Source organism: Chryseobacterium sp. Mn2064, from assembly GCF_049319685.1.
Taxonomy (GTDB): domain Bacteria; phylum Bacteroidota; class Bacteroidia; order Flavobacteriales; family Weeksellaceae; genus Chryseobacterium.
Genome location: NZ_JBMOUE010000004.1, coordinates 173,014 through 524,260, shown reverse-complemented (window position 1 = coordinate 524,260; position 351,247 = coordinate 173,014). Strand labels below are relative to the sequence as shown.

Genomic DNA, 351,247 nt, shown 5'->3' with positions numbered 1-351,247 from the left:
TTGTTCTATGCTTATCTAAAAGCTCTCCTGCGCTACCGAATCTCTTTCGTTTTTCAGTGCGGCAAAGATAACAACTTATAGCAACGCAAAACAAGTTTATTTAACATAAAATTCATCTTGAAGTAATATTAATGCCTTAAACAGCTGATAAACAAAATGAAAAATTTTAAACATTTGTTTGGAGGAGAGAAATGAGGGATGAACGAGGGTGAGAGTTGGAGGGTTTGAAGGGGATGAATAGTGAAAGTTATACTCTATATAATAAGGGGCTTGTTTGTTTATAAACCACGGATGACGCAGATTGGCACAGATGATTGTGTTTTATTGTCGGGTGGGGAGATGAGAAATGAAGATTTCTTTTATCATAGAGAAAAGGGAGTTTTGGGAATATTTTTATGACTTAATATGGTAAGAAAGAGACAGCCCTATTCTAGAGAGGTTAATAAGTATAAGTAACTATGATAATATATGAGACGATGCTGTTGGAAGGTGACAAAAAACCATTCCGTAAGAATCCTAAATAAAGTGGACTCCTACGGAATGGTTAATAAAACGAAGTTATATTTTTAGTTCAGAACATAAGATGTTCCGTCTCTTCCATCTTTTAATTCGATACCTTCTGCCAGCAATTTGTCTCTGATTTGATCTGAAAGGTCGAAGTTTTTGGATTTTCTGGCCTGATTTCTCAGTTCGATCAATACTTTTAGGGTTTGATCCAGTTTTTCATTATTATTTTCTTCTACAGTCTGCAATCCCAGAACGTCAAAGATAAAAGCATTCAATGTCGCTTTTAAATCTTCAAGGTCTTCTGTAGAGATTGTTTCCTTCCCATCATTTAAAGCAAAGATATATTTTACGGCTTCAAACAGGTGAGCTATCAGAATTGGAGAATTGAAATCATCTGTTAAAGCGTCATATGCTTTGTTTTTCCATTCTTTAAGGCTAAATCCGGATTCTTTTGTATCGTCTGGAGTGATGTTATTCAATACTTTTACAGCCTCCATTAATCTGATAAATCCTTTTTCGCTGGCAATCATGGCATCATTAGAAATATCTAAAACACTTCTGTAATGTGCCTGCAGGAAACAGAAACGTACAATTGACGGATGGAAAGGTTTTTCAAAGAAATCATTATCCCCTGTTACCAATTGCATAGGAAGAATATAATTCCCTGTAGATTTGCTCATACGCTGGGAGTTCATCGTCAACATATTGGCATGCATCCAGTAATTCACCGGAGCAGCATCGTTGCAAGCTTTTCCTTGTGCAATTTCACATTCATGGTGTGGGAATTTTAGATCCATCCCTCCACCGTGGATATCAAAAGTCTCTCCCAAATATTTTGTACTCATTGCAGTACATTCAAGGTGCCATCCCGGAAAGCCTTCTCCCCAGGGGGAATTCCATCTCATGATATGAACAGGAGAAGCTTTTTTCCACAATGCAAAATCCTGAGGGTTCTTTTTCTCACCCTGCCCATCAAGATCTCGGGTATTGGCAAAAAGTTCTTCTATATTACGTTTTGAAAGTTCACCATAGTTCAGTCCTCTTCTGTTGTATTCCAGAACATCAAAATATACGGAACCGTTACTTTCGTAGGCAAATCCTCTTTCGATAAGCTTCTGAGTCAGTTCGATCTGTTCTACAATATGACCTGTAGCTGTAGGTTCGATGTTGGGAGGAAGCAGATTAAACATATCCAACACTTTATGAAAATCCACGGTGTATTTCTGTACGATTTCCATAGGTTCCAGCTTTTCAAGTCTGGTTTGTTTTACGAATCTGTCGTTATCAACGTTTCCGTCATCGGTAAGGTGACCTGCGTCAGTAATATTTCTAACATATCTTACTTTATACCCTAAATGCATTAGGGTACGATAAATAAAATCGAAAGAAAGAAAGGTTCTTACATTTCCCAAGTGTACATTACTATACACGGTAGGTCCGCAGACATACATTCCGACATTTCCATCAAGAATGGGTTTGAAGTTTTCTTTTTCTGTTGTAAGAGAGTTATATATTTTTAATTGCATTTATAGTAAGTTAAAAGATTTAATGATTAAGATTCAAAAATTAGTTAAAAAATAATTCTGTCACAACAAATAATCGTTGTGATGAAAATCTTATGTGAAACTTTTTTAAATTTTATCATAATTAAATCGCTTTTAAATGATGTTGCAGATGATCTACATAATCATTGATCAAAAATTCCAATGTGAAAACCCTCGTTTCTGTTTTGGTGGTATCACAGGTTCTCTGCAAAGCTTCGTCGGGAATATTTTCCACGACATGAACAAGCTGATAGTTCAGCAATTTCCATAGATCGATAAGATCATTTGTAGGAACATTCTGATAGTTTTGTGCCTTTACCCATGCATTCTGATCATAAACAATATTCTCGTTTTCCTTATATTGAGTCACTACAAATCTACGGATATTCGTAAAAGCACTGTCACAAAGATGACCAATAATTTCTTTTTTAGACCATTTTTCTGACGACTCTTTTTGAGACCATTCTTCTTCAGGAATATTTTGAAACCTCTGAAGCTCTTTATCAATAATATTCTTAAGGATTTGATAGTTCATTTACTATTAATCTAGTTTTGCATGACTTCCTACGTAATGTAAGAATTCCTGTCTTGTAATAGGGTTTGTTCTGAATATCCCGCTCAGTTCTGCAGTAATCGTAGAACTTGCCGTATCTTTTATACCTCTACAGTTGACACAAAGGTGTTTGGCATCAATGATACAGGCTACATTTTTTGTTCCTAGTGCTTCTTTCAAAGCGTTTACAATCTGCATCGTCAATCTTTCCTGAACCTGTGGCCTTTTCGCATAATAATCAACAATTCTGTTAATTTTTGAAAGACCAATTACTTCTCCGTTGGAAATATATGCAACGTGAGCTTTTCCAATGATAGGTAAAAAGTGATGTTCACAGAAAGAATATACTGTGATATCTTTTTCTACCAACATCTGGCGGTATTTATATTTATTGGAAAAAGTAGATATTCCCGGCTTATTTTCAGGAAGAAGACCTCCGAAAATTTCATTCACATACATTTTGGCAACACGCTTTGGAGAATCTTTTAAAGAATCATCAGTCATATCCAATCCCAGCGTCTCCATGATTTCGCCAAAAAGCTCAGTAATTTTCTCTATTTTTTCCTGTGGCGATTTATCAAAAGCATCTTCCCTTATAGGCGTATGTTCTTTTCCAGTGAAAATATCATCGTCGTTATCAGTAAAATCAACCATTTTTATTTAATTTGCAGCAAAAATACGGATAATATCTGTTCCTCTATTTTTTCCGAAAGTTTTTTATTAATTTTTTGGATCGTCAGGAAACTCTGTAACTTCTATAGGTATTGAATACTTTGTGAATCATAGAGATTTCACTTGGAATGAAAAATATTATCTTTTATAACCTACTCTGATTAAAAAACCTATGATTATTGTCGAAGAAGTACAAAATAAACATCAAAAAAGGGAATTTCTGGAATTCCCGGCGAAAATTTATCAGCACGACAAAAATTATATCCGGCCATTAGATAAAAATATCGAAGAAGTTTTTAATCCAGAGAAAAACAAATTTTTCAAAAATGGAGACTGCAAAAGGTTTCTATTCAAAAAAGATCAGAAAACGGTTGGTAAAATAGCTGTTTTCATCAATGGTTGCTATGAGCAGGCACAACCTACAGGAGGAATTGGTTTTTTTGACTGTATCAATGACCAGGAAACGGCCAATTTTATTTTTGATCATTGTAAACATTGGCTTCAGGAAAGAGGAATTGAAGCAATGGATGGCCCCATTAATTTTGGAGAAAGAGATAAGTTTTGGGGGCTTTTGATTGAAGGGTTTATCGAACCTCTGTTTGGCATGAATTACAACTTTTCTTACTACAGAGAACTTTTTGAAAATTATGGCTTTCAAGTCTATTTTGAACAGCTTTGCTTTACAAGACCAATTTCTGCACCGATTTCGAGGGTGTTTACGATTGCTTACGAAAAGAACAAAAGAAACCCAGCTATTTCGGCACAACCGATGAAAAAGAATAACCTGCCAAAGTTTGCCAGGGATTTTACTGAAGTTTACAACAAAGCATGGGCCTCTCATGGGGAAGGGAAACAACTGGAAGAAGCTAAAGTTTTGAAAATGTTCAATACAATGAAACCTATTATCAACGAGCATATTTCGTGGTTTGTCTATGAAAATGAAAAGCCTATTGCTATGTGGATCAATCTTCCGGATCTTAATCAATGGTTTAAATATTTAAATGGAAAACTTGGAATCTGGGAAAAAGTAAAGTTTCTGTTTCTAAAACGTTTTAAGAAGAATGAAAAAATGGTGGGTCTTGTATTTGGTGTAGTTCCGGAATGGCAAAAGAAAGGGATCGACGGATATATGATCTGGGAAGGAACCCAACATTTGAGAAAATATACAGACTTTACTACTACAGAGCTTCAATGGATTGGTGATTTTAATCCAAAGATGATCAAAATTGCGGAAACTCTTGATACTACTATAACAAGAAAACTGGCAACGTACCGATATCTATTTGACAGGAATAAAGAGTTCAAAAGGCACTCAAATCTATAACCTATTAAAGAATTTCTTATTCCATTACGATTATAAGAATAATAGTTGTATTTTCGCGAACAACTTTTAACAAAATTAAATAAAACCAAAAAAAATGAGAAAATTAGTTATAGGCATCCTATTGATGTCTTTCGGTGTTACATATGCACAAAATCTTACACAAGACGCTTTCAGACCTAGTTATTCAAGCACTCTTTCTGTAAATAATCTTGGAGGAGATCATGCTGTATTCGGTGTAAAGTCGGAAAACACAGGACGTGGATTAAAATATGAAGAAATTACTGGATCCCCTTATTACACTACAGAATTCCAGTCTGCTAAAGTAGCTGAGAATTTTGATAAAGTACCTGTAAGATACAACAGCTATAAGGATGAAGTAGAATTTCAAAAAGAAGGAAAGCCAATGGTTCTTCCAAAAGAAAGTGCCTACTCGAGAATTGAAATTGCTTCTCCTAAAAATACATTAGTTCTTGTAAAAACAAACGATGATCTTGACGGATATTTTTTTGAACTTGTAAACGGTAAAAACAAACTATATAAAAAGGTAAAGACAAAGTTTAATGATGCCGTTCCTGCTGCGAACTCCTACGCTTCAGATAAAGCAGCTTTCTTCAAAAACCTGGATCCGGTTTATTATATCCAAACCGCTGAGTACGGTTTTATTAAAAAGCCTAAGAAATTAAAAGACATTCTAGAGTTTTTCCCTTCCAAAAAAGAAGCTATAGAAACCTATGCTAAATCTAATGATATTAAATTCAACAAAGAAGAGAATCTTGTAAAACTGGTTGCTTTTTTAAATGAATAAATCACTATCAATACAAAAATCGCGATACTTCTGGTATCGCTTTTTTTTGCTTTATATATAAGAACTTACCATAATCCTAAAAAACATAGAAAAAGTCAATTAAAATGCTAATTTTCGGCTTTTAACATGTATATTTTCTTAGTATATAAAGTAAAAAAGCCCTGCTATAATAGCAAGGCCAACCTTTCAAGTTTACTTCATTTAGAATAATTCTCCTGCGACTTTTTTTATGTTGTCACTTTTACCCATCGAGTAAAAGTGAAGAACCGGCACTCCAAAATCCAAAAGCTCTTTGCATTGGGCAATTGCCCACTCTATTCCAATCTGCTTTACCGCTTCATTATTTTTAGCATTCTCTACTTCATTAATCAGCTCTTCGGGCAAGTCTATTTTGAATACCTGTGGTAATAATTTCAAATGCTTTTTTGTTGCAATCGGTTTGATCCCCGGAATAATGGGAACGTTGATTCCTATTTCTCTTGCTTTCTGAACGAATTCAATATACTTTTTATTGTCAAAAAACATTTGGGTAACGATATAATCGGCTCCGGCATCCACTTTTTGCTTCAGCCATTTAAGATCATAGTTCATGGAAGGAGCTTCAATATGTTTTTCCGGATAGCCGGCTACTCCTACGCAGAACTTATTCAGTTCATCACAAACCTGTTCATCATTGTGAAGATATTTACCTCTACCCAAATCATTGATTTGGTTCACCAGATCCATTGCGCTGGTATGCCCTCCCTGGGTAGGCTCGAAATATTGATGACCTTTCATAGCATCTCCTCTTAGAGCCATTATATTATCAATTCCAAGGTACATACAGTCTACCAAAAGATATTCGGTCTCTTCCTTTGTAAAGCCTCCACAAAGTAAGTGTGGTACAGTATCTACGTTATATTTATGCTGAATAGCGGAACAGATTCCAAGAGTTCCCGGACGCATTCTTGTAATACGTCGCTCCATAAGGCCGTTTCCTTTATCCAGATAAATATATTCTTCTCTTGAAGTGGTAACATCAATGAATGGTGGTTTGAATTCCATCAACGGATCTATGTTCGCGTATAGGTCTTCAATACCAATTCCTTTCTGTGGCGGGACTACTTCTAAAGAGAATAAAGTTTTCCCATTTGCGTTTTGAATGTGTTCTGTTATCTTCATGTTAGTGTTAATCTGCTAAATTGGGTGACAGCCATTTTCTGGCTTCCTGAATGCTACAACCTCTTCGTGCAGCATAATCTTTAAGCTGGTCTTCTGTAATTTTCCCTAACCCAAAATATTTGGCATGCGGGCTTCCGAAATAGTACCCGGAAACAGAAGCAGTAGGAAACATGGCCAAGCTTTCTGTAAGGAAAACGCCTGTATTTTCTTCTACTTTTAAAAGATCCCAGATGGTTTTCTTTTCCAGGTGGTCTGGGCAAGCAGGATAACCTGGTGCAGGACGAATTCCTTTGTATTTTTCTGCAATCAGCTCATCATTGCTCAGTTCTTCCTGAGTGGCATAGCCCCAATATTCGGTTCTTACTTTTTTATGTAAAAATTCAGCGTATGCTTCTGCAAAACGGTCAGCAAGTGCTTTTACCATAATGGAGTTGTAATCGTCATGGGCTTTTTCGTATTCTGCGGACAATTCATCTGTTCCAAAGCCTGTTGTGACACAGAATGCTCCCATGTAGTCGGTTTTTCCTGAGCTTTGAGGGGCAATGAAATCGCTCAATGCCAAATAATCTTTTCCTTTTGATCGTTGAGCCTGCTGTCTTAATGTCAGAAATTTAACCTGTTCTTCATGATCTTCATTCAGAATTAAAATATCATCGGTGTCATTGGAATTCGCTTTAAAAATTCCAAAGATGGCTTTTGCCGTTAATAGTTTTTCATCCAGAATTCTTTTCAGAATAACCTGAGCATCATTGAAAAGTTCTTTCGCCTGAATGCCAACAACCTCATCTTCCAAAATATTCGGGTACTTCCCATGGAGGTCCCAGCTTCTGAAAAACGGTGACCAGTCGATAAAAGGAACCAACTCATTGAAGTCTTGGTTTTCAATAAGTTTTATACCTAAGTTGTTCGGTATGAAAATATCCTCGTTTTCCCAGTCAATTTTAAATTTATTTTCTCTGGCTTCTTCAATGGAAACATAGTCTTTGTCTACTTGTCTGTTCAGGAATTTTTCTCTGAAATCGGAATAGTCGTTTTTTAAATCCGAAACATATTCTTTATTTCTGTCACCCAGCAATGAACTTACTACATTTACAGCTCTTGAGGCATCGTTAACGTGAACGACGGCATTTTTATATTTTAAATCTATTTTAACTGCAGTATGTGCTTTTGAAGTGGTGGCACCACCGATAAGTAAAGGAAAATTCAGATTCTGTCTTTCAAGTTCTGAGGCGATATATACCATTTCATCTAAACTTGGTGTAATCAGACCACTCAATCCAATAACGTCTACTTTTTCTTCAATAGCTGTCTGAATGATTTTTTCTGCAGGAACCATTACTCCAAGATCCACAATTTCATAGTTGTTACAACCCAGCACAACGCTTACAATATTCTTTCCTATATCATGAACATCTCCTTTGACGGTTGCCATAAGGATTTTTCCATTGGCCGGTTTGGAGCCATCTTTTTCTGCTTCAATATAAGGCTGTAAGTAAGCCACTGCTTTTTTCATTACTCTTGCAGATTTTACCACCTGGGGCAAGAACATTTTTCCGCTTCCGAATAGATCTCCTACAACGCCCATTCCGGTCATCAGATTAATTTCGATAACATGGAGTGGCCGCGCTGCCTGTTGCCTGGCTTCTTCTACATCTTCTTCAATAAAGCGGTCTATCCCTTTTACTAAAGCATAAGTGATTCTTTCCTGCAATGGGTTGTTTCGCCATTCCAGGTCTTCGGTTTTTTCTTTTTTTACAGATTTATGTTTCTCAGAATAATCAAGAAGTCTTTCTGTAGCATCTTCTCTTTTATCAAGAATTACATCTTCTACCAGCTCCAGCAATTCTTTGTTGATCTCGTCATACACTTCAAGCATGGCTGGGTTTACAATACCAATGTTCATTCCTGCCTGAATGGCATGATAAAGGAATACGGAGTGCATAGCTTCTCTTACCGTATCATTTCCTCGGAAAGAAAAGGAGACGTTGCTTACTCCACCACTTACTGACGCGTAAGGTAGATTTTGTCGTACCCATCGGGTTGCTTCAATAAAATCGATGGCATTTCTTCTGTGCTCATCCATTCCTGTTGCAACCGGGAAAATATTTAAATCGAAAATGATATCTTCTGCCGGAAAGCCAATCTGATTGACCAAAATATCATAGGATCGTTTTGAAATTTCTATTCTTCTTTCAAGATTATCTGCCTGCCCTACCTCATCGAACGCCATGACAATGACAGCGGCTCCATATCTTTTTATGGCTTTGGCATGTTTGATAAATTCCTCTTCACCTTCTTTTAAGCTGATAGAATTCACCACACATTTACCCTGAGCGACCTGAAGACCTGCTTCGAGAATTTCCCATTTGGAGGAATCTACCATGATAGGAATTCGGGCAATATCAGGCTCAGAAGCAATTAGGTTCAGAAATTTGATCATAGATGCTTTCCCATCTATCAATCCATCATCGAAATTAACATCCAAAATCTGGGCACCGCCTTCTACCTGATGACGGGCAATATCTAATGCTTCAGAGAATTTCTCTTCTTTTATGAGCCTTAAAAATTTTTTGGACCCGGCAACGTTTGTTCTTTCACCAACGTTGATGAAATTACTTTCGGGCGTTATGATAAGAGGCTCAAGGCCTGATAATCTTAAATACTTCATCTATTTTATTCTTCTAAAATATAGTAGGCATTATTTGCATTCTGCCTCAATAAATCTCTATGTTTACCTAAAGCGGTAAGCAATGGAAATCTTTTGTATGCCAAGCCGTGTTCTATGGCAAATTTTTCGATCTCTTCTGTGATCTCGCTATAATACATATAGCTATAATTTGGAAACAGATGATGGGCAACATGGAAATTGAAGTTTCCCAACACGTTTCTCACCCACCAATTGTTTTCTTTCAGATCATTGGTGACTTCCAACTGATGACGAAGCCAACTGAATGGCAGCCCATTTTCTTTATTTAATTTTGGAAAGGCATTATCAGGAAGTGGATGCAAAGGCAGTAAAACAAACAATGCAAAAATACTTGCTGCTATCACCTGTAAAAACCATGCTCCCAATGCCAATCCAATTGATACTTTAAAGAACACAATTGGAACTAGAATTTGATAAAAAAAGTAAAACAGCTTATAGCTTATCATTTTTATCTTTTCTCTCACGGGTATTTTTCCCTGGGTCTTCAAAATCACTCTTTCCGTATCAAAGAAGTCTCTAAAATCTCTTATAAACATCCAATTGAACAAATACAAAGGATATACTAAAAAGAAAAACCGATGCTGATATTTCTGAATTCCTTTTGCTTTGATCCATGGGACTATCAACAGTAACCCGCTCTGTTCAATATCGGTATCCCATCCATCTACATTGGGATATGCATGATGGCTTGCGATATGTCTTTTCTTCCAGATATAGGAATTGGCTCCAACAAAATCAAAAATGTGTAAAACCAGCTCATTGAGTTTTTTGCTTTTATAGATATTGTTATGAGCAGCTTCATGAATTAGGTTTAAATAAATCAAAACCAGAAATATTCCCATTGAAACAAAGCTCAGAATATACAATCCGTGTTTCTCAGCATTGAAAACGGCAACGAAATACAAACCTACATAGATCAATGGCAGAAGAACAGCTTTGATCTGAATGTAGATATCCCTATTCCCGGGAATGTTTTCTACACGTTGGGTCACTTTCTTTCTCAATTCATTAAACAATCTGGTATCCTCTGAATCTTTCAAATAAATCGGCTTTTCCATTATATTTAACTTTGTGGTTTACATAAAGTTAACATTTATATTCCAGCCTACATTCTTGATTTTAATTAAAAAAATCTATCAAATCATACAAATTCCCTCAATTTCCTTGGGGGATATTGTTCCACCAGATCAGCAATTGCTTTGATGTGTTCCGGAGTTGTTCCGCAGCATCCACCAATAATGTTGATCAGTCCTTTCTCTACATATTCTTTAATCTGTCTCGCCATATCTTCCGGGGTTTCGTCATATTTTCCGAAAGCATTGGGTAAACCGGCATTCGGATAAGCAGAAACATAGAATTCTGAATTATGAGCCAGCGTTTCCAGATAAGGAGTCAGCTGATCTGCTCCCAGTGCACAGTTGAAACCTACGCTTAGTAAGTTAAGGTGCGAAACAGAGATCATAAAAGCTTCTGCCGTTTGTCCGCTCAATGTTCTTCCTGAAGCATCTGTAATGGTTCCAGAAACCATGATCGGGATTTTAATTCCTCTTTCTTCCTGCAATTCATCAATAGCAAATAAAGCCGCTTTTGCATTCAGGGTGTCGAAGATGGTTTCTACCAAAAGGATATCCGAACCTCCATCCAGCAAAGCTTCACATTGTTGTTTGTAAGCTACTCTCAGTTCTTCAAAAGTGATGGCTCTGTAACCAGGATCATTCACATCCGGGCTTAAACTTGCCGTTCTGTTGGTTGGACCGATAGATCCTGCTACGAATCTTGGCTTATCCGGATTCTTTGCAGTGTATTCGTCACAGGCTTTTCTGGCAATTTTTGCAGACTCATAGTTCAGATCGTATACCAAATCTTCCATATGATAATCTGCCATCGCGATTGTTGTTCCTGAAAATGTATTGGTTTCGATTATATCAGCACCAGCTTCCAGATATTTTTTGTGAACTTCTTCAATTGCCTGAGGTTGCGTAAGAGAAAGCAGATCATTATTTCCTTTTACAGGATGTTCCCAATCTTTGAAACGTTCTCCTCGGTAGTCTTCTTCCTCAAATTTATATCTCTGGAGCATAGTTCCCATTGCCCCGTCAAGAATTAAAATTCTCTCGGTTAAAGCTTTGTATAATGCTTCTGAATTTTTCATTTTTTATCTATTTTGGCTAAAGCCGTTGGATATTGAGTTAGTCTAAAGCCTGCTTTAAGTCTGCAATAATATCTTCCACGTTCTCCAGTCCTACTGAACAACGTACCAGACCCGCAGTAATTCCTACTTCATTTCTTTCTTCATCTGACAGTTTGGAATGTGTAGTGGATGCCGGGTGAGTAACGATTGTTCTTGTATCACCCAGGTTAGCAGATAGGGAACACATCTGTATCTTATCTAAAAAGTTTCTTCCTCCTTCTATTCCTCCTTTTATTTCAAATGCTACGATATTTCCACCGAGCTTCATTTGTTTTTTTGCAATTTCATAGCTTGGATGTGATTTTAGGAATGGATATTTTACCAATTCTACGTTAGGATGATTTTCTAAAAATTCGGCCACCTTCAATGCATTCTCACAGTGTTTTTCTACACGAATAGCCAATGTTTCAAGGCTTTTTGATAATACCCATGCATTAAAAGGAGACAACGCAGGCCCTGTGTTTCTTGCGAAAAGATAAATTTCTCTGATCAGGTCTTCTTTTCCTACTGCAATTCCTCCCAGTACTCTTCCTTGTCCGTCAATCAGTTTCGTGGCAGAATGTACAACAATATCTGCACCATATTTGATAGGCTGCTGAAGATAAGGTGTTGCAAAACAATTATCTACAATAAAAAGAAGGTTATGTCTTTTGGCAATTTGTCCGAAAAATTCCAAATCCAGAATCTCAATAGCCGGATTGGTAGGAGTTTCCAGATATAAGATCTTGGTATTAGGTTTAATGTACTGTTCTACATTGGCAGAGTCTTCTGCTTTGAAGTAAGATGTTTCGATATTCCATTTTGGGAAATATTTGGTAAACAAAGTGTGTGTAGATCCAAAAACAGACTGACAGCTTACGATATGATCCCCGGCATTCAATAATGCGGCAAATGTGGAATAGATAGCTGCCATTCCGGTTGCAAATGCATATCCAGCTTCTGCGCCTTCCATTTTAGCAATTTTATCTGTAAACTCTGTTACATTCGGGTTAGAGAAACGGCTGTACAGATTTTTAGGTTTTTCTTCTGCAAAGCTGGCTCTCATATCTTCCGCATCCTGAAAAATGAAGCTTGAGGTAAGATATAACGGTGTAGAATGTTCGTCAAACTGAGTTCTTTCAGTTTGGGTTCTTATTGCTGATGTTTCAAAATTTTCCATATAGTTTTAATTTTAATAATGTACAATGTATCCCGGAGTTGTTATTTTTATACTTCGCTCAATACAACCTTTGGCATTATTATCTTCATCATTGATGATACATTGTACATTTTATCTGTATACATTATTTTGTTTCACTTACTCTTAAAATATCCCCGAATACTCCTCTTGCCGTTACCAGTGCTCCGGCTCCAGCTCCCATGATTACAATTGGGTTCTCTCCGTAACTTTCTGTATAAATTTCAAAGATTGAATCTGAACCTTTTAACTGTCCTAAGGCTGAAGTTGCCGGAACGGAAATCAATTTTACATCCAACTCCCCTTTGTCTTTCTGAAGATCGCCATGCAAATCACCTACATATCTCAATACATGACCCGGCTCCTGGTTCTCTTTTATTTTCTGATATTCTTTATCCAGTTCTTCCAGTCTTGTCAGGAATTCCGATTTTGAAACTTCAAGTAAGCTTTCAGGAACAAGATTTTGAATATTGATGTCACTAAACTCATTGATCAAATCCAGCTCTCTTGCCAGAATCAATAATTTTCTTGCCACATCATTCCCGGATAAGTCTTCTCTTGGATCTGGTTCTGTGTATCCTTTTTCCAAAGCTTCGTTGATGATGGTTGAAAATTTGTCATCTCTTAAAGAAAAATTGTTGAAAACATAACTTAATGTTCCAGAGAAAACGCCTTTAATTCTTGTGATATTTTCCCCAGAAAGGTGTAGTAATTTGATGGTATCAATCAACGGAAGACCTGCTCCAACATTCGTTTCGTACAGATATCTTCTGTTATTTTTATTCAAAGTATATCTTAGCTTTCGGTATTCTTCAATGGGAAGGGTATTAAAAATCTTGTTGGAAGAAACCAAATCAAAACCGTTTTCAGCCAAAGCATGATAGTTATGAACAAAATCTTTACTTGCCGTGTTATCCACAACGATTAGATTTTCCAATTGATTTTCGTTGGAGAAATTGATCAGCTCCTGAACATTTGATGGATGTTCTGCCGTTACTACTTCCTCACTCCACTTATCATCAAATCCTTTTTTGTTAAATGCTATTTTTTTGGAATTCGCAACTGCCACCACTTTAAGATCTATATTCTTACGTCTTTTGATCTCCTCTGAAGATTCTAAAACCTGATTAATTAAGGTTTTCCCTACGTTTCCATGACCTATAATAGCCAGATGAACCGTTTTGGGCTTTTTGAAAATTTCAGATTCTATGATATTCTTGGTCTTTTCGTCCTGAGAAGAAGTCACTACAATATTTACTCTATTTTCTCCTGCGATCTGATTTAAAAGCAGTGGAAATACATTATTTCTCGCCAGTTCAGCAAGGACTTTATTAAAATCTTCTGATACAAAACCTAGTACAGAAACATTATTGATGCTATAAATTTGGGAAACTTTCCCTGATTTTCTTTCTGCTTCAAACTCATCAATAAGACAGGCTACGGCTTTTTCCGCATCATTTTCATGAACCAATATTGAGATTCCGTTTTCTACAGCCTGCTGAGAGATTACTCCTACACTGATTCGTGCTAAAGTAAGCGCTTTGAAGATTCTTCCATCAATTCCGATTTCGCCTAAAAAATCTTCGCCTTCAAATTTGATGATTGATCTGTTCTTTAAAAATTTTATTTCATTACCCTTTTTCATTACTTTATAAAATGTTTTTTATGATATTATTTAATTGTTGATATTCCATTAGGAAGGCATCATGCCCGTGTATAGATTGGATCTCGTGATAAGAGGCATCCTTATTTTTCTCTTTCAATTTCTCGAAGCACATTCGGATTTCAGAAGCGGGAAAAAACAGGTCTGTATCTACGGAGATCATGTGCATTCGTGCTTCTATTCTCTCTAAGGCTGTTTCATCAGCGTTGATATTCATCAGTAAATGATTCATCAATTGATATGCTTTCAAACTAAACCTTTCGTTTAAAGCATTACCGTGATATATTAACCAATCTTCTGATTCTAAACGCTGTTTGTCCTGATTGTATGTATTCTGAAATCTGCTGTTGAGCGATTGTGGAGTTCTGTAACACAACATGGCATGAATTCTTGCTTTCTGTAAAGGCTCATCTTTATCATTTAATAAAAATTTCTGAACCAGACATTGCGCATGAAGCCAGTCGTGTGTTCTATAATCACAAGCTATCGGGATAAATATTTCTGCCAACTTAGGTTGCTTGGCAAGCATTTCCCAGGCAATTCCTCCTCCCAGAGATCCTCCAATAATGGCATATAAGTTTTTGATATGTAAAGCTTCCAATCCTTTCAGAAATAGATTGGCTATATCTGAAGGGGTGAAGTCTTCATAGTCTTCAATTAAAAAGGTATCATAACCGTTTCCGGGTATATTGAAACAAAGAACGGTATATTGTTCCGTATCTACGACCTGATGTTTACCTACCAAATTTTTCCACCACCCTTTTTCTCCGGATACTGTTGAATTTCCGGTAAGTGCATGGTTGATAAGAATAATGGGAGCTGTAAACAGGTCTTTCCCGAAAAGCTCATAGCTTAACGAGATATTCCATTCCTTTTGGGAATTGGTTTGATACGAAAGATTAATATAGTTTAGTTCTGTTTTCAATTCTATTATTTTAATACAATTGAAAATGCCACAGGAAATGGCTGAAAAGAACTTCAGTAAGTTATCTGTCCAAAATTACTTTGGTAGAACGTAGCACCTTCTCTGCTTGCGCAAAGGGTTGCTAAGGTTTCATAGGGTCTAATCCCTCAACCTTTCTTGATAACATTTTCAATATTTGAATGAACGAATGGTACAAAGGTAGCTCTTTTCTTTTAATTTCAAAAAAAAAATAATTTAATATTTTAAAAAGCCCTTAAACACAAGTATTTCAGAGCTATATTAATAATTATTCAGATGAAAGGAATTGGAATTATTTTTCAAAAAAACTAACTTCGTGTAGAAAAATGTTGAGATATGACTGCCGAAAAGGATAGATTACAAGATACCAAATGGAAAAACTGGGGACCTTATGTAAGCAACCGGCAATGGGGTAACGTACGGGAAGATTACAGTAGAGACGGAAATGCCTGGAACTTCACCAACCATAATAACGCGGAGAGCTATGCCTACCGCTGGGGAGAAGAAGGTATTGCCGGAATATCGGATGTAAAGCAGCTGTTTTGCTTTGCATTTTCATTCTGGAACAAGAAAGATAAGATCGTAAAGGAGCGTTTCTTTGGTTTGAGCAATCCACAGGGAAATCACGGGGAAGATATTAAAGAAATTTTTTATTATCTGGATAACACCCCTACCCACAGCTATATGAAGATGGTGTATAAATATCCCATCAATACGTTTCCTTATGATGACCTCGTTACGGAAAACGGAAGACGTAGCAAAAAAGATCCGGAGTATGAAATCTTTGATACAGGAATCTTTGACAATGATGAATATTTCGATATTTTTATTGAATACTGTAAAGCTGATCACAACGATATCCTCGCCAGAATCACTGTATGTAACCGCAGTCAGCATAATGCTCCGATTGTTGTAATACCAACAGCCTGGTTCCGAAACAACTGGAAATGGGGATACAATACTTATAAGGCAGAAATGAATGCTTTTTCTCAGGATGGAAGTATTAATATCTGCCATGACAGCATTTCTATCAAGAAATTGTATGCAAGAAACGTCAATGCACAGCGTGTATTCTGTGATAATGAAACCAATACTTCTAAACTGTATGGAAATCCTTTGCCTGAACATCATTATTTCAAAGATGGAATCAATGATTTTCTGATTCATGGAACCAATACCATTAATCCAGAACAAAAAGGCACAAAAGCTTCTTTTCTGATTGATGAAATCATCGAAGCAGGAGAATCAAAGGTTTTTGAATTCAGATTATGCCCCAATGAAACAGATGCTCCTTTTTCCGGATTTGATGAAATTTTCAGTAATAGAAAAGCTGAAGCTGAAGATTTTTACAACGAAATTCAATATGATACTACCAATGAAGATGAAAGAAATGTACAAAGACAAGCCTTCGCAGGACTTCTCTGGAACAAACAGTTTTATCATTATAATATCGGAAAATGGCTAAAAGGTGATCCCAATTTTGAAGCTCCTAGGAATTTTAATGAATATGTAAGAAATACAGAATGGAACCATCTTCACAATAAAGATATCATTTCCATGCCCGATAAATGGGAATATCCATGGTATGCAACGTGGGATCTGGCTTTCCACTGTGTTCCTTTTTCCATTATTGATGCTGAATTTGCCAAAGGCCAACTTCTGTTGTTGACAAAAGAATGGTATATGCATCCTAACGGGCAGCTTCCCGCTTATGAATGGAATATGAGTGATGTGAATCCTCCTGTACACGCCTGGTCGTGCTTCCGTGTTTTTAAAATTGATGAAAAAGCCAACGGTAAACCAGATTTACTGTTTCTTGAAAAAGTTTTTCAAAAACTACTCCTCAATTTCACATGGTGGGTGAATAGAAAGGATAAAAATGGTAAAAATATTTTCGGCGGTGGTTTCCTTGGCCTGGATAATATTGGTGCTTTTGACCGAAATATGGAACTCAAAGATGGTCAGCATCTTGAACAGGCTGACGGTACAAGCTGGATGGCGATGTATGCCTTAAATATGATGCGTATTGCCATGGAACTGGCTCAGTATTACCAAGTATATGAAGATATGGCGATCAAGTTTTTTGAACATTATCTCTATATCGCGGAAGCCATGGAAAATCTGGGGGAAGGTACCAAAGGTTTATGGAATGAGGAAGATGGATTCTTTTATGATGTTCTTCAGCTTGGAAATGGCGACAGTGTTTCTTTAAAACTGAGAAGTATTGTCGGTCTGATTCCTTTATTTGCAGTGGAAATTGTAGATCATCATCTACTGGAAAAAATGCCTAATTTCAAAACAAGAATGGAATGGATCTTAAAAAACAAACCTGAACTGACAAAACTTGTATCTCATTGGGACGAAGAAGGCCATGGAAGAAAACATCTGATGAGTATTCTCCGCAAAAACAGATTAACAAAGGTTCTTACAAGAATGTTGGATGAAAAAGAGTTTTTAAGTACATACGGAATCCGTGCGATGTCTAAAATATATGAAGAAAATCCATTTGTGTTCTCTGTTCACGGAACCGAAAATATGGTTTACTATACTCCCGCAGAAAGTGACAGCAGAATGTTTGGCGGAAACAGCAACTGGCGAGGACCAATCTGGTTCCCGATCAACTTTCTTATTGTAGAAAGTCTGCAGCGTTTCCATTTCTATTACGGAAACAGTCTGAAGGTAGAATTTCCAACCGGCAGTGAGGATAAAAAGAATCTGGATGAAGTAGCACAGAATATCAGCAGAAGACTTTGTTCTATATTCTTGAAAGATGAGCATGGGCAAAGAGCTTTCAACGGTGGTAATCCAAAATTTAATTATGATGAACATTTTAGAGATTACATTACCTTCTTTGAATATTTCCATGGGGATAATGGCCGGGGCGTGGGAGCTTCCCACCAAACGGGATGGACTGCTACCGTAGCCAAACTGATAAAACCGAGACTTACCTTTTAATGAACAATAAGTAATAGATCATAAAAAAGCCGGATGAATCATCCGGCTTTCTATATTTTTAAATAAAAGATTAAATTTTTTCTCCGTTAACGAATACTTCGTAACCGATTTCTACATTCGGTTCTAAGGTTTTGGATACGGAACAGTATTTTTCAAAAGATAATTCAGCGGCTTTCAAAGCTTTTTTAGGATCGATTTCTCCTTCCAGAAGAAATTTCACATTAATAGATTTAAAGGGTTTCGCATCATCTATCTGAACTCTCTCTCCCTCTACTTCTGCCTGAAAACTTTTAATATCCTGACGCTGCTTCTTTAAAATAGAAACTACATCTATTCCGCTACATCCGGCGACTGCCATCAGAACACTTTCCATTGGAGATACTCCTTTTGCTCCCGGCTGAGAAGTATTGTCCAAAAGGATAGAATTTCCCTGGGAGTTTGTACATTCAAATAAAAAGTCGTCGTTGATTCTGTTGAGTGTTATTTTCATTGTCTGTTGCTTGTTGCGTATACAAAGTTATAAAATTCCTCTTGCTTTTATCTCCAAATATTTATTGATAACATCGATATTCAAATTTTCTGGAAGTGTATAAACCGTATAAATTCCATATTTTCGAAGTTCCTGAATGATCAGTTTCTTTTCAAATTCAAATTTTTCAGCAACGATCTCATCATATATTCCCTGCATATTCTCCGGATTTTTGTTGATCAAGGTCTGAAGCTCGGAGTTTTTGAAGAACACCACTACCAGCAGATGATTCTTGGCAATTCCACGCAGATATTTCAACTGACGGTTCAAGCCATCCAATGTTTCAAAATTGGTAAAAAGGAGAATTAAGCTTCTTTGATTGATGGAATATTTTACGTCCTGATATAAACGGTTGAAATCACTTTCAAAGAAATCAGTTTTAATATTGTAAAGAGCCTCGGATATCTTTTTAAACTGCCCGGACTTATTATCGGCAGCGATTTTATTTTCAGCTTTTTTGGAAAAAGTCATCATTCCTGCTCGGTCTCCTTTTCGCAGAATAATATGAGATAATGCCATTGATGCATTGATTGAGTAATCCAAAAGGCTTAACCCGTTGAAAGGCATCTTCATCGTCCTTCCTTTGTCAATCAACATAAAAATACGTTGTGACCTTTCGTCCTGAAACTGGTTAACCATCAAACGGTTCGTTTTGGAAGTCGCTTTCCAGTTGATTGTTCTGATATCATCTCCGGGAACATATTCTTTGATCTGTTCAAATTCCATAGTATGCCCCAGTTTTCTGATTCTTTTGATTCCACCCATTAAAAATTCACTTTGCAAAGCCATCAGCTCATATTTTCTGAGGTGAATAAAGGATGGATAAGAGGCCAACGCAGCATCTTTCTGAAACGTAAATCTTTTGGAAACCAATCCTAAAGGTGAAGATGCATAGATATTCAGTCCTCCGAAATGGTATTCTCCTCTTTCCTTAGGTTCTAATGTGTATTGAAAAAAAGTATTCGCTCCTGAAGCAATTTCTTTCATGATCATAAAATCTCTCTTTTGAAACTGAAAAGGAATTTCATCAATGATTTTTGCGGTGACCTTAAAGCTGTAATTATTTTTAATATCAATTTTCACAAAGTTCTCATCACCATTCGATAACTTTTCCGGCAATATTCTCTGAGCCTGAAGTGCATTTTTCTGATTAAAAAGCAACAGAAAATCTACCATTGCCGCCAGAAAGCAGATCAACAAAAGAATATGAGCCATCCACATAAGGACCGGAAAGAAAAACGCCAGGACATACAATGCCCCCACTGCAATGAGTGTGAAGAAGAAGCGTGTATTGATGTATAGGTTTTTCATTGGGTTAGGGATTAGGATTTAGGATAAAGAGATTAGGGATTATGTCCTAAACTCATTTATCTGCTACCTATCTTGGGATTTCTATTCCTTCTAAAATCTGACGGATGATTTCATCTGCAGTAAGGCCTTCCATTTCTCGTTCAGGAGAAACGATAACCCTGTGTCTCAAGACGGCATAACTTGCTTCTTTGATGTCTTCAGGAGTTACAAAATCTCTTCCTCTTAAAGCTGCAAAGGCTTTTGAGGCAGTAAGAAGCGCCAGGGAAGCTCTTGGAGAAGCCCCTAAATATAAGAACTGATTTTCTCTGGTATTGATGATAATCTTTGCGATATATTCCATCAGTTGTGCTTCCACAATGATTTCTTTCACCAGATTTTGATAGTTTTTCAGCTGCGTTGCAGTAATTACACGGTTAATTCCTTCCGTTTTATCTTCTTTTTTACTCTCGTGTTGATTTTTAATAATGGCTATTTCCTGCTCAAGGTTAGGATATCCTACATTAATTTTGAATAGAAAACGATCCAGCTGAGCTTCCGGAAGTCTATACGTACCTTCATGCTCTATTGGGTTTTGCGTAGCAACAACAAGGAATGGTTCTTCCATAATGTAACGGGTTCCGTCCATCGTAATCTGTCTTTCTTCCATTACTTCAAACAAAGCTGACTGTGTTTTTGCCGGCGATCTGTTGATCTCATCAATCAATATAAAGTTGGAAAAAATAGGACCTTTCTTAAATTCAAATTCAGAATTTTTCACACTGAAAACAGAGGTTCCTAAAATATCTGAGGGCATAAGATCGGGTGTAAACTGAATTCTGCTAAAGCCTACATCTACGGTTTTGGCCAATAACTTTGCAGTAATGGTCTTAGCAACTCCCGGTACACCTTCAATCAGAACATGGCCATTTGAAAGCAAGGCTGCCAAAAGATGGTCTATCATGTTTTCCTGGCCGACGATTACTTTCCCAATTTCAGCTTTTACTTTGTCCAGACTTGTACGAAGTTCAATCATATCTATTCTGGACTGAAACTGATCTTCGCTTTTATTAAGATGAATAGAACTTTGCTCTTCTATGTTTGGATTATCTGTGTTTTCCATATTATTTACTTTTAAATCCAACAGTACATTTTTATCATAATCAACCTATCATTACAATAGCCTTATGATAATGCCTTACTGTTATATTGATAATGGGTCTTTATTTTTAATTTACTATTTCATCAAGCAGGCTGTTGATCTTCGCAAGGTCTTCTTTCATGACACTTGCATAAGGGTCCTGCCCTTTTTTGATCAGTTGTATTGCTTCATTAATCATTTCTATTGGTTTTCCGGTTTTGAGTTGCAGTTTTTTTGCAAATTCTTCATCTAGGTTTTGCGTGTCGATCAACAGATCCATTCTCACTTTATTCAGAAAATACTGGGCTTTTTTCGCCATCATATCATGAAAGTCACCTTCCTGAAGATAAAGATTTCCTATACTTTTCACAAAATCCAGAGAGGTATTTCGTAGAGGTTCTATAACCGGAACTATTCTCTGTTTTCTTTTAGCATTGAAGAAAATAAACAGAACAAGTCCTCCCAAAAGCACCCACCAGGCATATTTTAAAGCAGGTTTAGAAAGTATAAATCTCATAAAGAAACTTGATGGCTTATCATTACTTTCCACAAACCAAACAGTTTCCCGGTCTTTAAGGTAAGAGAATACATCCTGTGCATATCTGCTATTCCCAGGTTTCAGAAGATAATAATTGGTCAGAAAAAGAGGTTCTGTATGTACATAAATGTTTCCTTTTGCCAATTTAATTTTAATAAAATTAGCCTGATCATTATTCTTACTTTCTACTGTTTTCCCCAAGACTTCCACACCAGGTTTGATGAATGAGAACCCTCTTCCGGAAGGAAATTTATCTATTTTAATAAAATCGTTCTGGTATTTTTTATCTGTAAGCTTCAGTACGTTTTCTTCCTCAAAAGAAATTTCAGAATCATAGTATCCTATACTGTCTGAAACTTCTTTAGGCATACGGCTTACCATCAACATTGCATCTGACCCTTTGGCAATCTGGTCGAGAATTCTCTTCCAGGACTCGGTATCAATTTCATGTTCAATAACGACAATATTATGAGGCTCTTTGGTATGCTTACTGTAATAGTCGTACGGTGTCTGATCTATTTTTTTCAGATTATTTTTAAAAAGGTTTTTCGCTTCATTATCGAAAACAAACAGACCGAAAGGAGATTTTTCATGAATATCAAAATTCTTCTGCCAATTCAAGGTCTCTTTTTTGTTAACTTCAAGCAACGCCAAAATAATCATCACAACGACGAAAATTATAGCGTATATTTTGAAATTCTTATTCATGGTTTGTTTTTGTTATGGTTTAAATGCCTGATATTGGTCTTTGAATTTGTGATAGCTCTGTTCTTCGATATTGAATTCTCCGTACCACACATAATCAAAAATATAGGAAAGATCGGAGAAATCTTTTTTAAGGTTAGGCGCTTTCAACTCTGAGGCATAGTCTTTATTGGTTTTTTCAGGATTCCAGTTGATGAGTTTTTTATCGCTCAATTTTTTTAATACATACAAAAACTGATACCGTACTGCTGAACGGTAATCTTTTGCGTTTTCAAACCTTGCTATACTTTCAGGAAAGTTGATCTCATGAATATTTTCATGAAGCTCTTCTACGTTGATGTCCAACTTTTTATTCTTTTTACCAAAAATAAAGTTCCCGTCTTTTCCAAGAGCATATTTAATGATAAAGTACAATAGAAACCCTACCAGAATAATCGCAAATAGACGAATAAGAGCTGTGGTAAGTTTTGCTGAGTTCGTAAAAGATGTTTCTCCAAAAATGCTTTGCAGAATCTTATTGATCTTTCTCAGTAGTTTCTGCCCAAAAGATTCTCTTGGCTTTGAGGTGGAGTAATCAAACTCCTGTCCTTTATATCTTGATGGAATGTTTTCTTTAAACTGTTTTGAATAGGTCTCGTTTTCCGAAACCGGATTTTTCATCAATACAGAATCTGCACGCAGCATGTTATGATAATGCCCTGTTGTATATAGAGAATCTTCTGTATAAGCATCTACAGGGATATCATCCTGAGCATGAAACCACCCAAAAGAAAAGAAAAGTAATATGATAAAAATAGTCTTATTCATTGATACCAATGGTGTCTATTTCTGCCAGTTCTACTTTCTGATGAAGGTCTGTTCGGCTGTCATAATACATCAAACCGACATTCACATACATCAGGTTTGAAAGGAAGAACGAAAGCAGCATGGAAATTCCGTAGAATACAAAAAAGATAATACCTAATGTTCCTGCGAAAGGATTTTGCTCAAACTGACCATCCGGAGAAGACGTAAGAATTGAGCCATAAAAAAACAGTAACGGAACATAGGTAAAAATGGAAGAAGCAATTGATATAATGGTAATCATGATAATGGATCCTCCCCAATATTTCCAGTAAGGAGATTTTTCTCTTCCGTTCGGATATGAAAACTGTGACCGTATGGAATAGCTCAGGCTTTCAAAAAATTTTCTGTCTGAATTAAAATAATCATACATCAAAAATGTAACAACATTATACAAGGTTGGATAAATAAGAAAGATCAGAAACAGCCCGATGATTACAAATATAAGGATGTACGAAAATACAACAACAAATAAAGCAAGCGGAGTAACGATAAAAATTAGCCCAATACACAGCTTCGCTATTTTCCCAGCATTTTTTTTAAAATCACCAATAATCTCATCTGTTTTTATATTTTGAGCTCCATTAGCAATCCTTTTAAGATAAAAAACAGGATATAGATAACTGACTATCGCCAAAGTCATAAACAACAAAAAGGTAATAAGCCCCACTGCAATTAATAATCCGGCATTATCAGAGAAATAATCTTCCAAATAAGAAGAATTTCCATCCATATTGGATCCGAAGATCTGTGATAAAAGTTCACTATACCCAAATAAAACAACGACTACCATTAAAATAAGCAGCAGCCCATTGATCAGTATATAGCTTTTGAAATAATTTTTCCCGTATAATTTAAAAAAATTAAAGCTGTCACTGATGAAGGTTCCAAATTCTCTTTTTTTATACAATTGCATCATGAAGGTGTTTATTAGTTTTTTTATTCACTATAGAAGGGTACACAAGATAGTAAAATATTACAATGGCAAGTGAACCGAAAATAATGAGAAGATTCAAAATCAAAGGCATTTTCAATGCATGTCTTGTTACATAACCTTCAATAATTCCTGCACAGATGGTAAACGGAATAGTACTCAGAAATATCTTGAATGAATCTTTAAAGCCTTTTTTAAACGAATTAAATCTCGAAAAGGTTTTAGGAAACAAAATAGAAGCGCCCAAAATGAGTCCGCACATCGCTTCAATCACCATGGCAAAAATTTCAAATACTCCATGCAGCCATATTCCTCTTGCACTGTCTTTCAAAGCACCATAATCATAGAAGAAATATTGAAACGCTCCCAGCATTACACTATTGGAAAGCAAAGCGAATAAAGTTCCTACTCCACCCGAAATTCCATAAATATAGAGTTTTGCCCCAACCTGAATATTATTAAAAATAATCCCAATCGTACTTCCCCAAGTGGATCCGCTTTCATACACTGCTACAGCATTCCCCTTTTTAATGTTTTCTATGGTTTCATTTACATAGGCTTCCCCATTAGGAATCGCAACCGTTAAAAAGCTCTTGTCATAGATTGCAGAAAGCACTCCTATTGAAGTAAACAAAATGAAAAAAAGAAAGGCATATAAAAGATATCTTCGATACTGAAATACCAATAGAGGAACTTCAGTCCTGAAAAAATACATCAGCCTGTTTTCCTCTACCCTTTTCGTTTTATAAATTTTCTGAAAAATCTGAGAAGACAAATGATTCAGGTAAACCGTTGTATTACTTTTCGGGTAATAAGTCTGAGCAAAAGAAAGATCATTGATCAGGTTAATGTATAACGAAGACAGGTCATCAGGATTTTTTTTTATTTTCCCATCAATAACCTGTTCTATTCCCAACCATTTTTCTTTATTTTGTTTAATGAAATAAACTTCTCTCATAATTGTAAGGCTAAAATAATAAAAAATATGTCTCAAATTGCGATAAATACCTCACAAAATGTAAATATCAGTTTTAATACGGCCAGTATTGGAGAAAGGATGCTTGCCTTCATTATTGATCTTCTGATAAGGGTAGCTTACGTCGTTATTATCCTCTATCTGTTCTTCAGTATTTTTGATTTGGGATATCTTATGAATGGTCTTGATGAATGGTCTGTAAGAGCCGTTTATATTGTTCTTACCTTTCCCGTTTACATCTATCCTCTTGTATTGGAGAGTTTAATGGAGGGCCAAACTCCCGGCAAAAAGCTGATGAAAATGAGAGTCGTTAAAATTGATGGCTACCAGGCCAGCTTTGGCGATTATATGATCCGTTGGGTATTCAGAATTGTAGATGTTTCTTTTGGTGGGGTGATTGGACTTATCTCCATGGTTGTTTCTAAAAACAATCAGCGCTTGGGAGATATTGCTGCAGGAACCGCAGTAATCTCCTTGAAAAACAATATCAACATCTCGCATACGATTCTGGAAAATATTCAGGATAACTATATTCCTACTTTCCCACAAGTGATTGCTCTGAGTGATAATGATATGAGAATTATTAAAGATAATTATACCAAAGCTTTAAAAGTAGATGACCGTCAAATTATCAGCAGACTGTCGGACAAAATTAAAAGTATTCTGAAACTTGAAATAGATCCCACGAAAATGACTGAAAGACAGTTTATCCATGTTATTATTAAAGACTATAACTACTATACAGGGAAAGATAACTAAGGCAAGCCTATCGTGAATGTTGCTTCGCAAGTGAATTCTCAACCTGCAAAATGTTGAGAAGTTGACAGCATTACTCTTCACTTATTGCTTATTGCTTATTGCTTATTGCTTATTGCTTATTGCTTATTGCTTATTGCTTATTGCTTATTGCTTATTGCTTACGCAAAGCTCGGTGCAATTTTTGTATCTTTAATATCAAAGCTCAGAATTATGAAATTTGAAAACAATAAATCCGGAAACGGCGGAGTTCTTACTTTAAATAACGAAACAAAAGAAGTCGGAAGACTTACGTACACTATTTTCCCAGAAGATCATAAGTTCATCATTTCTTTTGTTTTGGTACATCCCGAATTCGAAGGCAGAGGAATGGGAAAATTCCTAGTAGAAGAAGCCATAAAATTTGCTCGAGAAAATAACTGGAAAGTGTACCCGCACTGTTCTTATGCAAGATCTGTTATGATGAGAATGAGCAATGTGGATGATGTTTTTTTAAAGAATTAAAACTTCTTTCACAAGAATATCTTCAATATCATTGGGGTAGTCTACTTTTAGATGATGATCGGAAGCTACCCATTCCATAATTTCATGAAGATCTAAAACTTTGGAGTTCGGAATTCCCATTGTATCCAGCGCACAGGCGTTACATTCTTGCTCGTACTGGTTATGAATGGGGATTACAAATAATTTTTTGTCCATAAAAAGAGCTTCTGCTGGGGTTTCAAATCCGGCATTGCATAAAATTCCTTCACAACCTTCAAAATATTTCAGATACTCGCTCTCATCAATAGGGAAAACTTCTACATTTTTCACTTTTACATGCACTTTGCTGTATTTGGAAAACACTTTCCACTCTACAGGAATATTTCTTAGTATCTTGATGATGTTCTCATCTGCAAAACTTGGAAGGTATACCAGATAATATCCGCGCTTATAAGGATTAAGGTTTCGAATCTTCTTTCTGATTACAGGCTTTTTTATCTGAGGATGGTAATTTTCAAAATGAAATCCGATTTTTCTTTCACTGGGAACATAATATTTCAGAATCATTTCACCCAGAAAATCTTTCTTCTCAGGTTTAGGGGTCTCCGGAAAACTCATAGAAGCCTGATGACTGAGTTCAATCATAGGTAATTTCTTCAGCTTGGATGCCCAGCCAGTCAAAGGTTCATAATCATTGATAATTAAATCGTATTGTGAAAGGTCGAGTTGTTTTATAATCTTAGCGGCTTCAAGAAATTTATTCTCTGTAAACGTTTTACGATACGATAAACCGCCGGTTTTGTTATAAAGCAAGGAAATACCTCTATATTGAAAATTAATATCGAAATCGGCCTTCAATTGCGATTGATGGCCACTGATGAGAGTATCTACAACAGCATATTTTTTTAGAAGAGGGATAATTTCCTGTGCTCTGGCTACGTGGCCGTTACCGGTTCCCTGAAATGCATATAAAACTTTCATTTAGGAAAAATTGGTTACAATTTTTAAAAGAGCCGAAGAGTCTATTTCCTGAATTTCCTCTACTTCATCATCTTTCAGCAAATGTTTGTGTTCGTCGTAGTAAAAGATAGACCATTTTTTATCATTATATTCCAATGCAGAAAGGTTTTCGATCCAGTCACCGGAATTCAGATACGTACATGAGCCTTTTTTATTGACAACCTCACGGATCTGCGGTTGGTGAATGTGCCCACAAACCACATAGTCATATTGATTGTCGATAGCCAATTCTGAAGCTGTTAATTCAAAGTCTCCAATATATTTCACAGCTTTCTTCACATTATTTTTGATCTTCTTTGAAAACGAGTATTTTTCTTTACCCATTTTTTCTAAAAACCAATTCACAACGTTATTGATAACAATGAGGAGATCATAACCTTTTCCGCCCAGTTTGGCGATCCATTTAGAATGTTGAACTGAAGCATCGAAGACATCACCGTGGAATATCCAGGTTTTCTTCTGATCCATATTCAGGCAGATCTTATTACAGACTTTCAGTTTTCCGAGTTCGAAATCTGTGAACTTACGGAACATTTCATCATGATTGCCCGTAATGTAATAAACATCTGTGTTTTTGGTAGCGAACGAAAGAATCTTTCTGATCACTTTCAGATGGGGTTTAGGAAAGTAAGACTTTTTGAACTGCCAGATATCAATAATATCACCATTCAAAACCAAAGTTTTGGGATGGATAGAATTGAGATATCTCAGCAATTCTTTAGCCTTACATCCATAAGTTCCCAAATGAACATCCGATATAACAACTAATTCAACGTTTCTTTTCATAGTTTTATACAAAGAAACTAATTGAAAATTAACTGTATATGAATGCTATATTATTTTTTATAGAGAGTTCAACAGCTCCTCTGTAATTTCCATATTGTGATAAACGTTCTGAACATCATCATCGTCCTCAAAACGCTCAAGCATCTTCATATTAGCTTTGAACTGATCTTCGTTTACTTCCTTTGTATTGTTTGGAATTCTCTGAAGTTCTGCGCTCTTCGCTTCAATACCCAGCTCATCCAATTTATGAGATAAAGAACCGAAGTCTTCAAAGGCAGTAGTAATAAGTACTTCTTCCTCATCTTTTTCCACATCTTCTGCTCCGCCATCAATCATTTCCATTTCGAAATCATCCCAATCCATTTTAATTTGAGCCAAATCGATGGTAAAAATTCCTTTTCTGTCAAAGATAAATGCCAGCTCACCATTTTTTCCAAGGTTACCGTCAAACTTATTGAAAACAGCTCTTACGTTAGCTACTGTTCTTGTTGTATTATTTGTAGTACATTCTACAAAAAAAGCAACACCTCCTTGTCCGTATCCTTCATATGTGATCTCTTCGTAGTTTTCAGCATCAGCACCACTTGCCTTTTTAATTGCTCTTTCTACGTTATCCTTAGGCATATTCGCCCCTTTAGCATTCTGGATACATCTTCTCAGTGCCGGGTTAGCTTCCGGGTCTGTTCCTCCGGCTTTTACAGCTAATGCTATATCCTTTCCTATTTTAGAGAATGTTTTGGCCATTTTATCCCATCTGGCCATTTTAGAAGCTTTTCTATATTCAAATGCTCTTCCCATTTTATTTTTTAAATTTCCAACAAAATTACTCAAAAGTCAACAAAAAAAAAATACCTCCAAAAAAATTGGAGGTATTCATTATTTAGAAAAATTAATTATTTTTTCTTTTTAGCTGGAGCTTTTTTAGCTGGAGCTTTTTTAGCACCTTTCTTCACAGCTTTTTTCACTGGAACAGCAACAGTCATGTCATTTTTCTTGTAAGTTTCCCACTCAGATCCTGAGATAGCTCTTACGATAACTTTTCTGTCAGCTAATCTTTCAGCGTCAGAAGCAGTTGCAGGAACAGTAGCTTCTTGAGAACCGATACCGATAGACTTAAGAGTGTTAGGGTTAACTCCTCTTGCTTCTAGAGCACCTACTACTGCAGCAGCTCTTGCTTTAGAAAGATTCAAGTTGTAAGCAACAGAACCTTTTTTATCAGTCATACCTACTACTAAGAAGTTAGCAGCATCTGCTTCTTTGATGATTTTAGCAGCTTCATCTAACTTAGCGTTAGACTGTGGTCTGATAGTAGCCTTATTGAAATCAAATAAGATATCTTTAAGAGTAGTATTGATTTTTTCTACTGGTGGCTTAGCTGGAGCTGGACATCCGTTGTATTCAGGAAGACCTGGTACTGTAGGACAAGCATCATCTTTATCTAAGATTCCGTCACCGTCTGTATCTGGCCAAGGACAACCGTTGTTTTCAGCAGGACCTGCTACTGTAGGACAAGCGTCATCTTTGTCGATTACACCGTCACCGTCTGTATCTGGCCAAGGACAACCGTTGTTTTCAACTGGACCAGCTACGTCTGGACATTGATCGTCTTTATCTGGAACTCCATCACCGTCTGTATCAGGACATCCTTGGAATTCTGGTAAACCTGGAGTATCTGGACAAAGGTCATCTTTATCTAGGATACCATCCTTATCTCTGTCTCTGTTTCCGAATCTAAATAAGATAGATGCAGAAGCTTGCCAGAAGTTAGCAACTGTAGAGTGGTCACCTGGAGTTGACACATAGTCACCTTGGATACCAAGACCGAAGTTTTTAGTTACCCAGAAGTTAGCTCCAGCACCTGTAGCTACAGTAAAGAAGTTTGATTTACCATTTTCGTTACCATCTTTCCCGTTTGGAACGCTCTCGATAAAGTTACCGTTAGCATCTACCGCATTTCTTGGGAAAGTTAGTGCACTATAGTCATGTCTTAAATAGTTAGCTCCAACTCTTAAATATGGATCAAACCAAGATTCTTCGTTCCATAAAAGACCTGCAGCGTGAGCCTGGAAACCAAGACCTGTCATTAGGAAAAATTCTTTCCCCATGTTGAATTTTTTGTTTTCAACATTTCCAACAGAAGTTTGCCAGTCGATTACTAAACCTTTTCCAACGTTTCTAGCAACTGTTAACTTAGATAGTGGAGGTGTAATAGAGAAGTTGTTCACATTGAACATACTCTTTGTCAAATTGTTAGCAGAGAACGTATTACTGAAAGTACCTCTTGCTGCTATATGGTTTTCAGCGTGAGCACCAACTCCGATCAACCACGGATTGTTGGTAGTCTGCGCGAAAACAGTAGAGGCAACAGTAAGCGCCAATGCTGAAATTCCTAATTTTAGATTTTTCATAGAATTAAATGATTAAATAATTGATAATGCAAAATAAATATAATTTTTCTTTATATACAAAGTTTTTCAAATGATTTTTAACTTTTCTTTAATATTCTGTCCAGGTTTCGTTTATTTTCTCTATCTTTTATCGCCTCCCTTTTATCGAAAAGCTTTTTCCCTCTACCAAGGGCTATAAGCACCTTTGCTTTACCTCGATCAGTGATATATAATTTTAAAGGAATAATTGTGTTACCTGCATCCTTTAACTTTTTTTCAAGTTTTTGCAATTCTTTTTTGTGCAACAGCAATTTCCGTTCCCTTTTTGTTTTGTGATTATAAAAAGTTCCCAATTTATACTCATCGATCATCATATTAATAATGTATAATTCCCCATCAATAAACTGACAGAAGGATTCTGTAATAGATGCTTTGGAAGAACGTAAAGATTTTATTTCGGTACCCGTCAAAACCATTCCGGCTTCATATTCTTCAAGAATTTCATATTCAAAGCGGGCTCTTTTGTTTAATATGCTAACTGTTTTTTCAATCTTCATCATTTTAGAATTTCGTTAATGAAATATATAAAAAATACCATACATTTAAAAACTTGACTATTATATTATTACAGAATACCCAAATTCTTTTTGTATTTTTGCGCCAAATTTACAAAACTATATGTTAACAGTATCTAACTTATCTTTACAATTCGGGAAAAGAGTTCTTTTTGACGAGGTAAATATTATGTTTACCAAAGGAAACTGCTACGGAATCATCGGAGCAAACGGTGCGGGAAAGTCCACATTCCTTAAAATATTAACAGGAAAGCAGGATCCGACAACAGGTAACGTATCTCTGGAACCAGGGAAAAGAATGTCAGTTTTGGAGCAGGATCACTTTGCTTATGATCAGTATACTGTTCTTGAAGCTGTTTTGAGAGGTAACAAGAAATTATTTGAGATAAAAGAGGAAATGGATGCGTTATACGCAAAAGAAGATTTCTCTGACGAAGATGGAATTAAAGCAGGTGAGCTAGGTGTAATCTATGATGAAATGGGAGGATGGACTGCTGAATCTGATGCACAAACCATGCTTTCAAACGTTGGTATAAAAGACGATATGCACTGGCAGGCAATGAGTGAACTTGAAAATAAAGACAAAGTAAAGGTTCTTTTGGCTCAGGCACTTTTTGGAAACCCAGATGTATTGATTCTGGATGAGCCTACCAATGACCTTGACATTGAAACGATCTCTTGGCTTGAAGATTTCCTTGCTGACTATGAAAATACAGTAATCGTTGTATCTCACGACCGTCACTTCCTTGATACGGTTTGTACGCACATCGGAGATTTAGATTACTCTAAACTTAACCTTTATACAGGTAACTACTCTTTCTGGTACCAGGCTTCTCAGTTAGCGACAAGACAAAGAGCTCAGGCTAACAAAAAGGCAGAAGAAAAGAAAAAGGAACTTCAGGATTTCATCGCTCGATTCAGTTCTAACGTTGCAAAAGCAAAACAGGCTACTGCAAGAAAGAAAATGATCGACAAGTTGAATATCGACGATATTAAACCTTCATCAAGAAGATATCCGGCTATCATTTTTGAAATGGAAAGAGAAGCTGGAGATCAAATCTTAGATGTAAAAGGTCTTGAAAAAACAAAAGACGGAGAATTACTTTTCTCTAACATCGATTTAAACCTTAAAAAAGGAGATAAAGTAGCAGTACTTTCTAAAAACTCTTTGGCGATCACTGAATTTTTCGAAATTTTAGCTGGAAACGTAGAAGCAGACAAAGGAACTGTTGCATGGGGGGTTACTACCAACCAATCTCATATGCCTTTAGACAATACTAATTTCTTCCAGGAAGATCTAAGTCTTGTTGACTGGCTAAGACAATTCACGAAAAATGATGAAGAGCGTCATGAAGAATTCGTAAGAGGATTCTTAGGAAGAATGCTTTTCTCAGGTGATGAAGCTTTAAAATCTTGTAAAGTACTTTCAGGAGGTGAAAAAATGAGATGTATGTTCAGTAGAATGATGCTTCAGAAAGCTAATGTTCTTTTATTAGATGAACCTACCAACCACTTAGACCTTGAAAGTATTACAACTTTGAACAACTCATTGTCTAACTTCAAAGGAAATCTTTTATTAGCATCTCATGACCACGAAATGCTTTCAACAGTCTGTAACAGAATCATCGAGTTGACTCCTAACGGAATCATCGACAGAGAAATGACTTACGATGAATATCTTGCTGACAAAAAAATAAAAGAATTAAGAGAAAAAATGTATTCTTAAGAATATAATTTAAATTCATACTAAACCTCAAAGTTAACTTTGAGGTTTTTTTATGTCCAGATTAAAAGTAAACATAAAAAAGCTGCTTCATTCATCATGAAACAGCTTTTTATTTTATTTAAAACAAATTTATTTTGTCAGTTTTGCTGTAGGCAGTGTCACCGCTCCCGGATCTTTCCACAATCCGTCTTTTTCGGCTTTCTTTTTGATTGCCTGAGCTCTCTTTTCACTATCCGGGTGAGAGTTGAACATTTTCTCAAATCCAGACTGTGTACTTCCTTCCGAAAGCAATGCTAATTTCTTAAAAGCACTGTAAGCTCCCACTACATCATATTTATTAGCTTTCATAAAATCGTATGAATACGTATCTGCTTCAGATTCCTGCTTTTTGCTGTGAGAAGCATCCAGAAATGCATTAGCCATCTTACCGATCTGACTGTCATTAAGAGTTGCTACAGCTGACGACGCTGATGATGCCGCATCCAGAGCAGCTGCCTTCAGATAAGCAGATTTCATAGCATCTTTGGTATCCTGATTTTTAACGTGGCCGATCTCATGACCAATTACCGCTAATAATTCGTTATCCGTCATAATATCCATAAGGGAAGAAAATACACGAACACTACCATCTGCACAGGCAAATGCGTTGATGTCTTTTACTTTATAAACCTTATAATTCAGAGTAAGACCATCCTGAGATTTGTGTTTTCCGAACAGTTTATTCAATCTCACAGTATACGGATCTTTCGGTCCCGCTACAGCATTATTTTTATCCATCCAATCTACAGATTCTTTGGATAATTTGATAGCATCTTCGTTGGTAAATGTTAAAGCTTTTGCACCATTTGAAACAATTCCGGCAGCTTTGCCAAGGTTAATTTTCTGTGCATTCATTGAGTTTATTGCCCCTAAGAAAGCGAGGCAAACGATAATTTTTTTCATAATCATTTTTAATTTGGGGCACGAAGATAGCCATTTTTTAACAATTAGAAAGTCAAAACTTAATTCCTCTTCATTCCTAAATGCTATTTTTTTTCCTTATTTTTGTGAAATGAGTCAAAAATGGATTTACAAGCCTGAACCCGATGAGGAAGTTGTGGACAGACTAAGTTCGTCACTTGGTTTTGGTACTTTTGAATCTAAACTTCTCGTTTTAAGAGGAATTGACAATTATCAAAAGGCCAGAGAATTCTTCAAACCCAATCTTAATGATATTCACAATCCTTTTTTAATGGCAGACATGCAAAAAGCTGTAGAGCGTATTGCAACCGCTATTGAAAATGGTGAGAAAATACTGGTATACGGGGACTACGATGTGGACGGAACCACGGCTGTTGCTCTAATGTATCTTTATCTCAGCAAAATTGTTGAGAAAAAATATCTGGATTATTATATTCCGGACAGAAACTCCGAAGGCTATGGAATTTCTACCGAAGGAATTGATTTTGCCAAAGAAAACGGGTTTTCTCTGATTGTTGCTCTTGACTGTGGAATCAAGGCTATTGATATGATCAACTACGCAACCAATCTGGGAATTGATTTCATTATTTGCGATCACCACCTTCCGGGTGAAGAAATCCCAAATGCGGCGGCTGTACTGGATCCTAAAAGAAGTGACTGCAGATATCCTTTCAAAGAGCTTTCCGGATGTGGCGTAGGTTTTAAACTCTGCCAGGGATTAAATACTATCTATAAGATTCCAGAAGCTGAGTTGTTTGAATTGACTGATCTTCTTGCTATTTCTATTGCGGCAGATATTGTTTCCATGACTGGAGAAAACAGGGTTTTGGCTAAAATGGGATTGAAAATTCTCAGAAAAACCAGAAACCTTGGTTTAAGACTTCTCATTCCTGAGGATAAACTGTCTCATTTTGAAATCTCCAACATTGTTTTTGAAATTGCTCCTAAAATAAATGCTGCCGGAAGAATTTCACACGGTAAAGCAGCTGTGGAGCTTATGGTTTCTGACAACCTGAAACATGCCAATCAGATTGTAAACGACATCATGAACCTCAACGATGAAAGACGTGAGCTGGATATGAATTCTACCCTTTCTGCTTTAAATCAAATTATAGAATCTCAGCAGGAAACCAAACATACAACCATCGTATATCATCCGGAATGGAATAAAGGAGTGATCGGTATTGTAGCTTCCCGACTTATCGAGACGTATTACAAACCTACTCTGGTATTTACAGACGGAAATAATGGAGAAATGGTAGCTTCTGCAAGATCTGTTTCTGATTTTGATGTGCATGAAGCTCTTGATATGTGTTCCGAATACTTTTTGAAGTTTGGAGGACACCATGCTGCGGCAGGTCTTTCTATGGAAAAAAGTAAGTTTGACGCCTTCAAAGAAAAGTTTGAACGTATCGTTTCTGAAAAAATTAAGGAGCATCAGAAGGAACCTTCCATTTCAATTGATACAGAAATCACGATTGATGAGATCAACAGAGAATTCATCAATTTCCACCGAAAACTGGCTCCTTTTGGACCTCATAATATGAAGCCTATCTTCACATTGACCAATCAAAAGCTCTCCGGCTATGTAAAGACAATGGGTAAAGATAATAATCACCTGAAGTTTTACATCAAGCAGGAATCTACCGGACGGAATATTGAATGTGTAGGTTTCAAACTTGGGCAATTTGTAGAAGATTTTAAGAATAGAAATTTTGACCTTGCTTTTACACTGGAAGAAAACCACTGGAAAGGCAATGTAACCCATTATCTGAATATCAAGGATGTCAAGTTTAGAGAGTAATAATAAAGCCTGAATACATATAAGATTCTGGTCAAAATATTCATATTATAAGCGTACTGCTATCCGCTGTCTATTATCCAACAAAAAATGAAAAAAATCGGTTTATTTTTCGGATCATTTAATCCAATCCATATAGGACATCTTATTTTGGCTAATTATATTCTGGAAAATTCTGATATGGATGAATTATGGTTTGTAGTGAGCCCACAAAACCCTTTTAAAGACAAAAAATCTTTGCTAAAAGATCATAACAGACTTGATATGGTACAGCTTGCGGTAAAAAACTACCCTAATATGAGAGCTTCCAATGTGGAATTTTCTCTTCCAAAGCCAAGCTATACGATTGATACTCTTACCTATCTTCATGAAAAATATCCTGAGTATTCTTTCAGTCTGATTATGGGAGAAGATAATCTGAACAGCCTTCATAAATGGAAAAATTTTGATCTATTGATCAAAAACCATCATATCATTGTTTATCCCAGAGTGTTTGAAGGAGAGAAAAAAGATTCGGAATATTTGCAACATGAAAATATCTCTCTGATAAAAGCGCCTGTAATAGAACTTTCTGCTACAGAAATCCGTAATATGCTTAAAGACGGTAAGAATGTAAGACCTATGCTGCCTCCTGAAGTTTTTGAATATTTGGATGGAAGTAGTTTTTATAAGTAATTTTGCCAAACGGAAACTGTAGTATAAGTTGGATACTCTGTTTCATTCATAATTTATAATTCATCAATCTAAACATGGATTTTATCGACAAAATATTTTCAAAATATTCTCAGGAAAAGCTAATCAAATGGTTTAAACAGATTTGTCTGGCGGAAGCTATTTCCTGTTTCTTGCTCTATTGTGTAGCCATGATTTGGATTCGATATGATGAAAACCTATACTCCATTATTTTCATTAGTGTTATTGGGAGTTTACATGGTCTATTTTTCACCCTTTATCTGATGCTCTGCCTTCCTGCAAAAAAGATTTACAATTGGGATGACGAAGATTTCGTGTTTGCATTATTATCTGCATTTTTCCCTTTTGCAACGGTTTGGGTAGATAAAAAGCTCGCCCGTTTTGACAGAGAATAAATACCATAATAAAAAAGGACCTTTCGGTCCTTTTTTTAGTATTATAAATCTCTTTTTACATGTCCTGTAGCGGTGAATGTATGATTTCCTGAGCTATTGGTAAAAGTACCGTTCACCGTAAAATCAATATAATCTCCTACAGCACCGAAACTGCTTATATCAATCACCAGGTTTCCATTACTTGGCGTAATAGCCCCTCCTGAAACTTCAAACATATAATCTGAAGTAAAACTTGCCGCAACTCCCAACATATTTTTCTGTGTGTAATAAAAAAATGGACCTGCAGGGCTCATTGAACCAATTCTCAACTGCTTCGCCGGTGTATTGGGTGATGTTGAAGTAAGACCGGTCCATTCCCCATTGATAGACCCTAAAATAGAAGTTACCGGTTGATTATCTATTTTGTAACTAATAAATTCGCTTACAGCATTACAGGCAATAATATTTCCTATGTTAAAATTATTAGAAGTTGCCGTGAAAGTCATCTGATTCGTACTCTGAAAATTAACCGTATCAAATCCCTCAAATATAAACTGAGGATTTGCCGTACATGAATAGGTCGTAAGGGTAAAATTCCCGTTAGCATCTACTGGAACTGACATATATTGAAAGTAGTTTGTAGTTCCTACTGGTTTCAATTGAACATACCCATCAGTAACATTGGCATTAGCACAGGTTTTTAGGCTTCCCTGAATTGTATAGCTGATCGAAGAAGAAGGATTTACTATAATATCTGGCAATGTGGTTATTACTCCAGAAGGGAAAGGGCCAACATTGGCTGTATAGATTACGCTGTTACAGGCATCATATACTTTTAAGATAAGAGTTTCTCCCGCCGGAACAATTCCTGATACCGTTCCTACATTATCCGTTACTCCATAAGTTTCGTACGATTGTGACATTCTCTTCAGAGTTACTCTTATATTGGGTAAAACCTGTCCAGTAGAGTTCTTCACCGTGACTTTCATCGTTGCCTGTTCAAATTGCGCATCGCAATTCCACCACGAGAAATGGCTTACTGTTCCTACGTAAGCGTTACCAATTTTTGTTGCAGAGCCTTCTTCTTGCCAAATTCCTGTGTTTTCATTAAAAGACCATAACGGAATGGTAGCCGGTGAGCTTGAAGTCTGGCTCGCATCTACAGGAACAGTGATTTCTGCTGTATGACCATTCGCAATCTGAAGGTTTTGCCCGGAGCTCCCTGTTAGTTGTACATGCAGCATTCCAAAGGTTTCCATCACTCTAGGACTTCCTGCGGAATTGGTTGCCAAAAAAGATCCCGGCATCAATTCATTCAAATACTTGTCTGAGGGTGCCAAGTGAAAAACAGTAACACTTACATTTCCAGAATAAGGATTTCCATTAGCATCTTTGAAGCTTCCATCAAATTTCACTTTTGTTCCGTTGGATAATGAAACGGTAGAAACGGAGCCTGTGGTAACATTAGCTGTTGCCGTTGCAGGAATCATCATAATATTCACATTATTTAGTCCATTGGTTGGAACCAAAACCCTTGATGCATTTACATATCCTGGTTTTGTTACTTTAATGTGAGCAAAATTTTCTTTTACCGAAGCATTCTTAAAGGTAAATACTCCTTTATTATTTGTGGTTACTGTACCCGTTCCAATTGTGACAGTTGCTCCCGAAACCGGAAGACCATTTGTATCCAGAACAATTCCCTGAAAGTTTTTTTGGGTAGAATTTCCAAAATTATAATTTGCTTGGGGAGTTGGTGTTTCTTCACCGATTTCTAAGAAAGATTCATTTTTACATGAGATTATCAATGTAAATAATAAAAATAAGAGGTAAATGTTTCTCATATGGTATTAGTTTTTGATTTTCACTAAATTAATAATAAAATACATTCCTTGATGCCCAATTCTTTTTTTCTATTAATTTTTTTAAAATTTCAACAAATTTCACTTCATCATGTAACAAAAATATTGTTTGAATTGTCTAATAAAATAGTAAAGTCATTAAAGACAAAAAAATTAACATAAATTTTAATCACTGATAATCAGTTATTTAAATTTTAATTAAAAACATTTTAAGTACTTTGCATTGCATGATACTAAATTTATTATATATCTTTGCAATGTAAAATAACAAACGATACAAGCTATTAAACCTAAAAAATAATTATCATGAAAACTCAAATTCTCATTGCAGCCCTATTTTTCAGCGGATTTGTTACTGCTCAGCAGAAGAAAGACAGTTTGAAAGTCAACTCTATTGAGGCAGTCAATATCAAGAAACAGGTTTTCAAAAAACAAGGCGACCGTCTTGTGTACGATGTAGCAGCCTCTCCTATCGCTAAAGGAACCAATACGTTCAATCTTTTGAAACAAACTCCAATGATTTCTAGTGTGGATGGGAAAACGTTGAAAATTCTTGGTAAATCTGATGCTGTTATCTACATCAACAACAAGAAAACAAATATGGATGCTGAAGCATTAATTGAGATGCTGAAGTCTACTCCATCAGAAGATATCCAGAAAATTGAAGTCATTACCGTTCCGGGAAGTGAATTTCAGGTAGAATCTAAGGAAGGTGTTATTAATATTGTGATGAAAAAGAACAAGAATAACGGCTACAACGGTACCCTGAAAATGCAGAACGAACAGGCTTATTATAACAATCCTTCTGCAGGAGCTTCTTTTAACTTCAGACAGGGAAAATGGTCCGGAAACTCCAATTTTAGAATGGGAAGCTGGACAGACAGACAGAGATATACGTTGTCTAATGGTGATCCTACTTTCAGAAATGAATCTTATGGATATAATGATGATCCTAACAAAACTTTCGGAGGCGGCTTCAATGTTGATTATGAGATCAGCAAGAAGCAAAGTGTGGGTGTTTCTTATAATATGAGATACAACAAGAGCTTCAATTCTATATTGGATGTTACCAATTTTCAAAATGGGAATATAAAAAACAGAACGGTAAACAATGAAGATGCACAGACAAGAAATCATTCTTTTAATTTAAATTATGAAATCAAGACTGATTCTTTAGGCAGCAAACTTACTTCGAACGTTTCTTACTTATGGTTCAACAGAGATAAGGTGAGCTTCAACGAAACTTTTCCTTTAAGCAATGTAAAAGACAATAATTATTCGGCTCTTCATCAATCTGTTCCTCAGATCATCAATAATTATGCGGCCAATATCGACTATCTGAAAAAAACGGCTAAAGGTGAAACATGGCTGATGGGGGCAAGCTATAACCGCACCAACACAGATAATGATACGAAGCAGGATCAATATGTAAATCAGGAATTTATTCCAGATACTTATCAGACCAACCACTTTATTTACAAGGAAAATATCTTGGGAATTTATCTTAACTATGAAAGAAAGCTTACAGAAAAGCTATCTGGGAAAATAGGAGCTCGTTACGAAATGACAAGAAGTACCGGAGACATTGTAGGCAAAGAGGGAGGTTTTACAAGAAATTACAATAACCTGTTACCCTATCTGAATTTAAATTATGCCATCAATTCCGATCATAATTTGAGCTATACTTTTTCCAGTAGAATCCGAAGACCGAGATTCTGGGAACTGAACCCTTCCAGAACGTACTTTACCCCTACCAACTATACTCAGAACAATCCTTTTATACTGGCGGCAAAATTTTATAATCAGGAGCTTAACTATATGTACAAAAATGCTTTCTACGCCAACCTTAGTTTTAATATGGTGGAAGATGCTGCAGCTTCTGATATGATTCCTTTACAGGGAACGGTAACAGCACCTAAGAAAGATGAAGACGGAAATTATATCTATGACCCGCTAGGAAACAAAATCATGGAAACGACAAGATTCCTTAGATATATCAAAACAAATTATGGAAAGAACAGAGAGCTGAGCCTAACTCTCGGAATGAACAAATCCTGGTTTAATGATATCTGGACAACCAACTATTCTGTGAACTTAGGATATATTACCTACCAAGGAGCTGTACTGGCAGATCCTACGTCCAAACCGGGACCTGAAGAAACAGAAGTGGTAGATCCATATATAATTGATATTAAAAACTATAATATGTCTGCAACCATCAATAATACGATTAGACTTTCTTCTAAAAAAGACTGGTTCCTGGGTGTTAATTACTTCTTCGCAAGCCAGGCAGCAATGGAAAGTGGGATGATTGGAGCAAGACAGAGTTTTGATATCAGTCTGAAAAAGATCATCGGAGACTGGACTGTAGTAGCGGAAGTGTATGACTTGTTCAACCAAAATTTTTACAGGGTTCAGGGAACTCAGCCCAACGGAAAATATAACAATATAACCAATTTCAATTATCCAAGATTACTGAACATCGGAGTTACGTATAATTTCGGAAATCAGAAACTGAAAAAAGCAAGGGAAATGAAATCAGCGAATGATGCTGTAAAATCAAGAACCTAATCTGGAAATACTTATTTCATCTCAACCACTCTTTAAAAAAACAAACATGAAACGTATACTTTTGTCCATCGCCATCCTATTCGGAGCCTGTGCTTTTGCTCAGGAAAAGAAATCTGATACGGTAAAAACCAAAAGCATAGAAGGCATTACCCTTACCAAGCAGGTTTTTAAAAAGCAAAGCGACCGTTTTGTATATGATGTTGCTGCTTCTCCTGTTGCTAAAGGCAATACTACTTTTGATCTTTTGAAGCAGACCCCATTATTATCTTCAACCGATGATAAATCCTTGAAAATTGCAGGAAAGAACAATGCCATCATTTACATCAACGGAAGAAAAACAAATATGGATGCCGACTCTCTGGTTCAGTTCCTGAAAAATACACCGGCAGAAAATATTCAGAAAATTGAAGTGATTACCGTTCCGGGAAGCGAGTATCAGGTAGAATCTTCGGATGGAATCATCAATATCATTTTAAAGAAAAAGATGAGCGACGGACTGAATGGAAATATGAGAATGTCTAATACTCAGAATAAATACAACTCAAGCCAGGCCAGTGTTTCTGCTAATTACCGAAAAGACAAGCTAGGAATAAGCGCCAGCGTAAGCGGAGGGCAAAATATCGAACCTCAAACCTATACGTTGAAAAACGGTACTTCAACAACTTCTAATGAATCGGTAGGAGACGTTGATGATCCGAACAAAAACATCGGCGGTTATCTTAATATTGATTACCAGCTTAACGATAAAAGCAATCTTGCCCTGTCTTATAATACATGGACTAATAAAAGTGATAATTCGACGGTAGATCTATTTAATACCATTAAGACAGAAAAGGAAACAAAATATACCTGGTCTAAAAACAGAGAGAATACAAAATCGTACAACAACTCTCTGAATTTGAATTATGAATTAAAAACAGATTCACTGGGCAGTAAATTGAACTTGAATGCAGCCTATCTGAACTACAGAAGATTTCAGAATATTGACAATCAAACCTTCATGTCAAATGCTGATAGAGACGTAATGGACAGAACAACTCAGATCAAGCAAAACCTTCCTCAGATCATCAATAACTTCTCAGGAATGGTGGATTATATTCAAAAGTTTAAAAATGACCTTACCATCTCCGTTGGAGGCAATTATAATAAAACCAAAACTGATAACGATTCTAAAAACATCACTTTTTCCTACATCCCTCTTTTGGCTCCGGATCCAAGACCGAATCACTTTATTTATGATGAAAATATCTACGGAGCCTACATCACCATTGAAAAAAAATTATCTGATAAACTTTCCGGAAAAGTAGGTGCTCGATATGAGATTACCAACAGCTTGGGAACATCTGATAATGCTCCAACAGAAGAGCTGAAAAGAATTGAAAGAAATTATAATAACTTTCTTCCTTATCTAAGTGCCAATTACGCCATTAATGATAAGAACAACATTTCTTATTCATTTTCAAGTAGAATGAGAAGACCGAGCTTCTGGGAACTGAACCCGGTAAGAAATATTCTGACAGATGCCAATTATACACAGAACAATCCTTTTGTGAAGGCTTCTTCTACCTACAACCAGGAACTTACGTATATGTATAGAAATTCGTATTTCTTAATTTTAAATCATTCTTACATTCAGGATGTTATTACTCAGGTTCCTTTACAGGGATACCCGGTCTCACCTTCCGGCAAAGTAGGAGAAAATCCGGTGCTGAGATACATCCGAACCAATTTCGGAAACAAACAGGAAATGTCTGCAATGCTGGGTCTTCAGAAAAACTTCTTTAAACAGTACTGGACAACCAATTTCAATATCGGTATTCAGCATAATATAAATAACGGAAGTCTGGATACGGATCCTACTACTGGAGATCGATTCAAAAATGAAAAAGGAGATTATATTGTGTACAGTAATAAAACAAAATCTACCAGCCTCTTAATCCAGACCAATAACACCATCCGTCTTGATAAAAAGAAAACCTGGTTCTTCGGAGTTAATTATTTCTATGTAGATAAGCAGCAGATTGAGCTTGGATCTCTGAAAAGCTTAATGAGCCTAGACCTCAGCATCAAGAAACTGTGGAACGACTGGACCTTCGCAGTGAATGCAAACGATATTCTGAATACCAATGTCATCAAAATTGAAGACCAACAGGATAACGGAAACTACAATTATATTCACCAAAACCGTTACAACAGAAATGTGATGGTAAGTGTAACTTACAATTTCGGAAACCAAAAAGTGAAAAAGGTAAGAGACATAGAAGGCGCATCCGATGCCATCAAGAGTAGAACAAGATAAGTTAATCATTCTTCATATTCAATTATTTTTTAATTATCAACCCATTGATTTGTTCAGTGGGTTTTTTATATTTATCTATGAAGAAAAATATCGTTTTTATTTTTATTTGTATAGCTATTTCCTTCGTATGGATCGGCTGTAAGGAAAAGAAAATCCATCTTGGAAATGAGATCAGATTTGATAAAGAAGAAAATATTCGCTACGGAAATCATCCTGAGCAGGTTTTAGACCTTTACATACCTGATCAAAAAAATAATCAGCAAAAAGAGGTTTTTATAATGATTCATGGTGGAGGCTGGCGCGGAGGAAATAAATCTCAACTCACATTTTTTACTCTTTCTATGATGCAGAAATTCCGGGATCATATTTTTATCAATATGAATTACAGGCTAGCTTCTGCTACTCAATATGGCATTCCCAATCAAATGAATGATATTCAAAGTGTTGTCTCGTACATTAAAAAGAAACTGAATTATACTCCAAAGCTAATACTTTTGGGAAATAGTGCCGGCGGACATTTATCTATGCTTTATGCCTATCATTTTGATGCTGATAAAAAAGTGAAAGCCGTTGTTAATATTGTAGGACCTGCTGACCTTTCAGACAGAAGCTTCACTTCTTATGAAGACTATTCATTTGTAGCAAAGCATTTGGTTGATCCTACAACTCTACCTCAAAAAATAGCGCCTGTCAATTTTGCAAGTCCTGTTCATTGGATTACAGAAGGCGTACCTCCTACTCTTTCTTACTACGGTAAAAAAGATCACGTCATTCCTCTTACGCAGAAAAAGATATTAGATTCGGTTTTAAGAAAAAATAATGTTATTCATCAATCCTACGAATTTTCTGGTGGGCATCTTGACTGGGACAAAGATAGAAATGATGATTTTTTGATAGATAAAATCGAGAAATTCATGCAACTTCTTGATAAAAAATAACACGCTCTGATTTCTCAAAGCGTGTTACATTATCTCTATCTTATTATTTATTCTGATTTTGCGATTTCTGTTCTTTCAGATATTCCATTAGCGTTGAAAGCTTCGATCTGAAAATAATACGCATCTGTTCTGTCTGCTCCTGTGAAAAAGTATTCATTTTTTCCATATACCATAATGCTGCCATACAATTTGTCTGGAGATTTCCCCCAATAGATGACATATCCGTCAGCTTCCGGATTCTGCTGCCATTTCATCCAGATGCTTCTTCTTTCACCATATTTTTTTGGATCAGCTCTTAAAGGAACAAATCCCTCTACCTTTTTAGGTTTTTCACCGGCTCCTTTTCCGAATACTCTGAAACCGCTCAAGGCAAACTTTCCGGTAGGCATTTTCAGATTTTCCATTTTAAGAAATCTTGCTGTTGCAGGTTTTTCAAGCTCAATATAATCATGAGGAACATCTTTGGAATTTTTACTTTTATCAACAATAACGTTCCATTTTTTACCATCATTTGATCCATAGATTTTATATTGATGCATTTTTCCTAAGGTCTTCCCCATAAATTCCGCATCTTGATCTGCATAGTTAATCTGTATAGCATTGATGGTAGATATCTCACCCAGATCCGTCTGAAACCATTCTCCGGCATTTCCTGTTTTAGCACTCCAATACGTTTTAATATCTTCATCTACGGCATAATTAGGCTGATAACCTCCTAATGTTGAGGATACCTGAACCGGTTTATTATAATTCAAAAGCGTCCATCCGGCAAAAAGACCTTTGCTAAAATCTTTCCCCTGTGCATATTGCGGAAGATAAGTAGGATAATCTCCGTAAGCTGTATTGCAATACATCACATCATCTTTGTCAAAACCAGCAGGCCAGATTCCCAACCTTCTTTCAAAGTTATTTTTAGTAGAAATGAAAATGGTTGAAACATGCCACCAATTTTTGTAATTATCTTCAAAAGTAGCTCCATGCCCGGCTCCTCTTGCAAAGCCACCAGGTTTATAGGAAAAAGGATTGTGCTGTTGATATTCAAATCCTTCCAAAGGACTTTTGCTGACATACACTCCATCCGAATATCCACTGAATTCCGTAGCAGGAGCTCCGTACTGCATATAATATTTTCCGTTGTGCTTCGTCATCCAGGCTCCTTCCACAAAAGGTTGCAGAAAAACATTATCATTATATTCCCCGAATCTTTCCCAACCGTGATCTTCAGGTTTCAGCCTGAGAATCGGTTTTACGAAACCTTCAGACTGAAGATTTTTAACTTTCACTTCGGTTCCCAGTAATGGCCATTCATTACTTGATCCCCAGTACAGGTACAGTTTGTTTTTATCTTCATCATAATGGAATGCCGGATCCCATGCTCCTACTTTTAAGGTATCTACTGCAATTTTCCAGTCATCTTTTGTAGGATTAGTACTTTTCCAGATCGGAAAATCCTGTTCCCACGTAGAGCCGAATACATAAAGTGTATCTTTCATCGCCCAAACTGCCGGAGCATTGAGATCGTGGATATATTTGTTGTCTCTGAGGAATTTTCTTTTCACAAACTTCCAGTCCAGCATATCATCGCTGTACCAGTACCCTTCCTGATTGGTAGAAAACAGAAAAAGCTTGTTTTTAAAATTGACGATAACTGGATCTGCCGTAGCACGGTGTTTTCCCTGCTTGGAAAAAACTTCAAAAGGAGTATATCCGTAGTCTATATTGATAGGGTTACAGAACGTTTTCTGCTGTGCTTCGACAAATATTCCCAGGAGAATTGCCAGTGATAAAAAGTATTGTCTCATTCTTAGATTTTGAACATTCAGGGCAAAGTTAACCAACTTTTTTGGGTTTCCTCCAGATAAAACCGTCTAAAAGATAATGAGTAAGCTGTGGAACAACCAGTAGCGGAACCAAAAACTGAAGCAGATTTTCTGAAATATTCAGATTCAATGAAAAATGTTCATTCCAAACTAAAGTTTCCCATAAAAATTCTTCAAGAAAAGCAAATCCTACGAGAACTCCAATAAACAAAAATATTCCCATTAAGGATTTAAAAATCAAAAGTCTGTTCAGCTTATTAGAGTCTCTTTGTTTTATTTCCCGAATATAAATGAGTGCGATGTAAGGAATACCATGAGAAATGACGTTCAGGAAAGTGAAAAGAAGGTCATTATTAAAATATACAATCCCGAAATACCAGGAAAGATAAGTTCCAATGATGAGCATCGTTTTAGGAATATTGAATTTACCTGTTTTAACAGTTTCAAAAATAGTTTTAAAAAACCAAAGTATAAGTATTCCAAAGTATATTACGGTAATACTGCTTAAGTAGTCCGGAAGACGTTGAAGCCAATCAAATTCATTATTAACGAACCAGGAAAACGCTCTTGGTGTCTTGAACCAATACAACATAGGATATATTGTTGCCGCATATACTGCTACCTCATCTATTTTTTTACTCCAGTTATTAGGTTCAAACCGGGCATATATTCTCATAAAGCCATATTGCTGACGGATAAAATGAAAAACGGCAACGAGTGCCAGTATCGACCAGAATGTCAGGCTTCCCCACTGAAACAGAAATATTCCTATTCCCCAACTTATCACAGGAACACCGATATACAAGAGTTTTCTCTTCTGTACCTCCCCTTTTATAAAATACGTTTTGAACAGTGTGGAATAAACATGAGCAACATCTACAAAAACAATAAGAAAAAGCCAAGTGTAGAAGGAATAGGTATTTTCTAATTCCTGAATTTGGGTCTGAAAAAAGAAAATAATCAACAGTACCAGAAAAGGAGGTGATAAAATAAACCACCAGTCTGTTTTTGCATTTTCTATCCAAGGTTGTTTCATACTTCTTTATACCATTTGTTCTGCAGTTCTTATTCCCTGATAAAAGGCTTCTTCAAAAATAGAAATTCCTGAAAGGTCTGAATGGGCAAAGAAAATTTTCCCTTCAATAGGTTCTTTCGCCAATTGAGCTGCTTCTCCAAAAATCTGTCCCGGAACCGGAGCTATCATGGCGTGCCCAATTTTGTGAAACTGCATTTCGATGATGAAATCTTCAATTAATGGATGGGCTTTCTTTAGATCTTCCAAAACTAAGTTTCTCAGTTCAGCTTCCTTCATAGCATACAGCTTCTTTCTTGCCTTCTTACTATCGTTACTGGAAAAGCTTCTATAGTAGGTAATGACTTTTTCGTTTAAAATCTGATCTAGGTTCTGATGCTGATCATAAATATACCCTAATCCGGATGATCCGTAGATCACATTATCCCAGGCAAGTTCCTCATCTCCTCCAAATTCATTCTGCAGTGTAATGGTCGTAAGAAGCCAGGGAACGTAATGAAATGATGATGCTTTTTTATGGGTAAGAATTCTTTCATTCACAAACTGAGGGGTTGCAAACAATACTTTTTCCGCAATAATTTTTTTGGTTTTCTTGTTAACATTGTCGAAACTTAGCACTTCAACCTTATCATTAATTTTCACCTCAAAAACCAGCTGCCCTGTCAAGTGTTTTCCTTCCGTATATTTTGACAAGTGCTTGGCCAGTCTAGCATTTCCTTCCGGCCAGGTAAAAACCTGATCTTTATATTTTTTGCTCCAGGTATTTTTTCTTCCTGCAAAATAATGAATCCCGGCCCACGCTGAAACGTAATCAATTCCTAATCCATAATCATCTCTACAGGAATAATCTAATAACCACATAAGCTCTTCTGACTGAAATTTCAGCTCAGCAAGCCAATCTTTGAAAAGGATGTTTTCTAATTTCAGGACCTCATCTTCTCTACTGGAATCCTGTACAGGAATAGTAAACCAATATTTCCCTTGTGCATCTTTTTTCTCACGGAAACGGTCCATTATGGTAAAGAATCGGGTAAGTTCCTTTTGAGTTTCAGGCGAAATTCCCTTTTGTGGAACAATATCATTCTGCCATGCGTTTTTGAAGAATAATCTTTCCTGCTGTGGAAAAGTCATCTGATACTCATCTAAAACAGGCTCTCCGGTTTCATCGTCTCCAAGATAGATTTCACATTCTTTCAAAAAATCGATAATCTCCGTGTTTTCTTTATTGGGTAAAGGTAAGTAATGGGCTCCCAAGGGAAATTTTGAAAACTTGTTCTTTCCGTTGGAAGAGTTTCCTCCCAAATGATTTTCCATTTCCAAAAGAAGGTAATCATTTTGATTGTTCTGACTGAAGAACCGGCTTGCAGAAAGTCCTGAAATTCCTCCACCTACAATAAGGTAATGGGTGTGGATAACTTCCGAAAATTGTGGAAAGTCTTTTGCCCATAACTGATGCCCAAGAACATGATTGGTACCTGTAACCTTCAGCAGCATCGATTTTACCTTCTTTCCGCAATATTGCAGAAAAGGGAGCATAAGACTCCCTAAAAATAAAGTTGTAAGAAACTCCTTTCTACTGTACTTTCCCCCACTCTTCATCAAAATAACGAACTAATATCTGGTTATCCAGACGGTTAATTTCTACATCTTTCACCATCATATCTTTATTGAAGTAAGACATCTGTGAAAAGTTGTAATCATAATATTTTAAATTGGGCAATCTCCTATAGATTTTTCGATTAACGGGTTCAAAAGACGCCATTGAAAAACCCCATTCTCCAAACGACGGCACATAGGTATGATAAGCGGTTGTAAAAGGAAAAATCTGATTCATTGTTTTTTCAATACACCAGAAAGATTTGGGAGCAAAATAAGGCGATGTTGTCTGTACCACAATTTTAGTATCCGGTGTGGTAATTTTTTCGAGCTCTTTATAAAACTGCAGTGAATACAATTTTCCTAAACTGTAATTGGAAGGATCCGGAAAGTCTATAATAATAACATCATATTTTTTTTGGTTCTCTTTTACCCAAATATAGGCATCTTTGTTGATGACTTCTACTTTAGGATTGGATAAAGAACTGTGATTGAGCTGGCGCATGGTTTCATTAGTTTTGAAAAACTGTGTCATATCGCCATCCAAATCTACAAGGGTTATTTTTTTTACTTCTTTATATTTCAGTACTTCACGAACGGCAAAGCCATCTCCGCCTCCCAGAATAAGAATATGGTCTATATTCTTTGACATTGACATCACAGGATGAACCAGGGCTTCATGATAACGGTATTCATCTGTAGAAGAAAATTGGAGATTGTTATTGAGATACAGGCGAAATTCACGGTTATTCCTTGTTAAAACAATTCTCTGATAAGGAGAACTCTTGGTGTATACCACATTTTCTCCGTAAAGTTTTTCTTCTGAATAAGAGAGAATTTTGTCAGAGAATATAAAAAGAGTAAGCAACAATACGAAGGCTCCAATAGACTTTACTTTTAAAGATACAGGTTTGGAAAGCTCTTTTGTAAGGTAAAAACATAGAAATATGGCAATGGAAATATTAATAAGTCCAAAGAATAAAGGCGTCTTTACAATTCCAAGATGCGGAATAAGCACCAGAGGAAATAGTATAGAGGCTAAAAGGGCTCCAATATAATCAAAGGCAAAAACATTCGACACCAGGTCTTTGAATCCTATTCTGTCTTTAAGGATATTCATCAAAAGCGGAATTTCAACTCCGACTAAACATCCTGTAAAAAAGACGAACAGATAAAGAACGGCTTCGAAATGAGCCATCGTATTAAAAAGAATGAATAATACAACGGAGCTGATTCCCCCCACAATTCCTACCAGAATTTCAATCTCTACGAATTTATCGATGAGGTTTCCTTTGATGAATTTTGCCAGATAGGAACCTACTCCCATCGAAAACAGATATACTCCGATGATAAAGGAAAACTGCTTTACAGAATCTCCTAAAAGGTAACTTGCCAAAGCCCCGGCCACCAGTTCATAAATCAATCCACATGTCGCAATGACAAATACCGAGAACATTAAAAGCAGTTCAAGAGGTATCCTCTTTTTATCCATGAATTGCAGCGCTTATAATCATTGAAATTCCGATGATAAATGCTCCGAAAACAATCGCCAGTGCTATATTTTTATTTTGAGCAATCTCATGCCATGTTTTCTCCGGTGTCAGCTTTTCAATAATGAAATAACACACGAGCAGAATAATGATTCCTAAAAATGAGTAAAGCACCGAGTTGAGTATAGGCAGTACATTGATGTTGTCCATAGTTTTATATTTTTATTTGTGATAGTATCTGTAAAATCCTGCTCTGGAATGACTTCTTGTGGTTCCGTCGCGATAGTTCTCTGTTTTGGTACAGTCGCAGAACTGGTTTCCTGTGAAGGTAAGATATACAAACCATCCCAGGAAAAAACTTCCGATGGCAAAAAGCTGCCAGTTATTTTTGATATAATTGATGATTTTCTGCATAGCTTAATTGGTGGGAGAATAAGGTGAGTTGGAACTGTTCTTCCATTTATTGGTTTCAAAGATACTTTTGGCCAGATAGCTTAATCCTGCAAAGAGAACTAAACAGATGAGCACAATAGCAAAGTTCCAGAAGGAAACCGGAAGCCATATTGCTTTAATCTTGACAGAAGAGTTCTGCTCATATTTACTGGGATATCCATAATCAGGGACCATATTGATCAGAATAGAATCCAGTTTTCCCATTTCTTTAGGAGTTTTGAGAAGGCCTGCTTTTTCTATAATTGCATTTTTCAGAGCTTCTTTATCTGTGTAAGAATTGATGCTTTTATCTTTATCATTTTGTAAAAAGAAAGTTCCCGTTTCGTTCTGAATGATAGAAAAATCTCCTTTTTCAGGTCTGAATCCTGATTTGAACGGATCTGTAACTCCACCTTCTTTTTCTGCTGATATCAGGAAATGATAGGTTCCGCCAGGGATCCCACATATATTGAAGTCTTCGCTTTTGCTTCCTTCGCTCCAGCTTTCTCCATCTTCAAATCCGGAATAGCGTTCTATATCTTTAGAGGCAGATATCACCTCATTCGTCTTTTCATTAACCAGACTTACCCCTACGTTGGCCCAGGAGTTGTCTACGTCTGAAAAAGCATGTATTTTCAATGGGGCAGATCCACCAGAAAGAGTAAAGCTTTTGCTTACCATTTCTTTATCATTCACCTCAGCAAAATTAATATTCTGCTCAAATACGGTTTGGTTACTTCTTGAAGTGACAACATAGAGCTGGAGTAAACAAATCAGCAAAGCGGTAACCGCCATAATGTTTGTGCACTGTCTCACATTATACGCAAAGGGCTGAATAATTCCTATTCCGGTACGATAGGGCAATTCTTTTATTCCAAAGGCTTTTCGAATTTCTGATCTTGAAATATGTTTCCCATTGAAAAATTCTTTTGAAGCACCATATTCTTCTCTGGAAATCATTTCTGCTCCGTTCACATATTCTTTATAGGTAGCCAGACCAAACTTAAGCTTATCTTCGAAAAAGCCTGTTGCAGCATAAATACTGCATGGCGTTGTCTCGTACCATCTGTAATTTTTACCATTAGCTTCTGCGTAATATTTGTATTCTTTGAAAGCGAAATCTACGGGACGGAGAACTACCCAGTGTCCGTCACTTTCACTAAGAAAAATATTGTTACCTGCTTTATCTTTTAAAGCATATTCTCTCCAGAAGGTATCGGAACCATATTTTTTAATGACGATGTTCATCACCCAATATTCAGTCCCATAAAGTATCCCTTTACGTCCTACTTCCAGAACAACATTTTCTACGAGTTTTTTAATAGTTTTACTGGCGGTGGTTTTTCCTATTGTAATAAGCTTATCACAATGGCTACAAATAAATTCTTCAACGGCGAAATCGATCGCCATCTGATTATTATTGATTTGGCAAATGGGACAAATGTGATCCATTTTTTATCGGTAAATTTTGTGTTTTTGAATGGTGTTAGCTTTAAAATACTGTATCACTTCATCCGCAATCTGTTCTACTTTCAACGTGTTATCCTGAGTATAATTACACAGAAAAACATCAAAAGTAAGCTGCTTAAACTCTGGCCATGTATGAATACAAAGATGGGATTCTTTAAGACAAACCGCAGAAGTAAAACTTTGGTTATCAAAAACATGATTTGTAACGCCTACAATTTCTACGTCTTTGGTAGCCAGAATATGTTCTGTAAATTCTAAAAATCCTTTACTGTCTAATAACAAATCTTCTGACTCTGTTTCCAAAGTCAGAAGAATATGTAAGCCTTTATTTGATAATGATTTCAATTAGTTTTTTTTCGCAAATATATTATTTTTTGGGAAGAAAGACTTCGGCAAGCATACATCTTGCGCTTCCTCCTCCGTTTACTTCAATGGTATTCAGATCTGAATAAATAATTTCACAGTACTTTTCAATAGCTGCTATCTGCTCTGCTGTTAAAGACTGATAAGCAGTCTGGCTCATTACCAGAAACCTCTCTCCATCTTTATTCTGAACCTGAAGCATATTTCCTGCAAACTGCTGCATCTGTTCTTCAGAAATTTCAATGATTTCTTTTCCTGAATTTTTGATGGTTTCAACCACTTTTTCTCTTTCCAGCTCATCATCAATACAATCCAGACAGATGACAACAAACTTATCTGCCACACACATCATTACATTGGTGTGATAGATTGGAAGTCTTTCTGTACCTACTGTTTGAAATGAATGGAAAACGACAGGAGTGAATCCGTATTTTGAACAGAATTCTCTAAACAGATTTTCATCTAATCTCAAAGAAACAGAACCGTAAGCAATTTTTTGATCATGATCGAAAATCATACTTCCTGTTCCTTCCAAAAAATGTCCCTGAGTTTCCGAGAAAGACCAGTCATCAACATCAACAACATCAAATCCCTGGTCTTTGATGGTTTCAATGATGTCATCTCTTCTTTCCACTCTTCTGTTAGAAGCAAACATAGGATATAAAACTACTTTTCCGTCTTTATGAAAACTCACCCAGTTATTAGGAAAAATAGAATCCGGTGTATGGGGATCCAAAGTATCTTTTATGGTAATTACATTAATTCCTTTTCCTCTCAGCTTTCCGACAAAAGTACTGAACTCAGCCAACGCTTTTGACTGGATATCCGAACCTGTCTGTTCTACCTGGAAATAATTATTCTTTGCTGTCTCAGCGTTGTAACCGAAAGCTATCGGTTCTATCATTAATACTGTATCTGTTGTTTGCATTGTTTATTCTTGTTTAATAAAAATATTCAAAATAATTGAAAGTTCATCTGGATGCTCAAAGAACCTTCTGGTAAAGACCTTACCATTTTTGTCGGTTATCTCAACATTGTAATCTTCTCTGCAGATAAATTCTGTCAGGAAATTATAAAACCTCGGAGATAAAGAAATACTACTTCCTAAATAATCTTCTTTTTTTATCGGGGTATCTGAATGTAATTTATTATAAATTATTCCAAGTTCGTGGGAAAAAATTTCAGAAGTATCTAGATTATCAGAAACTCTCTCCGTGATTTTTCGGGACAACAAGACTGAAGGTGAATAAATATCAAATTCAGGTATCCCCATTCTATTGTTTTTCCGGTAAGTCCCTCCATATCCTCGTACCTTTACTATTTCATTTTTAATTTTTCTTTTATTTCTGATCAATTTCCCATGTACCAGGTTATAATATCTTTTTAAAGGGTATTTGCTTTTTACTTTCCCATTGGCATGAATAGATCTTATTTCCCAAAGAATATATCTTCCATCATTAGCCGTATAATAAATATATTTATTTCTGATCTGATTGGGAATAAAAAGCTCTTCATCATACAACAAATCATCATATTTTACAACCCTGCTTTCTATTTTCCCCTGAAAATAAGATTCAATATAAATTGAGTCCTGACTTTTAGTTATAACATCTCTTTCTTTATTACGTATAAAATTATAGTTATTTAGCTTATTGGGTGATACATAATAAGAAGAATCTATTTCAAAGCCATTTTCATAAAGCAATTTCTTCGTATTTGTTCCATTTTGATAAAACCTATAATACCCGTTATCCAAAGTATTTTCATTAAAACTCGTTAATGAATCGTTTGAATTAAAAACAAAACGTTTCCTATAAAACTCGTTTTTCCCAGTTTTTGTGTCCAGAAAATTACCCTCATAATTAATATTTTTAGGATTATTAAGATCCGGACGGTAATTTTTAGAAATACTGATTTTTCCCCCAGATTTAGTCTCCTTTTCAATAGACAGTATCATTCCATTGTCAGCATATGAAATTTTAATCTCTATATTTTTAGATATTATACGGGATAATCTATTTTGTTTGTCGTAAATGAGCCAGGAGGTTTGGGTAATATTTGAAGTGATTATTTCATTTTTATCAGCCAGTATTTCAATTCTATTAATCTCTACTCCATTTTTCTTTAAAACAGCAGTTTTAATATTATACTTTTTGTATGTTTCAAGGTCTCCAGAATATATTTTCCTCCAATCAAAAAGCTGTGCACCCGCTTTTATAAATGGAAAAAAAATCACAAATATGAAAAATAATCGACCCAAAATATCCTATTCTCTCACAAGCGGCATTGTAGAGCATCTCAACAAACCACCCATTTTAGAGATTTCTCTGTAAGGTATTTCTTCTACTGTCATTCCCCACTCGTCTCTCAAATGGTTGTTCATTCTGGTAAATGCTTTGTCTGAAACCACTACATCAGGAGAGATTGAGAAAATGTTCGGGAACATTTCAAACATTTCTTCATCATTGATGTGGAAACAGTTTTCTTCTCCAAAGATATCGATGATCAGACGGTAATCGCTTTCATCTACAAACCCGTTCTTATAGATAATACATTTATCTTCTCCTACAGGATTGAAAGTACAGTCTAAATGAAGAATACCTTCAAACGGAACTTTATCGTTTTTCTTCAGTTCAAGATCTATAATTCTTTTTTTCGGAAAATATTCTTTTATAATTTCAATGGCGTACTCGTTGGTTCTTGCCGTTTTATAGTTTCTATAGTCTTCGCTGAAACAGGTTCCTATAAAAATAAAGTCGTTCCAAACGATTACGTCCCCTCCTTCGATGTGAGCTGTTTCCGGAAGGTTGATAATTTTTCTCCAGGCTACTTTTTCAAAAACGCTTTTGTATGCTTCCTGCTCATCTGCTCTGTCAGCAATAACGTTTGAAATAATCATTTTGTCGTCAATCACAAAGGCTACATCTCTTGAAAAAACCTGGTTGTAATCTTGGATAATACTGGGACGGAGTACTTCAACGTCATACTTTTTTAGAACAGCTTCAAAGGCGTTCATTTCGTTGATGATATCCTTTTCTTTAGGATAAATGTTGTGTTCTATTGAATAGTACGACTTGGCGTCATAACTTTCTTCTAAGGTGGGAACTGGGCCCAATGAATTAGGTTGGCCCAATACTACAGATCTTAGCCTTCCCGTTTCGTTTTTAATGTTTAGTCTCATAAAGATTTATGCAATACTACAAATATAAGTAAAGGTCTCTATCTGGAAAACTTTTGTCTGATTTTCTGCTTCAAATTTGATAGCAGCAGAGATATCCTTTTCTTAATTCTATTTTTTCCTGCAAGCCGTATGTTCTATTTTCAGACGGAAATTCATAAAAAACTATCTTCCACCTATATAGGGTTCAAAATCTCTTCATATTATTCAAATAATTTTCATACATTAGTGATATAATTCTCGCGAAATTATACTTTTTAAAACTTTACTATTAACATCAAAACAACAAAATCATGAACAAAAACAATTCTGTGCTGAAGAATGCACAAAAACTAGGAAGAGAGCAACAAAAATCAGTAATGGGAGGAGCTCCTATTTCAACAGGCAGAAGATGCTGTGAATGGGACAATACAGGAAAATGCTTTATCTGGACTTGTGACAGATGCCAATGCCCATAATAAATTCAGAAACCTGCTTTTTCAAGCAGGTTTCTTTTTATCTCGCCCGGTTTTCTTCTTCAGTTTTCTGAATTTCTTTTACCTGATACTTCGAAGTTCCAAAATTATAACTCAGCGACACAAAAAGCCTACTGCTATCCCACCAATGCGTAAACCGATTATCCATAATCTGCTTATGCCGAAATTCTAAACGCTGATCGTAAGAGTCAAATAGATTGGTGTACCCTATTTTTGTATTCAATTTATTATCAAACCATGACTTCTGAACAGATACATCAACATTATATCGTGGTTTAATGATATAAAGACTATTTCCTGTTTTGGATTCATAATTGAAAAAAAGATTAACAGTATATCCTTTTGAAAACGAAAATACCTGATTCACTCTTACTTCATAATTATAAATATTCAGTGCAAAAACCTCATCCAGATAAGGTCTGAACTCATAATTGTAATATCCTGAGAGTTGGGCCGTGATATTCCACCAGTTTGTAATTTTTATAGGCAAACTTGTTTCCAGAATGGCAAAATTCCGGTAAGGAAGATTGGTTCCAAGATATTCCAATACATTGGTCTCAGGATTGTATAGAGGATAGCGGGTCATTACATCTTTCTCTTTTCCAACCGTAAAGTTTGTAATCCAGTTTTTGTAGCGAAAAGAGGCTTTGATCTGACTGGTAAAAGAAGGTTGTAAATAGGGATTTCCGATCCAGTAATTCAAAGGGCTAAAGTAAAATCGAAAAGGATTCAGCTGTGAGAAGACAGGTCTTGTGATTCTTTTGCTGTAAGAAACTGAGAGTTCGCTGGATGGATTAAAAGTGTAGCTTACACTCAGAGATGGCAACCATTTCAGATAATTCCTTGCAACGGTTGAATCAATAGTAACGGCATCTGAAATACTGCTGGTATTTTCAAATCGAAGTCCGGCATTGATCTGTAGTTTATCAAACTTTTGTCTGTAAGCCAAATAGCCTGCCCAAATTTTCTCCTGATAAGAAAAAACATTACTTCTTGAAGGATCGAACACAAATTTATTTCCTACTGATAAAGTATCGTAACGAATATTATTATGCGTATCTGAAAAGCTGTATTTAGCCCCAGCTTCAATATCTGCATTTCCAATTTTTTGAGATGCATCCACCTGAGCAGTATAAATTGTAATTTTATTAAAAAGATCAGATTTCCAATACGATAAAACGGCTGCTAAAGATTGATTTCTATTAATAAAATCATCTTTCTGTTTGTTTTGAACCGATAGATAATTCCCTAGAAAACTGAGTTTAAAATCTTTATTATGATAGGAATAATCTGTAGTGATTCCAAAGTTATCCTGGCTGTAACTTGATGGATTTTCACTTTGGGTATTCAGTACGGTTTGAGTTTCTGTTTTATCAGTCGTAAACAAAGATCCATCCCTGGAACGCATATTCTCGCGAAAATTACCTCTCAGATTCACGCCAAGTCTGTTTTTATCATTTAATCTGAAATCTGCTCCTGCCAGGATAGCGTACACGTTAGCATCATCTTTCTGATAGGCCTTGGTTCTCATAATATCTGTACTTGCCAATTTCTGTAAAGCATTATACCGATATGTTGAAATTCCTCCATTATAGCCAGCCTGCAAATTATAGGTAACTTTATTGGTATTGTAGGAAAGATTTAAGGCATTTTCCCGGTAATTGAACTTATTCACATAGATATTCCCGCTATAGCTGCCTTTCCAACCCAAACTGGTGTTCTTCTTCAATCGTATGTCAATAATTCCTTTGAATTCTGCGTCATATTTTGAAGAAGGATTGGTGTTTACTTCTATAGATTCAACGATTTCCGGTGAAAGAGAACTTAGATATGCCTGTAATTCCTGGCTGCTCATCACCACCGCTTTTCCATCAATAAAAATAGCAGGAGTTATCCTTCCGCCAATAAAAATACCTCCTTCCTGATCTATGGTAACACCCGGTGTTTTTCTTAAAACATCTAAAAGATTGGCAGAAGTTTTAAAGTCTTTATTTCCGGAAACAGCCATTACCAGATTTCCTTCATTCAATTTTACTTTTCTGGGGGCAGAACGGATAATAACTTCCGAAATATCTGTAGTAGAGGATTTGGATTGAACGACAGAATCCGAAACTTTTTCTCCTGAAACTTCCTGTGCTTTTCCTAAAAACCCAAAGAGTAACAGTAATAAAAAAAGCCTTAATTTGATGATCATAAATTTTAATTTTTATGAAATCAAAAGTATGGGCTTAGGGCAAAAAACAGGTTTTGAGATTAAAATCCCGCAGTACGAAATTATAAATTTGAACTTTGGAATGTAGATTCAGTAAGGGTTTGCGACTGTTTGTACAAAAGAGGGGTTGTATTCTTAATCTTTTTAAATGTTGAAAAAAATGTTGATTTGGAATTGAATCCAACTTCATAGCCTATTTCTTCAATCTTCAGATAAGAGCCATTTTCTATTTTTTCACAAGCTTCATTAATCCTGTGTTCATTAATGTATGTTGCAAAGCTTTTTTCCAGATTGTCATTCAAAAGTTGGGAAAGCTGATGAGCGGGCATATTCATTTTTGAAGCTAGATCGCTTAGCTTAAGGTTCGGATTTTTGTAAAGTTCCTCTGCATTCATCAATCTTTCTAATTTTGAGACAAAGCTATCGGCCTGCACCTCTGAAATCTTTTTGTTGGAATATCTTTCAACTTCTTTTATTGGAGAAATCTGTTGGTATTTTTTATTAAATAAAATCAAAAAATTAGCATACAAAACGAATGAAAATACAAGGCTTCCTCCTGCACAGTAAATTTGCACCCAACCTGTAGAAATCAACTGATACGTTAAAAAGATAATCACATTACTGATAAGAACAGGAAGCACAAACCTATTAGAACTTTTGCTGTTTTGTTTTGAAAAAGTATAGTATTGGTAAACTGCAAGAAAGACAAATACAGACCATACTGTATAAATAAACGTTCCGAAATAATGATCCCAAGTGATGGGAAAAATTAAATAAAGTAACCCTACAGCTCCTAAAATAATAGTCAGCAGACCAAAAATTTTTCTACAATTCTTCAGATCAAACTGTTCCTGCTGAAAAGAGGATTTGATAAAGTAGTATAATGCAGGTCCTGTAAAAAATAATGCCGATAATCCCAAATGCGGAATGATTCTTGGCAAATCGGGATAAAAGTAAATACATACTGAAATTCCCACCCTTGAACTCAACATTAAGAGAAGTAGTCCCAGAAAAAAATCCGGAAGAAATTTCAGTTTTTTTACAAACAACAGATAAATACCCAGCAGAAGTCCATTGAATGCTCCTACTGCGCTAAAAAAGAATAACATCTGTTGTCCAAAAGTCATTGGGTATTAATTTTTACAGTATAAATTTAATCAAATTATTATATTCCATTTCGGAAAAAGTTAGTAAAGTATCAAAAATTCTTAACTCAATAGATTTTGTCCGTTTTTACGATGTGTTTTCCATCTTCTTCAGAATGAGTGCTCGTAAACGTTCTTCATGATCATCACCCCATTTTCCCAATGCAGCAATTACCGGAATCAATGTAAGTCCAAATTCTGTAAGATTGTACTCTACTTTTGGTGGCACAACAGCGTAAATTGTTTTAGCCACAAGCTCATGATCTTCAAGTTCCTTCAATTGTACATTCAATACTCTGCGAGAAGCATCGGGGATCTTTCTCTGAAGTTCACTTGGTCTTTGATATCCTTCATGAATAAACCATAACAAACGGATTTTCCACTTGCCATACAGAACTTCTGCAATAAGATCAAGCCCACAATTCAGATTGGGTGGAATTTTTCTTTCATACATACAACAAATGTAGTACAATGACATGAGATAGCAATATGGGATAAATTTATCCCTATGTGATTCGTAACCCCGTACTTGTAAGAGCCTTACATACTCCTGAAATTTGTACAAAAAGAAATCATGACAGAATTATTTAATTTCAATAACGAATTATCAGGTAAGATTGCTTTGGTAACCGGTGGTACAAAAGGAACGGGAAAAGCCATCGCAGAAAGATTGTTAAAAGCCGGAGCTACTGTAATTGTCAGTGCGAGAAATCATCCCAAAGAAATCAGTAATCAGCTCCATTTTATGGCAGGAGATCTTAGCCTTGCAAAAGACACGGAAAACCTTGTAAAGGAAATTCTTTCTACTTTTGGCAAGCTTGATATTTTAATTAATACTTTAGGCGGTTCAGAAACTCCAGGTGGTGGTTTCTCAGTTTTGAGTGATGAAGATTGGGAAAGTACGATCCAGACCAATCTTTTGGCCCCCGTTCGTTTAGACAGAGGATTTCTACCCCAAATGATAGAACGAAAAACAGGTGTGATTATTCATATTGCTTCTATTCAGGGAAGGCTTCCTTTGTTTGATTCTACTCTGCCTTATGCAGCAGCCAAAGCAGGGCTTATCAACTACAGTAAGGGCTTGTCAAAAGAAGTGTCTCCAAAAGGTGTTCGTGTTCTTACTGTTTCTCCGGGTTGGATTATGACTTCATCTGCAACCCGGATGATGGAACGTATTGCAGAGAGTTCAAAAACCTCAATAGAAGAAGCCACACAAAGTGTTATGGATGCATTAGGAGGAATTCCTATCGGCAGGCCGGCTCAACCGGAAGATGTTTCAGAGTTTGTTGGATTTCTGGTTTCTCCCCGTGCAAAGTATTTAACAGGTACTGAATATGTGATAGATGGAGGTACTATTCCCACGATATAGTTATTTAATGTATTCCGTTTTGATTATTTACCTTTAAATAATGAGCCATAAAAAAACCCAAAGCTTGCTTTGGGTTTTTTTATGGTATAAGCAAATATTATCTGCTTGCAATATCGATGTAGTTTCTTTCCTGAGCACCTTGGTAAACCTGTCTTGGTCTTCCGATTGGGTCTCCTTTCAGTCTCATTTCTTTCCACTGAGCGATCCATCCTGGAAGTCTTCCTAATGCAAACATTACTGTAAACATTTCTGTAGGAATTCCTAACGCTCTGTAGATGATACCTGAGTAGAAGTCTACGTTTGGATATAGTTTTCTTTCTACGAAGTACTCGTCTTCAAGAGCTACTCTTTCTAACTGCATTGCAATGTCTAGAGCTTTATCCTGGATTCCTAATGCTTTAAGGATATCATCAGCAGCTTTCTTGATAATTTTCGCTCTTGGGTCGAAGTTTTTGTAAACTCTGTGTCCGAATCCCATTAGACGGAAGTTATCTGCTTTATCTTTTGCTTTAGCAACATATTTAGATACGTCACCACCATCTTTCTCGATAAGTTCAAGCATTTCGATTACCGCTTGGTTAGCTCCACCGTGAAGTGGTCCCCAAAGTGCAGATACCCCAGCAGAGATAGAAGCGAAAAGACCTGTGTGTGCAGAACCTACCATTCTTACTGTAGAAGTAGAACAGTTTTGTTCGTGGTCTGCGTGAAGGATTAATAATTTATCTAAAGCATTTACAACTACCGGATCGATTTCGAAATCAGCATTTGGTAATCTGAATGCCATTTTGTAGAAGTTCTCTACGTAGTTTAGGTTGTTGTCTCCGTGGTTTAATGGTAAACCTTGAGTTTTTCTGTAAGTCCAAGCACAAAGGTGAGAGAACTTAGCGATCATAAGCTCAGCAGCATGATCCATTTCTTCTTTAGAGTTTACGTTAACGGCTTTCGGGTTGAAAGCTGTCAATGCAGATGTCATAGAAGATAAAACTCCCATAGGGTGAGCAGAACGAGGAAAAACATCAATGATTTTTTTCATTTCGTCTGCGATGAAGTTATATTTTTTAATATTGTTGTCGAATGAAGTAAACTGATCCTGAGTAGGTAATTCTCCATGTAATAGAAGATACATTACCTCAGTGAAGTTAGATTTTTCAGCAATCTGCTCGATCGGATAACCTCTGTAGAATAATTCTCCCTGATCTCCGTCTAAGTAAGTGATGTCGCTAATAGTAGCTCCTGTATTTTTGTAACCTAAATCCAGAGTGATCAAACCTGTCTGGTCTCTTAATTTTGAAATATCAATCCCTCTGTCTCCGATAGTACTATCCACGATTGGATATTCATATGAATTACCGTCGTAATTCAATATTACTTTGTTGTCTGACATTATTTATTTATTTTTTTTAAATATACCACTTTCCATAAAATACGGCAAACAAAAATTATCGCTTGCCGTTATTTATAAATTCGATTATCTTTTAATCTTAAATGCTTCTAAACCTGGGAAAATTGCAGTTTCGCCAAGAGCTTCTTCAATTCTTAATAATTGGTTGTATTTTGCCATTCTGTCTGATCTTGAAGCTGACCCCGTTTTGATCTGTCCGCAGTTCATTGCAACCGCTAAATCAGCAATGGTAGCATCTTCAGTTTCTCCTGATCTGTGAGACATTACTGAAGTGAATTTGTTATTCTGAGCCATTTGTACTGCAGCCATTGTTTCAGAAAGAGATCCAATTTGGTTTACTTTTACAAGGATAGAGTTGGCAATATTTTCTTTTACTCCTCTGGATAATCTTTCTACGTTGGTTACGAATAAATCATCACCAACAAGCTGTACTCTGTCTCCGATTTTATCTGTTAACATTTTCCAACCTTCCCAGTCATTTTCCTGCATACCGTCTTCAATAGAAATGATTGGGTATTTTGCAGCCAATTCAGCTAGGTAAGAAACCTGCTCACTGCTCGAAAACTGAGCTGCATCCGGAGTCTGGAATTTTCTGTAATCATAAATTCCGTCTTTGTAGAATTCAGAAGCTGCACAGTCAAGCGCTAACATAATGTCGTCACCTGGCTTATAACCTGCTTTTTCAATAGCCTGAAGTAAAGTATCCAAAGCATCTTCAGTTCCTTTAAAAGTTGGAGCAAAACCACCTTCGTCACCTACCGCAGTAGATAAACCTCTTGAATGAAGAATAGATTTTAGGTTGTGGAAAATTTCAGTCCCTTTTCTCAAAGCGTGAGAGAAAGAATCTGCCTTTACCGGCATGATCATAAATTCCTGGAATGCAATAGGAGCATCAGAGTGAGATCCACCATTGATTACATTCATCATAGGAACAGGAAGTGTGTTTGCGTTTACACCACCTACATATTTATAAAGAGGCATTCCCAATTCTGCAGCAGCAGCTTTTGCTACCGCTAAAGAAACACCAAGAATAGCATTCGCACCAAGATTTCCTTTGTTAGCCGTTCCGTCAAGATCAATCATAATCTGATCGATATAGTTTTGTTCGAAGATCGGCTGTCCAACTAAATTCTCTGCAATTACTTCTTTTACATTTTCAACAGCTTTCAGGACTCCTTTTCCCTGATAATCTGAACCACCATCACGTAATTCTACGGCTTCGTGTTCTCCTGTAGATGCTCCTGAAGGTACAGCAGCACGCCCCATAGCTCCGCTTTCTGTAAATACATCAACTTCGATGGTAGGATTACCTCTGGAATCTAAAATCTGTCTTGCTTCTATGTAAGAAATTGCACTCATTTTTTAATTTTTTTAGTTTAGACAAATTTAATCAAAATTTAACTTTTAAGGCCATTTCGGGGGATTTTTTTGAAGTAAATCCAAGTTAAATTTTAGTTAATTTATATTATGATAAGCTTCATCATTTTTTCATGAAATTCGTACTACGAATTGGATTCAGAATGTTATTCTTTACATAAAAAACTTCTCCAACATTTCTAAATGGCTGGAGAAGCTGTTCTTTACATTCATTGAAATTCGGACAGCGAATATAAAGCTATATGATCATTAGTTTTTTATCTGTTGGGAGAAGGAGCAAGAAGTCCTGCTAAAGTTCCGATTGCTCCGGAGGAAATGGCTGTACAGATGGTAATCAGTTCTATTTTAATATTACTTCCTTTTATGGAAAAAATAAAAAGCCCGGTAATGATGATCAGAATGACGAGCCCAAGAATAAAAACGATTGACCTACATATCCATCTGTCTTCTTTGGGGCTTCCATTAAAGTATCCGGATGGGTTACTTCTATTTTCCTGTGGGCTTCCGGATCTTTCATGAATGTTTTCCTTAAAGTGTCTAACTTTTCCATTCGCTAATGTATTCATGGCTATTGGTTTTTAATTTGATAGGATAAAGTTCCGTTTAAAAGAAGTTCGTGTCAAGTACACAAAAGGGTGATTATACAAAAAGTAATCATCGGGTTAAGATTAAAACTAATAGTCTCTACAGGTTTATTTTAAAGAATAAAACAGTTCCCTTCTTCTGGGGTAAAATGTGGCAATGACCATTCAGTTCTTCCATTCGTCTTGCCATGTTTCGCAAGCCGTTTCCTTCAGGGCATCCTTCTGAAATTCCATCACCATTATCTGATATTTCCATCGTGAAGGTATTTGAAGACTGAGTGAAAGATAGCTTGAGCTGATCAGCAAAACTATGTTTGTAAGCATTGTTTACCGCCTCTTTTAAGCATAGAAACAAATTTCTCCTCTGTTCTGTGGAAATGGGAGTATCTGCTATAATATCTATACTTTCATACCATAGTTTTATTTTTGTTTTTTTCAGAAAGTTATCTGTATACAGAACGGTATAGTCTATAAAACTGCCTAAGGTATCGTTACTGGAATTGAGGCTCCACAGCATTTCTCTCATAGAGATATTCATTTCTGCAGATGTTTTCAGAAGTTCATCAATATCATTCTGCAGCTCAATATCATCTACTCTTTGGCGAAGAAATTCTGCCTGAAGTTTTAATGCTGAAATTCCGGCTCCCAGATCATCGTGCATATCGTGAGAAATACGTTCTCTTTCCTGTTCTATGGATTTTTGTTTTTCAAGTTCTTTTTGAAGAAGTTTATTTTGATATTCGGACTCCTGAAGCTGTCTTTCTTTTAAATTCAAAAGCTGCTTTCTGTTGTACATAAGAACAACGAAAATGATAAATGCAACAAACAGCATCATTACAATGATGGCTGTTATATATACAATTTTTATTTCTATTGGAAGGCCTTTCATTGTTTACAAAATAAACTGCGGAAAAATAGTGAATATGTTATTATGTTAACCACGGTAAAAATTCTGGAGATCTCAGCTAAAAAATCCGGATCTGCATTGTAAAAAAAATACATGGGAATCATTCTGAAGATATAAAAAACAGCCCAGAACAATAATGAAACACTTATCCAAAAAAAACAGAAATTCTGAATATTACTGTCATTTTCTGTGCTTGATATCTTTTTGTACAACCAAAATAATGAAATAAGTATTAAGAATATACAATACATATATCCGGTTATAATAGAATACTTAGTATTTGAAATAAAAATGAATATTGCGCTTGCTATAAAAAAAAAGAGGGTAACATTTCTGATTATAGAGCTGTAGCCTACCTCCCTGAAGTAAATATATCCAAAATAACCAATGCCAAAGAGATCTAAGTAGTTGTATACTCTTACTGTTACAAAATTAATTTTAAGGGTGAAGAGCGCTTCAATGATAATTGTAATTCCTAGGTAAAGAAAAAAAAGCTGTTTCCATAGCCTTTTATAGACTATGGAAACAATAAGACTCATACTGATTATAGAGTAGTATATTATATCAAGTACGTTCATTTTTAGCAATTTCCTGGAGGGCAAAGTCCATTTCTGTCATATAAGCCTGTTTCTTTAGGTGCCATCAGTTCATTATTCACATACTTCTGTACCACCATGATAAAGGTAAATCTGTTATTATAATCGTCATTAGTTACATGCATCGCCGGATAGAAAGCTACTAAATGTTCTGAAGCGGAATCATCTTTTAACTTCTTTAGAAATTCAAGATAAATTTCATTCGTAACAATAAAACGTTTGGTGTTTCCTGGATAAGGATTTTCCTTAGGAATATAAGTATCTAATGTAGCTTTAAGATTTTCTTTATAAAAATTTTGATGCTCTGTAAATATTTCAAAGTTAATATCTTCTATTTCATCGCAGTCACTGAGAATATGATAGGTCCCTTTTATAGTATCGTTATACATGAAGACCAGTCCTTCATTCTCAATCTCCCCTAAAAAAATAGGCACTTCATTTACGCTATCAAAAACTGCTCTCAGCACCCTTTCTTTCATCAATATAGGGGTCTCGTAATGATCCAATACGGCTTTATTATACTTTCTCAGCATTCCGGGAGCATCACCGGGAGAGATTAATCCTCCCTGCGTTGGATTATCCACCTTTTCTATTAGCGGTCCATCAACATGGATATGCCCATTAAAGCCTTTGTTAAAACCCTTGTTAAATACTTCTCCAATGCCGTTTTGGTTTGATTGTGCATAGACTACTATTTTAGTCCAGTCAATTTCCTGTCTTGTAAATGTTACATTTTCTGTTCCCATGATTTCTTAGTTTTTAAAATTGTTAAATTTATTGATTGCTTCTACTTTATTGCTGACATGCAACTTTCTGTAGATATTGCCAACGTGTTTCTTCACCGTATCGATACTGATGAACTTTTTATCTGCTATTTCTTTATACAGAAGTCCTTGCGAAAGAAGTTCCAATACTTCTTTTTCACGATCAGTAAGATCTTCAATTTCTTTGATTGCAGGGAGTTTTTTTTCGAAGTGCTGCAAAACCTTTCGAGCAATAGAAAAACTCATAGGAGCGCCTCCGTTATAAACATCGCGGATTGAAGAAAGAATTTTATCCATACTTTCACCTTTCACCAGATAACCCATTGCACCAGCTTTTAAAGAATTGAAAACCTTTTCGTCATCTTCAAAACTTGTACACATAATGAATTGAGTTCCGGGCATATCTTTTTTCAGCTTTTCAATAATCTCTATACCGAGCATATCCTGAAGCTGAATATCCATCATTACGACATCGGGGGAAATATCAGGGAGATTTTTCAGAGCATTGCTTCCGTCAAAAAACTGAGCGATCACTTTCATATCATTCTGATAATTGATGACCTTCTTCAACGCATTGTTGTAGTTTTTTTCGTCTTCTACTATGGCGATAGAAATGCTCATGTCTTTTTTGTTTGAAGCAAATTTCAACAGAAAACTAATAAGAATCAATTACACCTTTGTGTAATCTTGTAATTTGAGTAGGTTATTATTATGAGTTTTTAGTGTATTAAATTTAATCAATTTTTCATTCAAAAAATCAATTTCACGGAATAAATAATCCAGACTTCATACAGTCTTTCAAAATATAATGGAAACGCTTTCCCACAAGTCAATCACAAGAAATAAAAATGAAAAGATCTCAAATAATATCATTAAAATTCCTCATCTTAGAAGGCATGATTTTTGTAAAATTAAAAGCATAAAATCATTATTGAATATCAAATAATATAATCATGAAAAAAAGCCTTTTAGTACTTGGGACAGTACTTACCTTAGCAGCAGTAAGCTGTAAAAAAAATGAGAGTGGAAACAAAAGTGTGATTAAGATAGACAGCACAGAAACCACCGTTACGGATCACAACGGAAAAATAGATTCTGTAACTCAAGGTTCATATACGGTAGATGTGAATGGTAAAAAAACTGTAAAAACAGATTTTGTTTACAAGGCAACAGACGGAACTCTCGTAAAAGTAGTTTTCAAAAATGACCCGAAAGAAAGTACAGTTGCTATCACCAGCAACAAAAAAACGTTTACCCTTCCAAAGTCTGAAACCAAAGGAGAGGAAACTATTTATAAAAAAGATGATATGACAGCACGAGTAAAAGGAGACAGTCTTCATCTTGAGCAAGGCAACAATATTATTGAACTTAAAAGAACAAAGATTTAAAATACAAATGTCCCTCATAGTGAGGGACATTTTATTTTTTGCCTATAATCAAACTTTCTTCAGTAAATCACTGTTGATCCATCCATATACAGGCTCTTCATCTTTTCCTGTTTTTAGTAAAACGTAGACATAGAACCAGCCCAGTTTACTTTTTATAAACTCTACCTCAGTATCTTTTTTAAGCTGCATAATGGTATCAAACTCTGTTGCCGGCCCTTTTCTGACATTCACATAATTGCTGGTCACTTTATAGATGTCTGCAGAGTTATCTTCTCTTCCAAGCAACTTCGCTCTGAAGTTCACCATAGGAAATGCGGGTCCCGGATCATTCTTTCTATGAGGTGCAATATCATCGTGGCCAAGAATGTCTTTAATCTGATAGGTTTCCATCAGAAGTTTACAAACTTTGAAACATGAATCGATCTGCTTTTCCGTAAAACTATGCCAATAAGAAACTTCATTTTCATGTTTGTGCTTAGCTTCAACAACAACATCTTTTGAATACTCTTTTTCAAACCATGCATAAAAGCGGTCATTTACTTTGGTAAGCTTTCCTGGATTTTCAAGTTCAATGCCTATAGAAAAGTCATTAAAATCTGATCGGTCTGCCCATCTGCTTCTTCCCGCATGCCATGCTTTTTTGTTGAATTCCACCATCTGGGTAATTCTTCCATCTCTATCAATAATAACATGGGCAGAAGCTTTTGCTGTAGGATCTTTAAGCCAGTCTATTGAACTTTCAGCGCCTCTTCCTGCAGTAAAGTGGATAATGATATATTCAGGAATAATAATTCCCTCTTTATTAGGAGTATCTATAAAGCTAATACTCTCTCCGGAAATCGTTTTTCCTAATCTATCTTTTAAAATTATCATGATCAAGATTTTTAAAACATCAAATTTATTCTAAAAAAATTAATTACACATTAACAGAATAAAAAAACCACCCGGAATCCGGATGGTTTTTTCTTATATTTCTGAATAGAATATATTACTCTTCAGTTTTTTCTTCAGTAGAGTCAGCTTTAGCTTCTTCTACTTTCTCTTCTACTACAGGAGCTTCAGCTACTACAGTTTCTGCTTTTTTAGCAGTTGTAGATCTTCTGCTTCTTCTTGTAGTCTTCTTCTCTTCAGCATTAGGGTTGTAAAGCTCGTTGAAATCTACTAATTCGATTAGAGCAGTATCAGCAGCATCACCTGGTCTGAAACCTGTCTTAATGATTCTTGTATAACCACCGTTTCTTTCAGCGATTTTAGGAGCTACAGTTCTGAATAATTCAGCAACCGCAAATTTATTTTGAAGGTAAGAGAATACTACTCTTCTGTTGTGTGTAGTATCTTCTTTTGCTTTTGTTAATAGAGGCTCAACATATACTCTTAAAGCTTTCGCTTTAGCTACAGTAGTGTTGATTCTTTTATGCTCAATTAGAGAACAAGCCATATTAGAAAGTAAAGCACTTCTGTGAGAAGCTGTTCTTCCTAAGTGATTGAATTTTTTACCGTGTCTCATTATTAATTATTTATCAGCGTCTAACTTATATTTTGCAACGTCGAAACCGAAGTTAAGACCTTTTGAATGCACTAATTCTTCTAGTTCTGTCAAAGATTTTTTACCAAAATTTCTGAATTTCATCAAATCAGACTTACTGTAAGAAACCAGTTCTCCAAGAGTTTCTACTTCAGCAGCTTTAAGACAGTTAAGGGCTCTTACAGAAAGATCCATATCTGCTAATTTAGACTTAAGTAGTTGTCTTGTATGAAGAGTTTCCTCATCATATTGGATAGATGCTTTTACAGCTTCAGTTTCCAGCGTGATTCTCTCATCAGAGAATAGCATGAAGTGATAAATTAATATCTTCGAAGCTTCAGTTAAAGCATTCTGAGGGCTAATAGACCCGTCAGTTTCTATATCTAATACAAGTTTTTCGTAGTCTGTTTTTTGCTCTACACGATAATTTTCAATGCTGTATTGTACTTTCTTGATCGGCGTGAAAATAGAGTCGATAGCAATAGTTCCTACAGGAGCATTGTTTGACTTATTTTGTTCAGAAGGAACATACCCTCTTCCTTTTTCAATATTGAAAGTAATTTCGAAAGTTACATCACTGTTTAGGTTGCAGATCACCAAATCTGGGTTTAGCACCTCAAATCCGTTGATAGACTTACCTAAATCACCAGCAGTAATAACCGTCTGACCTGAAACTTTAGCAACAACCTGCTCGTTCGCCTGGCCTTCTGCTGCAGCTTTTAATCTTACCTGCTTAAGGTTAAGAATAATTTCGGTAACGTCTTCGATTACTCCTGGAATAGTTGAAAATTCGTGCTCTACACCTTCTATTTTGATAGATGAAATAGCGTATCCTTCCAGAGAAGAAAGCAACACTCTTCTCAAAGCATTACCGATTGTAAGCCCGAAACCTGGTTCTAAAGGTCTGAATTCAAATTGACCTTTAAATTCATCAGAGTTAAGTAAAATTACTTTATCGGGTTTTATGAATTGTAAAATTGCCATATTATTGGGTTGAGCAAAAATTTGATTAAAAAATTATTTAGAGTAAAGTTCGACGATAAGGTTCTCCTTGATGTCTTCCGGAATTTGGATTCTTTCAGGAGCAGAAATGAAGGTACCTTCTTTCTTCTCATCGTTGAATTGTAACCACTCATAGTTTGACTTAGAAGCCAATGCATTGGTAACAACTTCAAGAGACTTAGACTTTTCTCTTACGGCGATTACATCACCAGCTTTTACCAAGTAAGAAGGGATATTAAGAATCTCTCCGTTCACAGTGATGTGTCTGTGAGAAACTAATTGTCTAGCTCCAGATCTAGTTTTAGCAAAACCTAATCTGAATACTACGTTATCCAATCTTGATTCACAAAGTTGTAAAAGAACTTCCCCTGTTACTCCTTTGCTTCTGTGTGCTTTTTCAAATAGGTTAGCAAACTGTCTTTCTAAAATACCGTAAGTATATTTAGCTTTTTGTTTTTCAGCTAACTGAACTGCATATTCTGATTTTTTAGCACCTCTTCTTTTGTTAGGACCGTGTTGTCCTGGCGGTTGGTTCTTTCTTTTTTCGAAGTTCTTATCATCTCCGTAGATTGCAGCACCAAACTTTCTAGCAATCTTAGTTTTAGGTCCAATATATCTTGCCATAATGGGTAAATTCTAAAAATTAAACTCTTCTTCTTTTTGGTGGTCTACATCCGTTGTGTGGCATAGGAGTCACGTCAACGATTTCTGAAACTTCAATTCCTGAATTGTGGATAGATCTGATAGCAGATTCTCTACCTGCACCAGGACCTTTCACAAACACCTTTACTCTTCTTAAACCAGCTTCGTGAGCTACAGCAGAGCAATTTTCAGCTGCCATCTGAGCAGCAAATGGAGTATTCTTTTTAGAACCTCTGAATCCCATTTTACCGGCAGAAGCCCAAGAGATAACCTCTCCGTTTTTATTTGTTAAAGAAATGATGATGTTATTGAAAGAAGCTTGAATATGTGCTTCTCCAATAGCTTCAACTTTTACTTTTCTCTTCTTAACTACTTTAGTTTGTTTTGCCATAATTCCTAACGATTATTTACTAGCTTTTTTCTTGTTAGCAACAGTTTTTCTCTTTCCTTTTCTAGTTCTAGAGTTGTTTTTCGTTCTCTGGCCTCTTAAAGGTAATCCAAGTCTGTGACGTATTCCTCGTTGGCATCCTATGTCCATCAATCTCTTGATGTTCAATTGCACTTCAGATCTTAATTCTCCTTCAACTTTTACGTTTTCTAGAATATAAGTTCTGATTGCAGCCAATTCATCGTCATTCCATTCGTTGACTTTTTTGTCTTCGCTGATACCGGCAGCTTTAAGGATTTCAGAAGAAGTACTTCTTCCAACTCCGTAGATGTAAGTTAAACCGATAACTCCTCTTTTGTTTTTTGGTAAATCAATACCTGCAATTCTCGCCATAATTTAATTAACCTTGTCTTTGTTTAAATTTTGGGTTCTTCTTGTTGATTACGAACAGTACACCTTTTCTGCGTACGATTTTGCAATCAGCGCTTCTTTTTTTAATTGATGCTCTTACTTTCATTTTGATAGTATTTATTTTTTAACAAGAGCCAAATGGAGATCCGAGGATTCCATTTGGCGTTTGTTTAATATCTAAATGTGATTCTCCCTTTTGATAAATCATAAGGAGACATTTCTAGTTTTACCTTATCACCAGGTAAAAGTTTAATATAATGCATTCTCATTTTACCAGAAATATGAGCGATAAGAATATGCCCATTTTCTAGTTCTACACGGAACTGAGCGTTCGAAAGTGCTTCCGTTATAACGCCGTCTTGTTCAATATGTTTTTGTTTTGCCATAAATTAATATCCAGTCGTTCTTGATAATTTAGACTGCATTAAGCCATCATAATGATGGTTCAGCAGATATGTATTAATCTGTTGAACTGTATCTAAAATTACGCCCACCATAATTAATAGTGACGTTCCCCCGAAAAATAGGGCAAACGCATCTGTCTGAACAAAGGTTCCATGCACAATTGCCGGAAGGATTGCAAAGATAGACAAAAATATTGCACCTGGCAAGGTAATTTTTGATAAAATATCATCTAAATAATCAGCGGTCTCTTTTCCTGGTCTTACTTTCGGTACTAAACCTCCATTTCTCTTCAAATCATCAGCCATTTGGTTTACCGGAATTGTAATTGCAGTATAGAAAAACGAGAAGATAATAATTAACAGCGCAAACAATACGTTGTACTGCCAGCTAAAAACATTCTTGAAACCTGCAAGAAAAGTATTAGACTCATCGAATTTTGTTAATAGTCCTGGTACGAACATCAATGCCTGAGCAAAGATAATCGGCATTACACCAGCAGCATTTACTTTCAATGGAATCCATTGTCTTGCTCCCTGCATAAGATTTCTGTTTACACCTCCTCTTGCTTGAGCTCTGCTTACATACTGAATTGGAATTTTTCTAACAGCAACTGATAGAATCACTGCTAAAAGAACTACCACCATCCAGAATAATACTTCAATAAGGATCATAATAGATCCCATTCCTCCTTTTCCGTTCTGCACGGCCATTTCCTGAACGAATGCTTCTGGTAATCTTGAAAGGATCCCCACCATAATAAGGATAGAGATACCGTTTCCGATACCTTTGTCGGTGATTTTTTCACCCAACCACATTGCGAATACTGAACCACCTACCAAGATTACAATACTTGGCAACCAGAACATGATAGAATTTGGCTCTACAAAATATGCAGATTGGAACTGAGCATACGGTAAGAATAATTGAGTAATAGAAGTTAAGTAAGAAGGAGCCTGTACCAGACAAACCCCGATCGTTAACCATCTTGTAATTTGGTTCAATGTATTTCTACCTGACTCTCCATCTTTCTGAAGCTTCTGAAGATAAGGAATAGCCATTCCCATCAACTGAACAATAATAGAAGCAGAAATATAAGGCATGATTCCCAACGCCATTACAGAAGCGTGGCTGAAAGCCCCCCCCGTAAACGACGAAAGCAAGCCAAGGAGACCTGCTCCTTGCTTGTTACCGCCTTGATTTTTATAATGCTCTAAGAGATCTCCCACCTCTGCAAGGTTAATTGCGGGAAGTGAGATATAAGATGCGAATCTATACACAAGGATAATACCTAAAGTGAAGAGAATTTTATCTCTAAGTTCTTTAAGACTCCAAATATTTTTAAGTGTTTGTATAAATTCTTTCATTAGTAAGTATTATAAGGTAATTGCTTTTCCACCTGCCTTAGCAATAAGCTCTTCAGCAGATTTAGTGAATTTGTCAGCAGAGATTGAAACCGCAGATTTCAATTCTCCTCTACCCATAATTTTCACTAATTCGTTTTTAGAAACTATCCCGTTTGCTACTAAAACTTCTTTCGTGATTTCTCCAGTGATGGATTTGTTCTCGATTAACGTTTGAATAGTATCAAGGTTAACTCCTCTAAACTCTTTTCTGTTTACGTTTTTGAATCCGAATTTCGGTAATCTTCTTTGTAAAGGCATCTGTCCACCTTCGAAACCGATTTTCTGAGAATAACCAGCTCTAGCTTTCTGACCTTTGTGTCCTTTTGTTGAAGTACCTCCTTTTCCACTACCTTGACCTCTACCAATTCTCTTTGAGTTGAAAGTAGATCCTGCAGCAGGTTGTATGTTATTTAAATTCATTTTAATTTCTCTTTTATAAAATTATTTTTGAACTTCAAGTAAGTGGCTTACTGCAGCGATCATTCCTAAGATAGAAGGAGTTGCTTCGTGTTCTACAACTTGGTGAAGTTTTTTTAATCCTAATGCTTCAAGCGTTCTCTTTTGGGTTTTTGTTCTACCAATAGCGCTTCTTACTTGCTTTACTTTAATTGTTGCCATTGTTTTAATTATTAACCGTTAAACACTTTACTTAGAGAAACACCTCTCATTCTAGCGATTTCTTCAGGTCTTCTGATATCCAATAACGCTTTGAAAGTAGCTTTCACCACGTTGTGAGGGTTAGAAGATCCTTTAGATTTTGAAAGGATATCGTGAATACCAGCTGATTCCAATACTGCTCTTACCGCACCACCGGCGATAAGTCCTGTACCGTGAGAAGCAGGTCTTAAGAAGATATCTGCACCTCCGTATCTAGCAGAAGTTTGGTGAGGAATAGTGTGGTTCATTACCGGAACTTTAACAAGGTTTTTCTTAGCGTCTTCAACTGCTTTAGCAATTGCAGAAGCAACCTCTTTAGATTTTCCTAAACCAAAACCGATAACACCTTCTTCGTTTCCTACTACAACAATAGCAGAAAATCCGAAAGCTCTACCTCCTTTAGTTACTTTTGTTACTCTGTTAACAGCTACGAGACGATCTTTTAATTCTAATCCTCCCGGTTTTACTCTTTCTATATTATCTAGTCCTAACATATTTTCCGAAATTTAATGATTAGAATTTAAGTCCACCTTCTCTCGCACCATCAGCTAGAGCTTTCACTCTACCGTGGTAAACGAAACCGTTTCTGTCAAATACAATACTTTCAATTCCTGCAGCGATAGCTTTAGCAGCGATAGCTTTACCAACAGCAGCAGAAACTTCAGTCTTAGTACCTTTAGCGTCTACACCTTTCTCTCTAGAAGAAGCTGATGCTAAAGTTTTACCATTTTTATCGTCGATTAACTGAGCGTAAATTTCCTTATTACTTTTGTATACAGATAATCTTGGCAATTCAGAAGATCCAGAGATTTTCCCTCTTACTCTTCTTTTGATTCTTATTCTTTTTTCTAATTTACTTAATGCCATAATACTTATAATTTATTAAGCAGATTTACCAGCTTTACGTCTAACAATTTCTCCTACGAATTTCACACCTTTTCCTTTGTATGGCTCAGGCTTTCTGAAAGAACGGATCTTTGCAGTAACCATTCCTAGAAGTTGCTTGTCGTGAGACGTTAAAGTAATAATTGGGTTTTTACCTTTTTCAGTCAATGTATCAACTTTTACTTCGTTTGGAAGTTCTAATACGATACCGTGAGAGAATCCTAAAGCTAACTCAAGTTTTTGACCTGCGTGAGAAGCTCTGTATCCTACCCCTACTAGTTCTAGTTTCTTTTCGAAACCTTCGTTTACTCCTACGATCATGTTAGCGATTAACGCTCTGTATAAACCGTGAAGTGCTTTGTGTTGTTTAGAATCAGATGGTCTGTTTACGTTAAGTTCACCATCTTTTTGTTCTAAAGTAATTCCTGCTGTAAGCTCCTGAGAAAGTTCTCCTTTTGCTCCTTTTACAGTTACTACACCGTTATTTTCAGTGATTGTAACTCCAGCTGGAATTGTTATAATTGCTTTACCAATTCTTGACATTTTCCTCTGATTAAAAATTAATAAACATAGCAGATTACTTCACCGCCTACTTTCTCTTCTCTAGCTTTCTTGTCAGTCATTACTCCTTTAGAAGTAGAGATGATAGAAATACCCAAACCGTTTAGTACTCTTGGAAGTTCAGTAGAACCTTTGTACTGTCTCAAACCTGGTCTAGAAGCTCTTTGGATAGACTTGATAGCTGGTTTGTTGGTTTGCTTATCGTACTTTAAAGCGATTTTGATCACTCCTTGAACAGCGTTATCTTCAAACTTGAAGTTTAAGATATACCCTTGATCAAATAGGATCTTAGTAATCTCCTTTTTGATTTTCGATGCAGGAATTTCCACCACTTTGTGGCCTGCGCTTTGTGCGTTCCTTACTCTTGTTAGGAAATCTGAAATTGGATCTGTTACCATTTTTCTTTTATAAATATTATTGGTTAAAGAACAATCAGTATTGAAAAGACTTGAAGAGAACAATATCAGACGTCAGAAATCTTCGGTCTGATATTATTATTCTTTAGTATCTCGACAACTTAATTGTCCCGATTTTTAATTAGTAATTATTACCAACTAGCTTTTCTTACACCTGGGATAAGACCGTTGTTAGCCATTTCTCTGAATGTTACTCTGGAAATACCAAACGTTCTCATGTATCCTCTTGGTCTACCTGTTAGTTTACATCTGTTGTGTAATCTTACAGGAGAAGCATTTTTAGGCAATTTTTGAAGTCCTTCGTAATCACCAGCTTCTTTAAGAGCTTGTCTTTTAGCAGCGTATTTAGCAACTAGTGCTTCTCTTTTGCGCTCACGCGCTTTCATTGATTCTTTAGCCATTTCTTAGTTCTTTTTAAATGGTAAACCGAAGTGAGTTAATAATGCTTTAGCTTCTTTATCTGTTTTCGCAGTAGTAACGAAAGTGATGTCCATCCCTTGGATTTTTTTCACTTTGTCGATTACGATTTCAGGGAAGATAATTTGCTCAGTAATACCTAAGTTGTAGTTACCTCTACCATCGAAACCATCTGCTTTGATACCAGAGAAATCTCTAATACGTGGTAAAGCAGAAGAAGTAAGTCTGTCTAAGAACTCATACATTTTGTGAGCTCTCAAAGTTACTTTTGCACCTACAGGCATACCTTTTCTAAGTTTGAATGCAGCTTCGTCTTTCTTAGAGATCGTACCTACTGCTTTCTGACCTGTGATGTTTGTCAATTCTTCTACAGCATAATCAATGATTTTCTTATCTGCAGTAGCATCTCCTAAACCTTGTGATACAACGATTTTCTCTAATCTAGGTACTTGCATGATTGACTTGTACCCGAATTCTTCCATCATTGCAGGAACAATTGTCTCTTTATATGCTTTTTTGGGTCTTGCTATAAATTCCATGTTAATTCAAATTATAAAGTTTCACCCGTTTTTTTGTTAATTCTTACTTTCTTATCTCCTTCGATTTTGTAACCGATTTTGATAGCTTTTCCGTCTTTACCAACTAAAGCTACGTTTGAGATATGAATAGAAGCTTCTCTTTCAACGATTCCTCCTTGAGGGTTTGAAGCTGAAGGCTTAACGTGCTTTTTGATGATGTTAAGTCCTGCAACAATTACTCTAGGGTCTCTTCCTTCTTTCTTGATCACTTCAATAACTTCACCAGTCTTACCTTTGATATCTTTCTTACCAGTAGTAATGATTACGTTATCTCCTCTTTTTATTTTTAACTTTGACATTTCTTTAAAAAATTTTAAAAATTAAAGTACTTCAGGAGCTAATGAAATGATTTTCATATATTCTTTGTCTCTCAACTCACGAGCAACCGGTCCGAAAACACGTGTTCCTCTCATTTCTCCCGCTGCGTTTAGTAATACACAAGCATTGTCGTCGAATTTGATGTATGAACCATCTTTTCTTCTTACTGCTTTTTTAGTTCTTACTACTACAGCTTTAGATACCTGACCTTTTTTAGCGTTTCCTGATGGTGTAGAATCCTTGATAGTAACAACGATTTTATCACCAACTGAAGCATATCTTCTTCTGGTTCCTCCCAGAACTCTAATAACTAGTACTTCTTTAGCACCTGTGTTATCAGCAACTTTTAATCTTGATTCTGTTTGTAACATTATTACTTAGCTTTTTCAATGATTCTTACTAATCTCCATCTCTTGCTCTTGCTCAAAGGTCTAGTTTCTTGGATAAGAACTGTATCGCCTTCTGTGCATTCGTTGTTCTCGTCGTGTGCAGTATATTTTTTCGTTTTTAGAACGAATTTACCGTACATCGGGTGCTTTACTCTTGTAGTTTCACTAACAACAATAGTTTTTTCCATTTTATTGCTGGAAACCACTCCGATTCTTTCTTTTCTTAAATTTCTATCCATTGTAAAATGAAATTATTGTTTGTTAGTTAACTCAGTATTTAGTCTTGCGATTGTTTTTCTCAAATCTCTGATTTGAATCGGGTTTTCAACTGGGCTGATTGCATGAGCCAATTTCAATTTAGAATATTGAGCTTTTGCTTCAGTTAATTGAGCTTGAATATCACCCGCGCTTAAATTTTTAATATCAGCTTTTTTCATTGTATTCAAAGATTATAGAGGTTTAACAAAATCGTTAGCAACTACAAATTTAGTAACTACCGGTAATTTCTGTGCAGCAAGTCTTAAAGCTTCCTTAGCGATTTCGTAAGGTACACCTCCGATTTCGAACATAATTTTACCTGGTTTTACTACAGCTACCCAATATTCAACAGCACCTTTACCTTTACCCATACGTACTTCCGCTGGTTTCTTTGTAATTGGCTTGTCTGGGAAGATTTTGATCCATAGTTGACCTTCTCTCTTCATATATCTTGTCGCAGCGATACGAGCTGCTTCAATCTGTCTTGCAGTGATCCAAGCTCCTTCCGTTGCTTTGATCCCAAAAGTTCCGTAAGCAAGTTGACTACCTCTTTGGGCATTCCCCTTCATCTTCATCTTGTGAACTCTACGGAATTTGGTTCTTTTTGGTTGTAACATAATTTCTAAATTTTAGATTTTAGATTTTAGATTTTAGATTTTTTTTAATTTTAAAAAAGTAACGGTAATTTAAAATTCAAAATTTCTAATCTAAAATTTTAATTATTATTGTTATTGTTGTTGTTTTTTCTAGGTCTTCTGTTGTCTCTGTCTCCTCCTCTGTTTCCTCTGTCTGACTGACCTCCTTTTTTCTGTTGTCCCACTAGTGGAGAAAGTTCTCTTTTACCGTAAACTTCACCTTTCATGATCCAAACTTTAACTCCTAATCTACCGTAAGTAGTGTGAGCTTCTGCCCAGTGGTAATCAATATCAGCTCTGAAAGTTGACAATGGAATTCTTCCTTCTTTGAAAGATTCTGATCTTGCCATTTCAGCTCCGTTCAATCTACCAGAGATTTGAACTTTGATACCTTCAGCACCCATTCTCATAGTACTTGCCATTGCCATTTTAACAGCTCTTCTGTAAGAAATTCTGTTTTCAATTTGCTTAGAAATACTATCAGCAACTAGTACAGCATCTAATTCAGGTCTTTTGATTTCGAAGATGTTGATTTGAATATCCTTACCTGTAAGTTTCTTCAATTCTTCTTTCAATTTATCAACTTCCTGACCTCCTTTACCGATGATAAGTCCCGGTCTAGCAGTAGTGATTGTAACTGTTACTAATTTAAGTGTTCTTTCAATATAAATTTTGGAAATACCACCTTTAGATAATCTAGCCTCAAGGTATCTTCTGATTTTGTAGTCTTCAGCGATTCTGTCTCCATAATCGTTTCCACCAAACCAGTTAGAATCCCATCCTCTGATGATACCTAATCTATTACCAATTGGATTTGTCTTCTGTCCCATACCTTGATTAATTTTCTTTATTACCTAAGATTAATGTAACGTGGTTAGATCTTTTTCTGATTCTATACCCTCTACCTTGTGGAGCTGGTCTTAGTCTCTTCAATTGTCTTGCGCTATCCACGAAGATTTCTTTAACGATAAGGTTTGCTTCTTCAATATCTGCACCTTCGTTTTTAGTCTGCCAGTTTGCCATAGCAGAAAGAAGTAATTTCTCTAATTTGTTAGAGGCTTCTTTTTTAGAATATTTTAGGATATAAAGAGCTTTATCTACCTGCTCTCCTCTAATGATATCAGCAACTAATCTCATTTTTCTTGGAGATGATGGGCAGTCATTTAATGAAGCTTTTACAACGTCTTTGTTAGCTTCTTTTCTTGCGATTGAACTATCTTGTTTTCTTGATCCCATGATTATCTGCTTCCTTTGTTTTTGTTACCACCATGACCTCTGAAAGATCTTGTTGGAGAAAATTCGCCTAACTTGTGACCAACCATGTTTTCTGTAACATATACAGGGATAAAAGATTTCCCGTTGTGTACAGCAATAGTTTGTCCTACGAAGTCCGGAGAGATCATAGATGCTCTAGACCAAGTTTTGATAACTGTCTTCTTACCAGACTCTATATTTGCCTGAACCTTCTTATCTAAAGTATGATGAATGAACGGTCCTTTCTTAAGTGATCTTGCCATAATTATTTTCTTTTAGATACGATGTAACGGTTAGACACTTTGTTTTTCTTTCTAGTTTTGTAACCTTTAGCTGGTTTACCGTTTCTAGATCTTGGGTGACCTCCAGAAGAACGCCCTTCACCACCACCCATTGGGTGATCTACTGGGTTCATTACAACCGCTCTTGTTCTTGGTCTTCTACCTAACCATCTGCTTCTACCAGCCTTACCTGATACAGTTAATTGGTGATCTGAGTTAGAAACAGATCCAATCATTGCCATACATTCAGTAAGGATCATTCTAGATTCTCCTGAAGGTAACTTGATGATTGCATATTTTCCATCTCTAGAAGTTAATTGAGCTGAAGAACCAGCACTTCTTGCTAAAATTGCACCTTGACCAGGCTTCATTTCAACACAAGAAATAACAGTACCTAAAGGAATGTTTTTCAACTTCATTGCGTTTCCTACATTTGGCTCTACGCTTTCACCAGAAATTACTTTCTGATCAACTTTGATACCGTTTGGAGCGATGATGTATCTCTTCTCTCCATCTGCGTACTCTAATAAAGCGATAAATGCAGTTCTGTTTGGATCGTATTCTACAGATTTTACAGTTGCTTCAACGTTTGCTTTGTTTCTTTTGAAGTCAATAATTCTGTATTTCTTTTTGTGTCCACCTCCGGTGTAACGCATGGTCATTTTACCTGTTTGGTTACGTCCACCTGACTTTTTAATACCAACTGTTAGAGATTTCTCTGGTTTGTTGGTAGTAATTTCCTCAAAATTGTTTACAATTCTGAATCTCTGTCCCGGGGTGATAGGTTTTAATTTTCTAACAGACATTACTATTATTTATAATTAATAATTAATTTACAGCAAAAATATCGATAACCTCACCTTCAGCAAGTTTGATTACCGCTTTTTTCAATTTGTTTGTCTTTCCTACTTGAAGACCTTTTTTAGTGTACTTTGAAGAAACCTTCGGAGCATAAATCATTGTGTTAACGTCTGCTACTTTTACACCGTAAGCTGCTTCAACAGCTTTTTTAATCTGGATTTTATTCGCCTTAGGATCAACTAAGAAAGAATAAGAACCTCTTAAATCTGTAAGGTAATTAGCCTTTTCTGAAATAACTGGTTTAATAATAATAGACATGACTTATTTCTTTAAATTTTCCTGGAATTTTTCAACTGCACCTTCTAAGAAAATAATCTCACCTGCGTTTACTAAGTCGTAAGAACTGATTTCGTTAAAGTTCATTACTTTAGTCTTAGGTAAGTTTCTTGAAGATAAATACACATTCTTGTTAGCTTCAGGAAGAACGAATAAAGATTTTTTACCGTTAAGTTCCAATGCATTCAATACATTGATGAAATCTTTAGTCTTAGGAGCAGCAAAGCTCAAATCTTCTAAAACTTTAATGCTGTTGTCTCTCATTTTCTGAGATAAAACAGATTTCTTAGCTAATCTCTTAAGAGCTTTGTTCAATTTGAATCTGTAGTCTCTTGGTTTTGGTCCGAATACTCTACCTCCACCTCTGAAAGTTGGAGATTTAATATCACCATATCTAGCAGATCCAGATCCTTTTTGCTTCTTAAGCTTTTTAGTAGAAGCAGTAATTTCGCTTCTTTCTTTTGCTTTATGAGTTCCTTGTCTTTGTGCAGCAAGGTACTGTTTAACTTCTAAGTAAACCGCGTGCTGATTTGGCTCAATTCCGAATACTGTTTCGTCTAGAGTTACTTTTCTTCCGGTCTCTTTTCCTGATGTATTTAATACTACTAGTTCCATTTTCTGATAATTACATAAGAATTTTTAGCTCCCGGAACAGCACCTTTTACCACTAAAAGATTTTGTTCTTGATCAACTTTTAACACTTGAAGGTTTTGAACAGTTACCTGCTTACCTCCCATTCTTCCAGCCATTCTCATCCCTTTGAATACTCTTGAAGGGTCAGATCCAGCACCGATAGAACCTGGAGCTCTAAGTCTGTTGTGCTGACCATGAGTTGCCTGCATTACACCTCCAAATCCGTGTCTTTTAACAACACCCTGGAAGCCTTTACCTTTTGAAGTTCCTGTTACGTCAACATATTCACCTTCGATGAATAGATCAACTTTTACTTCTTCTCCTACTTTAGCTTCTGAGAACCCATCGTGGAATTCTACTAATTTAGCTTTAGGAGCAGAACCAGCCTTTTTAAAATGGCCAGCTAACGCTTTACCAACGTTCTTCTCACTCTTGTCATCGAAACCTAACTGCACAGCTACATAGCCATCGTTTTCTAAGGTTCTGACCTGTAAAATCGAGCACGGACCAGCTTGGATAACTGTACAAGGAATGTTTTTTCCTTCTTCGTTAAACAAAGACGTCATACCGATTTTTTTACCAATAATACCTGACATTGTTTATATTATAATAAAATTTATCCTTTATTTTCCCCATTTTTCGGAAGTCTGAAGTAATTTCTAATTCTGATATAGGCATACTACGCTCCTAAAATGAGTGTGCAAATTTATGAATATTTTTATAACTGACAAATATTTCAGCTAAAATATTTTGATTTTTAATCAATTAGATGATTTTGAAAAAATTCCAAACCAATTTCCCAAAGATTTATTTTGTTTTTTAAAAAGAAATTAAGATGAAGGACTTATTTCGTGATTACATTCACCCCGATCTCCTCAAGCCCTACTCTATCTTCCGCAGAAATACCCTCGTCTGTTATCAGATAATCTACCTGATCCAATAAAGCAATCTTACCGAAACCTTTCTTGTTCAGCTTGGAAGAATCAGCAAGAATTACCGTTTTATCTGCACAATCCATCATCACCTGGTTAAGATGTGCTTCAGCAGCGTTAGAAGTACTGATCCCAAATTCAAGATCAATACCATCTACTCCCAGGAATGCTTTATTACAGGAAAACTGTTTAAGAATCTCTTCAGAAATAGACCCTACAATAGAAGTGGAGCTTTTTCTCACTTCACCACCTAACTGAATAATATTAATATTAGGATTACTGCAAAGTTCAATAGCTACTCTTAAGGAAGAAGTCAACACGGTAAGCGGGCCAAAATTCACCAGCATTCTGGCAAGATAATGCATCGTTGTACCGGAAGCTAATATAATACAGTCGTTCTCACGAATTAACTGAAGAGCTGCTTTCGCAATCCCCTGTTTAGCTTCTACATTAATATTTTCTTTTTCTCCAACATTTTTTTCATAAGCATATCTTACCTGCTTACTTGCTCCTCCATGATTTCTGAAAAGAAGCCCCAGACTTTCGAGATAGTTCAAATCCTTTCGGATCGTAACTGAAGAAACATTCAACTTTTCGCACAGATCCTGAACAAGCACATGTCCCTTTTCATCAAGCTCTTTCAGTATTTCATCATGTCTTGGTATCAGTTTTTCCATTTTATTCGTTTCCTCAAAATTACCGCTTTTTTTCCAGATGTTAAAATTTCATTTATTTTCTTTTTACTTTCATTTTTAATTATTACATTTGAAAACGAAACATAAACGAAACATTTATGAAACGAAACGAAGAACTCAGTAAATTAACCAATGTAAAAGAATGGGACTTTATTGTCATAGGAGGAGGAGCCAGTGGTTTAGGTTCGGCACTAGACGCAGTAAGCAGAGGATTCAAAACTTTACTTCTTGAATCTCATGACTTTGCGAAAGCAACATCCAGCAGAAGTACCAAATTGGTACATGGTGGAGTAAGATATCTTGCACAGGGAGATGTAGGATTGGTGAAAGAAGCATTAAAAGAAAGAGGCCTTCTGGCAAAAAATGCAGCACATATTGTAAAAAATCAGTCTTTCATTATTCCAAATTATACCTGGTGGGGAGGAATCTATTACAAAATAGGTTTATCTATTTATGATTTTCTGGCAGGTAAATTGAGTTTGGGTAAAACAAAATACATCAGCAAATCAAAAACTGTTGAGAAGCTTCCTACTATTGAACAGAAAGGCTTAGCAAGTGGTGTTGTTTATCAAGATGGACAATTTGATGATTCCCGACTGGCCATCAACCTTACACAAACAATTATTGAAAAAGGGGGAACTGCTGTTAATTATGTAAAAGTAATCAACCTAATCAAGGACAACTCCGACAAAGTAATAGGGGTAGTTGCAGAAGATCAGTTCTCGAAACAGCAATATAAGATTCACGCTAAAGTGGTCATCAACGCGACAGGCGTATTTACCAATGACATCCTCAATATGAATAACCCAAAACATGGTAAATTTGTTGTACCAAGCCAGGGAATTCACTTAGTACTGGATAAATCCTTTCTGAAAAGCGACGATGCCATCATGATTCCGAAAACCTCGGATGGCAGAGTCCTCTTTGTTGTTCCATGGCACGACCGTGCGTTGGTAGGAACTACAGATACTCTTTTAAAGGATGAAAGTTTCGAACCTCGTGCTTTAGAAGAAGAGATAAACTTTGTTTTAAATACGGCAAGACAATATTTAGCCAAAAAACCAACCCGCGAAGATGTAAAATCAGTTTTTGCAGGACTACGACCACTTGCAGCACCAAAAGACGGTGGTAAAAGCACCAAAGAAGTTTCCCGAAGTCATAAAGTGATCACCTCAGAAACAGGACTGGTTTCCATCATCGGAGGAAAATGGACCACTTATCGTAAAATGGCAGAAGATACAGTAGACGAAGCCATCAAAGTTCACAGATTGGGAAATACACCTTCCAAAACAGAACACCTTTCTATTCACGGAAATGTAAAACCCGAACAGGTAGACAGAACCAATCATCTGTACGTTTATGGGGCAGACATTCCCGCTATAAAAGCTTTACAGCAAAGCAATCCCCGTTATGCTCAGAAAATCCATCCGGATCACGACTTTACTGTAGCCGAAATAGTTTGGGCAGTAAGAAATGAAATGGCAGAAACCATTGAAGACATCTTAGCAAGAAGAGTACGTCTTTTATTCTTAGACGCAAGAGCAGCAATAGACAGTGCCCATAACGTAGCAAGAATTATTGCCGAAGAAAAAGGATATACTGAAGAATGGGCACAACAACAGGAAAATGAATTTATCGATTTAGCAAAAGGATATCTATTGACACCTTATTCACCTAAAGTAATCAACCTAAATTAGTCGTTTTTTATTATGAATGAAAAGTTAATCCTCGCTTTAGACCAGGGAACTACTTCCTCCAGAGCGATTCTATTCAACCACAGCGGAGAAATAAAATATGTATCTCAGAAAGACTTCAGACAGATATTCCCTACCCCGGGTTGGGTAGAACATGATCCGAACGAAATCTGGTCTTCACAAATCTCCGTAGCCGCAGAAATTATAGCCAAAGCAGGGATCTCCGGGTTGGAAGTTGCTGCCATTGGGATTACCAACCAACGTGAAACTACCATTGTATGGGACAAAGAAACCGGCGAACCCATTTACAACGCCATTGTATGGCAGGACCGAAGAACCTCTAAATACTGCGATGAACTTAAAGAACAAGGCCACGCTGAAATCATTCAGCAAAAAACAGGACTTGTACTTGACGCTTATTTCTCTGCAACCAAACTAAAATGGATTCTTGATACCGTGGAAGGTGCAAGAGAAAGAGCAGAAGCAGGAGAACTTTGTTTCGGAACTGTAGACACATGGCTTGTATGGAAACTTACCAGAGGTAAAATGTTTATTACCGATGTATCCAATGCCAGCAGAACAATGCTGTTAAACATTCATACCTTGGAGTGGGATCAGGATTTATTAGACTTATTCAATATTCCTAAAGCCATTCTTCCGGAAGTAAAACAAAGCAGTGAAATTTACGGTGAAACAGCCACCACTCTATTCTCCACAAAAATTCCAATTGCAGGAATCGCAGGAGACCAACAGGCTGCATTATTTGGTCAGATGTGCACCACACCGGGAATGGTAAAAAATACATATGGAACAGGATGTTTCTTGTTGATGAATACAGGAAAAGAAGCCGTTTCTTCCAAAAATAACCTTCTTACAACAGTAGCCTGGAAAATCAACGGGGAAGTTAATTATGCTTTAGAAGGAAGTGTATTCGTTGGAGGAGCAGCCATTCAATGGTTAAGAGACGGATTGAAACTTATTCATTCTTCCGATGAAGTCAATAAACTTGCGGCTTCCGTAAAAGATAATGGAGGTGTTTATTTCGTACCTGCTCTTACAGGTCTTGGAGCTCCATACTGGGATCAGTACGCAAGAGGAACGATTGTAGGAATTACCCGTGGAACAACTGATGGACACATCGCAAGAGCAACACTGGAAGGAATCGCGTTTCAGGTCTATGATATTGTGAAAGCAATGGAAGCAGATTCAGGAAGAGAAAGTCTGGAACTGAGAGTAGACGGAGGAGCTTCTGCAAGTGATCTGCTTATGCAGATACAATCCGACTTATTTGGATTTAAAATAACACGTCCAAAAACCCTGGAAACCACAGCTCTTGGAGCCGCCTATCTGGCAGGACTTGCTGTAGGATACTGGAAAAGTATAGACGAGATACAATCTCAATGGATTGTTGACAAAGATTTCCACCCACAGTTGGACAGACAACAAGTGGATAAAATGGCTCATTTCTGGAAAAAAGCCATAAAAAGCGCTCAAAGCTGGATCGAAGATTAATTCCCTCACTTTAAAAATACATATATGACTCCATTTATTGCAGAAGTAATCGGAACGATGCTTCTTATATTGTTGGGCAACGGCGTTGTGGCCAATGTTGTCTTAAAAGGTACGAAAGGGAATAATTCCGGGTGGATTGTAATCACGACCGCCTGGGCATTAGCCGTATTTGTTGGAGTAACCATAGCAGGACCTGTAAGCGGGGCACACTTAAACCCTGCTGTTACCATAGGCCTTGCGGTTGCAGGAAAATTCTCATGGGATTTGGTTCCGTCATATATCGCCGCTCAGATGATCGGGGGAATGCTGGGAGCGTTTCTTGTATGGCTTTTCCATAAAGATCATTTTGCGATTACAGAAGATGAAGGAGCAAAACTGGCTTGTTTCAGTACAACTCCGGCTATCAGAAAAACATCTTCCAATCTCATCAGTGAAATTATAGGGACATTTGTTCTGGTATTCTGTGTTTTTTATTTCGCAGATCCGAGTATTTCTCTACACGCAGATCCCACAGCGAAAGTAGGACTTGGTTCTATAGGAGCCATTCCGGTAACCTTCGTTGTATGGGCTATAGGATTGTCATTGGGGGGAACTACAGGATATGCTATAAATCCTGCCAGAGATCTTGCCCCAAGAATTATGCACGCTATTCTTCCTATCAAAGGTAGTAGTGATTGGGGATACGCTTGGATTCCGATAGTAGGCCCTCTAACTGGAGCCATTATCGCAGCTGTTTTATATGGATTTTTAAAATAAGGCACACGATGAAAAAAATCTTAAAAGGAATATTTATTTTCGCTTTAGGCACAGGAAAATTATTCTCTCAGGAAAACGCTGAACCTAAAGAAGGCAGACTTGATTTCACTGCAAATATTCAGAACAATCACATATGGAGAGGGTTGATCATTACAGACAAACCTGTTGTCATGGGAAATCTATCCTACGCTCTGGATGCAGAAAAAAAATGGAAAGTCGGAATCTGGGGAGCATCAGCTCTTGCGGATGACAAAGACAACACCCACTACAAAGAGATCAATTATTATATCCAGTATTCTGACGGGCGTCTGTATATCGGATTATGGGATCTTTACAATTCCCGAAATATCAATACTGCTGTGGCGGCTGATGATATTTTCAGTTATTCACAAAGGAGAACAGCCCATATTATAGATCTAAGGACCAATTATACCTTCGGACCTGCTTTCCCAATTAATATTGAAGCAGACATTATGCTGTATGGAGGAGCCAATGCCGGAGAAGTTATTCTTGAACCCGACGGAAGTTATAAAAAGAACAGATATTCTACCTATGTACAGGCAAGTTATCCTGTCATCAAAGGGCAAAAAGTAAATCTTGATGCCTTTGTGGGAGCAGGGTTTGCATTGAACAACAATACCTTTCTTTATGGAAATGGTAAAAACAGTTTCGACATCGTGAATGTAGGCCTTAAAGCAGGAAAAACACTTAAGATCACCGATCATTATAGCCTTCCTGTTTATATGATGGCCATGTGGAATCCTTCCAATAAGTTTGCAAGAATTCAGCTGGCTGCTACCGTATTCTAATCTGACTTTAGCTCAATTATAAAAAGCCACTTCTTTCAGGAGTGGTTTTGTTTTATATAATATGCAATAACCGGGTTTTTACGGAGGTTGTTTTCCCGAAATATATTTACTTTTGAAAAAAAAGATTTATGAAAAAGGCTTTCAGCTTAATGATCTTGTGTATCAGTATTTTTTCTTTCGCTCAGGAAATTAAAGTTCCTTTTACAGGGCATAGAAGTTTCGATATTCTTGAAGGATACAGCGGTACAGGAACTCCTCACTATTATCTTGATGTAAAAAAAAGTGGTGATGTTCATTTCGGATATGTTCAGGTGAATCAGGCCAACGGAAAGGAAACGAAAGAAGAAATCAACGCTGGAAAATATGCTCCCAACAAAGTAATGAAAGTTGTTTTCAAAAAGATTGAAGAAACCTTTTTCGTGAAATTCGACAAAGAAAAAATTTATCTTACCGACGAAAAGGGAAATATCCAAAATCTTGAAGGCTGCTGCTCATCCAGAGAAAGTGCTGACAAAGACATCTGCAAGTGCGAAAGCGATCTCTATAAGTAGTAAAATTAGTATATATAGAGAGCCACTCCATCTGGGGTGGTTTTCTTGCTTTGGGATAACCTGCTTCAAACTATCAATTTGCTACTTTCAAAGAAAAACTACTCAAATCACAAACTTTATACATTTGTATGAATCCAATGAGAATATAATCACCGGAATTTTACGGTTTATATTCTGCTTAAATATCTTTATTTTTGAATAATTATGCCTGAACCGAATAGTGACTACAAGAGTGATTTATCCCAATGAAAAATTCTAAAATTTTATTTCTATTTCTTCTTTTCCTTATTGTGTCGTGCAACAGGAAAGAAAATCATCCTTATACGTTTTATTACTGGAAAACCCAATTAAAGCTTGACCCTGAAGAGAGGAAAGCATTAGACAAAGCAACAGTTCCTTATTTATACACAAGATTTTTTGATGTCGATAAAGAAGCAGGAAAATTTCAGCCGGTTGCCGTCATTACCAAAAATAAAAGCTTCATAACGGATAAAAAGATTGTTCCTACTGTTTTTATAACAAACAAAACTTTGCTTGGGATCTCAGGAGAAGAAATTAAATTTCTGGCTGAAAGCATTCATCATTTGGTTGAAAAAAAGTCGGAAGAGCTTCATTTAAAAATCAATAACGAAATTCAGATCGATTGCGACTGGACCGCCGGTACACGGGATGATTATTTTAAATTTTTAAAAGAACTGAAAAAAGTTTCCGGCAAAGAAATCACCTGTACTTTAAGGCTTCATCAGGTAAAGGATAAGAAACAAACAGGAATTCCTCCTGTGGAAAAAGTATACCTGATGTGCTACTCCACTTCCTCCCCTTTGGAGAAATCTGATAAAAATTCCATCCTGGATGTTTCCGTTTTAAAAAGCTATCTTTCAAAAATCGACGACTATCCTATTAAAAAAATTGAAGTGGCACTGCCAATTTATTCCTGGGGAATTATCACCAATCATTTGGAAAAGCACAAACTGATTAATGCATTATCCAAAAAAGATCTTAACCATCCGGATTTTAAAAAAATTTCAGAGAATGAAGTGGAAGTTCAGAAAGACGGATTTTACTTCGGAAGCTATTTAAGCAAAGGGTTTACCATCAAAATTGAAGAAATATCTCAAGATCAGCTTGATGATGTTCTCCGCTTTCTTGAGAAAAAAATCCCGGATTTTAATATTATTTATTATCAATTAGATAGTAAATTTGTAGGAGATCGAAAATTTTAAACCTCATGCAAATAACGACAGCCGACAAGATGGTATCACATCCGAATCTGCTGGCAATGGTATTTCAGACATTTTAATAATAAACGATTATATAAAAAACCAAAACACTACACCCTATGAAAAAGTATATTCTTTCGCTTGCGGTGGTATCACTTTTCTACACGAAATCTGACGCCTGTGCGTGGTCAGACCCAGACTATGAATACTTTAATCTTTTTACACAAAGTATCATAAAAGACAAGTCTTATCTTCCCTTCCTTCTTAACTATTCTGCAAGGTTCTACAGTGAATACAATCCCGCCCTGATTCCAGATGACAATCTTGAAACCTGGAAAAGATTCTTCAACAATCAGCTTAGCCATGCTGACGCTCAGAATCTGGTGTATAAGATGAGCATGGCTGACCTGAATGCTTTGAAAAGTGGCAAACCTACCAACCCGCTTTTACAAAAACTCAGCACCGGGTTTTATCAAAAGTACCATGAAGCGATTGACTATCTGATTGAGGCTAAATACCTGGAGCCTTATATGAGCATCAATTATATAGAAAGTGACAGTTCTTTCTACTACGACAGAGATGCCAACAGAAAAAATGCGACCAGTCTTGATTACAATAAAACCATTGCTGCTTTACATTCTTTATACAATGCAGCCAAAAACCCTGAAATCAAACAACGATACGGTTATCAGCTGGTTCGATTCAATCACTATACCAGAAATTATGATTCGGCACTTAAAGCTTTCAAAACTTATATAGAACCGGTTAAACTTAAAGGTTCGGTTTACTTTATGGCTCTGGATCAGCTGGCCGGTGCTCAAAGAGGACTGGAGATGAACAGCGATGCCAACTGGAATTTCTTTCAGGTATTCATGAACCGAAGAGACCACAAAGAGGCGGCTTTTGTTTCTATGAAACTTTCGGATACAGCTTCTTTCAGCAATATCATGAAAAGAGCAGGAACGAATGAAGAGAAGAATATGGCCTATTTCCTTCTGGGTTATGAAGATTTCAACAATCCGATCTCCATCATGGAAAAAATGTATGACATCAACCCTGATTCTGAGATTTTGAAAGTAATGGCAGTACGAAGCATCAATGAACTTGAAAGAAACTATCTTCCTACTTATTATTACGCTTCTGACGCTGCTCAGCAATCGTCTGTAAAAAAAGATAACAATACGGCTTCGAAAGATTCTTCTGCAGAACAAGCTTCTCCTGAAGTAAAAGAAGAAAAGCTTTCTTTCTGGCAAAAAATCGTAAGGTTCTTCAAAAATCTTTTTGGCGGTTCCAAATCAGACAAAACAGCGGATGGGAAAAAATTTGACCAAAGTGATGATGAGCTTTTCAGCAATCCGGACAGAATTCCTTTCTATAACAGAACCGCGTATTATTATGATGAAAATACGAAAGATTATCTTGACGATCTTGAAAAGTTCACTGAAAAAACAAAAGAAAAATCTAAGGATGAATACTGGCAGATTGCCAATGCCTATCTGAAGTTTTTAAAGAAAGACTATAAAGGAAGTTCCGAAATCCTGAACGATATTAAAACAACCAATCCTGAATATCTGGAAGAAATCAAAAGAATGAAAGTTCTGAATGATATTGTCTCTCAGCCTAAAATTGACGCCGATTACGAAGATCATTTGATGAAGGACTACGCAGAATATTTTGTAGAGAAGGAAGTAAAAAAAGACACCGCGAATACGAATGACTATGATTATTACGGTCAAGCTCCATCTACTGCCGACTTCCTGAAGGATGTTATTGCCAATCGCTACTTCCTTCAAGGAGAAGACGGAAAATCTTTCCTAATGAACAATAAGCTTTCCGACCTTCAATATAATCCGAACTCCAGTTTGGTAAAAAGCGTTGAAGAGTTCTACAGAAAACCGAACAAAACCCAGTTTGAGCAACAGATCATTGCTAAAAATATGGACAGCGTAGGTAATATCGATGCTTTCTTCAACAATATATATGGAGACCGAGCTATGAGACTTGCCAATTTTGAAAAAGCCAAGTCATATTACGAAAAAGCGAAAAGCTTCAATGGAATCCCAAGGGTAAACTACGAATGGACGGAAAAGGAAGGCCAGAAAATTACACCAAAGCAATACACCCCTGCTGAATATGATGGGTTCAAAAATATTCCAAGTCTGGTATTCGGGCATAATGTTTGGGAAAGTTTCCAAAGCGCAGAAAATGAAAGCATGAAAGCCGAGGATTATTCAGGTTTCCCTTTCATTAAAAACAATATGGATAAACTGGATCTTGCCAATACCCTTATTCAGCTTAAAAAGATAGGAAACGGAACTGATGAAAAAGCAGCCAAAGCCAATCAGTTGATCGGGAATTTATTGTATAATACTTCTATTTTAGGATATTACCGACAACTGTTTGTGATGGATGTTGATAACAGCAATGGTGGAAAATACGATTTCTGGAATACGGATAAAAAGAATCCATACAAATATTATTATAAAAACTTCATGGATAGATCTTATATTGAACCTGATAATTTTGATCTCTCCATTGGATATTATCAAAAAGCTCTTAAGCTCTCCAACAACAAAGAAGAAAAAGCAAGAATCCTCTTCCAGATGGCGAGTGCGGAACAGGGAAAATACTATCAGTATGAAGCTAAGGCTCCGAAAGATTTCGATTATTCTGATCCGAAGTGGTCTGAGAAAGAAGATGCCCGTCAAAAAGAGATGGACAATCTCAGAAATCAGAAGTACAGAACCTATTTTGCTCAGCTAAAAGCGCAGTATTCTGATACGCAAACAACCAAAGATCTAATGGGAAGCTGTAGTTATTTCAGCTATTTTATGAGATAATTTTTATATAAAAAAACCTCTGATCTCTCAGAGGTTTTTTATTTTTATGTTTTTGAACAACTATTTTTTTACAAACTTAGTTGTAGAGTTCTCTTCTTTACCGTTTTTGATTGTAATAAAATAAACTCCTTTTACAAGATTGTTCACATTAATTCTACCATCTCCTATAGCTCCTTTTGAAACCAATTGCCCTGGAGCATTGAAAATTTCATAAGATGCATTTGGTGAAATATTCATTACATTCAATACGTCTTCTACAGGATTTGGATAGATCTTAACAGACTTTACATTTCCTGCTTCAGAAACAGCCAGCAGACCGGATACGGCAGCCTGTTTCGCTGCATAAAATACATTTCCAATTGCTGAAACTCTCAAATGAATAGTTTTACCAGCAAGAGATGCAGGAATGAAAACACTTGCCGATCCGTTATTCGGAACTGATGCTGCAAGATCAGTCCAGGTTACTCCACCATCTTCTGTACAGTCAATCTTAACATTTGCCACATTATACGGAGCAGCTGTTGTTCCGGAAACAGTCCAAGTTATCGTAGAGTTTGCATTAGGCGTAAGCGATGTCGTATTAACAGTAAATGCAGCTGCAGATCCTATTACAATAGTCTGCATTGCATAGGCAGTCTGAGCCTGTCCCCCAGGTTTATTATCTCTTACCGTTACACGGAAGTTGGTCGTTCTTGCTACAGTACTTGCCGCTTCAAAATTTGCAGTATTTTTTACAGCTCCCCCTAAAACAGTTGCCAACTTAGGAAAATATCTTGTAGGACTGGCTGTTGCTGGCCAAGATCTAAAGTTGGCACCGGAAGCTGTATTTCCAATATTGGATTTACTAACACCATTAGCTAGCTTACTTGGATTTATTTGTTCCCAGCTATAGGTTAATGCATCACCATCCGGATCTGTTGCTGAAGCAGTCAATACAAATGGGGTAGATTTAGGAATTGTATATGTGGTGTTCATCGCAGCCACAACCGGTGGATTATTGGTGATTGGTGTTTCTACATCAACACTAACAGCAGCAAGATTTGTCTGTACCTGATCAATACTCACACTATGAAAATAGGCATCAGAATGTTGCTGAACATCAGTATTAGTACCAGTAATACCTGCGTAACCCATAATAGTAGATCCTGAACCTGGCTCAACCTCCTGATCCAAGTAATTCTCGTAAAAGCTGTATGTATGTGAATCACCTAACTGGTGCCCTATCTCATGAGCAACATAATCTATATCAAAACTGTCCCCCATAGGTACATTACTAGCCGGAGAAGTTATTCCACTTCCTTTATAATTATTCGGAGAGATATAAGCATAATAATTTCCACCAGTATCTTCACAGTCACTTTGAGCAGCGGTGTAAGAAGTTGTGGAAACATCATTACTTCCTATACAGCCAATACAGCCAGCATTTCCTCCACCTCCTGAGGCCCCAAACAAATGCCCTATATCGAAACTGGCATCACTTACCCCATACGCTCCTCCATGCAAAGTATTCATCAGTTCATAATTCCACTTACACATAAACTCAGATGTACTATAAGGGTCAGTAGCTGCGTTGGTAAAAATAAGATTAGGAGCATCAATAGCATTAACGTGAAGGTTAAATTCTTGTTCAAATACGCCATTCACTCTTGTTAGTGTAGCATTAATCTGTGTAAGCGCTCCAGCAACACCACCAAAATAAGCAGTATACTCGCCTGTCACAGACATAGCCAGTCTAAGGGTATGAAAAGTTTTATTATTGGATTTAGCCGTTGTACCTGCCTTCATTAATTTTTGTAAATTCTCAACAGATTCTTTACTTTCTTTAGTCTTACAGGTAAATGCATGCCCATTCTTACTTGTTTTTCCATGTACTGAATAATAAGACTTATCAAACGTTGCAGGCTCTATAAATTCATACTTACCATCTGGACCAATAATCATTGATTGGAAATCATTGGAAGCGACACTAAACCTGATGTATTTGGTAGGATCATCCGCTCCGATCCCCACATATGACCCTAACTGATATTTATTAGCTAATGCCTCATCCATTACCGGAAAACTGTTGACCGCAAATCTCTCCATTTTTCCCTCGAGAGTAGGAATACTGATTGTAATAGGAGCCCCCTCACCTATTTTAGGAGCTCTCAGCAGTTGAGTTCTGATTTGATCTATATCAAGTTTATAATAAACCGAATGATCACTTTTTTTTATGATCTTTTGTTCTGGCAGTCCTCTGCTCCATTGTGCATTTGCTGATATTGCTAAAAATAATAACGGCAAACAAAGTAATTGTGTTTTCATATAATATTTTTGACAAATTTAAACATTCACCTAATAATACAATTCCAAACAATCAAAAAAAATAAAAAAGCACAAATTATAAGTAAACAATCTTGAAAAAAAATCACAATAATGAAATTTAAAAGATTTTTCTAGGCAAAAGCAGAATTACTTCTTTTGTTCCTGCTTCTGTAACCATTCTTCATGCTTTTTTTTGAAGAATTCATGTTTGTAATCCTGATTTCGCTGGGCAGCATCTATGGAATGAGAAGTATGGATATCGGCATCTTCTTTGGCAAACTTAGCAAGGTTTTCATAGTAATGATGAAGCTGGTCCAGTTCTGCTTCTGTAAGGTCTTCAATATCCACAATTCTGTTGCTGGCTTTTTCATGAGCGGCTATTAGCTCATTCAGCTTGATCTGAATTGCTTTGGAGTCTTTGTTTTGTGCTTTTTGAATAAGAAATACCATCAGAAAGGTGATGATTGTGGTTCCGGTATTGATGACAAGCTGCCATGTTTCCGAATAGTCAAAAAAAGGGCCAGAAACCGCCCAAACGACTACAACCAAAACCGCTCCGACAAAAGCGTAGGCACTTCCCGTAAATTTGACAGCCCAGTTTGAAAATTTTTCAAAAAAATTATTTTTACTACGACTCATAGCTAAGTTGTTTATTATAATAAATGTATAAAATTAACCTGACCTGAACTAATAGAATCTTGAGATTAAAATCTTATGTATAATATGATAAGGTCATTATCTTATTTCAATATAATTTTTGAGACATTCTCCTCCCTACTCTATTTCATTTTTCTGAATCTGTGCCACCAGATCAGAAATCCTGTAACGGGAAGGGAACAACCAATAAGCGATAGGATAAAGTAGAAAATAATACTTGGCAATCCCATAATTTCTCCCGTATGTAAAGGTTTTGCCAAAGCAGTAAACTGTTTGTTGAGAGGTTTATCTGAAAATAATTCTTTTGTTTTAAAAACACCCGTCTTATCAAAAGTAACTTCATCGGGAAGCATCATTCCCAAAAGGTTTTGTGTATTGGTTTTAATAACAACATAGCGGGGATTATCTTTATTAGGCAGTTCAATGCTGGTAACCGCGGAATAAGGTAAATGCTGGTCTGCAAGTTGTAAAATATTACCAATAGAGGCTGCTGTTGAGTTCTTAAGATTTTTCTTTTCATCCTGCTTCTGGAGCATATCTTCCAAAAGTCCTCCGAAAGCATCATCGCCATTTTCTTTTTCTTTTGAAATCTGATCTATTGAAGATCCTCCGAGGCTTACGATGAGAGCGTTTTTCACCCATGGATAGGTAATATACAACCCCGTAACAGCAATAAAGAAAAGCATGAGAAAAGTATAAAAACCAAGGGTATTATGGAGATCATGATTGATGCGTTGAAATTTCGCTTTCCACATGACGGTAAGCCCCTGTTTCAAAAACTTCAGCTTTTTGGGAAGCCAAAGAATAAAGCCAGAGATCAGCAATACACAAAACATCAGTACGGACGCTCCGACAATTTGTCGTCCTGCATTTCCCAGCATAAGATTTCGGTGAAGATCAAGAACTACTTCAAAGAAAAGGCTTGAACCCACTTCCGGCTGGCCAAGAATCTGTCCTGAATACTGGTTATAGTAAACACTTTTATCCAACTGACTTTCCCGATATCCCAATACATAACTTCTGCTTTTGTCCACGGGAATAAGCAATGAGGTAAGCTCTTTATTCTGCTGTAATAATTCAGATTGAATCCGGTCAGGGTTTTTGACCGTATCAGATGAAGGAGTAATATAGACTTTATCTCTGTTATTAAAATCTGTGATCTGATTTTTAAAGGCATACAAACAACCCGTAATACACATAATGAAGACCACGATACTTGATAAAAGCCCAAGCCAAAGGTGCATGATCCACATCAGATATTTCAGTAGGGTTTCGTTTTTTCTTCTTTTTCTGTAAAGGCTTCTCAACAGATTTTTCATACGTGTTATATAGCAAAAACATTAAGATTTTTTACGATCTTAATGTTTTTAAAATTAAAATTAATATGAATGTTTAAAGTTATTTTCTTCCTTTGAAATGAACATCTTTTACAATTTCTTCAAATTTTGTATAATGTTCCGGTGTCAGGGCTTTCTGAATAGCAGCTTTTCTCTGGGCATCGAATTTCTCCCAGTATTCTTTTGCTAAATCATTGTTCCCGTGGTATACATCATGAGCATCGTTGAATACTTTTTCAAAGGCATCATTGGCAGCGTTCACTACTTTGAATTCATCTTCTGAAAGCTGAGCTTCTGCTTTTATTCTTTCCAATAGAGTATTGTCGTATCTTGGTCTTTTTCTGGAATTTTCATCAACAAATTTGTTGAATTTTTCCATTTGAGGACCATCCAGAACTTTTGCCATTTCAATAGACTGCTGTGATCTCAATTCTTCGTTTTTGATGCCCAAGGCAACGCGGTCCATATTACCACCCTGCGCTTTTGCAGCCTGGAAATTCTGCTCCTGAAGGTCCTGGTATTTTTTTGTTATCTCATCAAAACTTTTGGTTTGATCTGGAGTAAGCTGCACTTCTGTTTTAAACTCGTTATAATCTATTCCCTTCTTTTTATCTCCGGAACATGAGATGATAACCGCTCCAAGAGCAAATGCTAAGATGAATCCTTTTATATTTTTCATAATAAATGATTTTGTTGGTTAGAATTTATAGTTTACCTGTACGGCAAAGTTTCTTGGTTGAATCTGATCAATATATCCTCCTCTGAAATACGAGTTGTATCCTACTGAATCAAAAATGTTGTTAAAGAATCCTCTTAACCCTACTCCATTCTTGAATGTATATCCTATCTGAGCATCTACCGTTGTATAATCCGGCATATTGAAAGGTCTTTCGTCCGGCTGTGTTCCGTTAACGTGTCCATTATCGATTACCGTCTTCTGTTTGTAGTCGTCTACCGGTCTTGTTCCTACATAGTAGATTCCTGCTCCAATATCGAATCCTTGAAGGGCTCCGGTATTAAATTTATAATTCAACCATGCATTAGCAGAGTTTTTAGGAGTGTTGATTGGCGCTGAACCATTCACAAAGGAAGGACTGTCCTGATACTGCGCATCTACATAAGCCCAACCCGTCATTACCTGAAGGTTTGGAAGGATCTTACCAATTAATTCAATCTCCATTCCTTTTCTTTTCAGTTCTCCGGCTAAAGCATATTTCCCTATTCCCTGTCCGTTATTTCCAACAAGTTCATAAGAAAGATTATCGGTATTAATATTAAAGAAAGTAACGTTAAATCTCAATCTCTCATTAAGCCAGTCTGATTTGATTCCTGCCTCCCATTGTTTAGTTGTAGAAGCTCCCACTGTTCCTCCGGATGCCAATGGGTTATTAGAACTTCTTAAAGCAGTAGTACTTGTATAAGATCCGAAAATATTCATGTTTTCAATAGGTGAAATCATAATTCCCAATGATGGATTCCATGCAAAGTCTCTTTCTTTATCAGAACCAATTAGTCTGCTGTAACGAAGTCCTAAGTGTGCTTTAAAATACTTATTGAACGTAATAACATCCTGCGCCATTAATCCCATGGTAGGAGCTACCGCATTCACAGCACTTGCTGTGGATAAATCTATGTTTTTCCCGACAGGAAGAATATTATTAATGTCATTTAAAACATTGATCTGATCAACATCTACAGACTTATATGAAGTTGTTGTTACATTAGATTCTTTCCAATCGAAACCTACCTGGAAGGTATGCTTCATAAATCCAGTCATTACATCAGATCCCATGAAGTCAAATTGAAAAACTTTATTTAAATCTTCTCTATCGGATCTCGTTAATGTTCTGTTACGGAATTCTGTTGGGTTATCTCTCTTTAAAGGAGCCAGTGCTGCACCTACTATTTCAGATTGGTATGACGAACTCATAAATGCAGCTCTCAACTTTAGTTTTTCTGTAAGTTTTCTGGTAGCTGTTGTTGAGAAATTGAAGGTTTCAATTTTCGCATTGTCTGTTGAAAAGCCTAGGAATTTTCTTCCCGGCATATTATAGATTGCTTCTACATCACCTTTTGCCAGGTTTACTGTTCCTCTATCCGGAGTGGTATTGTTATGCATATAATCCATCTCCACAACGATTTCAGTTTTATCATCCGGACGGATAGCGATGGATGGATTTACGTAAATACGGTCTGTATTCACAAATCTTCTGAAGCTGTTATTGCTCTGATAAGCTCCGTTCACTCTAATGGCAATTTTCCCTTGTGAATCTAAAACTCTCTGGAAATCTACAGTAGGTCTGTAAAAATCCCAGCTTCCGTATCTGAACCCTACATTCGTCTGATTGATGAACTTAGGAACTTTGGTAACCACATTGATCACTCCACCAGCGGATCCGAGCCCATCCCCAATTCCTTGGGTAACGGCTGCAGAACCTTTAATCACCTGGATACTTTCAACTCCCTGCATATCGGTAAGCATTGCTCCGGTACGGAAGTCAGAATCCATCTGAACTCCGTTTTTCAAAACAGGAACTCCTCTGTATCCTCTGATAGACATACTTTCTCTGATACCACCATAACTACCAAATTGAGTAACTCCCGGAACGTTTTTCGCAACGTCGGTTACCGTTAATCCTCCCAAATCCTCAATTACTTTGTAAGAAATTACTGAGATACTCTGGATCTGGTCTCTGGGTTTCAATGGCAGTCTTGTAATGGCTTCAAGACCTTCCGGCTGTTTCTTTCTTTCGCCGAATAATTCTACTTCGTCAATTTTTTTGTGCTTAATTGAGTCGTTTGTTTTCTGTGCGTTTGCAAGAACCCCACCTAATAACAGCAGAGAAAAGGATACTACTTTATTCATCTGATAATTTTTTGCAAAATTATTATTTTTATTAATTCTAAATAAATAATATAAGGTGACATATCTCACCTTATGTAGAACTATAATATCAGATTAAAAAGGGATCCTTGGATATGATTGAAGAAACGAATAATAATATAAAGATCGTTATGGCAAATGAATCAAAACTGTTTTATGGATCAAAATAAAAAACACAAAAAAAGCAGCTGATGAGCCGCTTTGATATTAATATCTGATAGCTTTGCTTAAATCTATCGGATTGTTTGTTTTCTTCAAAAATTCCTGTACTCTTTGAGTGAGATCTTTGAACTGTTCAATATGAGTAACTTTTGTTCCCAAAATATTCATTTCAGCACTCGCGTTTTCTTTGAAACTTTTTCTCATTTCTACGAGAGGATCATTATACATATCCATTCTCTTTTTGACTCTCATTTTCTCAGAAATTTCGAGAGGTTTTCTTCCGTAGAATGTTTCAATAAAACCAACCGTATCGTAGGTATCTTTTAAGTTTTTACTTTTAACCATGGTGAAGCTGAAGTTCGATTTGGAATCCTGAAGTAGGAAGATCATTCCTGGTAAACCACGAAATTTGTACGGACCTTCGGAAATATTAATATCTTTTGCGAACCAGGCTGTCCAGTCTCTTCCCCCAAAATGTGTGGTTGCTTTTTGCAGGGTATATCCTCCAAAGATCTTGGTGTCATTGCTCAGTTTCCAATCCATTTTATCATCTGTAGGGTAACTGTACATGTCTTCACCAATAAGTTCGTACACCTGATTTTTTGATGAGTTTCTTGCTCTTTTCACGGATTCAAATCTTCCTCCGTATACATATTCATAATTCTTATTTAAACGGTTGATGGAATCTGCTTTAAGGTAATCATATTCGTAGAATTTAACATCTTTGGGATTAACATCTAGTACGAGATTTATTTTATCTGTATGATCATCCGTTGAATCAATTTTGTATTGCAATTCATAAATAAAGCGATGGGTTTGCGCATTGGCAATCACTCCCAAAAGAATGCATAGTAAGAAGAACTTTTTCATAGTAATTTTTTTACAAATATACACTTAAAACAGAACCTTGCAATACATAATAGCATATTTATAATATTAATAGGTATAATACACATAATAAACAAAAAAAATCCGTCCCAAAATGGGACGGATTGTATAATCATTGCAAAGTATGCAGTTATCACACTTTAATTTCAACGTCTACTCCTGAAGGAAGTTCTAATTTCATTAGAGCATCAACAGTTTTAGAAGAAGAAGAGTAGATATCCATTAGTCTCTTGTGAGCTGATAATTGGAACTGCTCTCTTGCTTTCTTGTTTACGTGCGGAGATCTCAACACTGTGAAGATTCTCTTATTCGTTGGCAATGGAATTGGACCGTTTACAACAGCACCAGTAGCCTTTACCGTTTTTACGATTTTCTCAGCAGACTTGTCTACCAAGTTGTAATCGTAAGATTTTAGTTTTATTCTGATTCTTTGTGACATTTCTTTAATTTAAAAATTAACCTTTTGCTTTAGCTATGATTTCTTCAGCAACGTTTTGTGGAGTAGCTTGGTACTTCTCTAATTCCATAGAAGAAGTAGCTCTTCCTGATGAAAGTGTTCTTAGAGTAGTTACATATCCAAACATTTCAGAAAGTGGAACAGAACCTTTGATTACAACAGCTCCATTTTTCTCTTCCTGACCACTGATGGTACCTCTTCTCTTGTTAAGGTCACCAATGATGTTACCCATATATTCTTCTGGAGTTACAACTTCCAGTTTCATAATAGGCTCCATAATTACTGGTTTAGCAGCACGTCCCGCTTCTTTAAATCCTAATTTAGCAGCCATTTCGAAAGAAAGTGCATCAGAATCCACCGCGTGGAAAGATCCATCTTTAAGAGTAACTTTAATACCTTCAACTTCGAAACCAGCCAATGGACCGTTCTTCATTGCAGCTTTAAATCCTTTTTCAATTGCAGGAACAAATTCTCTAGGAACGTTACCACCTTTGATCTCATTGATGAATTCTAAACCAACTTTACCTTCGTCTGCAGGTCCTAGTTCAAATACAATGTCAGCAAATTTACCTTTACCACCAGATTGTTTTTTGTAAACTTCTCTGTGTTGAGCAACTTTTGTTAAGTTTTCTTTGTACTCTACCTGAGGTTGTCCTTGGTTTACTTCAACCTTGAATTCTCTCTTCATACGGTCTACAATGATATCTAAGTGAAGCTCACCCATACCAGAGATGATCGTTTGTCCAGAAGCCTCGTCAGTTCTTACTGTAAACGTTGGATCTTCTTCAGCCAATTTAGCTAGAGCGTTACCCATTTTATCTTGGTCAGCTTTAGTTTTAGGCTCAACAGCGATACCAATTACCGGATCAGGGAAAACCATCGATTCAAGAACGATTGGGTTTTTCTCGTCACACATTGTATCACCAGTTTTGATAGATTTGAATCCTACCGCTGCACCAATATCACCAGCTTCAATATATTCTACTGGGTTTTGTTTGTTAGCGTGCATCTGATAGATTCTAGAGATTCTTTCTTTATCTCCTGAACGAGTGTTCAAGATATAAGAACCTGCATCTAGTCTTCCAGAGTAAGCTCTGAAGAATGCTAATCTTCCCACGAATGGGTCAGTAGCGATCTTAAATGCTAATGCAGAGAAAGGCTCATCTACAGATGGTTTTCTTGTGATTTCAGCGTCAGTTCTTGGGTCAGTACCTTTGATATCATCTTTATCCAATGGAGATGGCAAGTATTTACATACTGCATCTAGCATGAACTGTACTCCTTTATTTTTGAATGAAGAACCACAAGTCATTGGGATAATAGATAAATCGATAGTAGCAGCTCTCAATGCAGCATTGATTTCTTCTTCTGTAATTGAATCTGGATCTTCGAAGAATTTCTCCATCAAAGTTTCATCATATTCAGAAACAGCTTCTACTAATTTTTCTCTATATTCAAGAACTTCATCCTTCATATCTTCTGGAATTGGAACTACCTCGAAAGTAGCACCTTGTCCAGCCTCATCCCAGATGATCGCTCTGTTTTTAATTAGGTCAACAACACCTTTGAAATCTTCTTCAGCACCGATTGGTAAAACGATTGGAACTGCGTTAGATCCTAACATATCTTTAACCTGGTTTACCACGTTAAGGAAGTCAGCACCTTGTCTGTCCATTTTGTTTACGAATCCCATTCTCGCTACTTTGTAGTTGTCAGCAAGTCTCCAGTTTGTTTCAGACTGAGGCTCTACTCCATCTACCGCAGAGAATAAGAATACCAATCCATCTAATACTCTTAAAGATCTGTTTACTTCTACAGTGAAGTCAACGTGTCCCGGTGTATCGATAATGTTGAAGTGGTAAGGTTGAGTTTCAGGTAATTTTTTACCTTGATCTGTTGGAAAGTTCCAAGAACAAGTAGTTGCAGCAGAAGTAATAGTAATACCTCTTTCTGCTTCCTGCTCCATCCAGTCCATTGTAGAAGCACCATCGTGAACTTCTCCAATTTTGTGGTTTACCCCTGTATAGAATAAGATTCTTTCTGTAGTAGTAGTTTTACCAGCATCAATGTGAGCGGCAATACCAATATTTCTTGTAAATTTAAGATCTCTACTCATTTCTAATTAGAATTTAAAGTGTGAGAAAGCTTTGTTAGCTTCCGCCATTTTGTGAGTATCAGATTTCTTTTTGAAAGCAGCACCTTCTTCTCTTGAAGCAGCTACAACTTCGTTAGCTAATTTCAAAGCCATAGACTTATCATTTCTCTTTTTAGAGTAGCTAATTAACCATTTCATTGCCATAGAAATTTTTCTATCAGCTCTGATTGGCATAGGAATCTGGAAGTTAGCTCCACCTACTCTTCTAGAACGTACTTCTACGTGAGGCATTACATTTGTAAGTGCATCTTTCCAGATTTCAAGTGCAGTTTTTTCGTTGTCTCCTTTTTTAGTTTCTACGATATCTAATGCATCATAGAAAATTTTGAATGCGATAGACTTTTTACCGTCTAGCATTAGGTTATTAACAAATCTTGTTACCAATTGATCATTAAACTTCGGATCTGGTAACAACGGTCTTTTTTTCGCTTTTGTCTTTCTCATTGCTTTTGTACCTTATTTAATGATTATTTTTTCTTTCCTTTTGCAGGAGCTGCAGCAGCTTGTCCTGGTTTAGGTCTCTTAGCTCCGTACTTAGATCTTCTCTGTGTTCTTCCGTTTACACCTGCAGTGTCTAATGCACCTCTTACGATGTGGTAACGTACTCCCGGTAGGTCTTTCACCCTTCCGCCTCTTACCAATACTATCGAGTGCTCTTGAAGATTATGTCCTTCGCCCGGGATGTAGGCGTTAACTTCTTTACCGTTAGAAAGTCTTACCCTTGCTACTTTTCTAAGTGCAGAGTTAGGTTTCTTAGGTGTAGTAGTATATACTCTCGTACATACACCACGTCTTTGTGGACAAGAATCAAGGGCAGCCGATTTGCTCTTCTTGGCAAGCGTGGCTCTTCCTTTTCTTACTAATTGTTGAATAGTAGGCATTTAATTGCTTTTTATTTTAGGGTGCAAAAATAGGAATATTTTTTTAATCTGCAAACACTTATATAAAAATTAAAATCAAACACTTACATCTCAAAATCGATCTCTTGGCATTGTAGAATGAAAGAATACAATACAGATGCGGAATTGTTCATCGAAGACATTATATTTTAAAGCTTAAAATATGAATATTAAATATTTATGAAATTCAAAAAAAATAAAAAATAGGCACTGCTTAAATTGGCTCTAACTTCTTTTCTATACTTCCAAACTATTTTAAAAAAGTTTTTCATAGTTATCATCTATCAATAAAACAGGGAGTTCGGCACGATATTTCGTAACTTTGAGATACACAAAAGATCATCTTATAAGGTTGCCCTAAAAACCCTCAGCAACAAAGCAACATAATGCGGCAATCGTAAACGACCTTAAAAAATAAATATATACATATGAAAAACGCTAGTATTATCGGACTAAAAGAAGCCGACTGCAAAAAGATTTCAGAAAAACTCAATGTACTTTTAGCAAACTATTCTATATTCTATCAGAATACAAGAGGTTCACACTGGAACATCAAAGGAGAACAGTTTTTTACACTTCACCCGAAGTTTGAAGAGCTTTATAACAGCCTTGTTCTGAAGATAGATGAAATTGCGGAAAGAATTCTTACTCTAGGAGCAACACCTGCCCACAACTATTCCGATTATCTGAAAGTTGCAACAATTAAAGAAAGTAAAGAAGTAACGGATGGCACAAAAAGCGTGGAACAAATTCTAAGCTCATTCAAAGTAGTAATTGATCTTCAAAGGGAATTATTGGATATTACGGATGAAGCAGGAGACGAAGGTACCAACTCTCAAATGAGCGACTATATTACAGAACAGGAGAAAGAAGTTTGGATGTACAACTCTTATCTTGGAAAATAACTCAACAAAAGCATTGAAATATTTCAAAAAAATCGCCTTACATTTAGGCGATTTTTATTTTTTATTTTTATATTTGCGTTAAAATTACACATATTATGAACAACGTAAGACTGAACTCAATTCTAGATAACGATTTCTATAAAATAACCATGCAAAATGCCGTGGTAAAACTATTTCCAAGTTCTATTGTAAAATACGAATTTATCAACCGAGGAAAGCATCATTTTCCAGAAGGTTTTGATGTAGCTCTAAGAGAAGCTGTTAACAAAATGGCAGAACTCAAACTTACCAAAGACGAGAAAAGATTCATGGCCAGAACCTGCCCTTATATAGATCTTCCTTATCTGGATTTTTTAGAAGGATATCACTATGATCCATCTGAGGTAAAGATTCATCAGGAAGGAGGCGATCTTTCTGTAAGTGTGGAAGGGCTTTGGTACAGAACAATACTTTGGGAAGTTCCATTATTGGCACTTATCAGCGAACTGCACTATGAAATGAATCATATGGAAAGAGATTCTAATGAAGTGGTAATGAGCAAAACGATTGAGAAAGCAGATTCATTAGGCCGTTTGGGAGTTAACTTTGCCGAGTTCGGAACCCGAAGAAGACATTCTTATAAGGTACAAAATCTGGTAATGGAAGCTTTAACACAGAAAAAAGATTCTACTTTTATCGGAAGTTCAAATGTACACTTTGCCATGAAATACGGCGTAAAACCTATAGGAACCCACGCTCATGAATGGTTTATGTTCCATGCCGCAGAATACGGATTCAAAATGGCCAACGAAATGGCTTTGGAACATTGGGTAGATGTATACAGAGGTGATTTGGGAGTAGCGCTTTCAGATACCTATACTACGGATGTTTTCTTCCAGCAGTTTGATAAAAAATTCGCTAAACTTTTTGACGGTGTTCGTCACGACAGCGGGGATCCGTTAGAGTTTGCAGACAAAACGATTGCTCACTATCAAAACAATGGCATCAACCCAATGTTTAAATATATCATTTTCTCAGATGCTCTTAATCTTGAAAAGGTAGAAGAAATTACCAACTATTGCAGAGGAAAAATAGGAATCTCTTTCGGAATAGGTACCAATCTTACCAACGACGTAGGTTTGAAACCAATGAATATCGTTATGAAACTAATCGGAGTACAGGCACCTAATAAAGAATGGATCCCAACCGTAAAATTATCTGATGAACATGGCAAGTATACCGGTGATCCAAAAATGATAGAACTGGCAAAAGAATTTTTAAGAATAAAAGATTAACCATAAAACCCAAAACGATGAAAAAATTAATAATGCTTTGCACAATCCCTCTGTCTCTTATCTCATGTGTTGTTTACCAAAAAGGCGAAGATGGTAAACCGGGTACACCTGGAAAAAATGCAGTTTCGGAAACCTCATCAAAGACCGATGAAGTAAAAAAAACAGTATACAACCAAAAGCTGGCCGATTCTTTAGGTGCAGATCAGTATGGTATGAAAGCTTATACTATTGTTATGCTTACAACAGGAGCAACAAAAATTGAAGATAAAACCAAAATGAATTCTCTGATGAAAGGTCACTTAGACAATATCGGAAAATTGGCTGATGAAGGAAAGATCATTGTAGCAGGACCATTTTTGGAAAAAAATAAAGAAAACTACCGGGGAATGTTCATTTTCAATACCAAATCTAAAGAAGAAGCCGAACAATGGGTAAAAACCGACCCTGCAGTTCAGTCCGGAGTTTTTAGTTTTGAGATCTTTCCCTGGTACGGATCTGCCGCACTTCCTTTATATTTAAAACATTATAAAGAGATTTCTAAAGAAAACCATTAATATACAACCGAACCCTAGCTATACCATTCAAAAATAACTTGTCACTAAATAAAAAAGCAAAACCCAAATAATAGTTTAATAAAAACAGAGAAAATATAAATAATTGATTAACAAATATAAATTACACCATTTATTTGTTCAAAACATAAATTATTCCTATTTTCGGTAAAACAAAAAACTTTTATTCATATGAAAAAATTACTATTTTTGAGTTTCACTGCGCTCTCAATTATGGGAAGCGCTCAGATTTTAGTCACGGAAAGCTTTGAAAACGGAACCTATCCAGGATTTACTATTACTGGGGGCTACACGGGAACACCAACTACATATATTGTTGGTAATTGCGATGGTGCCATATCTATAGGTGCTGAATCATATGGTTCAAGTACCGCTAACAGAACTATCAATTTAATTTATACAAAGCCAGCGAGTATTACGGCTAATGGAAAAAAAATTGACATTTCCTTTTCCTATTCTACACAGGCATATGATGCTACAAGTTTAATAGGTGGTAATATTAATGTGGAATATTCAACTGACGGCGGTTCTACCTATACAGCGGTAAGTACTCCTATTACATTAACAAGTACTGCCCAAACTTGCGCATCCTATACAGGTACTATTCCGGAAAGTGCTAATATAAACGGAAATTTCATGCTTCGAATTCAAACGGTAGGAACAACAGGCACTACGTATGATTTTTACAGTTTCATAGATAATGTAAAAATTAAACAGGAAGTTACCGCCATCCCGGCATGTACTACTATAAGCGCTCCTGTCAATGGTGCTACCGGTTCTTCCGTACGTCCACAAATCACCTGGGCAGCCACAGCAGGTGCGGAAGCATACAAAATAAAAGTGGGCACTACTTCTGGAGGATCCAATGTGTACACAGGTACTACCAACAATACATTCTATACTCCAACGGCATCAAGTGCTTTTCCACAAAACACAACTCTTTATGCAACAATTACTCCAACAAATGCATTAGGAGATGCTACAGGATGTCAGGTAATTTCATTTACTACAGGAGCTAATCCTTATACCCCTTACTGTGGACCACTTCTTGCGAAATTGGGAACATATCCAATATCCAATGTTGTTTTCAGTGATATGACCAACTCATCCAGTGCAGTAATCACGACAGCACCAACAGACGGCCAGGAAATTTTCACTAATAAAGTTGCAAACGTTGTAAGAGGAACAGCTTATCCTATCACATTAACAGGAACATCTGTAGGAACAACCAACAGATTTGGATTTACTGTATTTATCGACTGGAATCAGAATGGAAGTTTTGCCGATGCAGGTGAATCTTTCTTTGTAACTTCAGATTTTGCCGGAGGTACAGGTACGCCATTAACAGTTAATAAGAGTATAACAGTACCTGCTACTGCAGCATTAGGAAATACAAGAATGAGAATTAAATATCATTTCAACAGTTCAACAACATCTGTGAGAGCAGAATTGTCAGATCCTTGTGCTGATCTAAACCAAGGTCAGGCTGAAGATTACACGATTAATGTTCAAAGTACATTAGGCACATCCGATGTAGAACTGAATAAGAAAGCGAATATCTCGATTTATCCTAATCCATTCAAAGATATCCTTACTATTTCCGATATTAAAGGAGTGAAATCTATCGAAGTAAGTGATGTTTCAGGAAGACAGCTAAAAACACTGAAAGCGAGCAATGAGCTTAACCTTTCTGATCTGAACTCAGGTCTTTACTTAATCAATCTTCATATGGAAGATGGTAGTGTAAAATCACTAAAAGCAGTTAAGAAATAATATATTTTACATACATTTGATCTTTGATAATAAAGCGGTAGTTACTTGACTACCGCTTTTCTTATATATTTAAGGTCGAAAATAGCTCAAACCACATCATGAAAACCCTACCTCAATTATTAATTATTATTTTATTCACCATCATCAGTTGTCATAACCAAGGGAATAAATTCAATATTGAAACAATTACAAAAGATAAAGATATTAACGAAGAACTGGATCAGTTAAAAAACCTACCTACTCCAGGACTCTTATATGCTGACAAAAATTATGAAGTATGGAAAAGCTGCTCCGGAGAATGGGGAGGAACAGTCTATTTTAAAAGTAAGGAATCAGGAAAAATTTACTACTCACAGGCAGACTGTCCCATTTGTGTAAATAAAATCGACAACAAATATTATATTTCCACCTCTATGACACATGAATTAGGAGCATCAGGTATTTTGGAAATAGATGATCCAAGTAAAATGGAGGTAACCTATAAAATACCCATTTATCATCCTGGAGTTATTACTAGAGAATATGAAGCACACACATTAAAAGGGACAAAAAAAATAGTTGACTCCACTGGAATTTCAATAATGTCGAGTTTCGTTTATGATAAAAAGCTGTACTCTTTTGTACATAATTATAAGACGGGACAAAACATGATTTCTGAGGTAAAAAATCATAAATTTCATACGATACAGGAAATCGATAACGATTTGTTCTCTAACGACCCTATCATTATACAGGAATCAGAAGACCATCAGAAAATCTTCCTACAGCATCCAAAACCGATAATTCTTGAAGTCATTGGTAAGACAATCAAAGTCAATCTATTTAAAGAGAAAAGATAAACCACATAAACTACTATACAACGTTCTATATACCAAATATTTACACATACAATTTCAATAAAAAATATCCGTAGAAAGAATTATTTTAATTATCTTAGTATAAACAAACTTATACAATTCATTATAAGTAAGTTACAACACCCATAATTAAAATTAATACTATGAAAAAAAACATTGAAAAACTTTCAAGAACAGACTTGAAGAATGTATTCGGAGGAACCCTTTATCCGGCAGAATGTCCCGGAGGATGCCATGGTGAAGGCATGATCAGATGTCCAGACGGCACCACCACTATGACTAATTTTATATGCATGGGGGGAAGCTGCCAACCGGCAGCAATGTGCAAACCATTGGTTCTTGAGCCTTTTCCAGATCCGATTATAATCACTCCATAATCTGATGAATAACATAAAGTGAGCTTTCCTGCTCACTTTTTTAGTACCTTTAAATAAAGAAAAACGATCATGAAAACCATTGAAGATGTTTTGAAAAAGCTGGATGAAATTATCCTTTGGTGTAAGGAAAATAAAAGCCCAGCCGGCTATTTTGCCTGTACTTACAGAATCATGACTGCACAGGTACTGAAAGGAATTCAGCAAAAGAAATTTGAAGATAACCCAAGAATGACTGTGCTTGATATTGCTTTTGCCCAGAGATATCTTCAGGCTTGGGAAAACTATAACAAGGGGATAAAATGTACCAATTCGTGGTATATCGCCTTCGAAGCAGCGAAAAACAAAAACTTACTGATCCTTCAACATATATTTCTTGGTATGAATGCCCATATCAATCTGGATCTTGGAGTTTCTGCCGCCTCTATCATGCCCTACCGGAAAATAAACCCATTAAAAAAAGATTTTGAAAATATTAATAATGTCATCGCCTCTATCAATCAAAGCGTACAGAATTCTCTGAATAAAATCTGCTATCCTGTAGATCTGATCGATCAGCTCTCGAACGGCAATGATAATGCTGTATTGGATTTTGCGATTTCCAAAGCAAGAGACACTTCCTGGACAACGGCCGTAATTACTTCCAATACTCCGATTTTCTTGAGAGACTCCGTCATTGGTATTGTAGATTATGCCGCCGCAAAAGTAGCAAGTCAAATCGTAAATCCTAAAATTCTTACCCCTACCCTTTTAAAGGAACTTAAAAAATGTGAAAGCAGTGATGTGGTGAAAAACATCGAAATTCTAGAAGCTACCAAAAATACGTAATACAAAAGGCCGGGATCTTCCTCACGGATCCCGGCCTCATAATGAACAAAATAAAAGAAACTATAAGGTCTCCTTATGCTTTTTACGGTAGGCATAATGGAAAACAATTGGTAATATTGTAAAAGACAACAACATACAGATGATTAATCCTCCCACAATCATAATGGCTAATGGTTTTTGAATTTCCGACCCCATTCCGTTGGACATTGCCGCAGGAAGAAGCCCCATAGATCCCATCAGGGCAATCATTACAACCGGACGAATTCTGCTTCGCACTCCCTCAGCAATAGATTCTTTAAGAGACAGTCTGTTTTGCAGATTTTCTTTCATGACCCCTATTAGAACAATACCGTCAATAGTTGCCACTCCAAAGAGGATGATAAAACCGATCCCCGCAGAAATCCCGAAAATGGTTCCTGTAAACCAAAGGGATAAAAACCCTCCAATAAATGCAAATGCTAATGTTATAGAAGAGATCAAAGTATCTTTTACATTTCCAAAGTTGAAATACAGCAACATCAGAATAAGAACCAGGGAAATAGGCACTACCATAGCCAATTGTTTCGCTGCTCTTTCTTTACTTTCAAATTCTCCTGCCCATGTCATTTTATGGCTTTTTGGAAGTTTTACTTCTTTATCTACTTTTGCTTTTGCTTCTTTGATGGTACTTCCCAGATCTCTTCCTTCAATATTGAAACCTACTCCAATATATCGGCTATTACCTTCACGATAAATAAACGATGGACCTGTATGATAATCAATGGTTGCAATTTCTTTCAATGGTACTTTTTTGTTGTCCTGAGTCGGGATCAGAATATTGCCCATTTTTTCAGGAGTGTCCCTGTATTGCTTTTCAAATCTAAGCATGACATCAAACATTCTTTCTTCTTCATAAAACTTGGTCGCTGCCTGGCCTCCGATGGTCATTTCAATCACTGCCTGAGCATCTGCCATAGAAACACCATATTTTGCCATTTTGGAATCATGGAGCTGAATTCTGAGTTCCGGAAGTCCGATATTTTTAAAGACATTCACATCTGAAATTCCGGGTACCGCTCTTATCGAATTGGCCACCTGATTGGCATAATTTTCAAGTTCAAACAGATTATTTCCAAAAATCTTAATCACCAAAGGTGCTTTTACTCCTGCCACATATTCTTCCACATTATCCTGTATTGGCTGGCTAAACCCGAAGTTGATCCCCGGATATTTTTCAAGAGAGACTCTCATCTCTTCAAGAAGCTCTTCTTTGGATATTTTTTTCTTCCATTCATTTTCCGGTTTCAGCTGAATATTAAATTCGATATTAAAGAAACCTGTAGGGTCTGTTCCATCATTGGGACGGCCTGTTTGAGTCATGACAAATTTTACTTCATCATATTTCATTAAGATCTCCTTCATTTCTTTGGTAAGCCGAACGGATTCATCCAGATTGACACTGTTAGGAAGGGTGGCACGTACATAGATGGCACCTTCGTTCAGTTTAGGTAGAAATTCTGATCCATAATTGGAAAATCTCCATCCACAGATTGCCAGCAATGCTACAAAGCCAATGATGAATCCTTTTTTATGGCGGTCACTGAATTCATAAATTCTATATATATTGACTCTAAAAAATCTCGAAATAAAGTTTTCTTTTTCCTCAATATTTTTGGTCAGCAACAGTTTACACATCGCCGGCACATAAGTAAGACTCAAAATCAATGAACCTAGTAATGCATATCCCAATGTAAATGCCAGAGGAGAAAACATTTTACCTTCTACCTTCTGGAAAGAGAAGATCGGCATCAGGGCAACAATAAGAATCAGTAAGGCAAAGAAAATATAACTCGCTACACTTCCTGCGCTTTTCTTAATGATTCCCAGTTTTGATATTTTATTAAATCTCCGCAGTCCTATTTTTTTCGCTTTAAGCTCGAGGGCAACAAATACGTGTTCTACAATAACGAGGGTTCCCTCCAGGAGCAGACCGAAGTCCAGAGCTCCCATAGAGATCAGGTTGGCCGGCAATCCCTGAATCTTTAGCATAATAATAGCAAAAAGGAAAGCCAAAGGAATAACTGATGCCACAATAAATGTAGTTCTCCAGTTATAAAGGAAAATAAATACAATGATCGAAACCAGTATAACTCCTTCAATCAGGTTTTTAGAAACGGTGTGAACGGTTGTATTCACCAGTTCTGTACGGTCAATAATCGGTACAATCTGAACATCTCCCGGAAGTTCGCCACCATTCAGCTCTTCAATTCTGTCTTTCAGTCTTGCAATTACTTCACTTGGGTTTTCACCACGAAGCATGATCACAATTCCTTCTACGACATCATTTTCTTTGTTGTATCCGACCTGTCCAAGTCTGGGCTTAGCAGAAACTTTCACTTCAGCAACGTGCTTCACCAAAATCGGGGTGGAACCTTTTACTTCAATCTGAATGTTTTCAATATCTTCTTTTTTCTCTAAAAGACCGATCCCCCTCACCACATAAGCCTGATCACCTTTTGCAACAACATCACCTCCTACATTAATATTACTCTTCGAAACCGCTTCATACACATCCAGGGGGGAAAGGTCGTAATTGTGTAATTCTGTAGGGTTAATTTTTATTTCATATGTTTTTTCTTCACCTCCAAAGCTCACTACGTCTGCTACTCCGGGAACGGCAAGCAACTCTCTTTCTACCACCCAATCCTGAATGGAGGTCACTTCCTTGATTGGTAATTTACTTTTAATGATATATCGGTAAATTTCTCCTGTAGCACCAGACGGAGGTTCTATACTGTAATCTGCTCCAGTGGGGAGACTTACATTTCCTAATTTATTGGCCGCATATTGCTGGGCATAAAAATCATTCACATGATCATCAAAAATCACTGTAACCACCGAAAGTCCAAATAAGGAGATTGATCTCACCGACGTTTTGTTCGGAATTGAATTCATCTCTTTAGAGATCGGTAATGTGACAAATTTTTCTATTTCTTCGGCACTTCTCCCCGGCCACTGGGTAATTACCCTTACTCTTGTATTGGTAACATCCGGAAATGCTTCAATGGGAGTGTGAATATAAGAGTAGATTCCTCCGGCCAACAAAAGAAAAGTTCCCAAAAGAACAATCAATGAGTTTTTTAGAGAGAAGGAAACTATATTCTGAACAAACTTTCGCATTACTTCTTGGCGTTATTTAATTGATTTTTCAGATTCTCGTAGATCAGTAATCCGTTGGATGCAATAACATTTTCACCTGCTTTCAGATTCCCTTCTACATAAATATGCTGACTGTTGGATGCAATTTCAGTTACCGGTCTTATTTCAAGCTCACAGTCTTTTTTGTACACCACAACGTAGCTTTGGTTATTATCAAAAATCATCGCTTTGGCAGGAATGGCAAGAGCGGTTTTATTTTGTGAATTAATAGGCAGTACAACATCGGCAGACATTCCGGGTCTTAGCTTCATTCCATTATTATCCATAATAATTTTAGCTTTCAAGACTCTTTCATTTTCATTGAAGACCTGTGAAATATTGTTAATCTTTCCTGAAAAACTTTCATCGGGATAAGCCAACGTTTTCACAACAACAGGCTGATCTACATAAACGTTTCTCATATTGGTAGCATATACATTAGCCATCACCCATACTTTATCCAGATTGGAAATGGTAAAAAGCTGATCACCACCGGCAGTAACCGGCATTCCTTTGGAAACGTTCTTAGAGATCACATAGCCATCTGCGGGAGCTTTAATCTGAATAGTACTTCCTCCTGCTGAATACAGCTGCATGTTTTTATGGGTTTTGGAAATATTGGACTGCAAAATGGTCACTTCTGAACGGGCTTCTTGAAGATCTTTCTGAGAGGCAATATCATCTTTATACATGGCCTCTACGGAAGCTAATTTTCTTTTCGCCACTGCCAATTGAGCCTGCAATGTCTGTGTATCATCCTGCATTTCGTTGACTGCAGTACTTTTTACGGTAGCCAGCACCTGTCCTTTTTTTACATAGTCTCCCAAAGAGAAATAGGTATCGGTGACCACTCCATCCACAAGACTTACGAAAGGAACCGTTTTATCCGAATTACTTTCCACCTCTCCGGTAAGAGTGATGCTTTCTTCAATGGGAAGCATTTCCGCTTTTACGAGTTTAATATCTTTTTTAAGCTCTTTGCTGATGCAGTAGCCCTTTTCCGTTGGGTTATTCTGCTCTTTCTCTTTACAACCGGTAAGAGCCATCAAAGCAGAGAAATAAATTACAGCAATGTATCTGGTAGTATTTTTGTTCATATCTTATAAATCTTGTCCTACAACATACTGCAGGTTTTCATAGTATTGATTGAGTTCTTTCTTAGTATCGAGGATGATCATTTTATTTCCGATGTAAGTATCCAGGAAGTCCATATATTCCAGCATACTGAGGTTTCTCAGTCTGAAGTTCTTCTCATGGCTAATCAGTAAATTATCCAGCGTAGATTCATAATTTTCATCTATATCTTCTGAAACCTTCTGGGTTCTTATATAGTTTCTAAAGACAGAGACAATTTCATTTTCCGACTTCAGCATATTTTTACGGGTTTCGTTTTTGCTTTTCTCTATTTCGAGTTTTGCATCCTGAATATTTCCTTTATTACGGTCAAAAATGGGAAGGTCAAGCGAAACGCCCAGTCCAACAAAATCTTTCATAATATTTCCACCGCGATCGTATCCTATGGAAAAGGCAAGATCCGGAGTTTTCATAGCGTTCTGAATTTCGAGATTTTTGGCGGCGTGCTTTTCATTATTCTTGGCAATGAGGATATCCGGGCGGTTTTCTTTAGCTTTTTCCAACCATTGAGCCAGTTCTACCTCTGAAAGTTGCTTCTCCGGCATTACAAAAGGGTCAGAAATAACAAGGTATGCGTTCGAAGGAATCATCAGCAACCCTTTTAACTCTGCCTGTTGGTCTTCAATTTCCTGTTTTAGTGAAACGAGTTTTTTCTTGAATTCAATCTCCTGAGCTTTCAGTCGAACATATTCTGCCTTACTGATATTCCCAAGGTTTAATTGGTTTTGGTAAGATTTCGTCAATTTCTCAATAGATGCAATCTGTCCCTGGTAAATCTTCTGCTGTTCCTGGTTGTATAGAATTTCAGTCATTGTGTTTCTTAAGGTCTTTTTGAGCTCTCGCAACACTTCCTGTAATTCATACTTTTCTCCTTCTACTTCAATCTTCTGGAGTTCAATATTCTTTCTTCTTTTTCCCGCAGTCTGAATAACCTGTTCAATTTCGGCAGAGATCTGTGTATTCTTTCCCCAGTTCCCAATAAGGGCGGGTTGCTCTTCAATATCATAGGTACGCCAAAGATTGACTTCACTGATGCTGAGTTTAGGATTGGGCCAATATTTTGCCTGAACCGCTCTTGCCTCTGCTTGAGAAATCTCAATTTTTTGGGCAATAATATCCAGGTTCTTAGCCAGAAAAACTGCTTCAGCCTCCTGTCTACTGATTTTCAACGTATCGGAAATCTGTGCAGAAAAGAAGCTAAAGCAATGGATATAAAAAAGGGTAAAAAAAATCTTTTTCAAGGTCTATTATTTAAGACCACAAAGCTATTTCCCTAATATTAGAGGCAATTTCGAATGAAATTAGAATTCAATTAGTCCAACATTAGAGTTTGATTAGAACTTTTTAGAATGTTCAAACCGTTCATATTTTCGCAAAGGATGAAAAGACAAAAGACTAAGAATGAAGTGGAAACACAAGAGTAACGGTCGTTCCCTTGTTCACAACAGAATCAATAGTCATGACAATATTGTGGTGATCAAAAATACTTTTAGATAATGACAGACCTATTCCGCTACCTTTGATATTATCCACATTTTTTCCCCTGTAAAAGGTTTCTGAAATTTTAACAAGATCGTCCGCAGGTATTCCTCTCCCTTCGTCTTTTACTTCAATCTGTAATTGATTGGTATTTTCTGACAACGTAAGAATGGTTGGTACATTGTAAGAATATTTAATAGCGTTTTCTACAATATTATACAGTGCGAGATATAAAAGGGTTTCATTTCCAGGAAATTCAAGAAGAGAAGGTTTCGTAACCTGAAGCTGTATTTTGATCGTGGAATGTTTTTCTTTTGCCTTCGGTTCCAGTTTTTCATAGATTTTCCAGATCAGCTCATCTACTCTCATTAATTTGTGAGAAGATTCAAGCTTGGTCATTCCGGACATCAGAAGAAGGTTGTTGAGAATATTTTCAATCTCGTATACGTTTTCCAATGATTCTTTGGCGACTTCCTTATACTCTTCAGGAGTTCTGTCTTTTTGAGCAAATACTTCAAGATTCCCGGAAATGGCAGCCAAAGGTGTTTTAAATTCATGAGAAACATAATTGATAAAATTCTGCTGTAACAAGACATTTTCAGAAATTCTGCTTAAAAGTTTGTTATAGGATTTGATCAGATCTTCTATCTCATCATTGGTATTGGTGGAAGTAATCGCAGTGGAAATATTATTATAATCCACTTTATTGATTCTCTCCACAACATTGGAAATAGGTTTATAAACAATTTTTGAAAGATAACGGCTTAAGAAGAAAATCGCCAACAGACCAATAATCAGTACCGAAAGCATAATAATGGAAAGCCTCAGAATCTGCGACTGAAAAGAATCGTTAGGAGATTTTACGAAAACAACAAAATCACCCTGATTATCCGGATAAAAAATCCCGTAGTAGAATTGATTACCCGCCATAAACTGGATTCCTTTATTATTTCTGACGGCCTGCAAATGGGAAGCCTTAATATTTTCATCATGCAGATTGTGCCCGAACGTCACCTGATTATTCTGATTATAAACGGCCACCCTGTTATTTTGAATAAGGTGATTGTATTCTTTTTTTATTTGAGCGTGCCTGTCTTTGGGAAGTTCATCTTTTTCGAGATAATAAATAGCAGAAATAAGAGCGGTATTCCTTAGCTTCTCAAAGTAAAAAATCTTTGTACTGTCATAATACGCAAAGAAGATCACCGCTGATGTGACGATGGATACAATACCAAATGAAAGGCTGGAGATAAGGGTAAACCTGTTTCTGAGAGTCATTATCAGTCTTTAATTAAATATCCTGTTCCTTTTACGGTGTGAATAAACTTATGTTCGGTTTCATCAATTTTATTACGGACATAGGAAATATAGACATCCACAACATTGGTAGAGTTATCGAAATCTATTCCCCAAACTTTATGTAAGATCTGCGTTCTGCTCAATACTTTATTTTTATTCTCCATCAGGAAAGTAAAAAGTTTGTATTCTGTAGGAGAAAACTCAATTTCTTTATTGTTCTGGGTCACTTTGTGAAGATCTGTATCAATAACGATATTAGCACAGGACAGGAACTGATCATCTTTTTGATAACTCAGTTTATTGCGTCTCGTTAACGCTTTTATTCTTGAGATCAGTTCTTCAAAATGAAATGGTTTCGACAGATAATCATCTGCTCCCAGATCCAGCATTTTTATTTTATCATCCGGACTGTTCAAAGCGCTTAAGACTAGAATCGGAGTATAATTTCCTTTAAATCGTATGATTTGAGTAAGCTGCATGCCATCCAGCCCCGGAAGCATAATATCCATTAAAATAATATCAAAATCGTAGGTATGAAGAAGTTCCCGTGCCTTTTCACCAGAATCGGCAAGGGTCATATTGTAACCGGCTTCGGAAAGCCCTTTTATGAGAAAATTGCTGATTCTTTGATCATCTTCTACCAACAAAATATTCATATGCTTCTGAAATTTCCCATAAATATAGGTATTCTAATTCACAAAGATTGCTGAAGAATGAAAAGTGAATTCAAACCGTTACATCATACAAACAATAATTCTCTTGCTTTTACTGATTTTTATAGCTTCATATTTTTATAAAATTGACAAGATTATCTTTTTGATGGTTGCTGAGAAATTAATTGTTCCATAAAAACTTCCCGCTTTTTTCATAATTTTGGAAGATGGAGATGATATATTTACTTACAGGATGTATTGCCGGCGGATTATTGGGCGCGGTTATTTTATATTTTGCTTTAAAATCGTCAATGGTTTCAAGAAATTTATATGACGAGCTGAACACCTTTTTTATCAAAAACAAATCTGACCTGGAAAATTCAAACCTGAAAATACAGGAACTTACTCAAAATCTTACCAAGGAAAAAGAGGCGAATCTTCTTCAGCAGGATTTGTTTGATGATCTTAAAAACGAGTTTTCCAAAATCTCTGCTGAATATTCTTCTATGAACCTCCAATTTCAGGAGTTAAAGCAAAACAATCAAAGACAATCCTCACAGATTGATAATTACATTATTGAAAAACAGGGACTTTTTGCTAAAAATTCCGAGCTTTCTGCAAAAAATGACAGTTTACAGAAATCTCTGGATACTCAAAAAGAGGAGATCATCAAAATACAGGAGGAATCTAAACTTCAGTTTGAAAACCTGGCTAACAAGATTCTGGAAGAGAAAACAGAAAAGTTTACTACTCTCAATCAAAATAACTTAAAAAATATTCTGGAGCCTTTTCAGGAGAAGATAGCCGATCTCAAGAACAAAGTAAACGAAGCTTATGAAAAAGAAAATAAAGAACGTTTCTCTTTAGCTGAAAAAGTAAAAGAACTTGCGGAACTGAACCAACAGATCTCCGATGATGCCAAAAAACTGACCCGAGCTTTAAAAGGAGAAAGCAAAACCCAAGGTAACTGGGGTGAAATGATTCTTGAAAGTATCCTTGAAAAATCCGGACTCGTAAAAGGAAGAGAATATTTTCTGGAACATGAACTTCGCGATGAGGATAACAATGCTTTGTTCTCAGAATTTTCCGGTAAAAAAATGCGTCCGGATGCTGTTATAAAATATCCTGATGAAAGAAATGTGATCATTGACTCCAAAGTATCTCTTACTGCTTTTACCGATTTGGTAGATGAAACGGATCCTGATGTATATGCTATAAAACTAAGCCAACACCTGGGATCTATCAAAAACCACATTTCACAGCTAAGTCAGAAGGCTTATGATGATTATGATAAATCGATGGATTTTGTTATGATGTTTATTCCAAGTGAACCAGCCTATATCGCAGCGATGCAGGCAGACCCTAATCTTTGGAACTTCGCTTATGAAAAAAGAATCCTCTTGCTGAATCCAAGTAATCTCATTACTTCCCTGAAACTGATTGCCGATCTTTGGAAGCGAGAATACCAGAACCGAAATTCAATGGAAATCGCTGACAGAGGGGCAAAGCTGTATGATAAGTTTGTGGGTTTTGTAGAAAATCTCGAAAAAGTAGGACGTAATCTTGACCAGGCGAAGAATGTATACAACGATGCCTTCAAGCAACTTCACACCGGAAATGACAATCTTGTGATACAGACTCAAAAACTAAAGTCTTTGGGAATTAAGAATAAAAAAGATTTGCCGCAGAGCCTTATCGACAGTTCTCAAAATACACTGGAAACTTTCAATGAATAAAAAAAATGATTCAGGCCCGGTCTCGGGCCTGAATCATTTTTTAAAATAGTTAATTCGTCTTTTTATTTTTTAATAAACTTAACTGATCTTCCATTTTCAAGTTTCATAACATACACTCCTGAAACTAAATAATGAACATCAATTTTTCCATTTTCAGAAATATTCCCTTCATTCACCTGGTTGCCTACAGCTGTATAAATGATATATTTCTGTGTCTTCTCCACTCCAGAAACCTGGATAAAATCGGTAGCGGGGTTAGGATATACAGACAATTCTTTTTGCTTACCTTTTGTCTCCTGTGTTCCCAGTGTTCCTGATGAAAAAGTAACCGGCGTACTGAAATTCTGTACGGCTTGTCCGCTAGGCTGAGCAGTTTTCCAACTTAACGTATAAGCTCCAGCATTAGAAGGATTTTTAATTAAACCCGATATCACCACCTGAATTTTCGCCCCTGCCGGTATCGATACTCCGGTAGAAGCTCCATCTATGGATAATTGTACACCGCCAACCCAGCTTCCGCCAAGTTTAAATGATGTAGAGCAAGGGTAAGATACTCCATTCACTTTAAAAGTAACATAAGGATCCAGGTTGTTGGAACCTGGCACTGCAACCACCGCAGGAAATCCTGAAGGTACTGAAAAATAAAACACATTGGTTGTCGTCGTTCCTGTACCAATAGCCCCTGAAATGGTGTAATCAAATGTGTAAACTGCCGAGTGCCCCACTCCCAAATCACTCACCGTTACAGTTTGTGCGTTAGAAAGTGAAAATCCAAATAGCAGATTCATCATAGCAGCATAGAAAAGTTTCTTCATAAATTCTTTTTTTAAAACGTTCATTTTATAGTAAAGGCTATTAGTTTCTGTAATTTTATTTTCATCATTCATCTTTTATTCAAATAAGAACCTAGTCTTATGATCTCATCAGTGTGTTGTTTAGAATCGAAAGAAAGCAAGAGTGCATTTCGCCTAAAAGCCCTCTGTCATTATGTTTGTGCAAAATTAAATTATAAATAAATCAGTATATTCTGTCCTAAAATCATATTAAAAAAATGATTTAAAGTGATGTATTATACTGTATTCTAATTCCTTAAATCAGTCATTTTATGAAAATGATTAACAATCGTTTTCCTGAGAGAATCCAAACGGCTTTTTGTAAAAATTTAATCTGATTATTTTACTTTGTATAAAAAAATTTACAGACTATATTTGCCGCTTCTAAATAATGAATAAAAGCTGAAGGCCTGCTGCGATGAGAATTACTCAATATTACAACAACAGAATACATACGTTAAAAAAACAGCTTATTGAGACCTATTTATTCATTTTACTTATTTTCCATATTATATCTATTTATATTTATCTGTTCTGGCTGAAGAATACTTTTCCTATCTATTATTTCGCCTCTGCACTGGTATTTTATATTTATTCCTACATACTGATAAGGAGGAATTTTAATATTTCGAGAATTGTCATTGCTTATCTTCACTTCAGTTCTCTACATATTTCCCTTATCATCCTCAATTTTATTGATGATTCCATCGTAGGATTCATGTGGCTGATTCCAATGCCGGTATGTGCTTATGTTTTTCTGAAAAGAAAAATGGTGGTTTATTTCATGTTTTATACCATCTTCCTCATGCTGTTTATTATGGTATATGCCAAATATTTTGATCATCATTTCTACAAATACGACAGAAAATATCTTCGACCGACCAATGCTGCAACTGTGATTGCCAATTTTTCTCTTATCTGCCTGTTTATCTTCTACAAACTGAAAATAAATCATTTAGAAACCAAGGCTTTTGAATATAGTATCAAAAGAAAGATGAAAGAAAAGCACAATTTGAAACCTATTGTTATCGGAAATCATGAATACCCTGCAGAGCTTTCTGGTAGAAACAAAAACGAATTGATGATAGATCATCATAAGCTTGAAAATCTATTTATGGAACTGGATCGGTATATTATGTATAATAACTATTTCACGAATCCTTCTATAAAAATCTCCGGTTTATGCTCTGATCTGAATACCAATATCAACTATTTATCCAGAGCGATAGATCATAAAGGCTATAAAAACTTCAATCAGTACATCAATTCATTGCGAATCAATTACGTAAAAAATCTTATAGAAAAATCAGATTTGACGAAGGTGACCTTAATGTATATTTATACCGAAGCTGGTTTTACAAGCCAGGCCACATTCAACAGAGTATTCAAACAGTTTGAAGGAACAACGCCCAGCGATTATATTACGAGCCTGATCCCTTCTCATCAATAACGAACGTTCATAAAAACTTTATTATGAAGGGAAGTCTGTTCAATCGGTAATTTTATCTAATTTTACAGAAATTGGTGACAATATATTCAACTATATTCAGATGGCACTTTTCCCTTTTCTGTCTTATTCTTATCCAAAATCGGAATCCTTTAGAGAAATTCTTATTTCGTCTTTAGGTGCCGGTATTACTGTTTATTTATTTTTAGTTATTTTTCAGCCTTTTGGGACGGAAAATTTTCATCATCCTTATAAATATTCTTTACTTTTTCCTTATTGTATTATTTTCACTTTTCTTTTTTTTGTTGTCAGTCTTTTTACTTCTCGTTTCCTCTATTGGAATATTGGCACAGAACTTTTAAAAATAATTACCGTTCTGTTTCTAGGGTCTGTATTATCTTATTTCTACAACTCTCTATTTGTCAGCCATGTTGAATTCAGTCTTGGCAATTATTTTTATATGCTTCTCTATTCGCTTGCCCTGGGAATTCCTGTTTCTGTTATCTATATTCTTTCACGTTATATTTATTTAAAAAATTTACATGAAATTACCGCGAGAAAGATTTCTCAGCAACTTTCCCCCGAAATTAATGCACCATCAGTAAGACTGCTGAAAATAAACAATAACACAACAGAACTGATCATTGACGAAAGCGACTTTTTATGTGCGGTGTCTATGGAAAATTACTGTAGTCTTTATTTTCTAAACAACGGTACAATACAAAAGCAACTTATGAGAATAAGTTTATCCAGTATCTTAAAACAGATTGAAACAGATTCAGTTAAAAAGTGTCACCGTTCTTATATTATAAACCTCAGAAAAGTAAAGAATCTGATGGGAAATGCCCAGGGATATAAATTAATTCTTCCAGAAATTGACTTTATGATTCCTGTTTCAAGAAGTTTTATACCTGATATCATTCCTCAATTGCAACAGAAAAAACATTAAAGCTTGCCATTCGTCACTATTTTTTGTCATTGATCACTTTACGTAAAATTCATTGATTTAAAGCTCCATATTTGCATAAAAATATTTGATATGCACAAAAACGCACGCTTTTTTACCATTTTTATTGTGGGATTTATTATCTACTATCTTTTCGATCTTTTCTGCTTCAAAAGCATACAAGCCTTCTCCAGAGAATTATTACACAGTAAAGCTTTAGCACATGTTATAGCATATTCAGTCACAATGATTCCGTTGATCATCACTTTAAAAATATTATTTCCAAAGAAGAAACTTGCCGATCTTTTTTCATTAGATCAGCCTATTACTAAAGGACTTTTAATATCTTTTATTGGAACACTTCCTATGCTTATTGGATATTCCATATTTTCAAATCTCACGGAAAAACTTGATTTTGAATCATTATTCATCAATACTATATCTGCTGCTTTCTTTGAAGAGCTTATCTTCAGGGCATTTTTGATTGGAATATTGCTGCGATATACAAAATTGGGGTTCATATCTTCACTAGTTTTCGCCTCATTGTTATTTGCGCAGGCTCATCTTTACCAAAGCCATGATATAAACGAAGCCTTCGAAATATTTACAATTACCTTTTTAGGATCCGTATTATTCGCCTGGGTGTACACAGAGTGGAACTTTACGATATGGGTTTCCATATTCTTACATTTTTTTATGAACCTTTATTGGAATATTTTCAATATAGCAGATAATGCAGCAGGAAATACCCTTGGGAATATATTTAGATTTTCGTCGATCATTCTTATCATTTTAATGACTATCTATTATAAAAAAAGAAAAAATATCCCCTTTCAGGTCACCTGGAAAAGTCTTTTTATAAAATCCGGAGAAGTACAATCATAAATTTTGCATAATTTTGTGGCATGTTGATAGAAAGTTTTCAAAACGATAAGATAAAAAATGTCACTAAGCTTCTTACTGACAACAGATTCCGTAAAAAATCTAAGGTTTTCGTAGTAGAAGGACAACAAGAAAATGAAAGGGCTCTGCATTACGATTTCATACCGGTAGAATACTTTATCTGTGAAAATATCTTTAAAGGAAATATTCCTGATGGAAGAATTCATTATGTGAGTGAGAAAGTATATGAAAAAATTGCTTACAGAGGAAGTTCAGAAGGCATTATCGGAATATATGAAGCCAAAGAAACTCTACTTTCTTCATTTACTCCTAAAGACAATTCTACAGTTATCATTGTAGAAGGTGTTGAAAAACCTGGAAATCTTGGTGCTATTTTAAGAAGTTGTGAAGCATTCGGGATAGATGCTCTTATCGTTGCCGATGGAAAAACGGATTTTTACAATCCCAATGTAATCCGATCCAGTGTAGGCTGTCTTTTCGGAATGGAAGTTTATCAGGCTGAAAATGAAGAGACATTTAAATTTCTTCAGGATAACCATTTCAATATCTACACAACATTGATGGACGAGACAGCCGAAGATCTTTACAAAAGAGATTTTACACAGCGCTCGGCAGTATTATTTGGGACAGAACATTCAGGATTGAGTGATTTTTGGTTTGGAAAGGGGAAAAACACCCTTATTCCTATGGCCGGAAGTATAGATTCTTTAAACTTAAGCAATGCTGTAGCCATTACCTGCTATGAATCTTTAAAACAAAAGAAAGGATAAGCTCTTTTCATCAGTATAAAAAATCCCCGAAGTAATATATGTACTTCGGGGATTTTATTTTAAAAGGACTTTCTTAAAGATAAGACCTAAAAAAACCGTTTCACTGGGTGAAACGGTTCCTTTATTTTTAAGCTTAAGCTAAAATTATTTCTTAGCAGCGTCTTTAGCAGCATCAGCAGCTCCTTTAGCAGCATCAGCAGCTCCTTTAGCAGCATCAGCAGCTCCTTTAGCAGCATCTTTAGCAACTTCAGCACCAGCAGCAGTTGTAGCAGCAGCAGCATCTTTAGTAGCACCTACAGCAGCAGTTGCAGCAGAATCAACAACTTTAGCAGCAGAATCTGTAACTACAGCAGCAGAATCAGCTACAGTAGCAGCAGCAGAATCAGTTGTACCTTCAGTAGCTGTAGCTTCAGTTTTTTTACAAGCAACTAGAGAGATTGCAGCGATAGCAGCTACGAATAATGACTTTTTCATAATAAATTAAATTTAATTTTGTTAATATTGTTTTATAAAATTTTATTCTGTTCTGTTATTTGAACAAGACAAAGGTAGAGCAGTTAGAAAATTTGTTTATGAAAAATAATTGTAATACCTTTGTAAAATAGTTTTACAAAAAAACATAGCTGATAATCAATAATTTAATTATTTTTTGAAAAATTGACAGATTTAGATCTATTACACTTTGAGCAGTTAAAAAAGGATGTTCAGGGTCAATACTTAAAAGAATATACCCCATCACAGGATGATATTTCCAAGTGGAAGGGTATAGACATCATCTATTTTCAGGAGGACCTTCGAAAAAAAGCGAAAGGGAACATCAGTGAAAAGTCTTTTTATACCTATTTCAAAACTTCACCCGTCACCAAATTACCAAGAATTGACATGCTCAATTTATTGAGTATTTATGCGGGATACGACTCTTGGTATGAATTCAAAAAGCAGCATCTTTTTGCCGGAGAATTACTTCAGGAAATTGAAAATATTGATGAGGAAGAAATCAACGAACTGGAAAAAACAGTGGCTTCAGCTCCTGAGCTTCCAAAAACAGAGATTCAACCACAAAAAACAGACTTAAAAACCCAGGAAAACACTGATTTACAAAAATCAAACACTGAAAATCAAACATTTACACAAAAAAACAAACCTTCTAATGAAGTTGAAATTTCAACGGCTGTTCCAAAGAAAAATTTCTTTAAAAAGAACGCCTGGGCACTTGTTACTTCCGTTTTGATTGCGATAACAGGATTATTAGGTTTTAAAGATGTACTTTTTTCAAAAACTTATAAATATTGTTTTATAGATAAAGACAGAGGAGTTTCTGTAATTAATACATTAGAAATAATGGTTGTTAAAGAAAACGAATCTCCTTTGATGTATAAAATAAAGCCTGGAGAGTGTTTTTATTATTCCACTAAGGATAAAATTTTAAAAATGAGGATCAGCGCTCCTTTCTACGAACCATTGGAAGTAAACAGAAACCTTGAAAATGCTCCTGAAGAAGAAAAAATAGAACTGAAACCAGATGATTATAAAATGGCTGCCTATTATTTCTCCATTAAAGACATCAAAGGCGGAAACAATGAGGAGCAGATTGCTTTGATCAAACAGAAAAGGAATCAGCTTGAAAACCTGATCAGTAATAATGCCATCATTTACCAGGTTTATGACAACAATACTTATGGTATCGAAAGACTGGACAAACAGAAATACATCACACTCGTAACAACTCCTACTACTTCATTGAAGAATCTGAGCGTAATAGAAATGAAAAAGGATGTTAAAGGTAAAATCGTCTCTATCAAATTTAAAATTGCCTCCACAGATGAAAAGAATAAATAATTTTTTAATTTTCACGGTTATTCTGGCATTATTTGTTGCCTGTACTAATAAAAAAACAGAAGCCAGCGATATTGAAAAGCTACGTAATAATAATAACACCAAAAGTTATCCTGCTGTACAAATGGACAGCATGCAGGCTATCAACTCTATCACCAAACAGAAAGTACAAGAACTTCTGGACCTCTCAACCCTTTATATAACCGGCAACAGAAACACAGAGGTTGATTCTTTTATATATTCACAAATGGAAAGCTATTTCCACAAACCAGATTCGATGACCTTCAAAAAAATGTTCAGAGAATTGGATAGTTTGAAAGTAAAGACCGCTAAAGTAAACGAACTTAATGTATATAAGGAATTCTATAAGAAAGACACCCTGGATTTCGCCAAATTCAATGTAGAATACTTTGACGACAAGAATAAATCGCTGGGAAGTTTTGAAAAGAATGCACAATACATCCTACTATCAACATCGAAACTGAAAAGAGAATTTAAATTTTACTTTTTAGATTTTTATTCCAAGCCGCTTAAAAAAGACAGTACTTCTACGGGAGTAACCAAATAGTCTAGTGGAATGTCATTTTCCCAGACATCATCAACACATTCATCGGGGTCAAAGTAATTGACTCCGATTTTTTTTGTTTCCGGAGAAACCTCTTGAAAAAGACTGTCATAGAAACCTTTTCCATACCCTACTCTATTCCCCTTCTTATCACAATAGAGCAAAGGAGTGATCACATAATGAAAGGCTTTTTCACCCGAATCTTCATTAGAAACCGGTTCTGAAATCCCCCAGCTGTTTGTTTCATATTCAGTATTTTCAAAAATCTCGATATTGATTAACCGATCTTCAACAATCTTAGGGATAAAGACCCTGATTTTTTCCGCTAAAAAATAGTGTATGAAGATTTGAGTATCAATTTCCTTAAACTTCTGAATAGGGATAAAAATATGTACTTTATCGCCTTCCTGCGGTTGAAAATAAGAAAGAAAATTATTGAAAATCTTTTCAGATAACAAGAAAGCCTCATCTACGGATAAGGCTTTTCTTTTTTGAGTATATTTTTTTCTAAGTTCAGCTTTTAACATCAGAAATATGTTTGGGCAACTTATATAATTTTATAGATTTTATCGGATAAACGAACTCTGAACGGAAGTTCAAAGGTAATCTGATCACCAGGTTTTGCCGTTTCGCAAGGACCTCCGTTGGCATAGATCTCAGTAATGGTCACTTCCTGTTCTCCGGTAGTAGGTCCTGAAATCAGAACTCTGTCTCCTATAGAAAGTTCATTATTCTCAATTAAAAACTGTGCAATTTTTGATTTTGAGAAATAATGTTCTGCTTTCCCCAACAATGTCTTTTTAACTGCAATTTTCTGACGAATATTTTTGTTTTCAGCCTTCGCTAAGGTTTTCGTTGATAAATCTCCGGAGTTTTTAAATTTCAGAGCTTCAGATTTTCCTTTTCTGAAAACTTTATTTCCAACCTGTAATCCTTTTCTAAGTTTTACCTGCTCTTCCCAAGGCAAATGAATAGTATCCAGACATTCTGTAGAACAGCAGTTTTCCATAGCGGCTTTACATTCATCACATTGAATGAACAGTAAATGACAGGCATCGTTCGCACAGTTAGTATGATTATCACAAGGTTTTCCACACTGGTGACATTGTGAGATGATATCATCCGTAATTCTTTCTCCTAATCTATGGTCAAACACGAAGTTTTTACCAATAAATTTGCTCTCAATACCTTCTTCTTTGATCTGACGGGTATATTCAATGATTCCACCTTCCAGCTGATACACATTTTTAAAGCCCTGATGTTTGAAATAAGCACTCGCCTTTTCACAACGAATTCCTCCGGTACAATACATCAAAAGATTTTTATCCTCTTTGAAATCCTGTAGCTGATCGTTGATAATCGGTAAACTTTCTCTGAAGTTTTCCACATCCGGAGTAATCGCTCCTTCAAAATGCCCCACTTCACTTTCGTAATGATTTCTGAAATCTACGACAATCGTGTTTGGATCATCAAGCATATTGTTGAACTCCTGAGCTCCTAAGTGGATTCCTTTGTTCGTAACATCAAATGTTTCGTCATTCAGTCCGTCTGCTACTATTTTATTTCTAACCTTAATGGTCAGTTTTAAAAAGGAGTAATTGTCTTGGTCTACCGCTACATTTAAGCGGATTCCTTTCATAAAGTCATATGCTTCAAGCGTATTACGAAAAGCCTCAAACTGATCTGCAGGAACGCTCATCTGGGCATTAATACCTTCATGAGCAACATAAATACGGCCAAGCGCATCAAGGGCATTCCAGGCTATAAATAAATCGTCGCGAAATTTTTTGGGATCTTCAATTTTGGCATACGCATAGAAAGACAATGTAAGACGGTCCTTACCAGCTTCATCAATAAGTTGAGCTCTTTCTTCTGCGCTTAAGGTGTTATACAGTTGCATGCTATAAACGTTTTAAGTGAGAAAAATTTTTTGCAAAGATAAGAATTTTTCAATTAAGTATATTTATAGGCAGAATGGGAACAAAAGCTTAGAAGTATAGTCCATCTCTTTAATTCAAAAAAAATAAGTAAGCATAAAGACAAATTATTCACCAATGAAATGACAAAAACATAAGAGTGGCATTGAATTTTCTATATTATAATCTTATATTTCAAATACAGAAAGTGACAAATTTGCTTTAAGTTTTTTTTAAGTTTTGTTAATTACGTTATTAACAATTATGACATAATACATAAATTGACACAATAGCAGTTAAATTTTAGTTAAAATTGAAACATAGCATACTAATTGCTTACTTATTTAACATTAAATTTGTTTACTCAAAAACATAAAGAAAATAATTAATAAAAAAGAAAGATATACAATGAAGAGTACTTTAAAAAAACTATTACCATTTGCAGTAGTGGGAGTTGTCTCAGGAGCTACTACCGTTGGAGCTATACAATATTTCGGACATACCTCCAACAACGGAGATCAATCTTATTTTACAACCGCTGCCCCTAAAGCATCATTCGTAGGAATGAACACAGGCGCAGTAGGCGATGATTTTGTAAAAGCAGCCAAAACGACCGTTCCGGCTGTAGTTACCATCAAAAATTACCAGAGCAGAACAGCCAGCAGAGCTTCTGAACAGGATCTGTTTGACTTTTTCTTCGGAGATCCTTTTGGAGGAAGAGGTCAGCAAAGGCAAAAACAGCAACAGCAGCAGGCACCTGACAATATGCCTTCCGGAATGGGTTCTGGGGTTATCATTTCTCCGGATGGATATATTATTTCCAACAACCACGTGGTGGCAGGAGCTAATAAACTGGAGGTTGTACTAAGCAACAAAAAATCATATATCGCAACGTTGGTAGGTACTGACCCTAACACTGATATTTCTCTATTAAAGATTGAAGAAAAAGGTCTTCCGTATTTAAATTTTGCCAACTCAGACAATATTGAAGTAGGGCAATGGGTGCTTGCAGTAGGAAACCCACTGGGATTAAACTCTACCGTTACCGCAGGTATTGTTTCTGCTAAAGGAAGAGGAATCGGAATTTTAGGAAGCCAGGGGAAAGCAGCCAATCCAATTGAAAGCTTTATTCAGACCGACGCGGCAATTAATCCGGGTAACTCTGGAGGAGCATTGGTAAATACAAATGGAGATCTTATCGGTATCAACTCAGCAATTCAGTCTACGACAGGTTACTATCAGGGATATGGATTTGCAGTTCCTGCTAATTTAGCAAGAAAGATTGTAGAAGATATCAAGAAATTCGGAATCGTACAGAGAGGTTTCTTAGGGGTTCAGTCTTTAGACTTATCCAATGATCAGTTAGTAGCATCTTACAACAAACAATACAAGACCAATCTTAAAGTTGGATCTGGAGTATATGTTACAGGATTTGGAGAGAAAAGTGGTGCTGAAGATGCAGGCTTGAAAAAAGGAGATATCATCACGAAAATAGACAACTATTCAATCACCGATTTTGCTGATCTATCTATGTCTATCGGAAGCAAACGTCCAGGAGACAAAGTTCAGGTAACTTATTTGAGAGACGGAAAAGAATCGACAACAACAGTTACTCTTAAAGACCAGAAAGGGGGAACTTCTACCAAAACGAAAGCTGACCTTACTGTAACAGAGAAAATAGGTGCTGAGTTTGATCCTCTTACTGAGCGATTCAAAACAGAATACGGTCTAACGAGCGGCGTAGTTGCCAAAAACGTTTCTGAAGGTGGTGAAATGGCCAAAATTGGAATTGTAGACAACTATATCATCATCGAAGTAAATGGCAAACCTGTCAACTCACAGAAAGATGTAGAAAAAGCTCTTGACAAATACCAAGGGAACGTACAGGTGAAATTCGTAGATGACTACGGAAGAATCTATACTAAAGGGTTTAAAATGCCTTAATCAAAAGAAACAAAATTAATTTTCATATCAACAAAAAAGCGCTGCAGAAACCTGCAGCGCTTTTTTAGTATCTTTATTTAGCTTTATTCATTTTTTCAGCGATTCTTTTCTTCTTATTCCGCTCATAGATTATTTCTACAATTTTACCTCCAATCCACGAAAACGGAAAGAAAGTAAGGAAAATAGAAATCTTATAGAATGTAGGATGATAAGGAAAAATAATCACATCCAACATCGCTATAAAAAGCATAATAAAACCGATAAGAATGGCATAGGCTACTTTAGCATATTTAACGATGATTGCTGTTGCTACTCCTCCAATGGTCGTTCCCAACCCAGAAATAAACAACAGGAATCCGAAAAATGCCTTATCATCTTTCATACTGAAGAGAAATCTCTGCCAGTGTTCAAATGGGGCAAACGCTTCAAAAGTAACCCATTGCGGGAAAACCCTTATACCAAGAGTAATAATAAGCCCAGCAATAACAAGGCCTATCAACACCGCAATTGTATTTCTTATAAAGTTCATTAATCCTGATGTGCAATCATAGAAATTTCAATATCCACATTTTTAGGCAGGCAAGAAACCTGAACCGTTTCACGCGCAGGATAGCTGCCAGCATCTAAGTAAGAAGCATAAATATCATTCATCACTGCGAAATCATCCATATTCTTAAGGAAGATGGTAGCTTTTACAACATTTTTAAAAGTCATTCCCGCTTCAGTAAGAATAGCCTCAAGGTTTTTCATTACCTGATGCGTTTCTTTTTCAATTCCCTCTACCAGCTTACCAGTTGCAGGATCTACAGGAATCTGCCCGGAAATATATAAAACTCCGTTTGCCATATTTGCTTGTGAATAAGGCCCGATTGCTGCAGGTGCATTAACTGTGTTGATTACTTGTTTCATTAATTAGATTTTATTTTGGTTGCAAATATAAAATTTATATTCTCAAATCCCAATCTGATATTAGAAAGGGGCGTTAGGCTGTGTAAAACTTCTGTCTTTGTACTTCAATGCATCACTTAAGATATTGGCTTTGATACCAATAAAGAAGTCGTATACTTTATACTGACCGAACGGAACCCAGTTGAAATTGATCGTAAAGCTTCGCTGATCTCTAGAGAAACCTATTCTGGTATAAGCCAGCTCTTTGGTCACCATATCAAAGTGTGTACTTCCATTGATGTTCCAGTAAGGGGTTAATTTAAGCGTTCCATCCAACCCTATAGAAGCAATTTTGTTAGCAAATCTGCTTAGCCCTTTTGAGTAAGCATAGTTTGCACTGATATTCAACGTCCATGTCTGATCAAAGTGAGCATAATTATCATCATCAAAATAATAACTTTCATTTCTCACTTCTCCTTTTTTGGTGTATTTCTTAGCATAATCTACTTTCTCACCAAAGATCTCGCTGCTTAAAGGATAAGACAACTGTACGTTGAATCCCTGTACACTAAAGTGCCCAAACTGCTCCGTTCTTATCCCGGTATCCTGTCCCGGAGTAAATGCAATTTTATAAGGTTCAAGAGCAAGACTGGTATTTACAGTAAGTTTACTATTAAAGAAAGAAGATTGTCCATTGATGCTTAAAACAGACCAAGGGTGATCTTTAGCAGCAAAGTTATAGCTTCCTGAAAGTCCTAAAGATTCAAAAATTTTGATCTTCTTCACACCTGTAGAATCGCTCTTAGATTTCACTTTCATTTCAATATTGTTTCCAACATTGAAGGTTAAAGCTCCTACTACTCCACTTGATGGGCTTCCGACAATTCCCTTTTCAAAGATAGAATAAGGTGTTAAAGCTCCGGTAGCATTATAATAGTTTCTATAATATCCAAAACCTGGGCTTGAGAAATCGGGAGAATAAGTAAATCCAATACTCGGAGTCATCATGTGTCTCACCGCTTCTATTGCAGATCCTTTTTTGAATTTCATCATTCCGTATAATGTAGTCTGAAGACTCGCTGTAGTAGAGAATGTTGAATATCCTGCGAAGTTCTTATCAATTTGATCTACTGTAACGTTCTTCACCGGATCATAGAACCTGTTCAGTGTTTTTGTCGTTAAAGCGTTATCAATATTGGCACTCAAACTGAATGTAAAATATTTTGCCAGTGTAGTATTGGTTGCCAGAGCAATATTATTCTTAAGCCCGGTCTGCATCTTATCCCACATCTCTTTTTTAAACAACTCATTTTCCTGAGTATTCACAAAGTTGGTAAGATTAATCCCGGTATTTACTGTGATATTTTCGATAAGACCTTCTCTGATTCCTGTTTTAGATTTAAACAGATAGAACTGATTGATGGCAACGTTCATCTGTGGAAGACGAAGATCTGCCAGTCCTGTTGCAAAGTTCTGAGAATATGATGCGGTTCCCGTAATCGTTATAGGAAGCTTCAGGAATCTTTTCGTAAGGGTAACTGTTGAGTTCTGCTGTGTGTTCAGAACATTCTGGTTGAAAATATAGTTGTTGTTCAGTGGATTATTATAAAACTTCGTACTCACAACATCTACGGAAGCACTGAATGTAAGGAAAGGGTTTGCCTTAGAATCCTGAGAATGCGTCCAGTTGATTCTGTAAGTACTGTTCTTTGTATAGTCATCCAATCCTTTAATCCCTCTCACCATAGTTCCGATATCTGCATTAAAGTTTCCTGAATAACGGTATTTTTTCTGATAACTTATTTGTGGTCTTAAATTCCAGCTTCCTTTGGTATAAATATCTGCCAGCACTTTAAGGTCAAAATGCTCTCCAATGGGCTGATAATACCCTATTCCGTTCAGGAAAAACCCTACATCTTCTCTTTCCCCAAAGCTCGGGATCAAAATACCAGCTGCCCTTTTATCCGAAAATGGCAAAACAGCAAATGGAAGATAAAGAGGCGTAGGAACCTGCTCTATGAACATTTGAATAGGTCCGGTAACAATCTGGGATTTATTTTTTGTTTTAATAAGCTTAATGTTATAAGCTCTCATAAAATAATCCGCCGCCGTATCTTTTTTCTTGATGAAATAGTCATCCGTTGTATAATCCGCTCTTACCATAGCGAATACGGAATCGTTGTATTTTTTGGTTTTCTGAGCAATAATTACCCCCTCACTTTCCTCCGTTCTGGCATTGAAAGCAATAGCCTGTTTTGTTTTGGTATTATAGCTGAATTCGTTGGTTTCGTATTTTTTACCTGCCTGAGTTGTAATTACAGGCTGAATAATCTTCCCTAAAGAATCTTGTTTTCCTCTTGCGTAGATCAGATTTTTATTATCATCAATCGAGATATAATCTGCATCAATCTGCATATCCTGATACTTTACCTGTGCGTTTTTGTTCAGGAAAGTCATTTTTTTAGGAATATCTCTTCTCTGATCGTCAGCTTTTGTACGAAGAATATCATCCAAAGCTTCTTTTTTTACAACTATGGTATCCTTTTTGGAAATAGTATCATTAACCGCATTTTTAGGCAATTTTTCAGGAGTTTTCTGTGCTAAAAAATTGTTAAAAATTAGGATAATTAAAATTTGTAATATATTTTTGAGGACGGTTTTGGCCAATTTTATTCTATATAATTAAGGCCCAAAATTAATATAATTTTTATAACTGTAAGATGTACAAACAAAATTTTAAAATAATTTTATCATTTCTCCTTATCCTTATCAGCAACTTTGTTTTCTCTCAAAAGAAGTTTACAATCGTTCTGGATGCGGGACACGGGGGAAGTGATCATGGGGCAAACCGAACATATTCTGACATCGGAAGAATTGCCGAAAAAGACATCACCCTCGCTATTACATTAAAAGTGGGAGCGATGCTTGAAAAAAACAAAGATTTCAAGGTAATCTATACCCGTAAGATAGACGAATACCCTTCTTTATCGGACAGAACAAACCTTGCCAATAGAAGTAAAGCAGACTTATTTGTATCTATTCACTGTAATTCTGCTCAAAGACCTACAGCATATGGTACGGAAACCTATGTTCAGGGACCTAACCAGAATAACGAAAACCTTGAGGTTGCGAAACGAGAAAATGATGTAATTTATCTGGATGAAAAAGATAAGCAGACCTTCGGATCTTATAACCCGGACTCTCCGGAATCTTTAATTGCCTTGAAACTGCAGCAAAGTAAATACCTGGAATCAAGTCTTCTTTTGGGAGGATTGGTTGAGGATAACTTTGTAAATAAAGATAAAAGATTTTCCAGAGGTGTTTTCCAGAAAAACCTTCACGTTCTTCGTATGAATGCCATGCCTTCTGTACTGATCGAAACAGGATTTATCAACCATCCTGAAGAAAGCCACTATATCGCTTCTGAAAAAGGTCAGGAAGAAATTGCAGAAAGTATCTACAACGCTATCATTGATTATAAAAAAGCCGTAGACAGAAAATCAGGAGGATCTGTTGCCATAAAAAAACAGGAGCCTGAAAAACCTGCGGAAGTTCCTTTAAAAAATGATTTCAGAATATTGCTGATGAGTTCTCCGACAAAATTCAATGAGAATGATCCGGCACTTAAAGGTTTAAATTATATTCTTACCCTTAAAGAAAACGGCCAGTACAAATATTACTATGCAGTTACCAATATGGCTTCTGTGAAGGACATCAATCTTAAAACCGCTAAAGATGCCGGATTCAGAAATGCTTTTGCTGTTGGATTTATGCCTAACCAAAGAATCAGCTCGGGATATTATACTATAGAAGTATATTCTGGAGAAAAACTGAATGGCAATTCATATATCCTTCAAAACCTTAAAGATGTGGAAAGAGAAAAAGACAGTGGAGTCTTTTATTACACCTATGGAAAAGTTTACACCCTGGAAGATGCTGTGAAGCTTCAGAAAGACCTTGAAGCTAAGGGAATCAAAAACACGGTGATACAGAAAATATATAAATAATTTAGAAAAATAATTTTGAGGTTTAAAAGTTAATTTCTATTTTTGCAACCTCAAAATCAGGCCTATTCGTCTAGTGGTCAGGACTCAAGATTTTCATTCTTGCAACAGGGGTTCGATTCCCCTATAGGCTACTCAAATTCATTAAAAATCTCTGATCAAAAGGTCAGAGATTTTTTTATTGAATAGAAGAACTTTACCGGAACTTACATCTTAATTTTCTTGATCGTTTGTTTCCCCCATTTGTATATTTCTTCTAAAACAGACAAGAGTTCTTTTCCAAACTCTGTCATATTATATTCAACGCGTAATGGGATCTCATCAAAAACTTTCTTCCTAATTATTTCTCCCCCTGCAATGCAAATATGGACAGAAATCTGACATTCGGCCAAACCTGAAACATTTAAAAGTATCTATTCTGAAAATTCACTGATCTTCTCTCCCAACAAACCAACCGTTCAAGGTAACCAAAAGATTCTCGAATTTATGAAGTCCGGATTAGGGAAAGTAGATGTAATTTTTGAGCCTGAAGAATTGATTGTACATCCTAATTTGGAATTTAAATATGGTAATATTTAAAGATCAACAGCCGGCAGATCATCAAATTTTAGGAATAAGAAAATATTCTGTTACCTGGGTTTTGGAGAATTCTATTCGGAAAATTCTATGTCATACTTGGTCAATGCCCGAAAAGAAAATATAAATAAATATCTCATCATTTCACTTAAAAACTGATGGAATGTTATTTTCTTATTCATGATTATTTACCATTATTGCGCATCACTAGATTTAGCACTTAAGGCTAATCTCTTTAATAAGCATTTTCTATTCACCTCATTTTCTGCACTACATATCCAAATACGCTCAATTCAATACAATATAAAAAAAGCCGTTTTTCTCTTCAAAATCTTAACTTTCATTTTAAAGACTATTCTATTTCTTTATATATAACAAAAGCATTATATTTGCAAAAATTTCCAACCATAATTGGTTACACAAATATGGTTACACAGATGAAAAATTTTATTGATAAACCATTGTTTGTAGAAATCTACAGACTATCAAATTTTATATCATGCCGGATTTAAAAATACAAGAAGCTCAATTGCTTTTTAAGAAAATCCACTCTAACCCAAAAAGTTATGATTTACAAATCAATGAAGACGGGATTACAGGCAGAGATGATAAAATCAGTTTCAGGCTTTATAGGACTGGAGAAAGGGTTGCTTTTGAAGTAACAATAGACGATCTATCTTTCACCAATACCACTGGAGAATGGAACAATGCACTGATCATGCTAGGAAATACGATCAAAAAAATAGAAAAAGAACAAGAAAATTTAAAAATAGAACAAGCAATAAATAAGCTTAGAAAGTACCTTTCAGAAGAAAATTAAAATTTTCGAAAATAAATTTGGTAGTTTAAAAAAAAGTTTATAGTTTTGCACTCACATTTAAACGATATGGCAAATCATAAATCAGCACTAAAAAGAATCAGACAAAACGAAACTAGAAGACTTCGTAACAGATATTACCACAAGACTGCTAGAACAGCTTTAAAAGCTTTAAGAAATGAAGAGAACAAAGCTGCTGCTACAGAACAATTGCCAAAAGTTATCGCTTTATTGGATAAATTAGCTAAGAAAAATATTATCCACAAAAACAAAGCAGCTAACTTAAAAAGCAAATTAACAAAGCACGTTAATAAATTAGCGTAATAATATAGCTGGCCCGTTCGTCTATCGGTTAGGACCTCAGATTTTCATTCTGGTAAGAGGGGTTCGATTCCCCTACGGGCTACTTACATCTTATAAGACCACTGTAACAACGGTGGTTTTATAAAGATCACAGTAGAAAAAAGCTATATTTAAATAAATCTAACCGGCCCGTTCGTCTATCGGTTAGGACCTCAGATTTTCATTCTGGTAAGAGGGGTTCGATTCCCCTACGGGCTACAAGATTAAGAGTTGATACTTATAAAAACAAAACTAACACATTACTTTGGTAGTGGAAGATAGAGGGCCCGTTCGTCTATCGGTTAGGACCTCAGATTTTCATTCTGGTAAGAGGGGTTCGATTCCCCTACGGGCTACAAAAGGATTTTTTTTCAAAAGTCCTTTTTTTGTTTCTATACAATACATTTTTATCCTTATTCCTTAAAGACAGCTAATTCGAAAAGACAGCAATTGGATTCTTTTTGGTAGTGAGCAGGCTGTGCTTCTGTATTAATCAGTTTTACCATTCTTAAAAAATTAAATCCGGCAGATATATAATGTTCAATTAATTTGATCTTGTTTCCCTGCGTATCAAGACGGATAAAGCGTTCTCTATTTTGTTTTACCTATTCCTTGAACCAGCTTACTATTTTATCTTTAGCTTTTATCTAAGTTCTATTGTATCCTTTACTCTTCATCACTAAGAATTCGAAATAAATTCTTCTGACATTCTTCAAATTCAAAGAATCTCCTATTCATGGGCATTATCAAAAAAATCACCAAAAATGGAAATATTATTTCTTACTTTTCCTTATAATTCATAAATTTGGCTAAAACTATTCATTCTAAAATAAGATAACATGAAATTTAATTTACTTTTGGGAAATCGATTCTCTTTTAAAGCCGGATTAATGGCTTTATTTTTATTCTCTGCCAGCACCATGTCATTTGGGCAAAGCAGAATTTACGCTCATGCTCAAAGCTCAGGTGTATTTGGTGTAGCATGTCTGGGATGTCGCGTAGATAATCCTCTTAATGCTATTGGAGACAATGAGGATGACTACTCTACCATGGTATTGGGAACAGCCCTATTAGGAGGAGTGCAACAAACTTTACAGTTTCCTGATCTTAGAGCTGACACAAGACTTGTAGTTGGGATCGGAACAGACAACATTCCATTATCGGTACAATTGCTGAGCGGTGTAACTCTTGAAACAATGAACGGTGGAACGTCTAATGAAGACCGCAGAACCATTGATGTGAGCCTTCTAAAGCTGGGAGCAACTCCTAACAGAGGTACTGTAGAGTTTAAGCCTACAAAGCCTTATGACGGAATAAGAATTGGACTAACTGGAGGGGTTCTTAGCCTTGGTGGTGGATTCAGAATTTATTATGCTTACCAAGATCCATTGGTCAACATTATGGCACACAGCCAAAGCGGGCAGATCACTCTTGACGGAAATATTGCGTTGGAAGGATCTGAAGTAGCACTTATCAACGCTTCCGGAAAAGAAGTATACCGTACTACTTTAAAGTCTAAGACTTTTGATTCTAAACAGCCTGAAGGAGTTTATTTCATGACCGTTCAGACCAAAGAAGGAAAAACCTACTCAAAGAAAATTATTGTTAAATAAATGATACCCTAAGCCGGCAGATTAAAAGTTTGCCGGTTTTTTTATACCTTATATTAAAAGAAATAAAGCAGACACTAATATTAATTATAAATTAACAGATATCATTTATATAATACAAATATTTAAATATCACTAAAAATTGAAATAAAATAACTAACATAATCATTTTATATGTAAATTTACAAAAAGCTAAAATCTTAAAATTTACCATATGAAAAACAATTTATTAGTGAGAAAGCACGCTATTAAGGCTGCTGTGTCAACCTTGTTTCTATTTCTGATGAACTCAATGTCTTTTGCTCAGATTACAAAAATTTATGCAAACAGTCAAATCAGCCAGGTATACGGTGTGTGTTTAGGTTGTGGAGTATTGAATCCACTGAATGCTTTAGGAAGTAATGAAAACGACTACTCTACTATACAGGTTTCTGTAGGATTACTTGCCAGAACTGAACAAACCCTCATCTTCCCTAGCAGCAACATCAGCAACAATACCAATAAGCTTGTGATCGGAATTGGTTCTAACGGAACTCCTTTATCCGCGCAGGTTCTTGGTGGTGTATCTATTGAAACTTTCAACGGGGATGTTTCTAACAACGATTACCAAAACCTGAACAGCAACATTCTTCAGCTTGGAGCAGGTGACCCAAGCAAAGGAGATATTGAGCTGACCATGAACATTCCTTTTGACCGTGTTAAGATCAATGTAAATTCAGGACTGCTTAATTTAGGTGGTGAACTTAGAGTATATTATGCTTATCAGTATAAAGATCCATTTATCAATTTTATGGCTCATAACCAGAATGGGGAGTTTACTCTTGATAAAAATATCGCTGCAGAAGGTTCGGAAATCACTTTAACCAATACTTCAGGAAAAGAAGTTTTCCGTTCAAAACTGAAATCAAATACATTTGAAACCAAACAACCGGGAGGAGTTTACATCATGACTCTTCAGACAAAAGAAGGAAAATCTTATACTCGTAAGATTATTATTAAATAAATGATTAAAGCAAAACCGGCAGATCTTAAAGATCTGCCGGTTTCTTTTATAATCTCGTTGAACGGATCAGATTTAAATACCAATATTCACAAAAAGGCTGAATCTTGATTTTGCTTCAATATCTCCGCCAGCAAGATTGGTGTATACAGGAAGCATGATCTCACTTCCCAAACTGAATTTTTTATAGGATGCTTCAAACCCCACTTTTCCATACAAGGCACTTCCGGCAGTTTTGGGTAAACCTTCGCCAAACTGTTTATTCTGAGCATATACTTCACCCTGAAGTCCAGTTTTTGCAGAAAATATCGTTTTCTCGTTCCCTGCAATCTGATAAAACCCTGTTGCCGCATAATTCCATTGATTTCCAAAACGGTAATTCTTTTTGTTTTCAGTTTTAACAGTATAGTCTGTATTGACCAATACAGCTATTTTATTTTTTTGAAATTTATAATTCAAAACAGCCTGATAATCCCAACTTCCTGTCCCTAATTGAAAACTTGGATTAACGCCTGATATTCCTTTTTCATCAAATTTACCGAAAGGAACTTTTACTCCCAATCCTCCGTTCAGCTGATGAAAATTGTTTTTAGAATTTAGCAATTGATAGATTCCCATCACATTTAAATCTCCAATACCATTGATTTTTATATCTCCCTGCAAGGTTTTTTTTTCATGAAAATGAAAAGGAAGGCTGGCATATACACTCAGCTTCTTGGTTACTGGAACTTTAGCCCACAACTGTAGAGTATTAAAATACTGATCCTGGGTAAGATCTTTTACAAATAAATTCTCTTTCGCTTTATAATGCTGAGCAAAATACTTGATCCCTATAAATTGTGGATTGAGCAAAGACTCGAATCCTGACGAACCGTTTCCGGCACCACATCCACAGGCATCGCAATCGTCATCAAAATTGAATCTGCTAAAATTTTCCTGAGGAATATAAATACTATCTCTGACGATGTTGGCCTGACTGAAACCAAATACAGTCAAACATATAATTACTATAATCTTCTTCATGTTTTCTTTAAATTATTCTGCAAATTTTGGATTGGAAATAAAACTTTTGTCTGAAAGGGTTTTCAGAAAAGAAATGATAAACTGCTTTTCTTGAGTATTCATTGCAATTCCTATATGGCCGCTCTGTTTGAGCTGCGGATCAAGGTTTGCATTATCCTGCACCTGGTCTGAGTAGAAATTGAGCACAGCATCTAAGGTGTAAAACCGTCCATCATGCATATAAGGAGCCGTATATTCCACATTTCTAAGACTTGGAACACGGAATTTCATCCAATCACTATGATCAAGTGTTACCCGATAACGACCTGCATCTTTAAACTCCGAATTGTAATACATTCCCGTATTTCTAAAGCTTTCATCTGTGAACAGCTCGCCGCTGTGGCATGATGCACACTTTTGATTGAACAGAGCCATTCCATTAGACTCGGCTGACGTTAGCTGCTCTCTTCCCTGGCGAAATCTATCATACTTTGAATCCGAAGAGATTAGAGAAACCATAAACTGAGATAATGCTTTTAAAATTCTTTCTCCTGTAATCGTTTCATCTCCATACGCTGCCATGAAAAGCTTTTTATATTTCTGATCGTCTTTAATTTTAGAAATAACTTCCGGAATAGAGCTATCCATTTCATTCACATCTGTAATGGGGCTGATGGGTTGCTCATTTAGGTTATGAATGACCCCATCCCACATATATCTTTTCAGAAAAGCCATATTCTGAATGGGAGGAGCATTTCGGATTCCCAATCTGTCATCCACTCCATGGCTTACTGTATGTCCGTGATGGGTAAACGCATTTTCCTGGATGTGGCAAAAACCGCATGAAATGGTATTATTTCTCGATAATCTTCCTTCGTAGAATAGTTTCCGCCCCAGCTCAACTCCGTTTTTTGTAACAGGGTTGCCACTTTTATCAAAATTCATTTCCGGAAAATAAGACGGAAACTGAAGATTATAAGCCTCATCTTTGTCCAAGGGCTGAATCACCTCATCCGAACAGGCAATACAGCTGAAGGAAAAGATCAATGCTACAAATCCTGTTTTAAGCAAAAAATTAATCATTATGAACGTGATCTACTTTAAACATTTTGGTAAGATTGTTTGTAACATCTACAAGATGCTGGCTTGATCCCATCATCATATCATTAGCTGATGTAAGGGTAAGGGCTTTATCACCACTTAAAAACTGGTTCAAATCTGCCAAAATATGAATAGAAGGTCTGATCTGGCCGTTCACTCTTGCTGTTGTTGGAAGATCCAGAGTAATTTCTCTGTAAAGGTCTGGAGTATTGTTTGCCGTGGTATTCCCCATATTCCCGGTATGGTTCATAAATTCTTTTGCGGGAGAATCGGTTCCGTATTTTCCTTCAAGTTTAACAAAAACATAGCCTGCTGCCCAAGACCAGGACATTCCTTTCTGTTTTGCTTTGGTCCAAAATTCTGCCTGCCCATCCTGACCAAGCAAATAAGCTTTTTGGCTGATTCCTAATCCAAATCTTATTTTTTTATAATTATTTTTCGGAACTCCATCCAGGTTCAGGTATACAATTCCTGCCACGGCATCCGCCTGATCTACAATAAAGGCTCCTTTATCAGGATTGTTCTCATTGTATTTAAATTCATTTCCGTTCTCATCAATCAGTGCAATATTACTGACAACATATTTTAAAGCCGAGAAATTATGTTTTTGACCTTGAGAAGAAGTCTGCATCGTTTGATTCAAAACGATATCCCCTACATTATTGAACCCGTTTTCAAATTTGACCTGAAGACTTCCCGGAGTAGTATCCTGTGGGTTGTCATCGTCTCTGTTGCTGCAAGAAGAAATAGTAAATAAAGTAAAGGCAATAAAGAATAGGGATAAAAATTTATAAATTTTCATTGTTGATTTTTTAAGTTGAATATATTTTTTCGAATGTGAAAACATTCCTGTTTTTATCACAAAAGGCACAAGAGTTCTTTACACTTAGAAATTCTAAGTGAAACTATATACACAGGATAAGAATACTTAAGCTGTATTAAAACAACGTATGTACCTTTTGCTATTGAATAGTAATTGTGATAACTTAAAAAACCGGGGGTTTGAAAATGTGTTTCAGAAACAGAAAAGAATATGCCGTTTCATAAAGAAAGTGAAGATTGAAAAAAGGGAATTTTTCTGTAACAGAAATCTCTGTGATTGAAGGCAGAATATAAATATCCAGAACTTTCTGTCCGGCATTTTTAGATTTTTGTAAAGGTGAAGTTTCAGAATCGTTTGTTTTTGCCAATTCTTTGCTCAGATAGCATTTCCCGTTACAGTGGATTTCCGGCCTGGATTTATTAATACAGAGAACTTTTGCAATATAATCATAATTTACGGCATACTCTACCAATGGTATCAGAGGCCTGAACACCATATAGAAAGTAAAGAGTATACCGTAAAATAGTTTCATTACATTATTTTTTGCTTATAGCAGCATCATATCTTTTGCTCACTTCTTTCCAGTTCAGAACATTCCAGATTGCAGAAAGATAGTCTGCTCTTTTGTTCTGATATTTAAGATAGTAGGCGTGCTCCCAAACATCGATTCCTAAAATGGGTGTTCCTCTCTCTTCTACAATATCCATTAAAGGGTTATCCTGGTTGGGTGTGGAAGAAACAAAAAGTTTACCTCCTTTAGACACAGAAAGCCAAGCCCATCCGGATCCGAAACGGTCTGCCCCTGCTTTGCTTATTTTTTCTTTAAAAGCATCCATACTTCCAAAAGCTTCATTGATTGCTTTTGCCAGTTGTGGAGATGGCTGGGTATTTTTTTCCGGTGTAAGAATCGTCCAGAAAAGCTCGTGGTTGTAGTGGCCCCCCGCGTTATTTCTTATCGCCGGGCTCACTTTGGATGTTTCAGAAAGAATCTGAATCAAAGTTTGTTTTTCCTGTGGAGTTCCTGCAATGGCTTTATTCAAATTGGTGACATATGCTGCACCATGCTTTGAATAATGAATTTCCATTGTCTGAGCGTCTATAGAACCCTCTAATGCGTTATAAGCATACGGCAGAGGAGTCTGCTTAAATTGTGCCATCGTAAACTGAGCGGCAAAAACTGCACTTACAGCAGCTATTTTCAAAATCTTCATAACGTTTTGTTTTATGGTTAAACAATATTTTTACTAGCAGGAATTCTGAAGAAAGCGGACCATCGTCCTATATCTTCAGGCACTTCCTCTATTTCAACAATTTTTTGATGTCTTCAATCAGAATTTCTCTGTCAGGATGATACTTCCCGTTCAGCCTTGGATTTTTACCTTCAGGGTCATCATAGTTTAATCCTGAATAATATAAAATCGGCATATTCTCTTTATTGTAGCGGCATCGGATATTGCCTTCCTGATCTACCAATGCAATCATTCCACTGTGGTTCAGGCTTTCTCCTTCATTCTCTTTATCCCCTACATAGATATTAAATTTATCTGCAAGATCACCAATATATGTTCTGCCTCCGGTTAAAAAATGCCAGTTTGGAGATTTTGCACCAATTCTTTTGGCGTGCTCTTTCAAAGCTTCAGGAGTATCATTTTCAGGATCTATACTGATGGAGATAATTCCAAAATTAGGATCGTTCACCTGATTCTGAATAGCTTTCATATTGGTATTCATCACAGGACAAATCGTAGGACATTTGCTGAAGAAAAATTCGACCAGATATACTTTTCCCAACATATCTTTATTGGTAATTTTTTTACTGTTTTGATCGGTAAGCTCAAAATCGGGAACTTTCATCACCGTATACAGGTTCTTTTTAAAATACCCCATCCCTACTCCAATTCCAAGGAAAAGCAAAGCAATAACGGCGATAGGTATGATCACCTTACTCTTATTGTTGGTTTTATTATTTTTTGGCATATTTTTCAGGATTTTTCTTGAATTCATCTTTGCAGTAAGCACTACAAAAACCATACGATTTATTTTTATACACAGCGGTATCTTTCAGAAATTCGCCGGTTTTCATATGACATACAGGGTCTTCTTCGTTAACTACCTGTATGTTTTTTAAATTTTCTTTGGAAGAGCTCATATGGCTTTTATGCTTTACCTGCGGCGTTTCTTTTGCACATGACATGATGGAAACCAGCAGTACAGCAGCCAAAATAATGGAGGATTTCATTTTAATGTTAAATTGAAATTAATATTATTGAATCAAATTGTCACTCTAAGTCTCAGCTTAGAAATTCAGTAAAGACGTTTTATTGAAAACTCCTGAGATTACAAAAGCCTATAAAGAAAGCTAAAGCACCTTAGAAGACGCAATACATCTTAGTAAAAGGTTCAAATATTGCATGGGAGAAAAAGCTTCAACCACAGGTTTTTATTTGAATCTTTCAAACGGTTCTGATATAAAACTAAAAATATAGTCTAACTGAGATTACCCTAATGGAGGATGGAAAATCCTTGAGAAATATTCTGAAGAATGGGAATTGAAGTAGCTTGGATCCGGTTTATCAGTAGGAAAACCAATGGCTGAATGATTGGCAAAGGAAAGAATTTCATTGGAAAGAAAAGCATCCAATCCGGCAATTTTTACTGTTTGAGAACTGTTGGATTGTTTCTCTGTTTTTGCCAGTTCTTTTTCAACATAGCATTTTCCTTTACAGGTTGACTGTGGTACGTTTCTATTCTCGCAAAGGTTTTTTACAATATAATCATAGTTCACAGCGTAATTTACCAATGGCAAAACGGGACGTACTGCAATGGTAAAAATGATGAATATGGAAATTAATAACCTCAACGATTCAATTCTCTGCTGCAAATATACTACTTCGAAAGTATTTTACGATTCATTTATGATGAATGTCATTGCGGTTATATACTGTTACCTTCAAAAATTACAAAACTGTGCCTGTTTTCAGTATTATTTTATTCCGAACTTTGATTTGAAATTTTGTGCTTTATATAAAATTTTAATCTTGTTAATAAAAGCTTTGCCGATGTCTGGCGAAGCTTTTTTATGTTTTGTTGGTTTTGTTGGAAAACGCAAAGGCGCAAGTTTGTTTAATGTTTTCTGCTTTAAGGCGCAAGGGTTTTATCTCCGACAAAATGTAAAACCGATAATAATGAGATTGGACATTAAGAAGTTTCCTTGCTGAAAATCTTTGATTTTTTATGTCCTTAAAAAATAGCTCAATTTTAATCTTCTTTGCGCCTTTGCGCTTCTCCAACAAAATAAATGACGGACATGAGATATGTTTTTTTAAAACAAAAGCCCTACTAATACTAGTAGAGCTTTTGTTTAATATAATTTAGATAAGTTAGTTATGAATTATTTGCCTAATCTTTCTTAAAACCTCATCCTCTGAATTCTCACAGCATTTAAAATAGCCAGCAACGCCACTCCTACATCGGCAAAAACAGCTTCCCACATGGTTGCAAGACCTCCGGCGCCAAGGATCAGAACCACTGCTTTTACAGCAAACGCTAACATGATATTCTGCCAAACAATCTTTTTCGTTTGTTTTCCGATATTAATTGCCATCGGAATTTTACTGGGTTTATCATCCTGGATGACAACGTCTGCAGTTTCAATGGTAGCATCACTTCCTAAGCCTCCCATCGCAATTCCGACATCACTTAAAGCAACTACAGGAGCGTCGTTTACTCCGTCGCCTACAAAGGCTACGGTCTGATTGGCTGCCTTGATTGCTTTTACTTTATTTACCTTATCTTCAGGTAAAAGATCACCGAAAGCATTGTCTATGCCCAACTGATCTGCCACATATTTTACAACCGTACTTTTATCCCCGCTCAGCATAGTGGCCTGCACTCCCATTTTATGAAGCTTCTCAACCGTTTCTTTTGCATCTTCTTTTATACTGTCTGCAATGGTAATATATCCGGCAAATTTTCTATCGTAAGCTACAGCAATTACTGTATAAACAATATTGGCATGTTTGATATTATAGCTGATATTGAATTTATCCATCAGCTTAAAATTCCCCACTAAAAGTTCTTTCCCGTTTACAGTTGCTTTCAATCCGTGTCCTGCAATTTCTTCTACGTTTTCCAGTGGAATAGAATGGTTGATCTCTCCCACATAATTATGAATGGCGGTGGCAACGGGATGTGTACTTTTACTTTCCAGTGCATTTATCATCTGAAGAACTTCATCTTTATTAAAATCGGAACTGATGCTTACTTCCTGAACTTTGAAGACTCCCTCTGTCATCGTTCCCGTTTTATCCATCACCACATTTTGAATCCGGGCAATACTATCCAGGAAATTGCTTCCTTTAAACAAAATTCCGTTTCGGCTTGCAGCGCCTATTCCACCAAAGTATCCTAAAGGAATAGAAATCACTAAAGCACAAGGACATGAGATCACAAGGAAAATCAAGGCTCTATACAACCAGTCTCTGAACTGATAATCGTCCACAATGAAGTAAGGAAGAAGGCAGATTCCTATGGCAAGAAATACAACAATTGGAGTGTATACTTTAGCAAACTTTCTTATGAAAAGTTCTGTAGGGGCTTTTTGAGCTGTAGCATTCTGAACAAGTTCCAATATTTTACTCAGCTTACTGTCTTCATAAGCGGTGGTTACTTTCACTAAGGCGATACTGTTCATATTGATCATCCCAGCGAGTACCACTTCGCCTTTATTTTTAGTATCAGGTTTACTTTCTCCCGTTAACGCAGCCGTATTGAATGAAGCGGCCTCTGAAAAAAGTTCTCCATCAAGAGCCAGTTTTTCTCCTGGTTTCAACTGAATCATATTTCCAACTTTGGCTTCTTTAGCTTTAATGGTCTTCGGTTGATTCTCTTCAATAACAGTTACTTCATCAGGTCTTTGATCCAATAATGCTTTTATGTTTCCTTTTGCTCTGGTTACAGCCATAGACTGAAATACTTCTCCTACAGCATAAAATAGCATCACAGCTACCCCTTCAGGATATTCTCCAATTGAAAAAGCTCCAATGGTTGCAATACTCATCAGAAAAAATTCTGAAAATACATCTCCTTTGATGATGCTTTTCCACGCATCTTTCAATACAGGAAACCCTACAGGTATATATGCTACAAGGTACCATACTAAGCGCACCCAGCCTATAAACCAAGTTGGTTTAACATAATTATCAAAGGCTATTCCTATTAATAAAATAATAAATGATATAATCGCCGGAAGAAACATCTGCAATACGGTTTGATCACCGGAATCATGCGAATGGTCATGCCCGTCATGATCATGCCCGTCTCCATCTGAATGGTTGTGTTGATGTCCTTTCGTATTCGTTTTTTCGGGGGTTGTACTACAGCATTTTTCCATAACTGATATTTTTATACAAATGTAAAGATGAGACCAATGCAATGCTATTGCAAACTTTCCAGGCAGTTTTCGCAGATTCCTTTGGCAAAGAGCCTTATTTCATCAATCCTGAAATTGGTATGTATGTTTTCGGGAAAAGAAATATCTTCTTTGCAAGTGGTTTGTTTACATATTTTACAATAAAAATGCAGATGCCAGTCTTTATGTGTTTTTTCATCACAGTCATCATCACATAGTTTATATTTCGTGGTGGTATTTTCCTGTATACTGTGAACAATTCCTTTTTCTTCAAAGGTTTTTAAGGTTCGGTAAATGGTAATTCGATCTGCATTATCAAAGTGATTTTCTATCTCAGAAAGGGAGAGTGCCGCTTCCTGAGAACTTAAAAAATCATAAACCAAAATCCTCATGCTTGTAGGTTTGGTATTTTTATCGATGAGTTTGCTTTCTATATCTTTTTTCATGTTCTAAAAATTAAATTTTACAGATGTACTTCTTTCTCCTCATATCCTTCTTCCTCTATCTGAAAAGTCGTATGACTGATTTTAAAATTATTAACCGTAGTTTCTGTCAGAGTTTTCAACAACTGATTCTGAGAAACATCTTTATTCTTCACGATATGCACACTCATTGCATTGACGCTTGAGGTAAGTGACCACACATGAAGATCATGAACATTACTTACCCCCTGTGTCTGTTCCAAAACTTTGCGCAGTTCATGAATATCTATATCGTTAGGAGTTCCTTCCAGCAGAACATTGATCGCTTCTTTCAACAACCTCCATGTTCTTGGAAAGATTAAAAGACCGATTGCAGCGGAAATTAAAGGATCGGCATAATACCATCCGCTTGTTAACATAATCACTCCGGCAATCATCACTCCCACAGAAGTAAGCATGTCTGAAAGAACTTCAAAGTAAGCTCCTTTCATATTCAGGCTTCCTTCCGAGTCTTTCCTCAGGATCATCATTCCTATAATATTTACGACTAATCCTATTCCAGCAACAATAAGCATTGATTTACTCTGTACTTCCGGCGGATTCTGAAACCTCTGATAGGCTTCAAATAAAACATATACTGAAATTCCCAATAGAACGACAGCATTGACTACCGCAGCAAGAATTTCGGTTCGATAGTACCCATATGTTCTGGAAGGATCAGCTTTTTTTTCTCCTATTTTGATGGCGATAAAGGCCAGAAGCAATCCCACCACATCTGTAAGCATATGAGCTGCATCTGCAAGCAAAGCAAGGCTATTGGTAATAATTCCGCCTATCACCTCAGCAATAAGATAGATTCCACTGAGAGCGAGAACAATCAGAAGGCTTTTTTTACGCTGGCTTGCTGCAGAAGGTGCTTGTGTTGGTATATTTTCCATATTTACAGATGGTTTTATTACATTTCGTAGTAGGATGTATTTTGTTTTTTCGATGGAATATTCTGTTCTCCAATCATCTGCCTGATATTGATTTCAATCGTTTGGGCCAAAGAAGTCATTGGCGTGTCTACCGGACTGTTTTCAAAAGGATCCTGCATAATGATAGAAGTTTTTTCTATGGCAATAAATACTATCGGAATCAGGAAAGTGATCATCATCTCAACAACCAGCTGCGAGTCATCAAGCCCAAAAGGAAGCAATATGGCAAACACATAGATCAAAATGTGTACAAGAACACTATATGATCTGGGGAAAACTGTATTTTTCAGTCTTTCACATTTCCCCATGCTGTCACAAAGCCTTGTCAGGATCTCGTTCAGCTGCATTTGTTGAAAATCTGTAATTCCTTTAGAAGCCGATATTTCTTTAAGCTGTTTTGAATGAGCATCCAGAAGTGCATTAGGAATATTTACCGCCTCAATTTTATGTTCATCAAGGTATTGCTGCACTTTCTCTGAAAATGGAAGTCTTCTTAGCGATTCCCCAAGAGCATAGGTCCAGATGATCTGCCGTTCTGCAAACTTCTGAATCCTTATTTCCTCTCCCAAAGGCATGAACTGAGTAACCAACCTTACAAAAGTTCTTGAATCATTCACAACAGCTCCCCAAACGGTTCTCGCCTCCCACCATCTTTCATAGGATTGTGAGGTTCTGAAGGCCAGCAATACGGAAACTGCCGTTCCAAGAAGTGCCGGAATATTCAGAGGAAGACTTATTTTTCTGAACCATGGCAGCATATCTAAAAAGCCGACTGCTACTGCAAATATTCCGATGAATAGAATTTGAGATTTTATTTCACTGATGAAATACCAGACTGATATTTTTTTGTTTAATAGCATAATACGTCATGTATTAAAGGTAAGATGATCTTTACTTCAGCCGGTTTTATACTTCAACAAAGCAAATCCGTAAACAGCTCTAATATAAGGATAAAAATCGACATCTCACTGATTATGATGGGCTTCATTAGTGTTCATGCTCTCCCGAATTCACCAGTTTAGCGTTTACAAAAAATGCTGCTTTTACTACAATCTTTGCTTTATCCGGAATATTTCCCACCGGTGTAATGGCAGTGTATCCCATATCTGTTGTCCCTTTCACCACTTCTATTTTTTCAAAGTTTAAGGTTTTTGGGTGCGGCTTTCCTTTTTCCTCATGTTCTTCTTCTATCTTTTTGCCGGTCTGTATAAAAACATAATATTTGCCGTCTGCTTCTACAATAGCTTCAGTAGGAACAGCGGGTGTAGTACTTTTGTCGAGACTTACAATTCCGGTGATATTCATCCCGTCAATAAGGCCGGATTTGTTACCTATCACTTCACAATGCATGGAGATGGTTTTGCTTTCGTTTTCAAAAGATGATCCTATGCTGTAGATCTTTGCGTCGTATTCTGTTTCAGGGTTGTTGGTAAGTTTAAAGTGAACAATCTGTCCTACTCTCATTTTAGGCAGATCTTTTTCAAAAACCTGAAGATCCAGGTGTATAGATCCATTGTCAATAACCGTTGCTACCGGAGAGGATATATCTACATAGCTTCCGATTTGTGCAGTGATGCTGCTGATTGTCCCACTGATCGGCGATGTAATCACCAGCCCGGATCTCATATTTCCATTATTTACTTTTCCAGGGCTTATTCCCATCATCTGGAGCTGCTTCAGAAGGGATGCTCTTTTGGTTCTTAATGTTTTCAGTTCGGCATCAGCACTTTGAAGATTTTTCTTAGCTCCTGCATCGTTATCAAAAAGCTCTCTCTGTCTTTTATACTCCTGCTCCGCATAGGTAATTCTGCTGTTGGTCGTCAAATAGTCTTCCTGAAGCTGGATATATTCGGGATTGGCAATCGTAGCAATCACCTGTCCTTTTTTTACGATGCTTCCCACCTGAATATTGATGGTTTTGATGATTCCTCCATACAAAGAAGTGATGGTCGCCTTGTTACTGTTGGGAACACTCAGCAGTCCGTTTGCTTTAATGGTAGAAGTCAGTTCTTTCATTTCTACATTTCCAAGGGCTACTCCTACCGATTTCATCTGATCTTCCGTTAATGATGCTATGGTTTGCGGCGCTTCTTCATGGGCATGCTCTTTCTGCTCTGTTTTTTCCGGAGTCTTTTCCTCTGGAGTTTCTTTCTTTCCACAGCTTATAATTAGCAAAGAGATCAGTACGAGCGTTATGATATGATATTGGGATTTCATAGGTAAGTATTTATTTTTTCTAAAGTCACTTGATGATCCTGTTTCCATTGGTGATCGTTTTCTGGTGAACTTTCTTAAAAGCGATTTCATATTATTTATTAATGATTGAATTGATCGTTACTACAGACTGATTGACCTGCTGTATAGATTCCAGATATTTTAACTGAATATTGACAGCTGTCTGTAAAGCAAAAAGATATTCAACATATGAGATTTCTCCTGTTTTATAGCCTAGCTGAGCTGCTTTTACAATTTTTTCAGCATTCGGGAGTGCCTGGTTGGTGTAATAATCATATTGCTGAACGTCCTGCTGATATTGGCTGAATGCATTATCCAATTGTACAGAAAGCTGTTTCTGCTGCATTTTAGCATTGGTTTCGGCTACCTGTTTTTCATACTCAAGAGCCTGGATTCTTGCTTTTGTGGCTCCAAATGTAAGAGGAATAGCCACTCCTACTGTTGCAGATTGAAAGCGTTTACCGGAACCATAATAGTTTTCGATTCCGTTAACGGTATGCATTCCTATCAACGATTGATTGGTATATCCGAGACTGAAATCCGGCAGCCCTGTGGCTTTTTCAACTTTTTTATTTTTTTCCGCGATTTCCATTTCCTGATAAAATGCTCTTACTGATGGGTTGTTTGATACTGAAGAACGATCCAGTATATTTTCAGCTTTCAGAGGCTCGTAATTTTTATTGAATGGAACTTCAAGCTCTTCCGAAGTATTGAGTAAGGTTTTTAAATTCTTATAAGCATTATTGAGAAATACCTCATTCTGTCTCAGTAAAAGATCAATTTCTCCTTTTTGGGTTTCAGCGGTATTGATTTCAATTTTTTTAATATCGCCCGCTTTAAATCTTACCGTTGCAATCCTGATAAATTCTTCATAATATGTATCCAGGCTTTTCAGCTGAGTTTTGTTATACTGAAGATATTCAATTTGATAGTAATAGGTACGGACCTGTTTAATCAGTTCGTTGGCTGTAATTTCTTTATCAATCTGTTTGCTTTTTATGTTTTCACTGATTAGCTCCTTTCTTGCTTTAAATAATGTAGGAAAAGGAATACTCTGTGAAATGGCAAACGACTGGTCAAACTTAGGACTGTTGTATTGTCCTAACTGGGTTTCAACACTTAATTTCGGAAGTTCTTTCGAAGTTGGCCTCAACGCTTCTGCAGATTTAATGCTTAAATCTTTGGACTGTAGGGTCAGATTATTATTCATTGCCATATCTACTGCCTGTTCTACAGAGATTGGTCTGGACTGTGCTTTAAAAGTCTGCCCAAACATCATCAATCCTAAAACAAGGACAATGGTAAATGTTCCTGTCTTATTATTTTTCTTTTTCAGGATCTTGGTATTAAAAATAATATACAGCATCGGTAATACAAACAGAGTCAGGAACGTTGCTGTGATCAATCCTCCGATGACTACTGTAGCCAATGGTTTTTGAACTTCTGCCCCGGCTCCTGTAGAAATTGCCATAGGAAGAAATCCTAACGAAGCAACAGTTGCAGTCATTAAAACAGGTCTTAATCTGGTCTTCGTTCCTTCAAACACTCTTTTCAGAATATTTGTTTCCCCTTCTTTTTCCAGTTGATTGAAAGTTCCTATCAGTACAATTCCATTGAGTACTGCCACTCCGAATAATGCAATAAAACCAATTCCCGCACTGATACTGAAAGGCATATCCCTCAACAAAAGTGCAAATACACCTCCTATAGCACTCATTGGGATAGCCGTAAAGATCAGGGTCGCCTGTTTGAATGATTTAAAGGTAAAATACAGCAGCATAAAAATAAGAAGCAACGATACGGGAACGGCGATCATCAGACGTTTGCTTGCTTCCTGAAGGTTTTCAAACTGCCCTCCGTAAGTAAAATAATATCCGGATGGCAACTTCACTTTATCAAGTTTAGCCTGAATATCTTTCACCACACTTTCTACGTCGCGGCCTTTTACATTGAAACCAATGACAATTCTGCGTTTTCCCTGCTCACGGCTGATCTGTGCCGGGCCTAGTTTATAGCTGATATTGGCCACTTGTGATAATGGAATTTGTGCTCCACTGGCTGAGGTAATCATCAGATTATCAACATCTGAAATATCAGTTCTGTGAAGACTGTCTAAACGAACTACCAAATCAAAACGCCGCTCATTTTCAAAGACCTGACCTGCTGCTTTTCCTGCAAAGGCCGTACTTACAGCATTGTTGACATCTTCAATATTTAATCCGTAATTCGCAATTCTTGTTCTATCATACTGAACATTGATCTGAGGAAGACCGCTTACTCTTTCGATCTGAGGAGCCGTTGCTCCATCAACAGTCTGGATGACTTTTCCCACTTTATCTGCATATACAGCCAATGAGTCTAAATTTTCGCCAAATATTTTCACAGCAACATCCTGTCTAATACCAGTCATCAGCTCATTAAAACGCATCTGAATAGGTTGATTTTTTTCAAAAAAAACTCCGGGAATAGTTTCCAGCTTTTCACTGATCTCGTCGGCCAATTCATCATATGATTTTTTAGTTTTCCATTCTTTCTGTGGTTTTAAAACGATAATCATATCCGTTGCTTCCGGAGGCATTGGATCCGTAGGAACCTCCGCTGAACCTGTTTTACCCACAACCATTTTCACCTCATCAAACTGCTTGATTATTCTTGAAGCCTGCATTGAGGTTTCTATACTCTGGCTTAGCGAACTTCCCTGCGGCAGAATGCAATGGAAAGCAAAATCTCCTTCCTGAAGTTGCGGAATAAATTCACCCCCCATATTCTTAAAAATAAAGGCTGATAGAATGAAAACTGCAGCTGTAACAGAAACTATAACATATTTTATTTGAATTGCTTTCTCCAATAAGGGCTGATAAATCTTTTGCAGACGATTCATCATCTTATCAGAAAAAGTTTCTTTATGAGATACCTTTTTGGATAAAAACAATGCACTCATCATCGGAATATAGGTTAAAGAAAGAATTAATGCTCCCAGAATGGCGAATCCTACCGTTTTTGCCATCGGAGTAAACATTTTTCCTTCTACTCCGGCCAGTGTAAGGATAGGAATATACACGATGAGAATGATAATTTCTCCAAAAGCAGCGCTATTCCTGATCTTGGATGCCGAAAGAAAGACTTCTTCATCCATTTCAGACTGCGTCAGGTTTTTTACTGATTTTCTTATCCCTAAATGATGAAGAGTCGCTTCTACGATAATTACGGCTCCATCTACAATCAATCCGAAGTCAATTGCTCCCAAGCTCATCAGGTTCGCACTCACTCCGAAAACATTCATCATTCCCAGTGCAAATAATAGAGACAGAGGGATTGCTGAGGCTACAATAAGACCGGCTCTTAAATTTCCAAGGAAGATAACAAGCACGAAAATAACGATCAAAGCACCTTCGATAAGATTCTTCTGTACCGTATTGATGGCTCTGTCTACTAAATCTGTTCTATCCAGAAAAGGTTCTATGACTACATCATTGGGAAGCGATTTTTGAATGGTAGGGATTTTCGCTTTGATGTTGTTGACTACTTCGTTGCTGTTTGCGCCTTTCAGCATCATAACGACGCCACCTACTGCATCCACTTTCCCGTCATAGGTAAGAGCTCCGTAACGTACGGCATTTCCTAACCGCACATCTGCTACATCTTTGATGAAAATCGGAACGCTTCCGGTTTCATTTTTAACGGCAATATTTCTTATATCTTCCAGAGAGGTTACCAATCCTATTCCACGAATAAAGTAAGCATTGGGCTTTTTATCAATGTAAGCGCCTCCGGTATTTTGATTGTTTTTTTCGAGGGCGGTAAAAATTTCAGTAATACTGGTTCCCATCGCTTTTAATCGGTTAGGATCAATAGCCACTTCATATTGTTTTAATTCACCACCAAAGCTGTTGATCTCTGCAACACCAGGAGTTCCGTTAAGCTGTCTGCGGACAATCCAGTCCTGCATGGTACGCAGTTCTTTGGCATTATATTTTTTCTCGCTTCCTTTTTTAGGGTGAAGAATATATTGATATACTTCTCCTAAACCTGTACTTACAGGAGCCAACTCAGGAGTTCCCACTCCTTTTGGAATTTCTTCTACTGCATTTTTTAGCTGTTCGCTGATCAGCTGTCTTGCAAAGTAAACATTTACCTCTTCTTTAAAAACTACTGTAATAACAGAAAGCCCAAATCTTGAGATGCTTCTGGTCTCCTGAATATCGGGAACATTGGCAATACTTTGCTCTATAGGAAAAGTTACTAGCTGTTCTACTTCCTGCCCTGCCAATGTAGGACAAACGGTAATGATCTGCACCTGATTATTGGTAATATCGGGTACTGCATCTATCGGCAGCCTGGTAGCACTCCAGGTTCCCCAAATGATCAGCACCAAAGTCATGATACCAATGACCGCTTTATTTTTGATGCTGAATTTTATGATTTTATCTAACACGATTTTATTGAATTTTTATTGAAAAATAGGCACACAGTATATAATACTGCAGCAAAAATATCCTGAAAACCCCTGCAATGGTATTGCAAAGTTTCAAGCACCAATTAGAAAGATAACTTTCTAAAAATCAATAAAAATTAAATTTTAGGAGGTTGCCAGATAGGATCGTAAATCTGGTAAGCAAAATCGTTTTTCTGAAACAGAATTTTCTTTGAAAAATAAGCGGGAATCTGCTCTGGGATTTCTAATAAGGGATCCATTTTGAAAGCAGACACTGTCATCTGACAACAACTGCAGGCACACAGTGGAGAACAGATATCTCCTTTGTCTGTAGAATGCGTTTCGCCAATACTTAATGAAATCTTCTTTTGACCTGAATTGAAAGGATGAGACACGTCTTCACAGGGCATTAATGATAACGCCATGAAATACATTGCCAGTATCCATCTTAACAGGTTCATTGTGACAAAGGTAGAGATTTTTTCTAAAATAGATCATCCTCCTTTATTATTTAGCTGAAATTATGAGTGCTGTTTTTCAATAAAAATAGCATCAAAGCTCTAACAATAGAGATAAAATCCCTATTATTGATATTATAAAAGCCCCTATGAAAATCTATTTTCCTTATATCATTTGTCTTCTGATCGTTTGTATAAGCCTCACTTCCTGCGGTGATAAGAATACAATTGATCCAGATTCCACATTTGTGTATAGCAACCTAACTGATACATACGATTCTCAAACAGATTCTTTTACAAGAAACTATGATTCTCATAAGACTACTGTAAAGCTTCATTTAACAAAAGAGGAAAAAGAGAAAATTCTGGAGACTTTTTCTGAAAATGCGTTTCAAAATCTGCCTGGTACAATTGATTGTTCTACTTGGGGTTATTATCCTAAGATTTATGACAAGCTCAGTCTGAACACTATGAATGTAAAATATATTCATAATGTTGACAAGAGTTGGCTTTGCTACAACGGAAAAAAATTTGATAAGGTCTATAAAATTATTGAAGATATCATTTTCAGCAAAAATGAAATCAAACAATTGGAACCTTCTTCTATTGCTTATGAGTAGGAAACATATCTTCCTTTTCGGCATCTGTTTTGTGATGTTATCCTGTGAACAAAAAGAAGTGCTTACCAAAGATATTTCAATTAAAACATTAACCCGAAATCTTTCTACTGCTGAGGGAACTGATATCTATACAAGCTTTATGATGATTGAGGACGACACTTCCGACACACTCAGGTTTAAACTAACTGATAAGGACTGGGCTATTTTGAACGAAAGTTTTGACAGAAACCAAATCCATCTGATCAACAATAAGACTAAGATAGGGGAAGAAGTGAATTCTGCAACCATGTCACAACATATTAAAATCAGAACCAATAAAAGACTCATTTCTGTAGAGTATGATTATTATTTCGCTCATGAGAAAGCTTTGTTTGATACCATAAAAACCGTCAAGTTTAAAAAATTCATGCGAACCTTTGATTCATTAGTCTATTTCAGATCGAAGGAAACCAGTTCATCAAATTTTAAATAATCAAAATATTTTGTAGGAAGTGATAGAGGGTTTTTATTTTCTACACTAAAAAAGCCACCGCAAAAGCAGTGGCTAAAAAATCAAATCTAACTATGAACCTTATATTTTATAGATTCGGATTATTCTCAGATTCTCTCTGAGGAATACTGAATAAATAGTAATTACTGTTGGGTACAAAGCCCGATTGGTCTGGAAATGAAAACACTGAATGCCCTCTTCCATCAACCGTTTTCGTTACGCCTTCCGGAGTGGTAATCTGAACTTTGATCGGTTTTCCATCTGCATCTACAAAAGGTTTTCTTTCTACGGATCCCTGAGTTCTGATAATATCGGACAGAGAAAATCCTTCTCCGAATAATTCTTTTCTTCTTTCAATCAAAACAGCTTTTACCACATCATTTTGTGCCATTGAACCACTGTAGATATTCGCTTTTCTTGTAGATTTCAATTGATTCAGAACGGCTACGGCCTGAGATACGTTTCCACTTCTGGCTTCTGCTTCTGCTTCAATCAGATACATTTCTGCAGATCTCATGTAAACAATATCTGCAATGAGTGTAGATTTAAATTTGAATTTCGCATACCTCAGCAATCCTTCTCTTCCTTTAAGCCCATCCCATGAGAACAGCTGATATCTTATATCATTGGTATCAAACAAGTCTTTGAAATAAGGATCGGCCATAAAGCTATAATAATAACTTCCTGATGAAGACACATCTAAAAAGTGGAAGGCATAACTTTCGTCCGACTGTTCCTGTGTTTGCTTATGTCCCCAGATCCATTCTACATTATCAATATCATTAAATCCTTCGCTGTATTTTTCCGGAGCCATCAAAGGATACCCTTCTCTTGCAATTTTTGCGGATGCGGATGCTTTAGCCCATTCTCCGGTATTCAGGTATACTCTTGCCAAAAGCCCGTTCACTACGTTTCTGTTGATCTTATCTTTGTTATTTCTTGTGTAGTTTTTCAACAAATTGTCTGCTTCTGTAAGATCACTTTTAATCAAAGTATAAATTTCTTCCAGGCTTGCTTTTTTCTTTCCCGGTGTAGCTGTAGTGGAAGGCTCTGTATAAATAGGAGCCGTTAAAGCCGTTTTATCTTTCAGGTAACTAAACTGATAAAAACTGGCAATATTCAGATAACAGAAAGCACGCAATGCTTTTGCCTGAGCTTTTACCTGGTTTTTCTTTTCCTGGCTTCCTTCGGTACCATCAATTTTTGCAATTACATTGTTCATATTATTAATGGCAGAGTATAGCGTAGACCAGATAAACAAAGGTCTTCCAGCCGTGCTGTTTACCATTTCTGTGAAATCGTAGGTCGATGAGAATCCGTATTTATTTCTAAGTACAGCGACATCGCTACCCATGGCATCACTGGCTCTTAAAACCGTCGAATATCCAATGTTTGCATACGTTGTTCCGTCATTATTGAATTTCGCCCATGTTCCGTTGATAACTGTTTCTGCACTTTCTGCGGTTTTAAAAACCTCTACACTGCTGGCCTGATCAGTAGGAGCGGTATCAAGATCTTTCTCACAGCTTGTAAGCGACCATAATCCGATAAGCGCAAAAGATAAATATTTTAAATTTTTCATTGTTTCAATTTTAAAGATTAAAGCGTTGCCTGAAGTCCAAAAGTAATGGTTCTCATCGCAGGGTATCTGTAATAAGTGGTACCATCCAGCGCCTGTTCAGGATCCATTCCTTTATGTTTATAAAAAGTCAGAAGATTTTCCGCCTGAATATAAATTCTGAATTTTTTGAGTCCTATTTTTTCAAAATAATCAGAAGGCAGTGTATATCCTAAGCTTACATTTTTAAGTCTTGCATAGGTTCCTGAATATAAAAACCTTGAAGAAGTGGAAGTCCAGTTATTAGTGGCTGTACTCAATGCCGGAACATCTGTATTGGTATTATCCGGAGTCCATCTGTTCAGCATTTCGGCACTCCAGGAACGTCCTCCGGCGCTTCCGTTATGCATGATTGAGGTGTAATCCGTATCCAGGATCTTTCCTCCTATTTTAAAGGTTAACAATCCTGAAAAATCAAAGTTTTTGTAGGCAATGCTCGTACTTATTGCTCCTGTTAATTTTGGTAATGCAGAGCCTTGTAAAATTTTAGTTGCTTTAGCATATTCTGAAGTTGTTCCTTCTACGGTATTTCCGTTGGCATCTGTAGAAATTGTTTTCCATAGAGGTTTTCCGTTGCTTGGATCAACCCCTGCCCACTCCTGAATAAAGAAGTCATATACAGAACCCCCTTCTTTTAAAAGTTTGCTTCCTACGACAAGTGGCCCTTTAGGTAATTTCAATACTTTATTATTTAAAGTACTCAGGTTTACATCTACATTCCATTCAAAATCTTCATTTTTGATCGGTGTGGTAAATAATGAGAACTCAAAACCTGTATTCTGTATGGTTCCAACATTGGCAGGATAATCACTGATTCCCAACGAAGGAGCTACAGGAACATTAAACAGAAGGTCCTGGCTTTTTCTTTTAAAATATTCTACGTTACCTTTAATTCTGTTTTTTAGAATAGAGAGCTCCAGACCTACATTAAGGTTAAGATTGGTTTCCCACTTCACATTATCGGTTCCTACTTTTTCTAAAGTGGTTCCGGCTTCACCACCAAGAGGAGAAATTCTGTATAACTCCTGATACGCGTAGTAAAGAGGCTGTCCGTTTGGACGTAATAATTTATCATTTCCTTGCCCTCCGTAGCTTGCACGCAACGTCAACTGGTTAAAGAAATTCAGGTTTTTGATGAATTCTTCATTGGAAATCTTCCATGAACCTCCCACAGACCAGAATCTTCCCCATCTATTATCTGGAGAGAACCTTGATGAACTATCTGCTCTTCCTGAAGCGGAAAGGAAATAGGTATTATTAAAATCATATTCAACCTTTCCAAGGAAACTTAAAAGACTCAACTGATTGCTGTTTCCTCCAAAATTCACCAATAAAGAAGCGGCATCTGGCTCATAATAATAAGGCAGAGAGAAACGGCTTCTGGTCCCGGAAATCGTTTGATAGTCGTATTTATAAAATTCATGACCTGCCAAAACATTCACGTGGTGTTTCCCGAATTTTTTGTCGTAAGTCAGAATATTACTGGTTGTATAAGACAACGTTCTTGTATTCGATCTTGTTACAGTTCCACCGATTTCAGCACTTTCTCCTAAAAGAGGATTGGAGTAATAATGACCGTTATAGTTTACCAAATCAACTGAAAAGCTGCTTTTGAATTTTAATTCCGGTAAGAAAGTAAATTCCATAAATCCTTTTCCGGAAAAGTTATCTTCCTTGTTTTCGTTTTTGTCTAAAGGTAAGGTAGCTGCAGCATTCTGATTTTGAAGAGCACTTGTAGGTCTGTATTTTCCAAAATCATAAATGTTATTTCCATTCGCATCTAATATATAAGATCCATCAGGATTTCTTTCGTAATAAGGATAGAACGAAGGAATAAATCTTGCCGCATTGATGATATTACTCGACTTGGAATCTGAAGATGTAGGCGCATTCTGAATACTGTTGGTATAGCTTAAGTTCACTCCTACGTTCAGCCATTTCTTTACTTCAGAATTAATCTTTAGCCTTGTGTTGTATCTTTTAAATCCTGACTCAATCGCCATCCCTTTATCATCAAGATATCCTAATGAAAAGAAATAATTACTTTTTTCACTTCCTCCACTGATATCCAAATCCACCTGATTTCTTGAAGCAACTCTCTGTAAGATATCTCTCCAGTCGTCATTCCATAGAGCTGTTGCTCCCGGCAATAGTTTTCCGTCTGTTCCAACTGGCCTTGCGTAATTTGGACCGTATGGATTTATTCCAAGGGTGGAAACCAGATTATCGGATGCCATCTGTGCAGCTTGCTGAGAAGAAATCTTATCGGACTTATACCCGTTTCTCAATGCTTCCCAATACAACTGGAAATACTGATCGGTATTCACCTGCTGATAGTCTTTCACTGCCCTACCCGAAAATCCCTGGCTGATGTTAAAGTTTACTTTTGCTTCTCCTCTTTTTCCGGATTTTGTTGTGATAATGATGATTCCGTTCGCTCCTCTTGAACCATACAATGCACTTGCTGTGGCATCTTTCAGTACGCTGATCGATTCAATATCATTAGGACTTATTGCGTTCAGGTTCCCATCAAAAGGAATACCGTCAACAACATATAGCGGATCACTGGAAGCACTTACCGATCCAACCCCTCTAATTCGGATGGTAGAGATTGCCCCCGGCTGTCCTGAAGCACTTGTCGTTTGAATCCCTGGTACCTGTCCTTCCAAAGCTTTGGTAATATTGGTTACCGGTCTATTATTGATTTTATCGCTTGAAATAGTTGCTACTGAACCGGTATAGCTGTTTCTTTTGGCTTTACCATAAGCTACCACTACCACCTCATCAATCTCCTTTTCACGGAGGGTATCTTTTTTCGGTTTGGAAGTCTGCCCGCTTACATTTGCAATTCCTAAGAAAAATGCAGCCACTGACGGAATCCAAACTTTAGAATTAAATAAAGTTTTATTAATCATAATCAATTTTATTTACCAAATATTAAAATTTTGCCCCTTGCAGAAAAGTCAGCAAAGGGCATCGATAAATACGATAAACCAAATGCTTATTTTTCCTTTATAGGCTGAATGTAACACCTTACGCATAGCAGGTTGTCAAGATTTCATAGGGTCAGTTCCCTCCATCTTTCTTTATAAGCCGATCGAAATATGGTTGCAAAGCTATAAACTTTTAGTCCACAAAACAAGTAGACTTATATTTTTTTCATGATAAATTTTCAAAAATTAACATAACATTTTATAAATGTCTTCAAAATAGCACTTTAAACAAATTATCATTTTAATAAATATGACAAATATCATTACCAATAATTCAAAGAATAAAAATGGGCTTAAACACAAGTTTTTAGTTTTTTAATTGAAAAAACTTTTTAATTTTATAGTATGAAAGTTTTAATTGTAAACGGGCCTAATCTGAATCTTTTAGGTACCAGAGAACCGGAAATCTATGGAAATGTTTCTATGGATAGTTATTTGGAATTTTTAAGAACTGAGTTTCCTTCTCATGAATTAAAATATTATCAGTCTAATATTGAAGGAGAATTGATCAACAGACTTCAGGAGGATGATTTTGATGCGGTTGTTATTAATCCAGGAGCTTTCACGCATTATTCTTACGCTATAGCGGATTGCTTAAAAAATATCCGGAAGCCTAAGGTTGAGGTTCATATCAGTAATATTTACAAGAGGGAAGAATTCCGTCAGAAGTCTGTAACGGCAGCTAATACTGATGCAGTTTTATCTGGCTTTGGAATGGATGGGTATAGATTGGCTGTATTAAGCTTGAAATAATTTTTCACCACGGATGTCACAGATGATTGTGGATGATTTATGATTTTGAGTAATTTTTTCTTTAGGTGGGTTATGATATTATTTTAAACAAGTAACAAAAGGAGATTTAATATTCTTTCGGAGACATTCTTACCACGGATGTCGCAGATTTTCGCATATGATTGTGGATAATTAGATGATTAAATGAGAAATGGTAGTTTATGGAGATAAAGGGTGAAGTTTTTTGTACTTCTATTGGAGTTTATTCTCAACAATTGACAAAGAGAAAAGCTTATACTATTGAGGGAATGAATCTTCAAAACATAAGAATTTGCAATGATGAAGGTAAATTAAAATGGTATTCGAAGTATTATTTTGGTTCGGAAATTGAACCGGAAATTACTGATATTCGTATTGATGATCAAATAGAAAATCCTGAATGTGATGCCATAGAAGTAACGATTGAATTTTCCAATCGTGAGAAATATTGGCTTACTTTCACCACTCCCCAATATTTAGATAAAATACTAAATGAAGAACCTTATTTTTCTTCAAGACATTTTATGATCATTAAAAGATTGAGTGAAGAATCGATCAAATCAACGGTTCGAAGGCTGGATGAACAAAATGAACTGATTAAATGTTGCAAAAAATATAAATAACAAAAGAGCCTCATCAGTGATGAGGCTCTTTTTATTATGTACAACTATTAGATCGTTTGTTCTTGTAATTGAGGTCCGGAAGCGATTAATCTTTTTCCTTCTTCAGTATCACAGTACTGTTCGAAGTTTTTGATATATCTTGAAGCAAGATCTTTTGCTTTTTCTTCCCAATCTGAAGCATTTTCGTAAGTATCTCTTGGATCTAAGATTCCCTCAGAAACGTTTGGAAGTGCTGTAGGAATTTCAAGGTTCATGATTGGAACCTGAGTTTTAGCAGCGTTATCAATAGAACCGTCGATAATTGCATCAATGATTGCTCTGGTATCTTTCAGAGAAATTCTCTTTCCTGTACCATTCCATCCTGTATTTACCAAATATGCTTTAGCCCCGTGTTCTTTCATTTTACCGATCAATGTTTTTGAATACATTGTTGGGTGTAATGTAAGGAATGCTTCACCAAATGCAGGAGAGAAAGATGGCTGAGGTTCAGTAATTCCTCTTTCTGTTCCAGCTAATTTTGAAGTATATCCGCAAAGGAAGTGGTATTGTGCCTGATCTTCGTTAAGGATAGAAACTGGAGGAAGTACTCCGAATGCATCCGCAGAAAGATAAACAATCTTCTTAGCATGGCCTGCTTTAGAAGGCAATACAATTTTGTTGATATGGTAGATTGGATAAGAAACTCTAGTATTTTCTGTGATAGATCCGTCTGTATAATCTGCTACTCCATTGTTAACAACAACGTTTTCAAGAAGTGCATCTCTTTTGATAGCTCTGAAAATATCCGGTTCTTTTTCTTCTGATAAGTCAATTACTTTAGCGTAGCATCCTCCTTCATAGTTGAATACCCCGTTGTTGTCCCAACCGTGCTCGTCATCACCGATAAGGTATCTTTTTGGATCTGCAGACAAAGTTGTTTTACCTGTTCCTGAAAGACCAAAGAATAAAGCTACATCTCCTTTTTCTCCAACGTTTGCAGAGCAGTGCATTGAAGCCATCCCTTTTAATGGAAGGTAGTAGTTCATCATAGCAAACATACCTTTCTTCATCTCACCTCCGTACCAAGTACCTCCGATGATCTGTAGTTTTTCAGTAAGGTTGAACATAACGAAGTTTTCAGAATTCAATCCTTGTGCTTCCCAGTTCGGATTAGTTGTCTTAGAACCGTTGATTACAGTGAAATCTGGCTCACCAAAGCTTTCAAGCTCGTAGTGAGAAGGACGGATAAACATATTAGTAACGAAATGCGCCTGCCATGCTACTTCAACGATAAATCTAACTTTAAGTCTTGTATCTGCATTGGTACCGCAGAAAGCATCAACTACATAAATTTTCTTGGCATCAGCAAGTTGGTTCAGCACTAGTTCTTTACAAGACGCAAAAATTTCTGTCGTAGTAGGTAAATTTACCTTACCATCCCAGAAAATAGTATCTCTTGTAACATCATCCTGAACAATATATCTGTCTTTAGGTGAACGACCTGTGAAAATTCCTGTTTTTACTGATACTGCGCCAGATTCCGTAAGCTCAGCTTTTTCAAACCCCTGATTTTCAGGAGAAACTTCAGCCTGGTATAATTCTTCATAAGAAGGGTTATACACTACTTCATAGTTTCCTTTAATCCCTAATTTCTCTAAATCCTGGATGATTTTAGTGTTTTTCATTTTACTTATATTTTCTATTTCTTTATTGCTTTCAACAAAATTAATATTAATTATTTGTTAAAGACGGTTTAAATATACTGATATAAGTCAGAATGACAAATAAAAAAAGTTTATCGTAAAATATTGATTATAAATCAATTATATTTTCCCATTCAAAAATAGTTGTAAAACCTTTCTCCCAAAAATAGTCTTTATAGCCCCCAAATTTGGCACTCATCACAAAATCTCCGCCCCATGCGCCTAAACTTTTGACAAATGTGGGACAGTCTGCAAACAACTTCTCTTTAACTGTCGGAATTTCAAGAAAATTAGAGATTTTTTGCTCATGAATCATCATTAGTTGAGAAAAATTTTCCAATTCTCTGCATAACAAAATTTTTCTTGTGATATTCGAAAATTCTTCGACCAATTCCGGAGACTTGTTTTTTGACTTGTAAAAATTGATTCCCTCACGGCTATCTTGTTTCTGATTTAAGTGAATAAAAATCAGTTCATTTTTAAAGGAAGGGTTAAAATCTACTTTTTCATATTTGATCTCTGGTTTGCTTTGAAAAAGTACTGCTGATTTTTCTTTTGCAACCGCGATGTCGTATCCGCTTCCGCCCAAACTGATCGTATTCAGATAAAAAGGATCAATTTCTGCCCATTCGGCAAGATTGTTCATCAAGGTAGAACTGCTTCCCAGCCCGAAGTCTGCAGGAAACTGAAGGTTTGTTTTTAAATGGTAAGTCGTATTACTTTTGAATTTAGTATCAGAAAGCAGCTGAACATTTTTTAACGTTTTAGTAATAAATTCAGCGCTTGATGGAATATTGGTTTCCAGAATCTGCCAATTCTTATAATCGATGACAGCGGTTAACCATAGTTTGTTTTGATGATAGGCTTCCCAATGGACAAGAGCATTTTCATCATATTTTTCTTCAAAAAAAAACTCTTGTCCCAGCTTGGTTGGTACCGCTAAGACAAGAGCTCCATCGATTGCGAAATATTCTGAAGTAAGCATAAGCTTTCCCGGTGAAAAAATCGCGCTCATATATTGTAAATTTTAGATTGCAGAAGCAACTTCTACAGATCCATCAATCTTTTTGATCAATCCCTGAAGAGTTTTCCCTGGGCCTACTTCAATGAAATTAGAAGCTCCATCTTTAATCATATTCTGTACAGACTGAGTCCATTTTACAGGACCGGTAAGCTGAGCAATAAGATTTTGTTTGATTTCATCAGGGTTTGTTACTGCCGTAGTAGTAATATTCTGATAAACAGGAATTGTTGCTTTTCTGAATTTTGTTTTCTCAATTGCTGCTGCCAATCTTTCTTGAGCTGGTTGCATTAATGGTGAATGGAATGCTCCGTTCACAGGTAGCAATAGAGCTCTTTTTGCTCCTGCTTCTTTAAGTTTTGCACAAGCCTCTTCTACTGCGGGCGTTTCTCCTGAGATCACAAGCTGACCTGGACAGTTATAGTTTGCAGGAACTACAATTCCACTGATTTGTGCGCAGATTTCTTCTACTTTAGCATCTTCCAATCCTAAAATAGCGGCCATTGAACTTGGGTTTGCGTCACAAGCATCCTGCATAGCCTTCGCTCTTTCGGATACCAATTTCAAACCGTCATCAAAAGATAAAACGCCATTAGCTACCAATGCTGAGAACTCTCCTAAAGAGTGTCCTGCAACCATTTCAGCCCCTAAACCGTTTACTGCTTTTAATGCTGCTACTGAATGTATAAATATTGAAGGCTGGGTAACCTCTGTTTTTTTAAGATCCGCATCTGTTCCGTTAAACATAATGGAAAGAATATCGAAACCTAAAATTTCATTGGCAGATTCCATCAGATCTTTAATATCTTTTCTAGAATCATACAATTCTTTTCCCATTCCTACGAACTGAGAACCCTGCCCTGGAAATACAAGTGCTTTCATGTATTGAATTAAATATTATGCAAATATAACTATAATGTTAAGAATATTCCTGTAAAGAGATATAAATCATTTACGGAACTAATCTAATTACTCTATAGCCTGTATTTACATAAGCCCCATTGGCTTTTGATTTTACGAACTCAAACTTGGTTGCAAGCTGAGTTTGTACTTTATTCATTTGCTTGAAGATCTCTCCTTTTTTATTTTCTCTGGTTAACATATCATTAACGACATCAAATCCAACGATTGCATATTTTGGAGGAGTTTTGCAGTATTTAGCTTTGTAAGCTGCAAGGATCTCTTTTTCAAAATTCCCTTCTGTATTGATCTTTCTATCCATCAGATAAACCAGACTTGCCTGGCTCAGCTCATCTACTTTCTTTTCGAAAGCAGGTGAATAGAACATACTGAAAGCTTTTACTCCCTGTACATCTTTAGAAAGCGCTGCTATTTTATTAGCAAAAGCTTCCCCCGCGCTGTTATCATCATTTGCTAAAATGGCGATAACCGGAGCAGACTGACCTGTCATCATATTCTGATCCAGCTGAATATCTGCCGGAGAATTAACAATCACAACATCTGCATTTTTCACTGCTTTTTCAAGACCTGATCTGATGTAGTTCGCATTTTCCTTTTTGGCATCTGCCACTACGTATATTTTCTGGTTGGAATAAATTCCTTTTACTTCTTCTACAATCTTATCAGCATAGGTCTGATTGTTCGTTTCAACGATGATAAGGTTGTTGTAGTTATATAATTCCGGAGTATTGGCAAAAGGTGCTACTACCGGGATTTTTTGATTTTTAGTGAAATCTAAAACGTCGATAACGTTAGATTTAAAGAATGGACCGATAATCAAATCTGTATTGTCAGGATTGATTTGCGTTAATGAACTTTTGAAAGAAGCTTCATTTCCTGAATCTACAATTTTGATATCCAGTTTCTGACCACCTCTTGCATTTCTTTCGATCGCCAGTTTAGCTCCCGTCAGGAAATCTAGTGCCATTGCTCTGTATTGTGTTTCATTGGTACTGTAACCAAAAGGAAGCATCATTACTACGCTTAGAGCATCCCCATTTTTCTTCACATAAGCCGGGTCCTGTTTTTTAATCTTTAAAACCATTCCGGTTTTTAAACCACGGGATAGATCCGGGTTAAGAGCGATCAGCTCATCAATAGAAACTCCGAATTTATTAACGATTGAGAAAACCGTGTCTCCCTGCTGAACAGTATATGTTACGTAATCATCTCCCACCACAACATTTGAAGCAGAAGATTTTTCGTTACCGGAATCCATTTTTTCCTTTGGATTCGCTACCGGTTCAGAAGAGACCGTTGTATCGGTATTTGATTTTTTTATTTTGATAGACTCACCAGGTTTTAGTCCTTTTTCTTCCAATCCAGGGTTTAAAGCGAAAAGTTCCTGTTGAGTAATTCCAAACTGTTTTGTAATTCTATAATAATTATCTTTAGCCTGAATCACATAGTTACTTCCTTCTGCAACTGCTATAGGAGTTGTTGTTACTGGCTTTTCTGTATGAACTTCTGCTGGTTTTTCTGCAACCACAGCGTGCTGCTCACCACCGTACTTTTTGATGCTTGCAAGAGGTAAAGTAATTTCATCTCCGATCTTCATATGAGAATCCAGTTCAGGATTCAGTTTTCTAAGATCTGTTTCAGAAATTCTGTATTGTTTTGTGATTCCGTAGATTGTTTGCTTAGGCTGTAACACAATTTTGCCTAGTGAAGCACTTGAAGCTGCTTTTTCAACAGGAACAGTTTTTGTAACTACGGGAACAGGAGTGGCTGCTTTATCTGACTTAACAGTTAAAACGTCTCCAATAGCCAGCTTGCCATCTTTGTGTTTTGGATTTAGCTTCAGCAATTCATCTACAGTTATGCCATACTTTTTTGCAATGTTGTAAGGATTATCACCTTGCACAACCGTATGTGATTTCTGGGCCGAAACTCCCAAAACCATACATAAACTTGATAGAATAAAAAACCTCTTTATCATATTCGATAATTATAATTTACAAAAATACTTCTTTAAAATTAAATGGCAACAATTATTAATTTGGAATCTTGAACCACCATTTCTTCCCAACAATTTTCAAGCCATGAATAACCGTAATCGGAAAAGAATACACTAAAATTGTAGACTCTTTCCTGCCAGGTTTTTGCGGGATGAACATCTAAAAAGAGATTCTCCAGTCTTTCCAGCAATTCATTCTGTTTTATTTTTTCAGCGTGAAGCAAACGTTTTTTCATTCTTTTAAAAGACTTTAACTGTCTTACTTCTTCTGCTTTCACCATATTTCCGAACGATTTATCTGTATTTTCTGCGGAAGCTCTAAGCTCAGAGAAATTGTTGATCAATAGTTCTTCTTTTTCTTCCAATAATTTTAAAATGGCATTATCATCCAAAATTTTGTTATTGGTAAGTGCGGTAAAATTCTGGAAAAAATCTTCAATTTTAAGATCCAGTTTTTCAATTTTCCCTACCGTCTTTTCCTTTAAGAAAAGCATAGAATTCCTAGGAATAAGAATAGGGAAAGAGATGTTAATGGTTGAAAAGTAATCTTTAAGCTCCAGCCAGTACATGATCTCTGCATTCCCGCCAATATATGCCAAATTAGGAAGAACTTTTTCCTGATACACTGGGCGCATCAGAGCATTTGGACTGAATTTTTCAGGATAGTTTTCCAGTTCAGAAAGTATTTCTTCTTTCGTAAACTGAATATTTTTATCTACAACAAAATATTTCTCGCCGTTGGATTCAATTCTGTCTCTTGTATCTGAAAGATAGAAAAGGTTAATTTCTCGTGGGTTGACCTGTACCTTTCCATATTTTTCAGTCAGGAAATTTACTTTTTCTTTTGACGTTTTCTGTAAACTGGAGTGGAGAAGTTCATCAGTGAATACTTCTCTGATCTGAGTTTTCAATGCTTTGGAATCTCCATCCAATATCAAAAGTCCGAACTCTGAAAAAAGACGGTTAACAAGAGTCTGAATAGCCTGTGTTAAAGTATTCCCAGTTTTGTAAGCTTCCTTCATCATCAGAATGAGCTCTGTTCCAAAAATAGAATCTTTGAATTCTTTTTCAAATTCGGAAATAAAGTAAGTATCATTGATTTTGATTCTTCCTACCGGACCTCCAGACTTTTCATTGGTTTCGTAATAGTTGTTCTCTGTTTTAAAATGATTGATTTCTGCAAAATCGTGATCTTCAGAAGCCATCCAATATACCGGAACGAAATTAAAATCAGGGAAATTCTCTTTCAGATAGGTACAGGTTTTTATGGTCTGCAAAATTTTATAGACAAAGAAAACCGGCCCTGAAAAGAGATTCAACTGGTGACCTGTTGTAATGGTAAACGTATTGGTTTGTAGAAGACTTTCAAGATTTTCTTTCTGTTTTGAGGAAAGTTTGAATTCCGAAAGCTGCTCTCCAAAAACGTTATACAAAGTACGCCTTTGTTCTGATGAAAAAGATTCCTGTTTTTGATGAATCTGTTGACTGAAGTTGTCTAAAGAAAATGTTTTATTTTCAAAACCCTCAATTTTTTGGTTTAAAAAGTCTTTTACCAATTGAGGAATACTTTCTATATCGTTAAATGATAATTTATTAATTGTTTTCAACCTGTTATTTTTTTAGTTGAACAAATACCACAGAATCCCGATATTCAATCTGAAATCGTATACCGGATAGTGTGGGAATGCATATGCTTTATTATTGGAAATAAAGGTTCCTACCTGCTGTCCTTCTATGAAAAAGAACATTTTCTTAACCTTCATGTTGACATAAAGATCGGCAATAGGCTGTCCTCCGATTGAGAATGAACTTGCACCAGGCAGAATATACTCGTTAAGAACCGGGAAATATTCTCTTGAAGCAAATTTGGAGAAGTAATATACTTTAAGCCCCGCCTGAATTTCTGCTGCTTTTTTGAATGCCTGAGTCTGGAAAAAGAAATTGGCTCTTCCTACAAAACCTGGCATCGGCAACAAGTTTTTATTCGTTAATGTATTTTGGAAATGTAGCCTTGTATTTAAATGGAATTTACCATAGCTGAAGGTAGCATCACCTCCTACCTGAGAAATATTGACAGAACCATCACTTTGTTTTGGCGTTCCGTTACTATCAAAATAAGTATAGTTATCAATTCTGAAATAGTTGGCAAATAGTTCTGTTTTAAACCACTTCAGATTGATACTTCCCCCTACTTCCATTATTGACTGATTCTTTGCATTATCAAGGTAATAATTGAATCTGTCATAAACAGAAGTGTTCAGTAAATAATTAAAAGAAGGATAGGCACTTTGGAAATTCACCTTTGCATTGACGAAGTAATCTTTGATAGGTTCAAATTTCAAGGTATTGGCTGTTCTTAAGTAACTTTTAAATTGACTTCCGTTTGAAAATTCCAAAAATGAGTTCAACTGAATTTTATCCAAAAGTTTTATCTGTAGATTTCCTACGGCTCCAATTCTACTTTCTTTAAGTTCGTTGGGATAGGAAGCTCCATTTAATGCTACAGCATCTCTTATCCCGAGTTTGATTATCTGATAACGTACCCCAGCATCAAGCTTGAATTTTTCATTATCGAAAATAAGGCTTACCGTATTGCTTAAATTCTCAGAATATTTTTTTGTTGTTAAAGGAAAACCACTCACCTGATTGATTCCCATCTTTGTCCAATAGCTTTCTATTGCACCCTGATTATAATAGTATTTATTTCCCTGATGAAAAATAGTATGTCTGATTCTGAAAGGAAATTTTTCTGAATTGAAAGGAGTAAACTGATGGCTCAGATAATACCTTCTGTAAGCAAACTGAGAGCTACTCGACTCCAGATTAACCTGAGCATTCTGTCTGTTCTTATAGTTACTGTCCCCATTCTGGAATAAATTGTCTTCCGTAATCCCGCCACTTTCCTGATTGTTCAGGTTTTGATGTAGGTAGTGAGCGAAGAGTTCATAATTACCACTTTCAGAAATATAGTGTCCTGAAAATATGGTATTGTTATTTGCTGCAAGTGAGTTTCTGTAAAGTCCCTGCGAACGAAGTCCCATATATTCGATCGCAAAGTTGAATCTCTTACCAATATTTTGGGTATAAGTTGATCTTAAAGCCGCCCCATTTCGCATTGCATTGTGATAAACGAATGTTGCGGTAGGAGTTTTTACGTCATAATATTTCACATCATTCGCTCCAAGAATAATATACGATTTGTTGGAAGGCAACAAAGAAAGATTTTCTTCAGTATTCACTTCAAATACTAAGGGATTAAACCCAGCACCTATATTGGCTGGCTGAATTCTTCCGAAGTTGTCACGGTTATTATATTGTGAAAAAATATTTGTTTTATCAAAAGTCATTACGGTATCAAACACTTTCTTTTCTGAAAACTGAGTCTGAAACTGATAATCGTTGATGGTAGGTTTAAAAATTTCCAGGGAGTCTTTCTTCCCCGAGTCTATTACCAATGTGTCTTCTTTTTTTATCGGAGGCTTCTTAGCATCTGTTTTATCAGCAATCTGAGCCTGGGCTATAAAACTAAAGAAGGAAAGTATGAAAAGGATGTACTTCATTATTCATTATTGTACAGCAAAAATAAGAAATAATAGCAAATAAAAACCCCTGCTTAGAGCAGGGGTTGTATATAATATGATTATTGTTTATTAATAACCAGGGTTTTGCTGAATACTTGGGTTACCCGCAGTCTCATTGATTGGAATAGGTAAAGTATACTTGTAGCTATTGTTCGGAAGATTACTAACCGTAACGATATCATCTTTAGCATTTCTATCCATTGTTACACCTGAAACCGTAGCAAGTCTCTTTAAGTCAATATAACGGTGACCTTCAAGACCAAGTTCAATTCTACGTTCTTTTAAGATATCAGCATAAGCCGCTTGAGCTGTTCCATATGTAGGAGTAGTTGCTGTTCCTAAGTAGTTTCTTGCCACTCTTACTTGTTGGATTAGCGCTTGTGCTTGGCTTAAGTTACCTGCAGCAACTTCAGCTTCAGCAAGAATGAAGTACATTTCAGATAATCTGAATACTTTAACATCATTTCTTACAGCAGCACCAACTTTTCCAGGATATTTATCAATTACAAGTCTGTCTGTAAGAGAACCTTGAGACTGATAGTTATTATTGATTACAGAAGTTGGATCGATATAAGTATATCTTCTGATATCTCCTTTATCACTTGCAGGATCATATACAAGGTTAAATAGGTTTCTACCTAAGAACCACATAGGAGTACCTGTAGCCAAAGATCCGTTAGTATTCCATCTTGAACCGATGCTTCCTCCGGCACCTAAAGCTAATCTATTTAAAGAGAAAATAACTTCTCCATTATCTGTATCAGCCCACATTCTTCTATATGGATTGAAAGATCCACCAACGATACCATTACCATTTGTAGTAGTTGTACCACCATAGAAAGCAATATTCCATTTAGCCGTAGGCGTTGGAAACTTGTAATCACCAGATTGATAAGGAGATCCATCCGCTTCAGTAAGTGGAACAGATAAATTAGTCCCAGTTATTGGTGTAGCTTGAGTAAGTGACAAACTAGAGTTATCTATTACATCTTTAGCATATTGTTTAGCTAAAGCAGTGTTCCCCCTGTATAAGTTGAAACGAGCCGTAAGAGCATTAACAAATACTAAATCTACATAATATTTTCTCCCAGTCGTTTTTGTAAGAATTCCTCTTGCATAATCTAAATCGGAAACAATAAAGTCATAAACATCTTTATTGGTTGCTCTTGGTAACTTAGCATCTGTTGCTGGCACATCTTTTAAAAGAATTACCCCCAAAGCATTTGGATCTTTCATATCTGTAGAGAAATATGATTCCAATTGCACATAACAGAAAGCTCTGATTGCTCTTGCCTGGGCTAGAATATTATTATATTGAGCTGTTTCAGCCGTTGTTTTAGGAGTAATATTTTTTGCTCCTTCTAATAGTCTGTTGATTCTATTGATAACTCTATAATGAGTTAACCAAATACCATCACTTGAACCTGTACTTACCGACCCACCATTAACTACTGATGTAGACGGATCCAAGAAGAATCTGTGCAAGTCATACTCCTGACCACCACTACCATTTCCTGGTTTTACTTCATCTGTAAATACTGCAGTAAAATAAATCTCATCAATTGTATCTAGCTGGCCATATACAGACCCAATTAATACATCGTTAAGATTTGCTACACTTGTATAAACATCTTTTTCCTCCAGCTGACCTGGCTGAACTATATCTAATGCATCCTGGCAACTGTTCAATGTAAATGTCACAGAAGACATGGTTGCTAAAATTAAGACTGTATTTATAATTCTTTTCATAATTCTTCTATATTAAAAATCAACATTTAAACCTACTGATACGGTTTTAGGGTTAGGATATACATTCAATGAATATGTAGTAACCGGCTCTGGGTCAAATCCTTTCCAACTGCTCCAAGTATATAAGTTTTCTGCCTGAACAAAAACCTTAATACCTTTCACTGGTAATTTACCTAATTGGTTTTTAGTGAAGCTATAACCTAAAGAAATATTTTTAAGTCTGATGAAATCTGATTTGTGTAAGAATCTGTCTGAAGAACCTTCTGTTCCTGAATTGTTAGCTTCAAGATTTGGTACATCTGTATTCGTGTTAGTAGGTGTCCAAGCATTCAATAGATCCGAAGAAACATTGATGTTAATACCAGCGTAGTTAGGGTTCATTACCCAAGACTGTAAGTTGTCATAGATCCATCCTCCTTGTTGGAAAGAGAATAATGTATCAAGGAACCAACCTTTATGCTGGAAGTTGAATCCAAAACCTCCGGTAAATTTCGCGTATGGAGATTTTCCTGTAAGTCTTCTGTCTGAAGGCTGTGGAGCTTTAGTTACATTTCCATTGATATCAAGGAACATTTGCTCTCCATCAGTAGGATCTACCCCAATATAAGGATATAATTGATACTGACTAGCAGGTCCACCAATTGCATTTACAACGTCATCTGCTAAGTTTTCGTTACTCATCGAAACGATCTTATTAGAGTTGTATGCAGCATTAGCGAAAACTGATAATCTTGTATTTTCATTTCTGATTACATTATATCTGATCAAACCTTCAACCCCTTTGTTATCAAGAACACCATCATTTCCTCTGATTGAGTAAACCCCTGTAACAGCTGATCTCTGAAGATCGTTGAACATTCTTGTTGTTCTTTTTTGGTAATAGTCGAAACTACCTTCGATAACACCTTTATAATTGAAGTCTAAACCAATGTTAGATTGCTTCACCTGTTCCCACTTTAGGAATGGGTTTGATAGGTTTACAAAATTATAACCTAGTAAGTTCTGATATCCTGAAACACCATTATACAGATCTAAGAAATTATTTGGAAGTAACGCTAATGGGTTAGAGTTGTTCGCAGCAATTCCTAAGTTCTGGTTACCTGTTGTTCCAATGGAAGCTCTTAATTTAAGCAATCTAAATCCAGAGTTAGCCATGAAATCTTCTTTATCAATATTCCATCTAGCAGCAGCAGACCAGAAAGTCTCCCATCTGTTTGTAGGTAAGAAACGGTAAGAACCATCTCTTCTTACAACTCCACTCACACCATATTTATCTTTGTAATCATAATCAAATGTTCCAAAGTAAGCCAATGTTCCTGCTTCTACTTGTGAAGCACTTACACTTGGTCTGTAGAAGTTAGGGGTGTCTGGGTTAAATGGAATATAACCAGTACCTGATCCAAATGACCACTGTAATGGGTTAAGACCATTTTGTTGTTGGTTTGTTGTTGATACGTGTACTTTAATATAGTCCATGTACGCCGCAGCTGAAATCGTATGATCTCCAAACGTTTTGTTGAAGGTAATATTTGTAATATTATTAAACGTTAAATCTTGCGTGTTTGTAAATTGCTCAAACCCTCCGTATTTAGATCCTGCTCCTGCAGCAACAGAAATAGCCAGATAACCTAGTGGAGATCTTGCAAAAGTTCTTTGGTATTCTTTATACTCAATACCAGTTCTGTTCCCTACGCTTAGATAATCTGTAAGTTTATAGTTTACGTTAGCGTTAGCAGATATACTTAATTCTGTGAATCTGTTTCTGATACCTCCGTTGATGTTATCCTGAAGAATCCATTGTCTGTTCGCAGAACTTTGCTGTCCAATAGCGTTAAATAGAGCCTGTCCATTAGCATATGGAGAAGGAGTTACATATGTAGGAGAAAGAATACTACCAAATAATGGGTTTTGTAATACGTTTGCATTAATTGCAGTATTCGTTTCATCATCTAGCTGATTTCTTTTAGAATACCCTAAACCAATGATTGAACCAAATGTTAATCTACCATCTTTAGATTTACCCGTCAAGTTATTTCTTAAAGTAAATCTTTTAAAATCAGTAGATTTAATTGTTCCTTCGCTATCAAGATATCCTAATGATAAAAAGTTATTAATATTTTCACCACCACCTGTAATTGATAGGTTATGTTGTTGAGAAATACCTACCTGAGTAAATTGTTTTGTCCAGTCTGTATTTGTAGGCCAGTTATCAATTTGATCTTGTGTCAAATTATTAGCCGCAGCATAACCAGCATCAAAGTTCTTCTGAATCTGTAATAATTGTCTACCATTTGCCATATTATAATCAGGCTTTGGCATTTTGCTGAATGATGTTAATGCATCATAAGAAATCTTTAATCCAGAGTTATATTTACCTCCTTTAGTTGTAATTACAACAACTCCATTCGCTGCTCTGTTACCATAGATTGCAGTTGCCTGAGCATCTTTCAAGATACTGAAAGTTTCAATATCATAAGAGTTCAAGTTTCTAAATTGTGATCCAGAAGTGATTACACCATCTACTACATATAAAGGATCTGTAGATCCGTTCAATGAACTCATACCTCTAATTAAGATATTGAACTTCCCTGAACCTGGTGAACCAGATGCCGAGTTAACCACAATACCAGGAGCTGTACCTTGGATTGAGTTCAAAACAGAAATGTTAGGTCTGTTTTCTAAAGTTTCAGCACCTACTGTAACTGAAGAACTCGTAGTTTTTGCCTTTGTAGCTGTCTTACTATACCCTAAAACAACTACCTCCTCAATTTTTGTCTCCTTGTCTTTTTTGTCCTTAGAGCCATTTTCCTGAGCAAATACAGCTTGTCCTGTAAAAAACAAAACACCAGCTGTTAATACACGTAGTTTAACATTCATATTAACAAATTTTAATATATTTTAAGGGCAAATATGTTAATAAATATTAATACTAGCAAATTTTTTATCTATATATAGTCATTCAATATTCACAATATACAAGGTTAAAATAGCAATAGACAAAAAAATTCATAATTTATAATGTATATTTTTTCAAAAAACATAAAATAAACTTTAAAAACGAAAGCTTTTAACAGTTTATAATCATACATAAAAAAATTATTTATAATAAATCTAAATTACAACCCTGCTAATTTTCAGCACTCTAACTCTTTTGAAACAAAAAAATAAATTTCAGCAATAAGACTGACTATTTTATGCTTTAATTTAAAAAAAATTACGTTCTTTACCAATAAATAAAGGCATGAATAGGTTTATAATTTGACATCCGTGCACTTTTTTAACAGAAAAAACAAAAATTTCATAAATTTAAAGCATGAAAAAAAAGATTTTAACCACATTAATTTTAGCTAGCTTCAGTAGCTTTAGCTTTGGACAACAAACCCTTTCTGTAAATGGGGCGACAGGAGCACAATCTGTATTTGACGGAATCAAATCTACTACAGGGAAAACTTTAAAATACGAGGATATTCCAGGAGCATCCCCTTATCTTAATAAGGAATTTGCTAATGCAAAAGTAGCAGCAAACTATGAACAAGTACCTGTACGTTACAATAGCTATAGTGATGAAATTGAATTTAAAAAAAATAATGAAGTTCAGGTTCTCCCTAAAACTTCAGATTTTTCAAGAATTGAAATTGCCTCTCCCAAGCAAACGATCGTACTGCTTGAAACATCAGACGATCTAAACGGATACTTCATTGAGTTGGTAAATGGCAAAAACAGCCTTTACAAAAAGGTAAAAACCAAATTTACAGATGTTGTTCCGGCTGCCAATTCTTATGCCAGTGAGAGACCTGCCAATTTCAGAACTTTAGATCCGGTATACTACATCAAAACTGATAAAGGTTTTATAAAGAAGCCAAGAAACCAGAAAGAAATCATTGAACAGTTTCCTGATAAAAAAGATAATTTAACAGCCTTCTTCAAGTCTAATAAAATCAAATTTGACAAAGATGAAGATCTGATAAAACTTGTCACCTTCTTGAACCAGAACTAAGAAAAAAACTTAAAATTTTCTTAAAAAAACAAATCAGGCACCTCAAATGAGGTGCCTGATTTTATTGTATCTGAATAGAATTATTTCAGCTTTTTCTTCACTGCAACTTCTTCGTAAACTTCAAGAATATCTCCGATTTCAATATCGTTGTAACCTTTCAGGTTCAGACCACATTCGTAACCTTTTGTTACTTCCTTCACATCGTCCTTGAAACGTTTTAAACTTTCAAGTTCACCGTCAAATTTCACGATACCGTCTCTCAATAAACGTACTTTGGATTGTCTTGTAACTTTTCCAGTAAGAACCATACATCCTGCGATTGTTCCTACTTTAGAAATCTTGAATACTTCACGGATTTCAACATTACCGATTACCTGCTCCTGAATTTCAGGAGAAAGCATTCCTTCCATCGCTTCTTTTACTTCATCAATTGCTTTATAGATTACAGAATATGTTCTGATCTCAATTTCTTCACGGTCTGCAAGTTCTTTTGCATTGGCTCCAGCTCTTACGTTGAATCCGATGATAATTGCATCAGAAGCTGCTGCTAGGTTGATATCAGATTCAGTGATCTGTCCAACACCTGAGTGAAGGATTTTCACGCTGATTTCTTCTGTAGATAATCTTTGTAACTGATCAGAAAGTGCTTCAACAGAACCATCCACATCTCCTTTAAGGATAATGTTCAATTCTTTGAATTCTCCTAGAGCGATACGTCTACCCAATTCTTCAAGGGTTGTATGCTTCTTCGTTCTGATAGAAAGTTCTCTTTGTAATTGCTCTCTCTTATTCGCGATCGCTTTACCTTCACTTTCATCAGCATACACTCGGAACTTATCTCCCGCAGTAGGGGCTCCGTCTAATCCTAAGATGGTTGCTGGGATTGATGGACCAGCTTCTACAAGATTTTTACCTCTTTCATCAAGTAAAGCTTTTACTTTACCATGGTTTTTACCTGCCACTACATAATCTCCAACTCTTAAGGTTCCGGTTTGCACCAACATTGTAGCAACATACCCTCTACCTTTATCTAGAGAAGCTTCGATAACAACTCCATTAGCCGAACGGTCTGGATTAGCTTTTAGTTCAAGCATTTCTGCCTGTAATAAAACTTTTTCCAACAATACGTCTACATTGTTACCAAATTTCGCTGAAATCTCCTGAGCCTGTACATTCCCACCCCATTCTTCAACTAGAACCGGAGGGTTCAAGCCAGAAAGCTGCTGACGGATATTATCAGGGTTAGCATTTGGTTTATCCACTTTATTGATTGCAATAATCATTGGTACTCCTGCAGCCTGAGCGTGAGCAATAGCTTCTTTGGTTTGTGGCATTACATCATCATCGGCAGCGATTACAATAATTGCAATATCTGTGATCTGTGCACCTCTCGCTCTCATCGCGGTAAAGGCTTCGTGACCAGGTGTATCTAAGAATGTAATTCTCTGACCATTTTCCAGTTTTACATTATAAGCACCGATGTGCTGTGTAATACCTCCTGATTCACCAGCAATTACGTTTGTTTTTCTTACGTAATCCAGTAATGAAGTTTTACCGTGGTCAACGTGTCCCATTACCGTAACAACAGGTGCTCTTGACACTAAGCTTTCTTCGCTATCGATTTCGTCTTCTGAATCTGTATCTTCAAGATCTGCATCAGAGAATTCAATTTTATAACCGAATTCATCTGCTACCAACAGTAAAGTATCTGCTTCAAGTCTCTGGTTCATGGTCACCATTACCCCTAGTGAGAAACATGCAGAAATTACTTCAGTTGGAGAAACATTCATCAAACTTGCCAATTCACCTACTGTGATGAATTCTGTTACTTTAAGAGTTCTGTCTTGTGCTTCAAGCTCCTGCTGACGCTCATCCTGTTCTCTACGGAAGGTTCTCTTATCTTTTCTGTGTTTAGCAGATTTAGATTTACCTCCTTTGTTGGTAAGTTTTTCTAAAGTTTCCTTGATCTGGTTTTTAACTTGTTCGTCAGTTAATTCAACTGGCATAACTCTTTGTCCAGGTCTGTTGTTTTGTCCACCTTTTTTGAAGCCACCACCTTGACCGCCCGGGCGGTTTTGATTGTTGTTGTTTCCAAAACGGTTTCCACCTTGACCTCCCTGGCCTTGAGGTCTGTTTCCTTGACCTCCTTGTCCCTGACGGTTTCCGCCTTGTCCACCGTTACCGTTATTATTCTGACGGTTTCCTTGGCCCTGACCACCCTGGTTGTTATTATTTCCTGAGTTTTGATTATTCCCCTGACCTTGTTGGTTGTTGTTCTGACCGCCAGGTTTTTCAATTCTCTTTCTTTTCTTTTTTGCTCCGGCACCTGGTTTTGGTGCAAACTGAGTTAAGTCTATCTTTTCTCCAACGATCTTAGGACCGTCAAGTTTCTGATATACTGTTTCAATTTTTTGTGGTTCCTGAGATTCAGGTTCTGTCTCTACTTTTGGAGCTTCCACTTTTTTCTCCTCTACAACTACTGGTTTGGGAGTTTCTTTTATTGGTTCCACAGGTTTTGCTTCTTCTTTTTTCTCCTCCATTTTTAGTTTGTCTTTTTTCACAGGTCTGTTTCTAGATTCTATTTGAGACAAATCAATTTTATCTAAAACTTTAAATTCCTGCTTTTCAGGAGCTGCTTTAACTTCCGGTTGTTCTTCTTTCACAATTTCTTCTTTCTTTTCTTCAACCGGTGTCGCAACAGGAGCTACAGGAACCACAGGAGTTTCTTCAACTTCTGGTTTCTTAGGTTCCAGATCTATTTTACCTAAAATTCTAGTTTCTGGTTTATTTGCTTTAGCTCTTATCACTTCAGGGGTTTTCTTTTCTTCAATTTCCAGTTTTTCTTCCGGAACTTTAGTGATCACCACCTCATGGGAAGCCTTTCGTTGTTCGCCGTCTTTAGCAAACTCAGCCTCCAATGCAGAATATGCCGATTCTTCCAATTGAGCGTTAGGATTGCTTTCAACCTCGATACCCTTAGCTTGTAAAAACTCTACTAGTCTGGACATCGAAATATTGAATTCCTTAACCGCTTTATTTAATCTAATTTTTGGCATCTATATTATTTACTGTTTTTTAATTTTTAAAATTAAAGTATTTCTTTTTTACTGTTTATTAAAATTTATTTAAAATTTTAATCTTCAAATTCTTCTCTTAGAATACGTTTCACATCTTCGATTGTTTCTTCTTCAAGATCAACCATATTAAGAAGACTTTCAGTTTCTTTATCCAATACTGATTTTGCAGTCGTAAGTCCTACTTTCTTAAACTCATCCAAAATCCACTGCTCGATATCATCGTTAAATTCTCTCAATTCAACATCATCATCCTCGCTGGACTCTCTGTAAACATCAATTTCATATCCTGACAACCAAGAAGCCAGTCTGATATTCTGTCCTTGTTTTCCAATTACTTTAGAAATCTCTTCAACAGGAGTATATACTAATGCATAGTTTTGTTCCTCGTTGATGTCAATTTTATTGATGGTAACATTTCCTAAAGCTCTCTTCACCAAAATCTCAGGGTTTTTAGACCACTGGATAACATCGATGTTCTCATTTTTCAACTCTCTTACAACGCCATGAATTCTGGATCCTTTTACCCCAACACAAGCTCCTACCGGATCTATTCTGTCATCGTAAGCATCTACTGCAATCTTCGCCTTTTCACCAGGAATTCTCACTACTTTTTTCAAAATAATGGTTCCGTCCTGGATTTCAGGAATTTCCAGCTCAAGTAACTTTTCTAGGAACTTCGGTGCAGTTCTGGAAATAATAATCTGTGGTTTTGAACCTTTAAAATCTACTGTTTCAACAATAGCTCTGATATTCTCACCCTTTTTAAAGAAATCGGATGGGATCTGGTTTTCTTTAGGTAAAATGAATTCGTTTCCTTCATCATCCAACAAAATCACGTGCTTATGACGGATGTGGTGGATTTCTCCTACAACAATTTCACCAATTTTATCTCTAAACTGTTCGTACAGCATTGCATTATTGTGTTCCTGAAGTTTTGTTGCCAAAATCTGCTTCAGCGTAAGAATATTTCTTCTTCCCAACTGTGCAACAGGAATTTCCATTGTAAAGTCTTCACCTACTTCGAAGGTAGGGTCAATTTTTTTTGCTTCGGAAATTTCAATTTCCAAATCATCATCTTCAGACATTTCATCCTCTACAATTGTTTTGTTCAAAAATATCTGAAAATCTCCTTTATCCGGGTTTACAATCACGTCAAAGTGGTCATCTGAGTCAAATCTTTTTCTCAAAAGTGTCTTCAGTGAATCCTCAATAATTGCCATAAGATCAATTTTACTGATCCCCTTTTCGTCTTTAAAATCACCAAAGGATTCAATCAACGCTATATTATCCATCTATTTTTTTTTCTTTTTAAAATTTAATTACTACTAATGCTTTTTTGATCTCGGAGTAAGGAATTTCCTTTTCCTCCTCTACATCTACTTTTCCTTTTCCGATATCTTTCGGCTTACGGTAACGCAGAACTAGAGTGATCTTCTCTTCGTCTACTTTTGACAATTCTCCTTCAATTTTAGAAGAATCCTCCAGCATCACTTCAATCTCTCTTCCAATGTTTTTGTTAAATTGTCTTGGAGTGGCCAATGGCTCGCTTAATCCTGCAGACATCACCTGAAGGCTAAAGTCATGCTCTTCACGATCCATATTGAATTCTATTGCGCGGCTTGCATCAAGGCAATCCTGCAAAGAAACTCCATTATCTCCATCCAAAATCACTGTAATATCATCTCCCGGAGAGATCTTAAGATCTATAAGAAACAGATCTTGTCTGGTCTCAAGGAATTCATTTAATAATTCTTCAATTCTTTTTCTAAACTCCATACGTTCTTTTATCTTGATTTACAGTACGAAAAAAGGCTTTCTTTCGAAGCCTTCCCATTTTTTCCGTAAATCCAATGCAAATATACGCCTTTTTTCTAAAAAAGCAAAATTATCTTATTATCAAGTAAATAGCGAAGGATTCTTTTACAATAAATTAAAGAAGTAAGTGAAAGTATTTTTATTACTTTTGTCTTTAGAATTTTAAAACAAACATTTTGAATATAACGATTGTAGGAACAGGTTATGTGGGATTAGTTACAGGAACTACTCTGGCAGAACTTGGCAATTCAGTATACTGTGTTGATATTGATGAAAAAAAAGTAGAAGGTATGAAAAACGGCGTAGTTCCCATCTATGAGCCGAACCTTGAGGAAATGTTTCTGAGAAACATCCAATCTGAAAGATTATTTTTTACGACCAACCTTAAAGAAGCTTTAGACAAAAGCGAAGTAATATATTTAGCACTCCCTACTCCCCCAGGAGAAGATGGTTCTGCAGATCTGTCTTATGTACTGCAGGTAGCCAACAATATTGGCGAGATGATGACGGAATATAAAGTGATTGTCAACAAAAGTACAGTTCCCGTAGGAACCGCCGACAGGGTAAGAGAGACAATATCTTCTAAAACGGACATTCCTTTTGATGTGGTTTCAAATCCTGAGTTCTTAAGAGAAGGGTTTGCTGTAGAGGACTCAATGAATCCTTCCCGAGTTGTGGTAGGGGCCAGTTCAGAAAGAGCAAAAGACGTTATGTCTAAAATATACCAGCCTTTTACGAATACCGGAATTCCAATCATCTTCATGGATGAAAAGTCTTCTGAGCTTACAAAATACGCAGCCAATTCATTTCTTGCAGTGAAGATCACATTCATGAACGAGATTGCCAATTATTGCGAAAAAGTAGGTGCAGATGTAGACAAAGTGAGATTGGGTATGGGTAGTGATGACAGAATCGGGCACCGATTTTTATTCCCCGGCATCGGATATGGAGGAAGCTGTTTTCCTAAAGACGTAAAGGCTCTTATAAAATCCGGAAAGCAGGAAGATTTTAATTTCCAGATTCTGGAAGCTACAGAAAACGTCAATACCACTCAGAAAGTAATATTGGTTTCCGAAATTGAAAAATATTTTGGAGGAAATATCGAAGGAAAAAAAATTGCCATGTGGGGACTTGCTTTCAAGGCCAATACAGACGATATCAGAGAAGCTTCATCATTAGACAATATTGCTTTACTGTTACAAAAAGGAGCAAAAATCATTGCGTATGATGCTGTTGCAGAAAACAATGTGAAAAAACTTCTCGGAGACCAAATACAGTACGCTAAAGGAATGTACGATGCATTGGAAGACGTAGATGCACTATTCATTGCTACGGAATGGCCGGAGTTCAAAAATCCTAATTTCGAACTGATGGCTAAAAAAATGAAAAACAAAGTTATTTTTGACGGACGAAATATGTATCCGCTGGAAATCCCGGAACAAAACGGGTTTCATTATAAAAGTATAGGAAGAAAGACCATTTCAAAATAAATAAATGAAAAACATTATCATTACAGGAGGGGCAGGCTTTATTGGCTCTCATGTTGTAAGAGAATTCGTAAAAAACAATCCGGATACGACGATTATCAATCTCGATGCACTTACCTACGCCGGAAATCTTGAAAACTTAAAGGACATTGAAAATGAACCTAATTACGTTTTCGAAAAAGCAGACATTACAAAACCGGAAGAACTCAGAAAAGTTTTTGAAAAATACAACCCAGACGCTGTTGTTCATTTAGCTGCGGAAAGCCATGTAGACAGAAGTATCACAGATCCGATGGCATTTATCAACACGAATGTAAACGGAACTGCTAACCTTCTGAACCTTTGTAAAGAATTCTGGACATTGAATCCGGATCACACCCATGGAAGATTCCCGGACGAAAAGCGAAACAATCTATTCTACCATGTTTCAACGGATGAAGTATATGGAAGTTTAGGTGAAACAGGTTTCTTCCTGGAAACAACATCTTACGATCCACAATCTCCTTATTCTGCTTCAAAAGCGGCTTCCGACCACTTGGTAAGAGCTTACGGAAACACTTACGGAATGCCTTTTATTGTATCCAACTGTTCCAACAACTACGGTCCGAATCATTTTCCTGAAAAACTGATTCCTCTTTGTATTTCCAACATTATCAATGAGAGACCTCTTCCTATTTACGGAGACGGAAAATATACAAGAGACTGGTTATTTGTAATTGACCACGCAAAAGGGATTCATCAGATTTTCAACGAGGCCAAAACCGGAGAAACATATAACATTGGAGGATTCAACGAATGGCAGAATATTGATCTGGTAAAAGAGCTGATCAAACAAATGGACGCTAAACTTGGAAAACCTGAAGGATATTCAGAAAAGCTGATCACTTTTGTAAAAGACAGACCCGGTCACGACAAACGTTACGCAATTGATGCTACAAAACTGAATAAAGATCTAGGCTGGAAACCCTCTGTAACTTTTGAGGAAGGCTTGGGAAAAACCATTGACTGGTATCTGGAAAATAAAGAATGGCTTGAAAATGTAACTTCCGGAAATTATCAGGAATACTACAACAAGCAATACAGTTAACATTTTAAGCTAAAAAAAGCTAATAAAACTGCTTACATACATCCATCAACAGCAGGAAAAAAATTTATAACACAAACGAAATTAGCCTAATCCGCACCAAAACATGAAAGGAATAATATTAGCCGGAGGTTCCGGAACAAGACTTTACCCTCTAACGATAGCTGTCAGCAAACAACTAATGCCTGTTTATGACAAACCCATGATCTACTATCCATTGTCTACGCTTCTATTAGCTGGAATTAAGGATATTCTGATCATCACAACTCCCCACGATCAGGAGGGATTCATCAAACTTCTGGGAGACGGCTCCCAAATCGGCTGCAATATTAAGTATGTTGTACAGCCAAGTCCGGACGGGCTTGCGCAGGCATTTATTCTGGGAGACCAATTTATTGGCGATGATTCTGCCGCTTTAGTTTTAGGAGATAATATTTTCTATGGTTCCGAAATGGGAACTTTACTGAAAAACAAAACCAATCCGGACGGAGGTGTTGTTTTTGCTTATCACGTTGCAGACCCTGAAAGATATGGAGTTGTAGAGTTTGACAACAACTTAAAAGCTGTATCTATTGAGGAAAAACCACTGAAACCAAAATCAAACTATGCAGTTCCAGGTCTTTATTTCTACGATAATAATGTTGTGGAAATTGCTAAAAATATTCAACCTTCAGCAAGAGGAGAACTGGAAATAACAGACATCAACAATGTTTACCTAAAGAACGAAAAACTTGAAGTTGCTGTTCTGGACAGAGGTACTGCATGGTTGGATACCGGAACTTTTGATTCTCTGCACGACGCTTCAGAATTTGTAAGCGTTATTGAAAAAAGACAAGGTTTTAAGATCGGCTGCATTGAAGAAATTGCTTTCAGAAACAAATTCATCAATGAAGAAAAATTACTGGAAACGGCTGCAAAATATGGAAAAAGCGGCTACGGTGAATACCTAAAACAACTTATCGGCAAATAATAATAAACTTTATACATTTCGCATACTATTGGCTTTATGCCAATAGTTTTTGCTCATGCCGGCAAATATCAATATATTAGTTGTAATTTTTTAGTTTTATGAAACGAATAAATCACAAACTAAAAAAAACTGTAAGAATTAATTATCTATAAATTTGCAAAAAACTTACACAGATGAATGAACCACAACAGAAGTGGACTGAAACGATTGATGCAAATCATTCGTTATTTGACTTGAAGCTGAAAGAAGTCTGGAAATACAAAGACCTTGTCTATATGTTCGTCAAGAGAGACTTTGTATCCAGTTTTAAGCAAACGATCTTGGGACCCATATGGTTTTTTATCAATCCTATTCTAACAACCATCGTTTTTCTGATTATCTTCGGAAAAATTGCCCAACTATCAACAGATGGAGCCCCTCCCCTTTTATTCTATTTAGGAGGTGTTACGCTTTGGAATTATTTTTCATCCTCACTACTCGCTACCTCATCTACATTTACAGGAAATGCCGGGATATTTGGAAAAGTGTATTTCCCGAGGCTGGTTACTCCTATATCAATCGTCATATCCAATCTTATGAGATTTGGAGTACAGCTCATTCTTTTCATTCTTGTTTGGGCTTATTATCTGAGTAAAGGACAGGTACATCCCAACATTTGGGTTCTTGCAACACCTTTTCTGGTGATACTGATGGCCCTTTTTGCTTTGGGAGTAGGAATGATTTTCTCTTCACTCACCACAAAATATAAAGATCTGAGTATGCTGCTTGGCTTTGGAATAAGTCTTTATATGTATGCTACTCCGGTTATCTATCCAACTTCCGCTCTTAGAGGTGTGTTTAAAAAGATTGCTTTATACAATCCTTTAACAGGTATTTTTGAATGCTTCAAATATGCATGGATTGGTGTAGGAGATTTTTCTCCTGCAATGCTTGGTATCAGTACTATTATTATTGTTATTCTTTTAATGATAGGCATTGTTGTCTTCAATAAGGTTGAAAAAACCTTTATGGATACAGTATAACAGCAGTCACTTTTTATTAATTTTAAAATTCACTTAAGAATATGCTGTCTTTAAAAGCAGAAAATATATCAAAACAATACCGTCTGGGACAAGTGGGAACAGGAACTCTTTCTCATGACCTCAACAGATTCTGGTACAAAATAAGAGGAAAAGAAGACCCTTATCTGAAAATAGGGGAAGCCAACGATAGAACAACAAAAGGTTCTTCAGATTATGTATGGTCTCTTCGTGACATCAACTTTGAGATTGAGCAGGGAGATGCTGTCGGGATCATCGGAAGAAACGGAGCGGGAAAATCTACTTTATTAAAAGTATTAAGTAAAGTAACCAAACCGACCACCGGAAATATTTACACCAATGGAAGAATTGCCTCTCTGCTTGAAGTAGGAACAGGATTCCACCCTGAAATGACAGGGCGTGAAAACGTTTTTCTTAACGGAGCGATCTTGGGAATGACCAGAAAAGAAATCAAAAGAAAATTTGATGAAATTGTAGACTTCTCAGGAGTTGAAAGATACATTGATACTCCTGTTAAAAGATATTCTTCAGGAATGTATGTTCGTCTTGCCTTTGCCGTTGCTGCCCATTTGGAATCTGAAATCCTGATCGTAGATGAAGTTTTGGCCGTAGGAGATGCTGAATTCCAGAAGAAATGTCTTGGAAAAATGAACGATGTAACCAAAGGAGAAGGCCGTACCATACTTTTTGTCAGCCACAACATGACTGCCGTTAAAGAATTGTGTACGAAAGGGATTCTTTTGAACCAGGGACAAATCGATTATCAGGGGAACATTCTCAACACCATCATAGAATATCAGAAAAGCAGTGCCAGAGACAGTTCTTATACCTATAACGGTAATCTGAATGAAGCGTTAGGTAATGACAATATTCGGATCAAAGAATTTTCAGCATCACCAATCAAAGGAGATCTCATAGATATTGACTCCGGAGTGCGGGTAAAATTGGTTTTTCACAATTATTGCCCGGATATTACACTGGACACAACATTCGAATTGAAAAACTACGAAGAACTGGTGATTTTCCATGTTGGAAAACTCATTACTGAGAATAACGATTCTAAAGTTGGAGAATATACCGTAGAATTTGATATCCCACCGGGGCTTCTCAATGCGGGAAACTATTATTTCAAGCTCTATTTTGGAAAAGATCAGAGAATTCTTCTCTTTGGTATAGACGAATTTATAGGATTTGAAGTAGAGAATGTAAAGGTAGGTACAGTAATGTATGTTTACCCCGGAGTAACCCGACCACTTTTTGAATATAAAGTACAGACACCATGATTCCAAAAATAATAGAACTTCCTAAAATATATGACAAAAGAGGAAATTTATCTTTTTTTGAAAACCCCAATCAATTGCCTTTCCCAATAGAAAGAACCTATTGGATATACGATGTACCCGGAGGTGAAGTAAGAGGCAGCCACGCTTTCAAACAACAGCAGGAGTTTATCATTGCTCTTTCCGGAAGCTTTGATGTAGTGATACACAATGGAAAAGAAGAACAGAGATTTTCTTTAAACAGATCTTATTACGGATTATACATTCCTAAAATGTTCTGGCGCAGATTGGAAAACTTTTCAACCAATTCATTAGCATTGATTGTTTCCGACAAACCCTACAATGAAGACGATTATATAAGAAACTTTGAAGAATTTAAAACATTGACCGATGAAAAATAGTGTTTCAGTATTTGATTGTAATGTTATTGATTTAGGTAAAATCAGTTTCGATGAAGGAAACCTCACAGTGGTTGAAAACAACTCTGCATTTCCATTTAATGTAAAAAGAGTTTTCTATTTATATGACATTGCAGGGGGAGAAAGCAGAGGTGCCCATTCTCATAAAGAATGTCATCAGTTTCTGATCGCAGCCAGTGGTAGTTTTGAAGTTTCATTAGATGACGGAAAGTTCAAAAGACAGGTTTTTCTGAACCGTCCCAATATAGGCCTTCACATTCCTCCGGGAATCTGGGCTTCGGAAATTAATTTTTCTTCGGGTGCTATTTGTCTGGTATTGGCTTCTCATACTTATAACGAAAATGACTACATCAGAAATTATGATGCTTATTTAACAATACAAAATGAAAAATAATATCCATCCCTTATCTGATGTTCAGACCAAAAACATAGGTGAAAATACTATGGTTTGGCAATTCTGTGTCATTTTAAAGAATGCACAAATTGGAAATAACTGTAACATCAACTGTAATGTATTTATCGAGAACGATGTAAAAATTGGAGATAATGTAACCATTAAACCGGGTGTACAGATTTGGGATGGAGTAACGCTTGAGGACAATGTATTTATTGGCCCGAATGTTACGTTCACCAATGATCTTATTCCACGCTCGAAGCAATATCCGTTGGAATTCAGTAAAACTTTAATAAAAAAAGGAGCTTCCATAGGCGCCAACTCTACCATTATTGCCGGCAACGTTATTGGTGAAAATGCTTTAATCGGAGCCGGAAGCGTTATTACAAAAGATGTGCCCGCTCACACGGTATGGTATGGCAATCCTGCTCAACATAAGGGGTATATTACAACAGCAGGTTTAATCATAAACCTTGAAATGAAAGATGAGTCAGGCAATGAGTATTTTTTTGAAAATGCACAGTTAATCAAACGCTCATAATCTTTTTACTTAAAAAAACACCTTACGATGACTAAAAAACTATCTCTAATTCTTCTTTCTTACTATAGCGAAAAACGCATTGTAAGCGTGTACGAAAATGTTAAAGAATTATTAGATCGAAATAATATTCCCTTTGAGTTTATCATCATGGATGATGGATCTCTGGACAATTCTTACAAAGTAGCATTAGAGCTGGAAAAAAAAGAGAGCAACGTAAGAGCTTATCAACTGAGCAGAAACTATACAAGCCACTACTCTATTTTTGCAGGACTTTCTCTTGCTGAAGGAGCCTGTGCTTTACCTATCGTAGATGACGAACAACAGCCCTATGAAACGATTGTAGAAATGTACAATATATGGCTTCAGGGAGAAAAGATCATTATACCTCACAGAATAACGCGTGATGACAACTGGAAAAGCAAAGTTTTTTCAGAAACTTATTACAAAATAATGAACAACCTTACGGAAGTAAAATTCCCTAAAGGTGGCGCCGATCTTTTCCTCATTGACCGTGAAATAATTGACATTCTTAACAAAAGAATACATCCTAGAAATACATCAACTGTTGCAGAGATTTTAAGATTAGGATTTAATCCTTATCACTTTGGATATAAAAGGCCTTTGGGTGTTAATCAAAAATCCAGATGGACCCTAAAAAAGAAATTAACCCTGGCAAAGGACACCTTTTTTTCGTCCTCTTCATTTCCCATAAAATTTATATTTAATCTAGGACTTTGGGTTTCTTTAATTTCCTTCCTGCTTATTCTGTTTTATATTTATATTAAAATTTTCGGCAGTCCGTTTTTAAATGATATACAGCCTAAAGGTTGGACGAGTATCATATTGTTTATCTCTTTTTTCGGGGGGCTTATCCTCTTTTCTCTTGGTATTATAGCAGAATATATCTGGCGAATCTTCGAAGAAGTGAAAGATCGTCCGGGTTATATTATTAAAGAAAAAAATGATATTGAGAAACAGTAACGATCTATTATGCTGACAACACTTAAAAAACTCCCTTCTGCATATTACATAATAGGTGTATTTCTATTGTGCTTGGCGTATGCCTTTCTCTCAAATGACAGGCTGCCGTTCAAATATGTAGATATTTTTGATGAAAAAAGTTATATCGAGATCGTTAAAAATTTTTCAAACCATTTTTTTGAACAAAGTTTTAATCCGTATTATGTTTCCAGATTATTAATGCCTGGAATAGCTCATTTTATCCATCGATTATTTGGAATCACTTTTACACTGGGCGCTATTCAGAGTATCTTCACAATACTGAATGGTCTTGCGATCTTCATTGCGTTATACTTTTATTACAAAATTGCACAGATAAAAGGGTACAGCAAGAATATTACAATTCTTGGCTTTTGCTTTCTCTTCGTCAATTTTTTTATACTTAAGCTGTCAAACTACTATCCTATTCTGATGGATCTGTTTGGTTTTACATCCGGGATTATTTTATACTATTATTATATCATCAAAAACAGAATTGCTTTTTTAGCCTTACTGATGGTATCTATGTTTGTTTTTCCCACCACTTTTTTAATTGCGGTATCACTTATTGCCTCCAACCTTATTTCCTTTGATGAGAAAGGACTTGCTATTGAAAAAAACTTCAACAGGTATTTATATCCAATTTTTGTGTTGTGTATTGTATTTGAGGGCTTTTATTTATATTCAAATTATCAATTGTTTGTAGCTTTAGCCAATAAGGATTATACTGTACAGTCTGCCTTATTTTTGATTCCAGTAACGTTTATATTACTCAATTCTTTTATATTTTTTACCATCCGATATATTCTAAAACTGCTCAATGGTTTTAATATAAACCGAAAAGGATTGGTCTCGCCATACTTTATTTTTCCTTTAATTACTTTAATTGCATTCTTTGCTGCAAGTAAATTTCTTACCGTGAATTTTAGAGATATGAAGACTCTTTCATCGGGGGAGTTTTTGTTCAATCTAATGTTTCAGGCATTTTCATTTCCTTTAAAATTTCTTATTACACATTTTGTATACTACGGATTATTTGTCGTTCTTATCATCTACTATCGTAATACGTTCTTTTCTTATGCCGCAAAAAACGAAGATTCATTTCTGAAAATTATAATAATCCTTTTTTCTATCTTCTTTATTTTAGGAACAGAAACAAGACAGTTTTTACAATTTTTCCCTTTTGTTGTATTTGTATTTCTGGATTCCATAAAGAAAGTTGATTTTAGCAAGTATCAATTAATTGGTATTTTTACATTCCAGTTGATATGGTCAAGATTCTGGTACACCATCAATGTACCTGAAGGATTTCTGGATAAAGCCTTATCGACAAAAAATTTTTTTGGATTTCCTGCTCAGAGGTACTTCCAATTTCAGGGTCCATGGCTGTCAACAAACAACTCATTAATATATGGTGTTATATTTATCATTACTTTTATAACAGTTTCACTGATCCTGAAAAAGAATTCTTTTAACCATAAAGTATAACCTATAGAACATTATAGCACTTAATAATAATTAACAAATGATAAAATTCTTAGACCTTCAAAAAATAAACCTGCTACACCAGGAAGAAATTGAAGCAAAGCTTTCCCAGGTTTTCCGTTCCGGATGGTATCTTATGGGGCAGGAGCTTTCAACCTTTCAAGAAAACCTTTCTCAATACATAGGAGCCCAATATGCTATCGGAGTAGCCAATGGCCTAGATGCATTACGTCTTATACTACGAGCTTATATAGAATTAGGCATTATGAGCCCGGGTGATGAAATCATTGTTCCATCCAATACCTATATTGCTTCTATTCTTGCCGTTTCAGATAACGGACTGGTTCCTGTACTGGTAGAACCCGATATTAATAATTACAACATTGATATCTCAAAAATTAAAGAAAAAATCTCTTCAAAAACAAAGGGAATTCTCATTGTTCACCTCTACGGAAGAATTGTTTTCTCTGAAGAATTACAGCAGTTAGCCCAAGCCCACAATCTGAAGATCATTGAAGACAATGCCCAAACCATTGGTGCAGAATGGAATGGCAAAAAATCGGGTAACCTTGCCGATGCTGCAGGATTCAGCTTTTACCCCGGGAAAAACCTTGGTGCTCTTGGAGATGCAGGAGCTGTTACTACCAACGACGAAAAGCTCGCTGCTACGATAAAAGCTTTGGCCAATTACGGATCAAATCAAAAGTATATCAATATATATCAGGGACTTAACTCGAGATTGGATGAAATTCAGGCAGCTATTTTAGATGTAAAACTAAAATATATAGATTCTGAAAACGAAACCAGAAGACAAATTGCAAAGCGTTACATTTCTGAGATTAAAAACCCTGCCATCATACTTCCGGAATATCCTGAAAATGAAAAAGAGCACGTTTGGCATGTTTTTGTGATCAGAACAGCACAAAGAGATGCATTACAAAAATATCTGACGGAAAACGAAATTCAGACGCTGATACACTACCCTATTCCACCTCACAAACAGCAAGCTTACAAAGAATGGAATGAGCAATCTTTCCCGATAAGTGAAAAAATTCATGAAGAAATATTAAGTTTGCCTATTTCTCCTGTAATGACAGCAGAAGAAATTGAAAAAGTAATAGAAATTCTAAACAAATTTTAAGGTTTTTAACGCTAAAAAAGTTTGATTTCAACAAAGTAAAGCATCATGACAGAACTCCCTCTGGTTTCGATTTTATGCCTCAGCTACAACCAGCAACAGTTTGTTGTAGAATCTTTAGAAAGTTTCAAATCTCAGAACTATCGTAATATAGAGATCCTGATTTGTGATGACTGTTCTAAAGATAATTCTGTGGAAATTATTAATAATTGGATCAAAGATAATTCCCAACTAAATATCCAGTTTATTACCCATTCTCAAAATCAAGGGATCTGTAAGTCTTTGAATGACTTATTGAATATTTCAAAAGGTAAATATCTCATTACAATAGCTCTGGACGACCTTATAGAGCCCGATAAAATAGAAAGGCATGTAGCACTGCTTGAAAACTCATCTCCTCATGAAGCGATGGTTTTTTCAAATGCTTATATCATTGATGACAATTCGGTACGTTTCCAAAATACGTTCATTCCCTATTTCCATCAGTATCTGAGTCTTGAATCAGGAAACTTTTATAAAAGATTACTGGATTATAATTTTCTTCCCGCGATGTCCTGTGTTACAAAATCTTCGGTGATAAAGGAGATAGGAGGCTGGGATGAAAATTTAACCTTTGAAGATTATGATATGTGGCTGAGATTAAGTCAGAAATATGACTTCATCTATGATAACACCCAATCATGTAGTTATAGAATGCATAACACCAACACTCATAAAAAGAGTGATTTCCTATCCAGCTCATTCTTTGATATTTATATCAAGCATAAAGAGCAGCCTGAGATGAAAAAGAAAATTCTAAAAATTATTCATGATGCTTATAAAGCCAATAAACTGACTGAAGATCATAAAAAATTCCTCAGAGAACTAGAAAATAGAACGCTTTCTGAAAAGCTAATATTGAAGAACGTAGGAAAGTTTACTTATAACACACTGCTCTATCTTCAAAAAGTTTATCATAAAAGCTGGTAATAGTATTTTTACCTCAATGATGAAGTATTTAAAAAATTATAGCATGATCTTTTAATCTTTAATGGCTAAAATTTTGCTTCGAAAACAAACGATCAGATATTTATTAAACAGATAATTTAAGCACATAAATATGAAAATAAGACCAATCGCCATACATTTACCACAATATCACCCGTTCCCGGAAAACGATGAATGGTGGGGAAAAGGGTTTACTGAATGGACGAACGTCGCAAAAGCAAAACCTCTATTTGATAACCATTACCAGCCACATCTTCCATCAGATCTGGGCTTTTATGACTTAAGGCTGGAAGAAGCAAGAATGGCACAGGAGCAACTTGCAAAACATTATGGAATCTATGGGTTTTGTTACTATCATTATTGGTTTAATGGGAAACGCTTAATGCATGAGCCTATTGACAGAAAATTAAAAAATCCAAAAGAAGATTTACCTTTCATGCTTTGCTGGGCCAACGAAAACTGGACCAGACGTTGGGATGGTAACGAGCATGAAGTACTGATTGAACAAAAGTATTCTGTACAAGACGATGAAGACCATATTAATTTTCTTCTGCCTATTTTCAAGGATCCAAGATATATCAAAGTAAATAGCAAACCCGTTATTGTTATTTATAAACCTAATGTTTTCCCTAATATACAGGAAACCCTCAAATGCTGGAGAGAAAAAGCGAAAGAAGCCGGATTGGAATTATATATATGCCATATGGTTTTCTCCTATCAAAAAGACTGGGATCAGCTTGTGGATGGCTTTGATGCAGCTGTTGATTTCGAACCTTTTGGGATCCGCAGAAAAAGTGTATTTAAAGAAATGTGGGAAAGACGTGTCCCCCCAAAAAGAACAATTATAGACAAGATAAAGGGGCGCATTATAAAACAACCGGTAAAAAAGAGATTCAACTCAGTTCCCTATAAGTGGATGGGAGAAAATTTAATCCTTCAAAAAGATTTTCACTGCAAGCTCTACCCTTCTCTCGTACCGGGATGGGATAACACTTCCAGAAGAGGAGAAAATCCTACTTTGATCTTAGAAGACTCTACACCGGAATATTTTGAACACTGGCTTTCTAATGTGAAGGCAGATTTTATACCGTATTCCGAAGATGAAAACTTTATTTTCATTAATGCATGGAATGAATGGGCAGAAGGAAACCACCTGGAACCCGACATGAAATTTGGAACGCAATATCTGGAATCCGTTAAGAAAATATTTTCCAATCAATTATGAAAAAAATAAAACCACTTGCCTTTTATCTTCCCCAATATCACCCTGTTCCAGAAAATAACGAATGGTGGGGAAAAGGATTTACTGAATGGACGAACGTAAGCAAAGCCAAACCTTTGTTTGAAGGACACGACCAGCCTATATATCCTGCAGATTTAGGCTATTATGACCTTCGTCTTCCGGAAGTAAGAGAACAGCAGGCTCAAATGGCCAAAGAATACGGTGTACACGGATTTATCTATTATCACTATTGGTTTGGAAGCGGCAAGCAATTATTGGAACGTGTAGCCAATGATGTTCTAGAATCAGGAAAACCGGATTTCCCTTTCTGCTTCTGTTGGGCGAATGAAACCTGGTCGGGAATCTGGCATGGCCTTTCGGAAAAAATATTAGTAAAACAAACCTATCCGGATGAGCAGGATCTGATCGCTCATTTCGAATATCTCCTTCCTTTTTTCAAAGACAGCCGATATATAAAAGTAGATAATAAACCCGTTTTTATTGTATACGACGCCAATCATCTGCATGAAGGTGATCCTTACTATATTACAAAATTCAGAGAGCTGGCCAAAGAAAACGGATTTGACGATCTATACTTCATGGCATCCAATAAGCTTCCTGATGATATTGATTTCCAATCTTTGGGGTATGATGGTAAAATATCCAATGCTTTTCACAAAGCATGGAACCCTCATATCCGAAAAAAAGAATATATTTCTCATTCTCAATATTATAAGAACAGAATAAAAGGCTTAATAGGAATTAAGAAAAAGGAACAGCCAAAGGTCAGAATGCAGGATGCTAATGCGGTGGTCAACGATTTACAGTTTGAAGACAGCAATGTAACAACCTATCCATGCATTTTACCTAATTGGGATAATACTCCCCGAAGTGGTTATAATGGAATTATACTGACTAACAATTCTCCGGAATTATTTGAACAGCAAATAGAAAAAGCCATTGCTTATCTGGACCATAAAAAAGATTATCCTGAACAATTCTTAATCGTAAAATCATGGAATGAATGGGCAGAAGGAAACATCCTGGAACCAGATAGAAGATATGGTTTCGCCTACTTGAACGCATTAAAAAAAATATTGAACAAACACAGTCAAGATGAGTAAATTCAGCGTACTTATTGCTAATTATAATAATGGACATTTTTTCGAGGAATGTTACCAAAGCTTAATTGCTCAGACTGAAACAGACTGGGAAACTGTCATTTTAGATGATGGATCCACTGATAATTCTCTTGAGATTATAAAAAAAATCGTAGAAAATGATCCTCGTTTTAAAATCCATCAAAACGGAGAAAATAAAGGAATTGGATACACAAAGAAGAAACTGATATCTCTCGCAGAATCTGAAATATGTGGATTTCTTGATCCTGATGATGCATTGGTTCCTCATGCCCTGGAAATTGTTTTAAAAACCCACTCGGAAAATAAAGAAGCCGGTTTGGTATATTCTAATCTTGTATTTTGTGATGAAAATCTTAAGCCCCAATCGGTTCATAAAGCAAAACAAATTACTGAATTAGACCAATCCTACTACAATTTTAAAGGAGAAATATCAAGTTTTGCGGCTCTAAAAAAGAGTATATATGAAAAAACTGCAGGGATAGATCCCTTTTTGAAAATTGCAGAAGATAAAGACTGGTACATGAAAATGTGTGAAGTTGCTCCAGTAAAATACATTGATGAAGACCTTTATATGTACAGAGTTCACCAAAATGGTATTTCTACTACGACCAATCAGGAGAAAGCTGTATTCTGGCACTGGGTAGCGATGATTAAAATGTCTGAAAGAAGAAACATCAGTATTGAAGACCTTTTCCTTGAAAGATATGTTTCAAAAAGTAAATATGAACAGGTACTTTACAAACTGGATCGTGTAAAGAAATCGAGATGGGCTAAATTGGGTGATAAACTTGGATTGTTTAAACTCTTTAAGCATTTATAAAAGTGCTGTAAACAAGATAACACCTGCTTAATTAGAAAAAGAAAATATGATTATTGGTAACGGAATTCTGGCTAATGCTGTAAGACCTTATGATAAAGAGGATGTCATTTATTTTGCATCCGGAGTTTCCAATTCACTGGAAACCAACCCTGCTGAATTCGAAAGAGAAATCACTCTTTTGGAATCTACTATTGAAAAATTTCCGGAGAAAAAGCTGATCTACTTTTCCACATGCAGTATTTATGATCCTACCAAAACAGACAGCCTTTATGTAGCACACAAGCTCAATGCAGAGAAAATCATTACTCAACATTGCAAAAACTACGTCATTTTTCGGGTAGGAAACGCTGTAGGCCGCGGAGGAAATCCCAATACTCTCATCAATTTCCTGAAGAACTCTATTCTTTCAGAAAAGACGATCACCATTCACAGCAACGCACGGCGAATACTGATTGGTATAGATGACATTGGCTTATTCACAAAACATCATATAAAAGACCTCAACAGAGAAACTATTAACCTTACTTTTCCTTACCAATATTCTCTCGCTGAGATTTTGTCTCAACTGGAAATTCATCTTGGTAAAAAAGTGGTTTACGAAAATATAAACGAAGGCTCCAATTATAATATTGAGTTTAATCCTCTTACAGAATCTTTTTTTGCAGGAGTTTCTTCTGAAGACTACTTAAAAAAAATATTCTCAGCCTATTTATAATATAAAAACATATTGAATGACCAACAAAGTTTCCATTATTGTTCCTAGTTTCAACCATGCAAAACATTTGGAAGAATGCATACAATCTGTTAAAAATCAATCCTACACCAACTGGGAATGTATTATTATAGATGACGGTTCTACAGATGACACCCAAAGTGTGGCCGCAAAGCTGACGGATGATAAAATACAATATATTCGCCAGGGAAACAGCGGAGTGTCCAGTGCAAGGAATAAAGGAATAAAAGCCGCTACTGGGGATTATATTCTACCACTAGATGCTGATGATACTCTTAATCCTTTGGCATTAGAAAAGATGCTGGAAGTATTTGAAAAAAACAAAGACACCTTAATTGTCTTTTCGGATACCGTGTATTTTGGCCATATTAATAAAACCTCAAATTTACAGGAAAAATTCAGTATCAAAGAGCTATTACTCCAAAATAGACTCTTTTGCACCTCTATGTTTCCTAAAAAATACTTTGACCAGGGAATCGTTTTTGATGAAGAACTTATACACGGTTTCGAAGACTGGGAATTTTGGATTCAACTGATTTCTTCCCACCGTGAACTTCCTATTACCAAAATAGATTACCCGGTATTTAATTACAGAATGCACCCTGTAAACTCCAGAAACAATGATATCATCAAAAATGATAACAAAAAGGAGATTATATACCATACCGTTTATGAAAAACACAAAGCGCTGTTCCATGAATTTTTTCCAAGCTACCTTGCGCTGCTCAATAGAAAAACCTTCTATGAACAAAAACTGGAGAAAATATACAACAGCAAACCTTACAGAATATACAACTTTTTAATAAATTTATTTAGATGAGTCAGTTTGTACACGTAATAATGACAAGATTCAATGTTCCTACAAAAGGTTGGGATGAAACCCGTGCGGGCTTCAAACCTCTTACAGAAGAGTGGCTGGATGACCGCTTCAAGCTCTTCCGTACCTATGTACTTCCTTCTTATAAAAACCAGACCAACCAAAATTATATCTGGCTTACTTTTTTTGATGTGAATACTTCAGAAAAATTCAGAAAAATCATCAAAGAAATTGAGGCAGAATATCCTGTGTTCAAAGCTGTATTTGTAGAACATTTTGACGAAATGAAAACCAAAGCAGTAGAAGTTATCTCACAGTTGGTAGCTCCTGAACATCAATTTGTGATTACCAGTGAACTGGATAACGATGATATGCTTCATCAGGATTATGTAAAAACGGTACAGGACCACTTTAAACCTGTACACGACCTCGTGATCGATTTAAGAAGAGGGTATCAGCTTACCATGCTTCCTGATCGCAAGGCCATTGTAAAAGTTTATAATGCTGTAGCCAATCCGTTTGTGAGTTTGGCAGAAAAGGCAGACAATTTCAAAACAGTACTGAAAGAAAGAGCTCACAACAGCTATCGCGATTACAAGGAGTTTTCAATAGAAGACAGTAAAGAAATGTATATTCAGATCGTGCATCAGTACAATCTGATGAACACCTCATTTAAGCATAAAGCAGTGTCGGAAGTAGATTTTTCAAAATACGGAATGACTGAAAACACCCGTTTTACAATAGATCATGCCAAAACTCGTCGTCATAATATTTCCCGTATTCCTTTTGTGATGAAGCTTATTTTGAAAAAAATATTTAAATAGAGCGAGTATAGAAAAACAGCCCATCATTTAATCTTAAAAAAACAACTGAGAGAATGAAAATTTCCGTCATCATGCCTGTCTACAACGCTGAAAAATATGTCACTCAGGCTGTAGAATCTGCCCTTCAATTTGAAGATGTTTATGAAGTGGTACTTGTAGAGGATAAATCTCCAGACAATGCTTTGGAAGTATGTAGAGAACTCGCTGCTAAATACGATCGGGTAAAGCTCTATCAACATCCTGATAAAGCCAACCATGGAGCCGGAGCTACCAGAAATTTAGGTATAGAAAAGGCAGAGGGAGATTTTATTGCATTTCTAGATGCCGACGACTATTATCTCCCTAATCGTTTTGATGCGGAAAGAGAGCTTTTTAAAAACAAAGATGTAGATGGTGTGTACGGAGCCATCGGAGTTCATTATTATTCAGAAAAAGCAAAAGAACAATATTATAGGGTATTTGGTGACCGCTTAACTACGGTGTACAAAAAACATCCCCCAAAAGATGTATTTCCAGGGCAGCTTAATATGAGAGGTACATTTGGCCTTTTCAGTATAGATGCCCTCACCATCAGAAAAAGTTCTCTGAAAAGAATGGAATATTTCTTTAAAACACATTTAAAGCTTCATCAGGATACCGAGTTTTTATTCAGGCTTTCTTATTATCTGAATTTATATCCGGGTATATTAGACAGTGCCGTAGCAGTAAGAGGAGTTCATGAAAACAACAGAATTACCAAAGTAGATGCAAGAGAGATAAAACCTGCTTCTACAAGAGTGGTTCTGTGGAAAGAAGTCAATAGTTGGGCACAAAATGAAAATACGATCCCTGAAGATATTAAACTTCATATCAAAAGAGTTTACAGAAGTTTCCAAATTGCCAATGCTCCTTTTCTGAAAAAATGGGGAATGATTACCCAATATCTGTTTACAGATTATAGGAGTATACGCTCAGGGCTTTATAATATTAACTTCCGAAAGGATTTATTTTAAATTTCGCTCTCAAACTAAAAACTTAGTTTTATATAAAAAAAATTCTATTTACCGTTTTACAAAGCTTATCTTTCTTAAAATATTTCGCATTGGCTTCTCGATACACTGATAAAAGACAGCAGAACTGATAAGCATACCAACAATATAAATGGCAAATACAAGATCAATACTGAACTGGTATCCCTGCCATTTTAAAAATTCTCTCAGCAGATAAAGAACCGGAATATGGGTAATATATACGGCATAGCTTATTTCTCCCAGATATTCCAAAGGCTTCATTGAAAACAGTTTTGTAATTTTCCCGTTATTCGATGAGATCAGAAGAATAGCAGGAACAAATAAAAGTGCCATCAAACCATTATGGTAAAACAAAGGAACAAAAATCAACGATAAAAGGATCAGCAAAAAGATAAGAACTACATGAACATCATAGTTCTTTGGTTTAAAGTTTTTCACAAAAAACAGTCCTGCCAAGTTTCCTATTAAGAACTCATTGAGATGCCATAAAGGAAAATAATACAAAAATTCGTGGCTTTTGGTATGGGGCCCTTCATATGCTCCATATACAGGATACAGATTCGAAAAAACCTGAGTTATCAACCAGATCATAATGGTAACGATCCAAATGGCTTTATTTTCCCGGGAATAAAAATAATTATACAAAAGAGGAAAAAGGAGATAGAATAAAAACTCTACGGAAATAGACCAGCCCGGAAAATTGAGAATCATTGCCTCTCCCGGTATCCAGGTTTGAATTCCCAAACCGTACAAGAAGATTTTATACCAGTCAAACATCTCAAACCTTGTCATGAAATAGAGCAAAAGGCCTACAATGTACAACGGGTAAATTCGGGCAAATCTGTTCTTATAAAATTCAAAATAATCAATTTTATCTTTTTTATGGTAGGCAATAATCATGATAAAGCCAGAAAGGATAAAAAAATAGCTGACTCCTACATTCGCTCTCAGAAAAAGATTGGAAATGTAATCTATTTTATACAAAAACAGATCTTTATTGAAATGGGAAACGACGATTGCCATTGCAGCAACAAATCGGGTAAATGTAATCTGACCTATCTTCACAGAGAAAAAAAATGCTTTACTTTATCAAAATAGATCTGTCCTCATATGCGGCAAGTTCAATTTCGTATAAAGTATTAATTTTAAGGCACAAAAATAAGATTTATTCTTATAATTATGGAAAACAAATTATATTTGTAGACTACAAATGTGAAAATAAATCTTAATATGCTTTATGAAATACTAGCAAAAATTCAGCGGAAAAGTCAGATTTCACGGCTCAAAAAACATCCCAATGTTTCCTTCAAAGGAATAAAGCTCGGGATCAGTAATCATTTTGTCTTATATGATACTCTAAAAAAGGTTACGATCGGAGATGGGGTCAGCTTCAGAAATTATGTTCATATACTTGTTCAGCAGAATGCAAGCCTGGAAATCGGAAACGGTTTTTTCATGAATAACTTCTGCTCTATCAATTGTCTGGACAGCATTTCCATAGGTGAAAATACCTTGTTTGGTGAGAATGTGAAATTATACGATCATAACCATGCTTATGAACCTCATCCCCATTTTAAGCTGCATCATTCTGAATTTACCACTGCTCCCATCAAAATAGGAAGCAACTGCTGGCTTGGAAGCAATGTCACCATACTGAAAGGAGTCACTATAGGAGATAATTGTATCATAGGAGCCGGATGTGTTATTTATAAAGATATTCCACCCAATACAACTGTAGTCAATCATCAAGAATTAATTTTTAAGGAACATTAATGAAGTTTTCCATCCTTATTGCCCACTATAATAATGCCCATTTCTTCAAAGACTGCTTAGACAGTATACAGAAACAAACTTATACAGACTGGGAAGCCATCGTTTTGGACGATGCCTCCTCCGAAAACGAAAAGAAAATGGTGCAGGAAATGATTTCAAAAGATAAAAGGTTTAAATTTTTTGAAAATGAGAAAAATTCCGGCGTGGGTGTTACAAAAAGTAAACTGATAGAACTGGCAGAAGGTGAAATCTGTGGTTTTCTCGACCCCGACGATGCTATTTCTCCCACTGCCATTCAAAAATGTATAGATATTTTTAAGGCTAAAAAAGAGACGGTTCTTACCTATTCAAGATTTATGACCTGTGATCAGAATCTTAAACCTATTGCCCCGTTCAGGTCTGCAATGCAGGTTCCTAATGGAGATCCTTGTTTTTTCAATTTTCCTATTCAGATTGCCCATTTTGTGAGTTTCCGAAAAAGCACTTATGAGCAAACAGAGAAAATGAATCCCAATTTAAAGATTGGAGAAGATCAGGATCTATATCTAAAGCTCTATGAAAAAGGGAAAGTTCAGTTCATTGATGACACCAACTATTTTTACAGAACTCATCAGGGAGGAATTTCCCAGAATGATAATAAAAAGAAATCTCATGAGTATTTTGCTCAGGTGATTTTCAATACGATGAAGCGCAGAGGACTTACCACAATTAATGGAAGAAGAATTCCTGAAAGTTATACCGCTGCTGAGGAAATATTTGATCTGCTTCAATATCAGCATCAGCTCCCTTTCCGTATCAAGAAAAAAATAAAAATCACGTTACAATCAATCTTCGGTTAATGTTAGATAAAAAAATAAAAATTTTGTTCAGACACCGCTCCATGGAAATGGGAGGCGTAGAAAAGGTATTGTTGGGACTTCTCAACAATCTTAACAGGGACAAATTTGAAATAACGGTATGCCTTAGCCTGAATCAGGGAAAATTGCGAGACGAGCTTCCCGAACATGTCAGAAAAGTATACCTCACGGACGGAAAAGAAGATTTTTCCTCAAACAATATTTTGCAGAAACTTCAGCTTATTGCCAGAAGAATAAAGCTTAAAAAATTAAGAGATAATCCTGCCATTGCAGATAATATCATTAACGATACTTTTGATATAGAGATCGGGATGGATTATAGAGATTATGATGCTATTCTGAATTCTACCAACAAACATTCAAAAAAAATAGGATGGTTTCATTCCGAGATCAATGTTCCTCAGTTTCAACCGCTGGTTCCAAATATTCTGAAGAGTTTTCCACAGTTTGATCATATGGTATACTGCTCTCATAAAATAAAAGATATGATGCATCAATACTATCCGAAGTTAGATTATCCTGCAGAAAGCGTGATCATCAACCCTATTCCTATTGAAGAAATCAAAAAGAAAGCGGAAGAAAAACTGGATAATTTCCCAGAGGGCCCGGTTTTCGTTTCTATTGGACGTCTTCATTCCAGAAAAGGATATCATAAACTGATTGAGGCACACAAAAAGCTTATAGATGAGGGACTTCATCACAGCATTGTTGTTATAGGAGACGGCGGGGAAATGAAAAACCTTAAAGATCAGGCTATCAACCTGAATGTTGAAAAGACATTTATTTTGGCAGGAAATCAGATGAACCCTTATCCTTACATCAGAAAAGCTGACTACTTTGTTCTTCCTTCCGAATCTGAGGCATGGCCATTAGTAATTGCCGAGGCTTTAATTCTTCAGAAACCTATTGTTGCAACCAATGTGGGAGATGTAGGACTTATGATCAAAGACCAGGAGACAGGATACCTCATCAGCTATGATGTTGATGAGATGTATAAAGGCATGAAAGCCTTTCTTACAAATCCTGAACTGGTTCTCCATATCAGGGAGAATCTTAAAAATATTGAAAGTCAGTTTGACAATAAAAAGATATTTGACAGTGTGGAAGGCATTATAGAAACTCTTCATATAGAATAGTTTACTGTGCAGAATATCCGCCATCAATGACAAGATTGGTACCGGTTACCCATCTTGAAGCATCGGATAAAAGAAAAATACATGCATTCGCTACGTCTTTAGGATCTCCTATTCCGAGCGGATGCTTTTTTATGATCTCTAATGAAGCTTCGTCTCCGATGTCATCAAACATTTTTTCTAGGATTGGAGTATTCACCATTGCCGGGCTTATACTATTCACACGAATATTACTTCTTGAAAGTTCCATGGCTAAAGAACGTGCTCCGGCAATCACAGCACCTTTACTGGCAGAATAAGCGGCTTTTCCCGGCTCTCCAACCATTCCGGCAACCGAAGAGATCAATACAAAGCTGCATGTTTCGTTTTTATACTTTTTTAAAGACAAAATCTTTGCAATTTCAAATCCGGCAATAACATTCACCTCAAATATATCGTGATACAGTTGTGGACTGTGCTTTTTTAGCGGCAGTGTTTTTTCTATTCCTGCACAATGAATAAATCCTGATATTTTTCCTAAAATGACAACCTTTTCTGCAATGAGAGCTTCAAAGTCATCAGACTGGGTAATATCTTCAGCAATAATTTCTACTCTTGTCTCAGGATTCAGCATAGTGGCTGTTTTCCGTAGTTCTTCAACATTCCTGCCAACCAAAATAAGATCTGCTCCATTATTGCTGCATTCTACAGAACAGCTTCTCCCGATCCCGGAAGAAGCTCCTGTAATAAGAATTGTTTTATTTTTTAATGAAAAAGCATCCATTAATCTTCAAAGTTTTCTTTCCCAATCACATTCATAAGATCCGAAACCGTATCTATATCTTTGAAATGTTTAGTATCAATCTTTTTGCTGAAGTTTTCATCTACAAATGCAATAACAGAAAGTAAGCTGATTGAGTCATAACTTTCTAAAGATTTCAAGTTTGTTTCAGGGGTTAAGATTTCATCTTCTTCTAATTCTTCCTGTAGTTTTTCTAAAAAAACGGATGTTTTCATATTTTATAATTTTAAATGTTTTGTATTTTTATATTTCTATGATCGTGGCTCCCCAGGAATATCCTACTCCAAAGCCTGCCATTAAAACTTTATCTCCTTCTTTCAGCATTCCCTTATTCATCATATTTTTAAGAGCAATAGGAATGGTTGCAGAAACGGTGTTTCCTGTATTTTCCATATCAATATAGAACTTTTCTACCGGTATTTTGGTTTTCTTTCTCAAATAATTCAGCATAAAAGAATTAGCCTGATGAAATACAAAATGATCGATATCATCCATTGTCATTTGATTCACTTCAAGTGTTTCTTTTACCAACCCTGGAATATTTTCGATGGTGAAATTAAAAATCTCAGGACCATTCATGTAGATATTTTCAGGGCTGAAATCGTGTTCTGGGTTCAGCTCAAAATCTTTTTTGAAAGCGCCTTTCTTTACAATAAGATTTTCCGCACCACTTCCATCGGTTCCCAGGCAAAACTGATAATCGCTACCTTCTGCTTTTTCAATAATGGCTGAGGCTGAGGCATCTCCAAATATGCTTCGGTTTCCTTTATCATCAGGATGAATATGTTTTGTGTAGGTTTCTGAAGTAACCAAAAGAATACTTTTCGCTATTCCAGCTGAAATTAACCCTTTAGCAAATGCTAACCCATACACGAAACCGGAACATCCAAGATTAAAGTCTATAGCTCCAATATTTTTTCTAAGCCCTAATCGATCCTGCAAAATACAAGCCGTTGTAGGTAGAAAATATTCCGGACTTTGGGTACAAAAAAGAATAAAATCTACTTTATCCTTATCATAATTCTCAAAGACTTTTTCGGAAGAATGCACTGCCATATCCAGAACAGTTTCGTTCTCTGAAGAGATATGACGCTGAGCAATACCAACTTTCTCTTTAATTCTTTCTGAACTCCACTCCGGGAACTGTTTTTCGAGATCTTCATTCGTAAGAACACCCTGAGGCAGATAATATTCTATTTTTGAAATTTTCATCATATAAATAAAATTCTCTTTCTTTGCAAAAGTAAAGAAAAACAAACTTACACTCACGATGATTTTCATATTTAGAATCCTATTAAAAATAGACTCCCTCTATCATTCTTTTTTGAATAGGGCCAGCCTTGAAGCGGCAAAATACAGAGGTATGAAAGTAGGCAAAAGCTTCAATATGCCGGATAAAATTTACTTTGGAACAGAACCTTACCTTATTGAAATTGGTGACCATGTAAATATTGCTGGAGGAGTAAGATTTGTAAACCATGGTGGAACCACCACCCTACTGAGAAGACTGCCCGGCTATGAAGATGCAAGAATTCTTGGAAGAATAAAAATCGGAAACAACTGTACTATTGGGCTCAACTGCGTGATTATGCAGGATGTACAGATTGGAAACAACTGTATTTTGGGTGCAAATTCGGTATTATCGCAATCGATGCCAGATAATACGGTCTTCATTGGAAATCCGGCCCAATTTCTTTGTACGATAGAAGATTATGGAGATATTGTCTTAAAGAACAACCCTGAATATCCTCGCGAATTGGAAAAAGACAGAAAAAAACTGGATACCTATATCAAAGAAAATCTTCCTCACAAGTATAAAAAAACAAGAAAAATTAAATAAATTTAATCTTGTAAAATTTTAAAGCAACTTCTGCCCGTCAGAATATTGTTCCCACTAACATATAAAAAAACAAATTGAAAAAGAAAAAACTCCTCATCCGTATAGGCTCTTTACGTCATGGCGGTGCTGAAAAGGTATTAGTCAACTTTCTAAAAAACCTTCCTTCGGATAAATATGAAGTAGATCTGCTTGTGAATCTTTATTCAGGACTCTACATTAAAGAAGTTCCGGCATGGGTAAATCTCTATTATTTAACAAAAGGAGAAATGATCACCACGAACAGACCTCAGGATATTCCTGTAAAGGCATATAGAGTTCTTTATCAGAAAATGTTTCTTTGGTTTCCTTCCCTTCTTTACAAATTTATTTTAAAAAATAAGAAATATGATGTAGAGATTGCAGCTATTCATGCAATGCACAGGGAGATACTCTCCAGCCCTCAAAAAGATTCGAAAAAGATTATCTGGGTTCAGAATGATATTTTCAATTTAAAAGAATATACTCCGGAAATCATCCGACAGTTTTTCAAATTTGACCGAATTTTAGTGATTTCCAACAAACTTCAGGAAGAAATGCATAAGCTGGCGAAAAATGAAACGGAAAAACAGTCGGTGATCAAAATATTTAATCCTATTGACAAAAATGATACGTTGAGGAAAGCAGATATCAAGGTTGATGATTATCCTTTTAACAATGATCTTCCCACTTTTGTAACGGTAGGAACAGTATATCCTCAAAAAGGATATGACAGGCTTCTGGATGTGCACAAAAAACTGATTGATGAAGGTTTGCAGCACAACCTTATTATCATTGGAGATGGTTATGATTTTAACAAAACGCTGGATCAGCTCAATTCTCTGGGACTGCAAAACACTGCAAAAATGCTTGGTTTCAGCAGTAATCCTTATCCTTATATGAAAAAGGCTGACTTCTACGTAATGTCATCAAGGCATGAAGGATTCCCAACCATCATTGCCGAAGCTCTTATTCTCAACAAGCCTATCTCGGCAACGGATATTTCCGGAATCAGAGATCTTCTTCAGGATGGAAAGCTTGGAAATATTACCTCAAACTCAGAAGAAGGCATCTATGAAGGAATGAAGAAGTTTCTTACAAATAAAAGCTCTACAGAACAGTATAAGAAGCATATTTCGGAAACAGAGCTTCCTTTTGTACTGGAAAAATCGGTAGAACATCTTCAAAAAATAATTGACGAAGTTTAAAAAAATTTGACATGGCTGATTACTCCATCATTCAAAAAGATTTTTACCGGGAAAGTGGAAAATGGCTTTCAACGTTTCAAATCTGGAAGAAATGCATCAATCCGAATTTACACTTTGTGTATGTTTTAAGAATGGCTCAAAAATATCAGAAAACTTCTGTTTTGAGTACATTCTGGAAAATTATTTTAAGACATTATCAGATCAAATACGGGTTCCAGATTTACCCTGAAACACAGATTGGTGAAGGTTTCTACCTGGGACACTGGGGCAGCCTGGTGATTAATCCGAAAACCATCATCGGAAAGAACTGTAATATTGCACAAGGCGTAACTATTGGACAACAAAACCGTGGTAAAAATGAAGGCTCTCCTATTATAGGTGATGAAGTCTGGATTGGTACCAATGCTGTTATTGTAGGGGCAATAACGATAGGAAATAATGTTTTGATTGTTCCCAACTCCTATGTCAACTTTGATGTTCCCCCCAATTCGGTTGTCATAGGGAATCCGGCTAAAATTATCCCTACAAATAATGCTACAGAGGATTATATTAATCGTAAAGTATGATAAACCTAATAGTTATCTTAAAAAAACAGTCTTGTTTTTACAGGTAATTTCGTGTACATTTGTCAAAAAATATATTGTTTAGTTGTGAAATAATGAACTAACCATTCAGTTTATCAGGAATTTCATCTCTTTGATAAGACTATTCTCAATTTTACAATGCGGCTTGTTCTGAAAAGAAACCACTAATATTTAAAAACACACCCCAAACTTTTATTAATTAAAAAATAATTCTGATGAAAAACATTCTTATTCCCAATTCACTATATTAATTTGTATTACAGGCCTTTCGTGTCATTTTCTGAACTATTAAAAATTCAGAAGAAATCAATGATCCGTAATGTGTCTAAAATCCTTCAAAAGTTTTCTTAAGTCGACACACTCCTTGTGGTCGTAAAACTGTGGGTGGTAAATCATACATTTCTGGTCTTCCGCCAGCTTGATTTTTCTCAGAAGCTTATACTGAAAACTTTTTCGAATGGATCATATTAATAATTTATCTTAACAGCCCTTGACAATCTTATAAACCATGCTCAAAAAAATAATTCCCATACTCACTATTATCATTTATCTCATCGCATTTTTGCTTTCCTTTCCTTATATCTATGATAACTTTTTCGGAGCAGATAAGCTGGATAGTATCAGGAATATTTTTGAATATGGAATCATGTTCTGTTCCTTTCTTGTTTTTAACGCTCTTCTGTTTAAAAATAAATACACCGCTCCTATTGCCGTGATTTTATGTTTTCTTCTAAGTATTAATGTTCTTATATCGATGTCCTGTTTCTTTATTTATCATTCAGGGTTTAATGTAGGAATGGCGATCAGTATACTAGAATCTAACATCAATGAGGCCATGAGTATGTCTTATATGTTTATTCTCCCCGGCGTTTTATTTTTCATTTTCCTGGCAATGGTACTTTATACCGTCATTTATTTGAAAAAGAATGTGGTAAGCTTTAATCTTAAATTTGGAGCTATTGCTTTAATATGGCTGATTCTCCCGTTTGCTTTTTTTCTTAAACATCGATATGTAAGCAATAAAGGAGGTGGTAAGATGATTAAAAGTGTTTATTATCATTACTCGGACTTCAATACAGCATTGAAAATTCAGGAAGATATCAACATGATCAAGAAAAATGTACCAGTCTTCAACATCAAAAAAGTACAGCCAGGGATAGAAAACGTAATCTTCATCATCGGAGAGTCAGAAAGAAAGCAAAATATGTCATTGTATGGCTACGCTAAGAAAACAACCCCTTATACAGATCAGGAAGCAGGAAATATGATGATTTATGATCACGCAGTTTCTCCTGCCGGAATCACGAATCTCAGCGTTCCTTTAATTCTTTCCAGCATCGATCCTGATGAGTTCAGATACCGTTATGATAAACTCTCCTATAATATCATCAATATGGCTAACCAAACAGGTTACAATTCTTTCTGGATAAGTACTCAGGCAAGTGCAAAGGGAATCACTGCAATTGCTTCAATGTCTAAAAACAAAAAATGGGTCAATGGTTATGATGAAGTCATAACTCCGGAACTTAGAAAAGTTATTCAGACCAAAGAAAATAAATTTATTGTTCTGCACATCATGGGAAGCCACCCTAACCCGTGTAACCGACTGCCTGAAAATTGGAATTCTCAAGGTCTTGACTGCTATGACAGTTCTATAAAATATACCGATCATGTGATGAAAGATATTTTCAACACCCTGAAAAACACCAATTCTGTGGTAATCTACGCTTCCGATCATGGTCTAAAGATACAGGGAGACAAATTGCTTCACGTAGATTCAAAAGAGTCTACACAGGTTCCGTTTTTTGTATGGTTTGGTGATAAAGTTCCTTCCGAATACCGAATTACAGGGCATGAATCTAAACTTACCCAAACCACCTATATCTATCCACTCATCATGAAGTATATGGGGCTGGAAACACCTCAACATTATAAAAATGAAGAAAACAAATATCTCAACTTAAATATGAGAAGCATGGAATACGATAAACTTCCTGAATAATTCTCTGAGATAAAATTCCTTAGGTTATGGCAGTTTTACTTTGGTTGATATAATAATCTGCCATTCAAATAATAAAGTAATAACACAAAGCTTAAGTTATTCATTTTCATCCAGTAAACAGCTGCTTATTTTACTATTATCTGAAAGAATCTTGAATTTACAAATATTTTAATTCACAAATCATGATTTTTGGTTTATAGTTTGTAATTTTATCTTAGGTTTTAAACGTTTGGATTATCCAATGACATTCGTAAAAGTGTAAAGCAAAGTATACCGGTATATTACATATGATTTTAAGCATATTTTAATATTAAACTTTGTTAAAACTGATTAAATATTGAACAAAAAGTATATTTTTGCATCATTATTGATTTAGTCTATTGATTTTGAAAATAATTTAAACGAAATAAATAATTATAAACTTTTAAAAATTTAAAATTATGTCACAATCGTACGAAGTTATTTTCGAGAACAACAAAAAATGGGTAGAGTCAAAAGTAGCAGAAGATCCCAATTTTTTCCAGGAATTAGCCAAAACTCAGACACCTGACTATCTGTATATCGGATGCTCAGACAGCAGAGCTACAGCGGAAGAATTGATGGGTGCAAAACCGGGAGAAGTCTTTGTTCACAGAAACATTGCCAATGTCGTTAATACCTTAGATATGAGTTCCACAGCAGTAATACAATACGCTGTAGAACATCTGAAAGTAAAACACATTATTGTTTGCGGACATTATAACTGCGGTGGTGTAAAAGCAGCGATGACCCCTCAGGATTTAGGATTATTGAATCCTTGGTTGAGAAACATTCGTGATGTTTACAGATTGCATCAAGCTGAGCTAGATTCTATTCAGGACGAAAACAAACGTTATGACAGGCTTGTAGAACTTAATGTTCAGGAGCAGTGTATCAACGTGATCAAAATGGCCTGCGTACAGGAAAGATATATTTTAGAAGAATATCCTATTGTACACGGCTGGGTATTTGACCTTAGAACAGGAAAGATTATTGATCTGGAGATCGATTTTGAGAAAATCTTAAAAGACATCCAGAAGATCTACAACCTTACCGGTTCCGATTGGGTTATGAGCAGAAAGACCAAGTAGTTTTTCTAAAAAGAATGTAAGATGAAATTCTGGAGTATTATTGTATTAACGTTTTTTCTGAATTTTACGGCGTTGCCAAGCATTGCTGCGGTGGCTGGCTGGGATATTCTGAGAACCAATATAATAGTGAATGAAGAAGAACCGCATTCTCACTCGTCCTCACTTATTGTTTATGAAAAGACACTTCCGAAACCTTTAGACGTTTTCGATTATCTGAAATTTTCTGAACCAGATGTTCAGGGAATGTCTTTTGTACTGATTGATGATTCTTTTCATCTTTCACCTTTACTTTCTATATTTTCCCCTCCTCCCGAAGCTTAATTTTTAATAATTAGATTTTTTGATGCCTATTCCATATCATTTTTTGATATAGAATACACCCGTACTTTAAAAATTAAAAATTTTTCAAACTCTCATAATTGACTTATTTAAAAGAGAAATAAGCCGATTATACCTCACAGCTTCACATCATGAAAAAGACATCATTAATAGGAGGAATCAAGGAGAATTTCCCTTCGGGACTCGTTGTATTCTTAGTGGCACTTCCACTATGTTTAGGAATTGCTTTAGCATCGGGCGCACCCCCATTATCCGGAATTATTTCGGGGATTGTAGGCGGGCTTGTTGTAGGATTTATCAGTAATTCAAATATTTCAGTTTCAGGACCTGCGGCAGGTTTAACAGCCATTATTCTTACTGCCATTACAGATCTTGGAGCCTTTGAATTATTCCTTTGTGCAGGGATTATTGCAGGACTTCTTCAACTTGTTTTAGGATTTCTAAGAGCCGGAAGTATTTCCAACTATTTTCCCAATAACGTTATTGAAGGAATGTTGGCCGCCATCGGAATCATTATTATTTTAAAACAAATTCCGCACGCTTTAGGATTCGATAAAGATTATGAAGGTCACGAGTCTATTTTTGATAATGGCTTAAACTTCGGATATTTCACAGAATTATTTGGAGCCATTCATGTAGGCGCTATTATTATCACTTTGATTTCGGTAGCTATTCTTCTTGCGTGGGACAGAATTCATGTATTGAAAAGGATGAAAATGCTTCCAGGAGCATTAGTAGCTGTTATTGTAAGTATCATTTTAAATCAGATATTTATAATGACCGGAAGTTCTTTGGCTATTCAAACTCAGCATTTGGTTTCTTTACCGGTTCCACAGTCTTTGGACGATTTCAAAAATCTTATAACTACTCCGGATTTCAACGGTTTTACAAATCCAAAAGTATGGATTGTAGGCGCTACCATTGCCATTGTAGCATCTATTGAAACATTACTATGTATTGAAGCTTCAGACAGACTGGACAGACAGCGAAGAATTACTGACACCAACCTTGAACTTAAGGCACAGGGAATAGGAAATCTTATCAGTTCATTTATCGGAGGGCTTCCTATGACATCTGTTGTGGTAAGAAGTTCTGCCAACGCGAATGCAGGAGCAACCTCTAAAATATCTTCTATTATTCACGGAGTCTTTTTATTGATCTGTGTACTTTCCATTCCTGTTATTCTGAATATGATCCCTCTTGCTACTTTGGCAGCCGTTCTTATTCTTGTAGGATACAAACTGGCCAAGCCTGCTACATTTAAGCACTTCTGGCATTTAGGAAAATTCCAGTTTATTCCGTTTGCAGCAACGGTAGCAGCGATTGTGGCGACAGATTTATTAAAAGGAGTAGGAATTGGTCTTGCGATCTCTGTATTTTATATTCTTCAGGGAAATATGAAGAGAGCTTATTATTTGAGCAGAGAAAAGCTGGATGATGCAGATGGTATTAAAATAAAATTAGCAGAGGAAGTTTCATTTTTAAATAAAGCTGCCATCAAAAAAACACTTAAAAACATCAAGCCTAGTTCTGTAGTTATCATTGATGCTACCAACACTTCATACATCGCGACAGATGTATTGGAGATGATTCAGGATTTTGCCAACATACGGGCCAAAGAACAGGATATCAATGTGGAACTTTTAGGCTTTAAAACGTCATACAGAGATTACGAAAGAAGTCAGGATTCTCATATTCTGGTTACGCACAAAAGAGCAATGTAATCTCATTTATCATCAATTATTTTTTTAACTTTAAATTCGAAAACAATTAAACAAATTATATGAAAGCACATACATACGAAACTCAATCAACGATCACTCCTGAGAAAGCGTTAAACTTTTTAAAAGAAGGAAACCAAAGATTTGTCAACAATCTTAAAGCCAACAGAGACCTTTTGGAGCAGGTAAACGCTACCCGTGAAGGACAGTGGCCATTTGCCGTTGTTTTAAGCTGTATAGACAGCCGTACTTCTGCGGAGCTTATTTTTGACCAGGGATTGGGAGATGTTTTCAGTATCAGAATTGCCGGTAATTTTGTTAATCAGGACATTCTTGGATCTATGGAATTTGGCTGTAACGTTGCAGGTTCTAAACTGATTGTAGTTTTAGGACACACCAAGTGCGGAGCTTTGAAAGGAGGTCTGGACGCTGCTCAGATTGAAGGGATGGGAATGGATAACCTAAACCACCTGATCAATCATTTCGACCCGATCATCAACCAGGTGATTGAAGACAACGAAGAGCGTTCATCCAAAAACAGTTCTCTTTTGGAAAGACTGAATCAGCAAAATGTAAAAAATGCGATTGAGGATATCCGTAAGCAAAGTTCAACACTTAGAAACCTTGAAAACGAAGGAAAAATTAAGATTGTTGGGGCTAATTACGATGTTGAAACAGGAGCTGTAAGCTGGTTATAAAACCTGAAACACATTAAAACTTAATTATAATTTTCACAAAGTGCCATCGAAATTCGGTGGCACTTATTTTTTATTATGTCATCATACAATAAATAGTCATAAACATAGCTAGCGACTAAGCAGACAAAAGGCAATATTATATTTCATTTTAAAGAGAGTTATTTTTTCTTTATCAAAGATTAATTATATATTGCAGTATTATTTTTTATTGGTAAAAAAATTGACACTAGAAAACATTAAAATCAATACAGATAAACTTAAATATTAATTATAAATGGATTTTATTAGTTTAATAATTTTTCTAGAATTATTTCTTTTTTGCATTTATTTTTATGTAAAGAGAGAGAAAAGGTACGACATGATTTGTCGCTGTGAACTTATAACTTTGTTATTGTTAAAAATAAAAACTAATATCTCAAGACAAAAAAATGAATACAACTATGATTTGTTGTTACAACAACATAGATTTAAAGTACCAAATTTATAGATAGTAAGATTATTATATAAAAAGTAAGCAAATCTGAAGAAAAATTATAACAGATGAAAAAAAGAAATTATGTTTTCATACCTAATTTCTTGTACACACAAAGTCAGATTACTTTTTACGGCTTTTGTGCAGAGGCAATAAACTCAGGTCTCCAAGACTAGCTATTTATATATCCTGATTTTGACTCAGGTAATAACTAAAAACTAATATATATGAAAACATTCTATTTATCAGGATAGCAAAATTCTCTTGCATGAAACATTATAAAATAAGAGGTAGTTATCTTTTATCAGTTAAATAAACCTATTTACACCTAAAACAAAATATTATGAATAATCTCTATTTGGGTACACCTCTTAAGTGTGCCCCTCCTGGTATGCCGACCCATAGAATCTCATTAAATAGAAAAAACCTAACTTTACTTTGCTTTCTTTTGGGATTTTGGGGATATTCCCAAACTGAAGTCCACTTCAAATATGACGAAGCAGGTAATCAGCGCTATCGTGGCCCAGAAAGCCTTGCCAGAAAAGCTTCGCAACAGCTTAAAACCATCCCACTGAAAATAAGCCAAGGTATAGACGAAAAAAGCTTTTGGAAACAGATTCGGTTATACCCCGTCCCAGTAAATGATGCTTTAACTATTGACTGGACAGAGGAAACAGATAAGCTTATAGAATCTGTTTCTCTTTATCAACATAGTACAGTGCACTGGAAATTTCAGCAGCAGAATATTCCTGAACTTAATAGACAGTTAAAAATTAATATGATTGGTTATGATTGGGGAGTATATATTATTCGTTTTACTCTAAAAGACGGAAGAATTTTCAGTAAAAACATTACTAAAAGATAATACATAATGAAAAAGCACAATTACAAGAAAATACAAATATTTTCATCTTTGCTATTATCCTTAACTTCAATATTCTGCTTTGCTCAAAGTTTCCATGATACTAAAGGAAATATTGAAGTCAACAGAGTTGGACAACTTCAGTTTTCTTTACCCATAGATCTTCCTCCGGGAATAAAAACAGTATCTCCTCAGGTTAGTTTGTTTTACAATAGTGAATCAGGGAACGGGATTGCCGGATATGGATGGAGTATTTCAGGAATAACAGCCATTACCAGAACAGGTAAAAACATAGAAAATACTGGAGAGGTGAAGGGAATTCAGATGGACTACTCTGATTATTATAGCTTTAATGGTAAAAGACTCGTTTTAAAATCGGGGGAATATGGCAAAGACGGGGCCGAATATGTAACAGAGAAATATTCCAACACTAAATTTAAGTCCATAGGAACTGCAGCTGGATGGGAAGGTCCTGAATATTGGGAAATTACTTTTGAAGATGGTTCACAGGCATGGTATGGGCGTGGCGCAGACGCCAGAACCCCCACCGAATATAATATAAGCGAATGGAAAGATCCACAAGGTAACTACATTTCTTACAGCTATAGTCAGGGAAATCGTGTTACTATGATAAGTAGCATAAGCTGGGGAGGCAATAAAGATATGAATACGCCTCATATGAACATAATACAATTTGTTTATAATAATAGAGAGCTCAAAGAGGATTCCTACGTACAAGGTCTCAAGTTTTACCAAAACAAAATCCTTACTGATATAAAGGTACTTACCAATAACAACCCATTTAAGAGATATAGCATAGAATATACAGGTAATGGAACCGATTATCAGTTTGCAGGAAAGGTTACAGAATACAATTCTAATAACGAATCTGCTAATCCTGTTATTTTCAATTATCCAGCAATGGTAAACTCTTCTTATGCCGAGTATACAGCAGAACCAGAACCTTTTAATGATGTTAAATTGGTAGGGGATTTCAATGGGGATTCTTATTTGGACTTCTTGATGAACAACGGTACTGTAAAACTGGGTGCTTTTAATGAAACTTTTTCGACCGTTTCTACAGGTAAAATTTTTGCAAATAACGCTAAAGTAGTAAGCACATTACTAGACGAAGAAGGGCAGGTGTATAATGGAAATGGAATTGTTGAAATTAAAAATAGTAGAGTTTATGGCTATATTTTTAGAAATAATGATTTTGTAAAAGTATTTGATAAAAGCCTGGGTAATACTGTTTTTTATGGACAAGATGATAATATTATCCTTGAAGTAGGAGATTTCAATGGGGATGGCATCCCAGATGCATTTCTTGATGATGGATCTCCGGTTGGGTTTAATGTAAAAGCTATTGTAGACCTTAAAAGTGCCTCTATTCCTTTAATTGGTTTGCTGCTTAATGCCGGAATCAATGAAAATGATTATAAGGAACGAAAATATATGGATATAGATGGGGATGGAAAGGTCGAAATTATCAATGTATCAAACTCACAGTATACTGTTTTTGAATTTGTAAAATATGATGCAAACACTTACCTCCAGAAAATAAAATTTTCTGGAAATTTAATGGAAACGAAAGATCCTGAATTTCCTGTACTGTTTGGGGATTATAATGGGGATGGAAAACTTGATTTTGCAATTCCTATCACAGATTACGCAATCGGAAAGCCTGATGACTGGAGATTTTACATGGGAACAGACAAAGGGTTTGCTTCTTTTCTGAAGCAGGAATTCTTCACCTATAGAAAGTTACAGAAAGAAATGACTGGGAATTATGCCAAATTTGCCAAACAATATTTCTTTTCGGTTACCGACATGAACAAAGACGGAAAGTCTGACATTGTTCAAGTATTTTCCTATAACCAAATCAATATGTTCAATGCGAATGGCTCAAGAGACTTTGGGTATGTCATAAGCGCCAAGATGGCTAATGGGTCAGATATTAATGGAACACCTAACTTTACTCCCAACTGGTTATTTCAAAGCCCGGTATATAGCACCCAGGATTTGCTTGATCTTACCCTGTTTACTCCGCTTACCAATTCTATAAAATCCGGAAATAATTATTACAATGTCTTTTTATACTGGAAACAGTTCCTAAAAAAGATAAAAGGACCTACTCCTGTGTCTGAGCTTGCAAGGATTACTTCAATTACTCAAGGAGGAGTCACCACCACTGTAAAATATACGGAAATAGTTCCTGATAACACCTCTAATTCTGGTTTTTATAAGAAAGAAAAGAAAGAGATTTATCCTTATTATTCGATGAGTAGGGTTGATCAAGCCTATGCTGTATCACAGATTGTGGAGGAGGACAGAAAGCAGGATTTTCGCTACAGAGGACTTATCGGAACCCTACAAGGAAAAAAATTACTGGGTTTTCATCAAATAGCCCGCTCTTCATGGTATGCTAACGGATTTGAAAATACCAAGATCTGGTCTGGATCGCAAATAGATCCTCTCTTAGATGGTGCCCCTGTAAAAGAATGGAGCATAAGAACCAATAATGAAAGTAATATTTTTCCTGCAGATATTTCTGAAAATAATAACCAGCTGTTAAGTTTTGAGTCTGTAGATTACAAAGCGGACAAACTACTTAATGGACAGGTAGTAAACTCTATACCTCCAGGATCTCAAGCTAAAATTGTTACTGCGATTGTTCCTAAGTTTACCAAAACAAAGGATTTCTTAACCGGAACATTCGTTCAGAAAGTAACAACGTATGAAAATTACTATCTGCCCTCTAAAATAGAAATCAACAGCAATTACGGTTACGGGGTAGCTACCACTGAGTTTGACTATACCCATAATATCTGGGGAACAGGAAAAGATTATTACATAGGCAGGCCTACTAACAAAGCTGAAAAAATAGAAGCTTACGGTGATATACAAAATGCCTTTACTACTTATACCTATGAGAACAATCTTTTAAAAAGTAGTCAGCTTTTCCCGGGAAATAATACGACACAAGCTGTAACAGAAGAATATTCTTATGATGGATTTGGGAATATTATATTCAAGAAAACCGTATCCGGTATTGACGGAAATTCAAAAGCTCAGAAAGATGAGTATGACTCCACAGGAAGGTTTGTCGTTAAGAAAACGGATAATATAGGCAGAGAAACCCAGATGAGTTATAATAGTCTTGGGCAGGTCCTGAACCAAACAGACCCAGACGGTAACACTCTTGCCAATATATTTGACGTATGGGGCAAACTGGTGAGTTCAACATCTAATCTTGCAGGAGTTACTACTTACCTATACGACAAGGATAATCTGTACAATGAAACCATTACCCTTAATGATCCTGATGGTGATATTACAAAAGTGTTCATCAACAAGTTAGGACAGGAATATAAAACATCTTCCAAAGCCTTTGCACAGGGAAAGTATGTGTCTAAAGACGCTCAGTATGATGTCTTGGGTAGGAAGCTTAAGGAATCAGAACCTTATTTTGATGGACAGGGAGCCAACCAATGGAATACATTTGTTTATGATGATACCGTATTTCCAGCAAAAGTAAAAGCTACAGCATTTACTGGAAAGCAGACAGAGACGACTATATCCGGACTTACTACAACAGTAAAAGAAACCAGCTTACTGGATTATGGCAGAATAACTTCCCGGACATTGGATGCTTTAGGAAATGTGATAACTTCTTCCGACAAAGGAGGAACAGTACAGTTTTCTTACAATGCATTAGGACAACAGATCCAGGCCAAATACGCAGAGCATGTTGTGACTACTATGTATGATGACTGGGGGAATAAAATACGAGTAGAAGATCCTTCTACCGGGCTATACGAATATCAATATTTTGGCTATATGGGGACATTATCCAGAATAATCAGTCCAAAAGGGGAGAAAAGATATGGATACAACAGTTTGGGGCAGCTTGTCAGTCAAGAGGAGAAATCCACTACAGGAAATGAAACGAATAAAATGATTAGTTTCTTATATGACAATAAAGGAAGGCTAACTACGAAAACAGGAACCTCAAATGGTAAGAAGTATACATACATTATAAAATATGATCCCCAGGGAAGGGCTGTATCTTACTTGCAGGAAACTCCAGAAGCCTACTTTTCACAAAAAAACATTGTGTACGACAATAAAGGAAGGTTAAGTTCTTACGAAAAAGAAATAAAGACTTCTACAGGAATAACAAATGTTTCTGTAGAAAATCTATACAATGCATGGAGTGGAGAGCTATACCAAGTTAAGGATAAAGCTTCAGGGAATGTTTTATGGGAACTAAAAGAAACCAATGCAAAAGGGCTACTTGTAAAAGCTAAATTAGGTGCTGCTGAGATTATCAATGAATATGATACAAATGGTTTTTTGACAAACGTTAATCATTCTTCCACGGTAAAGCCAAATATCCTTAGCATCTCTTATTCTTTTGATGCTATTAAAAATGAACTCAAAAGCAGAAAATCGACACTTCCTTTTCATACAGAATATTTTGAATATGATGACAACAACCGACTGGTCAACTGGACAGATCCTATAACAGGTATTAAGCCTACTGCGAATAGAAATATCTATGATGTAAAAGGCAGAATCATGGAAAATGATCAGGTGGGGACTGTCAAGTATGAAAATACAGACAAAATCTACCAAGCCACTAGTATGACCCTGAATAATAATGGTATACTAAATTATAATCAGGATTTGGTTCAGAGTATTCTTTACAATGAGAATAATGACCCGGTATTTATTAATGGAGAAAGAGGTGATGCTGCATTTGAATATGGGTTAACTAGCATGAGACAAAGGGTAACTTATGGAGGAAATTTCAATGCAGACGGAAGTGGGAAGTTTACCCGATTATACAGTGAAGATGGAAGCTTTGAAGTGGTAAATAATAATATTACTGGAGAAGAAAAACACACCATTTATATTGAGGGTAATCCATATGATAGTAATATTGTATTTTTGAAGGACTTTGATGAGATTAAAGGTTCTTTTAAATTCTTGCATAAAGATTATCTCGGAAGTATCTTAGCAATCAGTGACGAGGAGGGCTATGCATTTGAACAACGGCATTTTGATGCTTGGGGAAATCTTACCCACCTGCTGCTCGGAACCAGTATAATTGCTGTAGGCAAAGCCAATATAGAAGAGACTTTAGAGATATTGGGAATAACACTTCTGACAGACAGAGGCTATACAGGACATGAGCATTTTACGGAAGTGGGTATCATCCACATGAATGGCAGATTGTATGATCCTCTGCTCAGAAGATTTCTGAATGCGGATGAAAATATCCAGGATCCATTCAACACCCAGATTTACAACAGATATGGATATGTGATGAATAATCCGATGATGTATAATGATCCCAATGGGGAGTTTGTATGGATTGCTGTAGGGGCTGTTATAGGTGGCTACTTAACAGGAGTAAAAGCTAATGGCTCATGGAATCCTGTAAAATGGAATTGGGGGGCAACTTGGGGGAAAATTGCAATGGGTGCTGCTGTAGGAGCATTTACCGGAGGAGTGGGTGCTGCAGTAGGCTCTGCTGCTCTTACCGCCGCCGCCGCTTCGGGAATACAGGGAGGCCTTTTAGGAGGGGCCATTGCCGGAGCATCCGGAGGAGCCGCTGCCGGAGCTATTAACGGCTTTGCCACTGCAGTAATGTTTGGGGAAGATGTAATAGAAGGAACCCTAATAGGTGGTTTGTCAGGAGCAGCTATAGGAGGTGCTGCAGGTGCAATTGCCGGAACAATAGGCCAAATTGCCCAAAATGCAAAAGCTGCTAGAATAGGTGCTCCACAAGGAACAATCTTAAAGGGTGCTCCTATTGCTACTGGTAGAAGTGCATGGACTTTAAACAATACTCCGAAAACTACAACAGTAGGAACAACACCTGGAAAAATACCTCCTATTGTAATTGGAGATATAGGAGTAGGAACCGCTGATGAAATTGTTGGCTATAATTTCGTTAATGAACAACCAGTTCCAATATATAAGGAAGGTCCCAAAGTTATCTATAAGGGAGAGTATACAGGTAAAACTATTAGTGAGGAAATGGTCAAAGTACGTCACCACACATCATATAAAGCTCTTAAAGGAATTAAGAAAAGTGGAACAATAAATGCATCTAGAGGTGAACCATTAGGAGTAGATGTAGAAGTTCAACCATTTTTAAAAGCAACTGAAGTTGAATTAGGCCAAGCAAATAAAGGATCATATATTGAGTTTTCTGTTCCAAAAAGTCAAGTAGGGCCACCTGCATCTAAAGGTATTGGAGGAAAAGGAAATGCAGGACGAATTGTAACCGGAGGTCCCCCATTAAAAATATCAGATTCTGCTCCAAAGTTTGTAAGATGGAATTGGCTAGGTCTTTAATTTTTTTATTATGAAAAATATTCAATTAAACTATTCACAACTACTGTTTTTATATGCATACTTAAGATCAATTGATCTTTCACTTGATAGAAACAAATGGACTACTTGGGATGAGCTTCAGGATTATTTTAAAAACATGATAGCACCTTCTCAAGTCGCACAATATCTTATTAATACTTTTAATTTACCCAAAACAGATTTTAAGAATTTTAATTTTATACCACAAAAAAAATCTTTACTTAATAGGCTAAGGCCAATTATATTTAAAACTTGTCCATTAAAGCAGGACGAAATCATATATTGTTGCAAACTCTTATTTCAATTTGATGAAGTACTCCATTCAGATATAAAAAAATACCATTTAGGGATTGAAAGAATAAGAATAGATATTGCTGAATACTATTCAAATATTTTAGGCCGAATGATATTATTGAATGATTTAGATAGACTGATGAAAATTGAACATTTTTGGCAAAGTGAGAAAATTGATATTTCTAAATTAGAAGAATTTATACCTAGCGATTTTGGATAAACCTATTATAGTTTTTAGGTAATAAAAATCATTCTTCAACGATAATGAGATGACTACCTCAAAATGGGGTAGTCATTCTTTTAAGTATTACTATAATCTTAATCTTGGGGCTTCCTAATCCCAATCCGGAATCATTTCCCGTTAAATGCAGACATCGTGTTATTTAATCCGGCAAATACGAAAGAAAGGCTGGCCTTGGAAAAGGTTTCAATTCTCTCCGGCAGTTTTTCCGACTCTTCTTCATTCCAGGTTCCGAGAACATAATCTACCTGTCGCCCAGCAGAAAAATCGGCAGAAATCCCAAAACGCAGTCTTGCATAGTTTTGAGTCTGCAATACTTCATTAATATTTTTTAATCCGTTATGCCCGGCATCTGAACCTTTCCCTTTCATTCTTAAAGTTCCGAAAGGAAGTGCAAGATCATCCGTTACAATCAATACATTTTCCAAAGGGATATTTTCTTTCTGCATCCAGTATTTCACAGCGTTTCCAGAAAGATTCATATAGGTATCCGGCTTAAGAACGAAAACTTTTCTGCCTTTGTATTTTCCTTCTGCCAGCCAGCCAAAGTTTGAGGTATTGAATGATACTTCAAGAGTTTCGGCTATTTTTTCAGCTACTTTAAAGCCTATATTGTGTCGTGTATTTTCATATTCTGAGCCTTTGTTACCAAGCCCAACGATTAAATATTTCATCAGAAATTTTTTGCAAAATTAAGAGATATAAAATAAAAAACTCAACCTTATGAAGGTTGAGTTTAAATATTTTTCAAAAAAGGTCTATTGTGGCTTATAAATATAATTTACACCATATCCTTTTGTCATATAAGTCTGAGGATCATAAACGTAGTTGGTACTCTTTACAATCGGGCTTGGAATAGGTGGCGTAAGATCTGTCACCGACCATCTCTTAGGATTGTTTGGAGATAAGATAAGGCTTTCTTTGTCATTGATTACAGTAGATAATAATCTTGAAATTTTATATACATGTGGAAGCAACGTGAAAGGGCTTACCTGATTATCATATGCATAATATTCATAGCTATATTTACCTGTAACAGGTCCATTTGGAGTACCACTCGTACCATTTATTTTGCCATAATATCTAACTACTTTAGATACATTGTCTCCCAGGTAGCTATATCCTGTTTTTGAGTAATCTGTAAACACAAAGTTGGTTCCGGCAGTATCCGGTCCGTTTCTCATAACAATAGAATCCAGCTTTCCTGTAGAAGTACTGTAAACTATTCTGTAAGATGATTTCTCTTTTCTCAATAATGTTTGAGGATTTGGAGTTGTTGCCGGAGGTACAATTGGAGGTCTTCTGAAAATAGAACGGTTTTCAGAAATAGTCTGTAATTTGTTATTATTTCCGTATGTAAATAATTGAGTATAAGAAACACTGTCTTTATCCAGTTTCCCGTTACCATCAAGATCAAGGAAACCATTAAAATTAATCTGGCTGATCTTATCACCACTGTACATGATATCTGTAACAGAGGCACTATCCTGAAGCACTTTAGTCACAAGAAGACCACTGTAGTGATATTCTGCCAAGGTATCTTTACTTGTAACCTCTCTATATAAAGCTCTTGGCCCGCTTAATCCTTCTGTAGTATTCAGGTCTAGTAGAGGATTTCCATCCTCATCCAATAAGCTTTTACAAGAATGTATTGTGGATAAACCTGCTATTAATATAATAAAATAGAAAATTCGTTTCATTTCCTGGTAATTGATTATTTTTTTGACAAATATAATTTTTTTTTGCTTAAAAATTATACGATTATTGATATTCTGGTTATGATTATTAGTAATAAACTACTCTCTTATAAATTTTTATAGAAATAAGTCAAATTCTGATTTTTCTCTAGAGTCGGGTACCCTTGGTTATCATAAGAATAACTTTGCGACGTATTCGTTGCAGAAGTAGGAGTCTGTATATATATTGATGTAGGGTTACTTGGCGACATTTTATAAAAATTGGCAGGATTCATTAAACTCTGCATCAGAAAATACAGGGAAGGAAGTGTAGAGAATGGGCTCTTTCTTCCGTCATAATTCTGGAAATTATACTTTGTAACTTTCGCTGTAGCCATATCAGGAGCTCCGTTGTTATCCAGGATTCCTTTAGAGCAGGTAACCTGAAAAATTTCATTCCCCGCATAGGTAAACACATACTCTATAAACTGATTATAAGCACTGATACCTCCTGCTTTTCTCTTTTCAAGAATTTTGGTCAACTTGTCTGTTGTAGCATCATAAGTGAAAGCATAGTCGCTTACATGAGACACAGCGGGAGTAGCCCCCGTTGCCGTACACGAAGCATTGTAAATTTTCTTTCCTGTTCCATCCGGAACAATATTAAATTCATAAGCAAGGCTGGTTGAGGCAGAGCTTACAAATTTCACTTTAGTAATATTTTTTTGGGTATACGTTATAGTACCTGTATAATATGCTGTAACAGTGGTTGCAGTCTCATCTCGGAATACAGACTGTTGTAAAGCCCCTGTACCTGCAGTGGTAACATACTCTTCACTGGAAACATTATTAACATTGATCTTTGTAAGAATTCTTTGAGGAGGGACACCCGGGTCCGGATCAGGAATAGATTCTGTAGGATCAGATGTAGTATTACATGCTGCCAGCAATCCTAGAAAAGCAATACCGGCAAACATTTTAAGAAAATAGTTTTTTACCATAGAGAGTTTTTTAGATTGTCCAAATATAATTCAATTTTCGATAATACACTCTACTTTATTCAAACAAATTCACAAGGAATAGAGTTAATAAACAAAAAATCTAAAAACATAACGTTTCTAGATTTCTATTTATTGTATTATCATGAAAATTAATAAGGTTGCAGCACAGATACATTTAAAGTAGACTGTGACATATCGCTATTCAGAAAGGTTGTATTCACCGCTCTTCCAATTCCTACTGTAGTTCCTGTAATGGATCTTTTTGAACACGCTACTTTAACGTTATATTTACTATTTGTATTAACAGCAAGACCGGCAAGAGTTGCATTCAGATTAAAAATCTTATACGTTCCGCTATCTCCAAGCAAAACGTCTGTTCTTACAGCTCGCAACTGATTATCTATAAATATCCCACATGCGAAACTGGCAGAACTGGTTCCTGTTTTCTGAACTGTAGTTTGAAAAGAAAAAGTGGCCTTGTTATTTGTACTGGTCACTATAAACGAATAATCAATTTCCGGAAGTGCTACCCATTTAGGTTCGTTGGAAACTTGGGTAGATATAGATTCTCCATCTGTATAAGAACTTGTTGATCCGTTATTGCCAGAAAAGCTAAGTCCCGTTTTATCTGACATTGTATTGACTGAGAATAATGACATACTTCCCTGCCCATCAGCAATTTTAATTGTTTTCCAATCGTTTGCTGCCATATCCGAATTATTATGCAGAATATCTCCTGCGGATCCAGCAGATCCTTTCAAAAGGTCGGTTCCTCCTGTTCTTAATTCATTTCTGACATTTAAGTCTCCATTCACATCCAATGTATTGGTTGGAGCTGGAGTATTAATACCCACTTGTGCGTTAACAGCAATAGCTAAGAGAACAGTGGTTACAATTCCTATTTTTTTCATAATCTGCTTAGTTAATAACTGAGTTAAACGTCTGTGGAACTTCATACACATCTACTTTAAGAGACGATTGCGCAATAAAGCTGTTGATATTGGTTGCTCCGGAAGCATTGGTCCCTATCGCAAGGGAAATACCTGAAGCATCATATGATCCCAGTCTTGTACAGGCAACGCTTACAGAGTGATCTCCTTTAGAAAGGTTTTCTACAATTCCAATCTGAGTATGGGTAATGAAAGGAAAAGAAGCATTGTTAGCTTTAATGTTTCTTTGTCTCAAATTCACGAGTTTATTATCTACAAAAATTCCACAGGCATAGTCTATTGAACTATCCTGAGGATTAGTACCGCTACCCACCGCTGCAAAACTGGCATGTACTACGGTTTCAAAAAGGAAATACGCTTTACTTTCAGTACTGAAAACACTGATCGTTTGTGAAAGCCCGTCAATTTTTTTAAATTTTGTAAACGTACTATAATCTTTTCCTTTAGTAAATGCAGCTCCTCTACCTCCATAGGTTATCGAAGAATCATCACTATTGGCAAATGTTGTTCCTACTTTATCAGAAAAAGAGTTGTTATAGATCAGGTAAAATTTATTAGCTTCATATTCCGGGATACGGAGAGATTTCCAAGCTGGTGGAAGTCCTTCCCCTTGGGAAACAAGTAACTGGTCATTACTCCCTTGATAAACAGAATTATTAGCATCAAAAACAGCAATTTTATTTCTGAAATTAACATCACCATTCACATCCAGCTTTGCTTGCGGAGCTTCAGTTTTGATTCCTACTTGAGCCGACAATAACAGTCCCGTTGCAAGAAACAAAGTTGATAGTATTTTTTTCATCGTTTGATTAATTTTTATAAGTCACAAATTCAATAACGTCTACCTTCATGTCAGATTCCAGCGTGAATGCATTGGAAACTCCATTCGATCCTTCTACATTACGTCCTATTGCAAATTGTGCGTTGGTATTGGAAGTATCAATTTTTCTGCAGGCAATCTCCACTTTGTGAGGACCCACAGGAACATTCTGTTCTGTATAATTCAGGGTGAAAATATAATCTAAAAGCCCCAGCTTCCCGGAGTTATTGTTAGATGCAATTCTATCAGGACGTACTGCTACCAGTAAACCGTTTCTAAAAACCCCGCAGGTAAACCTTACGCTTTCAGGTGTTGCTGTTGCAGAAGCTTTTATTTCTACTCCTGTCTGAAACTGATAAGTAAGCCTGTTTTTTGCGTTTTTGATTGTAAAATTGGTTTCAAGATTAGAAATCTTTACCCATTTACCTTTCGAAACATCTGTGATATTGTCGCCAACACTGTTTTTGTAAACAATGTCAGTGGAAGTGGCATCAGGAAGATTCGTGATACCTGTTTGATCTGAAGACAAATATGAATTAATTAATTTATACTGTCCCTCTTCTATAAAGGAAACATTCAAAGTTTTCCAGACAGGTGGCAGTCCTTCTCCTTGAGAAACTAAAACCTGACCGTTCAATCCGGCGCTTCCAACCTGAGTTGAAGTTCCGCCTACTCTAAGCTCTTTTCGTAAGGTAGTTTTACCATTTACGTCGAGACTAGACTTTGGTTTGGGAGTCCCGATTCCCACCTGAGCGTTAAGATTGAAGGACAAAAGTCCAATAACGCTGCAATATATAGTTTTTTTCATAATGAGGACTGCAAAGGTACAAATTGAAGTCCACAAAATTCCAGTTATATATTCATAATACTATAGAAATAAACGCATTAGAGGATAGAATTAATCACACATAAAAGTAGAATTATTTCGACATAACTCCACTTTTTCTGTTCATAAAAAAATATACAACGTTCCAAACCCTTACTGTGTCGAACATTACGGATTAATTTTAATCAATAAAAAGTGAGTTTAGGGACTTAAAAAGGGCTTTAATTCCCTTAAAAAGGAATATTACAAGACAAAAAGCTGATAACAATCATAAAAAAACATATAAAAACTTAAAATTTTATATGTTTTTCCTGATTTTACGAAAAATTTTATTTCCTATTAAAACAAACGTTAATTATGTTCAATAATGGCTTTTAGAAGCATATTCACCTCATCTACATTTTTCACCCTTTCTTTTCTCATCATAAGCTGGTTACCTTCTTTGCCGGACTTTTCTTTAAGTTGGGCTTCTGCAGGATTTCTGGTAAGATAGTTAATGATATGCCTGAATCGGTCTGTCTGATAGAATTTGTCCTGAGGATTACCTGGAAAATACCCTAAAAACACACCGTTTTTCATTACGATCTTTTCAAAACCGATATCTGCTGCAAGCCACTTCAGGGAAACGCTCTTCAAAAGATTCACAGCTTCTTTAGGTAAAGCTCCGAAACGGTCGATAAGTTCAAGTTCAAACTGATGAAGATCTGCTTCATTATTAATTTCTGCAATTTTCTGATATAGTAAGAGTCTTTCTTCTGTATTGGAGATATATGAATCGGGCAGCATCAGTTCTAAGTCTGTATCAATATTTACATCTTTCACAGATTTGAAAAGCTTCTGTCTGTCTTCTTCATTTTCGAACAGATTTTCAAACTCAACGTCATCTTTTAATTCTTCAAGAGCTTCCTGCATCAATTTCTGATAGGTTTCAAATCCCATCTCATTAATAAATCCGCTTTGCTCTGCTCCTAACAAGTCACCTGCTCCACGAATCTCCAAATCTTTCATTGCAATCTGGAATCCGCTTCCCAGATCAGAAAACTGTTCAATCGCTTCCAGACGTTTTCTTGCATCCGAAGTCATCATGTCATACGGTGACGTAATCAGGTAACAGAAGGCTTTTCTGTTGCTTCGTCCTACTCTTCCACGCATCTGGTGAAGATCTGCCATTCCAAATCTTTGAGCATCGTTGATGAAAATTGTATTCGCATTTGGAACATCCACACCACTTTCTACAATGGTAGTGGAAACCAAAACGTCATACTTACCGTCCATAAAGTCAAGAACGTTTTTCTCCAACTGCTTGCCTTCCATTTGGCCGTGCCCAGTAATTACTCTTGCATCCGGAACCAGTCTCTGAATAAGCCCTGCAATATCTTTAAGGTTCTCTATTCTATTATTAATAAAGTATACCTGACCGTCTCTTTGAAGTTCGTAAGAAACAGCATCACGAAGTGTTTCTTCATTAAATCCTATCAACTGTGTATCTACCGGCTGTCTGTTTGGCGGTGGTGTTTTTATAACAGATAAATCTCTGGCCGCCATCAATGAGAACTGCAATGTTCTTGGAATTGGAGTAGCCGTTAATGTGAGCGTATCTACATTATTTTTTAAAGTCTTCAATTTATCTTTTACAGAAACTCCAAATTTGTGTTCTTCATCAATAATCAACAAACCAAGATCTTTAAACTTAACAGAACTGCTGACCAACTGATGGGTTCCTATTATAATATCTACTTTTCCGTTCTTCAGATCTTCTAAAGTTTCGGATTTCTGTTTAGCTGTTCTAAAACGATTGACATAGGAAACATTCACAGGAAAATCTTTAAGTCTTTCTTTAAAGCTTCTATAATGCTGGAATGCTAAAATGGTTGTCGGCACCAATAAAGCAACCTGTTTTCCATCTGTTGCCGCTTTAAAAGCAGCACGAATGGCAACTTCTGTTTTACCAAAACCTACATCTCCACAAACCAATCGATCCATCACCGTATCGGCTTCCATATCTTTTTTCACATCGAAAGTTGCCTTTTCCTGGTCTGGAGTATCTTCATAAATAAAGCTTGCTTCAAGCTCATTCTGCAGATAAGAATCGGGCGTAAAAGCAAACCCTTTTGCCGTTTTTCTTTGCGCATACAACCTGATAAGGTCGAAAGCAATTTGTTTTACCTTAGCCTTTGTTTTTTGTTTTAATGATTTCCAGGTTGGAGATCCCAGCTTACTCAAAACAATCTCTCTGCCATCCGGCCCGTTATATTTCGATATTTTATGAAGTGAATGAATACTCACGTACAACAAGTCCCCATTTTTATAGGTAAGCTTAAAACATTCCTGGATTTTACCGTCGTTATTAACCTTTACAAGACCCATAAATTTTCCAATCCCGTGGTCTATGTGAGCAATGTAGTCCCCAATTTTCAAGGACATCAGATCTTTCAGGGTAAGCTGCTCTGATTTTGCAAAAGTATTTTTTGCTTTGTACCTTTGATAACGGTCGAAGATCTGGTGATCTGTATACATAAGCAATTTGTGGCCATGGTCTACAAATCCCTCATGCAGTTCAGATTTAAAACTTTTAAAAGGAAGTTCATGCTCCAGCTCTTCAAAGATAGATTCCAGTCTTTCTTTCTGCTTCTCTGTTGAAAAAGAAATCCAGGTTTCAAATCCGTCTTTTTGTTTTTCCTCGATATCTTCTATCAGCAATTCAAAATTTTTATGGAAAGAGGGCTGTGGAATTTGCTCTAACTTTATTTCGGTAATTTCTTTCAATCCTTCGATCACTACTCCACCGAAATCAATGGTTTTGAATTTCTTATAATCAAACAGAAACTCCTGATCGGAGATAAAAAGTTCCTGAGGTCTTTTATGAGCAATATCTTTGCTTAAAGTATCATACTTTTCCAGCGACTTCTCATAGAATGTTCTGATCTTCTGCATTCCTACCATTCCGTTTTTGGAAACTACGTAGCTTTCTTTCGGTAATAATTGCAATAATGAAACTCTGGTTCCTGTCACAGAAAAATTCATGTTGGAAACCAATTGAAATTCTTTTACCTTTTCTACGGAAAGCTGTGTTTCTATATCGAAGGTTTTAATACTTTCCACTTCATTCCCAAAGAAAGTAATCCTGTAAGGTTTTTCGTAGGAATAAGAAAATACGTCTACAATTCCTCCTCTCACAGAAAACTCTCCAGGTTCTGAAACGAAATCAGCCTGTTGAAAATGATAATGAGTAAGTAATTCATCCACAAAGTCAAAATCAAGCTGATCTCCTACTTTTATATGATGGGAAATGGCTTTGAAATCTTCTTTCTTCAATACTTTTTCCGATAAAGCACCTGCATAGGCTACAATAACTTTGGGAGAACGTCCGGAATTGATTTTATTCAACACTTCTGTGCGCAGTACCAGATTAGCATTCTGCGTTTTTTCAACCTGATAGGGTTCCATATGAGTAGCGGGAAAATACAGTACTTTTTCTTTTCCAAGCAGGTCTTCCATTTCGGTATTGGCATACAAAGCATCTTCCTTATCATCTACGAGATAAAGAATATTCTTCTTCTGAACCAAAAAAAGTTCAGCCACAAAAATAGAAACCGCCGATCCGGCACTTCCCTTTACAGCAATATGCTGATTGTTTTCTAACTGTGTAAAAATTTCTTTTCCGAATTCTTTCTGCAACAGATCTGGAAGAAACTTTTCCTTGATGGATTTTAACTGCATAGATAGTGATGGTATAAACAACGAAATCGATTTCGGGAGTTTTCCGAAACCGTTCATGCTTTACAAAGGTACGGATATTTTTTTCTTAGTCTAAAAAAGTGGGAGACTTTACGCTTTAGAATGAAGGACTTAGTATAGAATTTCTTAATATTTCATTAATTTATCTAATAACCTGTTAAAAAAAATCAATTCTCTCCGCTCGGCATAATGTTTGGGATTCCCAAGATTACCAACATCAAAATATAATATTATGAAAAAGACAATTAAAATCTCAGGAGTGCTTATGCTTCTGTTTTTTACAGCATTTTTTATTTCGTCATGCAGCAGAGATGATGATCCTACCAATAATGATTTCTTTGCAGGAACCTACAAAGGGAGTATTTCTTATAAAGATGGAGGATCTACTACGATAAGTACCGATAACGGAAGTGTATTTGTAACTAAGATTGCAAGTGGCACCAAATACAATTTCGGTTTTTCAAATGGAATTCCCGATCTCAACGGAGTTGAATTTGAGCAGAAAGGAGATCATACACTTGTAATGATTGGTTCAAATGGAACCTCTTATATAAGAATTGATAATAACGAATTAAAAATTCTGTATATAAAAGACGGCAAAACCTGGACCGCCAACTGTACGCGATAAACATTCTAATTCATATCATAAGAAAGCCTGTTTTCAATTTCTGGAACAGGCTTTTTTATTGCCTTACAGTACCTTTAATTTTTTTTTAATCTGTAATAAACTTTCGTAAAGTTTACATTCACTTATTTTCTAGCCTGCTTTTTGCATATCTTTATTCAACAAAAACAAACAATATAATCCCTATGAAAAAATTATTATCTGCAATGTCATTAGTCTTAGGATTAGGACTTGCAACTGCTCAGCAGACTGCTCCCGCTACAACTTCTACACCACACCCAACGGCAAAAACAGTAAAAGCTACTAAGCCGGCAGAAGTAAAAGCAGCAAAACCAGCCGCCACTAAGGCAGCAAAACCAGCTGAAGTAAAACCGGCTCAGCCAGCTGCCAAAATGAAAAAAGACGGTACTCCGGATAAAAGATACAAAGACAACAAGCATCTGAAAAAAGATGGTACTCCGGACAAAAGGTATAAAGAAAACAAATAAGCACAACATTAACATATAGTTGTTATTTTCATAATCAAATTTCGATAAGCCGATGAACTTGTTTCATCGGTTTTTTTATGTGAAGCTTTATAAAAAATGATTCCAGATTCTCTACTTATTTATAAATTTGGACCATGTTAAACTTCTTCAAGAAAAATGCGGCACTTATTTGGGCAAAGAAACATGTTCAAAAAGCGGAGGAATTCAAAAAAAATGCAGAAAAGAACCAGGAAGATCTGCTATTGTCACTTGTTGGAACAGCTCAGAAAACACTTTTTGGGCGGGAGCATGATTTTGAAAATATTCATTCTGTAAAAGAATTTCAGGAGAGAGTTCCCATCGCTGACTATGAAGATCTTAAACCTTATATTGAAAGAGTAAAAAAAGGACAGGCTAATATTCTCTGGACAGAAACTCCTGAATATTTTGCAAAAACTTCAGGAACAACTTCCGGGTCTAAATACATTCCGATTTCTAAGGAAGGAATGCCTTTTCAAATCGCAGGTGCTCAGAGTGCTCTTTTTCATTATATCAGCAAGAAAGGAAATGCTGATTTTGTCAACGGAAAAATGATCTTTCTTCAGGGAAGTCCCGAACTGGAAGAAGTTTTTGGGATAAAAACAGGAAGATTATCCGGTATTGTGGCGCATCACATTCCAAATTACCTTCAAAAAAACCGGCTTCCAAGCTGGGAAACCAACATCATGGAAGATTGGGAAGCCAAAGTAGATAAAATCATCGAAGAAACGGAAAAAGAAAACATGACTCTTATTTCCGGAATTCCACCATGGCTTATCATGTATTTTGAAAAACTGACGGAAAAACATGGTAAAAAGATCAAACAGCTTTTTCCTAATCTCCAACTTATTGTAACAGGAGGTGTCAATTATGAGCCATACCGAGACAAAATGGAAGATCTGTTGGGTGGCACGGTAGATATCATACAAACATTTCCTGCTTCTGAAGGTTTTTTTGCCTTTCAGGACGATTATACCAAAGAAGGACTACTATTATTGACCAATCATGGGATTTTCTATGAATTTATTCCGCTGGAAGAATATGGTAAGCCTGATGCGAGAAGGTTAACTTTAAAAGACATTGAACTGAACAAAGATTATGCATTGATCCTGACCACCAATTCAGGTTTATGGGCCTATTCTATCGGTGATGTTGTAAGATTCATCAATAAAAATCCTTACAGGGTTCTGGTAAGTGGAAGAACGAAGCATTTTACTTCTGCTTTTGGAGAGCACGTAATTGCTTTCGAGGTGGAAGAAGCCATGAAAGCCACTCTTGAGAAATATCCGGCACAGATTACAGAATTCCATCTTGCTCCGCAGGTAAATCCGACAGAGGGACTTCCCTATCATGAATGGCTGATTGAGTTTGAAAAAGAACCGGAAAGCCTGGAGCTCTTCACAAACGAGCTGGATGACCAACTTAGGGCTAGAAACACCTATTATGATGATCTTATCTCCGGCAATATTCTTCAGAAACTCCATATTACGGGATTGAAAAAGAATGCCTTCCACGAATATGCAAAATCTCAGGGAAAATTGGGAGGCCAAAACAAGACACCAAGATTGGCAAATGACAGAAAAGTTGCCGATCTCTTAGAAATTTACAAACTTTAATCATATTTTTTCAATTCCAAAAACGTATATTCGAAAAAAATTATAAATTTGAAAAACTAAACGAAAATAATGAAAGCATCTGTACTGTTGAAATCGTCTTTATTAACATCTTTATTTGTCATTACATCTTGTGCTACTACAAAATACAGCGAGGATATTTCAAAAAACAACTATTCTAACCTGGAAGCAGGGAAAGTATATAAGGTTACCATGAGAGATGGTTCTCCTCAACAGAAAATACTTTTCAGAAACATTGTTGGGGATAATATTGTAGGTACAGCCGGCAAAAAAGACAGTACAGAAGTAATTATTCCTAAATCTAAAGTAGCTGCAGTGAAAGACAGAAGAAAAGCAAGAATTGCCGCGGGAGCTACCATCATTGGAGCAGCAGGTGTTGCGGCTATTGTTCTGAGTTCTACAAGAGCAGACTAAAATAGATTTTATCTTTCGGAACATATTTAATATATCTTTTAAAAATCAACATATGAATAGCCTTAAATAAATTTTTAGGGCTATTTTTGCTCATGATTTCCTTTACCCCGTTACAAACCTTACAAAATGTTGAGTTCAGAAATCTTCTCACCGGGAGATTTTTTATAGTTTTAGCTTTCAGAATGCTGGCCACGCTACTAGGATGGTGGGTATATCAGTTAACAAAAGATCCTTTTTCAATAGGTCTGATAGGCCTTTCAGAGGTTATTCCTGCTGTAAGCTGTGCCTTGTATGCTGGTCACGTTATTGACATGAATGAAAAAAAGAGGTTACTTCTTATTTGTAACTATGCTTATATATTCCTTATCGGACTTCTTCTTATTCCGGCCTTCCTAAATGTAGAAATGCACTTTACAGGACATCAGATTACCTACTTTATTTATGGAGTGATCTTTTTCACAGGAATTGCAAGAGCTTTTATTGGGCCCATCGTTCCTTCTATGATTCCTAGAATTGTAAAGAAAGAGAATCTTCCGAATGCAGTTACTCTCAACCAAGCCACTTTCCTGATCTCTTCCGTTTGCGGACATGCTATTGGCGGTCTTCTTATCGGCTTCTTCAGTGTAAAATGGACCCTTGTTGTGATTCTTTGTCTGATATTTGTTGCTTCTTTATTTTTCTGGCAGCTGAACAAACAACATTCTGAATACAAAAAGGAAACGGTGAATGTTGTAGATAGTATGCGTGAAGGAATTTCCTATATTTTTAAAACTAAAGAAATTCTGGGAGCTCTATGTCTTGATATGTTTGCAGTACTTTTCGGAGGTGCAGTGGCGATGATTCCAGTGTTTGCAACGGACATTTTAAAATCCGGAGCTGAAGGTTTTGGTTTACTGAACGCAGCTTCCGATATAGGTTCCATGTGTATCATCACTATTCTTTCTATTGTTCCGCTTAGAAAAAACCAGGGTAAAGTGCTTCTTGCTGTTGTTACAGGATTTGGTCTTTGTATCATAGGATTTGGTCTATCCAAATTATACTGGCTTTCTTTTATGTTCCTTGTGATGAGTGGAATGCTGGATGGTATTTCTGTAGTGATCAGAGGAACCATTGTACAGTTAAAAACTCCGGATCACATCAGAGGGCGAGTATTGAGTGTCAATTCAATCTTCATTATGTCTAGTAATGAAATGGGACAGTTTGAAAGTGGACTTATGGCGAAAGCACTTGGCGTTGTACGCTCTGTAATATTTGGAGGCTGTATGACTGTTTTGGTTGCTTTAACCGTGGCAGCAACCAACCCGAAATTGAGAAAAATGCAATATTAATAGCTAAAATAGTTCTTATAAGTCAGTTTTTGACTGAAAAAAGACCTCTTAATTGCATTAAGAGGTCTTTTTTTTATTGAATAAATCATCGGTTTTTTCTGAACCTAAAATCATTTCCGTCTACAAAACTCATTATAAGTCAACATCTTCAATCTGACATCTTATTTTCATTCTGAGCAAAAACAGTCTTTTTTTCTTATTTAATTCAAAATCTGCATTAAAAATCATATTACAACCTACAATTTGAAAATTTAACAGATACAAACTCCAAGTCAGAAAGATTGGAAATTTAGGCAACAATGTCTTTATTTTATTAAATATATGACAAAACCTTCAATTTAACTTTAATAATTTTTTATATTTGCTTTATAAAAAATCCCCTTCTATGAATAAACTTTTATTAATTCTAAGCTTTTGCATAATAAGCTGTTGGGCCAACGCTCAGAGCTTTACTGACAAAGCTCTCACACAGGCTGTTTCACAGCTCAACAGTTCAAAAACAGCGAACGATTACGATAATCTTTTCACTAAATTTTCAGGCTCTAAAACTTCTGAAAAATGGTCGGCAAATTACTACGCTGCTGTTGCTTTGTATCTTAAAAATGAATTACTGCTAAAAACTTCTCCTGGGCAGAACCTTATTGAAACGAATGCACTTGCCAGAAAAATAGCAACAGGAATATGGACTTCTCAACGAGATAACGCTGAGATTAACACTTTAATCGGACTTCTTCATTTTCAAAAAATACAGTTGAATGATACTCCTAATCTTCAGCAGGATATGGATGTTATTTCCCAAAGTATTACAAAAGCAGAAGCAGGATCTCCAAACAATCCAAGACTTGCTATTTTGAAAGCAAGATTGAAAGAAAAGACAGGAGATAAAGCAGCCGCGGACCTTTTATTCCAAAAGGCCTCCAACGAACTGCAAGGTCAGAATTCAGGTACAGCAACTCCGACATGGGGAAAGCAATTATTACCATCGTCTAAATAGCCAATAGGTTTTTAATTTAAAGTGATCAAAATGAAAAAATATATACTTCTTTTTCTATTTTTCATAGCACAAATGGCTCTTGCACAACAGGATTGTGTAACTGCTATCCCAATATGTAGTGATGCAGCCATCACTCGTACCCCTAACGGCTGGGGTAATGTTCACGAAGGTGAAGTGGGTTGCCTTACGCCTTCTACAGGTTCTACTACTCAAGGAGAGAGTAACTCTATATGGCTTACTTTCACTATCGAAACAGCAGGAACTTTAACTTTTGTAGTTACTCCTACCGGACCGAATGCTACCGGTATTGATTATGACTTTGCATTATTTGGTCCCAACCATAATTGTTCGAATTTAAAAGCTGATCCATTGCGTTGTTCATATGCTGGAATCAACTCAACGATTGTAAATCCTACTGGTCTTAACATGACTTCTACTGACCTTAGCGAAGGTGGTGGTGGAGACGGTTTTGTAAAATACATCGATGTACTTCCGGGACAGATATATCATTTACTTTTAAACAACTATTCTACACAGATTGCACCGTTCACTTTAACTTTTGGAGGAACGGCTAAATTGCTTACTCCTTTTGATCATAATTCTACTCACACTTATCAGCCTAATCCATTTATAGAGCCAGGACCAACTCAAAATGGAGAGATTCCGGTGTGTGGAGCTATTGTGAACTATGATTTTGCAACGCTTTCAACTCAAATCATCAATGCAAACCCTAACTTCATTGTAAAATATTATGCGTCTGCGACTGATGCTGTTGATGATATCAACCCAATTACAGCCCCTACCAACATCAATGTAGCCAATACATATACTTATGCAATCAGCTACGTTGATCCTAATAGCCCTACAAGCTTCCTAAACCAGTGTAGAGAGTATGGGCAGATCAAATTCCTTGATAAATCGTTTACCCTTAACCCTGCCTCGCTTACTTCATGTAGCAACAACGGCTCGGGTACAGCTTTATATGATTTGTCAACAGCTACTGTTGGAGCACTTCCTGTTCATGTTTTGCAGTATTATCCATCAATGTATGATCTTACTCACGGAACAAATGAAATTACAAACCCTTATATGTATGTTTCGGCAGAAGGATCTGTTTTTGTAAAGGCGACTAATGAGTTCGGATGTACTGCTACAGCTGAAATTACACTGAAATTTTATCCTTTGGTTACAGCTACAGATGCTTCTATAAGATCATGTTTTATAGAATCTAATCCTTCTACCGCTTTATTTAACCTTGGAAATGCTTCTGTAACGAGCCCAACAGCCACTACAACTAAAAGATATTTCCCATCTTTAACAGATGCTATTGATGCTACCAACGAAATTTTAAATTTCAATGCGTATATTGCCCCAAGCGGATTTGTATATGTAAGAGTATCTGATGCACGTGGATGTTATACGATTGCAAAAATTACTTTAACAGTAATTGCCCCTGTAACGTCAAGTGTATTGAAAGATAAAATTATCTGTATGGAAGATACTACCACTTTAGATGCAGGGCCTGGTTTCAAAAGCTACGAATGGAGCACCGGAGCTACAACTCAATCTATTTCAAAGGTAGGCGTAGGAACTTACTGGGTGAAACTGAAAACAGGAGATTGCGTTGCCACTCAAAAGGTAACAATATATCCTTCTGAGCAACCTGTGGTAAATGGTATTGACGTATCCAACACAACTCTTACCGTAAATGTTATAGGAGGAACTCCAGACTACCAATATTCTATGGATAAAATATTGTGGCAGAATTCCAATACATTCACTAATATTGCAAGAGGGACTTATACAGTATACGTGAAAGATGCTTATGACTGCGACCCTATCGAAGTTACAGTAGTCGTTCCTAATCTGGTAAACCTGATCACGCCAAATGGTGATGGAGTAAATGATGTAGTAGACTATTCTGCATTAGCGGGTAAACAAAACCTTGTTTTAAGTATCTTTGACAGATATGGAACAAAGATCCACCAAGGTGATAAAACCAATGGATACAAGTGGGACGGTACTATTGCAGGGAAAAAAATATCTACAGGTACCTATTGGTATTCTGTATCATGGAATGAAAACAACAAAAAGAACACTCCTTTCAAATTCTCAGGATGGATTGTTGTAAAAAACAGAGAATAACCTATTGATATCCATAAAAAGCCGCTTCGGTGGCTTTTTATGTAACATCAAATAATGATAAAAAATTTATTTTTCTTCAAAATTTGTTTCACAAAAATCGTTTAAACAATGAAAAAAATACTACTTCTTTTTATTTTATTGATAACACAAGTGGTCTATTCGCAGTCAGATTGTATCTCAGCAATTCCCATCTGTGGTAATTCTGACATTTCTTACACCCCTTCAGGCCCAGGGAATATCATAGAAATTCTTAACCAAAATGGGGGATGTCTTAGTACCAATGAGAGATATACCGTTTGGTACACTTTTACTGTATCCACACCCGGTACACTTGCATTTACCATAAAACCTAATAACCAGGGAGATGATTACGATTTTGCAGTCTACGGTCCAACAACAGACGGTTGTAATTCTTTACAGAACGCAGCCCATGTCTTTGTACAGCCAATAAGATGTAACTATAGTGGTACTCCGGGAGATACAGGTCTTGACCTTACGCTGGCTCCACCTGCAGTATTTCCTCCCAACACAGCCAATATGAATAATGGTAAATGGAGTCCTTACATGAATGTATTAGCAGGTCAAACTTATTACTTGGTTATCGATAACTTCAGTAGATCTGTTAATGGGTTCTCTATGGAATGGACAGGTACTGCAAGTTTAAGTTCTGCATTCAACAATCCTGTGCTTGCTCCTAATCCATTTATTCCTCCAGGAATTCAGTCTACCGACACCAACGAGCCTAGTAAAGTAATGGTTTGTGGACTTCCTACTCAATTTGATTTCAGTACTTTGAGCGCTGCAATTATCAATGGAAACAGCCCTGACTTCAGCGTAAGCTACCACAAAACGGTAAATGACGCTCTTACAGGGGAAAATGCACTTACAACAGCTTTAGTAGATGGTACTACAATATATTTTTACAGAATTGTATACCGAGACCCCACTAACCCGAACAACCCTATCAACGGATGTTTTATTACCGGCAAGTTTAAATTTGTCAACGCAAGTATTACAGCTAATTCCGCTACTTTATATTCTTGTAATAATAACGGAGCCGGAACTGCACAATATGATCTGACTTCAGCAAATGTTTTTGGAGGCACAGGAGCAACCATTAAATATTATACTTCTATAGCAGACATGAATGCAGGAATTAATGAAATTGTTAATCCTACAAACTATGTTTCACCAGAAACAACGATATACGTAAAAGTGGTTTCTTCTTTTGGATGTATTGCAACAACAACAATCAAACTGCTATTCAATCCTGTTGTTGTTATCAAAGATGCGACACTTGAAAACTGTTATATTGAAGACGATGTTACCCGTTCAACCTTTGACCTTTCCAAAGCCACAATTGGACTACCAGTACCGTTGCCAACAGGAATGATTGTAAAATACTACAAAACAGTTGCGGATGCATTGGCTCAAACTAATACAATTACAACACCATTAAACTACCTTACAGCAACGACTACAGTATACGTAAGAGTAGATAATGACAAGCAGTGTTATGCTATTTCTAAAATTGTATTGAAGGTATTGCCTCCTATACAATCTGCAGTGCTGAAAGACAAGATAATCTGTCCGGAAGGTAAAACAACCCTAGACGCAGGTCCTGGATTTGACAGCTACGAATGGAGTACTGGAGCTACAACACAAGCCATCAACAACGTGAGCGTTGGAGTATATTGGGTAAAACTTCAGACTGGAAAATGTTTCACTCTTCAGGAAGTACGTGTAAAACCGACAGCTCAACCAGTTGTTTCAGGAATTGAAATCACAAACAATAATATCGCGATTAAAGTTACAGGTGGAGTTCCTCCATACAAATATTCAATTGACGGTATCACTTGGCAAGATTCTAATACCTTCACAGGACTTCCAAGAGGAGAGAATGTGGTATATGTAAAAGATACTTATAACTGTACACCGGTTCAGGTTTCAATTACAGTTCCTAACCTTATCAATGCGATTACTCCAAACGGAGATAACATCAATGACGTAATCGACTATTCTGCATTAGCTTATAAGAAAAACCTTGTCTTCATTGTATATGACAGATACGGTAACAAACTTCACGAAGCGAATCAAATGAGAAACTTCACATGGGACGGAACTGCCTTCGGTAAGAGAATTCCAACAGGAACTTACTGGTACACGATTTCATGGAACGAAAACAATAAAAACAGTACCGAAACTAAATACTCAGGATGGGTATTGGTAAAAAATAAAAACTAAGTTTTAACTTCATATTTTAAAAATCACCTCAGACCGAGGTGATTTTTTTATCAACATATACAACCTTCTATTGACAGTATCTTCCGAAAGACTGCTAATAATTTGTTGAATACTATTTTTTTATTATTTTTTAAATAAGCTATCTTTGCACCATGGCTCAAAAAGAAACATTATCATCCCTAACACACGGAAACTTTGCAAAAGAACTGTCTATTGCGGATGGAAAAATGCCTCCCAATGCAGTAGATTTTGAAAGACTTGTAATCGGAACTTTTTTGATTGATAAAAAAGGTCTTGATCATTCTATTGACCTATTAACTGCTGAAGTATTTTACGATCCCAGACATCAGGTCATATTCTCTACCATCTTAAAACTTTATGAAGGTAACCATCCGGTCGACTTAATGACCATAATTCAGGATCTGAAAAAAGAAGATAAACTGAGTCAAGCAGGAGGAGACCATTACATCATTGATCTTACCATGGGGGTGAGTTCATCTGCCCATATTGAATATCACGTACGTGTTATTCTTGAAAAATATATTTTAAGAAGCCTTATCAATGTTTCTGCCAACGTTATCGATTCTTCTTACAAAGAATCTACCGATGTTTTTGAACTGTTGGACAAAGCCGAACAATCTTTCTTTGAAATCACCAACGGAACCATCAAAAAAGGATTCGATACTGCCAACTCATTGGTAAAACAGGCTATTGATACCATTAAATCATTAAAAGATAAACAGGGACTTTCGGGAGTACCTTCTGGATTCCGAGATATAGATAAGGAAACCGGTGGATGGCAAAATTCTGACCTCATCATTATTGCAGCCCGTCCGGCGATGGGTAAAACAGCATTCCTTCTTTCTATGGCGAGAAATATTGCAGTAGGACACAAAATTCCAATGGCACTATTCTCTCTCGAGATGGCTTCCGTACAGCTTATCACCAGAATGATCGCTTCGGAAACAAAAATTTCTTCCGAAAAACTGAGAAAAGGAACTTTGGATGATGAGGAATGGCAAAGACTATTCTCCAATGTATCTGAATTGGAAAACGCTCCATTATATATTGATGAAACACCTTCCCTTTCCATCTTTGACTTCCGTGCAAAATGCCGAAGATTGGTAATGCAGCATGGGGTGAGACTAATCATGGTTGACTACCTTCAGCTAATGACAGCTGGTAGCAGTAACGGAAAAGGAGTTGGAAACCGTGAGCAGGAAATTTCCATGATCTCCCGTTCATTAAAAGCTATTGCCAAAGAACTTAACGTTCCGGTGATCGCACTTTCACAGCTTTCAAGAAGTGTGGAGGCCCGTCCTGGAAAAAGACCTCAGCTTTCAGATCTAAGGGAATCGGGAGCAATTGAGCAGGATGCCGATATTGTATCATTCATCTTTAGACCGGAATATTATAAAATTACCGTTTGGGACAATGATGAAGAAGGACAGGAAACTTCTACAGAAAACCAAGCCGAACTTATCATCGCAAAACATAGAAATGGTGCTACGGCCGATGTTCGGTTATCTTTCTTAAAACATTTCGCAAAATTCGGAGATATTGAAGCAGCCTTTGATGGTGGCGCAGGAGGAGGATATCCTTCCAATTTCGGAGAGCCGAGCGGATTTGATAAAATAAAGACAACTATTCAACCTGGAGCAGCATTTGATCTTCCGGACAGTTCGAAGCTTTCCGGCTCATCTATGAATGACTTTGACGATGATGACGATTTTCCTTTCTAAATCATAGAATATAACCTCATCTAATTTTACAAACAGGTTTGAAAATCGAAATTTATACAGACGGAGCTTGCAGCGGAAATCCCGGAAAAGGAGGATATGGAATTCTCATGCGTGTACCGGAAAAGAATTATCAGAAAACATTTTCCAAAGGTTTCCGAAAAACGACCAACAACAGAATGGAACTTCTGGCTGTGATTACCGCTTTGGAAAAATTGAAATCAACAGAAAATGACATTCATGTGTATACGGACAGCAAGTATGTGTCTGATGCCATCAACCAAAACTGGATTTCTGGATGGATCAAAAGAGGATGGAAGAATGTAAAGAACCAAGATCTCTGGAAAAGATTCGTGGAACTCTACAGCAAACATACTCCTAAAATGCATTGGATAAAGGGCCACGCAGGACATTTTGAAAATGAACTTTGCGACAGGCTAGCTGTAGCTGCCGCAAGTTCTTCTGATCTTGACATCGATACCTATTTCGAAGGATTGGAGGAAAACACTCTTTTTTAATTTAATTTAAATAAAGACAACCTTTCCTATATAAGTTTCATTATTCCATCACAAGGAATACCGTTTATTAAAAAATAATTAAATTATTTAACAAATTTAACAGTATACATATATTTTTTACTTGGGATTTAATATCTTTACCTATATAAATCTAAGTCCCAGTTAAATGAATAAAAAGCTACTCTTTTATTTTTCCGTTCTTTTATTGTGTATCGCGGGAAATTCTTTCGCCCAAACATATCAGCTTGCGGGCAACCCGGTTAACACCACAGGATGGACAATGGTCACTCCCACTCAGGTAAATACCGATTTTATTCAGCTTACACCGGATACCAACAACCAATCCGGATCGATAAGACTGAACGATCCTATTAATTTAAAGTATTGTGATAAATGGCGGGTAGAATTTGATTTCAGAATGGATTCTAACCAAACGTCCAACGGAGACGGAATTGCATTCTGGTATCTTGCCAACCCACCTGTTGCCAGCGTATTGGGTTCCGGATTGGGAGTTTCCCAAAATGCGGTGGGTTTTATTGTAGGATTTGACACTTACAACAATACAACGACCGCTACCATGAGTAAAGTTCACGTTGCTTACGGGCAGGTACAGAACACGACCGATACGAACAATGTTGAATTCTTCAATGTTCCCGGAAGTTCTTTCCACTCACCGGACCTGAACACTACTCAGCCATTTCAGGGAGCTACTTTCAAACATGTTGAAGTAACAGCTCAGGTAGATCCGGCAGCTCCTACGAATTGGATTGTGAAAATAACTATTGATGGAAATGTAATTTGCAATCAGTCTTTTGCTCCATCGGGCACTGCCGCTGCAATGACTGTAGGATATTTTGGTTTTTCAGCATCTACAGGAGGTGCAAGATCAAGACATTCTATAAAAAATGTAAAAATCTATACTGATAAAGTTCCGATCATTAAAGATACGGCAACTCAGTCTTTCTGTCCTAATCCGACAACAGGATATGGAAGTGTGAATTTAACGACTTTCAACTCTCAGTTTGTGAGCAACCCTTCAAACTATACTTTCACGTATTATCCTTTGGGAAGCTCTACTCCTATTAGCAATCCTACCAATTATCAGTTTAATGCCAACACAACGGTTACTGTTGTCATTAAGGATAATGCAGGAATTCTTTGTGATAATCCTGACGCCAAGATTCAACTTGTGCTGGCTCCTTTTGTAGCACAGGACAAAACATTGATTCAGTGTAACAATAATAAAATAGGGACAGCGGTATTCAATTTAAATTCTGCAGATGTGACGAATGTTCCGGGAGTGGTTAAAAAGTACTACAAAACCCTTTCAGATCTGAATACAGATACAAACGAAATCCAAAATCCCAACACTTATTTATCTGCACCGGGAACGGTATATGTAAAAGTGACAACTCCTCAGGGATGTACCGGAACAGCTAAAATCACTCTTACTTTCTATACTGATACTTCGGTAAAAGAAGCAACATTGAGATCGTGTTTTATTGAAGATAATATTACCAATGCCATCTTCAATTTAACCACTGCGGATGTGACTAATTTAACAACCGGCGTCACAAAAAAATATTACAAAACAGTAATAGATGCTGTGGATGGAACTAATGAAATCATGAATCCGTTACAGTACATGTCTACCACTACAGCTGTGTATGCAAAAGTAACAGATGCCAATGGATGTTTCGCTGTAGCTAAGATCAACCTAATTGTGCTTCCTCCTGTTAAATCTTCTATTCTGAAAGATAAAATCATTTGTATAGGTGAAAAAACAGATCTGGATGCCGGCCCTGGTTTTGACGGTTACGAATGGAGCACCGGAGCCACAACTTCATCTATTAAAGACGTTGGAGTAGGAGCTTATTGGGTAAAGCTTAAAACAGGAAACTGTATTACTTTGCAGCCAGTGAATGTAAAAGCATCTCCAAATCCTGTTATTTCAAGTATCGATATTGATAACAATACAATTACTGTAAATGTTGCAGGAGGAACTCCCCCTTACCAATATTCTTTAGATGGATACCACTGGCAGACGTCTAATATTTTCACCGGTCTTCCAAGAGGAGAAGCTAGAATTTATGTAAAAGATTTCTACAATTGTACTCCTGTAGAAGTTCAGGTTACGGTTCCTAATCTAATCAATGCCATCACTCCAAACGGTGATAATGTTAATGATTTCATTGATTATTCGGCTCTGGCTTACAAGAAAAATCTTCTTTTCACAGTGTATGACCGATATGGAAACAAGCTTTACGAAGCCGGTAAAATGAGAAACTACACATGGGACGGAACTGCCTCTGGTAAAAAAGTACTTACAGGCACCTACTGGTACACTATCTCATGGAATGAGGACAATAAAAACAATACTGAAACCAAGTATTCAGGATGGGTACTTGTAAAAAACAGAAATTAAGCTATATCATCAGAACTACCTCTTATATGAAGTAGTTCTGATTTTTAAAATCATCAAAGCTACACGACAAAATCAATCAAAATAGGATGACTAAAATATAAGGTCACAAAAAAGCGATTTGCAATCATTTAAAAACAAAATTCAACATTATATAATACATTAAAACCCTACTAAAACTAACATTACCATAATCCACCCACTATGAAAAAAAATATACTCTTTTTATTGCTGGCAACACTGCTATGCTTACCAGGAAGTTTATTTTCTCAAACCTACCAGCTCGCCGGGAACCCGGTAAACACAACAGGCTGGGACCTTGTCTCTGACGCTGTCGTGAATGGAGACTTCATCCAGCTTACAACCGACCAAACCAGTAAATACGGAGCCATAAAATTATCCACTCCCATCACACTAAGCTATTGTGATAAATGGAAAGTGGAATTCGATTTTAGAATTGACGGAAACGGAACTACACAATTCGGAAGAGGAGATGGTTTCACATTCTGGTACCTGGCTAACCCTCCGACAGGCTTTGTATCCGGAGGTGGACTGGGAATTCCTGCCAATGCATCAGGATTAATGGTTGGGTTTGATATTTTCAACAATACAACCGAAGGCCAAATGAGTAAGGTTCATATTTTATATGGAACAAACAATACTGCGGGTAATAATATCGAATTCAACAATACGCCCAACAGTACCTTTCACTCTCCCGATCTTAATCCTACACAGCCATTTGTAGGAAGCAACTACAGACACGTAGAGGTAAACGGTGAAACAGATCTCAGCAATCCAACCAATTGGATCATAAAAGTAAAAATAGATGGAGTTCTTATTGTCGATCAATCTTTTGCTCCTTCAGGAGGGGCAGTAGGAATGTCGCAGGGATACTTTGGTTTTTCTGCCGCAACAGGAGGAGCAAGTGCAAGACACTCTATCAAAAATGCAAAAGTATTTGTAGACAAAGTTCCGATCTTAAGCAATACTCTTACTCCATTTGTATGTACTAATCCTACCACCGGAACCGGCATTGTAGATCTTACTGCTTACAATTCTCAGTTTGTAAACAATCCTTCAAATTATATTTTCACATATTATGTATTAGGAAGTTCTACGCCTATTGCCAACCCTGCAAGTTTTCAATATTCCGGAAATACAACCATCAAGGTTATTGTGAAAGATCCAACTTCCACATTATGTGACAACGGAGATGGTATTATTCAACTCAATCCTACACCGTTCGCAGCAACGGACGCCACTCTTACAGGATGTAATAACAATAATGCAGGAACTGCCACCTTCAACCTAGATACGGCAGCAGTGACAACACTTACAGGTGTTACCAAGGAATTCTATTCCAGTTTATACGATATGAATAACGGGATCAACCCGATCACCAATCCTTATGCATACGCATCTCCGGCTGCTACCATATATGTAAAAGTAACCACAGCGCAGGGATGTGTAAGTACAGCTAAAATTACACTTAAACTATATCCTGTTGTTACGGTAAACGACACTGAATTAAGATCATGCTTTATTGAAAACACTCCGGCATTTGCTTCTTTCAATCTTATCGGAGCAGTAGTTTCTCAGGGTGGAGCATCAAAAAAATACTTTCCTTCTTTAACGGATGCCATTGATGAGACTAATGAAATCACAACTCCGGCAGCTTATATTGCTCCTAGTGGTGTTGCTTATATTAAGGTGTTCAGCTCTGATGGATGTTATTCCATTGCAAAAGTTACTTTAACAGTAATTACACCCGTTTTATCAACGGTTTTAAAAGACAAAACCATTTGTATGGAAAGCAAAACTACATTAGATGCAGGGCCTGGATTCAAAAGCTACGAATGGAGCACCGGTGCTACCACACAATCTATCTCTAATGTAGGAGTAGGAACTTACTGGGTAAAACTTAAAACAGGAGACTGTGTTGCTACGCAGCTGGTAACAATTTATCCGGCAGAAAATCCGGTTGTTACAAGCATTGATATTTCAGGAAATACCGTTACGATATATGCCAACGGAGGAACAATCCCTTATAAATATTCGATGGATAATATCAACTGGCAGGATTCCAATATATTTACCAATATTGCCAGAGGCGAAGCTAAGGTATATGTGAAAGATGCATACAACTGTACGCCTATTGAGATCAATATTACCGTTCCTAACCTGATTAACATTATTACCCCGAATGACGACGGAATCAATGATTTTGTAGATTATTCCGCACTTTCCGGTAAACAGAATCTGGAAATAGCAATTTTCGACAGATATGGCTCTAAAATATTCCAGGCTGATAAAACCAATGGCTACAAATGGGCAGGAACAACCAAAGGAAGTAAAAAAGTTCCTACCGGAAACTACTGGTATTCTGTTTCCTGGAAAGAAAATAACAAACACAGCACACCAATCAATTTCTCCGGTTGGATTGTTGTAAAAAACAGAAATTAAATTCATTTCCATATTACTAAAAAAATCACTCCGCCAGCCGGGGTGATTTTTTGTATTTAAACGGAGGAGATATTTCATTTTAAAGAGCCTTTATTCATATTCAATGCTTAAATTTGTGCTATGAATTATTTGGAAGCTTTAAGCAGAAGATATTCTGTAAAGAAATTTAATAATCAAATTATTCCTCAGGAAACTCTTCATAATATTCTTGAGTCGGGAAAACTGTCTGCCAGTTCTTTGGGACTTCAACCGTATAAAATTGTTATTGTTGAAAGTGAAAACATGAAGCAAAGGCTGATTCCTGCATTTTACAACCCATCTCAGATTTCCACATGCTCCCATCTTGTTGTTATTATCTCAAAGAAAACAATTGAAGAGAATTATATCCGCGGATATTTTAATCACATTTCTGAAGTCAGGGAAACACCTGTTGAAAAACTGGACCCGTTCAAAAACAGTATTAATCAGCATATTAATCAAAAAACACAGGATGAGATTTTCAATTGGGCAGAAAAACAGTCTTATATAGTATTGGCCAATCTGATGTATGCCGCTGCTATTGAAAATATAGACTCTTGCCCTATGGAAGGCTTCCGCCAGGATCTTATCGAGGAGATTTTAGAAATAGACCCCGAAAAAGAAAAAGTAACCGTTACCCTCGCTTTAGGTTACCGCTCAGAAGAAGATCTGTTCCAACACATGAAAAAAGTAAGAAAACCAAACGAAAAATTGTTTAAATTTATTTAATCTTTTAAACGATTGTACCTAAAGCAAGCATATGATAAAAGCGGATGTATTAGTTATTGGTTCCGGCATTTCCGGACTTTCCTATGCCATTAAAGTTTCTGAACAGCTCCCTGATGCCAAGATCATCATCGTCACCAAATCTGATGAAGACGAAAGCAACACCAAATATGCCCAAGGCGGGCTTGCTGTAGTCACAGACTTTCAAAATGATAACTTCCAAAAACATATTGACGACACCATGCGTGCCGGAGATGGCGAAAACAAACGCGATGTAGTGGAAATGGTGGTAAAAGAAGCTCCTGCGAGATTCAACGAAATTGTAGAATGGGGAGCCCAATTCGATATGAAAAACGGAAAATTTGCTTTGGGAAGAGAAGGCGGCCACACCGAAAACAGAATCGTTCATCATAAAGATATCACAGGATTCGAAATTGAAAGAGCTTTACTGCAAACAGCCAACAACAGTCCGAACATAGAGATTCTGGATCATCACTATGTAATTGATATCATTACTCAGCACCACGTTCCTGGAAAAAAGCTTAATGAAGGAGATATCCATTGCTACGGTGCTTATATCCTGGATGAGAAATCCAAAACAATCAAAAAAATTACTTCTAAAATAACACTGGCAGCCACAGGAGGTGCCGGACATGTTTATAAAAATACCACCAACCCAACTATTGCCACAGGAGACGGAATTGCTTTTGTAGCCCGTGCCAAGGGAAAGGTTTCCAATATGCAGTACTACCAGTTTCACCCAACAGCTTTGTATAGTAAAATGGATGGAATGTTGTTTTTAATTTCAGAAGCGGTACGTGGAGACGGAGCGAAGTTAAGAACCAAAAGAGGCGAAAAATTCATGCATAAGTATGATGAGCGTGAAGAACTTGCATCAAGAGACATTGTCGCAAGAGCGATAGATGCCGAAATGAAAATTACCGGTGATGAATTTGTAGGCTTAGATTGTAAGGAAATGAACCATGAAAAATTCCTGGAGCACTTCCCGAATATCTATAAAAAATGTAAAGACGAAGGAATTGATCCTTTCACCCAATTGATACCTGTTGTTCCTGCATGCCATTACTTAATGGGAGGAATTGAAGTAGACAGAGACGGACAATCTTCTATTAAAAATCTTTTTGCCGTTGGCGAATGTACCAATTCAGGACTTCACGGAGCCAATAGGCTTGCTTCAAATTCTTTGCTTGAAGGACTGGTCTTCGGCCATAATGCTGCGATGAAAGCAGTTGAACTTTTGAACGAAAATAATTTCAATTTTGATGATCTGAAAGCCGTTCCGGAGTGGAATGAAGAAGGAATGAAGATCATGGATGAAATGGTTATCGTCAGCTACCTGAGAAAACAACTTCAGGAAATGATGAGTGACCTTGTAGGAATTGTAAGAAGCAACAGACGTTTGAATATGGCATTACAAAAACATCAGGAAATTGCAGCAGCCGTGGATGAAATCTACCACTACTCTATTCTTTCTCCACAGCTTTCAGAATTAAGAAATTTAACCACTGTTGCCCACCTCATCATTACCCAATCCATGGAAATGACAGAGAACAAAGGGGCATTTTACAATAAAGATTTAGCTTAAAATATTTCAGAATTAAAGGAATGGAAATATTTAGTCTGAAGATTCTTACTATTGTTAATATTCTATATTTTTTACGAATATTCATATTTTCAATAATGATAGCAATTCCAATGTCTTTTCTTTTCCTTTTCAAACTGCATAATCTTTCATACTTAATATTTCTTACGGCATTAGGTGTTTCTCTATTTCTAACACAATATATTTTTGGATTTTTTAAAAAGAGGGTTATTTCCAGAGCAAAACATCCACTCCCATTAAACTTATTATGTAATATTAATAAGTTGGGAATACCTTACTATTTTGGGAACAAGCAATTTGATCTGGATGAAATTATTACGGATAACCAATTGAATCTGACACTTTACTACATTAACAATCCACAATACCCTATTTTAGAATTCAGAAAAAATATACTTTTGTTTCATAACCGTGAATATCGTTGGGAGGATCTCAACTGGAGATATTTTCTTGATCCAACTTTTAAAATTGGAAAAAGTGATGGAAAATATGTTATAGAATTTGAAGGTACAGATCCGGATAACAACCGCCTAAAAAATAAAATAGAATTTGAAAAAGTAAAAGCTAAAGAAAATGAAGTAATTTTGCTATTCATCATTCACGATTTATTATTCGGAAAAAGATCATCTTATTATTACTAAAGTCAAAAATATGAAAAGACCAGCATACGTTACAGATAAAGTATTAAAGACATTCATAAAAAATGCTCTTGAAGAAGATATTCAGGATGGCGACCACTCTACCCTTTCTACCATTCCGCAGGATCTGGAACAAAGTGCAAAGCTATTGGTAAAACAAGACTGTATTCTTGCAGGAGTTGAACTCGCAGAAATTATCTTCAAAACTTTTGATAAAAATCTTAACGTTGAAGTTTTTATTAAAGACGGAACTCCTTGTAAGTTCGGAGATGTAGCCCTTATCGTAACAGGAAGTGCAAGATCTATACTTTCTACGGAGAGATTTGTTCTTAACTGTATGCAAAGAATGAGTGGAATTGCAACTCTTACTCATGACTGGGATTCAAGATTGGTAGGTACAAAAACCAAGCTTTTAGATACAAGAAAAACCACTCCAAACTTCAGAATGTGTGAAAAATGGGCGGTTGCCATTGGAGGAGGAACCAATCACAGATATGGTCTTTATGATATGATCATGCTGAAAGATAATCATATTGATTACAACGGGAGTATTACCAATGCTGTGGCAATGGCAAAAGATTACGTTAAGAAGAACAAAAAAAAGTTAAAAATAGAGGTTGAAACAAGAAATCTTGAAGAAGTTCAGGAAGCGATCAACGCAAAAGTAGACCGAATCATGTTGGATAATATGGATGTGGAAACAATGACACAGGCTGTAAAGATGATCAACAATTCTTGCGAATCAGAAGCCTCCGGTGGAATTACCCGCGATATGCTAAAAGAAATTGCTTCAACAGGAGTCACCTATATCTCTGTAGGAGCCCTTACACACTCGGCTGAGAATATCGATCTGAGTCTCAAAGCAGTGAAATAGCGTTGAATTTTTAACAAAAACACCCCCACTTTGTTAAAAATTCAACAACATGACTTTTTTCATGTAAAAACTCGTTTTTTATTTACATGACTGAAAATCAATGAATTAATATTATTAAGATTGAGTAAAAATTAACATTAAGTTAATAATAGTTAAATTTTATTTTGCGAATTTTGCAGAAAATTAAATCTAATTATTACTAACGATTATGAAATTAATCAACAAATCGATTCTAACTGCGGTAATTACATTATCAACGGCTAGCGTCTATTACGCTCAAGAAGTTCAGGATACAGCTAAGACTAAATCCAAAGACATTGAGGAAGTAATCCTAAGAGGTGTTACAGATATCGCGAAAGATAGAAAGACACCTGTTGCAGTATCTACTATTAAGGCTGCACAGATTTTAGAAAGACAAGGAAACCAAGAGCTTGTCGAATTGCTAAATACAACTCCTTCTGTATATGCTACAAAAGGTGGTGGTGGTTTTGGAGATTCTCAAATTGTAATGCGTGGATTTGAGTCTAGAAACATTGCGGTAATGGTAAACGGTATGCCAGTAAACGATATGGAAGGTGGTACTGTTTATTTCTCAAACTGGACAGGATTATCTGATGTAACAAGTTTCATGCAGGTACAAAGAGGTCTTGGTTCTTCTAAATTAGCAATTGCTTCTGTTGGGGGTACAATGAACTTCATTACCAAATCAGCAGACATGAAAAAAGGAGGTGTTGTAAGATTAGGAGTTGGTAACAATGACTATTTAAAAACTTCATTTGCCTATAATACGGGTAAGTCTGATAAAGGCTGGTCTTCTTCATTCTTAATGAGCAGACAATCAGGGTCTACTTACATCCAAAATACAGATTACGAAGCTTATGCATATTTCTTTGCATTAGGTTGGGAGCCTAATAAAAAGCATAATTTCCAGTTTACAATTACCGGAGCTCCTCAATGGCACGATCAGAGATCATATGCTCCAGCAATTGCTGATTATATCAGATATAACCCAGATAATGACGGAAAACCTGACAGAACTTATAATAGTGACTGGGGATATTATACGAATGGTGAAGGAAAAAGAGTTGCTTTATCTAACAGATCAAATTATTATAACAAACCTGTTATCATGCTAAACTGGGATTGGACTATCAATGATAAATCCAAATTGAGTACAGTTGCATATATGTCTAATGGTAGAGGTGGAGGAACTGCTGATCTAGGTAAAGTAAATGGTAGAACTCTTTCAACATCGGTAAACGGTGTGCCTTATTTTAGAGATGCACAAGGTCTTTACAATTACGACAAATTATTTGCAGAGAATGCTGCAGTTAATTTAAATACAGCAGGAGCAGGAAGTACACTAGTTCGCAGAGCTAGTATCAATTCTCATAACTGGTATGGTATATTAGCAAACTTCCAACATAAGGTTAATGACAACTGGAACTTCTCAGTAGGAACAGATGACAGATATTACTATGGATATCACTACCAAGTTGTTTCTGACCTTTATGGAGCGGCTGGATACAAAGATAATGGTAACAAAAATATTGCACCAAATATTGTAACTGCCACTTCAGATTATAAAAAACTAAGTTGGAATCCTTTTGGAGGAAGCCAAACTCCTCTAAATGAAAGAGTTGGATTTAGTAATGATGGAGAAGTACTTTGGTACAGTGGATTTGGTCAGGTTGAATATACTAAAGATAAACTATCTGCTTTCTTACAAGGATCAGTATCCAACCAGGCATACCAAAGAATTGACGAATTTGTTCAGGATGGAGTTACAGTACAAAGAAATCAAACTGTAAACAGAAAGACAGGATTCAAAAACATATTTGGATACAACATCAAAGGGGGAGCTAACTATAACATCTCTGAAAATCATAATGTTTTTGCAAACATTGGCTACTACAGCAAGCAGCCGTTCATGAACACGGTATATCCAAGTAACCAACAGGTTGTTAACCCTCAACTTACTAACGAGAAAATTTTCTCTGCTGAAGTTGGCTATGGCTTCAGATCTGCAAACTTCAGTGCAAATGTTAATGTTTATAGAACGCAATGGAAAGATAGAGCTTTAAGAAGAACCATTCAAGTTCCTGATGTGACAGATGCTTATGCAGAAATGAATGGAATTACAGAAATTCACCAAGGGGTTGAAGTTGATGCAAACTACAGACTTAATAAATTCATCGAATTTAATGGTATGTTCTCTTGGGGTGATTACTACTACAAAGGAAATGCAACAGGAACAACATTTGATGGAAATAACAATCCTTTAACTGTTGCTGGAACTTCAAACGTAACAACTCTTTATCTTGATAAAGTAAAAGTAGGAGGAACTAGCAGTAACAGTATTCCTCAAATGACTGCGTCATTAGGTGCTACAGTAAAACCTGTAAAAGACCTAAGCATCTATGCTGGATGGCGTTATGTAGGTAAGCTATATTCTTCAATTGACATTGCTACCTTCTCAAATGTTGCTAATCAAGACAGAGGAGTATTGAAATTGCCAGACTACAATCTTACAGATATAGGAGTTTCTTATAAAATAAGATTAAAAGATGCTAGCCAATATTTCACAGTGGGTGTAAACGTATATAACTTATTTGATACTACCTATATCCAAGATGGTGCAACTAATAATTTTGTTAAAAATGCAGGTGACTTTACTACAACTACAACAGGAGGAGTAACAACTACTGCGCAACAAAAGTATGATGCATACCAAGCTAGCTTATACAAAGGTATTGACCCTTCAAACAGAGTATTCTTCGGATTCGGAAGAACATGGGCTGCAACCTTATCATTCAACTTCTAATACAATCATAATATTAGATATTCTCAATATGAATCCCGGCTTTAAGCCGGGATTTTTGTTATCTTTGTGTACAAAAAATAGAAAGTATGGATTTTTACAACATTTTGCTTAATGCCCACAAAGGATTTGGGTATCTTGAGCTTCTTTTGGTTGCTTTATTTATCATTGCTCTTTTAGCTACCATGTTCGGTTTCAGTGGAAAGGTGAACAAATTCTTAAAGAAAACAACTCTTTTTACAATGATTTTCTTCCATGTTCAGTTTTTAGCGGGAATAATCTTGTTACTTGTTTCTCCAGGAGTTAAAGCAGCGATGGCTGCAGGGACATTAATGAGTGATTCTTATTCAAGATTCCAATATGTTGAACATCCATTCTCTATGCTTATTGCAGCAGTTTTGATGACTATCGTCAACAGAAAAGTAAAATCTAATGATACTATTTCTTTAGGAGTAGTGATTATGGGATTGATCGCAGTAGGTTTATTTGCATTCGCGTTCCCTTGGACAAGAGTCTTTGGGGCTTAAAAAATAAAGAAAAATTATATGCGTTATAATTTATAAATAGTTTAATCTTAAATTTTTAATTAAATCAATGAAAGTAGCTGTAGTAGGTTCAACAGGAATGGTTGGACAAGTTATGCTGAAAGTTTTGGAAGAAAGGAACTTCCCTGTAACAGAATTAATCCCGGTAGCATCCGAAAGATCTGTAGGCAAGAAGGTGAAGTATAAACAGAAGGAATTTACGATTGTAAGCATGAAGGACGCTATAGCTGCCAAACCGGATATTGCCATCTTCTCTGCCGGAGGTTCTACTTCCCTTGAATTCGCTCCTCTATTTGCAGAAGTAGGAACAACTGTGATTGACAATTCTTCTGCATGGAGAATGGACCCTGATAAAAAATTAGTGGTGCCTGAGATCAACGCTGATGTTTTGACAAAAGAAGACAAAATCATCGCAAATCCGAACTGTTCTACCATTCAGTTGGTAATGGTTCTAGGACCTTTGAACAAAAAATATGATTTAAAAAGAGTAATTGTTTCTACTTACCAATCTGTAACAGGAACAGGTAAAGCTGCTGTAGACCAGTTAAACGGCGAAATCAGCGGAAATGATACTGCAAAAGTATATCCTTATCAGATCTTCAAAAATGCATTGCCACACTGTGATGTATTTGCCGAAGATGATTACACAAAAGAAGAGATCAAACTGATGAAGGAGCCTAAGAAAATTCTTGGAGACGATACCTTCAACTTAACAGCAACAGCTGTAAGAGTACCAGTTCAGGGAGGACATTCTGAAAGTGTAAACATTGAATTCGAAAACGAATTTGAACTGGATGAAGTAAGAAAAATCTTATCTGAAACTCCTGGTGTAATTGTAATGGATGATGTAAAAAACAACCACTACCCTATGCCACTTTATTCCGAAGGAAAAGACGAAGTTTTCGTGGGAAGAATCAGACGAGATTTGTCACAGCCCAAAACGCTCAACCTCTGGATCGTTGCAGATAACCTGAGGAAAGGAGCAGCAACAAACGCTGTACAAATTGCAGAATACCTTGTAGCTAACAACTTAGTATAAACTAACAAAATAAAAAAGAGTCTCAAAATTGAGATTCTTTTTTTTATCAAACTCATTATGAATACCCAGAAAAACACCCACAAAGACAAAATAGGATTCCAGAAGCTTATTGCAGCCTTTGGAGTGATTCTTTTTATAGGAAAAATTATTGCCTGGAAACTTACCAATTCCGATGCTGTATTTTCTGATGCTATGGAAAGCATCGTGAATGTCATCAGTGCATTTATGGGACTGTATTCACTCCATCTGGCTGCCAAACCCAAAGACGAAGACCATCCCTACGGTCATGGAAAGGTAGAATTTGTAACTTCCGGAATCGAAGGGGCCCTTATTGCCATTGCAGGGATTATGATCATTTATGAAGGGATTAACAGCCTTATCGTAGGAAAAACTTTGAGTAAGATAGATCTTGGTATCTGGATCATTGCTGCTACGGCAGTCATCAATTATCTTCTGGGATATATTTCAATAAAAAAAGGAGAAAAAGAAAACTCTCTGGTCCTTATTTCTTCAGGAAAACACCTTCAGTCGGATACCATTACAACCCTTGGAGTCGTAGGAAGTTTGGTGGTTGTTTACTTCACAAAAATCTATTGGCTGGATTCTGTAGTAGCCTTAATTTTTGGACTTTATATTATTTTCGTAGGGTACAAAATAGTTCGTAAATCTTTAAGCGGAATTATGGATGAACAGGACCCCGAAATATTAAATCAGGTTATCAGAATTCTGGAAAACAACAGAAAGAAAGAATGGATAGATGTACACAACATGAAAATCCAGCAATTCGGAGCGTCTCTACACATAGATGCCCACATCACACTTCCCTGGTATTATGACCTTCGTGATGCTCACAGTGAGATGGAGAAAGTGATTATTCTTCTCGCTAAAAATATAAAACGTCCCATAGAGTTTAATTTCCATATGGATGACTGTAAACCCATCTCATGCTCTGTCTGTCAGATTGAAAAATGCCCCGTAAGAGAGAAAAGCTTCATTAAACGTGTAGAATGGACACCGGAAAATGTAACAAGTGTTTATAAACATACCGCAGAATAACCCGCGCTGTTTGGAAAATAATTTATAACGGCTCTTATCTTTATTAGGCTTACTTATCTTCCTTCCCTATCATCTGCTTCCTGTAATAAAACATGGGAACAAGAAGTAGGATAATCAAAGGCTGTATCACAAACCTCCTCATGTAGAACGAAAAAAGATACCCGATTTCAAACCTGTCATATATACAGTATAAATAAATGGGCAGCGAAATCAAAAACACAATTCCGATCATTACTCCTCCCTGAAAAGTCCATCCTTTGCTTTTAAACAAACCGTAAATAATAAGACAGGAAAAGAAAAGATTTAAAACAAATCTGAACACATGGCTTACAATAAGTTTTCCCCAATCAAAAGAAGGAAATTCCATATTTTGGGTCGCTTCGTGGAAATACCCGAGAAAAGGATCATAAAAAATCGTGTTTTCAAGAACCCGAACACCTATCAATCCACAGATTCCAACGATGACAAGAAGCCAATTAAGAATTTTCATGTTTTAAAGCAAAAAATTTAATCCAGATCATCCAAAGCACAATTACACTTCCATAAATGATAGCGGGAAAAATAAAATCGTGGAACATTGTACCATATTCCTTATGATCTACCATGACTATATTTAATCCTACAATTCTAAACAAATTTATCATATGCAATACAATGAGCCCCGCTCCCACAAAAAGAAATGTTTTAGCTCCTTTGTAAAAAGCAAAGACAAAAGACACAAATAAAATCATCACAGAAACCGCATTACATCCCTCCACCATTCTCGTCCTGTAATCTCTATTTACATAAAACCAAACCTGATTATTCTCTATATCATTATAAAGACTGGTGGGATATCCTATTGAATTTTGAAGAGCACATACTCTATTCGCAATCATTCTTGAAAAAGAATCCAGTCCGGAAAACTTACTGCCATTCAGATAAAACTGGTAAGCAAAAAGCAGCACCAGATAAATGATTATAAAACGAAGCAGAATTCCCAAAACCGGCTTAAAATCCTTAAACATAATACAAATATAAAAATTAGCGTGAAAATAACCTGATTTTGAGAGAAGAAAGCTGAATTTTAAATCACAACAAAGAGAAGCCATTCTAAAAAAAACATCAACATAACTTCTAAAATAATTATAAAACACCTCATATTTCCAACTCACCTTAAATTACTATATTTGTTTTCTATTATGACTTCTGAAAACGCAAAACGATTTTTCGAAAACCAATTGGGGAAAAAATCGACCGAATTCATCACACTGGCTCAAAGCGGCTCTGCGCGGGTTAACTTCCTCGCCTCCACTGATTCTGGAAAGTACATCATCACCTACAATGAAAATATCCCGGAAAACGAAAGTTTCCTTTATTATTCCAAAGTATTTTCTGAACTCAGTTTAAACACTCCACACATTTTTGCCGTTTCGGACGACAAAAAAATGTATATACAGGAATTTTTGGGAGCAAAAACTCTTTCTGAAGTGATTACTAAGGAAAATACCTCATCCAATGTAAAACAATTGGTACAGCAAACTTTAGAAAAATTATTTCAGCTTCAAATACACACCCAGGGAAGAATAGATTACTCGAAAACATTTGAGTATGAAAGTTATGACGAACTGCCTGTAATACACGATCTTTACTACTTTAAAAACTTTGTAGCAGATGTTCTGGAACTTGAATATAATAAGTCTACATTACTGAAAGAATTCAAACAGATTGTTACACTTATTGAAAATCTTGAACCTAAGGGAATTATGATTCGTGACTTTCAGGCAAGAAACATTATGGTAAATGAAGAAAATAACGTTTCATTTATTGATTATCAATCTGCTATGAAGGGACCTTTAATGTATGATGTGATCTCTTTTCTGTTTCAGGCAAAAGCCAATTTCCCGGAAGATTTTAAAAACGAAATGCTTGAGTTTTATATCAGTCAGTTCGAAGATTCTGAGGTAAAAAATCAATTAAAAGAAAGTATACAGCCTATACAGATGATGAGATTTCTACAGGTATTGGGAGCCTATGGCTTCAGAGGATTAATCCAAAGAAAACAACATTTCATGGCAAGTCTTGAGAAGGGAATCCAAAATATCACAGAATTTGCAGTTTCCTGGGACGGAATGAAAAACTATCCGGAACTGAAGAAAGTCATCCAACAATTAACATCAGAAAAAGCTCAATTCAACATTGAACAAATAGTTAACCCCAACCATTAAAAACCTTTAATGGCTCAACAATAAAATAGAAGAAGAATGCTACACATAGACATACACAGTTTTTCGTATAAAAAAGGAGGAATTCCCAAGGATAATTCTGGAAACGGCGGAGGTTTCGCTTTCGACTGCAGAGGAATCTTAAATCCCGGAAGAATTGAAGAGTATAAAAGCCAGACCGGAAATGACATTGGAGTTCAGGAATACCTTGAAACCAAAACTGAAATGCCAAAGTTCCTGGAACTTATAAAATCTCTTGTTTCGATCAATATTGAAGACTATCTGGAAAGAGGTTTTGAGCATCTGCAAATCAATTTCGGATGTACAGGCGGTCAGCACAGATCCGTGTATTCTGCCATCAAAATTGCTGAATTTATCAAAGAAAAATATCCTGAAGGAACAGAAGTAAGTCTTCATCACGATGAACAGCCACAATTGAACATGAGTAATCCGTAACGAGACTCAGTAATTTTCTGATCAATTTTATATTACTCATTACCCATCATTCATTACCTATACTATTATGAAAGCTCTAATTTTCGCTGCAGGAAAAGGAACCAGACTTAAACCTTTTACCGATCACCATCCAAAAGCGTTGGCAAAAGTAAATGATGTTCCACTTTTGGAAAGAAATATTAACTATTTAAAAAGTTTCGGAATAAAAGACTTTGTAATCAACATCCATCATTTTGGAGATCAGATTGTTAATTTTTTAAAGAAAAATGATCATTTCGGATGCAAAATTGAGATCTCTGATGAGAGCAATGAACTCCTCGAAACCGGTGGCGGCTTGATTTTTGCAAGAAAATATCTGGATCATGGAGAAGACTTTCTAATCATGAATGCTGATATTTTAACAGATATGAATATCAATGCATTAGTAGAATACCACAAAAAGATAAAAGATTTTGCTACTTTAGCGGTTTCGGATAGAGAAAGTTCGAGAAAACTTCTTTTCAATGATGAAATGGTTTTGAGGGGATGGCTGAATGTACAGACGGGAGAACAACGTCTTGCTGAGTTCAACAAAGGTTTTAAAGCACTTGCTTTCAGTGGCATTCACTGCATCAACCCTCTGATCTTTGAAAAAATAAAAAGAACAGGCAAATTTTCTGTTATGGAAGAATATCTGGATCTGATGCAAACCGAACATATACACGGTTTTGTTCACAACAGTATTCTTGTAGATGTTGGCAGACCTTCATCTGTAATAGAGGCCGAAAAATATTTTAAATAAATTTTGCAATGGAACTTGATGGAACTAGGGATGAAAGTTTAGTAAATCCGGAACTTGACATAAACGAAACAAAACTGCACAACAGTTTCAGACAGAAAACATGGGATGAAACCATCACCAAAGACAGCTGGATGGTGTTTAAGGTCATGGCTGAATTTGTAGACGGCTACGAAAAGCTGGCTAAGATCGGTCCATGCGTATCCATATTTGGCTCTGCCCGTTTGAAGCCGGAAAACCCATATTATCAGATGGCAGTAGAAATTGCCGAAAAAATAACAAAATTAGGCTTTGGAATCATTACCGGCGGTGGCCCGGGAATTATGGAAGCAGGAAATAAAGGAGCTTTCAATGCAAAAGGGAAATCTATCGGTTTGAATATCGATCTTCCTTTTGAACAGCATTTTAATCCTTACATCAACAAATCCTATTCTATGAACTTCGATTACTTCTTCGTAAGAAAAGTAATGTTCGTAAAGTATTCTCAAGGGTTCGTTGTAATGCCTGGAGGGTTTGGTACGTTGGATGAATTAACAGAAGCGATGACACTTATCCAGACTAATAAAATCGGTAAATTCCCAATCGTATTGGTAGGAACTGAATTCTGGGGTGGATTACTGGATTGGTTTAAAGCAACCCTACTAAAAGACGGGATGATTGCTGAAGATGATCTTGATCTATATCGTGTGGTAGATACTGCTGACGAGGCAGTAGCACATATTAAAGCTTTTTATGATAAATATTCTGTGAATGTGAATTTTTAATTGGCATATTATTTGTGACTTATAACTAGCAAGAATGATTGTAAATCTATTAATTAAGATGAAAAAACTTTTATATATATCAGGAATTTTAACATTTTTTGTGTTAATGAGTTTTATGTATGCAGACTTTTTCTCTTCAATGACCAAAGTGGACTATATTGATGGAAGCAAGACATTGAAGTTTACCACAAAAATGAATACAAGCCATATCTCTGATGCTATTAAGATCAATCCGAACACAGCAGGATTTGAAGCAGAGGTAAAAAAATATGTGAACAATAATTTTGATGTATTTGTCAATGGAGCTCCCAAAACGATAACCTTTACGGGAAGTCAGGTCAGTGGAGAAACTGTATGGGTGTATTTTGAAACCGGAGGCGTTTCGGATATAAGCACCTTAAAGATTAAAAATACGATCCTTTTAAGTTCTTTTCCTAAGCAGATCAACTTAGTAAGTATCGCTTATAAGGGAAGTCAGAAAATGATGAATTTCCAAAGAGGAAAAGAAGTTAACGAGGTTTCTTTTTAAAGAAAATTAAACAAACCATTATAAATGGCTACCCTAAGGAATACAATTCTTTAGGGTATTTTTTTGGACTGATAAAAAATCACATCAAAGAGATTAATTAAGTACAAATACCTAATCTTAAATTTCAGCATTTTCACTCTAATATTTTCATTTTCAGCAATGTACATTTGTATTGTAATTACAACCCAACAGGTGAAGCCGGATCACTTTAATCACGGGGCGGAATCTGAAAAGCCCAATGAGTAAGAAAACACCAAACAAAACTAAATATCATGGAAGATATAGAACTTAAATCGTCCAGCCAGGCCATAGATGTCCTGATCGTAATTGACACAGATTATGTACGAGAGAATTATAAAAGTCCCAGTACAGATCCCAACAAACCTGTAGGAATAGACCACAACAGCCAGCATATGATTGTCTCAAATGCCAATGCTATATCAGGGCAAGGCTCTGCTGATCTTAACTTCAGTGCAAGAGCCGGAGATACGGTTTCTTTCAGAGGAACTTCAATCTATCAGAATTCGGATGACGCAGTTATTATTTATAATATTAAGTACTGGTCTGGAGATCAGGTTTTTAATAATTTCGTATACAATTCTGTCAGAAGAAAGCAAGCTGCTGTACCGGATGTAAATTCTTTAAACGGCCTCCCGGCCACCAGTGCAGATATCAGCTTTGCCAGTATTGATTCAAAAGTAAGATCTACTGGAAAAGAGAACTTCTACGTACAGTTTGGGCTTTATATTTTAGATCCTAAAGACAGTAACAAACAGATCCTTTACGGGTACTTTTACTGGGATCCAACAATTACGGTTAAATAAACGAAAATAATAAAACCACTGCTAAGACAGTGGTTTTTTTTGGATTTTAAAATCCAGACCATAAAAGGACTTTCAGATCAAGTTCACTGATATTAAAATCATTTGGATAATCTCTGAATCCGGGTTTCTTTTTAAGTTGATCAATAGCCTGTTCAGCTTTATCCAAAGATGAAAATACACCGATATATCTCTCATCGTCCAAAAATGTATGAATAGTATAGGAATGACTGAGACTAAAAACCGTATTAATGCCTAGTTCTTTAATGGAAATACAATGATCATCAATGATATCTCCCTTTTTAATATAATCCCGCCCTATTTCTCCAATTACATTCTGAAAGCATCCTTCCAATGTATCTTATCCAGAATATAACAATCCGTAACAAAACAATCAGGATAATCTCTGAATCCAGATAAAAGAACCGCTTTCTGTTTTATTTCTTCCAAATCCTCCAGACTATTGAAAAATCCGAGAAACTTAGTAGCAGTATGAGTTTCATCGGTATAAGTATGATTCAAAGTATAAATAAAATATTCCATACTTCAATTATAAAAATTTTAAAATGAATTGTTTTTCCTATGATATTTCAATATATAGCTTACAAAGGAAGACAAAAAAGAATAATCTTCCAAAAAGAAAAAGAAATGAAAGAGTTTTTTAAAGATTTCTTTCCCTATTAATGAAATAAAGTAAATTTATAAAACAATTTTATTAATATATCGATGCCTGCAAAATATGGAAAATAAACTTGTAGAAAGCATATTATATGAAACGGGTATACAAACTGTTGTTAACAGTGCAGGGAATGCTGTTAATCGGGAAGTAAAATAATAGGTATTCAATGAAAAGAGAGAATAAGGTTTTATTAATAATAATAATCTGTGGTATAGGCTGGATCATATATTTTTTTAAGTATAAGGCTATAAGCCCGCCAACAACAGTAATACTTAAAAATGCCAAATATACTGTAGGAGAAATTACTTCTGGTTATTATGGAGATAGAGCACGTAGAAAGGGGAACGACTTTACCTTCAAATATGAGAAAGGAGTTATTAGAAATGCCCATCAAGACGGAGAATTCATTAATGGACGAAAATATCTCGTTGTTTATGATTCCACTAATATCAGAAATGGATATTTGATATTAGACAAATTTGACATTACTGATTCTTTAAATAAGTATCATATCTATAAAAATTATAATCAATATGATGTGGGGTGGTCATTATCTAAAATACCATTTAAATATGATAAAAGTGAAATCGAGCATGAAGTAAAGATGAACCTCAGAAGTGAATAAGTCTATGGCTCGATAAAACCAAAAATTCTCAAAATGAAAAAAAGGCTGTCTTCAATTAAGAAAACAGCCTTTTTTATTTAGGACTAATCAGTTGTCCTTAATAAAAAAATACTTTTAGGTATTACTCAATTCTGATGTTATCAATCTGAACATCATAGTTACCACTAGTACCTGTTTTAATAGCGAACATATCTTTTCCTGCTGTTGTATTAATATCTGTAATACCTGTAAGTGTAAGTTCAACTAATCTCCACTGTCCGTTTGTATTGATAGATCCTGTGTAAGAATTTGCACTTTCTACTCCTAAAGTCGCCCCTGTAGAGAAAGTACCTAAGTTAAATACATAGAAACCTCCACCAGCTTTATAAACGTTGAAAGAAAGTGTTTTTCCTGTTGCAGTACCTTTGATATACATAGTAATTCTTTTTGGTACAGCAGGGATTCCTGTAGCTGCAACTGATGTAAATACATAATCATTAGCAGTAGGTGTACCTTTAAGTTGAAGTGAGTTGGTATTGTTGTATCCTAAACCAACACCTTGAGTAGCATAAGGCTTAAGTCCGAAACTGTTTACACTTGATAAGAAAGTTGTCCAGTTTTCAAAATCAGATCCTGCAAAAAGATTTACAGCACTTGTAGATGGAGCTTCTGGCTCACCTGGGTTAAATCTGTCGTTCGGGAAGTTCAGGTCATAAAGGTCTCTGATATAAGCCTGCTCTGTGAAAGTAGTAGAAGTTGGGTTACTTGGACTTGTATAACGGCTTAATAGAAGAACTATATCACCACTTTTCGCATACTTAGGAGAGATCGGAGATTTTGCAAACGTCGCGAAGTTACTGAAACGAAGGTCTAATCTTGCTGCTTTTTTGTCAACAATATAACGGTCTCCGGTTGCAGTATCGTCAGAGAAGTTTTTCGTTAATTCCGGATCTTCAAACTGAACATTTTTGATTTTTACAAGCTGGTTAATGTGAGCTCCGTTTTTAAGAGCGTCAGCAATAGAGTTAAACTCAAGAGGCTTGATTGTAGCAACTACCGGCTTCTGACCATCACACACTCTAGTTAAATAATTTGAAACTTTGTTCGGGTTAATTCTTCCTACTGAATAGTTAGGATCATAAGAACCTACTTTGATATTTCCGTTAGACCCCTGAACGATCAAACCTTTCAGGTTAATTCTTAGCAAAGCTCCTGTAGGGAAATCAAGATACTGGTTTCCACCATCGATATCAATTTCAATACCTTGTGTAGGGTTTTCAGGTTTGTCCTGAAGGAACATCATTTTGTAGATGTTTCCAGATTCATCACTTGAAGTCACATATGCATCTACGATATAATCTTCTTTAATGATATCTGCATCTGTAGGTTTTGGCTTTGCAATGGCTGCCAATTCTGATAACTGGTGATTCGCTGCTGCATATTTGTTTGTACACTGAATTTCCGGCACATCATAGTCATCGGATTTTACACATGACGAGATCGTCAGCATGGAAATGGCACTAAAAATGGCCGCTTTAAAATATATATTTTTCATTGTTTTCAATTTTTAAATTTAGTTTTTTAGAATCTGAATTGAAGGTTCACAAAATAAGATCTCCCTTGGTTATACCAATATTTAGGTGCGAATACCATGTTTCCGCTGTCATAATCACTAGTATAATCGTTATAGTTAACGTTTCTTGTCTGCTCAAATCCTCCGGTAATATAGTTTCTATTGTTCAGAAGATTATTTACAGATGCAGATACCAATACATAGTATTTACCGATCATCCAGGATTTACCTGCATTTACGTTAAAGAAAAATGCTGAAGGTAGTTTTGTAGGAGTAAGAACTCTTGCTAATTCTTCCTCGCTTACGTTATCATAAGGAACTCCAGGTGTATTAGGGTTCGTATAGAATCTTGCAGTTCTGGTTACTGGAGACGGATCTAAGTAAGAATGTCCGAAGTAGTTCCATGTTGCTCCTACCCACCAGTATTTAGGGCTGCTATATCTAAGACCTAAAGTATAAGCCTCCTGAGGCGTTCCTCCCTGTCTGTAGTTTTTAAGAGTAGCCTCACCCATGTTGGTGTAAGACCTTGATACGATACTTCCGTTTCCATCAAGTTCTCTAAACGTTCCAACGGCATCAGATGCAAAATAAACAGTAGGGTTATTGGTATAAGTATATTGTCCTAAACTTACCAATCCACTGGCTGTTAATGTAGGTGTAAGTTTTACCTGAGCACCAAGTTCAACGCCCATGTTTCTCTTGTTAGCACCTGCAAGAACCTGCGTGATGAAAGCACCATCTTGTACCGGAGCTTGATCTCCTGTTTCAGTAAGGTTCGTTAATTTCACCCCTTGTGCAAAATATCTCTGTACGCTGGTTTCATTCTGAGTATTAACAAGGTATCCGGTTAATCTTACTTTAACAATTGGTGTAGAAATTACATAGCTTAAATCATTTGCATCAATCACAACATTCTTAATACCAGGAGTGGAAACACCACTTACTCTTGTATTGAAATAAATATCGTTTAAGAATGGCGACTGTGAGAAGTAAGCTCCGTTGTAAACAAAGAAGTTTCTACCGTTAAGTCTGTAAGTAACCTGACCTTTAACACCCACGTTCCAGAAGTTCTTATCTTCCCCTTTTCCGTAAGAAGACTCATACAGATAATGTTGGAATAAACCTTCTCTGCTGTTATTACTATATCCGAATAACCCGGAAATGAAAACATCAAATTTACCTGTTGAGAATTTAAATGCCGGGTTTACTTTTACTTCCTGTCTTCTGAAAATATAGTCATACCCTATTTTGTCTCCTTTTCTCTTAGCTACATCCGCATCGCTTTCTCTGGTATTATATTTACCCCAAGTGCTTCCTGCAGTTGTGTTATTGGCAAATGGATCCATATTCAGAGCAAAATCAGCTCCTAAAAGGTCATTTACTTCTCTATATTGCTCAGATTTGTAGTTCTGATAAGATACGTTTAAAATGAAACGGGCAGTATCATTAAAGTTATACGTATAGTGAGTGGACACATTGAATACTTTGTCATCCTTTACATCATCAACCAGATAGTAAGCCGCTCTTCTACCCCCGAATTCCGGTCTGTAAAGGTTATCACTTCTGTTGGCGTTATAAAGATTATCCCAGTTGATCTGTGTATGAGACTGATCGTCATTAGTCCACCAGTCTCTGGTAAGTCCAATGTTTGCAGCCTGTTCAGGAGCTGGGTTTTTATAGTTTAACCAATAGCTTGGTAAATTACGATAGTAAGTTGGTGATGGGTTATTTGCTCTATACCAATCTAATCTTGAACTGTATTCTTTTCCGAATTGGTAAGAAACGGTAGTCCACAATTGAGAGTTTTTATTGATTTTCCAGAAATCCTGTAATTGAAGGATTGGCTGGAATCCTCTTCTTACTCTTTCATTTCTTTTTTCTCCACCTTGCCATCCCCAGTAAGAATTGTAATGAATTCCTCTGAAATCATACACTTCCTGAGTACTTGGGCTGGAAGAACTTCTTGCATATTTAGATCCAATAGCATTGAAAGTCATTGTATGACTGTCGCTGAATTTTTTCTCAACACCAAGATAACCACTGTATGCATCATAGAAAGTTCCATCCTGAATCCCTTCTTGTGCCCATCTTCTTGCGATCATTCCTGTAAATGCCCATCCGTTCTTATTCATTCCGGAAGAGTATCTGTAAGATAATCTGTTTCTGTAGTTTCTGTTTGTCAACGAGTAAGTCAACTGACTTCCTTTTCTGTACTCGCTGGCTTTTGTATTCTTATAAAATACTCCGGTAGCACCCCCGAAAGCATATTCGGAAGGAGCATGGTTAGCAGAAATTTCCGGGTAACGGGTAATTTCATTTAATCCTCCCCATGTACTGAAGTCAACGTCTCCGTTGTCTGCACCAGCCATAGAGATACCGTTTATCATATTCTCTCCGGTTCTGCTGTCAATTCCTCTTGGACGGAACCAGTATTGTCCTAAATCAAAACTGGCAATTCTGTTAAATACATCCTGAGAAGACTGAAGCAATCCTACGGTTGCAGTCTGCTGTCCGCCACCGCTGTCACTCTCTGCAGAGTCATCTACGATCGCTAAACCCTGATCTGCACTCGTTAATGCAGAATAAAGAGTAATTACTCCAAGATCTTTCTTTTTCTCATTATTAGTTACGTCAAATTCTAAAATTTTAGTTTCAAAATTTGATTTTGTAACCATAATCTGATAATGTCCGGGCATCAAATCAGCAAACTGGAAGTAACCGATTTTGTCCGCCTTTACATCATTTCCTGCTCCTTTTAAATCCACACTTGCCTGTTCAACAGGTTTACCATCTGCATCCTTAAGATACGCAAACACTGTTGTCTGCGCAAAATAATAAGACGCAGGCAGCAAAGTGAATAAAGAGATTAATGATAGTTTTTTAATCATGAGTATATTTATTTTTTTAATACTTTTCTTGTTAATTCTCAACAGTTTAAAAGTTGGGGGCACAAATTTAGTCAAATTTTGCAATTCAGCACTTTTTTAACGTAAATTTTTCTTAACATTGCAAACTTTTAAGAATCATTATATAAGAGAGCGACAAATTCCTGCATTTAAATTTACAAATATTTAAAATGCAATGAATTAAAAAAAAGTAAATTTGCGAATTAAATAGTATTAATAATAACTCAAAAGAGGATGAAGAGATTTTCGAGTCTGTTTGCCATTTTCATTTCGATGATGGCATTCTCACAACAACAAGGAAAACTGAGAAAAGTTGCCACCGTAGGTTTTTTAAACGTAGAAAACCTTTGGGACACCATTCGCTCAGCAGATTATATTGACGGAACCAAAGACATCAAGAATCCGGCTTTCCACAGAAGTATTCCAATGGATTCCATTAAATTTCTGGATGCAGAAAAGTATGACGGACCATGGAGCGACGGAGCCCTGAAGGGTAAAAAAGTAGTAAGAGAACAAAGCGGCTCTGACGAATTTACACCAAAAAGCGCTAAAAACTATGGAACAAAAATCTACAAAGCGAAATTAGCCAATGAAGCAAAAGTAATTTCCGAGATGGGAGCTCAATATACCAAAACAGCTCCTGCCATTGTTGGTTTGATTGAGGTGGAGAACAGACAGGTTATTCAGGACCTTATTAATGAACCTGCTTTAAAAAAATACGATTACGGAATTATCCACTACAATTCTTATGACTACAGAGGAATTGATGTTGCTTTGATCTATCAAAAAAGAAGATTTACCCCTACGAATTCCTTAAAGAAGGAACTGAAGATTTTCGGTGATAACGGAAGAAGAGAATACACCAGAGACATTCTTGTAGTAACAGGATTTTTGGATAACGAAAAGGTAGCATTCTTCATGAACCACTGGCCTTCAAGAAGAGGTGGTGAAGCGATTTCTTTACCTAAAAGAAATGCTGCAGCTCAATTATTGAAACAGCAGATGGATAGCGTAAGAGCAGCAGATCCAACGACTAAACTTTTTGCAATGGGTGACTTCAATGATGATCCTATCAGCCCAAGTTTAAAAAATCACCTGAAAGCTCAGGCTAATCCTAAAGATTTAAGTGAGGAAACTCCTTATCTGAACCTTATGTATCCTCTATACAAAAAAGGAGTAGCTTCTTTAGCTTACCAGGATGCTCCGAACCTTTTTGACCAGATCATCGTTTCTAAAAACTTAGTTTCTGATCAGGTAACAAAAGAATATTCTATTTATAAGACAGAAATTTTTGCTCCGGCTTATTTAGTCAATAAAGAAGGAAATTACAAAGGATACCCCTTCAGATCCTGGAATGGGGATCAGTTCACAGGAGGTTACAGTGATCACTTCCCGGCATTTGTAGTTCTGCAGAAAGAACCATAAAAATTTAGGCACTCTTATTGGAGTGCTTTTTTTATGCAAATACCGAAATCATGAAAAATATTTTTTTAATGGCATTATTAGCTCTAGTTCCATTCGGCTGCTTTTCTCAGGAAACTACCGGAAAAACTAAGGAACATCAAGAGATGAAACCTTCCAAAAACGAAGACGGAGAATGGGAACTTACTGTAGTTGATACTCAGTTCGATTACTTTCTAAGCGCTATTGCCAAACCTATCAGCCAATATTCTGAATCTTACCTGAAGACAAAGAATACGTTCTTGGTGAACGAATGGAATAGCTATTACAATTCCGGACGATATAGAAACATTATTGAATCTGGAATAGACTATGATCCCAAAGAAAATTACGGGATTAAATTTGAATACAAGCTGTATCAGGTTTTTGCCTATGTAAACTGGAAATACGGCTTAAGAATGAATGCCCTTTCCGGTAGTGAGATTATAAGATAATTTACAACCATCCATAAAAAAGGTTCAGAAAATTTCTGAACCTTTTTTATTTTATAATAGCTGAAAATTATTTGTTGAATAATTCTTCTACTTTATCCCAGTTTACTACATCAAAGAATGCAGAAACATAGTCAGGTCTTCTGTTTTGGTAGTTTAAGTAGTATGCATGCTCCCAAACGTCTAATCCTAAAACTGGAGTTCCTTTAACGTCTGCAACAGGCATTAATGGGTTGTCCTGGTTAGGTGTAGAAGAAACAGATACCGAACCGTCAGCATTTTTTACCAACCAAGCCCATCCTGAACCGAATCTTGTTTTTGCAGCATCAGAGAAGTCTGTTTTGAATTTTTCAAGACCACCATAGTTTTCGATAGCAGCTTTTACATTTCCTACAGGCTCTTTGCTCCCTCCTGGAGTTAAAATATCCCAGAATAAAGAGTGGTTGAAGTGACCTCCACCGTTGTTTCTTACCGCTGGTTTATCTGTTCCTGTCTGGCAGATTTCTTCAATTGTTTTTCCTGCAAGATCAGTTCCTTCGATTGCTTTATTTAAATTGTCAATATACGCCTGGTGGTGCTTTGTATGGTGGATTTCCATAGTTTTTGCATCAATAGTAGGTTCCAATGCATCATATGCATATCCTAGTTTTGGTAATTCAAATGACATAATCTTTATTTTTAATGTTATACTTCAAAATTAGCCAATATTTAAGGCATTATCAAGAATTGGGGATTACTTTAATAAATCTTTAACATTGATATATTGATTTAGAATGAATTAAGTTTTTAAATATTTATTTTCATCCTCTATTTTCTGTATGAAAAAATAAAAAGCACGAATCATATAGTACGATGCGTGCTTTCTATTTAACAATAATTAAATTTATTTATTCATAGACATCAGGAATTCTTCGTTGTTCAAAGTTCCTTTGATGTTTTTATTTACAAATTCCATTGCTTCTACCGGATTCATTTCAGAAAGATATTTTCTAAAGATCCACATTCTCTGAGAAGTCACTTCATCAAGAAGAAGATCATCTCTACGAGTACTGGAAGAAACAAGGTCAATAGCAGGATAAATTCTTCTGTTGGCAATTTTTCTGTCCAGTTGAAGTTCCATATTACCTGTTCCTTTGAATTCTTCAAAGATTACTTCATCCATTTTAGATCCTGTATCGATAAGTGCTGTTGCAATGATCGTTAAAGAACCTCCTCCTTCAATCTTTCTTGCTGCCCCAAAGAATCTTTTTGGTTTGTGAAGAGCATTAGCATCTACCCCACCGGAAAGTACTTTTCCTGATGCAGGAGTCACTGTATTGTACGCTCTTGCTAATCTGGTGATAGAATCTAACAAAATAACAACATCATGGCCACATTCTACCATTCTCTGTGCTTTTGCAAGAACAAGATTGGCTACTTTCACGTGTTTTTCTGCTGCTTCGTCAAATGTAGAGGCAATAACTTCTGCATTTACGCTTCTTTCCATATCAGTTACCTCTTCCGGACGTTCGTCAATCAGAAGAACCATCATATAAACTTCAGGGTGGTTGGCAGCAATAGAGTTCGCAATGTCTTTAAGCAACATTGTTTTACCTGTTTTAGGCTGTGCAACAATCATTGCTCTTTGTCCTTTACCAATTGGCGCGAATAGATCTACGATTCTTGTAGAAATAGTAGAGTTGTTTCCTGCCAGGTTGAATTTTTCTTCCGGGAAAAGAGGCGTAAGATATTCAAAAGCAACACGGTCTTTAATAAACGCCAAATCACGTCCGTTAACTTCTGTTGGTTTTAATAATGAAAAGTATTTTTCACCTTCTTTTGGAAGTCTTACAATTCCTTTAACGGTATCTCCTGTTTTTAAACCATAGTTCCTGATCTGTGCGGTAGACACATATACATCATCAGGAGAAGAGATATAACTGAAATCTGACGAACGTAAGAATCCGTAGTTATCCGGTAAAATTTCCAAAACACCTTCAATGCTTACCATTCCATCGAAATTGAATTCTTTTTTATGGTCTTGCGGTTCCTCTGCCTTTTCAGAATGTCTGTTCTGATTTTGGTTTTGATGCTGATGTTGATTTTTATGTTGGTTTCCACCGTTCTGTGGATGATTTTGTCCTCTTTGAGGTCTGTTAGCCTGTTGCTGTTGCGTTTGCTGAGGGGGATTGTTAGGCTTTTCTTCGGCCTGAGCAGGCTCTTGAGTTTCTGTGTTTTTTGGAGCTTCTGTTTTCTCCTGGGTAGCTTCCGTATTTCCTGTATTGGTAGGAACCCTTTTTCTTTTCTTTTTAGCTGGAGTGGCTGTTTGGCCTTCTTCTGCAGCTACAACTTCTTCAGTTTTGGGTTCTTCAGGTTTTACTTCTTCAGGAACCGGTATCTTTTCTTCTACTTTTTCTTCTGCTTTAGGTTCTGCCGGAGCTTTTGCAATGGCTTTTGGCTTGGCTGGTGCTTTTTTTGGAGCAGCCTTTCTTGCCGGGGCTTTAGCAGGTTTTTCTGCTGAGGCCTCTTCAGTACTTACACTGGTGGTTTCTGTGGCGTTGAAATAATCTTTTGAGACTTTAGGGTTAGAAGCCTGAAAGTCAAGAATAGCAAAGATCTTGTCATTTTCATTGCTGTTTCTTGCAACTTTAACGCCCAAATCTTTTAAGATTTTAGTCAGTTCCGTTACGGATTTTGACCTTAACGTTTCTATGTTAAACATATTTAATGTAAAAATGTAATTAATTGTGAGTAAGAAAAGTAAGTCCGGTGACTTTGGTTTTCAAGTACATTGTATAATGCAAATCTACACTTATTTTTGAATTGTGCAAAATTTATATTATTTTTGCCAAGAATTTAATATTCAATGCTACAGAGAATACAAACTATATGGACGTTGTTAGCAGTTTTGGCTGCTGTTTTCCTTTTTATAACAGGACAGGATGTTGCCGTTTTTAGCAATATTCCCGTGATTAATATTGGATCTATAGTACTTGTTATTGTTGGTGCATTAAGTATCTTCAGTTTCAAAAACAGAAAAAGACAAATTTTGCTGAATACGATCAGCATCATTATAAACGCTTTGTTGATTGGTGTATTGGCGTACTGGTTACTAAACTTATCCGGAGGAATTGATTTTCCTGAGAAGGGTATTGAGCCGGTTTTCCCATTGGTAGCGGTAATATGTCTGCTTATTGCAAATGTATACATCCGTAAAGATGAGAGGCTCGTAAAATCTGTAGACAGACTTCGATAGCCTTACAACGATTTTTTGAGTGAGAACAGTTCCCCAGGGAGCTGTTTTTTTTTATTTTTACAGCAATGTTTAAAAGTACCACCCATAAAATCAGTATAATAGGAGTCTTCTTAGTGGCAGGATTCTTTATTGCCTATCAGATTCAGAATAAGGAAGATCAGGAAGCCGAAAAAAAAACAAGTTTCTACCTTACCGATATCCATGAGAATGTGGATGATGATTTAAAAGCAGGCTATTTATTTAGCATCAACAATATCACATATAAACCCGGTACTTATCATTATGAACTTCATACTAAAGCCAATGATGAAAGAGTAATCTTTCTCTCCGGAAATAACTTATTTAATAGTAATAACGCTATTGATTTTAGCTGGCGCCAAACTATCCCCCCTTACAGAATCATTAAAAAACCTAAAGCAGATACTCTCTATATCATCAAAAATGGAAGAACGATTGCTTTTCCCAAATATCTTGTACATAACGAATAAACATATGAAAAAACTGACTTATCTTACAGTATCACTTTTCTCTGTATTCTCTTTCGCCCAGGAGGTTTCAAAAGAAAGAGTTCAAACAGTACTTTCCACCCTTGCTTCCGATGAAATGAAAGGCCGTGAGATCGGAACTCCTGAAAACGATAACGCAGCCAATTATATTGCCAAGCTTTTCAAAGAAAACAATCTGGAATACTGTACAGGAAATTCTTATCTGATCCCTTTCGATTATAAAGGGAAAAAAGCGTATAATGTTTGTGGAATCAAAAAAGGGAAAACAAACCAATATCTTGGCTTCTCCGGACATTTTGATCATATAGGAACCAGCAATAACCCTGGTGATAATATATACAACGGTGCAGATGATGATGCCAGCGGAATTACCACTTTAGTAGGTATTGCAGATTATTTTAAAAAGAAAAAACCTGAATTCTCAATGGTTTTTATGGCGTTCAATGGAGAAGAAAAAGGAATGCTGGGCTCCAAGGCGATTTCTACAGATAAAAATCTGGATCACATCTACAATAATATGACAGCACTTTTCAATTTTGAAATGGTTGCTACCGAATCTCAATGGGGAAAGAATGCAATGTATATGACCGGAGACGAATTTTCTGACCTTGATGAGCTTTTCAACACTCATGCTGCAAACGGATTAAAAATACATGCAGATCCGTATGCTAAGCAACAGTTATTTTACCGTTCAGATAATGTAAGCTTTGTAAAAAAGAAAATCATAGCCCACTCATTCTCTACTGTGGATATGACGAAAGCCTCTCATTATCACCATGAAAATGATGACGTTAATATTGTAGATTTTGATAATATGACGCAGATCATCAATAACTTTGGAAAAACATTGGATCAGCTTAATCCTAAGAATTTTGCTCCGAAGTATAATGACCAGGTAAGATTTTAATTCACTATTCATCGTAAGAAACCGCTACTCCAGCGTTTTTTTTAGAATAGTACTTATCCATATACCACTTCAAAATTCGTCTTAATTTATAGCAAAAAGAAAATTCATAAGTAACAAATTGTAACAAAAAGACATTTTTTGAAACTTATCCTTTAAAGTAAAATAGGATTAAGAACGTCTTATCTTTTAATTTTACGTAATTTTGCTATCCAATTTTTTCATTGAATGAACCAATATATTAAAATACTAAAGTTCGCAAGACCACACCAAAAATACATCTACGGAAGTTTGTTTTTCAACCTTATGTACTCTGTATTTCAGATTGCTTCCTTAGGGACTATTCTACCGGTTTTGGGAATGCTTTTCGGAACCATTGAGGCCAAAAAATACAGCCATCCTCCTGTTTATTCTGGAGAGATCTTAGACTTTTTCTCTTATGCAAAAGAATACGCCAATTATTATGTTCAGACCTTAGTAACTGAGCATGGAGCACTCAACGTTTTGGCGTGGCTTTGCGTGATAACAGCTTTTATGTTTTTACTGAGAAACCTTTTCAGATATTTAGGTTCATTTTTACTGATCAATTATCGTGTAGGAGTTACTAAAGACCTTCGTGGAGCCATGTACAGAAAGATTCTTGCTTTACCTGTTTCCTTTTTTACGGAAAGCAAAAAGGGAGATCTAATGTCCCGTATGTCCAATGACGTAGGCGAAGTAGAAGGGAATATTTTAGGAAGCTTAGTTGAATTGATCAATGCACCTTTTATGCTAATCAGCACATTGGTAACGCTTTTCTTTTTAAGTACAGAAATGACGCTTTTCTCACTTTTGGTATTGCCCATAATGGGAACTATGATTGCTTTAATAGGAAAAAGCCTGAAAAAGGATTCTCACGAAGCGCAGCATGAAATGGGAAATATTTTCTCTATTGTAGATGAAACATTGAAGTCTACCAAAGTGATCAAAATTTTCAGCGCAGAAAAAATAATGGACACCCGTTTTATGCAGTCTATGCAAAAATGGATTACCAGTTCAATAAACTTAGGCAGAAAAAAGGAATTAGCCTCTCCTATGAGCGAATTTCTAGGTTCAGTTACATTCTTAATTATTGCCTGGTATGGAGGAAAACAAATTATTGTAGAACAAAGTATTTCACCTGCAGATTTCCTTGTTTTCCTTGGTATTTTCTTCCAGATTTTACCTCCTGTAAAAAGTTTATCTCAGTCTATCTCGAATGTTCAGAAGGGAGAAGCTTCCCTTGAAAGAGTTTTAGCGATTCTTGATGCGGATGTGAAAATAGACGAAATCCCAAATCCTGTTTCTATCTCAACATTAAATAGTTCCATCGAATTTAATAATATTGGTTTCTACTACGATAAAGACCATACAATTCTTAAAAACTTCTCTCTTTCTATTCCTAAAGGGAAAACCGTAGCTCTTGTTGGGCAAAGTGGAAGTGGAAAAACAACCATTGCCAACCTTTTAGCGAGATTCTATGATGTTTCGGAAGGAGAAATTTTGATTGACGGAACAGATATCAAACATTTAAAGCTACAGGAATACCGTAAACTATTGGGAATGGTAACTCAGGAGTCTGTATTATTCAATGATTCTGTTTACAATAATATCCTGATGGGTAAACCTGATGCGACAAAAGAGGAAGTAATTGCTGCCGCTAAAATTGCCAATGCAGACGCATTTATCACCAGACTTCCTGAAGGATATGATTCCAATATCGGAGACGATGGAGGGAAGCTTTCCGGAGGCCAGAAACAAAGGGTATCTATTGCAAGAGCAGTATTGAAAAACCCACCGATTATGATTCTGGATGAAGCAACTTCCGCGTTGGATACAGAATCTGAAAGATTTGTACAGGATGCCTTAGAAAAAATGATGGAAAACAGAACCTCACTTGTGATTGCTCACCGTCTTTCCACCATCCAAAAAGCAGATTGGATTGTAGTAATGGAGAAAGGTGACATTGTTGAACAGGGAACTCACCACGACCTTATTGCCAAAAAAGGTATGTATCATAAACTGGTTGAGCTACAGAATTTCGACTAAAACAATTTTAATTAATTTAAAATGAATCCCATACAAGAGTATTTCTACAGAATTAAAGAACCTGAAAGAAGTACTCTTCTTTTTTTGCGTGAAAAAATCCTCGCATCAGATACGGAAAATATTACCGAAACGTTCAGCTTTGGACTTCCGTTTATCAAGTATAAAAAGAAAATGCTGTGTTATTTCTATTACAGCAAGAAGTATAAAAAGCACTATATTAGTTTTTACCACGGAGATCGTCTGGATCATCCGGAATTGATACAGGATGGCAGAAAGAAGTTTAAAATCTTCCTGATTGATGTGGAACAGGATTTACCTTTAGAATGGATTCTACAGCTTACAGAAGAGATTAAAAAATATATTAAATAAAGAACTTTACAAAAAAAAGAGAGCCACACAGACTCTCTTTTTTATATAAAATACATTTTAGTTTTCCTTCAATTTGGCAATCACATCAAGACCGCCTTTTGTAATATCACCAATCTTACAGATAATTTCGGTATCTAAAGGAAGAAATACGTCCATTCTCGACCCAAATTTGATGAATCCAAACTCATGCCCGGCTTTTGCTTTATCTCCTTCATTACAGTAGAAAACAATCCTTCTTGCCACATATCCTGCAATCTGTCTGAAGACTACTTTATGGTTGGTTAAAGTCTGTACCGCTACCGTTGTTCTTTCATTTTCTGTAGAAGACTTTTCATGCCATGCTACCAGATACTTTCCAGGGTGATACTTTTTGTAAATCACTTCTCCTGAAACCGGATATCTACAAATGTGAACATTCAGCGGAGACATGAAGATGGAAACCTGAATAGCTTTTCCTTTGATGAATTCATCTTCCTCTACTTCTTTAATCATTACTACTTTTCCGTCTACCGGAGCAATAACGTTTTCTTTGTGATCAAGGATCGTACGGTTTGGTACTCTGAAAAACCAGAATACAAGACAGTAAATAACCAACAAAGGCATAATGATCAGCAGTGACCATATTTCAAGGAAATAGATTGCCGACACTCCCACTACCAAAAAAAGTAGGGTTGCTACGGTAATCGTTCCTTTTGATTCTCTATGTAATTTCATGAGACTAAATAAATTTTTCTAAAATAAAGTACAAATATACGACAGGAACGCAGATAATAAAACTATCAAGCCTGTCTAATACTCCTCCGTGTCCCGGAATGATGTTTCCGCTGTCTTTCACCCCGAAATTTCTTTTCAACTGGCTTTCCACCAAATCTCCCAATGGAGCAAAAGCGGCTACCAGAAACCCTACAAACATCCAGTTTCCTCTTAATTCAGGTTGGTAGTGTTCTATAAAGTAAGAAAGCACAAGGGTTAAAACAACGCCTCCAATATATCCTTCCCATGTTTTCTTAGGAGAAATCTTAGGAGCCATTTTATGTTTTCCGAAAAATTTCCCTACCAGATAGGCAAAAGTATCACTACTCCAAATCAGGATAAACAGAAAAAGCACTTCCAGAGAGAAGGCATCATTATAGCTTGAGAACTTAGGCAGTCCCAGTGCAAAACTAAACGGCAAAGCCACGTAAATGACCGTAAAGATCAGTTTTCCGCTGTCGAAGTATAATTCGCTAGGATATTTAAATAAAGTGACTACAGCGATTCCAATGAGGGAAAGTGCCAGAATTTCACTCAATCTGAAATCAAAAAAGAAATCATGATTAAAATATCTTTTGGAAAACATATAAAATATGAAAATGACCAATGGATACACGATCCATTTTTCATATCCTTTCCCAAATTTCATAATCTTAACACATTCCCATGTACCCACGAGAAGTAAAAGACTTATCAGTGCATAATAAAGATATTGCTGTTTAATAAGGCCTGGGGCAATATTGTTGATCAGTTGTGCTCCCAGCGGAGTTGAACAAAGAATGATGACAGCTACATAAACTATCCCTGAAATGGTTCTTTGAATGAGATTTTTGTCCAAAATTTAAAGTTTAGAAGTGGGTGCTTAATCTTCAAGCAGCAGTAAAAACAGTTTCACGTTGGAATTGGCAGAACTGTCCATTTTTGATTGGCTTCCGCTGATGGAAGTAAGGTTCTTGATATTTCCGTTTCTTTTTATTTTTCCCATGGCATCATTCAGGTTATTCACAATCTGTGAAACGTTGGCAATGATGATAATTTTATCTGGGAGTCTTGAAGAGTGGTAATGGAGAATATTGTTATGTGAAAGCATGATTCTGCCATCATAGGCAATCAAATATTCACAGGTGATGAATGCGGCATCATTGGACGGCTGCAGTTCTGAGGTATAGGTGGATTTCACAACATTTAAAAAGTTCTGAAGTTCCTTATCCCAACAGAAAAGATTACCGATACCTTCTATTTTGATAATTTGATTTAAAGTTTGTAGAGCTTCCGCTTCATCTGCACAATAATTAAAAAATCCCCCCGAATGCGTAAATAATTGGGCAAACTTATAGTCGAGATCCGCATTTTTCAGCGAATCCCCAAGCTTCTCCAGGCTCTGTTTCTCGTCTTCCTCAGGCTGGTTGGTAAGTTTGCTTACAATCCTCTTGAATAAATTCAACTTAATCTATTTTTAGTCAACTTTATACAAAAATAGAAAATAAATTATAATAGAGTTCAAAATATCTCTTTAAATATGAAAAACCTGACAATTTTGAGGTTGTCAGGTTTTATAAATTCTATTTTTTTAGAGTATTAAAGCTGTGTTGGGCTTTCTGGAGCCTGTATTTCGCTTTCTTCTTCTTTCTCTTTAATTTGAGGGGTTTCCAATGCGATCTGCTGATCTTTTTCAGGGATGGTATTGGTAACCGGTTTCTCTGTCAATTCAGGATCCCATGCTCTTTTTCCGAAAATTTCTTCCAAATCTTCACGGAAGATCACTTCTTTCTCCAAAAGTTTGTTCGCTAGTGCATCAAGCTTATCTTTATTCTCAGTAAGAATTCTGATCGCTCTGTCATATTGCTCACTTACAAATCTCTTAATTTCATCATCAATGACCTCTGCCGTTTTCTCAGAGTATGGTTTTGAGAATGAATAGTCAGACTGACCTGAACTGTCATAGTAAGAAACGTGTCCTACTTTTTCGCTCAATCCATAAATCGTAACCATGGAATTCGCTTGTTTGTAAGCTCTTTCTAAGTCATTCTGCGCTCCTGTTGAGTAATCACCCAAAGCAACCTGTTCTGCTGCTCTTCCTCCTAAAAGGGAACACATTTCATCCAGCAGCTGTTCAGTTGTTGTGATCTGTCTTTCTTCCGGAAGATACCAAGCTGCTCCTAAAGAACGTCCTCTTGGTACAATGGTTACTTTCAATAATGGAGAAGCGTGCTCTGTAAGCCATGAAACGGTAGCGTGACCAGCTTCGTGGAAGGCAATTCTTCTCTTTTCAGAAGGTTTGATTGCTTTATTTTTCTTTTCAAGTCCACCTATAATTCTGTCTACAGCATCAAGGAAGTCCTGCTTCACTACAAATTCGTGGCTATTTCTTGCTGCAATAAGTGCTGCTTCATTACATAAGTTAGCGATATCTGCACCACTGAAACCAGGGGTTTGTTTTGCTAAGAAGTCTCTGTCTACACTGTCATCAAGCTTGATTTTCTTTAAGTGAACATCAAGGATCTGTCTTCTTTCGTGTAATTCCGGAAGATCTACATAGATAGAACGGTCGAAACGTCCTGCTCTCATTAACGCTTTATCCAGGATGTCTGCTCTGTTCGTTGCAGCCATTACGATAACGTTGGTATCTGTTCCGAAACCATCCATTTCAGTAAGAAGCTGGTTCAGGGTATTTTCTCTTTCATCGTTTCCACCGGAGAAATTGTTTTTTCCTCTGGCACGTCCGATTGCATCAATCTCGTCAATAAAGATAATAGCCGGAGATTTAGCTTTTGCCTGAGCAAAAAGGTCTCTTACTCTGGAAGCACCTACTCCTACGAACATTTCTACGAAATCTGAACCTGAAAGTGAGAAAAACGGTACTTTAGCTTCACCCGCAACAGCTTTTGCCAATAAGGTTTTACCTGTTCCCGGAGGCCCTACTAAAAGTACTCCCTTCGGAATTTTACCTCCTAGTTTGGTATACTTTTCTGAATTTTTCAGGAAATCAACTACTTCCTGCACTTCTTCTTTAGCACCTTCTAATCCTGCAACATCTTTAAATGTTACCTGAATTCTTTCTTTTTCATCAAAAAGCTTCGCTTTAGATTTACCGATAGAGAAGATTTGTCCGCCAGGACCTCCGCCACCGCCCATCTTTCTGAAAAGAAGGAAATAGAACAATCCAAGAATGGCAATCCAGATCAACGCAGAAACTAAAATATCTGTGAACGGACTTTTACCAGTTCCATAGTCTTTAGTCGTTTTAATAGCCGGATTGGACGCTTTAACCTGATCAAATTTTTGAAGGAAAAGCTGAAGATCTCCATATTTTACAGTAAAATCTGCCTTAGGAGCCATATCCAGGGCTGAAAGAGGGTTGTTTTCTTTGGAAGTTTTGGCAATAGTAGCCGCTTTTGCTTCTTTGGTAAGGAAAACATCTGCTTTCTCTATGTCTTTGTATATAATTATATTCTGGACTTTCCCCGCCTGCATTTCTCTAAAGAAACCATCTTCATCAATAGATTTTGCGGCTTCACCACCAAGAAAATTGGAGGCGAAAAATAGCAAAAGAGCTACGATTACAATAGGAAAGAACCAGTTGAATCCCTTATTATTCATTTATACTTTTTAAAATTTTATTATTCATTTTCAATTCTGGTGATGACAGCGTCACCCCAAAGCTCTTCTATATCGTAGTACTCACGTACATCTTTTTGGAATATATGAACCACCACGGAAACGTAATCTACCAATACCCACATTGCGTTTTCGGTACCTTCTACGTGCCAAGGTCTGTCTTTTAGGTCGTTTCTCACTTTCTTCTCTACACTTCCTGCTAATGCGGCAACTTGTGTATTGGAGTTTCCACTGCATATTACGAACGTTTCCGCTACGGAGTTTTCGATGTTGGAAAGGTCAAAGATCATGATATCTTCTCCTTTTACATCTTGAAGTGCTTCAACGATTTTATCTGTTAGTGCTTGTTTTTCTGCTGTTTTATTCATTAAAAAAATACTATAATCTGCAAATTTATTGTTTTTTCTTTACTTTAACCTTACTTTTACTCCCTTAATGTCTTAAAGTTTTCTTAAATGAGCCAACTCTTCTACCTGAAAGAATGTTCTTCTACTAATGACGAAATATCAAAGTTTTTACTTTACGAAAATTCAGATTTTATTGGATTGCATACTTTTAATCAAACTAAAGGGCGTGGTCAGTATGGAAATGTATGGACTCAGACTGCCGAAAAAAATCTAGCTTATACGCTGGCAGTGAATACTCAAAACATTCTGTGCTCTGATTTTATATTCAATTATTATACCGCAATTATTGTCAGGGATTTCCTTGCCATATTGGCTGATTCTGAGGTAAAAATTAAATGGCCGAATGATATTATCCTTAAAGGTAAAAAAATAGTGGGAATATTGATTGAAAAGAAAAAAATTAATCAAAATAATTATTTCATTATAGGAACCGGCATCAATATTCTCCAGGAAAAATTTGATGAAATATCTAATGCGGGATCGCTTCTAACCCAAACAGGCCAAGTTTTCGATCTGGAAGACTTCGCTCTCAACTTTCACACCTATGTGTCTGAACAATTGAAAAACATCCCTTCTGATGAGGAAGTTCTGGCCATGTTTAACCAAAACCTGTTCCGTAAGGATGAGATCTCGGTTTTTGAAATTGGAAAAGAGCGACAAAATGGCATCATTCGAAATGCAGACGAAAAAGGAGAAGTCTGGATCGAACTTGAAAACGACGGATTGCGTTCTTTCTATCACAAAGAAATAAAGCTCCTTTACTGATTGGCTCTTTTGATATAAAGATAAAGGGTAAGCGGCAAAAACACCAGGTTAGGCAGCCACATTGCTAAAGCCGGAGACAGGCTTTTATTTTCGGATACAACTTTTAACGCTTCAAAAGAAAACACAAAAATAAAGGCCATTGAGATCCCTATCGCAAGGTTAATCCCTAATCCTCCCCTTTTCTTTTGGGAAGATAATGAGAGTGCCAAAAAGGTTAGTATGATAATAGAAACGGGCATTGAGGTTCTCTGATGTAGCTCGTTAAGATAAGAATTCAAGTTACTGTTTCCTCTTGCTTTTTCTCTTTCAATAAATTTTAAAAGTTCCGGGGTTGTTTTATTTTGTCCCAGAAGTTCGTTAGGGAAAAGTTCTTCCGGTGAATGGCCGTAGTTTTTTCTAAGCTCCATTCCGTTATTAATCTTCTCGGAATTGTCTTTATTGATTGTTTTTTCGAAAAAGTTATTTAAAACGAACTGCTTTTTTTCTTTATCCCAATATACATCACCAGCTTTAAGCTCGTATACCATTCTTCTGTCTTTATCAAACTTCTGATAAACAAAGCTGGATCCTCTTTTTTCTCTTTTATTCCAGGAATCCACAAAAATGTATTCTGTTTTACTGAGCTGTGAAGAGGCAGGGGCAGTTCCTAAGATTTTTTCTTTGTTGGCCGCATTATAAGTATAAGCTTCGAGTTCGTTTTTCTTGATATTAGCCCACGGAAGTACCATATGATATACCAAAAGGGCCATTACTGCGATTAAAATAGAAGTATACAGATAAGGTTTCGAAAATCTGTGAAAGCTTGCTCCACTACTGATGATGGCCACAATTTCGGTATTGTTTGCCATTCGGGATGTGAAATAGATCACCGAGATAAAAACCAGAATAGAAAGGAAAGTTACCACAAGGTTAACGATCCAGAAAGGATAAAAGTGAATCAGGAAATACACCAAATCAAGCTTCGGGTCAATAGCCTTTGCGTTCTCTATCCTTGGGATTTTCTGCTGCACATCAATAACAAGCACCACTATAGACAAGAGTATAAGCATGAAACTGAAAGTTCCAAGGTACTTTTTAATGATATATCTGTCTACAATTTTAAGCATAATTTTCTTACAGTCTTTGTCTAAGAACCGGTACTACAGAATTCTTCCATTCATAAAAATCTCCTGCAAGGATGTGCTCTCTCGCTACTTTTACCAAATCAAGATAAAAGGCAAGATTATGGATTGAAGCAATCTGTTTTGCCAGATATTCTTTAGATACAAACAGGTGACGAAGATACGCTTTTGAATATTCACGATCTACGAAACTGGTTCCAAATTCATCCAAAGGCGAAAAGTCGCGCTTCCATTTTTCATTTTTAAGGTTCATTACCCCCTGCCATGTGAAAAGCATTGCGTTTCTTGCATTTCGGGTAGGCATTACACAATCCATCATATCAATTCCCAAACCGATAGATTCCAAGATATTCCATGGAGTACCAACCCCCATCAGGTATCTTGGTTTTTCTTTTGGTAGAATATCTGTTACTTCATCTGTAATTCTGTACATTTCTTCTTCCGGTTCTCCTACTGAAAGTCCTCCGATAGCATTTCCTTCAGCTCCTGCTTCAGAAATTACTTCTGCAGAGATTTTTCTCAAATCTGAATAGGTTGATCCTTGTACAATAGGGAAAAGTCTTTGTTTATGGCCGTATAACTCCAGATTTTCGTTCGTCCAGTCGATACATCTTTTTAACCAACGGTGCGTAAGTTCCATGGATGATTTTGCCTGGTTATAATCACACGGATATGGAGTACACTCATCGAAAGCCATAAAAATATCGGCTCCGATCTGTCTTTGAATTTCCATTGATCTCTCCGGAGAGAACATATGATAACTTCCGTCGATGTGAGATTTGAATCTTGCACCTTCCTCAGTCATTTTTCTGTTGCCAGCCAAAGAAAAAACCTGAAAACCTCCTGAATCTGTAAGAATAGGAAGATCCCAGTTCATGAATTTATGCAATCCTCCTGCGTCCTGCATAGTTTCCATTCCGGGACGAAGGTAAAGGTGATAGGTATTTCCCAGAATAATCTGAGCTTTAATGTCTTCTTTTAATTCTCTCTGATGAACTGTTTTCACGCTTGCTACAGTTCCTACAGGCATAAAGATGGGCGTTTGAATTTTCCCGTGATCTGTAGTTAGTTCCCCTGCTCTTGCTTTTCCTTCAGAGGTTTTTTCTATATTAAAAAATTTCATTTGTCAACATTTTTTAAGTCACCCTTTCACTGGTGATTTTTGTAAAATAAAATCTAGAGTTCGGTTATCTTACCATGGGAGGCATATTTCCGTTCTGTTTCAGTTTTTCTTTTACATATTTATCCGCTTTGGGATCTTTCTTTAATAATATTTCCTGGGCATCGTTGGTTATGCCGTCCATTTTTTCTTTAATCACATAATATTTAAAACTTTCAACAAAGTCGTCAGGTTTTACGTTATGGGATTTAAGGACAAATCTTGTACCGGCTTCCAAATTTTTATTCGGGTACATAAAAATTGCCTGATCATTGATTGCCAAGTCGGCTATGATAGCAGCCATTTTATCTTCATCTACAAGATTTTTAGGCTTATCTATAAAATCACTGCATGAAAACAGTCCCAGCAAAACGAAAATGAAGATCAGTTTTTTCATAATCTGTTGATGATGGATTTCCATTTTAAGTTTAAAACTCCAAATACCGCTTCGTGAATGATGCCACCATTCATTTTGCTTTCTCCTAAAATTCTGTTGGTAAAGATGATGGGAACTTCTACAATTTTGAAATTCTTTTTGTATGCTCTGAATTTCATTTCAATCTGAAATCCGTAGCCTTTCAGTCTTACATTATCCAGGCCAATTTCCTCCAACACCTTTCTTGAAAAACAGACAAAACCTGCGGTAGTATCATGAATAGGCAATCCTAAAACAGATCTTACATATTTGGATGCAAAATAAGACAACAGCACTCTTCCCATTGGCCAGTTGACTACATTCACTCCTTTTGAATAACGGGATCCAATAGCCATGTCAGCATTGAGGCAGGCTTCGTAGAGCTTGGGAAGGTCATTAGGATTGTGGGAGAAATCGGCATCCATTTCAAAAATATAATCGTAATTGTTTTCGATGGCCCATTTAAAACCATGAATGTATGCTTTTCCCAACCCGTCTTTTGTATGTCTTACCGACAGATGCAGGTAATGAGGGTGTCTTCTCTGTAAATCTTTTACCAATTCTGCAGTTCCATCCGGAGAAGAATCATCCACTACTAATACATGAAAGTCATCCTCCAATGCAAAAACCGCGGAAATAATATTTTCAATATTTTCCTTTTCGTTATACGTTGGGATAATGACGAGTTTTTTCATTTCAGTTTGCAAAGATAGTTTATTTAACCTTTTTATTTTATACAAAATAATCTATAATTTTGCAAAAAATATTTCTCACGGATTAAGCGAATGAAACAGAAACTTTTATTCCACGAATCTGAATGGTAAGCGAAATCAGCGGGAGCATATATTTAAAGCAATACATTTCACAACCCAGGCCATAAGAAAATGTATGCCAAGCTGTGAATTTGGGAATTAAATAAAAATTAAAAAAATAAATTTTGCCGTCATCACAAAACTTCATCAATCATGTAAGAATACCTGAGAATAATGACTGGGTAATCTTTATACTCGTAGGGTGCATATTTTTATATGTTTTCATGATGAACATTATAGAAAGAGATGCCAGTCTTAAGGATTTTCTGCTTCAGAAATATTTTGATGCGAGCAACAACCTTCCGAGCTGGATCATCACGTCCTGTGTGATAACCCTTACCCTCTCTGTTTTAATTTCACAGTATATTCCTATTGTTCCTAAATATGTTGCCGACCTACAGGTTTTGGGATATCAGCTGAATAAGTTTGGGTATACTTTTATTACGGTTTTGCTTTTTTATATGACGAGGTCTACTTTAGGCTTTTTATTTTATCAAAGTATAGGGGACGGAAAAAGATGGACCATTTTTTATTTTACCTCTACCAAGTTTTATTTTATTCTTTCTTTTTTGCTGATAATTCTGTGTGTGGCCCATTATTATTTCCCAATCGATAAGAATAGAATGTTTCTATATTATTTCCTGTTCTTTGCTTTTGTGTTTATTTTCAAAGTTTTTTTCTATTTATTTCACAAGAACAAGATTCTTCCTGAGAAATGGTATTATAAATTTTTGTATATTTGCACCCTCCAAATCGCACCATTGTTATTGCTTTGGAAGTTGTTATTTTATTAATAAATGTCAATGATGAGAATAAAGTCTATATTGGTTTCTCAACCAGCGCCTAGTGAATCTTCTCCATATTTGGATATAGCGAAGAAGGAAAAAATAAAGATTGATTTCCGCCCATTTATCCACGTCGAAGGGGTTGACAACAAAGAACTCAGAACACAAAAAATAGATCTGACGCAGTATACCGGTATTATATTTACCAGTAAGAATGCGATCGACCATTACTTCAGACTTGCAGAGGAGCTGCGTTTTGCGGTTCCGGACACAATGAGATACATCTGCCAGTCGGAAGCAATTGCCAATTATCTTCAAAAACACATTGTGTACAGAAAAAGAAAGATCAGCTTTGGGGAGAAAAACTTCGCAGATCTGCTTCCTCTTTTCAAAAAATTCCCGTCTGAAAAATATCTGTTGCCATCTTCAGATGTATTAAGCCCGGATATTGTAAAAACTCTTGATGCTTCTAATGTAGAATGGACAAGAGCGATCATGTACCGTACAGTATGCAGTGATCTTACAGACATCAATGTGAAAGATTATGATATGCTGATCTTCTTCAGCCCGCAAGGAATAAAATCTTTACAACAGAATTTCCCAGACTTCAAGCAGGATGAAACAAAGATTGGTGTTTTCGGAAATACCACTTTAGCTGCAGCAGAAGAAGCGGGATTAAAAGTAGATCTAATGGCTCCTACGAAGGAAACTCCTTCTATGACAATGGCCCTTGAAAAATATATTAAGGCTCTACACAAGTAACCCTTACTACCAACATTTGAAACCACCTCTCCCATCAAGAAGGTGGTTTTTTTATGCATAAAAATTCCCTGAAATAATTTTATTCTTATCTATTTCTACCTTGAATCCATCGATCAAATAAAACAATTTCCATCAAATTTCATCACGAACAAAAACAATAAAAACAGTAAAAAATAATTCTTTCATCCAATATTACATAGAAAGGCTACCAAAAATTTAACAGCCTTTCTTATATTTGAACAAGAATTAACAATGAATACAACGACCCTGTAGAATATCAATATACAGGACGTAAAAAATTAAAATATAGGATGAAAGCTCCACAGGCAAAAAAAATAGAAAAAATATTAGAAACTCACGGTGACAGAAGAATTGACAACTACTTTTGGCTCAATGAAAGAGAAAATCCCGAAGTCATCAAGTATCTTGAAGAAGAAAATGCTTATGAGGAATTCATCATGAAAGACACTGAAGCTCTTCAGGAAGACCTTTTTGAAGAGATGAAAGCCCGTTACAAAAAAGATGACGAATCTATTCCTTATATCTTTAACGAATACTGGTACATCGTACGATATGAAGAAGGTAAAGAATATCCTATCTTCTGCAGAAAATACAAAAGCCTGGATAACGAGGAAGAAATTGTTCTTGATGTAAATATTTTAGCGGAAGGTGAAAACTTTTTTGAAGTAGGAAGCGTTGCTGTAAGCCCTAATAATGAATTGGCTTCTTTCTCTTCCGATAACGTAGGAAGAAGAATTTACACATTGAACTTTAAAAATTTAAAGACTGGAGAAATTCTTTCAGATAGTATTCCCAACACCACAGGAAAAGCTGTTTGGGCCAATGACAACCAACACGTTTTTTATATCAGAAAAGATGCAAGTCTGCGTGCTTTCCAGGTATACAGGCACCAGCTAGGGACAGATTCTTCTGAAGACATTCTGATCTTTCATGAAGAAGACGAAACCTTCGATGTGAATGTATTTAAAACAAAATCACTACAGTATATTTTCATTGCCAGCTCCAGTACCATTTCTGATGAACATCGCTTCATCCCATCTGACGATGTATTTGCAGACTGGACCATTATACAGCCAAGAATTGATGATTTAGAATATTCTGTAGAACATTATGAAGATGAGTTCTACATTATTACCAATGCCGATGATGCAACCAACTTTAAAATTGTAAAAACAAAAATCAGCAATTGCGGAATGGAAAACTGGACAGATGTTATCCCTCACCGTGCAGAAGTGTTGTTGGAAGGTTTTGAGATTTTCAAAGATTATCTGGTTCTTGAAGAAAGAGAAAGAGGATTGCTTCAAATTAAAATTATTGATGAAAAAACCCAGGAATCTCACTACCTGCCGTTTTCAGATCCGACTTATACCAGCTATATTGGCATCAACCTTGAGTTTGATACTGAAGTGCTACGCTACGGCTATACTTCTTTAACACAGCCAAGTTCCACTTACGAATATAATATGAAAGAAAAAACGACCCAACTTCTGAAACAACAGGAAGTACTGGGAGGAAAGTTCTTTGCTGAAAATTATATTTCTGAAAGAATATGGGCAGATTCCAGAGATGGAGAAACAAAAGTTCCAATCTCTCTGGTTTATCATAAAGACACAAAAAAATCAGCAGATACCCCTCTTCTTTTATATGGATATGGAAGTTATGGCCATACTGTAGATGCAAGTTTCTCCAATGTAAGATTATCGATCCTGGATAGAGGATTCATCTATGCTATTGCTCACATCCGCGGAGGAGAATACCTGGGTAGAGAATGGTATGAGGATGGAAAAATGCTGTTCAAGAAAAATACCTTCTTCGACTTTATTGATGCCGGAAAATACTTAATAAAAGAAAACTATACGTCATCTGCTCATATGTACGCCATGGGAGGCAGTGCAGGCGGTCTTCTTGTAGGGGCAGTAGTGAACTATGAGCCTCAGTTATTCAATGGAATTGTTGCACAGGTGCCTTTCGTTGACGTTGTTACAACCATGCTGGATGATACTATTCCTTTAACTACCGGAGAGTATGATGAATGGGGAAATCCTAATGATGAAGAATATTATCATTATATGAAAGACTACTCTCCTTATGACAATGTAGAAGCTAAAGAGTATCCACATATGCTGATTACTACAGGATTCCACGACTCTCAGGTGCAGTATTGGGAACCTGCAAAATGGACAGCAAGACTAAGAGAGTTGAAAACAGACAACAATATTTTGGTATTCAAAACCGATATGAGCTCTGGACATGGAGGCGCAAGCGGAAGATTTGAATCCTTAAAAGAAGATGCGTTGGAATACGCATTCCTGTTAAAGATCAACGGTAATTCGTAAGTGATATAGGATGGACAGGCCTGAGTATTGTACAATTTTCGACTTTACAACTTGCTGCCATTAATATTATCAAAGAATTATCTTCAAAAAAGAAGAAATGCTTACCGTAGCTTCTTCATATAGAAAAATGTTGAAAAATTAATTTCATCATTGATCAGTTATTATATATTATTTATAGAATTATGAACGAGTCCGAATATTGGAAAAAAATAGAACAGTTTTTTGAAGACAACTTCCAGACGGAAAAAAATCCACCCATCGAAACCTTATTATTTCTAATAGGACTTCGGGAACTGGGTAGTGGTCAGCAGAAATACACAAAAGACGATAAAGTGAATCTTATTCACATTGCTGTCTGCAGATTGATGGAGCCTTTTGGGTATTATAAATTCACACATTATGAAAACGGATGGCCTCAGTTTGAAAAGCTGGAAGACCTTCCGGAATTAAAGCCTAATGAGCAGTCACTGCTTATGAAGAAGGCTATTATTCAGTACTTTCAGGAAGAAGAATTACTATAAAAACAAAGCTTGGATATTATCCAAGCTTTTTATATTTCATCCCTACAGATCTGGCTGTGTTTTTTATAGCATCTGCTTTAAAACATTCTCCAGCTGGGTAAGCCCCATGGTAAAACCACCTTCAAAACCCATATCAAACATTTTCTTCATGATTTCCTGAGACTGATAATGAATATTAACCGTTACTTTTGTTCCTTCTTCTACTCCAGTAAAACCAATCAGCCACTTTGATTGCGGCGCGTCTTCGTCGATATTTCCGTTCTCATCGCAGAAAGCACTCATCCAATCGAAACTTCTATGCTGAATGATTTCACCATATTTCGAACGGGAATAGGCTTTTTCACCATTCGGACCTACCATCGCATATAGCCAGACTCCATTTTCTTTAAAATCCTGTTTGATGGTTTCGCACCGCCAAGGTTTAGGACCCCACCATTGGTCTAGCAGTTCAGATTGGGTAAAACTATCCCATACTTTTGAAACATCAGCATCATAAATTTTCATGACATACGTACTTTTCGAGTCAAAATCTTTGTTGAAAATGATATTAGATTCCATAAGTAATTATTTTTAATAAAGTTACCTTTTTTATTTATAGAAAGGACTTTTCGTATGACAAGTAAAATATAATTCATAAATAATTGTTAAAAAACACTCTTTTAAGAGAAAAAAAACAATTTTTTGGCTCGTTTTTTGTTTATGTAATCTTAAAACAATTAATTTTAACATTCATCTTTCCAAAACATATATAATTAAATAATGAATAACAAATTCATCCCAATAATTTCGGTGTTTATGACAATCTCACTGATTGTCTTCGTGACGCTCCAATTTTATTGGTTGAAAGGCTATTACGGTGTACTGGAACAGGATTTTTCAAATAAAGTATATGCTGTTTTGGAAAGTACTTCAAAAAGTATTGAAGAAATTGAAGCCGACAAATATCTGAATAAAGATATCAAAGACTTCAGAAAGAATATTATTGCCAATAGTAAGCAACCTTCTTTAACTACGATTCAGCAGGTAGAAGATTCCGGAACTCAGAGACAGATCATTTATTCTAAAAATATTATCTCCAATACACAGCTTCCTATCTCTAAAAAAGGGGATTCTGTAAAGCTGACTACGCTTTATACAGACGAAGCTGCTTATAAAATAAAAAGAGACACAACCAATCGTGAACTTCTGACTACAGATATCAATCAGGATATTGAAACGGGAGATTACTCTATGAAGGAATTTGTAAAAGTATATGGCAAAAACCTTCCTATCACCAAAAGAGTTGACCCCAAAGCTCTTGATTCTGTGATTACCAAAGAATTGAAAATAAGAGGAATTACAGCAACTTTTGGCTACGGAGTTCTGGATAAAAACAGTAAACTGACCAGTGTTGCCAACAAAGCCTACAAAGAGAAAAAAGATAGCAATACATATAGTTATCCTCTTTTTACAGACAAAAAGAATACACTTTACAGCCTTGCTTTAGTCTTCCCGAAAAAAGAATATGCCCTGGCAATGAACAACTGGCCAATGCTTTTGGGAACTTTCCTTTCCCTTCTTACTATATTGGGAATTTATATTATCTCCATCAATTATATGATGAGACAGAAAAAACTTGCTGAAGTAAAAACAGATTTCATCAACAACATGTCTCACGAGTTCAAAACACCTTTAGCTACAATTTCTGTGGCAACAGATTCTTTGGCCAATGATAAGATTGCAACCAATCCGGATAAAGTAAAATATTATTCAGAACTGATAAAGCAGGAGAATCTAAGGATGAAAAAGCAGGTGGAAAACGTTCTCAACATGTCTAAGCTTGAACGAAATGAAGTAGAACTTTTCTTAAAAGAAACCAACGTAAGAGAGCTGATCAAAAAAACAACAGAATCTTTCAATCTGATTGTGGAACAGAGAAAAGGATCTCTTACCCAAGAGTTCAATGCCACTCATTACAACTTTAAAATAGATGAATTCCATATCTCGAATATGCTGGTCAACCTCCTGGACAATGCCAATAAGTATTCACCAGAAGCACCGGAAATTCATGTAGAAACAAGAAATGAAGGATCTTTATATGTGATTGAAATTTCAGATAAAGGGATGGGAATGGAAACTCAGAACAAAACCAAGATTTTCGAAAAATTCTTCAGAGAAGAAACCGGAAATATACATAACGTAAAAGGACAAGGGCTGGGACTTTCCTACGTTAAAAAAATTGTAGAACTCCACAAAGGAGAGATTATTGTAGACTCTCACAAAGGAAAAGGAAGCAAGTTTACAATCAAACTGCCAATGGCGTAATTAATAATGGAATATCTATTCCTAAAGACAATATCATAAAGGGGAAACCAAATATCAAAATATAGAAGATAGAGTGAAAACGTTCATTCTTAACAGTAATCATTAATTAGTAAAAGTTATGAGCAACAGAATATTATTAGTAGAGGACGATCAGAGTTTTGGGGCGGTGCTTAAAGATTATTTGACAATCAATAATTTTGAAGTAACTCTTGCCACTGATGGAGAGCAGGGACTTAAAGAATTTACAGAAAATGAATTCGACATCTGCATTTTTGACGTAATGATGCCTAAAAAAGATGGGTTTTCATTAGCTGAAGACGTAAAAAAGATTGATAAAAATACACCTATCATTTTCCTTACTGCAAGAAACATGAGAGAAGATATTTTGAAAGGATACCAACTGGGAGCGGATGACTATATCACAAAACCTTTTGATACCGAACTTCTTTTATATAAAATTAAAGCTATTCTTCAGAGAAGCTCTACACTGGAAAATGAAGAGCAGGAGCAGTTCAAGATCAGCAATATCTTCTTCGATTCTATGCTTAGACAGCTGAAAGTAGGCGACAAAGAATACAAGCTTTCTCCTAAAGAAAACGAATTGCTTAAACTTCTTTGCATCCATAGAAACGACTTCATGCCAAGAGATCTTGCTTTAAGAAAAATCTGGAAAAAAGAAAATTACTTCACCGCAAGAAGTATGGACGTGTATATTGCCAAGCTTCGTAAATTGTTGAAAGACGACGAAGGATTGGAAATTATCAACGTTCACGGAGAAGGATTTAGACTTTTAGTAAAAAATTAGTCCGAAAATCAAATTATAAATATAAAATTAGCAAAACAATTGAAAATGTTTTGCTAATTTTGTTTCATACCCATGGATATGAAGAATACATTTATAGGTTTGATCACCGTATCACTATTAGCAACATCTTGTAAAAAAGATGAAAGAGCAACTTATTTAAAAGAAGAAGCAGGCGTTACGCAGCCCAATGTAGCTTTAAACAGCACTTCTAAAACAGCATTAATGGAACAGGCTGGAATTCCGTCTACTCCCAACCCCTCTCCTATGGCTACCGCGCCAGGCATGAACCCTCCACACGGACAACCCGGCCACCGCTGCGATATTCCTGTAGGACAACCTCTAAACAGCCAACCAGCCAACAATACTGCTCCTACTCCTCAAAGCATTAATGTAGGAGGAGGAACTAATACCATTCAGATTGATCCTAATTCAGTATCACCTGGAAAAATTACGATCGACAACAACGGCAAGCAGGTAAAAACAGCTCCGGGGATGAATCCTCCTCATGGGCAACCGGGACACCGATGTGATATTCCTGTAGGCCAACCACTCAACAGTAAACCAGCACCGGCACCACAACCCGCTCAAAATGCAGTTCAGGTAACTCCAACTCCGACACCAGCTCCAGCATCACAAAACATTGCAATGGGCGAAAAACCCAAAGCAAATCCAGCACATGGAGAACCTTGGCACAACTGTTCGGTAAAAGTTGGTGATCCATTGCCATAAATTTCTTATTTTTGCAGATATGAAGCTGTTTCACATACTTGCAATAGTGTTTTGCTTAGGAGTCTTTCTGATTCCTAAGGATAACTTCTATGCGCAGGGTATGCAAGAAACATGTTGTAAAGCGGAATCTTCCAAGAAGAGTGACTGTTGTAAAAACCATTCTTCCCAAAAAAACAAAACCCAGGACAAGACCAAATCATGCAAAGATGATTGTTGTTCGTCATGTGTTGCCTGCTACACATTCATAGAAACTCCGTTTTCAAAAAATCTACGTTTGGAACTGTCTTATTACAAAGCGAATAAGAATCCTCAGTTTCATTATTCAGATCCTTATCTTTCAGACCGTTTAAAGGAAATCTGGCAACCGCCCAAGATAGGTTAATTAAATATTATGTGTTCATTATGCTCTATAATGAACTGTTTTTTAATTAATTTAAACTTTTAAGCAAAATGAAATTATATATTTCCAGGTTATTACTTGGTACACTATTCTTATTTACACAATTCGTATCGGCTCAAACTCTTTCAAAAAATCAGTTCAAAGTAAAAGGGAACTGTGAAATGTGCAAAACCAGAATTGAAAGCGCAGCCAAAAAAGCAGGTGCAAAAACTGCCGTTTATTCTATAGATCTTCAAACATTGACGATAGAAACAGACAACGTATCTCCAGATGATGTTTTGAAAAAAGTAGCTGAAGCAGGTCATGATAATGAAAAATTCAAAGCCCCTAATGCAACCTATGAAGGACTTCCGGGATGTTGCCACTACGTTAGAGATGAGCAGACGTCTCAGGCAGATGCACATCATGAGCATCATGTAAGCACTAATACTTCTGTTAAAAAAGATAATGAATTCTATGTAAGAGGTAATTGCGCTTCATGCAAAGCCAGAATTGAAAGCACAGCCAAAAAAGCAGGAGCAGATCTTGCAGAATGGGATGCAGAAAAGCAAACAGTTACTCTAAACTTCGATCCATCCAAAACCTCATCAGATAAGATTCTAAAGGCGATTGCTGATGCAGGTCATGATAACGAAAAGTACAAAGCTTCAGATGCGGTTTACAATGGTTTACCAAGCTGTTGTTTATATGACAGAGAATTTACTTTTGGAGAACCTAATCCCAAGGTACATTATGAAGAAGGGGGAAAGCATGATGATCATACAAACCACGAGGCTACAGCTGCAAAAGAAGATCATTCTCAGCATGAAAAAAGCATTGACGGCGTTGTAGTAACAGGTTCTAAGGCCACTACAGCATTGAGCAAAAAAGAAACAGGACTTGTATTTAATATTGATAAAAAAGAACTGTTGAAAGCTGCGTGCTGTAATCTGTCTGAAAGTTTTGAGACCAATGCCACTGTAGATGTTTCCTTCAGCAATGCTGTTACCGGGACAAAACAGCTTAAAATGCTGGGTCTGGATCAAAAATATACCAGTTTAACAAAAGAACAATTGCCTGAAATCAGAGGATTAGCTTCTGCTTACGGACTCAATTTTATCCCTGGAAGATGGATTGAAAGTATTCAGCTTACTAAAGGGGGAAGTACTGTTACAAACGGTTATGAAAGTATTACAGGGCAGATCAATACTGAACTTCTGAAGAATGCAAAGACTCCCGAAACGTCTTTAAATCTCTTTTCAGATTTTAATGGAAGAGCAGAAATAAATATTACCAATGTTTCTCCGATCAACGATAAATGGTCGCAGACTTTTCTTCTTCACGGAAACGGAACTTTCGGAAATACGGATATGAACAAAGACGGTTTCTTAGACAGACCGAAAGGGAGCCAAATCAATGCTGCTTATTTGCTTAATTATAATGACCTTGAAAAATCAGGGTTCGGTTCTCACTTTGGGATCAATTTCATCCGTGATGAAAGAACTGCAGGGCAGATTGGATTTGATAAAAAACTTCCTCAGGACAAACAGTCACTTTATGGTGTTGGAATTGATATTTCAAGATTCCAGGTATGGAATAAGACTGGATATGTTTTTAAAGGAAAGCCTTATCAAAGTATCGGTTGGATGAACCAATATGTTTACCATCAGCAGGACAGTTTTTTTGGACTTAGAAATTATAACGGACAGCAGCAAACGTATTATTCCAACTTGATTTTCGAAAGTATCATCGGGAATACCAACAACAAGTACAAGGCTGGTGCAAGTTTCTTATATGACGGTTATAAAGAAACCTATTTAACGGACGATATAAGAAGAAACGAAATTGTACCTGGGATTTTCGCTGAATATACTTTAACAGGTTTAAAATATACTTTAGTAGCAGGAACCAGAGTGGATTTTCATAATCTGGCAGGAACTCAGTTTACACCAAGACTTAATTTCAAGTATGATTTCACACCTCAGACTATCTTAAGACTTTCTGCGGGAAGAGGTTTCAGAACAGCGAATGTATTTGCAGAAAGCCAGCAGTATTTTGCTTCCAACAGAGCGATCAATATATTGCCTAATGGAGGAAATATTTATGGTTTAAAACCTGAAATTGCATGGAACTACGGAGCGAGTTTACAACAGGAATTCAAATTATTCGGAAGGAAATCCAGCATTATTGCCGACTTCTTCAGAACAGATTTCCAGGATCAGGTATTGGTAGATCTAGATAAGTCTCCACATCAGATTACGTTCTATAATCTTGACGGAAAATCGTTCGCGAATTCATTCCAGACCCAATGGGACTTCATGCCTGTTAAAAACCTTGAAGTACGACTAGCGTATAAATATTATGACGTACAGGCAGATTATATTGGTGGAAGAAGAGAGGTTCCTTTTATGGCAAAACACAGAGGATTTGTGAATCTGGCTTATTCAACCAACAAAAGTGACAAAGGGGCGTTCTGGAGCTTTGATACGACTTTGAACTGGGTAGGAAAACAAAGGCTTCCGGATACTTCAAGCAATCCGGCAGAATTTCAGCTTCCGACGTATTCTGAGTCTTACGCGGTGCTTAATGCTCAGATCTCAAGAAATTTCAATAAAAAGATCAGAGCATATGTAGGTGGTGAAAACCTGACTTCGTACTATCAGAAAAATGCAATCGTAGATTTTAAGAATCCTTTCGGAAATTATTTTGACGGAGGAATGGTATACGCTCCTATTATGAAAGCAAACTTCTATGTAGGACTGGATGTAACGTTCTAATTCAATAGCATCTGATAGATCTATCTTCAAATAAAAAAGCAGTATCAAAATTGATACTGCTTTTATTTTTATCTTCCAAAGTCATCCTGTACTCTTACGATATCATCTTCATCTGAAGGATTGGATGCATCTGTATGTTGCCAAATCTCAGCTACGATTCCCCAGCCTGTAAGACCAATTAATCTGTGTCTTTCTCCCTGCTGAAGCTTTACCTGATCTTTAGGGCCGTAATCTCCTAATTCACCTTCTTCATCTGTATTGCTTCTTTTGATTCCTACCGTACCTTCCACAACTTGCCAAATCTCGGCTCTTCTGTGGTGATACTGCCAGCTTAATCTTGCTTCCGGAGCAACGATAAGAATTTTCGGGCTTAGCTTCCCTCCTATTCTCAAATTATCTACATCAATACCATCGAAATATTGGTTGGCAAAATCCTGCGCCTGGTTTTCATCTATTACAAAAAAACCTCCCCATGGTCTTGTATCATCTTTTGCTGCGATATTAAAACCTTGTGTCTGCAGCATTTTCTCTACTCTCTCGAATATTTCTTTTTTTTCTGTACTCATACAGTTTGATATTTATTTTGAATTAAAAAATTATTTGCTTGATTCGTCTTTTGACATTGAATATGGAAAATCTTTTTCCTGTGAACCTCTTTCTTTGTTGGGTTTGTTATCCATTTTAAAATCTAAAACAGCTCCCTTCAGCAATTCTTTATGGCTCAACCAATTTTTGGAATAAGGCTGTTGATTTACATTTAATGATTTTACATATAAATTATCAGCCGTGTTTTCCGGTGCTTTTATTTCAATTTTCTTACCATTTTCAAGATGAATGGTAGCTTCTTTAAACAATGGCGCTCCTAAAACATACTGATCTGTTGCCGGCGTCACCGGATAAAACCCAAGAGCTGAGAAAATATACCATGCGGAAGTTTGTCCGTTATCTTCATCACCACAATATCCGTCAGGAGTAGCATGATATAATTTGTTCATTACCTGTCTTGCCCAGTATTGCGTTTTGTAAGGTGATCCTGCATAATTGTACAGATAAATCATGTGTTGGATAGGCTGATTTCCGTGAGCATACTGTCCCATATTCATGATCTGCATTTCTCTGATCTCGTGGATCACGCCTCCGTAATAGCTGTCATCAAATACCGGAGGTAAAGAGAATACCTCATCTAATTTGGCTTCAAATTTCTTTTTTCCACCCATCAGCTCTGCCAGACCGTCAATATCCTGGAAAACCGACCATGTGTAGTGCCAGCTATTTCCTTCTGTGAAAGCATCTCCCCATTTGAAAGGATTGAAAGGCTTCTGGAAATTCCCGTCTTTATTTTTACCACGCATTAACCCTGTTTCTTTATCAAACAGATTTTTATAGTTATAGGCTCTCTTTTTATAGATATCAATTTCTGAAGCCGGCTTTCCTAATGCCTTTCCTAATTGATAAATTGAGAAGTCATCATAAGCATATTCTAATGTTCTCGCAGCATTTTCATTGATCTTTACATCGTAAGGCACATAGCCTAATGTATTGTAATATTCTACTCCTGCACGGCCTACCGCTTCTATAGGACCTGCATTATTTGCGCCATGTTTTACTGCCTGCCAAAGTGCTTCCGTATCATATCCACGAAGTCCTTTTATGTAAGCATCTGCTACTACTGACGCAGAATTGTTTCCAATCATAATATTGGAATATCCCGGGCTGCTCCACTCTGGAAGGAATCCTCCTTCTTTATAAGCATTTGCCAAACCTTCCTGCATTTCCACATTAATACTTGGATATACTAAGTTCAAGAAAGGATATAAAGCTCGGAAGGTATCCCAGAAACCTGTTCCGGCAAACATTTTTCCTTCTTCAATTTTTCCGTTGTAGGGACTCCAGTGTTTTATTTTGTTCTGAGCATCTACCTCATATAATTTTTGTGGGAAGAATAACGTCCTGTACAAAGACGAATAAAAGGTTCTCATCTGCTGATCTGTACCTCCTTTTACCTCTATTTTTCCTAAAGTTTTGTTCCAGATATTTTTAGCATCGGCTTTTACCTGTTCAAAGTTTTTGGTTCCGATTTCTCTCTTAAGATTCAGTTCGGCCTGTTCAAAGCTGATGAAAGAAGACGCTACTTTGGCGTAAACGGTTTCTTTATTTTTAAGTTTAAATCCTACGACAGCGCCTGTATGATCACTGGTAATTTCTAACTGATCGTTTACCAGTTTATCATCTTTCCAGGTTTTTGTCAGTTCAAAATCTTTATCAAACTGAATGACAAAGTAATTTTTAAAGTTTTCGTATTTCCCGGTAGAATATCTTGTTGTATACCCCAGAATTTTTCTTTCTTTCGGTAAAATCTTGATGTAAGAGCCTTTGTTCAAGGCATCAATAACTACATACGCACTATCTGTTTTCGGAAAATCAAATTTGAAAAAAGAGGCTCTTTCCGTAGGCGTAAATTCGGTCGTAACATTGATGTCCGCGAGATAAACACTGTAGAAATAAGGAGTAGTCACCTCAGCTTTATGGCTGAACCAGCTTGCCCTGTCTTCTTCTTTAAATTTCAACTTTCCTACTCCCGGCATAATGGCAAATGCGCCATAGTCATTCATCCATGGAGAAGGCTGGTGAGTCTGCTTAAATCCTTTGATTTTATCGGCATCGTAAGTGTATGCCCATCCGTCTCCCATTTTACCGGTTTGAGGGGTCCAGATATTCATTCCCCATGGAAGTCCAACTGCTGGATAGGTATTTCCGTTGGATAATGAGGGTTTGGATTGAGTTCCCATCAAAGGATTCACATAATCTACAGGAGATGCATTCTGACCAAAGGCCCAGGCTTGTAGTAAAACAAAGCAAGTAGAAAATATAAACTTCATTGTATCTTTTCGTTTGTTAATTTATATACGCTTTTTTTAATGCATAGCTGGCCGCTCCAAGAATGGCGGCATCTTCAAATATGGCAGAAATTTTAACCTGCAAGTTAATATTATTCTTTGTTAAATTCTGAATAAATCTCGACTCAAAATAAGGATAAGCTTTAGCAATATTTCCTCCTATCACTAATGCTTCAGGTGTATAGCGATCTACATACTTCACAATAAATTCAGAGAAAGAGTCTGCATATTCATCGAATATCTGTTTCTGAATAGCTTCCGGTTTATCCAGTAAATCTTTAGTTCCCGAAATTTCTTCTCCTGTAAGCTCTTTATAACGGTTCACAAACCATCGGGTTGCCAAATAATCTTCAGCGATAGATTTTTTAAAAGGAGAATCCCATAAATCTTCATCAGTAGCCAATTCTCCATTGAAGAATGTTGTTCCTAATCCTGTTCCCAGCGTCACTCCAAAAACCTTTTTGAAATTTTGTGCGCATCCGCCAAACACTTCTCCTTCCATAAAGGCAGCTGCATCATTTACAAAATGGATCTGATCCTGAGAAACAGCCAATCTTTTAGCTAATTCTTCTTTAATATTGATTTCATAAATATCAATGAATTTTCCCTGCTGCATCAGCGATATTCCGTTTTCGTAATCAAACGGCCCCGGCATTGCAATTCCTATTAAAAGATCTTCTTTTACAAGATCATGGGCAACTTTTTCTATGGCTGAAACCCATGCAGCGAAAATAACCTCTCTGCTATCAAAAGAATTAACATGCTCCCTTACATACGTTGAAGAAATGATCTCACGTTTCTCAGGATCTACCTGCGCCAGTGTGATATGAGAACCTCCAATATCGATTCCTACTATATTTTGCATTATTTTATATTTTAAATTCAAGCTCTTCTCTATGACTGAAAAAACAGACCAGCAGGAATTAATGTCCTGCATGTCTGTTTTATATCTCAGTTTTTATTACTTTCAGATCAATTGTATCTGAGTTTTATTTCACAATGATTTTACCGGATGATATTACCTTATTGCCAGAAGCTGTGATTCTGTAAATATAAGTACCACTGATTAAATCCTGTGTATTCATCACATTATTATTTTGATTAATATTCTGTTTTTTCAATAATTTTCCTGAAACATCAAAAACCGATACCTCCGCTGCTGAACTACCAGTAATTGTAAAATGAATATCACTTCCTCTTTTTACAGGATTTGGATAAGCAGCATTGCTTTCTTTAGAAGTTTCAATATCCTTTACGGATAAAGAAGCTGTACAAGGAACATCTGTTCTCCAGTTAGCATCCGTCATACTTACCAGAGTGGCAAAGTGTGTGTTTGAAGTTGCATCTAAAGCTCCAGTTCCACTTCCTTCATCCATTTTCCAATTGGCTTCAAGGCCTGCAGAGTTGGCAGGAACGTTACAGCTGTTGCTCAGGATTTCCTGTGGTGTTAACGCTTTTTTCCATACTCTGAATTCATCCAGGAAACCATTGATTGTACGGGAATTGTCGTAATTTCTTCCTAGATAGAGGATGCCATTGGCGGTAAAATTACCTGTAACCGGTGCACTGGCATCAAGCGTACCATTAACATATAGCTTCATGGCAGTTCCATCATACGTTGCTGCAATATGGTACCATGTATTGGTATTAAATGTGGCATTCGTATTAAGTTTCACTTGTGAAGATCCAAAACTTAAGATAAACTGAAGTTTGTTATTCGCCAGATTCCCGTCTCCAAATCTAAGCATAGCAGAATTATTGTCTCCTACTTCAATCCCCATAACCGATGAAATATAAGGGAACCCTGATTTAAAAGCATTTACTTTAACCCATCCTTCAAACGTCACCGCATTTCCACTCAGGTTAAATTGTCCTGCATTAAGGTAGTTTGTACTTCCATTGAAAGCCAATGATCTTGCGCCCGGACTTGTAACCGGAGCGAAACCGCTGTTGAATGTACCTTCTCCGGAATACGTACTTGTAGTACCTCCATTACAAGCTGCCTGCACTTTCCATACATAATTGGTATTGGGAGTCAGGTTTTGTAATGCGTATGTATTCGTGGTGATGTTCTGAATTTCAGACCATGCTGTAGCGGCTGTCGTTTTGTACTGTAGTGTATATGAAGATGCAGTACCGGCATCCCATGATACTTGGGCTGTATTTCCAAGATAACTTCCGGAAGTGAGTCCTGAAGGCGTGGCACATCCGTTTCCGGAGTTGAATCTTGGAGCAAAAATATATGTACTTGTTAATGTCGGTGAGCAATTGGACTGTATTCTCCAGTCATAATCTGTATTCAGAGTTAGGTTATTCACCATAATATTATTACCTGAATAATTGTTGGCTATGTTGGTCCAAACTGTTGAATTGGCAGGTTTATAATCAATATTATAAGATTGAGAAGCATTGGAAATCCAGTTCAGCTTAGCAGATGTTCCTGTTACGTTTGAAACATCAAGACCTAAAGGCGGATCACAGGTTTGCCCCTGAGACCAGGAATAAAGCTGCCCGCTTAATGTTGTATTTTCGTTGTAGAGAATATTGGAACCTGTACTCAGATAATTGGCTACGTTGGTTCCTCCCAAATCATACCACATAAACACTCCATAGCCATCATTTTTTGAACTCGTTGCTAAATTGGCTAATGTTGCAGCAGAGGTAGAGCTTGAATTAGAATTTTGAATCCATGTTGCAGCCGCTGAAATTTTGGTTTTATCCAATGGAGGAACAACAGGTGCATTATATGTACTGTACATGGCGTTCCAGGTATAGTTGATATAATTTCCTGCCAGATCTCCGTTGTAGGATTGTCTTGTTGTAGCTGGTCCATAGTAATAGAATGTGATCAGCTTATCTGGCATCGCCGCTTTTAATTCCTGCAAAAGCATTACAAAAGAACTGTTATTGGGCTGTCCTGTTCCGTTATTTCCATATCCTGCATATTCATCATCAAGATCTACACCATCCAAACCATAGGTATATACTGTATTGGCAACCTGTAAAGCAAAATCTTTAGCAGCTTCACGGTTAGGAAAATTCGAAATTCCCGCTCCCTGGTGATTCCCCAGAAGATCCAGCAATACCTTAATTCCTTTCTGTTGTAAAGGTTTTACATAGGTATTAACGTCATTCAGTACTTTGGTGACGTTATTGTTATTCGAAATATATGCTCTGCCTTTCGAAACATCGTAATTAATATTGGCGGCAAAAATTATTGCCACATCAAAAAGCTGTCTGTTGGTGTTCTGCAAGGTGTAAGAACCTGCATTCAGCGGATTGTTGTTGTTTACTTCCACATAACATATTCCTAATGGATTAAGCTGTTGTGCTTTGAGCAATGGAGCTGTCTGAAGCATCAGAGCCATCAAAGGAATAAAAAAGGATTTTTTTCTCATAGTATATCAATTTTATAGTAGGAAAAGTCATTGGGACTGAGCCCAATGACTCGTTTCATTATTTTATCATTAGTTTTTCTGTCTGTTTCAAGCTTCCATCCTGAGATTCGAACTGAAGAATATAGTTTCCTCCTGAAAATCGGTTCAGTTCATATGAATTATTGCCAGCATTGAGCAATCTCGTATCTATTACTCTTCCATTAAAATCATAAACTACTAGTTTTCCTCCGCTGTATTCATCTGGAACAGATATCGTAAGTACGGATGATGTACTTGCCGGATTAGGATATAATTTGATTTGATTTCTACTGTTTACCTGTACTGCCTTTTGGCTTACCCCAGTTCTTGCTGATACTGAACTTCCTGTTGCACAAGGCAGATCTGTTCCCCAGTTGGAAGCATCAACACCTGTTAATGTTAAGCTAGCTCCATTTCCTGAGCTGTCCTGAACCGTGGAACCACTTCCTTCATTAAACTTCCAATAGGCTGCCAATGAAGAGGCCGGAACTGATACATTACACATATTTTGACCAATCTCTGTCTGAGTTAATGCCCGTTTCCAAACTCTTACCTCATCTATTTTCCCATTAAAATTTCGGGATGTATTGTACAAATATCCTACGTTGAATGCTCCGTTGGAGGCAATACTTCCGCTTTGCGCTTTAGTAGCATCCAGGGTTCCGTTGATATAAATTTTCATATTGGCTCCATCATAAGTTGCCGCAACATGATACCATGTATTGGCATTCAAAGCTGTTGCTGAAGCCAGTTTTTGCTGAACATTATTGATGCTTACCACAAACTGAAGTTTATTATTGGCAAGACTGGCATCTCCCAATCGTAAGAACGCAGAATTGCTGTCACTTACTTCTGTTCCCATGATAGAAGAAATATAAGGAGAAGCCGATTTGAATGACGAAGGTTTGATCCAGCCTTCAAAAGATAGTGCAGAACCACTCAGGTTAAGATTTCCTGCTGCTCCAGACTCTGTACTGCCATCCAGAGATAACGTATATGAACCTGTAGGAACAGTTCCTGAACCACTGTTAAACCTTGGAGCAAACATATAAGTGCTTTTTACACTGCAATTGGTTCTGATTCTCCAATCATACTCAGTATTGGCTGTCAGTCCTGAAACGGTTACAGAAGTAGAGCCGGTTGCCGATACAGCATTCGTCCAGATAGTTGAAGAAGCTGGCTTATAATCAATATCATAAGTATTGGTTCCGACTGCAGACCAGTTCAGTTTTGCACTTGTTCCTGTCAGATTACTGGTGTATAACCCGATTGGAGCATCACAATTTGTACCTTGTGTCCACGATTGTAAAGTTCCGCTTAGCACTGTTGGCTGTCCATACAGTGTTTGAGTTCCTGCTGAAAGTTGTGCTGCCTCATTAGTTCCGTGAAGATCATACCACATAAATACTCCGTATCCGCCATTTTTTGTCTGTGTTGCCAAACTGGTGGTTGTAGAATTGGAAGTATTTCCCATCCATACCGCGGCAGGAGAAATCTGTGCTTTGGTGAGCGGAGGTACATTGGGAGCTGAGAATGTTCCATACATTGCGTTCCAGCTGTAATTCACATAATCTCCTACTCGGATTCCGTTCCAGGAAAGTCTTGAAGATGCGGGACCATAATAATAGAAAGATATTATTTTATCCGGCAAAAGAGCTTTCAGTTCCTGTACAAGCATTACAAACGAGCTGTCATTAGGCTGCCCAGTTCCGTTTTGTCCGTAATCGGAGTATTCATCATCAAAATCAATTCCATCTAAACCGTAAGTATTCACTGTATTGGCAAGCTGCTGCGCAAAATCTTTAGCCGCTTCACGGGTTGGAAAATTACATATTCCTGCTCCCTGATGGTTTCCCAAAACAGTTAACACCACTTTAATACCTTTCTGCTGAAGGGGCTTTATGTAGGTATCTGCATTGGTAAGCACCTTGGTTACATTATTATTAGAATAAAGATAGGCTCTTCCACGGCTTGTATCGTAATTGATGTTGGCCGCAAAAATATTCACCACATTAAACAGATAGCTGTTTGATGTCTGCAGTTTGTACGCTCCTGCATTCAGGAGGTTGTTGTTGTTCACTTCCACATAGCATATTCCTGTAGGATTAAGCTGCTGTGCATTAAGCAGGGAACCGGATTGAAGCATCATGGCTGTCAGTACGGTAAAGATGGATTTTTTTTTCATTGTATAATCTTTTGGTGATGTTTTTCAGTGTTAAAATTTTATACAGCAATCCCCTGATATTCTTCTTTTTCAAGAAAAATACCTCAACATAAAAGGCAATATAAAAGGATGGATTATGTCAGCAAATCCGGATTTTCATTAAAGGTTTTCCATAACAATTCACCAAATAATGTATTGGACCATGCAAACCATTCTCTGGTGAATTTCTTGTCGTTGTCTTTATGGAAGGACTCATGCATAAAGCCTGTCCCGCCGTGCGTTTTCTGTAAGGTATCTATACACCATCTGATCTCACCTTTATCTTTGGTAGTGAGCGCTTTCATAATGATACTCATTGGCCAGATCATATCCAGTCCGATATGTGGTCCTCCTATTCCTTCTGCCAGCTTACCCTTGAAGAAGAATGGGTTGTTTTCCGACCACACAAACTTTCTTGTGTTCAAATAAACAGGGTCGTCGGCTTTTACCGCATCCAGATAAGGAAGTCCCAGCAAGCTTGGGCAGTTCGCATCATCCATCAGGTTATAACTTCCAAAGCCATTGACTTCAAAGGCATATATTTTTCCGAATTCAGGATGATTGTAAATTCCGTATTTCTTGATGGCTGCATCTACCTCATCAGCAAGGCTGTTCAGCTGTTGAGCCAACGTTTTTTCATTTTTAATCTGAGCAACCATTTCTGCAGCCTGGCGCAAGCTTACTACAGCAAATAAGTTGGAAGGGATCAGGAATCCGTAGATGGTAGCATCATCACTTGGGCGGAACATAGAACTGATCAACCCAACTGGTTTTGTTGGATATCCGTATCCTCCCATAGGGATTCCATCGGTAGCCCAAGCTGTAGTACGTTCAAATTGGTAAGGCCCAAGATTATGCTTTCTCTGCTGCTCAGTAAAGGTTTGTAAAGTAAGTTTAACTCCCTGTAACCATTTATCATCAAAAGGTTTTGTATCACCGGTAGTTTTCCAGAAATGGTAAGCCAAACGTATAGGATAGCAAAGGGAATCAATTTCCCATTTTCTTTCATGGGTTCCCGGTTTCATATCGGTATGGTCATATTCCTTCCACTTACTGATCTTCTGATCATCATTGTAGAAAGCGTTTGCATAAGGATCTTTCAGGATGAAAGTTGTTTGTTTGCGAATTACTCCTGAGATTAGCTTGTGAAGTTTTTCATCTTTTTTAGAGAACTGCAGGTAAGGGAAAACCTGTGCAGAACTGTCACGCAGCCACATGGCATCAATATCTCCGGTAATCACATAAGTATCGGGAATTCCATTATTTTCACTATAGAAAACAGTAGTATCTAATGTATTGGGGAAGCAGTTTTCAAAAAGCCAGCTTAATTCTTTGCTTTTAACTTTCTTTTTAAATGTTGCAATGGCGCTTTCTACGGACTCGCTGGTAAAATGTCTTTTGTCTTTAGGAACACGGACAACTGGAAAATCGTCCAATACTAAATTTTTAGCAAAAACATTCTGAGTAAACAGCAATCCGGCTCCTGCCAGTGCACTTGTTTTAATAAAATTTCTCCTTTCCATTGATACTTTTGTTTCGTTTATTTTTATTAGTTTTATTTTACCGGTTTACTTCCCATTACAAATTTCAGTTCACCTCCGTTCATGATATCGCTGTGATTCAGTTCCCAGCTTTTGTATTCTTTTCCGTTCAGGAACATTTTCTGTACGTAGATATTCTTATCAGAAATCTTATCTGCTATTACAGTGAATGTTTTACCATTTTCCAACTGTAATGAAGCTTTAGGGAATTGTGGTGCTCCGATGGCATAAACAGGTTTACCCGGTGTCACAGGATAGAACCCTAATGATGAGAAGATATACCATGCTGACATTTGGCCACAATCTTCGTTATTAACGATTCCATCAGGTTTGGCAGCGTACATATTGTCACGGATATATTTTACCATTTTTTGAGTCTTGTAAGGACTTCCTGCGTAATTGTACAGGTATGGAACGTGATGCCCAGGCTCGTCTCCGAATCCTAAAGATCCGATGAATCCTGAAATATCTACGTGCTGCTCTCCTTCCATATGCAGCGCTTCTGTAAAGGTTTTATCCAGTTTTTCTTCAAATCCTTTTTTCCCTCCGTACAGATTCATCATTTCATCAATTTGATGAGGAACAAAGAAATCATATGCCCAAATGTTTCCGGAAACCCAGTGTGGTTGCAATTTTTTCCAGTCGTTAAGAGTAAAATCTGCTAAGAATTTACCGTCTTTTTGCCTTGGCCAGAAGTGATTGTTTTCTTTATTAAAGGTATTCAGAAAATTCATAGAACGTTTTCTGTATACTTCTGCTTCGTCTTTTTTGCCTAATTTCTCTGCAAGCTGCTGGATGCACCAGTCATCATATGAATATTCAAGTGTAGCAGAAACTGAAGCTCCGTTTTCTGATGGAGTATAGCCTAATTTGATATAATCATTAAGACCTCCGCCACCATCACTGCTGCTCATTTTGTCTGTTAAAGAAGCATCTTTCATTGCAGCAAAAGCTTTTTCGGCATCAATACCGGGAACTCCTTTAGAGATCGCATCCCAGATTACCGAAACACTGTGATACCCTAGCATACAGAAGTTATCATATCCGCAAAGTTCCCAGATAGGCATGTGATCTTTACGATCTGTATATCTGCTGATCAGAGAGTTGGCAAATTCTTTTGTATGTTTTTGATCCATGATCGTCAATAGCGGATGTGTTGCTCGGAATCCGTCCCAGTAAGAATAAGTACTGTAGTTCGTAAACCATTTGGTATTCATGTTTTCCTGAGCGGCAACATAATCTCCATTCACGTCCATATAAAGGTTGGGAGCAATGAATGTATGGTAAACACCCGTATAGAAAATCTTTCTCTGGCTTTCTGTCCCTCCTGTTACCTGGAATCTTCCGATCAGATCTCTCCAGGTCTTTTGTGCTGTTTCTTTTGCTTGTGCAAAGTTGATATTTTTAGCTTCCGTATCGAAGTTTTCCTGTGCGTTTTCTGTACTCACCGGAGATAGAGATACTTTTACTTCAATGCTTTCCTGATCTTCTGTTGAGAATCTTACAAATGCTTTAGCATCTTTGGCAAGAGCAATTTTTTCATCATTTTTGATTTTTCCATCAGCATACACGCCATAAGACTTAAACGGTTTGGAAAACTCCATCACGAAGTAAGCAAATCGTTTACCTCCCCAGCCGTTGCTGTAACAGTAACCTTTGATTTTATTATTGCCTTCTACACTTACTAAAGTATGGTAGATATTTCCGAAGATCTTATTGGTAGGATCGATAATGATATTGGATTCATTACTCTTCGGGAAAGTATATTTATGAAACCCAACTCTTGGAGAAGCGGTAAGTTCTGCTTTAATTCCGTAGCTATCCAACATTACGGAATAATATCCCGGAGACGCTACTTCTTTATCATGGGTAAATTTTGAACGGTAACCTGTCTCAGGGTTTTCTTCAGATCCGGGAACCATTTTTACCTGTCCCACTGTAGGCATTACCAAAATATCACCAAGATCTGCCCATCCAGTACCGCTAAGGTGGTTATGGCTGAATCCCATGATCGTTTTACTGCTGTAGTGGTATCCTGAACACCAATCCCAATCACCACTTTTGGTATTCTGATCCGGGCTTAGCTGAATCATTCCAAATGGTGTAGTTGCTCCTGGAAATGTATGTCCATGTCCGCCTGTTCCAATAAAAGGATCTACCCATGATAAGACATCATTTTTATTTTGCTGGGCGCTGGCAACAGAAATCAGGGTGGTAAAAAAGCAGATTAGCAGTTCTTTTTTCATGATAAGAGAGGTATCGGAATTTTTTTTGTTTAAAAATAGGAAAACCATTATAAAATTCCCAGTAAATGGGAAAAATTAAGATGATTAACCTATTTTCCTAAACTTATTATTACTAGATTAAATTGAATTTTTTTTCATGAAATCAATAATTTCTGAGATATATCCAAACGCAATAGCAACTACGGTATCAGCAGCACCATAATATACGGTCACTTTATCTCCTTCTGTTAATGCTGCACAAGGGAAAACCACATTGGGCACGTCTCCTGTCAGCTCATACAATTCAGCCGGAGCCAATAGATAAGGCTTTGTTCTGTATAACACCTTCGTAGGATCTTCAAGATCCAGCAAAGCTGCACCCATTGAATATCTGAATCCTCTGCATGTATTAATTACTCCATGATAGAAAAGTAACCACCCTTCTTCTGTTTTGATAGGAACCGGCCCTCCACCGATCTTTGTACACTGCCATGCACTGTCTTCGAAAGGCGTTACTTTCATCACACAACGGTGTTCTCCCCAGTACTTCATATCAGGGCTGTAGCTGATATAAATATCACCAAAAGGCGTATGTCCGTTATCACTAGGACGGCTCAACATGGCATATTTACCATTGATTTTTTCAGGGAACAAAACTCCATTTCTGTTGAAGGGAAGAAAGGCATTTTCGCACTGAAAAAATTCTTTAAAATCAAAAGTATAGCCAATTCCGATGGTTGGGCCATTGTAACCGTTGCACCATGTGATCCAATAACGGTCTTCTATAAACGTTACACGGGGATCATATTTGTAATCGGATTCAATCATGTCGGTATTTCCTGCCTGCATTTCAATAGGATCGTGATTGATGTCCCAATTGATTCCATCTTTACTGAAACCTGCAAAGATATTCATCTGCACCGCTTTATTATCACAACGGAACACACCGGAAAACCCATCTTCAAAAGGAATTACGGCACTGTTGAATATACTGTTGGAGGTGGGTATCGCGTATCTGTTAATGATCGGGTTTTCGGAAAACCTCCACATGATATCATTGCAACCTTCCGGGCGATCCTGCCAAGGGATCATTACTGATTGAGCTGTCATAAAGTATTTTTTACTTTTTATTTTTAATTATTATGAATTGATTTGTTGTTCTTTCTGATTTTCAGGATAAGGGAAAGGAACGAATAAAGTGACTAAAAATGCGGGAATGGTAGCGATCAATACCCAGATAAAGAACATTTTATATCCTATCGAGTCACTGATCATACCACTAAACATTCCGGGAATCATGACACCAAGATTCATAATTCCTGTAGCGAATGCATAATGAGCTGTTTTGTGTTTGCCGGGTGCTATCTGCTGCATCATATAGAGCATTAATCCTACGAAACCAAATCCGTAACCGAAGTATTCTACGACTACTGCAATTCCTACAGGTAACAGATCAGCAGGCTGATAATGGGCCAATAATGCATATACCACAAAAGGAATATTGAATGCGCAGCATAGCCAGATCAAAGATTTTTTCAATCCTCTGGCTGAAATAAAATATCCTGCCAATACAGATCCTAAAATAAATGCTGCAGATCCGTATGTTCCATAAACAAGTCCGATATCGGATGTAGATAGTCCCAAGCCTCCTGAAGTTCTGGGTGCTTTAAAAAACAAAGGGGCAATTTTAATTGCAAATCCTTCTGCAAAACGGTACAGAATAATGAAAAGTATACCCCATAGAATCTTCTTTTTGGTAAAGAAAGAAGTAATGACTTCCAGCAATTCTTTACGAACATTTCCGGCAGTTTTCCCATATTTCTGCTCTTCTTTATTTTCTTTAGGCAAAATCAGATAATGATAAATTGCCAGTGCAAAGAACAGCAATGCGTAAATAATCATAATGATCATCCAGGCATGGGTAATTCCTTTTGTTTTCTCTAAAAAGCCTGCAAAATATACTAATGCTCCACTACTAATAATCTTCGCCAGGTTATAAAAAGCCCCTTGCCAACCAATATATTGGGCCTGTTCTTTATTGGTAAGGAAGCCAATATAGGTTCCATCCGCAACTACATCATGAGTTGCTCCACAAAATGCAACAACCGCAAAAAGAGCAATACTATACTTGAAAAAGTCGTGCAAAGGCAGACTTAATGCAATCAGTGCAAAGAGAATACCTATGGCAAACTGGGTGAAAACAACAAAGAACTTTTTAGTTTTATAGATTTCCAGGAAAGGACTCCAAAGAGGCTTCAATGTCCAGGAAAACAAAATAAGAGCCGTCCAGAATGTGATCTGCGAATCCGAAACACCCATATCTTTATACATGATTCCTGAAACCGCATTAATGGTTACAAAAGGAACTCCCATTGCAAAATACAATGTGGATATCCAAAGAATCGGCTGAATACGACGGGTTTCGGAGTTGTTTTTTCCCATATTTAAAGAAAGAGTCTAAATAAAAGAGAACATCTCAAAAGTTCATTCCGGCTAAAAACGAAACTATAAATTTTGGAGATTTTACTCTCCTTGCCTCAACGAATGAATGCAATTTTGAGATGTCTCTGTATTTGAATTATTTTGATTTATTATTTCTTATCCCACCATAATCTGGTTGCTCCGTTATCAGGGCCTCCTAATTGCTGAACTGCCTGTGAGTAATTGAATGTCGAGTTTTTCGTATCATTTGTGAACGGAATTCTTCTGATCATCTGGTCTGTACTAATTAATCCTCCACTATCATTTTTTCTGACTTTGAATAAAACTGGATATCCTGTTCTTCTCTGCTCAGTCCATGCTTCAGGGCCATCCGGATAAAGAGCCAACCATTTTTGAGTGATGATTCTTTCAAGCTTCTTTTCATTAGAATCGCTATTGTTCCAAGCAATTGTAATTGTACTTAACTGAGGATTTCCAGCAAGTATATTGTTCGCCGCATTTTTAGGATCAATATAGGGAGCTTCTGTAGAAACACCATCCGCAAGATATGTCGCTAGATCAGAACTTTTACCCCATTCGCCAAAAGATTGACTAACTCCAGCTTGATAATTAGTTTGTGCATCTCCTGCACCTGAGTAACCTCTCAAAGCCGCCTCAGCTTTTAAAAACCAAGTTTCAGCAGCAGTAAACAATTTGAACTTCCCATCAGTACTAGAGAAATAATCTCCACTAGCTGCTTTTGCTGCCGGTTGAGAGTAACCTCCATAGGTTGACTTCCCATTGATTAAATCAATTCCTTGACGTATTCCTATATATTGTGGTTTACCATTTACAAAAGTTGCAGGGTCGTTTGAAGGATTCGCATATACAGAAAGCCTGGGATCTTTAAAGCCATTCATATAAGCCATTATTGGAGCTCCTATATAACAGTCTCCCCATGAATAGATGATAAAGCTTAATTCATGCTGCCCAACGCTAATTAATGCATTGTCTGCGTTATCAGAGATTAATCCAGCAGAAGAAGTAAGGGCTTCCTCAGCATATTTTTTTGATTTTACAGGATCAGCGTAGCTCATGCGTAAAGCAAATCTCAGTTTAAGGGAGTTTGCTAATTTTGCCCATTTGACTATATCACCACCATAGACCAGATCTGCTTTTTTCATTACACTTTTATCTTCTACACTCTGTGTCGCTGAAGTATTTTGTACTTTCTGTAAATCAGAAATGGCAACAGTAAGATCATTAATAAAATTGTTGTAAGCGTCTTGTTGAGAATCAAAATCTGTGATACCATTTGAATTAGGTGTATCATATTTACTATATACTACAGGCCCATGACGATCTGAAACTCTTGCTGCTGTAAGAATTTTCAATATTTTTTTAACAGCAAAAGTTGCGGTGAAATCTATCCCTGGATAGTTTTTTTGTGCCGCATTATCAATGATAATAGAATTATTAAAAGTATCTTGCTGTCTTGCAATGATTCTGTTATTCCACCCATCCATCATTAAATAAGTAAGGTTATTTGTTCCCCCATTAAACTGTGATGCTGTACTGAACATTCCACTATACATATCTGCATTGAGGTTGGTCGCTAACTGATAGTCTGCCTGAAAACCTCTTTGTATGGCCTTCATAGGATCAACAATTGCTTTAAAATCCGCATAAAAATTTTCTGGACCCCCAACTTTCTCCTGATTAAACTCTTCAAAATCACTGGTACAACTAAAAGCAGAAAAAAGGACTGCCATTCCCAGCATATAGGTCTTTATATTAATTATTTTCATTTTAGTATTGTATATTTAGAAGTTAGCTTTTAAGGATAATCCGATAGATCTGGTAATAGGAATACCAAAAGAATCCACTCCTACACCACCAGGTGTATTTCCTGAAACCTGTTCAGGATCAAACGGTGCTTTTTTATAAAAGAAGAACAAATTGGTTCCTACTATACTTACCGTTGCATTCTTCAGGTAGCTAGAATTAATATCAAAAGTATATCCAATTGACGCCTGACGCAATCTTACCGTTGTTGCACTATAGATATAGGCTTCATCAATCCCAGCTCCTTCCTGATTTGCTCCTACGGCATTATAATAAGCTTTTGCATCAGTTAACCCAGTATAAGCTGCTCCTGCATTTGGTGTTCCTGGGGCATATACAGCATTCGGGATAGATACTCCTCCTGCATCTCTGGCAGAAGCACTGTTCTGGCTTACTCCCATCATATCATTTGCTTTTTCTGTAAGAGACAGAACCTGTCCTCCAAATTTACCATCAATCAGAAAAGAAATTCCCAATTTCCCAATATTAAATGAGTTGCTAAACCCTAGCATAAATTTAGGATTGGGATTACCCAAATAACCAATTTCCTTATCTGCCATAGGCTTACCATCTGCATCAACTAAAATTCTTCCTTGCTGATCTCTTTGGAATTTGAAACCATATATATCTCCGAAAGATCCTCCCACCTTAAGCTTTGTATAAGCCCCCCCGCCAGTAAGGGCAAGAAGAAGATCTTTATTAACCTTTAATCTATCCGGAAATAATTCTACAATTTTATTTTTATTTGCTGAAGCATTTAGACTAGCTGTCCAACCCAATTTTTCTGAATTTAATATTCTATAGGACAAAGAAGTTTCAAAGCCTGTATTTTGTATTTTCCCAGCATTTACATAGTAAGAACCAGACGGTAAGCCTCCTAAATAAGAGGAAATCGTAACTGGTAAAAGCTGGTTGCTAGCATTTGAATTATAATAAGTAAAGTCAAAACTTAAACGGTTTTTAAACATTCTTAATTCAGTACCTACTTCAAACGTCTTGTTGAGTTCCGGTTTTACAAATAATTCTTTGAAAGCAGGATCAGTAATTAGTGAATATTTGGGGTATAAAATTTGCCCAGCATCAACAATATATCCATAAGCAGTATTGTATGGAATTGTAGCAGTGGTCAGGTTTGCAGGCAATCCTAATCCTACCGTAGCATACGACCCTCTTACTTTCCAAAAGCTAATCGCTTCAGGGAGTTTAAAGACTGAGGATAGTACAGCATTCGCTCCTACAGATTCATAGTCATATCCATTGGTGCCTGTAAAAGCCAAACTGGAATCCCAATCATTTCTAAAAGTCATGTCCACATAAAACATGTTCTTATAACCCAAAGATGCACTTGCAAAAACCGATTGTATTTGCTTTTTAGTACTATAATTTATATTGTGAAACCCATCTCCAACGCCTCTATCTACATTCCATTGCAGGTTGCTCGTGGTAAACAAATTTGGAGCTGCCAAATAAGCATTATCAATTTCTGTTACTGTATTTCTTGTGGTATTGATGCTTCCCCCCACTGTAAAATCCAATGAAATATCTTCACTTAATTTTGGACTACCTATTAATAAGACATCACCATAAGTAGAAGAGTTTTCGTATTTGTTCTGAAGAAATCTTCCATTTTCTCCGTTACTCGTTATAAGATTTGGATCTGAGTATGCCGAAACACCTCTTCGACTATCAGTAATATTCCAACTATAGTTTCCTCTTACTCTTGCTGATAACCATGGATTAATTTGATAGGCCAATGATAAAGCACTATATGTATTTTTGTTATTAACAGTAACTTTATTTCTGTTTAATATCCAATACGGGTTTTGCGTAGCAGGGTTTCCGTTGAATTTCCCGTCTGGTCCTATAGCCCACCAATTTTGAGCAGGTAATAACCTCTCTTTATTTAGATAAGAATAATTATTTGGGCCATATTGGTCAAAATCAACATCTCTTGGCAACCAGTATAAACTTACTAAAGGTGAAAAGGAAACACCAGGAGTCTGTCTGTTGATACTGTTTTGTAATGAACCAATAAAATTAGCGTCCAATGTTAACTTATCATTCAGATATTTACTGGAATTTCTAAAAGAGACATTGTACTGATCAAAATACGAAGAAGGAACAACTCCTTTATTGGTAGTATTACCTATCGAGAAATAATTCGTTGATTTTTCGGTTCCTGACTGGAAGGAAAGACTGTTAACCCATGTAGTTCCATTTTGCAGAAAATCTTTTAGATGATCCTTAGAAGCTCCTTTCGCTCCCCAGCTTTCATTAGAAATACCAGCATATTGCCCAAGAACTGAAGGATCATAAGAGAGATAACTATGTTGCAATTTAGGAAGGCTATATGCCTGATCTACAGTAAAACTAGTATTGTAACTTATAGAACTTTTGCCAACTTTTCCTTTTTTAGTGGTAATCAAAATAACGCCATTTCCTCCAATAGAACCATAAAGAGCAGAAGCAGAGGCCCCTTTTAAGAAGTTGATGCTTTCAATATCATCCGGATTGATGGAGCTTAAAACATCTCCTGCATCTGGCATTGTAGAGTATTGGCTAGCCTCTGGAGCTTTCCCAACACTGTTAATAATAGGAATACCATCTATTACGTATAAAGGCTGACTACTACTGGCGGATTTATTTCCTCTCATTATAACCCTTACAGAGCTTCCTACCCCATTAGTTCTGTTGATCTGTACATTGGAAACTTTTCCACTGACAGAGTTTAAAAAATTGGGAGTTTTCACTTCTGTCAATTCATCCCCGCCAATTTGCTGACTGGAATACGTCAAAGAGCGGGCCTGCCTTTTAACCCCCAAAGAGGTGACCACGACCTCCTGAATAGTGTTTGTCTTCGCTGTGTCAGCCACTTTTTTCTCTTGTGCAGTAGCAGAAAGTGAAAAAACGAACAGAATGGGTATAACTGCTTTTCTCATAAGGTTTAGATATAGTTAGATTTAATTGAGAATCAATTACATTGCTTCATATTGTAATGCATAAATTGTATTGTTTTTTTAGCAATATTTTATCATTTATGCATCAAAATATTTAAAGTTTTCTTAAGATTTAATTCACATTGACAAATCTAAATTTTGTAGTCAGTCTGATATAATACTATTTTATCATAAAACGATATTATTTTTTCAGAACCTTTACAAAAAGGCAAATAAAACCCTAAATATCAATAAAATACCACACTTAAAAAGCAATCAAAAAAAGAGGATTTATCTTACTATTTTGTCAAAATAAGGCAAAATAGTATCGGGAAAATCTTTGAAAAGTAAAGAAACCTGAGATTTTTTTTAACAGAAATTATTCAATTTTTTTAACTCCTTTAAATTGTTCTTTAAATTCTGTAGGAGTTGTCTTTTTTATCGACTTAAAAACTTTGTTGAAATTCGCAATATTATTAAAGCCAGCTTCAAAAGCAATCTCAAAAACCGTAAGATTCTTTTCCATCAGCCAACGCGCGGCATAACTGATGCGTATTTCATTGAGGTAATTAACAAAAGTTTTCCCTGTTCGCTTTTTTATAAAACGGTTGAAGGTCACATTACTCATATTCACCAAGGAAGCAACATCATCCAGCGTTATTTTATTCTCAAAATTTTTGTGAACAAAATCATGCACAATTTTCATTTTGTCATTATCCCCAAAAGTCTCAAGTTCAATACTATATGACGAAAGCAAAGTTCGGTCTTCAGCAACAGCCAGTTCGTTCAGAATCTTCATAATTTCTATGAAAGACTCAAAACTGTTCATTTTAGAGAGGTTTAGAAATGAATCTTTCAGTTTTTCAGCCGTTTCGGTAGAAAAAAGAATACCCCGAATAGAATCCTTCATCAGATTATTGATGGGTTTCAGGATATTTTTCTGCATCATAGACTGATTAAAGAAATCCTGATTGAACTGAATGGTAATCTCGTGGGTCTTTCTGTTTTTACATCTGTAGTTCGCCCAGCAATGAGGTAAATTGGGACCAATAAGTACCAGTTCTATATTTCCGATTTCTCCCGTGTGATCGCCTATCATTCTGCGATATCCTTTTCCTTTGTACACAAAATTGATCTCAATTTCCGGGTGATAATGATAAGGAAAATCAAAGGATGCTTTTATCCTGTCAAACACGAGAAAACTATCTTCAGGAGATAGTGGAGTTATTTCTCTCAGAATATTTTCTAATTCGCTCATGCAGGCAGTTTTGAAAAAAGATTAAAATATAAGGTTGCGGTACAAATATTTGTAAAAATGATAAAATAAAATCAATGTAAAAACATATTTTCATTTTTTTTCGATGGTATTTTGATAGGAGAATAGAACATCAATAATTTAATACGTTTGAAATCATGCTTTTTTGTATCTTTAAACTAAAGTTAAAATATGCCGCAACCGCTTATTTTTGAAGATCATTATAAAAGACTGGGATTGGAAAAATTCTCAGAAGCTCATTTGGAAAATATCAATGGCAATCAGTTCAGGATGTATATTAAGGTATTATTTATTCCTGCAAACTATGAACTAACGGTAGATTTTAATCATTATCTTACAAAAAAGCCTTCCCTTTTCTTTGTAACCAACCAACATCTGACCATAGAAAAAGGAAAAGAAGAAGCGACACTTCTTTATTACAACCGAGATTTTTACTGTATTCAGATCCATGACAAAGAAGTTGCCTGCGATGGTCTTCTCTTTCACAATATTTTTGAAATTCCTTTTGTGGAACTTGATGATTCAGAAACAAAACAGATCAAAGAATTATTCCAAAACATTGAATACGAAATTGAACAGAAAGAATCTTCCGCAGAAGAAATGATACGAACGTATGTGAAACAGATCATTATCCGGGCCACAAGAAAATGGAAAATACAAAACCTCAATCAGGAGCTTACCAAAAATACGGGTAACGAGCTTGATATTTTCAGGGATTTTAGCAGATATCTGGAAATCCATTTCAGGGTAAAGCACAATGTATCCGACTATGCAGATCTGCTTCATATGGCGCCTAAAACGTTAACACACAAATTTAAAAGTCTAAAGCTGGAATCTCCCAATCAGCTTATCATTAACAGAATTCTGCTGGAAGCCAAGCGATTATTGCTGTATACAGATAAACCCGTGAAAGAAATCGCTTATGATCTGGGCTATGAAGACCCCGCTTATTTCAACAGGCTTTTTACCAATAAAACAGGCAACACTCCGGCAAATTTTAAAAAAAATTACTTTTCGGGAAAAAAGTACAACATTTAAGTCATTTTATCTATTGAATCAGACGCACTGCTACTCTACCTTTGTATCATCAAAATCAAACAATATTAAAAAACAAACATTATGAGACGTAACGCAACAGCCGTTTGGAACGGAACCATCAAAGAAGGAAAAGGACATTTAACGACACAAAGTACTACGTTAAACCAAACTCAATATTCTTTCAACAGCCGTTTTGCTGACGGTGTAGGAACAAACCCTGAAGAGCTTCTGGCAGCAGCACATGCAGGATGCTTCACCATGAAATTAGATGCAGAACTTTCTCAGGCAGGTTACAATCCTGAAGAGCTGAAAACAACTTCTGTGATCACTCTTGATCCTAATATCGGAAAGATAACAAAGTCAGAACTTACTTTAACGGCAAAAGTTCCGGGAATTTCAGAAGAAGAATTCCAAAAGTTTGCTAAAATAGCAGAAGAAGGATGTCCGGTAAGTGCAGCATTCAATTTTGAAATTACGCTAAACGCTACTTTAGAGCAATAAGAAGCTTAGATAAAATACATTAAATCTGGGGACTTACGCACTCAGATTTAATTTTCAAATAAAATATACCACTTGGTATATTTTTGTATATTTGCATTATATATTAATACACAAAATGTCAAAGGCAGAAAAAACCAAACAATTCATTATTGAGAAAACAGCAACTTTGTTCAACACAAAGGGCTACATATCTACCTCACTGTCAGACATCACCCAAGCAACAGGTCTGACAAAAGGAAGTATTTATGGAAATTTTGAGAATAAAGATCAGGTTGCCATTGAAGTATATAAATATAATGCGGCCCAGCTAAGCAAAATTATGAGCCGGTCTTTTGGAGATCAGTATCCTACTTCCATCGATAAGCTCCGTGCTTTTGCAGATTTTTACAGGAAAAACTGGCGTTCGGTATTTTCTAGCGGAGGATGCCCTTTGATGAATGCAGCAACAGAAGCTGATGATTCTTTCCCTGTGCTTAAAAAGCAGGTACAAAAATCTTTTGAAGCCTGGACAGCAAAAATAATAGCCGTTATTCAACAAGGCCAGGAGAATGAAGAATTGAATAAGACAATAAATGCTGAAGAATATGCATCTCTATTTGTGATGCTGATTGAAGGAGGAATTTTACTTTCAAAAACTATGGATGATGAAAAGTTCCTGAATCAGGCCCTGGATAAAATCAGGGATATGATTGACCATGAACTCGTTATTCTTCCCTCATAAATTTCACTTATGGAAACAAAAAAAGTGGCAATCGTAGGATACAACAGAATTCCATTTGCCAGAATGAATACCGCTTATGCAGAAAAAGGAAACCAGGATTTATTACTGGCCTCCCTGAATGGTTTGATTGACCGTTATCATCTGAAAGGCAAGTTACTTGGAGAAGTGGCCGGCGGAGCTGTAATCAAGCATATTACGGAAAGCAACCTCATCAGAGAAACAGTCATGAATACGTCTTTAGATCCTGCGACTCCTGCATGTGATCTTCAACAGGCTTGTGATACCGGGATTGAAGCAGCTATTTATATCGGAAACAAAATTGCTTTGGGACAAATCGAAAGTGGAATTGCCTGCGGCGTAGAAGCAATGAGCAACATTCCTTTTGAATCTTCACCAAGACTGAGAAAAGCTTTACTGAAAGCCAATAAAGAAAAATCAGGTTGGGGAAAAATAAAACAATTGTTAAGCCCAAAACTGAAAGACTGGATGCCGATCCCTTACAAAGGACAGGAACCTAAAACCGGTCTGGTTATGGGTGAGCATACAGAAATTACAGCCAAATATTATAATATATCCAGAGAAGAACAGGATGAACTTGCTTTTAAAAGTCATCAGAATATGGCGAAAGCTTATGATGAAGGCTTTTTTGATGATATGATATCTCCCGCTTTTGGTCTGGAAAAAGACAATAATCTTCGCCGTGATACCAGCTTGGAAAAATTATCACAGCTGAAACCTGCATTTGATAAGCAAAACGGGACTTTAACAGCAGGAAATTCAACCCCTTTTACTGATGGAGCTTCATCCGTTTTATTAGCCAGTGAAGAATGGGCAAAAGCCAATGATCTTCCCATTTTGGCCTACATTACTTTTTCTGAAATTGCAGGAATTGAATATGTTGAAAATAAACAGAACCTATTGCTGGCACCTGTTATCGCCGCAGAAAGAATGCTGAAAAAAGCAGGAATGACTTTGGAGGATTTTGATTACTATGAAATTCACGAAGCTTTCGCTGCCCAGGTTTTAGCCACTATTAAAATTTGGGAAAACGACGATCTTGCAAAGCGTTTCGGGTTAGAAAAGGCACTAGGAAAAATAGAGAGAAGCAAACTGAATGTGAAAGGAGGAAGCCTCGCCGCTGCCCACCCATTTGCTGCGACAGGAGGTAGAGTAATGGCAACTCTTGCCAAATTACTTCATGAGAAAGGCAGTGGAAAAGGATTTATTTCTATTTGTGCAGCACGAGGGCAAGGCGTAACGATGATTTTAGAAAAATAAAAATTGAAAGTATGGATAGATTAGCACAGTTAAAACAATTCATCGGTAAAGAATTTGATCAGTCGCCATCTCCTTTTATGAAATGGCTCAACCCCATTGTTCTTTCTGTAGAGGAAGGACAGCTGGAGTTCCAGTATACCATAAGGCCCGAATGGTTGAATCCTATTGGAAATCTTCATGGCGGAGTGACGGCAGCTATTATAGACGATGTGATAGGAGCCACCATGTTTTCTTTAAACGAAAATTCTTTCATTACTACCATAAATAATGTCATAGATTATTTTTCAACTGCAAAAGAAAATGATAATATTGTAGCTGAAACTAAAATCATTAAAAGAGGAAAGCAGTTCGTCAACGCGCAATGCGAAATATGGAACGCAGATAAAACCCGCTTAATTGCGAGAGGAACCTCCAATTTATTCAAAATCAATAACTAAGTATGAAAAGAGTTGTCATTACAGGTCTTGGCGCAGTGACGCCTTTGGGAAATAATGTCGAAGAATTTTGGCACAACATTATCAACGGAGTAAGCGGAGCAAACAGCATCACGCACTTCGATACAGAAAAATTCAAAGTAAAATTTGCTTGTGAGGTTAAAAACTTTGATCCAAAACTTCATTTAACACACAACGAAATCAAAAGAAGTGATTTATTTTCACAATATGCAATGTATTCTACCGCAGAAGCATTGAAAGATTCAGGGCTTGAACTGGAAAATATGGATCCCTTCGATATTGGGGTAATTTGGGGAACAGGACAGGGAGGAATGTGGACTTTCGAAAGCGAAGTAATGAATTTCGCCAATGGAGACGGAACCCCAAGATTCAACCCATTCTTTGTACCTAAGTTTATTGCTAATATGGCTTCAGGGATGATTTCTATGAAATTCGGACTTCAAGGAATCAATTATACTACCATTTCAGCTTGTGCTACAGGAAATACTGCACTGATGGATGCTTTCAACTACATCCGTCTTGGAAAAGCTAAAGTGATTGTAAGTGGTGGTTCTGAAGCGGCTATTTCTCCGGCTTCGGTAGGAGGTTTTTCCATTATGAAAGCGATGTCTACAAGAAATGATGATTTTGCAACAGCAAGCCGTCCTTATGATGCAGACAGAGACGGTTTTGTAATGGGAGAAGGTTCAGGAACATTAATTCTGGAAGAGTATGAGCATGCTAAAGCAAGAGGAGCAAAAATCTATGCAGAATTGTCGGGAGCGGCTATGACAGCAGATGCTTATCATATGACGGCACCTCATCCTGATGGCGTTGGAGCAATTAAAGCAATGCAATTGGCTCTTAATGAAGCTGAAATCAATATAGATGATATTGATTATATTAATCCTCATGCTACTTCTACTCCACTTGGAGATCTGGTTGAATTGAATGGTATCAACAAATTATTTAAAGGAAGTAAAAATCTTGACATCAGTGCTACAAAATCTATGACAGGTCACCTGTTGGGAGCTGCGGGAGCTGTTGAAGCGATCATTTCCATTAAAGCGATTCAGAATGGTATTGTTCCACCAACCATTAATCTTCATTCTATTGATGAGAATATTCCGCAGGATATTAATATTGTATTTGGAGAAGCAAAAGAGAAGAATATTAATTATGCTTTGAGTAATGCGTTTGGTTTTGGAGGTCACAATGCAACGCTAGTTTTCAAAAAATTCAGCTAATTCTTACATTAAAATAAATTGAAATCCCTGTGTTTTTGCACAGGGATTTTTTGTTTTCTGGAGAATGATTTTATGTTGGTTTTCTAAGATTGTGGAAAAAGAATTGACCACAGATTTTCACGGATGTTTATGGTGATATTGCCTGTATAGTGTTGATGTTGGCAGAAAAAGAAAAGCAGCCAAAAATGACTGCTTCAAACATAACGAATCTATATATTCTCTTGTAAAGAGAGTGTATTACAAATTACTTGGCATCCGGAACAAAAAAGTCGTCTGCATTTTCAGCAATAGGAATATAAAGTCTTTCCCATTCTTTGCTTTTTACCATATCCCAGCTGTGCCCGGTTCCTTTAAGGTCTTCAGCAAGAAGAACAACTCCTGGTTTTATCATAAAAGTAGAACCATCTGTTACTTTAAATCTGATATTCCCTTTAATGGTGATCACATATTGTCTTCTCGGTGCAGGGTGGGCATTTTTTTCCCATTCTTCCGTTTTGTTACTCATCCAGAAAGTGGTAGTGTTCATATGCTTAAGAGTGGGTATTTTCCCTTTTTCAAAAGAACATGAACCATCGGGATTATTAATCAGTCTGACAGCAGGGATAAATTCGGTGGAAGTTTCCGAAGTTACGCTCACATTTTTATGGTTTTTATGTTGTGCATTCATAAATCCTACAGTGCTTACTACTAAAACAAGGCTAAGGCCTTTGATGAAATTTTTCATTATAAATTTAATTTTTTATTTTTAATTATATACCGTGTCGTGAACCATCATTTTTTCAAAAAACGGTTTGTATTTCTGGACTAATGCCAGGTGTTCCGGGAGTTTTCCATAGGCTTCCAATTCCTCCAGACTGTCAAATTCCATAGAAGCGTTGTAGGTAAATGTATTGTCTAACACACTTCTCGGACTTGAGGCGGCAGGTTTTCCGTAACGAAGATTTTTCTGGTAAGGCAATTTTTTAAGACCTTCAAAAAAATTCTCAAATTCTTTTACTTCTGACTCTGAAATATCTTTTTTCAGCCAGAACAACAAATAATGGAAGTACACTTTTTTCTTTTTTATGGGGTTAAACATAGGTAAAGCAGAGGCAAACATATTTCCGGAAACCAGCAGCAAGGCAGAAGCCTGTACGGATCGGAATAAAAACTTTCTTCTTTCCATAATTCTATATTTTAATTAAAATCTATTCTGTATTTCAATACAAACTGCCATTTTCTATCAGAAACTACGGCATTATTCGAAGGATCGTTGGTATAAATGGGTCTGTTTTGAGCATCAAAAGTTAACCTTGAAGACATTCCGTTCAGCAATAAAGAAATTCCGGCATCGTATACCACAGCATTGTCATGAAGTCCTTTGAGATCAGAAAGCTGTATTCCCACTGCAGGCTGAAGCTGAAGATTTTTCTTTTCTTTATTCAAATAAGGAAGTGTTCCTCCAAGCTGTACGTAGTAGGTATTTCCGGTTCCTATTACAGGCATTGCATTTCCAGCTCCGTTAAGACTGGCCTGAGTAACATCTACAGAGGTTGCAGGATTGTTGGTTCCTACATATCGAACATAGTTGGGACCGTAATCATTATGCATTGCCATTCCGTAGGCGCTTATTGAGGTTCCTTTTTCTTTGTTGAGAGGTGCATCGTAAAACAAATCTACAGCAAAGCTTTTCATATCGTCATTCACTGTATTTTTCCCGGCGTCCATGTGCCATAAGGCATTGTGGATGTAATCAAATCCAGCCCCTAAGCTCAACACATTCTTTTTCCCAACATAGGTTCCTGAGTTAAAAGGAGTTGAAATATTTTCTGTATCAAAAAAGGCATATCTGAAATATCCTGAAAAGTCTTTCCCCGGCGAATTTTTACTGAAAGTCGCCAAGTTCATTTTCGGATCTCCTGTGGCCATAGTGTAAGGATCTGCTACCACCAAACGATAATCAAATTTCCCTAACTGACCTTTGATATAAGCACTTAGTTCCCTCACGGTATAATCTGTAGCTCCGGCATTGGAAGTAGCATAGGCAGGAAGATCATATAATAATGTATTCAAAGGTCCTGTTGTAAATCTTGAAAGTCCTCGCCATGTAGAACGTCCTGCTCCAAAGGCAATTTTATCATTAAAAGAATATTCAGCATAAGCATCCAACAGGTCGAAATAATTACTTGCTTTAGCATTCACATTCACATTGGTGGTTCCTCCCTGTAGTACAAACATTAACTTTTCAGTTGGTTTATAGGTCATTTTCACACGCACTCTGCGAAGAGAAAGGTCAGACAGATCTGATTTTGCTTCATTATTCACAAGACTTCCCGGGTTAAGCTGCGCATACCTGGCCCATAGTTCAGCATATCCGCTAAGGGAAATGTATCTTGAATGATCATCATTGAAATAATGTGTCAATCCGGGATTATTAAAATCATTTTTCTTCTGAGCTTCCAGTTTTCCCATGATTCCCATTAGAGAAAGTAAAGCCAGTCCGGTTCTGAAAGAGGTAGTCTTCATAATTTTCTATTCTTATCTTTTTGTTGATTTCAACGGGACAAAATTAGATCGGGAAAGTGCCGGCAGGTATTAGAAATCTATTAGAAACCTTATAGAAAACTATTAAAAAGGTTAATCTTTTCTGATAAAAGGAAAATATGAAATACCTTTGTACAGGGCTTTGAGGTCAGCTGAAAATCAACCTTTTGAAAATAAAATCACCACTGAAAAACAACCTCTTTATTCCCTTTATAGTTTCCTTATGAGAGTTTTAATTGTAGAAGATAATTCACGGGTTTCAAGTCTTTTGAAAAGAGGACTTGAAAGTCAGGAATATCAGGTTTATATCTCCGAAGATGCTGAAGATGCCATTGTTCTGTTGAATAAAATAACATTCGACCTGGCCATTACAGATATTATGCTTCCTAAAATGAATGGTATAGATCTTTGCAAACTGATCAAACAGCAACATCCTGATCTGCCTATTATTATGCTAACGGCTTTAGGAACCATTGATGAAAAAATTGAAGGATTTGATGCCGGAGCAGATGATTATATGGTAAAACCTTTTGAAATCAGGGAACTCTATGTAAGAATAAAAGCCATACTGCAGAGAAGATCAACGAAAAATAAGGAAGCCTATTTAACAGATTTAGAGTATCATGATTTAAAGATTGATAAAAAATTCAACCGGGTTTTCAGAAATGGAAAAGAAATAGAACTTACGCCTAAGGAGTTTAAACTTCTGGTTTTCCTTGTCAACAACGCAGAAAGAATTCTTACCCGTGAAGAGATTGCCGAAAATGTATGGGGAAATCATTTTGATACCGGAACCAATTACATCGACGTCTATATTGCCTATTTGCGCAAAAAGATTGATAAGGATTTTGATTCTAAACTCATCCACACCAAGCCTGGAGTCGGATTTATTTTTGCATCACAATTATGAAAATAGCAACCAGAACAGCCTTAATCTACGCGATACTTACAGCAGGCATTCTCTTTCTGTTTGCCTACGTTCTTTATTTTGTTTCTGAAAAAAACAGAGAAGATGAGTTTAATGACCGCCTTGGATATAAAGTGATATGGAGGTCAGAATTTATTTTTGATGTGAGAATCAGTGATGAAAAGATCCGTGAGCTTCACCGCCGTAATCAGACTTTGCTGAATGAAGCTGACATTAGTGTTTACAACAGTAAAAAACAACTGACATTTACAGATCTTCCTCCATTACAAAGCAATGAGAAATACCTGGATAAGATCATCAAATCCAATAAAAACCGAATTTTCTGGCAGCAGAATGACCGGCAGTATATTGCTGTTCAATTTGAATCCAACGGAGAAAAATTCTACATCATAGGAAGCGCAGAAGATGTTACCGGGAAGGCTCATATTGCAGAGTTTAAGAAAGATATCATCATTATTTACATCAGTTCTATTGTGGTGATTTTCATTATCGGATTTCTTTTTTCCTATTATACTTTAAAGCCATTGAAAGACATTATCCTTCAGATCCGTGATATTTCTGAACATAATCTGAATCAAAGACTGGATATTCCTAAAGCAAAAGATGAAATCTATGAACTCACTGAAACCTTCAATTCTACCTTTAACAGGCTTGAAAAATCATTCAACAATCATAAGCAGTTTGTGACAACCATCTCCCATGAGTTCCGTACGCCTCTTTCTACTTTAATTGCCGAGCTTGAACTTGCAAAGGAACTGAACGTAACGCTGGATGATTACAAACTTTCCATAGACAATGCCCTTCAGGATGCCAATCATGCTTCAGAATTATCTTCTGCCCTTCTGGATTTTGCAAGAGCAAGCTATGATGTCTCACAAATCAGCCTTGTGAATCTTCGTCTGGATGAAATTTTAGCGGAGGCAAAACTTGCTTTGATTCAGAAAAACATCCATTACAAAATCGGGATCAATTATATGGATGCTACAGATGATGAAGATGAAAACAATTATGACTTCTTTGGTAATCCTTATCTGCTTCAGGTGGCTTTCTCCAATCTTATGGAAAATGCCTGCAAATATTCTCAGGATAAGAGCTGCCATGTAGCAATAGAAACCAATTCAAAGTATATTAAAATACAGTTCATTGATCGTGGTATAGGGATTTCGGAGCAGGATCTTTTAAAAATTTTCGATCTTTTTTACCGCGGTTCCAATAAAAGCTTTGAAAAAGGCAACGGTATTGGCCTTTCTATTGTCAAGAGAATTGTTGAAATTCATGAAGGTAAGCTTTTTGTAGATTCCCAGGTTTCCCAAGGCACTACATTTACCATTGAATTTCCTTCAAAAAACAAAAAAGCAGTCTGATCAGACTGCTTTTTTTATTATGCTTTTAACCACTCTGAGGAAGAGAGATAATTCTGGTCCGGATAGTAAATAAACAGACAGTTTCTTCCTTTTATGGTATTAATGATGGGCTGTGTAAGCTCTCTTGGTACTGCGGGACATCCCCAGCTTCTTCCGATTCTTTTGTGCATCGCAGCAAATTCATCACTTACATAATTGGCTCCGTGCAGAACAATTGCTCTTCTGTACGCTGCATCATTATATCCTTTATCCATTCCTAGCAGTTTCAAAGAGTATCCGTTGTCACCTTGGTAAGTTGCATCTGTAATATAAAAACCTAAGCTGCTCTGTAACGAACTTTCCCTGTTAGAAAAATTCGTTGCAAATTCTTCGCCGGTATTTTTACCATGGGCAACCAATGAGTTAAACAGAATTTTTTTGTCTTCAAGATCAATGACCCACATTCTTTTTGTATTGGAAGACATAGAGAAGTCGCAAACCGTTAATAAATGTGACTCCTGGCTCAGCAATCCTGCTTTTTTTAGATTTTCAAAACCGGTCAATGCTTTTGAGAACACTTCATAATTCAATTCATGCTCAGGGTCAAATGCTATTGATTGGTACAATGCTTCTGATGAAGATACCGTTCCGGCATTCTTCTCAGATTTCGTGTCGTCCGCTACAGCTACTTTTTCAATTTTTGTTTTGAAATTTTCATTCTTTACCACCGTTCTTGGAGAAAGATAGAATGAAGTCGTAACCATGTAAACAAGGCCTACTACGCTATAAAATCCTTTCATTCAATAATATATAAATCCAAATTAGTGGGGCAAAATTATAAAAACATCATTACCCGGCAGGTAAAAACGAAAAAAGTTTAACGCTATTTAAGAAACTTTAACGTCCTGATTCTGTGAATTAAAAGGTTTATTTTTGAGAATCTGAGACAAATTCCAGGCTAATGGAATTCATGCAATAACGCAGTCCTGTAGGCTTTGGACCGTCATCAAAAACATGTCCAAGATGGGAATCGCAACGTTTGCAAAGGACCTCTACTCTTTCCATTCCGTAGGTTTGGTCTCTTTTATAATAAACCCCTTCTTTATCAGCTTCAAAGAAACTTGGCCATCCGCAGCTGCTCGCAAATTTTGAGGTGGAACGGAAAAGATGATTTCCACATACGGCACAATAATAGTCTCCTATCTCATCAAAATCGTTATATTTTCCGGTAAAGGCTCTTTCTGTAGCAGCTTCTCTGGCAATAGCATAGAGGTCGGGAGCAAGAATCTTTTTCCATTCTTCATTGGGAATATTAAGTTTTGTAGTGTCTGTTCTTGAGTAGTATGGATTGTTTTTTGCTTCTGTATTTTCCATAGGAGTGGTTTTAATGGGTTGATAGTTCTGTGTACAAGACTGCAGAACAATTAATATGATGATTGAAACTAAAGATTTCATTATTTATATTGGCTCTTACGACTTTACCCCGAAAAGGCTCAAAAGTTTTTGTATCTTTTATGGGTGAAATGCTCCTGTTAAGACGAACCGGTTTCGTAACCAAATTTAGTAAATATGAATGACGAAGCAAAAAGAAAACAGCTTAGAAAATATAAAGCATTTGCCACAGGATTATTTGTTCTGATGGCTGTTATTTTTATTACCACCACCATTCTACAGAAATCTAATCCTTCTCATTGGATCGGTTATGTACGCGCTTTTGCAGAAGCAGCTATGGTAGGTGCTTTAGCTGACTGGTTCGCAGTTACAGCACTCTTCCGTCATCCTCTTGGGCTTCCTATTCCTCATACTAACCTTATTGAAAACAGTAAGCAAAGACTGGGTGATAACCTGGGGAGTTTTGTAGTAGGCAATTTCCTTTCCCCTCAAAACATACGCCCTTATATTCAAAAGCTTAAGGTATCCAACTTTGTGGGAGAATGGTTGGGGAAAGAAAAAAGTCAGGAAATTCTGATTAAAAATCTTTCTGATATTGTTCTCGATATCCTTAATAAGCTTGATGATTCTACGGTAAGTCAGTTTATCAGCAAAAAAGTTTCTGAGATGACAGACGATATAAAGCTTAATAAAGTCGTAGGAACCGGGATTGGATATATTTTGGAAAAGAATGATCATCAGAGAATTATTACCAATCTTGCCAAACAGATTAAAGATTATATCCTTGCGAATGATGAAATGATCAAAAACCGGGTAAAAAAAGGCAGTTACTCATTCATTCCTTCTTTTGTAGATAATAAAATTGCGGATAAAATTGCGGACGGGTTGTCTGATTTTTTCAAAGAAATAGAAGAAGATCCCCAACATGGAGTACGGGATCTGATCACTCAAAAAATTTATGAATTCTCTGTAGACCTGAAGGAAGATCCCAAATGGGAGGATGAATTTAAAATCATCAAAAACGGTCTTCTGAAAGGAGATAAACTGGAGGAATACTCTAATGACATCTGGATTTCCATCAAAAAAACGCTGATGAAAGAATTACTGGAAGATCATTCTGCTCTTAAAAATTATCTCACCAAAAATCTGAATGAATTTGCACAGAATTTAAAAACAGACGAAAATCTTCAGAACAAAATTGACCATTGGGTTCGTGTAACGGCTTATAAATATATCCTTAAAAACACCCATCAATTCGGGAACCTCATCAGCAATACCGTTGGAAACTGGCAAGGGAAAGAATTGAGCGAAAAACTAGAGCTTGAAGTAGGAAAAGATTTACAGTTCATCCGGGTAAACGGTACTCTTGTAGGGGGTCTGGTAGGATTGATTATCTATACCATTGCTCATTTCTTCCTCTAAAAAACGATCAACTAACCATGAAAAAAATTTTTACTGTACTGCTTTATATAAGCTTTACATTTTTGTTCAGCCAGCAAGTTGAACTGAAAAAAGTGATTGATTCTTCACAAACTTTTACAGGAAAAATTGCAGACATTCCTATTACCATACAGCTTAATTATACAGGAGTTGTAGATTGCAATCAATATCAGCATTATGTGGACGGATGGTACTATTATGATAAGTATAAAAAGAAAATTCCGCTCACAGGAATTTATGATTATTATGGCAATCTGTCTTTATATAATTTTGGATCTCAGCAAAAACAAAAATCTAAAGTTTTCAAAAGCCGGATCACATCTCTTCAACAAGTAGAAAAAACCAATGAGATCGCACAAAAATTGCTTCCCAAAGAAAGCATTATACTGGAAAACGTTTCTGTAATAACAAAGCCAGTTACCGGACATTTTTATTTTGATAAAAAAGTTCAGCCCATCGCTATGTCTACCCGCAATGTAATGATCTATCGTTTCAACAATTATCTGTTTTTACCCAATAATAAAAAAATAAACACCTATGATATCATCAATAAAACGGGAGGAAACGAGCTAATTTCATACACTTCGGGAGAAAATGGCAACAGAGTTCTATTATATTTTGATGAACCTTCCAATCTGAATGCCTGTGGACAATGCGGAGCAAGTGACGGAGAAAAAGGATACAGAATACTTTACTTCACCAAAGACTGGAATTATAAAAGTTATGAAGAATTTCCTATTGAAAGCTGTTGGGATTCCATGTACGACACCACAAAAACAACTTCTACAGATGGAAAAACGATAGAATATAAAATAGGTCAATCTGATTCTCTACCAGCTCATACTCTTACGATAAATATTTCCAATGCATCTGTCACAAAATCAAAATAAAAAAGAGAACCAAATTGGCTCTCTTTGTATGACTAAGTTTATTTATTTCTTAATTTTCTCCAAATATTAGGATAAAAATCCGATGTTCCTATTCCCAGTTTCTTTGTTTGAGGAAATATCGCCTGGGCAAGAGGAATAGAAAAGATCTGTAAAAAGATCAGGAGGATAATATTATTATTTCCTTCTTCTTCGCGAAAAAGAAAAAACAATATAGTTCCCGTGATCAAAGCAGCTAATATGACCATTAGTCTTTTCATACTATCTTGGTAATCTGGTTGCTCTTTTCAGTATTTCTTTATTGATCTCGTTGATCAGTTCAGGTCCTTCGTAGATAAATCCTGTGTACAACTGAACAAGGCTCGCTCCTGCATCCAGCTTTTCAATAGCGTCTTTTGCAGAATGTATACCTCCAACTCCGATGATCGGGAATGCTCTATTGCTTTTATCAGAAAGGTATTTGATCATTTTTGTACTTCTTTCACGAATCGGCTTTCCGCTCAATCCTCCATTTCCTATCTGTTCCAACACTTCAGGAGAAGTTTTCAGACCTTCTCTGTTCACAGACGTATTGGATACAATCACTCCATCAATTTTTATTTCTGCAATAAGCTCAACAATTTCATCTAACTGATTATTATTCAGATCCGGAGCAATTTTAAGGAGTATAGGTTTCTGTACCGTTTTGGTCTGATTTATTTTCTTCACCTCGGTAATCAGCTCACGTAGATACTCTACATCTTCCAGTTTTGCATGGCTTCCTACATTTGGACAGCTCACATTCAGTACAAAATAATCTACATGAGGATGAAGCCCTTCAAAACAATCTAGATAATCCTGAGTATAATTTTCCGGAGCTGTATTGGTGTTTTTTCCTATGTTCCCTCCGATGATTATTTTCCCTTTATTTCCTTTTAGCTTTTCAATAGCCGCTTCAAGACCATCGTTGTTGAAACCCATTCTGTTGATGATTCCACCATCTTCAATGAGACGAAACAATCTTTTCTTAGGATTTCCAGCTTGAGCTTTTGGGGTTACCGTTCCAATTTCTACAAATCCGAATCCCAGATCTCCCAATTCGTTAAATAAAGTAGCATTTTTGTCGAAACCGGCAGCTAGCCCTACGGGATTTTTAAATTTTAATCCAAAAACTTCTCTTTCCAGACGTTTGTCTTCAATAGGTTTTGGGAAAAACAGCTTGGTAAGAAATCCAAAATTTTTAAGCATTGAAAATGTAAAATGATGAACTTCTTCAGGATCAAATTTGAAAAGGATCGGGCGAATGAGCGATTTGTACATTGAAAAAAAGTTTTACAAAAATACTCATTTTAAAATTAATCATAGATTAACGTATGATTTTTTATCAAAATACCTGATATATAGTATCTATAAGCAAGAAACAATTTGTGTAGGCTGCAAATGAGTAGCTCTTTTAACGCTACGATCGGAAAGAAATATGACCATCCTGAAAACATTTTTGTTCGCAAGGGCGTTTCACTAAGCCAAGTACGAGCTATCTGCCTTTGCTGAACGAAGTGCCTTTGCGAACGGAAAGAAAAACCATCTATTAGTTAAATTTTGCGAACATTGCATTAAAACAATAGGCAGAATCTGTATACGATTCAAACGAGTAAGTTCTTTTTAACGCTACAATCGCAAAGAAACATCATCATCCTGAAAACATTTTTGTTCGCAAGGGCGTTTCACTAAGCCAAGTACGCGCTATCTGTCTTTGCTGAACGAAGTGCCTTTGCGAACGGAAAGAAAAACCATCTATTAGTTAAACTTTGCGAACATGCCGTTAAAAAACACGCAAATCAATATCTTAATTATTTCTGAATGGAATAATATAATTGGAATCCTTCACCTTGACAAGGTGAGGGTAAAAGGATATAATTGTTGGGTTAAAATTAGGAATATGAACTCAGATCAAATTTCAAAATATCTCCTACTCTTTTGAACTCTTCATCTATAGTCGCATTTACTGTAATTCTTTCATTAGAAATAGGATGATTAAAAATCAACTGGTGAGCATGAAGCGTCATTTTGCTGATCTCAAATGTTTGAAGCCACAGCTTATTCTGTTTATTACAGCCATGTTTTCTACAACCTAAAATAGGATGGAGAATATGTTTAAAATGTTTTCTAAGCTGATGAAATCTTCCCGTTTCAGGAATAGCTTCTACCAAAGAATATCTTGAAGTCTGATGTTTTAAAAAAGGTAGATCGATTTCTGAAGTCTGCAAACGGCGGTAGTAGGTAACTGCATTTTGCTTGACTTCATTTTCATTCACCAAGTCATAATCAATCGTTTCTTCTTCTTTTGTCCAACCACGAAGAATGGCCAGGTATTTTTTCTCGACCTCACGTGACGCAAACTGTTCACTCATGATTCTGAGGGTATCTTTATCTAAAGTGAACAGAAGAACTCCTGAGGTTTTTCGATCCAATCGGTGTACAGGATACACTTTTTGCCCAATCTGCTTTTTCAGCTCCTGAATAGCGTAAGTATCTGCTTCTCCCGCATAGAAAGATTTATGCACCAGTAATCCGCTGGGTTTGTTAATGGCAATAATATGCTCGTCACGATAAAGAATTTCTAACATGGTGCAAAAGTAGAAATTTTCGACCGATATAGCCCTGATTGCAACGGCATCCTTTTGCGAAGCAAAAGATACAGTGAAAAGCAGGTTCCAGGCTCCTGTAAAATTAAAATGTAAATATTTGTACGTTTATTAACTGCTTTTTTTATTGAAACTCATGATTTTGATTCCAAATTCATATTTTTGCATTTCAGACGTTAAAAAAATTATGGCAAAGCAAGAAGATGTTTTCAAGAAAGTGATTTCTCACGCTAAAGAATATGGTTTTATTTTCCCATCGAGTGAAATCTATGATGGTTTATCCGCTGTTTATGATTATGGGCAGAACGGGGCAGAACTAAAAAATAATATCAAACAATATTGGTGGAAAGCGATGGTACAGCTTAACGAAAATATTGTGGGTATTGATTCGGCAATTTTGATGCACCCAACGACATGGAAGGCATCAGGCCACGTAGACGCTTTCAACGATCCATTGATTGACAATAAAGATTCTAAGAAACGTTTCAGAGCAGACGTTTTGGTAGAAGACTATTGTGCTAAAATTGAAGATAAAGAGAACAAAGAAATAGAAAAAGCAGCGAAAAGATTCGGAGAGGCTTTCGATAAAGATCAGTTTGTTGCTACAAATCCAAAAATTATTGAATATAGAGCCAGAAGAGAAGCGATTCTTTCAAGACTGGCAAAATCTCTTGAAAATGAAGATCTTGCTGATGTAAAAGCTTTGATTGAAGAGCTTGAAATTGCAGATCCTGATACGGGTTCTAAAAATTGGACAGAGGTAAGACAATTCAACTTGATGTTCGGAACAAAACTGGGAGCTTCCGCAGATTCTGCGATGGATCTTTATTTAAGACCTGAAACAGCTCAAGGTATCTTCGTTAACTTTTTGAATGTTCAGAAAACTTCACGTCACAAACTTCCTTTCGGTATTGCACAAATTGGTAAGGCATTCAGAAACGAGATTGTTGCAAGACAGTTTATCTTCAGAATGCGTGAATTCGAACAGATGGAAATGCAGTTCTTTGTTGCTCCGGGTACAGAACTTGAATTCTACGAGCAGTGGAAGCAAAAACGTCTGAACTGGCACAGAGCTTTAGGTTTGGGAGATGAGAACTACAGATTCCATGATCATGAAAAATTAGCTCACTATGCGAATGCAGCAGCTGATATCGAATTCAACTTCCCATTTGGATTTAAAGAGTTGGAAGGAATTCACTCAAGAACAGATTTCGATTTAAAAGCTCACGAAGAACATTCAGGAAGAAAACTTCAGTTCTTCGATCCTGAAAGAAACGAAAACTATGTTCCTTATGTAGTGGAAACTTCAGTAGGTTTAGACAGATTATTCCTTTCTATATTCTCTCATTGTTTAAGAGACGAAGTATTGGAAGATGGTTCAGAGAGAACTGTTTTATCTTTACCTCCGGCATTAGCACCAATTAAAGCAGCTATTCTTCCATTGATGAAGAAAGACGGTTTAGCAGAATATGCAGAAAAGATCTTCAACGATCTGAAGTATGATTTCAACTTGTTCTACGAAGAGAAAGATGCCATCGGAAAACGTTACAGAAGACAGGATGCTATTGGTACTCCGTATTGTATCACTGTAGACCACGACTCTTTAACGGATCATACGGTAACCATCAGAGACAGAGACACAATGCAGCAGGAAAGAGTTCCGGTTTCAGAGTTGAGAAGAATCATTGATGAGAAAACGAACTTCAGAAATTTACTTTCTAAAATATAATGTAAGAGCCCTGGTTTCAGGGCTTTTTTTCTTTTTCGAAAATTAGATAAAAACATACCACAAAAATTGTTATTTTTAGCAGATTAAAAACTAAAACTAATAACAATCATGAAAAAACTAATTATTTCTTCACTGGCTGTGGCAGTGCTCTCAAGTTGTGTATCTAATGACAACCCTGCCGATCACAGAGACAATACCAAGAATAACAATAACGGCAGCAATGGCAACAGTGCTTTTCGCTTACTGAAAAAAGGAACCGAAGTTATTCCCGGAAAACCATCCTATGTGGTAGAATATAAATATGATGGAAATAAAATACTGGAATCCTACAGTACTTCCGACGATAGTAAAATTGTTTACACTTACAACGGTGATTACATTTCTAAAACGGAAGAATTTGTTGGAGGAGTATTGGTTCGTATGCAAGAATTTACTTACGCTAATGGAAAATTAGTGACTGAAAAAGTAACTGACAAAGAGCAAGGCACCCTTGTTTATACTAAAAACTATCAGTACGTTACTGATACTCATATAAAATTCAATGAATATAAAAGCGGAACTTACAATTCCGCAACAGGAACCTATTCAAATCTGGTATTTGCTCAGGCTGATGCTTATCTAAGCAACAACGGCAATATTGCTTCAGTCTCTTACACCCATAATGGAACGACACACAATATTGTCAACACCTATGATACTTCCCATAATGCAATGAAAAATGTAAAAGGCTTTATTGAATTAGCCATAACAGATGTACACGATGGGCAACTATCCTATAATAATCTATTAACTCAGACCGAGACTTATTCTGGTGCACTTAATGGAGCCAACAAAATTACCGCAGTTCATACGATTAACAGTGATAATTATCCAACCAAAACAGTTAACACATTTGACATTACGGGCTATGGAACAGCCCTTACCACTTCACTTTATGAATACTACTAGACCTTATTTTATATTTTAGATACTAAGCCCAGGGATTATTTCAGGGGCTTTTTATTTTTTCTCAGAATATCTCTTAATTTATTATTTTTATCCATCAAATTGTAACCATGAAAAAAATAACTTTAGTGGTGTTTGGATTATTCCAGGCATTGGCATTTGCCCAAACTCAGGACCTTACTTCTTTGGCTTCCGGAGATCATGTGGGCATGAATGCCTTATTCGATGACAAAGACAATCTTTACGGCTACGTTTCATTATATTCTTACGGAAAATCAGGAGATAAAACCAAAAAGTTTGAATATGTTATTCTCGACAAAAACCTCAACCCCGTGGCCAATAAAGAATTTGAAGGAGACATCACCGCAGCTTCCTATAAAGGGTATGTAGACTTTAAAGGACAGATCATTCTGAAACCTTCCTATATGGATTATTCTCTGGTAAAAAGTAAAGAGGTGTTCACACCCGTTTCAATGGTTATAGATCCGAAAACAAATACCATTACGAGAAAAATATATTATGATTATCTTGAAGACGGTACTTTCAAAGAAATCAACGAGCCGAAAAGCTGGAAAGAAATGCGTAAGGAAAATCGTGACGAGAAAAAGGAAAAAGGATACAACTATGTTTCTGCAGTAGGAGAACTGAAAGAGGGTGGTTATTTCGCCGTTGAATACAAAGATTACGGAAAATACGAAAACAGCAATAGCCTGATCAGGTTCGATGACAACAAAAAAGAACTTTGGAGATATCAATATAATACTGACGGAAGCAAGAAGATTTTCACCACCCTATCCGTTCTGGAAAGGGATGAAAACTACATGTACTGCATCATGAAAAAAGTGAACGATAAGCAGAAAACATTCAGCCTTCTTGCTATTGATATGAAAACCGGAAAAGAAGCCTCCAATAAAAAAATTGAAGGAACCCTATCTGATGATACCCTTGATAATATTGAGTCTTTCTACTCCGATTACAGAAAGCTTGATAACGACAAAACCTTTGATGATAAATTCGTTCTGTTAGGCAGAAATTATGACCGCTCAGAATCGGTAGGTTTCGCCAGAATGATGGTTAACAAATCAAACTTTGCGGTTGATACCAAAGTGATCAATTTTGAACCGAATGTTTCAGCTTTCCTTCCAAAAGTAGATAAAAATGGTTATGTAGAGAACGGTTATTTCCTCCAGACTAAAGATATGTACTTTATGAACGATGGAAGCGTAGGCATTCTATCTGAAAAGTATAAACCTGCAGGCCAATACAATGCTCCCAAAACCACAGATCTTGTTTACATTTATACAGACAAAGATTTCAAGGTGAAAAATGTTCAGGTTTTTGAAAAAGAAAAATCGAAATGGGTAAACAGTGACTATCTCTTTTCACAGTACCTCAACGGAGGAAAAGATGTTGTGTTTTTCTACCGCGATTATCAAAAGGATGAAGTTACCAGGCAGAAAAGATGGAATCTCTTCATCAATACAATTATTGACGGAAAATTCAAACAGGAAATTATCCCCATTTCCGAAAAAGATAACTACACTGTTATTCCTTACGTAGGAAAAGAGGGTTATATTTTGCTTCGTGAGTACAACGAAAAGGAAAAATTCAATAAGATCCGTTTGGAGAAATTAAATTACTAGCATACAAGAAAAAGCTGTCTCAAAAGTCAAAGTACTTGAAATTTGAGACAGCTTCTTTAATTAGCGATCAACTTATAGAATCAGTTTGCTTTCGCTATTGTTTCATTCGTCTTATAAAAGTCTGCAATATTCTTTATTTCATCAAGACTTAAATTCCACATAAAATTCAGAAACTGCTGATAGCTTTCACTTTGGTTTTTAGGTTCTATCCTATCCAGATACCGGTTGAGATTGTAGTTTTTCCTTGCTTCATATATTTTAGAAAAACATTTTCCCAGCCAGCTTTTATAATATTTCTCTTCCTCCTCATCCTGCAAAAACTGCATTGCAGCGTAAATTCCAAGCCCATAATCTTCGGAGTGAAAATAATTCGGTAACGCTTCCATCCGTGCAACCTTTTTTAATGTCACAAACAGATCGGACGGTTTTTCCGGAGTTACAGAAGTCTTAAGTTCCGTAAATGTTTTTTTCAACTGATCTATTCTTCTGGACATTTCCGGATGTGAAGACAGAGAATCCTTATTCAGTTTCTCTTTATAGAAGTTATAATTGTAAAGCGAAAAGTCCTCTTTTTTCATCCATTTATCATTAAATGCCTGCTTCGGAAGATCAAAAAGTTTTTTATAGGTTTCTATCTTCAAGGCTCTGGGCGATATCGTATCAAAATCTTCCAGCTTCTGAAGAGCATTTACATATTCTCCTTTCTTAAAATCGCTGTTTCTAAAAATAACATATCCCAAAGAATCCGCCTGCATTTCATTCTGCCTTCTCTCTACACCTTTTTTGTAAATGGTATTCTTAAAAATATCAAAAGCTTTCTGGTTTTGACTTTGGCTTCTCTTTTCTGTAGTCGATTTTATATTCTGAACTGTGATTTTATCCAGATTATCCTGTTCTATGATTTTTAAAAATGTTTTAAAAGAATGATCTTCTATTTTGTGCCCCAATTCGTGGGAAATAACAGCCGCAATCTCCTCTTCATTGTTCAGCCAGCCGTAGAGCCCCATATTGATCACAAACGTTCCGTCAGCAAGGCAGTAAGCATTAGGTGTATTATCCTTTGCTATTAAAATTTTCAGATCCTGAGGAACCTGGGGATTATTTTTTTTAAGACGTTGAATAAGAGACTGAATACTTGTCTCAAAATCAGATTTAAAGATAAAATCTTTATTTTTTACCTGCTTTTCGAAATCCGTTCCAAAATCTTTATAAATTTTAGAGAGCTCAGACAACGTTTTCCCGGAATATTGTGACTTTATTTTTTTTATTGTGGCTTCATTATTCCCTGTAAATTTTATCAAAAATGCTTTTCTCTGTGTATAATCTGCTGTATCTATAGGTTTATATAGCTGTGCAATTCCCATCACAGAAAGAAAAAGGCACCATAGTGCAATGAGTTTTCTGGTCATATTTTTCATCAATAAAAGCAAAAATAACTTATTTGCGGGTTCATTGTAATTTTTATATTCAAATTATTCTAAATTTGTTAAGAACCGATTCATGAAAAAATGAGAATACTAAAATATATGATAGGCGGAGCTGTAATTGGCGCTACAGCAGCTTACTTTTTAGGATACGATTATTTATTTAGTGGGATATCCAAAACCTATCTCAAAGGGAAATCCAGTGCTTATATTGACGATGGAAATCTTTTTCCCAGCAATCCTATTGCTACAGAGGAACCGATACTTTGGGAAGAAGATCCCGGATATAACAAAACAACGTTACCTAAACATTTAGTTGATGACTTAAATCATTCCAAAACAGCTGCTTTTGTAGTAATCAAAAATGGTAAGATTCTTCATGAACAATACTGGGGCGACTATAATCAGCTTTCTCAGACCAATTCTTTTTCCATGGCCAAAGCAGTAACAGTTATGCTTCTGGGAAAAGCTCTTGAAGAAAAACTGATCACCAGTATTGATGATCAGTTTTCAGATTTCTATCCTGAATTTAAGGAGAAGAACTTTGGTAATCGGGCCACTCTTAAAAACCTTGCCCAAATGGAAGCCGGACTGGATTGGGATGAAAATTACAACAATCCGTTTCTTCCCAACGCTAAAGCTTATTATGGTAAAAGTTTGACAAAAGCCGTATTTTCAAGAAAGTTCAAAGAAGAGCCGGGAATACATTTTGAATATCAGAGCGGAGCCACTCAACTTCTTGGCTTTGCATTAAAGAAAGCTTTAAATAAACCCTTAGCAACCTATTTATCCGAAAAATTCTGGATCCCTCTGGGAATGGAACAAAACGCTAAATGGACAACAGATGATTACGGAATGGAGAAAACGTATTGCTGCATTCATTCCAACGCGAGAGATTTCGCCAAGCTCGGACAACTGTTTTTAAACAATGGAAAAATGGGAGATCAGCAAATCCTTAATTCTGATTTCATAGAAAAGATGAGAACTCCAACTGAAAAATCGGAATATATATACGGAATGGGGCTTTGGATCAATCATGATAATCCTATTAAACATTATTATTTTCTGGGATTACAGGGACAGTATATTATTATGGTTCCTGAGCATCATATGGTGATTGTAAAAACAGGAAGCTACGCCAACAATCCTAAAAATGACCGGGGAAGACCAGATCAGGTAAAATTTCTTGTCAACGAAACGGTAACATTATTTCAATAGAAAACGATGGAAAAATACTCCTCAAAAATAGATTCTTATATTGAAAAATCGCAGGATTTTGCTAAACCCATATTACATTATATCCGTGAAACCGTTCATGAATTCTGCCCGGAAGCGGAAGAAACCATGAAGTGGAGTTTTCCTCACTTTATCTACAAAGGAAAAAATCTTTGTGCTGTGGCTTCTTTTAAGCAGCATTGTACTTTTGGATTCTGGCTGGAAAAGGAAATGAAAACCATGCAGGAGATCACTCAGGAGATTGAAAAAAATTCTATGTTCAGCTTGGGAAAGCTCACCCGGGTTGAAGATCTGCCATCCAAACCTCAGCTTAAAAAAGCGATTCAGGAAGCCATGGAACTTACAGATATGGGAGTTACGATGAAAAAAGCAGCTCCTTCCAAAACGGAAATGGAAGTTCCCGATGATTTTCAAGCGGCATTACAGGTGAATCAGCAAGCTTTAACGGTGTTTGAAAAAGCTTCACCCTCATTCAGAAAGGAATATATTTCCTGGATCGTAGAGGCTAAAACAGAGACAACCAGAAGTAAAAGAATGGCACAGGCACTGGAATGGATTTCGGAAGGTAAAGGGAGAAACTGGAAGTATGAGAGGAAATAGATATAAAAATAGCAGATACTTTGTTAAAATGCCTTTCTAGTGAAATCTAAAATTCGCTTCCGGCAACGTATTCTTTTTCAAAAAAGCTTCATATTCGGGAGAGAGTTTTGCACGGCCAAACGTATTTTCTCCGCTCATACTTCCCAAACGGACTTTATCTTTACCATATTTTCGGTTCATGGCATCCATGGCTTTCATCACAGGAAGATGCTGATTTTGTGTATCTTCTTCAAAAAGGCTGATCTGCCGTTGATCTTCAGGAACAAAATCATTTACCATCACTCCTGCTCTTTTGTAATAAAATCCGTCTCTGTAAATTTCTTCAAAAAGTTCATTCACGACTCTTCCTATTAAAATAGAAGAATTGGTAGGGTTAGGAAGAACTCTTGAAAGGGCATTTCTATACTCTGGAAGGTCTTTTCTGAAACGATTCGTCTGTACAAAAACAGTGATCATTTTACAACAGGTATTCTGTTTTCGCAACCTTTCTGAGCAATACATCCCAAAAGTTTCTACCCGTTCCCGAACTTCTTCTTTTTGGGTAAGCATCTGCATAAAGCTCCTTGTTACTGCAATTGACTTTTTGGGAGATGGTTTATCCAGTTCCAGCTGACGAACCCCCTTCAATTCATTGATCATTCTTACCCCATGAATTCCCATCATTTTTCTAACCCACATTTCAGGTTTCTGAAGAAGGTCCCAAGCTTTGTATATACCACTATCATTCATTTTGGCGGCAAGTTTTCGCCCAATTCCCCATACATCTCGTATGTTGAGCCACTTCAGGGCTTTTTCAATTTTTTCAGGGGTATCTAGAATATATACACCATTAAATTTATCAGGAAAATCTTTTACGATTCTGTTGGCAACTTTACATAAGGTTTTAGTGGATGCAATTCCTATACTTACAGGGATGTTTTCTTTTTGAAAAATATCTTCCTTAATGGTAAGACCATATTGATAGATATCGATATACTTATACCCTGTCAAATCGAGGAACAGTTCATCTATACTATAAATTTCATACTCTAAAACATAAGATTTAGCAATATTGATGACCTGTTGGCTTTTGTAGTTATACAGCTCAAATTTGGCGGAAAAGCTTTTCACATTATACTCCTGAAAGAGATCTTTATATTTGAAAGCCGGTGCTGCCATAGGGATTCCAAGATCTTTTGCTTCTTTGCTTCTGGACACAACACATCCGTCGTTGTTGGAAAGAACCACAACGGGTTTGCCTTCCAGTGTAGGATCCAGCGTCCTTTCACAGGAAACAAAAAAATTGTTGCAATCTACGAGAGCATACATAGCAATAGAATGTGTAAATTCTATACAAAATTATTGTTTTTAAGGAATAAAATAATCTTTTAGAACAGAATTAACACAATATTTAACACGCTGAAAAACAAATAAATAAAATTATTAAATACGACAAGTTTTGTCGCATTAGCTTTTTAATTTAGCATTTAAAAAACTATTACTAAACTCACTTATAAGATTTATAGTACTATCATCTTCAAGCGTTCTTCTTCCAGATCAATTTGATATAGCTGATGACGTATGATCTCTTCATTCACCGTAATATCTTTATTGAGATCTAACAAAAACTTTCTCTGACTTTCTAACATTTCAAAAAGTACCGCACGAACACTCTCATCCATCCAATCTGTACTGTTGGCCTGATTTTTTTCTTCCCAATGTTTCAGTATTCGTTCCATACCGGCATGGCTGTTTAGCTCGCTTTCATGCTTGTTTTTAAGGAAATGATAAACGTGCTGTTTCAGCTTTTGCTTTACTTCCTGCTTGGCCTGCTTTTCTTTTTCTTCATCTATAAAATCATCAAAGGCATGACCATACTTTATAAAGTAAGGCAATGTAAGCCCCTGAACCAAAAGTGTAAGCAGAATAACCACAAAAGTAATAAAGAGAATAAGATTCCTGTTGGGAAAAGGAGTTCCGTCTTCCAGAGTAATAGGAATAGCAAGAGCGGCGGCTAAAGAAACAACTCCTCTCATTCCTGTCCATCCCAATAAAAGAGGCATCATCAATCTCCTTCGGAAAGAGGACGCTCTGGGAGCAACACTTCGCCGAAAGATCAAAGTGGCAACCATTGCTGCATATGAGCTTATAATACGGGCAGCAATAAGAATTCCGGTTACCCAAACTCCATACTTGATGGCAATTCCCAGCGGAATTCCTTCAGAACGAAGACCGCCAACAATTTCAGGAAGTTCTAACCCTATGATTAAAAATACGATACCATTCAGAATAAAAACAAAACTCTCCCAGACACTATATCCTCTTATGCGGCTCGTACTGTTTAAAAAGATCATCCGCTTATTCGACATATACAATCCTCCACATACTACGGCAAGCACTCCGGAGCAGTGAACCTGCTCTGCAATCCAGTACATCAGATAAGGTTCAATGAGGGTTAATGCAATATCAGAGGAAGCGTCTGTAGGAAGGCGTTTGTGTGCCTGAACAAAAATCCAACCCAGTAAAAGGCCTATTCCTGCTCCTCCTATTACCATCCATACAAAATCCAGAGAAGCTTCCTGCCAGACAAATTGCCCGGTTCCTACTGCAATGAGTGCAAAACGGAAAATGATCAGAGAAGAGGCATCATTCAGTAAACTTTCTCCTTCAAGAATAGCTGAAGTTGTGGTAGGAATTTTCACGAATTTCATAATGGCTCCTGTACTTACGGCATCAGGAGGAGAAACAATTCCACCCAGCAAAAATCCTAGTGCAATAGAAAACCCGGGAATAAAATAATTAGCTGCTACCGCCACAGCCAAGGCCGTAAAAAATACTACCAGAAAAGCAAAGCTTCCAATGATACGCCACCAACGCCTCATTTCTTTAAAAGAGATAGACCAGGCTGCTTCAAATAACAATGGTGGCAAAAAAATGAAAAAGATAAGGTCCGGATTGATCTTCACGACGGGTAAACCGGGGACAAAACTAACGAGTAATCCAAATACGACCAATAGAATCGGATAGGCTATTTTTAGTTTTGTAGCCCACATATTCAATAAAACAATAGCCGCAATCATGGCCAGAAAGAATGGTAAAATCGTATGCATTTAATATTGTGTTTTTTATCAATCATATTTACTACTTCTATTTGATTTTTAAAAGCTAAAAATGATTTTTTTATATTTTTTTGATTTTAAGCTCTCTTAATAATGTTTAAAATTTCAATTAAACACGTCAAGTTTCGTCGCTTATCTGATGTATTTTTGCTTAATAACAGTAAAAATTATGGATAAAGTAACATTAGAACGAATTCAGAAACTTCACCCAATAATAAGGGAGGAAGTCAAGCAGATTATAAAAGAGTGTGATGAAGCGCTTACCGGACGCGCAAAGATCAGAATTACCCAGGGATTAAGGTCTTTTGAGGAGCAGGAAAAGCTATATGCAATCGGGAGAATTACCTCTGGAAAAAAAGTAACCAACGCAAAGGCAGGACAAAGTATTCACAATTATGGCCTGGCAGTGGATATCTGTCTTATGATTGATGGAAAGACCCCAAGTTGGGATACGGCTAAAGACTGGGACAATGACAAGGTTGCCGATTGGTATGAATGTGTGAAAATCTTTGCCAAGCATGGATGGGATTGGGGTGGAAACTGGAAAACATTCAAAGATCTTCCTCATTTTGAGAAAAAGACAATTCCGTCTAAAAAAGGTCCAGTGAAAACAAGTTGGAGAACGCTTTTGAAAATGCCAAGAGACAAAGAAGGCTATGTAATATTTTAAAATTTCATCCTTGTGACTATTTATTTAAAAAAAACGGTAAGAGCGACTCCTTATTATTTATCAAAAGGAAAACATATTAAATAAATAATTTTTCAAATTATGGCAAATAGATACCTGCATTATTTCAAGATTACTGCGGATATACATTCTCAAAAATAAAAAAACAATCAAAAACATAAATCACTGATTAAAAGCAACTTATTCTCAATAAAACTCATTGAAATTCTTTATAATACGACAAGTTCTGTCGCTTCCCAGTCCTATCTTTGCTTTAGAAGAAAACAACAAAAAAGCAATAAAAATCTAAGTACAAAATCAGAACATTCTTCTCGTAAATCAATTGATTTTGCAGATTTAAGATTGTATATGTGTCCTTTTAAAAAAACTATTAAAAATATCACATGAAAAAGACAACCATTCTTTCTTTGGACGGGGGTGGAATAAGGGGAATTATTACCTGCATTATTCTGCGCTACATAGAAGAGCAGCTACAGCATCATGATAAACCTACAGCTAAACTTGGGGATTATTTTGATCTTGTGGCAGGCAGCAGTACAGGAGGTCTGATTGCTTCTATTATTCTATGTCCCGATGAAACCCGAAAAGCAAAATATTCTATCCAGAAAGGGCTAGAACTGTATGCGGAAAAGGGCGGCGACATCTTCCAGGTTTCTTTTTGGGAAAAACTGGTGAATCCATTCGGATTATTGAATGAAAGAATTTCTCAG

The 351,247-nt window shown here is 36.3% G+C and carries 317 protein-coding genes, 4 tRNA genes and 2 riboswitches (1 of these 323 cut by a window edge); of the genes, 144 read left to right on the top strand and 177 right to left on the bottom strand.

Going from position 1 to position 351,247, the window contains the following annotated elements; translation table 11 throughout:
- Positions 1-566 precede the first annotated feature (566 nt).
- The 3 genes from cysS to folE form a co-directional block, all read right to left on the bottom strand.
- Positions 567-2,033, bottom strand: a complete 1,467-nt coding sequence (gene cysS / locus ACL9RH_RS17550; protein WP_422694638.1) for a cysteine--tRNA ligase — start codon at positions 2,031-2,033, stop codon at positions 567-569.
- Between the two features lie 121 nt (positions 2,034-2,154).
- Positions 2,155-2,586, bottom strand: a complete 432-nt coding sequence (locus ACL9RH_RS17545; protein ID WP_422694637.1) for a DinB family protein — start codon at positions 2,584-2,586, stop codon at positions 2,155-2,157.
- Between the two features lie 6 nt (positions 2,587-2,592).
- Positions 2,593-3,258 carry a GTP cyclohydrolase I FolE gene (folE, locus tag ACL9RH_RS17540; protein ID WP_422694636.1) on the bottom strand — a complete coding sequence of 222 codons (666 nt, stop codon included), beginning with the start codon at positions 3,256-3,258 and terminating at the stop codon, positions 2,593-2,595.
- A gap of 190 nt (positions 3,259-3,448) precedes the next feature.
- Between folE and ACL9RH_RS17535 the strand changes: the two genes are divergently transcribed.
- On the top strand, positions 3,449-4,600 hold the full coding sequence (locus tag ACL9RH_RS17535) for a hypothetical protein (protein ID WP_422694635.1): 1,152 nt from the start codon (positions 3,449-3,451) through the stop codon (positions 4,598-4,600).
- Between the two features lie 94 nt (positions 4,601-4,694).
- Positions 4,695-5,405 (top strand): hypothetical protein, encoded by a 711-nt coding sequence (locus ACL9RH_RS17530; RefSeq protein WP_422694634.1) that lies wholly within the window; start codon positions 4,695-4,697, stop codon positions 5,403-5,405.
- A gap of 201 nt (positions 5,406-5,606) precedes the next feature.
- Here ACL9RH_RS17530 and metF read toward each other — a convergent pair whose 3' ends face one another.
- The 7 genes from metF to ACL9RH_RS17495 all read right to left on the bottom strand — a co-directional run bounded on the left by metF (position 5,607) and on the right by ACL9RH_RS17495 (position 15,229).
- Positions 5,607-6,566, bottom strand: a complete 960-nt coding sequence (metF, locus tag ACL9RH_RS17525; RefSeq protein WP_422694633.1) for a methylenetetrahydrofolate reductase [NAD(P)H] — start codon at positions 6,564-6,566, stop codon at positions 5,607-5,609.
- A 7-nt stretch (positions 6,567-6,573) separates the two neighbouring features.
- Entirely contained in the window at positions 6,574-9,234 is a 2,661-nt protein-coding gene (metH, locus tag ACL9RH_RS17520) for a methionine synthase (RefSeq protein ID WP_422694632.1), read from the bottom strand.
- A 5-nt stretch (positions 9,235-9,239) separates the two neighbouring features.
- Positions 9,240-10,331 carry a fatty acid desaturase family protein gene (locus ACL9RH_RS17515; RefSeq protein WP_422694631.1) on the bottom strand — a complete coding sequence of 364 codons (1,092 nt, stop codon included), beginning with the start codon at positions 10,329-10,331 and terminating at the stop codon, positions 9,240-9,242.
- 83 nt (positions 10,332-10,414) lie between these two features.
- Positions 10,415-11,425: a homocysteine S-methyltransferase family protein gene (locus ACL9RH_RS17510; protein WP_422694630.1), complete on the bottom strand. Its 1,011-nt coding sequence runs from the start codon at positions 11,423-11,425 to the stop codon at positions 10,415-10,417.
- 37 nt (positions 11,426-11,462) lie between these two features.
- The gene (locus tag ACL9RH_RS17505) at positions 11,463-12,623 is read right to left on the bottom strand and encodes an O-succinylhomoserine sulfhydrylase (protein ID WP_422694629.1); all 1,161 of its coding nucleotides are present in this window, start codon (positions 12,621-12,623) and stop codon (positions 11,463-11,465) included.
- Between the two features lie 124 nt (positions 12,624-12,747).
- Complete coding sequence (locus ACL9RH_RS17500) at positions 12,748-14,286, bottom strand: ACT domain-containing protein (protein ID WP_422694628.1); 1,539 nt, start codon at positions 14,284-14,286, stop codon at positions 12,748-12,750.
- A gap of 4 nt (positions 14,287-14,290) precedes the next feature.
- On the bottom strand, positions 14,291-15,229 hold the full coding sequence (locus ACL9RH_RS17495) for an alpha/beta fold hydrolase (RefSeq protein ID WP_422694627.1): 939 nt from the start codon (positions 15,227-15,229) through the stop codon (positions 14,291-14,293).
- Between the two features lie 58 nt (positions 15,230-15,287).
- A riboswitch (SAM riboswitch) is annotated at positions 15,288-15,395 on the bottom strand.
- Positions 15,396-15,583: 188 nt separating this feature from the next.
- On the opposite strand from ACL9RH_RS17495, the gene ACL9RH_RS17490 reads away from it, so the two are divergent.
- Positions 15,584-18,202 carry an MGH1-like glycoside hydrolase domain-containing protein gene (locus ACL9RH_RS17490; RefSeq protein ID WP_422694626.1) on the top strand — a complete coding sequence of 873 codons (2,619 nt, stop codon included), beginning with the start codon at positions 15,584-15,586 and terminating at the stop codon, positions 18,200-18,202.
- A gap of 70 nt (positions 18,203-18,272) precedes the next feature.
- On the opposite strand, the gene ACL9RH_RS17485 is transcribed toward ACL9RH_RS17490, so the two are convergent.
- The 7 genes from ACL9RH_RS17485 to ACL9RH_RS17455 form a co-directional block, all read right to left on the bottom strand.
- Positions 18,273-18,692 carry an OsmC family protein gene (locus ACL9RH_RS17485; protein WP_422694625.1) on the bottom strand — a complete coding sequence of 140 codons (420 nt, stop codon included), beginning with the start codon at positions 18,690-18,692 and terminating at the stop codon, positions 18,273-18,275.
- 27 nt (positions 18,693-18,719) lie between these two features.
- Complete coding sequence (locus ACL9RH_RS17480; RefSeq protein ID WP_422694624.1) at positions 18,720-20,042, bottom strand: DUF58 domain-containing protein; 1,323 nt, start codon at positions 20,040-20,042, stop codon at positions 18,720-18,722.
- 67 nt (positions 20,043-20,109) lie between these two features.
- The gene (locus tag ACL9RH_RS17475) at positions 20,110-21,141 is read right to left on the bottom strand and encodes an AAA family ATPase (RefSeq protein ID WP_422694623.1); all 1,032 of its coding nucleotides are present in this window, start codon (positions 21,139-21,141) and stop codon (positions 20,110-20,112) included.
- Between the two features lie 106 nt (positions 21,142-21,247).
- Positions 21,248-22,405: a hypothetical protein gene (locus tag ACL9RH_RS17470; RefSeq protein WP_422694622.1), complete on the bottom strand. Its 1,158-nt coding sequence runs from the start codon at positions 22,403-22,405 to the stop codon at positions 21,248-21,250.
- A gap of 12 nt (positions 22,406-22,417) precedes the next feature.
- Positions 22,418-23,209, bottom strand: a complete 792-nt coding sequence (locus tag ACL9RH_RS17465; RefSeq protein WP_422694621.1) for a DUF4129 domain-containing protein — start codon at positions 23,207-23,209, stop codon at positions 22,418-22,420.
- Positions 23,202-24,161, bottom strand: coding sequence for a DUF4013 domain-containing protein (locus tag ACL9RH_RS17460; protein ID WP_422694620.1), 960 nt, complete (start codon positions 24,159-24,161; stop codon positions 23,202-23,204). Before ACL9RH_RS17460 ends, ACL9RH_RS17465 begins: the two co-directional genes overlap by 8 nt.
- Positions 24,148-25,137, bottom strand: a complete 990-nt coding sequence (locus ACL9RH_RS17455; RefSeq protein WP_422694619.1) for a stage II sporulation protein M — start codon at positions 25,135-25,137, stop codon at positions 24,148-24,150. The genes ACL9RH_RS17460 and ACL9RH_RS17455 overlap by 14 nt, the downstream gene beginning before the upstream one ends.
- A gap of 27 nt (positions 25,138-25,164) precedes the next feature.
- On the opposite strand from ACL9RH_RS17455, the gene ACL9RH_RS17450 reads away from it, so the two are divergent.
- Both ACL9RH_RS17450 and ACL9RH_RS17445 read left to right on the top strand, forming a co-directional pair.
- Positions 25,165-25,914, top strand: coding sequence for an RDD family protein (locus ACL9RH_RS17450; RefSeq protein WP_422694618.1), 750 nt, complete (start codon positions 25,165-25,167; stop codon positions 25,912-25,914).
- Positions 25,915-26,124: 210 nt separating this feature from the next.
- Positions 26,125-26,415, top strand: a complete 291-nt coding sequence (locus ACL9RH_RS17445) for a GNAT family N-acetyltransferase (RefSeq protein ID WP_422694617.1) — start codon at positions 26,125-26,127, stop codon at positions 26,413-26,415.
- Here the strand turns inward: ACL9RH_RS17445 and ACL9RH_RS17440 are convergent.
- The 5 genes from ACL9RH_RS17440 to smpB all read right to left on the bottom strand — a co-directional run bounded on the left by ACL9RH_RS17440 (position 26,404) and on the right by smpB (position 31,144).
- Positions 26,404-27,375 (bottom strand): glycosyltransferase family protein, encoded by a 972-nt coding sequence (locus ACL9RH_RS17440; protein WP_422694616.1) that lies wholly within the window; start codon positions 27,373-27,375, stop codon positions 26,404-26,406. The genes ACL9RH_RS17445 and ACL9RH_RS17440 overlap by 12 nt on opposite strands.
- Positions 27,376-28,200: a UDP-2,3-diacylglucosamine diphosphatase gene (locus ACL9RH_RS17435; protein WP_422694615.1), complete on the bottom strand. Its 825-nt coding sequence runs from the start codon at positions 28,198-28,200 to the stop codon at positions 27,376-27,378. It abuts the gene before it with no gap.
- 57 nt (positions 28,201-28,257) lie between these two features.
- Complete coding sequence (locus ACL9RH_RS17430) at positions 28,258-28,998, bottom strand: YebC/PmpR family DNA-binding transcriptional regulator (protein ID WP_422694614.1); 741 nt, start codon at positions 28,996-28,998, stop codon at positions 28,258-28,260.
- A gap of 95 nt (positions 28,999-29,093) precedes the next feature.
- On the bottom strand, positions 29,094-30,608 hold the full coding sequence (locus tag ACL9RH_RS17425; RefSeq protein WP_422694613.1) for an OmpA family protein: 1,515 nt from the start codon (positions 30,606-30,608) through the stop codon (positions 29,094-29,096).
- A 77-nt stretch (positions 30,609-30,685) separates the two neighbouring features.
- The gene (gene smpB, locus ACL9RH_RS17420) at positions 30,686-31,144 is read right to left on the bottom strand and encodes an SsrA-binding protein SmpB (RefSeq protein ID WP_034694839.1); all 459 of its coding nucleotides are present in this window, start codon (positions 31,142-31,144) and stop codon (positions 30,686-30,688) included.
- Between the two features lie 121 nt (positions 31,145-31,265).
- Here smpB and ACL9RH_RS17415 point away from each other — a divergent pair, with 121 nt between their 5' ends.
- Entirely contained in the window at positions 31,266-32,888 is a 1,623-nt protein-coding gene (locus tag ACL9RH_RS17415) for an ABC-F family ATP-binding cassette domain-containing protein (RefSeq protein ID WP_422694612.1), read from the top strand.
- A gap of 129 nt (positions 32,889-33,017) precedes the next feature.
- Here ACL9RH_RS17415 and ACL9RH_RS17410 read toward each other — a convergent pair whose 3' ends face one another.
- On the bottom strand, positions 33,018-33,830 hold the full coding sequence (locus tag ACL9RH_RS17410) for a M48 family metallopeptidase (RefSeq protein ID WP_422694611.1): 813 nt from the start codon (positions 33,828-33,830) through the stop codon (positions 33,018-33,020).
- 109 nt (positions 33,831-33,939) lie between these two features.
- On the opposite strand from ACL9RH_RS17410, the gene recJ reads away from it, so the two are divergent.
- The 3 genes from recJ to ACL9RH_RS17395 all read left to right on the top strand — a co-directional run bounded on the left by recJ (position 33,940) and on the right by ACL9RH_RS17395 (position 36,737).
- Positions 33,940-35,652 carry a single-stranded-DNA-specific exonuclease RecJ gene (gene recJ, locus ACL9RH_RS17405; protein WP_422694610.1) on the top strand — a complete coding sequence of 571 codons (1,713 nt, stop codon included), beginning with the start codon at positions 33,940-33,942 and terminating at the stop codon, positions 35,650-35,652.
- 87 nt (positions 35,653-35,739) lie between these two features.
- Positions 35,740-36,324, top strand: a complete 585-nt coding sequence (gene nadD / locus ACL9RH_RS17400) for a nicotinate (nicotinamide) nucleotide adenylyltransferase (RefSeq protein WP_422694609.1) — start codon at positions 35,740-35,742, stop codon at positions 36,322-36,324.
- Between the two features lie 74 nt (positions 36,325-36,398).
- Positions 36,399-36,737, top strand: coding sequence for a DUF3817 domain-containing protein (locus tag ACL9RH_RS17395; RefSeq protein ID WP_422694608.1), 339 nt, complete (start codon positions 36,399-36,401; stop codon positions 36,735-36,737).
- Positions 36,738-36,778: 41 nt separating this feature from the next.
- Here the strand turns inward: ACL9RH_RS17395 and ACL9RH_RS17390 are convergent, their stop codons facing one another.
- Positions 36,779-38,560: a carboxypeptidase regulatory-like domain-containing protein gene (locus ACL9RH_RS17390; protein WP_422694607.1), complete on the bottom strand. Its 1,782-nt coding sequence runs from the start codon at positions 38,558-38,560 to the stop codon at positions 36,779-36,781.
- Positions 38,561-38,884: 324 nt separating this feature from the next.
- Between ACL9RH_RS17390 and ACL9RH_RS17385 the strand changes: the two genes are divergently transcribed.
- From ACL9RH_RS17385 to ACL9RH_RS17375, 3 genes are all read left to right on the top strand, one after another.
- Positions 38,885-41,149 carry a TonB-dependent receptor domain-containing protein gene (locus ACL9RH_RS17385; protein ID WP_422694606.1) on the top strand — a complete coding sequence of 755 codons (2,265 nt, stop codon included), beginning with the start codon at positions 38,885-38,887 and terminating at the stop codon, positions 41,147-41,149.
- A gap of 46 nt (positions 41,150-41,195) precedes the next feature.
- Positions 41,196-43,448: a TonB-dependent receptor domain-containing protein gene (locus tag ACL9RH_RS17380; RefSeq protein WP_422694605.1), complete on the top strand. Its 2,253-nt coding sequence runs from the start codon at positions 41,196-41,198 to the stop codon at positions 43,446-43,448.
- 77 nt (positions 43,449-43,525) lie between these two features.
- Positions 43,526-44,386 carry an alpha/beta hydrolase fold domain-containing protein gene (locus tag ACL9RH_RS17375; RefSeq protein WP_422694604.1) on the top strand — a complete coding sequence of 287 codons (861 nt, stop codon included), beginning with the start codon at positions 43,526-43,528 and terminating at the stop codon, positions 44,384-44,386.
- Positions 44,387-44,433: 47 nt separating this feature from the next.
- Here ACL9RH_RS17375 and ACL9RH_RS17370 read toward each other — a convergent pair whose 3' ends face one another.
- Genes ACL9RH_RS17370 through ACL9RH_RS17320 form a run of 11 tightly spaced genes read right to left on the bottom strand, consistent with a single transcriptional unit; the run spans position 44,434 to position 55,771 of the window.
- The gene (locus ACL9RH_RS17370) at positions 44,434-46,188 is read right to left on the bottom strand and encodes a discoidin domain-containing protein (RefSeq protein WP_422694603.1); all 1,755 of its coding nucleotides are present in this window, start codon (positions 46,186-46,188) and stop codon (positions 44,434-44,436) included.
- 28 nt (positions 46,189-46,216) lie between these two features.
- Positions 46,217-47,242 carry a hypothetical protein gene (locus tag ACL9RH_RS17365; protein ID WP_422694602.1) on the bottom strand — a complete coding sequence of 342 codons (1,026 nt, stop codon included), beginning with the start codon at positions 47,240-47,242 and terminating at the stop codon, positions 46,217-46,219.
- A gap of 6 nt (positions 47,243-47,248) precedes the next feature.
- On the bottom strand, positions 47,249-48,838 hold the full coding sequence (locus tag ACL9RH_RS17360; RefSeq protein WP_422694601.1) for an NAD(P)-binding protein: 1,590 nt from the start codon (positions 48,836-48,838) through the stop codon (positions 47,249-47,251).
- Positions 48,813-50,327: a polyamine aminopropyltransferase gene (locus ACL9RH_RS17355; RefSeq protein WP_422694600.1), complete on the bottom strand. Its 1,515-nt coding sequence runs from the start codon at positions 50,325-50,327 to the stop codon at positions 48,813-48,815. The genes ACL9RH_RS17360 and ACL9RH_RS17355 overlap by 26 nt, the downstream gene beginning before the upstream one ends.
- Positions 50,320-50,535, bottom strand: a complete 216-nt coding sequence (locus ACL9RH_RS17350; RefSeq protein ID WP_422694599.1) for a DUF350 domain-containing protein — start codon at positions 50,533-50,535, stop codon at positions 50,320-50,322. The genes ACL9RH_RS17355 and ACL9RH_RS17350 overlap by 8 nt, the downstream gene beginning before the upstream one ends.
- Positions 50,536-50,547: 12 nt before the next feature.
- Positions 50,548-50,739, bottom strand: a complete 192-nt coding sequence (locus ACL9RH_RS17345) for a hypothetical protein (protein WP_422694598.1) — start codon at positions 50,737-50,739, stop codon at positions 50,548-50,550.
- A gap of 3 nt (positions 50,740-50,742) precedes the next feature.
- Positions 50,743-52,209: a DUF4178 domain-containing protein gene (locus ACL9RH_RS17340; protein ID WP_422694597.1), complete on the bottom strand. Its 1,467-nt coding sequence runs from the start codon at positions 52,207-52,209 to the stop codon at positions 50,743-50,745.
- A 3-nt stretch (positions 52,210-52,212) separates the two neighbouring features.
- Positions 52,213-52,572: an S-adenosylmethionine decarboxylase family protein gene (locus tag ACL9RH_RS17335; protein ID WP_422694596.1), complete on the bottom strand. Its 360-nt coding sequence runs from the start codon at positions 52,570-52,572 to the stop codon at positions 52,213-52,215.
- A 22-nt stretch (positions 52,573-52,594) separates the two neighbouring features.
- Entirely contained in the window at positions 52,595-53,518 is a 924-nt protein-coding gene (gene ctlX, locus ACL9RH_RS17330) for a citrulline utilization hydrolase CtlX (protein WP_422694595.1), read from the bottom strand.
- Positions 53,519-53,521: 3 nt separating this feature from the next.
- Complete coding sequence (locus ACL9RH_RS17325; RefSeq protein ID WP_422694594.1) at positions 53,522-54,826, bottom strand: hypothetical protein; 1,305 nt, start codon at positions 54,824-54,826, stop codon at positions 53,522-53,524.
- A 30-nt stretch (positions 54,827-54,856) separates the two neighbouring features.
- The gene (locus ACL9RH_RS17320; RefSeq protein ID WP_422694593.1) at positions 54,857-55,771 is read right to left on the bottom strand and encodes a dimethylarginine dimethylaminohydrolase family protein; all 915 of its coding nucleotides are present in this window, start codon (positions 55,769-55,771) and stop codon (positions 54,857-54,859) included.
- Positions 55,772-56,061: 290 nt separating this feature from the next.
- Between ACL9RH_RS17320 and ACL9RH_RS17315 the strand changes: the two genes are divergently transcribed.
- Positions 56,062-56,226 carry a hypothetical protein gene (locus ACL9RH_RS17315; protein WP_422694592.1) on the top strand — a complete coding sequence of 55 codons (165 nt, stop codon included), beginning with the start codon at positions 56,062-56,064 and terminating at the stop codon, positions 56,224-56,226.
- A 37-nt stretch (positions 56,227-56,263) separates the two neighbouring features.
- Here ACL9RH_RS17315 and ACL9RH_RS17310 read toward each other — a convergent pair whose 3' ends face one another.
- The 3 genes from ACL9RH_RS17310 to ACL9RH_RS17300 form a co-directional block, all read right to left on the bottom strand.
- The gene (locus tag ACL9RH_RS17310) at positions 56,264-58,438 is read right to left on the bottom strand and encodes a TonB-dependent receptor domain-containing protein (RefSeq protein WP_422694591.1); all 2,175 of its coding nucleotides are present in this window, start codon (positions 58,436-58,438) and stop codon (positions 56,264-56,266) included.
- Positions 58,439-58,518: 80 nt separating this feature from the next.
- Positions 58,519-59,583, bottom strand: a complete 1,065-nt coding sequence (locus ACL9RH_RS17305; protein WP_422694590.1) for a helix-turn-helix domain-containing protein — start codon at positions 59,581-59,583, stop codon at positions 58,519-58,521.
- 106 nt (positions 59,584-59,689) lie between these two features.
- Positions 59,690-60,055: a winged helix-turn-helix transcriptional regulator gene (locus tag ACL9RH_RS17300; protein ID WP_422694589.1), complete on the bottom strand. Its 366-nt coding sequence runs from the start codon at positions 60,053-60,055 to the stop codon at positions 59,690-59,692.
- A gap of 120 nt (positions 60,056-60,175) precedes the next feature.
- On the opposite strand from ACL9RH_RS17300, the gene ACL9RH_RS17295 reads away from it, so the two are divergent.
- A complete protein-coding gene (locus tag ACL9RH_RS17295) occupies positions 60,176-60,970 on the top strand; it encodes an SDR family oxidoreductase (protein ID WP_422694588.1) in 795 nt (264 codons plus the stop codon).
- Positions 60,971-61,067: 97 nt separating this feature from the next.
- On the opposite strand, the gene ACL9RH_RS17290 is transcribed toward ACL9RH_RS17295, so the two are convergent.
- The 6 genes from ACL9RH_RS17290 to ACL9RH_RS17265 form a co-directional block, all read right to left on the bottom strand.
- Positions 61,068-62,354 carry a citrate synthase gene (locus ACL9RH_RS17290; protein ID WP_422694587.1) on the bottom strand — a complete coding sequence of 429 codons (1,287 nt, stop codon included), beginning with the start codon at positions 62,352-62,354 and terminating at the stop codon, positions 61,068-61,070.
- Between the two features lie 84 nt (positions 62,355-62,438).
- Positions 62,439-63,731 (bottom strand): phosphopyruvate hydratase, encoded by a 1,293-nt coding sequence (gene eno, locus ACL9RH_RS17285; RefSeq protein ID WP_422694586.1) that lies wholly within the window; start codon positions 63,729-63,731, stop codon positions 62,439-62,441.
- Positions 63,732-64,006: 275 nt separating this feature from the next.
- Complete coding sequence (locus ACL9RH_RS17280; protein WP_422694585.1) at positions 64,007-64,315, bottom strand: hypothetical protein; 309 nt, start codon at positions 64,313-64,315, stop codon at positions 64,007-64,009.
- 118 nt (positions 64,316-64,433) lie between these two features.
- Positions 64,434-65,222 (bottom strand): sensor histidine kinase, encoded by a 789-nt coding sequence (locus ACL9RH_RS17275; protein ID WP_422694584.1) that lies wholly within the window; start codon positions 65,220-65,222, stop codon positions 64,434-64,436.
- 598 nt (positions 65,223-65,820) lie between these two features.
- On the bottom strand, positions 65,821-66,582 hold the full coding sequence (locus tag ACL9RH_RS17270; protein WP_422694583.1) for a hypothetical protein: 762 nt from the start codon (positions 66,580-66,582) through the stop codon (positions 65,821-65,823).
- Between the two features lie 6 nt (positions 66,583-66,588).
- A complete protein-coding gene (locus tag ACL9RH_RS17265) occupies positions 66,589-67,221 on the bottom strand; it encodes a response regulator (protein WP_422694582.1) in 633 nt (210 codons plus the stop codon).
- 332 nt (positions 67,222-67,553) lie between these two features.
- On the opposite strand from ACL9RH_RS17265, the gene ACL9RH_RS17260 reads away from it, so the two are divergent.
- Complete coding sequence (locus tag ACL9RH_RS17260; RefSeq protein WP_422694581.1) at positions 67,554-67,988, top strand: hypothetical protein; 435 nt, start codon at positions 67,554-67,556, stop codon at positions 67,986-67,988.
- Between the two features lie 48 nt (positions 67,989-68,036).
- On the opposite strand, the gene ACL9RH_RS17255 is transcribed toward ACL9RH_RS17260, so the two are convergent.
- The 30 genes from ACL9RH_RS17255 to ACL9RH_RS17110 all read right to left on the bottom strand — a co-directional run bounded on the left by ACL9RH_RS17255 (position 68,037) and on the right by ACL9RH_RS17110 (position 83,792).
- Complete coding sequence (locus tag ACL9RH_RS17255) at positions 68,037-68,861, bottom strand: N-acetylmuramoyl-L-alanine amidase (protein ID WP_422694580.1); 825 nt, start codon at positions 68,859-68,861, stop codon at positions 68,037-68,039.
- Between the two features lie 115 nt (positions 68,862-68,976).
- Entirely contained in the window at positions 68,977-69,495 is a 519-nt protein-coding gene (rplQ, locus tag ACL9RH_RS17250; protein WP_422694579.1) for a 50S ribosomal protein L17, read from the bottom strand.
- 6 nt (positions 69,496-69,501) lie between these two features.
- Positions 69,502-70,497, bottom strand: a complete 996-nt coding sequence (locus tag ACL9RH_RS17245; protein WP_047376582.1) for a DNA-directed RNA polymerase subunit alpha — start codon at positions 70,495-70,497, stop codon at positions 69,502-69,504.
- 33 nt (positions 70,498-70,530) lie between these two features.
- The gene (rpsD, locus tag ACL9RH_RS17240) at positions 70,531-71,139 is read right to left on the bottom strand and encodes a 30S ribosomal protein S4 (RefSeq protein ID WP_068940270.1); all 609 of its coding nucleotides are present in this window, start codon (positions 71,137-71,139) and stop codon (positions 70,531-70,533) included.
- Between the two features lie 19 nt (positions 71,140-71,158).
- Positions 71,159-71,548 carry a 30S ribosomal protein S11 gene (gene rpsK / locus ACL9RH_RS17235; protein WP_034694697.1) on the bottom strand — a complete coding sequence of 130 codons (390 nt, stop codon included), beginning with the start codon at positions 71,546-71,548 and terminating at the stop codon, positions 71,159-71,161.
- Between the two features lie 12 nt (positions 71,549-71,560).
- Positions 71,561-71,938: a 30S ribosomal protein S13 gene (gene rpsM / locus ACL9RH_RS17230; protein WP_034694696.1), complete on the bottom strand. Its 378-nt coding sequence runs from the start codon at positions 71,936-71,938 to the stop codon at positions 71,561-71,563.
- Between the two features lie 7 nt (positions 71,939-71,945).
- A complete protein-coding gene (rpmJ, locus tag ACL9RH_RS17225) occupies positions 71,946-72,062 on the bottom strand; it encodes a 50S ribosomal protein L36 (RefSeq protein ID WP_007839480.1) in 117 nt (38 codons plus the stop codon).
- Between the two features lie 64 nt (positions 72,063-72,126).
- Positions 72,127-72,342, bottom strand: a complete 216-nt coding sequence (gene infA, locus ACL9RH_RS17220; RefSeq protein WP_027381317.1) for a translation initiation factor IF-1 — start codon at positions 72,340-72,342, stop codon at positions 72,127-72,129.
- A 3-nt stretch (positions 72,343-72,345) separates the two neighbouring features.
- A complete protein-coding gene (gene secY, locus ACL9RH_RS17215; protein WP_422694578.1) occupies positions 72,346-73,725 on the bottom strand; it encodes a preprotein translocase subunit SecY in 1,380 nt (459 codons plus the stop codon).
- Positions 73,726-73,734: 9 nt separating this feature from the next.
- Complete coding sequence (gene rplO / locus ACL9RH_RS17210) at positions 73,735-74,184, bottom strand: 50S ribosomal protein L15 (protein ID WP_047096813.1); 450 nt, start codon at positions 74,182-74,184, stop codon at positions 73,735-73,737.
- Positions 74,185-74,205: 21 nt separating this feature from the next.
- The gene (gene rpmD, locus ACL9RH_RS17205) at positions 74,206-74,382 is read right to left on the bottom strand and encodes a 50S ribosomal protein L30 (protein ID WP_029297759.1); all 177 of its coding nucleotides are present in this window, start codon (positions 74,380-74,382) and stop codon (positions 74,206-74,208) included.
- 11 nt (positions 74,383-74,393) lie between these two features.
- Positions 74,394-74,915, bottom strand: coding sequence for a 30S ribosomal protein S5 (rpsE, locus tag ACL9RH_RS17200; RefSeq protein WP_167026789.1), 522 nt, complete (start codon positions 74,913-74,915; stop codon positions 74,394-74,396).
- A gap of 19 nt (positions 74,916-74,934) precedes the next feature.
- Positions 74,935-75,288, bottom strand: a complete 354-nt coding sequence (gene rplR, locus ACL9RH_RS17195; RefSeq protein WP_034694689.1) for a 50S ribosomal protein L18 — start codon at positions 75,286-75,288, stop codon at positions 74,935-74,937.
- A gap of 15 nt (positions 75,289-75,303) precedes the next feature.
- Entirely contained in the window at positions 75,304-75,849 is a 546-nt protein-coding gene (gene rplF, locus ACL9RH_RS17190) for a 50S ribosomal protein L6 (protein ID WP_422694577.1), read from the bottom strand.
- Between the two features lie 17 nt (positions 75,850-75,866).
- Positions 75,867-76,265, bottom strand: coding sequence for a 30S ribosomal protein S8 (gene rpsH / locus ACL9RH_RS17185; RefSeq protein WP_047376575.1), 399 nt, complete (start codon positions 76,263-76,265; stop codon positions 75,867-75,869).
- 149 nt (positions 76,266-76,414) lie between these two features.
- Positions 76,415-76,684: a 30S ribosomal protein S14 gene (gene rpsN, locus ACL9RH_RS17180; protein ID WP_002983233.1), complete on the bottom strand. Its 270-nt coding sequence runs from the start codon at positions 76,682-76,684 to the stop codon at positions 76,415-76,417.
- Positions 76,685-76,687: 3 nt separating this feature from the next.
- On the bottom strand, positions 76,688-77,239 hold the full coding sequence (rplE, locus tag ACL9RH_RS17175) for a 50S ribosomal protein L5 (protein WP_422694576.1): 552 nt from the start codon (positions 77,237-77,239) through the stop codon (positions 76,688-76,690).
- A gap of 11 nt (positions 77,240-77,250) precedes the next feature.
- A complete protein-coding gene (rplX, locus tag ACL9RH_RS17170; RefSeq protein WP_047096816.1) occupies positions 77,251-77,577 on the bottom strand; it encodes a 50S ribosomal protein L24 in 327 nt (108 codons plus the stop codon).
- Between the two features lie 21 nt (positions 77,578-77,598).
- A complete protein-coding gene (gene rplN, locus ACL9RH_RS17165) occupies positions 77,599-77,967 on the bottom strand; it encodes a 50S ribosomal protein L14 (protein ID WP_002983226.1) in 369 nt (122 codons plus the stop codon).
- A gap of 2 nt (positions 77,968-77,969) precedes the next feature.
- On the bottom strand, positions 77,970-78,224 hold the full coding sequence (rpsQ, locus tag ACL9RH_RS17160; RefSeq protein WP_027371715.1) for a 30S ribosomal protein S17: 255 nt from the start codon (positions 78,222-78,224) through the stop codon (positions 77,970-77,972).
- 12 nt (positions 78,225-78,236) lie between these two features.
- Positions 78,237-78,422, bottom strand: a complete 186-nt coding sequence (gene rpmC / locus ACL9RH_RS17155) for a 50S ribosomal protein L29 (RefSeq protein ID WP_089793291.1) — start codon at positions 78,420-78,422, stop codon at positions 78,237-78,239.
- A 12-nt stretch (positions 78,423-78,434) separates the two neighbouring features.
- Entirely contained in the window at positions 78,435-78,860 is a 426-nt protein-coding gene (gene rplP / locus ACL9RH_RS17150) for a 50S ribosomal protein L16 (protein WP_422694575.1), read from the bottom strand.
- A gap of 98 nt (positions 78,861-78,958) precedes the next feature.
- Positions 78,959-79,708: a 30S ribosomal protein S3 gene (rpsC, locus tag ACL9RH_RS17145; protein ID WP_034694675.1), complete on the bottom strand. Its 750-nt coding sequence runs from the start codon at positions 79,706-79,708 to the stop codon at positions 78,959-78,961.
- Positions 79,709-79,715: 7 nt separating this feature from the next.
- Positions 79,716-80,114 (bottom strand): 50S ribosomal protein L22, encoded by a 399-nt coding sequence (gene rplV / locus ACL9RH_RS17140; RefSeq protein WP_048510874.1) that lies wholly within the window; start codon positions 80,112-80,114, stop codon positions 79,716-79,718.
- A 2-nt stretch (positions 80,115-80,116) separates the two neighbouring features.
- The gene (gene rpsS / locus ACL9RH_RS17135) at positions 80,117-80,395 is read right to left on the bottom strand and encodes a 30S ribosomal protein S19 (protein WP_002983209.1); all 279 of its coding nucleotides are present in this window, start codon (positions 80,393-80,395) and stop codon (positions 80,117-80,119) included.
- A 2-nt stretch (positions 80,396-80,397) separates the two neighbouring features.
- The gene (gene rplB, locus ACL9RH_RS17130; protein WP_167026798.1) at positions 80,398-81,219 is read right to left on the bottom strand and encodes a 50S ribosomal protein L2; all 822 of its coding nucleotides are present in this window, start codon (positions 81,217-81,219) and stop codon (positions 80,398-80,400) included.
- A gap of 22 nt (positions 81,220-81,241) precedes the next feature.
- Complete coding sequence (gene rplW / locus ACL9RH_RS17125) at positions 81,242-81,532, bottom strand: 50S ribosomal protein L23 (RefSeq protein WP_047376571.1); 291 nt, start codon at positions 81,530-81,532, stop codon at positions 81,242-81,244.
- A gap of 3 nt (positions 81,533-81,535) precedes the next feature.
- The gene (gene rplD, locus ACL9RH_RS17120) at positions 81,536-82,165 is read right to left on the bottom strand and encodes a 50S ribosomal protein L4 (RefSeq protein ID WP_422694574.1); all 630 of its coding nucleotides are present in this window, start codon (positions 82,163-82,165) and stop codon (positions 81,536-81,538) included.
- Positions 82,156-82,779: a 50S ribosomal protein L3 gene (gene rplC / locus ACL9RH_RS17115; protein ID WP_422694573.1), complete on the bottom strand. Its 624-nt coding sequence runs from the start codon at positions 82,777-82,779 to the stop codon at positions 82,156-82,158. Before rplC ends, rplD begins: the two co-directional genes overlap by 10 nt.
- 248 nt (positions 82,780-83,027) lie before the next feature.
- Positions 83,028-83,792, bottom strand: coding sequence for a DeoR/GlpR family DNA-binding transcription regulator (locus ACL9RH_RS17110; protein WP_422694572.1), 765 nt, complete (start codon positions 83,790-83,792; stop codon positions 83,028-83,030).
- 116 nt (positions 83,793-83,908) lie between these two features.
- On the opposite strand from ACL9RH_RS17110, the gene ACL9RH_RS17105 reads away from it, so the two are divergent.
- The 7 genes from ACL9RH_RS17105 to ACL9RH_RS17075 all read left to right on the top strand — a co-directional run bounded on the left by ACL9RH_RS17105 (position 83,909) and on the right by ACL9RH_RS17075 (position 93,192).
- Complete coding sequence (locus ACL9RH_RS17105; protein WP_422694571.1) at positions 83,909-85,507, top strand: glycerol-3-phosphate dehydrogenase/oxidase; 1,599 nt, start codon at positions 83,909-83,911, stop codon at positions 85,505-85,507.
- 12 nt (positions 85,508-85,519) lie between these two features.
- Positions 85,520-87,016 carry a glycerol kinase GlpK gene (gene glpK / locus ACL9RH_RS17100; protein WP_422694570.1) on the top strand — a complete coding sequence of 499 codons (1,497 nt, stop codon included), beginning with the start codon at positions 85,520-85,522 and terminating at the stop codon, positions 87,014-87,016.
- Positions 87,017-87,040: 24 nt separating this feature from the next.
- Entirely contained in the window at positions 87,041-87,772 is a 732-nt protein-coding gene (locus ACL9RH_RS17095) for an MIP/aquaporin family protein (RefSeq protein WP_422694569.1), read from the top strand.
- 8 nt (positions 87,773-87,780) lie between these two features.
- On the top strand, positions 87,781-88,581 hold the full coding sequence (locus tag ACL9RH_RS17090) for a hypothetical protein (protein ID WP_422694568.1): 801 nt from the start codon (positions 87,781-87,783) through the stop codon (positions 88,579-88,581).
- 128 nt (positions 88,582-88,709) lie between these two features.
- Positions 88,710-89,132 carry a hypothetical protein gene (locus ACL9RH_RS17085; protein WP_422694567.1) on the top strand — a complete coding sequence of 141 codons (423 nt, stop codon included), beginning with the start codon at positions 88,710-88,712 and terminating at the stop codon, positions 89,130-89,132.
- Between the two features lie 245 nt (positions 89,133-89,377).
- Positions 89,378-90,355, top strand: coding sequence for a hypothetical protein (locus ACL9RH_RS17080; RefSeq protein ID WP_422694566.1), 978 nt, complete (start codon positions 89,378-89,380; stop codon positions 90,353-90,355).
- Between the two features lie 116 nt (positions 90,356-90,471).
- Positions 90,472-93,192, top strand: coding sequence for a hypothetical protein (locus tag ACL9RH_RS17075; protein WP_422694565.1), 2,721 nt, complete (start codon positions 90,472-90,474; stop codon positions 93,190-93,192).
- 60 nt (positions 93,193-93,252) lie between these two features.
- Here ACL9RH_RS17075 and ACL9RH_RS17070 read toward each other — a convergent pair whose 3' ends face one another.
- The 10 genes from ACL9RH_RS17070 to rpsL all read right to left on the bottom strand — a co-directional run bounded on the left by ACL9RH_RS17070 (position 93,253) and on the right by rpsL (position 104,917).
- Positions 93,253-95,496, bottom strand: a complete 2,244-nt coding sequence (locus tag ACL9RH_RS17070; RefSeq protein ID WP_422694564.1) for a reprolysin-like metallopeptidase — start codon at positions 95,494-95,496, stop codon at positions 93,253-93,255.
- Positions 95,497-95,643: 147 nt separating this feature from the next.
- The gene (locus tag ACL9RH_RS17065) at positions 95,644-96,135 is read right to left on the bottom strand and encodes a low affinity iron permease family protein (protein ID WP_422694563.1); all 492 of its coding nucleotides are present in this window, start codon (positions 96,133-96,135) and stop codon (positions 95,644-95,646) included.
- A 140-nt stretch (positions 96,136-96,275) separates the two neighbouring features.
- Positions 96,276-97,472: a PepSY-associated TM helix domain-containing protein gene (locus ACL9RH_RS17060; RefSeq protein ID WP_422694562.1), complete on the bottom strand. Its 1,197-nt coding sequence runs from the start codon at positions 97,470-97,472 to the stop codon at positions 96,276-96,278.
- Positions 97,473-97,551: 79 nt separating this feature from the next.
- Complete coding sequence (locus ACL9RH_RS17055; RefSeq protein ID WP_422694561.1) at positions 97,552-98,169, bottom strand: hypothetical protein; 618 nt, start codon at positions 98,167-98,169, stop codon at positions 97,552-97,554.
- Positions 98,170-98,187: 18 nt separating this feature from the next.
- Entirely contained in the window at positions 98,188-100,356 is a 2,169-nt protein-coding gene (locus ACL9RH_RS17050; protein ID WP_422694560.1) for a TonB-dependent siderophore receptor, read from the bottom strand.
- 225 nt (positions 100,357-100,581) lie between these two features.
- A complete protein-coding gene (locus ACL9RH_RS17045) occupies positions 100,582-101,406 on the bottom strand; it encodes a GLPGLI family protein (RefSeq protein ID WP_422694559.1) in 825 nt (274 codons plus the stop codon).
- A 151-nt stretch (positions 101,407-101,557) separates the two neighbouring features.
- A complete protein-coding gene (rpsJ, locus tag ACL9RH_RS17040; protein ID WP_002661363.1) occupies positions 101,558-101,863 on the bottom strand; it encodes a 30S ribosomal protein S10 in 306 nt (101 codons plus the stop codon).
- A 16-nt stretch (positions 101,864-101,879) separates the two neighbouring features.
- A complete protein-coding gene (gene fusA / locus ACL9RH_RS17035) occupies positions 101,880-103,997 on the bottom strand; it encodes an elongation factor G (RefSeq protein WP_422694558.1) in 2,118 nt (705 codons plus the stop codon).
- A 6-nt stretch (positions 103,998-104,003) separates the two neighbouring features.
- Positions 104,004-104,480, bottom strand: a complete 477-nt coding sequence (gene rpsG, locus ACL9RH_RS17030) for a 30S ribosomal protein S7 (RefSeq protein ID WP_422694557.1) — start codon at positions 104,478-104,480, stop codon at positions 104,004-104,006.
- A 23-nt stretch (positions 104,481-104,503) separates the two neighbouring features.
- Positions 104,504-104,917 carry a 30S ribosomal protein S12 gene (gene rpsL / locus ACL9RH_RS17025; RefSeq protein WP_002983146.1) on the bottom strand — a complete coding sequence of 138 codons (414 nt, stop codon included), beginning with the start codon at positions 104,915-104,917 and terminating at the stop codon, positions 104,504-104,506.
- Between the two features lie 446 nt (positions 104,918-105,363).
- Here rpsL and ACL9RH_RS17020 point away from each other — a divergent pair, with 446 nt between their 5' ends.
- From ACL9RH_RS17020 to ACL9RH_RS16990, 7 genes are all read left to right on the top strand, one after another.
- A complete protein-coding gene (locus ACL9RH_RS17020) occupies positions 105,364-105,840 on the top strand; it encodes a Dps family protein (RefSeq protein ID WP_422694556.1) in 477 nt (158 codons plus the stop codon).
- 95 nt (positions 105,841-105,935) lie between these two features.
- A complete protein-coding gene (gene pncB / locus ACL9RH_RS17015) occupies positions 105,936-107,114 on the top strand; it encodes a nicotinate phosphoribosyltransferase (protein WP_422694555.1) in 1,179 nt (392 codons plus the stop codon).
- A 17-nt stretch (positions 107,115-107,131) separates the two neighbouring features.
- Positions 107,132-107,668 carry a YciI family protein gene (locus ACL9RH_RS17010; RefSeq protein WP_422694554.1) on the top strand — a complete coding sequence of 179 codons (537 nt, stop codon included), beginning with the start codon at positions 107,132-107,134 and terminating at the stop codon, positions 107,666-107,668.
- A gap of 189 nt (positions 107,669-107,857) precedes the next feature.
- Positions 107,858-109,459, top strand: coding sequence for a GEVED domain-containing protein (locus ACL9RH_RS17005; protein ID WP_422694553.1), 1,602 nt, complete (start codon positions 107,858-107,860; stop codon positions 109,457-109,459).
- A 98-nt stretch (positions 109,460-109,557) separates the two neighbouring features.
- Positions 109,558-110,298, top strand: a complete 741-nt coding sequence (locus tag ACL9RH_RS17000) for a hypothetical protein (protein WP_422694552.1) — start codon at positions 109,558-109,560, stop codon at positions 110,296-110,298.
- A 161-nt stretch (positions 110,299-110,459) separates the two neighbouring features.
- Positions 110,460-110,693: a hypothetical protein gene (locus ACL9RH_RS16995; protein WP_422694551.1), complete on the top strand. Its 234-nt coding sequence runs from the start codon at positions 110,460-110,462 to the stop codon at positions 110,691-110,693.
- Between the two features lie 69 nt (positions 110,694-110,762).
- Positions 110,763-111,518, top strand: a complete 756-nt coding sequence (locus ACL9RH_RS16990; protein WP_422694550.1) for a DUF5995 family protein — start codon at positions 110,763-110,765, stop codon at positions 111,516-111,518.
- A gap of 60 nt (positions 111,519-111,578) precedes the next feature.
- Here the strand turns inward: ACL9RH_RS16990 and ACL9RH_RS16985 are convergent, their stop codons facing one another.
- The 5 genes from ACL9RH_RS16985 to ACL9RH_RS16965 all read right to left on the bottom strand — a co-directional run bounded on the left by ACL9RH_RS16985 (position 111,579) and on the right by ACL9RH_RS16965 (position 119,263).
- Positions 111,579-114,677, bottom strand: a complete 3,099-nt coding sequence (locus ACL9RH_RS16985; RefSeq protein WP_422694549.1) for an efflux RND transporter permease subunit — start codon at positions 114,675-114,677, stop codon at positions 111,579-111,581.
- A complete protein-coding gene (locus ACL9RH_RS16980) occupies positions 114,677-115,792 on the bottom strand; it encodes an efflux RND transporter periplasmic adaptor subunit (RefSeq protein WP_422694548.1) in 1,116 nt (371 codons plus the stop codon). Before ACL9RH_RS16980 ends, ACL9RH_RS16985 begins: the two co-directional genes overlap by 1 nt.
- Positions 115,793-115,795: 3 nt before the next feature.
- The gene (locus tag ACL9RH_RS16975) at positions 115,796-117,070 is read right to left on the bottom strand and encodes a TolC family protein (protein WP_422694547.1); all 1,275 of its coding nucleotides are present in this window, start codon (positions 117,068-117,070) and stop codon (positions 115,796-115,798) included.
- A 154-nt stretch (positions 117,071-117,224) separates the two neighbouring features.
- Positions 117,225-118,586 (bottom strand): ATP-binding protein, encoded by a 1,362-nt coding sequence (locus ACL9RH_RS16970; protein WP_422694546.1) that lies wholly within the window; start codon positions 118,584-118,586, stop codon positions 117,225-117,227.
- Between the two features lie 2 nt (positions 118,587-118,588).
- On the bottom strand, positions 118,589-119,263 hold the full coding sequence (locus ACL9RH_RS16965; RefSeq protein WP_422694545.1) for a response regulator transcription factor: 675 nt from the start codon (positions 119,261-119,263) through the stop codon (positions 118,589-118,591).
- Positions 119,264-119,487: 224 nt separating this feature from the next.
- Between ACL9RH_RS16965 and rmuC the strand changes: the two genes are divergently transcribed.
- On the top strand, positions 119,488-120,996 hold the full coding sequence (gene rmuC / locus ACL9RH_RS16960) for a DNA recombination protein RmuC (protein WP_422694544.1): 1,509 nt from the start codon (positions 119,488-119,490) through the stop codon (positions 120,994-120,996).
- A gap of 62 nt (positions 120,997-121,058) precedes the next feature.
- Here rmuC and ACL9RH_RS16955 read toward each other — a convergent pair whose 3' ends face one another.
- The gene (locus ACL9RH_RS16955) at positions 121,059-121,811 is read right to left on the bottom strand and encodes a T9SS type A sorting domain-containing protein (RefSeq protein WP_422694543.1); all 753 of its coding nucleotides are present in this window, start codon (positions 121,809-121,811) and stop codon (positions 121,059-121,061) included.
- A gap of 436 nt (positions 121,812-122,247) precedes the next feature.
- On the opposite strand from ACL9RH_RS16955, the gene ACL9RH_RS16950 reads away from it, so the two are divergent.
- From ACL9RH_RS16950 to ACL9RH_RS16935, 4 genes are all read left to right on the top strand, one after another.
- A complete protein-coding gene (locus ACL9RH_RS16950; protein ID WP_422694542.1) occupies positions 122,248-123,279 on the top strand; it encodes a helix-turn-helix domain-containing protein in 1,032 nt (343 codons plus the stop codon).
- Between the two features lie 100 nt (positions 123,280-123,379).
- Positions 123,380-124,225: a LytTR family transcriptional regulator DNA-binding domain-containing protein gene (locus ACL9RH_RS16945; RefSeq protein ID WP_422694541.1), complete on the top strand. Its 846-nt coding sequence runs from the start codon at positions 123,380-123,382 to the stop codon at positions 124,223-124,225.
- Between the two features lie 90 nt (positions 124,226-124,315).
- Positions 124,316-125,107 carry a lysostaphin resistance A-like protein gene (locus tag ACL9RH_RS16940; RefSeq protein ID WP_422694540.1) on the top strand — a complete coding sequence of 264 codons (792 nt, stop codon included), beginning with the start codon at positions 124,316-124,318 and terminating at the stop codon, positions 125,105-125,107.
- A 20-nt stretch (positions 125,108-125,127) separates the two neighbouring features.
- Entirely contained in the window at positions 125,128-125,895 is a 768-nt protein-coding gene (locus ACL9RH_RS16935) for an RNA methyltransferase (protein ID WP_422694539.1), read from the top strand.
- A gap of 144 nt (positions 125,896-126,039) precedes the next feature.
- Here ACL9RH_RS16935 and ACL9RH_RS16930 read toward each other — a convergent pair whose 3' ends face one another.
- Positions 126,040-126,369, bottom strand: a complete 330-nt coding sequence (locus ACL9RH_RS16930; RefSeq protein ID WP_422694538.1) for a hypothetical protein — start codon at positions 126,367-126,369, stop codon at positions 126,040-126,042.
- Between the two features lie 183 nt (positions 126,370-126,552).
- On the opposite strand from ACL9RH_RS16930, the gene ACL9RH_RS16925 reads away from it, so the two are divergent.
- Positions 126,553-127,734 carry a hypothetical protein gene (locus tag ACL9RH_RS16925; protein WP_422694537.1) on the top strand — a complete coding sequence of 394 codons (1,182 nt, stop codon included), beginning with the start codon at positions 126,553-126,555 and terminating at the stop codon, positions 127,732-127,734.
- Positions 127,718-128,299: a hypothetical protein gene (locus ACL9RH_RS16920; RefSeq protein WP_422694536.1), complete on the top strand. Its 582-nt coding sequence runs from the start codon at positions 127,718-127,720 to the stop codon at positions 128,297-128,299. Before ACL9RH_RS16925 ends, ACL9RH_RS16920 begins: the two co-directional genes overlap by 17 nt.
- Here ACL9RH_RS16920 and ACL9RH_RS16915 read toward each other — a convergent pair.
- Together ACL9RH_RS16915 and ACL9RH_RS16910 are read right to left on the bottom strand one after the other, a co-directional pair.
- The gene (locus ACL9RH_RS16915; RefSeq protein ID WP_422694535.1) at positions 128,248-128,823 is read right to left on the bottom strand and encodes a 5-formyltetrahydrofolate cyclo-ligase; all 576 of its coding nucleotides are present in this window, start codon (positions 128,821-128,823) and stop codon (positions 128,248-128,250) included. The two genes, ACL9RH_RS16920 and ACL9RH_RS16915, sit on opposite strands and share 52 nt — an antisense overlap.
- Before the next feature lie 20 nt (positions 128,824-128,843).
- Positions 128,844-130,196 carry a rhodanese-related sulfurtransferase gene (locus ACL9RH_RS16910; protein ID WP_422694534.1) on the bottom strand — a complete coding sequence of 451 codons (1,353 nt, stop codon included), beginning with the start codon at positions 130,194-130,196 and terminating at the stop codon, positions 128,844-128,846.
- A gap of 424 nt (positions 130,197-130,620) precedes the next feature.
- Between ACL9RH_RS16910 and ACL9RH_RS16905 the strand changes: the two genes are divergently transcribed.
- A complete protein-coding gene (locus tag ACL9RH_RS16905; RefSeq protein WP_422694533.1) occupies positions 130,621-132,156 on the top strand; it encodes a trypsin-like peptidase domain-containing protein in 1,536 nt (511 codons plus the stop codon).
- Between the two features lie 73 nt (positions 132,157-132,229).
- Here the strand turns inward: ACL9RH_RS16905 and ACL9RH_RS16900 are convergent, their stop codons facing one another.
- From ACL9RH_RS16900 to ACL9RH_RS16890, 3 genes are read right to left on the bottom strand one after another with little or no spacing between them, the layout of a single operon-like run.
- Positions 132,230-132,685: a hypothetical protein gene (locus ACL9RH_RS16900; RefSeq protein ID WP_422694532.1), complete on the bottom strand. Its 456-nt coding sequence runs from the start codon at positions 132,683-132,685 to the stop codon at positions 132,230-132,232.
- The gene (locus tag ACL9RH_RS16895; protein ID WP_422694531.1) at positions 132,685-133,065 is read right to left on the bottom strand and encodes a RidA family protein; all 381 of its coding nucleotides are present in this window, start codon (positions 133,063-133,065) and stop codon (positions 132,685-132,687) included. The genes ACL9RH_RS16900 and ACL9RH_RS16895 overlap by 1 nt, the downstream gene beginning before the upstream one ends.
- A 60-nt stretch (positions 133,066-133,125) precedes the next feature.
- Entirely contained in the window at positions 133,126-135,711 is a 2,586-nt protein-coding gene (locus tag ACL9RH_RS16890; RefSeq protein WP_422694530.1) for a putative LPS assembly protein LptD, read from the bottom strand.
- A gap of 53 nt (positions 135,712-135,764) precedes the next feature.
- Between ACL9RH_RS16890 and ACL9RH_RS16885 the strand changes: the two genes are divergently transcribed.
- Positions 135,765-137,051 (top strand): N-acetylmuramoyl-L-alanine amidase family protein, encoded by a 1,287-nt coding sequence (locus ACL9RH_RS16885; RefSeq protein WP_422694529.1) that lies wholly within the window; start codon positions 135,765-135,767, stop codon positions 137,049-137,051.
- 59 nt (positions 137,052-137,110) lie between these two features.
- A tRNA-Glu gene (locus tag ACL9RH_RS16880) sits at positions 137,111-137,182 on the top strand.
- A gap of 72 nt (positions 137,183-137,254) precedes the next feature.
- Here ACL9RH_RS16880 and ACL9RH_RS16875 read toward each other — a convergent pair.
- On the bottom strand, positions 137,255-137,440 hold the full coding sequence (locus ACL9RH_RS16875) for a winged helix-turn-helix transcriptional regulator (RefSeq protein ID WP_422694528.1): 186 nt from the start codon (positions 137,438-137,440) through the stop codon (positions 137,255-137,257).
- Between the two features lie 683 nt (positions 137,441-138,123).
- Between ACL9RH_RS16875 and ACL9RH_RS16870 the strand changes: the two genes are divergently transcribed.
- The 7 genes from ACL9RH_RS16870 to ACL9RH_RS16840 all read left to right on the top strand — a co-directional run bounded on the left by ACL9RH_RS16870 (position 138,124) and on the right by ACL9RH_RS16840 (position 141,396).
- Complete coding sequence (locus ACL9RH_RS16870; RefSeq protein ID WP_422694527.1) at positions 138,124-138,444, top strand: hypothetical protein; 321 nt, start codon at positions 138,124-138,126, stop codon at positions 138,442-138,444.
- A 66-nt stretch (positions 138,445-138,510) separates the two neighbouring features.
- Positions 138,511-138,765 (top strand): 30S ribosomal protein S20, encoded by a 255-nt coding sequence (rpsT, locus tag ACL9RH_RS16865; RefSeq protein ID WP_002983073.1) that lies wholly within the window; start codon positions 138,511-138,513, stop codon positions 138,763-138,765.
- A gap of 10 nt (positions 138,766-138,775) precedes the next feature.
- A tRNA-Glu gene (locus ACL9RH_RS16860) sits at positions 138,776-138,847 on the top strand.
- Positions 138,848-138,930: 83 nt separating this feature from the next.
- Positions 138,931-139,002 (top strand) — tRNA-Glu (locus tag ACL9RH_RS16855).
- A 65-nt stretch (positions 139,003-139,067) separates the two neighbouring features.
- Positions 139,068-139,139: transfer RNA gene (locus tag ACL9RH_RS16850), tRNA-Glu, on the top strand.
- 483 nt (positions 139,140-139,622) lie between these two features.
- Positions 139,623-140,396, top strand: a complete 774-nt coding sequence (locus ACL9RH_RS16845) for a T9SS type A sorting domain-containing protein (RefSeq protein ID WP_422694526.1) — start codon at positions 139,623-139,625, stop codon at positions 140,394-140,396.
- Between the two features lie 211 nt (positions 140,397-140,607).
- Entirely contained in the window at positions 140,608-141,396 is a 789-nt protein-coding gene (locus ACL9RH_RS16840; RefSeq protein WP_422694525.1) for a T9SS type A sorting domain-containing protein, read from the top strand.
- A gap of 72 nt (positions 141,397-141,468) precedes the next feature.
- On the opposite strand, the gene ACL9RH_RS16835 is transcribed toward ACL9RH_RS16840, so the two are convergent.
- The 15 genes from ACL9RH_RS16835 to ACL9RH_RS16765 all read right to left on the bottom strand — a co-directional run bounded on the left by ACL9RH_RS16835 (position 141,469) and on the right by ACL9RH_RS16765 (position 158,259).
- Positions 141,469-142,416 (bottom strand): transporter, encoded by a 948-nt coding sequence (locus ACL9RH_RS16835; RefSeq protein ID WP_422694524.1) that lies wholly within the window; start codon positions 142,414-142,416, stop codon positions 141,469-141,471.
- 12 nt (positions 142,417-142,428) lie between these two features.
- A complete protein-coding gene (locus tag ACL9RH_RS16830) occupies positions 142,429-143,478 on the bottom strand; it encodes a cytochrome-c peroxidase (protein ID WP_422694523.1) in 1,050 nt (349 codons plus the stop codon).
- Positions 143,471-144,298, bottom strand: coding sequence for an MbnP family protein (locus ACL9RH_RS16825; protein WP_422694522.1), 828 nt, complete (start codon positions 144,296-144,298; stop codon positions 143,471-143,473). The genes ACL9RH_RS16830 and ACL9RH_RS16825 overlap by 8 nt, the downstream gene beginning before the upstream one ends.
- A gap of 184 nt (positions 144,299-144,482) precedes the next feature.
- Positions 144,483-144,851: a hypothetical protein gene (locus ACL9RH_RS16820; protein WP_422694521.1), complete on the bottom strand. Its 369-nt coding sequence runs from the start codon at positions 144,849-144,851 to the stop codon at positions 144,483-144,485.
- A gap of 4 nt (positions 144,852-144,855) precedes the next feature.
- Positions 144,856-145,530, bottom strand: a complete 675-nt coding sequence (locus ACL9RH_RS16815; RefSeq protein WP_422694520.1) for a superoxide dismutase — start codon at positions 145,528-145,530, stop codon at positions 144,856-144,858.
- Positions 145,531-145,618: 88 nt separating this feature from the next.
- Positions 145,619-146,296, bottom strand: a complete 678-nt coding sequence (locus tag ACL9RH_RS16810) for an SCO family protein (protein ID WP_422694519.1) — start codon at positions 146,294-146,296, stop codon at positions 145,619-145,621.
- Positions 146,283-146,558: a YHS domain-containing protein gene (locus ACL9RH_RS16805; protein WP_422694518.1), complete on the bottom strand. Its 276-nt coding sequence runs from the start codon at positions 146,556-146,558 to the stop codon at positions 146,283-146,285. Before ACL9RH_RS16805 ends, ACL9RH_RS16810 begins: the two co-directional genes overlap by 14 nt.
- Before the next feature lie 258 nt (positions 146,559-146,816).
- Positions 146,817-147,200 carry a hypothetical protein gene (locus ACL9RH_RS16800; RefSeq protein ID WP_422694517.1) on the bottom strand — a complete coding sequence of 128 codons (384 nt, stop codon included), beginning with the start codon at positions 147,198-147,200 and terminating at the stop codon, positions 146,817-146,819.
- 528 nt (positions 147,201-147,728) lie between these two features.
- Positions 147,729-149,711 (bottom strand): heavy metal translocating P-type ATPase, encoded by a 1,983-nt coding sequence (locus ACL9RH_RS16795; RefSeq protein ID WP_422694516.1) that lies wholly within the window; start codon positions 149,709-149,711, stop codon positions 147,729-147,731.
- Positions 149,712-149,755: 44 nt separating this feature from the next.
- Positions 149,756-150,175, bottom strand: a complete 420-nt coding sequence (locus ACL9RH_RS16790) for a Fur family transcriptional regulator (protein WP_422694515.1) — start codon at positions 150,173-150,175, stop codon at positions 149,756-149,758.
- Between the two features lie 17 nt (positions 150,176-150,192).
- The gene (locus tag ACL9RH_RS16785) at positions 150,193-151,089 is read right to left on the bottom strand and encodes a cation diffusion facilitator family transporter (protein WP_422694514.1); all 897 of its coding nucleotides are present in this window, start codon (positions 151,087-151,089) and stop codon (positions 150,193-150,195) included.
- A 17-nt stretch (positions 151,090-151,106) separates the two neighbouring features.
- On the bottom strand, positions 151,107-151,988 hold the full coding sequence (locus ACL9RH_RS16780) for a bestrophin family protein (protein ID WP_422694513.1): 882 nt from the start codon (positions 151,986-151,988) through the stop codon (positions 151,107-151,109).
- A 127-nt stretch (positions 151,989-152,115) separates the two neighbouring features.
- Positions 152,116-153,345 carry an efflux RND transporter periplasmic adaptor subunit gene (locus ACL9RH_RS16775; protein ID WP_422694644.1) on the bottom strand — a complete coding sequence of 410 codons (1,230 nt, stop codon included), beginning with the start codon at positions 153,343-153,345 and terminating at the stop codon, positions 152,116-152,118.
- A gap of 91 nt (positions 153,346-153,436) precedes the next feature.
- On the bottom strand, positions 153,437-157,798 hold the full coding sequence (locus tag ACL9RH_RS16770; RefSeq protein WP_422694512.1) for a CusA/CzcA family heavy metal efflux RND transporter: 4,362 nt from the start codon (positions 157,796-157,798) through the stop codon (positions 153,437-153,439).
- Positions 157,799-157,935: 137 nt separating this feature from the next.
- The gene (locus tag ACL9RH_RS16765) at positions 157,936-158,259 is read right to left on the bottom strand and encodes a DUF6660 family protein (protein ID WP_422694511.1); all 324 of its coding nucleotides are present in this window, start codon (positions 158,257-158,259) and stop codon (positions 157,936-157,938) included.
- A gap of 146 nt (positions 158,260-158,405) precedes the next feature.
- Between ACL9RH_RS16765 and ACL9RH_RS16760 the strand changes: the two genes are divergently transcribed.
- Together ACL9RH_RS16760 and ACL9RH_RS16755 are read left to right on the top strand one after the other, a co-directional pair.
- Positions 158,406-158,876: a hypothetical protein gene (locus ACL9RH_RS16760; RefSeq protein ID WP_422694510.1), complete on the top strand. Its 471-nt coding sequence runs from the start codon at positions 158,406-158,408 to the stop codon at positions 158,874-158,876.
- Positions 158,833-159,348, top strand: coding sequence for a hypothetical protein (locus tag ACL9RH_RS16755; RefSeq protein ID WP_422694509.1), 516 nt, complete (start codon positions 158,833-158,835; stop codon positions 159,346-159,348). Before ACL9RH_RS16760 ends, ACL9RH_RS16755 begins: the two co-directional genes overlap by 44 nt.
- 106 nt (positions 159,349-159,454) lie before the next feature.
- On the opposite strand, the gene ACL9RH_RS16750 is transcribed toward ACL9RH_RS16755, so the two are convergent.
- Together ACL9RH_RS16750 and ACL9RH_RS16745 are read right to left on the bottom strand one after the other, a co-directional pair.
- Positions 159,455-160,948, bottom strand: coding sequence for a RagB/SusD family nutrient uptake outer membrane protein (locus ACL9RH_RS16750; protein WP_422694508.1), 1,494 nt, complete (start codon positions 160,946-160,948; stop codon positions 159,455-159,457).
- Positions 160,949-160,965: 17 nt separating this feature from the next.
- The gene (locus tag ACL9RH_RS16745) at positions 160,966-163,899 is read right to left on the bottom strand and encodes a SusC/RagA family TonB-linked outer membrane protein (protein WP_422694507.1); all 2,934 of its coding nucleotides are present in this window, start codon (positions 163,897-163,899) and stop codon (positions 160,966-160,968) included.
- Between the two features lie 83 nt (positions 163,900-163,982).
- Positions 163,983-164,079, bottom strand: a riboswitch (SAM riboswitch).
- A 243-nt stretch (positions 164,080-164,322) separates the two neighbouring features.
- Here ACL9RH_RS16745 and ACL9RH_RS16740 point away from each other — a divergent pair.
- Both ACL9RH_RS16740 and ACL9RH_RS16735 read left to right on the top strand, forming a co-directional pair.
- Positions 164,323-164,730, top strand: a complete 408-nt coding sequence (locus ACL9RH_RS16740; RefSeq protein WP_422694506.1) for a type II 3-dehydroquinate dehydratase — start codon at positions 164,323-164,325, stop codon at positions 164,728-164,730.
- A 200-nt stretch (positions 164,731-164,930) separates the two neighbouring features.
- Complete coding sequence (locus ACL9RH_RS16735; protein WP_422694505.1) at positions 164,931-165,371, top strand: hypothetical protein; 441 nt, start codon at positions 164,931-164,933, stop codon at positions 165,369-165,371.
- Between the two features lie 47 nt (positions 165,372-165,418).
- Here ACL9RH_RS16735 and pckA read toward each other — a convergent pair whose 3' ends face one another.
- The 8 genes from pckA to ACL9RH_RS16695 form a co-directional block, all read right to left on the bottom strand.
- Complete coding sequence (gene pckA, locus ACL9RH_RS16730; protein ID WP_422694504.1) at positions 165,419-167,035, bottom strand: phosphoenolpyruvate carboxykinase (ATP); 1,617 nt, start codon at positions 167,033-167,035, stop codon at positions 165,419-165,421.
- A gap of 127 nt (positions 167,036-167,162) precedes the next feature.
- Positions 167,163-168,068, bottom strand: a complete 906-nt coding sequence (locus tag ACL9RH_RS16725; protein ID WP_422694503.1) for a GYDIA family GHMP kinase — start codon at positions 168,066-168,068, stop codon at positions 167,163-167,165.
- Positions 168,069-168,080: 12 nt separating this feature from the next.
- A complete protein-coding gene (gene fabD / locus ACL9RH_RS16720) occupies positions 168,081-168,956 on the bottom strand; it encodes an ACP S-malonyltransferase (RefSeq protein ID WP_422694502.1) in 876 nt (291 codons plus the stop codon).
- Positions 168,957-169,026: 70 nt separating this feature from the next.
- Positions 169,027-170,973 carry a LysM peptidoglycan-binding domain-containing protein gene (locus tag ACL9RH_RS16715; RefSeq protein ID WP_422694501.1) on the bottom strand — a complete coding sequence of 649 codons (1,947 nt, stop codon included), beginning with the start codon at positions 170,971-170,973 and terminating at the stop codon, positions 169,027-169,029.
- 38 nt (positions 170,974-171,011) lie between these two features.
- Positions 171,012-172,598, bottom strand: a complete 1,587-nt coding sequence (bshC, locus tag ACL9RH_RS16710; protein WP_422694500.1) for a bacillithiol biosynthesis cysteine-adding enzyme BshC — start codon at positions 172,596-172,598, stop codon at positions 171,012-171,014.
- A gap of 12 nt (positions 172,599-172,610) precedes the next feature.
- Positions 172,611-174,551, bottom strand: a complete 1,941-nt coding sequence (locus tag ACL9RH_RS16705) for a putative porin (protein WP_422694499.1) — start codon at positions 174,549-174,551, stop codon at positions 172,611-172,613.
- 90 nt (positions 174,552-174,641) lie between these two features.
- Positions 174,642-176,321 (bottom strand): RagB/SusD family nutrient uptake outer membrane protein, encoded by a 1,680-nt coding sequence (locus ACL9RH_RS16700; RefSeq protein WP_422694498.1) that lies wholly within the window; start codon positions 176,319-176,321, stop codon positions 174,642-174,644.
- Between the two features lie 12 nt (positions 176,322-176,333).
- Complete coding sequence (locus tag ACL9RH_RS16695; protein ID WP_422694497.1) at positions 176,334-179,198, bottom strand: SusC/RagA family TonB-linked outer membrane protein; 2,865 nt, start codon at positions 179,196-179,198, stop codon at positions 176,334-176,336.
- 436 nt (positions 179,199-179,634) lie between these two features.
- Between ACL9RH_RS16695 and ACL9RH_RS16690 the strand changes: the two genes are divergently transcribed.
- Positions 179,635-180,318, top strand: a complete 684-nt coding sequence (locus ACL9RH_RS16690) for a hypothetical protein (RefSeq protein ID WP_422694496.1) — start codon at positions 179,635-179,637, stop codon at positions 180,316-180,318.
- An 80-nt stretch (positions 180,319-180,398) separates the two neighbouring features.
- On the opposite strand, the gene infB is transcribed toward ACL9RH_RS16690, so the two are convergent.
- The 3 genes from infB to rimP all read right to left on the bottom strand — a co-directional run bounded on the left by infB (position 180,399) and on the right by rimP (position 185,171).
- On the bottom strand, positions 180,399-183,374 hold the full coding sequence (gene infB, locus ACL9RH_RS16685) for a translation initiation factor IF-2 (protein WP_422694495.1): 2,976 nt from the start codon (positions 183,372-183,374) through the stop codon (positions 180,399-180,401).
- Positions 183,375-183,451: 77 nt separating this feature from the next.
- Positions 183,452-184,687: a transcription termination factor NusA gene (gene nusA, locus ACL9RH_RS16680; RefSeq protein ID WP_422694494.1), complete on the bottom strand. Its 1,236-nt coding sequence runs from the start codon at positions 184,685-184,687 to the stop codon at positions 183,452-183,454.
- A 16-nt stretch (positions 184,688-184,703) separates the two neighbouring features.
- The gene (gene rimP, locus ACL9RH_RS16675; RefSeq protein ID WP_422694493.1) at positions 184,704-185,171 is read right to left on the bottom strand and encodes a ribosome assembly cofactor RimP; all 468 of its coding nucleotides are present in this window, start codon (positions 185,169-185,171) and stop codon (positions 184,704-184,706) included.
- Positions 185,172-185,386: 215 nt separating this feature from the next.
- Between rimP and ACL9RH_RS16670 the strand changes: the two genes are divergently transcribed.
- The 19 genes from ACL9RH_RS16670 (at position 185,387) to ACL9RH_RS16580 (ending at position 203,584) form a co-directional block, all read left to right on the top strand.
- Positions 185,387-186,700, top strand: coding sequence for a UDP-glucose dehydrogenase family protein (locus ACL9RH_RS16670; protein WP_422694492.1), 1,314 nt, complete (start codon positions 185,387-185,389; stop codon positions 186,698-186,700).
- A 4-nt stretch (positions 186,701-186,704) separates the two neighbouring features.
- Positions 186,705-187,784, top strand: a complete 1,080-nt coding sequence (gene rfbB / locus ACL9RH_RS16665) for a dTDP-glucose 4,6-dehydratase (RefSeq protein ID WP_422694491.1) — start codon at positions 186,705-186,707, stop codon at positions 187,782-187,784.
- A 103-nt stretch (positions 187,785-187,887) separates the two neighbouring features.
- The gene (gene rfbA, locus ACL9RH_RS16660) at positions 187,888-188,751 is read left to right on the top strand and encodes a glucose-1-phosphate thymidylyltransferase RfbA (RefSeq protein ID WP_422694490.1); all 864 of its coding nucleotides are present in this window, start codon (positions 187,888-187,890) and stop codon (positions 188,749-188,751) included.
- Between the two features lie 173 nt (positions 188,752-188,924).
- The gene (locus tag ACL9RH_RS16655; RefSeq protein WP_422694489.1) at positions 188,925-189,773 is read left to right on the top strand and encodes an ABC transporter permease; all 849 of its coding nucleotides are present in this window, start codon (positions 188,925-188,927) and stop codon (positions 189,771-189,773) included.
- 41 nt (positions 189,774-189,814) lie between these two features.
- On the top strand, positions 189,815-191,074 hold the full coding sequence (locus ACL9RH_RS16650; protein ID WP_422694488.1) for a polysaccharide ABC transporter ATP-binding protein: 1,260 nt from the start codon (positions 189,815-189,817) through the stop codon (positions 191,072-191,074).
- Positions 191,071-191,472: a sugar 3,4-ketoisomerase gene (locus ACL9RH_RS16645; RefSeq protein WP_422694487.1), complete on the top strand. Its 402-nt coding sequence runs from the start codon at positions 191,071-191,073 to the stop codon at positions 191,470-191,472. Before ACL9RH_RS16650 ends, ACL9RH_RS16645 begins: the two co-directional genes overlap by 4 nt.
- Positions 191,462-191,884, top strand: coding sequence for a sugar 3,4-ketoisomerase (locus ACL9RH_RS16640; protein ID WP_065395835.1), 423 nt, complete (start codon positions 191,462-191,464; stop codon positions 191,882-191,884). The genes ACL9RH_RS16645 and ACL9RH_RS16640 overlap by 11 nt, the downstream gene beginning before the upstream one ends.
- On the top strand, positions 191,874-192,425 hold the full coding sequence (locus ACL9RH_RS16635; protein WP_422694486.1) for an acyltransferase: 552 nt from the start codon (positions 191,874-191,876) through the stop codon (positions 192,423-192,425). The genes ACL9RH_RS16640 and ACL9RH_RS16635 overlap by 11 nt, the downstream gene beginning before the upstream one ends.
- Positions 192,426-192,452: 27 nt before the next feature.
- Positions 192,453-193,406, top strand: coding sequence for a glycosyltransferase (locus ACL9RH_RS16630; RefSeq protein WP_065395833.1), 954 nt, complete (start codon positions 192,453-192,455; stop codon positions 193,404-193,406).
- Between the two features lie 9 nt (positions 193,407-193,415).
- A complete protein-coding gene (locus tag ACL9RH_RS16625) occupies positions 193,416-194,912 on the top strand; it encodes a hypothetical protein (RefSeq protein WP_422694485.1) in 1,497 nt (498 codons plus the stop codon).
- Positions 194,913-194,949: 37 nt separating this feature from the next.
- Positions 194,950-196,050 carry a DegT/DnrJ/EryC1/StrS family aminotransferase gene (locus ACL9RH_RS16620; RefSeq protein WP_422694484.1) on the top strand — a complete coding sequence of 367 codons (1,101 nt, stop codon included), beginning with the start codon at positions 194,950-194,952 and terminating at the stop codon, positions 196,048-196,050.
- A 45-nt stretch (positions 196,051-196,095) separates the two neighbouring features.
- Positions 196,096-197,016, top strand: coding sequence for a glycosyltransferase (locus ACL9RH_RS16615; RefSeq protein ID WP_422694483.1), 921 nt, complete (start codon positions 196,096-196,098; stop codon positions 197,014-197,016).
- 130 nt (positions 197,017-197,146) lie between these two features.
- Positions 197,147-198,259 (top strand): glycoside hydrolase family 99-like domain-containing protein, encoded by a 1,113-nt coding sequence (locus ACL9RH_RS16610; RefSeq protein WP_422694482.1) that lies wholly within the window; start codon positions 197,147-197,149, stop codon positions 198,257-198,259.
- Positions 198,256-199,380, top strand: coding sequence for a glycoside hydrolase family 99-like domain-containing protein (locus tag ACL9RH_RS16605; protein ID WP_422694481.1), 1,125 nt, complete (start codon positions 198,256-198,258; stop codon positions 199,378-199,380). Before ACL9RH_RS16610 ends, ACL9RH_RS16605 begins: the two co-directional genes overlap by 4 nt.
- Positions 199,373-200,218, top strand: coding sequence for a glycosyltransferase family 2 protein (locus tag ACL9RH_RS16600; RefSeq protein ID WP_422694480.1), 846 nt, complete (start codon positions 199,373-199,375; stop codon positions 200,216-200,218). The genes ACL9RH_RS16605 and ACL9RH_RS16600 overlap by 8 nt, the downstream gene beginning before the upstream one ends.
- 46 nt (positions 200,219-200,264) lie before the next feature.
- Entirely contained in the window at positions 200,265-200,933 is a 669-nt protein-coding gene (locus tag ACL9RH_RS16595; protein ID WP_422694479.1) for an NAD-dependent epimerase/dehydratase family protein, read from the top strand.
- A 16-nt stretch (positions 200,934-200,949) separates the two neighbouring features.
- Positions 200,950-201,771, top strand: a complete 822-nt coding sequence (locus ACL9RH_RS16590) for a glycosyltransferase (protein WP_422694478.1) — start codon at positions 200,950-200,952, stop codon at positions 201,769-201,771.
- Positions 201,768-202,592, top strand: coding sequence for a glycosyltransferase (locus ACL9RH_RS16585; protein WP_422694477.1), 825 nt, complete (start codon positions 201,768-201,770; stop codon positions 202,590-202,592). The genes ACL9RH_RS16590 and ACL9RH_RS16585 overlap by 4 nt, the downstream gene beginning before the upstream one ends.
- Positions 202,593-202,645: 53 nt before the next feature.
- Entirely contained in the window at positions 202,646-203,584 is a 939-nt protein-coding gene (locus tag ACL9RH_RS16580; protein WP_422694476.1) for a glycosyltransferase family 2 protein, read from the top strand.
- A 48-nt stretch (positions 203,585-203,632) separates the two neighbouring features.
- Here ACL9RH_RS16580 and ACL9RH_RS16575 read toward each other — a convergent pair whose 3' ends face one another.
- Positions 203,633-204,667, bottom strand: coding sequence for an acyltransferase family protein (locus ACL9RH_RS16575; RefSeq protein WP_422694475.1), 1,035 nt, complete (start codon positions 204,665-204,667; stop codon positions 203,633-203,635).
- A 165-nt stretch (positions 204,668-204,832) separates the two neighbouring features.
- Here ACL9RH_RS16575 and ACL9RH_RS16570 point away from each other — a divergent pair, with 165 nt between their 5' ends.
- From ACL9RH_RS16570 to ACL9RH_RS16560, 3 genes are read left to right on the top strand one after another with little or no spacing between them, the layout of a single operon-like run.
- Positions 204,833-205,375, top strand: a complete 543-nt coding sequence (locus ACL9RH_RS16570; RefSeq protein WP_422694474.1) for an acyltransferase — start codon at positions 204,833-204,835, stop codon at positions 205,373-205,375.
- The gene (locus tag ACL9RH_RS16565; RefSeq protein ID WP_422694473.1) at positions 205,375-206,214 is read left to right on the top strand and encodes a glycosyltransferase family 2 protein; all 840 of its coding nucleotides are present in this window, start codon (positions 205,375-205,377) and stop codon (positions 206,212-206,214) included. Before ACL9RH_RS16570 ends, ACL9RH_RS16565 begins: the two co-directional genes overlap by 1 nt.
- The gene (locus ACL9RH_RS16560; protein WP_422694472.1) at positions 206,214-207,368 is read left to right on the top strand and encodes a glycosyltransferase; all 1,155 of its coding nucleotides are present in this window, start codon (positions 206,214-206,216) and stop codon (positions 207,366-207,368) included. Before ACL9RH_RS16565 ends, ACL9RH_RS16560 begins: the two co-directional genes overlap by 1 nt.
- Position 207,369: 1 nt before the next feature.
- Here the strand turns inward: ACL9RH_RS16560 and ACL9RH_RS16555 are convergent, their stop codons facing one another.
- The 3 genes from ACL9RH_RS16555 to ACL9RH_RS16545 are packed head-to-tail and all read right to left on the bottom strand — an operon-like array spanning position 207,370 to position 209,361.
- Positions 207,370-208,128: an SDR family NAD(P)-dependent oxidoreductase gene (locus tag ACL9RH_RS16555; protein WP_422694471.1), complete on the bottom strand. Its 759-nt coding sequence runs from the start codon at positions 208,126-208,128 to the stop codon at positions 207,370-207,372.
- A complete protein-coding gene (locus tag ACL9RH_RS16550; RefSeq protein ID WP_422694470.1) occupies positions 208,128-208,361 on the bottom strand; it encodes a phosphopantetheine-binding protein in 234 nt (77 codons plus the stop codon). The genes ACL9RH_RS16555 and ACL9RH_RS16550 overlap by 1 nt, the downstream gene beginning before the upstream one ends.
- A 28-nt stretch (positions 208,362-208,389) precedes the next feature.
- Positions 208,390-209,361, bottom strand: coding sequence for a 3-oxoacyl-ACP synthase III family protein (locus tag ACL9RH_RS16545; protein ID WP_422694469.1), 972 nt, complete (start codon positions 209,359-209,361; stop codon positions 208,390-208,392).
- A 148-nt stretch (positions 209,362-209,509) separates the two neighbouring features.
- Here ACL9RH_RS16545 and ACL9RH_RS16540 point away from each other — a divergent pair, with 148 nt between their 5' ends.
- From ACL9RH_RS16540 to ACL9RH_RS16490, 11 genes are all read left to right on the top strand, one after another.
- Positions 209,510-209,986: an acyltransferase gene (locus ACL9RH_RS16540; protein WP_422694468.1), complete on the top strand. Its 477-nt coding sequence runs from the start codon at positions 209,510-209,512 to the stop codon at positions 209,984-209,986.
- 74 nt (positions 209,987-210,060) lie between these two features.
- Entirely contained in the window at positions 210,061-211,209 is a 1,149-nt protein-coding gene (locus ACL9RH_RS16535; RefSeq protein WP_422694467.1) for a glycosyltransferase, read from the top strand.
- An 11-nt stretch (positions 211,210-211,220) separates the two neighbouring features.
- Positions 211,221-211,775 (top strand): serine O-acetyltransferase, encoded by a 555-nt coding sequence (locus tag ACL9RH_RS16530; RefSeq protein ID WP_422694466.1) that lies wholly within the window; start codon positions 211,221-211,223, stop codon positions 211,773-211,775.
- Between the two features lie 526 nt (positions 211,776-212,301).
- Positions 212,302-213,795 carry a sulfatase-like hydrolase/transferase gene (locus ACL9RH_RS16525; protein WP_422694465.1) on the top strand — a complete coding sequence of 498 codons (1,494 nt, stop codon included), beginning with the start codon at positions 212,302-212,304 and terminating at the stop codon, positions 213,793-213,795.
- Positions 213,796-214,235: 440 nt separating this feature from the next.
- Complete coding sequence (locus tag ACL9RH_RS16520; RefSeq protein ID WP_422694464.1) at positions 214,236-214,904, top strand: carbonic anhydrase; 669 nt, start codon at positions 214,236-214,238, stop codon at positions 214,902-214,904.
- A 21-nt stretch (positions 214,905-214,925) separates the two neighbouring features.
- Entirely contained in the window at positions 214,926-215,225 is a 300-nt protein-coding gene (locus ACL9RH_RS16515) for a hypothetical protein (RefSeq protein WP_422694463.1), read from the top strand.
- Positions 215,226-215,374: 149 nt separating this feature from the next.
- A complete protein-coding gene (locus ACL9RH_RS16510; RefSeq protein WP_422694462.1) occupies positions 215,375-216,967 on the top strand; it encodes a SulP family inorganic anion transporter in 1,593 nt (530 codons plus the stop codon).
- Between the two features lie 59 nt (positions 216,968-217,026).
- Entirely contained in the window at positions 217,027-217,662 is a 636-nt protein-coding gene (locus tag ACL9RH_RS16505; RefSeq protein WP_422694461.1) for a carbonic anhydrase family protein, read from the top strand.
- A gap of 815 nt (positions 217,663-218,477) precedes the next feature.
- Positions 218,478-218,999, top strand: a complete 522-nt coding sequence (locus ACL9RH_RS16500; protein WP_422694460.1) for a hypothetical protein — start codon at positions 218,478-218,480, stop codon at positions 218,997-218,999.
- A gap of 6 nt (positions 219,000-219,005) precedes the next feature.
- The gene (locus ACL9RH_RS16495; RefSeq protein WP_422694459.1) at positions 219,006-225,365 is read left to right on the top strand and encodes an RHS repeat-associated core domain-containing protein; all 6,360 of its coding nucleotides are present in this window, start codon (positions 219,006-219,008) and stop codon (positions 225,363-225,365) included.
- 10 nt (positions 225,366-225,375) lie between these two features.
- Positions 225,376-225,897, top strand: coding sequence for a hypothetical protein (locus ACL9RH_RS16490; RefSeq protein WP_422694458.1), 522 nt, complete (start codon positions 225,376-225,378; stop codon positions 225,895-225,897).
- Between the two features lie 131 nt (positions 225,898-226,028).
- On the opposite strand, the gene pth is transcribed toward ACL9RH_RS16490, so the two are convergent.
- From pth to mfd, 7 genes are all read right to left on the bottom strand, one after another.
- Positions 226,029-226,592: an aminoacyl-tRNA hydrolase gene (gene pth, locus ACL9RH_RS16485; protein WP_422694457.1), complete on the bottom strand. Its 564-nt coding sequence runs from the start codon at positions 226,590-226,592 to the stop codon at positions 226,029-226,031.
- An 84-nt stretch (positions 226,593-226,676) separates the two neighbouring features.
- Positions 226,677-227,618 (bottom strand): hypothetical protein, encoded by a 942-nt coding sequence (locus ACL9RH_RS16480; RefSeq protein ID WP_422694456.1) that lies wholly within the window; start codon positions 227,616-227,618, stop codon positions 226,677-226,679.
- 104 nt (positions 227,619-227,722) lie between these two features.
- Entirely contained in the window at positions 227,723-228,595 is an 873-nt protein-coding gene (locus ACL9RH_RS16475; RefSeq protein ID WP_422694455.1) for a hypothetical protein, read from the bottom strand.
- A 149-nt stretch (positions 228,596-228,744) separates the two neighbouring features.
- Positions 228,745-229,506 (bottom strand): hypothetical protein, encoded by a 762-nt coding sequence (locus ACL9RH_RS16470; RefSeq protein ID WP_422694454.1) that lies wholly within the window; start codon positions 229,504-229,506, stop codon positions 228,745-228,747.
- Positions 229,507-229,513: 7 nt separating this feature from the next.
- Complete coding sequence (locus ACL9RH_RS16465) at positions 229,514-230,347, bottom strand: hypothetical protein (RefSeq protein ID WP_422694453.1); 834 nt, start codon at positions 230,345-230,347, stop codon at positions 229,514-229,516.
- 7 nt (positions 230,348-230,354) lie between these two features.
- Entirely contained in the window at positions 230,355-231,173 is an 819-nt protein-coding gene (locus tag ACL9RH_RS16460) for a hypothetical protein (protein WP_422694452.1), read from the bottom strand.
- Between the two features lie 369 nt (positions 231,174-231,542).
- Positions 231,543-234,911 (bottom strand): transcription-repair coupling factor, encoded by a 3,369-nt coding sequence (gene mfd / locus ACL9RH_RS16455; protein ID WP_422694451.1) that lies wholly within the window; start codon positions 234,909-234,911, stop codon positions 231,543-231,545.
- Positions 234,912-235,161: 250 nt separating this feature from the next.
- On the opposite strand from mfd, the gene ACL9RH_RS16450 reads away from it, so the two are divergent.
- The 20 genes from ACL9RH_RS16450 (at position 235,162) to ACL9RH_RS16355 (ending at position 261,302) form a co-directional block, all read left to right on the top strand.
- Positions 235,162-235,557, top strand: a complete 396-nt coding sequence (locus ACL9RH_RS16450) for a hypothetical protein (protein ID WP_422694450.1) — start codon at positions 235,162-235,164, stop codon at positions 235,555-235,557.
- Between the two features lie 182 nt (positions 235,558-235,739).
- Positions 235,740-236,042, top strand: coding sequence for a hypothetical protein (locus tag ACL9RH_RS16445; RefSeq protein ID WP_422694449.1), 303 nt, complete (start codon positions 235,740-235,742; stop codon positions 236,040-236,042).
- A 134-nt stretch (positions 236,043-236,176) separates the two neighbouring features.
- Positions 236,177-237,676, top strand: coding sequence for a GH3 auxin-responsive promoter family protein (locus ACL9RH_RS16440; protein ID WP_422694448.1), 1,500 nt, complete (start codon positions 236,177-236,179; stop codon positions 237,674-237,676).
- A gap of 69 nt (positions 237,677-237,745) precedes the next feature.
- Positions 237,746-238,108, top strand: coding sequence for a hypothetical protein (locus ACL9RH_RS16435; RefSeq protein WP_422694447.1), 363 nt, complete (start codon positions 237,746-237,748; stop codon positions 238,106-238,108).
- 92 nt (positions 238,109-238,200) lie between these two features.
- Positions 238,201-239,436, top strand: coding sequence for an MFS transporter (locus tag ACL9RH_RS16430; RefSeq protein WP_422694446.1), 1,236 nt, complete (start codon positions 238,201-238,203; stop codon positions 239,434-239,436).
- A gap of 385 nt (positions 239,437-239,821) precedes the next feature.
- Positions 239,822-240,430: a hypothetical protein gene (locus ACL9RH_RS16425; RefSeq protein WP_422694445.1), complete on the top strand. Its 609-nt coding sequence runs from the start codon at positions 239,822-239,824 to the stop codon at positions 240,428-240,430.
- Positions 240,431-240,460: 30 nt separating this feature from the next.
- Complete coding sequence (locus ACL9RH_RS16420) at positions 240,461-242,575, top strand: T9SS type B sorting domain-containing protein (RefSeq protein WP_422694444.1); 2,115 nt, start codon at positions 240,461-240,463, stop codon at positions 242,573-242,575.
- A gap of 108 nt (positions 242,576-242,683) precedes the next feature.
- Entirely contained in the window at positions 242,684-244,819 is a 2,136-nt protein-coding gene (locus ACL9RH_RS16415) for a T9SS type B sorting domain-containing protein (protein WP_422694443.1), read from the top strand.
- Positions 244,820-244,971: 152 nt separating this feature from the next.
- Positions 244,972-246,561 carry a replicative DNA helicase gene (gene dnaB, locus ACL9RH_RS16410; RefSeq protein ID WP_422694442.1) on the top strand — a complete coding sequence of 530 codons (1,590 nt, stop codon included), beginning with the start codon at positions 244,972-244,974 and terminating at the stop codon, positions 246,559-246,561.
- A gap of 38 nt (positions 246,562-246,599) precedes the next feature.
- Positions 246,600-247,076: a ribonuclease HI gene (gene rnhA, locus ACL9RH_RS16405; RefSeq protein WP_422694441.1), complete on the top strand. Its 477-nt coding sequence runs from the start codon at positions 246,600-246,602 to the stop codon at positions 247,074-247,076.
- 166 nt (positions 247,077-247,242) lie between these two features.
- On the top strand, positions 247,243-249,501 hold the full coding sequence (locus ACL9RH_RS16400; protein ID WP_422694440.1) for a lectin-like domain-containing protein: 2,259 nt from the start codon (positions 247,243-247,245) through the stop codon (positions 249,499-249,501).
- Positions 249,502-249,702: 201 nt separating this feature from the next.
- Positions 249,703-251,961, top strand: coding sequence for a T9SS type B sorting domain-containing protein (locus ACL9RH_RS16395; protein ID WP_422694439.1), 2,259 nt, complete (start codon positions 249,703-249,705; stop codon positions 251,959-251,961).
- A gap of 120 nt (positions 251,962-252,081) precedes the next feature.
- The gene (locus ACL9RH_RS16390; protein WP_422694438.1) at positions 252,082-252,708 is read left to right on the top strand and encodes an NAD(P)H-dependent oxidoreductase; all 627 of its coding nucleotides are present in this window, start codon (positions 252,082-252,084) and stop codon (positions 252,706-252,708) included.
- Positions 252,709-252,739: 31 nt separating this feature from the next.
- Entirely contained in the window at positions 252,740-254,311 is a 1,572-nt protein-coding gene (gene nadB, locus ACL9RH_RS16385) for an L-aspartate oxidase (protein ID WP_422694437.1), read from the top strand.
- A 95-nt stretch (positions 254,312-254,406) separates the two neighbouring features.
- On the top strand, positions 254,407-254,970 hold the full coding sequence (locus ACL9RH_RS16380) for a hypothetical protein (RefSeq protein ID WP_422694436.1): 564 nt from the start codon (positions 254,407-254,409) through the stop codon (positions 254,968-254,970).
- A gap of 10 nt (positions 254,971-254,980) precedes the next feature.
- Positions 254,981-255,841 carry a carboxylating nicotinate-nucleotide diphosphorylase gene (nadC, locus tag ACL9RH_RS16375; RefSeq protein ID WP_422694435.1) on the top strand — a complete coding sequence of 287 codons (861 nt, stop codon included), beginning with the start codon at positions 254,981-254,983 and terminating at the stop codon, positions 255,839-255,841.
- A 208-nt stretch (positions 255,842-256,049) separates the two neighbouring features.
- Positions 256,050-258,665: a TonB-dependent receptor gene (locus ACL9RH_RS16370; protein ID WP_422694434.1), complete on the top strand. Its 2,616-nt coding sequence runs from the start codon at positions 256,050-256,052 to the stop codon at positions 258,663-258,665.
- Positions 258,666-258,751: 86 nt separating this feature from the next.
- Positions 258,752-259,189: a hypothetical protein gene (locus ACL9RH_RS16365; RefSeq protein WP_422694433.1), complete on the top strand. Its 438-nt coding sequence runs from the start codon at positions 258,752-258,754 to the stop codon at positions 259,187-259,189.
- Positions 259,190-259,256: 67 nt separating this feature from the next.
- A complete protein-coding gene (locus tag ACL9RH_RS16360; protein ID WP_422694432.1) occupies positions 259,257-260,246 on the top strand; it encodes an aspartate-semialdehyde dehydrogenase in 990 nt (329 codons plus the stop codon).
- Positions 260,247-260,303: 57 nt separating this feature from the next.
- The gene (locus ACL9RH_RS16355) at positions 260,304-261,302 is read left to right on the top strand and encodes a cation diffusion facilitator family transporter (RefSeq protein ID WP_422694431.1); all 999 of its coding nucleotides are present in this window, start codon (positions 260,304-260,306) and stop codon (positions 261,300-261,302) included.
- Positions 261,303-261,351: 49 nt separating this feature from the next.
- Here the strand turns inward: ACL9RH_RS16355 and ACL9RH_RS16350 are convergent, their stop codons facing one another.
- Positions 261,352-261,792: an exosortase F system-associated membrane protein gene (locus ACL9RH_RS16350; protein ID WP_422694430.1), complete on the bottom strand. Its 441-nt coding sequence runs from the start codon at positions 261,790-261,792 to the stop codon at positions 261,352-261,354.
- Complete coding sequence (gene xrtF, locus ACL9RH_RS16345; RefSeq protein WP_422694429.1) at positions 261,779-262,309, bottom strand: exosortase family protein XrtF; 531 nt, start codon at positions 262,307-262,309, stop codon at positions 261,779-261,781. Before xrtF ends, ACL9RH_RS16350 begins: the two co-directional genes overlap by 14 nt.
- 174 nt (positions 262,310-262,483) lie before the next feature.
- Between xrtF and ACL9RH_RS16340 the strand changes: the two genes are divergently transcribed.
- The 6 genes from ACL9RH_RS16340 (at position 262,484) to ACL9RH_RS16315 (ending at position 266,857) form a co-directional block, all read left to right on the top strand.
- Positions 262,484-263,509: an aminoglycoside phosphotransferase family protein gene (locus ACL9RH_RS16340; protein WP_422694428.1), complete on the top strand. Its 1,026-nt coding sequence runs from the start codon at positions 262,484-262,486 to the stop codon at positions 263,507-263,509.
- 36 nt (positions 263,510-263,545) lie between these two features.
- Positions 263,546-263,962, top strand: a complete 417-nt coding sequence (locus ACL9RH_RS16335; RefSeq protein WP_422694427.1) for a RapZ C-terminal domain-containing protein — start codon at positions 263,546-263,548, stop codon at positions 263,960-263,962.
- A gap of 67 nt (positions 263,963-264,029) precedes the next feature.
- Positions 264,030-264,743 carry a nucleotidyltransferase family protein gene (locus tag ACL9RH_RS16330; protein WP_422694426.1) on the top strand — a complete coding sequence of 238 codons (714 nt, stop codon included), beginning with the start codon at positions 264,030-264,032 and terminating at the stop codon, positions 264,741-264,743.
- Positions 264,744-264,751: 8 nt separating this feature from the next.
- On the top strand, positions 264,752-265,504 hold the full coding sequence (locus tag ACL9RH_RS16325; protein ID WP_422694425.1) for a TIGR00730 family Rossman fold protein: 753 nt from the start codon (positions 264,752-264,754) through the stop codon (positions 265,502-265,504).
- Between the two features lie 58 nt (positions 265,505-265,562).
- Positions 265,563-266,033, top strand: coding sequence for a DUF6702 family protein (locus ACL9RH_RS16320; protein ID WP_422694424.1), 471 nt, complete (start codon positions 265,563-265,565; stop codon positions 266,031-266,033).
- Between the two features lie 272 nt (positions 266,034-266,305).
- On the top strand, positions 266,306-266,857 hold the full coding sequence (locus ACL9RH_RS16315; RefSeq protein WP_422694423.1) for an inclusion body family protein: 552 nt from the start codon (positions 266,306-266,308) through the stop codon (positions 266,855-266,857).
- A 46-nt stretch (positions 266,858-266,903) separates the two neighbouring features.
- Here the strand turns inward: ACL9RH_RS16315 and ACL9RH_RS16310 are convergent, their stop codons facing one another.
- Both ACL9RH_RS16310 and ACL9RH_RS16305 read right to left on the bottom strand, forming a co-directional pair.
- A complete protein-coding gene (locus tag ACL9RH_RS16310; protein WP_422694422.1) occupies positions 266,904-267,209 on the bottom strand; it encodes a DUF7336 domain-containing protein in 306 nt (101 codons plus the stop codon).
- Positions 267,185-267,397: a hypothetical protein gene (locus tag ACL9RH_RS16305; RefSeq protein WP_422694421.1), complete on the bottom strand. Its 213-nt coding sequence runs from the start codon at positions 267,395-267,397 to the stop codon at positions 267,185-267,187. The genes ACL9RH_RS16310 and ACL9RH_RS16305 overlap by 25 nt, the downstream gene beginning before the upstream one ends.
- A gap of 302 nt (positions 267,398-267,699) precedes the next feature.
- Between ACL9RH_RS16305 and ACL9RH_RS16300 the strand changes: the two genes are divergently transcribed.
- Positions 267,700-268,158, top strand: coding sequence for a hypothetical protein (locus ACL9RH_RS16300; RefSeq protein ID WP_422694420.1), 459 nt, complete (start codon positions 267,700-267,702; stop codon positions 268,156-268,158).
- 121 nt (positions 268,159-268,279) lie between these two features.
- Here the strand turns inward: ACL9RH_RS16300 and ACL9RH_RS16295 are convergent, their stop codons facing one another.
- Together ACL9RH_RS16295 and ACL9RH_RS16290 are read right to left on the bottom strand one after the other, a co-directional pair.
- Positions 268,280-269,692 carry a DUF5689 domain-containing protein gene (locus ACL9RH_RS16295; RefSeq protein WP_422694419.1) on the bottom strand — a complete coding sequence of 471 codons (1,413 nt, stop codon included), beginning with the start codon at positions 269,690-269,692 and terminating at the stop codon, positions 268,280-268,282.
- A gap of 26 nt (positions 269,693-269,718) precedes the next feature.
- Complete coding sequence (locus ACL9RH_RS16290) at positions 269,719-272,598, bottom strand: carboxypeptidase regulatory-like domain-containing protein (RefSeq protein ID WP_422694418.1); 2,880 nt, start codon at positions 272,596-272,598, stop codon at positions 269,719-269,721.
- Positions 272,599-272,850: 252 nt separating this feature from the next.
- Here ACL9RH_RS16290 and ACL9RH_RS16285 point away from each other — a divergent pair, with 252 nt between their 5' ends.
- Positions 272,851-274,041, top strand: a complete 1,191-nt coding sequence (locus ACL9RH_RS16285; protein ID WP_422694417.1) for an endonuclease — start codon at positions 272,851-272,853, stop codon at positions 274,039-274,041.
- 50 nt (positions 274,042-274,091) lie between these two features.
- The gene (locus ACL9RH_RS16280; protein WP_422694416.1) at positions 274,092-274,511 is read left to right on the top strand and encodes a DUF6146 family protein; all 420 of its coding nucleotides are present in this window, start codon (positions 274,092-274,094) and stop codon (positions 274,509-274,511) included.
- A gap of 67 nt (positions 274,512-274,578) precedes the next feature.
- Here ACL9RH_RS16280 and ACL9RH_RS16275 read toward each other — a convergent pair whose 3' ends face one another.
- Together ACL9RH_RS16275 and rho are read right to left on the bottom strand one after the other, a co-directional pair.
- Positions 274,579-275,175: a superoxide dismutase gene (locus tag ACL9RH_RS16275; protein ID WP_422694415.1), complete on the bottom strand. Its 597-nt coding sequence runs from the start codon at positions 275,173-275,175 to the stop codon at positions 274,579-274,581.
- 216 nt (positions 275,176-275,391) lie between these two features.
- Complete coding sequence (rho, locus tag ACL9RH_RS16270; protein WP_422694414.1) at positions 275,392-277,209, bottom strand: transcription termination factor Rho; 1,818 nt, start codon at positions 277,207-277,209, stop codon at positions 275,392-275,394.
- 144 nt (positions 277,210-277,353) lie between these two features.
- Between rho and ACL9RH_RS16265 the strand changes: the two genes are divergently transcribed.
- The 5 genes from ACL9RH_RS16265 (at position 277,354) to ACL9RH_RS16245 (ending at position 281,589) form a co-directional block, all read left to right on the top strand.
- Positions 277,354-277,743, top strand: coding sequence for a DUF4293 domain-containing protein (locus ACL9RH_RS16265; RefSeq protein WP_422694413.1), 390 nt, complete (start codon positions 277,354-277,356; stop codon positions 277,741-277,743).
- Positions 277,744-277,808: 65 nt separating this feature from the next.
- The gene (locus ACL9RH_RS16260; protein ID WP_422694412.1) at positions 277,809-278,231 is read left to right on the top strand and encodes a hypothetical protein; all 423 of its coding nucleotides are present in this window, start codon (positions 277,809-277,811) and stop codon (positions 278,229-278,231) included.
- A gap of 4 nt (positions 278,232-278,235) precedes the next feature.
- Positions 278,236-279,156: a M28 family peptidase gene (locus tag ACL9RH_RS16255; protein WP_422694411.1), complete on the top strand. Its 921-nt coding sequence runs from the start codon at positions 278,236-278,238 to the stop codon at positions 279,154-279,156.
- A gap of 225 nt (positions 279,157-279,381) precedes the next feature.
- Positions 279,382-281,220, top strand: a complete 1,839-nt coding sequence (locus tag ACL9RH_RS16250) for an ABC transporter ATP-binding protein (protein ID WP_422694410.1) — start codon at positions 279,382-279,384, stop codon at positions 281,218-281,220.
- Positions 281,221-281,241: 21 nt separating this feature from the next.
- Positions 281,242-281,589 (top strand): DUF1801 domain-containing protein, encoded by a 348-nt coding sequence (locus ACL9RH_RS16245; RefSeq protein WP_422694409.1) that lies wholly within the window; start codon positions 281,242-281,244, stop codon positions 281,587-281,589.
- A gap of 57 nt (positions 281,590-281,646) precedes the next feature.
- On the opposite strand, the gene ACL9RH_RS16240 is transcribed toward ACL9RH_RS16245, so the two are convergent.
- From ACL9RH_RS16240 to rsfS, 5 genes are all read right to left on the bottom strand, one after another.
- Positions 281,647-282,303, bottom strand: coding sequence for a phosphatidylserine decarboxylase family protein (locus ACL9RH_RS16240; RefSeq protein ID WP_422694408.1), 657 nt, complete (start codon positions 282,301-282,303; stop codon positions 281,647-281,649).
- Between the two features lie 4 nt (positions 282,304-282,307).
- Positions 282,308-283,180, bottom strand: a complete 873-nt coding sequence (locus tag ACL9RH_RS16235) for a phosphatidate cytidylyltransferase (protein ID WP_422694407.1) — start codon at positions 283,178-283,180, stop codon at positions 282,308-282,310.
- Between the two features lie 24 nt (positions 283,181-283,204).
- A complete protein-coding gene (locus tag ACL9RH_RS16230; protein ID WP_422694406.1) occupies positions 283,205-283,786 on the bottom strand; it encodes an LUD domain-containing protein in 582 nt (193 codons plus the stop codon).
- Positions 283,787-283,920: 134 nt separating this feature from the next.
- Positions 283,921-285,942, bottom strand: coding sequence for an ATP-dependent zinc metalloprotease FtsH (gene ftsH / locus ACL9RH_RS16225; RefSeq protein WP_422694405.1), 2,022 nt, complete (start codon positions 285,940-285,942; stop codon positions 283,921-283,923).
- A 20-nt stretch (positions 285,943-285,962) separates the two neighbouring features.
- A complete protein-coding gene (gene rsfS / locus ACL9RH_RS16220; protein ID WP_422694404.1) occupies positions 285,963-286,328 on the bottom strand; it encodes a ribosome silencing factor in 366 nt (121 codons plus the stop codon).
- Between the two features lie 87 nt (positions 286,329-286,415).
- Between rsfS and ACL9RH_RS16215 the strand changes: the two genes are divergently transcribed.
- A complete protein-coding gene (locus tag ACL9RH_RS16215) occupies positions 286,416-287,132 on the top strand; it encodes a biotin--[acetyl-CoA-carboxylase] ligase (protein WP_422694403.1) in 717 nt (238 codons plus the stop codon).
- On the opposite strand, the gene ACL9RH_RS16210 is transcribed toward ACL9RH_RS16215, so the two are convergent.
- From ACL9RH_RS16210 to ACL9RH_RS16195, 4 genes are all read right to left on the bottom strand, one after another.
- Entirely contained in the window at positions 287,126-288,238 is a 1,113-nt protein-coding gene (locus ACL9RH_RS16210) for an LptF/LptG family permease (protein WP_422694402.1), read from the bottom strand. The genes ACL9RH_RS16215 and ACL9RH_RS16210 overlap by 7 nt on opposite strands.
- A gap of 7 nt (positions 288,239-288,245) precedes the next feature.
- Positions 288,246-289,376: a tRNA guanosine(34) transglycosylase Tgt gene (gene tgt / locus ACL9RH_RS16205; RefSeq protein ID WP_422694401.1), complete on the bottom strand. Its 1,131-nt coding sequence runs from the start codon at positions 289,374-289,376 to the stop codon at positions 288,246-288,248.
- A 64-nt stretch (positions 289,377-289,440) separates the two neighbouring features.
- Positions 289,441-289,809 (bottom strand): DUF4296 domain-containing protein, encoded by a 369-nt coding sequence (locus tag ACL9RH_RS16200; RefSeq protein WP_422694400.1) that lies wholly within the window; start codon positions 289,807-289,809, stop codon positions 289,441-289,443.
- Entirely contained in the window at positions 289,806-290,522 is a 717-nt protein-coding gene (locus ACL9RH_RS16195) for a polyprenol monophosphomannose synthase (RefSeq protein ID WP_422694399.1), read from the bottom strand. Before ACL9RH_RS16195 ends, ACL9RH_RS16200 begins: the two co-directional genes overlap by 4 nt.
- Before the next feature lie 242 nt (positions 290,523-290,764).
- Between ACL9RH_RS16195 and ACL9RH_RS16190 the strand changes: the two genes are divergently transcribed.
- The 4 genes from ACL9RH_RS16190 to ACL9RH_RS16175 all read left to right on the top strand — a co-directional run bounded on the left by ACL9RH_RS16190 (position 290,765) and on the right by ACL9RH_RS16175 (position 295,064).
- Positions 290,765-291,433 carry a DUF4271 domain-containing protein gene (locus tag ACL9RH_RS16190; protein WP_422694398.1) on the top strand — a complete coding sequence of 223 codons (669 nt, stop codon included), beginning with the start codon at positions 290,765-290,767 and terminating at the stop codon, positions 291,431-291,433.
- Between the two features lie 12 nt (positions 291,434-291,445).
- A complete protein-coding gene (locus tag ACL9RH_RS16185) occupies positions 291,446-292,186 on the top strand; it encodes a uroporphyrinogen-III synthase (protein WP_422694643.1) in 741 nt (246 codons plus the stop codon).
- A gap of 311 nt (positions 292,187-292,497) precedes the next feature.
- Complete coding sequence (locus tag ACL9RH_RS16180; RefSeq protein WP_422694397.1) at positions 292,498-294,543, top strand: S9 family peptidase; 2,046 nt, start codon at positions 292,498-292,500, stop codon at positions 294,541-294,543.
- Positions 294,544-294,725: 182 nt separating this feature from the next.
- Positions 294,726-295,064, top strand: coding sequence for a hypothetical protein (locus tag ACL9RH_RS16175; protein ID WP_422694396.1), 339 nt, complete (start codon positions 294,726-294,728; stop codon positions 295,062-295,064).
- 63 nt (positions 295,065-295,127) lie between these two features.
- Here ACL9RH_RS16175 and ACL9RH_RS16170 read toward each other — a convergent pair whose 3' ends face one another.
- Positions 295,128-295,622 (bottom strand): SRPBCC family protein, encoded by a 495-nt coding sequence (locus tag ACL9RH_RS16170; protein ID WP_422694395.1) that lies wholly within the window; start codon positions 295,620-295,622, stop codon positions 295,128-295,130.
- A 201-nt stretch (positions 295,623-295,823) separates the two neighbouring features.
- Here ACL9RH_RS16170 and ACL9RH_RS16165 point away from each other — a divergent pair, with 201 nt between their 5' ends.
- From ACL9RH_RS16165 to ACL9RH_RS16150, 4 genes are all read left to right on the top strand, one after another.
- The gene (locus tag ACL9RH_RS16165) at positions 295,824-297,368 is read left to right on the top strand and encodes a sensor histidine kinase (RefSeq protein WP_422694394.1); all 1,545 of its coding nucleotides are present in this window, start codon (positions 295,824-295,826) and stop codon (positions 297,366-297,368) included.
- A 118-nt stretch (positions 297,369-297,486) separates the two neighbouring features.
- Positions 297,487-298,173, top strand: a complete 687-nt coding sequence (locus ACL9RH_RS16160; protein ID WP_002982671.1) for a response regulator transcription factor — start codon at positions 297,487-297,489, stop codon at positions 298,171-298,173.
- A gap of 78 nt (positions 298,174-298,251) precedes the next feature.
- Positions 298,252-298,902 (top strand): hypothetical protein, encoded by a 651-nt coding sequence (locus ACL9RH_RS16155; RefSeq protein ID WP_422694645.1) that lies wholly within the window; start codon positions 298,252-298,254, stop codon positions 298,900-298,902.
- A 450-nt stretch (positions 298,903-299,352) separates the two neighbouring features.
- Positions 299,353-302,058 carry a TonB-dependent receptor domain-containing protein gene (locus tag ACL9RH_RS16150; RefSeq protein ID WP_422694393.1) on the top strand — a complete coding sequence of 902 codons (2,706 nt, stop codon included), beginning with the start codon at positions 299,353-299,355 and terminating at the stop codon, positions 302,056-302,058.
- 68 nt (positions 302,059-302,126) lie between these two features.
- Here ACL9RH_RS16150 and ACL9RH_RS16145 read toward each other — a convergent pair whose 3' ends face one another.
- The 12 genes from ACL9RH_RS16145 to ACL9RH_RS16090 all read right to left on the bottom strand — a co-directional run bounded on the left by ACL9RH_RS16145 (position 302,127) and on the right by ACL9RH_RS16090 (position 322,800).
- Complete coding sequence (locus ACL9RH_RS16145; RefSeq protein WP_422694392.1) at positions 302,127-302,624, bottom strand: phosphoheptose isomerase; 498 nt, start codon at positions 302,622-302,624, stop codon at positions 302,127-302,129.
- 30 nt (positions 302,625-302,654) lie between these two features.
- Entirely contained in the window at positions 302,655-304,937 is a 2,283-nt protein-coding gene (locus ACL9RH_RS16140; RefSeq protein ID WP_422694391.1) for a GH92 family glycosyl hydrolase, read from the bottom strand.
- 16 nt (positions 304,938-304,953) lie between these two features.
- On the bottom strand, positions 304,954-305,820 hold the full coding sequence (locus ACL9RH_RS16135; RefSeq protein WP_422694390.1) for an ROK family protein: 867 nt from the start codon (positions 305,818-305,820) through the stop codon (positions 304,954-304,956).
- A 124-nt stretch (positions 305,821-305,944) separates the two neighbouring features.
- Positions 305,945-308,353 (bottom strand): endo-beta-N-acetylglucosaminidase H, encoded by a 2,409-nt coding sequence (locus tag ACL9RH_RS16130; RefSeq protein WP_422694389.1) that lies wholly within the window; start codon positions 308,351-308,353, stop codon positions 305,945-305,947.
- A 58-nt stretch (positions 308,354-308,411) separates the two neighbouring features.
- Entirely contained in the window at positions 308,412-310,556 is a 2,145-nt protein-coding gene (locus ACL9RH_RS16125; protein ID WP_422694388.1) for an endo-beta-N-acetylglucosaminidase H, read from the bottom strand.
- A gap of 113 nt (positions 310,557-310,669) precedes the next feature.
- A complete protein-coding gene (locus tag ACL9RH_RS16120; RefSeq protein ID WP_422694387.1) occupies positions 310,670-312,097 on the bottom strand; it encodes a glycoside hydrolase family 125 protein in 1,428 nt (475 codons plus the stop codon).
- Positions 312,098-312,129: 32 nt separating this feature from the next.
- Positions 312,130-314,361, bottom strand: a complete 2,232-nt coding sequence (locus ACL9RH_RS16115; RefSeq protein WP_422694386.1) for a GH92 family glycosyl hydrolase — start codon at positions 314,359-314,361, stop codon at positions 312,130-312,132.
- Between the two features lie 117 nt (positions 314,362-314,478).
- Complete coding sequence (locus ACL9RH_RS16110) at positions 314,479-315,450, bottom strand: glycosidase (RefSeq protein WP_422694385.1); 972 nt, start codon at positions 315,448-315,450, stop codon at positions 314,479-314,481.
- A gap of 30 nt (positions 315,451-315,480) precedes the next feature.
- A complete protein-coding gene (locus ACL9RH_RS16105) occupies positions 315,481-316,782 on the bottom strand; it encodes an MFS transporter (RefSeq protein WP_422694384.1) in 1,302 nt (433 codons plus the stop codon).
- A gap of 149 nt (positions 316,783-316,931) precedes the next feature.
- Complete coding sequence (locus tag ACL9RH_RS16100; protein WP_422694383.1) at positions 316,932-318,569, bottom strand: SusD/RagB family nutrient-binding outer membrane lipoprotein; 1,638 nt, start codon at positions 318,567-318,569, stop codon at positions 316,932-316,934.
- Positions 318,570-318,584: 15 nt separating this feature from the next.
- Entirely contained in the window at positions 318,585-321,545 is a 2,961-nt protein-coding gene (locus ACL9RH_RS16095) for a SusC/RagA family TonB-linked outer membrane protein (protein WP_422694382.1), read from the bottom strand.
- Positions 321,546-321,921: 376 nt separating this feature from the next.
- Positions 321,922-322,800, bottom strand: coding sequence for an AraC family transcriptional regulator (locus ACL9RH_RS16090; protein WP_422694381.1), 879 nt, complete (start codon positions 322,798-322,800; stop codon positions 321,922-321,924).
- 189 nt (positions 322,801-322,989) lie between these two features.
- Here ACL9RH_RS16090 and ACL9RH_RS16085 point away from each other — a divergent pair, with 189 nt between their 5' ends.
- The 6 genes from ACL9RH_RS16085 (at position 322,990) to fabF (ending at position 328,037) form a co-directional block, all read left to right on the top strand.
- Positions 322,990-323,856, top strand: a complete 867-nt coding sequence (locus tag ACL9RH_RS16085) for a helix-turn-helix domain-containing protein (RefSeq protein WP_422694380.1) — start codon at positions 322,990-322,992, stop codon at positions 323,854-323,856.
- 81 nt (positions 323,857-323,937) lie between these two features.
- Positions 323,938-324,357 carry an OsmC family protein gene (locus tag ACL9RH_RS16080; protein WP_077413428.1) on the top strand — a complete coding sequence of 140 codons (420 nt, stop codon included), beginning with the start codon at positions 323,938-323,940 and terminating at the stop codon, positions 324,355-324,357.
- 115 nt (positions 324,358-324,472) lie between these two features.
- Positions 324,473-325,078, top strand: coding sequence for a TetR/AcrR family transcriptional regulator (locus ACL9RH_RS16075; protein WP_422694379.1), 606 nt, complete (start codon positions 324,473-324,475; stop codon positions 325,076-325,078).
- A gap of 9 nt (positions 325,079-325,087) precedes the next feature.
- A complete protein-coding gene (locus tag ACL9RH_RS16070; RefSeq protein ID WP_422694378.1) occupies positions 325,088-326,356 on the top strand; it encodes an acetyl-CoA C-acetyltransferase in 1,269 nt (422 codons plus the stop codon).
- Between the two features lie 11 nt (positions 326,357-326,367).
- Positions 326,368-326,793, top strand: a complete 426-nt coding sequence (locus tag ACL9RH_RS16065; RefSeq protein WP_255813463.1) for a PaaI family thioesterase — start codon at positions 326,368-326,370, stop codon at positions 326,791-326,793.
- Positions 326,794-326,795: 2 nt separating this feature from the next.
- Positions 326,796-328,037, top strand: a complete 1,242-nt coding sequence (fabF, locus tag ACL9RH_RS16060) for a beta-ketoacyl-ACP synthase II (RefSeq protein WP_422694377.1) — start codon at positions 326,796-326,798, stop codon at positions 328,035-328,037.
- Positions 328,038-328,281: 244 nt separating this feature from the next.
- Here the strand turns inward: fabF and ACL9RH_RS16055 are convergent, their stop codons facing one another.
- From ACL9RH_RS16055 to ACL9RH_RS16045, 3 genes are read right to left on the bottom strand one after another with little or no spacing between them, the layout of a single operon-like run.
- The gene (locus ACL9RH_RS16055) at positions 328,282-328,761 is read right to left on the bottom strand and encodes a hypothetical protein (RefSeq protein ID WP_422694376.1); all 480 of its coding nucleotides are present in this window, start codon (positions 328,759-328,761) and stop codon (positions 328,282-328,284) included.
- A gap of 21 nt (positions 328,762-328,782) precedes the next feature.
- Positions 328,783-329,202: a Dabb family protein gene (locus ACL9RH_RS16050; protein WP_422694375.1), complete on the bottom strand. Its 420-nt coding sequence runs from the start codon at positions 329,200-329,202 to the stop codon at positions 328,783-328,785.
- An 11-nt stretch (positions 329,203-329,213) separates the two neighbouring features.
- Positions 329,214-330,542: a hypothetical protein gene (locus ACL9RH_RS16045; protein WP_422694374.1), complete on the bottom strand. Its 1,329-nt coding sequence runs from the start codon at positions 330,540-330,542 to the stop codon at positions 329,214-329,216.
- Between the two features lie 241 nt (positions 330,543-330,783).
- Here ACL9RH_RS16045 and ACL9RH_RS16040 point away from each other — a divergent pair, with 241 nt between their 5' ends.
- A complete protein-coding gene (locus ACL9RH_RS16040) occupies positions 330,784-331,470 on the top strand; it encodes a response regulator transcription factor (RefSeq protein WP_422694373.1) in 687 nt (228 codons plus the stop codon).
- A complete protein-coding gene (locus tag ACL9RH_RS16035; protein WP_422694372.1) occupies positions 331,467-332,852 on the top strand; it encodes a HAMP domain-containing sensor histidine kinase in 1,386 nt (461 codons plus the stop codon). Before ACL9RH_RS16040 ends, ACL9RH_RS16035 begins: the two co-directional genes overlap by 4 nt.
- A gap of 17 nt (positions 332,853-332,869) precedes the next feature.
- Here ACL9RH_RS16035 and ACL9RH_RS16030 read toward each other — a convergent pair whose 3' ends face one another.
- The gene (locus ACL9RH_RS16030; RefSeq protein ID WP_422694371.1) at positions 332,870-333,631 is read right to left on the bottom strand and encodes a murein L,D-transpeptidase catalytic domain family protein; all 762 of its coding nucleotides are present in this window, start codon (positions 333,629-333,631) and stop codon (positions 332,870-332,872) included.
- 127 nt (positions 333,632-333,758) lie between these two features.
- On the bottom strand, positions 333,759-334,286 hold the full coding sequence (msrB, locus tag ACL9RH_RS16025; protein ID WP_422694370.1) for a peptide-methionine (R)-S-oxide reductase MsrB: 528 nt from the start codon (positions 334,284-334,286) through the stop codon (positions 333,759-333,761).
- A 114-nt stretch (positions 334,287-334,400) separates the two neighbouring features.
- Between msrB and ACL9RH_RS16020 the strand changes: the two genes are divergently transcribed.
- Positions 334,401-335,645, top strand: coding sequence for a DUF445 domain-containing protein (locus tag ACL9RH_RS16020; RefSeq protein WP_422694369.1), 1,245 nt, complete (start codon positions 334,401-334,403; stop codon positions 335,643-335,645).
- Between the two features lie 17 nt (positions 335,646-335,662).
- Positions 335,663-336,553: a hypothetical protein gene (locus ACL9RH_RS16015; protein ID WP_422694368.1), complete on the top strand. Its 891-nt coding sequence runs from the start codon at positions 335,663-335,665 to the stop codon at positions 336,551-336,553.
- 38 nt (positions 336,554-336,591) lie between these two features.
- Here the strand turns inward: ACL9RH_RS16015 and ACL9RH_RS16010 are convergent, their stop codons facing one another.
- The 3 genes from ACL9RH_RS16010 to ACL9RH_RS16000 form a co-directional block, all read right to left on the bottom strand.
- Entirely contained in the window at positions 336,592-336,810 is a 219-nt protein-coding gene (locus ACL9RH_RS16010; protein ID WP_422694367.1) for a hypothetical protein, read from the bottom strand.
- A gap of 1 nt (position 336,811) precedes the next feature.
- Positions 336,812-337,849, bottom strand: coding sequence for a quinone-dependent dihydroorotate dehydrogenase (locus ACL9RH_RS16005; RefSeq protein ID WP_422694366.1), 1,038 nt, complete (start codon positions 337,847-337,849; stop codon positions 336,812-336,814).
- A 611-nt stretch (positions 337,850-338,460) separates the two neighbouring features.
- Positions 338,461-339,156 (bottom strand): pseudouridine synthase, encoded by a 696-nt coding sequence (locus ACL9RH_RS16000; RefSeq protein WP_422694365.1) that lies wholly within the window; start codon positions 339,154-339,156, stop codon positions 338,461-338,463.
- Between the two features lie 205 nt (positions 339,157-339,361).
- Here ACL9RH_RS16000 and ACL9RH_RS15995 point away from each other — a divergent pair, with 205 nt between their 5' ends.
- The 3 genes from ACL9RH_RS15995 to ACL9RH_RS15985 all read left to right on the top strand — a co-directional run bounded on the left by ACL9RH_RS15995 (position 339,362) and on the right by ACL9RH_RS15985 (position 343,491).
- Positions 339,362-340,903, top strand: coding sequence for a glycine--tRNA ligase (locus tag ACL9RH_RS15995; RefSeq protein ID WP_422694364.1), 1,542 nt, complete (start codon positions 339,362-339,364; stop codon positions 340,901-340,903).
- Positions 340,904-341,011: 108 nt separating this feature from the next.
- On the top strand, positions 341,012-341,851 hold the full coding sequence (locus ACL9RH_RS15990; RefSeq protein WP_422694363.1) for a hypothetical protein: 840 nt from the start codon (positions 341,012-341,014) through the stop codon (positions 341,849-341,851).
- 107 nt (positions 341,852-341,958) lie between these two features.
- A complete protein-coding gene (locus ACL9RH_RS15985) occupies positions 341,959-343,491 on the top strand; it encodes a hypothetical protein (RefSeq protein ID WP_422694362.1) in 1,533 nt (510 codons plus the stop codon).
- An 80-nt stretch (positions 343,492-343,571) separates the two neighbouring features.
- Here the strand turns inward: ACL9RH_RS15985 and ACL9RH_RS15980 are convergent, their stop codons facing one another.
- Positions 343,572-344,900: a M48 family metalloprotease gene (locus ACL9RH_RS15980; RefSeq protein WP_422694361.1), complete on the bottom strand. Its 1,329-nt coding sequence runs from the start codon at positions 344,898-344,900 to the stop codon at positions 343,572-343,574.
- A 99-nt stretch (positions 344,901-344,999) separates the two neighbouring features.
- On the opposite strand from ACL9RH_RS15980, the gene ACL9RH_RS15975 reads away from it, so the two are divergent.
- Both ACL9RH_RS15975 and ACL9RH_RS15970 read left to right on the top strand, forming a co-directional pair.
- Positions 345,000-346,133, top strand: coding sequence for a serine hydrolase domain-containing protein (locus ACL9RH_RS15975; protein WP_422694360.1), 1,134 nt, complete (start codon positions 345,000-345,002; stop codon positions 346,131-346,133).
- A gap of 6 nt (positions 346,134-346,139) precedes the next feature.
- The gene (locus ACL9RH_RS15970; protein ID WP_422694359.1) at positions 346,140-346,751 is read left to right on the top strand and encodes a YdeI/OmpD-associated family protein; all 612 of its coding nucleotides are present in this window, start codon (positions 346,140-346,142) and stop codon (positions 346,749-346,751) included.
- 36 nt (positions 346,752-346,787) lie between these two features.
- Here the strand turns inward: ACL9RH_RS15970 and ACL9RH_RS15965 are convergent, their stop codons facing one another.
- Together ACL9RH_RS15965 and ACL9RH_RS15960 are read right to left on the bottom strand one after the other, a co-directional pair.
- Positions 346,788-348,059 (bottom strand): DUF4113 domain-containing protein, encoded by a 1,272-nt coding sequence (locus ACL9RH_RS15965; protein WP_422694358.1) that lies wholly within the window; start codon positions 348,057-348,059, stop codon positions 346,788-346,790.
- Between the two features lie 191 nt (positions 348,060-348,250).
- Entirely contained in the window at positions 348,251-349,840 is a 1,590-nt protein-coding gene (locus ACL9RH_RS15960) for a Na+/H+ antiporter (RefSeq protein WP_422694357.1), read from the bottom strand.
- Between the two features lie 178 nt (positions 349,841-350,018).
- On the opposite strand from ACL9RH_RS15960, the gene ACL9RH_RS15955 reads away from it, so the two are divergent.
- Both ACL9RH_RS15955 and ACL9RH_RS15950 read left to right on the top strand, forming a co-directional pair.
- Positions 350,019-350,519 (top strand): M15 family metallopeptidase, encoded by a 501-nt coding sequence (locus ACL9RH_RS15955; protein ID WP_422694356.1) that lies wholly within the window; start codon positions 350,019-350,021, stop codon positions 350,517-350,519.
- 401 nt (positions 350,520-350,920) lie between these two features.
- Positions 350,921-351,247 carry the 5' portion of a patatin-like phospholipase family protein gene (locus tag ACL9RH_RS15950; RefSeq protein WP_422694355.1) on the top strand. The gene runs 711 nt beyond the window's last position, so the window shows 327 of its 1,038 coding nt (coding positions 1-327); it begins with the start codon at positions 350,921-350,923; its stop codon lies off the right edge, out of view.

Coding starts and splice junctions, on each gene's coding strand:
- ACL9RH_RS16805 (WP_422694518.1), bottom strand. CDS start 146,558: ATGAAATCCTCCATTATTTTGGCTGCTGTACTGCTGGTTTCCATCATG.
- ACL9RH_RS17485 (WP_422694625.1), bottom strand. CDS start 18,692: ATGAAAATAACACTCAACAGAATCAACGACGACTTTTTATTTGAATGT.
- ACL9RH_RS16265 (WP_422694413.1), top strand. CDS start 277,354: ATGCTACAGAGAATACAAACTATATGGACGTTGTTAGCAGTTTTGGCT.
- rpsL (WP_002983146.1), bottom strand. CDS start 104,917: ATGCCTACTATTCAACAATTAGTAAGAAAAGGAAGAGCCACGCTTGCC.
- ACL9RH_RS16790 (WP_422694515.1), bottom strand. CDS start 150,175: ATGAAAAAAGATATAGAAAGCAAACTCATCGATAAAAATACCAAACCT.
- ACL9RH_RS16755 (WP_422694509.1), top strand. CDS start 158,833: ATGAAATCAAACAATTGGAACCTTCTTCTATTGCTTATGAGTAGGAAA.
- ACL9RH_RS17110 (WP_422694572.1), bottom strand. CDS start 83,792: ATGGAAAAACTGATACCAAGACATGATGAAATACTGAAAGAGCTTGAT.
- ACL9RH_RS16415 (WP_422694443.1), top strand. CDS start 242,684: ATGAAAAAAATACTACTTCTTTTTATTTTATTGATAACACAAGTGGTC.
- rplP (WP_422694575.1), bottom strand. CDS start 78,860: ATGTTACAACCAAAAAGAACCAAATTCCGTAGAGTTCACAAGATGAAG.
- pncB (WP_422694555.1), top strand. CDS start 105,936: ATGAACAACGTAAGACTGAACTCAATTCTAGATAACGATTTCTATAAA.
- folE (WP_422694636.1), bottom strand. CDS start 3,258: ATGGTTGATTTTACTGATAACGACGATGATATTTTCACTGGAAAAGAA.
- secY (WP_422694578.1), bottom strand. CDS start 73,725: ATGAAAGAATTTATACAAACACTTAAAAATATTTGGAGTCTTAAAGAA.
- ftsH (WP_422694405.1), bottom strand. CDS start 285,942: ATGAATAATAAGGGATTCAACTGGTTCTTTCCTATTGTAATCGTAGCT.
- ACL9RH_RS16600 (WP_422694480.1), top strand. CDS start 199,373: ATGAGTAAATTCAGCGTACTTATTGCTAATTATAATAATGGACATTTT.
- ACL9RH_RS17360 (WP_422694601.1), bottom strand. CDS start 48,838: ATGAAGAGTGGGGGAAAGTACAGTAGAAAGGAGTTTCTTACAACTTTA.
- rplN (WP_002983226.1), bottom strand. CDS start 77,967: ATGTTACAAACAGAATCAAGATTAAAAGTTGCTGATAACACAGGTGCT.
- rpsD (WP_068940270.1), bottom strand. CDS start 71,139: ATGGCAAGATATATTGGACCTAAAACTAAGATTGCTAGAAAGTTTGGT.
- ACL9RH_RS15970 (WP_422694359.1), top strand. CDS start 346,140: ATGGAAAAATACTCCTCAAAAATAGATTCTTATATTGAAAAATCGCAG.
- ACL9RH_RS16445 (WP_422694449.1), top strand. CDS start 235,740: ATGAAAAAATTATTATCTGCAATGTCATTAGTCTTAGGATTAGGACTT.
- ACL9RH_RS16315 (WP_422694423.1), top strand. CDS start 266,306: ATGGAAGATATAGAACTTAAATCGTCCAGCCAGGCCATAGATGTCCTG.
- ACL9RH_RS16015 (WP_422694368.1), top strand. CDS start 335,663: ATGAAAAAAATTTTTACTGTACTGCTTTATATAAGCTTTACATTTTTG.
- ACL9RH_RS16610 (WP_422694482.1), top strand. CDS start 197,147: ATGAAAATAAGACCAATCGCCATACATTTACCACAATATCACCCGTTC.
- ACL9RH_RS16105 (WP_422694384.1), bottom strand. CDS start 316,782: ATGGGAAAAAACAACTCCGAAACCCGTCGTATTCAGCCGATTCTTTGG.
- ACL9RH_RS16175 (WP_422694396.1), top strand. CDS start 294,726: ATGAACGAGTCCGAATATTGGAAAAAAATAGAACAGTTTTTTGAAGAC.
- ACL9RH_RS16570 (WP_422694474.1), top strand. CDS start 204,833: ATGCTTTATGAAATACTAGCAAAAATTCAGCGGAAAAGTCAGATTTCA.
- ACL9RH_RS16035 (WP_422694372.1), top strand. CDS start 331,467: ATGAAAATAGCAACCAGAACAGCCTTAATCTACGCGATACTTACAGCA.
- ACL9RH_RS16320 (WP_422694424.1), top strand. CDS start 265,563: ATGAAAAAACTTTTATATATATCAGGAATTTTAACATTTTTTGTGTTA.
- ACL9RH_RS16285 (WP_422694417.1), top strand. CDS start 272,851: ATGAAGAGATTTTCGAGTCTGTTTGCCATTTTCATTTCGATGATGGCA.
- ACL9RH_RS16030 (WP_422694371.1), bottom strand. CDS start 333,631: ATGAAAGGATTTTATAGCGTAGTAGGCCTTGTTTACATGGTTACGACT.
- ACL9RH_RS16920 (WP_422694536.1), top strand. CDS start 127,718: ATGAAAAGAATAAATAATTTTTTAATTTTCACGGTTATTCTGGCATTA.
- ACL9RH_RS17535 (WP_422694635.1), top strand. CDS start 3,449: ATGATTATTGTCGAAGAAGTACAAAATAAACATCAAAAAAGGGAATTT.
- ACL9RH_RS16840 (WP_422694525.1), top strand. CDS start 140,608: ATGAAAAACAATTTATTAGTGAGAAAGCACGCTATTAAGGCTGCTGTG.
- nadB (WP_422694437.1), top strand. CDS start 252,740: ATGATAAAAGCGGATGTATTAGTTATTGGTTCCGGCATTTCCGGACTT.
- ACL9RH_RS16510 (WP_422694462.1), top strand. CDS start 215,375: ATGAAAAAGACATCATTAATAGGAGGAATCAAGGAGAATTTCCCTTCG.
- ACL9RH_RS16080 (WP_077413428.1), top strand. CDS start 323,938: ATGAGACGTAACGCAACAGCCGTTTGGAACGGAACCATCAAAGAAGGA.
- ACL9RH_RS17410 (WP_422694611.1), bottom strand. CDS start 33,830: ATGAAAAAAATTATCGTTTGCCTCGCTTTCTTAGGGGCAATAAACTCA.
- rpsG (WP_422694557.1), bottom strand. CDS start 104,480: ATGAGAAAGACAAAAGCGAAAAAAAGACCGTTGTTACCAGATCCGAAG.
- rho (WP_422694414.1), bottom strand. CDS start 277,209: ATGTTTAACATAGAAACGTTAAGGTCAAAATCCGTAACGGAACTGACT.
- ACL9RH_RS16245 (WP_422694409.1), top strand. CDS start 281,242: ATGAATCCCATACAAGAGTATTTCTACAGAATTAAAGAACCTGAAAGA.
- ACL9RH_RS17005 (WP_422694553.1), top strand. CDS start 107,858: ATGAAAAAATTACTATTTTTGAGTTTCACTGCGCTCTCAATTATGGGA.
- ACL9RH_RS16605 (WP_422694481.1), top strand. CDS start 198,256: ATGAAAAAAATAAAACCACTTGCCTTTTATCTTCCCCAATATCACCCT.
- ACL9RH_RS16155 (WP_422694645.1), top strand. CDS start 298,252: ATGAAGAATACATTTATAGGTTTGATCACCGTATCACTATTAGCAACA.
- ACL9RH_RS16450 (WP_422694450.1), top strand. CDS start 235,162: ATGAAAAAGACAATTAAAATCTCAGGAGTGCTTATGCTTCTGTTTTTT.
- rpmJ (WP_007839480.1), bottom strand. CDS start 72,062: ATGAAAGTAAGAGCATCAATTAAAAAAAGAAGCGCTGATTGCAAAATC.
- ACL9RH_RS16590 (WP_422694478.1), top strand. CDS start 200,950: ATGACCAACAAAGTTTCCATTATTGTTCCTAGTTTCAACCATGCAAAA.
- ACL9RH_RS17380 (WP_422694605.1), top strand. CDS start 41,196: ATGAAACGTATACTTTTGTCCATCGCCATCCTATTCGGAGCCTGTGCT.
- metF (WP_422694633.1), bottom strand. CDS start 6,566: ATGAAGATAACAGAACACATTCAAAACGCAAATGGGAAAACTTTATTC.
- ACL9RH_RS16760 (WP_422694510.1), top strand. CDS start 158,406: ATGAAAATCTATTTTCCTTATATCATTTGTCTTCTGATCGTTTGTATA.
- ACL9RH_RS15955 (WP_422694356.1), top strand. CDS start 350,019: ATGGATAAAGTAACATTAGAACGAATTCAGAAACTTCACCCAATAATA.
- ACL9RH_RS16195 (WP_422694399.1), bottom strand. CDS start 290,522: ATGAAAAAACTCGTCATTATCCCAACGTATAACGAAAAGGAAAATATT.
- ACL9RH_RS16045 (WP_422694374.1), bottom strand. CDS start 330,542: ATGAAGACTACCTCTTTCAGAACCGGACTGGCTTTACTTTCTCTAATG.
- ACL9RH_RS16550 (WP_422694470.1), bottom strand. CDS start 208,361: ATGAAAACATCCGTTTTTTTAGAAAAACTACAGGAAGAATTAGAAGAA.
- ACL9RH_RS16545 (WP_422694469.1), bottom strand. CDS start 209,361: ATGATGAAAATTTCAAAAATAGAATATTATCTGCCTCAGGGTGTTCTT.
- ACL9RH_RS16095 (WP_422694382.1), bottom strand. CDS start 321,545: ATGAGAAAAGCAGTTATACCCATTCTGTTCGTTTTTTCACTTTCTGCT.
- ACL9RH_RS17350 (WP_422694599.1), bottom strand. CDS start 50,535: ATGGACAACATCAATGTACTGCCTATACTCAACTCGGTGCTTTACTCA.
- smpB (WP_034694839.1), bottom strand. CDS start 31,144: ATGAAGATTGAAAAAACAGTTAGCATATTAAACAAAAGAGCCCGCTTT.
- ACL9RH_RS16395 (WP_422694439.1), top strand. CDS start 249,703: ATGAAAAAAAATATACTCTTTTTATTGCTGGCAACACTGCTATGCTTA.
- ACL9RH_RS17280 (WP_422694585.1), bottom strand. CDS start 64,315: ATGAATACATTAGCGAATGGAAAAGTTAGACACTTTAAGGAAAACATT.
- infB (WP_422694495.1), bottom strand. CDS start 183,374: ATGCCAAAAATTAGATTAAATAAAGCGGTTAAGGAATTCAATATTTCG.
- ACL9RH_RS16490 (WP_422694458.1), top strand. CDS start 225,376: ATGAAAAATATTCAATTAAACTATTCACAACTACTGTTTTTATATGCA.
- ACL9RH_RS17065 (WP_422694563.1), bottom strand. CDS start 96,135: ATGAGTCGTAGTAAAAATAATTTTTTTGAAAAATTTTCAAACTGGGCT.
- ACL9RH_RS16540 (WP_422694468.1), top strand. CDS start 209,510: ATGAAAGTAGGCAAAAGCTTCAATATGCCGGATAAAATTTACTTTGGA.
- ACL9RH_RS16835 (WP_422694524.1), bottom strand. CDS start 142,416: ATGAAGAAGATTATAGTAATTATATGTTTGACTGTATTTGGTTTCAGT.
- ACL9RH_RS16525 (WP_422694465.1), top strand. CDS start 212,302: ATGCTCAAAAAAATAATTCCCATACTCACTATTATCATTTATCTCATC.
- ACL9RH_RS16820 (WP_422694521.1), bottom strand. CDS start 144,851: ATGAAACTATTTTACGGTATACTCTTTACTTTCTATATGGTGTTCAGG.
- ACL9RH_RS16885 (WP_422694529.1), top strand. CDS start 135,765: ATGTACAAACAAAATTTTAAAATAATTTTATCATTTCTCCTTATCCTT.
- nadD (WP_422694609.1), top strand. CDS start 35,740: ATGAAAAAAATCGGTTTATTTTTCGGATCATTTAATCCAATCCATATA.
- ACL9RH_RS16165 (WP_422694394.1), top strand. CDS start 295,824: ATGAATAACAAATTCATCCCAATAATTTCGGTGTTTATGACAATCTCA.
- ACL9RH_RS16305 (WP_422694421.1), bottom strand. CDS start 267,397: ATGGAATATTTTATTTATACTTTGAATCATACTTATACCGATGAAACT.
- ACL9RH_RS16985 (WP_422694549.1), bottom strand. CDS start 114,677: ATGCGAAAGTTTGTTCAGAATATAGTTTCCTTCTCTCTAAAAAACTCA.
- ACL9RH_RS16895 (WP_422694531.1), bottom strand. CDS start 133,065: ATGAAACAAGTAATCAACACAGTTAATGCACCTGCAGCAATCGGGCCT.
- pth (WP_422694457.1), bottom strand. CDS start 226,592: ATGAAATATTTAATCGTTGGGCTTGGTAACAAAGGCTCAGAATATGAA.
- ACL9RH_RS17305 (WP_422694590.1), bottom strand. CDS start 59,583: ATGACTTTTGGACAACAGATGTTATTCTTTTTTAGCGCAGTAGGAGCA.
- ACL9RH_RS16910 (WP_422694534.1), bottom strand. CDS start 130,196: ATGCAACTGTATAACACCTTAAGCGCAGAAGAAAGAGCTCAACTTATT.
- ACL9RH_RS16620 (WP_422694484.1), top strand. CDS start 194,950: ATGATAAAATTCTTAGACCTTCAAAAAATAAACCTGCTACACCAGGAA.
- ACL9RH_RS16765 (WP_422694511.1), bottom strand. CDS start 158,259: ATGAACCTGTTAAGATGGATACTGGCAATGTATTTCATGGCGTTATCA.
- rpsT (WP_002983073.1), top strand. CDS start 138,511: ATGGCAAATCATAAATCAGCACTAAAAAGAATCAGACAAAACGAAACT.
- ACL9RH_RS16655 (WP_422694489.1), top strand. CDS start 188,925: ATGAATGAACCACAACAGAAGTGGACTGAAACGATTGATGCAAATCAT.
- ACL9RH_RS16280 (WP_422694416.1), top strand. CDS start 274,092: ATGAAAAATATTTTTTTAATGGCATTATTAGCTCTAGTTCCATTCGGC.
- tgt (WP_422694401.1), bottom strand. CDS start 289,376: ATGAAATTTTTTAATATAGAAAAAACCTCTGAAGGAAAAGCAAGAGCA.
- ACL9RH_RS17095 (WP_422694569.1), top strand. CDS start 87,041: ATGACTCCATTTATTGCAGAAGTAATCGGAACGATGCTTCTTATATTG.
- ACL9RH_RS16795 (WP_422694516.1), bottom strand. CDS start 149,711: ATGGAAAAATGCTGTAGTACAACCCCCGAAAAAACGAATACGAAAGGA.
- ACL9RH_RS17295 (WP_422694588.1), top strand. CDS start 60,176: ATGACAGAATTATTTAATTTCAATAACGAATTATCAGGTAAGATTGCT.
- rpmC (WP_089793291.1), bottom strand. CDS start 78,422: ATGAAAAAAGCTGATATTAAAAATTTAAGCGCGGGTGATATTCAAGCT.
- rplV (WP_048510874.1), bottom strand. CDS start 80,114: ATGGGATCAAGAAAACAAGATAGTTCAATCGCAAGAAAAGAAGCTAAC.
- ACL9RH_RS16735 (WP_422694505.1), top strand. CDS start 164,931: ATGGAGATAAAGGGTGAAGTTTTTTGTACTTCTATTGGAGTTTATTCT.
- infA (WP_027381317.1), bottom strand. CDS start 72,342: ATGGCAAAACAAAAACATATTGAACAAGACGGCGTTATAACGGAAGCA.
- ACL9RH_RS17465 (WP_422694621.1), bottom strand. CDS start 23,209: ATGAATAAGACTATTTTTATCATATTACTTTTCTTTTCTTTTGGGTGG.
- rpsH (WP_047376575.1), bottom strand. CDS start 76,265: ATGGTAACAGATCCAATTTCAGATTTCCTAACAAGAGTAAGGAACGCA.
- glpK (WP_422694570.1), top strand. CDS start 85,520: ATGAATGAAAAGTTAATCCTCGCTTTAGACCAGGGAACTACTTCCTCC.
- ACL9RH_RS17010 (WP_422694554.1), top strand. CDS start 107,132: ATGAAAAAATTAATAATGCTTTGCACAATCCCTCTGTCTCTTATCTCA.
- nadC (WP_422694435.1), top strand. CDS start 254,981: ATGAAAAGACCAGCATACGTTACAGATAAAGTATTAAAGACATTCATA.
- ACL9RH_RS17020 (WP_422694556.1), top strand. CDS start 105,364: ATGAAAAACGCTAGTATTATCGGACTAAAAGAAGCCGACTGCAAAAAG.
- ACL9RH_RS16645 (WP_422694487.1), top strand. CDS start 191,071: ATGATTCCAAAAATAATAGAACTTCCTAAAATATATGACAAAAGAGGA.
- ACL9RH_RS16940 (WP_422694540.1), top strand. CDS start 124,316: ATGCACAAAAACGCACGCTTTTTTACCATTTTTATTGTGGGATTTATT.
- rpsE (WP_167026789.1), bottom strand. CDS start 74,915: ATGTTAGGACTAGATAATATAGAAAGAGTAAAACCGGGAGGATTAGAA.
- ACL9RH_RS15960 (WP_422694357.1), bottom strand. CDS start 349,840: ATGCATACGATTTTACCATTCTTTCTGGCCATGATTGCGGCTATTGTT.
- ACL9RH_RS16005 (WP_422694366.1), bottom strand. CDS start 337,849: ATGTACAAATCGCTCATTCGCCCGATCCTTTTCAAATTTGATCCTGAA.
- ctlX (WP_422694595.1), bottom strand. CDS start 53,518: ATGCAAACAACAGATACAGTATTAATGATAGAACCGATAGCTTTCGGT.
- rimP (WP_422694493.1), bottom strand. CDS start 185,171: ATGGAGTTTAGAAAAAGAATTGAAGAATTATTAAATGAATTCCTTGAG.
- ACL9RH_RS17260 (WP_422694581.1), top strand. CDS start 67,554: ATGAAAAAAAGCCTTTTAGTACTTGGGACAGTACTTACCTTAGCAGCA.
- ACL9RH_RS16640 (WP_065395835.1), top strand. CDS start 191,462: ATGAAAAATAGTGTTTCAGTATTTGATTGTAATGTTATTGATTTAGGT.
- ACL9RH_RS16830 (WP_422694523.1), bottom strand. CDS start 143,478: ATGATTAATTTTTTGCTTAAAACAGGATTTGTAGCATTGATCTTTTCC.
- rplW (WP_047376571.1), bottom strand. CDS start 81,532: ATGTCTATTATTATTAAACCAGTTATTTCAGAAAAGGCTAATTACCTT.
- ACL9RH_RS17515 (WP_422694631.1), bottom strand. CDS start 10,331: ATGGAAAAGCCGATTTATTTGAAAGATTCAGAGGATACCAGATTGTTT.
- fabD (WP_422694502.1), bottom strand. CDS start 168,956: ATGAAAGCACTTGTATTTCCAGGGCAGGGTTCTCAGTTCGTAGGAATG.
- ACL9RH_RS16275 (WP_422694415.1), bottom strand. CDS start 275,175: ATGTCATTTGAATTACCAAAACTAGGATATGCATATGATGCATTGGAA.
- rpsS (WP_002983209.1), bottom strand. CDS start 80,395: ATGGCAAGATCACTTAAGAAAGGACCGTTCATTCATCATACTTTAGAT.
- ACL9RH_RS16070 (WP_422694378.1), top strand. CDS start 325,088: ATGGAAACAAAAAAAGTGGCAATCGTAGGATACAACAGAATTCCATTT.
- rmuC (WP_422694544.1), top strand. CDS start 119,488: ATGGAGATGATATATTTACTTACAGGATGTATTGCCGGCGGATTATTG.
- ACL9RH_RS16495 (WP_422694459.1), top strand. CDS start 219,006: ATGAAAAAGCACAATTACAAGAAAATACAAATATTTTCATCTTTGCTA.
- ACL9RH_RS16100 (WP_422694383.1), bottom strand. CDS start 318,569: ATGAAAATAATTAATATAAAGACCTATATGCTGGGAATGGCAGTCCTT.
- ACL9RH_RS17340 (WP_422694597.1), bottom strand. CDS start 52,209: ATGGATCACATTTGTCCCATTTGCCAAATCAATAATAATCAGATGGCG.
- ACL9RH_RS16930 (WP_422694538.1), bottom strand. CDS start 126,369: ATGAAAAAGTCATTATTCGTAGCTGCTATCGCTGCAATCTCTCTAGTT.
- ACL9RH_RS15990 (WP_422694363.1), top strand. CDS start 341,012: ATGAAAAAACTAATTATTTCTTCACTGGCTGTGGCAGTGCTCTCAAGT.
- ACL9RH_RS16420 (WP_422694444.1), top strand. CDS start 240,461: ATGAAAAAATATATACTTCTTTTTCTATTTTTCATAGCACAAATGGCT.
- ACL9RH_RS16635 (WP_422694486.1), top strand. CDS start 191,874: ATGAAAAATAATATCCATCCCTTATCTGATGTTCAGACCAAAAACATA.
- ACL9RH_RS16980 (WP_422694548.1), bottom strand. CDS start 115,792: ATGAACAAAAATACTACCAGATACATTGCTGTAATTTATTTCTCTGCT.
- ACL9RH_RS16300 (WP_422694420.1), top strand. CDS start 267,700: ATGAAAAGAGAGAATAAGGTTTTATTAATAATAATAATCTGTGGTATA.
- rfbA (WP_422694490.1), top strand. CDS start 187,888: ATGAAAGGAATAATATTAGCCGGAGGTTCCGGAACAAGACTTTACCCT.
- ACL9RH_RS17395 (WP_422694608.1), top strand. CDS start 36,399: ATGGATTTTATCGACAAAATATTTTCAAAATATTCTCAGGAAAAGCTA.
- ACL9RH_RS16905 (WP_422694533.1), top strand. CDS start 130,621: ATGAAGAGTACTTTAAAAAAACTATTACCATTTGCAGTAGTGGGAGTT.
- ACL9RH_RS16380 (WP_422694436.1), top strand. CDS start 254,407: ATGATAGCAATTCCAATGTCTTTTCTTTTCCTTTTCAAACTGCATAAT.
- ACL9RH_RS17255 (WP_422694580.1), bottom strand. CDS start 68,861: ATGATAATTTTAAAAGATAGATTAGGAAAAACGATTTCCGGAGAGAGT.
- rpsQ (WP_027371715.1), bottom strand. CDS start 78,224: ATGGATAGAAATTTAAGAAAAGAAAGAATCGGAGTGGTTTCCAGCAAT.
- ACL9RH_RS16915 (WP_422694535.1), bottom strand. CDS start 128,823: ATGTTAAAAGCTGAACTTAGAAAAAAATATACTCAAAAAAGAAAAGCC.
- ACL9RH_RS16615 (WP_422694483.1), top strand. CDS start 196,096: ATGACAGAACTCCCTCTGGTTTCGATTTTATGCCTCAGCTACAACCAG.
- nusA (WP_422694494.1), bottom strand. CDS start 184,687: ATGGATAATATAGCGTTGATTGAATCCTTTGGTGATTTTAAAGACGAA.
- ACL9RH_RS17490 (WP_422694626.1), top strand. CDS start 15,584: ATGACTGCCGAAAAGGATAGATTACAAGATACCAAATGGAAAAACTGG.
- rpsC (WP_034694675.1), bottom strand. CDS start 79,708: ATGGGACAGAAGACAAATCCAATTGGTAATAGATTAGGTATCATCAGA.
- ACL9RH_RS16460 (WP_422694452.1), bottom strand. CDS start 231,173: ATGAAAAAAACTATATATTGCAGCGTTATTGGACTTTTGTCCTTCAAT.
- ACL9RH_RS16810 (WP_422694519.1), bottom strand. CDS start 146,296: ATGCCAAAAAATAATAAAACCAACAATAAGAGTAAGGTGATCATACCT.
- ACL9RH_RS16125 (WP_422694388.1), bottom strand. CDS start 310,556: ATGAAAAAAAAATCCATCTTTACCGTACTGACAGCCATGATGCTTCAA.
- ACL9RH_RS16160 (WP_002982671.1), top strand. CDS start 297,487: ATGAGCAACAGAATATTATTAGTAGAGGACGATCAGAGTTTTGGGGCG.
- rplB (WP_167026798.1), bottom strand. CDS start 81,219: ATGTCTGTTAGAAAATTAAAACCTATCACCCCGGGACAGAGATTCAGA.
- ACL9RH_RS17275 (WP_422694584.1), bottom strand. CDS start 65,222: ATGAAAGGCCTTCCAATAGAAATAAAAATTGTATATATAACAGCCATC.
- ACL9RH_RS16215 (WP_422694403.1), top strand. CDS start 286,416: ATGAGCCAACTCTTCTACCTGAAAGAATGTTCTTCTACTAATGACGAA.
- ACL9RH_RS16725 (WP_422694503.1), bottom strand. CDS start 168,068: ATGAGCGCGATTTTTTCACCGGGAAAGCTTATGCTTACTTCAGAATAT.
- fabF (WP_422694377.1), top strand. CDS start 326,796: ATGAAAAGAGTTGTCATTACAGGTCTTGGCGCAGTGACGCCTTTGGGA.
- ACL9RH_RS15980 (WP_422694361.1), bottom strand. CDS start 344,900: ATGACCAGAAAACTCATTGCACTATGGTGCCTTTTTCTTTCTGTGATG.
- ACL9RH_RS16180 (WP_422694397.1), top strand. CDS start 292,498: ATGAAAGCTCCACAGGCAAAAAAAATAGAAAAAATATTAGAAACTCAC.
- rplF (WP_422694577.1), bottom strand. CDS start 75,849: ATGTCAAGAATTGGTAAAGCAATTATAACAATTCCAGCTGGAGTTACA.
- ACL9RH_RS16775 (WP_422694644.1), bottom strand. CDS start 153,345: ATGAAATCCCAATATCATATCATAACGCTCGTACTGATCTCTTTGCTA.
- rplR (WP_034694689.1), bottom strand. CDS start 75,288: ATGGCATTAAGTAAATTAGAAAAAAGAATAAGAATCAAAAGAAGAGTA.
- ACL9RH_RS16815 (WP_422694520.1), bottom strand. CDS start 145,530: ATGAAGATTTTGAAAATAGCTGCTGTAAGTGCAGTTTTTGCCGCTCAG.
- ACL9RH_RS16250 (WP_422694410.1), top strand. CDS start 279,382: ATGAACCAATATATTAAAATACTAAAGTTCGCAAGACCACACCAAAAA.
- ACL9RH_RS16135 (WP_422694390.1), bottom strand. CDS start 305,820: ATGCAAAATATAGTAGGAATCGATATTGGAGGTTCTCATATCACACTG.
- ACL9RH_RS16400 (WP_422694440.1), top strand. CDS start 247,243: ATGAATAAAAAGCTACTCTTTTATTTTTCCGTTCTTTTATTGTGTATC.
- ACL9RH_RS16995 (WP_422694551.1), top strand. CDS start 110,460: ATGAAAAAAAACATTGAAAAACTTTCAAGAACAGACTTGAAGAATGTA.
- rfbB (WP_422694491.1), top strand. CDS start 186,705: ATGAAAAACATTATCATTACAGGAGGGGCAGGCTTTATTGGCTCTCAT.
- ACL9RH_RS16290 (WP_422694418.1), bottom strand. CDS start 272,598: ATGATTAAAAAACTATCATTAATCTCTTTATTCACTTTGCTGCCTGCG.
- ACL9RH_RS17055 (WP_422694561.1), bottom strand. CDS start 98,169: ATGAAAAATATAAAAGGATTCATCTTAGCATTTGCTCTTGGAGCGGTT.
- ACL9RH_RS17475 (WP_422694623.1), bottom strand. CDS start 21,141: ATGGAAAACACAGATAATCCAAACATAGAAGAGCAAAGTTCTATTCAT.
- ACL9RH_RS16480 (WP_422694456.1), bottom strand. CDS start 227,618: ATGAAACGAATTTTCTATTTTATTATATTAATAGCAGGTTTATCCACA.
- ACL9RH_RS16900 (WP_422694532.1), bottom strand. CDS start 132,685: ATGAACTTTATAAGAAATACAATTGCGGTGTTGATAGGCCTTGTTATT.
- ACL9RH_RS16185 (WP_422694643.1), top strand. CDS start 291,446: ATGAGAATAAAGTCTATATTGGTTTCTCAACCAGCGCCTAGTGAATCT.
- ACL9RH_RS16140 (WP_422694391.1), bottom strand. CDS start 304,937: ATGAAGTTTATATTTTCTACTTGCTTTGTTTTACTACAAGCCTGGGCC.
- rpsK (WP_034694697.1), bottom strand. CDS start 71,548: ATGGCAAAACAAACTAAAGTAGTTAAGAAGAGAAAAGTAAAAGTTGAA.
- ACL9RH_RS17085 (WP_422694567.1), top strand. CDS start 88,710: ATGAAAAAGGCTTTCAGCTTAATGATCTTGTGTATCAGTATTTTTTCT.
- ACL9RH_RS16780 (WP_422694513.1), bottom strand. CDS start 151,988: ATGCTATTAAACAAAAAAATATCAGTCTGGTATTTCATCAGTGAAATA.
- ACL9RH_RS16210 (WP_422694402.1), bottom strand. CDS start 288,238: ATGCTTAAAATTGTAGACAGATATATCATTAAAAAGTACCTTGGAACT.
- ACL9RH_RS17300 (WP_422694589.1), bottom strand. CDS start 60,055: ATGTATGAAAGAAAAATTCCACCCAATCTGAATTGTGGGCTTGATCTT.
- ACL9RH_RS16750 (WP_422694508.1), bottom strand. CDS start 160,948: ATGAAAAATTTAAAATATTTATCTTTTGCGCTTATCGGATTATGGTCG.
- ACL9RH_RS16335 (WP_422694427.1), top strand. CDS start 263,546: ATGCTACACATAGACATACACAGTTTTTCGTATAAAAAAGGAGGAATT.
- ACL9RH_RS16585 (WP_422694477.1), top strand. CDS start 201,768: ATGAGTCAGTTTGTACACGTAATAATGACAAGATTCAATGTTCCTACA.
- ACL9RH_RS16390 (WP_422694438.1), top strand. CDS start 252,082: ATGAATTATTTGGAAGCTTTAAGCAGAAGATATTCTGTAAAGAAATTT.
- pckA (WP_422694504.1), bottom strand. CDS start 167,035: ATGAAAAACACTAAAATCATCCAGGATTTAGAGAAATTAGGGATTAAA.
- ACL9RH_RS16950 (WP_422694542.1), top strand. CDS start 122,248: ATGAGAATTACTCAATATTACAACAACAGAATACATACGTTAAAAAAA.
- ACL9RH_RS16500 (WP_422694460.1), top strand. CDS start 218,478: ATGAATAATCTCTATTTGGGTACACCTCTTAAGTGTGCCCCTCCTGGT.
- ACL9RH_RS17445 (WP_422694617.1), top strand. CDS start 26,125: ATGAAATTTGAAAACAATAAATCCGGAAACGGCGGAGTTCTTACTTTA.
- ACL9RH_RS17070 (WP_422694564.1), bottom strand. CDS start 95,496: ATGAAAACACAATTACTTTGTTTGCCGTTATTATTTTTAGCAATATCA.
- ACL9RH_RS16705 (WP_422694499.1), bottom strand. CDS start 174,551: ATGAAGTACATCCTTTTCATACTTTCCTTCTTTAGTTTTATAGCCCAG.
- ACL9RH_RS16430 (WP_422694446.1), top strand. CDS start 238,201: ATGATTTCCTTTACCCCGTTACAAACCTTACAAAATGTTGAGTTCAGA.
- ACL9RH_RS16150 (WP_422694393.1), top strand. CDS start 299,353: ATGAAATTATATATTTCCAGGTTATTACTTGGTACACTATTCTTATTT.
- ACL9RH_RS16145 (WP_422694392.1), bottom strand. CDS start 302,624: ATGAGTACAGAAAAAAAAGAAATATTCGAGAGAGTAGAGAAAATGCTG.
- ACL9RH_RS17545 (WP_422694637.1), bottom strand. CDS start 2,586: ATGAACTATCAAATCCTTAAGAATATTATTGATAAAGAGCTTCAGAGG.
- ACL9RH_RS16740 (WP_422694506.1), top strand. CDS start 164,323: ATGAAAGTTTTAATTGTAAACGGGCCTAATCTGAATCTTTTAGGTACC.
- ACL9RH_RS16365 (WP_422694433.1), top strand. CDS start 258,752: ATGGATTTTTACAACATTTTGCTTAATGCCCACAAAGGATTTGGGTAT.
- ACL9RH_RS16690 (WP_422694496.1), top strand. CDS start 179,635: ATGAAAAAAAAGATTTTAACCACATTAATTTTAGCTAGCTTCAGTAGC.
- ACL9RH_RS17450 (WP_422694618.1), top strand. CDS start 25,165: ATGTCTCAAATTGCGATAAATACCTCACAAAATGTAAATATCAGTTTT.
- ACL9RH_RS17320 (WP_422694593.1), bottom strand. CDS start 55,771: ATGAGACTAAACATTAAAAACGAAACGGGAAGGCTAAGATCTGTAGTA.
- ACL9RH_RS16330 (WP_422694426.1), top strand. CDS start 264,030: ATGAAAGCTCTAATTTTCGCTGCAGGAAAAGGAACCAGACTTAAACCT.
- ACL9RH_RS16555 (WP_422694471.1), bottom strand. CDS start 208,128: ATGGATGCTTTTTCATTAAAAAATAAAACAATTCTTATTACAGGAGCT.
- ACL9RH_RS17440 (WP_422694616.1), bottom strand. CDS start 27,375: ATGAAAGTTTTATATGCATTTCAGGGAACCGGTAACGGCCACGTAGCC.
- rplQ (WP_422694579.1), bottom strand. CDS start 69,495: ATGAGACACGGTAAAAAATTCAATCACTTAGGAAGAACAGCTTCTCAC.
- msrB (WP_422694370.1), bottom strand. CDS start 334,286: ATGAAATCTTTAGTTTCAATCATCATATTAATTGTTCTGCAGTCTTGT.
- ACL9RH_RS16425 (WP_422694445.1), top strand. CDS start 239,822: ATGAATAAACTTTTATTAATTCTAAGCTTTTGCATAATAAGCTGTTGG.
- rplE (WP_422694576.1), bottom strand. CDS start 77,239: ATGGAATTTATAGCAAGACCCAAAAAAGCATATAAAGAGACAATTGTT.
- ACL9RH_RS17310 (WP_422694591.1), bottom strand. CDS start 58,438: ATGATCATCAAATTAAGGCTTTTTTTATTACTGTTACTCTTTGGGTTT.
- ACL9RH_RS16560 (WP_422694472.1), top strand. CDS start 206,214: ATGTTAGATAAAAAAATAAAAATTTTGTTCAGACACCGCTCCATGGAA.
- ACL9RH_RS16440 (WP_422694448.1), top strand. CDS start 236,177: ATGTTAAACTTCTTCAAGAAAAATGCGGCACTTATTTGGGCAAAGAAA.
- ACL9RH_RS16650 (WP_422694488.1), top strand. CDS start 189,815: ATGCTGTCTTTAAAAGCAGAAAATATATCAAAACAATACCGTCTGGGA.
- ACL9RH_RS17415 (WP_422694612.1), top strand. CDS start 31,266: ATGTTAACAGTATCTAACTTATCTTTACAATTCGGGAAAAGAGTTCTT.
- ACL9RH_RS17500 (WP_422694628.1), bottom strand. CDS start 14,286: ATGAAAAAGGGTAATGAAATAAAATTTTTAAAGAACAGATCAATCATC.
- ACL9RH_RS16295 (WP_422694419.1), bottom strand. CDS start 269,692: ATGAAAAATATATATTTTAAAGCGGCCATTTTTAGTGCCATTTCCATG.
- ACL9RH_RS17510 (WP_422694630.1), bottom strand. CDS start 11,425: ATGAAAAATTCAGAAGCATTATACAAAGCTTTAACCGAGAGAATTTTA.
- ACL9RH_RS16515 (WP_422694463.1), top strand. CDS start 214,926: ATGAAATTCTGGAGTATTATTGTATTAACGTTTTTTCTGAATTTTACG.
- ACL9RH_RS17390 (WP_422694607.1), bottom strand. CDS start 38,560: ATGAGAAACATTTACCTCTTATTTTTATTATTTACATTGATAATCTCA.
- ACL9RH_RS16715 (WP_422694501.1), bottom strand. CDS start 170,973: ATGATAAAGAGGTTTTTTATTCTATCAAGTTTATGTATGGTTTTGGGA.
- ACL9RH_RS15985 (WP_422694362.1), top strand. CDS start 341,959: ATGAAAAAAATAACTTTAGTGGTGTTTGGATTATTCCAGGCATTGGCA.
- ACL9RH_RS16370 (WP_422694434.1), top strand. CDS start 256,050: ATGAAATTAATCAACAAATCGATTCTAACTGCGGTAATTACATTATCA.
- ACL9RH_RS16565 (WP_422694473.1), top strand. CDS start 205,375: ATGAAGTTTTCCATCCTTATTGCCCACTATAATAATGCCCATTTCTTC.
- ACL9RH_RS16200 (WP_422694400.1), bottom strand. CDS start 289,809: ATGAAAAAACTGATCTTCATTTTCGTTTTGCTGGGACTGTTTTCATGC.
- ACL9RH_RS16965 (WP_422694545.1), bottom strand. CDS start 119,263: ATGAATATTTTGTTGGTAGAAGATGATCAAAGAATCAGCAATTTTCTC.
- ACL9RH_RS16325 (WP_422694425.1), top strand. CDS start 264,752: ATGGAACTTGATGGAACTAGGGATGAAAGTTTAGTAAATCCGGAACTT.
- rpsN (WP_002983233.1), bottom strand. CDS start 76,684: ATGGCTAAAGAATCAATGAAAGCGCGTGAGCGCAAAAGAGAAGCACTA.
- rpsM (WP_034694696.1), bottom strand. CDS start 71,938: ATGGCGAGAATTGCAGGTATTGATTTACCAAAAAACAAAAGAGGAGTT.
- ACL9RH_RS16625 (WP_422694485.1), top strand. CDS start 193,416: ATGCTGACAACACTTAAAAAACTCCCTTCTGCATATTACATAATAGGT.
- ACL9RH_RS17080 (WP_422694566.1), top strand. CDS start 89,378: ATGAAAAATTCTAAAATTTTATTTCTATTTCTTCTTTTCCTTATTGTG.
- ACL9RH_RS15975 (WP_422694360.1), top strand. CDS start 345,000: ATGAGAATACTAAAATATATGATAGGCGGAGCTGTAATTGGCGCTACA.
- rplX (WP_047096816.1), bottom strand. CDS start 77,577: ATGTCAAAGTTAAAAATAAAAAGAGGAGATAACGTAATCATTACTACT.
- ACL9RH_RS16010 (WP_422694367.1), bottom strand. CDS start 336,810: ATGAAAAGACTAATGGTCATATTAGCTGCTTTGATCACGGGAACTATA.
- ACL9RH_RS17265 (WP_422694582.1), bottom strand. CDS start 67,221: ATGAGCATTTCTATCGCCATAGTAGAAGACGAAAAAAACTACAACAAT.
- ACL9RH_RS16260 (WP_422694412.1), top strand. CDS start 277,809: ATGTTTAAAAGTACCACCCATAAAATCAGTATAATAGGAGTCTTCTTA.
- ACL9RH_RS16020 (WP_422694369.1), top strand. CDS start 334,401: ATGAATGACGAAGCAAAAAGAAAACAGCTTAGAAAATATAAAGCATTT.
- ACL9RH_RS16970 (WP_422694546.1), bottom strand. CDS start 118,586: ATGACTCTCAGAAACAGGTTTACCCTTATCTCCAGCCTTTCATTTGGT.
- ACL9RH_RS17425 (WP_422694613.1), bottom strand. CDS start 30,608: ATGAAAAATCTAAAATTAGGAATTTCAGCATTGGCGCTTACTGTTGCC.
- ACL9RH_RS17050 (WP_422694560.1), bottom strand. CDS start 100,356: ATGAATAAAGTAGTATCCTTTTCTCTGCTGTTATTAGGTGGGGTTCTT.
- cysS (WP_422694638.1), bottom strand. CDS start 2,033: ATGCAATTAAAAATATATAACTCTCTTACAACAGAAAAAGAAAACTTC.
- ACL9RH_RS17455 (WP_422694619.1), bottom strand. CDS start 25,137: ATGAGAGAAGTTTATTTCATTAAACAAAATAAAGAAAAATGGTTGGGA.
- ACL9RH_RS17505 (WP_422694629.1), bottom strand. CDS start 12,623: ATGGAAAATTTTGAAACATCAGCAATAAGAACCCAAACTGAAAGAACT.
- ACL9RH_RS17385 (WP_422694606.1), top strand. CDS start 38,885: ATGAAAACTCAAATTCTCATTGCAGCCCTATTTTTCAGCGGATTTGTT.
- rplD (WP_422694574.1), bottom strand. CDS start 82,165: ATGGAACTAGTAGTATTAAATACATCAGGAAAAGAGACCGGAAGAAAA.
- ACL9RH_RS17470 (WP_422694622.1), bottom strand. CDS start 22,405: ATGAATAAGAATTTCAAAATATACGCTATAATTTTCGTCGTTGTGATG.
- ACL9RH_RS16595 (WP_422694479.1), top strand. CDS start 200,265: ATGATTATTGGTAACGGAATTCTGGCTAATGCTGTAAGACCTTATGAT.
- ACL9RH_RS16350 (WP_422694430.1), bottom strand. CDS start 261,792: ATGAAAATTCTTAATTGGCTTCTTGTCATCGTTGGAATCTGTGGATTG.
- ACL9RH_RS16475 (WP_422694455.1), bottom strand. CDS start 228,595: ATGGTAAAAAACTATTTTCTTAAAATGTTTGCCGGTATTGCTTTTCTA.
- ACL9RH_RS17460 (WP_422694620.1), bottom strand. CDS start 24,161: ATGCAATTGTATAAAAAAAGAGAATTTGGAACCTTCATCAGTGACAGC.
- ACL9RH_RS16470 (WP_422694454.1), bottom strand. CDS start 229,506: ATGAAAAAAATAGGAATTGTAACCACTGTTCTCTTAGCTATTGCTGTT.
- ACL9RH_RS17060 (WP_422694562.1), bottom strand. CDS start 97,472: ATGAAAAATCTGTTGAGAAGCCTTTACAGAAAAAGAAGAAAAAACGAA.
- rpmD (WP_029297759.1), bottom strand. CDS start 74,382: ATGGCAACAATTAAAGTAAAGCAAGTAAGAAGCGCTATTGGTAGAACA.
- ACL9RH_RS17270 (WP_422694583.1), bottom strand. CDS start 66,582: ATGGGAACAGAAAATGTAACATTTACAAGACAGGAAATTGACTGGACT.
- ACL9RH_RS16465 (WP_422694453.1), bottom strand. CDS start 230,347: ATGAAAAAAATACTATCAACTTTGTTTCTTGCAACGGGACTGTTATTG.
- dnaB (WP_422694442.1), top strand. CDS start 244,972: ATGGCTCAAAAAGAAACATTATCATCCCTAACACACGGAAACTTTGCA.
- ACL9RH_RS16340 (WP_422694428.1), top strand. CDS start 262,484: ATGACTTCTGAAAACGCAAAACGATTTTTCGAAAACCAATTGGGGAAA.
- ACL9RH_RS16505 (WP_422694461.1), top strand. CDS start 217,027: ATGAAAGCACATACATACGAAACTCAATCAACGATCACTCCTGAGAAA.
- ACL9RH_RS17430 (WP_422694614.1), bottom strand. CDS start 28,998: ATGGGAAGAGCATTTGAATATAGAAAAGCTTCTAAAATGGCCAGATGG.
- ACL9RH_RS17075 (WP_422694565.1), top strand. CDS start 90,472: ATGAAAAAGTATATTCTTTCGCTTGCGGTGGTATCACTTTTCTACACG.
- ACL9RH_RS17045 (WP_422694559.1), bottom strand. CDS start 101,406: ATGAAAAAGTTCTTCTTACTATGCATTCTTTTGGGAGTGATTGCCAAT.
- ACL9RH_RS16700 (WP_422694498.1), bottom strand. CDS start 176,321: ATGAAAAGAATTATAAATACAGTCTTAATTTTAGCAACCATGTCTTCT.
- eno (WP_422694586.1), bottom strand. CDS start 63,731: ATGAGTGCAATTTCTTACATAGAAGCAAGACAGATTTTAGATTCCAGA.
- ACL9RH_RS16255 (WP_422694411.1), top strand. CDS start 278,236: ATGAAAAAACTGACTTATCTTACAGTATCACTTTTCTCTGTATTCTCT.
- ACL9RH_RS16360 (WP_422694432.1), top strand. CDS start 259,257: ATGAAAGTAGCTGTAGTAGGTTCAACAGGAATGGTTGGACAAGTTATG.
- ACL9RH_RS17090 (WP_422694568.1), top strand. CDS start 87,781: ATGAAAAAAATCTTAAAAGGAATATTTATTTTCGCTTTAGGCACAGGA.
- ACL9RH_RS16695 (WP_422694497.1), bottom strand. CDS start 179,198: ATGAATGTTAAACTACGTGTATTAACAGCTGGTGTTTTGTTTTTTACA.
- ACL9RH_RS16630 (WP_065395833.1), top strand. CDS start 192,453: ATGACTAAAAAACTATCTCTAATTCTTCTTTCTTACTATAGCGAAAAA.
- ACL9RH_RS17315 (WP_422694592.1), top strand. CDS start 56,062: ATGAACAAAAACAATTCTGTGCTGAAGAATGCACAAAAACTAGGAAGA.
- ACL9RH_RS16825 (WP_422694522.1), bottom strand. CDS start 144,298: ATGAAAATTTATAAATTTTTATCCCTATTCTTTATTGCCTTTACTTTA.
- ACL9RH_RS16845 (WP_422694526.1), top strand. CDS start 139,623: ATGAAATTTAATTTACTTTTGGGAAATCGATTCTCTTTTAAAGCCGGA.
- ACL9RH_RS16115 (WP_422694386.1), bottom strand. CDS start 314,361: ATGAAAAAAGAACTGCTAATCTGCTTTTTTACCACCCTGATTTCTGTT.
- ACL9RH_RS17370 (WP_422694603.1), bottom strand. CDS start 46,188: ATGAGACAATACTTTTTATCACTGGCAATTCTCCTGGGAATATTTGTC.
- rpsJ (WP_002661363.1), bottom strand. CDS start 101,863: ATGTCACAAAGAATCAGAATAAAACTAAAATCTTACGATTACAACTTG.
- ACL9RH_RS17480 (WP_422694624.1), bottom strand. CDS start 20,042: ATGAAAAACCTATACATCAATACACGCTTCTTCTTCACACTCATTGCA.
- ACL9RH_RS16050 (WP_422694375.1), bottom strand. CDS start 329,202: ATGGAAAGAAGAAAGTTTTTATTCCGATCCGTACAGGCTTCTGCCTTG.
- mfd (WP_422694451.1), bottom strand. CDS start 234,911: ATGCAGTTAAAATCCATCAAGGAAAAGTTTCTTCCAGATCTGTTGCAG.
- ACL9RH_RS16130 (WP_422694389.1), bottom strand. CDS start 308,353: ATGAGAAAAAAATCCTTTTTTATTCCTTTGATGGCTCTGATGCTTCAG.
- ACL9RH_RS15965 (WP_422694358.1), bottom strand. CDS start 348,059: ATGTATGCTCTCGTAGATTGCAACAATTTTTTTGTTTCCTGTGAAAGG.
- ACL9RH_RS16520 (WP_422694464.1), top strand. CDS start 214,236: ATGTCACAATCGTACGAAGTTATTTTCGAGAACAACAAAAAATGGGTA.
- ACL9RH_RS16355 (WP_422694431.1), top strand. CDS start 260,304: ATGAATACCCAGAAAAACACCCACAAAGACAAAATAGGATTCCAGAAG.
- ACL9RH_RS16990 (WP_422694550.1), top strand. CDS start 110,763: ATGAAAACCATTGAAGATGTTTTGAAAAAGCTGGATGAAATTATCCTT.
- rplO (WP_047096813.1), bottom strand. CDS start 74,184: ATGAATTTAAATAACATACAACCTGCTGCAGGATCTACTTTCAACTCA.
- ACL9RH_RS17355 (WP_422694600.1), bottom strand. CDS start 50,327: ATGGATAAAAAGAGGATACCTCTTGAACTGCTTTTAATGTTCTCGGTA.
- ACL9RH_RS16870 (WP_422694527.1), top strand. CDS start 138,124: ATGCCGGATTTAAAAATACAAGAAGCTCAATTGCTTTTTAAGAAAATC.
- xrtF (WP_422694429.1), bottom strand. CDS start 262,309: ATGTTTAAGGATTTTAAGCCGGTTTTGGGAATTCTGCTTCGTTTTATA.
- ACL9RH_RS17365 (WP_422694602.1), bottom strand. CDS start 47,242: ATGAAACAACCTTGGATAGAAAATGCAAAAACAGACTGGTGGTTTATT.
- ACL9RH_RS16075 (WP_422694379.1), top strand. CDS start 324,473: ATGTCAAAGGCAGAAAAAACCAAACAATTCATTATTGAGAAAACAGCA.
- ACL9RH_RS16170 (WP_422694395.1), bottom strand. CDS start 295,622: ATGGAATCTAATATCATTTTCAACAAAGATTTTGACTCGAAAAGTACG.
- ACL9RH_RS16580 (WP_422694476.1), top strand. CDS start 202,646: ATGAAAATTTCCGTCATCATGCCTGTCTACAACGCTGAAAAATATGTC.
- ACL9RH_RS16000 (WP_422694365.1), bottom strand. CDS start 339,156: ATGTTAGAAATTCTTTATCGTGACGAGCATATTATTGCCATTAACAAA.
- ACL9RH_RS17105 (WP_422694571.1), top strand. CDS start 83,909: ATGAAACGAAACGAAGAACTCAGTAAATTAACCAATGTAAAAGAATGG.
- ACL9RH_RS17000 (WP_422694552.1), top strand. CDS start 109,558: ATGAAAACCCTACCTCAATTATTAATTATTATTTTATTCACCATCATC.
- ACL9RH_RS17345 (WP_422694598.1), bottom strand. CDS start 50,739: ATGCAGAAAATCATCAATTATATCAAAAATAACTGGCAGCTTTTTGCC.
- ACL9RH_RS16090 (WP_422694381.1), bottom strand. CDS start 322,800: ATGAGCGAATTAGAAAATATTCTGAGAGAAATAACTCCACTATCTCCT.
- ACL9RH_RS16120 (WP_422694387.1), bottom strand. CDS start 312,097: ATGGAAAGGAGAAATTTTATTAAAACAAGTGCACTGGCAGGAGCCGGA.
- ACL9RH_RS16065 (WP_255813463.1), top strand. CDS start 326,368: ATGGATAGATTAGCACAGTTAAAACAATTCATCGGTAAAGAATTTGAT.
- ACL9RH_RS16110 (WP_422694385.1), bottom strand. CDS start 315,450: ATGACAGCTCAATCAGTAATGATCCCTTGGCAGGATCGCCCGGAAGGT.
- ACL9RH_RS16435 (WP_422694447.1), top strand. CDS start 237,746: ATGAAAGCATCTGTACTGTTGAAATCGTCTTTATTAACATCTTTATTT.
- ACL9RH_RS17375 (WP_422694604.1), top strand. CDS start 43,526: ATGAAGAAAAATATCGTTTTTATTTTTATTTGTATAGCTATTTCCTTC.
- ACL9RH_RS16040 (WP_422694373.1), top strand. CDS start 330,784: ATGAGAGTTTTAATTGTAGAAGATAATTCACGGGTTTCAAGTCTTTTG.
- recJ (WP_422694610.1), top strand. CDS start 33,940: ATGAGTCAAAAATGGATTTACAAGCCTGAACCCGATGAGGAAGTTGTG.
- ACL9RH_RS17290 (WP_422694587.1), bottom strand. CDS start 62,354: ATGTCAGACAACAAAGTAATATTGAATTACGACGGTAATTCATATGAA.
- metH (WP_422694632.1), bottom strand. CDS start 9,234: ATGAAGTATTTAAGATTATCAGGCCTTGAGCCTCTTATCATAACGCCC.
- ACL9RH_RS17245 (WP_047376582.1), bottom strand. CDS start 70,497: ATGGCAATTTTACAATTCATAAAACCCGATAAAGTAATTTTACTTAAC.
- ACL9RH_RS16955 (WP_422694543.1), bottom strand. CDS start 121,811: ATGAAGAAACTTTTCTATGCTGCTATGATGAATCTGCTATTTGGATTT.
- ACL9RH_RS17435 (WP_422694615.1), bottom strand. CDS start 28,200: ATGAAAAGAAACGTTGAATTAGTTGTTATATCGGATGTTCATTTGGGA.
- ACL9RH_RS16785 (WP_422694514.1), bottom strand. CDS start 151,089: ATGGAAAATATACCAACACAAGCACCTTCTGCAGCAAGCCAGCGTAAA.
- rsfS (WP_422694404.1), bottom strand. CDS start 286,328: ATGAATAAAACAGCAGAAAAACAAGCACTAACAGATAAAATCGTTGAA.
- ACL9RH_RS16530 (WP_422694466.1), top strand. CDS start 211,221: ATGGCTGATTACTCCATCATTCAAAAAGATTTTTACCGGGAAAGTGGA.
- ACL9RH_RS16745 (WP_422694507.1), bottom strand. CDS start 163,899: ATGATTAATAAAACTTTATTTAATTCTAAAGTTTGGATTCCGTCAGTG.
- ACL9RH_RS16945 (WP_422694541.1), top strand. CDS start 123,380: ATGGCACTTTTCCCTTTTCTGTCTTATTCTTATCCAAAATCGGAATCC.
- rplC (WP_422694573.1), bottom strand. CDS start 82,779: ATGTCAGGTATTATTGGTAAAAAAATCGGTATGACGTCTTTGTTTAAC.
- ACL9RH_RS17530 (WP_422694634.1), top strand. CDS start 4,695: ATGAGAAAATTAGTTATAGGCATCCTATTGATGTCTTTCGGTGTTACA.
- ACL9RH_RS16935 (WP_422694539.1), top strand. CDS start 125,128: ATGTTGATAGAAAGTTTTCAAAACGATAAGATAAAAAATGTCACTAAG.
- fusA (WP_422694558.1), bottom strand. CDS start 103,997: ATGAGTAGAGATCTTAAATTTACAAGAAATATTGGTATTGCCGCTCAC.
- ACL9RH_RS16240 (WP_422694408.1), bottom strand. CDS start 282,303: ATGAAATTACATAGAGAATCAAAAGGAACGATTACCGTAGCAACCCTA.
- ACL9RH_RS15995 (WP_422694364.1), top strand. CDS start 339,362: ATGGCAAAGCAAGAAGATGTTTTCAAGAAAGTGATTTCTCACGCTAAA.
- ACL9RH_RS16085 (WP_422694380.1), top strand. CDS start 322,990: ATGCCGCAACCGCTTATTTTTGAAGATCATTATAAAAGACTGGGATTG.
- ACL9RH_RS16055 (WP_422694376.1), bottom strand. CDS start 328,761: ATGAAAAATTTCATCAAAGGCCTTAGCCTTGTTTTAGTAGTAAGCACT.